Source organism: Streptomyces sp. NBC_01716, from assembly GCF_036248275.1.
GTDB lineage: Bacteria > Actinomycetota > Actinomycetes > Streptomycetales > Streptomycetaceae > Streptomyces.
Genome location: NZ_CP109181.1, coordinates 457,396 through 918,768 on the forward strand (window position 1 = coordinate 457,396; position 461,373 = coordinate 918,768).

Consider the following 461,373-nt stretch of genomic DNA (forward strand, 5'->3'; position numbering starts at 1 on the left):
CGTCACCGAGGAGTTCGACTTCGAGCCCGCTGATCTCCTGGTTGAGCCGGGCGAAGGAGAGCTTGAGGCCCGAGCCTTCGGGGCCTGGCCGGCCCACGGCGAGCTGCTGGCGCAGCCGTTCGCCGGTGAGACGGGCCACCTCGGCTTCCACCCAGAGCGCGAGAAGACGCTGGTGCAGCTGATGGGTACGCAGTTCGGGGCGTTCACGCCAGGTCCGGGAGACCGGGCCGATCATGCCGCCCTCGCGCGGGAGCCGGGCGCCGCCGATCGAGACGCGTTCGTTCATCAGCGTGGTCCGGGCGACCTTCCAGCCGTCGCCGACCGCGCCGAGCCGGTGGGCGTCGGGGATCCGGACGTCGGTGAGGAAGACCTCGTTGAACTCGGCCTCGCCGGTTATCTGGCGCAGCGGCCGGACGTCGACGCCGGGAGCGGTCATGTCGCAGATGAAGTAGGTGATGCCCCGGTGCTTCGGCAGGGCGGGATCGGTCCGCGCTATGAGGATGGCCCAGCGCGCGAGATGGGCGCTGGAGGTCCACACCTTCTGCCCGTTGACGATCCAGTCACCGCCTTCACCGTTCGCACCGCTGCCGCCCTCGCGTACGGCGCGGGTGCCGAGCGCGGCGAGGTCGGACCCGGCGCCCGGCTCGCTGAAGAGCTGGCACCAGACTTCGTCACCGACCCACAGGGGCCGCAGGAACCGGCGCTTCTGCTCGTCGGTGCCGAACCCGAGGATGGTCGGCGCGGCCATCCCCAGGCCGATACCGATCCGGCGCGGGTCGTTGTCGGGCGCGCCCGACGCGGCCAGTTCGGCGTCGACGACCGACTGGAGAGAACGGGGGGCGTCGAGTCCGCCGAGACCGGCCGGGAAGTGCACCCAGGCGAGCCCGGCGTCGAAGCGGGCCTTCAGGAAGTCGGCCGGTTCCGTGTCGGCCGGCGGGTGAGCGGCGAGCAAGTCCCTTGTACGGCGGCGCAGTTCGGCCGCGTCGATCGCGTTCATCGCTCGCCCGCCCCCGATCCGATGCCGGGGAGTACGACGAGGCGGCCGGTGGTCGTGCCGTCGGCGACACGCTGGACGGCTGACGCGGCCTCCGCCATCGGGACGCGCTCGCTGATGAGCGGCTTGACGACGCCCTTGGCGGCGAGTTCGGTCAGCTCCTGGTGACAGCGGAGGATCGCGGCGGGGTCCTTCTGCCTGTAGAGGCCCCAGTGCAGACCGAGGATCGAGTAGTTCTTCACGAGCGCGTGGTTGAGCGCGGGGCTCGGGATCGCGCCGCTCGCGAAGCCGATGACAAGGATGCGGCCCTCGAAGGCGACGCACTTGGCGGACTGGGCGTACGCGTCGCCGCCCACGGGGTCGTACACGACGTCCGCGCCGCGCCCGCCGGTGAGTTCCTTGACGGTCGCGACGATGTCCTCGGTGCGCCGGTCGATGACCTGGTCGCAGCCCAACTCCCGTGCCACACGGGCCTTTTCCTCACCGCCCACGACACCGATGACGGTGGCGCCCGCGGCCTTGCCGAGCTGGACGGCCGCGCTGCCGACACCTCCGGCGGCGGCGTGCACGAGCAGCGTCTCGCCCGCCTGGAGGTGCGCTCTGCGGTGCAGCCCGAACCACCCCGTCTGGTAGGCGATGTGCAGGGCCGCCGCCTCGGCGTCGTCGAGGGCGCCGGGCGCGGGAAGTACGGCCGACTCGTCGGCGACGACGTACTCGGCGAGTCCGCCGTGGGGCAGGGCCGGGGTCGCGATGACGCGCCGCCCGTCCCCGGTCTCGGCGCAGACCTCGACACCGGGCGTGAAGGGCAGCGGCGGGCGGACCTGGTACTGGCCCCGGCAGAGCAGGGCGTCCGGGAAGTTGATGTCGGCGGCCAGGACCTTCAGCAGGAGCTGCCCGTCCCCCGGTGCCGGTGGATCCACCTCGTCCAGGCGCATCACCTCGCCCGGCTCGCCGTTCCGGTGCACTCGCCATGCCTGCATGCGGGGGCCTCCACAGATGAGGGTCGGTACGCGCTCATCCGCATACTAAGCGGTCGCTTGCCCGCTGGGAACAGCCCTGCGAGCACCACACCCCCCCCGGCGCCTCACCCCTTGCCCGCCGCCTCCGTCACCTCGGCGCCTTGGCGCGCGACGGCGACCACCGCCATGTCGTCGTCGCGTTCGCCCTTCGTCCACCGGCCGATCGAGCTGAACAGGGCGCCGATCAACCGCTCCGGGTCACGGTCGGGGGGCTGCTTCAGTTCACTGCACGGGTCGTAGAAGGTCCCGGTCTCGTTCCTCGCCTCCGTCACTCCGTCCGTGACGCAGAGCAGGGTCGCACCGAGGGGGAACTCGTACGAATGGATCCCACCGCCGACACCGGGAGCGAGATCCCGCATCCCCAGGGGCGGCGACGCCTCGCCGGTGTCGAGGGGGACCAGCTCACCGTTCCTCAGGAGATACGGAGGGGGATGACCGCAGTTCACCAGCCGAAGGATGGTGCCGCGCCGGTTGATCTCGACCAGGAGGGCGGTGGCGAACGACTCGGCGGCGTCCGCCGAGAGAGGGTCCGAGTGTTCCTCGACGGACCGGGCGACGGCACGGTCGAGCCGATCGGCCAGCCCTACCAGATCGGCCTCGGACTCGGCGCGTTCACGGAACGCGCCCACGATGACAGAGACGGCGGAGACCGCGCCCAGGCCCTTGCCGCGCACATCAGCGATGAGCAGTCTCAGGCCGAAGGGGGTTTCCTCGACGGCGTAGAGATCACCCCCGATCCGGGCCTCGGTGTACGCCGCCTCGTATCGGCACGCGACCGTGATCGGGCCGACGATCTTGGGAAGCGGTGGCAGCAGTGCCCGCTGAAGTATCTCCGAGGTGGATCTGACCACCGAGAACTGCGCGCTCTGTTTGTCGAGCATGCGGCGCAGCGCCAGCGCGAAGGCGGAGGCGATCAGCACCTCCAGGAGCTGCACGAACTCGGCCACGAAGCCATGGCTGGCCTGGAGCGCGGAGATCGCGGTGACCGCGATGGCGACGACCACGACGAGCAGTGTGTAGCGGAACGTGCTGGTGATGGCCGCCGCCGTGGCCGCGACACCGATGAGCGCGGCGCCGCTGACGACCCTGGGGGTGATCAGTTCGAGGACGACGGCCCCGATCAGGAGCAGCGGGGGCAGCCAGTGGTACCGCTGGATCCGCTGGATCCGTGACAGCCCCTCGTCCATGACACCGGTCCTTGTCTGCCGAGCCCGTCTCTCCGTTCAGCCACCACATCACAGGAAGTCACGGGAAGAAGGCACTCGCGCGGCCCCGGCGAAGCCGTGTCAGCGGCCGAAGACCTCGAACGGCACCGCCGGCCGGCCGCCGAAGCGCGCGTCAGATCTCCCCGCGCGTCAGATCTCTCCGCGCGCCAGGCCGAGCAGCCGGTCGAGCACCCGTGGGCCCGAGACCCGGACGCCGTCGTGCTCGTACTCGTCGGTGACCCAGGTGCGCAGCCCCCGGACGGCGCGCGCCGTCTCCAGCGCGTGGCCGGTGTCGACGTACATGTCGTCGTGGTAGACGGCGGCGGCGACCGGGACCTCGTTGGCGGCCAGTCGGCCTGCGTCGTACAGCGCGGGCCAGTCCGTGCGCGCGGCCAGCAGTTCGGCGGTCTCGCGCAGCGGGCGCAGCGCGGGGTCGCTGGTGAAGTGCCAGGGGTGGATCGTCTCGCCGGTGAAGAGCAGCGGGGTGTCCCCGGCGAGTGTCCGCTCCGCGTCGAAGCGGGGGAACTCCGCGCGGACCCGCTCGGCCGACCAGGCGGTGGGGCGGTCGTCCTGGGCGTAGATCGCCTCGTGGACCAGCGCGTACAGGGGGTGCCCGGCGAAGGAGAGCTCGGCGGCCACCTTCTCCTGGAAGGCGTCGGACAGTTCGTGCCCGGCCGCTGTCCTCACGAACGCGTTGTCCAGCAACTGGTGCAGCAGGTGGGTGCCGTCGCCGGTGCCGAGGAGGATGCCGAGCGACTGGAACGCCTCGGGAGTCAGCGTGTAGCCGTTCGGCAGGACGGGACGGTGCTCGGCGATATGGGCGACGATCCGGCGGGCCCGCTCGACGTCCTGCGGATAGCGGGCGTAGTGCGCGGCGACCTTGCGTTCGATGCGCGGGTAGGCGGCGCGATAGACGTCGTCGGGCCCCGCGTCGAGCGAGGGCAGACCGCCGGTGATCAGTACGGTGCGCAGGCCCTCGGGCGCGGTGGAGAGATAGCGGACGGCGCAGAAGCCGCCGAAGCTCTGGCCGAGCACGGTCCAGGGGGCGCCGCCGGTCAGCTGCGGGCGGATCACCTCGCAGTCGCGCACGATGTTGTCGGACCTGAAGAGGGCGAGATGGTCGGCCTGTTGCTCCGGGCCGCCGAGCGCCGGGAGGGTCTGCCGGTTGAGGGGGGTGGAGAACCCGGTGCCGCGCTGGTCGAGGTGGAGCACCCGGAACTCTTCGAGGGCCCGGCCGAGCCAGGCCTGCTTGCCGATGAAACGGCGGGCGCCGAATCCGGGGCCGCCTTCCAGATAGACCAGCCAGGGCAGGTCGGCGTCGACTTTGGACGCGGCGACGGCCTCGCGCCCGTACAGCTCGATCCGCTCCCCCGACGGGTTCTCGTGGTCGAGCGGGACGGAGAAACGGTGGTCCGTGAGGACGACGCCGGGCTGTCGGTAACTGGTCAAGGGTGCTCCTGGTTCGGTGCGGGTCCGGTCACCTCGGCCGGTCCTCCCCAGACGGTACGACGGCCCGGTGCCGGCACGCCGGACGGGCCCGTGGAGCGGCCCGTCCGGCGGCGGTGGGTCAGCCGCGTGCCACCGCGATCGAACCCTGGAGCCGCTCACCCGCCTCGTAGACCATGTAGGGCACACCCCGGTCGGTCCCGAAGCTCGGGGCGGCACTGCGTCCGCTGTCCGGGGCGGTGTTGGCCGAGTCGTAGAAGAGACCGAGATGGTTGCGGCGGCTGAAGTCGTTGCCGACCTCGGTGATCAGCAGATTGCCGCCGTGCTCCTTGTCGGTGTGGTACACGACGTACGAGCTGCCGTTCCGGCTCAGCAGGTGCGGGCCTGAGATGTTGTTCACCCCGACGTCGGAGTGGCGGATGAGCGGCGTCTGGGCGAACGTCCAGTTGCGGCCGTCCGCCGACCAACCCCAGCCGATGTCCCGGCGGTTGGACTGGTTGTTGAGCATGAAGAGCATCACGTAGTGCGCGCCGCGCGAGGGCAGTTCGTGCTGGAAGACGCGGGCGTACGAGGTCTCGTTGGTGCCCGCGGGCATCATGTCCTTGGTGAGCACCACCTTGTCGTACGTGAAGGTGATGCCGTTCTTGGAACGGGCGAGGCGGGTGGTGCCGTTCTCACCGTGGAAGTAGAGCCACAGCTCCTTGAGGTCCTCCCGCCACAGGACGTGCGGGGACGCGACATGGCTGACCTTGTAGTGCGGCTGCCAGTTGTTGGAGACGATCGGGTTCGCGGTGTACTCGGTGAACGGCCCCTCCAGTGAGTCGCCGTAGGCCAGGCAGATACCGCCGGGCGCGTCGTGCGGGCCGTAGTAGAGGTAGTAACGGCCCAGCGGGTTCGCCAGCTTGTCGTAGACGCCGCGGATGCACGGGAAGATGATCTCCCCGGTGGGGTTGTACTTGAGCTGAGACGGCTTCAGAAGCGTCTTCAGATACTTGTAGTCCGGAAATCCGCCGGGCGCCGCCGCCAGGGCGGGGGCGGTGGAGGCGGTGGATGCCGCTGCGGCACCGCCCGCCGCCGCACCGGTGGCGACCACGCCGGATGCCACGGCCGCGGTCGCCGCCGCCGCGCGCAGGAAAATCCGCCGGCCGGGGTTCTCCGGCTGGTACGACTCGCTCACTTGCTCGTTGCTGTCGTGCTGTGTCATGTCGTGCTCCTCCAGGGGAGTTGAGAGATCACAGATACGTGGCGGCGGTGACGCAGAATCCGCCGAGGGCGACAGCCCAGACGTACGGGAGGGTCCGCAGCATCACCTGCTGCGGTGTGACCCCCGCGTACTGAGCGCTCCACACGGTCTGGGTGCTTGTCGGGTCCGACACACCGAAGACCTGGTTGTACGAGGTGGCGATGCCGAGCACCGCGACAGCCGGGTAGATGCCGGCGGCGATGAGGACACCGGCGATGCCCGCGCCGAGACCGAAGACGTTCAGCGGCCCCCGGTAGAGGCAGAGCGGTACGAGCAGGGTGAAGACCACGACGAACAGCACCGGGTTCTGCGGGCTGACCGCCTTGATCAGAGGCTCCAGCGCCTCCACGGCGCCGGGCAGCTTCACTGCGGCGAGCAGGATGCCGATCGCGATGAACAGTACGATCGGCGCCGCCGCGATCTCGAAGCCGCCGTACAGGGTGCGCAGCAGCCGCTTGTTCATCTCGCCCGGCCGGGTGGTGGTGACCAGCGCGTAGAGGACACCGGCCAGCATCGACGGCAGGATCGCCACGTCGAGGCCGAGGGCGAGGACCAGCGGAACGAGCGGGGTGAGCAGCGCGTACCACGGAGCGTCGCCGAGCTGCTTACGGCGCGAAGCGGGCTTCGCGGACGCGGACTTGAGCGACCAGGCGTGTTCGACGCCGCGTCGCCGCGTCTCGATGAGGACGAAGAGGATCGCGGCGGCCAGCGCGAACGGGAACAGCTTGAGCATGAAGCCGCGCACGGTGTCCACGGGCAGTTCGAGCGCGGTGGAGAAGAACTGCCAGATGGGCAGCTCGAAGGGCATACCGGCGGCGATGCCCATCAGGATCGTGCCGGCCGCGGTGACCTTGGGGATGCCGACGGCGATCATGGCGGGGATGCCGATGATGCCGGCGAGCATCGCGGCGGGGGCCGAGCCCGTGACCGTACCGACCAGGGTGGAGACGGCGAGGACACCGAGGGCGACCACGACCGGCCGGTCGCCGCCGAACTCGACGATCTTACGGACGAGGGTGCCGGCGATACCGGTCTCGTCGAGGAGCTTGCCGAGCCAGGAGCCCAGCAGGATCGCGATCATCGTGGCCGCGAGAGCCGGTGCGCCCTCCTGGATCACCGTGTCCAGGACGCTGTTCTCGCCGGTCAGCGGGGCGCCCGCGAGGAAGGCGATGACAATGGCCAGGATGGTGAGGGCGAAGGCGGTGGGAAGCCTGCGCGTGAGCATCGCGGCGACACCGACCGCCATGACAAGAAGGATGACGACGCCCATGGCGTTACTTCTCTCTTCCGTGCGGGGAGCCTTGCTGCGGGTCGGCCACGGTGGCCAGGGCGGCCGTCAGCAGGAGCGGGCTGCGGCCGAGACCGCAGACCGTGCGGGCGTAGGCGTGGGCGGCGATCTCGTCGGCGCCCGCGACATGGCCGTACAGGCGGTGACGTCCCGCGCGCAGCACGACGTGGCCGAGTGACTGCTTCAGGGCGCTCTTCGCCGGCCCGTGGTGGAGCTGTTCGTGCACGGCCTCGTGGGCGATCGCCGCTTCCCGTACCGACCCGGCCGGATACCAGTGGCGCCAGCCGAGCCGGTCGATCAACTCCTCGGCGAGGGCCAGGGTGTCGGTGAACAGCTCGACGGTCGGGACCGGCCGGGAGGTGTAGCGGGCGAGGAGGCCCTTCGCCAGGCCGTCGCCGCTCTCCACGACCCGTGCCGTGGGGGCGACATGGGCGAGCGAGGCGCCGAACTCGTCGGCGGTACGGGCCCATTGGCGCAAGCGGTCGTGGTCGCGGCTCTCGTGCGTGGGGGTGTTCGCGAGCAGCCGGACGCCGAACTCGATGTCGTCCGTCGCTTCGAGTGCTCCGATCTCCGCGAGCGTGGCGCGGTCGAGCAGGGCTGCCGTCATGAGCGCACCTCCAGGACGGCGATGACCGGCTCGTCGGCGGCGCGTGCCCGCAGTTCGCTGCGGGCGAGTGCGAGCAGCGGCTGCGGGTCGAGCACACCGGAGAGGTCGGCTATCCGGGAGCCGATGAGCAGCCGCAGGGCGGGGGCGCGGACACCGCCGTCGCCGTACGAGGTGGTCTCCCGCACCAGCCCGGCGAGTACTTCGGGCGCCCGGCCGACGGTGGTGGTCTCGACGCGGGCGTCCGGTGCGTGGAGGCGTACGACCCCGTCGGCGTCCACGACGCGTACCGGGTGGCGGTCCGCGCGGAAGCGGCGGTGCACGTCGGTGCCGTACACGGTGTGCGCGGGGGTGCCCGCGAGCACACGCACCGACGCAGGGTCGGTCTTGAGGCTGTCGGCGGCGGCGCGCAGCCGGTCGGTGTCGTCCGCCCGGTGGGCGCGGTCCTGCGTACGCAGCTCCGTGGCGCCGGTCGCGACGGCCCGCACCGTGCTGGTCTGCGGGTCGACGGTGACCTCCACCTCGACGCCGTCCGCCGCCGCGCCCTGGGCGACGACCGCGGCTTCGGCCTCGGCCCGTACGGCGAGGATCTGTTCCTGGCCGGCGCCGGGGATGATCCGTTCGACCTGCTCACGGATGAGGGCGAGGGCGACGCCGATGGGGCTGATGACCTCGTTGTGGCGGGCGATCCTGCCCTCCTGGCCGGTGACGGCCGCGAGGTGCGGGGTGACGGAAGCCGCGCCGCCACCACCGCCGACGAGCACGGCGGTGTCCTTGTCCAGGCGGTAGTCCCGGATCATCGCGTCGACCACGGACTTCACCTGGTCGGTGCCCGCGTCCAGGACCCGGGCCGCCGCCGTGGCGACGTCCGTGCCGAGCGCGGCGGCCAGGGGGGCCACCGCGGCGTTCGCCACGGCCGGGTCGCAGTGCGCGAAGTCGCCTTCGGGGACCCGGCCCAGCGCGTTGGCCGCGCAGGTCATGGTGATCGCGAAGCGTCCGCCGGCGGCGTCGAGGACCGCGTAGTCGGCCGGGTCGTCCTCCATCGGCCGGATCGTGGTGACCTTCGCGTCCCGCAGGTCGTCGAGGGTCGCGAAGCAGGCGTACGGCAGCCCCGCGATGTGCGCGCTGCGCGGCCCGGCGCCGGTGACCTTGCCACCGCCGATACGGACCATGGAGCCGCCGCCGACGCCGACGGTCCTGACGTCGAGCGCCGACAGGTACGACGCCTTGCCGAGGATGGTGGCGTGCCGGACGGCGACCTTGCCCCGCCGTACGACGCTGATGTCGGTGGACGTGCCGCCGGTCTCCAGGAACAGGCCCTCGCTGACGCGCTCCTGCATGAGCGCGCCCGCGACGCCCGCCGCCGGTCCTGACAGCACGGTGAGCAGCGGCCTGCGCCGCATCTCGTCCAGCGACATCACTCCCCCGTCGCAGCGCATCACCATCAGCGGCGCGTTCACACCCGCCTTGGTGATGGACGCGTCGACCAGGTCGGCGGTGGCGAGCATGCGCGGCAGGATCGCGGCGTTCACGACGGCGGTCCTGGTCCGCTTGTGGAGCCCGTACAGCGAGGTGATCTCGTGCGCGGCGGTCGTCGGCAGTCCGCGCTCCCTGGCCACGGCGACGACCGTGTCCTCGCCCTCGGGGCGGTCGACGCTGAACGGCTGGCTGGCGACGACGACTTGGGCGCCCTCCTGGACGACCGCCTCGACGGCGGCGCGCACGGCGGGCCCGTCGTCCGGGTCGGCGACATGGGCGTAGGCGAGCGGAAGCCGCTTGCCCGGGGTGAGTTCGAGCTTCCGGAAGGCGGCGAGCCTGCGGGTGAACCCGGCGCTCGGACCGGTGCCGAGACCGATCAGACCGACTGTGGCGACGTCGCCCTCCAGCAGGGCGTTGGTAGCCTGTGTGGTGCCGTGGGCCAGGAAGGCCACGTCCTTCGGGGCGTGTCCGGTCTGCTCCAGCAGACGGTCGAGAGCTTCCACGATGCCGTGGGCGACGCCGTCCTGGTGATGGTGGCTGGTGGGTACCTTCACCTGCCCCAGGAGTTCCAGGGTCGTGGCGTCTACGGCCACGGCGTCGGTGAAGGTTCCGCCCACGTCGATGCCGACGCGGATGCGGTGGGTGTTCATGGCTTGGGCACCTCCTTGTGCACAGTTGGCATGGCGCGGGCGGTAGGCCGGGCGGGGCAGGTGGAGCTGCTCCTGCCCGGCTGTTCCGTCCCCGTGTCGCCGGGTGTCGTCAGTAGCCGCGTACGTCGGGCCAGTGGCGCTGCACTCCCTCGCGGTCGAGCAGCCGGGCGAATCGGTCGAACCGCTTGTCCTCGGCCTGGACCTGGTGCGGTTCGACGCCCTCGGCGACGCAGTGTGCGGCCAGCGCGCCCGCGACCTCGCCGATGTTCCATTCCACCGGGTGGAGCCGGTAGCAGCCGTTGGTGATGTGGGTGGTGCCGATGTTCTTTCCGGCGGGCAGCAGATTGCGGACCCGGCGCGGTACGAGTGCGCCGAGGGGGATCTCGAAGGGCACGGAGCCGATGTCGATGTAGTTGTCGCCGCCGGTTGAGGGGTGCAGGTCGATGCGGTAGTTGCCGACGCCGACGGAGTCCCGGTAGCGGGTGCCGCCGTGGGGGCCGACGATGTCGATCGCGACGTCGTGCTCGGTGACGGTGGTGACGGCCTTGATACGGCGTGACTCGCGTACGTACGGCGCCTTGGCGAGCCCGTCGGGCGTGCCGGTGATGTCGGGACGCGGGCGCAGGCCGGGGAATCCCGTGCCGCCGTCGGCGCGGGGCGCCTCGGTCTGGAGCCAGTACAGGACCGACAGCGAGAGCTGGCGCGCCTCGGCGAGCGCGGCGGCCGACGTCTCCTCGCCGGCGCCGATCAGGGGCTTCAGCCAGTAGTCGTTCAGGGGCCAGTTGACGAGCGTGATGTCGGAGTCGAACGCGCCGGGCCGGTGCAGCTTGCGGGCGAGGATCCGGCGGAAGCCGAACAGTTCCTTGTCGCCGGCGTCGGCCGACTGGTCGGCGGTGACGTCGAGCGGGTCGAGGTCCGGGTTGGGCACGAAGGTGCGCGGTACGGCCTCCAGCGTGCGGGGGTCGGGCGCGAGGAAACCGAGCAGCGGTCCGGGCCAGAAGTCCGGCTGGTACGTGCGCCAGAAGTCGTAGTCGGCCGGGCGCTCGATGGTGTGGTCCTCGCCCTCGTGGTGGGAGAGCGCGAAACACACGGTGATGCCCTGCTGGTTGAGGGGCTGGGCCTCCTCGGGGGCGTGCGGCTCGTCGAACTCGCTCCTCGCCTCGGCGCCGATCGCGTGCTCCACGCCGGCCAGTTCGAGGAGTTCGCCGGTCTCGGTCGCGTCGATGACGTAACGGGCTCTGATCGTACGGCGGCTGCCGTCCCGCAGGTCGGTGAGCGTGACCGACCGTACGGTGTCGTCGTCGCCCGCGTCGGCGGCGACGGGGCGGTGTTCGGTCAGCAGCGTGAGCCGGCCCGACGAGCGGTGCGGCGCGAGCATGGCGTCAAGGACGGCGAGGGCGACGCGCGGCTCGTGGCAGAGCTTGCTGACCCGGCCGGCGCCGGGGTTGAGATCGGTGAGCGCCAGCGCCTCGGAGCGCAGCGGGTACCACTCGCGGTAGTGGTCCCTGATGGACTCGCGCAGTCTGCGGTACGAGGCGGTGGTGCCGAACTGCTCGACCCACGGGTGCTCGTCCGGCGGGACGGCCTGGGAGGTGAGCTGGCCGCCGATCCAGTCCGTCTCCTCGGTGAGGACGACCGTGCGTCCGGCACGGCAGGCGGCGAGGGCGGCGGCCACGCCGCCGAGCCCGGAGCCCACGATGAGGATGTCGGGTGCGGATATCACGGATCTCCTTGAAGTGCATTGTGTTGCTTGGTACTTGGTGTGCGGGGGGGGTCGGCGCGCTGGGCGCCCGGTCGGGTTCAGAGCTGGGCGGGTGGCGGGCCCGCCGTCGTACCGGGCCGGAAGGCACAGGCCACCAGCGGTTCCGTGGCCTGCTCCCCCGCCACCAGCGCGGCGAGCATCCGCACGGCGGCGGCGCCCAACTGCGGCCGGGGGATGTCGAATCCGGTGGGCGTCGGCCCGTCGGACAGGTCCGGCGGCGGGCTGCCGAGCAGCGCGAGCGACGCGTCGCGCGGGCAGTCGATGCCCACGAAGTGCGCGGCGCCGTGCAGCGCGCGCCAGGCGTCCCCGGTGTCGGTCTCCTCGGCGACGAACGCGGTGACGCCGTCGTCGAGCCAGGCGCGCAGCCGTTCGGCGGTGAGGTCGTGCTCCGGGTCGGCGGAGCGGAACACGGCGGCCGGACCGCCGGGCAGCCCGGCCTCCTCCAGACCCTTGAGGAAGCCGTGCTCACGATCGGTGGAGGCGGCTGCCTCGTCGTCCTCCCGGACCAGCACGATCCGCCGGTGGCCGAGCCCGGCGAGATGCGTGACGACCTCCTTGCTGGCGCTGACGTAGTCGGCGCCGACCCACGCCAGACCCTCCAGCTCGTCCCTGCGGCCGAGGTGGACGACGGGGAAGCCGTCGTCCACCAGGCGCAGCAGCTCGTCGGCCGGCGCGTGGCGGCCGAGGAAGAGACAGCCGTCGGCGAGCCGTACCCGGTTGAGCGCCTGCGGTCCGGCGGCCCCCGCGCCGCCGGTGCTGGAGCCGGTGAAGAGCACCAGGTCGTAGCCGCGTGCGGCGGCTTCCTGCTCGACGCCGACAAGGAACGGGTAGTACGAGTGCTGCACGTCGGTCGGGAAGGTGGACGTGAAGCTGAAGACCCCGAGCAGATTGTTCCTGGCCGCGGCGAGCCGGCTGGCCGCCGGGTCGGGGACGTAGCCGAGGATCCGTACGGCGTCGAGCACCTTGCGCCGGGTCTCCTCGGAGATCGTCGCGCCCTGCTTCCGGGCCCCGAGCACCAGCGAGACCGTGGCCTGTGAGACCCCGGCGAGCCTGGCGACCTCGGCCTGGCGGGGGCGCGCCGTACGGCCCGGGGGTGCGGGGGTCCGGCCCGGCCGGGCCCGCTTCCTGGGTTCCTCCACCGTGTTCCTCCGGATCGTTAATGCGTATTAGTAATGCGCATTGACGAGTACTGTGGACCTCCGGGGCGGCGCCGGTCAAGAGATCGCCAAAACTTCTTTCGCACACCCCTGCGAGTCCTGGGCGGTCCCGCCTCGTCTCTCCCGGGGCACTTCTGCGACGGGCACGCGGGACGTACGGTGTGCTCGTCCGCCCGCGAAACCCGAGGTGATACCGCACATGGCCCTGTTCGATCTGCCCCTCGACGAGCTACGGAGCTATCGGAGCCGCTCCGTGGAACCGGCCGACTTCGACGACTTCTGGGCGACGACTCTCGCCGAGGCCCGCACCCACGATCTGAACCCGGTCTTCAAGCCCGTCGAGACGGGTCTGTCGACCGTCGATGTGTACGACGCGACCTTCGCCGGCTTCGGCGGCCACCCGGTCAAGGGCTGGTTCGTCCTGCCGGCGGGGGCCCGTGAACCGCTGCCCCTGGTGGTCGAGTTCGTCGGCTACGGCGGCGGGCGCGGGCTGCCGCACGCGCGACTGCTCTGGCCATCGGCCGGCTTCGCGTACTTCGTGATGGACACCCGGGGCCAGGGCGCCGGGTGGGGCGGCAGCGACACCCCGGACCCGGTGGGCAGCGCGTCCGCGTTCCCCGGCTTTATGACCCGGGGCATCGAGGACCCGCACGAGTACTACTACCGCCGGGTCTTCACCGACGCGGTCCGCGCGGTGGAGGCCGCCCGCTCCCATCCGCTCGCCGACGCCTCCCGCACGGCCGCGATCGGCCGCAGCCAGGGCGGCGGGATCACGCTGGCGGTGTCCGGCCTGGTGCCGGACCTGGTGGCGATCGCGCCCGACGTCCCGTTCCTCTGCGACTTCCCCCGGGCGACGACGCTCACCGACAGGCACCCGTACCGGGAGGTGGGCAAGTACCTCAACACCTACCGCCGCCGGGGCGAGTTGGTCCGGCGGACGCTCAGTTACTTCGACGGGGTCCACTTCGCGGCGCGCGGCCGGGCCCCCGCGATGTTCTCGGCGGCCCTGGAGGATCAGACCTGCCCGCCGTCGACGGTGTTCGCGGCGTTCAACGCCTATCCGCACGAGGACCGGACCATAGAGGTGTACGAGTTCAACGACCACGAGGGCGGCGAGCAGTATCAGGAGGAGGCCCAACTGGGCTGGCTGCCGCCCCGTCTGACGGCTTGACAGTTCTCTCGTCTCTCGTCTCTCGCCGGTCGTCGCGGCGCGGCGCGGCGCGGCGCACGGTCATTCCGGCGCCGCGTCCTCCGGTGTGCCGCGCGCGAGCGTGGCGAGGAGGTCCAGGGCATCGGTGAGCGTGCGGTGGGAGGGAGTGCCCAGGGCCAGCCGCACGGCGTTCGGGGCGCGTCCGGTGCCGACGGTGAACGCGGCGCCGGGCGCGATGGCGATGCCGTGGCGGCCCGCGGCGGCCACGAAGGTCTCGGCGCGCCAGTGGTCGGGCAGCTCCCACCAGCAGTGGTAGGCACGGGAGTCGGCGTGGACGGTGAAGCCCGCCAGGCTCTCGGCCCTGATCCGCTGGCGCTCCACGGCATCGGCGCGCTTGGCGCGCCCGATCGCGGCGGCCGTGCCGTCGGTCGTCCACTGCGTCGCGGCGTCGAGGGCGAACCGGCCCGCCGACCAGGCTCCCGACCGCAGGGCCGAGGCCAGGCGCTGCTCGAAGCCGGGCGGTGCCACGGCGTAACCGAGCGTCAGTCCGGGCGCGAGCCGCTTGGACATGCTGTCGAGGACGATGGTGCGTTCGGGGGCGAGGCCGGCGAGCGGGGAGACGTCGTCGCGGAGGAATCCGTAGATCGCGTCCTCGATGATGTACAGATCCAACGCCCGCATCGTTTCGACGAGTTGAGCCCTGCGGTCGGGCGGGGCCGTCATGCCGAGCGGGTTGTGGAGCGTGGGCTGCAGATAGACGGCCCGTAGCGGCGGCGCGGCGGCCAATGCCTCCGGCAGGAGTCCGTACTCGTCCATGGCGAGCGGGACGAGGGTGATCCCGAGGCGGGCGGCGATGCCCTTGACGACGGGATAGGTGAACTCCTCCACGCCCAGCCGTTCCCCGGCCGGGACGCAGGCCGCGAGGGCAGCGGCGATCGCCTGGCGGCCGTTGCCCGCGAAGAGGATCCGCTCCGGGTCGGGTGTCCAGCCGGCGCGTGCGAGGAGCGGCACGGCGGCTTCGCGGGCGGCTGCGGATCCGGAGCCGCCGAGCGGGCGAAGGCTTGCCGCGAGTACGTCGGGGCGCTGTATGCGTGCCATACCGGCGGCGAGGAGTTCGGCCTGCTCGGGCAGTACGGGGAAGTTGACCTCCAGGTCGACCCTGGCCTCGCTGGGCTCCGTGAGCGTCGGCTGCGGACCGGGCGGCGCGGCGCGCACGAAGGTCCCGCGGCCCACTTCCCCGACGGCCAGTCCGCGCCGGATCAGCTCGCCGTAGACCCTGGCCGCCGTGGAGTTGGCGATTTTACGGCTCCGGGCGAACGGCCGCTGCGGGGGCAGCCGCTCCCCCGGGCGCAGACGCCCGGCCCGGATGTCGGCCGCCAGTTGGTCGGCGATCAGGCGGTAGTCCTCCATGGCGGCCCCTCCCCGGAGTGCGGATGGCGGATTGCGGCTCCGCAGATTGCACCGAGATCAATCTCGTCATTGCATCGAGATATTGCACCACTTAGCATCGAGACGCAAGCCGGACGCCTCACGGGCCGGCGACGAGCGAAGGACACGGACATGAGCACCACGACGCTTCACGACATCACCCTCGCCTACGACGACGCGGGTGGGGACGGGGCTGAGGGCGGCGCCGATGTCCTGGTCCTCGTACACGGGCATCCGTTCGACCGCTCCATGTGGCGGCCCCAGATCGAGACGTTCGCCGGCCCCCGGCGGCGGGTGATCGCCGCCGATCTGCGCGGCTACGGCGGGAGCACCGTCGTGCCCGGCACGACGACACTCACCACCTTCGCGTGGGACATCGCCGCGCTCCTCGACCGGCTGGGCGTGGACCGTCCCGTACTGGGCGGCCTTTCCATGGGCGGCCAGATCGTCCTGGAGTTCTACCGGCTCTTCCCGGAGCGGGTCCGGGCCCTGGTGCTGGCCGACACCTTCGCCGCCGCCGAGACGGCGGCGGGCAAGGTGGCGCGCAACGCGATGGCCGACCGGCTCCTGCTGGAGGGGATGGGGCCGTACGCGGACGAGGTGCTGACCAAGATGGTGGCGCCCCGCAACGTCGACGCTCTGCCCGCGGTGGCCGGGCACGTACGGGACATGATGCGCGGCGCGCCGCCCGAGGGAGCCGCAGCGGCCCTGCGGGGCCGGGCCGAACGGCCGGACTACGTCGCCATGTTGGGGCGTGTCACGGTGCCGGCGCTCGTCGTGGTCGGCGGCGAGGACGAGTACACGCCGGTCGCCGACGCGCGCGTGCTGAGTGAGGGGATACCCGGCGCGAGGCTCGCGGTCATCGAGGGAGCCGGGCATCTGCCCAACCTGGAGCGGCGGGCGGAGTTCGACGCGGTGCTCGGTTCATTCCTCGACTCCCTGCCGCCCATTGCTCCTCGCGGCTGACCGCGAGTGCCCGCGCCGTCGCACCCCGAGGGACCGTACCCCTCCGGTCCCGTCTCTCCTATGCTTTGGCCGCGCGCCAGCAGGGCCGCAGTCGGGAAGGGAAACGCACATGCTGAGCAAGCATGAAGCCGCCGAAGCCGTCCGCGAGGCCAAGGTGAGGACGGGGATCACCTGGGCCCAACTCGCCGAAACCGTCGGCAAACCGCTCGCCTGGACCACGGCCGCGCTCCTTGGCCAGCATCCGATGGAGAAGGACGACGCCAACAGGGCGGCGGCGCTCCTGGAACTGGGCGAGGACGCCGCGGTCGCCTTCCAACTCCAGCCGTCGCGCGGGGCGTTGGACGCGGCGGTGCCGGTCGATCCGACGATCTACCGGCTGTACGAGGTCGTCCAGGTCTACGGTCCGACGATCAAGGAACTGATCCACGAACAGTGCGGCGACGGCATCATGAGCGCCATCAACTTCCGGCTGGACGTCCGGCGCGTGCCGGACCCCGCCGGTGACCGCGTGGTGATCACGCTCGACGGCAAGTACCTCCCGTACCAGTGGTGACGGGTCTGCCTACGCCGGCGTGCGGGCGCTCAGGGCGCGCGTGAACCAGTCCAGCGCCGGGGCCCGCCATCCGTTGATGACGGCGAGCAGTTGGAGGTAACGCGGGTGGAGCGTGTCGCCGTCCATGAATCCAACTCTCGTGTCTCCCCCGGCGGGAGACTCAACTCCGTGGCGCACGCCCCAGTACGTACGCCTGGATGGCGGTCACCGCCGCGCCGCGTGCCCAGAGGCCGAAGTCCACGGGCCGTACGTCGAGCGAGACGGCCGCCGCCCGCGGATCCCGGTCGTACGCGAGGCCGTCGCGCAGCGCCTCGTCCGCCACCTCCGCCAGCCGTGACCCCTCGCCCGTCAGGACGATCTCCGTGGTGAGGGTGAGGTTCGCGACGGCGGCGATCAGGCGCCCCAGGGCCCGTCCCGAGGCCATGACCAGCGGCCCGGCCACCGGGTCGCCGGCCGCCGCCAGTTCGAGGCACTCGTCGTACGGGACGTCGCGCCGCAGACCGACGGAGGCGGCGGCGCGGAGGGAGGCCATCGAGAGCATGGCGGTCGCACAGCCGCGGTGCCCGCGCGGACAGAGCGGTCCCAGGGGGTCCAGCGGGAAGTGTCCGAGGAGGCCGACCCCGGCGTCGGGGCTGTCCACGACGCGGTCGTGGACGACGAGGCCGTAACCGATGCCCGCTCCGACGGTGAGAACAGCGAAGCGGTCGTGACCGCGTGCGGCGCCGAACCAGTGTTCGGCGCGGGTGAGCGCGAGCAGGTCGTTGTCGACGGCGGTGGGCACCCCGAGGGCGTCGAAGAGCAAGGCGCCGAGCGGTACCTCGTCCTCCCACTCCAGGAAGGGCGCTTGGGTGACCGTCGCGTGGTCGGCCACACAGCCGCCCAGGCTGACTCCGGCGGCGGCGATGTGCGTTGTCCCCGGGGGGAGTTGGGCAACGAGTTCGGCCGCGAGCGAGCGCAGGACGGCGACGACCGAGGCCGGGTCGCGGTCCGGCAGGTCCGCCCGCGCGGAGGCGACGACCTCGGCGCGGAGCGTGGTCAGTACGGCGTGCACGGACTCGTGGGTGATCTTGGCGCCGATGAAGTGGTGCGCGTCGGCGACGATGTCGAGCGGTCGGGTGGGGCGCCCGGCACGCGGTTCGTGGCTGGTACCCGACTCGACGAGGAGTCCGCTGTCCAGGAGCGGTTTCGCCAGCCGGGTGAGGCTGCCCGCGGACAGGTCGAGCCGGCGGGCGAGTTCGCTGCGGGACAGCGGGCCGCGCAGCAGCACTTCCAGGGCGACGGCGTGCGTGGCGCCCGAGAGCGGGGTCCACGGCGCTGGAGTCACATACAAGGGAGGGGCCTTCCGCGGCGGGGCGACGCCGGTCGAGTGGTCCGCCCATCCTGCCAGGCGCTCTCATTTACTTCCACACCGGAAGTAAACATTCCTCCAGGGATCTGTTTTCGCCACATGGAACACACAGCACCCGCCTCTTGACGGACGAAAACTTCCACCCTGAAACTAAAGAGGCTTACGAGATCAGGCACGGGCCGCCCGGTGGCCGATGGACGACGGACAACCCGAGGAGCCGTATGCAGACCGGTGCCGCCCGTGGCCACCTCCACCTCCGCGCGCCGGGTACGAGCCTGGTCCTGGACTGCACCGGCGACCGGCTGCCCCGCGTGCTCCACTGGGGCGACGATCTCGGTGACATCGCGGCGACGGGACCAGGGCGTGTTTTAGAAGTAGCGTCGTCCGCCCATCGGGCGGGGCCCACGGCGTCTGGTGCGTGCGATCGCAAGGCGGAGGATCAGCCCCGTAGATGGACCGGACGTACTTGGATGACTCCGACAACGCAGCGAGCGCGCGTGCCAGACGCCGTGGGCCAGACGGGACTTCTCAAACACGCCCTGGCCGAGCTGGCCACGGCCGGCGCCGCCCGGCAGATGTCCAACACCCTCGATCTGCCCGTACCGCTCTCGCTCCTGCCGGAGCACTCGGCCGGCTGGCTCGGTACGCCGGGCCTCACCGGGCACCGCGACGGGGCCGACTTCTCCACCGCCTTCACCGTCCGCTCGATCCGTACCGTCCGCATGCCGGACCTTCCCGATGCGCACGCGCTCACGGTCGACGCCGTGGACGAGCACGCCCGGCTCGGCCTCGTGCTGGAGATCGAGCTGACCCCTTCCGGGCTCGTACGGCAGCGTGCCACCGTCACCAACCGCGACACCGGCGAGCGCCCGTACGTCCTCGACGGTCTGCTGCTCACCCTCCCCGTGCCCGCGCACGCCACCGAACTCCTCGACCTCACCGGCCGGCATGTGCGCGAACGCAGCCCGCAGCGGCACGAGTTCACGCTCGGCACGCATCTCCGCGAGAACCGGCGGGGCCGCACGGGCACCGACGCGACGCTGCTGCATCTCGCGGGCGAGCGCGGCTTCGGATTCCGTACGGGTCAGGTCTGGGGTCTGCATGTGGCGTGGAGCGGCAACCACCGCACCCTGGCCGAACGCACCCCCGCCGGGGTGTCCCTGCTCGGCGGCGGCGAGACCCTGCTCCCGGGCGAAGTCCTGCTGACAGGCGGCAAGTCGTACACGAGTCCCTGGATCATCGGGTCGTACGGCCATGGGCTGGACGAGATGGCCGGGCGCTTCCACCAGCAGCTGCGCGCCCGGACCCACCACCCGAGGCGGCCCCGGCCGGTCACGCTCAACACCTGGGAGGCCGTCTACTTCCAGCAGGACCTCGGCAGGCTCACGGCACTGGCGGACGCCGCCGCCGAGGTGGGCGCCGAACGGTTCGTCCTGGACGACGGATGGTTCAAGGGCCGCCGGCACGACCGCGCCGGGCTCGGCGACTGGTACGTGGACGAGACCGTCTGGCCCGAGGGGCTGCGTCCGCTGGTGGACCATGTCCGGTCCCTGGGGCTGGAGTTCGGGCTGTGGGTCGAGCCCGAGATGGTCAATCCCGACTCCGACCTCGCCCGCGCGCACCCCGAGTGGATCCTCGCGACGGGCGGGCGGCTCCCGCCGGAGTCACGTCAGCAGCAGGTGCTCGACCTCGGCCACGCCGGGGCGTACGACTATCTGCTGGAACGCCTCGACGCGCTGGTCACCGAGTACGACATCGACTACCTCAAATGGGATCACAACCGGGATCTCGTGGAGGCCGGACACAGTCCGACTGGCGCCGCCGGGGTCCACGCGCAGACCTCCGCCGCGTACCGGCTCCTGGACGAACTGCGCTCCCGGCACCCGGAGTTGGAGATCGAGTCCTGTTCCTCCGGCGGCGGCAGGATCGACCTCGGCATCCTGGAGCGCACCGACCGCGTCTGGACCAGCGACTGCATCGACGCACTCGAACGGCAGCAGATCCAGCGCTGGACAGGGCTGTTGCTGCCGCCCGAGCTCCTCGGCGCCCATGTCGGCTCGCCTGTCGCGCACACCACCGGCCGGGCCCATACGCTCGACTTCCGGGCCGGGACCGCGCTCTTCGGTCACTTCGGCGTCGAGTGGGATCTCACCGCCGCCGACCCCGCCGAGCGCGCCCGGCTCGCCGAGTGGGTCACCGCGTACAAGGAGCTCCGGCCGCTGCTGCACACCGGCACGGTCGTCCACGGCGACCATCCCGATCCGGCGCTGTGGGTGCACGGAGTGGTGTCGCCCGACCGCTCGCGCGCGCTGTACGCCCTGGTCCAGACGGCGACCAGCGTGATGTCTCCGGCCGGCCAGGTCAGGCTGCCGGGGCTCGACGCGGACGCGCGCTACCGGGTGCGGCCGTACCGGCCCGGCGACCGCGCCGAGGGACCCCACCGGTCCGACCCGCTCTGGTGGGGGCAGGCGGACGGGGTGGAACTGACCGGGCGGATGCTGGCCGTCGCCGGGGTGCGGGCACCGACGCTCTTCCCGGAACGTCTCGTGCTCGTGGAGGCACGCGGACTCTGACCGCGACCGACGAAAAGGCAAGCGAGGTTCAGGCACATGAGCACCGACTCCCCCTCCCCCGGGCCCTGGTGGAAGTCCGCGGTCGTCTACCAGATATATCCGCGCAGCTTCGCCGACTCCGACGGCGACGGCGTGGGGGACCTGCGCGGCATCATCTCCCGGCTGGACCATCTCGCCGAACTCGGCGTGGACGTCCTCTGGTTGTCGCCGGTGTATCCGTCGCCGCAGGACGACAACGGCTACGACATCAGCGACTACCAGGACATCGATCCGTCCTTCGGCACACTGGCGGACTTCGACGATCTGCTCGCCGCCGTCCACGCGCGGTCCATGAAGCTGGTCATGGACCTCGTCGTCAACCACACCTCCGACGAGCACCCGTGGTTCACCGAGTCCCGGCGCGGACCGGACAGCCCCAAGCGCGACTGTTACTGGTGGCGGCCGGCCCGGCAGGGCTCGGCCCCCGGCACTCCGGACGCGGAGCCCAACAACTGGCGCTCGTTCTTCTCCGGCCCGGCCTGGGAGTACGACGAGCCGGGTGACGCGTACTACCTGCATCTCTTCTCCCGCAAACAGCCCGACCTCAACTGGGAGAATCCCGAGGTCCGCGCCGCCGTCCACCGGATGATGAACTGGTGGCTCGACCGGGGCGTGGACGGCTTCCGGATGGATGTCATCAACCTCATCTCGAAGGACCCGGCGCTCGCCGACCGCACGCACCACGGCGCGGGGCCCCGGATCCATGAGTTCCTCCAGGAGATGCACCGCGAGGTCTTCGCCGGGCGCCCCGAACGGCTGCTCACCGTCGGCGAGATGCCCGGCGTGACCGTCGATGAGGCGAGGCTCTTCACCGATCCGGCGCGCGCCGAGGTGGACATGGTCTTCCAGTTCGAGCATGTCGGACTCGACCACGGCGACGGCAAGTTCGATGTACGGCCGCTGAACCTGCTCGACCTCAAGGCGTCCCTCGGCCGCTGGCAGGACGGCCTCAGCGGGACCGGCTGGAACAGCCTCTACTGGAACAACCACGACCAGCCGCGCGTGGTCTCCCGCTTCGGCGACGACGGGCCCGGCCACCGGGTCAGGTCCGCGACGATGCTGGCCACCGTCCTGCATCTGCACCGGGGCACCCCGTACATCTACCAGGGCGAGGAACTGGGCATGACCAACGCCCCGTTCACCTCCATCAACGACTTCCGCGACATCGAGTCGCTCAACCACTACGCGGAGGCGGTCGACGCGGGCACGGACCCGGTGCGCGTGCTGGCGGGGCTGCGGGCGATGGGGCGTGACAACGCCCGTACGCCGATGCAGTGGGACGCCTCCCCGCACGCCGGATTCACCACCGGCACCCCGTGGATCCCGGTCAACCCGAACCACACCGAGGTCAACGCGGAAGCGGTGTACGCCGATCCGTCGTCCGTCTTCCACCACTACCGCAGGCTGATCGCACTGAGGCACTCGGAACCGGTGGTGGCGCACGGCGACTTCACGATGCTGCTGCCTGACGATCCGCGGGTGTACGCGTATACCCGGCGGCTGGTGGGGGCGGACGGTGCGGCGACCGAGCTGCTGGTCCTCGGCAACTTCACCGGCGACACGGCGGAGGCCGCCCTGCCGGACGACGGCTGGCGCGATGCCGGCCTGCTGATCGGCAATGTCCCGGGCCCCGCGCCGCTCGGCACGACAGTGACGCTCGCGCCCTGGGAGGCAAGGGTCCACCGCCGCCACCGCCCGGCCTGATCCGCGTCGCTCCGGACAATGAGTTGGCCCCGAGGGATGGATCCCCCGGGGCCAACTCGGCGGCGCCATAGGTACGGCGCCGCCTACCGGCCGGCTATCGGCCGATCGTGAAGGTGTCGATGTCGAACAGGGCGCCGCCGCCACCGGTGAAGGTGAGGAACAGCGGGCCGGTCGGGGTGCCCGTCAGGATGGTGGACACGTCTCGGAACGTCTCCCAGCCACCCGTGTTCGGCACCGCGACCGAACCGGCGACGGGTCCGGTCGCCGAGCCCGAGCGGATCTGGACGGTGCCTCCCGCGCCGGCCGATGAGACCCTCGCCGCGAAGGTCTTCGCCCCGGTGAGCGACGCCTGGGAGTAGCCCGCCCAGTCGCCGTTCTCGATGTGGCCGAGCGTCCTGCCTCCGCTCGCCGGAGCGTGGTCGGCGGGCTGGACACCCTGGCTGGAGGTGTAGGACTCCCCTTCGTAGGTGGTGGTCTGGGGCGGGTTGGTGCCGCCGAGTTCCTTGATCCTGATGTCGCGGAAGGACACGTCGTCACCGGTGCCGTGGTTCTGGATCCCGATGTGTCCCTGCTGGAGCGAGCGCACCGGGTCGGTGTTGGTGAAGTCGTTGATCCGTACGCCGTTGAGGAAGACCTGGAGCCGCTCCCCCTCCACCCGGATCTCGTACGTGTTCCAACTCCCCGGCGGATTCAGGGCGTTGTCCCGCGCCGTGATATCCGCCGCCTTGAAGCCGTAGACGGACCCGGTGGTCCGGTCGGCCGCGTCGGTGGAGTCGATCTGGATCTCGTAACCCTGGTTCACCGAGGTGTTGACGTCGTCGGAGGCCGGGAAGCCCACGAACACACCGGAGTTGTCGTCCCCGGCCATGCGCCAGTCCAGCTTGAGGGAGTACGAGGCGTACTCCTTAGCCCGGTACCAGTACAGGCCCATGCCACCCTGCGAGTTCAGCGTGGCGTCGGTGTTGGTGAAGCTGCCGGGTCCGGCCTGGGACCAGCCGGTCGTCGAGCCGTTGTAGAGCGGGGTGTAGCCGGTCTCCGCGCGGCAGTCGGCCTTGGCGAAGCCCGCCGCGTACCGGATGCCGCCGAGCAGCAGTGACCGGAAAGCGGGGTCGGCGTACGACTCCTGGGTGTGGCCGAGTCCGGTGTAGAAGGACCGGCCGTTGCCCTGCGGGTGGCACCAGGTGATCGGGTGGTCCCCGCTCATCTCCCCGCCGCTGTAGGTGGATTCGTCCAGGCTCTGGAGGACCCGGACCTGCGGGCGGGGATTGGTGCGGTAGTTGTACCACTCGTCGGTACGGGACCAGGTCTGGCCCAGGTGCGAGGTGGCCGCGTGCGACCGGTCCTCGTTCTTCACCGTGGCCCGCTGGATCGCCGGGTGGCTCTTGAACCAGGCGCCGACGAGCTGCTGGTACTGCGGCCACTCGTACTCGGTGTCGGCCGCCGCGTGGATGCCGAAGTAGCCGCCGCCACCGTCCACATACCCCTGGAGCGCCGACTGCTGGCTGGTGTTCAGCACGTCGCCGGTGGTGGAGAGGAAGACGACGGCCTTGAAGTTGGCCAGGTTCGACGTGGTGAAGGCGGTGCTGTCCTCGGTGGCGGTGACGGTGAAGTTGTTGGCCGCGCCGAGGTCGCGGATGGTCTGTGTACCGACCGGGATGGAGTCGTGCCGGAAGCCCGCCGTCTTGGAGAAGACGAGAACCCGGTAGGCGGGGTCGGCGGCCTGGGCCGCGGTGGCCGGTGCCAGAAGTGACGCGGCGAGGCCGAGTGTGAGGGCGAAGGCCGCGGCCGCGGTCTTCGGCAGGGTGCGGAGCTGACGGAGCATCACTGTCTCCTTGACTCGCGTCACTTGGTGAGAGTGAGGGTGTCGATGTCGAAGAGCGAGCCCGCCCCACCGCTGAAGGTGAGGAAGAGCGTCCCGGACGATCCGGTGCCGGTCAGCGCGGTGGAGACGTTCTGGAACGTCTCCCAGCCGCCGGTGTTGGGGACGGCGACGCTGCCGAGGACGGCGCCGGTTGCCGAGCCCGACCGGATGGTGACGGTGCCGCCGGCGCCGGCCGAGGAGATCTTCGCTGAGAAGGTCTTGGTCCCGGCCGTCGGGACGGATGCGTACCCCGCCCAGTCACCGTTCTCGATGTGCCCGAGCGTCTTGCCGCCGCTCGCCGGGGCGTGGTCGGCCGCCTGAACACCCTGCCCCGAGCTGTACGACTCGCCCTCGACGGTCTGGCTGGAGCCGCCGGTGCCGGTGGCGAAGGTGAAGGCGTCGACGTCGAAGAGATTGCCCTGGCCGGTCACGCCCTTGAAGACGAGGAACAACTCGGTTGTCGCGGCAGGGGCGTTGGCGATGTTCCCCGACACGTCGACGAAGTTCTCCCAGCCGCCGGTGGGTGCCACGGCCACCGAGCCGAGCAGCGTGCCGGTCGCGGACCCGGCCCGTACCTCCAGGGTGCCGCCGACGCCGCCGGAGGCGACCCGGGCGGTGAACCTGTTGGCGTTGGCCACGTTGTACGGCTTGAAGGAGACCCAGTCGTTGTTGTCGGTGAAGCCGACGGTGCTGCCGCCCTCGGCGTTGCCGTGGGCCGCGATCTCGATGCCGGACTGGGCGCCGAAGTGCTCGCCCTGCCGGTGCCGGGGCTGGAGGATACGGGCGCTGTGCGTGGTCAGCCCGGCGCCGTCGGTGTACTCGGCGTCGAAGACCCCGTAGATGTTGGCCGCGCTGTCGTGCTCCCCGTCGGCGGGCACGCTGAGGTTGCCGGAGCAGCCGGTGGTCTGGGTGATCTGGTGCCGGTGCTCGTCGTGGCCGAGCAGATAGGTGACCTTGACCTTGGAGCAGTCGATGGTCCCGTCCTCCGGGTCGCTGACGGTGACCTGGAAGGGCACGGTGTCACCGAAGGAGAACAGCTGGCCGTCCTTGGGGGTCTGGAGGGTCACGGTCGGCGCGGTGTTGCCCGCCGTGACGACCAGACTCGCGGAGCCGGTCAGCCCTTCGGGGTCGCGCACCGTGAGCGTCGGCCGGAAGGTGCCGTTGGTGGTGTACGTGTGGCTCGGGTTGGCGGCCGTGGACGTGGTGCCGTCGCCGAAGTTCCACGAGTACGTGAGTGCCTTGCCCTCGGGGTCGGAGCTGCCGGCCGAGGAGAACGCGACGGTCAGCGGGGTGGGTCCGGACACCTTGTCGGCCGCTGCCTTGGCGACCGGGTTGCGGTTGGCGGCGCCGACGTACTCGACGCGGTACAGGGCCTGGTTGTTGCCGCCGGTGCCGTAGTCGAGGACGTACAGCGCGCCGTCCGGGCCGAAGGCCTGGTCCATGACCTGCGTACCGGTCCAGGGGAAGGCCTCGATGACGCCGGGGGTGCCGTCGGCCTTGACCTCGATGGCCTTGATCCACTTACGGCCGTACTCACCGGCGAAGAAGCGGCCGTCGAGCGACTGCGGGAACTTCACGTTCGAGTTGAGGTTGGCGTCGTAGCGGTAGACGGGGCCGCCCATGGGCGACTCGGAGCCGCCGCCGAACTCGGGCGGGCTGCCCGCGTCACCGCCGTACTTGATCCAGCTCGACTTGGCGGCGGGCAGGGTCGGCAGGCCGGTATTGCGGAACGAGTTGTTCGCGGGCGCGGCGCAGTTGTACTTGGCGGCGGAGGGGCCGCTGGGGAAGGTGTACTCGCTGTACGTCTCGTTGGCCGTGTTCGTGCCGGTGCAGTACGGCCAGCCGTAGTTGCCCGGTGCGGTGATGCGGTTGAACTCGACCTGGCCGCTGGGACCGCGGCTCGCGTTGGTGACACCGGAGTCAGGGCCGTAGTCGCCGAGGTAGACGATGCCGGTGGCCTTGTCGACGGACATCCGGAACGGGTTGCGGAAGCCCATCGCGTAGATCTCGGGACGCGTCTGCGCTGTACCCGGGGCGAAGAGGTTGCCGGAGGGCACGGTGTAGCCGCCGGCCGCGGTCGGCTTGATCCGCAGGACCTTGCCGCGCAGGTCGTTGGTGTTGCCCGACGAGCGCTGGGCGTCGAACTGCGGGTTGCGGTCGCTTCGTTCGTCGATCGGCGAGTAGCCGGATGACTCGAACGGGTTCGTGTCGTCGCCCGTCGTCAGGTACAGATTCCCGGCCGCGTCGAAGTCGATGTCACCGCCGACGTGGCAGCACTGGCCGCGGTCGTTGGGGACTTCGAGTACGACCTTCTCGCTGGCCAGGTCGAGCGTGTTGTCGGCCTTGAGCGTGAAGCGCGAGAGGTTGAGGTGGCCCTTCCACGGCTCGAACGCCGCGGCGTTGCCAGTGACCGGCGCGTCCCCGCCCGGGGTGCTGAGCTTGGGCGAGTAGTACAGATACAGATACCGGTTGCTCTGGAAGTCCGGGTCGGCGGCTATCCCCTGGAGGCCTTCCTCGTCATGGGTGTAGACGTCGAGCTTGCCCGCCGACTTCGTGTTGCCCGCGGCGTCGGTGTAGCGGACCGTTCCGTCCCTCGCCGTGTGCACGACGGCACGGTCGGGCAGTACGGCGAGTGACATCGCCTCGCCCAACTCGGCTGAACCGAGAGCGAGTTGTACCTGCTGATAGTCGCCGGCCGGAATGGCGGCGGGTGCTGCGGGTGCTGCCTCGTGGCCGGGGTGGCCCGGGTGGGCGGCGGCGGTGGGGACGCTGATCGCGCCGCCACCCACCACCAGACCCAGTACCGCGAGCCACCTCAGCCACTTCTGTCTCGGGCGCGGCCGTCCTGAGAGTCCTGACATCGAGCTTCCTTCCTTACCTGATCATGGGGGGTGAGGCAGGCGGAAGCGCGGGCGAGCGCGCCACCGTGTCTCACTCAGGGAGGAACCTGCCGTCCGGGTGATGTCCCGTCACCCGGAAAGCAGCCGTACTGATCCGTGCAAGGGCATGTGATGCGGCACCGAACATTCGCGGGAAACCCGCGAGAGTTTCGCATGCTGGCAACGGGACCATAATTTGTCAAGGGTCCATCCAAATTGCCGTGGACCGCCGTCGCGTCAGGGAGCCGCGAGGAGCGGTCCGGTGGAGGAATCGCGGCTACCGACACCCATCTGGGATTGCGTTCGCACACTGAACAAATGCCGCAGTCGCGGGAGATGACGGATCGTCAGGACAGCGGACCCTGCGGACAGCCGCAACGGCACGGTGGAGGTGGCTACACCCCCCGATGTGGCGTCCAGCCCCCCTGATCTCACGGCCCCGAGGGATCAAGCTCGTTTCATCGGCCGGGACGTTGCCGGGGGGCCACGTACAAGGAGGGATTCACCATGAGCCGCGAGATGACCGCCGCAGCCACGGAGACCGAGACCAGGACCGACAACAGGACCGACAACGGGACCAAGACCGCGACCCCGACCTGGCCGCGGACCGGTGCCGGTACGGGCATCACCGGCGCGGGCAGGCACGGCCGCCGTGTCGTGGTCGCCGCGCTGCTGGCGCCCGCGCTCCTCGCCACGGCCGCCCCCGCCGCCAACGCGCGGGAGGCCGCCCGGCCCGGCGGCGTACAGCACCAACTCGACGTGCTGGTCGAGCGGGACGGGGCGCCGGGCACCCTCGCGTATGTCAACAGCCGGACGTACACGGCGGGGACGGCACAGGCCGGGACGGGGCGGCCGGCTGTCGACGCCGACGCGCGCTTCCGACTGGCCGGCGACACGAAGGCGTTCACCGCGGCCGCGGTGATGGGGCTCGTGGCCGACGGCAAGGTACGGCTCGACTCGCCCGCCCGGCGCTATGTCCCGCAGCTGGGGGAAAACCCCGTCACCGTACGGGAGTTGCTGAAGCAGCGGAGCGGACTGCCCGAGTACACCGGCCTGATCGACTGGAGCGGCGGCCCGTACACGGACGAGGACCACCTCGCGCTCGCGCTGGCCGCGGACCAGGACTTCGAACCGGGCGCCGACTGGGGGTACTCCAACACCAACTATCTGGTCCTGGGCCTCCTCATCAACAACACGTCGGGCGAGAACCACCGCGACCACATCGAACGGACCGTGCTGGGCCCCCTCGGCCTCAAAGACACATACTGGCCGGCACGCGGGGAGCCGACCCCGCGCGGCATGTCCGGGCCCTCCGGCGGCCTTGTGTCCACCCAGAAGGACCTCAACGCCTTCTGGGCGGGGCTCTTCGAGGGCCGGCTGCTGCCCGGCTGGGCGGTGCGGCAGATGACGAACGACACGACGGACGTCGGCGGGCGGGACGTCTATCCACGAGGCAGCCGTTACGGGTACGGGGTCGCGAGCATCCCGCTGAGCGGCTTACGGGGGACGGTGGACGCGGCGCTGTGCGCCGGGCGCAAGGGCGTGTCTCAGTAACGCCGTTGTCGTCGTTCGGGCAACGGATGCTTCGGGTCGGGTGGTGCCGCTCCTGGGCAGGAGCGGCACCACCGGGCATCCGCCTGGGCCAGCCTCCGAGGGCCGCTTGTTCAGCCCACCCAGGGGTTGTCGACGGACCAGGTCGTGTCCTCCGTGAACGAGGCCGGATTGTCCCAGGCCCGCGCACCACCCCGAGTCGCCATCCACACCTCCGAGTTGATGTGCCGCAGATAGGCGCCGGCCATGTTGTACGAAGCCAGCCGCACTCCCCCGGCGGCGGGCAGCGCGCAGAACGTGGCATCGGCCCGGAAGAGCGCCGATCCGTCGCCCGCCTCCTTGTAGACGCGGAAGTCGCGGTGCCGCAGATACTGCCCGGGGTAGTTGCGTGACTCGAAGGAGTAGCAGCCGCTGCCCGCGAGCCCGGGGACGATCTTCCAGGTGGCGTCGTTCTTCAGCAGGGCGTCGCTGTTCGCGTCGACGGGCGCGGTGAAGGCGAGCCCGTCCTGATGGCGGAGGTACTTGCCGGTGTGACCGGGTGTGGTCACCCGCAGCGACTTGTGCCGGCCGGTGGGCAGCGTGACAGGTGGCGGCGGGTTGCGCGAGGCTTCGACGAGGGCGAGGTTGGCGGCCCGGAGCCGGGCCGCGTCGACCTTGACCACCTGCCGGTCGTACGTCAGCAGGCCGTTGGCCTCGTTCTCCACATCGGTGATCTCGGTGTAGACGGACGCGGACAGTCCGCTGGGCATCTGATTCTCGCGGATGGTGTCGATGAGGCCGACGAGACGGTTGTTGAGCGCGGCGACGCTCGCCTGGTCCTCGTAGCTGAAACCGCCGCCGGGGTACCACTCGTGTCCGGGCACCTTCCAGCCCAGCCCGCCGAACTCACCGAGGACGGCCGCACGGGTGGCGGTCGGTGTCGTGGTGCCGGGACCGACGTAGACATGGTTGTCGATGACGTCGCCGTTGCCACCGTCCACGGAGCCGCAGCAGTTGACGCCGCTCATGTTGTTGACGAGGCGGGAGGGATCGTACGCCTCGACCTCGTTCGCGATCCTGGCCTGGTCGTACTGCCCCCAGCCCTCGTTCTGATTGACCCACATGACCAGTGACGGCGAGCTTCGGTGCTGGTCGATGATCCGGTCGTACTCGGCCTCCCACTGCACACGGGCGGCGCTGTCCGGGGTCCGGGTGTCCATGGCCGGCATGTCCTGCCACACCAGCAGACCGAGCCGGTCCGCCCAGTAGAACCAGCGCTGCGGCTCCACCTTGATGTGTTTGCGGACCATGTTGAAGCCGAGGTCCTTGTGCTTCTGGAGGTCGTACCGCAGCGCCTCGTCACTGGGCGCGGTGTAGATGCCGTCCGGCCAGTAGCCCTGGTCGAGCGTGCCGGTCTGGAAGACGAACTCGCCGTTGAGGAGAGGGCGTTGGACCCCACCGACGTTGCCGACGGAGATGGAGCGCATCCCGGCGTAGCTGCCGACCGAGTCGAGGGTCGTGCCGCCGCCCGTGCCCGGCAGCAGGTCGGCCCGCACGTCGTACAGGAACGGATCCTCGGGGGTCCACAGACGCGGGTCCGGGATCGCCACCGAGAGCTGGCTGTTCACGGGGCCGGTGGCGGTGGCCACGGTCGTACCGCCGGAGGAGACCGTCACCCTGGCCGTCCGGCCTGCGGCGCCGGCGCCCCGGACGGTCACCTTCAGTGTGCTGTCGGAGAGGCTGGGCACCATGTCGAGCTGGGTGATGTGCGCGGAGGCGGTGGGCTCCAGCCAGACGGTCTGCCAGATGCCGGACGCCGCCGTGTAGAAGATGCCGCCGCCGGGATGCGGGGTGACGTCGTTGATCCGCTGCTTGCCGACGGCCTGACCGCCGGTCTGGGAGGGGTCGAAGACGGAGACGACGACGGTGTTGGTGCCGCCCGGCGTCAGCAGCGGCGTGATGTCGTAGGTGAACGCGTCGAAGCCGCCGCTGTGGGCCGCGCCGGCCTGCCGGCCGTTGACCCAGACCGTGGTCTGCCAGTCACTGGCCCCGAAGTTGAGCTGGACACGGCGGCCGTTCCAGTCCGCCGGCACGGTGAAGTTCCGCTTGTACCAGAGTTTGTCGCTCTGGGTGATCTTGCGCTGGATCCCGGAGAGGGCCGACTCGGCGACGAACGGCACCCTGATCTGCTCGGGGAAGGTGGCGGGCTGCCCGGCGTTCGCGGCGGTGACCGCGAAGTCCCAGATGCCGTTGAGGTTGACCCAGTCGGGGCGGGTGAGCTGGGGGCGCGGATACTCCGGCAGCGGGTTGTCGACCGGGACCTGATTGGTCCACGGGGTGGTCATCGGGGACGGTTTGGGCTGCCAGGCGGCGGACTTCGCCTCGGCCGGGCCGGCGGTCATCACCAGGCTCGCGCAGAGGAGGAGCAGTGCGCCGAGCCAGGCGCTCGCGCGGCGTGGCAGCGAGGCGTACGGGTCGTACGAGGCGTGCATGGTCGATTGCCCTCCTCGGTCATACGGGCGAGGACGGTGCTGATGCGGCCCGCAGGCATCTCTTACATCGTTGGAAGGGGGCTGTACACCCTCGCCGCACGGCCGGTTGCCGCCGGGCTGCGGGGCCCGGCGGCAGGCGTCATGATGGCACTGCCCGGGGCACCGTCCGTGCGGCGGGCAGCGCCGTCGGCGTACGCGCGACCGACCCAGTCACCAGGAGGACCACTCATGAGCGTCACCCCCGAAGACCCGACGGTCGCCGCGTTCGTCTCGGCGATCAACGGCGGCGACCGCGACGCCCTGTTCGCCCTTCTCACCGCGGACGCCACGATGTCCGACGACGGCAGCGAACGGGACCTCGCGGCCTGGGTGGACAAGGAGATCTTCTCCGCGGACGGCCGGATGGACGTCGAGACCGTCTCCGACGAGGGCCGGGCCCTGAAGGCGACGTTCACGAACGCGACGTACGGCACCATGCGGACGCGCTGGGCCTTCACCGTCTCCGACGGCCGTATCAGCCACTTCGAGACGGGCCAGGCCTAGGGCGTGTTTTAGAAGTAGCGTCGTCCGCCCGGTAGGGCGGGGCCCGGGGCGTCTGGTGCGTGCGATCGCAAGGCGGAGGATCAGCCTCGTACTGGACGTACTTGGATGACTCCGACAACGCGGCGAGCGTGCGTGCCAGGCGTCGTGGGCCAGACGGGACTTCTCAAACACGCCCTAGGGTCTGTCGTGTCCTCAAGGTCCCGCCGGGGGCGGACCAGTCCCCGGAAGGGACGGAACCGCAGGCCGCTGATGTCCCCGGCGTCGTCACCGTCGTCCTCGTACGCGCTCAGCACCCGCACCCGGGCCCCGTCCTCGCTGATGTGCAGGTGCTCCGCGATCAGCGTGCCCGACGCGGGCGCGGCGGCGGTCCGTTCCGCCAGTTCGCGGACGAGCGCGCGCGACTCCGCGAGCCCGCCGGTGTCATAGGAGATCGCCCCGAAACTGCGCGCGACCGCCCCGGGGTCGAGGACGACGGACCGGTGAAGGGTGAATCGTCCGGGCGGTCCGGCGCTGATGAGGGCTTCGACACCCCTGGCCACGGTCCGCTGGTTCCGCGGGTCGGCGGCGAAGGCCCGGTGTCCTTCGGACGTCGCCCACTGCGCGTAGTTGAGGATCGTCCGGCCGTCGGATCCCGCCAGACAGTGGCGGGCGAGATAGGCCACCGGCAGGTCGGCCTCGCGCCAGACGTCCATGACGCCTGCCATGACCGTCCGCTGCCGCTCGGGACCGTCGGTCTGCCACTGGGACATCAGAATGAGACCCGCGTCGGGGCGGGCGAGGTCGGGCAGAGCTGATTCGACGGGCTCCGGCTCTGTAGGCCCTATTTCGTTGGTCATGCCAACAGTTTTCAACCTCAACCGCGGTTGTGGTCAAGCGGAGAGCGATGAGTCCGCGAGGAATTCCGGGTCACCACCGGCACAGGGCAGCACTGCCGACGAACCGCGAAGAGGAGAAACCGATGCGCCATCCGACACCCCACCCCGCGCTGAGCCGCCTGGACGCTCTCGTGGGCGAGTGGGACATGTGGGCGGCCGGACACCGGGCGGGTCCGGTCCGGACCGAGTTCGCGTGGCTGGAGGGCGGCGCTTATCTGGTCCAGCGTGCGGACCTGGGGCCCTCGACGGTGCTTCCGCCGGAGTGGGGAGAGAACGCGCCCTTCCCCACGAGCACGATCACCGGCTACGACGACACGTCCGACGAGTTCACGACGCTGTACGCCGACGGCCGGGGCGTCGCACGCGTCTACCGTACGAGCCTGGGCGCCGGCGTCTGGAAGCAGTGGCGCGCGGCGGCCGGCTTCCACCAGCGCTTCAGCGCGACCTTCAACGAGGCCGGCGACACGATAAGGGGCGGCTGGGAGCGCTCGGAGGACGGCGAGTTCTGGGCGACCGACTTCGACGTGACCTATGTCCGCCCCGGCGTCCGCCCGCCGTCGCCGGACGGGCCGGCGTAGCCGACGCCGACGTCTCCCCGGCAGCGCGCCGCGAGCCGGACGCCACCTTCCGGGCACGCCCCGACGGCGTCACGCGCCGAGTTGGTGGCCCGTCGTCGCGTCGACATGGGCCGGGATCTCGTCGTGGCGGTCGCCGACCGTCGACGTGCCGGAGGGTTCGAACATCATGATCGCCGTGCGGGTGGCGGCGTACGGCTTGTGCTCCGTGCCACGGGGGACGGTGAACACCGCTCCCCGCGGCAGCGCGACCGTGCGCTCACCCCCAGGCTCACGCAACGAGATCCAAAGCTCCCCTTCGAGTACCAGGAAGAACTCGTCGGTGTCCTCGTGGACGTGCCAGACATGCTCGCCCTCGACCTTGGCGACGCGCACGTCGTAGTCGTTGACATGCGTCACGATACGAGGGCTCCACAGGGCGTCGAAGGAGGTCAGCGCCTTGTCAAGGGAGATGGGCAGGTCGGTTTCATCGCTCATGCGGCCATACTCGCCCGTTCCGCGCCACCGACGTGAGTGCTAGGAATTGCATATGACGAAAGAATCCTCGCAGCGCCCGCGCCGGGGTGCCTCTGGGCGCATCCACCGCGTCGTGGTGATCGTGGACGAGAACTCGAACCCGTTCGAGCTCGGCTGCGCGACCGAGATCTTCGGCCTGCACAGGCCCGAGATCGGCCGCGACCTCTACGACTTCCGCCTCTGCTCCCCCGAGCCCAACACCCTGATGCGGGACGGGTTCTTCACGCTCACGGGCGTCGCCGAGCTGTCGGTGGCGGACACGGCGGACACCTTGATCGTCCCCAACCGGCCCGACGTCGAGGTGCCCCGCCGTACGGCCGTGCTCGACGCCGTACGGCGGGCCCACGCGCGCAGCGCGCGCCTGGTCGGCTTCTGCAGCGGCGCTTTCACGCTCGCCGAGGCGGGGGTCCTGGACGGGCGCCGGGCCACGGCGCACTGGCAGTGGGCCGACTCCTTCCGGGCCCGCTTCCCCTCCGTACACCTCGAATCGGACGTGCTGTTCGTGGACGACGGTGACATCCTCACGGCGGCGGGGAGCGCCGCCGCGCTCGACCTCGGGCTGCATGTGGTCCGCCGCGACCACGGCGCCGAGGTCGCCAACTCGGTGAGCCGGCGGCTGGTCTTCGCGGCGCACCGGGACGGCGGGCAGCGGCAGTTCGTGGAGCGTCCGGTGCCCGACCAGCCGGACGAGTCGCTGGCGCCCGTGCTGGCCTGGGCGCAGGAGCGGCTGGACTCCCCGCTCGCGGTGGCGGACCTCGCGTCACGCGCCTCGGTCAGCGCCGCGACGCTGCACCGCCGCTTCCAGGCGCAACTGGGCACCACGCCGCTGGCCTGGCTCACCGGTGAACGGGTCGCCCTCGCCTGCCGGTTGATCGAACGGGGCGAGTCACGCTTCGAGTGGGTGGCGCGCCGCAGCGGGCTCGGTACGGCCACGAATCTGCGGACACTCATCCGCCGCGAGACCGGCCTGACACCGTCGGCCTACCAGCGCCGGTTCGGCCCAGGACCGGCCTGACGCCGGCCGGTTCACGCCGCCACGCCCGCACCCTCCGCAGCGTCGGCGACCTCCTGACCGTCGCCATCGCCGTGGCCATCCCCATCGCCATCGAGAAGCTCCGCGATCAGCTCCGCGAACTCGTCCGGCGATGCTATGCGCGTCCCGAGCTGCTCGGCCTTCTCCCGCTTTGATCCGGCATTCTCCCCCGCGACCAGCAGGGACGTGCGCTTGGAGACGCTGGAGGAGGACTTGCCGCCCGCCCGCTCGATCAGTTCGTTCATCTGGTTGCGGGAGAGCTTCTCCAGCGGGCCCGTCATCGCGCCCGTGACGACGACGGTCATCCCGTCCAACGGACCGCTGCGCGCGGCGACTTCGCCGTCCTCGGAGGCCATCGGATCGTCGGACGGAGGCGTCGCACCGGGCTCGGTCATGTTGACCCCGGCGGCACGCAGCTTCTCGATGAGCTCCGCCAGCTCGGCCAGCTCCGCCACGATCGTCGGGGCCTTCTCGACGCCGATCCCGTCGACACGCTGCATCGCCTCCTCGTCGGCGGCACACAGCACGTCCATGGACGCGAAGTGCCGTGCGATCCGCCGGGACATGGAGCGGCCGGTGCCACGTACGCCGAGGGCGGCCAGGACGCGGGACAGCGGCTGCCCCTTGGCCCGCTCGATCGCGGCCAGGAGATTGTCCGTGCTGGTCCCGCCCATCCGGTCGAGGCCGAGGATCTGCTCACGGGTGAGGGTGAACAGGTCGCCGATGTCGGCGATGAGCCCGGAGTCGACGAGTTGGACGACGCGGGTCGCGCCCAGGCCCTCGATGTCGAACTGGTCGCGCCCGGCGGCGTACGAGATGGAGGCGACGACATGGCAGTCACGGCCCCGGACACAGCGCCACCGCTGCTCCGAGGTGTCGATCTCCGAGCCGCACTGGGGGCACACCTCGGGGAAGCCGATGGCCTTCTCGTCGCCGGTACGCAGGTGCGCCACGGGCGCCTCGACCCGGGGGATGATGTCGCCCGCCTTGTAGACCATCACGTGGTCGCCGATCCGCAGGTCCCGCCGGGTGATGTCGTTCGTGTTGTGGAGGGTGGCGTAGGTGACGGTCGATCCGTCTATCTCGACCGGTTCCAGGACGGCACGGGGTGCGATGGTGCCGGTCCGGCCGACGTTCCACTCCACGTCCAGCAGCCGGGTCACCTTCTCGACCGCGGGCAGCTTCCAGGCGATCGCCCAGCGGGGCGCGCGGGAGCCCGATCCGGCGGCCAGCTGGTCCGCGGCGCCGTCGGCCTTGATGACGATGCCGTCGATTCCGAAGGGCAACTCGGGCCGGAGCGCCGCGATCTCCACCACGCGGACACGCACGGCCTCCGCGTCGGTCACCGTCCTCGGCGGGACGGTGGTGCCGGCCGTCGTGTGCACACCCAATCCCGCCACGTACGTGAGCACCTCGCTGTGCGGCAGCTCCACGAACGAGGCGGCCAGGTCGTCACCGGTCCCGGCGAGGGGCAGGGCCGCGTACGCGAAGAACGTCAACTCCACCTGGTACGGACGGTCCTTGGCCCGGACGCTCCCGGCCGCGGCGCTGCGCGGATTGGCGAACGGCGTCCCGCCGTGGCTCGTGCGCAGGGTGTTGGCCCGCTCGAACTGGTCGGTGGTCATCAGAACCTCGCCCCGCACTTCGAGCGTGACCGGCCGCGCGAGCCGGTCGGGCAGGCCCGTGATCATCCCGATCGCGTGCGAGACGTCCTCGCCCGCCAGCCCGTCCCCGCGGGTGATGAGCCGGGCCAGCCGGCCTTCCTCGTACCTCGCGGCGACGGCGAGGCCGTCCAGCTTCGGCTCGACACTCCAGCGCTCGACCGGGCGCCCGATCCGCCGCTCCACCGACGCGGCCCATACGGTGAATTCGTCACCGCCGAAAACATTGTCCAGCGACAGCATCGGCACCGTGTGCGGTACGTCCCCGACGACGGCACCGCCCGCCACCTTCCCGCTGGGCGAGTCGGCGGAGATCTCGTCCGGGTGGGCCTCCTCGTAGGCGGCTATGCCCCGCGCCAAGCGGTCGTAGGCGTCGTCGTCGAGGGCGCTCTCGCCCGTCGCGTAGTAAGCGGCGGCGGCCTTCGTCGCGGTCTCGACCGCGACGGCGTAGGCGGCTGCGTCGACAAGTACGGCTGCGGGTGTCGTCATGTCCCCCATCTTGCCGTCCACCACTGACAATGCCCCCGCCTGAGCCGCTGGCAGAGGCATCGACCAGGGGCTTTGCCAGTGCCGCGCGCTGAGTACCCGGTCAGCCGGCCAGTTCGCCGAGGAGGTCCCAGGTACGGCGCCGGTCGGCGTCCCCGGCGATCTCCGTGCCCGAGAACACCACCTCCGTCGCACCGGCGTCCCGGTAGCGGCGCACCTCCGCGGCCACCGTCCGCTCGTCGCCGATCACCGCGACGTCGACGGCGCGCTTGGCGCCGGAGAGTTCGATGACGCGCGCGTAGGACGGGATCTGCTCGTAGAACGCGAGCGCTTCGGTGACCCTCTCGCGTACGGCGTCGACGTCGTCGGTGACCACACCGTGCACGAGGGCCACGATCCGGGGCGCGGGACGGCCGGCGGCCTCCGCCGCCGCGGTGACGGCCGGCACGATGTGCTCGGCCAGCGCGCGCGGCCCGGCGAGGTACGGCAGGATCCCGTCCGCCAGTTCGCCGCTGGCACGGAGCGCCTGCGGGCCCATCGCGGCGACCAGGATCGGTACACCGGCGTCGGCTCCCGGTACCCGCGCCGGGACGAGTGCGTGTGCGCTGAGCAGTTCGCCGTCGAAGTCGGCGTTTCCGGTCTCGGTCAACTGCCGCAGGATGGTGAGGAATTCACGCAGCCGCGCGACCGGGCGTTCGAACGGGATGCCGAAGCCGCCCTCGGTGAGGAGCTTGGTGCCCAGAGCGAGGCCGAGATGGTAGCGCCCGTGCGTGGCCGCCTGCGCGGTGAGTGCCTGGCTGGACACGGTCAGCGGGTGCCGTCCGAATACGGGTATCGCGGACGTACCCACCTGGAGGGCCGGTACCTCACGTCCCACGATCGCCGCGAGTTGCGGCGAGTCGGCGCCGAAGGTCTGGCCGAACCAGGCGGACCGCAGTCCCGCCGCTGCGGCCTCCTCGGCGAGCCGTACGGTGGCGTCGATCTGGTTGTCGGGATCCGTCGCGTTGAGTGCCACTCCCACAGTCATGTCTGCGAGAACCCACGCCCGCCGGTCTCACATTCCGCTGTTGTGTGACAGCTGTGTGTCATCTCGCCGTGGGCGAACCTGTCTTGGCCGCCGACGCGCGAGAAGGACCCTCAGTGCGCGATGGAGTCGATCAGCTCGCGCGCCCCCTGCCGGAGCAGGGCCACGGCCACCGACGTGCCGAGGGTCGCCGGGTCGAGCGGGCCCGCCCACTCGTGCGCGTTGAGGACCGTCTTGCCGTCCGGGGTGAAGACCCGGGCGCGCAGGGAGAGGCCGCCGCTGCGCTCCGCGTGCGCGAATCCGGCGATCGGGCTGTTGCAGTGTCCCTGGAGGACATGGAGGAACATCCGCTCGGCGGAGGCTTCCCTGTACGTGTCCGGGTCGCCGAGCCCGGAGACGGCGTCGATGGTGTCCGTGTCGTCCTCGCGGCACTGGAGGGCGAGGATCCCGGCGCCGATGGGCGGGCACATCAGGTCTACCGGCAGCGCTTCGGTGATGACGTCGGTGCGCCCGATCCGCTCCAGACCGGCGACGGCCAGCAGCAGGGCGTCGGCCTCTTTGGCCGCGAGCTTCTCCAGCCGGCGGTTGGCGTTGCCGCGCATCGGTACGCAGATGAGGTGCGGGTGGGAGGCGGCGAGCTGGGCGACGCGCCGGACGGACGACGTACCGACCCTGGTGCCCGCGGGCAGCTCGTCGAGGGTGTGTCCGCCGGGGTGGACGAGGGCATCGCGGATGTCGTCCCTCTTCAGGAAGGCGGCGAAGACGGTCCCGGCGGGCAGCGGCCGGTCGGCGGGGACGTCCTTGACGCAGTGCACCGCGAGGTCGGCCTGTCCGGCGAGGAGGGCGGCGTCGACCTCCTTGGTGAAGGCGCCCTTCCCTTCCACCAGCGAGAGGTCGCCCATCCACTTGTCGCCGGTGGTCTTGACCGGGACGACCTCGGTCGCGATGCCGGGGTGGAGCGCGGTCAGTTCGGCGCGCACTCGCTCCACCTGTGCGAGCGCCATCGGCGAGTCGCGGGAGACGATGCGGATCAGTTCTGGGGTGGACATGGCGTTCACCCTAGAGCCTCGGGAGTGCGCTCCCGGCACCCGCCCCGGCCGCCCATCACACCCGCGCGGAGCGCGCGTTGGCCGCCTCGGTCAGGTGTGCGAGAGAAGCGGCCGCGGCAGGCTCGGGGGAGCGATGTAAAGACGACGTAAGCAGATGGCCGAATGTACGACCACGTCCCTTCGAAGCCCGCACACGGTGTCGGACCGAGTACGCCCGAATCCGCCGGTTACCCGTACAGGTGAGCTTGGCATCGCGGCGCATGGCGGCTCCCCCCGTACGGAATGAACTCAGAGCCAACGTCACCGTGAGTGACCATTCTTGCCCGTGGGAGTGCCGTGATGACCGGCGTGGACTCAGTACAGACCTGCCCCTTCCGCCATGACGAGGCCCTGGAACCCGACCCCTTCATGGCCAGGATGCGTGTCGAGGCGCCCGTCGCCCGTGTGCGCATGCCGTACGGCGAGGGCGAATGCTGGCTGGTGACGCGGTACGAGGACGTGAAGACCGTCACCTCGGACCGCCGCTTCAGCAGAGCCGCCCTGATCGGGCGGGACTTCCCCCGGATCACTCCGGCGCCCATCGCGCAGTCCGAGTCGATCAACCTGATGGACCCGCCCGCGCTCAACAGGGTGCGCAAGCTGATCACCAAGGCCTTCACCACCCCGCAGGTGGAGGCGCTGCGCCCGTGGACCCAGCGGACGGTGGACGGCCTGCTGGACACCATGGCCAGAAGCGGCGCTCCGGCCGACATCGCCGACCATCTCGCGGACCGGCTGCCGCTGATGACGATCTGCGAGCTGCTGGACGTACCGGAGGCGGACCGCCCTCAACTGCGCCAGCGCGCCATGGACATGATGTCCATGAACGCCGCCGACCGGAATTCGGCGGTCGAGGCGAAGGCATGGCTGCGCGCCTACTTCTCGGAGCTGACGGCGGAGCGGCGGAGGTCACCCGGCGAGGACCTGATCAGCGGCCTCGCCACGGCGCGCATCGGCGACGAGATGCTCGACGCGGACGAACTCGCCGTGCTGGCCATGCTCCTGGTGATCACCGGTCACGACACCACCACGTACAACATCAGCAACATCGTCTATACACTGCTGACTCAGCCCGAGCGCGCGGCCGAGCTGCGCGCCCGGCCCGAACTGCTTCCGCAGGCCCTGGAAGAACTGCTGCGCCACATCCCCTTCCGCCAGGGCGTCGGCATCCCCCGCGTCGCGACGGAGGACGTCGAGTTCGACGGTGTCGTCATCAAGGCCGGCGACACGGTCCATGTGTCCTATCTGACGGCCAACCGTGACGAACTCGCCTACGACCGCCCCGACGAGCTCGACTTCCACCGTGAGAACCCCGCCGTGCACATGACCTTCGGTTACGGCAGCCACCACTGTCTGGGCGCCCACCTGGCGCGCATGGTGCTCCAAGTCGCCATCGGCACACTGCTCAACCGTTTCCCCGACCTTCGTCTGGCCGTCCCGGCGGAGGAGGTGCGGTGGAACACCGTCTCGATCTGGCGATACCCGCTCGCCCTGCCGGTCACCTGGTAAGGAGCTGATCATGGCAACTCTGTGCAGGCCCGCCATCGCAGTCCCCGAGCACGTCATCACGCTGGAACAGACCGTGGAGCTGGCACGGGAGCTCCACCCCGACCATCCCCAACTCGAACTCGCGGTACGGCTCATCAGCAACACCGGTGTCCGCACCAGGCGTCTGGTGCAGCCCATCGAGACGACTCTTCGGCATCCGGGCTTCACCACCCGTAACGCCGTCTACGAGGCGGAGGCGAAGAGGCGGGTGCCGGAGGCCGTACTCCGTGCGCTGGACCACGCCGAACTGACTCCGCGGGACATCGACATGATCGTCTACGTGTCGTGCACCGGCTTCATGATGCCCTCGATGACCGCGTGGCTCATCAACACCATGGGCTTCACGTCGGAGACCCGGCAGCTGCCGATCGCTCAACTGGGCTGCGCCGCGGGCGGTGCGGCCATCAACCGGGCGCACGACTTCTGCTCCGCGTATCCGGAGGCGAACGTACTGATCGTGTGCTGCGAGTTCTGCTCGCTCTGCTACCAGCCGACGGACCTCGCCGTGGGCAACCTGCTCTCCAACGGCCTCTTCGGGGACGCCGTCGCCGCCGCGGTGGTACGGGGCGAGGGAGGCACCGGCGTACGTCTGGAGCGCAACGGCTCCCATCTGGTGCCCGACACGGAGGACTGGATCTCCTACGCGGTCCGTGACACCGGATTCCACTTCATGCTCGACAAGCGGGTGCCCGGCACAATGTCCGTCCTCGCGCCCGCCATGCGGGAGATGGCGGAACCGCACGACTGGGACGTGTCCGGACTGGACTTCTACATCGTGCACGCCGGAGGCCCCAGGATCCTGGACGACCTCTGCCAGTACCTCGACGTACCGGCGGAGATGTTCCGCTACAGCAGGGCGACCCTCACCGAGCGCGGCAACATCGCGAGCGCGGTCGTCTTCGACGCGCTGGACCGCTTCTTCGAGGACGGTGGGGCCGAGCACGGTGCGCGCGGGGTGATCGCCGGCTTCGGGCCCGGCATCACGGCCGAACTGTCCCTCGGCACCTGGTCGGTGGCCGGCCGGGAGAGCGGACAGATCGAACGGGAAGTGATCCTTCCGACGCCGGTCCTGATGGCGGGCTCGGACGCGGCCGGCTGATCCGGCCCGGCAGCCGGCCGCCGCTGTCCTCAGGTGCCGGACGGGACCGCTGTCCCGTCCGGCACCTCGCGGAACACCCTCTCGACGCGGCTATCTCGGGCCGCCCACCCGGAAGCCGGGTCCTTCCGGCGGATCGTCCCTGTCGTGCGGCATCAGCTCGATCTCGATGCGGTGCATGCTCTCGTGCGCCGCCGTCGCACCCGCCTCCGCCGTGACGACTCCGATGTTCAGCCCGCCCTTGCCGGTGCCCTCGCGCCGTACCTGCACCAAGAATTCGACGTGCACCCGCTCCACCCGGAACTGGAGCCCGCTGTCACGCCCGCCCCGCCGCGCCTCTTCCAGTTCCTCGCGGATCCGGCCGATCACCTCGGCGAGACCGACGGTCTCCGCTCCGTCGTATCCTCCACGTCCGCCACGCGCGCTCATTCCGACCCCCCTCGTCACACAGCGGGGGTCCATTGTCACACCCCGTGGTTATTGTTGAGCAGTATGAGGCAGCTGGAGACCACGTCCAACTCCGCGTCGCAGGAGGACCCTTGGCGGGTCCGGCTGGTCGAGGGGGAGAACAGCGCCGCGCCGCCGCTCGGGGCGGGCGTGCTGCTGCCGGGTGGGCTCGTGCTCACCTGCGCCCATGTGGTGCTGTCCAAACCCCGTCGCGGGAGCGGCGGTTCGGGGGAAGCCGGGAGACGCGACGGTCCGCCCCGGCCGGTCGCGCCGCTGTACGCGGAGTTCCCCGGCACCCGCGGGGATCCGCCCCCGCGCCTGCGCGCCGAGGTGCTGGCCGACCAGCTCAAGCCGCCGACCTCGACCTTCAGCGCCGACATCGCCCTGCTGCGGCTGGCCTCCGTGCCTCCGGTTGAGACCGCCGTGCTGCACCGCCAGATCCCGGCTCTCAACGAACTGGTGCACTCCGTCGGGTACACGGACGAGCTGCCCGGCGGCGAGACCATCAACGCGCGGCTCATGGGGCGCGGCGGCCCCGCGCGCTATTCCGAATGGGTCCAGCTCAACCCGGTCGACGAGTCCTTCGCGGTACGCCCCGGCTACAGCGGCGGCGGCGTGGTCCATACCCGCACGGGCGGGGTCATCGGCATCATGACGTACCGGTACAAGGACCATCGGTTCTCGGTCGACTACGCGTACATGATCCCGACCGAGACGATTCTGCGGTATCTGTCGGTCCTGCGGCCCCGGCCGGCCGGTCATCAGGACGAGTTGAAGGTGACGGGGCGCGCCGCCCTGTCGCACACCATCCCGTTCGACCCGCCCAGGAGCGGATCGAACCGCGCTCTCGCTCTGCGCCGCAAGGTGACCCACTGGCTCATCGACGCGGCTCCGGCGACCGGCGCGGCGTCGGCCCCCGCCCCCGCCCCGGTCTCGGATCCGGTCTCCGGGGCCGACCCGGCGGCCGGCAGGCGCACCGCCACGGAACCGGTGGAGCTCGTCTTCGCCCGCGACGGCCGTCCCGACGACATCTCGGCGGTCTACGCCACGCTCAACCTGGCCGACCGTGAACGCAATCCGCGGCCGGCCGACCGGGGCGACCCCACCGAACCGCCGGTCGGCTCGATCGACATGGCCGTGGACGCGCAGGGCCGGACGGCAGGACAGCTCATCGCGCGCACCGCCGAGCGCATCGGCCTGGTGGGTCCGTCGGGGCCCACCGGACCGTACGACGACGAAGGACCGTACGAAGGGCGCGGACCGGACGAGCACGAGGGGCCGGACGACCGCGACCGCCTGCTGGCGCGGATCGCCGGGGACAGCCCGCCGATCTCCGCCGCCTTCCTCTCGGTCGACAGGGCGGCGCCGACAGGCGAGGCGGTGCTGCCGCTGCTGAAAGCGTTACGGAAGGGCCGGCTGACCCGCTTGCTGCTCGTCTTCCGCGACCCGGCGTCCCCGCTGCTCGAAGACGTCGTGGACACACTGCTCGACGACGCGTGGGCCGAGCGCCGCACAACGGCCCTCGCGGCGCGGCTCGCCGTGCTCGCCGAGCTGGAGAAGAGGTTCCGCAGGCTGTACGCGCACTCCGGCGACCGGGGCGTCACCGACGCGCCCCGGCCGGTGTATCGCCAACTGTCCTCCCGGCTGGCCGAGTTGCGTACGGACGGGGAGGTGCCGCACAGGAGCGCCGCTCTCGCGTACGACCTCTTCCTGCTCGACATCGCCGTCGAGGAAGCGCTCCAGTCGGCCGGGTCCGCCGTACGGCTCCTCGACCGCCCCAACTCACCGGGTGAGTATGTCGTGAATCCGTCCGGTGGCGGCCTCACCGATCTGCCGCACATCACCGTCGACGATCCCGACGCCTTCGTGGAGCCCGAGCCCGATCCGGGGCCGGGGCCCGGCCCGGGGACTCCGACGGAGCCGGAGGCCGGCCTCGTACGCGGCCAGGAGCTCCACCAGCAGTACAAGGTCGTCGGACTGCTCGGCGAGGGCAGTTACGGCCAGGTGTATCTGGCCCGCGACCAGATGCTGGACAACCGTCCGGTGGCCCTGAAGGGCGTACGGGACCCCGACGACCCGACCGACCGGTGGATCTCCCGCCTGGAACTGCTCCGGCTGGTCAGCCTCAACCACCCTTCGATCATCAAGGTGTTCAACTACGCCCGGCATCCCGGCCACCCCAAGCAGCCCGAACACCCGGCCAACAAGGCCCGGTTCATCGTGATGGAGTTCGCGGACGGGGCACCGCTCCAGTGGGTAGCCGAGCAGATCGCGCGCAACGCGGCGCCCTTCGACGGCTACCGCGTCCATGAGTTCATCGCCGTCTACGGGCTGCTGATCCTGGACGCGCTCCGCCATCTGCACGAGGACGAGGGCTTCGTCTACGGCGACCTGTCCCTCACCAACGTCATCCACTGCGGCAGCGGCATCAAGCTCATCGATGTCGCGGGCGTACGGAAGATCGGCCACGCCGGCCCGGTCACGTATCCGGCGCCCGAGCTCGGCAGTTCCACCAAGGTGACGGTGGCGGCTGATCTGTACGCGGTCGGGGCCGTCCTCCAGGAGCTGCTCGACCGGGTCCCCGCGCGCGCCGCCGACCTCGGTACGACCTCACTCCAGCGCGTCCTGCACCGGGCACGGGCACCGCGCCCCGAGGACCGGTTCGCCGACGCGCAGGAGATGTCCGTCCAGCTCCGCGGCGTGCTGCGCGAGTTGCGCTCGCTGCGTCTCGACGAGGAGACGTTCGAGCCCTCACCGCTGTTCGCGGTCGCGCCCGCCGCGCTCGACGGCGAACTCGGCAAGGCGCCGCCCCTCGAACAGTGGCGGCACGGCGGGAACGACAAACGGCCGCTGACCATACGGCCGCCGGAACCGGCCGAGGTGGCCGTGGGCCTGCCCGTGCCCAAGGTGAGCCGCCAGGACCCCAACTGGAAGGAGCTCCAGCGCACGTCGTACGACGATCCGGCCGGGCTGCTCCAACTCAGCGCCGACTGGCAGCTCTCCCCCGAACTGGCGCTCCTGCGCTGCCGTCTCCATCTGGAGGTGAGCCGCTACCGGTCGGCCGACGCGGGCAGACATCTGGCGTCTGCCACGGCCGAGTTGAGGCGGGCCGAGGCCGCCGTCGGCTCCCTGGCCGAGTCCGACTGGCGGCTGCGCTGGCACCAGGGTCTGCTCCATCTGGCCGGGAACGACACGGCGTCGGCGCTGCGCTCCTTCGACCAGGTCTACGCGGCGATTCCCGGCGAGTACGCGCCGAAGCTCGCGCTCGGCTACTGCCACGAGGTCCTCGACCACCCGCGCGAGGCCATGGTGTTCTACAGCGCGGTGTGGAAGCGCAACCACGCGCTGGGCAGTGCCGCCTTCGGCCTGGCCCGTATCCATCTGGCCGACGGCGACACCCGGCTCGCCCTCGGCCGGCTCGAAGCCGTTCCCGCCGACTCGCGGCATCGCACCGCCGCCCGCACGGGCATGGCGCGTATCCACGCGGACCTGCCGGCCGACGGTGCTCCGCCGACCGTGGCCGCCGCCAAGAGGGCGTACGAGGCGCTGCACCGGCTCGCCAGATACGAGGGGATGACGGACCGTCAGGCCCAGGACCGGCTGCGCACCGACCTGCTGGAGCTGTTGCTGCGGCTGGTCACCACTCCCCCGGAGCCGGATCCGCTCGGCGCGCTCCGCGAGGCGCTGGACGCGGAGATCCCGATCCCTCGCACCGAGCACGAGCTGCGGAAACAGCTGGGCGCGGGCTACGAACGGCTCTCCGAGCAGGTGCCCCGCACCACCCTGCGCGAGCACAGGACGCTGGAGAGAGCCCTGCTCGACAACGCCTTCCGCACCCGGCCTTACGCGTTCGCCCACAGCAGGGGCGAGCAACGCCAGGGCCGGCTGCGGGGCTGGCGGCCCGGCCGGCTGCGCGCCACCCGGGCGACGGACCCGCAGCCGGGGGCGGACGCCGCCGGCGGGGAGCGCTGATGGGCCGCCGGTACACCGTGCCGGCGCTGCTCCGGACCGCCCGGACAGCGGGGCGGTCTGCCGGGCGTGCCGTGTGGCGGTCGACAGGGCGGCCGATGTGGCGCTGGTCCTCCGGCCGCAGGCCCACCGCGGACACGCGACGGCACACCGCCCCGTTCCTGTTCAGCCGCATGCTGCTGCTTCCGGCGCTCGCGCTGACCGTCCTGGCGCTCGCCGGGACGGCGTATCTCGACCTGCACGGCCGTACGCAGCAGCTGCGCGAGCGCTACGCCCCCGCCATGGTCGAACTGGCCCATGCCAGAACGTCGTTGGCGCTCGCGGACGCCGAAGCCACCCGGCGCCTTGGTGACAACGGCAGGGATCCGCTGCTCCAGACCGATCTCGTCGGGCTCGGCGAGAAGTATCCGTCGCTGCTGACCGAGGCGGCACAGAGCCTCAACAACGCGGCACAGACCAAGGCGCTGCGCACCGACCAGGAGCAGGAGGTACGTGTGGTGTCCGGGCTCGTGGTCGCCTACGACGACTGGATACGCTGGTCCGACAGCCATCACGAGAGCAAGGCCCTGCGCACGGCCGGGCTGGACTACGCGGAGAGCCTGCTGCGCGACACCGGCACCCCCGCCGAGCCCATGGCCGTGCTCAACCGCATCAAGGCCCTCGAAGGTGAGCTGGACGCGGACGCGTCGGAGCTCTCGGGCTGGAGCCCGCTCTCCGCCGTGACGGCCTCGGGCGCCCTGCTGGCCGTGCTGGTCTTCGTGTTCACCGTCGCCGGCACCCTGGACTTCATCCGCGACCGGTTACATGTACGGAGCCTGCTGCTGATCCTGTACGCGCTGCCGGTCCCGCTGGTCCTCGGCGTACTCGTCCTCGGCGCCCTCGGCCAGCACCGCGCGCAGCGGGAAGTGCGGGAGGCGGGCGTCGAGCTGGCCGCGGTGAGCGCGACGGCGAAGGCCGATCCGACGATCGAGGATCTGGACGAGCGACTGGCCGTCGAGCTGCGCGGCACTCACCCGGGCGGCTGGGCGCTGGCGGCCGAAGTCGCCCTGATGGTCGGCTCGGTGGGCGCGGTGGCGTCCGGTTTCACACTGTTCCACTACGGCCGCGGACACTTGAAGATCTTCTGGAGGACGCCGTGAGGGCTCCGTACCGGCTCTTCCGCACGGTGCTCGCGGGCGCCCTCCTGGTCGGGGCGGCCGTCGTCTCGGCAGGCTGCGCGGCCGAGGACGAGCCGACGCTGGTGGTCCTCGGCCCCTGGACGGACGGCGAGGAGAAGCCGTTCAGGAAGACGCTCGCGAAGATAGGCGAGCGGACGGGCCGGCATTACGTCTACAAGGGCACGCGCTCGCTGCGCGAGACACTGGTCGCGCAGCTGCGGACGGACGCCCCGCCCGACGTGGCGATCCTCAACGGCCCCGGCGAGCTGGCCGAGTACGCGCTCAACGGGGACGCGCGGCCGCTTGAGGGAGACGTGGAGGACAAGGCCGTCGCGCCGTGGGCGCCGAGCTTTCCCGTCACGACCACCAAGGGAACGGAGACACACGCGTACTGGGTTCCGATCCGGGTGGACCTGAAATCCATCGTCTGGAGCAGAGCGGGCGAGGCGGACGCGGGGCCCGAGGACGCCGTGTGGTGCCTGGGCATGGCCTCGGGCGCGACGTCCGGGTGGCCGGGCACGGACTGGATCGAGGACCTGCTGCTGCAACGGCAGGGCCACGCCGTGTACGAGCAGTTCGCCACCGGCCAACTGCCATGGGACAAAGGGCCCGTGAAGCGGGCGTGGCAGGACTGGGCCGCCCTGCTCGCCACCGACGAGCCCGCGAACGGCGTGGACTCGCTCACCACGCACTTCGAGAATCTGGGCGCCGGCAGATACGGGCTGCTGAAAGGCAAGGACTGCACCCGCGAGCACCAGGGTTCCTTCATCGGCCGCCATTACGGTGACGACGTGAGGCCCGCTCCGACCGCCGATTTCGTCGAGGGGCTGCCGCGGGGCCGGAACGTGTTCGAGGTCTCGGGCGACATGGCCGCGGTGTTCAAGCCGAGCGACGCGGCGTGGGAACTGCTGCTGGAACTCACCTCGCCGCGGACGCAGGCCGACTGGGTCGATGCGGCGGGTCCGGGGGAACGCCCGTACTTCCCGTCCGGTACATCGGGTACGTCGGGTACGGCAGGTACGACCGGCGGGAAAGCCCCGACGGGGGCTTCGGCAGACGTGCTGCGGATGCTCGACGGCGCGGATCAGATCTGCGTCGACGCGTCGGACGCCATGCCGTCGACGTTGCGGGGTGCCTTCCAGCGGGCCGTACTGGAATTCCTGGAGAAGCCGCAGGACACTGTGGCGCTCGACGGCCTGCTCGCGCAGCTGGAGGCCGAGCGGCTGTTGCAGCGCGAACCCGACGCGTTCGTCCTGGACGATCTGTGCGACGCACCGCCGGGCTGACGTGCCGCCGGGACCGACGGCCCGGCGACACGTACCGGCAGCACGTACTGGCGACGGGGTCCAGCCGGTTCCCGGCGTTCAGGGCGTGATGGCGATGTTCGTCAGGCCGCGCCCGCCGGCGACCGTGTTGTTCGAGTGCACGGTCGTCCGGCAACTGGCGGTGTCGGCGGTGACGTTGATCGCGAGCTGCTTGTCGCCGGTGGCGCCGGTCAGGTCCGACTTGTTGCCGCGGAAGACGGTGCCGCAGCCCCAGCCCGACTGCTGGGTGTGGGTCTCGAAGCCGTTGTTGGTGGTGTTCTTCCCGGTGTTGTTCTCGACGAGGGTGTTGTTGCCCTTCACATCGACCCAGGAGTCGTCGAAGTTGGCACCGGTCAGCCCGCGTCCGTCGAAGGTGTTGCCGATGATCTGCGCGCCGGTGGTGCCTTCCTTGATGTCGATGGCCTCGCCGCCGACGTCGGGGCCGATGGTGTTGCCGATGATCTGTGCGTTGTCGCTCTTGTCGGAGGTGCCGCCGGCCGAGCCGACGTAGACGCCTTCGCCCATCCCCCGGCCGTCGTTGCCGGTGTCGTAGATCCGCGAGTTCTTGATGACACCGTCGCGGCTGGTGTTGCGGAAGTGGACGCCTTCCATGTCCAGGTCGTGCACGACGACGGAGTCGATGACGACGCCGTTGGCGCTGTCCGCCATGATGCCCTTCTGAGCGCCGGTGAGGGTGATGCCCTTGACGGTCCAGTACGAGGCGCCGTTGAGGTGCAGCACATAGCCGCCGCCCGCGCTGAGGACGGCCTTCTCCGAACCGGTGAGCGTGATACGGGAGTTGGCGGTGCCGGCGACCAGCGCCTTGAAGTTACCGGTGTAGAGGCCGTCGGCGAGCTGGATCGTGTCGCCGGGGCGGGCGGCGGTGAGCGCCGACTTCAGCTCGGCGGCGGTCTTCACGTTGATGACGGCCGCGTGGGCGGGGGTGACCGTCGCGGACAGCACGCCTGCCGTCGTGGCAACGGCGAGGAGAGTGGGGAGCAGCCTTCGAGCACGCATCGCAAGCGCCTTCCTGCGGAATGTGGGGTCGCATGAGCCGAGATCTCATATGCGAACAGGGGACGAGCTTGTGAATACTTGAGCTGACTGGCCACCGTAGGGACACCGATCAACCCCGTCAAGGTCCGTACCAATAGCGGGACTTCGGCTTTCCTGCCCACACGCACGCACCCCGACGCCCGACACTCCGGCGCGGCGTCGTGCAGTGTGCGCACGATCGATCGTACTTTTATGCCATGACAACTGTGGCGAAGGCCCTCACCGAAGAGACCGATCCCTTCTGCCTCTCCCCGGCGCGTGCCGCGCGGCTCCTCGCCGGTGCGCCGTGGCGACGGTTCGCGGTGGCCGGGGACAGCCTGGCCGCCGGCACCGGCGACCCGAGCCCCGGTTACGCGAACCTGCCGTGGGCCGAGCGGGTCGCCGGCGTACTGCGCGACGTCCGCCCCGAGTTGGTCCATCTGAACACCGGCACGCCCGGAGCGACGGCCTCCGACACGCTGGCCGGGCAGATGGACGAGATCGTCGCGTTCGGCCCCGATCTGCTCCATGTCTCCTGCGGCGCCAACGACTTGTTCCGCCGGCGGCCGGACTTCGGCATCGTCGAGCGCACGGCGCGGCAGGTGTTCGAGCGCGCGGCGGGGACCGGGGCGCGGCTGACGACGTTCACGCTCGGCAGGGCGTTCGACGTACCCGCCATCCCCGATTTCCCCCGGCGGGTGCGGACACTCAACGACATCACGCGCGCCCTGGCGGTCGAGTACGACATGGTGCTCGTCGACATGTGGGACCACCCGCTCAACGCGCGCCCGGATCTGCTGAGCGAGGACCGTATCCACTTCTCGACGTCCGGCCAGGCGGTGCTGGCGTCCGAGGTGGTGAAGTCACTCGCTGACGCCGTCGGCGCCGTCAGGGCGGGCCGAAGCCCTCACGGGCGCGCCGTTCCTGAATGAGGCGGACCGCCATCGCGCCCTCACCGACCGCGGACGCCACGCGCTTGACCGAGCCGCCGCGTACGTCGCCGGCGGCGAACACCCCGGTGAGCGCTGTCTCCAGCATCAGCGGGGCGGGGGTCAGCGACCGCCTGGGCACCGGACTGGTCGAAGCGAAGGCGTCGGGCCCGCACAGGACGAAGCCGCGCTCGTCGAGGGGAAGCGTGTCCCTGAGCCAGCCGGTGTGGGGACTGACCCCGATGAAGACGAAGAGCGCCCGCACCCGCGTACGGCTCCGTTCTCCGGTGCGGTTGTTCTCCACCGTGAGCGCTTCGAGCGAGTTCCGCCCGTGCGCTTCCCGGACCTCGGTGTGCGGACGCACCTCCACGCGCGGGTGGCGTTCGATCTGGTCCACCAGATAGCGCGACATGGAGGCCCCCAACTCACCACCGCGCAAGAGGAGTTGGACATTGGGTGTGAACCGGGCGAGGAAGAGCGCCGCCTCGCCGGCCGAGTTGCCGGCGCCGACCACCGCGACCGGATTGTCGCCGCACTGCCGGACCTCCTCCAGTGTGGCGGTGTAGTGGACACTCCCGCCTTCGAGACGCTCGACCCCCGGGGCGGTCAGCCTCCGGTAGTGGGCCCCGGTGGCCACGACGATGTGGTGCCCGGCCGCCTCCGTACCGTCGGCGAAGGTGACGACGTAGTGGCCGTCGCTCTCGCGCAGGGCGATCGCCTTGGCGGGCACGGTGATGGCCACACCGAACTTCCGGGCCTGGACGACGGCGCGTTCCACCAGTCCGCCGCCCGAGATCCCGGTGGGGAAGCCGAGATAGTTCTCGATACGCGCGGACGTGGCCGCCTGACCGCCGGTGGCCACGCTGTCGACCATCGCCGTGGTCAGTCCCTCCGACGCGCCGTAGACCGCGGCGGCCAGGCCGGCGGGTCCGGCGCCGACCACCAGCAGGTCGCGCACATGGTCGGGCGGGACGCCGGTCGCGGGCACACCGATGAGCGCGGCCAGTTCCGCGTTCCCGGGGTTGCGCAGGATGTGCCGGCCGCCCCACAGGACGACGGGGGTCTTCTCGGGTGTGAGTCCGAAACGGCTCAGGAGCGCGTCGGCGCCGTGATCGCGTTCCAGATCGGTCCAGCGGTACGGCAGTTGGTTGCGGGCGGCGAACTCGCGCAGCCTGCGGCTGTCGCCGGAGTATCCGGAGCCGATGATCTGGAAGCCGACGCCCTCGCCGACATGCAGTTCACGGCGGACGAGGCAGGCCTGGAGTACGAGGTCCCCGAAGTCCGTTTCCCGGACGACGAGTTCGCGCAGTCTGTCGACGGTGAGGGTCAGCATGTCGCCGGGTTCGCGGGCGATCACGGTGTAGAAGGCCGCCCGGCCTTCGAGGAGACCCAGTTCGCCGAGGAACCGGCCGGGTCCATGGACCCGGATCTCCTGCTCGTCCGGGCTGCCGGGGCCTTTCACGACGACGACCGAACCGCGCAGGATCACCAGGAACCGCTCGCAGGTCTCCCCTTCCACGAAGAGGCGTTCACCTTCCTCGAAGGTGCGGCGGCGGGCGCCGGACCGCGCGAGCATGTCGATCTGTCCGGGGCTCAGCCGGGGGTAGGCGCCGTTGAGATCGGGCGTCTCGTCGGGCGGCGGCGCGGACATCTCGCCGACAGGCACCTCCTTGCCCGGCACCTGGCCGGCGGACATCCCGCCGGCGGGCATCTCGTTGCCCCGCACGTCGTCGGCGGACATCAGACGAGTGCCTCGTGGAGATAGCACCAGCGCCAGTCCTGGCGCGGCACGAAGGGCTCCACGATCGGGTGCCCGTCGATACGCGCGTGGTGACGGGCGTGCTTGAGCGGCGAGGAGTCGCAGCACCCGACATGCCCGCAGGTCAGACAGAGACGCAGCTGCACCCAGGGCGTCCCCAGCCGCAGGCACTCCTCACAGCCCTCCGGGGTGAGCGGCTCGACGGACCGCACCATGGACAGATGCGGGTCGACTCCGATGCTCATGGTGCTCACTCCTTCTCCTGTCCGGCGTTCCGCCCGTCGCGCGGCCCGCTGTCGGGAAAGGTGACGACGAGTTCGCCGTTCTGGGCGTCGACCAGGATCGTCGCGCCGTCCTCGACGTCACCGCGCAGCAGCGCCCGGCCGATGAGCGTCTCCACCTCGTGGGAGATGTAGCGGCGCAGCGGCCTGGCCCCGTAGACCGGGTCGAAGCCCTGGTGGGCGATGAGTTCACGGGCCTGCTCGGTGAGGTCGACGCCGATCCGGCGTTCGGCGAGACGCCCGCGCAGTTCGTCGAACTGGAGCTCCACGATGCGCTCGATCTGTACGAGACCCAGGGGCTGGAACAGCACGATGTCATCGACCCTGTTGAGGAACTCGGGGCGGAAGTGGGCCCGTAGCTCGGCCAGCACCAGATCGCGGGCGTCGGGCTTGATCTCGCCGTCGGCCGTGGCGCCGTCGAGGAGATGGGACGACCCGATGTTGGACGTCATGATGATCACCGTGTTGCGGAAGTCGACCGCCCGGCCCTGGGCGTCGGTGATGCGGCCGTCGTCCAGGATCTGCAGGAGGGTGTTGAAGACGTCGGCGTGGGCCTTCTCGATCTCGTCGAACAGGACGACGGAGTACGGCTTGCGGCGTACGGCCTCGGTGAGCTGGCCGCCCTCCTCGTAGCCGACGTAACCGGGTGGCGCGCCGACCAGCCGGCTGACCGTGTGCCGCTCCTGGTACTCGCTCATGTCGAGACGGACCATGTTCTCCTCGGAGTCGAAGAGGGCCGCCGCGAGGGTCTTGGCTAGTTCGGTCTTTCCCACTCCGGTCGGTCCCAGGAAGATGAACGACCCGATGGGCCTGCGCGGGTCGCGGATGCCGGACCGGGCCCGGATGATGGCGTCGGCGACCAGCCGGACGGCCTCGTCCTGGCCGATGACGCGCTCCTGGAGTATCTCGTCCAGGCGCAGCAGCTTCTCGCGCTCGCCCTCCTGGAGCCGGGCCACGGGGATGCCGGTCCAGGCGGCCACGATGTCGGCGATCTCGTCCTCGGTGACCACCTCGCGCAGGAGCCTGGTCTCCCCCTGTTTGGCGGCGAGTTGTTCCTCCTCGGCGGCGAGCCGGCGTTCGAGTTCGGTGAGGCGGCCGTAGCGCAGCTCCGCGGCCCGGTCGAGGTCGTAGGTCCGTTCGGCCTCCGCCGCCTCGCGCCGGACCTGTTCGAGTTCCTGGCGCAGGTCCTGAACGCGGCGGATGGCCTGGCGTTCGGCTTCCCACTGCGCCTGTTCGGCGTCGGCCTCGCCGCGCAGATCGGCGAGTTCACGGCGGAGTTCGGTGAGCCGGGCCTCGCTGGCGGCGTCCGACTCCTTGGAGAGCGCGGCCTCCTCGATCTCCAGGCGGGTGACGCGGCGGGTGATCTCGTCCAGTTCGGCGGGCATGGAGTCGATCTCGGTACGCATCCGGGCGCAGGCCTCGTCCACCAGGTCGATGGCCTTGTCGGGGAGGAAGCGGTCGGAGATGTAACGGTGGCTGAGTGTCGCCGCCGCCACCAGGGCGGTGTCCTGGATCCGTACGCCGTGGAAGACCTCCAGGCGCTCCCGGAGCCCGCGGAGGATGGAGACGGTGTCCTCGACGCTCGGCTCGTCCACCAGCACCTGCTGGAAGCGCCGTTCGAGCGCGGCGTCGGACTCGACGCGTTTGCGGTACTCGTCCAGTGTGGTGGCGCCGATCATATGGAGTTCGCCGCGGGCGAGCATGGGCTTGAGCATGTTGCCCGCGTCCATGGCCCCCTCGGGGCCGCCCCCGGCGCCGACCACGGTGTGCAGTTCGTCCACGAAGAGCAGGATCCGCCCGGCGGCGGCCTTGACCTCGCCGAGGACGGCCTTGAGGCGTTCCTCGAACTCGCCCCGGTATTTGGCGCCCGCGACCAGCGACCCCATGTCGAGGGAGAAGACGGTCTTGTCCCGCAGCCCCTCGGGGATGTCGCCGCGCACGATGCGCTGGGCGAGTCCCTCGACGATGGCCGTCTTGCCGACGCCGGGGTCGCCGATGAGGACCGGGTTGTTCTTCCGTTTACGGCTGAGGATCTGGGTGACGCGGCGGATCTCGGCGTCGCGGCCGATCACCGGGTCGAGGGTGCCCTCGCGTGCCTCGGCGACCAGGTCGCGGCCGTACTTCTCCAGCGCCTCGTACGCCCCTTCCGGGGTCGCGGAGGTCACTCGCTGGTTGCCGCGGACCCGGGTGAGTGCCGCCAGGAACGCTTCCTTGGTGAGGCCGTACTCCTTCAGGAGGCGTCCGGCGGAGCTCGCGGAACCCTCGTCCACGAGCGCCAGCACGAGGTGTTCGACGGAGACGTACTCGTCCTTGAGCCGGTGCGCCTCCTGTTCGGCGGTGTCCAGCAGTCTGCCGAGTCGCTGGGTGACGAAGACCTGGCCCGGCGCCGCGCCCGGGCCGGTGCTCCGGGGCCTGCGGGAGAGGTCGGCCTCCACGGCGCCGCGCAGATCGGCGGTGCCGGTGCCCGCCTGGTCCAGCAGCCGTGGGACGAGGCCGTCCCGCTGGTCCAGGAGCGCGAGGAGCAGATGCTCGCCGTCGGTCTCGTTCTGCCCGAGGCGTACGGCCACGGTCTGGGCGTCCTGGAGCGCTTCCTGGGACTTCTGGGTGAGCCGGTTCATGTCCATGGCGGCTGATCACTCCTGGTGTCTCGGCGGCGCAGGGCGGTTTCGAGGCGGCTGATGCGGTCGAGGAGGTCGACCACCACGCCCAGCGCGGCGTAGTTGAGGCACAGGCCGACCCGCAGCCTTTCCATCCGGGCGAGTTCCAGCGGGGCGCTCTCGGCGAACCGGAGCCGGCCGGATGCCTCACGGCGGGCGTCCAGCAGACCGAGGGCGACGAACTTGCGGACGGCGTCGGGGTGCATCCCGGACCGGCGGGCGACGGTCTCCAGGGAGAGTCCGGGCAGCGGTGCCAGCGCGTAGACGGTGCGCGTCCGGGGGCGCGCCGGACGGGGCGGTGGCGGGGTCATCGCATCCTCCTCGGGTCGAAGCCGGAGACGCTCGCCAGCTGTTCGAAGAGATCGCGCTCACGGTCGGTGGGGTGCCGCGGCACCGTGATCCGCAGCTCGGCGTAGAGGTCGCCGTCCTTGCCCTGCGGGTTGGGCAGTCCTTCGCCACGGAGCCGCAGCCTGCGCCCGCTTGAGGAACCGGCCGGGACGGACACCTTGGCGGTCCCGTGCGGTGTGGTGACGGGAAGGGTCGCGCCGAGCGCCGCTTCCCAGGGGGAGAGGGCGAGTTGGACGGTGAGGTCGCGGCCGTCGACGCGGTAGATCTTGTGCGGTGCCAGACGCACCCGGAGATACAGGTCGCCCGCCGGCGCGTTGTCGCTGCCCCTCCCGCCCTGTCCGGCGAGCCGGATCCGCTGCCCCTCGGTGACACCGCGCGGGATGTTCACCTCGTAGCTGCGCCGGCCGTCGGGACCGGAGAGGGTGAGGCTGCGCCGGCCGCCCTGGTACGCGTCCTCGACGGTGAGCACCAGTTCGGTCTCCTGGTCGGCGCCGGGCACCCGGCCCCGGGCGCCTCCGGCGCCGAAAAGGCCGCCGAAGAGGTCTTCGAAGTCGACGCCAGGACCGGCGGATCCACCGCGGCCACCGGGACCCGCGGTGCCACCGAACGGGTCGCCGCCCCCGTAACCCGGTCCCGGACGCCATGTCCGCCCCCTGCCGGGTCCCGCCCCCGCTCCCCCTCCGGTCCTGGCCCCGACGCGTTCGTCGTAGTCCTCGGGCACCTTCCTGAAGTCCGGGCCGAACCGGTCGTAACGGGCCCGGGTCTTGGGGTCGGACAGCACGCTGTAGGCCTCGTTCAGCTCCTTGAAGCGTTCCTCGGCGCCGGGGTCCTTGTTGATGTCGGGGTGGTACTTGCGGGCGCGGGCGCGGTACGCCTGCTGGATCTCCTCGGTGCTCGCGGTGCGCGGCACGCCGAGGGCTTCGTAGAGGTCCACTGCCATGGGCGCGTCACTCCTGCCGCTTGCTGACGACGGCGGCCATCGGGCGCAGCTGGCGGCCGGGGGCGCCGTAGCCGGGGCGCAGGCACTGGACGACGGTTCCCGGCTCGGCCTCGGGGTCCTCCACCACGGTGACGGCTTCGTGCCGGGCCGGGTCGAAGGGGACGCCGGTCTCGTCGTCCCTGGGGTAGCCGAGGCGGTCGAGGATGTCGACGGCCTGGTTGCGTACGGCGTTGACGCCCTGGATCAGGGATTCGGTGCCGGATTCGGTGTGGGACAGGGCGAGTTCGAGGTTGTCCACCACGGGGAGCCAGGCGGTGGCGACACGGGCGCGTTCGGAGTCGCGTTCGCGTGCGAGGTCCTTCGTCTGGCGTTTGCGGAGGTTGTCGAGGTCGGCGAGTGCGCGTCGCCAGCGGTCCCGCAGCTCGTCGAGCTCGGCCACGGGGACCACGTCCGGCTCCTCGGTATCGGCCGGTCCGCCGGGTGTGGGGGGACCGTTCGGCGGACCGGCGGCATCGGGCCCCGGCGCCGCCGGACCGTTCGGTGCGGCGGGGTCGTTGGGCCAGTTGTCTTCGGAGTTGCTCTCGGGGGGCTCGCGGGGCTCGGTGGGTTCGGGTACCGGTTCCGGAGAAGTAGTCATGGCGGCCGCTTCAGTCCTTGTTGAATTCGGCGTCGATGACGTCGTCGTCGGCTCCGCCGCCGGACTCGGACTCGTCCTCGGAGCCCTCTCCGCCGGCCGGCCCGGCGCCGTCGTCGCCGGGACCGGGCCCGGCACGGCGGGCGGCGAGCGCGGCGTGCACCTGCTGGAGTTCGGAGGTCAGCGACCTGGCCCGCGCCGGGTCGGCCCCTTCCTTGACTGCCTGTTGGGCGTCGGTGACCAGCATCTGCGCGCGGGCCTTCTCGTGTTCGGGCGCGGCGTCGCCGAGTTCGGTGAGGCTCCGCTCCACCTGGTAGGCGGCGGCGTCGAGTTCGTTGCGGGCGTCGACGGCTTCGCGCAGGGCCTGGTCCTCACCACGGTTGCGTTCGGCCTCACTGACCATCCGTTCGACCTCGGACCGGTCGAGGTTGGAGCCCTCACTGATGGTGATGGACTGTTCCTTGCCGGTGGACTGGTCCTTCGCATTGACGTTGAGGATGCCGTTGGCGTCGATGTCGAAGGTGACCTCGATCTGTGGCTCACCCCGGGGCGCGGGTCGGATGTCGGTGAGCTGGAACCGGCCCAGCACCCGGTTGTCGGCGGCCAGTTCACGTTCTCCCTGTACGACCACGACGTCGACGGCCGGCTGGTTGTCGGCGGCGGTGGAGAACGTCTCGGAGCGCCGGACGGGGATGGTGGTGTTGCGCTCGATGATCTTCGTCATGACGCCGCCGCGCGTCTCGACGCCGAGCGAGAGCGGCGTGACGTCGAGCAGCAGGACATCCTTGACCTCGCCCTTGAGCACTCCCGCCTGGATCGCGGCGCCCAGGGCCACGACCTCGTCGGGGTTGACGCTCATGTTGGGTTCTTTGCCGCCGGTGAGCCGGCGGACCAGGGTCTGTACGGCGGGGATACGGGTGGAGCCGCCGACCAGGATGACCTCGTCGATGTCCTGGTCGGTGACCTTGGAATCGGCGAGCGCCTGCTGGACGGGGGCGAGGCAGCGCTCCACGAGGTCGGCGGTGATCTGCTCGAACGTGGACCGCATGACCGTCTCGGTCAGATGCTTGGGGCCGGACGCGTCGGCGGTGACGAAGGGCAGGTTGACCTGAGTCTGGGTGACCGAACTGAGTTCGGTCTTGGCCTTCTCGGCCGCCTCGAAGAGCCGTTGCAGGGCCTGCGGGTCCCGCCGCAGATCGATGCCGTTGTCCCGCTGGAAGGCGTCGGCGAGATGGTCGACCAGACGTCGGTCGAAGTCGTCGCCGCCGAGATGGCTGTCACCGGCGGTGGACCGTACCTCCACGACACCGTCCCCGACGTCCAGGATGCTCACGTCGAAGGTGCCGCCGCCGAGGTCGAAGACGAGCACCGTCTCGTGCTCCTTCTTGTCCATCCCGTACGCGAGCGCCGCGGCCGTCGGCTCGTTGATGATGCGCAGCACGTCGAGGCCGGCGATCTTCCCGGCGTCCTTGGTGGCGGTGCGCTGCGCGTCGTTGAAGTAGGCGGGCACGGTGATGACGGCTTCGGTGACCCGCTCGCCCATGGACCGTCCGGCGTCCTCGGCGAGTTTGCGCAGTACGAGCGCGCTGATCTCCTCGGGCGCGTACAGCTTGCCCCGTACGTCGATACGGGCGACACCGCCCTCGCCCTCGACGACGTCGTACGCGACGGCCTTGGCCTCGTCGGATATCTCGTCGTAGTGCCTGCCGATGAAGCGCTTGGCCGAGTAGATGGTGCCTTTGGGGTTGAGGATCGCCTGCCGGCGGGCCAGTTGCCCGATCAGGCGCTCTCCCGAGTCGGTGAAGCCGACCACGGACGGTGTGGTGCGGGTGCCCTCCGCGTTGGGGAGCACGGTCGCCTCGCCGCCTTCCCAGGAGGCGATCACCGAGTTGGTGGTACCGAGATCGATTCCTACTGCCTTGGCCATGGAAGCACTCCTCAGTACTGCCGCGCCCAGGCATCTCGCCCCGCCACGGCGGGTGTGGGCCGCGCAGGCCGGGCCCGGTTCGGCGGGACCGAGGGGCCGGCACCATCGATCAGACCTGTGCGACCGCGTCTGATCCGCTCTTGGAGTGGTCGCCCCACTCACTGTCGTCCAGTTTCACACCATTTGTTACGCCGTGCGAAAGGGGCCGCGTCATGTGAGGTCAGCGGCGGTGCCCATCCGCGTTGGGCCGGCGCCCGGCCGGATAGTCGGGTGTCGGCGAGGGCACGAGGGCCGGGATGGCGCGGACCTCGGCGGTCTCTCCGTGCAGGGTGACGGGGTCACCGTAGTGGTGGACCTTCACCGGGCCACCGGTGGACACGGTGTACGTGGCGGTCTTCGAGGTGATCTCGACATGCAGGTGCCTGTCCCGGAACTTCACCGTGAAGGCGAGCCGGCTGATCTCCTCCGGCAGCCGGGGCGAGAACTCCAGCCTGTCCCGGCTGTGCCGCATACCGCCGAAGCCCGCCACCAGAGCCGTCCAGGAGCCCGCGAGAGAGGCGATGTGCAGGCCGTCGCGCGTGTTGTGCTCCAGATCCTGGAGGTCCATCAGGGCGGCCTCGGTCAGATAGTCGTAGGCCAGCCGCAGGTGTCCCGTGTCCACGGCCATCACCGCCTGGACGCAGGCCGAGAGCGAGGAGTCACGCACGGTGATCGCTTCGTAGTAGGCGAAGTTGCGGGCCTTGTGTTCGGCGTCGAAGTACTCGCTGCACTTGTACATCGCCAGGACCAGGTCCGCCTGTTTGACGACCTGCTTGCGGTAGATGTCGAAGTAGGGGAAGTGGAGCAGGAGCGGGTACTGGTCGGGCCTGGTGCGTTCGAAGTCCCAGTGCTGGTGCCGGGTGAAGCCGGCGTCCTGCTCATGGACCCGCAGCTCGTGATTGTAGGGGATGTTCATGGCGTCGGCCGCGTCCCGCCAGGTGGCGGACTCCTCCTCGTCGACGCCGAGTTGGGACGCCAGGTCCGCGTGGCGCTCCACGATGTCGGCCGCCGCCCGCAGATTCGTCCGGGCCATCAGATTCGTGTACGTGTTGTCGTCAGCGACGGCGCTGTACTCGTCGGGGCCGGTGACGCCGTCGATGTGGAAGGCGCCGTGGGGATCGTGGTGTCCGAGGGACCGCCACAACCGCGCTGTCTCCACCAGCAGTTCGACGGCGCAGTCGCGCTCGAACTCCTCGTCGCGGGTCGCCGACAGATAGCCCACCACCGCCTCGGCGATGCCGGCGTTCACATGGAAGGCCGCCGCGCCGGCCGGCCAGTAGGCCGAGCACTCCGAGCCGTCGATGGTCCGCCAGGGGAACGCCGCTCCGTGCAGCCCGAGTTGCTGGGCACGCTCCCGCGCGGCCGGCAGCGTGCTCTGGCGCCAGCGCAGAGCGTGTGACACCGCGTCGGGCGAGGTGAACGTGAGCAGCGGCAGGACGAACGCCTCGGTGTCCCAGAAGGCGTGCCCGTCGTAGCCGGATCCGGTCAACCCCTTGGCGGGGATGCCTCGTTGCTCGGCGCGGGCACCGGCCTGCAGCACATGGAAGAGCGCGAACCGTACGGCCTGCTGGATCTTCTCGTTGCCGTCCACCTCCACGTCGGAGCACTTCCAGAAGTCGTGGAGATACGCGCGCTGTTCCTGGGCGAGCCCTTTCCAGCCGATGCTGGCCGCGCCGGCCAGCGCCGCGTCCACCTGGTCGGCGACGGCGGGCAGCGACCGGGCGCTCGACCAGCCGTACGCCACGATCTTGTCGACGCGCAGGGTCTTCCCCGGCGCCAGGACCGAGGTCACGGTCAGCCGTGCGATGTCGTCGTGGGACTCGCTGTGGGTCGTGGTCGAATCGGGCCCGTAGACGGAGTGGTCCGCCGCCGCCCCGACGCGCAGACCGCTGCGGCGGGTGCAGTGCACGAGCCGCAGCCGGTTGCCTGACGCGAAGTGCTCCTCCGAGTCGAGCGGCGACTCCAGCGCGACGGAGGCGCGGGGGTCCGTCTCGCTCTCGGGCTCGGGCAGTTGCTCGTTGGCGACCAGCTCCGACTGGATCACGATGCGTACTTCGGTGTCGACCGCCTCGACCTCGTAGGAGACGGCGGCGACGGCGCGCTGACTGAAGGAGACCAGCCGCGAGGAGCGCACCCGTACGGTACTGCCCGCCGGCGAGGTCCACTCGCACGTACGGTGCAGCAGACCGGAGCGCAGGTCGAGCACCCGCTCGTGCGAGCGCAGTTGCCCGTAGCGCACGTCGAACGGCTCGTCGTCGATCAGCAGCCGGACGATCTTCCCGTTGGTGATGTTGATGACGGTCTGGCCGGACTCCGGGTAGCCGTAACCGGCCTCGGCGTACGGCAGCGGGTGCAGCTCGTGGACACCGTTGAGGTAGGAGCCGGGCAGGCCGTGCGGTTCGCCCTCGTCGAGGTTGCCGCGCCAGCCGACATGGCCGTTGGAGAGCGCGAAGACCGATTCGCTCTGCGGCAGCACACTCATGTCGAGTTCCCTCTCCCGCAGGGACCACGGCTCCACCGTGTACATCGAGTCAGTGATCATGCTTTCGGCTCCTGGTCGGCGAGGTCGGCCAGGTCGGTGACGACGGTGTCCCCGCCGTGCGCCCGCAGCGCGTCGGCCTGGCCCACCCGGTCGACGCCGACGACGTACCCGAAGTGTCCGGACCGGCCCGCCTCCATGCCCGCCAGCGCGTCCTCGAACACGGCCGCGGCCGACGCCTCGACGCCGAGGTCCCCCGCCGCCGCGAGGAAGGGGGCGGGGTCGGGCTTGCCGGGCAGACCGCGCTCCGCCGCGACGACGCCGTCGATCCGGGCGTCGAAGAGCGCCTCGGCGTCGATCGCCCGCAGGATGTCGCGGCAGTTGGTGCTGGAGGAGACCACGGCGGTACGCAGACCGCCCGCCCGGACCGCCCGGATGTAGCGCAGCGAACCCTCGTACGCCTCGACGCCACCGGATCTGATCCGCTTCAGCAGCCGTTCGTTCTTACGGTTGCCGAGCCCCTGGACGGTCTCCCGGTCGGGCGGGTCGTCGGGCTCGCCGCCCGGCAGCTGGATACCGCGCGAGCCGAGAAAGGCCCGTACTCCGTCGGCCCGGGGAAGACCGTCGACGAATTGGTTGTAGTCCGCGACGGCGTCGAAGGGGCGGAATTCCCCGTCGCCACGCTTGCGCAGGAATTCGTCGAACGTCTCCTTCCAGGCTGCCGCGTGAACGACGGCGGTCTTGGTGATGACCCCGTCGAGGTCGAACAGACAGGCCTGGATGCTGTCCGGAAGGCCGAGTTTCGTCATGCGGCGCACCTTCTCCGTCGAAGAGGGCTGCTTTCCGGGCAATCGTAGGGCGGCGGGCCCTCGCCCGCCCGCGAGGGAGCCGTACGGCCGTACGGGCGATCGAGGCCCTGCCAGGGCCCGCCGGGCCCTGCCGGGTCAGGGAGCGAGCTTGTCCAGGAAGCCGAAGAGGTTCGCGCGGGTGCGCTCTATCTGCTCCTCCACCGTCAGGCTCTCCTCCATGCGTCCGCCGGGCGCCGCCGCCTTCTTTCCGCGTGTATAGAGGGAGCAGGCGAGGTCGGTGCACATGTAGAGGCCGACCGAATTCCCCTCCCGCCCGGCCTTGCCGCGCTTCCTGGCGGTCATCAGCGAAACGCCGCTGCCCGGGTGCGTGGTCAGACAGAGGGAACACATGCTGCGGTGCAGATAACCGCGGCGGCGCGATGGATAACGCAGCGTCACGCCGACGAGAGTGCCCTCTCTTTCGGTGACGAGATAGCCGCGGTCGGGCGCCGAGAGATCGAGCCACCCCAGGAAGTCCAGATCTTCCCAGGGACGCTCCGCGAGGTCCCGCGGCAGCGGAAGGCGCGCCGCCTCGCCCTTGGAGCAATTGACGAACGACGTGCGGATGTCATGTTCGGTCACGGCTTTCATGACTCGAACGCTAACAATGCCTAATAGCTTTAGGCAAATGATTATTGACCCTAGATATGTGCGCGTCCGGACCGGCCGCGGGGACTGGGCGCCCACTGGCGCCGCCCGACCTCATAGGGTTACGTGGCACGCGCCGGGACGGCGGGCTCGACGTCCCGCGCGGCGGCCGACCGACCGACACGATTGGAGTTCGCCGATGGTGCACGACAGGGCCGGGCAGCCGGCGCAGCCCGGGGATCTGGTGGACGTGGCGCGGCTGGTGACGGCCTATTACGCGCTGCACCCCGATCCGGCCGAGCCCGCGCAGCGGGTCACCTTCGGTACGTCGGGGCACCGCGGCTCCGCCCTGTCGGCGGCGTTCAACGAGGACCACATCGCCGCCACCACCCAGGCCATCTGCGAGTACCGGACCCGCCAGGGCACCGACGGGCCGCTGTTCCTCGGCGCCGACACACACGCCCTCTCCGAGCCGGCCCGGGTCACCGCGCTGGAGGTGCTGGCCGCCAACGAGGTCACCGTCCTGATCGACTCGGACGACGGCTACACGCCCACCCCGGCCGTCTCGCACGCGATCCTCGACCACAACCAGGGCCGTATCTCCGGTCTCGCCGACGGCATCGTGGTCACGCCGTCGCACAACCCGCCGGCCGACGGCGGCTTCAAGTACAACCCGCCGAGCGGCGGCCCTGCCGGTTCCGACGCCACCTCCTGGATCCAGGACCGCGCCAACGCCCTGATCGAGGCGGGGCTCAAGGAGGTCCGCCGGATCCCGTACGCGCGTGCGCTGGCCGCCGGCACCACGGGACGGCACGACTTCCTGGGCCGGTACGTGGACGACCTGCCGTCCGTACTGGATCTGGACGCCGTCCGGGACGCCGGGATCCGGATCGGCGCCGACCCGCTCGGAGGCGCCTCGGTCGCGTACTGGGGACGGATCGCCGAACGGCACCGGCTCGACCTCACGGTGGTGAACCCGCTCGCCGACCCGACCTGGCGGTTCATGACGCTGGACTGGGACGGCAAGATCCGGATGGACTGCTCGTCGCCGTACGCCATGGCCTCGCTGATCGCTCAGCGCGACACGTACACCATCGCCACCGGCAACGACGCCGACGCCGACCGGCACGGCATCGTCACACCGGACGGCGGTCTGATGAACCCCAACCACTATCTGGCCGTGGCCATCCAGTACCTCTACGGGCACCGCGACAGCTGGCCGGCCGGCACCGGGATCGGCAAGACGCTGGTCTCATCCTCGATGATCGACCGGGTCGCCGCCGACCTCGGGCGCACGCTCGTGGAGGTGCCCGTGGGATTCAAGTGGTTCGTGGACGGTCTCTTCGACGGCACGCTGGGCTTCGGCGGCGAGGAGTCCGCCGGCGCCTCCTTCCTGCGCCGGGACGGGCGGGTGTGGACCACCGACAAGGACGGCATCCTGCTCGCCCTGCTGGCCTCCGAGATCACCGCCGTCACGGGCTCCACCCCGTCCCAGCACTACGCGGCCCTCACCGAACGCTTCGGCGACCCGGCGTACGCCCGCGTGGACGCCCCAGCGACCAGGCAGGAGAAGGCAGTCCTCGCGAAGCTCTCCGCGGACCAGGTCACCGCCGGCACCCTCGCGGGCGAGCCGATCACCAAGGTCCTCACCGAGGCGCCCGGCAACGGCGCGGCGCTCGGCGGCCTGAAGGTCTGCACCGACAGTGCCTGGTTCGCGGCGCGGCCGTCGGGGACCGAGGACGTGTACAAGGTGTACGCGGAGAGCTTCCGGGGCCCGGAGCACCTGAGCGAGGTGCAGACGGAGGCGAAGACCCTGGTCTCGACGGCGCTGCGGGCCGCGACCTGAACCTGACCCCTCCAACTCAGGTGTCAGGCACGGCCGTTCACCCCGCGGCGGCCGGTGACGGTGCGACCGCCACGGAGAGATCGTTGTCCACCGTGTAGTACGGACGCACCGTCACCCCGCCGAGCGTGGCCGCCGGATAGACGAAGACCGACTTGCGGTCCGCGACGTCGTCCAGCAGCCGCGCGACCCGGATCCGGGCCGCCCCCGCCGCCGGGCGGACGTACACGTCCCAGATGTCCTGCGCCGCCGCTCCGGGCTGTCCGCGTTCCGCCAGGAGGTCCTGGTAGTCGACGGTGAAGGAGAGGTCCCGTGCCCCATCGGCCCGCAGCGCGAGCTGCCGTACGGGGCCGTCCTTGCCCCGCCGGTGCAGCAGCGCCGCCGCGCCCTCCCCCAGCCGGGCGCCGAACAGCCGCGCCCGCGCGGTCATCACCTGGCCGGAGAAGACGATCCGCCCGGCCTCCGCGTGCGCGGTCCGCAGCCAGGCGCGTACCGCGAGACGGCCGTCCTTGGTGGCATAAGGGATCCGTACGGCCAGGGGCGTCTCCCGGCCGTCGCTCCCGCCGGACACCAGCGCGCGCAGATCGCGCAGGCCGGGCAGCAGCGGTGTGCGCTCCTCGCCGGGCAGCCCCAGCACGTACGCGTCCCAGCGCCCTTCCTGCAGAGCGGGCGCCGTCTCCAGGACGGCCCGCCACTCGTCCTGCCCGACGTTCTCCAGCGCGGCCACCCGGCCGATCTCCTCCGACTGCCCCTTCTTCGGGCGCAGTTGGAGCAGCAGCCGGGGGTGGGCCGAGGCGGCCAGCGGCAGTCGTACGCGTACGACGAAGCGGCCCTCGTCGTCCACGGTCGCGTCCGCGCGGGGCTTGTCCACCCGGGGCTCCTCCGCCGCTCCGCCGTTCGTGCTGCCTTCGTCGCTCATCGCCGCGCCTTCCGTACTGTCCGCAGGACACTGCCGGCCGCGACGAGCGCGGTGTCCTTGGCCGCGTAACCGCCGCTCACCAGGGGGTGGTCCCGCCCGCGCGGCCGTGGGCGGCCCTCTCTTCGGGCCGCCAGCAGCTCCTCGAAGAGCTGCTCGGCCTGGGCGACCACGGGGCCGGGCGCGTACCGGCGGGAGTTCTCCAGCGCCGTACGGCCCATCCGGCGGCGCAGCCCGTCGTCGCGTACGAGCTCCAGCAGTGCGCCGGCCAGCGCGTCGCGGTCGCCGACGGGGACCAGCCGGCCGTCCTCGCCCGGGGCGATGATCTCGCCGGGGCCGTAGTCGCAGTCGGTGCTCACGACGGGCAGTCCGCAGCGCATCGCCTCAACAATGGTCATGCCGAACGGCTCGAAGTTGGAGGTCGCGGCGCCGATCGACGCCTTGACCCACTCGGCTTCCATCGGGGTCACCGCGCCCATGAGGAAAACGCAGTTGTAGAGGCCGAGCCGGTCTATCAGCGCGCGCAGCCGCTCGTGCTCCTCGCCCTTGCCGTAGATGCGGAGCTGCCAGTCGGGCCGCTCGGCGGCGACGGCGGCGAACGCCTCGATCAGCAGGTCGAACCGTTTCACCGGCACCAGCCGTCCGGCGGCCATCACGACGCGCTCGCTGCCGTCCGCGGGCGGGAGGGACGGGGCCGGGACGCTGTTGGGCAGCGCCTGTACCCGGACGCCGGGCAGCCGCATCTTGCGCCGGTAGGCCGCGGCGTCGGCCTCCGTGACGGGGGTGAGCGCGTCCAGCCGCGGATAGACCCGGCGCAGCGCGTTGCGCAGGCGCGGCGGGTGGTTGTTGAGCGTGAGGTGCTCCTGGCCGACGCGTACCGTCCGCGCGGGCGCCTGGAGGGCCAGATGCACGTTGAGGCCGGGCCGGGTGCCTACGACGACGTCGGCGTCGAGCGAGGCGAGTGCGTCACCGATGCGCTCGTCGGTGAGCGCGCTGTACTGCTGGTAGCGGTATTCGGACGAGGGGAAGACCTTCGCGGGCGTCAGATGCCGCGGGTCGTCCTTCTCGTGCCGCAGATCCACCAGGGGCCGCAGCCGCACGCGCGGGTCGAGCGTGAGGTTCGGCCGCTCCCGGTGTCGGAGTGCCGAGATGATCTCCACGTCGTGCCGATCGGCCAGCGCGCGGGCCAAGTTGAACGTGGTGGTGATCGTCCCTCCTATCCCGTACGCGTTGTGAATCAGAAAAGAGATCTTCATGTCGTGGCAGACGGGTGGGACCTGGAGAAGGTTGCCCGCAACCCAGAGATAAGGAGCACGCCACCTTTTCGTAACCGAGCCGGCTGACGCGCCGTCGGACCCGGCCCGCCCGAGGACACCACTGGAGTATTTGCCCCAATGTGCTGTTTTACCGGCAATACGATCGGGAAGGCGGTGCTGTGCCCCAGCCGACCCCTCACCGCTGTCGAAGCACCACATTCAAGGAGCCACCATGAACGCCGTACCCGACGTCACCCTCAACAACGGGGTGACGATTCCCCAGCTCGGCTTCGGCACCTTCCAGATCCCGCCCGCCGAGACCCGTCAGGCGACGCTGACCGCGCTGGAGAGCGGCTACCGGCACATCGACACGGCGGAGATGTACGGCAACGAGAAGGAGGTCGGCGAAGCGATCCGCGACTCCGGCATCGACCGGGACGACATCTTCGTGACGAGCAAGCTGAACAACCAGTTCCACAAGGCCGCCGACGCGCGCGCCGCGTTCGACCGGAGCCTTGAGGACCTCGGGCTGGCCCACATCGACCTCTTTCTGATCCACTGGCCGCGGCCCAAGTCCGGGAACTTCGTGGAGGCCTGGCAGACGCTGGAGGAGATCTACCGGTCCGGGCGCGTCAGGGCCATCGGCGTCTCCAACTTCCAGCCGCACCACCTGCGCCGCCTGATGGAGAACTCGGTGATCGTGCCCGCCGTCAACCAGGTCGAGGTCCACCCGTATCTGACCCAGGACGAGGTCAGGGCGTTCAACACCGAGCACGACATCGCCACCGAGGCCTGGTCCCCCCTCGCCAAGGGCATGGTGCTGAACGACCCGGTCGTCGGCCGCATCGCGAACGACATCGGCCGGACCCCCGCGCAGGTCACGCTCCGCTGGGCCCTCCAGCGAGGGGACATCGTCTTCCCCAAGTCGGTCACACGCGAACGCGTTCAGGAGAACCTCGGCCTGTTCGACTTCGAGCTGGGCGAGGCCGACATCGCCGAGATCGCGGCGCTGAACCGCGACGAGCGCACCGGCCCTGACCCGGACAACAACGGCTGACGCCCGTCCCGCCGCCCGGTCCGTAATGGATGTTCCAACTCCGCAACTCTCGGCTGAGATCCGCCGGTTCGTACGGCAAGATCGGTCGCATGACCGAACAGCGGGGCAGCGCACCACAACAGAGCGCCACGGACGAGACGGTAGCGGCCCTGGCGGTCCGCCTCCGCGCGGCGGACACCGGCGGCTGGACGTCGGACGCGACACGGGCGCTGGTCGTCCGGCTCGGCTGGGGCTGGAGCGACAGCCCGACCGTGGTCACCGGCCGCTCCACCGGCGACGCTCGGCTGCGGCCCGTCGGGAAGTACGAGGAGCGGTACGTGGGTGGGGAAGCGTATGTCGAACTGGCCATCCCCGTACGGCGCGCCGAGCCGGACGCCGCCTCCCAGGCGGAGGCGTTCCGGATGGTCAAGGACGAGCTCACCGCCACGTTCGGCGAGGCGTCGATCATGGGGGTGCACGGCAGGCTGGCGCCATTCCTGCGCCCCGTGCCGAGCTGGGGCTCGCCGTATCTGCGCTGGCGGGGTGAGTCGAACACCCTGGAGCTGCGCGCGGGTCCGGCCGGACCCGAACTGGTCCTTCAGCCCACCGACCCGGCCGAGAGCTGGTTCGTACGTCAGGGCTACGACGACGACCACGCGATCACCGGCTTCTTCGGCTTCCGGCCCGACGGGTCGAACGGCGGGCTCACCTTCCCCGGCGGCTGGCGGGTCCGCGGCTGGGAGACAATGACCAGGGCGCTCGCCGACTTCCTGACGACGCTTCCGGCCGAGACGACCGCGCTGCGGACCCCGATGTGGATGCCGATCTACGGCCGGATCGAGGGCAAGGGCGCGCCGATCCTGTTCGACATCGACTGCGGTGACCGGCTGATGCTCGCCTCGTTCGCGGACGAGTCCGTGGACCCGGCCTCGCTGGGCTGGGGCACGGCTGCCGAGCACCCGACGACCGGCAGGCCCTGGCCCGACCCTGACATCCCGCGGCTGCGGATCGACGCGGGCGGTCCGGGCCGGCCCGACGGGCAGGCGCTGGCCGAGACGATCGTGGCGACGGCGCGTGCGATGGGTGTGGTGTCTCCCGAGGACCTGCTCATAGGCAACGAGGCCGGGGATCTGGGCGCGTACCGCGTGACCTTCTACGGCCTGGGCCTGCCGATGGCCTGAGCGGCCGGACAGCACCCGACCCACCGCGGACGGATCAAGTCCCTTTGCCTGTGGCAGAATTCCCCGGACGGCCGGTGACGTCCGGGGAAGCCCGGCGACGGCGCGCGAACACGCCGTACCGCCTCCCGTCGTACCGCCACGACCCATCGGAGTTTCGTATGACGGCAGGGACGCCCAAACCTCAGGTCGACACCAGCAAGCCGCACCCTGCGCGCGTCTACGACTGGCTACTCGGCGGCAAGGACAACTACGAGGTCGACCGCCAGGTCGGCGAGCGGCTGCCGGCCGAATCGGCGGACGGCGCCCGCCAGAACCGGGCGTTCATGCACCGCGCGGCGGCCTGGCTCGCCGACAACGGTGTGAGCCAGTTCCTGGACATCGGCACCGGCATCCCGACCGAGCCCAATCTGCACCAGATCGTCCAGGCCCTCATGCCGACGGCCCGGGTGGTCTACGCGGACAACGACCCCATCGTCCTGCGGCACGCCGAGGCCCTGCTCGTGAGCACCCCCGAAGGCACCACCGACTACATCCAGGCCGATGTGCGCGACCCGCAGGAAATACTGCAGTACGCCCGCGCCACCCTGGACTTCGACCAGCCGATCGCGCTCTCCCTCATCGCGCTGATGCACTTCGTGCCCGACGACCAGGGCCCCTACGAGATCGTCTCCAGCCTGGTGGACGTGCTGCCGTCGGGCAGCTATCTGGTGCTGTCGCACGCCGCTTCCGACCTGCTTCCCGAGCTGTCGGACAAGGTCGTCGCGGAGTACGCGAAGGGCGGCATCAGGCTGGGCTTCCGTACCCACGCCGGGGTGAGCCGGTTCTTCGACGGACTTGAGCTGGTCGAGCCCGGACTGGTGACGGCGCCCGCGTGGTTCAAGCGCGCGGACGCGCCCGAGCAGGAGATGAGCGGCATCTACGCGGGCGTGGCACGCATCCCGTAACGGCGCCACGACGTCCCCCGACGTCGGTGAGAGCGTCTGACGCGGCCGGGTCGTTGCCTCGCGCACGGCCCGGTCCGGCTTACGCTGCGGTGGCCCGACCCGCCGCCGACGTGAGAACGAGGTGCCGTCGATGCCGACGACCATGCGCAAGTGGGCATGGCTGCCCGTTCTGGGCGTCGGGATCGGGCTGTATTTCCTGGTGCAGAGCACGCTGATCGACACCGGGAACGTCAACTACGTACCGTCCCTGATCCTGTTGGGCGCTCTCGTCGTCCCTCTCGCCTTCCTCACGTTCGTCGCCGGGCGTACGGGCGAGTGGCAGGTCGGGCCGTTCGTGCTCGGGATCGCAGCGCTGTTCGGCGGTGTGGTCGGGATCGTGACCGCCGGACGGCTGGAGTTCGCGACCCTCCGCGGCCTGGGCGCGTCGTCCCTGATCGGCATCGGCCTGATCGAGGAGTCGTGCAAGCTGATCGTCCCGGTGCTGATCCTGCTGTGGCAGTGGCGGCAGGGCACCGTACACGTCTCGGACGGACTGCTGATCGGGGTCGCTTCGGGCATGGGGTTCGCCACGCTGGAGACCATGGGGTACGCGTTCACGGCGCTGCTGCAGTCCCAGGGGAACATCGGGGACGTCGAGCAGACCCTGCTGCTGCGCGGACTGACCTCCCCCGCCGCGCACATGGCGTGGACCGGGCTGATCTGCGGAGCGCTGTGGGGGGCGGTGGGGGCGCGCTGGTCCTTCGCCGCGACCACACAACTCGTGGTCACCTTCCTGCTCGCGGTCGCGCTGCACGCGCTCTGGGACGGTGTCACCAGCCGGTTCACCTACTTCCTGCTGGCCGCGATCTCGCTGGGCTGGCTCTTCTACGAACTCCACCGCAGCAACACACTCACCTGGCACAGCACGCCCCCGAACGTCAGGCAGTCACCTCGGCCTGATCCAAACGACAGACCCTAGGTTGATTTCATGTACTCGATCGAGATCTCCCGGCGTGTTCGGGCTCCGCGTACCGCCGTCTACCGCGCCCTGCTGGACGCCGACTCCGTCGCGAAATGGCGGGCGCCGGACGGGATGACCACCCAGGTGCACGAGTTCGACGACCGCGAGGGCGGGCGGTTCCGTGTCTCGCTCATCTACGACGCGCCGACGGACACCGGGAAATCGGCGGAGCAGACCGACACGTACCACGGGCACTTCGCACGGCTGGTGCCCGACGAGCAGGTGGTGGAGGTCATCGAGTTCGAGAGCGCCGACCCGGCGCTCCTCGGCAGCATGACCATGACGACCACGCTCAGGGATGTCGACGGCAGTACGGAGATCGTCATGCTGCACGAGGGGATCCCGGACGCGGTGCCGGCGGCCGACAGCGAGACGGGCACACGGATGTCGCTGGACAATCTCGCCAGGCTGGTCGAAGGGGACGCGGACCCCGGGTCCAACTGATGTGCGCCGTGAGGTGATTGACGATCTGCCGGCCGCTCCGATCCGTCAACTCCCGGCCGACCGGGGGAAAGGCACACACCAGCCATGTCACTTGCCCGCGCCCGGGATCGGCACCGAGACCATGGGGCCGGGACGCGCCGACCGGTGAACCTTCTAGGAGCGGCGGCCCGGTCTGCCGCGCCGGCCGCTCTTCGTACCGCCCGTACCCCCCGTACCGCCGCCCGAGCCGCCGCTCCGGGGATTCCTGCCCGTCGACTTGCCCGCGGCGGGCTTCCGGCGGGCGCCTGCCGTGTCCGAGCGCTTCGCCTTCGGTTTCGGCTTGGCCTTCGATGAGCCCGGCTGCTCCTGCGCCGGGGCCGCGCGGCGGCCCCGTGAGCTGTTGACGGTGCGCCCCCGGACGATCCCGATGAACTCCTCGACCAGATCGGTGGTCCGCTCCTCCGGCCACGACAGCGCGACGCGCGACTCGGGGGCGTCGGAGACCGGCCGGTAGGTGAGGTCCTTGCGGTGGTGCAGGCGGGCGAGCGACTGCGGGACGACGAGCAGTCCCACGCCTGCCGCCACCAGCTCCACGGCGTCCCCCGTCGTGGCGGGTCGCTGCTTCGCGGGCAGTCCGGGCAGGGGGCCGTCCCAGTCGAGGGTGTCGTCGAGGGGGTGCAGCACGATGTCGTCGGCCAGATCCGCGACGGACACCTCGTCCGCCGCGGCCACGAGGTGGTCCTTCGGTACGAGGACGACCGTCGTCTCGGTGTAGAGCGGGATCGCGCTGAGGTCCGTCCGGTCGACCGGCAGCCGTACGAATCCCGCGTCGGCCTCCCCCGCGCGCAGCGCATCCGCCGCGTCGGCCGCGGCGATCGTGGTCAGGGTCAGGGGTACGTCGGGGAGCCGCTCGTTCCAGATCCGCACCCACTTGCCGGGGATCACCCCCGGTACGTACGCGAGCCGGAACGTGGGGGACGCGAGGGGTACCTCCGAGCCTGTCACTCAGCCAGGCTACCGGTCGTGGTCGGACGGCCCTTACCCGCTCGATAGTCTGGACACCATGAAGTCGCACCAGACCACCCAGACGATGAAGCCCGCCACTGCGGCGAAGAAACTGGGTGTGTACCTTGAGGCCACCCCCGCCGATTTCCAGGAGGGTGTCGTCTCACGCACCGAGTTGAACGCACTCCAGACGGACCCGCCCGAGTGGCTGCTGGAACTGCGGCGCGACGGTCCGCATCCCCGGCCGGTGGTCGCGGCCAGGCTGGGCGTCTCCATCGCGGGTCTCGCCCGTGGCGGCGTCACCGAGGCGCTGACCACGGAGCAGATCGAGGCGCTCAAGGAGGAGCTTCCCTCCTGGCTGCGGCGGGAGCGCGCCACGCAGGCCGAGGTCCGGAAGGAAGCCGCGCGGATCAAGGAGAAGAACGCGGAGCGGGACGACCAGGCCCGCCGTCCGCGTTCCTGACGGGCGACGACGACGCGGCCGGGCAGAACCCGGCCGCTCGCCGTACGGGTGGCTACCGCACCGCCGCCCTGGAGCGGTCGGTCAGCAGCGCCCAGATGACGAAGACGCCGATCGCGATGGTGACCACCGCCCAGACGGGCTGGTACGGCAGCCACATGAAGTTCGCCACGACACTCACGGCGGCCATGCCCACCCCGATCACCCGCGCCCAGGGCGCGCGGCGGATGATGCCGAGCCCGGTGAGAATCAGAAGCACGCCCACCACCAGATGGATCCAGCCCCACGAGGTCAGGGTGAACTGGTAGGTGTAGCTGCCGGTGAGCGAGAACACGTTGTCCCGCGCGATGGCGACCACACCGTTCAGAACGGACAGCACACCGTCCACGAACAGCAGGACTCCGGCGAACATCGCCCCGCCCGTCGCCCACGATGTCCCGCCGTGGCTTCTGCGGTGCGGTGTCTGATGAGCCCCCGAAGGGGACGCGGTCTGTGCCATGAGAGCCTCCTCGGCCACGCAGGTGGCCCGCTCTCCGGACCACTCCGGCATGGGGCCGACAATCCACCGCTCCCGCTCCCACTACCAGCCGGACTACGCCGTTCGAGTGAATGCCAGGGTGAATGCCGGTGAGTGACACCGGCGTGGCATCACTCCTGGATGTGGATGGCGAGCGCCGGACAGACGGACGCGGCATGACGGGTGTCGGCGGCCTGATCGGCGGGAGGCTCGGCGTTGAGGAGTACGGCGATGCCGTCCTCGTCACGCTGGTCGAACACATCGGCGGCGGCCACGACGCACTGTCCGGACGCGACGCACCGGTCCTGGTCGAGGGTGATCTTCATGAGGGCTCCTTCGGTGGGGTTGGGTCGGGCGGTGCGGATCACCAGGTGACGGGCAGTTCGTAGACCCCGTACACGTTCCCGTCGTGCTTGAACGGGAGTTGGCCGATGTCGGTGGCAAGCCGCAAGGTGGGGACACGCCGGTAGAGGGTGCTGTAGACGACCTGGAGTTCCAGCCGGGCCAGCGGCTGGCCCAGACACTGGTGGACGCCGAAGCCGAAGGCCACGTGGTGGCGGGCGTCGCGCCCGATATCGAGGCGGTCGGGGTCGGGGAAGGCGTCGGGGTCGCGGTTGCCGATGTCGTTGGCGATGATCAGCCCGTCGCCGGCACGGATGTGTTCACCGGCGATGTCGATGTCTTCGAGCGCGACCCGGCGACGGCCGTTGTGGACGATGTTGAGGTAGCGCAGCAGCTCCTCGACGGCCGAGGCGACCAGCTTGGGATCGTCGGAGTCCCGCAGGAGATCGAGTTGGGCGGGGTGTTCGAGCAGCGCGAGCGTACCGAGCGCGATCATGTTCGCGGTGGTCTCGTGTCCGGCGATCAGCAGCAGCACCCCCATCTGCGCCGCCTCGCTCCGGGTCAGCTCCCCCGCCGTCACGCGCTCGGCCAGGCCGGACAGGAGATCGTCGGTGGGGGCGGCGATCTTCCGGCCCATGAGGTCGTCCAGATAGCCGAGCAGCGCGCTCTGGGCACCGAGCCGGTCCTCGGGGTCGGCGTCCCGCTTGATGATGACCTTGCTGTTGTCCTGGAAGAAGTCGTGGTCGCTGTAGGGGACCCCGAGCAGTTCGCAGATCACCAGCGAGGGCACCGGTAGCGCGAACGCCTCCACCAGGTCGACGGGTTTCGGACCGGCGAGCATGTCGTCGATGAGCTCGTCGACGATCCGCTGGACGGCGGGTCGCAGCGCTTCCACCCGCTTGATGGCGAAGGGCGCCGTCACCATGCGCCGCAGCCGGGCGTGCTCGGGGTCGTCCATGAGGATGAAGCTGGCCCCCGCGCCACCGGGAGGGAGCGGTACCTGGAGCGGATAGCCGGGGCGGTTGATGTCGGCGCTGACCCGGGGATCGGCGAGGAGGGCGCGCTGTTCGGCGTAGCGCGTCACCAGCCAGGGGGTGCTGTCGTCCCAGAGCCGGACCTTGGTGAGCGGGGCCTCCTTCTGCTTGGCGACCGCGGTCGGCGGCGGGTCCAACGGGCAGCGGGCGGCTCGGGTCATCGGGAACTCGGGTACGGCGGCCGGGCTTTCGCCCACGGATTCGACGGTGTTGGTCATGTCTCCGCTCCAAAGGGGGGTGTGTTGTGGGGAGTTGTGGTTGTGGGGGGGGACGGGCCCGTCAGCGCAGGGCGGTGGCCCGCGCCGGTCCGTCGGCGAGCGCGTCGGCGACGTCCTGGCGGCGAAGGCGGGTCTGCTTGGGCATGTTCCAGCCGAGAACTCCGGTGACCCTGCCGGCGTGTCGGTACCGCGCGACGAATCGTCCGGTCGCCGGGTCTCCGTCCACGACGGTCATCCCGGCGTCCGCATCCGCATCGGTCTCGGCGTCGGCGCCGGTCGGAATGAAGCCGTGCACCTGGACCTTCGTGTCGAACTGGTCGGTCCAGAAGTACGGCACCGGCGTGTAAGCCCGGTCGCCACCAAGGATGTTGGCGGCGACGACCATGGCCTGCTCGCCGGCGTTGGTCCGGTTCTCCAGCCGTAGCAGCGCGCCGAGTTGGTCGTGATGCCAGCGCGCCACGTCCCCGACGGCGTACACGCCTTCGCCCGCCCGGCAACGGGAGTCACAGACAAGCCCGTTGTCCACCCGAAGGCCGCTGTCCTGGAGCCACCCGGTCACCGGGTCGGCGCCGATCGCCACCACGACGAGATCCGCGGGCAGTACCTCGCCGCTGTCGAGACCGACGCCGGTGACGGCGCCCGCGCTCCCGACCAGCCCGCGGACACCAGCGCCCGGCCGCAGGCGTACCCCGCGCCCGGTGTGCAGTTCGGCGAGCAAGCCGGCGACACGGGGGCCCAGTTGGCTCGCCATGGGCGCGTGCTGAGGTCCGGCGACGGTAACGTCCAGGCCCATGGTGCGGGCGGTGGCGGCGATCTCGGCGCCGAGCACTCCGTCGCCCACGACGACGAGCCGGGCCGAGTCCAGAAGCGCGGCGCGAAGTGCGTCGCGGAGAGCGAGCGCGTCATCGAGGGTGCGCAGTACGTGAACCCCGGCCAGACCGGCCTGGCCCGGAAAGGTGCGGGGGCGCGTTCCGGTGGCCACGACCACGGCGTCGGCACTCAGCGTGTGGCCGGATGCGGTGCGTACCGTGCGGGTCGCCGCGTCCAGACCGACCGCCGGCTCGCCCAGGATGAACTCGGCCTCCAGTGCAGACAGCGCCTCCCGCGACCGCAGTTGGGCCCGGTCGGGATCCCAGACGCCGGCGAGAACCTGCTTCGACAGCGGTGGCCGGTCGTACGGCGCGTGTGTCTCCGCGCCCAGCACGGTCACCCTGCCCGCGTAGCCCTGGCGCCGTAACGCCTCCACGGTGCTCAGCCCGGCGGCGGACGCGCCGACCACCAGCACGTCGGCGGCCTCACGGCCCGTGGGGAGCGGTGTCCGCTCCACCGTTGCTTTCATCGTTCGGAACTCCTCCGTCTGCGGTTCGGTGAGGAACGTGGGGGTCGCAGGGGGTGGCCTCATCAGCGCCCACGGGGCGGGCGAGCAGCCAGTCCGGGCATGAGAGGGCCAGGGGTTCAAGGCCAGGCCGGAACGGCCCGAAATATCCTCAGGTGCGAGTGGTGATCAGGGCTGGGAGACGGGGGCCAGCCAGAGCCCGACGATCGCGTCGATCAGACCGGTCCCGGCGCCGTACCAGCTCGACCGTGGCGTGGCGGTACCGAGCGCGAGCGCCCGCTCCCGTTCGGCGCAGATGTGCACCATCAGCTGCCGGGCCATGTCACTGCGCTCGGCCCGTACCTCGGCCGGCAGATCCGACAGGCACTCGTCGAGCCCCTGGATGATCCGGCGCAGCGAGGGGGCGGTGCGAGACTCGTGGACCATGATCTCGCGCAGCCCGGGGTCGGTCATCGCCTGTGCGGTGAACCGGGCGTACCACGTGGGGCTGCCGAGCTCGGCGAGATGATTGGTGCTCGGGCGTACGAGGCAGGCCACCCAGTCCCGTACGCCGGGCGATTCCCCGACCTCGGCCACCATCCGCTGCCGGAGCTCTTCGACCGGCTCGGCGTGCTTGCGTGCGATCGCCCGTACGAGATCCGTCTTCGTACCGAAGTGGTAGCCGACCGCGGCGTTGTTGCCCTGTCCGGCCGCTTCGCTGACCTGACGGTTGGAGACCGCGAAGACACCGTGCTCGGCGAACAGCCGCTCCGCCGTAGCGAGAATCAACTCCCGCGTCGCGTCGGCCCGTTCCCCCCGGCCGGTCTTCCCTCTCACGGGCACGAGGGTACCGGCACCTGACTGGGGGCCACTCATCGAACCTCCTCGGGGTCGGCTTCGAGTACGTGATCAGTGAACTCCCCTCCCCGAACTAAAGCAAGCGACTGACTTAATTTCGCCCTTCGTGCCGATCCACCCGGTCGGCCCTCCCCCAAGAACGGCCGACCGGCCGACGGGGCGAGGCCCTGCCCGGCATCGGAGTGGTCTGCCCCGTCGGCCGGTTATCGAGGGGCCCGGGCGTCTATGGGTGCAGTGTCCGGCATTTCCCGCACAACACCCAGAAAGAGTAGATTCATGCGTATCCGTACAGCAGTTGCCGCCACCGCTCTCGCCGCCGTCGCCATTCTCGGCAGCGCGGGCGCCGCCTCCGCCAGTGAGCACGCCGAGGAGTACGGCAAGAAGCACGACCGCGGCAACTACATCGTGGACAGCGAGTTCGTCTCCACCGTGATCAAGGACAACGTCCTCATCAAGGACAGCGTCGTCATCAACGACAGCTTCAACAACAACGTGATCTTCGGCAACAACCTGTAAAGCCCCCCGTACGCAGTCGCCGGCCTCCCGTGGTGATCCACGGGAGGCCGGTGGCCGTTCTCACCGACGCGGCGGCGCCTCGGCCGTCGCCTCAGGCCGCGTACTCGTGGGCCGGGTAGGTCAGATAGCCCGCGTCACCGCCCTGGTAGTACGTGGCCTCGTCGACGGGCGCGATCGGCAGTCCGGCGCGCAGCCGCTCGACGAGGTCGGGGTTGGCGATGAAGGCGCGGCCGAAACTGATGAGGTCGGCGCCCAGCCCGAGCCAGTGGTCGGCGTCGTCCCTGCCGGCCTGCTTCGGTCCCATCGGGAGGGTGGGATTCATGACGAGGGTGCCCGGCCAGGCCCGGCGCAGGGCGACCAGTACCTCTTCGTCGGTGGTGGCCTCGATGTGGACGTACCCCAGGTCGAGTTGGGCCAGCTCGGTCAGCAGTGCGGCGTACAGCTCGCTGACGTCCTTCTCCTCGACTCCCCAGAACGTCCCGCCCGGGGAGAGCCTGATGCCGGTCCGGTGCCCGCCGATGGCGTCGGCGGTGGCGGCAGCCGCCTCGACGGCGAACCTGATCCGGTTCGCGACCGAGCCGCCGTAGCCGTCGGTGCGCAGGTTGGCGTTGGAGGAGAGGAACTGCGAGATCAAGTAGCCGTTGGCGCCATGCAGTTCGACGCCGTCGAAGCCGGCGTCGGTGGCACGGCGGGCTGCCTGGGCGTACGACCGTACATGCTCGGGCACTTCGGCGGTGTCCAGTGCGCGCGGCGTCGGCGCGGGCTGGGGCCCGGTAGGCGTGAATACGTCGCCGACGGCGGGGACGGCGGAGGGGCCGACCGGCCGCGTACCGATGGTGTCGGGATGCGAGACCCGTCCGCCGTGCATGATCTGGGCGAAGATCCGCCCGCCGTTGGCGTGGACGGCGGCGGTCACGGGGCGCCACGAGGCGACCTGCTCGTCGGTGTGGAGTCCGGGGGTGCCCGGGTTGGACTGCCCGATCGCGCTCGGCTGGACCCCTTCGCTCACGATCAGCCCGGCCGTGGCCCGCTGGGCGTAGTAGGCGGCCATCGACGGCGTGGCCAGCCCATCGGCCGCCGCGCGGACCCTGGTCATCGGGGCCATGACCACCCTGTTGGGCAGGGTGAGGCCGCCGAGCCGGTAACTGGTGAAGAGGGTCGTCACGTCAGGACTCCTTCGCGATGCGAGGTGCGAGATGCGAGATGCGCCGTGCCCGGGTTTCGAGCACTGCGGTTACGCTAAAACCTCACATCGACGTCAGAGGCAAGCCTTGTGACGCACGACACAGGGCACAAGACACAGGACAGCATCGGGAGGGCCTTGTGCGGATCGGTGAACTCGCCTCGCGCGCCGGAGTCAGCGTCAGATCGGTGCGCTACTACGAGGAGCAGGGGCTGCTCGCCAGCACCCGCAGCCCCAGTGGGCAGCGGCACTACACGGACAGCGAGGTCGAGCGGGTCGCGTTCGTCCAGCGGCTGTACGCGGCGGGGCTCTCCAGCCGGACGATCTACGAGCTGCTGCCGTGCGTCGACGCGCCCAGCGAGGTGAACTCGGACGCGGCGCTGGAGCGGATGGCACAGGAACGCGAACGGCTCTCCGAGCACATCGACGACCTCATGCGTACGAGGGAGGCCCTCGACGCGCTGGTGGCGACGGCCCGGGAGTACCGCGAGCGGATGCGAACGCCTGCGCCCGCGCACTCGACCACGGCTGTTCTCGAGCGCTGTACGGCCTGAAGTACGGCCTGAAGTACGGCCTGAATCGGTGAAGGGGCGGTGGGCGCGGGTCAGAGCCCCGGCGCGCCCCAGACGGGGAACCAGCGGGCGAGGTCGGGTTCGATCCGCAGATCGTCCCCGACGATCGCTCTGACCTGGAGCTCTCGCTGGTTGTCCCGCTTCTCGGCGTCACCGGGCCGGGGCGCGAAGGGGTAGAAGCTGCCGCGTTTGTAGAGGTAGACGAGGGCGAGCGGCCGTTGTTCCGCGTCACGGAAACTGATCAGCGAGCAGAGGAGCTGCGGGCCGAACCCGCCGTCCTGGAGCAGTGTGTTGACCGCGTGCAGATCATTGACCAGCCCGGCCGTGTCGTCGGGCGCCTGTCGGGAGAGCAGCCAGGTGTACCCGTACGAATCCTGGCTGAACTCCACCGGGTGGCCGCCCTCGCCGGTGTCCGCGTCGAGCAGTTCCTGTACGTCCTGGCGGATCCGGGCGAAGCCGCCGCCCTCGACGCCGGCGAAACAGACCGAGCCCAGGCCGGTCGGCGTGTAGCCGGCTCCGGCCTGGAGGGTCAGCGCGGCGGACGGGAGCGCGAAGAGCTGGTCGAGATCGGGCCGGACCGGTTTGCTCCGGCCCAGGATGGTGTCGAGAAGGCCCACGGGACCAGCTCCTCACGGTGACGACGGGGGGACGGACGGGTCACGGGCGGGCGAGCTCGGCGGACATCCGGGCGAGCTGGTCCAGCCGCTGCTGGAGGGTCGGGTGCGAGGACAGCAGCCGCCCCAGGCTCTCGCGGGAGGAGAAGGCCGGCACGAAGAAGAAGGCGTTGTACGGCTCCGCCTTCCGCAGGTCCCTGGTCGGGATCCGCGCCATCTGGCTGTCCACCTTGGTCAGCGCCGACGCCAGAGCCGATGGCCTGCCGGTGAGCAGGGCAGCGGTGCGGTCGGCGGAAAGCTCGCGATAGCGGGAGAGCAGTCGCGTGAGCAGGAAGCCGATCGCGTACACCACCGCGCTGACCAGCGGGATCACCAGGATGGCGATGCCGGCGGGCCCGGCGTTGCTGGCGCTTCGTGACAGTCCGCTCCAGAGCGCGATCCGGGTCATCAGGCCCGCCAGCACACCCAGGAACGACGCGATGGTCATGACAGCGACGTCGCGGTGCGCGACGTGCGACATCTCGTGGGCGAGGACGCCCTCCAGCTCCTCCGGCTCCAGTCTGCGGAGCAGGCCGGTGGTGGCGCAGACGAGTGAGCTGCGTTCGCTCCGGCCGGTGGCGAAGGCGTTCGGTATGTCACTCTCCGATATCGCCACCTTGGGCTTCGGCATGTCGGCCAGCGCACAGATACGGTCAACGGCGCCGTGCAGCTCGGGCGCCTGCTCCGGAGTGACCTCGCGCGCGCCCATGCCGAAGGCCGCGATCTTGTCACTGAACCAGAACTGCGCGACGAACAGGCCACCGGCGATGATCAGGATCACCGGCCAGAACTTCCCCAGCACGGCAAGCAGCACACCGACCAGGACCACGTACAGCAGACCGATCAGGAACATGGTGGTCACCATGCGCGTGGTCAGGCCGCGGTCCTTGGTGTAGCGGGTTTGGGACATCTCTCGCCTCCATCACTTCTCTACACTTGCCATTTTCCTCCTCATCGCGTTGAAACGTCGTAAATGGAATGTATGCACGGCACGGGCCGGGCCACGACGGCTCCCCGGAGCCGCGTCCGGCGGCCTAGGCTTCGACGCGGCACAGGCCCCGACTCCAGGAGCGCGAACCGTGTTCGACCTCGTACCAGAGCACCCGTACCCCGACACCCACCGACCGGACGAGGCGCCCGCACCGCATCCACTGCTCGCGCCCGTGCTCGGGCTTCTGGGCACCTGGAGCGGCCGGGGACGCGGCGAATACCCCACGCTCACCGAGGATTTCAGCTACGCCCAGGAGATCACCTTCAGCCACGACGGCCGCCCCTTCCTCCGCTACGAGACCCGGGCCTGGCTGCTCGACGCCGACGGGGCGCCGCTGCGCCCGTCGGCCCGGGAGAGCGGCTGGTGGCGGCTCCAGCCGGACGGCCGGGTGGAGGCGCTGATCACCCAGCCCACCGGCATCGCGGAGATCTCGGTGGGCCAGGCCGCCGGCAACACGGTCGACCTCGCCACCCACGAGGTGGCCCGCACCCCCACCGCCAAGGAGGTCGACGCCACGCGTCGCCGCTACACCCTGACGGACGACGACGCGCTCACGTTCGTCCACGACCTCGCGGCGGTGGGCCGGCCGCTGCAACACCATCTCTCGGCCCGGCTGCGACGCACGACGGCAGCCCGGGGGCCCGTCGGCCTCGAATAGGGGCTCGCCCCGGGAGGGGCGGGCTCTCCGGCGCCTGAAGATGGCCCGGATTCGGCACCGGCCTCATTGGGTAGAAATGAATTGGTTTGTGAGGCTACGGAGGCCACGGGGGCGGGTGCCGCGCGCCGCAACCGATACCAGGGCGCCCGAGCGGCTCCCGCGCGAGCTGAGAGGTGTCGTGACATGACGACCGGGACGCAGTTCGGAATCTTCACCGTCGGTGATGTGACCCCCGATCCGACCACCGGTGGTGCCCCCACCGAGGCCGAACGGATCCGGGCCAGTGTGACCATCGCCCGTAAGGCGGAGGAGGTCGGCCTCGACGTCTTCGCCACGGGTGAGCACCACAATCCGCCCTTCGTCCCGTCCTCACCCACGACCCTGCTCGGCTACATCGCCGGGCAGACCGAGCGGATCATCCTGTCGACGTCGACCACGCTGATCACCACCAACGACCCCGTGAAGATCGCCGAGGACTTCAGCGTCCTGCAGCATCTGTCCGGCGGACGGACCGACGTGATGCTGGGACGCGGGAACACCGGGCCGGTCTACCCGTGGTTCGGCCAGGACATCCGCAAGGCCATCCCACTGACCGTCGAGCACTACGGCCTGCTGCGCCGGCTGTGGCGCGAGGAGGTCGTCGACTGGGAGGGCAAGCTCCGCTCGCCCCTCCAGGGCTTCACCCTCGCTCCCCGCCCGCTGGACGGCATCCCGCCGTTCGTCTGGCACGGCTCCATCCGGACCCCCGAGGTCGCGGAACTGGCCGCGTACTACGGCGACGGATTCTTCGCCAACCACATCTTCTGGCCCGCGTCGCACACACGGACGATGGTGGACATGTACCGGCAGCGCTTCGCGCACTACGGCCACGGCGCACCGGAGACGGCCATCGTCGGCCTGGGCGGACAGGTGTTCATGCGCCGTAACAGCCAGGACGCCGTACGGGAGTTCAGGCCGTACTTCGACAACGCGCCCGTGTACGGGCACGGTCCGTCGCTGGAGGAGTTCACCTCGCTCACACCCCTCACGGTCGGCTCCCCGCAGGAGGTGATCGAGAAGACGCTGGGCTTCCGGGAGTACGCGGGCGACTACCAGCGCCAGTTGTTCCTTCTCGACCACGCGGGACTGCCGCTCAAGACGGTGCTCGAACAGCTCGACCTCCTGGGGGAAGAGGTGGTGCCGGTGCTCCGCAAGGAGTTCACCGTCGGCCGCTCCCCCGAAGCGCCGGACGCCCCTACGCACCAGTCGCTCCTGCGGGCGCGTGATGCGGGAAACACCAAGGAACCCACCGAATCCTGACGGGAGTTGGAGGATGGATGACGTGACGACGACCAAACTCACGATCATCACCGGCGGACTGCGCGAGCCGTCGTCAACACGCATGCTCGCCAACCGGCTTGAGGCAGCGGTACGCACGGAACTCGCCGGCGCCGGGGTCAGGGTCGAGTCCTCGTTCGTCGAGCTGCGCCCTCTGGGACACGCCATCATCGACGCGATGTTCAGCGGATTCCCGTCCGCCCCGCTGGAGAAGGCGTTCGGCACGGTCGCGGACGCCGACGCTGTCATCGCGGTCACCCCGGCGTTCAACGCTTCCTTCAGCGGGCTGTTCAAGTCCTTCTTCGACGTGCTCCCCGAGGACACGCTGTCGGACATGCCCATCCTCATGGGCGCGACCGGCGGCACCGAACGGCACTCCCTCGTCCTCGAACACGCGCTGCGGCCGATGTTCTCCTATCTCCACGCCCTGGTGTCGTCGCGGGGCGTGTACGCCGCGACGGACGACTTCGGCGCCCAGTCGAACGGGGCGGTCCTGCGCGACCGCATCGCCGCCGCCGCGGCCGACTACGCCCGCCTGGTGCAGGGTTGCGGCCCCCACCGCAGGCGTGACTCCTTCAGCGAGGACGCCACCGCGATGGAACAACTCCTGAGGGGCGACGGGTCCTGAGGCCGTCGGCCCGAGGAGGTACACGGAGCCGCGCCCTACTCGTCGGCGCGGCGCTCCGTGTGGAGGGAGCGCACGGCCGGCCAGCCCTCGTCCGGCACGGCCTCCCGGGTCAGTCCGCCGAGAACGACCCGTACGACGCGCTCCGCCTCGCGAGCCGCGGCCTCCGGGCTGTCGTCCACCCGGGCCAGCCCGTCGATGAGCAGCGTCGCGAGCCCGTGGATGGCGGCCCAGAGCACGAAGTCGGCTCCGGGACGCGAGGAAGCGGGCAGTCCGCCGGTCTCGGTGAGCCGGTCGAGTTCCTGGTCGAGGACCTCGTGCGGATGGGGCGAGATCTCGTCGCCTGAACCGGACACCCCGGCGCCGAAGACCAGCCGGCCGACCGAGGGGTCAGCCACGGCCCACTCGACGTAACCGCGCCCGAGGGCGACCAGGCGGCGCTGGGGGTCGGACTCGCCGGGGGGCACCGCGGCAACGGCCTGGACCAGGCGTTCGCCCAGCCGGGCGAGCACGCGCCGCGTCAGCGCGCGCACCAGCGCGTCGCGTGAGTCGAAGTGGTGGTAGGCGGCGCTGGAACTGACCCCGACCCGCGCCGACGCCTCGCGCAACGACCAGCCGTGGACGCCACGTTCGCGTACCAGCGTCTCGGCGGCGTCGAGCAACGCGTTCCGCAGTTCTCCGTGGTGGTAGTGCGTTCTTGCCATGGCGCGATCCTAGTCTTAGCGGTGCTCAGATTGATGCTACATTCGCGGCACATCATCTGAACATTGATCAGATTGGAGTGCGGTGCCATGTGCCCTTCAGAGGCTTCGGTAAGTGGTTCGCTGAACGATTCGGCGAGCGATTCGGTGAGCACGCAGAGCATCGACCCTCAAGGTGCGCCCGAGGCGAGCGGAGAGCCGCCGATCGTGAGCGGCGAACCGGTCCAGGTCTCGGACGGTGTCTTCGTGATCCCCGACCGCCGCGTGGAGCTCGTACCGAACGTCGGCATCGTCGTGGGAGAGAAAGCCGCACTGATCATCGACACCGGCATGGGTCCCCGCAACGGAGCCCGGGTCCTGGAGCACGCCCGGCGTCTGGCCGGCGACCTGCCGCTGTATCTGACCATCACGCACTTCCACCCCGAACACGGCTTCGGCGCCCAGGCGTTCAAGGGCGCCGCCACGATCGTCTACAACCGTGGCCAGCGCGACGAGTTGCACCGCAAGGGCCCGGCGTACATCGACATGTTCCGGGGCATGAGCCCGGCGGTCGCCACCCAACTCGAAGACATCGAGCTGGTCGACCCCGACCTCGTGTACGACGACCGGGCCGAGATCGACCTCGGCGGCCGTACGGCCGTACTGCGCACGGTCGGCCCCGCGCACACCGCCTCCGACCAGACCGTGCTGATCGACGGCCGGGTCCTGTTCGGCGGGGACCTGCTGGAGACCCGTATCTTCCCGATCACGCCGTACTTCCCGCCGTACGACACCGACGTCGACGGCGCGCGCTGGATCACCGTGCTCGACCAACTCGCCGCTCTCGACGCGGAGATCGTCGTCCCCGGCCACGGCGAGGTGGCGGACACCTCGCTGATCCGCGACGTACGCGACTACCTGGCCCACGTACGCGACGAGGTCGGGCGCCTGCGCGCGGGCGGCGTGTCCGTGGACGAGGCGGTGACCACGATCGACAAGGCGGCGCGTGCCCGCTGGACCACCTGGGAGCACCCGGAGTGGATCAGCCTCGCGGTTCAGGCGTTCTACGCGGCGGGCCGGTAACGGCCCTGTGCGGCGTTCCGCACAGGGTGGCGACTCCGGTCCGGACTCCGGGGCGCGAGGGGGCAGTTCAGGCCGAAGAGCCGGCCCGGCCCCACTCGGCTCACCGGTGAGGGGGCGCGGTCCGACGGCCTTGTACGTCGCTGATCGCCGTCACGCCTGTCCGCAGCGCTCACGGAGGAGGCCGACACCGTCGCCTTCCAGGTCGTCGCAGTACGCCGCGCGCCCGGTCATGGCCATCACCAGGGCCACGGTCGAGCCGAACACGAGCGGCCCCGAACCCGTCGTGAAGTGACCGTCGTTCGCGACGAGTCGCAGGCCACCGATACGTCCCTTGGCAAGGACCACGAGGTCCGTACCGTGGTAGTACTCGGCCACCCGCGTCACGACTTCGATCGGGTGATCGCGGCGGATGCCCAGCGGGCGCCGGATGTCCTCCGCATGGACGACCGTCTCACCCAGCATGGCCAGGGCCGGGAGGGGAGGCTTGGTCGTACTCGGAACGATCCGCCGAAATCGCTCAAGCGTCTCGGCCGGGTTCGCGCCCAGCTGCTCGGCGAGCCGCATGGCCACCTGTTTGTCGAAGTCGAACCGGCAGCGGATCACACCCGCCAGCCACCGCACGGAGTTGAGGCTCGCGCCTGAGGTGAGATGGGCCAGTACCTCGCGCACCGTCAGGTCGTCGCACAGCGACCGTATCGCCCATCGCTCGTCGGTCAGGTCCGCGAGATCGGCGGCCAGCGCCGCTCGCTCGGCATGAATCAAGGGCCAGACCCCGGCCCTTCGGGCTCGGTCCGCTGTCAGTTCCGAATCAGTCACCGGAAGAGTCTCCTGTTCGAGGTCGCGCTCCGCATCGCGTCGAACAGGAGACTCTTCGCCCGGGGCAAAGTCATCGCCCGTCGTTCAACCTTCTCGACGGTCGAGCTCCGGACCAGGGTCACCCGATCCCCCACCGGCTTGACGTATTCCGATATGGGAATATGATGGCTGCCATGGCACGAGCAGCGACGACGTCGGACGCGTTCAACGCGATCGCCGAGCCGCAGCGCCGGGACATTCTGGCGCTGCTGCGGGCGGGTGAGCGGCCGGTGACCGAGCTGGCCCAGGAGCTGGGGATAAGCCAGCCGCGGACGTCCAAGCACCTGCGGGTGCTCCGGGAGGTGGGGCTGGTGCGGGTCCGCGAGGCGGGCAAGCAGCGCCTCTACGGCCTGGAGGCCCACGGGCTGCGGCCGGTCCACGAGTGGGTCGGCGGATTCGAGCGGTTCTGGAACGAGAGTTTCGACCGGCTGGACACCTACGTCCAGGACCTCAAACAGACACAGCAGGAGGAATGACCGATGGCAGGGGCAAGGCAGGAATCGCGGGCGGAGCCGGCGGGGGCCGACCGGGAGATCGTGATCTCCCGGGTCATCGACGCCCCGCGGGAGCTGGTGTTCAAGGCGTTCACCGAGGTGCGGCACCTGTCGCGGTGGTGGGGTCCGGAGGGGTTCACCACCACGACGCGGTCCTTCGAGTTCCGCGAGGGCGGGGAGTGGGTCTTCGTGCTGCACGGGCCGGACGGGACCGACTACTCCGAGTGGATCCGCTGGCTGCGGATCACCCCGCCGGAGCGGATCGCGCTGCTGCACGGCGAGACCCGCGACGACCCGAACGCCTTCGAGTCGGTCCTGACCTTCGCGCCGGACGGCGCGGCGACCCGGATCGAGATGCAAACGGTGTTCCCCACCAAGGAACTGCGCGACGAGGCGGTCGAGAAGTACCACGCGATCGAGGGCGGTCGGCAGACCCTGAGCAACCTGGCGGCCTACGTCGCCGACCTCGTACGGAAGGAGGCGGAGGGCTGATGGCCGGGAAGGTGTTCTTCAGCGTGTCGATGTCGCTGGACGGCTTCATCGCGCCCGAGTCCGTGCCCGTAGACGACTTCCTCGCGCCCGACAAGCAGGACGACCCCGACGTTCAGCACTGGATGGCGCAGTGGACGGAACTGCAACAGTGGGCGTTTCCGCTGCGATTCTTCCGGGAGAACCTGAAGCTGGGTGAGGGCGGCGAGGAGGGCCGCGACAACGACATCGCGCGGGAGACGTTCGAACGCACCGGCGCGAGCGTCATGGGAAAGCGCATGTTCGACCTCGGCGAGCAGACATGGCCGCAGGAGGCTCCCTTCCACACCCCGGTCTTCGTCGTGACGCACACCAAGCGTGATCCGTGGGAGCGGCCCGGCGGCACCACGTTCCACTTCGTCAACGACGGCATCGAGCACGCCCTCGACCAGGCCCGCGCCGCCGCCGGCGACCGCGACGTCCGCATCGCCGGCGGCGGCGCGACGATCCTGGAGCACCTGAACGCCGGCCTGGTCGACGAGTTCTCGATCACGCTGTCACCGGTGCTTTTCGGCTCCGGAACCCGCCTGTTCGACGGCGTGGACGCGTCCAGGGTCGCGCTGGAGCCGGTCCGCGCGGAGCCGACGCGGCGGGTGACGCACCTGACCTACGCAGTGCGCCCACGGTAGCCACGGCGCACGCGCCTGAATCGGCGGGCCACCACGGGGTGTCGGTTTCAGCAGGCGCACCCGCGCGCGCAGCCGCAGGCATACCCGCTTTCAGTCCTCGCGTCAGTCCCGGCGACCACCACGGGGGCACAGCACCCGTCGCCGCGCCAGGCCTCCCTGCCTTCCTTGATCGCGACGGCCGCGATGACGAGAGCAGCCACCGGGTCCGCCCATGACCAGCCCAGGGTGGCGTTGGCCAGCAGACCCACCAGGAGGACGGCGGAGAGATACGTACAGAGCAGGGTCTGCTTGGAATCAGCGACGGCGGAAGCCGACCCCAGCTCGCGCCCGGCCCGGCGCTGTGCGGCGGAGAGAAACGGCATGATCGCCAACGACAACGCGGCCAGCACGATGCCGGGGACCGAACCGTCAGCCTCCCCACCCCCGGCCAGGGCCCGAACCGCGTCCACGCTCACGTAGGCGGCGAGCGCGTAGAACGACACGGCGATGATCCGCAGCGTCCTCTTCTCCCGTGCTTCCCGTACGGAGTGCTCGCGCGCGGAGAACTGCCACGCCACAGCAGCTGCTGACGACACCTCTACGACGGAGTCCAGGCCGAAGCCGATCAACGCCGTGGAGGAGGCCAAGGTGCCGGCGGTGATCGCGACGACCGCCTCGATCACGTTGTAGACGATCGTGGCAGCGACCAACAGCCTGATGCGGCGAGCCAGGATGTCGCGCCGCGCCGACGACAGGGAGTCGAGGGATATCTGAGCAGCCATCAGCAGCAGTCCTTCTCCGCGGCGTCCGGGCACGTACGCCCCTCTGCCACGGCCACCACGACGGAACGCAGATCGTCCAGGGCATGCCCCAGCCGCTCATCGGCCAACTCGTACCGAATCCGCCGCCCGACCGGAACGGCGACCACCAGGCCGCAGTCCCGCAGACAGGCGAGATGGTTCGACAACCGGGTACGCGAAATGCCCAGCTCATCGGCCAGGTCGGACGGATGCGCCGGTGCTTCCCGCAACGCGAGCAGCAGACGGCAACGGATGGGATCGGCCAGCGCACGCCCAAAGCGGGCCAGCACCTCGATGTCGGACACAAGGTTCAGCACACGCCGACCATACACAGATCTGTGGATTCACGAAACCATGAACTCAAAGCCTGATGCGGCGGGCTGAACCCGCGCCCGGCCGCATCGGTACGTACGCGCGCACGAGCGACGAAGGCACTTCACCAGCACCTCGCCCTCCAGGCGCTTCCCACGCTCACGTGGCGACACCGGCGTTGCCCTGAACGAGTCAGAGGCCCTCCTGCGCCACAGCCCGGCCGCCTCTCACCAGACGTCGATAATCACATCTGGCCAGAATCCAGCATGAGCCTGATCGATGGATCAATAGCCTCGAATCGCTCCAGCACTTAACTACAGAGCTCTTGATATCCAGCGCCATCGCCAAGCACATTCAACAAATCGGTCGATCGATGAGCCGACGGGCGCGGGAGAAATGCCGGATGGATAGAGCGAATGCATCAGGGGGTGCATATCCGAGCGCCCCGGAAGGGCGAGAACATCACCACTACTCCCCACTGCGCCAAGTTTCGCTGAGCAGTAACTTCCCAGCAGGTAGAGCCTCAAGCCATCCGGGCCGGACTCCGGCTGCGCGGACTCTTGAAAGCCGCCCAGGATTCCCATCAGGTCGTCCGCTCTGGCCAGTGGGAGTCCGTACGACAACAAGGAAAGCTTGCCCCGATCAGGAAGCCTCCAGCCCTGCAACTGTGATCACAGCCTCCTTAACAACGCCCACGACCTTCCCCTCTCAGCAAAATCTGAACCTTTGACGGAAATTGCGAATCATCCACCATTACCGAACAGATTACGGAGCCACGGAATCCCGTGAATTGCATTCGGGCGCATTCGTTCGCGTCGTGCAATACGAGCCACCCGGACGGACATGGCAGTGACACCTCAAAGAGGTTCGCAGGAAGCACCACAGGCGGAGCCGACTTCCATACCTCGCATTCGACAGGACCGTCGACACCGGCCTGAACGCTGAAGATGAGTGAACTTCCCTCTCTGTACCAGCTGCTCGACGCCGGGTCCCAGTCGCTGACGTCGTCGTCACTTCCCGCGTCCCGCAAGATTAGACATCCGTGCTCGATTTTCGCCAGGAATGCAACCACAGGGCTATCAGCTACCATTCCTTCTTCCTCTTTCCTGGTGAAAGTTGTGAGGCGACCCCACCCTGCCGGACGGCGCAGAGCAGGCAGCGAGGATACGTCGTCTGAGGAGACCCGGGAGCGACGAGCCTGGACGGCGGCTGATGACCTGCGGACGTACACCAGCCCCGTGCCGTTCGCCCATGATCCGCTCCTGCTCGTGAACGGAGTCCTTGTTGCGCCGGTCGACCGGCGACGGACCGGTCGCGGCTCCCCCTTTTCGCGCGCACGTGGGAACCGTCCACGCATGCTCGCGACCAGTCGAGGCCGCGTGCGCCGGAAGCGCGGTCAGCGGGAACGCGGCCGGTTTCCCGGTCGAGACGCTCTTCTCATCGACGATCGCCGTGCCCGACGGTGCGTGTCCCTCTTGTCGACAGGGGCCAGCACATAGCCGATCTTGCCAGCGCGGCGAGGGCGTACGTCCCCGCGTCGGGCAGTACCGCGGTGTCGTACTCCATGCGTACGTGGCCGGTGAAGCCGGTCGCCGACACCCCCAGCGAGACGCACTCGCCCGCCTGCGCTGTGAAGGTCGCGCGTAGTGCGACCCGGTCACCTTCACCGTGCCCGTGGTGGGCGTGGCCGTGGCCGTGGCCGTGGCCGGGGTCAGCGTGTCGATGTCGACCGCACCCGCGCCGCCGCCACCCACGGACCTGTTGATCACCTGAACGCGTCGGGGCCGTACAGCCGCGCGTACATGCCCTTGGTTCGACGGCAGCCGGAGCCACGGGGCCCGCGGGAGCCGCCGGACGTACCAGCGGAGGAGCCTGAGTCGTTCCGGGTGCCGACACCGGGCTCGCGGAGAAGATCGCGCCCGGCCGTTCCGTTGCTCTACTGTGGCCGTCTGCGCGCGGACAGTGATGGACGCGCGCTGACCGACCGGCAGACTGACTTACGGGGGCCTCTCGTGCGGACCGTTTTCGTCGACCGTGTGGAGCCGTTGGAGGAGCTGCGTTCCATGGTGCTGGCGCTGGCCGCCGGCCGCGGAAGCGCGCTTCTTGTCGACGGGGTCTCGGGGATAGGAAAGTCGTCCCTGCTGGGAGAGTTCGCGCGGCGCGCGAGCCAAGCGGAGCCCGGCAGGGAGAAGTGCCGTGTGATCACGACGCACTGCCACCCGGGGATCGGCCCGGGACTCATGTACGGGCCGGTGGTCGACGTACTCCTGAAACTCGGCGCGCAGGCCGAACAACGCAGCGGGCTCCGCCGGCTTTTCGGTGGTGCGGGCAGAGGCGTCAGCACATCGGCCCCGGAACTGCTGTCCGCACTCGTCCCGGGACTGGGCGCGGTGCTGACCATCGGACGGGAGGTCACCGAGGCCGCCCTCAACTCCGGTTCCATGCCCTTCGATTCCCTCCTGCCCTTCCAGCAGGGAGCCGCCGCGCAGATCGTCGATTCACTCATCGACCAGGCACGGTCGGGGCCACCCGTGATCCTGGTGATCGACGACGTCCAGAACATCGACCCCAGCAGTCTGCTCGTGCTGGACCGTCTTCTGCGGGCGATTCCCGGCGAGCCGATCAGTCTCGTACTGAGCCATGCGACCGGTGAGGCTGCGGACGCCGGAGCCGCGAGCGTCGAGCAGTTGCTGAGGCGCTGGGAGAGCGAATCCCTCATCCGCTGCCGTTCGCTGGACGGCCTCCCTGACGACGCGGTGGACGAACTGGTGCGGTCCAGGCACCCGTTGGCCCCGCCCGCTCTCTCGGCGCGGCTGAATCTGCTGACGGCCGGTCATCCCATCTTCGTCCAGCTCTGCCTCGACGAGTGGAACCCGGCGGACGGCGACCAGGTGATCCTGCCGGAGAGCCTGTCCCGGGTCGTCGAGGACCGCATGCGGCGACTGGACGACGGGGACAGGGAGTTGCTCATCACGGCGGCCACCCAGGGTGCGGTCTTCCTGTCCAGGCCGGTGGCCGAGGCTGTCGGCGCACCCCACCCCCGCGTGATGGAACGCCTGCGCAGGATCGCCGGGGCCCGTCAGCTCATCTCCCCCGCCGAGCCGCCCGCCTGGGCGCAGGCCGAGGCGTCGGACTGCTACCAGTTCGAACACCGGGCCCTGCGGCAGGTGTTGTACACCCAGCAGAGCCCACAGCAGCGGCGTTCCCGCCACGCCCGCATCGCGGCGGCGCTGTCCGCCGAGGGGCCCCACTCGACGCTCCTGGAGCGCCGTCTGGAGATCGCCCACCACCTTGATCAGGGCGGGTACGAGTGTCTGGCCGCGTCCGCACGGGCGCACTACGCGCTGGCCCGCTCGGCCGCCATCGACGGGCTGTCCTTCGCCGAGGCCGAACGCCACTGCGAGAAGGCGATCAGCGCGGCCCGGTCGCTTCCGCGGAGCGAACCCGGGCGGGACCGTCAACTGGTCGAGGCCATCGAGCTGTTGCTGTCCCTGACCGAGGTCCGCTGGCGCGGACAGCACGGGCCTGAGGGGGTGCCGGGGATCGACGAGTTGGCCGCCGAGGCCGAAGAGGCGGCGGAGCGCTGTCAGGCTCCCGAGCTCATCGCCCGTACGACGCTGCTGCGGGGCAAGACCCTGCTCGCCACCCAGGGACTGATGCCGGCCCTGGACAAGCTCCGCGAGGCGGTCGGTATCGCGGAGCGGCAGAACGACCCGGTCGCCCTGTTCGTGGCCAAGGTCGAGTACGGCCGGCAGGCGTCCAAGCGCAAACTCAGCGAAGGCCTGGAGCAGTTGACGGAGGCCGAGCGTCTGTACGCGTCCGAGCCCCGGCTCGGCGGCAGCGGCGATCCCGTGCTCCAGCACGCCCGGAACCTCAACGAGATGCAGCTCGGCATCACGCTCTTCGACCACGGACGTCTCGCCGACGCGCTCGGCCGCCTCCAGCGCTGCACCGACCGTCTGCGCGAGGAGCCGCTGCACGCCGAACTCCCCATCGCCCTCAACTACTTGGCGCAGGTCCAGATAGGGATCGGCAGATTCCAGGCCGCCGCGACGGTGCTGGAAGAGGCGCGGGAAATGGAATCGGCCCGGGGAGGCGACAGCGGCTGGCACGCCTACAACACGGCCTTGCTCGCCCACCTGCGGGCCAAGGATCCGGGCGGACGGGACGAGAGCCTGAGGCTGATCGAAGAGGCCTGGCTGGAGACCGAGCGCACCTGGCTCATCAACCTCGTACCGATCGTCCGAAACGTGTACGCCCAGGTGTTGCTGGACACGGCGCAAGGCAGCGCGACCTCGCGGAGCGGCGCGGAGGCACTCGCGGCAAGCGACCGGCTGGCGAGCGAGACGGTGGTCGAGACCCGGCGTACGGGAATGCTCCGCAGCGAGATCGCGGCCCTTTCCCTGCGTGGGCGGATCAAGCTGAGGCAGAGTGAGACGGCGGACGCCGCGGACTTCGCCCGGCAGGCCGTCCAACTCCTCGACCAGAGCGGTGACATGCCGGCGCTGCGGAGCGAGGAAGTCTTCTATCACGCCGCCCGGAGCCTCGCCGCGGTCGGTGCCGACGCGGAGGCGATGGCGTTGCTGGAGCAGGCCCGGGAGAAGGTGGCGGAGAAGGCGGGCAGTCTCAACAACGACGAGATGCGGCGGGAATTCATGGAGGAGCCGCTCAACCTGGCGATCACGCTGGGTGAACTGGGCGAACCGGGCCAACTGGGCGGTGGATGAGGGTATGCACGATCACAGCGGAACACCCGCCGGGCAGTTGAGGCTCGGTGCGGCGGGCATGGTCACCATCAGCAAGCAGTTCCACTTCTCGGCCGGGCACGTCCTGGACGTGCTGCCCTCGTGGCACCAGTGCGCCCGTATGCACGGGCACAACTACGTCGTCGTCATGGAACTGGCGGCGCATCCCGACGACTTGACCGACGCCGGTTTCGTACGGGACTACGGAGACCTGGACAGGTTCAAGACCTGGCTGGACGAGACCCTCGACCACCGGCATCTCAACGACGTCATGGACGTCTCCACGTCGGCCGAGAACATCGCGCTGTGGATCTTCAGCCAGTGGTCCGGGGAGTATCCCGAACTGACCGCAGTGTGGGTGTCGGAGACACCCAGGACGTGGGCCGTCTACCGGGTGGAGCCACGCCGGAACACGCCCTAGCGGGGAACGGCCCCCGCGCTTAGACCAGTTGGTCGTGAAGGACCGGGAGGGACTTCAGTTTCTCGTGGCTCTCCGTGCCGGGTGGTGCGGTGAAGACCGTGAGGAGCTGGGAGTCGTCCGGGTCGAGCAGAGTCTGGCCGTGCAGTTCCAGGGAGCCGATCCGGGGGTGGTCGATGTGCTTGGGGTCGCAGTACGGGCCGATGACCGGGTGTTCGCTCCAGATCGCGGCGAACTCCTGGCTGGTTCCGAGCAGTTCGCCGACGAGGGCGGCTGTGCGGGGGTCGGCCGGGGCGCGGGTGTGTGTGGCCAGCAGTTGGGCGGTGATCGTACGGCCGTGCCTGGCGTGGTCCTCGGGCGGGAGGAGGCTCCGTGCCGCGGGGTCGGTGAACCAGCGGTAGGCCAGGGCGCGCCGGGGTCCGGTGTACCGGGTCTGGTCGCCGAAGAGGAGCGTGGAGAGCCGGTTCTGGGCGAGGGTCTCGCCGAGGCGGTTGAAGATCTGCGCCGGGGTGTCCTCCATGCGCTCGAAGACCGCCAGCATCCCGGGGTTGATGCGGTCGGTGCGCGGGACACGCCGGGGGGTGGGGTATCCGGCCAGGCGGCACAGGTGGTCGTATTCCGCCGGGGAGAGCCGCAGGGCGCGTGCGATGGCCGAGAGCATCTGCTCGGAGGGGCGTGGCCCGCGCTGCTGCTCGATACGGGTGTAGTAGTCCGTCGACATGTTGCTGAGGTGGGCGACCTCCTCACGGCGCAGACCGCCGGTGCGCCGGCGCCGCGTACGGGGCAGCCCCACGTCCTCGGGCTGGAGGCCCTCGCGCCGGGTGCGCAGGAAGTCGGCCAGGTCGGCGCGGTCCATGCGCCCACACTCCTCTCGCTGACATGCCATTCGGCCCCGGTGGCCTAGCGGCATGATCACCCTCTGCTGTCAGCGCGGCTAGGGTGAGGTGTATTCCCCCGGCGTGACCTGGATCACGGGACACTCTGTCCCTGGTTGCGCTTCCCGGACCTTGTGACGCTCGCAGTCATGAACACCGACAGCGCACTCACCTTCCCCTCCCCCGCCCACTGGATCGACGGCCGCGCCGTCCCCTTCGACGGTCCCTTGATCGAGGTCGTCAACCCCGCCACCGGCGATGTCGTCGCCGCCGTCCCCGACGGCACGGCGGCCGACGCCGACCGCGCCGTGGCGGCGGCGAACGCCGCCTTCCCGGGGTGGGCGGCGACCGACCCGGCCGAACGCGCCGCTGTCGTACGGCGCATGGGCGCGGGTCTGGAGCGGCGCGGTGAGGAGATCGCCGCCGCCATGACCGCAGAGATGGGCGCCGCGCGCTCCCTGACGGGCACGCTGGCCGTCGCCCTGCCCCCGATGACGGTCGCCGCCCTCGCCGACGTCGCGGAGAAGTTCCCGTGGACCGAGGAGATCGCGAACTCGCTGATCGTGCGGGAGCCGGTCGGCGTGGTCGCGGCGATCGTGCCGTGGAACTTCCCCGTCCAGCAGATCGTCACCAAGGTGGTCCCGGCCCTGCTCGCGGGCAATTCCGTGGTCCTCAAGCCGGCCGAGGCCGCCCCGCTGGCGGCGCGGATCTTCGCCGAGGTCACCGCCGAGGCCGGGCTGCCCGCCGGAGTGTTCAACGTCGTGCACGGCACCGGCCAGGTGGTCGGCGAGGCGCTGGCCGCACACCCGCGCGTGGACATGGTGTCCTTCACCGGTTCGACCCGGGCGGGGAGGCGCGTCTCCGCCGTCGCGTCCGAGACGGTCAAGCGGGTCGCCCTGGAGCTCGGCGGCAAGTCCGCGAACATCATCCTGCCGGACGCCGATCTGAAGGCCGCCGTCACCGGCGGTCTTGCCGTCGCCTGGGCCAACAACGGCCAGGTCTGCGGCGCGTACAGCCGGATGCTCGTCCCCGCAGAACTGCACGACCAGGTCGTCGGCCTGCTGCGGGAGGCCGCCGCCGAGTACACGGTCGGCGACCCGGCCGACGAGAGCGTACGCCTGGGGCCGCTGGCCTCCGAGACGCAGCGCGAACGCGTCACCGCGTACATCGAGCGGGGCATCGCCGACGGCGCCACCCTGGTCCTCGGCGGCCTCGGCCGCCCCGACGGCCTGACCGGCGGTGCGTACGTGAGGCCCACGATCTTCGCCGACGTCGACCCGGGGTCGGTGATCGCCCAGGAGGAGATCTTCGGCCCGGTCCTGGCGGTCATCCCCTACACGGACGACGACCACGCCGTGGAGATCGCCAACAGCACGATCTACGGCCTCACCGGCGCTGTGTTCGGCGAGGAGGAGCACGCCATGGCCGTCGCCCGGCGCATGCGCACCGGACAGGTCGACATCAACGGCGCGCGGTTCAACCCCTTCGCCCCGTTCGGCGGCTACAAGCAGTCCGGCAACGGCCGTGAGTACGGCCGCCAGGGCCTGGAGGAGTTCCTGGAGACCAAGGCGATCCAGCGCTGAACAGCCGGTGCTGAACGCCGGCATTGAACCGCCGGTGACGGAAAGCGAACGGCTGTAAATGGCCGGGGCATTGGTCTAGGCCAACTGCCCCGGTCCCTGTAAATTCATCCGTGGCCAGTAAGCCAACGATCCCCACACCCGGGTTGCGTGCTGGTGCGCGGGCGATGCCCAAGAACTCTGCCCCGAGCAGCCGGGTCACCTCCCCCGTTCGCCGCCTCTAGGAGTCACGGTGAAAGTTCGCACCAGAAGCTCGGTGATCATCAGCGCCGTCTGCCTCGTCGCTTCTCTCGCCCTCACCACAGCGTCCGCCGACGAGCCCGCCGCCTCACGCGAGGCGGCCGGAGTCGAGTTGACTCAAGTGGCCACGGCCCAGAATCCGATCGCCGGCACCGCCGGTCCGGGTGGCCAGGTCTGGATCGCCGAACGCGCGGGTACTGTACGGGTCTTGGGCGCACAGGGACTCGGAAGACCGGTCCTCGACATCTCCGCCGAGACCACCACCGACGGTGAACGCGGCCTGCTGGGCATCGCGTTCGACAAGGGCCAGAAGCACTTCTACATCTCGTACACGGATCTCGAAGGCACCAGCACCGTGGACGAGTTCACGATGCGGTACGGAAAGATCCAGCCGAACACCCGGCGCACCGTCATCACCCAGACGCAGCCGTACGAGAACCACAACGGCGGCGACATCAAGTTCGGCCCCGACGGTTACCTCTACATCGCGCTGGGCGACGGCGGCGCGGGCGGGGACCCGCACGGCAACGGGCAGAAGCTCGACACGCTGCTCGGCAAAATGCTGCGCATCGACCCGAACGGCGCGAAGCCCTACGCGATCCCGGCGGACAACCCGTTCGTGGGCGACCCGAACGCCAGGGACGAGATCTGGGCGTACGGCCTCCGCAACCCCTGGCGCTTCTCCTTCGACGCGGGCACCGGCGACATGCTGATCGGCGACGTCGGCCAGAGCGACTGGGAGGAGATCGACTGGGCCTCGGCGAAGAGCGACGGTGGCGAGAACTACGGCTGGGCGTCGATGGAAGGCACCCACCCCTTCCGCGGCGGCACGGAGCCCGCGAACCATGTGCCGCCGGTGTACGAGTACGACCGGCTCGGGCTCGGCTGCTCGGTGACCGGCGGCTTCGTCTACCGCGGATCGGCGATCCCTGGACTCAGGGGGCAGTACCTCTACAGCGACTACTGCGACGGCACGGTCCGCACCCTGAAGCTCAAGAACGGCAAGGTGACCGGCCAGGGCGACCTCGGGGTCAACCCCGGCGAGGTCATCTCATTCGTCCAGGGCGGCGACCGAGAGCTGTACGTGCTCACGCTCGGCGGCAGCATCTCGCGTATCGACCCCGCGTGAGCACCGCTTCCGCGGCGTCCTGACAGCTGAACACCGGACAGGCCCGGTGCCGGGACATCGGCGCCGGGCCTGATCCGCTCAGCGCAGCGCGCGAGCCGCCACCCGCAGGTCGGCCAGAAACCCGGCGTAGGCCGCCTCACGATCGTCGGAGCGCAGAACCGCGGACGGGTGCAACGTGATGAGGACCGTTGCCTGTTCCGCCCGCGTCGCCTCGCTCCCCGGGGAGGAGGCAGCGGGACCGTACTCCCCCGGTCCTTCGTCACCCGGAACGAGGGACCCAGCAGTGACCGAACGGCGACGGCGCCGAGCCCCACCACCATCTCGGGCCTCACCAGGCGCAGTTCGGCGTCGAGCCATGGGCGGCAGGCAACCGTCTCGCGCAGACTCGGCGGTTTGTGGATACGCCGCCTGCTCCGCCCGAAGCGGGTGAACTTGAAGTGCTTCACCGCGTTGGTGAGATACGCCGGCTCCTCGTCGAGCCCCGTCTCCTTCAGCGCCCGCCTCAGCAGATGCCCGGCCGGACCGACGAACGGCCGGCCCTGCCGGTCCTCCTGGTCCCCGGGCTCCTCGCCGACGAGCATGAGCCGTGCCGAACTCGTACCCGATCCGAAGACCGTGCCCGTCGCGTCCTCGTAGAGGGGGCAGCCGTGGCAGTCGGCGGCGGCCCGCCGGTGCGCGGGAAGGCCGCCGCGGTCGGGCAGGAAGGGCTCGGCGTCGTAACGCTCCGGGTCGTAACGCTCCGCGTCGTTCCGCTCGGCGTTCTCATCTGGGTTCTCATCGGTGCCGCTCGTGGACGTCATGCTCCGGCTCACCTCCGGGGTCGGCGGGCGGACCTCGGCCCACGTCGCCGACCGTACGGCCGGCGGACGGGGCCCGCACGGCGAGACGCCGTACTGCGGCGGTGTGACCGGTCAGTGCGGTCCCCGACCTCTCAGTAGCGGACGTCGCTCTGGAGCAGCGGCGGATACACGGCGGATTCCTGGCCGTCCACCGTGGTCCCGGCGAACTGAAGCATCGCGCGCTGCCCGCCGTGCATGGGCGCCGGGTAGTCGAGCGTCGGCACGGAGGCCTCGTCCAGGGCGCGTACGTGTTCCGGGCTGAGCGTGGTCTCCAGGGCGACGAGATTGTTCTCCAGGTGCTCCACGCGACGGGCTCCCACGATCGGTACGACGCTGCCCTCCCGGGCCCGCAGCCAGGCGAGGGACACCGCGGCGGAGCTGGTGCCCAGTTCGTCGGCGATGGCGGCCACCGTGTCGATGACCGCGTACTCCGACTCACTGGGCCCGCCGACGAACGCGCTGCGCGCGGAGTCGGTGACCTCGGCGCCGCGCCGGTACTTGCCGGAGAGGAAGCCGTTCTTCAGAGGGCTCCAGGGCACCAGGGTCATTCCCTGGTCCCGTGCCAGCGGGGCGATCTCGCCCTCCACGGTGCGGGCCAGCAGCGAGTACTCGACCTGAAGCGCGATCAGCGGGGTCCAGCCCCTGAGCTGGGCCATGGTCTGCGCCTGCGCGGTGACCCACGCGGGCACGTTGGAGAACCCGATATAGCGGATCTTGCCCGCCCGTACGAGGTCGTCGAGGGTCCGCATGGTTTCCTCGATCGGGGTGTCGCGGTCCCAGTTGTGCAACCAGTACAGGTCCAGATAGTCGGTGCCCAGCCGGCGCAGCGACTCGTCGAGCTGGGCGGTGATCGACCCACGGCCCGCGCCGCCGCCGTTGGGGTCCCCGGGGAACATGTTGAAGAAGAACTTGGACGCCAGCACGGTGTGCGAACGCAGCCCGGGGTGCGCGGCGAAGTAGTCCCCGAGAATCTTCTCGGAGTGGCCGTTGGTGTAGAAGTTCGCGGTGTCGATGAAGTTCCCGCCCCGGTCCAGGTAGGCGGTCAGGATCTTCTCCGACTCCGCCACGCTGCAGCCCGCGCCCCCGGGGTCCTGCCCGAAGGTCATGGCGCCCAGTGCGAAGGGGCTGACCCGCAGTCCCGAGCGGCCGAGGGTGACGTAATGGTCGAGTGACATGAGTTCCGCCTTTTGCTGGATGACGTACAGGAACGAACACCTCCAGCACACCTCACACGGGGCGGGCGGGTGTAGACCGATCCGCTCGGACTCTTGCACGATCCTGCCGAGTTCGCCCGGATCAGGCTTGCCCGGACCGGCCTGGAGTGCTTTCGTGGAGCGCATGGCCACCACGACCGAACTGCTCGACGAACTCAGGACGCTGATCGCGTCCCACGCGCGCGCGGACGGAGGTTCCACGATCGACGGGCTGCTGCTGTCCCGGGTCGAGACCGTCGAACCGCATCATTCGCTGACCGAGCCGCTCCTGGTGATCATGGCCCAGGGCGGCAAGCGGCTTCTGCTCGGTGACGAGGTGTACGAGTACCGGGCGGGCCAGTATCTGATCGTCACCACCGATCTCCCGGTCAGCGGCCACTTCCTCGGTGCCCGCCCCGACCATCCCTCCCTCGGTCTGGGACTCGTGCTGCCGCCGGGCGCGATCACGCCGCTGCTGCTGGAGAGCACGGCCCAGCGCCGTACGCGCGGCGCCGCCGCACCACCGGCCATCGCCACCGGGGAAGCCGGCCGCGAACTGCTCGACGCCGTGACCCGGCTGGTGCGGCTGCTCGATCACCCCGCCGACGCGCCGGTACTCGCTCCGCTGATCGAGCGGGAGATTCTGTGGCGGCTGCTCTCCGGGCCACACGGCGGCATGATCCGCCAGATCGGTCTGCCCGACAGCAATCTGACCCATATCAACCGGGCGGTCCAGTGGATCCGCGACAACTACGCCGAGCCCCTGCGCATCGACGACCTCGCCCGGCTCGCCGGGATGAGCGCCTCGGCGTTCCACCGGCACTTCCGCACGATCACCGCGACCAGTCCGCTGCAGTTCCAGAAACTCATCCGGCTCCAGGAGGCCCGTTCCCTGCTGCTCGCCCAGCCGAACGACGTCGCGGGCGCCGGGCACCTGGTCGGTTACGACAGCCAGTCCCAGTTCACGCGCGAGTACCGCAGGCTCTTCGGCGCACCGCCCGGCCGCGACGCGGCACGCCTGCACGCCGCGGCCGGTCCTGTCGAAGGCCGACGGCTGCCGTAGGAGACCGCTCCAGCAGACGAGTGTACGTTCGTACGCTCTGGCTGTACGCTCGCGCTCATGACTGTTGACGTGCTGCGCCCGCCTGCCCCGGCCGAGCGGCAGGCTCGGGCGGGTGTGGCCGTGCTGTTCCTCACCAACGGGGCGCTGTTCGCCAATCTCCTGCCGCGCTTTCCGCAGATCAAGGCGGACCTCGGCATCGGTAACGCGGCCTACGGACTGGCCGTCGCGGCCTTCCCGGCGGGCGCCATCGCGGCCGGTCTCGCGGCGGGGGTGCTCATCCGCCGGCTGGGGTCCGGGCGCGTGGCCGTGGCCGGCACAGTGCTGACCGGCGTGGGTGTGCTGGCCGCCGGTACGGCCAACTCCGTGGTGCTCTTCGCGACAGCGCTGTTCCTGGCCGGGGCGATGGACGCGATCACCGATGTGGCGCAGAACGCCCACGGGCTGCGGGTGCAGCGCCGTTACGGCCGCTCGATCATCAACTCCTTCCACGCCATCTGGTCCATCGGCGCGGTCCTCGGAGGCTCGATGGCCGCGGGGGCGATCGCGCTCGGCCTGTCGCGGGGGCAGCATCTGCTGATCTCCGGCGTGGTGTTCGGGATCGCGGCCTGTGTCGCCCTGCGGTTCTGTCTGACCGGGCCCGACACCGAACCGGCCGTGGAGGGGACGGACGCGGAGGCCGCGGAGTCGGTGCCACGGCGGGAGGAGCGTACGAAAGCGCATCCGCGTACCGCTTACGTCCTGGCGGCGCTCGTCCTCATCGCGGCGGCCGGCGCGCTTGTCGAGGACGCGGGCAGCTCCTGGGCCGCGCTCTATCTCTCGGACTCGCTGCATGCCTCGGGGACGCTGGCGGCCTCCGGCTACATCGCCCTGGTCGGGGCACAGTTCGTGGGCCGCATGATCGGTGACAGGCTGGTCGACCGGTTCGGGCAGCGTACGGTCGCACGCTCCGGCGGGCTGATCGCCGCGGTCGGTATGGGCCTGGCCCTGGCGGTACCGACGGCGAGCGGAACGATCCTCGGGTTCGCGGCGGCCGGGTTCGGGGTGGCGACGCTGGTGCCCGCGGCGATGCACGAGGCCGATGAACTGCCGGGTCTCAAGCCCGGGTCGGGGCTGACGATCGTCTCCTGGCTGATGCGGCTGGGCTTCCTGCTCTCGCCACCGGCCGTCGGGCTCGTCGCCGACGCGACGAGTCTTCGGGTAGGCCTGCTGGTGGTGCCTTTCGCAGGCCTGCTGGTGATCCTGCTCGGCGGGGTGCTGGGGCCCCGGCGGCGGGGGCCTGCCTGATTCGAGGACAGGCCCCAGGGTGTACGTTCGCATCCATGCCGATGGATCACTTCGGGCGAGACCCGCGCACAGACCCATGTACGGACCCGGTTCGGGCGCGGAACCACGTCGGCGCCTGCCGCTCCGCCCGTACCCTCTGAAGCCACATGGCCACCGGACACACCGACCCGCGGCGCCGCGAACGCATCATCGCCGCCACCCTCGACCTCATCGCCGAGGAGGGCCTCGCCCGCGTCTCCCACCGCAAGATCGCCGCGCGGGCGGGCGTGCCCCTGGGGTCGATGACGTACCACTTCAGCGGCATGGACGAGTTGCTGCGCGAAGCCTTCGGGCAGTTCACCGATCACATCGTCGCGGTCTTCGACGCCCATCTGTCCGCCCCGGCCGACCGCGATCAGGCGAGGGCGGCCGTGGCCGACCTCGTCCATATCCTGTCCGAGGGGCCGCAGCGCGACCTCGTCCTCACCCAGGAGCTCTACACCCTCGCCGCGCGGCGGCCGGAGTACCGGGAACTCACCCATGAGTGGATGCGCCGCAGCCGCGTCCACCTGGAACGGCACTTCGACCCGGCCACCGCCCGTCAACTCGACGCCCTCATCGAGGGGCTGGCACTCCACCGTGCCCTGGCGCGTGAACCACACGACCGCGAACTGACGCTGGAGGCCATCACCCGTATCACCCGCGTCACCGCACCCGAAGGGCGGACCGGGAGCGACTGAGAGGTGGTCAGGGCTTCTTGCCGAAGTCCTGCGTCCAGTACCTGCCGTGGGCGGTGCCGCCCTTATTCACGTAGCCGACGCCCATGTGGGTGAGCGAGCAGTTGAGGATGTTCGCCCGGTGGTCCGGCGACTCCATCCAGCTCCTGACCACCGCCGCGGGGCTCCGCTGACCCGCGGCGACGTTCTCCGCGAGCGACCTCCACCGGAAGTAGCCGGCGTCCTGCGCCCTGGTCCGCATGGTGCTGCCGTGCGAACCGGTGTGGCCGACGAAGTCGTTCCTGGCCATGTCCATGGAGTGCCGCTGGGCGGCCCTGCCGAGGGCGACGTCGTTGTTCAGTTCCGGGCAGCCGGCCCTGGCGCGTTCCTCATTGGTCAACTTGATGACGGTGACCCGCGGCGAGCGCGCCGACCCCGCGGGGGCGGCCGACAACGCGAGGGCCACGGTGGCGGCGGCCAGAACCGCGCCCAGAGAACGGGAAACTGAAATGGCTCTCTCCTCCTCGTTTCGGGGTGCGGCAGACGTACCCCGGCGACCATCCGCCCCTCTCCCGAACTCAACGACTCCGGGTCCCCGGCGATGCGGACGAGCCCCGACGAGTGACCTGTGCTGCGCCCGAACGGGCTGAGATCGCGCCGCTGACGATCACTGTGCGCCGCCGGGTGAAGAGGCGGGGAAGCGCCGTGGTGAGCGCGTTGAGCCGCCCTGACGCCACGCTCGGACGCCGGCCGCGGTCGAGCACCCGCATGGCGGTCCCGACCACCTGCTCCGGGGTCTGGTACCTGCCCCTGTAGGTGCCGCCGCTGAGAGTGTCGAAGAACTCCGTGCGGGTGAGGCCGGGTGCGAGACAGAGGACGCGCAGGCCGGTTTCCCGGGATTCGAACCACAGGGCCTCGGTGAAGTTGAGTACGAACGCCTTGCTCGCCGCGTAGACCGCCATGCCCGGGGCCGGTGTGTAAGCCGCCATGCTCGCGACATTGACGAGAATGCCGGTGCCGGCGGCGCGCAGCGGTTCGACGAGTGCGCGCGTGATGTCGACGAGGTTCGCCACGTTCACGTTGATCTCGTCGGTGAGGCGCTCGGGATCTTCGTCGTGGAAGGCGTTGTCGGTGGCGAATCCGGCGTTGTTCACCAGGCCGGTGACGGATATCCGCCGCTCGGCCAGAGCGGCGGCGAGTGCCCGGCCCGCTCTCGGCTCGCCGAGGTCGACGGCGATCGGGGTGGCCCGGATGCCGTGCGCCTCACGGAGTTCGGAGGCGAGCGCATCCAGGCGGTCGAGCCGGCGGGCCACCAGCACGACGTGGGAGCCGCGGCGTGCGAGTTCGCGGGCGAAGGCCGCGCCTATTCCGGAGCTCGCGCCGGTGACGACGGTGGTCTGGTGCGCGTAGTCGATAGCGGTCATGGCTGCACCATAGGCAAATACTTGCACTGAGTGCAAGAAGCGAACTGAGTGCGAATGACATAGGCTGGGTGAATGGCCGAACCACCCAGTCTTCGCGAGCGCACGCGGCGTGCGGTCCGGGCGGAGATCACGGAAACAGCGATGCGCCTCTTCGCGGAGAACGGCTTCGACGCGACCACGGTCGACCAGATCGCCACGTCGTCCGGCATCTCCCGTCGCTCGTTCTTCCACTACTTCGGCAGCAAGGAAGACCTCGTTCTCGGCGACACCGAGGCCCTCGGCGAGACGGTGCGCGCCGCGTTGGAGGCACGTCCGGCCGAGGAGCCCGCCTGGGCGGCGATCCGGGCCGCATTCCTCGCCCTCCATGCGGAGAAGGGCATGGAGACGGACGGGCTCACGGTCGCCCGGATGTACCACGAAGCGCCCTCGTTGCGGGCGAGGCATCTGGAGAAGCACCTGCGCTGGCAGGTCCTGCTCGCCCCCGACATCCAGCGCCGTCTCGGCCTGCCCGACTCGGCCACGCCCGACCCCCGGGCCCGCGCCTTCGTCGCGGCGGCACTCGCCTGCCTCGACGCGGCGGTCGACGCGTGGTGCGAATCCGACGGAGCGGCCGACCCCGTACAGCTCTTCGACGACGCGGTCGCGGCGCTCCGAGCCTGAGCCCGCCTGCCCGGCGCATTCCCTGGGCAGAAGCCCCCTGAGAACAGGGCGAGTTCACGTGGCAGAATCCCCGGTATGGGGTGGCAGCGGCTGGGGTCGGAAATCGTGCACCGGGGGCCGGTTCTGACGGTACGTCGGGACGCGGTGCGTCTGCCGGACGGTACGGCCGGCGTGTACGAACATGTCTCGGTCGATGACGGCGTACGCGTCGTCGCACTCGACGCCGACGGCCAAGTCGTCCTGGTCGAGGACGACTTCTACCTCCAGCGCCGCCGGATGCTTCATCTGCCCGGCGGCGGTACGGACGGGGAGAACCCCTACCGGGCCGCCCTGCGCGAGCTGGAGGAGGAGACGGGACTGACCGCCGCGCACGTGGACACACTGGGCGTGATCGACCCCTTGCCCGGCCTCACCACCGCCCGCACCCACCTCATGCTCGCCACCGATCTGCGGCCCGGCACGATGCGCAGGGACGGAGCGGAAGCCGGCATGACCGTCCACCGGCGTCCGCTGCCGGACGCGGTCGCGGCGGTGCGTACGGGAGAGATCACCGACGCCGCCAGCGCGACGGCCCTGCTCCTCGCCTCCCAGGCTCGCTAGGTCCTGTCCGGCGGATCTTCGCGGGCCCGTCCCTGGGGGGGCGGGCCCGTCGACACGTCCCGGGAGATCCTGGGCGGTCCGTCCGCGCCGGCGTTCGCGACGTCAAGGCGGCCAACCCACACGGCCGCGACTCGTTCCAGCTCTACGTGATGCGCGACCGCGACATCTCCTGTGAGCTCGTCGAGCGGGCCGCGAGGGCCGGTTTCGACACGGGGATCATGACCGGACCGGCGGGCGTCCCCTTGCGACTTGCCGTTTGACGGCGTCCACGCCGTCCTGCTGCGTCAGCCGGGCTCGGGCTCCGGGTCGGCCTGGCGGCGGGAGTGGGTGGCCGCCTTCGTGTGGATGTACAGCTCCTCCCGGCCGACAGGGGCTTCGCGGGCGGGGGGCAGCGGCAGTTCGTACCGCACATGCCGCTGGTGGTCGGCGAGTTGGCGCTGGACGTTGTAGACGCTGCCGAACTTCCAGAGCATGCGGGCGAAGTTGGTCTGGCCGCGCATCAGGTTGCGGCCGAGTACGCCCAGCGCGCCGAACGCGGTGCGCAGGCCCAGGTGTTTGCGGTTGATGACCGCCTGGGTGCGCACCAGTTCGCGGTAGAAGACGTCCAGGGGGAGCGTGGTGGGAACGACGGCGTGCTGGATGTCGAAGAGCCGGTAGTCACGTGTCGTGAGCTGGCGGGCCTCCGTGTGCCAGATCTCGGTGCCGGGATAGGGCGTCATCACGGTGAGGTGCACGATCTCCGGTACGGCGAGCGCGAATTCGCGTACCACCCGGAACCGTTCCTCGTCCCACGCGGGATCGACGATCAGGTTGATGGCCACCACGATGCCCATGCCGCGCGCCAGCTCCAGGGCCCGGAAGTTGTCGTCCGGGGTGACGCGCTTGCGGTAGAGATCGAGCCCTTCGGCGTCGATCGCCTCCATGCCCAGGAACATGTAGCGCAGTCCCAGCCGCGCCCACCGTTCGAAGACCTCCGTGTTCCGCAGGAGCACATCGCTGCGGGTCTCCAGGTAGTAGCGCTTGCGGATCTTGCGGCGTTCCAGTTCGGCGGCGATGCCGTGGCCGTGCTCGGGCCGGATGAACGCCACGTCGTCGACGATGAAGACGTTCGGTTCCCGGATCGACGCCATCTCCGCCCCGGCGGCCTGCGGGGACGCCTTGCGGTAACTGCGCCCGTAGAACGTCCACGCGGAGCAGAACGAGCAGTCCCAGGGGCAGCCGCGGGTGAACTCGATGGAGGCGCACGGGTCGAGCTCGCCGATGAAGTAACGGTTGCGTTTGCGCATCAGGTCGCGGGCCGGCAGAGGCTCGTCCAGGGTGTCCAGCAACTTGGGGGCCGGTCCCCGGCCCTCCGCGCAGACGACGCCGGGGACCGACTTCAGTCCGCCGTCCCGTGCCGCGTCCAGCAGGAGCGGGACGGCGGGCTCGCCTTCTCCTCTGACGATCGCGTCGACCGCTCCGTCGGCCTGCGCCAGCACATGCTCGGCGATGAACGAGATGCTGTGCCCGCCGAAGAAGACGAAGCACCCGGGGAACATGGCCTTGGCCTGGTGCGCGATCTCGATCGCCTCGGGGACATTCGCGAGGTAGTTCAGTGAGATGCCCAGCGCCTCCGGGGCGAATTCGGCCATCTCCCGGTCGAGGAACGAGCGGGAGAGCACCTGCAGGTCCACCACCCGGACCTCGTGGCCCACGTTGCGGGCCGCCGCGGCGACGCGTTCCAGGCCCAGGGGCTCCAGCCGCAGAAAGATCTCCGAATACATCAGCGCACTCGGGTGAACGAGCATCACGCGCATCTCAGTTCTCCCGCCGCCGACTACGAAATGAATACATCCATGCATTTCATCCCTGTTTATCCGTCAGATCTCAGCGGCGCGCCGCAGGGCGGTCCCCGAGGGGCGGGTCCCGGCCGTCGCACGCCGCGGCGTTGCCACAGGCCGCGGCCCGGGGGTCGATGGGGACGCCGTTGGTGCGCAGCACCTCACGGAGATCGAGGATCAGGGGGAAGATCTCGTGGTTGAGGTCCCTGCCCTGCTCGTCCCACGCCCGCTGCTCGGCCTCGACGGCCAGGCGGTCCTCCGCGAACACCCGCTCGGTGAAGCGCCTGATGAGCGGCCAGGCCAGCTGGAGGGCGCCGGGAATGCCCGGCTTCTCGATCATGAGAAGGCCGTAGGCGTGACACCTGCGCTGCTCCGCGTCCTCGGGGACGTACGCGACCCAGAGACGGAAGGCGGGATGGTCGGCGCCCTCCGGGACCAGGTCGAGCGTCTGGTACGGGTATCCGGTGCGGATGGTCATGACGTCGCTGGAGTTGCCTCCGCCGATGCCCTCGTTGGCCAGCAGGCCGGCGCCCCGGTTCCGTTTCCCCCCGGTGTGGGTGAACAGGTACCTGGCCTCCACAGACCGTGCGTCGGTCTCGTATCCGAGCAGCTCGGGGTGGAGCTTGCCGACGACGCCACGGTGGAGGAACTGGTGGTTCATGTCGAGCAGGTTCTCGTGCATGAACGAGTAGTGGCAGCGCACGGTCCGGGAGAAGGTCATGGTCCGGTACTTCGGCGAGCCGAAGGCCGGCAGCTCGGGCAGCGGGGTGGCCACCGCCTTCTCCGGGTCGCCGGGGAAGACGTACACCAGGCCGTACGCCTCACGGACGGGGTAACCGCGTACGCCACGCGGCGGGCGCCCGTCGCCTTTGGACAGATACGGGATCTGCGAGATACGGCCGTCGCCGCGATACGCCCACGCGTGGTAGCAGCAACGGAGCTTCTCGCCCTCCACGACGCCCATGCTGAGCGGCACCTGGCGGTGGGCGCACCGGTCCTCGATCGCGTAGACGGTGCCGCTGTCCCCGCGGTAGAGCGCGATGCGTTCACCGGCGAACGCGGTGGCGAGCACCCGCCTCCTGCGCACCTTCTTGGTCAGCGCGACGGGGTACCAGAAATCCGGGTGGGCCCCGACGAGCCGGAGGTCGGGTACGGGAATCGGGCCGGGCTGCGCCGAGGGCCGACCGCTCCCGGCCCTCTCGGATTCGGTCTCGGTCATACCTCTCCCTCACGCGGGGGCACCGGTGCACGGACGTCACACGTACGCCGGGCACCACCGACCTCGCCCATGCGGCGGAGGGGGCCCGGCACGGTCCATCCTGGCGGCCCGCGGCCGCCGGGGCCCTGCCCAGCGCGTCCGGTCGGGTGACCGGAGCGACGCCGCTCGAACAGCCTCGACGAACGGCGCCCTACGAGCGGACCTTCAGGCCGTCCAGGGTGAGGTCCAACAGGCGTTCCGCGCGCGGCCGTTGGTCGGGGCTCGCCGAGGTGAGGGCGATTCCTTCGAGGGCGGCGCTCAGGTCGGCGGGGCTGATGTCGGTACGGATCTCCCCGGCGGCCACACACGCGTCCATCAGGTCGGTGATGGCGGCCCGGATCATGTCCCGGCTCCGGCCGTAGGGGTTGTTTCCCGTCGCGGCGATGGCACGCAGAGCGTCGGCCATGCCGAATTTGGCGGTGACGTAGTCCAGGAAGAGACGGGTCCAGGCGCGCAGGGCCTCGTACGGCGGCTGCGCCGCGAGCAGACCGGGGACCGCGTCGCAGAGCTGGGCCACCTCGTTGCGGTAGACCGCCTCGATCAGGGCCTCCCGGGTGGGGAAGTTGCGGTACAGGGTCGCGCTGCCCACACCCGCCTCCCTGGCGATGCGCTCCAGATGCGCGTCCAGCCCCTCCTCGGCGAACACGCGCACCGCGGCCGCGAGGATCTTGTTCCTGTTACGTCGCGCGTCGGCTCGCAACGGGCGTTGTTGTGCGCTGTCGGCCATCAGCGGTCGCCGTTCCCCTCTCCGGTCCCACATCGACTTGCTAAACGGGGGCGCGCCCACTTAGTCTTGCGATAAGTGGTGACGCCTCCACTTCCACTCTAGGTCATGGGCTGACCTGCGTACATCACCCCTGGAAGGAAGCTGATCATGTCAGGGATCGAGGGCAAGGTCGTCGCGATCACCGGCGCAAGCAGCGGCATCGGTGCGGCGACGGCGACCTGGCTCGCCGAGAAAGGGGCCCGGCTCGTGCTCGGGGCCCGACGGGAGGACCGACTGACGTCGGTGGTGGACCGGATCACGGCGCGGGGCGGCTCGGCTGTCGGGGTCGTCGTCGATGTGACGCGCCGCGAGGACCTCCGGCGGCTGACGGACACGGCGGTTGACCGGTTCGGCCGGCTCGATGTCCTGGTCTCCAACGCCGGCACGATGGCGGTGTCACCCTTCGACGAGCTGCGCCAGGACGACTGGGACGCCATGGTCGCGACGCATGTCACCGGCCTGCTGAACGGTATCGGGGCGGCGCTCCCCGTCTTCCGGCGGCAGCACTCGGGCCAGTTCGTCAACGTCTCCTCCACCGCGGCCTACGTCGTGAAAGCCCCGCAGGGCGTCTACGCGGCCACCAAGACGGCGGTGAAGGTACTGACCGAGGGCCTGCGGCAGGAGTCGGGACCCGACCTGCGCGTCACTCTCGTCTCCCCAGGGTTCACCAACACCGAGGGCGTGGGGAAGGGGGCGAGTCCCGAAGTGGCGGCGGCGCATGTCCGGCTGCGCGACGAGATCGCCATCCCGCCCTCCGCCATCGCGTCCGCGATCGGTTACGCGATCGAGCAGCCCGACGATGTCGACATCAACGAGATCGTCGTCCGGCCCACCGCGCAGGCCTGACGCCGCCGATCCTCGCGGTCCGCCTCCGTCCCGGCCACCGAAACGGTGCGGCAGCCGGGCCGCCGGGGTCAGATGCCGAGGGCGTCGCCCGGGTCTCCGTGCCGTGGGGTCCACCACTGGGTGAGGCCCCAGATCCCGAGCGCGAGCGCGGTCACGGCGACGAGTACCGCGACCCAGGGCCTGCCCGTCCAACGCCTGGTCAGGGCCCAGGCCAGGAGAGGCAGCAGAGCGCCGCCGAGCGCGATGAGCGGGAGGTCGACATAGAGCACGCTCAGATCACGGGCGCTGCCCTCGAACCCGCCCTCGATACTCAGCTGCGCCTGTGGTGCCCATACGAGCGGCGCCGCCGCCGCACCGAGGACGGAGAGGAGACATCCGGCACCGCCGGCCGTCCGTGAAGTGGTGCTCAGGTCCCGTCCCGCTGGATATCCGCCCATGCCAGCGACAGACGCGGCCCGCATGGGGATCGGTTCCGCCGAGGTCGGCTCAGACCGCGGGCCGTACCCGGTAGCTCAGGGCCGGGAAGGGGAACGACCCGGTGTGGAGGCTGCCGAGTACGTAGTAGATGTCGCCGGCCGCGGCGGGTGTTCCGGTCTCGCAGTCCGGGCGGAAGAAGACTTCGATGTTCCGGTCGGACAGATTGACCGCCGACAGGGCCGACCGCGTCAGTGACTGGCAGACGCCGGCCGCGTCCAGGTCGACCGCCGTCTCGTCCCCGGTCTGCTGGGCTCCTGTGTAGAAGGAGGCCTCACCGGCCGGCGCGCTCGCCGTCGCGGAGGGTGCCGCGGCCAGCAGGCCGAGCAGAGCGCCGGCCGTCACAGCGGCGGCGGTTCCGGTGGGTCGGAGCATACGCAGGGTCATGTGGTCCGCCTTCGTGGGGAGTTGGGGCGAGCGCTCGGGCCCATGGCCGAGACCGGCCAATGGTTGCATCTTCAACAAGGCAAGGGGAGCCCGTAACCGGCCAAGGCGAGGACCGAGTTGTAATTTAGGTTAGGCTAAGCTAATGAACGCTTGGACGGGGTCTCCCGCAGCCTGCCCCTCTACCCACCGACACCACTGGAGCCGGAGACCATGACCGAACGGGCCGCGACGACCCTGCCGGAGCACGTACAGCTCGTGAACGGTACGAGTACCGGCCTGAGCCGGGCCGGCGCCGTCGTCGTCGTCAAGTTCGGCGGCAACGCCATGGTGGACACCGAGCTGCGGCGCACATTCGCCCAGGACGTCGTGGAGTTGTGGCACGCGGGCCTGCGCCCGGTCGTCGTGCACGGCGGCGGCCCGCAGATCAGCGCGATGCTCGACCGCCTCGGCCTGGAGACGCGGTTCGAGGCGGGCCTGCGGGTGACCACGCCGGAGACCATGGATGTCGTACGCATGGTGCTGGCGGGCAGGGTCCAACGGGAGCTGGTCGGCCACATCAACGCCTGCGGGCCTCCCTTCGCCGTGGGCATGACCGGTGAGGACGCGCACACGATGGCGGCCGTACGACGGCCGGCCAGGGTGAACGGCCGGCCGGTCGACATCGGCCTCGTGGGCGACATCGTGGACGTGAACCCGGGCATGGTGCACGCCCTCCTGGAGGACGGCCATATCCCGGTGGTCTCCCCGGTGGCCCGCGGTGAGGGCGGAGAGGTCTACAACGTCAACGCCGATCTCGCGGCCTCAGCCCTGGCCGTGGCTCTCGGCGCCGAGCGCCTGGTGATGCTCACCGACGTGGCGGGGCTGTACGAGAACTGGCCGCACAGCACCGAGGTGATCGGGCGCGTGACCGCCGACGCGCTGGACGGGATGCTGCCGGGGCTGGCGGGCGGGATGCTGCCGAAGATGGAGGGCTGCCTGCGGGCCGTCCGAGGCGGTGTGGGACGGGCCCATGTGCTGGACGGGCGTGTGCCGCACGCCGTACTGCGAGGCGTGCTCGACACGACCGGCCCCGGCACCACGGTGGTTCCCGGCACCGGCTGATCCCCGGCCCGCCCTGCCGAACAGGCCGAACGAGCCGGGGAGTTGACCGTCGAGGTCACAGAGCCTTCGTAAGGATCCGCGCGTTACGCCGGGGGTCCAGGGACTCGGCCCACGACACAGGCGCCAGAAGCGCCGTCGTGGGCGCGAAGCCGTACCGGAGGAACAGGCCACCGCCGCCGGTCGTCGCCGTGTACAGCGCGCCCAGCGACCGGGCGCGCGCCACGGCCAGCACGGAACGCAGGAGCGCGGCCCCCACTCCGTGCCCCTGCCGCCGCCCGGCCACGCAGAAGTTGTAGAGAACGCCCACCGCTCCGCGACCGCCCTCCCCCGGACCCGCCGGGTGCACGCGCAGGCCCACGCAGCCGTCGAGCGGGCCTCCGGGGCGGCCCTGCGTCACGAGGAAGTCGGCGGCGTGGGCGGCGTAGAGCGAAGCGGGCCGTTCCCGCAACGCCCCTGATCGCACGAAGGGTTGGGACAGCGCGGCGAGAGCGGGCGCGTCCTGCGCGCGGGCGGGGCGTACGGAGGGCGTCGGCGCGAGGGGCGCGTACGGCGCGGGCGGCAGCGGGGCGGGCGGCGTAGCCGTGATCAAGGCTTTCCTTCCTCGGTTCCACGATCGGAGAAGCGGCTTGACGCCGTGTCACTCCGACGAACAAACGAGATTAGGTTAGCCTTACCTTACTTGCGAGTCCAGTTCGGGGCAGCGACGGCCGTCTTCTCCGTCGGGCTGCCGTCGACGTACGCCGCCACCACCTCGATGTCTCCGATACGGGAGGTGTCGACGCGCCGGGGGTCGTCCCCGAGCACCACCAGATCGGCGAACTTGCCCGGGGTGAGACTTCCCACGTACTCCTCCCAGTGGCAGGCGAAGGCGCCGGCGACCGTGTAGGCGTGCAGTGCCTCGGCCACGGTGATGCCCTCGTCCGGGCCGATCAACTGCCCCGACTCGGAGGCGCGTTCGACCATGAACTGCACCGCTCGCAGCGGGGATCCGTCCGTGACGGGCCGGTCGGAGCTGCCGACGAGGGGGATGCCGTGGTCCAGGAAGGCCCTGCCCCGGTAGAGCCACGGAGCCCGTTCCGCGCCCATGACCGCCGCGTAGTCGTCCCCGAAGTACCGGAGGAAGCCGGGCTGGACGACGGCGCTGAGCCCGAGCCGCGCGAAGCGTGGGAGCTGGTCGGGGCGGATCAGTCCCGCGTGTTCGACCCGGTGCCTGGCGCCAGGACGCGGCCGCAGGCGCTGGGCCCGCTCCAGGGCGTCCAGGGCGAGTTGGGCCGCGCGGTCGCCGATGGCGTGGACGGCGAGCTGCCAGCCGGCGAGATGCCCGTCCACGATGGTGTCGGCGAGCACGTCCGGGTCGTCCTGCAACTGGCCGGTGTGGCCGAGTCCTTCGTACGGGTCGCCGAGCGCGGCGGTCCGGGCCATCATCCCGCCATCCGTGTAGACCTTCAGCGCGCCGAGGGAGAGCCGCCCGTCGCCGAACCCCGTGCGCAGGCCGAGGTCGAGCGCCCGGGGAATGCCGTCGGCCTCGTGCCCGGCGGCCGGACGCAGCCGCTCGGCGGCCACCATGAGCTGCACCCGCAGCGGCAACAGGCCTTCTTCGCGGGCGAGTTGGTAGGCACCCAGCTCGACGGGACTGTGGCCGAAGAGGGTGCCGCCGATACCGGCCTCGGCGCAGGCGGTGACCCCCTCGGCCAGACAGGTCCGGCCGGCGCGCCCGATCGCCTCCGCGAGTTCCCGCTGGGTGTGGGGCGGCCGCAGGGCGCGGGCGGCGCCCATGGCGCCCTCGGCGAGGAAGCCGTTCTCGTGCGGAAGGCCGGCGGGAAGCAGCGCGAGAACGGCGGAGTTGACCACGCAGCCGTGCCCCGAGTCGTGCAGCAGGAACACCTTGTGCCCGAGGCTGACCATGTCCAGTTCGGCGGCGGTCAGATGACGGCCGAGAGCCCGCTGGTCGTAGCCCGCGACGCTCACCCAGGCGCCCGGTGAGCGCTCCCGGGCGACGGCCCCGGCCACGACGGCGAGCACGTCGTCGATCCGGGTGAGGCCCGCGACGCTCGGGGTGTTCTCCTTCAGCCCCGCCCAGGCCAGATGGACATGGGCGTCGATGAACCCGGGCAGCACGGTGGCGCCCTGAAGGTCGATCACCTCACGCGCGGGCAGCGAGGTCACGGCCTCGTCCAGACCCACGATCCGGCCCCGCCAGATGCCCAGGTCATGGGCGACGGGGTGGTCCGGATCCATGGTGAGGAAGCGCGCGTTCGTCAGTCTGGCGCAGAGCATCGGTGGCGTACCGCTCCCGGAAGGTCAGCCGTCCGTCGACGCCGCGAGGGACCGGGGGCGCAGATCGGTCCAGTGGGTCTCGATGAACTCCAGGCACCTGTCACGGGAGTTCTCGGCCAGGACGATCTTCCATCCCCCGGGCACCTCGGCGAAGGACGGCCAGAGCGAGTGCTGCCCCTCGTCGTTCACCAGGACCAGGAAACGGCCTTCGGGGTCGTCGAAGGGGTTGGTGCTCATGTCTCAGTGCCTCCTAGGGTCCAACAGAAGGGAGACTAACATTAGGTTAGGCTCGCCTAATCAAAGGGGAGCCTAACGTTTCCCCTTCCCTCTCACAAGGAGACGTTCATGCGCCTCGCGGCCGACGAGGACAACGCCTTCGCCGCTTTCGGACTGCCCGGCGAACCGGGCACGGACGAGTTCTGGGCGGCGGCGCGGACGCCCGTCTCGGTGCCCGCCGACGACGGCGGCTGGCTGGCCCTGTTCCTGTGGCGCGGATCTCCCGCGAGCGTCGTCTTCGAGAGCTGGTCGGATCCCGTTCCCCTGCGCAGATGGCGCGGGACGGACTGCTGGTACGCCGAGGTGCCCATGCCCGCGCGGCTGCGGGTGACCTACCAACTCCTCGCGGGAGACGCCGCGTTCGCCGATCCGTTCAACCCGGACGGCGCCGGCGGTGACCGGTCCGTGGCGGCGGCCCCGGACAGCCCTCCTCAGCCCCACTGGCCGGCCATCGGCACCGACGACGTCCTGCCCCTCCCCCGTACCCGCGTCCGCTGGAGCAGCGAACGGCTCGGCGGACGGCGCACCGTACGGGTCCACCCGGCGGGCGGCGGCGGGCCGGTGGTCCTCCTGCTCGACGGGGACGACTGGCTGTATCTGCACCCGGCCATGGCCGCGTTCGACTCGGCCGTCGCCAGTGGCGAGATGCCTCCCGCCACCCTGGTCTTCCTGCCGGCCAAGGACAGAGAGGCCGAGTTCGGGTGCCGGCCGGAGCTGTGGGAGGCCGTACGGGACGAACTGCTGCCGCTGGTGGCGGAGACCGGCGTACCCGCCGACCTCGACCGGCTGGTGGTCGCCGGACAGAGCCTCGGCGGGCTCAGCGCGCTGTACGCGGCGCTGGAGTTCCCGGACCTGGTCTCCCGGGTCGCCTGCCAGTCGGGGTCGTTCTGGTGGACGCCCGAGGCCATGGCTCAGGCGGACCCCTTGGGCGGGCCGGTCGGCGGCACACTCGCGGAGCGCCTGCGGGAGCTCCCCGACCTGTCCGGGCTGCGGTGCGCGTTCGACGTGGGGGAACACGAGACGGCGATGCTGCCCCACTGCGCGGTGACCGAGACCCTGGCCGAAGAGGCCGGTGCGACCGTGCGCGTCTCCCGGTCGCCGTCGGGCCACGACCGGGTGGGCTGGCGGCACGCCCTGGTCAGGGATGTCGCCTGGGCGCTCGGCTGAGAGGGGGCCCGAGCCGGAGAAACCGCGCCGCCGACAGAGCTAGGGCGTGTTTGAGAAGTAGCGTCGTCCGCCCACTGGGCGGGGCCCACGGCGTCTGGTGCGTGCGATCGCAAGGCGGAGGATCAGCCCCGTAGATGGACCGGACGTACTTGGATGACTCCGACAACGCGGCGAGCGTGCGTGCCAGGCGTCGTGGGCCAGACGGGACTTCTCAAACACGCCCTAAGTCTCCAGCAGGGCAAGGCAGTTCACCGCGCCACGGCCAGGCAGTACTCCTCGTCCGTGGCGAGCAGGTTCCGGTGCGTGTCCTCGGCCGTGATGGCGCCGTCATCCAGGACGAGGACACGGTCGGCGGCGTCCAGCAGCGCCGGACTGCTGGTGAGCACGACGGTCGTACGGCCCCGCCGCAGCTTCGCGATGTTGCGCGCGATGAGCTGCTCGGTGACCGCGTCGACCGCCGTCGTCGGATCGTGCAGGACCAGCACGTCGCTGTCGGTGGCCAACGCGCGGGCCAGGGACAGCCGTTGGCGCTGTCCCCCGGAGAGGTTCGCGCCCCGGTCGCGGACGCCGTAGTCCAGCCCGTCGCGGTGCAGTGCCACCACATCGGTCAGCATGGACGCCTCGACGGCCTCGGGCACCATCGGGCTGGTGCCCGAGGGATCGATGTTCGTGCGGAGGGTACCCGCGAAGATCTCCGCGTCGTACGGGTTCACCAGCAGGTGCTCGCGGACCGCCTCGACCGACAGGTCCGTGATGGCCTGCCCACCGACCCGTACCGTGCCCTCGTACGCGTCCGGGGGGACGTTGACCGCGAGGACCGACGCGAGATCGGCGGCGGCGCGCGGCTGGTAGACGGCGATCGCCACGAACTCGCCCGCCGGCACCTGGAACTTCAGCTGACGCAGGCTCCCGTACCGCACGCAGTCGATCTCCAGGTCCCCGCCCGGGGCGGGACGCTCCGCCCCCGGGGTCGTCACCGGCGGCGCGGACAGCACCAGCGCCATGCGCTCGGCCGACGCGCGCGCCATCATCACGTACTTCGGCATCTCCGAGAAGAGTTTGAGCGGTTCGATGATGAACTGCGCGAGGCCCACGGCCATGACGAGCTCCCCGATGCTGATCCGGCCGCCGAACGCCAGCCAGCCGGCCGTCAGGGTCACCGCGGCGGCGAGGACCGCGTTGAGCGCCAGCGCGGTGCCCGCGTAGGCGCCGTTCACCCTGGCGACGGTGATCGCCTGGCGCTTCGCGTCCGAGCTGACCTCGCGGTACGAGAGGAACGCCGCGTGGTTGCCGCCGAAGCCGTGCAGCGGGCGCAGGCCGGTGATCAGGTCGGCGACCTTCGCGCCCGCCCGCGCCACCCTGGCCTGCTGCTCCCGCGTACTGGCGCCGATCCGCCGTGACATCACGGCCAGGATCGACAGGATCGCGACGGTCCCCGCGATCACCAGCAGACCGAGCCGGATGTCGGCCATACCCAGCGCGACCGCCGCGACGACCACCGCGACCAGCGAGCTGATCAGCAGCGGCACCACCTCGACGATGTCGGCGGTCTGGTCGGCGTCCTCGGTGGCGATGGTCAGCACCTCGCCGGACTTCAGGTCGACGTCCCTGGCCACCGGCTGGAGTCCGCACTCCGCCACCCGCACCCGCCAGCGGTGCGCCTCCGTCGTGTTGGCCTTCTGCAGGGTGCGCATGCCGAACCGCCACGACAGCGACACGGTCGTGATGATCACGGCCAGCGCGGCGATCGACAGACCGAGCGCCCGGGGGCTCCGGTCCTGCATGGTGTGCTCGACGATCAGGCCGAGCGCGATGGGAAAGGCCGTCTCCCCCGCCTGGTACAGGCCCATGAGGACCGTGCCGCGGGTCATCGCGCCGACGTTGCGGCGCAGCGCGGTCCGCAGGATGCCGGCCCCGGGGCGGGGCCGCTGGGTGTCAGATGTTTTCGTCAAGGTGGCGGGCAATCGCTTCCGGGGTTCGCAGGGTCAGCAGATCACGGATGGTGACCACAGGTCCGTACTCGCGGCGGAGCAGCCCGATCAGCCGCACCGCCAGCATGGAGTGCCCGCCGAGGGACACGAAGTCGCTCACCGCGCTCACCTCGTCGTCGTCCAGGTCCAGGGCCTCGGCGAAGAACTCGCACACCGTGGTCTCGGTCTCCGTCTCCGGGCCGCGCTCGCCCGCCGTGGTCAGCGCGCCGAGCGGCTTGGCCTCCGGCAACGCCTTCGTGTCAGCCTTCCCGTTCACCGTCAGCGGGATGCCGTCGACCTGGGCGTAATGCGTCGGACGCAGGAAGTCCGGCATCGCGGATCCCACTTCGGCGGCGACCTCCGCCAAGTCCGAGCCGTCCAGCACGAGATACGCGGCCAGCCGGTACGCGCCGTCGACCTGCGGGTCGGGCTGGGCGACCGCGGCGGCGAACCGTACGGCCCGGTGCGCCGCGAACGCGGCCTCGACCTCGCCCAGTTCGACCCGGTGGCCCCGGATCTTGACCTGCTGGTCGGTACGGCCGAGATACGTCAGGTTCCCGTCGGGCCGCCGGAGAACCAGGTCGCCGGTGCGGTACATGCGCTCGCCCGGTTCGCCGAACGGGCAGGCGACGAAACGGTGGGCCGTCTGGGCGGGCTGCCCGAGGTAGCCGCGCGCGATGCCGATGCCCGACACGTACAGCTCACCGGGGACTCCGTCCGGCAGGGGCCGCAGCCACGGGTCCAGTACGTACACCTCGGTGTTGTCGATCGCCACGCCCACCACCGGGTCCTGGCATTCGAAGGTGCCGACGCCGAGGGTGTTGATGGTGTACTCGGTGGGTCCGTACAGGTTGTAGCCGGCCGTGCCGTCGGTCGCGGCGAGCCGCTGCCAGAGCGTGGGCGTGACCGCCTCGCCGCCGAGCAGCACCAGCGCCGGCCGCCGTTCGGGGTTGTCGAGCAGCCCCTCGGCCACCAACTGCTGGGCGTAGGTGGGCGTCACGTTGATGACGTCGATCCCGTGCGCGAGGCAGTACTCGACGAGACGGGGCGCGTCACGGCGCAACTCCTCGTCGCAGATGTGCACTTCGTGGCCGTCGGCGAGCCAGAGCAGTTCCTCCCACGACATGTCGAACGCGAACGACACGGTGTGGGCGATCCGGAAGGTCCGGTGGCCGTGCTCCGCGAGGACGGGCTCGAAGATACGGCGCTGATGGTTGATCAGCATGTTGGTGAGCCCGGCGTATTCGGTGACCACGCCCTTGGGCTTGCCGGTCGATCCCGAGGTGTAGATCGTGTACGCGGGGTGCCGCAGCCGGTCCGGGTCGTCCGGGGCGAACGTCGTGTACGGCTCCGCCTCCGGGAGGGGCCGGTCCAGTTCGATCAGGTCGCCGGTAAGCCGGGGGGACACGGTGCTCACGGTGAGCGTCACGTCGGGGCGGGCGTCCGCGACGATCGCGGCGATCCGCTCGTCCGGGTGGTCCAGCTCCAGGGGAACGTACGCCGCGCCGACACGCAGCACGGCGAAGAGCGCCACGATCGAGTCGAGCGAGCGCGGAACCGCGAGAGCCACGGTCGTCTCGGGGCCGATGCCCCGCCCGGCGAGCACGCCCGCCACCGCGCGGCTGCGGTCCCGGAGCCCCGCGAACGTCATGGTGGAGCCGTCGGCTACGAGCGCGACCCGCTCGGGATCACGGTCCGCCGCCTGGTCGAACCGGTCCATGACAGTGTCCGTGCCGACGTCCGTGCGCTCGCCCCGCGAGGGCTCCTGTCCCACCCCCCGCAGAACGCCCACCGGCCCTGCCGACCGGGCCAGGTCGTCGAGCACGCGCAGGTAGTCGTCCAGGAGGCGACGGGCGTTCCCGGTGTCGCCGTCGCGGTGCTCCAGCTTGACCGTGAGCCGGTCGCCGGGGGTGACGACCCAGGTGAACGGGTAGTGCGTGGAGTCGTCGGCCTTGACCGATTCGATGCCGTGCCTGGCGTTCATCTCGGCGAAGGCGTCCATGTCCAGGAAGTTCTGGAGCACGAACAGATTGTCGAACAGGGTGTCGTGCCCGCTGGCGCGCTGGATCTCGCCGAGTCCCAGATGCTCGTGCTCCATCGCCTCGACCCTGGCCGTCTGTACGGCCGTCAGGTAGTCGCCGACGGAGTCGTCGGGCCGTGGGCGCGTCCACATCGGCACGGTGTTGAGGAGCACACCGACGATGCCGGACAGATCCTCACCCTCGCGGCCGGAGACGGTCACACCGAACACGGCGTCGCTCCGGCCGGTGTGCGCGCCGAGGAGAAGGCCGAAGGCGCCGGTGAGCACCGAGTTGAGGGTGACGCCGTGCGTCTTGGCCGCTTCCCGCAGCCGGTCGGACAGTTCGGCCGGGAGCGTGTGCGTGAGCGCGTCCGGCAGGTCGTCCGGGAGGGTCGGCGCCACTCCGGCGAGCAGGGTCGGGCCGGGGAGGCCGGCCAGGTGCTCCGCCCAGAAGCGTTCCGATACGGCGGCGTCCTTGGCGTCGAGCGTCCGCGCGTACTCCTCGAAGCTCGGCGTGGCCGGGGTCGCGTCGAGTGGCTCGCCCGCGACGACGGCCTCGTAGGCGTCGAACAGGTCCCGCAGCAGGATCTCGCGGGACCAGCCGTCCCACAGCAGCAGGTGGTAGCTCAGCAGCAGGCCGTTCCGGTCGTCGGGCAGCCGCACCACGGTCAGCCGGATCAGAGGCGGCTCGCCGGGGTCGAATCCGGTGTCCCGGTCCCTGTCGCGCAGTTCCTCGATCTCCGCGTCCGTGGACAGCCTGACGGTGCGGACGCCGACCCGACGGCCCGCCTTGAGGACCTGGACCGGATTTCCGTCGTCGTCGGTGGTGAAGCCGGCGCCCACGACCGGGTGCCGCGCGATCACGTACGCCATGGCATCGGCCAGCGCGTCGGTGTCCAGTCGCCGGTCGAAGGTGAAGTAGCTCTGGGCGACATAGTGTCCGGCCGTGCCCGCCATCTGGGCCTGGAAGAACAGGCCCCGTTGGAGGGGGGTGACCGGCGCCGTGCGCTCGGCCGTCGCGGCGGCGTCGGCGATCTGCTCCAGCGCGCTGCGCCAGTGCTCGGTGATCGCGTCGGGGATGCCGTCGGCGAGGGTGAAGGCCGCGTGCAGGGAGCCGGTGGTGTCGTCGGTCCAGGCGTTGACCTCGACGGCGTACGGGCTGCCCTGATCGCCTGCGGTGAGACGCAGAGCCGCCGACTCGCTGCCCCGGCCGAGGTAGTTGAACAGCACCTGCGGGCGGGCGGTCAGCAGCGGCGCCGTCTGCGGGTTGAGATACCGGAGTTGGCCGTACGCCACGTGTCCGCGCTCGTCCGGCTGGCGTTCGGCGACCTCGCGTGCCGCCGCGACCGGGTCGGTGTGCGCCGTGAGCCGTACGGGCGCGATGGAGGTGAACCAGCCGACCGTACGGCTGTAGTCGTGGTGGTCGAGGGCGGGGACCCGGCCGTGTCGTTCGAGTTCGATAGCGAGATCGGTGGGCGTCGGCTGGATGTGTGTCAGCGCGGTGCGCAGGGCGCCGCACAGCAGCTCGGTGAGACCCAGGCCGAGAGCGGACGGCGCGCTACGTGTCACGAGGTCGCTCACGCCGGGCGCGAGGACGACGGTGGTCTCGCGCGGGCGCCCGACCGCCGGCAGCAGCCGGGGGGCGTCGAGCGTGCTGATCCAGTGCCCGAGTCCGTCGATCGCCTGGACCGACCGCGAGGCCAGCGCTTCGGCGTACTCGGCGTACGACGTGGTCGGCGCGGGCAGTTCCTCGCCGCTCATGGCGGTGGCCAGGTCGTCGAGGAGGACCAGCCAGGACACCGAGTCGACGGCGGTGTGGTGGATGGTGACGACCAGGGTGCGGCTCGCCTCCAGCCATGCGAACGCGATGACGTCACCGGTCTCGGGGTCGAGCCGTCCGGCGGCTTCGTTGGCCGCGGCCGTCGCGTCGGTGGTGTCCGCGCGGACGACGGTGACCTCGCGGGCGGGTTCGGTGCGCGGCGCCCACACTCCGTGCTCGACGCGCAGCCGCAGCCGGAGTACGGGGTGTGCGGCGACGACGGCGTTCGCGGCGCGCCGCGCGTCGGCGAAGCCGGTGCCCTCAGCCGCGACCAGGGTCCTGGCCTGGGCGAACCGGTCGAGCGAGCCGCCCAGTTCGCGCTGGCGCAGGAGGATCGGCGTCGGTGTGAACGGGCCGTCCTCCTGGCGGGCGGGCGCGGGCGTCTCGGCCCTCGGCGCGCGCGCGGCCAGGTGTTCGGCGAGGGCGCGCGGTGTCCGGAAGAGGAACACGTCGCGGGGGGCGATCGGCAGGCCGAGTGCCCTGGCCCGGTTGATGACGGTGATGGCGACGATGCTGTCGCCCCCGGCCATGAAGAAGTCGGTGTCCGCGTGGACGGCGGTGCCGGGGAGTGTTTCGGCGAAGATGCCGACCAGGGCGGCGAGCGCGGAATCGGCCGTGGCCAGGGAGGTGCCGTCCTCGGCGGCGGCTTCGGCCGGGGGCGGCTGCGACTCCGCCTGTGCGGCGCTCTCGGCCAGGGCCTTGCGGTCCAGCTTGCCGTTGACCGTCAGCGGCAGGGCGTCGACCGGCAGCACCCGGCCGGGCACCATGTGCGCGGGCAGTTTCGTGGCCAGCAGACCGGCGGCATCGCCGGGCACCCGGCCCACGACGTGCGCGACAAGGTGGTCGCCGCTCTCCGCGACGGTGACGGCCACATCGACCACGCCGTCCAATTCCCTTACGGCGGACTCCACTTCACCCAGCTCGATACGGAAGCCCTTGAGCTGCACCTGGTCATCGGCACGGCCGGTGAACTCCAGCTCGCCGTCGAGCGTGCGGCGGGCGAGGTCACCCGTGTGGTACATCCGGGAGCCGTCGTCGGCGAAGGGGTTCGCGACGAACCGGCCCGCGGTGAGTCCGGGCCTGCCCAGATAGCCGAGGGACACCTGGTCGCCGGCGACGTAGATGGCGCCCACCCGGCCCGGCGGCACCGGCCGCAGCCGGTCGTCCAGCAGATGGGTGACCAGCCCGGGAATCGGGCCGCCGATCGGGCTGACGTCGCCGCCGGGGCCGAAGTCCTCGTCGGTCAGCACCCGGTGGGTGACATGGACGGTGGTCTCGGTGATGCCGTACATGTTGACCAGCTCCGGCGAGCCGGTGCCGTGCCGTTCGACCCAGCCGCGCAGCCGGCCGGGATCCAGTGCCTCACCTCCGAAGATGATCCGGCGCAGGGCGGTGACCGGTTCACCGGCGTGCCGGTCGGCCTCGATGAACTGGTAGAACGCCGACGGGGTCTGGTTGAGCACGGTCACCCCGCGCTCGCGCACCAGCCGGTGGAAGTCGACCGGGGAGCGCGTCAGCCCGTACTCCGGCACCAGCAGTTCGGCGCCGTGCGCCAGGGCGCCCCACAGCTCCCAGACCGCGAAGTCGAAGGAGAAGGAGTGGAACTGCACCCACACGTCGTGGGGGCCGAAGTCCATGTCGGGCTGTGTGTTCGCGAGCAGCGACACCACACTGCGGTGCGGGACGACAACTCCCTTGGGCCTGCCGGTCGATCCGGACGTGTAGATCACGTACGCGGGGTCGTGCCAGTCGATCTGAGGCTCGGCGGTCCCGGCCGGGCCGGTCGGCCCTTCGTCGCCCTGGACGAGTACGCGGGCGGGCACGCCCGCCCGGGAGAGCAGCCGGGTGAAGCGGTCCCGCTGTTCGCGGTCGACGAGCACGACCTGCGGGGCGGCGTCGGCGAGGATGTACTCCAGCCGTTCGTCCGGGTACGCCATGTCGAGCGGCACGTACGCGCCGCCCGCGGTGACGACCGCGACCAGTGCGACGACCTGTTCGACGGAACGCGGGACGGCGACGGCGACCCGCTTGCCGGGTCCGACCCCGGCCGTACGCAGGACGGACGCCAACTCGTCCTTGGCGGCTGCCAGTTCGCCGTAGGTCAGGGACCGCGTACCCCCGTCGATGGCGCACTGGGTGACGGCGGTGGCGGCCGGGTCGCGGTCCGCGGCGGCGTCGAACAGCCCGCCGAGGGTGGCCGGGGTGATCGGCGCGGGGAGCCGGACGGTCCCTGGCGGCAGGTCGGCGACCAGGGAGTCGGGCCGGGTGAGCAGGCCGGTGAGGGTCCGGGTGAACGTACGCAGGATCGCCTGGGCGCCGGCCTCCCGCAGCAGTTCGCCGTCATAGATCAGGTTGAAGCGCGGGCGCCCTTCGCCCGTGCGCTCCACGACCAGGGTCAACGGGTAGTGCGGGGCACCCTCGTTGACGATGGCGGCGATGCCCAGCCCGTCGCCGGGCCCGCGCAGCGCGGCCACGTCGGTCGCGACGTCGAACACGACGAGGGTGTCGAACAGGGCGCCGACACCGGTCTGTCGGCCGATCCTCGCGAGCGACACGTGCTGGTGGGGCAGTACGGCGCTCTGGTGCTCCCGGACGGCGGCGAGCAGATCGCGCCCCGTGTCGCCGGCCGCCCAACGGGCGCGGACGGGGATCGTGTTGATGAACAGTCCGACCATGTCCCCGATGCCGGGCACGTCCGCGTCGCGCCCGGACACCGTGGAGCCGAACACGACGTCCTTGCTCCGCAGGATGCCGCCCAGCGTCAGCGCCCAGGCGCTGTGCACGGCCACGCTCAGGGGTACGCCGGCCGACCGGACGGCCGCGTCGATGCCTTCCCCGGGCTCGTGCGCCGTGTCCGCGAACCGGTCGGACGGGGTGTGCCCCTCGGCGACGAGGGACGGGCCCGGCAGCTGGGCGAGTTCCTCGCGCCACACCCGGTCGCTCTCGTCCTCGTCACGGTCGGCGAGCCAGCTCAGATAGTCCGGGAAGCCGCCGAGCGGGTACACGGTGCCCGGCGCGTCGTACTCGGCCAGCAGCGCGCGGAGCATCGGCGGCACCGACCAGCCGTCGGCGATGATGTGGTGCACCGTCTGCACGAGGATGTTCCGGCCCGCGCCGGCGCGGATGAGCGTGTAGCGCATCAGCGGCCCTGCGGCCAGGTCGAATCCGGCGACGCGGTCCCGCTCGGCGTGGTCGCGGATCTCGTCCTCGGTGATGCCGGGGCGCTCCAGCGTGGTGAAGGGCGCTTCCACGCCGCTGTCCAGGACGGAGACCACGCGGCCGTCGGCGAGCGCGGTGAACCGGGCTGCCAGGTTGGGGTAGAGGGTGAGCAGCCGGGTGGCCGCCGCCGCGAGCCGGTCGGCGTCCACCTCGCCGTCCAGCGTGAGGAGTTGCTGCTCGACGTAGCTGCCCGTCGAGTCGTCGTCGAAGACCGAGTGGAAGTACAGGCCTTCCTGCAACGGGGTCAGCGGCAGGATGTCCCGCAGCGCCGGGCCGTCGAAGGCGTCGACATCCGCCTGGGTGAGCCGCACCAGAGGGAAGTCGCTGGGTGAGTGGCCGCCCTGGTCGAGTGCGGCCAGCCCGGTCAGGGCACTTCGGAAGTACTCACCGAGGGTCGTGATGTCCTCGTCGGTGAACATTCCGTCGGGCCAGGACACGGTGGTGACCAGCTCGTACGCGCCGCTGGAGGCCGGTTCGTTGATCGCGTTGAACTCCAGGGCGCGCGGCAGGCGCATCCTCGGGTCGCGCTTCTCACCCAACTGCCCGGTGGTTCCTGCGAGTTGCCAGTCTCCGGAGGCTCCGGCGTCGAAGCGGCCCAGATAGTTGAAGAGCACCTGTGGCGCCGGCGCGTCGAACTCCGACCGGGTCAGATACCGCAGGGCGCCGTAGGAGACGCCGTTGTCGGGTACGCGGGCGAGGTCTTCCTTGACCGCCTTGAGCGCGGCTGCCAGATACCCGGGCGCGGTGAAGTCGTCCGCCGTACCGGGGTCGACGGTCACCGGGAAGAGCGTGGTGAACCAGCCGACGGTGCGGGACAGTTCGGGCTCGAAGCCCGCGGAGCCCGCGACGAACCGTCCCTCGCGGCCGTGGCCTTCGAGTTCGATGTGCGCGTGAGTCTGGTCCTGCCCGAGATCGCGGCGCCACCGGGCGAGGGCGACGGCGAGGGCGGTCAACAGGACGTCGTTGACGCCCGCGTGGAACTTCGCCGGAATCTCCCCCAGCAGCGCGGCCGTGACCTCGGGTCCGGCCGAGACCGTCCTCGTACGCTCCCGGGCGACGGTGTCGTCCGCGGAGAGCTCGCGCCTGCCGAGCGGTCCGTCCGCGCCCGGCAGGGGACGCCGGAAGTAGGAGCTGTCCGCGTCGAACGCGGCGCGCTCCAGCAACTGCGTCCAGCGCCGGAACGAGGTGCCCACCGGGGGCAGTTGGACCGGCACGCCCGAGGCGAACTGACGCCAGCCGGTGGCGAGGTCGTCCATCAGGATCCGCCAGGACACACCGTCGACCACCACATGATGGACGGCGACGACCAGTTGCCGTGCCTCACGGCGCCAGACCGCGCGCAGCATCACGCCGTTGTCCGGGGCGAGCCCGTCGGTGGCGAGCGCCACGCACTCGTCCAACGAGAGGCCGCTCTCCTGCCATCCCGTGGGGTTCTCCTCGGCCGCCCGCGGAATGTCCGCCCGCGGAATGTCGAAGCTCCAGCGGTCGCCACGTACCAGTTCCGCGCGCAGCATGTCGTGACGTGCCACGACGGCGGCGAGGATCGTGTCGAGCGCTTCCGGGGTGAGGTCGGCCGGTGTGTTGAGCACCACGGACTGTACGAAACCGTCGATCGCGTCCGTCGTCTCGCCGAGCCACTGCACGACGGGTGATCCCACGACGGGACCGGTGGAGACGTCGCGGCGGTCCACGGTGGTGACGTCCTCACGGCTCGCCACCGCCGCCAGTGCCCGTACGTTGCTGTTGGCGAAGATCTGCCGGGCCGTGACGTAGAGACCCGCCTCGCGCAGCGCGCTCAGCAGCGAGATCGCCAGAATGCTGTCTCCGCCGAGCTGGAAGAAGTCCTGGTTGACTCCGACCTCGTCCAGCCGCAGCAGCTTCGCGACCGCCTCGCACACCACGCGCTCGTCCTCGGTGGCGGGCGGGAGGAGCGAGCCGGTCCCGATCACGGGCTCGGGCAGCGCGTTCCGGTCGAGCTTGCCGTTCGCGGTGAGCGGGAACTCCCTCATGACGACGGTGTGGGCGGGCACCATGTACTCGACCATGTGCTCGGTGGCCCACGCCTTGACCTGCTCCGCCCGCAGATCCTCGCTCCCTGCGGCCGGGATGACGTATCCGACCAGATAGGTGCCGCCCGCCGCGTTCTTCTTCGCGATCACGCAGGTGTGGCGTACGGCGGGGTGTTCCGCGAGGCCGGCCTCGACGTCCTCGATCTCCAGCCGCATGCCGCGGATCTTGATCTGGTTGTCGGCCCGGCCGAGGAAGTCCAGGGAGCCGTCGGGGGCGTACCGGGCGAGGTCGCCGGTGCGGTACAGCCGGGACCCGTCGGCGGCGAACGGGTTGGCCACGAACCGGGACGCCGTCAGGCCAGGCGCGTTGACGTACCCGCGCCCCAGGAGGAAGCCGCCCGCGTACAGTTCGCCGCCGACCCCGACGGGGACCGGGCGCAGTTCGTCGTCCAGCACGTACAACTGGGTGTTGGGGTTGGCCTTGCCGATCGACGTCGACAGGCGTTCCGCCGCGCCCCGGTAGATGACGTGCGAGACACCGATGGTCGTCTCGGCCGGGCCGTAGCCGTGGTACAGCGGGATGTCGAGCTTGGTGCGGAACCGCTCGTACAGCTCCGGGGTCAGTACCTCGCCGCCGCACCACACATGGCGCAGGCTGTCGAGGCGCCCGGAGTCGCCGGCCATCTCCAGCAGGACGTCCAGCATGGACGACACCAGGTAGGTGAAGGTGACACGCTGCTCGGCGATCACGCTCAGCAGCTGGTGCGGGTCGCGTTCGCCGCCGGGGCGCAGGACGACGAGCCGGCCGCCGGATACGAGGGGCAGGAAGATCTCGTTGATGGAGATGTCGAAGGACAACGGGGCCTTGAACAGCGACGCGTCGTCGTGGCCGAAGCCGAGGATCTCGTTGACCTGCCAGAGCAGGCGCTCGCTGATCGCCTCGTGCCGGATCATCGCGCCCTTGGGGCGGCCGGTCGAACCGGAGGTGAAGATCACATACGCCAGGGCCGCGCCGGAGACGGACATCCCGGTGCCCTCGGTGGGAAAGGAGCCGAACTTCCAGGCGTCGAGATCGACGGCCTCGGCGTCCGGTTCTCCCGCACCGGGCTCGCCCGAGGAGTTGAGTTGCAGGACGACCCGGGCGTCCTCCACGACGACGGCTCGGCGCGCGGCGGGCCACTGCGGATCGAGCGGTACGAACGCGCAGCCCGCCTGGAGCACGGCGAGAAGCCCGATCACCATCTCGGCGGAGCGGCCGAGCGAGATGCCGACGACCTGTTCGGCGGTGAGCCCGCGTTCGATCAGACGGTGGGCCAACTGGCTTGAGAGCTCGGCAGTCTGACGGTAGGTCAGAGAGCGGTTGTCGTCCACGACGGCGACGGCGTCCGGCCTCGTACGCGCCTGCTCGCGGAACATCTCCACGACGGTCGGGCGGTGCCGGTCGGCCGCGGTGTCGTTCCACCCGGTCAGGGCCCGGATCCGCTCGGCCGCACCGGACGGGGCGATGGTGCCGAGGGGCCGGTCGGGGAAGTCGGCGAGGTCGTCCAGGGCGACTTGCGCGTCGGGCGGCGTGACGCCGTCGGGGACGGTGATGGTCCAGGCGCCCGCGCCGTCCGTGCCGGTCTTCCAATCGCCCGGCGCGGCACCGCCGTTGGCGATCCAGCCGAGGACGTCGGCGAAGAGTGTGCCGGGGGCGAGGTCCAGGCCGTCGGGGCTCCGGCCCGTCGCCCAGTACGACAGGCCGACGGCGCACGCTTCCGCGATGGTCCGGTCGGAGTGGTCGCCGGCCCGTCGGCGTACATCGGCCAGAGCTGTGGCGGAGAGCAGTACGAGACGAGCGCTCGGTTCCATCATCGAAGACTCAGCATCCCTTCCAGACATGAAAGTTAGCCTAACCTAACTTAGGCTCGCCTAATCAAGGCGGCCTAGCTACCTTCCCGCCACGCCCGCCACAGTCGTGCGTACCGGCCTCCGAGGGCCACCAGTTCATGGTGGGTCCCCCGCTCGACCACGCGCCCCGCGTCCAGCACGGCGATGCGGTCCGCCGCCATCGCCTGGGTCAGCCGGTGTGCGACGAACAGCGTGGTCCGGCCCGAACAGGCGGCCAGCACCGCCCGTTCCAGCTCGGCCGCGCCCTCACTGCCCGCCTCCGCGGTCGACTCGTCGAGGACCACGACCGGCGACCGGCTCAACACCAGCCGGGCCAGGGCGATCTGGGCGACCTTGGTGACGTCCAGGCGTTCGCCGCCCTCGCCGACCAGGGTGTTCAGCCCGTCGGGCAGCCCCTCGACCCATTCGCCCGCGCCGACTGTCCGCAAAGCGTCGGCGAGTTGGGCGTCGGTCGCCTCGGGCGCGGCGAGCCGCAGGTCGTCGGCGAGCGGACCGGAGAACACATGCGTCTCCTGGGTCAGGATGCTCACCAGGGCGCGCGAGCCCGCCTCGTCCAGTGCCGCGAGATCGTGCGGCCCGATCCGTACCGATCCGGCCTGCGGGGTCCCGATGCCGGCGATCAGGGCGGCCAGGGTGGACTTGCCCGCGCCGGTCGCCCCCACCAGGGCGAGCGAACCGCCCGCCGGAATCGTCAGGCTGACGTCCCGCAGGACCGGCTCGTCGGTGTCGGGATAACTGAACGTCAGCCCCTCCACCGTCACCGGATACGGCACGGACTCCGCCGCCGGGGCGACGGAACCGTCGCCGACCAGCCGGTCCTCGGTGTCCTCCCCCAGCACGCCGACCAGACGGGTCAGGCTCGCGCCCGACTTCTGCGCCTCGTCGAAGGTGAACATGATGGCGCCCAGCGGGGTGAAGAGCCGGTGGAACATCAGGGGGGCCGCCGACACCTCGCCCAGAGTCGCGGCGTCGGCCTCCAGCAGGGCGTACCCCACCACAAGGATCAGGACGAGCCCGATGAACTCCGCGCGGTTCTCCCTGCCGACGAAACGGCCGAAGAACCGGAACACCTCGATACCGAGATCGCGCACCCGCCACGACTCCCGGGTCACCGTCTCGCGGACGGATTCCTCCAGGCGGTACGCCCGTACGGTGTCTATGCCGTTCAGTCCGCTGATCAGCGCCTGCGCGCGATCGGCCTGGGCGACGCGCTGTTCGCGGTAGAGGGGGGCGGACCTCGGGAGATACCAGCGCAGGGCGAGCGCGTACGCGGGCAGGGCGCCGGCGCCCGCGAGGCCGAGCCGCCAGTCCAGCCCGAACATCCCCACGGTGGCGATGAAGACCAGCACACCCGCCGAGAACACGGTGGGGATGGCCGTCCGGATGCCCTTGGACAGCACGGCCACGTCGTCGCCGACGCGGGACAACACATCGCCCCGGCCGACCTGTTCGATCCGTGCGCTGGGCATTCCCAGTACGGCCCGGACCGCGTGTTCCCGCAGCCGTGCGAGCAGATCCGCGCCGAGGCGCCCGATCAGATAGGTCGATGCGGCGGTGGCCGCCGCCCCGAGCAGCGCGGCGGCCCCCAGCAGGACCGTGACCGTGACCAGGACCGAGCGCGAGTCGCCCGCGACCACTCCGTCGACCACCCGGCCCAGCAGAAGCACCGGGAGTACCTGGAGCGCCGCGCCGGCCACCGTGGTGAGCACGGTGGCCAGCGTCAGCCATGGCGTCTCGCGGCAGTGCGCCACGACCCACCGGGTGGCCTCGCCTCCGCTCGCCGTACGCAGTGCCGCCGGAGCGGCGCGGGTGCCGGCCGCGCTCACCCGGAGACCGGTCCTGACACGGAACTGGGCTGGGAGCGGAACAGGTTGACCACCATCGTCATCTCTACTCGAACCGATCTACTTGACCGACTTGACGAGTTCGTCGATCGCGTACGGCAGGGAGAGCAGGGTGCCCTGGGACATGGCCGCGCCGATCGCGGGGCCCTCGCTGTCCAGCAGGTAGGACACCTTCTTGTTCTTGACCGCGGGCAGGTTGGCGAACAGCTCGAACTTGTTCAGCGCCTCCGTGTCCGCCTTGTCGTTGACCACGAAGATGCGGTCGACGTCGATCAGGTCGATGCGCTCGGGCGAGAGTTCGGTGGAGAAGCCGCCGTCCGCGATGTCGTCGATCTTGGTCTGATACGTGAACCCGGTGCCCGTCACCAGCTGTCCGCGTACGTCGGTGGAGGTGAACGGCGAGATCGCGTTCTTGTACCAGGAGATGACGACCGCGGTCTGGTCGGCGAACTCGGGGTGCGCCTTCTTGGCCGCGTCGAGCTTCTCCTGGATGCCCCGCACCAGCTCGGTGCCCTCGTCCTCCTTGCCGAGCGCCTTGGCGATATGGGCCGCGTTGTCCTGCCAGGGGGCGCTGAAGGGCTCCTTCTCGGCCTTCGTACGGCCCACGGTCGGGGCGATCTTGGAGAGCTTGTCGTACGCGGCCTGGTCGATCTCGGAGTAGACCGCGATGATCAGGTCGGGGCGCAGGGCGGCGATCTTCTCGTAGTTGGGCCCCGAGTCGCCGTTCTTCATGATGACTTCGGGGCGGGCGTCGCCCCACTTGTCCTTCACCCAGGGCCACTGGGTGTTGATGTCGGGGGACTCGCCAGCCGGGTTCGGGTACTGGTCGACCATGCCGACCGGCTTGATGCCGAACGCCAGGATGGCCTGGTCGTCGGTGTAGCCGACGGAGACGACCCGCTTCGGGGCCTTGGTGACCTCCGTGGATCCGAACGCGTGCTCCACGGTGACCGGGAACGCGCCGGAAGCGGCGGCGGGGGCGTCGTCGCTCGGCTTGTCCGCCGAGTCGGAACCGCATCCCGCGAGCAGGCCGACACCGAGCGCCGCGGCGGACAGTGTCGCCGCCAGTCGCCGCAACGGCTTCACGAGCGTCGTTCTATGGAGAAGCATCCGGAATCCCTTGCCTTCGTGCTACCGGCACCCTTGTCTTAGGGCAGCCAAACCTTATCCTGCGCGAGTGAGGTTAGCCTAGCCTAACCTGCGAATTCCCTTTACCTCGGCATGGGTTGTCCCGGGACGACCGCGCGAGCGGAATCCGGGCCTGTCAATCCTGGCCCGAGGGGCGGACGCTAAACGTGCGTACGGCCCAGCGGCACGATGATCGGGCTGTCGCCCACCGGTGCGTCGATCACCTGGGCGCGCAGCCCGAACGCCTCGTGCAGCAGCTCGGCGGTGATCACGTCACGCGGATGCCCCTGCGCCAGGATCGCCCCCTCCCGCATCACGATGAGGTTGTCGCTGTAGCGCGTCGCCAGATTCAGGTCGTGCAGCACCATGACCACGGTGCGCCCCGACTCGTGCAGATCGTCCACCAAGTCGAGCACGTCGATCGCGTGCGCCAGGTCCAGATAGGTGGTGGGCTCGTCCAGCAGCAGCAGGTCGGTGCCCTGAGCCAGCGTCATCGATATCCAGACGCGCTGGCGTTGCCCGCCCGACAGCGAGTCGACCGGACGCTCGGCCAGATCGGCCACCCCGGTCATGGCCAGCGCGTGCTCCACGACATCCGCGTCGTCCGACGACCACTGCCGCAGCCAGCTCTGGTGCGGATGACGCCCTCTGGCGACGAGGTCGGCCACCGTCAGCCCTTCCGGCGCGACCGGCGCCTGGGGCAGCAGACCGAGCTTCTTCGCCACGTCCCTGGTCCTGAGCCGGGCGATGTCCTCGCCGTCCAGCAGGACCGTCCCCCTGGCCGGCTTGAGCAGCCGGGTCAGGGTGCGCAACAGGGTCGACTTCCCACAGCCGTTGGGGCCGATGATCGTGGTGATCACGCCCGGCGGGATCGTCACGTCGAGACCGTCGATGACGGTCCGGCCGCCGTATCCGACCATGACATCTCTGGCTGCCAGCCGCGCGACGTCGCCCGCGCCGGAGCTGGGCGCGGAGCCGGCCTCCGACGCTGTCTCCGCCTCTGTCTCGGTGATGTACTGAGCAGCCACAAGCCCCCCTTATTAGGTTTGCCTAACCTTTTTATCATCTATCTGTCTGTCTGAGGTTCGCCCTCACCAGCAGATAGACGAGGAAGGGCCCGCCGATCGCGGCGGTGACCACACCGACGGGGAGCGTGATCGGCAGCGCCGCACGCGCGACCAGGTCCGCACCGATCAGCAGCAACGCGCCCACCAGCCCGGAAGCCATCAACGGCGGTGTCGGGCACCGCATCAGACGCATCGCCACCTGCGGCGCCACCAACGCGACGAACGCGACCGGGCCCGCCGCGCTCACACCCACGGCGGCCAGCAGGACGGCGCACAGCAGCAGGACCGCCCGTACGACCGTGTACCGCACCCCCAGACCCGCGGCGACCTCGTCACCGAGGTGCATCGGCTTGAACTGGAACGTGGCCGCCGCGACGACGATCATGAGGACGAGCGTGCACCAGAGCGCCACCCGTACGTCGTCCCACGACCGGTTGTCCAGCGAGCCGACCAGCCACACCTGGGCCCGCGCGACATCCCTGATGTCGGCCTTGACCAGCAGCCAGATGGTGATCGCCTGCATCACCGCGCTCACGGAGATGCCGATGAGGATGAGGCGGAAGCCGTCGATCCCGCGCCGCCACGCCAGGAAGTAGACCAGCAGTCCTGTACCGAGGCCGCCCCCGAGCGCCGCGGCGGACAGGCCCACGGAGCTGACGACCGCCTCGGTCGTGCTGCTCGACACCGTCACGAGGAACACCGCGACCGCGCCGGCGCCCCAGGTGATCCCCAGAATGTCCGGGCTGGCCAGCGGATTGCGCGCGACGGACTGCGTGATCGCCCCGGACACCCCCAGCGCGATCCCGACGACGAGACCGGTGAGGGCACGCGGCATCCGCAGATCCATGATCACGAACTCGTCGACCTGCTCGCCCCGGCCGAGGATCGTCGCGATCACCCGGGACAGGCCGATGGGGAAGTCGCCGACGCCGATGGACACGCAGAAGACGAGGAAGGTCGCCGCCGCCAGCAGCAGCGTGACCAGCACCATCCAGGGCCGCCATACGAACGAGAGTTGGCCGATGCGCGCGCCAGGCGCCACCGCTCGCTTCACGCGCCGGACGCCGGTCCCGGCGTCTGTCCGGGGGGCGTTCGCGGTTTTTGTCCCGGCGTCCTTTTCCGCGTCTGTTCCGCTCATGCGCTCTTGAACTTTCCACGCCACACGAGGCCCGCGAAGAACGGGGCGCCGAGGAGGGCGACGACGACGCCCGAGTCCAACTCGCCCGGCCGCACCACCAATCGCCCCACGATGTCACTGACAAGAAGGATCAGGGCGCCGAGTACACCCGCGTACGGCACCAGCCAGCGGTAGTCCGGCCCGGTGAGATGGCGGGCGACATGGGCCACCATCAGCCCGAGGAACGCGATGGGCCCGCACGCCGCCGTCGCCGCGCCCGCGAGCAGGGTGATGGCGACGATGCCGACGGTCCGGCTCAGCGCGATGTTCACTCCCAGCCCGCGCGCCACGTCGTCGCCGAGGTTGAGCAGGTTGAGAGCCGGCAGTGTGGTCAGCGCCAGCACCAGCCCGACCGCGATGAACACGGCCACCGGCCAGATGACGCCGAATCCGACACCGGCCACGGAGCCCGAGTTCCAGAACCGCAGCGCGTTCAGCGACTTCTGGTCCGAGAGTGAGATGGCCGTGGTCATCGCCGCGAGGAACACCGTGACCCCCTGCCCCGCCAGTGCGAGCGTCAGCGGGTTGCCTGCCCCCCGGCCGATGCTCGAAAGACCGAACACGACGACACCGGCGACCCCCGCGCCCAGGAAGGCGAACCAGACGTACTGGAAGGGGTTGGTGAACCCGAACAGGGCGATCGCGGTGACCACGGCGAACGAGGCGCCGGCGTTCACCCCGAGCAGCCCCGTGTCCGCGATCGGGTTACGTGTGTACCCCTGGATCAGTGCCCCGCCGATCCCGAGGGCGATGCCCGCCACGATCGCGAGGACCGTCCGGGGCACCCGCACGGTGTGCACGATGAGCCTGATCTCGGTGAGCCGCTGATCGGATTCCGGCGCCGCGAACAGCCCGTGCCACACCTCGGCGGGACTCAGCGCGCGGGCGCCGACGGCCAGCGAGACCACCCCCACGATCAGGAGGATCACCACCAACGTGCCCAGCCCCAGGGCCCGGTGCCGACGGGCCTCTGTTCGTTCCTTGGGTATCGGGCGCTCAACCGCGGTCCTGCTCATGTCGCCAGTCGTGCTCATGTCGCCGTACGTTATCCCTTTGATCTACGAGGAGAGCATGCCCGGTCGGGGCTCTCCGGAGGCGGACCTGGCGCCTCGGCCGAGCAGCGAGTCCAGGATCTCACCGACCCGGATCGCGGTGTTGGACAGCAGGGACGACGTGATGCCGTGCGTGTGCTCCGTGCCGCCCTGGAGATAGATGCCGCAGCTCAGGTCGGGGGCGGTGGCGATGCGGTAGTCGCGTTCGACGCGGACTCGGCCCTCGTCGTCCCGGAGGCAGCGGTCCGCGACCTCACCGAGAAGGCCGACGGGGTCGGCGGGGCCGTAGCCGGTGGCGAACACCACGATGTCGGCGTCCAGGAAGGTCTCCTCGCCCGTGACGAGGGACTTCACCGTGGCACGCGCCTTGTCGGGCGTCTCCTTGACGTCCACCAGCCGGGAGACGTTGATGAAGCGCAGCCGCTCGGTGCCGAGGACCTTCTCCCGGTACATCTGCCGGTAGAGGTCGTCGATCAAGTCGATGTCCACCACGGAGTAGTTGGTGTTCCCGTGGTAGTCCATGAGCCGGCCCTTGACGTCCTCGGGCGCGGCGAAGTACTGGTCGACGGCGTCGGGATCGAAGATCCGGTTGGCGAACGCGCTGTCGTCGGCGGGGCTGTAGCCGTACCGCGAGAAGACCGCGCAGACCTCGGCGTCGGGGAAGCGGCGGTGCAGATAGGCGACGTTCTCGGCGGCGCTCTGACCGGCGCCGACGACGACGAAGCGGGAGGGCGACGAGTCCGCCAACTCCTCGACCCGCTTGAGCAGTTCGGAGTTGTGCCAGACGCGGTCGCCACGCTCCACGCCCTCCGGCATCTGGGGACGCAGCCCGGTGCCGATGACGAGGTTGCGGGTGCGGTGGACCGCGAGCCCCTCCCTCGACCGGACGGTGACATCCAGATACTCCGTGGTCCCGTCACGGACGACGGGCATGACGCCGACGACCTCGTGGCCGTAGGAGACCGTGTCGTCCACCTTGGCCGCGGCCCACTCGAAGTAGTCGTGGAACTCCACCCGCAGGGGGAAGAGGTTCTTGTGGTTGATGAAGTCGATCAGCCGCCCCTTGCTCTGCAGGTAGCAGAGGAAGCTGAACTCACTGGTCGGGTTCCTGAGCGTCACCAGGTCCTTGAGGAAGGACACCTGCATGGTCGCGTCGTCGATGAGCATCCCCCGGTGCCAGCCGAACCGGGGCTGCTGCTCGAAGAAGTGAGCGGTGACCGGCTCCTGCCTGCCGACGCGTGCGTTGTGCTCGCTGACCGCGATCGACATCGCCACATTGGACGGCCCGAAGCCGATGCCTATGAGGTCGTGGACCGGTGCTGCGTCGCCAGGAAGAACCTGTGACATGTCACTCCCATTCATACGGGGGAAGCCGCCCTGTCAGGCGTGGGGGTACGTGAGACAGACAGAAGGTGGGCACGCCGACGAAGCGATCCCACCCTGAACTTAGGTGAGCCTAAGCTAATCCCGTACGGCTGTCGAGTGGGGTACCTTGCACCGGCATCCGCCGACTGGGCCACCGGGCAGGTCAGTTGCACACTAAGGTAAGCCTTGCTTAACTACCTTTGGTCATTCCCTGCTCCGAGGAGGAACCCCCATGCGGGTCGTCATGTTCGGTTACCAGACCTGGGGCCACCGCACCCTGCGAGCCCTTCTGGACTCCGAGCACGACGTGGTGCTGGTCGTGACCCACCCCAAGAGCGAGCACGCGTACGAAAAGATCTGGAGCGACTCCGTCGCCGACCTCGCCGAGGAGCACGGCGTCCCGGTGCTGATCCGCAACCGGCCGGACGACGAGGAGCTGTTCGAACGCCTCAAGGAGGCCGACCCGGACATCATCGTCGCCAACAACTGGCGGACCTGGATCCCCCCGCGGATCTTCGGCCTGCCGCGGCACGGCACCCTGAACATCCATGACTCGCTGCTGCCGAAGTACGCCGGCTTCTCCCCGCTGATCTGGGCCCTGATCAACGGCGAGCCCGAAGTGGGCGTCACCGCACACATGATGGACGACGAACTCGACGCCGGCGACGTCGTCCGCCAGGAGGCGGTCGCGGTCGGACCGAAGGACACCGCGACCGACCTCTTCCACAAGACCGTCGAGCTCATCGCACCGGTCACCATCGGCGCGCTCGGCCTCATCGCCGCCGGCCAGACGGAGTTCACCAAGCAGGACCGCTCGCAGGCGAGCTTCTTCCACAAGCGGTCCGCCGAGGACATCCGCATCGACTGGACCTGGCCGGCGGAGGACCTCGAACGCCTGGTCCGCGCCCAGTCGGAGCCGTACCCGAGCGCCTTCGCCTTCCACAAGGGCAAGCGCCTCGAAGTCCTCGCCGCTGTGGTGTCCGATGGCCTCTACGGCGGTACGCCGGGCCGTGTCTTCTACCGCGAGGGCGACGGCGTGGTGATCGTGGCCGGAGCCGACGCCCGCACGGGCCGCAACCACGGCCTGGCGATCACGCGCGTCCGGACGGAGGACGGCCGGGAGCTGCCCGCGACGGAGTACTTCACCACTATGGGCGGCTACCTGACGAGCCGTCCCTGACACGAACGGCCCCCGACCTCCGGGAGCCGAACCGGCGCCACTCTCAGGCCCGGCCCTTAGCGGGGCCGGGCCTGCCGCTTTCAAGATCGCCGGTGCGCGGCGCCAATCACATCGTGGCCGAAAAGGCAAATAAGCCGCCGACCCTCTCTCATCGGCCGTCTACTGTACGAACACCCCGTGCCGCCCGTCGCGGCAAGCTGAGGAGGAATCCTGTGTCATCGCCCTACGGCCCCCAGAACGCACCCGCCGGCGATGTGGGCGCGGCGCTCCCGATGATCGACTCGCGGCTCAGGAGCATCCACAGCGGCAAGACGGAGACCGACCCCGAACAGCAGGAGCTGATCAACCAGTTCGCCGCCTCACTGGGCCCCCGAGGGGCCGACGACGTGCTGGACGGCGCGTGCACGCTCATCTACATGTTCATGACGTGGCTGCGGAAAGCCCATGAGGAGCACGACTTCGCCACGCGCATGATCAGCGAGGCTCTCACCAGTGCGGACCGAAGCTGAGACGCGTCAACGCCACGCGTCATCACACTGAGGCGAGATCGGCTCTCCGGGGTTGACCTGGGTGGGACCGGACCGGACAGGGCGGCTGGAAGGGACAGGAAAGTTGCTCGCGAGTGGCACGTCTCTCCTGCCCGTCAACTCCACCTTGGGTGTGCTGCTCGCGGTACTTCTCGTTGTCGCGGCCGGAGTCGCCGCCCTCTTCCGGCTGGCACCGGACTCCGGCTCGGGACGGTCGCGCCAGATCCTCACGGCGGGTCTGCGCGCCGCCGTTCAACTGGCCGTCGTCTCCGCCGTCATCACCTGGGTGATCCACCACGCGGTGGCCACCGCGGCGTTCATCCTGCTGATGTTCGCTGTCGCCGTCCGTACGGCCGGACGCCGCGTGACCACCGACGGGACCTGGTGGAAGACCGCCGCGCCCATCGCCGCCGGGGTGGCGCCGGTGGTGGGCGCCCTTCTGCTCACCGGTCTGATCCCGGTCAAGGGCATCGCCCTGATCCCGGTCACCGGCATCCTCATCGGCGGCGCCCTGACCGCCACGGTCCTGGCGGGCCGCCGGGCACTGGACGAACTGGAGCTGCGTCACGGCGAGGTGGAGGCGGGCCTGGCGCTCGGTCTGCTGGAGCGGGAAGCCCGTATGGAGGTCGCTCGCCCGGCTGCCTCCGACGCTCTTCTCCCCGGCCTCGACCAGACTCGTACGGTCGGGCTGGTCACCCTCCCCGGCGCCTTCGTCGGCATGCTCCTGGGCGGCGCCGACCCGCTGTCGGCCGGGGCGGTCCAACTCTTCGTGCTGATCGCGCTGATGGCCATCCAGGCAGTGGCGGTGGCCGTCACGGTGGAACTGGTCACCCGGGGCGAGCTCCACCGTCCACCCAGAGGTTCCGGTACCGGCTAAGGGCTGTCCCGCAATCCCTGGTGGATCAGCGCGCGGCGTCAGATGCGGTGCATCGCAAGGCGGAGGGACGTCCGCATACTGGATGTATTCGGACGTTCCGACAACGCGGCGAGGTGCCGTAGCTGTCGTCGCGCGCCCGCCAAGGATTACGGGACAGCCCTTAGCGTCGCCGAGATCGAATACTGGGCAGAAAGTCCGCACCGCCCGAACTTTGCGCGCTGAATTCCGTGCTCCGGCCGATCCCTGGAGTTCTCACGGAAAAGCGAAGGACCGGCCCCGCGATAGGGGCCGGTCCGTCGTCCTGGTGGGCGTCTCAGCCGAGGTCGAGGAGTTCCTCGTGGAAGCCGCCGAAGCCGCGCTCGCGGTCGACGAGGTGGATCTCAAGAATCCAGTGGCAGTCGCGTCCGGCGCGGTCGGGCCGGCGCAGCCGCGTCTCGTTGCCGGGCGCGATGTACGACTCGATGTCCGCACCGTCGATCTTCTCGTGCGGGAACTCGCCCACCGGATGCCCCGCGTGCCAGCCGCCCAGCTCCCAGCCCCGTGCTTCGGCCAGCCGGCCGATCTCGGCGTGCAGGCGGGCGCCGGTGATGTCCGGGTCGGCGTCGAAGGCGCGGCGTCCGGCGGCGAAGACCTCGGGCAGGTCGGCAAGGAGCCGGTGCTTGACGGGGTCGTCGCCGAAAACGAAGGTGCGTCCGAAGTCGGCCTCCCACTCGTCGAAGATCGGGCCGAAGTCGGCGAAGGCGATGTCGTCCTGGCCGATGGTCCGGTCGGGCGGGTTCTCCCGGTACGGGTGGAGGGTGTTGGGTCCGGAGCGGACGATGCGCTTGTGCCAGTGCCGGGTCGGGCCGAACAGTTCGTTCGCCAGGTCGCGTACCCGGTCGCTGACGGCCTGCTCCCCGAGGCCCGGTGCGACCAGACCGCGCGACCCGATCTCGGCGAAGAGCCCGGCCGCCTTGGCCTGAGCCGCCAGCAGGCGCTCGGCGCGGGTCGTCTCTTCGGTCATCTGTCCCCCATCGTGCGCCGCGTCCGAAGACTCTTCAGGTGCCAGCCTAAGCGAGCGAACAGCCCCGGCGCGGCGGCGTCAGCCCGTACGGATCGCCCGGGTCAGGAAGTATCCGCGCCCGTCGTCGTAGCAGTCCGTACGCCAGCCGGCGGCGTCCAGCATCGGTCGCAGGTTCGCCTCCGCCAGCGGGTCGTCGGGGCTGAGGGGACGGCCGTGGCGGGCGGCTCGTTCGGCGCGGCCCGACGGGTGGAAGAGCAGGAGGGTGCCGCCCGGTCTGACGACGCGGGCCCACTCGCACAGGGCGGCGGGCGGGTCGGCGACGTGGTTGAGCAGCCCCGCCGAGAAGATGCCGTCGACCGTCCCAGAAGGCAGCGGCAGACGCAGGCAGTCGGCGATCAGCAGACGCGCGGAGCCGCCGCGCCCTTCGCGGGCCGCCGCCGCGAGCATGGCGGGGGTGACGTCCACACCGAGGACCGTGCCCTTGTCCCCCACCTCCTCGCGCAGGGCGGGCAGGACGCGTCCGGTGCCGCAGCCCACGTCCAGCGCGGTCTGTCCGGGGCGCAGTCCCATGCGCGAGACGGCGGACACGTACGCCGGGGTGTCGGCGGCGAAGCGCGCCTCCCAGCGGTCCGCCTTCGGGGTGAAGAACGCCCGGCTCGCGGTGTGTTCGGCCCGCGCCGCGACGAGCGCGGCGAACCGGGCGAGCACGCGGTCCCGGTGCGGAGCCAGCGCGGCGAGGGCGGCCGGTGTGGTCTCCCGGAGGCTGGGAGCTGTGGCTGCCTCCGCCGGGAAAACCGCCGCGAGGGCCGCCACGGTCTCCTCGTCCGCCTCCAGATGGAACTGAAGCCCCCACGCGGCCCCGCCCACCCGGAACGCCTGCACCGGGTAGCGGTCGCACGACGCGAGCGGGACCGCCCCGTCCGGCAGGTCCATGGTGTCGCCGTGCCAGTGCAGGACCTCCAGCCGCTCGGGCGTCCCCGCGAACAGCGGATCGGTGGCTGCCGGATGCCGTGTGCGTACCTCGCCCCATCCCACCTGGAGCCCCGAGCCGGTACGGGCGGCTGCCCCCGCCGCCACAGCCAGCAGCTGCGCGCCAAGACAGACTCCCAGCACGGGCACCTCGGCGGCCAACGCCGCACGCAGCAGGGTGAGTTCGGCGGCGCGGGTGGGGAAGCCGTCGTCGCCGTACGCGGCCATCGGCCCGCCCATCACGACCAACGCCTCGATTCCGACGAGGCCTTCGGGCAGCGGATCCCCCGCCCACACCCGGCACAACCGCGTCCGCAGCCCGGCCCTGTCGAGCGCGGCACCGATCGCATACGGCCCCTCCTCCGGTACGTGCTGCACCACCAGCACCGCCATGGCCTCGCCCCCTGTCCGCAGATGCGACCCCAAACACCGCCATCCGACAGTACATCAAGGGCAGATGGGGGACATCCGATCGCACCTGCGTTTCACGCCACTGGGTGGAACTACGCCTGTCGCGGCGGGATGTTGTGGTTGACGCGGAATCTGTTCTCGGGGTCGTAGAGCGCCTTGGCGGACCGGAGCCGTTCGTAGACCACCGGGTCGTACGCCTCGCGGGTCCGCCGGGCCGTGGCGTCGGCGGGGCCGAGGAAACCCGGGTGTCTTCGCCGGCTCAGCCAGGGCGCGAGAACCTCGAAGAGTTCCTGGCCCGCGTTCGCGTACGAGGACACGTCCTCGCCCGGAGGGGCCACGGCGAGCGCGAGGACGGTGAACGCGGCGTCGCGGCGTCCGCCCACCGCGTTGGCCGTGACCGGCGGGCGGGCGTACGCGCCGCCGAGCTGCCGGATGTCGACCATGTTGATCCGGTTCCCGGGTCGGTGCCGATGTGATCGACGATCGCGCGGACGGTGTCCGGCGTCATCTCGTCGAGGAGCCCGAAGTGTTCGACGGCGGCCATGGGGTCGGCGGGATCCATTCCGATGGATCCGAATTCGGTGTACGGCATCGTGGAAACGGTGTCCATCAAGGGCGTCGCGACCTGACGCAAGGGCGCGATCAGCCGCTCCCCCTCCTCCTCCCGGCCGACGTAGGAGAGCTGGATCGCCACCGCGGTCTTGCCCCGCATGAACTCAGGAAGGTCGGGCAGCGGGGGGAAGTTGAGAAATACGATTCCCGAAGTCAGGCCATCAGGAGTCGTCGAGGTGAAGCGCCGGTACGCCTCGAACACCACGCCGGCGTCCGAGCCCGAGAAGAAGAGCGCGCCCGCGTAAAGGTGCGTCACGGGGAAGAGGGCGAACTCCATCGCGGTGACGACACCGAAGTTGCTCTTGCCTCCGAGCAGGGCCGAGAACAGGTCGCTCTCCGACGTCGCCGAGACGTGCCGCAGCTCGCCGTCCGCCGTGACGACCTCGATCCGGGTGACATGGTCCGAGGCCCACCCGTACTTGCGTCCCATGGTGATGCTGCTTCCGCCGCCGAGCGTGTAGCCCACGACTCCGACGCCCGACGAGGAGCCGGCGAGCGGCGCGAGGCCGTGCGCGGCGGCGTCGGTGACGAGCTGCTGGAAACGGACTCCCGCCTGGACGCGGGCGGTCCGTGCTTCGGGGTCGATCGTGAGGTCCGACATCCGCGCCGTGGTGATCAGCAGAGTTTCCTCGGTCGCGGGCAGCGAGGGCCGTGGCCCGTACTGAGCACCGCGATGTTCAGCCCGAGCCTCCCGGCGGCGCGCACGGCCAGGGACACGTCCTGGGGGCTCGTCGCGCCGACGGCCACCGCGGGGTGGTGCGTGACGGCCAGGTTGAAGACCTCGCACTCGTCTTTGTAACCCTCCGCGCCGGGTGTCAGGACGGGGCCGGCGGCCTCGGCGGCGAGAGCGGCCAGCTCCCGTTCCCACCGGTCGCGGTCGGGTGCGCCGTTCGATTCCTCTCGGGCCATGACGATGCCTTTCCGCGTCGGCCTGCCGACGCCGCGCGTGCTCGACCGTTGATTCAGCACGGGCACGTTATCATCATATTTGCCCAAATTTGGCGTTGCGGTTGACCGTTACTCCTCACCGGCTGATGTGCCCGCCTGTCACCCATGGCGTGCCTACAGGAGTGGAACCCATGAGCGACCCAACGGCCGCCGACACCGGCTGGACCTGGTACCGGCCGATGAGGGCACGCAGTGCCGATGAGCGCGCCCGCAGCTCGACCGAGCTGGAGCTCCTCTTCGACCTCTGCTTCGTCATCGCGGTCGCCCAGGCCGCCGCCGCGTTCGAGCACGAGGTCACCTCCGGGCGCATCGGCCACGGAGTCCTCGGCTACGCGATGGTGTTCTTCGCGATCTGGTGGGCCTGGATGAATTTCACCTGGTTCGCCTCCGCCTACGACACCGACGACGTCTTCTACCGGCTGCTGACCCTGGTTCAGATCGGTGGCGCGCTCATCATGGCCGCCGGCGCGGCCAGGGCCCTCGATGACTCCGACTTCGTCCTGGTCGCCATGGGGTACGTGGTCATGCGGCTGGCCATGGTCGCCCAATGGCTGCGCGCCGCCTACTCCGACCGCGAACGGCGGACGTCCAGCCTGCGTTACGCGGCGGGGATCTTCCTCATTCAAATCGGCTGGGTCATCGTCGCGTTCGGTGTGATTCCCGATCTGCCGGTGGCGTTCGTCGTTCTGGCGGTGGGCGAACTCGCGATTCCCCCCTGGGCGGAGCGGACCGCGCCGACCACCTGGCACCCTCAGCACATCGCGGAGCGCTTCGGCCTGTTCACCCTCATCGTTCTCGGTGAGACGGTGGCGGCTGCCGCCGCCGCCATGCGTGCCGCCCTCGATACGGATGTCTCTTTCGGTGATGTCGCCTCGTTGTCGATCGGCGGTCTCGTGACCGTCTTCGCCATGTGGTGGCTGTACTTCGCTTTCGACTCCCCGAGCCGGCTCACCTCGCTGGCGGCATCGCTGCGCTGGGGATACGGCCACTACGCCCTGTTCGCCTCCGCGGCGGCGGTGGGCGCCGGTCTCAGCGTGAACATCGCGGAGGCCACCGGTCACGTCGAGATCAGCCGGACCGCCGTGGCGGCCGCGTACACCATTCCGGTCGCCGTCTATCTCACGGCGCTCGCGCTGCTGCGCCGCGGCTCGAAGCCGTCCGGGACCCTGGACGCGATGTGGGCACTCGCTCTGCTCGGTCTCCTCGCGGCCACCTTCGCGGACGACCCTGTCCTGATCACCGGTCTCGTCACCGCCGCCCTGGTCGCGGGGGTGGTGACGTACATCCAGCGGAACCCGGCCCGCTGAGGCCCCCGGCGTGAGGGCGTCCCGGGCCGAGACCGCCCAGGGCTCACAGGTCGACGACGACTCGTCCTTTCGCGCCCGCGCTCTCCGTGGCGTCCTGTGCGTCGGCGATCCTCTTGAGTGGGAACCTCACCGCGATCGGGTACCGCAGATCCCCCGCCGTGACGGCCGCGGTCAGGTCGGCGGCGGCCGATTCGTTGGCGCACTCGGGGAAGTCGTCGTTGCTCAGGAAATGGACGGCGATGTTCTTGAGGGCGGGGGTCCAGTAGGGAAGCGGCGCGTCGGCGTCGCTCGTCGCTTAGGTGGCGATCACGCCGTTGTACTTGAGCACCTCAAGGTCCGCGTCGACATTGCCGGCCAGATCCGTTTCAGCGATCCGGTCGACTCCCGCCGGGGCGATCTCTCCGACCTGCTCGGCCATGTTTCCGTCGTACAGCCTGACGACATGGTGCGCTCCGGCGCTCAGCGCGCTGTCGACCTGGCCGGCGTGCCGCACCGCCGCGCCGGGCCAGAGCGCCTTGGTCGAACCCGACCGCCTCGGGCAGTTCGACCGCGTGCCGGCTGGGTACGACGGTGTACTCCGCCGCCGTACCGAACGGGCGATAGGACTGGGCGAGATACACCCAGACCCTCTGGCCCACTCGGTCCGGGGCCACGTCCACGCCCACGGCATCGATGACGCCGTCGTCGTGGGGGATGACGCGCGGATACGCCATGGTGGAGCCCCAGTAACCGTGCCGCTTTCCGACGTCGCCCACATGGATTCCGGAGACGGCGACGCGGACCCGGACCTCGTGCGGCCCCGGTTCGGGAAGGGGCATCTCGCCGATCTGAAGGACCTCGTGGGCCGGCCCTTGTCGCTCGTAGTAGGCCGCGCGCATCGCGGTCGGGTGAGTGGCCATCACATGCCGCCTTTCCGGTGCCTGATTCCCCGGTGGGGTTCCTTCTCGTTCGCGCCACCGCCGTCCGCTCCGTCCTCGGCCGGATGTCCCCGGCCTGCATCGGCGACGCTACGGGCGCGCCCGCACGGTGCGGCCATTCGGCTGAAGCCCGCAGGCAGGTTCACCCTTCCGGGCGTCCGTCCGCCGGCACGGGATGCTCGACCCGCCCGGAGCGGAACGGTCAACTCCCCATGTTCCAGGGCGTGTTACTCGAACAGGGGTCGTGCGCGAGTGCGGCCGGGTCCATAACTTTGTTCGTGGCGAAGGGCTCCCGGGCGAACCGGCCGGGCGCCCCGCCTGCACCACCATCCGGCGCCCGCCATCCCCGCTCACCTCGCGGGGCTACTGGCTCGACAGCGTGTGGGGCGCCTGGTGGCTCTGAGCCACCCGTAGACCCGCAGGACTGAGCGGAACGGGCGCCATCGCCGGGGCAGCAGTCTGACGCACCGGTCCTACCGCGCCCGAGCACACCAGCACGGGAGTGGCCCGACCGACCCCATATGCCGGTCGAGCCACTCCACTCTGACACTCCGGTGGAGGATGCACATGGAGTTTGTGGTCCTTCCGGACCATCCGGCCGGCACCGACGCACTCGCGCTGGCCCCGGCCTCCGGATTGCCGGGCCCCAAGGTGATCGAGCACCACTCCGGTCGGCCCTGGCTGGTGGGCGACTGGCCGGACGACGAGATCGTGTCCGTCTCCGCCGGCCCGCGGCGCCTGGTCCTGCTCGGCTGTGCGAAGGTGCGACAGGAGCCCCTGGCCGCCGGGTTGAGCCGGGTCCGCTCCCTGGCCGACCTGGACGGCCTCGCCCGCCTGGCCGCAGGCAGCTTCCAGTTCGTCGCGTCGATCGACGGCGAAGTCCGGGTCCAGGGCTCACTGTCCACCGCGTGCCAGGTCTTCTACGCCAAGGTCGCCGGCGTGACGATGGCCGCCAACCGCCCCGAGGCGCTGGCCGACCGCATCGGCGCGACCGTCGACGAGGAACGGGTCGCGCTCGAACTGCTGTCACCGTTCGGGCCGCCCGAGCCCCTCAGCGAGGCCTCGGTGTGGCGCGGGGTGCGCAGCCCTCGTATCGGACACTGCCTGGAGATCGGCCGGAACGGCGCCGGGCGCACCCGGCGCTGGTGGACACCGCCCGCGCCCGAACGCCCCCTGGGCGACGGCGACTTCGTCCGCGAGGCGCTGTTCGACGCCGTGCTGGCGCGTACGGCGGGCCAGCCCGTGGTGAGCGCCGATCTGTCCGGTGGCCTCGACTCGACGAGTCTGTGCTTCGTCGCCGACCGGACCGACGGCACCTGACGACCCTGCACTACGAGGCGCGCGGCGGGCGAGGCGAGGACCTGACCTGGGCGCGGCGCGCCGCGCGGCGGCCGAACTGCTCCGGGCCCGCCATGTGGAGGTACGGCCGGAGGAGACCCCCGACTGGTACGCGCCGTTCGAGCACACCCCGCACGGCAGGGAGTGGCCGCTGATGTTCGTCCGGTCCCGGGCCGTCGTCGAGCACCCGGCCGCCTCACGACGCGACCGGCCGGCCGGCGCGCGGCCGAGCTGGCGGCGCTGCGGGCGCTGGAACGGCGGGAGATGACCCGGCTGCTCGCGAGTCCCGCCCAGGCGGGACTGACGCTGCTCAATCCCCTGCTCTACTTCGTCGTGCTCGGCTTGACCATGCTGCCGCTGTTCTTCCTGTCGGGCGCGATGTTCTCGGTGGCCGGTCTGCCGTGATGGCCGGCCGCGCTGACGCTCGTCAACCCGCTGACGTACGCGGTGGACGCGCTGCGGCAGACCGTGGCCTGGGCCGCGCCGGGCGGCGCGCTGCCGACCGGGCCGGACTGGGGCGGCTGGGCACCGCCGCTCGGGGTCGAGCTGATGGTGATGTGTGCGCTCGGCCTCGTCGCCCTGGTGGTCGCGGCGCGCCGCTTCGCCCGCGCCGAGTAGCGGGCGGGGGCACGGCGAGGGAGGGCGGTCACATCGGTGTCGTCGTCCGCAGGGTGGAGTTCGCGACCTCGCCGGGGGTGACCAGACCGTCCTCGATCGCGCGGGCCAGCATGTCCGCCTTCGTCGGTGCGGCCCTGCCGACCTGGGCGTACTTGACCCGCGCCCGTTTGATGTACATGTCGACGGTGTGCACGGACACGCCCATACGGCGGGCCACCGACGCCTTGGACATGGACTGGAACCACCAGAGCAGCGACGTCCGTTCCTGATCGGACAGCCGGGGGCCCACCGGGCTGCGGTCGGAGACCAGGACGCCGGCGGTGGTAGGAGGCACATAGGGCCGGTCGGCCGCGGCGGCGCGCACCGCGTGGAGCAGATGGGCCTGGCCCTCGCTCTTGGTGACGAATCCGCAGGCGCCCATGTCCAGCACGTCCATCACCAGCGATTCATCAGTGAACTGCGAGAAGACGACGATGCGTTGACCGGCCGCGGCGAGCTCGCCGATGTCCGGGAGCACCAGCCGCCCGTTGAGATTGAGGTCCACGATCAGGACGTCCGCCACGCCGGAACGCAGGTCCTCGACTCTCTCGCCGGTGTGTCTGACGCGTACGTTCGGCTCCTCCGCCAGCCAGGCGCGGACGCCGTCGATCACCACGGGGTGATCGTCGATGATGCCGACGTCGAACGCGGTCCCGGGACGCGCCATCGAGACTCCAGCCACAACAGGTTCTCCTTCTCGTCGAACATCACCGATGTGTCGGTCGAACCGGACGTACTCAGCCCGACGGGGGCCACGGCGTCCGCCACCACGCTCACCGTGACCTCGCCGGCCATGGCGACGACGGTCACCCTGGCGCTGACCTCCGCCGACGCCAGCGCCAGGAGCGGCCCCTCGGTCAGCCGCCGGCGAACGGCCACGGGAACGTCGGGCAGTTCGCCGTAGCAGACGAACGTCACGTCGACGTCCCGGCGATCGGCGACGTCGGCGCAGGCGCGGAGTTCGTGCAGCAGAGGATGGGCGGAGTCCTCCGTCTCGGCGAAGAGCCGGCGCAGCCGCGCCGCCTCGATCGCGCTCGACCGCCGTACGGTGTCGTCCCCCGGGTGCGCCCGCCCCTCGGCCAGGTCGCGGAGCAGCGGTGCGATGCGGTCACGCAGGTAGTGATAGCGCCGCAGCCGCTCGGCGTGCCTGGTGTCGTCGGCCGCCTGCCGTGCCAGGCGGTCCGCGTGCGCCCGTGCCGCCCGCGCCGTGAGCTCGGCGGCGTGGTGCAACTGCCGGGTGAGCAGGGCGAAGGCGAGCTGGATTCCGGCCGTGGTGTAGGACTGGGCGATCAGCCTGCTCCAGGCCACGGAGGTGTCGAGGTCGCCGCTCAGCCCCAGCGCGACCGTGGTCATCGCGACGGTGCAGCTCAACAGGACGACCAACTCGTGGATCGGGCGCTGCATCAGCAGCAGTACGCCGAACCAGCCGACCGTGTTCGCGGCCCAGCTGATGTCGCCGATCGCCTGGCCCGGCGGGTACGTCGCGACGGCGACGGCTCCGGCCAGCACGGCGACGGACGCGAGCGCTTGGGCCGCACGGCCGCGCAGCGCGGACCGCAGCAGCAGGATGGAGCCGATCAACTGCACGACGGAGAGCACCAGCCAGGCCGTGAGGGTCGCCCACGCCGGCTCGTACCGCGACCAGCCGCGCATCAGGATCAGGGCGTCGAAGCCGAAGTGCCAGAGGACGACGATGACCACGACCACGACGCTGATCACCTGGGTGTAGCGGGCCGCGACCAACTCCCCTCGTGGCGTGCCCACTTCGCTGTTCACCGGGGCCACCGCAGCATGACGCGGGCCCCGTCGCCCGGCCGCGCCTCGATCCGCGCGTCACCGCCCACCGCCGTCATCCGGCCCACGATCGACTCCCGTAGTCCTCTCCGGTGCTCGGACACGTCCGCGAGGTCGAAGCCGCGTCCCCGGTCGAGCACGTCGACGACGACACCGGCGCCGACCGGCTCGGCGCGCACCTGGGCCGCTGTGGTGCCGGCGTGCCGTACGACGTTCGTCAGGGCCTCGGCGACGGCGTCGGCGAGCGCGGTCACGACCGGGTGGGGCAGCAGTACTGGTACGACCCCGAACTCGACCGTCGGCGCGGGCAGTCCGGGCCTCGGCGTCGATGCCGCGGCGCGCAGGGCCACGTCCAGCGGGGCGAGCGGCACGGGATCGGCGGGCGTGCCGTCCGGGGTCGCCAGTGCGTCGATCACCTGGAGGTCGGCCAGGGCGCGGTGTCGCAGGGCCTCGGAACGATCGGCGATGGCGCCGGTGCTCACCATGGTGAGTGTGGCGAGCACGGTGTCGTGCAGCCGGCGCTGGTGGTCGCGTTCGTCCGCGCGGGCCGCCGCCCTGGCGCGCTCGTTCGCCTGCGCCACGGCCTTGGCCGCCAGCGCGGCGTCCGCCGAGCGGGCGGCACGGCGCAGCAGGACGAACGTGCCCGTGCTCAGGATGCCTTGGAGCACGAGCACGACGGGGGCTTCCCGGAGGCCCGGGACGCCGACCGTGTAGGCGAGGGTGATCACGACGGTCGCCAGGAGCCCGTGGGACGGGCGCAGATAGAACGGCGCGTTGAGTACGGTGACGCCGGCCAGGAGGTCGATCCATCCGGTGCCGGCGCTCGCCTCCAGCACCGGGTCGGGCACCAGCTGCCCGTGGAGCAGACAGAGCACGGCGCAGACGGCGACATCCGTGACGCCGAGCCGGAAGGTCACGCCGCGGCGAAGCGCGAAGACGCCGAACCAGCCGCCCCACACCAGTACGCCGGAGACGGAGAGCAGCACCCACACCGGATTCGCGGCCGACGCGAGCCCCAGCAGTGCGACGACGGCGGCGACCGCCGCGCTGGACAGCCGCAGGATCACGATGATCAGCAGGGCCTGCCGCTCCAGGCTGACCGTGGCGGGACCGGCGGCAGGGACCTCGCCGTGCCCCCACACCCGCGCCGAGGCATGCTCAGCGGGCTCGCGTTCCTCGGACATCAGCCGTTCGCCCCCGAAAGATGGGGGCTGGTCAACCCCTGTGACGACGATACGGGGGCATGTGCGCCAGAGGAAGCGCTCTGTGGCGAAAGTGACAGTTGGGGGTCCCGGGACGGTTCGGGGCGCTCAGTTCCCGGAGCCCGGCCGGGGCCGCCCGTTGTGGCGCAGCCGGAGTCGGCGCCGGGGGTGCGAGCGCAGGACCGGATGGAGGCTCCAGCCCTGCTCCGAGGCGACGCGCAGGACATGACCGGCGCCGGCGCCACGGAAGTAGTGCGCGCCGAGTTCCAGATCGCGGTGGTGCTCGCGATTGTGCGTCGCGGTCTCCACGCGCCGGGTCTGCTTCTCGACCCGGCGGTCCACCCGATCCCGGTAGTACGCCGGGTCGCCCTCCCGTATCAGCTCCACCGGGGTCACACACCAGAGCGGGATGAAGGGCACCTGACCCAGAGTGGCGTCCAGGACGCGTACGGCGCCGCTCTCGGCACGCGGCACGAGATAGACGATCAGTTGGGCCACCATCGCCACGCCGTAGAAGCAGAGCGCGAGGAAGACCCACACGAGCCACCACAACGGCAGGAACACCAGCGTCAGAGGCAGAAGCAACAGCCAGCGGAGCACAGCCGGGCGAACAGGCAACGGCCCCCAGGCCGGGTCGTCATAGTCATGCACGGACGGTGTGTCCCCCTCGAACTCAGCCATGGGTCTCTCCGGCGCGTCCGCGAGTCTATGCCGCGCCGGCCGGGGCCGCCCCGGCGGCTACGTGCCGTCCGAAGGCTGCTGGGCGAAGTCCTTGGTGCGGATCGTGGCGAAGGAGATCACACCCGCGGCCAGGGCGACGATCCCGGCGACCAGGAGGATCTCGTTGAGGCCCGAGGTGAAGGCCGCCGCGGTGAGGTGTTTGACCGGGGCGCGAACGTCGGCCGGGAGGGAGCCGAGGATGTGGCTGACCGTGCCCGACTCGACGGCGGTGGAGATCCGCGGGGCGAAGTCGCTGAGGCCGGGGACGGCGTCGATGTGGTCGGTCACATACGACTTGACCTTGCTGGAGAACAGCGTGCCGAGCAGCGCGATGCCGGTGGCGATGCCGATCTGACGGAACGTCGAGTTGATGCCTGAGGCCATGCCGGCGTGTGCGGGCTGGACGACGCCGACGGCGGTCGAAGCCAGCGGCGGGTTGACCAGGCCGACACCGGCGCCGGACATGATCATGCCGGGGATCAGATGGGTCCACTCGCTCGACGCGTCGAGACCGCGCATCCACAGCAGCCCGCCGCCGATCAGCAGCAGCCCGGGGCCGATCAGATACCGCACCGGCATCCTTGAGGAGAGCCGGCCCGACACCGTGGACACCACGAGGATGCCCGCGGAGATCAGCAACAGCCGTACGCCCGCGCCCAGGGCGCTGAATCCGAGCACGTCCTGGAGATAGAGCACGAGGTAGAGCAGCATCGACAGGACTGAGGCGCTGAGACCGAAGGCCGCCACCAGGCCCCCCGTGAAGGTCGGCTTCCGGAAGAGCGACAGGTCGAACATCGCCTGCCTGGTCCGCAACTCGACCGCCACGAATGCTGACATCAGCACGACCGCCGCGGTCAGGCATCCGATGACGACGGGGTCGGAGAACGAGTCGTGACTGGACTTGATGAGCGCGTACACCAGGCTCGACAGGGCGGCGGTGAAGAGCACGAAGCCGGGCCAGTCGGGGTGGCGGGCCCCGGGCTGGCGGGACTCGGAAACTTTGGCCACGGTGATCGCGACGGCGATCACGCCGATGGGCAGGTTGACGTAGAAGATCCACTCCCAGGAAAGCCCCGTGGTGAGCGCACCGCCGAGCAGCGGCCCGATGGCCACCGCCAGTCCGGTGATCGTGCCCCAGATCCCGAAGGCGACACCGCGGTCCTTGCCCCGGAAGGCGTCCGCCAGCAGGGCGAGGGAGACCGAGAACATGATGGAGCCGCCGATTCCCTGAAGGCCCCGGGAGAGTTGCAGCATCAGTGAACTGTCGGAGAGGCCGCAGAGCAGCGACGCGAGACTGAAGATCGACAGTCCGACCAGATAGAGCTTCCTGCGGCCGTACATGTCGGCGAGGCTGCCCGCGGTGAGCAGCAGCGCGGCCAGGGTGAGGGAGTAGGCGTCGACGACCCACTGGAGGTCGGAGAAGCTGGCGTGCAGGGACCGCTGGATGTCGGGCAGCGCCACGTTCACGATGGTGATGTCGAGCAGCAGCATGAACGTACCGAGGCAGACGGCGGTCAGCGTCCACCACTTGTTCTGCGCGGGTGGCGTGCGGCCTGTCCGGGACCGGCCGTGCGGAGCGCCCCCGGAGGTGTGGGCCGCGTCGGAGCGGTCCTGTTCGGAGCGGTCCGGTCCGGACGCGTCGGGCTCGCTGTCAGCCATGCGCGCTCCTCTTTCCTGGCCGGTCGGGCGTATCGGTCGTACCGACTATCTCCTTCTCGCGGGCTCCGACCGGCCCTCACTGTGCGGGCCAGTCGGGCGAATCCCGGCGAAGCCGTCAGGACGTTCCCTACGTTCCGTCCGCTTCCTGACCCTCCCAGTCGTGGTCTCCCGGAAGCAGCACCATGTGGTGGGCGCCCAGGATGTCCACCAGTTCGTTGAATTTCTCGTCGGGCCACGGGGCGGGACGGCCGCCCTTCTCCCCGTACGCGAGGAAGAAGGACTCGGGCCCCGCGGGCGTGTAGAAGACGAGGAGTCTCGAAGGCTCGGGGCTGAGGTTCTTGAATCCGTGGCGCGTGCCCTTGGGGATGTAGACGAAGTCGCCGGGGCCGGCGGTGATCTTCTGGTCGCCGTTGATGAACTCGAAGGTCCCGGACAGGACGTAGAAGGCTTCGTCCTCCTTCGTGTGCGTGTGGGGGACGTTGCCCCGGCGGACGACGCGGAGGCGCAACTCATTGACTGTAAGTCAATGAATGACATCCAATCAATGAGCCGCTCAGGCATACGCTGCCCATGGCCGACCGATGATCTTGGAATACGCTGGTGGCTCACCCGGCGACGTCGTCGGAAAGGAATGAGACGTGCCTCAGCCCCTCGCGGAGAAGCCGCCGACCCGGCGGCAACTGGCCGCGCAGCAGACACGCCGGAAGCTGCTGGACGCCGCGCTGGCGAACTTCACGCGGAGGCCGTACGCGGAAGTCACCGTCGGGGACATCGCTCGCACGGCCGGAGTCGCGCACGGACTTCTCTCCCACCACTTCGACGGCAAGGAGAGCCTCTACGCGGAGGCCGTACGGGAGACAGACCGCGAGCTGCGGGCCGCCACGGAGATCGGCTCGGACGGGCCGGTCGTCGAACGCCTCCGGCGCCATCTCCGGGCGCATCTGGCATTCCTCGCCGAGCACGAGGACGCGGCCGTGAATCTGATTCTGCGCCGCACGGAGACCTCTGACGTGGCGGGGCAGGCCTTCGAGTCGACCCGGCAGGAAGGCATCCGCGCGATCTGCGGCCTTCTGGGTCTCGCGGCGGACGAACCGGCGCTTCAACTGCCCGTACGCGGGTTCATCGCCGCGTGCGACGAGATGTCCCTGCAATGGCTGAGGGGAGGCCGGGCCCTCTCGGTGGAGGCGCTGGTGGAGGTCTACCTCAGCTTTCTGGCGGGAGCGGTACGGGCCGCTCACGGTCTCGCGCCCGTGCCCGCGCTGAGTGAGGCGCTCCAGACGCTCGGAGGCGGGGCTTCCCGCTCGTAGCGCCGCCGTCCCGGACGCGGACGCCCGCGAGGAAGCGCGCCCGGCCGGACCGGACGCGGGAACCTCGCGGGGGTGCCGGTCGGGGTGTGCCGGTCAGGCCTGGTGCGGGTGGAGAAGCACCTTGGAGTAGCCGGGCTCACGCTTGTCGAAGCGGGCGTACGCGTCGGGCGCCGACATCAGCGGCAGTTCCTGGGAGACCACGAAGCTCGGCTTGGCCTTGCCCGCGATGATCATGTCCCGGAGCTGGTGGGCGTAGACCTTGGCGTTGGTCTGGCCGGTACCCATGCGCAGGCCCTTCTCGAAGAACTTCCCGATGTTGAAGAGCAGATACCCCTTCGCCGCGTCCTGATCGGGCGCGCCGGGGTCGGTGGGCACGTACAGCCCGACCGTGCCGATCGAGCCCGTCGGGCGGACCGTGTCCACGAGCTGGTTGAGCACGAGGGCCGGCTGTTCCTGGCCCTCGGGCACCGTGGCCTGATAGCCGACGGCGTCGATGCCCCGGTCGACGCCCACATCGCCGATCGCGTCCTTGATCTGCTGGGCCGGGTCGTCCACGGAGTAGTCGATCGGCGTGGCACCCATCTGCTTGACGAGGTCCAGGCGGTTCTTCACCCGGTCGACGACGAAGACCCGGGACGCGCCCTTGAGCATCGCCGAGTAGGCGGCCATCAGCCCGACGGGGCCGGCTCCGTAGACCGCGACGGTCTCGCCAGGCTTGACGCCGGCTAGCTCCGTGGCGTGGTAGCCGGTGGAGAAGATGTCGGCCAGCAGGGCGAAGTCGGCTTCGTGCTCCTCGCCGTCCGGCAGGGGCACACAGTTGAAGTCCGCGTACGGCACCCGCAGGTATTCGGCCTGGCCACCGGGGTACGGGCCCATCGCCACGTATCCGTAGGCACCTCCGGCGAACCCCGGGTTGACCGTCTCGCAGAACGCCGTCTTGTCGGCCCGGCAGTTACGGCAGAAGCCGCACGCGACGTTGAACGGGATGACCACCCGCTGGCCGGGCTTCAGACTGGTGACGCCCTCGCCCACCTCCTCGATGACGCCGAGGTTCTCGTGGCCGAACACCAGGCCGGTCTCGGCGGCCGTACGGCCCTCGTACATATGCAGGTCGGACCCGCATATACAGGTGGTCGTCACGCGCAGCAGCACGTCCTGCGGAGCCTCGATGCGGGGCTTCTCCACCTCGTCGACCGAGACCTCGTACGGGCCGTGGAAAACTACTGCCTTCATGGTGTTCTCCCCTCTTCGTCGGGCCCCCTGCCGGCGGCCCACACCCCGAGTCCCCACACTCGATACCCGTGACTCGGCAGAGAAATCTGCAATTTGTTCTCTTTGTTTGGTTTGTCTTCCGAAGGCGCCGGAGGGGCATCGCCCGACGACGAGGGGTGATCGGGAGGGCCTGGCCCCGCATTCCTAACGGGCACTTTATGTGGCCGTTCAGTTACGTTGAGCGACGTGACAGTTGGCGCATCGGGCGAATCCAGGCGGGCCGGGTGGTGGGCTCTGGCCTGCCTGCTGACGGTGCTGGCCGCGGTGGTGCACATCTTCGTCTGCGCTCATGGGCCGCAGTCGCCCGGGGCGGGGGGCGCCGACTCACTGAGTGCCGTACGGCCGGTGGCGGCGCCCGCCTTGGTCGTCCACGGCGGCAGCGCCTCCGTGGACGCCGACCGGGCGGCGGACGGGTCCGTCTTCGCGCACTGCCCCGGTGCCGACCAGCCCGGCTGGGTGCAGCAGGACAGCCAGTTGAAGCCACCGGCCATGGTGGTCCGCGCCGAGACCGTTGTTCTCCCGACCGGGGTGTCCTGCGCAGGTTCGCGGGCGGGCTCCGCCGGGGGCAGAAGGGCGCCGCCCGACGACGGCCGGGCGGGGCTCGGGGTCTGGCGGATCTAGAAGGGGCCGCTCCCCCGTGCGCGGAGCCAGGGACACCCACGTTCCCGGCTCGGTGCGGGGGCCGTAAGGCCATCTTCTCCCCGACCTCAAACGGCCGGGCCCGTCGTGGGCCGGCCGCCGAAAGAGACTCCGTTGAACACCATGACCTCTGTGACTTCCCCCTGCCCGCCCGCCGGTCTGCTGGCGGCGACGGCGCCGAGCGCGCGGACCGCGGCCGGGCTGGTCGGCAACACCCCGCTGCTGTGGGTGGGCGAGCCCTTCGCCGATCCGGGCCGCGGCTTCTGGGCCAAGCTGGAGGGCGCCAACCCCGGCGGGATCAAGGACCGCACCGCCCTGCACATGGTCCGGGCGGCGCGCGACAGGGGCGAACTGCTGCCCGGTGCCCCGATCGTGGAATCCACCTCCGGCACCCTTGGGCTCGGGCTGGCCCTGGCGGGCAGCACCTTCGGCCACCCCGTCGACGTGGTCACCGACCCCGGCATGGAGCCGATGATGACCAGCCTGCTCCAGGCCTACGGCGCCACCGTGCACGTCGTGTCGCGGCCGCATCCGGTGGGCGGCTGGCAGCGGGCCCGCCGGGACAAGGTGGCCGAACTGCTGGCCGTGCGTCCGGACGCCTGGTGCCCTGACCAGTACAACAACCCCGACAACGCGGCCGCCTACCGGACGCTGGCCCACGAACTCGTCGCGCAGCTCGGCCGGATCGACGCCCTGGTGGTCAGCGTCGGAACAGGCGGGCACTCCGCGGGCGTGGGCTCGGTCCTGCGGGACTTCTTCCCCGGCCTGAAGGTCGTGGGCGTGGACACGACCGGCTCCACCATCTTCGGCCAGCCCGCCGGTACCCGGCTGATGCGCGGCCTCGGCAGCAGCATCCACCCGCGTAACGTCGCCTACGACCTGTTCGACGAGGTCCACTGGGTCGCGGCTCCCGAGGCGGTGTGGGCCGCCCGTACCCTCGCCCGCTGCCACTACGCCACCGGTGGCTGGAGCGTGGGCGCCGTCGCCCTGACCGCCCGCTGGCTCGCCTCCACACTGCCGGCCGAGGCCCGGATCGCCGCGGTCTTCCCCGACGGCCCGCAGCGGTACGCGGGCACCGTCTTCTGCGACACCTACTGCGGCGAGCACGGCCTGCTGCACCACGCGCCGCCCGTCGCACCGCACGAGATCGCCCACCCGGGGGAGCTGACGGTCACCTCGTGGAGCCGGTGCACGACGGTGGTCGATCCCCTCGTCGGCATCGAAGCCGAACTCACCGCCGCGACGGCCGCCACCACGGCCGCAGCCACCTCCTCCGCCACGGACCTGCGGGCGGTGCGGCCGTGAAGTCCCTCTGGCACAGCACCCGTTCCTTCCCGCCCGGCGCCCAGCTACTGATGGTCAATCAGTTCGCCATCAACCTGGCGTTCTACATGCTCATGCCCTACCTGGCCGCCCATCTCTCCGGCGACCTGGGGCTCGCCGCCTGGACCGTCGGACTGGTCCTGGGCGTACGCAACCTCTCCCAGCAGGGCATGTTCCTCATCGGCGGCACCATCGCCGACCGCTTCGGCTACAAGGCGCCCATCCTCGCCGGGTGCGTCCTGCGCACGGGCGGGTTCGCGCTGCTGGGCTGGGTCGACACCGTGCCCGCGCTCCTCGTCGCCTCCGCGGCGACCGGTTTCGCGGGCGCCCTGTTCAACCCGGCGGTACGCGCCTACCTCGCCGCCGAGGCCGGCGAGCGGCGGGTGGACGCGTTCGCGACGTTCAACGTCTACTACCAGGCCGGGATGCTGCTGGGTCCCCTCGTCGGACTCGCGCTGCTGGCAACGGACTTCCGGCTGGTGTGCACGGTGGCGGGGGCGATCTTCGCGCTGCTGAGCGTGGGTCAGTGGCGCGCGCTGCCCGCCCGCCGCGGCGACGCGCCCGCGGACGCCGGTGGCGGACGGAAGGCGGGGGTGCTGGCGCAGTGGCGCACCGTCGTCGCGAACCGGCCGTTCCTGCTGTTCTCCGCCGCCATGATCGGCTCGTACGTCCTGACGTTCCAGGTCTATCTCGCCCTCCCGCTGGCGGCGGGCGCCGCGCTGGGCGCCGACGGTACGAAGGCCACCAGCCTGCTGTTCGTCGTGTCGGCGGCGGTGGCGGTGGCCGGGCAACTGCGGCTGACGGGGTGGGCCAAGCGCCGCTTCACCCCTCATCAGGCGCTGATGGCCGGGCTCGCCGCGATGGGCGCGGCTTTCCTGCCCCTCGCCCTGGTCCCGGCCTCGGCGACCCTGGGGGTGCTGGCGGCACTGGTCGTCGCGGTAGCCGTGCTGGCGGCGGGAAGCGCGGTGGTCTACCCGTTCGAGATGGACACCGTGATCGCCCTGTCGGGCAACAGGCTGGTCGCCACCCACTACGGCTTCTACAACACCGTCTCCGGCCTCGGCATCACCCTGGGCAACCTGGTCTGCGGCGCGCTGTGGGACTACGCCCGGACCCACGACGCCGGGTGGCTGTTGTGGACGGCGCTCACGGCGACCGGGGCCGGGTGCGCGGCGGCGGTGGGCGCGCTGTCCCGCACCGGCCGGCTCGCCGGGTCGCTGCCGCAACCGGCTCGCGCCTGACCGGTCCTACCGCGCCGACGCGCGCCATGGCGCCATCATAAGCACATCCGTCTCCATTAATGGCTCATCCTGGTGCCATGCATGTGCCATAATGGCGCCAAGGGAGCGCACTCCTCGGCCGCGCGGCTGAGGCGGCCGAGGAGTGCGCGTTTCGCGGAGTGAGCCATCAAAAGGGGTCGGGCCATGGAGACAGCACACAGCGGGCGGCAGCCGGAGCGCGGCGCCTTCGGCGCGTTCGCCCGCTTCGTGCTCTGCGGCGGCGGGGTGGGGCTCGCCTCCAGCTTCGCCGTGGTGGCCCTGGCCTCCTGGATTCCCTGGGTCCTCGCCAACGCCCTGATCACCGTGGTCTCCACGCTGCTCGCCACCGAACTGCACGCCCGCTACGCCTTCGGCGCGGGCGGGCACGCCACCTGGCGCCAGCATGTGCAGTCGGCCGGGTCGGCCGCAGGCGCGTACACGGTGACCTGCGCGGCGATGCTGGTCCTGCAACAACTCGTGGCAGGGCCAAGCGCGTTGCTCGAACAGGTCGTCTACCTGTCCGCCTCCGCGGTCGCCGGTGTCGCGCGGTTCGGGGTGCTGCGTCTCGTCGTCTTCGCGCGAAGCCGCTCGCGGGCCACCGTCAGCCCCGTGGAGGCGACCGTGGCCCACGCCTCGCCCCCGGCCGGCGCCGGGACGCTCTGCCGCGCCGCCTGACCGTTCCGGCCGAACTCCCCCGGAGCGCCTTCCCATACGTCATCCTGATGCGACGACACGGGCGGAACGCCGAGCACGGGGGTGCGGCACCACGATGGTTCCAGGAACGGTGCAGCAGTTGACCATCCTGCTGATCCTCGTGCTGCCCGGTGTCTTCTACCAGGCCGTACGGGAGCGCCTGCGCGGCTCGCTCGCCAGTGAGCAGGAGCCGCAGAACCGGCTCGTGCGTGCCATCGCCGCCGGTGCCCTGCTCGACGCCCTCTACGCGGTGGCCGCGGGGCCGTGGCTCGTACGGCTGCTGGCCGGGGACGGAGACGGGCCCATATCCGGGCTGCTGCGGGAGCCCCGCCGGGCAGGACTGGCCGCGCTGCTCCTGATCGTCGCCGTTCCGTCCGCGCTGGCCTGGGCGGAGGCCGCCTGGCGCAGACGGCACGCACGGGCGCGGTACGAGCCGATGCCGACCGCCTGGGACGCCCTCTTCCGCGACCGCGGCTCCTGCTTCGTACGGATGCGCCTCAAAAGCGGTCTGTGGGTGGGTGGTTGGCTCGGTTCGCGGTCGGCCGTCTCGGCGTATCCGCAGCAGGGGGACCTCTATCTCCAGGCTCAGTACCGGGTGGGGTCCGACGGCACGTTCCTCGGGAAGGTGCCCGGTACCGGGGGCGTGTACGTGCGGGCGAGCGATGTGGATGTGCTGGAGGTACTGCTGCCGCCGTCCGCGGCGGCGGCGGAGGGAGTGGTGGCCGATGCCGGAGGATCAAGAGATGGGCAGTGAAGCCGAACTGGCGGCCCTGGTCGAGGAGTTCGCCTCGCGCAGGACCTATCGGCCCACCGACGCCCTGGACGAGCCGGACGAGCTGCCGCAGGGCCCGTCGGGCACGGCGATGGGGGACGCCGCCCCGCCCGTGCACGGTTCCGGGGAGACCGAGACGTCCTGATCGCCGGGACGTACCCGGGCGGCACGCGTACGCCCGGCCTCACGGGCCCGTATGGATGTGCGCGGCCCACAGGTGCGGCGCCTGCGCGTAGCGGTCGCGCAGGGATCTGACCGGACGGTGCAGGGCCTCGGCCGGGTCGATGGGCCGGCCACCGGCGATGTCCCGCGCGAGCGAGGCATAGAACTCTTCGGTCAGGCGCGTCGCCAGTTCGTCGGAGACGGTCCACAAGGTGCCGATCACATGCGGGTACCCGGCCAGTTGGAAGGACGACATCAGATGAACCGCCTCGTCGGGCAGGGTGATACCGCCCTGGGACGTGGAGCAGGCGGACAGCATGGCGAGTTCGGGGCTGCCCAGACGCTGGGCGGCGGCGTCGGACGCGGTGAGCCGGCCGTCGTGGAGGATCAGACCGCTCTGTGACGGGCTGAGCAGTTCGCTGACGCCATGACAGCTGAAGTGGACCCAGGAGTGGGCGGCGAGAGCCTGGACGACCGCGTCCACGGTGGCATCGGTCCCGGCCAGCAGCCGCCGGGCGGGGAACAGTTCCGCGAGCAACTCGGCCTCGCGCGACGCTCCGGGCAGCGGCTCGGCCCCGGGCGTCTCGGGGAGGGCCACAACCAAGGGTGAAGGGCGCACGGGAGCACCGGAGTTGAGCCCGTCGCGTGCCCGGACCAAGGCGCGGAGGGTCGGGGTGTACGAGGAGACGGCACGGTCGATGACCCAGGTGCCGGAGTCCGGCGCGCCGCGTCCGGCCGCGTGCAGCGGCAGGAAGGACAGCAGGCCGGTGGGGCACCACCAGAGCCGGGGCCAGGGGGCTCCGTCGTGCGGTACGGCGTCCAGGCCGAGCCTGTCGAGCACCGGTGCGGTCACCGTGTCCCACAGCCAGCTCAGCGTCCCGGAAAGCGTGCGCATCGCGGCGACCGCGTTGTCCACGCCGTTCCCGCCGTACGCCGCGTCGATCGCGTCGACGAACTCCGCCGCCCGCGACAGGACGGCGTCCGGGGTGAGGGCGGGCAGGGGGACCACGTCGATCCCGGCGTCGGCGGTGACGACAAGGGCGTCGCAGCGGTATTCGCTGACGTTGACCACCACGACCGGTCCCTCGGTGGCGGCGGTGGCCAGGTCAGGTACGGACGGCGGGCGCAGAAAGCCGTCGAGTCCGGGCAACTCCCGGATCTCGGCGAGCAGTTGGGACCAGCGTTGGGACAGGGCGTGCCGGGCCTCGGCGATCACGCCCGCCTCGCGGTCGTCATGGGGCGGGACGGCCGGGCCGCCGGGCCCGGTGCGCAGCGCGACGGGAAGTTGGGGCGGGGCGCTCAACCGGTCCCGGATCCGCTCGAATTCGGCTGCCATGGCCGGGGCGAGGGCACGCAGCTGGGACACGTCCGCCCGGTTCTCCAGGCCCTGGGCGAGCAGCACTCCTCTTCCCTGTTCGAGCAGGGCGAGGGCGCGGCCGGCGGCGCCCTCGTCGAGCGCCAGCGCCGCGGCGTCGCTCGCCAGGCCCTCGCTGACGCTCAGCCGCGCCTCCTGATCGGCGCGCGCGAGGCTGCGCGGGGCGATGGTGGACAGCAGGCCGACGGCGTACGCGTGCCCGTCGAGGGCGTCGGTGTGGTGCCCCGCCAGCGCCGAGGCCTTGCCCCAGACCCGCGCGGCGACGATCCGGTTCGTGCCGTGGGCGACCGGATCGTGCGCGCAGGCACGGGCGTCGCGGGCCACCTCCCCGAAGTCGACCTGTTCGCCGAGCGCGGCACGGTCCAGTTGCACCTGGGCCAGGATCAACCGGGCGCGGCTCAGGTCCGGATGGCCTTCGGGCATGCCCGCGAGGGATTCCCGGGTGACCGTGACCGCCCGGCGCAGCGCCTGCCGCGCCGTGGCACCTGTGCTCTCCCGCGCCAGATGGGCGGCGATGGAACAGCTGGTCGCCAGGTTCAGCAGGGCGGCGGAACGCGAAGGGTGCTGCTCGCCGAGCCCGGCTACCACCTCTTCGAGGACCCGCCGTGCCTCACCGGCGGCGTGCGGGTCCTCGTCCCACTGGGCGCGGCTGGTCAGCAGGAGGCCCAGGTTCATGGCCGCCGCGTCGGTACCCAGACGGTCGCCGTGCTCCATGGCCATCGCCTCGCGCAGGAGCGCCGCGGCCTCGTCGGCGGCGGAGGTGTCCCCGACGATCTCGCACCAGCAACGCAGCGCTTCGGCCAGGTTGTTGAGGTGCATGGAACGCTCCATGGCCGTCGGTGGGCTCTCGCGCACCGCGCGGCGCAGCACCGTCACTCCTTCGGCCAGCCAGACGCGGTTGCCGGTGACCGACGAGCGGTTCATGAGGGCGCCGCCCAGGTTGGTGAGCGCCATGCCGAGGCGCGCCTTGGGCACGGTGGTCACGGCCTCGCGCAGCGTGCCGATGGCGGTGTCCATGAGGGTTTCGTCGCGGCTGTCGACGGCCCGGTACCACTCGGCGTTGCCCAGGCACATGAGGATGATGCCCCGCAGGTCGACGGTGGGCTGTTCGGCGGCCAGGGCGGCACGGAACAGCCGCATCGCCTCGTCACTCTGCTGTACGTCGCGGGTGTGGCGGTAGTGGTCAGCCAGGCTGTTCGCGATGTTGAGCAAAGCCACGGCCGTCGGCTGTCCCGCCGCGATGGCGAGCGCCTCCCGGTGGCATCGGACGGACTCCTCCAGCGGGGCGGGGTCGCCGGTGAAACGGGCGAGGGTACGCAGGGTGTCGCCGAGGGAGCTGAGGCAGGCGGCCCTGCCGGGGGTGGCGTCGTCCGCGCCGGCCAGGGCTTCACGCAGTACGCCGACGCCCTCCCTCAGCAGTTCGGGGTCCGATCCGAATTCGCCGAGAGCCAGCAGGGATTCGCCCAGGGCGCCGAGCCGGTGCACCCGGAAGTGGTCCTGCGCCGAGGTCATGGCGACAGCTTCCCGGTGGCTGGTCACAGCGTCGGCGAAGAACTCGACACGGCCGGTGCGCAGGCCGAGTTTGGCCAGGACGGTGCCGAGGTGCGACCGGCAGGTGGCGCCCGCGGTGACGCGGATGCGCGGGAGGTCCGCCATCACCTTGCGCAGGAGGCGTGTCGCTTCCCGGTACAGGTCGAGCGCTTCCTCGAACGCGTCGACGCCGCTCACGCCGCTCATGGTGTCGGCCCGGTTCACGAGGACTCTGGCGTACTCCGACTCGTAGTCCCAGCGCAACGGGTCGCCGGGCGGAAGCAGCTCGATCGCCCGGAGCATCTCGTCGCCGCACCGCTGCCAGGCGTCGTCGTCCGTACCGGCGCGTCCGGCCAGCGCCGAGCCGAGTTCGAAACGCGCGGTGGCCTCGAAGTCGTCGCTGGGAGGCGGCAGTGCGAGGCACTTGCGGAAGCAGTCGGCGGCCTCGTCCGCGTCGGCGCCCGTGTCCGGGTCCGGGTCTGTGCCCCGGTCCGGGTCCGGGTCCGAGGCGATCAGGCAGCGTCCGAGTGCCAGGAGCACCCGGGCGCGCTCCGTCGTGCGGGCCGGCAGGTCTTCGGCCAGACCGCGGAGCAGCGTGATCGCCTCGTGAAGTTCCCCCGGACCGTGGGGGGTTGAGGCGGGCCGCAGAGCGGCACGCTTGCGCAGCAGGTCGGCGAGCCTGGTGCCGTGGTTCACCCGTCGGCGCAGGTCGTCGGTGAGTACGGAGGTCATCTCCATTCCCCGGCGGGCGTGGGAAACGGCCTCGTCCAGGTCGGCGATGATGCCCGTCGCGGCGTGCCGCGAGCCCAGCACACCGGCGAGCACGAAGTGCGCCTGGGCGAGCGCCGGATGGCCGGGCGGCGCGCCCTCAAGGGCTTCGCGGCTGGTTGTGTACGCGTCGTCGAAGGCGTCCAGATGTCCGGTACGCACCGCGCGCCCGGCCAGCAGCAGGGCCAGGTTGGTGAGGTACAGAGTGCGTTCGACGGCGTTGGGGGCCATGTCTGCGGCCGCGCGGCCGGTGGCGATGCCCTCCTCGTACCGCTCGGCGTCGTCGCCGCTCTCCATGGCCCGCAGGATCAGGGCCACGCCCAGGTCGGAGAGGAACGAGGGGCGCTGAGGTATGACGACGTCCGGCTCCGAAAGGACCGCACGCAGCAGCGCGATGCCCTCGGAGAGCAGCCCCGGCTCCACCAGTTCCCTGGCGGCGACGCAGAGCGCCGAACCGAGGGTGGCGGTGTGCTGCGCGCGCATCGGGTTGTTCCATGTGCACAGCTCCACCGACCGCCGCAGTTCTGCGACGGCCTCCCGCATCGCCTCTCTGTTCGCGCTCACCTCGGACCAGTGTCTGAGCGTGTACCCCAAGTTGCCGTGTCTGCGGGCCTGTTCGTCCCGATCGCCTGGTGCGCAGACGACGGCCGCACGGCCGGTGTCGACCGCTTCGGAGATCGTGTGGCGTCCCGCGCCCTCCTGGAACCTGTAGAGGAGGACGATTCCGAGGTCCGAGAGGCAGACGCCCTGTTCGAGGCTGCCCTCACCGAATCCGGCGACGGCGTGCCGCAGCAAGGCCTCGGCCATGGGCAGGGCCCCGGGGTGCCGGCTCTGCTGGAACATCAGCGCCACCCCGACACCCCCGTCGTACGCGAAGCCGGGTTCCGTCCCGGCTCCCTCGGGTGCGCCGGACAGCGTGGCGAACAACGGGCCCAGCCCGTCCGGCACTTGTGCGGGATCCTGCTCATGGATCCCGGCGAACCGAAGCAGCGCGGCGCCGAGCGCCGTCCGATCGGCCTCGCCTCCGGCGAGATAGCGGCACCAGTCGAGGTGGCCGAGAGCCAGGACCCCGAGGGCCCATATGTTCCCGTCGGGCAGGACGACGCCACCGCGTACCTCGTCGGCCGCCTCCCATGCCTCGGCCCCGAGGAACCACTCCAGGGCGGCCGGCTCGGACTCCGCGCGCTCGGACTGCCGAAGGATGCGGTGCGCGGCGTTCACCGTCCGCGCCGCAGGTCCCCCTGAACCGTCACTGTTCCCGCGTAACTCCACACACGCTCCCCCCGTGGGACGAATGCCGTCAGCAGGATCAACGTACCGACCTCAGCCGGGACTTGAGGGTGGAATACGGTCTCGCTCGTCCCACCAGGGGCGAAGTACCGTGTGCGTATGGCTTCAACAGGCCGAAGACGGGGGACGCGACGATGACGATCGGGGTTCGCGCACAGCAACGGCAGCACACACGGCACACCTTGCTGCGGGAGAGCCGGCGGCTGTTCTCGAAACTGGGTTACGCGTCCGTGGGTCTGTCGGAGATCGTCGGGGCCGCCGGGGTGACCAAAGGCGCGCTGTACCACCACTTCGACAGCAAGGCGGAACTGTTCCGGGCCGTGCTGGAACAGGTTCAGCAGGAGGTCGCCGCGCACGTCGCGGCGAAGGCGGACGCCCAGGAGGATGCCTGGGACCAGTTCACCCACGGCTGCCAGGCGTTCCTCAGCGCGTCCACCGACCCCGCGATCCAGCGCATCATGCTCGTCGACGGGCCGGCGGTGCTCGGCTGGCGTGACTGGCGGGCGATGAACGAGGCCACCTCCGGCCGCCACTTGGCCCAGGCTCTGGCCGTCCTGGTCCACGAGGGCACCATCCCCGCACAGCCGGTCGCGCCGCTCGCACACCTGTTGTCGGGGGCGATGAACGAGGCGGCGCTGTGGCTGGCGGCCTCGGCGGACTCCGCCGATCTCACGGACGCGCGAAGGGCGTTGGCGCGGATGCTGGAGGCGCTGCGCGCGAAGTGACCGGGGCCGCGGCCGGTGGTCAGTCCGGCGCGACGATGTCGATCCGGACCCCGTTGGGGTCGGTGATGACGAGGTGTCCGCGATCCGCGCGCCCGGCCGCCCCGAGGGCGGCGATCCGCTCCCACTCCTCTGCCGTGTCGTCCACCGCCAGGGTGAGCCGCACCGCGCGCACCGGCCGAAGAAGCGCCTGCGGCACCGCCGGATGAGCGTTATCGAGCAGAGCGAGTTCGCGCTGCGGCCCGCCGGGCCGGCTGAGACCGGCGTACCACTGGGTCGTGAACGTGGCGGTGAAGCCGAACAGTCTGTTGTAGAAGCTGCGGGACTCCCCCAGCCGTGACGTGCAGATCACCGGACAGAAGCTGGTCAGCATGGGGGACATCTCCACTCACGTACCAACGGTATGCGAATGGAACCTAATGGCATACCGTTGGCATGTCAACGCGGGCCTCACTCCTCCAACGAGCCGACGCCGCCCAGGACATGGCCGTACGCCGACCAGTTCAGCTCACCCGGTCCGGCGGGCACCCGCACCCACCGGGGAACGGCCAGCGCGGCGGCGTGCGTTCTGTCCTGCGGGCCGCAGGAGAGATTGACGACGCTCCAGCCCACGGGCCTTCCCTCTCCCCCCGCTCCCAGATAGTCCCGGTCGAGCCCCCGGCTGAGGCCGGTCCCCAATGCTTTCAGATACGCCTCCTTGCGCGTCCACAACCGGCAGAATTCCAGGGGGAGTTCGGCCCGGAGAACCCTGAGCAGCTCTTCCCGCTCGCGCGGATGCAGCCGCGCCAGGCACAGTTCGACCGTCCGGCGGCCGGGCAGCGACTCCACGTCGACCCCGACGGGCACGTCGGCGACCGCGACGAGAGTGATGCCCGCGCCGTGGGAGAGGGAGAAGTGCGGGCCGCCGGGGCCGCCGAGGAGAACCGGCCGGCCGTTCGGGCCGCCGCAGTGCGCGCACCGGTCACGGCCGAAGCGAAGGTCCCGGGGGTGGACGCCGAGCCGGTCACCCAGCAGCAGTCGCAGCCCCACATGCGCCGCTAGATACATCGACCGGTCGCGGCGGTGGGTGAAGGATGCCGCCTTGGCCCGCTCCCGCGCGTCGAGCAGCGAGAGTGAGAGGTCTTCGCGCCACGGGGGCGCCTGCCGCACCGCCCATACGCGGACTTCGCCCGCGGGGTGCACCGCCGATGTCATGTCGACCTGCCTTCGAGGTGCCTTCGATCCGGCGGACGTGACGCGGCGGCGGATGCCTCGTTGAGACAACACGACCGCGTACCCGCCCCAGAACGGTGCTGTGATGACGACCTCTGCCGTGACCAGCTTCTACCCCGTGCTCTGCACCGAGCGGCTCAGTGAGTCGGTGGCCTTCTACAGCACGCTGTTCGGATTCGAGACGACCTACACGAGCGACTGGTGCGTCAGCCTGCGGCGGCCAGAGCCGCCGTACTACGAACTCGCTCTCGTCGCCGCCGGGCACGAGACCGTGCCGGAGACCTACCGCCGGCCGGCTCAGGGCCTGCTCCTCAACTTCGAGGTGGCCGACGTCGACGCCGAGTACACGCGCCTCGTGACGGGCGCCGGCCTGAAGGCCGAACTCCCCTTGCGCAGCGAGGCGTTCGGCCAGCGCCACTTCATCGTGGCCGCCCCCGACGGCGTACTGATCGACGTCATCACGCCCATCGCCCCGACGGAGGAGTACGCGGACGCCTACCAGGATCAGTCGGGCGACTAAGCCCTGCGCGGCCCGCGTCGCGTGACGCGGGCCGCACAATCCGCAGGGATCGCCTACCCCTCCACCTTGACGGCGGGAACGACTCCGTCGGACGAACCGTCCGCGCCTTCGGGGGCCTCACCCGCACCCGTGGCCGGAATCTTGATGACCACCGCCACCAGCACGGCGGAGGCAACCGCGACCAACGCCCCGATGCCACCGATGACGTTCATGCCGTCGGTGAACGCCTCCCGCGCGGAGCCGAGCAGGACGGCCGCCACGTCCGATGACAGGCCCTGCGCCGTCTCGACCGCCCCCGCGAGCGTGTCATCGGCGCCCGCCACCCCCGCCGGGACGTCCACCCCGCTCCGGTACACGGCGGCGCCGAGGCTGCCGAGCAGGGCGACGCCGAGCGCCATGCCGAGTTCGGTGCTGGTCTCCGAGAGGGCCGCGGCGGACCCGGCCTGCTCGGGCTGAGCCGATCCGACGACGATGTCCGTGCCGAGTGCGATGAGCGGGCCGCCGCCCGCGTAGACGAAGGCGAAGCCCGTCACCACCTGGGCGATGCCCGACGAGCTGTCGGCCAGGCTCAGCATCACATGGCCGATGCCCGAGACTGCGAGCCCTGCCGCGACGACGTACGCCGGACGGAACCTGCTCGCCGCCATCGGTGAGACCACGGCCGTCACGATCAGCGCGAAGGCGGCAGGCAGCAGATAGAGACCGGCCCTCATCGGGGACAGTCCGCCGACGAGCTGCAGGAACTGAGTGACCATCAGATACGTGCCGCCGGCCACCAGCATGCTGAGCAGCAGCGTCACCAGGGCCGTGAGGAAGGTGGAGCTGCGGAAGAGAGCGAGATCGAGCAGCGGGCTCTCCAGCGTGCGCTGCCGGCGGACGAACAGCACGCCGACGACCAGACCGACGACGATCGCCAGGAGCGGGACCGCGCCGAACCCGTCGTTGGCGATCTCCTTCAGTCCGTAGATCACCGGCAGGATCGCGGCGAGCGACAGCCCCACGCTGGCGAGGTCGATCCGGCCGGCCTCCTCGTCGCGGTACTCCGGCAGCAGGATCGGGCCGGCCACCAGCAGCAGACCCATGATGGGCACGCCGAGCAGGAAGACCGAACCCCACCAGAAGTACTCCAGCATGGCGCCGCCGACCACGGGGCCGAGCGCGATGCCCACGGAGAACATGGTGACCCAGATCGCGATCGCCACGCCGCGCTGCCGCGCGTCGCGGAACATGTTGATGATCAGGGCGAGGGTCGAGGGCATCAGCGTGGCTCCGGCGATGCCCATCGCGGCCCGCGCCGCTATCAGCGTGGCCGGGTCGTTCGCGAAGACGGCGGCCAGCGACGCGACGCCGAACGCGGCGGCGCCGATCAGCAGCAGCTTCCTGCGGCCGATACGGTCACCCAGGGTGCCCATCGCCACCAGGAAGCCGGCGATGAGGAAGCCGTAGATGTCGATGATCCACAGCATCTGGGCGGCGGAGGGGTTCAGGCCCTCACTGATGTGCGGTACGGCCAGGTGCAGCACGCTCACATCGATGGACAGCAGCAAGGTGGGCAGCGCCAGCACGGCCAGGCCCAACCACTCACGGGGTCCGGCCTGCGAAGTGGTTTCGGCGGTGGTACTCACATGTTTCCTTTCGGGGATGGTGCGCGTCGGTGCCCGAATACGGTCATCGGGCGAGGGGGTGTGGCAGGGCCGGCTCCGGCCGTGGGCGGTCGGGGCCGGGGATCAGACGGGCGGCGACGGCCGCCGCGTTGGCGGGTGTGTAGAGGTAGAAGTGACCGCCCGTGAACGTCTGGCGGCTGAAGCCGCCCGACGTCTCCAGCGACCACAGGTACATCCGCTCGTCGATGACGACCGGGTCGTCCACCGCGCCGAGCGCCAGGATGGGGACGCGGGTGCCGGACAGCGGCCGACGGTAGGTCTCCATCGCCTCCAGGTCGGCGCGGATCGCCCGGAGCGACGACTGGACCAGATCGGTACGGTCCACCAGCCCGGGAGACATCCCGCCCAGGTCCGTCACATGCTCCAACAGCTCGGCGTCCGTCCTGAGATGGGCGAACGGCGGCTCGCTGGGGAAGCACGGCGGCTGACGCGCGGAGACCGCCAGCAGGGTGGGAGGCAGGCCGCCCCGCTCCATCGCCCGGGTGAGCTCGTATCCGAGCACGCTGCCGAAACTGTGCCCGACGACCGCGTACGGCAGGGGCTCCAGCTCCGCGAGGCCCCGGACGAGGGCGTCCACCAGCGGCTCGACGCGGGTCACCAGGGGCTCGTTGATACGCGTGCCCCGGCCGGGCAGTTGGGCGACGACGCACTCCACGTCCTCGGGCAGCACCTGCCACCAGGAGCGGAACGCGGACGGCCACCCGCCGGCGTGCGGGAGTGCCACGATCCGGAACCGGGCGCGGGGCCGTGGCCCCGGGCCGTGGCCGGCCACGGGGCGCGCGCCGCTCCCCACCGTCATCCACCAGCCGCTCATCCCGGGACTCCCGTCGCGGGCGCGGGCGGCGCGGCCGAGGGCGCGGGGGACGCCGAGCCCGCGAGCAGCGGGTGATGGCCCTCCAGGTGTGCGATCACCCGGTCCTGGTGACGCTGGAGGCGCTGGCCCGGCAGGTGTTCGAGCGAGTGCAGGAACGGGTCCTGAGGGGCCGGCAGACCGGCGACGGCACTGGCGGTGCCCAGCACCAGCATCGGCTGGTACCACGCCGAATAGCCGCCCTCGTGGCCGAAGACGATCCGGCCCGCCGTCAGTTCGTCCGCGAGCCGGCACATCGTCGACGTCATCGTGTGGAAGGTGCGGCTGGTGCAGAGCATCCGGCCCATCGGGTCGTGACCGCTCGCGTCGACGCCCGCCGCCACCAGGATCAGATCGGGGCCGAAAGCACGGGCCGCCGGCTCCACGACCCGGTCCATCACCGCGAGATAGGCACCGTGGCCCGACCCGGCGGGCAGCGGCACATTGAGGGTGCTGCCCGCCCCCGCGCCCGCGCCGGTCTCCATGACGAGACCGGATGCCGCCGGGAACAGCCCTTCCTGGTGCACGGAGATATACAGCACGTCGGGGTCCTCGTAGAAGGTCCGCTGGATGCCGTTGCCGTGATGCACGTCCCAGTCCAGGATCAGCACGCGGCGCGCGCCCGCGCGCTGTGCCACGCGGGCGGCCACCGCCAGGTTGTTGTAGAGGCACAGCGCCATCGCCCGGTCGGGCTCCGCATGGTGGCCGGGCGGCCTCACCAGGCAGTACGCCCGGTCGAAGCGGCCGTCCAGGACAGCCGTGACGGCCTGTGCGCAGGCCCCGACGGCGAGCCTCGCGGCCCGCGCGCTGTGGTAGTTGACGTACGCGTAGACACCGGCGTCGCCCGCGCCGGCCGCCGATGCCGCCTCGACCCGCTCGATGTGCTCGGGGACATGCACAAGGAGCAGGTCGTCGTCGGAGGCCGGCGCCGGGGTGACACCGGTGAACCGGTCCATCACACCGGACGCCTTGACCAGCCCCTCGGCACGCCGGAGGTCCGGATCGACCGCGAACTGGCGCAACGGCTCGACGCCCGGCCCCACCGGCACGTACCCCGATCCGGGACCGGGGTCGTGCCAGAAACAGATCTCGTGGCTGTACCACGCGAGACGGGAGGTGTTCACCAGCCGGACAGACCCAGCGAGGCCCGGCTGATCCCGGCGACCTTCTCGATGTACTGGAGGTAGTACTCGCGCTCCTCGTCCGGCGTGCGCTTGGTCCGCAGCGTCGTCCCCAGGAGGCCGAGGACCTCCTCGGCCTCGGCGGGCGTGAGCCGCCGGTCACCGACCTCCTTCTCGAACGCGCGGATCCGCGCGGTCGGTTCCAGCACGCCGGAGGCCCACTCGTCCTGGTCGGTGCCGTGGTTGCGGGTCGAGGCGATGGTCTTCAGGATCGCTCCGAAGAACGCCGAGGTGTCGATGTCGGTCATGGTCGTTGCCCCCTGGTTGCCATGCGGTGGTTGAGGCGTACGGTGTCCGTTCCTGGTGGAGCGCTCCGTTCCTGGTGGAGCGCGGCGTTCCCGTCGATCGCCGCGTTCCTGCGCGTTGCTGCGTTGCTGCGTCGGATCGGTGCTCAGCGGATCAGGCCGCAGGCGCGGCCGGCTTTCTCCAGCGTCACGACGGCCGCGTCCAGATCGGCCGCGGAGTGGCTGAGGTTGACGATGGTCCGCAGCCGGGGCAGGGTCCGCGGTACGGCCGGATAGACGATCGGCTGCACGAAGAGCCCGTCCTGCTGGCACAGCCGGGCCATCGTCCCCGCCTGCTCGGCACTGGTGCAGATGATGGGCACCACCGGTGTCTCACTGGCCAGCGTGTCGAAGCCCAGGGCCCGCAGCCCCTCGCGGTAGCGGGCCGACTTCGTCCGCAGGTCCCGGGTGAGGGACGGGGCGGCCTCCATCACCTCGATCGCCGCCTTGGCCGCCGCCACCTGGGCGGGAGTCACCGCCGCGGAGAACATCCAGCCCCGCGCGTTGTTCTTCAGCGCGAAGACCAGGTCGGCGGACCCGGCGACATAACCACCCGCGCTCGGCACCGTCTTGGAGAGCGTGCCCATCTTGACGTCGACCCGAGCCGGATCGACGCCGAAGTGCTCGAAGATGCCGCGTCCCGTGGCGCCGAGGACGCCCAGACTGTGCGCCTCGTCGACCATCAGCGGCGCGTCGTACCGCTCGCACAGTTCCACGATGCCGGGCAGATCGGCCACGTCGCCGTCCATGCTGAAGACGGCGTCGGTGACCACCAGGCGGCCCGCGTCGCCCGCCTTGCGCAGGGCGCGTTCCAGGTCGGCGAGGTCGTTGTGGGCGTACGTGATGACCGACGCACCCGACAGCCGGTACCCGTCGAGGATGCTGGCGTGGTTGTAGACGTCGCCGATGACGACGTCGCCGGGGCCGACGAGAGCGCCGACCGTCGCCACGTTCGCCATGTAGCCGCTGGAGAAGACGATGGCGTCCTCGGTGCCGAGGAAGCGGGCGAGCGCCAGCTCCAGTTCCCGGTGCAGATGCAGAGTGCCCGCCAGCAGCCGTACGCCGTGCGCGCCGGTCCCGTGGCGCTCAACGGCGCGCAGGACTTGGTCCTCGATGTAGTCGTGCCCGATGAGTCCGAGGTAGCTGTAGGAGGCGAAGTTGAGGAACCAGCGGCCGTCGAACTTGATCCGGGGGCCGGTGGCTTCCTCGATGACGGGCTCGTAGAAGTACTCGTCCTTGGCGACGATCAGGCGGTCCTCCGTCGACAGCGCGTCGATGCGGCGGTCGAGGAACCTGCCGTGCGGGGCGTCGGCCAGCCTGCCCGGCAGGGTCCGGCGCGGGACTCGGCCGGAGGCGGGGGCAGGTGCCGGGGCCGGCGTAGGAGTTGGGGGCGGGGCCGGGGCTTGGGGCGGCGACACCGGTGGGGCCGACGGGGCGGGCGCCGGGGCCCTGAAGCGGTCCCAGTCCGGTACGAAGGAGTCGGCGGTGCGCGGGGGTACGGCGGCCGGCGGCTGCTGCGGCACCGGGATGTGCGACGTGCGCGGCGGAGGTGCGGCGGGCCTCTGCGGTACGGGCGCGGGGGCCGGGGCGGGCATCGGTGCAAGTGCGGGCGCCGGCACGGCAGTTGCGGCGGGAGCCGTGCGCGGCAGCGATTCGAGATGGGCCAGCAGCGCGCCGACGTTGGTGCGCTCGAAAAACACCATCGGGTCGATGTCGAGCCCGTCGGAGGTCAGCGCCGCCGCCAGCTCGACCGCCATCATCGAGTCGAGGCCCAGCTCCAGCAGATCGTCATCGGCGGACACGCCGCCGAGATGCAGGACCTCCGTGAGTGCGTGGGTGAGCGACGGCCACAGCCCGGATTCCGGTGTGACAGCAGTCATGGGTGCATCCTTCGCTTCAGGTGCGGCGGACAGGACGTAATGCGCGGGGGGTCGGTTCAGGGCCGTGCGGAGAAGGTCGACGCCGTCGTCAGCGGTGAGGGCCGGGATGCCGTGCGCGGCGGCCTTCGGGGCGATGGACTCGCCCATCCCGACGGTCCACAGACCCCAGCCGAGGCTGAACCAGGCGCGGCCTTCGGCCCGTTGGCGGGCGGCGTAGCCCTCCAGATAAGCGTTGGCCGCGGCATAGGCGCTCTGGCCGAGATTGGCCCGTACGGCGGCGACCGAGGAGAACAGGGCGACGAAACCCGGCTGTTCGTGCCCGGACATCAGATCGGTGAGCGCGTGTACGCCGCCGATCTTGGGCCCGAGGACGGTGTCCACCTGCTCCGGTGTCAGGCTGCGCGCGAGTCCGTCGCGCAGCACGCCGGCGGCGTGGAACACCCCGTCGTACCGTGCCGCGCCGGCCAGTTGCTCGCGCAGCGAGCGGACGTCCGCCGCCACGACCGTCAGGTCGCAGCGCCCTCCGAGCCGGTCGAGGCGTTCGCGTACGTCTCCCCCGTCCGGCACGGTGCGCCCGACCAGGGTCAGCTGGGCACACCCCGCGTCCGCGAGGAACTCCGCGACGCGCAGGCCGATGCCCCCCATGCCGCCGGTGATCAGGAAACGGCCGCCTTCGTATCGCACGGGGTCGGTGGTGCTCGTGTGCTGCGGCTCTACGGAGGGCTCGTACCAGACGTCGTCGCGCCGGGCGAGTTCCGGCCGGTCCTGGCCGAGCGCCGCCCCGAGGACAGCGGCAGCGTTCTCGGGGCTCTCGGGGCTCTCGGGGCTTGCGGGGCCGAGGTCGACCAGGCGGACCCTGGTACGGGGATGTTCGACGCGCAGCGTGCGGCCGAGACCCCACAGGGCGGTCATGAACGGGTCGACGACATCCTCCGCCACCACCTGGTGTGCGCCGGAGGTGACGATCAGCAGGTCGGACATCGGAGGGCGCGCCGCGAGTCGACGCACCAGACCGAAGACCCCCTGCAGGGCCTCCGTCACCTCCGCCTCGCCGCTCAGCCCGCGCGGTGCCACATACACGGCGTCGCGAAAAGCGGCATCGGCCGGCAGGGTGTCGAGGCCCCCGTCGGAGAGCCGGGCCGGTGTGAGGTGTACGCCGTGCCGGTCACCCGGTGGACGGAGGTCGTGCGCGGACACGATCAGCACGGGGCCTTCGGGCGCGGCCGGGTGTACGGGGGTGACGACGTCGGCCTTCCGCCAGACGACGGTCTCGATCAACGGGACTGCTGGCAGGCCCTGTTCGGAGTCGGCGGGTGCCTCGGGCACCGTCGACGCCGTTGACACCTTTGAAGCCGTGGAGGCTGTTGGCGTTGCGGGCTTGGCGGCCTTGAGAGTGATGCGGTCCAGTTCCAGCAGGACCTCACCCTGCTGATTGCAGACCGTGGCCCGTCCCCGTACGGCACCACCCTTGCCCCCGGCTTCGTCAGGCTCGTCCCGCTCGACCAGGGCGATCACCGTGCCCGAGATCCTTCGGCGGGCCACCAGCCGGCCGACGTACCAGGGCAGGCACGCCCCGACAGCACCCCCATCGAGCATGCCGAGCGCCTGGAAGACGCTGTCGAGCAGTGCCGGCGGTACGAAGGGGGGAGCCGACGCCGCGTTCGTCTCGTCCCCCGCCCGGAGCATCAGCAGCATCCGGCGCGAGCCCCGGTGGGCCGACCGGATCACCTGGTACGCCGGCCCGTACGCGATCCCGCTCGCCTCACGCCACGCCGCCACGTCCGACAGCGGCACCTGCTCCGTGCACCCGGCCCGCAGCGCGGCCACGTCGGCATAGCGAGGAGGCGGCAACGGGCTGCCGGTCACCCGGGCGGTGCTGTGCACGAGGCGTGAGCCGGGTTCGGCGTGTACTGAACTGACCGCGCAGCCACCGTCATCCGCGCTCTGGACCTCCAACTCGGCCTCGCGGCCTACCACCAGCAGCGGCACCCGGAAGGCGACCTGCTCCAGGGTCCACCGGCAGTCGGGGCGGCGGGCGTCGCAGGCGGACAGCATGGCGTCGATCTGCGCGGCGGCGGGTAACACCGGGATGCCGCCGATCCGGTGGTGGGAGACCAGCGGATCGGCAGCGCTGAGAACCGACCTGAGCCCGCTCATGTGCGCAGGTCGAATCTCTCGGTGGCCTGGGCCAGACCGTTCACCTGGATGTCGACGGTGTGCTCGCCCGCGTAGTACCGGCGGGTCTGCACCTCCTTGATCGCGTGGGTCTTCTCCAGGGACCGCCGCTCTCCGGGGCCGAGTTCGAGGGTGGTCAGCTTGAAGACCTTCGGGATGCTGCGCCCGTTCTTGCGCACGTGGTGGACCACGTAGTCGATCGCGATGTTGTGCGTGCGGTCGTGGGTGTTCTCGATGTCGAAGCTGATGACGAGGGTGTCCCCGATGGTCACGGACCGCGGGGTGATGCTCAGCCGGGGTACGCGGACGTGCTCGCCGCCCGTGGCCCCCAGAATGGCCAGGGCCTGCTGATCACCCTTCTTCACCAGGGTGCGCAGTCCGTGCTTGACGATCCAGTTGGTCTCGGGGGTGGGGCTCTCCTCCAGCCAGCGCAGCGCGGTGGCGAGAGCGAGATCGGGGGCGTCCTTGGAGATGTCGTTGAGGTTGTTGGCGACGGACTTGCGCACATATTCCGAGGGGTCGCTGCGCAGTGGTTCGAGGATCTCCAGGACCGGCCGGGGATCCTTGACGAACACGGTCAGGGTCCGGGCCCAGGGCAGGCGGGAGCGGACTCCTTCGGTCGCCAGGCGCCGCACGTTGTGGCTCGGGCTCCGCGCCCACAGGGCGACGCGCTCCATCGTCGGCGCGTAGTGCTGTTCGAGGTAGGGCCGGATCGCGTACTCGCCCGTGTGCCGCCTGGTGATCTCCTCGATCGCGTCCAGCGACAGGTCCGGGTGGTCGAGACCGTACTCCTCGACGAAGCGTGCGACCGGCATCAGGAACCAGCTGGAGTTGAACATGCCCTCCCCTTCGGCGAGTTCGTCGCCGAGGATGGTGAGGAGGATCGGTACGGCGAGGGGGTACTCGGCGGGCAGGCGAGTGCGCAGGCCCTCGGCCAGGACGAGGACACGGTCCTTCAGTTCTCTGTCGGGGATGCGCGACTCGACCTCGGCCGCGTATCCCTCCACGTCGAACTCGGGGTGGACGGCCCGGATCCTGTCGCCGATCAGGCGTGCCGCGTCGCCGTTGAAGTGTCGCTTGAGTCCGTATTCGCTAGCCATGGTTCAGGTGCCTTTTCGTCTCGTGCTTCATCTGGTTGTTCGGTGTGGTCTCGTGCGGTCCTGAGGAGATCCAGAACCGCTGTCGGTTGAAGGGGTAGGTGGGGATGGTCGCGGTCCGCCGGCCGTTGCCCCGGTGCAGACCGGCCCAGTCGAGGTCGGCGGAGGTCTGGTTGACGTACGCGGCGACCGCCGCGTGGAGTTGAGCCTGATCGATGCGGTCCCGGCGCAGGGTGCTGAGCCAGACCGGCTGTGTCTCGCCCCACGACGCGCGGGCGAGCGAGGTCAGTTGGGGATGGGAACCGATCTCCCACACCGATCCCGCGCCGGACTCGCCGAGGGCGGAGACGGCTTGGGCGAAGCGCACGGGCTCACGGATCGCGCGGCCCCAGTAGTCCGGGTCGGATGCTGTCTCGGCGTTGTGCCAACCTCCGGTGACTGTGGACGCGAACCCGATCGCCGGGGCCGAGAGCGCCCGGCCTGCCACCGCCTCCACGAACGGGGCGACCGCGCCTTGCATCGCGGCCGAATGGAACGCATGACTCACCGTCAACTTCTGTGTGCGGAGACCGGAATCCTGGCAGAAACGGGAAACGGCATCCGCCGGACCTGTGATCGTCACCGATCGACGCGCGTTGAACGCCGCGATCTCCACCCCCGGATGATCAGCAACAGCAGCCAGAACAGCCTCGGCATCCGCATGGACCACCGCCATGGTGCCGTCATCCGGCTGCGACTCCATCAACCGGCCCCGCAACGCGGTCAGTTCCAGCAGGTCGGGCAGATCCAGCACACCCGCCGCCCACGCCGCCGTCAGCTCACCGAGACTATGACCCACCACCACATCCGGACGCACCCCCACCGACTCCAGCCAGCGCACCAACCCCACCTGCACACTCACAATCGCCGGCTGCGCATACCGCGTCCGATCCAACCGACCCCCCACCTCACCGAACAACAACTCCCCCAACGGCACATCCACATGCCCCACCAACAACCCCGCACACTCATCCAACGCAGCCCGGAACACCGGCTCCACACCATACAAACCACGCCCCATACCCACATACTGCGAACCCTGCCCCGTAAACATGAAGGCGGTCGGCGCCGGAGTACCGCCCCGTCGGGACCCGGAGACCTGGCCTGCGGCAACGTCCCTCAGTCCGGCTGCCAGTTCACGGGGGTCGCCACCATGCACGACGGCCCGCAGACGGTGGGCGGCGCGGCCGGTGTTGGCCGTGAAGGCGAAGTCCCCGAGTTTGTCCTCGGACGTGTCCGTCAGAGCTTCGGCGTAGGCGCCGGCGAGGGCTCGTAGCGCGGTCTCGTCAGCGGCGCTCACCCGAACAACGTGCGAGTCCTGCGCCGATGCCTCCCGCACCGGCAGCAAGGGAGCCTCTTCCACAATGACATGGGCGTTCACCCCGCCCATACCGAACGCGCTCACCGCGGCACGACGAGGCTCCCCACCCCGAGGCCACGCCACCGCACGATCAGCCAGATAGAACGGCGACTCCTCAAAACGGATGTGATCATTCGGCCGCACCACATGCAACGACGGCGGGACCGACTCATGTTCCATCGCCAACAACACCTTCACCAAGCCGGCCAACCCAGCCGCCGGCTCCAAATGACCCACATTCCCCTTCAACGAACCAATCGCACAAAACTGCGACCGCCCCGTCACCCCACGCCACGCACGCGACAACCCCTCCACCTCAATCGGATCACCCAAACCCGTCCCCGTCCCATGCGCCTCCACCAAACCAATCGACTCCACCGACACCCCCGCATCCCCCAACGCGGCCGAAATGACAGCAGCTTGGGCGCGCGGGCTTGGTGCGGAGTAGCGGGTGGTGCGGCCACCGTGGTTGACGGCGGCCCCCTTGATGACACCCCGGATCCGGTCGCCGTCCCGTACGGCGTCGTCGTATCGCCGCAACACCACTGCCACGGCTCCCTCTCCCGGGACGAAGCCGTCCGCCGTACTGTCGAACGCGCGGCTGCGATGCCGGGGTGACAGGGCCATCAGGTCCCCCATCGACCGGAAGTACTCCGGGCTGATGCCGGCGTGCACGGCACCGATGACCGCCGTGTCGATGTCGCCGGAACGCAGGTGCTGAAGGGCCGAGTGGACGGCGACCAGGGACGACGAGCAGAGGGTGTTGACCAGTCCGCTCGGGCCGTGCCAGTCCATCAGGTACGACAGCCGGTTGGCGATCATCGCCTCAAGTCCGAGGCCACGCCCGTCGGGTACGCCGTGACGTACCCGCTCCTCGTGGTAGTGGTCGTGGCTGTACGCGATCCACAGACCGGTGTGGTGACCGTCGGCCCGTCCGCCGATCCGGCCACCGTCCTCCAGGGCTTCCCAGATCGTCTCGTACACGATCCTCGCCTGCGGATCGATCAGGGGAGCTTCGCGGGGCGAGATCCGGAAGGGGGCCGGGTCGAACCCGTCCACGCTGTCCAGGAACGAGGCGTACGGGACCGGCCCTTCCTCCTTGTCCCAACGCCCCTCGGGCAGCGCCCGGACCGTGTCCCGGCCTTCGGCGAGCAGCTCGGCGAAGGCGCTGAGGCTGCCCGCGGTGGGCAGCCTGACCGCGGCGCCCACGACCGCGATGTCGCGCGGTCGTGACGCCGGAGCGGCCGAGGGGGGCCCGGCCGGGGGCTCGGGCTCTGGTCTTCGTGGCGTGACGGTTGTTCGTGCCACCGGTGCGGGCACTTCCGCCTCAGCCGGGACCGCCGGCGCCGCCGGGTCCGGCTGGGCCGGCTGGGCCGGCTGGTTGTCGACGAGCTCCGGCGCCTCGTCCGCCAGGAAGTCGGCGAACTGGCGGGGGGTCGGATACTCGAAGAAGACCGTCGGGTAGAGGGACAGGCCGTGTTCCTGGGAGATGCGCTCGCTCAGCGCCACCAGGCCCACCGAGTCGAACCCGGCGGACAGGAACTCCGTATCGCTGTGCTCCTCGGGGGTGCCCGTCAAGTCCAGGAACCAGTTCAGGGCCCGTACCGACCGAGAGACGGCGGGCGCCGCGGGAGCAACCAGGGCCGCGGGGGCTGTCTGGGCCGCCGGACGAGGTGGCGTCGGCGAGAGCACAGTCGGCTCCGACGCCGGCGCCGCGACAGACTCGGGCACCGCAACAGGCCCCACCGGCACCGGCGCAGGCGTCTCCCCCGCGCTGAACGCCTGTACGGGAACCCGCTTGGACGCCATGTCTCCGAAGACCAGCAGCGGCGTCCCCGCCTCGTCGGTCACGGTCTGGGTGACCCGGCAGGCCTCGTCGTTCCAGAAGGCGATCTCCGTCCGCACGTAGGCGGCGTCGTCCAGCGGTCCGAGGACGTCCAGCCGGCCCACCGAGAGCGGGATGAACGCGGACGCGTCCGCCGCGCCGAACACCGGGTTGGCCGGGTCGATCGCCGCGACCGTCACACTGTCCAGGAGCCCGGGGAACAGCCGCACGCCGGGCGCGTTCAACTCCCGCTGCCGGGCGCCTTCGACACGGGCGAGGGTGCCGCCGTCCGGCAGGCTCGCCACCCAGGAGATGTTCCGGTAGTAGCGGCCGTGGTGGTACCCGATCCGCCGCAGCCACCGGTAGAGACCCGAGCCCGCGTGCACGGTGGAGCCGGCGCAGTCGGCAAGCAGGGCGGCCAGGGGGACGGGAGGCGCCGGCTCGGCCGGGCGGCCGGTGACGAGCCGGCCGGTGACGAAGAGTTCCCCGCTCTCGGGATCCTCCACCCTGAACCGGTTCTCCGCGTCCACCCGGCCGATGACCCGGTGGGCACCGCGCGGGATGAGCGGGCGGTGGAAGAGGATGTCCCGGGCCCCGTGGAAAAGTTCGCCGCGCAGCGCGGCGCCTTCGCGCAGGAAGTCGAACCACGCCACGCCGGGGAGCATGAGCGTGCGGTACACCGCGTGCTGCGCGATGGGCGACTCGGCCGGACCGAACACCCGGGAGAACGTGTACCCGGCCGTCCCCTCGTCCGACACGAGCTCCGCTGGTGATCCTGGCTCGGCCGAGCGCTGGGGCTCGCCCAAGTTCAGGGCGGGGCCCCGCAGTTGGGCGGAAGGCAGCAGGTGTTTGCGCCACGCCGCGCCCGTGGTCTGCTGGAACACCGCCCAGTCGATCTCCTGCCCCTCCCCGAAGAGCTCGGCGACGATCGCGGCGAGCACCTCCGCCACCTCCCGCTCGTCGCGGGCTTCGGCCAGCCGCGCGCCGACGTCGTGGCCGCCGGCATCGGCGTGTTCCTGCCCGTCGCGCGCGAGTTCGTTGTCGCTCCGCAGCACATCGGCCAGCGCCTGCTCCAGCGGGGCCCGTCCTCGTACGAAGTCCCCGACCGCCTGCCAGCCCGGCGGAAGGTCGACCGCGCCCTCGGGCAGCCCCAGATCGCGCAGCGTGATCGCGAGGGCGACCCCGGAGGCGATCCGCAGCAACTCACCCGAGAATGTGGCCAGTTGGGTGCCAGTGGCCGCTTCGAACAGGCCGACGACCTCATGAACGGCCGGTGCGGAGCGGTCGAGGGCGGTCAGCCATGCGGGCGGGGCGGCGTGTGCCTCGGGACGTACGGAGACGACAGTGCGGGAGCCGTCGACGGTACGGGTCCGGGGTGCCCCGGCCCGCAGGAGCCATGTGCGCAGAGCGGTGGCCAGTTGGCCCGCGTCCGCCCCGGCGACGGCGAGCCGCTCGGTACGGTGCGGCCGGGCCAGACGGGCCGTGGCGCATACGTCACCGAGCTCACCGGGCCCGTCCGTCAGGGTCGGCAGGAACTCCAGCCACTGGGCGACCAGTTCGCGCAGCGCGTACGGGCTGTCGGCGGACAGCGGCAGCACATGGACCGGCAATGCCCGCGTGCCCGGGTCCCCCGACCCGGAGGTACGAGGGGCGGCCTCGGCCACCACATGGGCGTTGGTGCCACCGAAGCCGAATCCGCTCACCGCGGCCCGGCGCACAGGGGCGTCCGGCCAGGGGAGACGGGTGCCGGGCAGATGAAAGGGGCTGTCCGCGAGGTTGAGGCGCGGGTTGGGCGACTCCACCGCCACGGCGGGGACGGTGTCTTCACGCAACGCGACGATGATCTTCGCGAGTCCGGCGAGCCCCGACGCCGAGTGCAGATGGCCGATCCGGCGCTTGATCGAGCCGAGCGCGACGGAGTCGCGGGCGACGCCGTGCCTGGCGAACACCTCGGTGAGCGCCCGCACTTCGATCGGGTCGCCGATGGCGGTGCCGGTGCCGTGGGCCTCGACGTACTGGACGGTCGCCGGGTCGATGGTGTCGTACACCGTGCCCAGCAGGTCAATCTGGGCTTCCAGGTTCGGTGTGGTGACACCCATGGTGCGGCCGTCGTTGTTGACCGCGACGCCGCTGATGGCTCCGAGGATCATGTCGCCGTCGGCCAGCGCCGCCGGCATCGGCTTCAGAACGAGAGCGGCGGCTCCTTCGCCGGGCACATAGCCGTTGGCCCTGCTGTCAAAGGTCTGGCAGAGCCCGTCCGGGGAGAGAGCGCCGGTGCGGGAGAGGAGTACGAACGTCAGCGGGTCGATCAGCAGGTCGACCGCGCCGACCAGGGCGAGTTCGGAGGTCCCGGCCGCGAGGCTCTGGCAGGCGAGCCAGACCGCCGACAGCGAGGACGAGCAGGCGGTGTCCACGACCAGGCTCGGGCCCGCCAGGTCGAAGCGGTCGGACAGCCAGGCCGCCATGAAGTTCTGCGACCGTCCCCACAGGGCGGCCGGGCCGGGAATACCGACGGGGCCGGCCGGACCGGGCGGCACCGTGCCCCGTCCCTGGTCGAAGCCGTACGCGTTCATGCGCCCGGCGATGAACACACCGGCGTCGAGCCGTCGGCGCACCCCCAAGTACCCGGAGTCCTCCAGGGCCCGCGCGCCGACCTCCAGCATCACCCGCTGCTGGGGGTCGAGCAGCACGGCGTCCTCGGCGGTCATGCCGAACGCCTCGTGGTCGAAGGAGAACGGGTCCACCAGGAAGCCGCCGCGGTGGTGCGTGCCCTGGTGGGGTCCGTCGCCCAGATACAGCTCGCGGGCCCACCGGCTCGGCGGGACCTCACCGACCTCGACCCCGTCGCCGCCCAGGAAGGCCGTCAGATCGACGACATCCTCTGCGCCCGGGAGCCGTACCGCGAGGCCGATCACGGCGATGCGGGTGTCGTGCTCGCTCACAGCGGTCCTTTCGTTCGGCTCCCGGGTCATGACTGTTCCCGCCCCCGCTGTCCGTCGTGGACGAGCAGAGGACGCAGCAAGGCGCTCAGCGCGGAGGTGGGCGCGGACTCGATGTCGGGGGTGGGGGCCGGCGGATGGTGGGAGCTCGGCGCCTCGTGGGCGGCGAGGTCCGCCGCGATCTCGTCGGCCGTACGCGCCCGCATCAGCAGCGACGGATCAACGGTCAGCGCGCTGCGCTGCTCAAGGGCCGTGGTCAGTTCGGCGATGACGAGCGAGTCCAGCCCGAGCGTCTGGAGGGGACGGTCTCCGGGGTCCTCCCCCAGCACTTGGACGAAGGCGTCGCGGACCCGTGCGCGCATCCCCGCGACGTCCCGCCCGGTGGGCGCCACCGACGCCATGGTCTCGGCGGGCGGGGCGAGTTCGACGGCCTCCGGCGGGACGGCGGGAGCGCTTCCCGGGAAGATCACGGCGCCACCCGACCGCAGGTGGTCGAAGAAGGCGTCCAGCGCCTGCTCGGCGCTGACCGAGTACGTGGCGGAGAACGACGCGTCCGCCTTCATGCCGATACCGGTCCAGTTGGGCCACGCGTGTGCGGTGACCGTGGTGACGGCGTCGTTCTCCCGTTCGGCGAGGGCCAGTTGGTAGGCGTTGGCGAGACTGTAGTCGACCAGGCCCCGGCCGGCCGTCGCCTGCGTGCCGGCGATCGATGACACCAGAACGGTGAAGTCGGCGCCCTGTTCCTTCGCCAGCCGTACGACGTTGAGCGATCCTGGGACCTTGGGGGCGAGGACCTTCTCGGCGTCACCCCAGGTCCGGCGGTGCATCGCCCCGAAGGGGTTGACGCCGCCGGACGAGTGCACGATGCCGGTCAGCCGACCCCAGCGCCGGCCGAACTGCCCGGCCACAGCCGCGAGCGCGGCAGGGTCGGACACGTCACAGGCCAGGTACTCGACCTCGGCGCGCCTCGCCAACTCCCGCAGGGGGGCGGAGCTTTGGGCATCGACGACCGAACGGCCGATGATGCCGATCCGCCTGGCTCCCCGGTCGATCAGCCGCTCGGTCAGACGCAGCCCCACGGCGCCCAGTCCTCCGGTGACCAGGTAGTACCCGGAGGCCGGCAAGGTGTACGGCGGGCCAGCCTGCGCGGGCACCGGCTCCGGGGTATATCTGACGCCTCGCCGGTAGGCGGCGACCACCGTGCCGGCGTCGGCCCCGGCAGCCGGGCCGGTGCTCAGGGCGGCGTACTCGGCCGCCAGGCGGACGGCGTGCACCTCGGCCGGGTCGGCCGGGTCCAGGTGGACAACGGCGGCGGGCTTACGGTTCTCGGCCCCAGCGGCCCGTACGGCCATGGCCATGGCGGCCCGCTCGGGGGACAAGCCCGCGCGCTCGCCGGGATGTACGGCCACATCGTGGAATCCGGCCCAGAGCAGTCTCCCGTGCGCGGGCAGGGTCTTCATCAGACCGCCCAACTCGGCCCAGAAGCCGCTCAGTTCGACGGGCCCGCCGCCCTGGCCCGGTCCGCCGCGCGGGGCGTCGACCACGATGGTCGCGTCCGCCTTTCCACCGGGCTCGACCACGGTCACGCTCAGGTCCCGGAGGGCCGTCGTCAGCGCACGGCCGATCTCGGGGTCGGCGGTGACCAGACGTACGGTGGCCGGCCCGGCCACGGGCGCGGGCGCCAGTTCTCGGGCGCGCCACTCCATACGTACCGCCTCGGCGCCCGCGCCTGCCGGGGCCGGCACGACAGCGGGGTCCATGGTGCGCCAGTACGACCCCCGGGCGAACGGATAGGTGGGGAGGTCCGTGACGCGGGCGCCCTTGGCGGAGAGCGAGGCCCAGTCGATGTGCGCGTACCCCGTCCTGACCAACTCAACGACGTCGGCGGGGCGAAGCTCCCCGTCGGTCGAACCGGTCAGGTCGATGTCGACGCGAGCCACCGGAACGCTGCCGGCGGCGACGGAGCGCAGGGCGGCGGCGAGCTCGGCGGAGTCACGTCCGTGCACCGCGGTCTGGAACTCCATTGGGGAGCGGCCGGTGTTGGCGGTGTGGCAGAGGTCGGCGGTCTCCCGGTCGTCGCGTGCCGTGTCGAACCGTTCGGCGTAGGCGCCGGCGAGGGCTCGTAGCGCGGTCTCGTCAGCGGCGCTGACCCGAACAACGTGCGAGTCCTGCGGCGATGTCTCCCGCACCGGCAGCAAGGGTGCCTCTTCCACGATGACATGGGCGTTCACCCCGCCCATACCGAACGCGCTCACCGCGGCACGACGAGGCTCCCCACCCCGAGGCCACGCCACCGCACGATCAGCCAGATAGAACGGCGACTCCTCAAAACGGATGTGATCGTTCGGCCGCACCACATGCAACGACGGCGGGACCGACTCATGTTCCATCGCCAGCAACACCTTCACCAAGCCGGCCAACCCAGCCGCCGGCTCCAAATGACCCACATTCCCCTTCAACGAACCAATCGCACAAAACTGCGACCGCCCCGTCACCCCACGCCACGCACGCGACAACCCCTCCACCTCAATCGGATCACCCAAACCCGTCCCCGTCCCATGCGCCTCCACCAAACCAATCGACTCCACCGACACCCCCGCATCCCCCAACGCCGCAACCACAACCTCCTGCTGCGCCCCACTACTCGGCACCGTCAACCCACTCGTACGACCACCATGATTCACCGCACTCCCCCGCACCACACCCCGCACCCGATCCCCATCACGCAACGCCGCACCCAACGGCTTCACCACCACCGTCACCACACCCTCCCCCGGCACAAACCCATCCGCCCCCGCATCAAACGGCCGGGACGCTCCCGACGGGGAGAGTGCGCGCAGGTTCTTCATCGCGACGTAGTGCAGCGGGGACAGGGCGACCCGAACACCGGCGACGATGGCCTGTTCACACTCGCCGTCACGGATACTCCGCACCGCCGTGTGCAAAGCCACCAACGACGACGAACACAACGTGTCGATCGTCATGCTCGGCCCCCGCAGATCCAGGAAGAAGCTCACCCTGTTCGCGAGGAACGCGTTGTGGTTGCCCAGGCCGCTCGGCGCGTCCAGTTCGGGCGAGAGGTTGTACTCCTTGTAGTGCTGGTAACTGGCGCCCACGAACACACCGGTGGCCGGGGACAGTTGGCGCGGCGGCAGGCCGGCGGACTCCAGCGCCTCCCAGGTCGTACGGAGCAGCCAGCGGGCCTGGGGGTCGAGCGCTTCGGCCTGCTTGGGGAAGAAGTCGAAGAACCGGGCGTCGAACTCCTCGACGTTGTCGAGGAATCCGCCGACATCGGGCTCCTGCCCGTCGGCGTACCGGCCCCAGCGGTGGGCAGGAGCCGGCCGGATCTCCTCGCCGGAGTGGGCGAGCAGCGACCAGAACCGTTCCGGGTCGGGGGCGCCGGGGAGCGCCAGGGCCAGCCCGATGACGGCGATGTCCTGGTCCTGGTCGTGCGCGGTGTGGCGTGCCACGGGCCGCTCGTCCGCCGTGGACGTGGCGAACACGCCGTCACCCGCCAGTTCGGCGACGTGCGCGGCGAGAGTGCGGGTGTCCGCGGCGTCCAGTACGTCCGTCGGGCTCAGCTTCACTCCGTACGCCGCCTCGACGTCGGCCGCTATGGCGGTCGCCAGCATGGAGTCGAGGCCCACGGTGGACAGTGAGGTGGTCGCCGTGACACCGGGGTCGTGGAGGACGTTCCTTACCACCGCGAGGATCGCCGCCTCCGCCACGGCTGCCCGCGGCGCCCGGCGGGCGGGAGTGGACGGTGAGGTGCCGTTCGCGGCGCTCTCGGTGTGCGGGGCGCTCCCGGCGTTCCCCGCCACGGTGCGGTACTCGATGTCGTCGAGCCGGACCAGCACCCGGCCGTCGGCCGCGAGCAGCGACGCGTCGCCGCGTCGCGTGCCGTCGCTGTCGGGCTCGGCGCCTTCGAGCAGTACGAAGGCCGTCCGCGCCGCGTCCCCCCAGCACACGGCCCGGTCGATGGAGACCGGCAGATAGGTGGCCGACGGCGCGGCGGGATCCGCCAACGTGAGTACGGCCATGGCCTGGAGGGCGGCGTCGAGAGCCACCGCCTCCGCCTCCAGAGTGCTGCCGGACGGAACGTCGATCCGCGCGAGGACCCTGCCGGGTCCGTAGTGAATCTCGGCAACGGACCGCAACCGCTCGGTCAGTTCCATACCCTTGGCCGCGAACCAGGCGTAGAGGCCTGCCGGTTCCAGCGTGCGGTCGAGGTCGGTCCGCAGGGTGTCGAGGTCCACGGTGGCGGGCGGTGAGGCCGGGGCTTCGGCGGTGGTGGTGAGCCTGGCGATGACCCGGTCGGCGTGCCGGAAGGTGGCCGGCCCGGTACGGGTGGGGTCGTCCAGGTCGCTGGTGAGGGGGTGGTCTCCGGTCCCCCGACCGGTGAAGGTGATCTGCCGCAGTGCGCGGCTCGTCCGCAGACCGAGGGCCACCGGCAGCGCTCCGGGTACGGTCTCCTCGCCCAGAACGCGGTGGGCGCGTGAGAGGCGCCGTACGACTTCGGCCGTGTCAGGTGTTTCCTCTGCCGCGTCCGGTGCCTCGGCTCGTGAGCCGAACGGATAGGGCGGGAGGGCCGGGCGGGGTCCCGACGGGTCGGGGTACACGGTGGTCCAGTCGACGGTGGAGCCGCCCACGTACCGGAAGGCCGCCCCGCTGAGCACGGTCGACGCGCTGTCAAGCACCGCTCCGCCGCGTAGGACAGCGCCGTGCGCCCGGTCCGCGAGGCGCAGCGCCTCGCCCAGTCCGGCGCTCAGTTCGTCGGCCGTGGCTCCCAGGACGGCGACCCGGTACGCCTGGTGATCGCGTCCGACGGCGCTGGAACGGCACAAGGCGCTCAGAGGCGCCGCGTTCTCCTGTCGCAGCAGCGGCCGGACGTCGGCCATGCGCCGGGCGAGGGAGTCCGGGGTGTGCGCCGACAGGACCAGCAGATGCTCGTCCGGTACGGCCCCGGCCGTACCTGTCTCCTCGGCGTACTCCCCACCGGACTCCTCCGCGTACTCCTCCACGACGATGTGCGCGTTGGTCCCTCCCATGCCGAACGAGCTCACTCCCGCCCGGCGCGGTCCGTCCGAGGTCCACGGCTGTGGCTCGACGGGGATCACGAACGGCCCGGCGGACAGGTCCAGATGGCTGCTTGGAGTCTCGAAACCGGCGACGGGCGGGATCTCCCCATGCCTCAGACACAGCAGAACCTTCACCAGGCCGGCGAGTCCGGCCGCGGGCTCCAGGTGCCCGATGTTCCCCTTCACCGTGCCGATGTGGCAGGGCTCGCCACGGTCCGGGTCGCCGCCGAACACCTCGGTCAGCGCGGCGATCTCGATCGGGTCGCCGAGCCGGGTCGCCGTACCGTGCGTCTCGATCAGGGAGACGTCCGCCGGGGCAAGTCCGGCGTCGTCAAGTGCCGCCCGTACGACCGCCGCCTGGGCCTCGCTGCGGGGCACCGGAAGTGCGCTGCCGCGACCTCCATGGTTGACGGCCGTACCGCGGATGACGCCCCAGATCCTGTCGCCGTCCCGTTCGGCGGTGGCGAGCGGCTTGAGCATCACGGCCAGCGTGCCTTCGCCCGGCAGAAATCCGTCGGCCCGCTCGTCGAAGGGCCGCGGCCGGGTGCCGGACAGGGCGCCGAGCTGGCTGAGGCTGCGGTAGTACCACGGCGTCAGACCGACCTGGCAGGCGGCCACGATCGCGGCGCCGCACTGTCCCGCGCGCAGGGCGGCGACCGCCTGCTGAATGGCGACGAGGGACGACGAGCACAGGGTGTCGACGGTCTGCGAAGGGCCGGTCAGGTCAAGGACGTACGAGATCCGGTTGGCCAGCACCGCGTTCATCGAGCCGAGCGCGGTGTGCGGTCCGACGGTCTCCAGCCCCTGCGCGTCGCGGTGATGGGTGTAGGTGGCGCCGACGAAGACGCCGATGTCGCGGCGGCCGGCGAGACCGCTGTCGTCCCGCACCGTCCAGGCGTGCTCCAGGAGCAGCTTCTGCTGTACGTCCATCTCCTCGGCCTCGCGTACGGAGATGCCGAAGAAGGCCGGATCGAAGCGGTCGATACCGGTGACGAAGGCGCCGGTCCGGCAGTAGGTGCCCGTCATTCGCGAACCGCGTGGCTCGAAGTGGGCGTCGATGTCCCAGCGTTCGGACGGCACCTCGGTGAACGCGTGGCCGCCCGAGCGGAGCAGCGGCCACAGCTCCGCCACACCGCCGACCGCGCCAGGGAGATCTCCGGACACGGCGACGATCGCGACGTCCGCGTCGCGGCCGGTGGCTGCGCGCCGTCGAGGGCGCGGGGGGGTCGGGGAGGCGGCTGGGAGGGGCCCGGCGGTCTCACCGGTCTCCACGGTCTCGGGCTCGGCAGTCTCGCGGGTCTCCGGCGCCGCGACCGCTACGGCCGCTCCGGCGCCGTAACGGCCGGTCAACGCCTCGACGAGTTCCGCGAACTCGCCGTACTCCAGAAAGAGCGTGGCCGGAAGGTGAATGCCCCATCTGCTGGACAGTTCCTCCGACAGCTCGACGCTCATGATCGAGCTCATGCCGTAGTCCGACAGCGGGGTGTCGCGGTCGAAGGACGTGACGCCCAGCCGATCCGCGAGGAACCGTTCCAGTGCTCCCCCGACACGCTCCCCGTCGTCCGCACCGGTCGAACCAACAGCGTCTTGTACGCCCGCCGTTGCCGGCGTCGGGCCGTCTTCGGGCTCGACCACCACATCGCCGGCGTCCGGGTGGGCGACGACCACCTGGCGGGGGTCTTCTGCCGCCCCCAGGAGGGCGATCAAGGCGTCCAGGCCCTCCGCGGTGTCCAACGGCCGGACTCCGCGCCGCCGCAGCTGTTCCGCGACGGCCGTGCCCATGCCGACCTCGCCCCACAGGCCCCAGGCGACGCTCAGCCACGGTGAGCCGTGCGTCTGCGCGAAGGCGTCCAGGTAGGCGTTGGCAGCGGCGTACCCGCCCTGCCCGAGGTTGCCGAACGTGCCGGAGACCGACGCGAACAGCACGGCGAAGTCCAGGTCCTGCCCGGCCACCGCACTGGCCAGCTCTCGGACGCCGTCGGCCTTCGGCCGCATCACCGCCGCGATGTCCCCGGCGGTGGCGCTGCGGATCAGCCCGTCCTTGAGCGTGCCGGCCGCATGGACCACGCCGTGCAACTCGCCGTACTCCGCGCGAAAGCGTTCCACCACTGCCGCCAGGGCGCCGGGGGTCGTCACGTCCGCGCTGTAGGACGCGACCTCGCACCCGTGCGCGCCGATCGCGGCCGTCCGGTCGTGGCCGGCTCCGGTCCCTCCTGAACGGCTGACCAGTGCGACGGCTCCGGCACCCTCCCGTGCGAACCGGTCGGCGACCTCCAGGCCCAGCCCGCCGTGCCCGCCGAGGACGAGGTAGCTGCCTCCTCGCCTGATCGGCCCGTCGCCGCCATGGGGCGCGGTGTACACCGAGCGGTCACGCACCCGGACGGGTACGTGGCGGACGCCCTGCCGGTAGCCGACTTCGGTGGGGCCGCCGGCCGCGCCCAGCTCTGCCAGGACCGCGCGGAGCGTGTCGTCGGAGTGCTGGTCGATGTCGATGAGGCGCGGGCGGAAACCCGGGTACTCGATGGCGGCGGTGCGGACGAAGCCCCACAGGGCGGCGCGCGCGGGCACCGGCAGGTCGCCGTTCGCGACCCGCTGCCCGTCCCTGGTCACCGTGAGGAAGCGGGACTTGCGCTGCCGCTCGCCGAGGGTCCGCAGGGCGGCCAGGCAGCCGTACAGGCCGAGACGGAGCTCCGCCTCATCGCCCGCAGAGCCGTCGGGCACATCGGGCACATCGCCGGCGTTCCACAGGTGCACCACACCCGCGACCGGGTCCCCGACCTCCGCCCAGAGCCGCCGGAACGCCTCCTCGTCCGGCCGCGCGAGCATCCGCCGATCGCGGTCGTGCGTCTGTGCCTCTGCCTCTGCCTCTGCCCCGGACGGTCCGACGCCGACCTCCACCACCCGGGCTCCAGCGGCCCGCAGTTGCCGGGCGGCGCGCTCACCCAGGCTGCCCGTGCCTCCGTTGTGCAGCACCACCCAGGTGCCGGCCGGCGGGTCGTGCCGCTCGTCGGTCGCGGGCGCGGGCCGCCAGTCGATCCGGGTGATGGGCAGCGTCTCCGCCCGCGGTACGTCCGCCCGCGGCGGGGCCGGGGCGACCGCCGGTCGCGACACGGCCGCCGTACGGCGCATCCGTAGCCCCTCGAACTCCGCGACGACCTCGCCCGATTGCCCGAGCAGCTGGGCGTCCGCGGTCGCGTACGCGCCGTCGACACCGGTCCGGCGCACCAGGACGGTCACACCCGCCGACAGGACCGAGAGATCGGCGAGGACGGCGATCCGGGCGACGCCGATCGGCAGCATCGGATACGGGCCGGTCTCTCCCGTGAGGTCCTGGAGCGCGCAGCTGACGACCTGGAACACACCGTCCACCAGCAGCGGATGGGCGTACCAGGGCACGGGCTCGGCGTCGGACCGCAGGGTGGCGCCGGCCATGCCGCCGTCGCCGACGGTGAGTTGGCGGACGGTACGGAAGTCGGGACCGTACAGCAGCCCTTCACGCGCCCAGCTTTCGTACAGCCGCTCCGGGGTGATCGTCCGCCCGCCCGTCATCTGCCCGCCGATACCTGCGGGTTGGGCCGGGACGGCGTCCGGGAGCAGTCGGCCGGTACCGGTGGACAGCGGCTTGCGGTCGCCGGCCACCACCGTGCTCAGCTCGAAGCGGGTCCGCGGGCCGAAGGACACATCGAGCCGGACAGGAGCCGCCGCGTCGTCGGCGATGGTCAGGGGGCGCAGGAAGGTGACGTCGGTGAGCTCCAGCGGGGTGAAAGGCCGCCGCCGGGCGACCCCCACCATCGCCATCTCCAGCTGCACCGCTGCCGGCAACAGCCCGGTGCCCGCGGAGCGGTGCTGGGCGATGAAGGGCTCCTGGCCAGTGAATGTCTTCTCGTATGTCTCGGCCGGATGCGTCACTGTCCCTCGCTCTGGTGCTCGTAGTGACGGTCGAACAGCGGGTGGCTGAGGGCGCTTTTCTCCGTGCTGCCGCGGCGGACGGGCGGGGCGGCCAGGTCCTGTCGGTTGAAGGGGTAGGTGGGGATGGTGGTGGTGCGCCGGCCCTTGCCCTGGTGCAGACCGGCCCAGTCGAGATCGGTGCGGGTGTGGTTGTAGTGGTTGGCGACCGCGCCGTGGAGCTGGATCTGATCGGTGCGCTCGCGGCGCAGGGTGCTGAGCCACAGCGGCTGTGTCTCGCCCCACGACGTGCGGGCGAGCGAGGTCAGTTGGGGATGGGAACCGATCTCCCACACCACCGCCGGGCCGACCTCGGCCAACGTCGTCAACGCCTGGGAGAAGCGCACCGGCTCGCGGATGGCCTTGCCCCAGTAGTCCGGGTCGGATGCTGTCTCGGCGTTGTGCCAACCTCCGGTGACTGTGGACGCGAACCCGATCGCCGGAGCCGAAAGCGCCCGGCCTGCCACCGCCTCCACGAACGGGGCGACCGCACCTTGCATCGCCGCCGAATGGAACGCATGACTCACCGTCAACTTCTGTGTGCGGAGACCGGAATCCTGGCAGAACCGCTCCACCGCGTCTGCCGGGCCTGTGATCGTCACCGATCGACGCGCGTTGAACGCCGCGATCTCCACCCCCGGATGATCAGCAACAGCAGCGAGCACAGCCTCGGCATCCGCATGAACCACCGCCATGGTGCCGTCATCCGGCTGCGACTCCATCAACCGCCCACGCAACGCGGTCAGTTCCAGCAGATCCCGCAGATCCAGCACACCCGCCGCCCACGCCGCCGTCAGCTCACCCAGACTATGACCCACCACCACATCCGGACGCACCCCCACCGACTCCAGCCACCGCACCAACCCCACCTGCACACTCACAATCGCCGGCTGCGCATACCGCGTCCGATCCAACCGACCCCCCACCTCACCGAACAACAACTCACCCAACGGCACATCCACATGCCCCACCAACAACCCCGCACACTCATCCAACGCAGCCCGGAACACCGGCTCCACCCCATACAAACCACGCCCCATACCCGCATACTGCGAACCCTGCCCCGTAAACATGAAGGCCGCAGGCTGGGCCTTGCCGCCCTTCCGGGGCAGAGCGTCGCGACTCGTCGCGACATCCTTCAGTCCGGCGGCGAGTTCACGGGCATCGGCACCCCGCACCGCGACGCCGTAACGGTGGGCGGCGCGGCCGGTGTTGGCCGTGAACGCGAAGTCTCCGACCTCGTCCTCCGACGTGTCGATCAGAGCCTCCGCGTACGAGTCGGCGAGGGCCCTCAACGCCGTTTCATCCGCGGCACTCACCCGCACCACATACGAGTCCTGCGGCGATGTCTCCCGCACTTCCCGCACAGGCGCCTCTTCGAGGATCACATGGGCGTTCACCCCGCCCATACCGAACGCGCTCACCGCGGCACGACGAGGCTCCCCACCCCGAGGCCACGCCACCGCACGATCAGCCAGATAGAACGGCGACTCCTCAAAACGAATGTGATCATTCGGCCGCACCACATGCAACGACGGCGGAACCACACCCCGCTCCATCGCCAACAACACCTTCACCAAACCGGCCAACCCAGCCGCCGGCTCCAAATGACCCACATTCCCCTTCAACGAACCAATCGCACAAAACTGCGACCGCCCCGTCACCCCACGCCACGCACGCGACAACCCCTCCACCTCAATCGGATCACCCAAACCCGTCCCCGTCCCATGCGCCTCCACCAAACCAATCGACTCCACCGACACCCCCGCATCCCCCAACGCCGCAACCACAACCTCCTGCTGCGCCCCACTACTCGGCACCGTCAACCCACTCGTACGACCACCATGATTCACCGCACTCCCCCGCACCACACCCCGCACCCGATCCCCATCACGCAACGCCGCACCCAACGACTTCACCACCACCGTCACCACACCCTCCCCCGGCACAAACCCATCCGCCCCCGCATCAAACGGCCGCAGGGCATTGGAGGGTGAGAACGACCGGAGTCGTGCGCCCAGTTGGAAGTACTGCGGTGACATCGCCAGGTGTACGCCGGCGACGATGGCCTGTTCGCATTCCCCGTCACGGATACTCCGCACCGCCGTGTGCAAAGCCACCAACGACGACGAGCACAAGGTGTCGATCGTCATGCTCGGCCCGTGCAGATCCAGGAAGTAGCTCACCCTGTTCGCGAGGATCGCGTTGTGGTTGCCCAGTCCCGCCGCCGTCTGTACGACGTCGCCGACGACCATGTCGCGGTAGTGCTGGTAGCTGGCGCCCACGAACACACCGGTGGACCGTGGGGTGTTGCCCGCCAGGCCGGCGTCCTCCAGGGCCCGCCAGGCAGACTGGACGAGATGACGCTGCTGGGGGTCGATCCACTCCGCCTCGGCGGGCGACAGCCGGAAGAACCCGGCGTCGAAGTCGGTCAGCCCTTCAACGAAGCCGGCGCGCCTGAGGTAGACGGTGCCTGGCTTGCCCTCCGTGCCGTAGTACGAGTCGATGTCCCAGCGGGACGCGGGCACCTCGCTCAGGCAGTCCACGCCCTCCAGCAGTACCCGCCACAGCTCGTCGGTGTTCGCGGCGTTCGGAAACACGCCGTCGAAGCCGATGATGGCGATGTCGTGCGGATCCGCGTCGCCGCCCACCGGCCTGACAGGCGGCTCGGCCTCCCGCACCTGGGCCGGGCCCCCGGCCTGAACCGGCTCCGGTGGCGGCGCGGGTTCGACAGACTCGTCCTCGGACGCGGCCCCCGGAGCAGCGGCCGTGTCCGGGGAGTCCGCGTCGGCAGGCGCCGAGTTGGCCCCGTACTCGTCCCTCAGCTCGGCGGCCAGGCGGTCGACCGTGCCGACCTCCAGGACCAGCGTCACGGGTATGTCCACGTCCAGCTTGGCCCGGATGTCCTGGGCCAGCGAGACCGCGAGCATCGAATCGAGCCCCTGCTCCTGGAGCGGCCGGTCCGTCTCCAGCTCGTCGACGTCCAACTCCAGGGCGGCCGCCACCCATTGGGCCAGGGCCGCGTCCAGACCTCCGGCCGCAGGTCCGCCGGGAGCCGGCACCGGACGCCGTCCGTTGGACACATGCGCCGGGGCCGGGGCCGTGGCCTGGGGCGGAGTCGGCGACGAGGGCGTCGCGGTACGGTGACCGTTCCGCGCGTCGCCTCCCGTGCTCTCCGGCGACGGCGCCTGGGAGAGCCGCTTCCAGGTGACCCCCCGGGCTTCCAGCACGGGTTCGTCGCCGTCGAGAACCACCAGGCTCGCGGTCAGCAGACCGGAGTCCGGCCCGGTGTCCCGGTCCCGCCGGGCGTACACCCGGGCGGTGTCGGGAATCCGGCCGAGGACACTGAGCCGTTCGATGGTGAACGGCACGTACAGCCCTTGCGCGCCACACGCGGCGAGCGCGATCTGGAAGGCGCCGTCGAGGAGCCGGGTGTCCACCGCGTCGGCGGTCCGCACCTCGCCGCGCAGCACACCCATCGCCTGGCCTGGCGCCACGGACAGCATGGACACGGTCCGGAAGCCGGTGCCGTAGCCGAGTCCGGTGCGTTCGAACGCGTCGTACATCGCGTCGACGGCGACGGCGGTGAAGCCGTCGGTGGTGGCCGCGGGGTCGAGTGTCGCCTGCTCCGATCCGGTCAACTCGGCGGTGCAGACGAGGGCGCCGGTGCCGTCGCGGAAGGCGATCGTGCTGTTGTCGCGTTCGGCGGTGAGGGTCGTGGGGGCCTCGACGGCCGCCCGGAAGGTGAGGTCCCGCAGACCGAACCGGTCCTGGCCGATGAGCTCGGCCACCTTGCCGGGGTATCCGGCGCCGGGCAGTGTCGGCCTGCCGAGCACCAAGTGCTCCGCGGCCTCCGGGTGCTCCGTCCACGTGCTCTCCGTACGGCCGGACGAGCCATCGCGTACAGGCGCGTTCGGCTGCTCGGCGGGTTCCAGCCAGAGGTACCTCTCCGCGTGCGGCGCGGTCGGGAACCGTACGCCTGCCCGGCGCCGCCGCCCGGCGGGCAGGGCCGCACCTGCGACGAACGCGCGGGCGGCCTCGGCGAGGGTCTCCCGGCCAGCTCCTTCACCGATCGCCTCCGTGGTGCCGGTCTCGGCTGTCACCCCCACGTGGAGGGAGCGAATGTCCGTGACTCCGGCGAGGAACAGCCGCAGCTTGTCCTCCAGTTGCTCGACGCTGTCCGCCACACAGGCCAGCCGGTGCGCGGCGACGGGCCGTCGCCGGCTCGCCTCGCTCAGCTCGTCCAGGGACGGGCAGTACGCGGAGCGCAGCATCAGTACGAGCCGGTGGGCCAGGATGCGCAGTGCGTCGTCCGATCCCGCGGAGAGGATCAGCAGGCGCGGACCGGGGTCCGTACCGTCCGGCGCGCCGACGGGTCCCGCCTCGATCACCGCGTGGGCGTTCGCGCCGCCGAAGCCGAAGCTGCTGATTCCCGCGACGCGCGGGCCGGGGCCCCACGGCAGCAGCCGGTCGGCCACGAACAGGGGTGATGCGTCGAAGTCGAAGGACTTGTTCGGGGTGCGGAAGTTCAACGACGGCGGGATGTGGCCCGCTTGGAGCGCCAGGATCGTCTTGATCAGTCCGGCGATGCCCGCCGCGGGTTCCAGATGACCGATGTTGGTCTTCACCGAGCCCACCGCGACCGGCCGCCGCCCGGCCGGCTCGCCCAACACCGCGTGCAGGGCTTCGAGTTCGATGAGGTCGCCCAGCTGGGTTCCGGTGCCGTGCGCCTCGATGTAGCCGATGTCGGCCGCCGTACGACCGGAGCCGGCGAGTGCCTTGCGCAGCACCGCTTCCTGGGCCGGCCTGCTGGGTGCGGTGAGGAAGCCGGCACTGCCTCCCGTGTGGTTGACGGCGGTGCCCCGGATCACGGCGAGTACGGGATCACCGTCGCGTTCGGCGTCGGAGAGCCGCTTGAGGACTACGGCGCCGGTGCCCTCTCCTCGTACGTAGCCGTCGGCGTCGTTGTCGAAGGTGCGGCACATGCCCCGCGGGGACAGCATCCCGTTGCGGGCGAAGGAGCGTGTCTTGGTCGGGGTGAGTACCAGGTTCGCGGCCCCGACCACGGCGGCGTCCACGTCGCCCGCCCGCAGATGCATGGCCGCCTGGTGCAGGGCGACGAGGGAGGACGAGCAGGCGGTGTCGACGACGAAACTCGGCCCCGACCAGTCGAAGACGTGCGACAGCCGGTTGGCGACCATGGCGGCGGCCGTGCCCGTCGCCACGTGCGGGTCGCGGTACCCGACGCTCCGGGCCACGATCTCCGGGAAGTCGCTCGCGATGGCTCCGACGAAGACGCCGGTGGCGGCGCCGAGGGACGTGTGGTCGTGGCCGCAGCTCTCCAGGGCCTCGGCCGTCACGCTGAGCAGGGTCCGCTGGAGGGGGTCCATGCGGCGGGCCTCGCGGTCGGTCAGTCCGAAGCGGGCGGCGTCGAAGTACTCGACGCCGTCCACCCAGGCCATCGGCACGTCGTCGGCCTCGGCCTCGGACCACAGGTGGGCCCAGCCGCGCTTGCCGTCCGGGGCGGGCCGGACACCGGACACCCCGCCGACGAGGTTCTGCCAGAACTCGTCCGGTGTGGTGGCGCCGGGGAACCGGCACGCCATGCCGATGACGGCGAGGGCGCCGTCATCGGCCGGCCGGGCGGACTCCGCGGGGGTCGACACGGAGGGGGCCGATGGCGACGGCGGCGATACGTCGGCGTCGGTCACTGCGGGCTCGGGATCGGCCGACGGCTTTGCCGACGCCTTTGCCGTCGCCATCGCGAGCGCCCTTGTCGGGTCCTCTGCGGCGGCGGTGTCCTCGGTCTCCGGGGCGAGCAGTCGTACGACACCCTCCGCGCCCAGCAGCCTGGCCAGCTTCACGGGGGTACCGGTGGCGAAGATCGACGGGGCGGTCACGGACGCGCCCAGCTCACGGCCGAGTTGTACGGCGGCGAAGGTGACGTTCGCCGAATCGCCGCCCAGGTCGAAGAAGTTGGCGTGCACGTCGAAGCCCGGGAGGTCCAGCGTGGCCGCGAACACGCCCGCGATCGACTCCGCCAGCGCCTCTACCGTCACCGTCACGGTCGCCGCCGAGTCCGAGTGCGCGTCCGAGTGCGCCGCCGACCGCGCCGGCGTCGGCGTCGGGTCCGGCTCGGAGTCCGAGCGGATGACGGTGTCCCTCGTCGGCGGTGGCAGCTCGCCGCGCGCGACCTTGCCGTTGTCGGTCAACGGGAGGGCGTCGAGGGCGACATAGGCGTCGGGCACCATGTAGCGGGGCAGGGAGCCGCCCACGAACGCGTCGAGCTGAGCCTTGGTCGGCGTACCGTCGCCCACCAGGTAGGCGGTGAGCCTCGGTTCGCCGCGTCCCTCGAACCGCGCCGCGACGACCACGGCGGCGGTGATGCCATCGAACGTCTCCAGCACCCGCTCGATCTCCGCGGGCTCGATGCGATTGCCGCGCACCTTCACCTGCGCGTCGCCGCGCCCGAGCCACTCGATCGCGCCGTCCGCGTGCTGACGTACCTCGTCACCGGTCCGGTAGAGCCGTACACCGGTCACCGGGTGGACGACGAAGACGGACTCCGTCAGATCCGGCCGACCGGTGTAACCGCGGGCGAGTCCGCTGCCGGAGAGGTACAGCTCGCCGGTCGCTCCGGTCTCGCACTGCTCCAACTCCCCGTCCAAGACGTGGAGTTCCATGTTCGGCAGGGGTTCGCCCAGCGGCAGGAAGGAGCCCACCGAGGTGACCTCGTGGCACGAGGCCCAGATCGTCGCCTCGGTCGGGCCGTACAAGTTCCACAGGGCGCTGGCCGGTTCGTGCAGTCGCTCGGCGGTGGCGGGCGGCAGGGCCTCGCCGCCCGAGAGCACGGTGAGCTCCGCGTGCGGTGTCCAGCCGGTGCCGAGCAGCAGGCGCCACAGACTCGGCGTCGCCTGAGCGACCGTCACATCCGTGGTGAGTTCGGCCAGTTGGGTCGGATCGGCCGCTGTCTCACGGGAGGCCAGGACCACCGTCGCGCCGACCGTCAGCCCGAGGAACAGCTCCAGCAGGGAGATGTCGAAGGCCACGGTGGTGTGTGCGAGCACGGTGTCGTCGGACGAGACGCCGAGGCGTTCACCGATCCCGGTGAGGAAGTTGGCCAGCGCCCCGTGCTCGACCTCCACGCCCTTCGGGTCGCCGGTCGACCCGCTGGTGAAGAGGAGGTAGGCCAGGTCGGAGGCGATGACCTGGGGCGGCACCGCCTGCGCGGAGCCGTCCGGGCCCGGCACGCTACGCGCGTCACCGAGCGACATGCCGAGGTCATGCGTACGGGCGTCGGTGAGTATCAGGTCGCACCGCGACACCTCCACGTACCGCCGCAGCCGCTCCACGGGGTATCCCGGGTCCAGGGGCAGGAAGGCCGCCCCGGCCCGCAGGATTCCGAGCATGGCGGGGAGCAGCGGGAGATCCCGCTCCATCAGTACGCCGACCACCGACCCGGACTCGATGCCCTGGTCGTGCAGGCGGGCGGCGACGGCGTCCGCCCAGGCGTCCAGGCCCGCGTAGTCCAGGGTGCGGGAGCCACTGCGGACAGCGGTCGCTCTCGGCCGGTCGGCGACGGTGGCCGCGATCAGGTCCAGTACGGTCCCGGCCGCCACTGGGGCCTCGGGCCGTACCGCCGCCGGCGCCTCGGGCCGTACCGCGGGCTGCGCCTCCGGCTGTGCCGCGGGCTCGGGGTGCGGCTCATCGCCGTGGAGCAGCGCCGTCAGGACCAGGTCCTCGACCCGCTCGGTGAACTCCAGCGCCTCGTCCTCCCCCATCGCCGTCTCGCGTACGAAGACGGTGGGCGGGCCGTCCCGCAGGCACAGCAGCGCGATCTCGGTGTGCGGTTCGGCGGACGCCTCCTCCCCCGCGTCGCGGTCCAGCACCATGACGCGGGTGAAGCTCGGCTCGTCGGAGCCGAGCGGGCGGCCGGCCAGGCCGAGCCGGAGTTCGAGGTCGCTGGCGTAGCCCTGACGGGCCGCCGCCTCGTCCAGCTTGTCCTGAAGGGACCGGGAGGTGTCGCCGTCGAACCGTACGGGGAACCGCGCGGCGGCGATGCCATGGGTCTGCTCCGCGAGGACCCGCGCGGACGCCGGTGACCAGGCGAAGTCGAAGGTCGGCTCGCCGGTGCGCTCGGCCACGGCGGTGAGGAAGGCGCGGACGACGGCGACCGCCTCCTCCCGCGAGCCGGGGGTGAGCGCCAGCTCGTAACGGCCGTAGTGAGCCCCGGCCGCGGAGAAGTCGTCGGCGGCGAGCGGGGCGGGGCGCAGCTCCTCCAGCCGTGCGCGCCACCAGGGTTCGTGTGTCCGCAGCGCCTTCTGGGCGGCGGCGATGTCCGCCAGCCGCTCGGCCGGGACGGCGGGCAGCGGCGAGCCCGGGGCGATGCCGAGCCGTTGCGCGGCTGCCTGGCCGCTCAGCGCGCTCCCGTCGACGGCGGTGCAGTCGCTCAGTACGAGGTCGGCGTCCGGGGCCGCCAGGGTGATGGCCGACGTGGTCACCGACAGCACGGTGGTCTCGGTACGGGGATCCTCGCGCGGGATCAGTCTGACCTGCCGGGTGAAGACCGCGCCCTGCTCGGTGACAAGGGTCGGTACCCCGAGCGGGTTCGGGAAGGAGCCGTAGTCCAGGGCCTTGGAGAGCCGGACGGCCTCGACGGCGGAGACTCCGGCGTGGATGAGTCCGCCGGACGCCATCCGGGCGGACCGCCGGTAGAACCGCCGCTCGCGGTCGCTCGTGTCGACCGGCTCGGGCAGGGTTCGCGCCACCAGGTGCGGTACGAGACCGGCGAAGAGCTCGATGCCCACCTCGGCCGTCTCGTAGGTCAGCGACAGGGCGGTGGAGTGGTCACGTACGGGGAACCAGCGCTCCAGGAGCACACCTCCGGCGTCCACGGCCTCGGTCATCAGGTGCCAGGTCGCCGCGTGCCGGGGCGCGCCCTCGTACAGCGCCCAGGCGGGGACGTGGCTGCCGGAGTAGCGGGGCAGCGGCCCGTCGTGGAAGTTGATCGCGGCCGTGGTCGGCAGGCCGAGGATCTCGGCGGGCAGGATCCGGAAGTTGACCATGCTGAACAGGTAGTCGAACGGCTGCGCCGAGAGCGTCGCCGACAGGTCGCCGTGCGGGTCGAGCACGGGGATCCCGTGCTCACCGGCCCAGGCGGTCACGGCGGGGTCGTCGCTGAAGACTCCCTCGATCCGTACGTCCGCGTCGAGGAGTTGTGCGGCGCACTGGGTGAGGACCCGGGTGCCGCCGATGACGAAGCAGTTGGCCGGCATGCTCACCCCGTGGCCTTTCCGGTCTCGGAGGTGTGCGCGCCGTTCCCGGCGTTCGCGGTGGTGTCGGGGCCCTGTGCCGTCTCGGCGAGGACCCAGGAGTCGATCTGCGAGACGACCTCCTCGTCGAGCGAGAGCTGTCCGGGTGTCCAGAGCGGGTTCGACAGGCCGCGGTGCGTGCGCTCGCACATCTCCCAGTCCTCGTAGTTCGCCTTGTCCCACAGGGCGAACACCGCCTCGTGGGAGAAGTCGCTCTTGGCGGTCTCGGAGGGGTGGAAGAGCCAGAAGTGCCGGACGAAACAGGTGCCGGGGCTCTCGGGCCAGACCCACTGCATCATCACGTAGTCGGCGGTGAACCCGAACAGCAGATTGGGCAGGATCGTGATCCAGTTGATCTTCTGCCGGTCGGCTTCGGGGACCAGCTCCATCGGTGTGCGGGCGCTGCGTCCCGTCATGGAGACGGAGTTGTAGGCGTTCCGGATGCCCTGCCAGGCGCCGACGATGTCGCCCTTGAGGTCGTAGGTGCCCGCGTCGTCGAAGTCGGTGATGCGGTGCAGGTCCTTGTGGGCCGTGGGGAAGTGCAGGCTCTCGTTGACGTTGTGCGCGACGAGCTTCCAGTTGGAGGCGACCGGGTAGTCCTTCGCCTCGACGCATTGCAGGTCGGCGAGTTCGTAGACGCGCGCGAACTCGCCGAACTCGCCGAGTGAGGCGTCGAGATCGGGGGCGTCGTCGGACAGGGCGATGAAGACGACCCCGAACCGGATCTCGGTCCGCACGGGCAGCAGACCGTTCTTCTCCTTCTCGAAGAAGTGGTCGAAGTAGGTGCCGTTGAGGCTCTTGAGCTTGCCGTTCCGGTCGTACACCCAGCAGTGGTAGAGGCAGACCAGGCTCTGGCGCTTGCCGGTCGCCTCCTCCACGAGTTTGTAGCCCCGGTGCCGGCAGTAGTTGTGGTATGCCTGGATCCCGTCGTCCCCGTGGATGATCAGTACGGATCCGGTGCCGATGTTCAGCGTGGTGTAGGCGCCCTTGTCCTTCAGCCGGGAGACATGGTCCACCGGGAGCCAGCGCCGGCCGTAGATGCGGGACATCTCCCGGCGGTACTGCTCCTCGCCGGTGTAGAACCCGTGCGACCTGCCGATGCCGCCCGTCTCGAAGTACGGCCTGTCGTCGCCCTGGTCACTGATGAGATCGAACATGCTGGACGCGCGCGTCATCTGCTGGTCTCCCTCAGAGGGTCAAGCGCATGGAATGCCGTGCGGGAACACCCATAACGCCGGGGCCCGCGGAAAGCCGCGGCGGACCCCGGCAACGGTGGTTACCGCATGACGAGTGATTACGGGGAAGCCGGGCCGGGTCGGCGCGGGTGAGGCGCGAGGGCTGCCCGGCCGACGGGCTGGAGCTGACGAAGCATCAGGGACGGGCGGCACGCCCGGCACAGGCCGGTCGGCCTGGTGAGCCCCTGGCCGGGGCTGGTGCGGCCGGCCCCCGTCGGCCCGTCATCCGGCCGGGTCGTAGATCCGCTTCTCCTCCGGCACGCCCGCGGCGTCGTAGAGACGTTCGAGGGCGTCCGGCGCGTAGACCTCGTAGTCCGGTACGACTCCGCCGATGAGGCCGAGCATCTTGTTGGTCCACTCCTGGCTGGCGCTCATCGCGGACATCGTCGCCTCGAAGAACGGCGGCAGTTCGGTGAGTTCGCCGAGCGTCGTCGTGAAGTCGTAGACGCCCGCGCTCTCCTCGTCGCGCAGCTTGTTGTACTCGGCCAGCGCCTCTTCCATCGGCCGCTCGCCGGCCAGGCCCTGGTGGACGCGCTCGGCGAGGAGTTCACCGTGTGCGAAGGCGTCGGTGATGCCCCAGCCGGTGTAGGGGTCCTTGTGGTAGCCGGCATCGCCGACCAGTGCCCAGCCGGGGCCGTGGGCGCGGCGGTAGTAGTTGTCCGGGTAGCGCATGGGCTTGAAGGGCTCCTCGCGCCTGCCCTGCTCGCGCAGCTGCGCGCCCATCTCCGGCGATACGTCGTCGAACACGGCCTGGAAGCCGGTCTCGACGTCCTTGCGGAACTCCTTGAGGTGGCGCTTGGTGCAGATGACGGCGAGCATGCTCACGTCGTCGTTCGTCGGCCAGGTGCCGAACCACTTCTCGTTGAAGCCGGTCTTGTGGTGCAGGCCCCAGTCGAGACCGGTGTAGTACGAGTAGTAGATGAAGCCGGCGGCGGGGCGCACGTTGTAGAGCTCCGCGCCGACCTTCTTGGCGACCGTGGAGTGGAAGCCGTCGGCGCCGATGACGACGGTGGCGCGGAACTCCCGCTCCTGGCCGTCCCCTTCGCGTCCTCGGATGCCCGTCACGCGGCCGTCGGTGAAGACCAGGTCGGAGACGGTGAACCCTTCGATCACCTCGGCGCCGGCGCGGCGGGAGGCATTGATGAGGATCTCGTCCAGCACGGTGCGGCGCGGGCAGTAGACGGCGTCGATGCCGTCCACCGGGTCGGCGAAACCGTTGAGTTCTATGCCCCGGTAGGAGTAGTTCATCTTCCGGAGCGCCGGGGTCTTGGCCCCGATGATCTCGTCGAGCAGACCCCATCCCTGGAGCTTGAGCAGTCCGGCCTGGTGGATGTAGTGCGTCGAGACGGCGTCGCTGGGGAACGAGGCCCGGTCCACCACAAGAACCCGGTGCCCCTCTCGTGCCAGCAGCATCGCCACCGGTGACCCGGCGCAGCGTCCACCCACAACGATCACGTCGTACATACGATCCCCCGTCAATTTGGTTTGAGGAACTGACGCACCGCTGTAAGCGGCGGGAGCACGACCCGGAGGCTATGAAAATCGACAGATGAAGGTCAAGTACGAGTAATAGCGAGGCAATGCGATGGCATCGATATCTCGCCACTTGAATGATCCATTCCGCCCAACTCCCGTACCGAGTGACCCACTTTGGGACCTGATGACGGGTCAGCAATGTGGCCTGCGTCACAATCCAACAGGGGTCTGAATCCAGCCAGCCATGGCGAGAAATTCAGCCCTTCTGGCAAAGCGAAGTTTTTTCGTTCTGAACTAAATAATGACGCGACGGTTGCGCCGCGCCGGATAATTCACCGCGCCGTAGGTTTATTTGAGCCCGACCACATGAACGCCGAGGCCACAGCCGCCTACCACCCCCCGTCACACGCCGTCAGCGAGCGCTCACCGCCGCTCGACGGGGGCGGCACAGGGGCTGCGCGGACGAAAGTTTCGGCGGCTCCCGTCCGGAACCGATCGGTCACAATCGCAAATCGGGAGCCTTCGGCGCGATGATCGGGAGCGGAGGGTCCGCCGGGCACCTCGTCGGGCTGGAACGGGGCGACGGGCCGCAGCCGTCGGAGTTCATGGTCGCGGCGGACAGATGCGGGTCATGGACGAGCCGGCCGGCGACACCAAACAGGCGATGGGCACCGACCGGTTCGCCGTCGGCACGAGGCACACCCCCGTAACCCTTCGCAAGAGCGCGTCTCCGGACGTATTCGGGCCTCGAAACGACGGTTCCCGGGATGCGGAGTCAAAGATTCGGCCATCTCGGATGCCCGGGAAATTCACCGGAAAGCCACGCACATTCCGCAGTCGCGGAAGCCGTACCGTACGCCGCAGAAGCCCCAACAGACTCAGTACACAACAGCTTTACCGGGCGGCGAAGCGAGCGGGAAACCAGGCGTGTTCGCGATATGACCTGTCGTAACCTTTCGCAAAGAGACTGCAAACAGGCTCAAACCCGCCGCCCGCCACGGGTGTTCTCCGCACGGGACGCAGAAGCCCGGGGGCGCGCACACGTTGCGCAGCAAAGGCGAAGCGCGGGGCGTGCGCCCGGCGCGGGGCCGGGAGCGCCCCCGCCGGCACGCAGAGCGATTCTCCGCCTGGGGACCGGAAGTCGGCCTTGTATCCGGAGCCGTAGCCGTCAACGATTCCACCGCGCAGCTTGACAGGTCCACGTCCAGCTACCGCCGGTACCGGACCTGCACGCACCGACCGCCCGCCCACCGGTGGGCCGTCCATCCCCCATGCCTACGGAGGATCTCGTGATCTTCAAGCGCTTCTCCCCCCTCAGCGGTACGTCGAGACGGGCGCGGCTCCTCGCAGTGACGTCCGGTCTGGTGGCCGCCGTCGCGCTCGCGACCCCCTCGGCCGTCGCCGCCCCGGCCCCCGAGGCCAAGGCGACCGCCTCGCAGCTCGCCGCCGCCGACTCCGCCGTGCTCGAAGCGGACGTCGCCGGCACCGCCTGGTACACCGACGCGAGCACCGGAAAGATCGTCGTGACCGTCGACAGCACCGTGTCGAAGGCCGAACTGGCCGAGGTCAAGGGCGCGTTGGCGGACTCCAAGGCCGAACTGACGATCAAGCGCACCAACGGCAAGTTCAGCCCGCTGATCGCCGGCGGCGAAGCCATCACCACCAGCGGCAGCCGCTGTTCGCTCGGCTTCAACGTGTCGGTCGGCGGCGTGGCCCACGCGCTGACCGCCGGTCACTGCACCAACATCGGCGCCAGCTGGTCCATCGGCACGCGCACCGGCACCAGCTTCCCGACCAACGACTACGGCATCATCCGCCACTCCAACGCGGCGGCGGCCGACGGTCGTGTCTACCTGTACAACGGCACGTACCGGGACATCACGTCGGCCGGCAACGCGTCCGTCGGCCAGTCCGTGCAGCGCAGCGGCAGCACCACCGGGCTGCGCGGCGGTACGGTCACCGGCCTCAACGCCACGGTCAACTACGGTGCCAGCGGCATCGTGTACGGCATGATCCAGACCAACGTCTGTGCCGAGCCCGGCGACAGCGGCGGCTCGCTCTTCTCCGGCAACACGGCACTCGGCCTCACCTCCGGCGGCAGCGGCAACTGCTCCTCCGGCGGCACCACGTTCTACCAGCCCGTGACGGAGGCCCTGAGCGTCTACGGCGCCACGGTGCTCTAGCACTTCCGTAGCACCCCGGCGGCGGACCGCGCGCAAGTCGCGGTCCGCCGTCCACGGCTACCGGGCTTCGGCCAGGCGTCCGGGCCTATCCCCCGGAGGCGACCTGATCCTGTGCACGGACGCGCAGAAGAAAGGCGACCCAGCTGCGGTAGGGGCGCCAGGAGCCGGCGATCGCGGCGAGCCGGGTGGTGTCGTCGGCCTCGGTGGCGTCGAGACCGTATGCCGCGGCCGTGGCCTTGTGGACGCGGGGCTCGGCTCGGGGGAAGACATCGGGGTGTCCGGCGCCCCGGATGAGGATCAGCTCGGCGGAGAACGGGCCGATGCCGGGCAGTTCCTTGAGGTCGGCGAGGGCGAACTCGGCGGGCTGGTCCCGGAGTTGGGTGGCGTCGAGCCGTCCGTCGAGGGCCGCGTCGGCGAGGCTGTGCAGGCGCTCGGTCTTGATATCCGTCAGACCGGGGATGTCGTTGATGCGCCGCAGCCGGGCCGGGGCGGGGAAGGCGTGCATCCGCCGGCCTGCGACGTGGACGGCCTGGCCGTGTTCCTCGGCGAGGCGGGCCTTGATGCGGGCGGCCTGGGTCCTGCGGATGCGGTTGCCGATGATCGTCCAGGCGGCGGCCTCGTACGGGGAGTGGAACAGCACCGGTCGCAGGCCCGGGAACTCCGCCTGGAGGCCGGCGACCACCGGGTCAGTACCCGCGAGGGCGGAGAAGCCGGTGGCGTCGACGTCGAGGGAGAGGATGCGAGCGATCTGGGTCCGCGCGGCTTCTGCGGTGGTGCCGGCGGCGGGCTCGGTGGCCTTGCCGTCGGCGTGGAGGGTGTATTCGGCGTGGACGGTTCCGGCGGCGCCGGCCGCCGCCTCCTTCTGCCGCAGCGCGCATCCGATGACGGACTCGCCGTCGTCGGCGGGGAAGGCCAGCCGGAGCACTCCGTCGGGGGCTTGGTCGTAGGAGGCGGGGGTGAAGCCCTCCAGGAACCGGGTCGATGCGGCCAGCGAGAAGGGGCCCTTGGGCGTGAAGGAGGCGGCGGGCACGGTCAGCGCGCCTGGTGGACGGTCAGGACGTAACCCTCGGGTCCGGCGAAGGAGAACATCGGGCCGAAGGGGCTGTCCGTGATCGGGGTGAGGATCTTGACGCCGTTCGCGGTGAGCTGCTCGTGGAAGGCCTGGGTGTCGGGTGTGGAGAACCACAGAGCGACGCCGAGGCCGGGGCGGCCGGCGTCCAGGTCGGTACCGGGCAGCGGGTCGCGTACGGCGAGCGGGACCGGCTTGGTGTCGAAGACGACCGCGCCGGGAGGCGAGGCGGGGTTACGGGTCAGGCCGAGGTTCCTCTCGCAGTACTCGGCGGCCGCCTGCAAGTCACGGACCTGCAGGGCGATGAAGTCAGGGCCATCGATGCTGACGGGCATGCTGTTCTCCTTGTTCAATGTCAGGACTTTGACATACTCGACGTTAGACCCCGACCCCTGAGGTGTCAAAATATGGGCATGAAGGACAGTTCTCATCCGCAGGCCACCCCGCCTCACCCTGCCGAGGATGTGCTCGACCACCTGGGGTATCGCCTCAAGCGCGCCCACGCCGCCCTGCGCGGTGCCATGGACCAGGCCCTGCGCGAGCACGGGCTGACCGTCCCGCAGTACGCCTGTCTGGAGGTTCTCGCCGCACGTCCCGGCCTGTCCAACGCGGAACTCGCCCGCGCCACCTTCGTCACCCGCCAGTCGATGAACGTGGTCCTGCGCGGACTCCAAGACGCCGGGCTGCTCACCCGGCCCGCCACTGTCGAGGCAGGCCGCGCCCGCCCCGCCTCTCTCACCGACGAAGGGCGCCGCCGGCTGAACGCGGCGCAGGGAGCCGTCTACGCCATCGAGGCCCGCATGATCAAGACGATTCCCGGCGAACGTCTGAGCCGGCTCCTCGAAGAGCTCGATGGGATGGCGCGCGCACTCAAGGACTGATCATCAGCACACCGGCCCCTAGGGCGTGTTTGAGAAGTCCCGTCTGGCCCACGACGCCTGGCACGCACGCTCGCCGCGTTGTCGGAGTCATCCAAGTACGTCCGGCCCATCTACGAGGCTGATCCTCCGCCTTGCGATCGCACGCACCAGACGCCGTGGGCCCCGCCCAGTGGGCGGACGACGCTACTTCTAAAACACGCCCTACCCCGGCACACACAGCTCGTACGGATCGAAGAACGCTCCCTCCTGCGGCGCCACGGTGCTGTCGCACCTCCGTAGCGCCCGTTCACGGCTAACGAGCCTCGGCCACCCGGGCGTTGTGAGCCCGCAGGGTCAGGGCCGCAGCCTGCAGGCGGGGCACCGCGAGGCTGAAGCCATGGGCCCGGTCGATCAGGTCTCCGAGGACATTCTCGACCTCGGTCGGCCGGCCCGCGACGAGTTCGCGCGACAGCGACGAGGTCGTCGGCGACTCCGCGGCGGTCACCAGTGCCCGGAGTCCCTTGAGTTCGTCCTCGCCCAGCGGATGTCCCGCCGCCGCGGCGACAGAGGCCGCCTCATCAAGGGTCCCCGCCGCGAAGCCCGCGCCGTCCTTCGCGGCGACGGCCGCACCGACCGTGCCCCGCACCAGCGAGGTGACCGCGCCGATCGTCGCGATCATCACCCACTTCGACCACATCGCGTCGACGATGTCCTCGGGCACCGTCACGGTGAAGTCCGGTGCGGACAGGGCCTCCGTCACCGCCGTGACCCGGTCGGAAGCCGAACCGTCGAGTTCACCGACCTGGATCCGGCCGCCCGGGGCGAACTGGCGGATGTCGCCGTTCGGGTCGAGCTGCGTGACGACTTTCAGTACGCCCCCGAGAACCGCACCGCCGAACCGCTCGGTGAGCGCGTCCACGTGCGCCATCCCGTTGAGGAACGGCACGAGCGCCGTCCCCTTCCCGACGCCGGGCGCGATGTCGCCCATGACCGAGGGCAGGGCGGCGGGCTTGACGGCGAGCAGGATGAGGCCGTACGGCCCGGCCAGACCCCCGGCGCCGACACAGCTGACCTCGATGGACTCGACCTGCGTGCCCTCAACGATGCGCAGCCCCCGCTCACGCAGCTCAGCGGCCCGTCGGGCCCGGACGAGGAAGTCCACCTCCCGCCCGGCCCGCACCAGCCGCCCACCCACGAACCCGCCTACGGCACCCGCGCCGACCACCAGAATCTTCATCGCATTCCCTCTTCGATCAACGGCTTGACGGACAGTCGACCGTGCAACGCGAATCCGCTCCTCGCCGATGCCGCAGACCTGGGAGATCCGGGAACCGTGTCCTCGGCCCGTGATCGGGCGCGTCAGTGCGGCCATGAGGATCCAGTTTCCATTTGTGGTCGGCGTCTACACATGTGGACAGTTGAGAGTTAGGCTGCTGCCGCGATCCCTCGCACACCGACGGCTCCCCCCGTCGTATCCACTGGAGGTCTCAGGGTGCGCGATCCACTGGTCAACGAGATCTACGCGATCAACGAGCCGCACCGGATCCAGGAGGTGCGGATCACGCCCGTCGCGTTCCGTGATCCGCCGCTGCTCAACACCGTTGGTGTCCATGAGCCGTTCGCGCTGCGCGCCATTGTCGAGGTCGTCACCGAGTCCGGGTTGCTCGGGCTCGGTGAGACCTACGGTGACCTGGCTCATCTTGAACGGCTGCGGCTCGCGGCGGCCGAACTGACCGGGGTCGACGTATGGCACGTTCAGGAGATCGCCCGCCGGATCGCGGTGGCTCTGGCCGCCGACACCGGAACGGGCGGGCACGGCATGAGCGGGATGGTCACCGGCAGCAGAACCGTCGACCGGGTGCTGTCGCCGTTCGAGGTGGCGTGTCTCGACATCCAGGGCAAGGCGCTCGGGCGGCCGGTGAGCGACCTGCTGGGCGGAGCCGTCCGGGATCGTGTCGACTACAGCGCGTACCTCTTCTACAAGTGGGCGGGGCATCCGGGGGCCGAGCCGGACGAGTGGGGGGCCGCCCTCGATCCGGACCAACTGGTCGCGCAGGCACGGCGGATGATCGACGCGTACGGCTTCACCGCGATCAAGCTCAAGGGCGGCGTGTGTCCGCCCGAGGAGGAGATCGAGGCGATCAAGGCGCTGCGCGCGGCCTTTCCCGATCACCCGCTGCGTATCGACCCCAACGCCGCCTGGAGCGTGGAGACTTCGATCCGGGTCGGCAAGGAACTCGCCGGAGTGATCGAGTACCTGGAGGACCCGACCACCGGGATCGAGGGGATGGCCAGGGTCGCGCGTGAGGTTCCGATGCCGCTCGCGACCAACATGTGTGTGGTCGCCTTCGACCAGGTCAAGCCCGCCGTCGCGCAGGACGCGGTGCAGGTGATCCTCTCCGACCACCATTTCTGGGGCGGTCTGGGCCGCTCCCGCTCGCTCGCCGGTATCTGCGACACCTTCGGGCTCGGTCTTTCGATGCACTCCAACTCGCATCTGGGCATCAGCCTCGCGGCAATGACCCATCTCGCCGCGAGCACACCCAACCTCACCTACACGTGCGACACGCACTGGCCGTGGAAGAGTCCCGACGAGGACGTCGTCGTGCCCGGTGCGCTGACCTTCCGGAACGGATCGGTGGCGGTACCGACCGCACCGGGGCTGGGGGTCGAACTCGACCGCGACGCCCTGGCCAGGCTGCACGAGCAGTACCTCGCGTGCGGCATACGTCAGCGCGACGACACCGGGTACTACCGCCGTACCACCGAACCGGCCTTCGACCCGACCGCGCCGCGATGGTGACCGCGGAGCCCGCCGCGCCCCGGAGGACCGCGGGCCGGACGGCCGGGCGGGAGGCGTCATGAGGATCGCCCTGACCGACCCCATCCTCACCCGGTTCTCCGACGAGCTGACCCGCGGCGGCACGGACGGTCACGACTGGGAGTTCCTCGCGGACCTGCCGGACGCCGATGTCGTACGGCGGCTGCCCACCGCCGACGTGCTGGTGGCCTCCCGGCTGACCGCCCCCGCGGCCCAGGCCGCCCGCCGGCTGCGGCTGGTGCATGTCACCGGCGCGGGCTACGACCGGATCGCGATCGACGCGCTGCCTCCCGCGACCGTCGTGTGCAACACCTTCCATCACGGCCCTTCCATCGCGGAACACGTGGTGATGACCACGCTGATGCTCTCCCGCCGGGTGCCGCGCGCGGACCGGCTGATGCGTGAGGGGACCTGGGAATCGGTCGCCGTGGATCCCGGCGTCACCCTGGGCACGACGCTCACGGGCCGTACGGTCGGAGTCGTCGGACTGGGCGAGATCGGCGGGCAGGTGGTGCGGGCGGCGACCGCGCTGGGCATGCGGGCCCGTGCCGTGCGACGCGATCCGCGGGCGCCGGTCCCAGGTGACCTGCGGCTGGACCGGGTGGACGGTGAGGACGGGCTGGACGACCTGCTGGCGGGCTCGGACGTCGTCGTCCTGACCGTGCCGCTGTCGGCGGCGACGACCGGACTGATCGGAGCCGCGCAGCTCGCGAGGATGCGCCCGGACGCCCTGCTCATCAACGTGGCGCGCGGTCCCCTCGTCCAGGAGGACGCGCTGTTCGACGCGCTGGCCGCGCGGCGGATCGGCGGCGCGGGGCTGGACGTGTGGTGGAGCCATCCCAAGGACGGCACCGGTGCGCACGGCTACACCCGCCCGTTCCATACGCTCGACAACGTCGTGATGACGCCTCACCACTCCGGTCACACCCAGGAGACCTTCGCCAACAGGGCGCGGGAGATCGCCGACAACATCGGCCGGCTCTCCAGGGGCGAGCCGCTGACGAACGTGGTGCGCGGCGGGCGCTGAGCCCGCGTACTCGCGGCTCACGGCCGGCCGGTCCGGCGATCGGCCGGCCGCTGCCACGGCAGGTCGGCCGACAGGCCCCGCGATCAGACGAACTGACGCACCGTCAGCAGTACGGCTCCGGCCAGCGCCAGCACCGTCGCGACCGCTCTGGCCCGCCCCACGTTCAGCTTGTCGGACAGAGGGCGCGCCAGCAGTACGCCGCAGGCCGCGGCGGGAGTCAGCAGGACCGTGTGGCGCAGACTGTCGGTGTGCACCGCGCCCACGGCCGCGAGCGCGACCAGGCTCATCAGCGAACCGGCCAGGAAGAACCCGCTCATCGTGGAGCGCAGCTCCGGCCCCTTCATACGCTGCCAGACCAGCGCCATCGGGGGGCCTCCGATGGAGGTCGCCGTACCCATCAGCCCGGACGCCATCCCCGCCAGCACCACGGCACGCCGGGTCGGCGTCGGCCGGAAGCCGCGCACGCTCGCGACGACACCCACCACGACCACACCGGCGACACAGAGCGCCAGCCACCGCGCGGGCAGCAGGGCCACCAGTGCCGCGCCCGCGATCACGCCCGGCACCCGGCCGAGCAGCGCCCAACCCGCTCCCCGGAGGTTCACATGCGCGCGGTCCAGCAGCAGGACCGAGCCCGTGACGGCGGTGGAGAGCAACAGCACCACGGGCACGAGCGCGGGCGCGACCAGCGCGATCACGGGAGCGGCGAGCAGCCCGAGGCCGAATCCGATCGACACCTGGAACACGGTGCCGATCAGAACGACCGCACAGAGCAGGGCGAATACCGGCAGGCTCACCTGTCCGCCGACGCGGTGCCGGCCGCCGCTCCCCCGCCGCCGCCCGCGGACCCGATGCTCAACGGCTCGGCGCTCAGCGGGAAGTGGCACAGCCCCTCGTGCCGCTCCGGACCCGCCCCCGGGCGTCCGCCCGCAAGCCGCGTACCAACCGCCGCGCCGTCACGCGCGCGAACCGGTGGGGCGTCCTCCGCGCACCGGTCGGCCGCCTGCCAGCAGCGGGTACGGAACCGGCAGCCCGACGGCGGGTCGAGCGGCGAGGGAATCTCCCCGCTCAGCAGAATGCGGTCGGCGCGTGGCGCGGCACCGGAGACATCCAGCGCCGGAGCCGCCGACATGAGCGCGGCGGTGTAAGGGTGCACGGGGCGGTCGAAGACCTCCTCGGTGGGGCCGTGTTCGATGACCTTGCCGAGGTACATCACGGACACCCGGTCCGCGACATGCCGGACCACCGACAGGTCGTGGGAAATGAACACGTAGGAGACGTCGAGCCGTTGCTGGAGGTCGGAAAGGAGATTGAGCACCTGTGCCTGCACCGACAGGTCCAGCGCCGAGACAGGTTCGTCGCACACGATCAGATCGGGATCGAGGGCCAACGCGCGTGCGATGCCCAGCCGTTGGCGCTGGCCGCCGGAGAATTCGTTGGGGTATCGGAAGGCGTCGGCCGCCCGTAGCCCGACGAGGTCGAGCAGTTCGCGTACGCGGGTCTCGCGCGCCCGCGCGGTGGGTGCCACGTCCCGGTGGGTGCGCCACGGCTCGCCGATGATGTCGGCGGCCGACATCCGGGCGTTGAGTGAGGCGAAGGGGTCCTGGAACACCATCTGCACCCGGCGGCGCCAGGCCAGCAGTTCCTTCTTTCGCAGGGCGAACGGGTCGGTCCCGTCGAAGCGTACGGTCCCCGAGTCCGGCCGCTCCAGCAGGAGCAGGACCCGGGCGAGGGTGGACTTGCCGCAGCCGGACTCGCCCACCACGCCGAGCGTCTCGCCCCGGCCGAGGCGCAGATCGACGCCGTCCAGCGCGGTCAGTCTGTTGTGGCCCGCGGCATTGCGCGGGACCTTGAACGACTTGGTCACGCCGGTGACTTCCAGCAGCGGCCCGGACGTCCGGCCGCTGTCCGGCCGGCCCGGGGCGGTCGTCCCGGAGGTGTTCTTCTCAGACACGGGTGAGCTCCTCGGAGAAGTGGCAGGCGACCGCGCGGCCCGCCTCGTCGTCGGTCAGGAGAGGGGGACGTACCTCCGCGCAGCGTTCCCTGGCCAGCGGGCACCGCTCCTGGAAGACGCATCCCGCCGGCACCGCGCTCAGCTCGGGCGGGCTGCCGGGCACGGCGGGCAACGGGCCGCCCCGCTCGGCGTGTTCCGGTACGGAGTCGAGCAGGCCCTTCGTGTAGGGGTGGCGTGGATTCGCGAACACCTCACGCACCGGGCCGGTCTCCACCACGTTGCCCGCGTACATGACGGCGACGTCGTCGGCGCGTTCGGAGACGACGGCGAGGTCATGGGTGATCAGCAGGACCGCCATGTCACGCTCGGCCTGGAGATCCCGGAGCAACCGCATGATCTGCGCCTGGACGGTGACGTCGAGGGCGGTCGTCGGCTCGTCGGCTATCAGTACGTCGGGACCGAGCGCGACGGCCATCGCGATGAGCAGCCTCTGGCGCATGCCGCCGGAGAACTGGTGCGGGTAGGAACGCGCGCGGGCGCGGGGCTCGGGGATGCCGACGGTCTCCATGAGCTCGATCGCCTTCTCCCTCGCCTGGCGCCGGGAGAGACCGCGATGGATACGGAACGGCTCGCCGAGCTGTCTGCCCACGGTCTGGACGGGATTCATCGCGGTGAGCGCGTCCTGGAAGACCAGTGACAGCACGGGTCCGGCGAGCCGTTTGCGCGCGGCGCCGCCGAGGCGCAGTACGTCGGTGCCACCGACCCGGACCGCTCCGCCGGCCACGTCGGCGACGGGTTCCAGCAGGCCGGCGATCGTCTGCGCGGTCATCGACTTGCCGCAGCCGGACTCGCCGAGCAGCGCGAGGGTGCGTCCCTTGTCCAGAGTGAAGCTGACGGAGTCCAGGGCGCGTACGGTGCCGGAGGGCGTACGCAGGTCGACGCTGAGTCCCTCGACCTCCAGCGCCCGGCGGCTTCCGTCGTCGTCGGCGACCGCGGGTCCGGGCCGGGCCGCCCCGGTCGCGCCGGGTGCATCGGATGTCTCGGGCGTCTCGGGCGTCTTCGCCGTACGTGCGGCCGACGGCTCCGTACCGTCGCTCGCGGCCGGCCGCTGACGCTTCTTCCTCGGCAGCGTCAGGCGCCAGCGCTGCGCCGGGTCGGTGGCGAGCCGTACCCACGCGGCCAGCACCGTGGCCGACACGGTGGTCAGAACGATGGCGAGTCCGGGCAGTATCGCGATCCACCAGGCCGTCTGCAGATACTGACGCCCCTGGGCGACCATCAGTCCCCAGCTGATCTCCGGCGGCTGAATGCCGATGCCGAGGAAGCTCAGTGACGACTCGGTCAGCATGACGAAGCAGAAGTCGAGCGTGGCGACCGTGAGCAGGGTCGGCAGGGCGATCGGCAGGATGTGCCGGTAGATGGTCGGCCAGGTGCCCGCGCCGAACGTCCGTGCCGCGTCGACGAAGAGACGGCTCCTGAGTTCGGCGCCCTCGGCGCGCGCGGTCCGCAGATAGACCGGGATCCGGGCGAGCGCGAGGATCAGCACGATGTTCGTGGCGCTGGGCGCGAAGACGTAGAGCACGACGACCGCGAGCAGCAGGGAGGGGAAGCTGAGGATCACGTCCGCGACCCGCATCGCGGCGTTCTCCCGCCAACCGCCGCGGTAGCTGGCCCACATACCGATCGCGGAACCGATCACCAGTGAGCACACCACCGCCGGCAGCGCGACGGACAGCGTCGTCGCGGCGGCCTCGACGAGCCGCGCCAGCACGCTGCGGCCGAGCACGTCCGTGCCGAGCAGTCCGTAGAAGCCGTGGTCGAAGGAGGGCGGGCGCAGTGAGGCGTCCAGGTTCTGGCGCCCGGCGTGGTCGCCGATGACCAGGGGGCCGAACAGCGCGACCAGGAACACCAGCCCGAGCAGTACGGCGGCGACGGCCGCGACCCGGTCCTTGCCGAGCAGGGTCCACCAGCGTGGTGGGCGGGTGTGGGGCGTGGCGGCGGTACCGGTCGGCGGGCCGGCGGTGGCGGTGACGTTGGCGGTCATGGTGGCTCCTTCGCTCACGCCGGTACGGGCTGCCGTACGCGCGGGTCGAGCAGCGCGTAGCAGACGTCGATGAGGATGTTCAGGGCGAAGATCGTCAGGGCCGTCAGCAGGACGGCCGCCTGGAGTACGGCGAAGTCCCGCTGGAGAATCGAGTCGATCATGAGCTTGCCGATGCCCGGCCAGCCGAAGATCGTCTCGACAACCACCGCGCCGTTGACGAGGCCGATCGTGAGGTCGCCCGCGACGGTCAGGGCGGGCGTGGTCGCGTTGCGCAGCGCGTGCCCGAACACCACGCGCTTCTCGCTCGCGCCCTTGCCGCGGGCCACCTTGACGTACGGCGCGGACAGCGCGGCCACCATGGCTCCCCGCACCACCTGGACCAGAACACCGAACGGGCGGATCAGCAGGGTGGCGATGGGCAGCACCCAAACCTCCGGCCCGCCGGAGACGCCGGAGGTGGGCAGCAGGGCCAGGTTGACGCCGAAGATCAGTACTCCGGTGATGGCGAACCAGAAGTCCGGGATGCTGGCCGCGGCCATCGCCAGGAAGCTGGCGATCCGGTCGGCGACGGAGTTGGGCCGGTACGCGGCGATGCTCCCGATCAGGACGGCGCCCAGCGCGGCGATCACCATGGTGACGGCCGCGAGTTGGAGCGTGGCGGGGAACGCGGTGAGCGCCATGTCGGCGGCCGACTGCCCGGTGCGCAGCGACGTACCGAAGTCGAGCCGCACCACCTGGCCGAGGTAGTCCAGGAGTTGGGCGCCGATCGACTGGTCGAAGCCGTGCGCGGCGGAGAACGCGGCGCGTTGGTCGGGTGTCGCGCTCAGCGGCAGATAGAGGTTGACCGGGTTGCCGGTCAGCCGGGCCAGGCAGAAGACGCCGAACACCACGAAGACCAGGGGGATCGCGCTCGATATGATCCGTTTACGCAGGAAGGTCGTCATCTCATCGGCCCTTTCCCTCGGCGGGGGCGACCTCCGCCAGTCGCAGTTCGTCGCCGGTGGCGGAGTTCGGTTTGTAGCGCACCGACGACGCCAGACCAAGCAGTCCGCGCATGTGCGCGAGATGGACGTACTGCGCGACGGCCTTGTTCTGGTACGCGATGACCTCGGCGAACGCTTTCTGGCGCTTCTCGCCGGACAGGGCGGTCGCCGCCGCGACCCGCCGGTCCAACTCGGGTGTCCCGAAGGTCGATTGGGGGCTTTCGCTGAGCAGGTACTGGCTGGCGGTGAACGCCGCGTCGCCCGCCTGGTTGCCGTGCATGATCAGCAGCGCGATCGGGCCGACGTTCTCGGGGAGGGGCCGTAGTTGGTACTGGAGGTGCGCGGCAGTGTCGGTCATCAGGATCTTGACGTTCAGCCCCACCTGGGCCATCTGGTACTGGAGCGCCTCGGCCGTCTCGGCGACGCGGGGGAACTGCCCGTTGCGCGCGACCAGGGTGATCTTCCGGTCGACCGGTACGCCGTCGGCCTTCGCCGCCTTCACGAGGGCACGGGCGGCCTTGAGGTCGGGCACGGTCGGGGTGAGGTCGCCGTTGAATCCCACCACGCCCCTGGGGACGAGTTGCGCGGCGGGCGTGCCGAGTTCGCCGAAGAGGGTCTTGGAGATGGCCTGCCGGTCGATGGCCATGTCGATCGCCTTGCGGACCCGGATGTCGTCGAGCGGGGCCTCGCGTCCGTCGAGCCGTAGCGCCGTGGTCTCGTTGTTCGGATAGGCGACCGAGTTCTCCTCGGTGGCGTCCTTCGGGTCGAGGGCGGTCGCGATGTCGGCCTCGCCCTTGGTGATCATCGCGGCGCGTACGCTCGGTTCGGACCGCCATACGTAGCGGGCGCGGGCGAACGCGGGAGCTTCTCCCCAGTACGTGTCGTTGCGGTCGAGCGTGATGGACACGCCGGTCTGCCAGCCGCCGATGGCGTAAGGGCCGGTGCCTATCGGCTTTCTGACCTTGGCCTCGGTGCTGGTCGTGTGCGGAACGATCTCGATGAAGCTCAGCCGCAGGGGAAGGATCGGGTCGGGCTTCGCGGTGGTGACCGTCAGTCGGGTGGCGCTCGTGGCCCGTACGTCGACACCGGAGTCGTCGAAGACGTAGCCGTCCACGTTGCAGGCGAGATCGGAGTTGACGGCGCGGTCGATGGAGAACGCGGCGTCCTTCGCGGTGAACTTCTGCCCGTTCTGGAAGGTGACACCGGGTCGGGTGTCGAGACTCCAGGTGGTGGGCGCCGTCTGGCGCCAGCCTGTCGCGAGCAGCGGTCGGAGCTCACCGGAGGTGGGGTCCCGCTCGATGAGCGGTTCGGTGACGTTGGAGCGGACGACGACGCCGGTCGAGGCGAGTGACGACTCGCAGGGTTCGAGGGTCGGCGGCTCCTGGTCGAGCACGATGCGCAGGGTGTTGCCGCCGGCCGCGCCGACGTCGCCTCCGGTGTCGCTGTTCGCGACGGTGCACGCGCTGGTGAACAGCAGCCCCGCGGCGGCGAGTCCGGCGACGAGGGCGGTACCGCCTCTACCGCGGTCGGGCCGCCGTGGAAGAGGCTGGGGAAGACGCGAGGGATGAGGCGGGTCGTGCGGGTCGGAAAGCAGGGCTGACGGACGTACGGAAGACAGCATCGTCTCTCCGATGGGCTGAGTTGGTACTACAGGAGGCGCGGAGCCAGCAGGAGTTGTCTATAAATGCGAACGCAGTTTGCATTTATAGACGGAACCGTAGGCTCGCCCTCTGGGGCCGTCAAGAGGTGTGACAAGAGACCCTCAGAAGCGTCAGAACCGGTCGCGTGGAGCTCCCGCACCGCGCTGAACATGGGATTGACGCTTTCGCTCCACCGCGCGTGGTGGGTTTCCACGACGCTCCGGACCCCGGTCGGCCGAGTCTGCCGGGCTCCACTGGGGCGGGTCCAGGCGGTTTTCGATCCGGGCCCGTGTTCGACAGGTTGGCCTGAGGCACTTACGCTCCCCGCAGTTCCCTCGACCTTGGAGCACCACCATGACGCTGTACGCCCCGGAGCCACCGCGGTCCGTCTCCCCCGCCCCGCACGACGGAACCGTCCTTCAACTCGCTCCGCTGCCCGCCTCACTTGAGTCCTCTCTCGCGGAGCACCACCGCACGGTGCGGCTGGCCGAGTTGCCCGATCCCGCCGGCTATCTGCGGGACCACGGCGACGAGGTGGTGGCGGTCATGACCCGGGCACGGACCGGGGTCTCGCACGACCTCATGGACGCGCTGCCCCGGCTCGGCGCGATCGTCAACTTCGGTGTCGGCTACGAGACGACGGACGTCTCCTATGCCCACGCGCGCGGGATCGAGGTGAGCAACACCCCCGACGTGCTGACTGATTGCGTGGCGGACCTCGCCGTGGGCGCCCTGATCGACGTGATGCGCCGGCTCTCCGCCGCCGATCGTTACGTACGTCGTGGTGAATGGGTTCCGGGCGGCTTCCCCCTCACCACCAAGGTCAGCGGAAAGCGCGTCGGCATTCTCGGCCTCGGCCGGATCGGCCGCGCCATCGCGAGGCGGCTCGAAGGGTTCGACGTCGAGCTGAGCTACCACTCGCGTACCGCCGCGGACGACGTGCCGTACCGGTACGCCGAATCGCCGCACGCCCTCGCCGCCGGGGCCGATGTGCTCGTGGTCGCGGCCGCCGGGGGCGACGGCACGCGGGGTCTGGTCTCCGCCGAGGTGCTCGAAGCGCTCGGGCCGCGGGGCTATCTGGTCAATATCGCGCGGGGCAGTGTCATCGACGAACCGGCGCTGGTCGCCGCCCTCGTGGCGGGCGGGATCGCCGGGGCGGCCCTCGATGTCTTCGCCGACGAACCGCGCGTCCCGGAGGCCCTGATGGGACTCGACTCCGTGGTGCTCCTGCCGCACATCGCCAGTGGTACGCACGAGACGCGCGAGGCGATGGCGGAACTCGCCTTCCGGAACCTCCGGCAGTTCATGACCGAGGGCACCCTGGTCACTCCCGTACCGGGCGCGTGACGGACGGCGTGACGGACGGCGTGACGCGTCGGCAGCACGCGGAGGGAGCCGGCGAGGTTCTTGTCAGGGTGCGTTCAACTCGATAGGACTGTCCGCGTGGGTGATCACCCGAACTCCCTTGCGGGTCCGGGAGATCACCTGGTCCCCTGATCCTCGAAGGAAGAAGGAGCCGCTCATGAGCCGTCCGCGATCCACCGAAGTGAGCCGACGCCGCGTCCTGGGCGGAGCGGCCGGGCTGGCCGTCGCCGCGGCGGGGCTGCCGTCCGGCACCGCGTTCGCGGCATCGGCGTCGTCTCCGGCGGATGAGGCGCGTTGGCGCGGACACGCCGCCCGGGTGACGATCACGCGGGACGACTGGGGCGTCGCGCACGTCATGGGCGAGAGCGACGCCGACGCGGTGTTCGGGATGATGTACGCCCAGGCGGAGGACGACTTCAACCGAATCGAGCAGAACTACCTCGTCGCCCTCGGGCGGCTCGCCGAGGCCGAGGGCGAGAGCGCCATCTGGCAGGACCTGCGTCAGCGGCTGTTCCTCGATCCCGAGGCGCTGAAGAAGGACTACGCCAAGTGCCCGGCGTGGCTGCGCGGGTTGATGCGGGCGTGGGCCGACGGACTCAACTACTACCTCGCCACCCACCCCGACGTGCGCCCGCGCGTGCTCGACCGGTTCGAGCCGTGGATGCCGCTGAGCTTCTCGGAGGGGAGCATCGGCGGCGACATCGAGTCGGTGCCGCTCTCCCAGCTGGAAGCCTTCTACGAGGGGCGGGAGGTGCCGATCACCGACGAGGAACGCGGATTGGTGCTGCGCGAACCCACGGGGTCGAACGGCATCGCCATCGCGCCCAGCCACACGCGCGACGGCCACGCCCTGCTGCTGATCAACCCGCACACCAGTTTCTTCTTCCGCGCGGAGCAGCATGTGACGAGCCGCGAGGGGCTCGATGTCTACGGCGCCGCGACGTGGGGGCAGTTCTTCATCTACCAGGGCTTCAACGCGCACACGGGCTGGATGCACACGACGAGTGGCGTCGACAACATCGACGAGTTCGCCGAGACGATCGTGACGGGGGCCGACGGAACCCGTTCCTACCGCTACGGCGACGAACTGCGCCCCGTCACCGCCAAGACGGTCACCTTGTCCTTCCGTACCCCGGAGGGCGGGCAGGAGAAGCGCGACTTCACCACACTGGCCACGCACCACGGCCCCGTCGTGCGGGAGGCGGACGGCAAGTGGATCGCGTGCGCGCTGATGAACAAGCCCGTCGAGGCGCTCACTCAGAGCTTCCTGCGCACCACGACACGCGACTACTCGCAGTATCTGAAGGTCGCGGGACTGAAGGCGAACAGCTCGAACAACACGCTCTTCGCGGACTCGAAGGGCGAAATAGCCTTCCTGATGCCGCAGTTCATGCCGGTGAGAGACGATCGGTTCAACTATCTCAAGCCCGTCGACGGCAGTGACCCGGCGACCGACTGGCGCGGAACGCACAGCCTGGACAGCATGCCGAGGGCGGTGAACCCCAAGAACGGCTGGGCGTTCAACACCAACAACTGGCCCTGGACCGCCGCCGGTGCGGACAGTCCCGACGCGGCCGACTATCCGCGCTACTTCGACCGGGCCGGCGAGAACCCGCGCGGTCCGCAGGCGATCCGGGTGCTCACCGCGCGCGACGACTTCACCCCGCGGACCCTGATCGAGGCGGCGTTCGACCCGTACCTCACCGCCTTCGCGCGGCTGCTGCCGGGGCTCGTCGCCGCGTGGGACCGACTGCCGGAGCACGACGCGCGGAAGGCGAGGCTGGCCGGCCCGGTCGGACTGCTCCGCGACTGGAACCACCGGTGGTCCGCGAGGTCGACGGCGACATCGGTGGCCGTGTTCTGGGGTGAGGACATCTGGGCGCTCACCTCCCAGGCGGCGGCAGCGGCCGGGATGTCGGGATGGGACTACATCGCCGGCCGCGCCACCGACGCGCAGCGGCTCGGCGCGCTGGAGACGGCGACGCGGCGGCTGCGCGGGAACTTCGGCGACTGGCGGGTGCCCTGGGGCGAGATCAACCGCTACCAGCGCAACAACGGTGCGGTCGTCCAGGAGTTCAGCGACGCCAAGCCGAGCATCCCCGTCCCGTTCGCCTCGGCACGCTGGGGCTCCCTCGCCTCGTTCGGGGCCAGGGCGTACCCGGGTACGAAGCGCTACTACGGCACCAGCGGCAACAGTTTCGTGGCGGTGGTGGAGTTCGGGCCGCGGCTTCGCGCCTGGGCGGTGACGGCGGGCGGGGTGAGCGGGCACCCCGACTCACCGCACTTCGACGACCAGGCCGAACGCTACGCGAGCGGCGATCTGCGGCCCGTCTACTTCTATCCCGACGACCTCAGGGGGCATGTCGAGCGGAGGTACCGGCCCGGCAGGTGACGGGCGCCCGGGTGCGTGGACGGGGTGCCTGCCGGGGCGCGTGGACGGGGTGCGTGGACGGAATCAGGCGTGCAGGATGGGCCGGTAGATCAGTTCCTGGATGTGGCTGTCGAGCGTCCGATGTTCGATCAGCTCCAGGTCGAAGTCCGCCGCGCCCTGGAAGATCGGGTCCAGTCCGGTCCGGCCGGTGATCACCGGGTAGAGCGTGACCTGGACGCGGTCGACCAGACCGGCGGCCATCAGCGCCCTGTTCATCGCCAGGCTGCCGTGCGAGCGCAGCGGTACGGCGGACTCCTCCTTGAGGCGCGCGACGACATCGACGGCGTCGCCGCTCACGAGCGTCGCGTCCGGCCAGTCGAGGGATCCTTCCAGAGTGGTCGACACCACCGTCGCCGGAGTGTTCACCATCCGGGTGACCCACGGGTCACGTACCTCGGACTCCTCGGTGCTCTCCGCCAGCATCCGCGCGAACAGCCGGTAGGTGTTGGCCCCGAAGACCATCCGCTGCTCCTCGCCGTACAGGCCGAGGCGGCGGTCGAGGAGTTCGGGGCCCTGCTTGCCCCAGTAGCCGGTCCAGTCGCCGCCGGCGGCGCCGAAGCCGTCGAGGCTGGAGAAGACGTCGAATGTGTAGGTCGCGGTCACGATGGTCTCCTGAGTGCGGTTGGTGGCCTGTCGGAGACAGAGACTGCCGCCCACGGCAGGACTCATCGCCGTAGCGCGCCGGGAGTGAGCTCCCTGATGACCCGTGCGAGTCCCGCCGGCTGGTCCAGGGGGACGTGTCAGGGCGTCAGTACGCCACCGTCTCGCAGAAGGTCTCCGCCCAGGCGGAGGCGCCGTGCTCGTTGGCCGCGCGCACCGTGACGCAGATCTCGTCACCGGAGTACGGGCCCTTGATCGTGTAGCTGGTGCCGCCGGTCGAGTATGTGGTGTCGACGCTCTTCTCGGTGAAGTCGCTGCCCTTGTTGGTGTAGTGGACGTCGTATCTGGTCGCTCGGGGGATCGCCGACCAGCTCACCTTGATCGGCATGTCGCACGCGCCGACGCAGGAGTTGGTGTAGTCGACCCGGTAGCCCGTCATCGCCGGCGGGCGCGAGCCGGCGGACGTGCCTCCTGCGCCGGACGAATCTCCGCCGTCCGAGCCGGCGGACCCTGCCGAGTCCGACCCGCCGCCGGTGGCGGAGCCGCCGCTGTCGGAGTCAGGGACCTCGTCGGACGAACTGCCGCCGCTCTCCTTGGCGTTCGGTCCCTCCGGCTTCTCCTCGCCGACCTGCCTCTTCTCGCCGTCCTCGCCCTTGCCGTCGTCCCCGCCCTTCCCGTCTCCTCCCTTGGCAGGCGAACTGGTGGGCGCGCTCGGCGAGTTGTTGCCGCCAGGAGTCGCACTCGCGCTGCTTCCCGGCGACTTGGCGCGCGTTCCGTCATCGTCCCCGAAGGGCTGGAGCAGGACGACCGAGCCGCCGCCGACCGTGATGACCGCGACGATGGGCAGAACGACGAGCGTACGGCGGCGGCGGGGCCGCCGTTCCGGCTCCCGCCGGGTAGCGGGGTCGTTGTCCGGCGGGACGATTTCGGGAGGCCCGTCCTTCGGCCGCAGCCCGACGGTCTCCACGTCCACCGGCTCCTCGCGCACCGGCGCCGCCTCGGCGTCGAGCAGCCGTGCGGACTGCTGCGCCAGGTGCGTGACGACACCGGCAGGCAGCCAGGCGCCGCGCGCGGCGCTGGGCCGGGGCCGCTCGGGGTCCGCCAACAGCTCGTCGACGTCCGGCCGTTGGTCGATGCCCTTCGTCAGGCACCGGGCGATGAACGCCCGCAGCGCGGCGTCCTCGACCCGCGTCAGATCGGGTTCGCCCTCCACGATCTGGAACATCACCGCGTGCTGATTGCTGGCCCTCTGCCCGAAGGGGAGCTGGCCGGTCGCCGCGTACGTCAGCACACACCCGAGGGTGAACACATCGCTCTTGGCCCCCACGCGCTCCCCGAGCACCTGCTCGGGCGACATGAACCCCGGGGAGCCGATGGCCATCCCCGTACTGGTCAACAGGGACTCCACGGACGTTTCGAGTGCTCGTGCGATCCCGAAGTCGATGACTTTCGTGCCGTCCACGGTGAGCATCACGTTGGACGGCTTCAGGTCGCGGTGCACGATACCGGCACCGTGAATATCCTTGAGTGCCCTCAGGAGCCCGTCGGCGAGGGCGTGCAGGGAGGCGGCCGGCAACGGCCCGTACAGCCGCACGACTTGTTCCAGCGAGAGTCCGGGAACGTACGCCGTGGCGACCCACGGCGGTTCGTCCGCCGGACCCGCGTCGAGCACCGGCGCCGTATACCGCTCGCCGACCTTCCGCGCGGCCTCGATCTCACGCCGGAACCGCGCCCTGAACTGCCGGTCGGACACATGCTCTTCGTGCACCACCTTCACGGCCACGGTCCGCCCGTTGTCCGACCGCGCGAGGAACACCCGCCCCATGCCACCCGCACCGAGCCGCCCGAGCAGCAGATACGGCCCGATGCGCGCGGGATCGCTCACCGCGAGCGGCTTGACACCCCCGTCCGCCCCGTCGTCCCGCCCGTCCGGCTCGTCGCGCCCGTCCCCGTCGGTACCGCTCATGATGGTGCTGCTCCCCGTTCTGCCCGCCTGATCGCGGGTCAACTCGGACGAGACTAGGGGTTGTTCAGGTACGTGGCGAAGCCGAGGTCCGCTGACAGGGGGCCGGGAAGGGGATGCCGCCGCTGATGTGTCTGCTCCATGCTTCGGCGGTCGGCGACTTCCGGCAGGGGCGAGGTCTTCGACGCTGCCGTCGGCCAAGTCGCCGACCACGGCGATCAGATCGGGCTGGGTCGCGTTGATGGTGTCGACGACCCGCTCCGTGAAGCCACGCCCCAGGACCGGCCCCAGATGAAGGTCGCTGACGACCGCGACGCGGAAGCCGTGCGCGCTGCGCGGCAATTTAGCCAGCGGGATGGTCAGGCGTTTCACCCGCGGGCCTTTCAGGACGCTGTACGTGCCGTGCCCCACCGTGCCGAGAGCGACCGCCGCCCAGGCGCCGCCCACGGTGCGGGCGATAAAGACCCGCCGTGACGCGGGGCTCGGTATGGGGACCGTGCGGACCTGCGGACCGTCGTTCGCGCGCGTAACGGTCTGCGACTTGACCGCGCCTCAGCGGAGGAGCAAGGGACGCACGACTTCGGCCGTCAGCAACGCGAGTGTCAGGTAGAGAAAGAGGGCTGCCCACAAGTAGCCGGGCCAGGACAGCACTTGCTGGAGCCGGAAGGGTGCGTGGGTGAGGCGGGCCGCGGTGGCGCCCGCCGCCAGGAGTGGTCCCGTGACAAAGACAAAGGTGGCCAGGATCCATGGGACGGAATGGCGCCGCATGGTGTCCCGAACGAGGCGCCACCAGACGTACCGGTGCAGTGTGGTCAGGGCGGCTATCGCGGCAAGTGCGGCGGTCGCGTAGAGAATCGGCATGTTGTTCCTGTGGGTTATGGAAGCCCGGTCAGGCGGAATGTGTCAGGCGAAGACCAGCCGCGACGCGCTACGCGGGCCGCATGCCGTCGAGCAACGACACCGTTTCCGACCACAGTTGGCGCTGCACCTGCTCGCCGCGTCCGGGCTCGGGGCACTGCAAGGGCTTGGCGTCGCGTACGGAGAAGTAACCGCCGCTGGTCGACGCGAACGCCGGGTCGGTCACGAGACGCAGGATGATTCCGGCGCCCCTGCGCGGGTCGCCCACCCTGAGCGTGCTCAGCACGCGGTGGAGAACGGCGGAGCCGGGCAGGTCCCGTCCCAGGCCGGTGACATTGAAGCCGGGATCGCAGCAGTTGACCGTGGTCTGAGTTGTGTCCAGACGCCGGGCCAGCTCCTGGGTCCACATGATGGCCATCAGCTTCGTGCGGCCGTACAGCGCCATCGACTCGCGCCGCGTGTACCGGGCGGTGGACCGCAGATCCGTGGCCGGTGTGATGCCGCCTGCCCGCCGGGCCGCCTCCGACGCGACGTTGACGACGCGCGCCGGAGCGGACGCCCGGAGCGTGCCGGTCAGCTCCTCGGTGAGCGCGAAGGGGCCGAGATAGTTCACCGCGGTCATCTCCGCGAGGCCCTCGGCCGTGGTGCGCTGACCGAAGGCGTGCAGGCCCGCGTTGTTGACCAGCGCGTCCACCCGCCCGTACCGCGCGGCGATCTCCCGCCCCGCCCGCCGCGCCTGCGCGACCAGGCCGAGATCGGCGAGGAAGACATCCGCCTGTACGTCGTCGGCCACACTCCCCAGCTCCGTCAGGAGCGCTCCGGCTTTGGCCTCGGACCGGGCCACAATGCCCAGCCGGTAGCCGCGGCGTACCAGGCCCAGGGCAGTGACGCGGCCCAGTCCGGACGTCGCACCGGTGATCACGGCAACAGGTCGGGTCGTGGTCATCACCACTCCATTCATGAGGTACCTCATGAATCCCGTGTGCGACGATACCCGACACCATGAGCGATCACGAAGCACCACCGGCCGGCACCGACCCAGCGCGTGCGGGCCTGCGGTTCCTGACCGTCGCCCACCAGGTCAGAGGCGCGGTCGACCAGCGCATGGCCGCCGCGGGACTGTCGCTGGCCCGGACCAAACTGCTTCAGCTGCTCGCCTCGCACGGCGGCATGCACCAGGCCGAACTCGCCGAGGCGCTCGGCCAGGCACCGCGCTCGGTCACCCAGGCCGTGGAAGCTCTCGAACGCCTCCACCTGATCACCCGCGCCACCGACCCCACCGACCGACGCCGCAAGACCGTCGAACTGACGGACAAGGGCCGGTCGGCCCTCACGGCCGGCGAGCACGCCGGCCGGCAGGTTCTGCGACAGATCTTCGGAGCCCTCGACCGAGGCCAACTGGCCGATCTGGAAAGGCTGCTCACCCGCACGCAGGCGTCCCTCGACGACACGCGTCGCGAACCGACCGACGTAGCGGACGAGATGACGCCCGACGTCAATCCGTAACACCCCGCCCGCCCCCATCACACGTCTAGCCGGAACAGGTCTCCGCATGACACGCCCCGGCCCCTGAGCTGCTGTACGGGTCCCAGGCGCGGTGGCCCATTCGAGGGCCATTTCACGGCGGTGCTTTCGCCTTCGGCGGTCGGACCGGTGTGGCGGGCTAGCTTGGCTGCACCGCCCTGGTGCGGACGCACCTCACGAGCGGCGTAACGGCTGTTCGTGCGCCCTGGTGGTCTCCTGGCGAGCGAGCAGAGGAAGCCTGACATGTCCAACCACTTCACCGGCCTCAGCCTTGGGGCGCCGCTCGGCGACCAGCGTCTCGATCTGTGCGATCTGTATGCCTTCGGGGCACCCGGCGATCCGAGCAGGACCGTTCTCATCCTCAACGCCAATCCCGACGCCGACGCCCTGCACCCCGACGCCGTGTACCGCCTCAACATCGACAACGACGGCGACTACCTGACCGACGTCGCCTTCAGCTGGGTGTTCAGCCGCCCGGCGGCCGACGGCTCGCAGACCTACAGCGTCTTCATGGCCACCGGCCCGGACTCCCGTAAGCCCGAGGCGGTCGGCACCAAGATCGTGTCGGACGCGGCGGTCTCCTTCGACACCGAGGCCAACGTGGTCACCAGCGGCGACTACAAGGTGGCCGCCGGCAGCCGCAGTGACGCCTTCTTCTTCGACTTCGACGGCATCCAGAACCTCTTCGACACCAGTGGCAAGCGGAATTTCACGGAACCGCATCTGAGCGGGGAGTCCCCGTGGACCGGTGTCGACTCCAACAGCACGGCCAACGTCTTCTCGATGGCCGTCGAACTGCCGACCGCCGAGCTGGCGCCCCGGTCCGAGCTGCACGTCTGGGGCCGGTGCAGTGTCCTGCGCGACGGTGAACTCGTACACGCCGACCGGGCCGGGCACCCGTCGGTGAGCAGCTTCTTCAACACCGACGACACCAAGGAGGAGTACAACGCGAGCGAGCCCGTCAACGACCGGGCGCGGTGGACGGACCAGTTCGTCCACCTGCTGGGGCACACCGGCGACTACGCGCGGGAGGAGGCGATCGCCGCGCTCGACGAGCACGGCATCCTGCCGGACGTGCTGCGCTTCGATCCGTCCAAGCCCGCCGCGTACCCCAACGGCCGTACGTTCACGGAAGACGTCATCGACATCCGCGTCGCGTTCCTCACCAAGAACGAGGCCCCGCCCACCGGCCTGACGCCGCACACCGACACCCTGAACCGCTTCCCGTACCTCGGCAACCCGCACCCCGCGCCCGCTTCCTGACGGTGCCGACCGACGTGACCTCGAACGACGCTGTGGCAGCCCTCGTGGAAGCCGCGGTCAACCGATTCGGAAGAATCGACGTGCTCGTCAACAACGCCGGAATCGGAAAGGTGAGCGCGGTCGAATCGGCGACGTTCGAGGACGACGTCCGCGTTCTCGGACAGTCTTCGCCAGGAGCTGGCGGGCACCGGTATCCAGGTCTCGGTGATTCATCCGGCGATCGCCGCCACCGACCTGCCCAGCGACGCGGAGGATGCGGAGATGCCTCCCCCCGTTCCGGCACAGCAGGCGGCGTGTCGTGCTGCCGCGTACGGCCAATATGCCGCTGCTCGGCGAGGCTCTGTCACCGCGTGAAGAGGGGCTCCGCGACCACCGGACGATTCCGGGACGGGCTTCGGGGTGCGGGGCTCGCACGTTGTCAGGGGCCCCACTGGTACCGCGGTACCAGTGGGGCCACGAAGAGTCGCCGTCGGCCGGGTCCTCGCCAAGATCGGGGCCAGGGAGCGCGTCCAGGCCGTGATCATCGCGTACGACGCGGGGCTGGTCCAGGCGAAGCCGTAGCGGGATGCGGGGGCGGGTGGCGACCGCCCCCACCGAGCGATCGGCACGGGTGTGTCAAACTCCTTGATATGCGTGAAGATGAAGATCAGCCGCTGGGCTTCCTGCTCTACCAGGTGATGGCCGCACTGCGTCCGCTTACGGCGGCGGAACTCCAGCCGCTCGGCATCGGGTTGCCGGAGTTCGTGTGTATGCGCAGCCTGTCCATGTTCCCGTCCCAGTCCAACGCGGAACTGGCCCGCCATGCCGGTGTGTCGCCGCAGGCGATGAACAAGGTCGTGCGGGATCTCCAGGAGATGGGCGCGATCGAGCGGCCGGCGACCGTGTCGTCGGGCAGGAGCCTGCCCGCCCGGCTGACGACCAAGGGCAAGGCCCTTTTCAAGGAGGCCGAGGCGGCGGTGGGTATCGCGGACGACCGCCTGATGACCCAGCTCGCGTCCGGTGAGCGGCTTGAGCTGAAGAAGCTGCTCCACGCGATCGACGCGCGCAACGTCGGGGGCGGGGCGACGGCGGCTCGGTCACGCCGGAGCGTGGCGAAGTAGCGGGCGGGCGCCGCGCGCGCCCGGGTCCCCCTGTCACGCCCCATCGACGACGGTCAGCTCGCGCCAGCGGGTCCCCAGCCGCTCGGCGCCCGTCTCGGTCACGACGACGGTGTCGCCCCTCGTGACGTCGTGGGTCCGCGGCGAAGGGGTGGGAGCCTCGGGTACCTCAAGGAACGGCTTGAGGATGAATGTGGTGTTCGCCGTGATCGGCAGCTCGGCCAGGTGGGACACGTCGCGGTTGGGGAAGAGCAGCCGTGGAGAAGGGTGAGCATGCCCCGTCGTCCGCGCCCGCCGCAGACTCCACGGCCGCGAAGACATGGTCTCGCGGGGTGAGCCGGTCCGGCACCGCTTGCATCCGCTGAGGTACGGCGCGGCCGGGGCCTACTACCGGTGGGGTACGCGTGGTGTCAGCCGTGGGCCGACGCCCCGGACCGGCCCGCCACCGCAGGATCAAGGGCATGACTTCGCCCACCACTTCCGGCCGCGCCAGTGCTGCCTTTGTCGGCACGCTCGTGGGAACCGCCGCCGGAATCGTGCTGGTTGCCGCCGCCGGAACGTTCTCCATGACGGTCGGCGGCATCTTCGCCGCCCTGGCGATCGGCGTACCCGCGGTGAGCGGTGCCGTGGTGGGCGCGGCTCTCACACCAGGTCACACTCGCTGGAATTCGAGGTGGATAGCGTGTCTTCCCCTCGCGGCTCCGCCGCGCCTTTCGTCCCGCCCCCGCCGGACCGGCCCGACCAGGCGCGCGTCAGCCGGTTCGGTGCCCTGGCCGGCTGGGCGCAGCGCCATCGCTGGGCCACCATCGTGCTCTGGGTGGCCGTTCTGGCCGCCATCACGCTCGGCTCCACGGCCGCAGGCTCCGCCTACAAGAACGACTTCACGCTGCCGGGCACCGACTCGCAGGCGGCGACCGACCTGTTCAAGAAGCACGGCTCGGACCAGGCCGGTGACAGCGTCGAGATCGTCTTCAAGGACCCGCAGGGCATCGCCGGCCGTGAGGACACCGTCGCTCCGATGCCGGCCCAGGTGAAGGGGATGGCAGGCGTCGCCGATGTCCGCAGCCCGTTCGCCGACGCCTCGGCGGTGTCGAAGGACGGCACCATCGCCTACGCGTCCGTGACGCTGGACGGCAAGACGGAAGACGTCCCCAGGGAGGACGTCGCGAAGATCATTCACACCGCCCAGGACATCGAGACCGAGGGGCTCCAGGTCGAAGTCGGCGGCGAGGCCGCGCGCAACGCAGAGGACAAGGAGGCGCCGACCGCCGAACTCGCCGGGATCGTGGCCGCCCTGGTCATCCTCGTCCTGCTCTTCGGCTCCCTGCTCGCGGCGTCCCTGCCGCTGATCACCGCGCTCTTCGCGGTCGGCAGTGCGATCGGCCTGATCGCCCTGGCCTCGCACCTGTTCACCGTCGCCGACTTCACTCCGCCCATCCTGATGCTCGTGGGGCTCGGCGTCGGCGTCGACTACGCGCTGCTGATCTTCTACCGCTACCGCCAGGAACTCCTGGCCGGTGTCCAGCCCGCCAAGGCGGCCCGTAAAGCACTCGACTCCGCCGGCCGCACCGTCTTCTTCGCCGGCTGCACCGTCATCGTCGCCCTGCTTGGCCTGGTCGCCCTCGGCCTCGGCTCCCTCCAGGGCATCGCCCTCGCGGTGGCCGTCACCGTCCTGGTCACCATGGCCGCCTCCCTGGTGCTTCTGCCCGCGCTGCTGGGACTCTTCGGCGGACGCATCCAGCGCCACGTCCTCAAGCAGGCCACCAAGGCCACCGCCAGGGGGAAGACCGAGGGCAGCCGCTGGCGCGCCATGGCCCTGGCCGTGCAGCGCCGCCCGGTCCCGACCCTCCTGGTCGGCGTCATCGCCCTGCTCGCCCTGTCCGCACCCGCGCTGAGCATGCGCCTGGGCTTCGCCGACTCCGGCAACGACCCCGAGGCCACCACCTCCCGGCAGGCGTACGACCTGCTGGCCGAAGGCTTCGGCCCCGGCTTCAACGGCCCCCTCATCGTCCTGGTCAAGGGCAACGCCCCACGGACGCCTGACCGGCCGTAACAGCCCGCGGATGTGCTCAGCTTCGGAGACCCGGCTGAGCACATCCGCGCAATTCACGGGCGCACCACGGGAACATCACCCGTTACGCCTCCGTGTGCCCGGCCCACCAGCCCAGCACATGGCCGATGTGCCTGACCATCAGCCGCTCGCACTCCTCGGCCGCCCCCGCCTCCAACAGGTCGAGCAGGTCCAGGTGTTCACGGGCGGACGCCTGGAGTTCCTCCGTCGCCACCAGATCCGCCAGGCCCGTCAGCCGTGTCTGGGCGCGCAGGTCGGCGACGATGTCGTGCAGCCTCGGGTTGCCGGCCAGCTTCAGCACAGTGAGGTGGAATGTTGTGTCGGCCTGTAGGTAGTGGGCCAGGTCGGCGTCGCGGGCGCCCCGTACGATCTCCTCGGCCAGGCCGCGCAGATGTGCCAGGTCCGCCTCGTGGAGCTTGCCCGCGAGTCGTCCGACCGCGGGGGCTTCCAGCAGCTGGCGTACGTCGACGATCGCGCGCAGTTCGTCCTCGCTCACCGCGGTGACACGAAAGCCCTTGTTGCGGACGATGTCGACCATGCCGCGCTTGGCGAGGTTGAGCATCGCCTCGCGGACAGGCGTGGCCGAGACACCGAAGCGAGCGGCCAGGGTCGGGGCCGAGAACACCTCACCGGCGGGCATCTGGCCGGAGACGATGGCCGCGGCGATCGCCTCCTCGACCCGCTCACGCAGGCTGCTCCCGGGTGTGAGCGGCCCCAGAGGAGGGCTGTCCGCAGTCGCCATGAATATCCCCATCACCAATCAACAGCCAATCTCTCTCAGTGCAATGGCACAGCTTACCGAGCGTCTTCCCTCCGCCGGATGTGACCGCTCAGGATCCGGCGTGGGTGGCGACCACCGTGTCAAGGGCGGCGGCCGGCACACCCCGGCCGTCGGAACGTGGCCAGTGCACGGTGAGTTCGTCGAATCCCGCCGCCGCCACATCCTGGGCGAACTGCCGGTAGGTGTCCGCGTCCCTGAACGGCCGCGTCTCGTCGAGCGCCACCTGCGCGATGCGGCGGATCCGCTTGCCCGGCGCCACCTCGGCGATGGCGGTGTCCAGGCTCCTGCTCTGCTCCGCGATCGCCGCCAGCCATTCCGGTGGCGCCGGCGACTGGCGATACGGCCCGTACGTCACCCAGGCCGAGCCCAGAAGTGCCGCCACCCGCATGCTCCGAGGGCCCGCCGCGGCGACGGTCAGGGGCACCCGGGGCCGCTGCACACAGCCCGGGATCATGCGCGCGTCCTCGGCGCTGTAGTAGACCCCGCGGTGGTCGGTGCGGTCCTGCTCCAGCAGCGTGGCGAGCAGCGTCGCCCACTCCTCGAAGCGGTTGCCGCGCTCCTTGCGGGTCATCGGCGCCTGGCCGAGCACGCGTGCGTCCGCGTCCTCCGCGCCCGCTCCCACCCCCAACTCCAGCCGCCCCGCCGACACATGGTCGAGGGTCATGACCTCCTTCGCGAACGGCACCGGATGCCGGAAGTTGGGCGTCGCCACCTGTGCGCCGAGACGCACGGTGGACGTCGCCCCGGCCGCCGCGGCGAGCAGCGGCACCGTGGCGAGCCAGGGGCCGTCGGCCAGGTCGCGCCACGAGAGATGGTCGTACGTCCAGACCGTACGCACCCCGGCCTGCTCGGCTTCACGGACCCGGGCAAGGAATGCCGCCGGGGTCTGGTCGGGCAGGACCAGACACGACAGAACGGGAACAGTCGTCATTTCAGTACTCCACCCTGCACCACGGTGCGGTTCCTTCTCCCGTCCCAGAGCAGCGTCTGGTCATCGGTGAGCGGGCCGTCCAGCAGAAGCAGGTCGGCGGTCGCGCCCACCTCGACGCGGCCCAGGTCGGGCCGGCCGATGAGTTCCGCGTTCACTCCGGTCGCCGAGCGCAGGGCTGCCTGCCAGCCGATCGCCTCGGCCTGCAGTCTCAGTCCGCACAACTGGTCGTCTTCCAGATCGGCCATCAGGTCGGTCCCGAAACCGACGCGTACCCCGGCCTGTTGGGCACGCCGCACCGACCTGAGGCCGTGGTCCAGCACCTCGGCGTTCTTGGCGCGCTGCACCGGGCTCAGGGCCACCTCCTGCCAGCGCCTGTCCATCGCGTCGTAGGCCGCGAGGGTCGGTACGAGGAACGCCTGTGCCTCGGCCATCGCGACGGCCGTGTCCTCGTCCAGCAGGTTGCCGTGCTCGATGGAGCGCACTCCGTTGGCGATCGAGTGCCGGATCGCCTCGGGTGAGTAGGCGTGTGCGGCGACGTAACTGCCGCGGCGCCGGGCCTCCTCGGTGACCGCCCGGATCTCCTCGGCCGAGTACTGCGGCACCCTGATCGGGTCGGTGGGCGACACCACACCGCCGGAGGTCATGATCTTCAGGGCGTGGGCGCCGCGGCGGAACCGGTCGCGCGCCGCCACCCGCAGATCGTCCACTCCGTCGACGACCTGGTTCATGGGCCCTGAGTGGAAGCAGACGTCCGTGTCGGCGGCACGCGGGTCGCCGTGACCGCCCGTCTGGCTCATGGCCGGGCCGGTCCACAGGTATCGCGGGGACTCGATCAGTCCGGCGGCGATCGCCTGGTCCAGGCCCGCGTCGCCCCCCGCGACGTCACGGACCGTGGTGAACCCGCGGCGCAGCGCCCGGCTCAGCCGGCGGGCGCCGGCCAGCGCGACGTAGCTGAGCGGTGCGTTCTCCAGCCGCCACGCGTCGAGGCTGGTCGCGTACGCGTGGAAGTGCGCGTCGATCAGGCCCGGCAGGAGCGAGGCCCCCGCGGCGGCGAGTGTCCGCGAAGCGGTACGGCCCCTGCCCGCGCCGGGTCCGACGGCCACGATCCGCCCGTCGTGGACGACCACGTCGGCCTCGGCGGGCTCGCCCTCGTGCAGCAGCGCGTCGGTGATGACGAGGTCGACGGTGGTCACGTCGGCGGTAGTCACGTCGGCGGTGGTCATGAGGCCGCCCTGAGCTGTGCCGTGGCCGACTCGTCGACGGCCCACGGCTGTTCGGTGATGACGACGCCGTAGGCGGACCGGGCCGCCTCGACCGACACGAAACCGTCGATGACGTCCTCCAGGACCTTGGCCGGCTCGCGTTCGAACGCGGGGCCGTAACCGCCCCCGCCGCCAGTGACGTTGGCGAGCACGTCCCCCGCCGCGAGCGAGTTGTAGCTGCCGCGGGTGACGACCTCGCGGTCGGTGCCGGGGTTGAGCACGATACGGGCGGGGACCGCGGGCTCGCCGCCGGCGATCGGCCACGGCGCCGACTTGGTGCGGTAGACCAGCGCGATGCCGGTGGACGGCGCGGTGAACCGGTAGACGCGCTGGACACCGACGCCACCGCGATGTCTGCCCGGACCCGAGGTGTCCGGCACATAGCCGTAGCGTTCGATGAACATGGGCGACTTCTGTTCCAGTACCTCGACCGGGTTGTTGCGGCATCCCGGCTCGGACATGTGCATGATGCCGTCTTCGCCGTCGCCGCCGGTGTGTCCGCCGAACCCGACGGCCTCGTTGGTCGCTTCGAGCCAGGGCTGACCCGTCCGCGGGTTCGTACCGAGTCCCATCATGGACGAGACGTCGCCACCGGAGCAGGCGGGAATGCGCTCCGGCATGCCCTGTGCCAGCGCCTTGAGGACGACTTCGCCGGCGAGCAGCCCGGTCCACAGAGTGAACGTGGGCATCGGCGGGACGGCGTGCATGACGCTGCCGGGGTCGGTGACGACCCGCAGCGGGGCGAAGTTGCCGGCCACCACCGGGGTGTCCGGGGTGGTCAGCGCCTTGAACACGAGACTGGAGAGCGCGATCGTCTGACCCACCGGCAGGTTGATGGGGCCGCGTACGTCGCGTTCGCTGCCGGTCCAGTCGATGACGAACTCGTCCTCGGTGACGGTGACCGTGGCCTTGAGGAGGATCTCGCGATCGGTGTCGATGCCGTCGGAGTCGACGATGTCGGTGGCGCTCCAGGTGCCGCGCGGCAGTTGGGCCAGCGCGAGCCGGGCCAGTCGCTCGCCGTGGTCGTTGATCGACCCCATGGCGGCGACGAGTACGTCGGTGCCGTGCTGGGCGGCCAGTTCCTGGGTACGCCGTACTCCGGTCACGCAGGCCGAGACCTGGGCCTGCAGGTCGCCGACGGTCCTCTCCGGCATCCGCGAGTTGAAGCGGACGATGTCGAAGATCTCCTGGTTGGGCACGCCCGCGCGGTAGAGGCGCGAGCCCGGGAAGAACATGCCTTCCTCGTACATGTCGGTCGAGTCGAGCACGTACCCGGGGTTCTTCTGCTTCAGGTCGAGCACATGGATGCGGCACGAGGCGAAGCCGATGAGCCGCTCGTCGACGTGGACCGGTGCGAAGACGAGGGTGTCCAGTGTGTGCGCCGACGACCAGTAGGGGTAGTTCAGCAGGAACACATCACCGGGCGCCATGTTCTCGGCGCCGATGTGCTCGACCGCCCGGCGGATCCCGTAGTCGTTGCCCCGCGTGAAGATCGCGATGCCGGGTGCGTCGGCGACCACGTCGCCGTTCGCGTCGTGCACGCCGATGCCGTAGTCGTGGATCTCGTACACCACGGTGTTGTACGCCGTCCGGCACAGGTTGCGGGCCATCTCCTCGGCGGTGGCTAGCAGCGCGTGCCGGATGACCTCAAGGGTGATCGCGTCGGTCACTGGTCCTTCTCCTCGGCCTTGACGCTGATGACGAGTTCGCCGTGCCGCGCCACGCGCAGCCGGTCGCCTGTGTGCAACACGGTGGTGGCGGTGTGCTCGGCGACCACGGCGGGCCCCTCGATCACGTCGCCGACCAGCAGTGACTCCCGGCTGACCAGGCGGTAGGGCACACCTGTGTCGGAGTGGGCGAAGACCTGGCGCCGGCCCAGCACCGGCGGCTCCCCGGCGGTGCGCTCCGGGTGCAGGGGCCAGGCGGGCTTGTCGACCAGGCCGACCGCTCGCAGCCGCAGTGTCACGATCTCGACCGGGTCGTCCATGACATGGCCGTAGAGCCGCTCGTGGAGCGCGCGGAAGCTTTCCGCGAGGCTGTCGGCGACGTTCTCGGCCGGGTGGGGCACCGTCGCCGCGTGTTCCTGGCCGGAGTAGCGGAGGTCGACCGAGCGGTGCAGGACGCGGCTCTCGGGGCCGAAGCCCTCCTGGTCCAGGGCCGTGTTCGCCTCCGCCTCCATGGCGGCGAACGCCTCTTCGAAGTACGAGTCCGGCGTCGAGGCCAGGGGGAGCACATCGGTGCGCGCGAAGTCGTGCTGCACGTCGGCCATCAGCATGCCCAGTGCCGAGAACGCGCCCTGTCCCGGCGGCACGATGACGGTCGGGATGCCGAGTTCACGGGCCACGTCCACGGCGACCAGCCCGCCGCCGCCACCGAACGAGAGCAGCGCGAAGTCCTTGGGATCGCGGCCGAGTTCGACGGTGATCGCCCGGACCGCGCCGACGATCTTGGTGGTCGAGATGCGTATGACGCCGCGCGCCACCGTACGCAGGCTCATGCCGAGCTGATCGGCGATCGGCCGCAACGACTTGGCGGCGAGATCCTGGTCGAGGACCAGCGAGCCACCGAGCGGTACGTCACTGCCCATGTAGCCGAGTACCAGGGCGGCGTCGGTGAAGGTGGGCCGGGTGCCGCCCCGCCCGTACGCCGCCGGCCCCGGCGATGCCCCGGCACTCTGCGGACCGACCTGGAGCGCACCGGCCGCGTCCAGCCAGGCGATCGAGCCACCGCCCGCGCCGATGGTGTGGATGTTCAGGGACGTGGTGTTGATGGGCAGCCCCTCGAACTCGGCGCCCTGGTGCAGCACCGGCTCGCCGTCGAGGACCAGCGAGGCGTCCAGGCTGGTGCCGCCCATGTCGATGGTGATCAGGTTGGGGACGGCGATCACCTTCGCCAGGGAGGCGGCGCCCACGACACCGCCGGCCGGACCGGAGAGGATCAGGTTGACCGGCTGCCGGGTCGCCGCGGCCGCTGTCATCGCTCCCCCGCCGGAGCGCGACATCAGGAACCGGCCGGTGAAGCCGCCCTCGTCCAGCCGCCTCGTCAGTGCTTCGAGGTAGGTCCGCATGATCGGCTTGATGTACGCGTCGAGTACCGCTGTCGAGGTGCGCTCGTACTCCCGGTACTCGCCGGACAGTTCGTGCGACAGAGTCACTTCGACGCCGGGTGCGACCTCTTGCAGGACCTCGCGCATGGCGAGTTCGTGCGCCGGGTTCGCGTACGCGTGCAGGAAGGCGACCGCGACCGCCTGGTACCCGCCGGCGGCGATCTCGGCGGCCACGAGACGTGCGCCGGCCTCGTCGAACGGCGTCGCGACACTGCCGTCGAACAGCGAACGCTCGACCACTTCGAAGGTGTCCCGCCGCTTCAACAGGGCTTCGGGCTTGCGGTAGGTGAGCGCGTACATCGGCCGCCGGTCGGTGCGCCCGAGCAGATAGACGTCACGGAAACCAGCGGTGGCCACCACCGCCACCTTGGCGCCGGTGCGGGTCAGGAGCGAGTTGAGGCCGAGCGTGGAGCCATGGTTGAAGGTCGTCACCTCGCTCAGCGCCGCCTCGGCGGCGGCGAAGGCCGCGAGCACCCCCTTGGTGGGCTCGGCGGGGGTGGTGGCCACCTTCTCGAACCGCAGTTCCCCGGTCTGCGGGACGAGTTTCACCACATCGGTGAAGGTGCCGCCGACATCGACGGCGACGCGTACTTCAGCCATGTTCAACCTTTCAGCGTTCAGGGAAGTGGTCAGCGCCGGCGGCGGTCGGCGGCTGCCAGCGCCACCGCGGCCAGGATGATAACGCCTGTGACCAGGTCTTTCATCTGCGGATTGACGTTGAGGATGTCGAAGCCGTTGCCGATCAGGGCGATCAGGAAGACACCCACCAGCGAGCGCCAGACCGCGCCGATCCCTCCGTAGATGCTGCTGCCGCCGAGGATGACCGCGGCGATGGCCTGTAGTTCGAGCCCGGTGCCCGCCTGTGGCTGACCGGACGCGAGGCGGGAGACGCCGATCGCGCCGGCGATGCCGACGGCCAGACCGCTGAGCGCGAACACGATGACCTTGACCCGGTCCACACGTACGCCGGAGAGATGAGCCGCCTCCGGGTTGCCGCCGACGGCGAACACATGCCGGCCGAAGACGGTGCCGTTGAGCAGCAGAGACGCGACGGCGAAGACGGCGATGAGGATGAGGACCGAGAAGAAGATCCCGGCGACTTTGCCGCGCCCGAGTTCGGAGAAGCCGCTCGTGGTCACGGTGATCAGTGAACCGCCGGTGACCAGCACGGCGACGGCCTTGTAGACAAGGCTGGAGGCGAGGGTGGCGAGGAACGAATGTACGTTCAGACGGGTCACGGCCAGCCCGTTGAGCGCTCCCATCACCAGGCCCAGTACCGGTGCGGCGAGCAGGGCGAGCCAGACGCTGCCGGTGGACGTGGCGATCGACGCGGCGACCACGCTGACGACCGAGTACATCGCCGCCGTGGAGAGGTCGAACGCCCCCGAGACGATGACGAACGTACCGGCCACGGCGATGATCGCGAGCGGTGCGTTCTGGTTGAGGATATTCATGATGTTGGTGAAGGACAGGAACGACGACGAGATGATCGACAGCGTCACGAAGACCGCGACCAGCAGGATCAGTGCCGCGTAGTCCCGGGCGAAGGCGATGACACGGGGGCCGATCGGGGTGCCGCCGTGGACGGCGGCACCCGCGCCGGTCTCGCGCGAGGTTTCGGTGGCGGTCATTGGACGGACTCCTTTGCCTTTCCTGCTTCGCCTGTTCCGGCCGGGTCCGCGACATCGAACAGCCGCCGGAGAACGTCTTCGACGGCCAGGCCGCGCGGGTCCACCTCGTCAAGTACCTCGCCGCGGCTGACCAGATGGGCCCGGTGGGCGAGGCCGAGTACTTCCTCGTGTTCCGAGGAGATAAGCAGCACCCCGATGCCGCGGACCGCCAGATCGGCGATGAGCTCGTAGATGGCGAGCTTGGCGCCGACGTCGACGCCGCGGGTCGGCTCGTCGAGAATCACCAGCTTCGGGTCACCGACCAGCCACTTGGCGATCAGAGCCTTCTGCTGGTTGCCGCCGGAGAAACTCTGCACCGGCAACTCGGGCCTGGCCGGGCGCAGTTCCAGGCGGCGGACCAGCTCGTCCACCTGTTTGCCGACCGCCCTTCGGTCGATCACGCCGAGCCGGGAGAAACGGCTCAGAGAGGGGAGCGTCATGTTCTCCGTGACGCTGCGCTGGAGTACGAGGCCCTGCCCGTGCCGGTCCTCGGGGACCAGCACCAGGCCCGCGTCACGGCTCTGCCGGGGCGTCGTCCGGCCGAGCGCGCGGCCGGCCAGCGTGACGGTTCCGGCGGTGACCCGGTCGGCGCCGATCAGGGCGCGGGCGATTTCCGTGCGCCCGGAGCCGACCAGCCCCAGCAGACCGACGATCTCGCCGGGCCGTACCTCGAACGAGGCCCGCTTCACGCCCCGTTCGCTGGCCAGCGCCTCCACCTTGAGGAGCGGTGCCACTTCCGGGCGGGGCGCGGGCGGCAGCGGCGGGAACGAGACGGCGAGCTCCCGGCCGAGCATCGCCTCCACCAGGGACGACTTGGTCTGGTCCGCCGCGGGCGCCGTGCGGATCTTGCGACCGTCGCGCAACACCGTGACGGTGTCGCTGACTTCGAGCACGGCGTCGAGGAAGTGCGACACATAGACGACCGCCCGTCCCTGCGCGGTGAGCTGGCGGATCACCTCGTGCAGCCGCCGGGTCTCGTGTGCGGTGAGCGACGAGGTCGGCTCGTCCATCACGATCACCTTGGCCTGCCGGGCGAGCGCGCGCAGGATCTCGACCTTCTGCTGGTCGGCGATACGCAGATCGCCGACCCGTGCGTCGGGGTCGAGGCCGAACCCCGTGATCTCGTCGAGCTCGGCGAACCGACGGCCCTGGTCATGTCGCAGAAGGCCGAATCGGCTCTGCTCGACACCGAGGAACACATTCTGAGACACCGTCAGATCACGTACGAGCGACAGCTCCTGAGCGATCATCACGAGCCCGCGCCGCTGCGCCCGTACCGTGTCCCAGCGCCCGACCGGCTGACCGTCGACCCGGACGTGCCCGGAATCGGGCGTGTAGACACCGGACACGATCTTGCCGAGGGTGGACTTCCCTGCCCCGTTCTCCCCGACCAGGGCGTGCACGCTGCCCGCGTGCACCGCCAGGTCGATGGCGTCCAGGGCCACTGTTCCGCCGAACCGCTTGGTGATGCCGGTGAGCTCGACGACCGGCTGGGCGGTGACCATCGGCGTCAGCCGTTCCACTCGCCGGTGAAGTCCGGGGTCTTGGTCAGCGTCTCCTTGGTCGCGTACGGCTCGGTCCCGCCGATGTCGTCCGCGTTGACGACGGCCTTCGCCGTGCCTCCGTCCATCGCCTTCACCAGCTCCTCCATCGCCGCCTTGCCCATGCTCGCGGGGAAGTTGATGTACGCGCCCTTCCATGTGCCCGCGCGGACGGCGGCCACGGCGTCCTTGGTGCCGCCGGCGCCGGTCAGATAGATGCTGCTCGGCTTGATGCCCGCGTTCTGGAGGGCGATCTGGGCTCCCGCGGCCTCCTGGTCGGCGTTCGACAGGATGACGTTGATGTCCTTGTGGGCCTGGAGCACGTTGCTGATCGCCTTGAGCGAGGTGTCCCTGTCGTACTGGCCCTCGACCGTGCTGACCACCTTGATGTTGGGGTGGGCGCCGAGCACCTTGTTGTAGGCGTCACGGCGGGCCACGTCGAGCGGCGTCGACAGGTTGCCGACGAGCAGTACGGCATTGCAGGGATTGATCTCGGCGCAGTAGGTGACCACGCCGTCGGCCTGCTTCTCCGCGGCCATGGCGGGGGGCACGCCGACGGTGGTGACCACGCCGTCGACCTGCGGTTCCATCTTGTTGATGTCCGGTCCGACGGGGTTGAGCACCGTCGCGACGGGGATCTTCTTGGACAGCGGGAATGCCGCTGCCAGGCCGACACCGTCGTTCGGCACGACGACGACGCCGTCGTAGTTTCCGGTGCTGGTGACGTTCTGGAGCTGCGACAGCTGTGTGTTCGAGTCGAACTGGCCGTCGAGGAGCTTCAGGTCGATCTTCTTGCCGGACGCGGCCGCGGCTTCCTTCACGCCTTTGTAGACGGCCTGGTTGTAGCCGTTCTGGCTGGAAGCCGCGAGCACGGCGACCTTGAGGGTGTCGCCGTCCGAGCCGGCCGAATCGGCGGCTCCGCAGGCGGTGAGCAGGAGGGCGGTGGCAGTCAGTGCCACGGTGCCGGAGATGCGCAAACTGTTCATCGGAGAGCCTCCGGTTTGATTGCTGTGGCACAGTGATATGTCACACTGCACACTCGGCGAAAGAGTCCGACGGTAACAACTGTGTTTCGGCCAGTTGCCTCAGGCGGAGTGGTTTCCCCAGTTCAGCGAATCGCCGGCGGCCGCACGGCGCTGGGGAACCCGCCAGGGGTTGTCGTCGCGCAGCGCCGCAGGCAGCAGCTCCGGCGGGCAGTTCTGGAAGGTGACAGGCCGCAGGAAGCGCTCGATCGCGGCGGTGCCTACAGACGTCGTCCCCGGGGCCGTGGTGGCCGGATAAGGACCTCCGTGCTGCATCGCGGGAGTCACCGCGACACCCGTGGGCCAGCCGTCGAACAGCAAACGGCCCACGCGTTCCCTCAGCACCGCGACGAGCCGGCGCAGCCACGCGTCGTTCTCACCGGATCCACGGTGCACCGTGGCCGTCAGCGCGCCCGGGAACAGCTCACCGATCGCCTCCACCAACAGGTCGGGCCGGTCCGGGGCGTAGCGCACGACGATCGACAGCGGGCCGAACGCTTCGTCGAGGAGCGTGCCGCGGCGCTTCAGCAGATCGTCCAGGCTCACCTCGACCAGGGTCGGTGCCGCCCGGCTCCCGCCGTCCGGATCGGCCTCCACGGCTCCCTCGGCCAGTACGGACACTCCTGGGGTGGCGAGCACGGTGGCACGGCGCTCGGTGTAACCGGCGGCTATGCCCTCGTACAGGAGTGGATGGCTCGGCACCGCGTCCGCCGCCGAGCCGAGGCTCGGGGCGAGGCCGTGGTCCTCGGGAAGGAACAGGAAGCCGGGTTTGGTGCAGAGTTGCCCGGCCGAACCGGACACACTGGCGACGAAGCCGGACGCGATCGCGTCGGCGCGTTCGGCCAGCGCACCCGGCGTCACGATGACCGGGTTCACACTGCCCAGTTCACCGTAGAACGGGATCGGGCGCTCGCGCCCGGCGGCGATCCCGGCGAGCAGCCGGCCGACTTTGAATGATCCGGTGAACGCCGCCGCGGCGATCCGGTCCTCGCGCAACAGCCCTACGGCGGCGTCCTGGTCGAAGACCACTTCGAAGGTCTCCGCGGGCAGGCCGGTCTTGACCAGCGCGGAGCGCACCTTCTCGGCGGTCAGCGCCGACAGACGCGGGTGACCGGGGTGCGCCTTGAGGACCACCGGACAGCCGGCGGCGAGCGCGGAGGCCGTGTCACCGCCGGCTACCGAGAACGCGAACGGGAAGTTGCTCGCGGCGAACACCAGCACAGGACCCACCGGCAGATTGAACCGCCGCAGATCGGGACGGGGGCCCAGGACGAATCCCGCGTCGGCCTCGTCGATACGTACGTCGAGGAACTCCCCCTCGGCGCAGACGTCGGCGAACATCCGCAGCTGCACGACCGTACGCTTCAACTCCCCGGCCAGCCGCGCCTCGGCCAGCCCGGTCTCGGCCATCGCCTGCGGTATCAGTTCGCCGGCGGCAGCCGTCAGTTCGTCCGCTATCGCGTTGAGCACGCGTGCCCGCTCGGCGGGCGAGGTCTCGGTCAGGTCCATCAGTCCTCCTCGGAGGAGAGTGCGGCGATTCCGGAGATCGCGCGTTCCATGGCGGCCCGCACCTGCTTCTCGTGGGTCGGGGTGAGCGGCCCGCGTGGCGGGCGGCACGGACCGCCGAACCGGCCGACCATGTCCATCCCCAACTTGATGGCCTGCACGAACTCCGTCCGCGAGTCCCAGCGGAAGACCGTGACCAGTTGCTTGTAGAGCTCCCGCGCCTGCTCGTACCGGCCGGCCGCCATGTGCTCGTAGATCGCGACGGACTCCGCCGGGAAGGTGTTGGGGAACCCGGCGAACCAGCCGACGGCGCCGTCGAGCATCAGCTCCAGGAGCACGTCGTCGGCGCCCGCGATGATGTCGATGTCGCAGAGCTCGCTGATCTCGAAGGCCCGCCGGACGTCCCCGCTGAACTCCTTGACCGCCACCACCTCGTCGATCTCGGCGAGCTGCGCGACCAGTTGGGGCACGAGATCGACCTTGGTGTCGAACGGGTTGTTGTAGATCATCATCGGCAGGCCGACCTCGGCGATGTGCCGGTAGTGGTCGACCACCTGCTCGTCACTGGCCCGGTAGAGGGTCGGCGGCAGGGCGAGTACTCCGTCGGCGCCGTCCTCCTTGGCCAACTCGGCCCAGCGCTTGGCCTGATGCCAGCCCGCGCCGTGCACACCGGCCACCACCAGTCCGCGCCCATCCACTGCCTCCACGGCCACCTGGACCACGCGGCGCCGTTCCTCGTCGGTCAGCGACGAGTACTCGCCGAGCGAGCCGTTCGGTCCGACACCGCGGCAGCCGTTGCCGATCAGCCAGTCGCAGTGCTCGGCGTAGCGGTCGTAGTCGACGGCGAGTCCCGCGGGGGCGGAGCTGTCCGCCTTGTAGGGCAGCGTCGTCGCGACGATGACGCCGCCGAGGTCGAATTGTTTGCCGGGCATGGTCTGCCTCTCGTTCGATGGGGGTCGCAATGAGCAGTACCATGTCACATGCCACACGCCATGAGTAGGCATCGCACACGGAAATGACGTGTCCGTGCCCTACAGGGCGGCTCGGCCATATCTCCAGTAGCCGCGGAAGGAGATGTCGGAGCGGGGGACGCCGCGTTCGCCTACGAGATGCCGGCGAACGCCGGTGGCCAGCGACGCTTCGCCCGCGGTCCAGGCGTAGAAGGGCCCTTCCGGGAGCCGGGCACTCCTCACCGCCTCCAGAGCGAGGGAGCCCGGCTTCGCCGGGGTCTTCGTATCGCCGTCGCGGGGCAGCCAGTTGACGGTGGTTCCCGGGGGTGCGACGACGTCGTGGCGGATGTCCTCAACGGCGGGGACCTCAAGGAAGACCTCGGCGGGCAGCGTTCCTGCCGAGCGCTCCAGGATCGCGAGAATCGCCGGAAGCGCGCTCTCATCACCCGCAAGTAGCTGCCACCGGGCGCCTGTCGAGGGTTGGTAGCCGTATCCCTCGTCGAAGAACGCGACTGTCTCGCCGGGCCTGGCCGTCAGCGCCCAGGCAGTGCCGGGTGCCGGCGGCCCGTCCTGCTCGTGGAGTGAGATCTCCAGATCGAACGCCGAAGCCTCGGGCCGGAACCACCTGATCGAGTACGACCTGACGCGTGGCCGTCGCCTGCCGCTCCGCAAGGTGCGCTGGAGCATCCACCGCCCGCCGGTCGGCAGCACGACCTCGTCGTTGCCGGGGTCGGCGAAGAACAGCCGGCCCGACTGGTCGTACGGCGGCGACCTGCGCTTCGGAGCCGAAGACGTTTCCCTGCACGACCTCGGCACCGAGAACCCCCTGGTCCGCTACCGGGACACCGCCGGCTCGACGAAGACCGTCAGCTGCGACTTCGTCGCCGGCAGCGACGGCTTCCACGGCGTCAGCCGGACCGCCGTACCCGCCGGAGTCCTCACCAGCGCCACCCACGAGTTCGGATACGCCTGGCTCACCGTCATGACCGACGTGCCGGCGGACCCCCTGGCCGTACTGGCGGTGCACTCCCGCGGTTTCGCCGCACAGATCACCCGCGGCCCGAACGCGAGCCGCCTCTATCTGCAGTGCCCGCTGACCGACACCGTCGGCCAATGGCCGGACGACCGTGTCTGGAGCGAACTGGAAGCCCGCTTCGGCTCGCCTGTGCCGCGAAAGGGCCCGATCACGAGCAAGCAGGTCGTACCGCTCCGCGGTGTCACCTTCAGCCCCATGAGCCACGGCAGGCTCTACCTTCTCGGGGACGCGGCACACCTCATCTCGCCCATGAGCGCGCAGGGCATGAGTCTCGCCCTCCACGACGCCGACGTGTTCGCCCGCGCGGTCGTCCACCAGGTCTCGGAGCGGGATTCCAGCCTGCTCGACAGCTACTCCGAGACCTGCCTGGACCACACATGGCAGCAGCAGGCGTCGTCGGTCTGGATGACCGAGGCGATGCACGATGCCGGCGACCCCTCCTACGAAGGGGAGTTCCGCCGGCAGATCGCAAGGAAGAACCTGGAAACCATGCTGGAGCCACTGCCGGCGAATGGCCCGTCCGCGTAACCCGGCGCCGAGCGGCCGGCCCCCGGTGGTCGGGCCACTCGGCGACCCCGGGCGCAGGCTACGCTTGCCCCCATGTCTGCCGGGGATCTCATCAATCGCCGCTCCGCGGTGCCGTTCTATTCGCAGCTCAAAGATCTCATCCTCGCGGACATCCAGTCCCGCGGACTCGAACCCGGCGATCGACTCCCCGGCGACTTCGAGCTGTGTCAGCAGTACGACGTCTCGCGCACTGTCGTCCGTCAGGCCATGGGCGAGCTCGAACACGAGGGCGTCATCCGCCGCGAGAGAGGTCGCGGCACATTCGTCGCGGACACCCACGCCCCGAGCGTCTTCGGGCACGCCTTGATCGGCTACTTCGAGGACATCCAGTCGGGATCGGGAACCCATCACACGGTTGTGCGGCGCAAGGGCCTGGTCCCGGCGTCCGAGGCAGTCGCCAAGGACCTGGCGGTCAAGGTCGGCGAGATGGTGGTGGAGGTGCAGCGCGTCCGGTCGATGGACGGCGCACCGTGGGCGCTGACCCTCACCCAACTCCCGCTGTCCGTCGGTGAGGGACTGCTCACCGCCGATGTGGACGATCTCTCCCTTTTCGGGGTGCTTGAGCAGCGGTTCGGTGTTCGTTTCGATCACGCTCGGCGCCTCATCGAGGCCGGCGTGGCCGCCGACGAGGTGGCGGAGGTGCTCGGCCTGCCCGCCGGGGCTCCCGTCCTGATCATGCGCAGCGTCTCGTACGACGCCGCCGGACGACCGCTGGAGCGGTTCACCGGGCATCACCGAGGAGACCTCAGCCGCCTTGAGGTCGACGTCCGCCGACAGACCGACTGACCGGCCGAATCCCTGACCTCACCGGCCGGCCCGGCGCCGCTCCGGCCGCCGCCGGACGTCCACGTCGCACACCCCGATGGGTTGACATCCTGTAATTACATTTGCATCATTGCTCTCGCGTTCAATGTCGACCCGCACTGGACCGTGGCATTCGAGCAATGGAGCAATGGAGCCGACTATGGCAGTCCTCCCCAGAACGGCCGCTTTCATCGCGGCGACCACGGCGGTGATCCTGGCGATGGCCGGAACGGTGACCTACAACATCGCCAACAATTCCTCGAACGCGGACGCCGTCACCTGGTGGGTTCCGGACTGGGACTACGACACGGCCAAGAAACTGGTCACGGCCTTCGAAAAGGAGAACTCCGGCGCCACCGTCAATCTGGTCAAGACGACAGGTGACACGGTCGCCAATCGCACCTCCGTCGCACTGAACTCCGGAGACGTTCCCGACGTCATCACCGAGTCGACCTCCCGCATCAAGGGCTATGCCCGAAAAGGTCAGTTGACGGACCTCAGCGGCCAGTACGGACCCGCCACGCCGAAGTCCGACTTCGCCCCCGGACTTGTCGAATCGCTCACCGATCAGGGCAAGACGTATGCCGTGCCCTACCGCTGGGCGACAAACGCCCTGATCTACAACCCCGACCTCTTCGAAGCCGCCGGAATCGACTCCCCGCCCAGAACCTGGGCCGAATTCGAGGAAGACGCCAAGAGGCTCACCAAGGGAAATGTCGTCGGGACCGCCTGGCCGATGCAGGGGGATCCGAGTGACCTGACCCTGCGCCTGCTGGACTTCGCGATCTCCGACGGGTCGACGATCAAGAACGGGGCGCCGGAGCTCACCGAGCCCTCGGTCAAGAACGCCCTGGATCTCATCGGTGGATCCATCAGGGCGGGCTGGGCCAGCCCGAGCTCGTTCGAACTGGACAACACCGCCATCCATGAACTGTTCCTGCAGGGACGAGTCGCGATGTATCAAGGCGGTGTTTTCGACGTGGATGACGCGGTCACGCACAAAGCACCCATCGCCACGGCCGAGTTGCCGGGTCCGAACGCAAGCTCGGTCGGTACCGCCCAGGGAAGTGGATGGGCCTATATCGTGCCGGCCAAGGCCCAGCACAAGGACGCGGCGGAGAAACTGGTCGCCTTCCTCGGTAAGCCGGCCAACATGGCTGCTCTGACGCTGACTTTCCCCGCCCGGCTCAGCGCGTTCAAGGACGCGAAGTTCCAGACCGAACTGCGCGAGCCGTACGTCCGGCAACTCACCGACCACTCCACCCCGGCTCCGGACGATCCCCGCTGGACAGCCACCATTCCAGGCGTGCACAACGAGACCCAGAAAGTCGGTCTTGGGCAGCGGTCGAGCAGCGCGGCAGCGAAGAACATCGTCGCCCAGGCGGACAAGGCGCTCGGCCGATGACCTCGACCCAAGGTGACCTGATGAGTTCTGCGGAATCCACTACCGTGACCCGGCCGAAGCGTCGCCGTCGCACCGGGCGCCCGGTCGGGCTGATGATGCCGGCGCTCATTCTCACGGCCCTCATGTTCGTCATCCCGATCGTCTCGACCGTCGTCAGGGTCGTCGGCGACGGCGGCTCCGGTCTGACCCGCCTTTTCTCGACCCCCGACTTCGCCCAAGTCATGTTCAACACAGTCAAATGGACAGTCGGCGCCACCATCGGGGCGATGGTCATCGGTTACGCCGGCGGCATCGTTCTCCGAGCGAAGCAGATACGGCTCTCCGGACTGTGGCGCAGCTTGATCATGGTGCCCTGGATCATCCCCGGCGTTGTCGGAGCGACCATCTGGCGCTGGAGCCTGTCCACCGATTACGGGCTGGTCAACCGCTATTTGATGGACCTGGGTATCGTCTCGCAGCCCGTTCACTGGCTGTCGGACCCCTCAATGGTTCTCTGGTCGGTCATGGTGATCCAGATATGGGTGACAGCGCCGTTCGTCGTCCTGATGGTGTCCGCCGCACTGGCCGGCATTCCCGAGGAACGCTACGAAGCCGCTCGCCTCGACGGCGCCTCCTCCCTCAAGATTCTTTGGTACATCACGCTTCCCGGCATCCGCACCACGACCGCGGTCGCCGCGCTGAACCTGGCGATATGGGCCCTGAACTCCTTCACCATCATCTGGGTCACCACCAGCGGAGGACCCGCCGGGGCGTCCACGATCCTGCCCATCCTGCTGTACCAGGCTTTCCAGAACGGTGATGACTCTCTGGTGTATGCGGTCTCAATTCTGCAGCTCGCCATCGGAACTGTCTGCGCCGTTCTGTTCGCTCGGACCATGCGCACAGACCTTCGGGAGCAGTCATGAGTCGACGATCCGCGACGCGAATCGCGACCGGATTCGGGATGTGGTTCCTGCTCGCCGCACTTCTCGTGTGGAGCCTGGGGCCGGTCGCCGTGGTGCTGTTCACCTCGTTCAAGGGCTCATCGGAAATCTACTCCGCCAACGCCCATCTCCTTCCCGACTCATGGACCTTGCAGAACTACGTCACCGTATTCACCAGCTCGAACACACTGCGGGCACTTCTGAACTCACTGATCGTGGGACTCCTCGCCGCTATAGCGACCCTGATCTTCTGCTTCAGTGCCGGGTACGCCCTCGCGCGCTTCCGTTTCCGCTCGTCACGACCGCTCGCGCTGTTCCTTCTGCTTGGGCAAGTGGTTCCGCTCACGGTGGTGTTGCTGCCCCTCTACCAGATCATCAGGTCGCTGAATCTTCTCGACTCCGTGGTAGGCGTCGCCATGGCGCACTTGGTGATCACCGTCCCCCTCGTGACCTGGATGATGCGTAACCAGATCGCTGCGGTTCCGATAGAGCTGGAGGAGGCGGCGCAGATCGACGGAGGAAACCGTCTCGACGCCGTCACCTACATCACGCTCCCGGTGATTTTCCCGGGTCTGGTCGCCGCGGGGATGTTCGCCTTCCTTCAGTCCTGGCACGAGTTCCTCTTCGCCTCCGTACTGACATCCTCAACAGCCGCGCGCACAGGGCCGGTCGCACTGACCGAATTCGCCACGGAGTTCAACGTGGACTGGGGAGCGACCATGGCCGCCTCGGTGGTGCTGACCGTTCCGGTCATCATCCTGTTCGTGCTGCTGCAACGCCACTTCATCGGCGGTCTCACCGGAGGAGCGGTCAAGGGATGAGAATCACGGACATCCGTTGTGCCCGTATCGGGGAGAGCCCCGTCGTGCGGGTCGTGACCGACGAAGGCATCGACGGATTCGCCGAGGTCGAATACACGAAGGCCAATGTCGTGTCCACCCTCGGGATATCGCGCGAACTCCTCATCGGATGCGACCCGACCGAGGTCGAACGCTGCATGATCCGAATCCGCCGGCTGGGGGGATCCAAGCCGTGGGGAGCGATGGTCTCAGCCATCGAGATCGCTCTCTGGGACATCGCCGGAAAAGCCGCCGGACTCCCGATTCACCGGCTGCTGGGAGGAAAGGTCCGCGACCGGATCCGTGTCTACAACGGTGGTGTACGACGTCCGCTCGAAGGCCACACTCCTCAGGACTACGCGGATGCCATGGCCTACAGCGCCGCGGCGCCCGAGGGCTTCAGCATCTTCAAGGAAGGCGTCGGACTTCACGGTTTCATGGCGCCCAACACTCCCGATTTCCTCTACAACGAGTTGCGCACCGGCCCGCTGCATCCGAATCGGGGTCCGGTGACGCCCAACGCGCTGGCCCATGTCGTCGACTGTGTAGCGGCGATGAAGGACGTACTGGGGCCCGATCGGCGCCTCGCACTGGACATGGGACCGGGGTGGACCGTCTCCGACGCCATCACCGTCCTGCGCCGGCTCGAACCCTTCGACATCGCCTGGGCCGAGGACCTGCTGACCGGAGACTTCGTGCCGTGGGGCGAGGTTGACGGCTATCACGAGATCACCGGATCGACCATCATTCCCACCCACACCGGCGAACAGATCTATCTGCGCCAGAACTTCCGCGAACTGATCGACCGCCGGGCCGTTCGGATCATCGGCCCCGACCCCGGAGACGTCGGCGGACTCGCCGAGCTGAAATGGATCGCCGAATTCGCCGACCTCTACGGAATCCAGATCGCACCGCACGGAGTCAGCAGCGGACTGCTGGGACTCGCGGCGCTGATCCAGGTCAGCGCGGTGCTCCCGGACAATCTCATCGCGTTCGAATACCCGGTGGCGCGTGAACCCTGGTGGTACGAGATGGTCTCAGGGCTCGGGGACCCGATCGTCGTGAACGGCCATGTGACGGTCGGCGACGCACCCGGGCTGGGGATCGAGATCGACCGTGAGTTGGCGACAGCGCATCTGGAACCAGGTGCGGAGGACTTCTTCGAGTGGAAGACGGTGCCGGCGCGATGACGAACACGCCATTGAGGGCGGTCGGTGCCACCGGCCTGGAAGTGACACCGCTGACGATCGGCGGAGCCCCGCTGGGTTCGATGCCCAAGAACTTCGGATACGAGGTGTCGTACGAGAGCGGCGTCGCCACGGCGCGCGCCGCTCTCACCGGAGCCGTGCGCGCACTGGACACCTCCGCCGCGTACAGCGGTGGGGAGTCGGAGCGACGCATCGGAACCGCGCTCGCCCAAGTCGGCGGCCTGCCCGATGGATACCTTCTGTCGACCAAGATCACGCGTGACCTCGACACCGGCGACTTCTCCGGGGAGCAGATGCGCCGGTCGATCGCGGGAAGTCTTGAGCGACTTGGAATCGACCGCGTCCCGCTCGTATATCTGCACGATCCCGAGAACACGACCTTCGAGGAGGCCATGCGTCCCGGAGGAGCGGTCGAGGTACTGCGTGAACTCAAGGAGACCGGAATCGCGCACGCCATCGGGGTGGCGGGCGGAGATACGTCGGTCATTTCCCGGTACGTCTCCACCGGGATCTTCGACGTACTGCTCACCCACAATCGGTGGACCCTGGTGAACCGCAACGCCGGCCGCCTCATCGACCAGGCGAGCGACCTGGGAATGGGCGTGGTGAACGCGGCGGTGTTCGGCGGCGGAATCCTCGCGTCAGGCACCCACGCGTCAACCCGCTACGGATATCGCGACGCGCCCGAAGAGCTTCTCGCGGCGATCCGCCGCATCGAGGCGCTCTGCTCGGAGGCGGACATCCCCCTGGCCGCTCTCGCCGTCCAGTTCTCCGTCCGGGATCCCCGCATCGCCAGCACCGTCGTGGGCGTCTCGCGCCCCGAACGCATCGAGCAGAACGTCGCGGCGACCACCGTGGCCATCCCCGAGGAAATCTACGACGAGGTGGATCTGATCGTGGCATCGCTTCCGGCCGCCCTCGGCCCCCAGTAAGGACGGAGCACCCGCATGCCCATCCGCACCGCGATAATCGGCTTCGGCGTCTCAGGACGTGTCTTCCACGCGCCACTCGTCGCCGCCGACCCTGCCTTCGACCTCAGCATGATCGTCACCTCCGACCCCGCTCGCGCGGCGGCGGCCACCGCCGCGTATCCAGCCACAAGAATCGTGCCGAGCCCCGACGATCTGTTCGCCGCCGCGGCGGATCTCGACCTCGTCGTCATCGGCAGCCCGAACAGCACCCACCTTCCGCTGGCTCTGCGCGCTCTCTCGGCCGGCCTGGACGTGGTCACCGACAAGCCCGTCACGGTGAGAGCCGATGACGCGCGGACCCTCATTCGGGCCGCGGACGAGGCGGGCCGGCTGCTGACGGTGTTCCAGAACCGGCGCTGGGACGGCGACTTCCTGACCCTCTCGGAGATCATCAGCACGGGCCGCCTCGGAGATGTCCACCAGTTCGAGACGGCCTTCGAATGGTGGAAGCCGGAGCGGGGAACGGAGTGGAAGGACACCACGGCCCCCGGTGAGGGTGGTGGCATCCTGTACGACCTCGGCCCTCATCTCATCGATCAGTGCCTCCAGTTGTTCGGGCCGGTCGAGGAAGTTCACGCGGAGCTCGACCGGCGCCGGCCGGGTGCGGTCAACGACGACGACAGCTTCGTCACGCTTCACCACGGAAGCGGTGTACGCAGCCGGTTGTGGATGAGCGCGGTGGCATCCGCCCCCAGGCCGCGATTTCGCGTCGTGGGCTCAAGGGCCGTCGCGACGGTCTGGGGCCTCGACCCTCAGGAGGCGCAGCTCATGGGCGGGCAGCGGCCGAACGATGCCGGGTATGGAATGGACACGAGCAGAGCGATCACCATCAGCGGTCCCGACGGTGAGGAGCGGGTCCCCGTCGCGGCAGGAGACTACCCCTCCTTCTACTCCGGGGTCGCGGCGGCGATCACGAACCGGACACCGGCTCCCGTCGACGCGGCCGATGCCGTGGCAGCGCTGTCCGTCATCGAGACGGCCGCGAGTTCGTAAGGCCGCCCGCGACGACATCGTCAAAGCCGCGCGGTGGGCAGGTGCAGGGTCACCGTGGTGCCGCGCCCGACCTCGGAGTTCACGGTCACCCGGCCGCCGTGGGCGCGGACGATGGCCTGGACGATCGCCAGACCAAGGCCTGAGCCACCGTAGGCGCGGCTCCGGCTGGCCTCGGCGCGCCAGAAGCGGTCGAACAGGCGCGGGATGTCAGCGGCGGGTATGCCCGAGCCGTTGTCGATGACGTCGACGCACGCCTCGTCACCGCGGTGGTACAGGGTCAAACCGACCTGGGTGCCGGGCGGGTTGTGCTGGACGGCGTTGCCCACCAGATTACGGAGGACCTGCTGCAGCCGGGCTTCGTCGCCGAGCACCGGGAGCCCGTCCGGCGGCGTGTCCAGGGTGATGTCGAGGCTGGAGTAGATCACGCGTGCGTCTTCGACCACGCTCTCGGCGAGCGTTGCCAGGTCGAGCGGGTGGCTGTTGAGGGGCCGGCCGGTGTCCAGGCGGGCGAGCAGTCCCAGCTCTTCGACCAGTAGCCGGATCCGGCCCACCTCGTCCTCGATCCGGACAAACACCTGCTCGACGTCGTCGCCTCCGAGGCCGCCCTGCCGGTAGAGCTCCAGCCAGCCGGAGATCGTGGCGAGCGGGGTGCGCAGTTCGTGCGAGGCGTCGGCGGCGAAGGTTCTCGCCCGGTCCTCGGCGCGGGCCTGCGCGTCGAAGGCGCGGTTGGTCGCCGCCGCCAGCATGTCGGTCTCGGTGCCCCGGTTCGATACGGGCAGTCGTTCGTCGCGCGACCCTTCGGCGATGGCATCGGCCGCTTGCGCCATCTCGGTCAGGGGACGCAGGCCGATGTGCAGTACGACCAGGCCCAGCGCCATCAGGACGATCACCGAGACGAACGCGATCGTCGCCATGCTCCCGATGAAACCGACGACGGTGTTCCTGTCGACGTTCGGGTCGTTCACGAGGATCATCCGAGCGACGTCGTCAGTGCCTCTGTCGGAGTAGGTGATCCGCATACCAGGTGTGGTGATCAGTACGGCCACCACGTCGTCTCCGGTCTCCATGATCTCGCCCGGGTCCGCGTTCTTCGCGAGCCGGGCGAGCTCGTACTCCCTTCCGGCGCTCGTCCCGATGGCGAACAGGATGTGGTCGTCCTCGTCCAGTCCCATGGTGCCGAGGGGCGGGCCGAGCATGGTCTCGAACTGATCCGAGTTGATGGTCTGCGGGGCGGAACGGATCAGCACGCCGATCCGGCGCTCGTCGTCGCGCAGTTTGTCGACGGACCGATCGTGGATGTAGTCGTTGGCCAGGAACCCGGTCAGGGCGGTGCTGGCGCCGAGGGCAAAAACGAAAAGCATCAGAAAGCCCACGAGCAACCGGCCACGGATACCCGCCTGCCATCGGCGCCAGCGCCGCCTCATCGCCCGGTGGTCCCCTCGTGGCCCGGTCCCCGCTCGTGCCGCAGGGCGTAACCGACGCCCCGCACGGTGTGGATCAGCGGCTCGTGTCCGTCGTCAATCTTGCGGCGCAAGTTGGAGATGAACCGCTCCACGACGACCGAGTCACCACCGAAGTCGTACTGCCAGACCGCTTCGAGGATCTGTGTCTTGGACAGCACCTGCCCCGGATGGGTGATGAGGACGTGCAGCAACTTGAACTCGGTCGGCGACAGCTTCACCAGTCGCTCACCGCGACGGACCTCGTGACGCCCCGGGTCCAGCGACAGATCGTGGAAGGTCAGAGCCGAGCCGGCGGGCACGGCGTTGCCGCGCGCACGGCGCAGCAGTGCCTCGATCCGCGCCCCGATCTCCACGACGCTGAACGGCTTGACCACATAGTCGTCCCCGCCCAGCCGCAGTCCACGCACCCGGTCCTCGACCGCGTCCCGCGCGGTGAGGAACAGCACCGGCACTCCGATCGACCGCGACCTGAGCATGGCGAGTACGTCGAATCCGGTTCCCCCCGGCAGCATCACGTCGAGCACGACGACGTCCGGCTGAAAGGTCCGCACTTGCTCAAGTGCCTCTGGGATGTCGGCTGCCACGTCCACCTCGTAGCCGGCGAAGCGCAGAGCGGAGGTCAGCAGACCGCGGATTCCTGGATCGTCGTCGACCACGAGTACGCGGTCGGGATGCTCGGTATCAGCCATCCGCTGCCTCCGTTCCGGTTCAGTACGCGGTGTTGTCAGCCGACCAGTTCGGGCTCGCGAGCGGCGGGTTCGTTCTTGGCGAGGGCCTGACCTTCGACGTCCACCTTAGGCACCACCCGGTCCAGCCAGTGCGGGAGTCGCCAGGCACGGTCGCCCAGGAGCTTCAGCACGGCGGGGACCAGGGTGAGGCGCACCAGGAAGGCATCGACGAGAACTCCGAAAGCCAGGGCGAACGCGATCGGCATGACGTTGGGATCGTGTGAGAACAGGAAGCTGAAGAAGACGGTGATCATGATCGCCGCCGCTGCCACGACCACACGCCCGGCGTTGCGGCCGCCCGCCCTGATCGCCTCGTGCGCGTTGCCGTGGTGGGCGTAGTGCTCGCGCATCGCGGAGACGAGGAAGACCTCGTAGTCCATGGCCAGGCCGAAGAGGACTGCCATGACGATGATGGGTACGAAGCTGGGGACCGAACCCACGAGCGGTACTCCCAACACCCCGGCCAGCCAGCCCCATTGGAAGACGGCCACCATGGCACCGAATGCCGCGCCCACCGAGAGCAGGAAGCCCGCGGTGGCCTTGAGCGGAATCGTCCAGGACCGGAAGGCGATCAGCAGCAGGAGGAGGGACAGGCCGACCACGACGACGGTGAAGGGCAGCAGGGCGCCGCTGGTCTTGTCCACGGCGTCGATGCTGATGGCGGTCATACCGGTCACCGCGACATAGCTGCCGGTCTGCGCGCCGATGGGGACGAGCGCGGCGCGCAGGTCGCCGACCAGGGTGCTGGTGGCCTCGGCGTTGGGGCCGGTGGCGGGCACGATGCTGACCACCGCGGCCTGCTTGTCGGGAGCGATGAGCGGGTCGCTCACTTCAGCGATGCCGGACATCGGCTCGACGGCGTCGATGACCTTCTCCGCGGTGGAGTTGATCTCGGCGACGGAGTCACCCTCGACAAGTACGGGCAGCGGGCCGTTGACACCGGGGCCGAACGCGCCGGCGATGAGGTCGTAGACCTGCCGCGGTTCGGAAGTCTTCGCCGCGGAACCGTTGTCGGCCAGGGCCAGCCGCAACTGCGCGGCGGGGACGGCGATCACGGCCAGAGAGAGGACGACGGCGACCAGGACCTTACGGGGATGCCGGATCACGGCGTCGACCCAACGTACGGCGAGACCGCGCGATTCCGTGTCGAGCGCGCGACGGGCGGCGCGGGACGACGGCTTGGGCCGGAGCCTGTCACCCGCCAGCGACATGACGCCGGGGAGCGCTGTCAGGGCGAGAAGAACGGCCAGGGCGACCGCACCGGCCGCCGCCAGGCCCATGGAGGTGAGCATCGGGACCCCGGCGAGGGTCAGGCCGGCCAAGGCGATGATCACGGTGAGACCGGCGAAGAGTACGGCGCTGCCCGCGGTGGCCGTGGCCATCGCGATCGACTCGGCCATCGGCATCCCGCGGGTCAGCTGCGCACGGTGCCGGGAGACGATGAGCAGGGCGTAGTCGATACCGACGGCGAGGCCGAGCATGATCGCCAGGGTCAGCGCATTCTGGGAAACGTCGAAGTGGGCGGTGGCCAGAAGCGTGCCGGCGACCGAGCCTCCCACGCCGAGGACCGCCGTGAGGATCGGGATCCCGGCCGCGACGACGGATCCGAACGTGATCAGCATGACGAGCAGAGCGACCCCGATGCCGATGGCCTCAGGGGTGCCGAACGGGGCGAGTTCCTCCTCGAAGGCGTCGCCGCCGAAGATGACACGTCCGCCCTGGTCGTTGAACCGCTCGTTGAAGGCCGCGCCGCTCGCCCGTACCGCCTCCTGCTGAGCGGGCTCGACCTCGGCGTCCTGCTCCAGGTCGATACGGACCGAGGCGACCGCCACCCGGCCGTCCTCCGAAACCCTCTCCAGCGGATCGCTCACGTCCGCGACCAGGTCCTCGGCCCGCATCCGCTCCATGACGGCGCGCAGCTGCCGGACGACTGAATCGTCTTTGATCTTCGCCCCGTTGGGAGCGACGAACAGGACGTCACCCTCGATCCCGCCCTCTTCGGGGAAGTGCCGGTTCGCCTTCTCCAGAGCGACCTGCGCCGGGGAACCGGGAATCGAATGACCGGGCGCGAACGAGCCGGATGAAGAGAACGCGAAGATGAGCGCCCCAGCCAGCACGGCCAGCGAGGTCAACAGAAAGATGAGCCGGCGACGGGCCGCCGCGGCCCCCAGCCGGTACAGGAGCTCAGCCACTGGAACGCCTTTCATGGCAGGTGTTGATGACCTGCTCAGCGTCACGTCCCAACTTGATGGCCGGCCCCCGCTGACCTTGACGGTTACTTGACGGCTCCCCCGCCGCCTCGTCAAGGTCCCGCCGGCTCCGGCCGCCGATGTCCTGTCCGGCCAACCGGCGCCTCACCTACGGGGCCCCAACTGCTCCGGGAAACCGACGCGCCCGTGGCGACGCCAGTAGCTCTTCGCTCCGTCGCCAGAGGCGCCGGGCGGATTCCGGGTCGATGGAGTGGGACGTGACAGTGGAGTTGGGGTGCCGCGGGTCGAACGCCTTCGGCTCGTCGTCCAGTTCGGAGATGTCGCTGTTCCTGAGGTAGATGCCGCCGATGTCGGCGAGAAGGGGGCTGGTGGCCGCGAACACCACGGTGGCGGCCCCCTGTCGCGGCGTCTTCCTCTCCCGCTCGGGGTCGATGACCGGCCGGCCGGACTCGTCGATCAGTCCCATGGCCCGCAGACTCTCCTCGCCCGCGGCGCCGTTGAGGCCGGTGCCGACGACGATGCCCGGGTGGGTGGCGTATCCACGGATGCCGGCCTGGGCCCAGCGGCGGTCCAGCTCGACGGCGAAGAGCACGTTGGCCGTCTTGGACTGGGCGTAGGCCATGGTCGGCTCGTAGTCGGTGGCGAAGTGCAGGTTGTCCCAGTGGATGCCGGACAGGCGCTGGGCGCCGGAGGTGACGTTGACGACCCGGGCGCCGCGCGCGGCGCGCAGGGCGGGCAGCAGACCGAGGGTCAGTTGGAAGTGGCCGAGGTGGTTGGTCGCGAACTGGACTTCGTAGCCGCGGGCGTCCACGGTTCGCCGCGCGGGAGATGGCACGCTGGCGTTGTTGATCAAGAGGTGGAGCGGGCGGCCGGTTTCGAGCCGACGCGCCGCGAAAGCGTCGATCGACGCCGGGTCCAGCAGGTCCAGCCGGTCGGCCTCGACGTTCCCGATCCCCGCCAGGGCCCGCTCGGCGCGGTCCGGGTTTCGAGAGACCGTCGTCACCGACGCACCGGCCCCGGCCAGAGCACGGGTGACCTCCAGGCCGATCCCTGTATGGCCGCCGGTGATGATCACGTTCTTGTCGGCCAGGTCGATTCCGGCGATGACCTCCTTGGCCGTGGAGGCCGCGGTGAAGCCGGAACCGAGAGGACGCTGTTTGTGGTTCATGGCACCACGCTATGACCGCCGGTCCGCACGGTGAATAATTGACAGTTCGCATTTCTTTCGCAATCGTTCAAGCATGCTGAGTGACCCGCTGTCCGAGGTCTTTGACCTCATCGAGATCCAGGGGCTCATGACCAGCAGCCTCGCCGTCCCGCGGGAGCGCGCCTGGGTGGCCCGCGGCTCCCTTCCCCCCACCTTGAAGTTCCTCGCGGTCGTTCGCGGGCAGGCCCGGCTGACCTCCAGTGGCGCCCCCGAGCCGCTCACCCTCCAGGCCGGCGATGTCGCCATCCTGAACAACCAGACGTGGCTGGAGGTACGGGGAGGCCCGGCGGACCAGGTCCCGTACGAGATCGACGTGACAAGCACGAGTTCCCCCCTTGGCGACGATGAAGGTGCCGATTCCCTCCTGGGCGGTCACGTGTCCCTCAACGCGATCGGCGAATCCCTGCTCCTGCAGGCGCTCCCGCCGGTGGGACATGTACGGGCCGCGAGCACCACCGTCCCGCTCCGCGCCCGGTTGGAGCACCTTCTCGACGAGGTGACCGGCAACCGCGTCGGCTCCGCCTTCGCCGTCCGCCAGCACGGACAGCTGCTGGTCCTCGACATTCTGCGCGTCTATCTCGGCCAAGCCGCGCTTCCTCCTGGCTGGCTGCGGCTGCTGACCGACGAACGGCTGCGCGCGGCCGTGACCCTCATGCACTGCGAACCGGGCACGGCCTGGCGGCTGGAGACACTGGCGCGGACGGCAGCCATGTCACGTACGGCATTCGCCACGCGCTTTCGCTCCGTCGCGGGTATGCCGCCCCTCACCTACCTCAACCGCTGGCGCATGCTGCTGGCACGGCGCGCCCTGCGGGACGGGAACGACAACGTCGGGGCCCTGGCATCCGCATTGGGTTACGCCTCGGAGAGCGCCTTCAGCACCGCGTTCAAACGTGAGACGGGAGAGCCGCCGCTGCGCTACCGGAAACGGGTTCGCGCGGGCTGAGCGTCCGGCGCTCGTACGTATCGCGGTGAGGCCGAGCAGCGGCACCGGGCCGAGGGAGCCGAGCGGGACGCCGATCACGGTGGCAGGAACGTACTGAGCGTCAACAGCCGGACAAAGAACGGGAGTTGGGGGGCCGGTCTGAAGACCGGCCCCCTGGGGTTACCCGAAGAAGGCGGTGAGTTCCCGCACGACGTCGGCGGGGCGTTCCTCCGCGAGGTAGTGACCCGCCCCCTTGAACTCGACGTAGCGTGCGTCCGCCGCCAATCCCTCCATCTGCGCGAGAAGGAGGTCGTAGTACTTGCCGCCGATTGCGAGCACGGGCATGGTCAGTACCGGGTAGTCCTTGAGATCGGTGATGTCCTGCTGGAAGGCCTGGTACCAGCCGTTCCCCCCGCGGATCGCGTCCGGCGTGTCGTACGCGGCGGCGTAGATGGCCCGCGCCTTCTCGCTGAAGGCCCTGGGGTCCCCGCCCTGGAAGTCGATCAGCCAGTCGACGACAAACCGGAACCGCCCCTCAAGGAGCTGCTCGGGCAACTGGTCGATCACGTTGAACGCGAACCACCACGGCGCCGGCTGGCCCGGCTGGGGCAGCATGCGTATCTCGTTGAATATCTCGGTGGGATGCCCGGTCTCCCACAGAGCGACCTTGCGGGTCGCCTCGGGGTGGTTGGCGGCGAAGCTGAAGGCGACCTGCGACCCGATGTCCTCGCCCGCGATGTACGCCTGGCGGTGTCCGAGGGTCCGGAGCAGCTCGTAGATGTCCCGGGCCATGGTCTTCTTGTCGTACCCGTCGGCGGGCTTGTCGGAGTCGCCCATTCCGCGCAGGTCCGGGGCGATCACCTGGTAGCGCCGTGCCAGTGACGGCATGATCTTGTGGAACTGGTACCAGGTGCGTGGCCACCCGGGGAGCAGGACCAGGGGGTCACCCTGGCCACCGGTGACATAGTGCAGCCGCGTGCCGTTGACTTCGGCGAAGCGGCTCTTGAACCCTTCGATCACCGGTGTCCGTATCGCCTTCGCCCTCGGCGCGGCGACTGCGGCACCGCCCTGCATGCCGAGCAGAGCGGCAGCCCCGGCACCAGCGGTGACGCCGAGCACGTTGCGTCTGCTGGGTCGCCGGGAGAGCTCGGGGTCGTCGGACTTCTTGGGGCTCATATGCGGAACTCCTCTGCGTTGTCTGGTGCTTTCGGCGTTCTCGGTAGCCACGGACCGGCAGCGCATGGGCGGTTGCCCCGATGGGTGAGCGCTCCGCCGCGCCCTGGGCATGAACTGGGCCTGGCCGTCGGCGACAAGGGCAGTCGCACGCTTAAGCACCGATCGGTACCGATCCCGACGGAGAGGACTGTAGCACTTCCGCACCGATCAGTTCAGAAAGTGGGGCCACCGCTGCCTGGCGCGGACAGCGTGCGAAGGCACCGGACCAGCCAGAAGGCCAACGCCCTTGCTGTCAGGGGAAGTCCGGGCATTCCTCGGCAGAGCCCAGCGATGTGGCAGCTCCGGAAGGTCCAGCCAGGCCAGTTCCTCGGCGGTGAGTTCGAAGTGCGATTCCCGGAGTCGGGTGCGGCAGTACTCCAGAGCTTGGTCGGCGAAGACATCGAAACGGCTCACGATGTCGTGAGCGAAATGGAGGGTGGCCTCTTCCGGCGGGGCGGCCGGCTCGATCACCAGACTTATCCCGGTCTCGACCGCGCCTGCCGGCTCCGGAAAGTCGCCGGCCCAACAGGCCAGCGAGGGAGGGCTCTCCACCCTTCTCAACACAACCCCGGCGATACGCACGGTCGCGGGAAGTTCCGCGTCGACGCCAGGCTCTTCAGTGCCCGAACTGCTCGGTGGTGCGCCGCTGTCGGACATTGGCTCAGCATAGGTCGGGCCTGGCACGACGATGATTCCGCGCTTCGCGGCATTCGCTGAGAGGAGTTGGCCCAGGACTACGAGCGCTGGTGCCGTGACCGCGAACGATCACTGGCGTGGTGTGACGGCCGGGTGTCGGCAGCGGAGGATGGCGCGCAGGTGGACTCAAGACCGTCACATAGTCTGTCAGTTGCCTGGTCTAGGGTCGCCCGCATGGCTGAGCCCTCCTTTCTCACCGCCGTCCGCGAGTCGTACGACACGGTCGCCGCCGATTACGTCGAACGCGTCCCGACTCCGGCCGAGATGGACCCGCTGTCACGCGCGATGCTGGCGGGGTTTGCCGAACTGGTGCGGACAGCCGGTCCGGGGCCGGTCGCGGATCTGGGGTGCGGCCCCGGGCGCGTGACGGCGCACCTGGCCGGGCTGGGGGTGTCCGCCTTCGGCGTCGATCTGTCGCCGAAGATGATCGGGCTGGCCCGGCACGCCTATCCGAACCTGCGGTTCACCGAGGGCTCGATGACCGCGCTGGAGACGGGGGACGACGAGCTCGGCGGCATCCTGGCCTGGTACTCCACCCATCACACGCCCCCGCGGTGGCTGCCGACGGTGTTCGCCGAGTTCCACCGCACGCTCGCGCCCGGCGGCTACCTGCTCTGGGGAGACTACGTCGGCGATGAGCGGCTGCGGCCGACCCACGGCTATGGCCGTCCGGTGTCCTACGAGTCGTACCTCCTGCCCCTGGACCGCGTGGTCGACCTGCTGGGCCAGGCCGGACTCGTCGTCACCGCGAGACTGGAGCAGGAGCCCGGCGGACGCGTGAAAAGACCGCACGCCTGCCTCCTGGCCCGCAAGGGCGTGTTTTAGAAGTCCCGTCTGGCCCACGACGCCTGGCACGCGCGCTCGCTGCGTTGTCGGAGTCATCCAAGTACGTCCAGTACGAGGATGATCCTCCGCCTTGCGATCGCACGCACCAGACGCCGTGGGCCCCGCCCAGTGGGCGGACGACGCTACTTCTAAAACACGCCCTAGCCCGAAGCGGCCTGACGGGGCTCGCCTCGATCGGGTTCGCCCAGGGCGCGTTGGCCGGTGCCTTCGCGGCGCCGACCCAGTCCGTGATCAACGGCCTCGCCCGCACCGATCACGGGTCCGTGATGTTGAGGGTGACCTTCGTCAGCGGGCAGCCCACACACGTCAGCACGTAGCCGTCGGCCTTCTGTTGTGGCGTCAGGCAGTTCGGCTCATTCTGCGTGACCTCTCCGCCGCGGAGCCGCACCATGCAGTCGCCGCAGTTCCCCACCGTGCAGGAGTACGGCATCGTCAGCCCCGCCGCGAGTCCCGCGTCCAGCAGCGTCTGGCCAGGTTCGACCACGGCCGTGCCGACCGGGTGCCCGTTCTCCTCGACGGTCATCTCCTGCGGCGCCGTCGTCGCGGCCCCGGTGTCCACTCCGCTGGTGTAGCGCTCGTGGTGCACCAACTCGTCAGGGATTCCAAGCCCGTTCAGGGCTCTCCGCACGGTGTCCATCAGCGGTTCGGGACCGCAGAGGTAGTAGTGGGCGTCACCGGCCGGGGACAGGCCGGTGACCCAACGACGTACGCCGTCCGCGTCGAGACGCCCGTCCCGGCGGGTCAGGACGTGGGTGACCGACAGCCGGTCGGGATCGCCCTGCGCCAGCCGCGTCAGTTCGTCGGCGAAGATGATCTCGTCCGCGCTGCGGCTGCTGTAGAGCAGCGCGATCCGGCCGCCGCGGTCCGGACGGACGGCGAGCCGCGTACGGATCATGCTCATCATCGGCGTCACGCCGCTGCCCGCCGCGACGAGCACGAGCTCGTCCCCGGACCGTGGCTCGGCATGGAAGGATCCCGACGGGCCGCGCACCGCGAGGCGGTCCCCCGCACGGAGATGTCGATGTACGTGGGTGGAGAACCGGCCGCCATCGACGTGTTTGACGGTGACCTCCAGCCTGGGCGCCCCGGGCGCCGACGAGGCCGAGTAGGCCCGTCGCACCGGGCGGCCGTCGATGTCGGCGACGAGCGTGAAGAACTGGCCGGGCCTGAAGTCGAACGATCCCGGGTTCTCGCCAACGTCCTCCAGTACGAGGGTGACCGCGCTCGCCGTCTCCCCGCGCACCTCGGCGACGCGCACTTCCCGCAGAGGGTTCTCCGTCCTGCCGTCGCCCGCGGGAACGGCGCGATCGGCAGGACGCCGTCGCAGGAAGCCGCGGCGCCGACCGCGCGCGGCGGGCTCGATGTCCTCGTAACCCTCCTTCCGCAGCCCGGACCGGTAGAGGCGGTCCCCCGCCAGTCGCAGCAGCCGGTTGATCCCCGGAATCGCCCCGACGGCCTTCAGCAGGAACGCGGGTGGACCGCCGTCGCCCCTGGACGAGTTGGCGGCGAGGTGTTCTCCCGCCAGCGCCATCAGATCCGGCACCGTGCCGCGGTCGAGATGCGCGTCGGGCGTCCACAGCCGCGAGCGTGCCACGGCGTCGTTGCCGGTCACCTCGGCGTGCTCGACGTCGATGAGCAGCGCCAGGTGCGGGGGCATCCCGCGTAGCGCCATCGTCTCCAGCAGCGCGGGATCATCGGTGATCGTGCCGCGCCCGCGGACGTGCAGCACACCGCTGCGCCCCGGAACGAGCGCGGCGAACGAGAGCCGGTCGTCCCGCAGCAGGTTGTGGAGCGTGTCGGCGCGTTTGTTGCCCTTCCGGTCCGGGATGACGAGCGTGCGACCGTCCAGGATCCGCACCACCGCCTGCCGGTCCCCGCGCGGACTGGTGTCGCTCCCCTCGGAGGAGTCCCCCGTGGACAGCGCGAGGAACGGTGCGGCGGCCAGGAACTCGGCGACGCCAGGCCCGCGCAAGGGCCCGTCACCCGCGAACTCGGGGGCCGGCTCGGCGAGTTCGCGGGTGACGGCGGGCGGCTGCCACAGTCGGGACCGGAGGACGGCCTGCGCGCAGTGCACGTACGCCTCCTCGATGTCGACGGTCGTCTCCGCGCCCTTCCGCGCGGCCACCGAACCGTTGACGCGCAGGATCTCCCCCACTCCCGGCAGGAGGAAGAAGAACGAGACCGGACCGCGCGGGTCGCCGGACTCGGGCAGGGAGAACGAGATCCGCGTGGGCGAGTGGACGCGCGCGAACCCCGGCGTACCGCCGATGAAGGTCGTCCTGCTGGTGCCGTCGGCATCCCGGTAGCCGAAGGCCGCGATCGGACACCGGGCGAGTACGGTCCGGCAGCCCTCGTCGAGGGCGCTGATCTGCTTGAGCATGACCGGCGGCGCCGGGCGGCCGATGGTCGTCTCGACCTCGTCCACCGTCGTCAGCCGGTGCGAGGTGCTCAACTGATTCGGTTGCTTCACAAGGATTCCTCTCGGCCTGGGGCGGACCGGCCCAGGCGGCCCGGCGAGGGGCGCGACACGTCACCGAAATCGAGGGCGGTACTGTTTCCGCAGCTCATGGCAGTATTCTGAGTAAAAGCTCAGCTTTTGGCTACTCGCTTTTCGCCCCCGAGGAGGACCTCCCGGTGCCGTCGGCCGACCGCCGTCTTCAGCCACGTCGCAAGCCTCGCCAGGTACGCGCCGAACTCACCCGCGAGCGCATCCTCACCGCCGCTGCTCACGTTTTCGCCGAACACGGTTACGCCGCCGGCACCACGAACCGCATCGCCGAAAGCGCCCGGATCTCCATCGGCTCGCTGTACCAGTACTTCCCGAACAAGGACGCCATCCTCGCCGAGCTGCTGGTGCGGCACATCGACCGCGGTACGTGGACGCGGGCGGACCAACTCGATCTGTCCGCCGGGAGCTTGGAGGCGTCGGTGCGGACGCTGGTCCGTGATGCGATCGACAACCACCGCGACGATCCGCAGTTGCTGCGGATCATGATCGAGGAGGCGCCGCTCTCGCGGGAACTGCTCGACACGATCGACCGGCACGAAAAGAACCGGGTCGGTCAGGTACGTGACCTCCTCGCCCGGCACCCGGACGTCGGCGTACGGGACCTCGGCACCGCGGCCGAGCTGATCGTGTTCACCGTCGAGACGAACACGCACAAGCTCATGGCCTACCCCCGGACCACCCCGGTCGAGACGTTCGAGAACGAACTGGTGAACATGGTCACGCTCTACCTGCGCGGCGGCCAGTAGCCGCTCATCACCGGCAGGGGGTGCCGGTGCGCATGTTGCCGGCGGCGGATTTGATGACCGAGTCGAGCCGGTCCCGGGCGTGCATGAGATCGGTGACGCGTCGGTCGACGTGCTCGCGCTCCGCCTCCAACCGCTTGAGCAGGGCGGGAGTGGCGCGGCCGTCGATGACGCAGGGCAGGAGCTCGACGATCGTCCTGCTGGGCAGCCCGGCGGCGTACAGCTGCTGGATCAACTGGACGCGCTCGACAGCGCTTTCGGGGTAGTGGCGCTGGCCGCTGGGGCTGCGCTCGGCACTGAGCAGGCCCTGCTCTTCGTAGTAGCGCAGGGCGCGGACGCTGACGCCGGTGCGGGCTGCGAGTTCTCCGACACGCATGTCTTCTCCTGTGTGGTTTTCCTCAGCCGGCTTGCCTCTGACGTCGGCGTCAGGTTTTAGCGTAATGGCTGCGTGACGCGCCGAGCGCTTTCTCCCGGTTCGTCTTGTGACGCGAGAAGGCGCGAACGCGAGAGGAGCGAACGTCGCACGCACCCTCCACCCCAAGATCATCTGACCTGCCCCACGCACCTGAGAGAAGCACTCGCATGACTACGCACCGGACGACCAGCCTCACCGGCCCGGCGGCCACCCCGACCGTGTCGGTCAAACCCATCGCCCTGTCCTCACCGCGGCGCGGCGAGGACCCGCACACACACGTACACGTACGCGTCTCGGCGCCGGTCTCCGGCACCTGCCTGCCGATCGTGCTGTTCGCGCACGGATTCGGCTCGGACCTGGACGGCTACGCACCCCTGGTCGACCACTGGGCCTCCCACGGCTTCGTCGTGATCCAGGCCACTCACCTCGACTCCACACGCTTCGGCATCGGCACGGACGACCCGCGCAAAGCCCACCTGTGGCGTTACCGCGTGCAGGACATGAAGCGGATCCTCGACGAGCTCGACACCCTGGAGGCGTCCGTGCCCGGTTTGGCCGGCCGGATGGACCGGGGGCGCATCGTCGCGGCGGGGCATTCCTTCGGCGGCCAGACCGCGGGCATCCTCGTGGGTCTGCGCGTCAAGGACCCGCGGACCGGCATCGCCGAGGATCTGTCCGACCCCCGTGTCATGGCCAGCGTCCAACTGGCCACGGCCGGCAAGGGCGGTGACGAGCTGACCCCCTTCGCCCACGAGAATCTTCCCTGGCTGCGCGAGCAGGACTTCTCCCACATCACCGCGCCGGGACTCGTCGTGGCCGGCGACAAGGACGAACTCCCGCTCTCCACAAGAGGACCGGCCTGGACGACCGACCCGTACACCCTCAGCCGCGGCGCCAAGAGCCTGCTGACGGTCTACGGTGGCCGGCACTTCCTCGGGGGCATCTCCGGCTACGGGGCAGCGGAGACCACCGACGAGAGTCCCGGCCGCGTCGCCCTCGTCCAGCAGGTCACCCTCGCCTACCTGCGCCATGTCACCGGCACCGACCACACCGACTGGGCCACGGCACAGGCCTCCCTCGCCGCTGATGCCCACCCGCTGGGACGACTCGAATCGAAGTGACCACCCCACACCCGGCCGGGCTCGGCGGGCCGCGGTGGTTTCCGTGTCAGCCGGCGCTGGGGGTGTCGCCTGTGGGGTGCAGCCGGGTGAGGCGAGCCAGGGCGGTGCGGCACCGCGGCGATGTCGACGGTCAGTTGGCGGGCGGTGCCGCTGTAGGAGCACCGCCCGCCGGGGCGTGCGGGCGGCTTACGGCGTGTAGCGGGCGTCGCTGCCGTAGAGGTGCCTGGTGAACGCGGAGACATCGGCGCTGCGATCGGCGCCGTTGAGGTTGTACGTCAGATAGACGCCGTAGCCCTCGCTGACGGTGCGGCGGGCGAGGTCGGCGGCCGTGGTCTGCGAGGTGCGGCCGATCTCGACGGCGGCCGGTGACAGCTTCGACTTGGGCAGGGCGAGGCCGGGGACCTGCCAGGAGCCGTAGTACGGGTTCCAGGCGTAGTCGAACTTGGACGAGATGTTCACGCCGCCGTAGGAGAGCCGGGACGCGGCCGGGCCGATGTTGTAGAGGCTGATGATCTTGTTCGGCATGTTCGCACGCAGCGCCGTCACCAGGTGCACGAACGAGCTGTCGTTGGGCTGGCCGGTGCCGTTGTTGCCGTACTCGGCGTATTCGTCGTCGAAGTCGATGCCGTCGAGACCGTACTGGGCGACGGTGTCCGACAGTTGTTTCGCGAACGCCGAAGCCGCCTGCTGGGTCGGGAAGTTGGCGAAGCCCGCGCCCTGGTGGTTGCCGAGGACCGAGAGGACGACCTTGATGCCCTTCTGCTGCAGCGGCCGTATCTCCGTGGCGGCGTTGTCGAGGACGCGCCGCACGTTCTCGTTGAAGTGCAGATACGCCGCCTTCGTGCCCGTGTCGTAGTTGATGTTCGCCGCGAAGATCACGGCGACGTCGAAGACGTTGCCGCCGCCGTTGGCCAGGGTGTATTTGCCGACGTTGAGCATGCTGTTGTTGTTCACCTCGACGTACGCCACCGAGACCGGCCCCTCTTTCGCCGAAGCGGAAGCGGGAGCCGCCGCGGCGCCGGGCGTGGCTGTCGTGCCGAAGGCGAGGGCCGCCACGGCCGAGAGCGCCAGCGCGGCCGTCCGTACCCTGCTCCGTACCAGAGTGAACATCGTTGAACGGTCTCCCCTCGCATGGGTCGGCGCCCGGCCTGTTCGAAAGCGCCGAGTGAGCCCTACGAGTTTTCCGCCCCCGTGGGCGAGTCCCGGGAATCTTGCGGGAACTCTCACGACTCCCACGCAGATCCCACCACAACTCCACATCAGAGCAAGGGAGTTGGCCCCATCAGAACGCGCGCAGCACCAGCCGCACCGCCGCCGTGACCCCTCGCGCGATCCATCCGAGCAGTCCCGTCTCCACCGCCAGCTCGGCGACGTCCGCTGCCGTGTCGGCGCGGTCCGCCCCGGAACGGCACCGGGGGCAGGACCGAGGCCAACGACGCTTCCGCGTACCGCACTTCCTACACATCGCCATGGCCTCATTCTCCCTTATCGCGGCGCCGCGCCAGAAGCGGAAGCGTGATCCACTACCCGGTGCCTGCCGGCTGGTTACCGGCCGACGACCGCAGATACCGCAGCTGCACATCGCGCTGCCGGCCGGCGCCGCCCTCGTGACCGTTCCACGGGTAGACCGTGAGCTCCTTCTCGCCCGCCCAGTGGTGGTACGCGGCCATGACCGTCGATGGCGGGCAGACGGTGTCCCTGAGCGCGACGGAGTACAGCGCGGGCACGGTGGCGCGGGCGGCGAAGTTGAGGCCGTCGAAGTAGGAGAGCGTACGGAAGACCGTCTCCGGGACGCGCTGGGTCGCGAGGAAGCGTACGACCTCCTGGTAGGGATCCTGGTCGGTGATGTCCACGGCCCGGCGGACATGGGTGAGGAACGGGACGTCGATCAGGGCCGCTTCGAGTCCCGGCCGGAGCGCCGCTGCCGCCTGGGCGACGGCGCCGCCCTGGCTGGCCCCGTGGACGGCGATCCGCCGCTCGTCGACGGCCGGATGCGCCGCCGCGGCCTCGACGGCGCGCACCGCGTCGGTGAAGACCCGCCGGTAGTAGTACTCGGCGGGGTCGAGGATGCCGCGGGTGACGAATCCGGCGGCCTGTGGGTCGGCGGTGCCGTGCGGGTCCCCGGTCGCCCCCGCGCTCCGCGGGTTCGTGGCGCCCTGGCCGCGGGTGTCCATCACCAGCGCCGCCCGGCCCGCGGCGGGCCAGACGAGATGGTCGTGCGGGAAGCCGCGGCCGGCGCCGTAACCGAGGTAGTGGACCACGCAGGGCACCGGGGCCGGGATCCCGGCCGGGATCAGCAGCCAGGCACGTACGCGGTCGCCGCCGTAGCCGGTGAACTCGGTGTCGTACGCGGTCACGGTGGTGAGCGCCGCGTCGTAGGGCCGGTACACGGGATCGAGCGGCCGGGCGGCGGTCTCGTCCAGGGTGTGGCGCCAGAAGCTGTCGAAGTCGGCGGGCTCGTCCCGGTCGGGGCGGTAGCCGGTGAGCCGGTCCAGGGGCAGGTCGAACAGGGCCATGCGGGTCTCCGTGGGAAGGTTCACCGGGTACGTCAGGTGGCCGGTTCGTCCTCAGTCGCCGGACGGGCTCAGCAGATGGCGCGCGGTGAAGCCGAGCAGTCGCCGCGCGGCCGTGGTGTCCACGGGTGCGGTGCGTCCGGGCAGGGGTCGGCGGACCGGGGTGGTGGGGTGGTAGCGGCGCAGGAGTTCCTCCGTCGGGAACGGCACCATGGTCTCGGGCGCGCACAGATGGACGGCGTGGGCCCCCGGCCCGGGTACGTCGAGGGCCAGCAGCGCCGCCCTCGCCGCGTCGCGCGTCTCCAGATACGTCCACAGATCCCGCGCCCCGGCGGCCGGATCCTCGGTGAGCCTCGCGGCGTGGGCCGGCAGCCGTTCGTCGAAGCCTCCGACGTACGGATAACGCAGGCAGATCACGCTCATGGAGTGGCGTCGCGCCATCATGCGGGCCGTCAGTTCGTCGGTCTGTTTGGACAGGCCGTAGGCGTCCGCCACCTGGGACGGCGTCGCCTCGTCCAGCGGGAAGTACGCGGGGTGCGGGTCCGGGTCGTCCGTCCAGGGCAGGCCGGTGACACCGTAGGAACTGGCGAGCGCGGTACGGCGGACTCCGGCGCGCCCGGCCTCCTCCAGCACGGTGAACGTGGCGAGGGTGTTGCCGCCGAAGACCTCCCGTCCGGTGAGGTACAGCGGGCTGGGGACGGCCGCGAGATGGATGACCGCGTCGGCGCCGTCGAGCGCGTCCCGTACGGCCGTCGCGTCGCCCGCGTCCCCGGTGACCACCCGTCGCGCGGGGAGGTCACCGGGGTCCTCCAGGACGAGGGCGTTGGTCTCGATTTCCCGCTCGGCGAGCAGGGTGAGCACCGCGCGTCCGATCCGTCCGGCGGCGCCGGTGACCATGACCCTCGTCGGCATGTTCAGCTCTCCGGTCCGTTGGCGCGGTTCTCCGGTCGGTGGGTGAGATTCTCCGGTCCGTAGGCGCGGACGGCCGCGATGTGGGCGGACCGCGCGCCGTTGGTCGCTTCGACGACGATTCTCACCGCCGACACCGTGACCGGCTCGTCGAAGGTGTGGACACGGCGGCGGCGCCGGTTGTCGTACGCGGCCGCGAGGACGTGCCAGGGGCCGTTCCCCTCACGGCCCTCGATCCGGTAGTCGCGCAGCAGCGTGGGCAGCGTGTCGAACGGGGTTCTGTGGTGGTGGAGATTGATGAGGTCCTCGTTGACGTCGTCGTCCGCGAGGAGGTCGATACGGCCCAGGGTGACCGGTTCGGGCCAGGCCAGCTCCAGCCAGGTGCCGACCCCGGTCCCGGTCTCGGTCCCGGTCGTCTCGGCGAGCGGCGCCGAGACCCACATGTGCGGTCCGGCGTACGGGCGGGCGTAGCCGTCGACGGCCTTGGCGGGGGCGAAGGCGTCTGTCGCTCCCGTACGCAGACAGAAGGTGCGGCGCAGCAGACCGGTGTCCGTCCATTCGCGCAGGGGCTGCGGTGTCTCGTCCTGGGGCCGCAACGGCACGCGGGTGAAGCAGAGCACGCCGGGGGTGGGTGTGTCCGCGCGGCGGAGGGCGAGGGCGGCGTTGGCCCGTACGACGAGGAAGGCGTTGCGCGGGGTCTCGGGCGACCAGGTGAGGCCCGTGTCGATCCACTGTCCGGCGCCGGCGGTGACCGGGACGGTGACGGAGTCGACGAGCCGGCGCGGTACGTAGTTCTGGCCCAGCTCCGGGTCGTACAGCTCGACCGTGAGGAGGGTGTCGCGCTCCGCGTCCACGAGGAGTTCGAGGCCGGTGAGTCCCGGGTCGACGGGCAGGACGATCCCGGCGTCGGCCGCCAACGGCCAGGATTCGCCCGGTGTTTCGACGGCGAGGCGGGTGAGGCTGGAGTGGGCGGTGACGGTGGCGCGCCGGGCGAGGTCGTCCGGGTCGGTGGAGGCGAGGCCGATGACGGAGGCGTCCTCGCGAAGCAGGGTGCGTTGCAGCGTGGCGATGTCCAACGCCCTTGGGGTGACGCCGAGTTCGGCGCAGAGCGCGGCGGCCGTCCCGGCGGCCTGGCCGAGGGTGGCGCAGGTGGCCATGACACGGGTGGAGCCGAACGCGACATGGCTGGCGGAGATGTCGCGCCCCGCGAAGAGCAGGTTGGAGGTGTTCGCGGAGTACAGGCTCCGGTAGGGGATGTGGTAGATCCCGTCCGCGTAGCGCTGTTTCGCCGCCGCCTCGGTGGCGTACATGCCCTGGGGCGGATGCAGGTCGATGGACCAGCCGCCGAACGCGACGCGGTCGGGGAACGGTGTCTGGCCGAGGATGTCTGCCTGGTTCAGTACGTAGTCGCCGACGAAGCGCCGGTATTCGCGCTTGCCGGGCACGGAACCCACCCACTCCAGGGTCATGGTCTCGGCGTCGAACTCGCCGGAGTTCTTGATGTGGTCCCAGATTCCGTAGATGACCGACCACAGCTCGTCGCGGATGCGCTCGTTGTCGTGCACGGTGTCGAGTTCGCCGCCGAACTCGATCCACCAGTAGGCGCAGCCGTTGTCGCCGGCCTTGATGATGCGCCGTTCGGGGATGGAGGTCTTGGTGATGTCCTTGGCGAAGTCCGGTGGTACGTAGCGGACGGGGTGTCCGGTGTCCTTCGTGTAGAAGAGCAGCGTGGACCCCAGGGAGATGTCGTCGGCGGTCCCGGGCGCCCACGGCTCGCCGTACTCGTCGCGGGACTCCCGGCCGATCCGGTGGTGCGCGCCGGCGAGATGGCCGATCAGACCGTCGCCGGTGCAGTCGAGGAACAGGCCGCTCTCGAAGCGGATTCGCCGCTCGGAGCCCATCATCCAGCCGGTGACGGCGGTCAGCCGCCGGTCGTCCGCCGGTCCGTGCGCCTCGACCTCGCGGACGTCGGTGTTGAGGTGGAGTGCGATGTTGGGCTCGGCCCGCACGGCGTCCAGGATCACGGTGTCCCAGTAGTACGGATTGCCCTCGGGGTTGCGGTACTGGTTCTCGACGAACAGTTCGCCCATGATGCCGCCCTCGCGGGCGTGGTGGTTCTTGCCGTGTCCGGTGGCGCCGCACACCCAGACGCGTACCTCGCTGCTGGAATTGCCGCCGAGGACCGGTCTGTTGTTGACCAGGGCGACCGTGCGCCCGAGCCGGGCCGCGGCGATGGCCGCGCAGGTCCCGGCCAGGCCGCCGCCGACCACGGTGATGTCGTACCTCGCCGTCTCGTTTCTCATGGGCTACTTCCAGTCCGGGTTGGCTGCGAGTCCGTAGTAGACGCGCGGCGCGCCGTCGAGGCGCACCGTGACCTTGCCGCCCGCGGCGGTGAGGGTGCGTTCCTGGCCGATGCAGTTCAGCTCCCGCACGGTGCCTTTCACCGTCGCGGAGTGGGCGACGACGTCGGTCTTGGTCGTCCACCTGTCGGTCCAGGGTTCCGGCGAGGCGTACCAGGGGTCCGCGGTGTGGTCGGCGTTGAGCACATAGCCGTCCTTGCGGCTCCACAGGATCGACACGGGGCCTTCGGGTGTGGTGAAGAGCAGGCCCTTGATGTCCTGGTCGGCGAAGGCGAGATGGCGGACGAAGTCGGCGCGGTCGAGGACGCGGGCGGCGGTGGCGAAGGCGAGCAGCGAGGGCTTGGCGCTGGTGTCGCGGTTCATCAGTCCGAAGTGGTACTCGACGTTGCCCGGGTCGGCCTCCTGCGGATGGTGGATGGTGGTGTCGTGCAGCTGGTACCAGTTGACGCCCCTGACTCCCTCGGACTTGGCGAGGGCGAGGGTGAGCAGGGTGTTCTCGGCCGCGTTGCGGTAGGTGTCGGTCCACCAGGCGTTGGGCTTGGTGGAGGCGTACGCCTCGGTGAGCCAGAGTTCCTTGTTCCCGCCGTACGTGTCGACGACCTCGCGGGCCTTGCGGAGTGCGCCGAGGAAGTTCCAGTACGAGCCGGAGGAGCCCTGGGTCCACTCCGAGGGCGGCGGGGCGTAGTCGGGGGTGAAGTTGCCGCGGCCCGGGTGGAAGGCGAAGGCGTCGATGAGGTCCCAGCCACCGGCGGCGTGGAAGTTCTCCGTCCAGATGTAGTCCATGCCGCCGAGGCCCGCGTTCATCACCTTCATGGGCGAGCCGGCGGCGGTCAGCCGGTCGGTGACCTGACGCAGTCCGTCGCGTACGTAGACGTCGGCTCCCCGGCCCGACATCCAGGGCTGGTTGACCTCGTTGCTCACCTCGAAGTAGGCGGCGTCGGCGTCGACCGCCTTGGCGACGTTGGTGTCGGCCCAGTCGGCGATCTGCTGCGGGGTGCCGCCGACGGGGATACCGCTGAGTTCGACGTTGTGCCCGATGCCGTGCGCGTCGAGGGTCGCGGTGTCGATTCCGGGCGCGCCGGCGTAGGCGATACGTATCCATTTGACGCCGAGGGTCTTCAGCAGGCCGAGTACGGCGTCCTTGCCCGGCTTCAGGAGCCAGGGGTAGTTGGCGATGCCGAACATGGATTCCGTACCGGCGCGGTAGGTGAAGTCGGGCAGCACGGAAAGGTTGGTGCGGGCCAGTGCGCGCTGCCCACCCGCGATGGCCTCCACCTCGGTGAAGACGATGCCCTGGGACGGCGCGGTCAGGGTGAGGGCGGCGTCCCAGGCCGCGCCGGGGGCCACTGTCCGGGTGAGCGTGCCGCCGGCGAGCCTGATGCCGGCGAAATCGCGCGCCCACCATTTGAGGGTCACCGGCTTGGCGGCCGAACCGCCGTTGACCACCTGCGACTTGAGCGTCATGGTCTGTCCGGCGGTCTTGTAGAGGTTGAACGGCTGGTCGGTCCAGACCTCGACGCCGATGGCGCGGCCGGCCGCGATGGCGCCTGCGGCGCGCGGACGCAGGTCACCGAGGACGAGGTCGGCCTCGGTGACGGCGGTGGCCGTGCCCGTGGCGGCGCCGGGGGCATGGATCCAAGTGGCGTTCGTGTAGGCGGGGTTGGTGCTGTCGAGGCAGAAGAAGCCCTTGCCGTCGGCCCATGTCTCGGCGTAGGCGCCGCCCGCGTTCGTCTCGTACGGGATACCGCCGCGGGCGTCGCGGTTCCAGACGGTGAGCGCCTCGTACGACTCGGCCGCGGTCGCTCCGTACACGGTCCTGGCGAACATGAAGCCCGACGGTGTCAGGGTGCCGGAGCCGCCGGTCTCCCACTTCAGATGGGCCTTGTGCGGGGTGACGTCGAATGTGCCGGTCACGGTGACGCCGGGCGCGCCGGCGCCCAGGGCATAGGTGATCCGGAGGCCGGGCCTGCCGTCGGGCAGGGTGACCGCCTTCGGGGTGCCGCCGAAGGTGCGCTGCTGGCCCAGCGCGCTGTCCTTGATCATGAAGTGGGTGAGCAGGACGCGGTCGGTACCCGCGCCGTCCTTGACGAGTACGCTCCCGTCGCTCCGGCCGATGAGGGTGATGCCATCGGCGGTGAGGGTGAGCGGGTCGGCGGCATGGGCGGCGGTGGCGGGAAGCAGTGCGGCGCCCGTGGCGAGGGCCGTGCTCTGGAGGAATCTGCGGCGGGCAACTGACATGGCGGAGCCTTTCTCTTGTCCCTGAGAGGAAGGTGCGGGATGGTCGCGGACAGGCTGGGTCAGCCCTTGACGCCGGTGAAGCCGAGGCCGGCGACGATGTACTTCTGGCAGACGGCGAAGACGAGGACCGGCGGCGCGACGGCCATCACCATCGCGGCGATGAGCTGGTCCTGCGGTGCCTGGGTGGCGAGTTGGGCGAGTGCGACACTGATCGGCTGCTTCTCGGGGTCGGTGAGGGCGACCAGCGGCCAGATGAAGTCCTTCCAGCTGTGCATGACCGCCAGCAGGCTGATCACGGCGAGCACCGGCCGGCTCATGGGCAGCACGATCTTCGTGAGCAGTTGACGGGTGCTGACGCCGTCGACACGCGCCGCGTCGAAGAGTTCGCGGGGCAGGGCGTCGAAGAACTGTTTGGCGAGCAGCACCGTGAAGGCGTTGGTGCCGGCGGGCAGCCAGATCGCCCAGTAGGTGTCACCGAGGTTGAGGTGGAGGAACGGTACGTCGATCACGGTCATGAAGAGGCTGACCATGTTCACGGTGTACGGCACGAACATCGTGGCGAGGATCGCCCCGTAGACGACCCGGCCGAACCGGGGCCGGAGCACGGAGAGCGCAAAGCCCGCGGTGGCGGAGATGAACAGCTGGACGGCCCATGAACCACCCACCACCAGCACGGTGTTCAGCAGATAGTGACCGACACTCAGATCGGTGTAGGCGGTGGCGAAGTTGTCCAGCAGCGGCCGGTCCGGCCAGAGGGCGAGCGGCCGCGTGGTCAGCTCGGTGGGCGGCGAGACGGCGCCCTTGACCATCCAGTACAGCGGGCCGACGCCGATGAGCAGCAGCGACACGAGCGTGAGTGCCTGGATGGAGCGGACCGCGGCCCGGACGCCGGGGCGCTGCCGGTCGTGGACGGAGACGAAGGTGGTGGCGGAGGTCATGACGTGCTCCAACTGCGGGTGACCCGCAGATAGACCGCGGACAGCACGGCGAGGGCGAGCACCATCAGGAAGGAGAGCGCGGCGGCCTGGCCGTACTCGCCGTCCTGGAAGGCGTAGCGGAAGATCAGCAGCAGGACGGTGAGGGTGGAGTTCTGCGGACCGCCGCCGGTGAAGATGTACGGCTCGGTGAAGACCTGGATGGTGCCGATGAGCTGCACCAGCAGCAACAGTCCGATGACGGGCCTCAGTTGGGGCAGCATGACATGGGCTATCCGCCGCCAGATGCCGGCGCCGTCGACCTCGGCGGCCTCGTACAACTCGGCGGGGATCCCGGCCATCGCCGCGAGGTAGATCAGGACGGCGCCGCCCATGCCGGCCCAGGTGGCTTCCAGTACCAGCGACAGCATCGCGGTGTCGGGCGATTCGAGCCAGGAGAAGGGGCCGAGGCCGACCGTGCCCAGGGCGCTGTTGAAGAGGCCGCTGCCCGGGTCGTAGAACCATTTCCACAGCAGGATCGCGACGACCGGCGGGATGACGACCGGGAGATAGACGAGGAAGCGGTAGATACCGGCGCCGCGGCGCACGGTGCTCACCACAGCGGCGATTACGAGGGGCGCGGGGAAGCCGATCACGATGCCCAGGCCGACGAAGAGCAGGGTGTTGCCCACGGCGGTGCCCAGCAGCGGATCGTCGAACAGGGCGCGGAAGTTGTCGAGGCCGACCCAGACGGCGGGGTCGACGAGGTTGGTGCGCTGGAAGCCGAGCAGCAGGCTGCGCACGATCGGCCACCAGGCGAAGAGCCCGAAGACGATCAGGGTGGGGACGAGGAAGAGCCACGCGGTGAACTGTTCGCGGGCGGCTCCGGCGCGTCGGCCGGCCGGTCGGCCGTTCCCTCGGCGCTTCGGCCGGCCGATCCGTACGCGGGTGCCTCGGCCGGTGCCTCGCGAGGGAGACGTGCCGGGTGGGGCGGGAGTGTGCGAGGAGGGGCTGAGCAGGCTCATGGGAGGCTCTACTTCTGGTCCGCGGCGAGCTTGGAGTTGACGTCCTTCTCGGCCTCGGCCAGCAGGGCGTCGACGTCGGCGTCCCGCTCGGTGAGGACCGCCTGGACGACGGGGTCGAGCGCGGTGTAGAGCGTCTGCGCCTGATAGGGCGGTTCCGGCTTGAGTTCGAGCGACGACAGGCCCTCGGTGTAGGGCCGGAAGTGCTCCAGTTCCACATTGACGTACGGCTTGATCGCGGCGTCGATCGCGGCCTGCCGTTCGGCGTCGAAGACCGGCAGGGTGGGCACTCCGACCGCGGACTTGGGGTCGGCGGCGAGCGCCTCGGCCTGCCGCGCGGCCGCGTCGGTGCTGTACTGCGGCTGGGCGTAGGCGAAGGTCAGCCACTTGACGGCCGCCTCCGTGTGCTTCTTGTCGGTCGATTCGGGGACGAGGTAGATGTCACCGCCGGTGAGTGTGGCGTCGCCACCCGACTGCGGCATGGGCGCGACCCCGAACGCGCCGGTGTCCTCCATGCCGAACTGTGTGGTGGCGAGCCGGTAGGTGCCGGGGCTGCCCATGAACATCCCGACCTGACCGGCCGCGAACTGTCTGATGACGTCGTTCTGGTTGTTGAGCAGGTTCTTGCCGAGCGAGTCGTCCTTCCAGCGCATGTCCTTGAGCAGGTTCAGGGCCTTCTTGGTCGGTTCGCCGGTGAACTGGGCGACGTACTTGCCGTTCTCCTCCCGCTGGAGGTCGCCGCCGAAGGCGTAGCTGAGCATCGTCAGCTGCCAGCCGCCCTGGTTGTCCTTGGACTCGTGGACGAAGCCCGCCTTGCCGGTACGTTCGCTGATCGCCTTGGCGGCGGTGCGTACCTCCGGCCAGGTGGTGGGCGGCCGGTCGGGGTCGAGACCGGCCTGTTCGAAGAGGTCGCGGTTGTAGACGAGGCCCTGGGCGTACGGGTTCTGCGGGACGCCGTAGACCTCGCCGGCGGGGTCGCTCAGCGGCTTGAGGATCTGCGGGTTGAACTCGGCGAAGTGGTCCCACTCCTGGAGCTGCCCGGTGATGGGCCGCACCTGGCCCTGTTGGATGAGCCGGGGCGGTTCGGTGAGCGGCACCTTGATGACGTCCTCGACATTGCCGCCGGAGAGCTTGGCGGAGAACGTCAGCGGGTCGAAGACCGTGGTGGAGCCCTTGATCTCGATGCCGGGGTTGGCCTTCTCGAAGTCGGCCACCTGCTTCTTGAACAGGGCGAGGGCGGGCTTGTCGGTGGCCGGCGGCATGCCCTGGACGCGGAGCACGAGGTCGCCGCCGGAGCCGGCCTTGCTCGGGGTGACGGCGGAGCAGCCGGTGAGGGCCAAGGCCACGGCGGTACAACCGAGCCATGCTGCACGGCGGGATATACGGCACATATCGACTCCAAGGAACATGGTGGACATGGTGCGTCGGCGCGGGGGGTGCCTGATTGTGGTGGAGGGTGCCTGGTTGTCGTGCGCTCAGCGGGAGGAGGCGGGCGCGGGGCCCGTCGACGCGCGCGGGATCAGCCGTGAGCCGATCTCGACGGGCGGGGGCGCGTCACCTCTCGCGTTTCCCGCGATCGTCTCGATGAGCAGATCGGTGGCGCGGGTGGCGACTTCCACCGGATCGATCCTGATGGTGGTGAGGCCGGGCGTGGAGACGGAGGCGAGCTGCGTGTCGTCGATACCGATGACGCTGACGTCGCCGGGGACGGCCACACCGAGGTTCGCCATCTGGTGCAGCACACCGAGGGCGACCAGGTCGTTGTGGGCGAGGACCGCCGTGGCCCCGTGCGCGGCGACGAGCGTCGCCGCGTGCACGCCGGTCTCGAACCTCGGCTCGTACGGACCGAGTTCGACCAGGGAGAGGTCCAGCGCCTCGAAGGACTCGTGGATGGACTTGCCGCGGCTGAGTTCGGCGCGGGAGGCGTTGACGAACACACAACGCCGGTGGCCGTAGGCGCGCAGATGCTCGACGGCCTGCGCGATTCCGGCCGACAGGGAGATGTGCACCTCGGCGATGCCCGGCACATGACGGTTCACCACGACCAGCGGCATCCGCTCGGCGAGTTCGAGCAGCCGGGCCTCGGAGAGTGTGGAGGCCCAGAGCACCAGCCCGTCGACCCGCTTCGACACGGCCGCGATCGTCTCCAGTTCGTCGGCCTCGCGTTCGTCGCTGTCGGCGACGAGGACGGTGTGTCCCAGTCGCCTGGCACGGGCCTGCATCGCCTTCACGATGGGCGGGAAGAAGGGGTTGGCGATGTCCGGGATGATCAGCCCGAGGGTTCCGGTGCCGACCCCGCGCAGGCTGCGGGCCGCCGGATTGGGTGCGTAACCGAGCTTGGCCGCGACGTCGAGGATGCGCTGCCGGGTCTTCGGCTGCACCTGGTCGGGCGCGGTGAACGCGCGGGACACCGTCGAGACGGAGACACCGGCGGCGCTCGCCACCTCCCGGATCGTGACTGGCACGGACGGCCTCCTCGGTTCGCTTCCCCGGTTCGTCGCCGGTTCGATTCTCCGGCCCTGTCGGCTGGATGCGGTGGATCCTTGCGAACGTTCCCGGATGGTGTCAAGAGTGTTGCGTCAAAGAAAAACCCGTGAAAATCCGCTACTCACAAGGGTCTTGTGCGACCGCTTGGGCACCGTCAATGATTCGGTCCTGTTGGTGTTGCGGAGTTTGCGGGAACGTTCTCATCGAGGAGTGACATGAAGATCACCGGCCTGGAAGTGCTGACTCTCCCCGACCACGGAGACAGCATGATGCTGGTCGCGGTCGACACCGACGAGGGCATCCACGGTCTGGGCGAGGTGGGCATCCGGTCGCGTCAGAAGGCGGTCGCCGGCGCGCTCGACCATCTCGCCGATCTGATCGTCGGCGAGGATCCGCGGCGCATCGAGCATCTCTGGCAGGTGATGTCGCGCCGCGGCTTCTTTCCCTCGGACCGGATGGTCGGCGCCGCCATCGCCGCGGTGGATGTGGCGCTGTGGGACATCCGGGGCAAGGCGCTGGGCGTTCCGGTGCACGAACTGCTGGGCGGCCGGGTACGGGACCATGTCCCGGCGTACACGCATGTCGGCGACGACTACCACGACCGTGACCGGTTCCTGGAGCGCTGCCGCGGGCTCGTGCTGGAGGGCTGGCGCCATCTGCGCTTCGCCGCGCCGCACCGGGCGGACGGGGTGCTGGACGCCCGCCGCTGTCTGCGGGACTCGGTCGAACTCTTCCACCAGGTACGGGAAACGGTCGGGGACGAGGTGGAACTCATCCTCGATGTGCACACACGGCTGGATCCGCCGGAGGCGCTGACCCTGTGCCGGGAGATCGAGGCGGCACGCCCGTACTTCGTGGAGGATCCGCTGCGCTGCGAGAACACCGAGAGCTACCGCATGCTCCGCGCCCGCACCGGCGTACCGCTGGCGGCCGGCGAACAGTTCGGCTCCAAATGGGAGTTCAGAAGTCTCATCGAGGGCGATCTGATCGACTACGCGCGGGTCGACGTCGGCGTCGCAGCGGGGATCACCGAGGCCAAGAAGATCGCGGCCATGGCGGAGACGCACCACATCAAGCTCGCCACGCACAATCCGCTCGGCCCGGTGACCGCCGCCTCGTCGCTCCAGCTCAACCTCGCCTGCTCCAACGTGGCCGTCCAGGAGCACCAGACCGACCCGGAACCGGCGACAGCCGCCCTGTTCGTCGAACGGCCGACCGTGGTTCCCGGCCGTGTCGAGCGGAGCGAACTGCCCGGGATCGGGGTCGTGATCGACCGCGAGGAGGCGCGCGCGTACCAGGCCACGGCCGCCGAGCGGCCCCATCTGCGCACGTCCGACGGCGCGTTCACCAACTGGTGAGCGTGTGCGCCGTATGGCGGGCGGCAGTTGCTGACCGCGGCCGGCTATCGCTTTGTGCGCCGACGCCGACGACCAGTTCTCACCGTGTTGCGGTAAGCGTCGGCCAGGCGGCAGAGGTAATCGGTATCGCTGCCCAGGTCGTGGCCGCCCACAGCGGCGATCTTGATCGAACGCAACGGACTGCCCTTCTCGCGGGCACGGAGGGCAATCGCGATCCTGGCGGCTTCTCGCCGGGCGTCTTCCATCCCGCTGACGGTTGACTCGTCGGAAGGGAGGTAGGGGCGTATCGCCAGCAGACCGTCGCGGATTTCGATCACTCGCCGGTACAGCTGCAACCTTGTGGGGAAAAGTGTGTTGCCGTGCAGCAGCCCAGGCGGTTCCAGCGCGATGGCGGGTTCGGCCTGGTAGAGGGCGGACCACAGGGGGCCGAGCTGTCGGTAGCGACGGTAGCGGCGGAGCCACTCGGCGATCGCCGGCACGGCGACTCCAACGAGTACAAGGAGGTGGGCCGTTGTCGGCAGCGCTCTGCTCATCATGAAGCCCCTGCCGAACGAGAAGTCGACCGGGGCTCGGGCGGAGACCGCGACAACGGTCTTACTGATCATGTAGAAGGCCGCCGCGCCGGTTCCGGCGGCGACCAGGCTGAGCCCCAGACGCAGCGCCAGGTCCGGCGCTTCGAACGCGTCCCGAAGGCAGAGCCGGGCGATGACGGTGAACTCGGGCAGCAGCGCCACGGCGTAGGCGATGCAGTACTCCATCACCCATGGCGACTGTGGGTACAGGTTCGGGGTGAGAGCGAACAGGAGGCACATCACGACACCGGCGAAGACCACCCACGCCGTGTGCGCGCGAGCACGTGCTTCGTACCCGTGCAGCCGCAGCAGGATCTGGGCTCCCGCCCAGACGGCGGCGAGCATGGCGACGTGACCGACGAGTCGTTCGACGCCGTGCGAGCTCGCGGCGCGCGCGAGGGTGGTAGCGGCAGGTGTGAGTGCCGTCTGTGAGACGGCAAGGCCGAGCACGCAAAGCCGCACGAGCCGGCGGCCGGGCGCGGGCCCCGGTCGCAGCCACAGCAGCATCCCCCAGGCGAGCAGGGCCGGAACGTAGTTCCGCGCCAGTTCACCCACGGTCGCGACCGTTCTCCAGCGCGGATCGCAGTCGGCCGACCACGGATTCGTCGCGAGAGGCCGGGCGGACATGCTGGCCGAGCAACGACGCCAGGAACTCCGCTTCCCGCTCCTCGACGCTCGAATAGCCGGTGCGGCCCAGCACCCGGCGGATCATGCGCGGATCAAGGTCGGGCAGCAGTAATCGCGCCTGCTCAGCGGGGCTGAGTGTGACGGGGAAGTGGTCGCACAGCATGTGACCGATCTCGTGCAGCACGATGTGGTTCTGGTGTGGCACGGTCGTGTGCTGCTCGTACGCGATCAGGTCGGCGGTATCGGTCGCGATCCAGAGCCCGCACACGCCGGAGAGGTCGGGCAGAGGCAGTCGCTTGATCGCCCGCCCGCGCCGCGCGCTCAATTCGGCGCACAGCGTCGGGACATCGAACGAGCCCGGCAACTCCAGATCCCGGAGCACCTCGGCGCAGCGGCGCCGCATCTTCCGCCGGCCGGTCCGGATCATTGGTCCACGTCGCCCGCGGGATCAGGCAGCCCTTCGAGTTCGCGGACGCGGTCGACCATGTCCCTTATCGTCTCCAGACTCTTCGTCGACAACCCACGTGCGCGCAGGGCGATCTGCCGCACCGGCGCGTCGCGCAGCGCGCTGAGCAGCGCGAGTTGTGCGTTGATGTGCTCGGCCTCCGCGTCGTCGAAGAAGTACGCAGGGGGTACGCCGAAGAAGGTCGCGAGAGCTTCAAGGTGACGCTTGGTCGGGTTGTCCCGGAGACCTTTGCGCAACTGCCACAAGTACGTTGACGAGATGGTGGGACCGCCCTGAGCCCTGATCGCCTCGGCGACCTCGTCGAACGTGTACTCGCCGCCGTCGGCCGGCCGCACCACGCTGAACAAATGGTCAACCTTCGTCGCCAGTACGGCTTTGGCGCTGTCCTCTGCCATGCCCACATCCTACCTCGATCAACTCAGATAAAGCGGAGTACTGAATTCTATCCATCTTGGTTGACGCGCTCCATTGGTGCGAGCTACGGTCCTGCCATTCCGGGAACGACCGCGGCGACGATCTCACCGCCCCGGGATTCAACGGATCAACGACTGTCCGACCAAGGGGAGAAGTCACGTGAACAAGTTGGTAGAACGTTCCATGATCCGCAAACCAGCCGTCCTTCTCGCAATGCTGGCAACGGCGGCGACATCGCTCATCGTCAGCTCTCCCCCGGCTTCGGCGGATCAGAGCGCGAGCGGGGAAACGTACTGCTATCACGGTCGACGGGTGGGCGTCGAAGACAAGGCGAGCGGGGTCGTGGACGTCAGGGCCGTTGACGTGAACAAGATCTACGTCTCCCCGTTCCTCGCCGTACACCGCACACAGTCCTCGAAGTTCTCGGGGAGCTGGTACGTAAATGCCGTTGACGCCGGCGGCCCGGGAATCATCGTCCATGCGTTCGGATACTGCTACTTCTGATGCTCCCGTAGGGAAAGCTCCCGTAGGGAAACAGGGACATCCGTAGGCAGAAGTCCGGCTGCCGTCCATTCGTCGCCGGGGTGCGTATGGGCGGCGGCAACCCTTCCGAACAGGCATTGGGTGGTTTGGTATCGTGCGACCGGGGTCGATGAATATCGTCATGCTGACTTCCTGCGTGTTGCTCGTCGCGCTTGGCGGATGCGATCGGCAATCGGCGCCGCCGAGAGACGCGGGGGCAGCGAGCGAACCTGCCGTATCGGATGCGGACAGATCGGCGTTCAAGCGCTACTGGGACCGCATGACGGCGTACAAGAACGAGTACGCTTCCTGCCTTCGGTCGCGCGGCATTGGCGGAGTCAGCGTCAAGGAGTCGTCTGTCGAGTTCCCGACGACCGAACAGAACAACGAGAAGGCTTCATCAGCCCAACGGATCTGCCGTTCAAAGGTCGCGTATCCGGAAGACCCCGACGACGAAGTTCGGCGAGGCATGTATGCGGCAGCGGTGGGCAGCTACCAATGTCTCACCGAAGGCGGCTGGAAGCCCAGGAAGCCACCCTCACTGAGTGCGTACCTGGCGGATGGCGCCCAGTGGACTCCCTACTCGGAATTGCCGGTGAACGACGCCGAGTGGGAAAGACTCAACAAACAATGCCCACAATTCGACTCATGAGAGCTGAGCCTCGGGCGCACGCCGCCTGAAGCAGCCGGCATTGCGAGAGTTGAATCCGGACTTCGTCCCCAGCCAGTCCCAGCCGAACGAGTCCCAGAGCCCCGACCCAGACGGTGATCCCCGCAAACAGCACCGCAATCACACAAGGATCGGAAGCAGGTACTGAGCGAAGAACTCGTGGCGTCAGTGATGGCGGTGAAGACGGCCTGGATGATCGAGTCCAAGGGGTCGGCGGGCACAGGGGGCCTGCGTGCAGCGGCTGTGGCGTTTCCGGTCAGCCTTCTCCGTGTGGGCACGGAGCAACGCGATGTCCGTTTCCTGCCAGCAGATACGGGCGCGTCGAGTCACCATCGGGCGCATGACCAAGTACACGGTGCTCCCCGTTGAAACAGCCGTCCTCAAGGAACTGCGGATTACCGACGACGCAGGCCGGCCCTGCGCCCCGTACATCGCGACCCGCGACGACGCAGGCTCCCCGCTGCGCTGCTGCCTGCGTCCCATCAGGACCGGTGAGCAAATTGCCCTTGTTTCATACGCCCCGCTGCGACGCTGGGCCACCATGCGGGGTGCGCTTCCGGGCGCGTACGACGAACAAGGTCCCGTCTTCATTCACGCCGATGACTGCGACGGGTTCACCCTCGGCGAGACCTATCCTTTCGATCGGCCGGGCGCCCTGCGAACCGTGCGCCGCTATGACGCCCGGGGCCATATCGCCGGTGGACGCCTTCTGGAGATTCCGGCCGACGCCACGGCCGGCTTCGACGCGGCCTTTGACGATGCGTTCAGCGACCCGGACGTGGTGCTCGTACACGTCCGAGCACTGGAATACGGGTGCTTCCACTTCGAGGTGCGACGGCCCTCACGCGAGGAGCGGTAGCTGCCAAGAGCACGCTCAGGGCGGGGGCAGGGGTCGCGGCGCGCACCCCCTGGCCCCTCGCAACGATCATGTGTACGGTTCTCACAACGCTGGCCTTCCCCGACCCGGATTCCTCGCGGAGATGAGCCGATGACCCCGCAGGTAAGCCCTCAAGGGCTCGACTGGTACCGCCGTGCCCGGTTCGGCATGTTCGTCCACTGGGGCCTCTACTCGATGATCGGCCGCGGCGAGTGGGAACAGGTCATCGCCCGGATACCGGCGGCCGAGTACGCGCCGCTGGCCAAGCTCTTCAACCCCGCGGCCTTCGACGCCAAACAACTCGTCGCTCATGCCGAGGCGGCAGGCCAGCGCTACCTCACCATCACCAGCCGCCATCACGACGGCTTCTCCATGTACGACACCGCACTGTCCGACTTCAAGATCACCCGTTCCCCGTTCCGCCGCGACCCGATCGCCGAACTCGCCGACGCCTGCCGGGAATCCGGCACCGTCAAGCTGGGCTTCTACATCTCCCTCGTGGACTGGCACCACCCCGGCTACCTCGACTCCTCCCGCTGGGAGGACTACCTCGCCTTCCTCTTCGGGCAGGTCGAAGAGCTGTGCACGCAGTACGGGGAGATCGCGCAGATCTGGTTCGACGGCGACTGGCCCAACTCCCCCGTACCGGAGGAACACCCCGGCTGGTTCACCACCGACCAGCAGTGGCACTATCCCCGGCTGTACGACCTCATCCACCGCCTCCAGCCGGACGCCGTACTCCTCAACAACCGCAAGGACGGCCTCCAGCCCGGTGAGGATGTCCAGGGCTACGAGAACGATCTCCCCGGAGAGAACACCACGGGCCTCAACCCGGGCGCACTGCTCGCGGTGCCGCGCGAGACCTGCCTGACGATGAACCGCAGTTGGGGCTACGTACCGCACGACACAAACTACAAACGGCCGGACGAGCTCATCGACACACTGCTGCGCTGCGTGGCAGCCGACTCCAACCTGCTGCTGAACATCGGCCCGACACAGTCCGGCGACGTACCGGCCCCGGCACAGGAGCGCCTTCGCGAGATGGGCCGCTGGCTGGACACACACGGCGACGCCGTATACGGCGCGGGCCCGGGACCGGAGCCCGGGACCATCCACACCCAGGACGGGCGAGTCCTGAACCTGACCGACCTGATGCCCCAGACCTAACATTCCGTGGCAGGCGTCAGCCGATCAGCTGTTCCGACCGTTCCCACAGACCGCGCGCCAGAGCGAGATCGTGCCTTCGGCGAGCCAGCGGTTCGACGACGGGAACTTCATCAGGGGGCTTGTTGTGTCGGAGCCGAAGTTCGTCCTGACGATCCCCGGGTAGAACACGGCGGCCCGGATCGGATCGAGATCCCCCTCGTAGTTGAGGTTGTCCAGGAACGGGGCGAGGTGGTTTATCCGGAAGGTCTTCTCGAAACCGTCGACGGTCCTGGTGGGGTCGCCGAACACGCCGCCGGCGTAGTTGGCGAGCACGTCGATCCGCAGGTATGCGGCGTCCAGTTCGGCCGCGAGCTTCCGCACATCATCGTGGCGGGCGAACTCGGCGGTGAAGTGGTCGACGCCGAGTTCGCCCGCCACGGCTCGCGTCTTCTGCGGCGAGCTTCCGACGATCACCACCTTTGTGCCCGCGCTGATGGACAAGGCGAGCGGCGGTGGCGCCGATTCCGTCACTCTCACCAGCGTGCCGAGGTAGCTACAGCTGTCCAGGACCTCATCCTTGAGCGCGGCTACAAGGAGACGACGGTGGAGGACATCTGCGCGGTGACCGAGATCTCCCGCAGTACGTTCTTCCGGTACTTCTCCTCCAAGGCGCGGTAGGTCAGGCCCCAAGGGGCGGGGCGCCCGTAGCCGGCGTCAACCGACGGTGAAACGGGTCGCTTTCGTGTCGAGCGTCGTGGAACCGTCACCGGCGCGGGCCAGCACCGCGACGTGCCAGAGTCCGCGCGGGGATTCGGCGGCGTCGGCACCGGTTACGGCAACGGTGTAGGTGCAGCGCACGGTGTCTCCGCCGGAGGGCTCGCACGTGGCCGGCTCGGCGGCGGCCATTTCCTTGACGGTCAAATCCTTCTCGGCGAACGACGAATCCGCCGGCCAGGCAAGGACCTTGACGTCCGTGACACCGGAGGACGCCGTCGCGTCGGTCGTGAAGACCAGCGAGCCGTCACGGTCGCCGAGGGGAGCTGTGTAGCGGGCCGTGCTGTGCTCCAGGGTGGGCGGCTGCTCGCCGGCGTACGCGAGGGCGAACGTCCCGGCACCTCCCAGAACGGCGACCGCAGCGGTCACGGACAGAAGAACGGTACGTCGGGACATAAGAGGCTCTCCACCATCGTCTCAGCGGTATCGGAACCGGCGTTCTCCGCGCCGCCGGTTCATCGATGGTCGCCCCCCGAGAGTGCACCGAACATGAGTACTGACACTCAACCCGACTGAGTAGAGGCGGCTGTTGGACGGTCGTGGCGGTTCGGCCGGTCCGACCGGAGACCCGGTCGGACCGGCCGAACCCAGAGGTGGCGCGGAAACCCGTCGCCGTGGAGCTGAGCCGGGGTCAGCGGATGGTGGTGACCCTGCGCTCCTTCAGGGCCGCGCAGTTGGAGTTCTCCACCGAGACGTACACGTTGGCGATGTTGCCACCCCAGCTGACGCAGTGGCCCTTGCCGTAGACGCGGCTCGGACCCGCGTACGACGTGAAGTTCCCGGAGTCCTCGGCCCACTCGTCGGTGTCGGGCACGTAGATGTACGCCGACATGAGCTTGGCGGTGCCCGGGTTGGTGCGGATGGTCGCGACGCAGTTCTTGCCGTTCGCGGAGTTGTACGTGAGGTAGACCGTGCCCTGCGAACCGATAGGAGCGGAGTTCACGGTCTTGTAAGCGCTGCCGCAGACCCCCTGCGGCGTGACGTTGGGCGCGGCGTGGGCGGTGGCGCCGAATGTGGCGGTGGCGCCGACGACGAGCGCGGTCAACGCTCCTGCGGCTGCGGCATTACGCTTGATTCCCATTATTTCCCCCTTGCGACTCCGAGAGCGGTTTGCTCACACTTGGAAGACCCCCGAACGGCACGGATGGTTGTACCCGGTTCGACGCGGCGTCACCTAGGGATTCGCCCCGATATCCGCACCGAGGTCGCTCGCCTACCGTCGTGGGAAGCGGTGGGCAGGGACGTGAAGCGGTTCCGTCCCGGTGACGACGTGTTCGGGGAAGCCGACGGGGCGTTCGCCGAGTACGTGTCCGCTCCGGAAGACGTGGTGGAGCCGAAACCGGCCGACCTGTCGTTCGAGCAGGCCGCCGCGCTGCCGCTGGCGGGGAACACGGCCCTGATGGGCCTGCGCGACCTCGGACAGATCCAGCCGGGACAGCGGGTACTGGTCAATGGCGCGTCAGGTGGTGTGGGCACCTTCGCCGTACAGATCGCGAAGGCGTTCGGCGCGGAAGTGACCGGCGTCTGCAGTACGCGAAACCTGGAACTGGTCCGGTCGATGGGCGCGGATCACCTCATCGACTACACCCTGGAGGACTTCACCCGGAACGGACAGCGGTACGACGTCGTGTTCGACCTGGTGGGGAACCATTCGCTGACCGAGTGCCGGCGCGCGCTGACACCCGCGGGGAGGCTCGTTCTCTCCGGTGGAGGCGTATTCGAAGGCGGGAGTCTTTTCGGGCCGATGGGTCTCATCCTCAAGGGCCACGTGATGTCCCGCTTCGTCCACCACCAGTTGCTCGTCCTCACGGCGACGCCGGGCAAGGAGAACCTGGCGGCGCTGGGGGAACTCGCCGGGTCCGGGAAGCTCGCCCCGGCCATCGACCGGACCTACCCGTTGAGCGAGGTACCCGAGGCCATCGGGTACCTCGAAGTGGAGCACGCGCGCGCGAAGGTCGTCATCACCGTGTGACGGACCGCCGTCCTTGTCCTGCGAGCCGGCCCCGTCACAGCCAGCCCCGCCTGGCCGCCTGCCAGGCGAGCTGCATACGGGTGGTCGCTCCGGCGAGTTCCATCATGTGCTGGATATGGCGCTGCACGGTGCGCCGGCTCAGCCCCATCTGGCTGGCGATCGCCTTGTCGGCCACGCCCGCCACGAGCAGGGACAGCAGCCGCCTGTCGATGGAGGAGAGCGGGTCCGGTGCGCCGGCTCCGTCCGTCCCCGCGACCGCCCCCGAGTCGTCGACGTCCAGCGGGACGGCGTCCTCCCAGTAGCGTTCGAACAGGGCGATGAGGGCGGCCAGGAGGTTGCTGTCCCGGACCAGCGCGGCCGTCGGCTCGTCGGGGCTGCCCTGCGGCCCCCCGGGCACCAACGGGCAGACGGCGATGGCACGGTCGGCCACGGCGAGCCGCAGCGGCAGATGAGGGACGGATCTGGCGATCTCCCCGGCACGCACGCCCTCGACGACGTTGTCGACCGCGCCCTCGTCGTCGAAGAAGGCCTTCTCGTACAGCACCCGGTAGGTCACGCCCCGGCCCAGCGCGTCGAACTCCGCGTCGTTGCTGCCCGACGGCATGGCCACGTACTGGGCCTTGCAGAACCAGAGCATCTCGTCGCGCGCGCTCGCCTGGATCTGCCGCAGATGCTGGCGCAGGGCCTCGCCGCCGGTGATGACCTCGATGAGCTGGCCCGCGTCCTGCCGGCGTGCGGTGTCCCGGTAGGTCTCCAGGAGACTGGTGACTTCGACGCGGGCCCGGTCCAACGCGTCCGAGTTGCGTTTCAGCCGGGGGGTGAGCGCCACGTCCGGGGGTGTCGCGCGGTACTGACGCGGCACACCGTCGGTGTGGCTGGCCATGCCCTTGGCCGCGAGATCGGTCAGCACGCTCCGGGCTTCCACGACCTCCAGACCGACGCGCTCGGCGACGTCGGCGGCCTTGAGCGGACCCGTCGTGATGAGAAGCCGGTAGACGTCCTCCTCGACTGCCGATACCCCGGCGGCCTCCAGCGCCACTGCGCCCTCCTGAGACCTCGGCCCCCACGCGCTCACTTCACGCACCCTCGAACGTTGAATACCGTACTGCATCGTGTGCACAGCACACCGATGGGCAGACGGCTTCCACCGCCTGCCCACCCGTGCGCGACGACTCCCCGCTAGCCGCGGTGGAGATACGCGCGTTCGACGGTCTGCCGGACACGGTTGCCCGCGGAGTCCTTCGCGGTGACACGCAACGTGACGTACGCGTCGCCCCGTTGCCGCTTCGGCGCTTCGATCTTCGCCGAGAAGGCGCCGGATCCCCGGCTCTTCACCGTGGCACGCTCCCAGCTGTCGCCGTCGTCGTAACTCGCCTCGACATCGAGGCTCACACCCCGCGGCGCGGCCAGTCCGTCCTGGGCCCGGACGGTCAGCCCCACGGAATGGGACCGGCCGGGGCCGACCGAGTTGCGGACGTCGACGGGTACGTCGTAGTCGAGTTGGAGCAGCGGCAGCGCCGCCGTTCCACTCGCTGCTCCGGAGCGGAACGACCACGACGTCTCGGTCGCCGTCCCGAAAGCCCATTCGGGGGACACCCGTGACGTCGTCAGGTCCAGCCGGTAGTCGGCCGCGCCGGACGGCACGGTGAAGTCCGTCCAGGCGCTTTCGGCCTCGGCGGTCTTCTTCCCGTCGCGGTACAGCACTGCCGCCGCGGTGTCGCCCGGCTGAGCGTTCCGCGCCTGACCGGAGGTGCCGATCCCGCCGCCGTCGGCGGCAAGCCGCGACCAGTGCCCGCCCGTCGAGTCGGTGAACTCCGGGATCCGCAGCGAGAGCACGTTCCCCTCACGGACCGAGGGGTTCCTCGTGGCGCGCGGGATGGACGGCCGGACCACCGCGCCCTGCCACACCTCGGACGTGCGCTCACCCGGCCGGTAGGTGCGGGCCGTGTCCCTCATGCCCACGTTCAGCGGCGTGTCGACGTCGAAAGTGGTCTCGTGGTGCACCAGATGCTGCCAGCTGGTGTCGCCCGCACTGACGTACTCGGTGCGTTCGAAGCCGGTCGGTACATGGCGGGTGTACTGAAGCCACGCCGCGTCCTGGTAGGGGCGCCGGGCGAAACGCTGTTCGGCCGCCCACGGTGATCCGCCGTTGTCGGCGTACGAGGTGCGCACGACCGCGCTGTTGCGCTCCGACACCGTGTGCACCACACGTTCCGGAATCCGCTGGGAGGACACCTGCATGACGTCGTAGAGGTACGGGCTGCGCGCGGTGCCGGTGAACCGCACCGACGTGGAGCGCTTGTCGATCCGCTTCAGCAGCTCGGCGCCCACCTTCGCGCCGACCCGTACGGTGGGCAGGGCCCGGCGTTCGCCGTCCGGCCGCCAGCGGGTCCAGGCGATGTCGCTGAAGTGGACGAGCATCAGACCACGGGCACCGGCCGCCGCCGCCTTCTTGGCGAGTTCGCCTTCGTCCTCGCCCTCCTCGTTGGTGACGACGGCGAGTTTGCCGCGTGCTTTCCCGAACTCGGGGGCCTTGGCGTCGCCCGCGTCGACGGCGGTGAGACGCTCGCCCCGCTCGTCGAACAGGGGCGAGGTGGGCATGTAGTAGGCGTTCAGGTCGAGTTCGGTGCCCGGCACCGTCGTTTCCAGCAGAGGCGCGCTGAGTTGCCAGCGGGACGCGAACTCGAACGTGCCGTCCGTGACGGCGGGGGTGGGGCTGACGTACAGGCGTTTGGCGACGTCGAAGTACATCGTGCCCTGGATCAGGCCGTGTCCGTCGATCTTCCGGTACGTCTGGTAGCTGATGATGCCCCGCTGCTCGGCGGGGCGTGGTGTGCGGATGTCGACCAGCGTCGTACGGCGCGCGTCGAGGGTGACGGGCATGTCCTTGGTGACCTTCACCTCGGGCACGACGACATGACGCAGTTCCTCTCCGTCACCCGCCTTGTCCAGGGTGGAGTAGTCGAGTTGGTACGTGCCCTCCTCGACCTCGGCCACGGCGGACTCGGTGTCGGTGTACCCCACGAACCCGTTGGCGCCCCAGATCGTCGGCAGCGCGTGGACGCGCTTGCCCTCGTGGTCGTACGTCCTGACGGTCAGCTTGTGGGTGGGGCCCTGCACGACCAGGCTCACCGTGGTGTGGACGGTGGCCGAACCGTCCGACGGCGTCGCGGTCACGTGCCCGTAGTAGTCGCCCTGCGCCGCGCGGGCGGGGTCCACGGTGAGGGGTATCTCGGCCGTCGAGCCGGGCCCGACCCGTACGGAGTCGGCGCCCAGGCGCACAGCACCGGCCGCGGGTTCCCGGCCGCCGGTGGTCGCCAGCTTCAGACCGAGCGAGAGCGTGACCTCCTTCTCGGAGGAGTTGGTGTAGCGCAGCGTTCTGGTACGGGTCTCACCTGTACCGGTCTCGAACGGGCCGAGCGCGACGGTGCCGGTGGCGGTCACCGGACCGAGCGCGGCGGCGGCCAGGTCGATACGGCCACCACCCTGTTCGGTGACCTGCTGGCCGGCGACGGTGCGCGCGGTACTGATCAGCGCGTCCTTGATCCGCGCGGCCGACCACTCGGGATACCGCTGGGCGAGCAGAGCCGCGGCTCCCGCCACATGGGGCGTGGCCATCGATGTCCCCGATGCCGCCACATAGTTCTCGTCCACGGGATCGCCCATGGCGGTGCCCGTGGCGCGGGCCGCCACGATCCCGACGCCGGGGGCCGTCATGTCGGGCTTGACACCGTCGTCCCCCACCCGGGGACCACGGCTGGAGAACGGGGCCAGCGAATCGTCCCGGTCCACCGCGCCGACCGTGAGCGCGGCATCCGCGGCGCCGGGGGAACCGATCGTCCCCGTTCCGGGGCCGCTGTTGCCCGCGGCCACGACGAACAGCGCGTCACTGCTCTCGCTCAACTCGTTCAGCGCGACGCTCATCGGGTCGCTGCCGTCGCTCGGAGCGTCCGAGCCCAGGCTCATGTTGACGACATCGGCCCCCTGCGCCGCGGCCCATTCCATCCCCGCGATGACCTGCGACTCGGTTCCGAAACCGTCGTCGCCGAGAACCTTCCCGATCATCAACTCGGCGGCGGGGGCGACTCCTTGACGGGTGCCGCCCGACGCCTGGCCGCTGCCGCCGACGATCGAGGCCACGTGCGTACCGTGTCCGAACGCGTCGCCCGTTCCGGAGCTGCCGGAGAAGTCCTCGGCCGAGGCTATCCGGCCCGCCAGGTCGGGGTGGGTCTGATCGGCGCCGGTGTCCAGGACGGCCACCTTGACGTGCTCACCGCGCAGACCGGACTTCCATACGTCGGGGGCCCCGATCTGGGCGGTACTGCGGTCCAGGGACGCGCTCACGCGCCCGTCCAGCCACACCCTGGGCGTGGCGGTGACCGCGGCGGCGTTCATCGTCCGCCCGGTGGGCGCGAGTCGCTTCCAGAACGCCCCGAGGTCGTCGGAGGTGACACGGACCGACCGGGCGTCGATGCTGTCCAGGCGCCGGCCGGGAGAACCGTCGTCGGCGAGGGCGGTGAGCCGTCGCACCGCGGAGTCCGCGACCCCGTCGGCGCCCGCCACGATCAGCGGGAGTTCCGCGGTATGGGCCTCGTCGTACCGCTGCGCGACGAGCGCGGTCACGTCGAACAGCTTCTTGTCCAGACGCCCGGCGGAGACCAACTCCCCGGCGTCGGAGGGCAGGACGGTCAGTCGACCGTCCTCCTCAAGAGTCCGGAAGATGATGCCCTTACGGCCCTTTCCCGGCTCGACCGAGACGACCCGGCCGTCCTGGCCACCACCGCTGAGGGTGACCCGGTCGCCGGTGATGAGGCGCACGGAGACACTGCCCGTCCCGGCCCCGCCGCTCGCCGCCGGCTTCTCCCGTACTCCGTTGGTAGTGGCCGACACCGGCGCCACGGCGCCGGCGGCCAGAGTCAGTCCCGCCGATATGGCCGCCACAAGGCGGATCCGTCTCATCTGGTGCCATGCCTTCCGTTGTGCGAAGTGAGGAGTTCACCTGCCGCACAGACTCCTGTGAAGGCGGATGGGTGTCACTGAATTCCGGTGGCACAGGTGTGACATGTCCCAACGGCGACACGCGGCCCTGCCGAGAGCGCCGCGAACGCCGCGTCGCGGGGCGGAAGCCGCCCGGGGCGGGATCGTGACCTCGATCGAGCGGACCGCGTACCTGCGGTCGTCGGCACTCCGAACATCACCGACCTGCGATTCACGGTGATCCGTCACACTCGCTGAGCTCAGTGAGTGCCGTCTCATCACGCCTTCGGTGCCGGCTTCCTGAGTACTTCGGTCAGGGCCGAGATGCTGTGGTCGCCGTGACCCGCCGCAGCCGCCCGCTCCACCAGGTCGTGCAGTGGAGCGAGCCAGGCCACGTCGACGTTCGTCTCCTTGGTCAGTTCCAAGTCATGGGCCGCGCCCGCGAGGAAGAGGTTCACGGAGGAGGCGGCATCGGTGTAATCACCGCTGTCGATTTCCCCGGCGTAGACCGGCAGCAGAGACTTGATCATGTCCAGCCACTTCCCGGCGAACCGCACCATGCTGCTCGCCTCCAGCCCACGGGCCTGAACGGCCGCGGCACCTTGGAAGAAACCGACGAGCGCGGGCAGCAGCATGGCGCCCACGGCCATCTCGTACAGGGCGGCGAGGTCCGTCTCTTCTCCGAGATGGACGGTGTCGCCGCCCAGCACCTTCAGCGTCGTCTCGTACTCGTCGAACACCGTCTTGTCTCCGCTGTAGTACAACAGCGTGCCCGGCGCTCCCACGGCCTCCGGCACGTTCTTGACCGCTCCGGCCAGAAACCGGGCGCCATGGCCGGTCGCCCAGGCAGCCATGGCACGGGCGCCGGCGGACGAACCGCTGTTCAACGTGACGAGGGCACGCCCGGACAGCGCCGCCGCGGCCGGTTCCAGGGCGGAGCGGGTGTCTTCGAAGGTGGTCAGGCATGTGATGATCAGCGGGCTCGCCCCGACCGCGGCCTCCACCCCCCGGGCATGGACGGCGCCCTTGGCCACCAGCGGTGCGGCCTTGGCCGGCGTGCGGTTCCACACCGTTGTCGGGTGCCCCGCGCCGGCGAACGCTCCGGCCAGCGCCCGGCCCATCGATCCCAGCCCGACGACGGTCACGGGTGTGGGGGCATCCCCGGTCATGTGTCACTCCAGTCAGCAGTCGGATGGTTGAGCAGCCGGGCACTCGCCGATCAGCGCGTCCGGCGCGGCTCGCAATTCCATTCTGGAAGCCCCACATACATTTGATCAAGTACCTACAATTCTGTTCGGTACCCACACTTTTGTCAGTAGGAGTGCTGATGACCAAGCGGAGCTATACCTGCGGACTCGACGCCGCCGTCGCCGTCATGGGCGGTAAGTGGAAGGGGCTGATCCTGTTTTCGCTCGGTGAGGAGGGGGCGCTGCGTTTCGGGGAGTTGAGGCGGTCGGTGCCCGGCATCAGCGAAAGGATGCTGATCCTTCAGCTCCGGGAGATGGAGGCCGGCGGCCTGGTGCACCGCGAGGTCTACCACCAGGTCCCGCCCAAGGTGGAGTACTCACTGACCGAATTCGGCAGCTCCCTCAACACGGCACTCGCACCACTCGGGGAGTGGGGCGAGAAGCACATGGAGCGCATCGAGGCCATCCCCTAGCCGGCCCTTCGTCCCTCCATGGGCATTCGGCCGGTCCTTTGCCGCATATCCCGGGCATCGCCCCGCCAGGACTTCGGCGACAGGCGCGGTTCATTCGCCCGCGGCGTCCTCGGCCTCCCAGCGAAGCAGGTCGCCCGGCTGGCACTTGAGCACCTCGCAGAGCGCGGCGAGCGTCGCAAAGCGCACCGCCTTGGCGCGGCCGTTCTTGAGTACCGCCAGGTTGGCGGGCGTGATCCCTACGCGGTCCGCGAGCTCGCCCACGGACATCTTCCGCTTGGCCAGCATCACGTCGATGTCGACGGCGATCGGCATCAGATCACCTCGTTCAACTCGGCCTGCATCTGCGCCGCTTCGACGTCGCGGGCGACGGCCTGGGCGAGCAGCATCCGCAGCACGAGCACGATGAGCGCGACTCCCAGGATGGCCACGCCGATCCCGCCCATGATGAGGGTGACGCCCGGGTCGTCCCGCTGGCCGGGCGCGTTCAGGGCCGTGACCGTGAACCACACGAGGGCAGCCGCGACGATCGCGCCGATGATGACGTCCACGTACCGGAAGGCGGCGTGGGAGAACACGGTTGCGCGTCGCACCATCGTTACCAGCCGCCATACGCAGACGAGGGCGGCCTGGGCCGTGCCGATGCCCAGGATCGTGATCACGCGCAGCGGGGTCAGCGGGAGCGACCCGTCCTCCGGGTCACTCCCGCTGACCAACGCCCACACCATCAATGCCTGTACGAACACGGTGCCGGTGAGCACCACCACGAGCACGGCGCGCAGCGCGCGTACTGTCAGCTTCCCCATGACCTATCCTTCCATCGAGCTACGATGGAAATCTATCGAATCTCGATAGATCACGCAAGAGCTGCGCCGGAGGGTGGGCGGCGGTCTCGCACCATGGCGGGATGCCGCCGTCCCCTCCCGCGGCATGGCGCGATGCGAAGGTTTTCGATCTTGCCGAAGTTGTAACCGGCTCGGAGGAGTGCATGGATCCGGTCTGGCGGATGGCGGCGTCGCAAGGTCCGGCCTCGTCCGCCTGCTTGCCGCCTGTCGACTTCACGGACGTCGCGAAGTCGGGAGAGGCCGCCGGTGATGAACCGGCCCTCGATACCTCAACCCGCAGGCCGGCGGCGTTCGACTCAGGCCAGGTCAGCGCACTCGGCCGCGTGGTTTCAGGGCCACCGGCGGGAGGTCCGGAGCCGGAAGGCGGGTGCCGGCGTAGCCCTTTACCTCGCCGAAGCGGGACTCGTTCGTCCACGCCTTCCGGGCCTCTTCGATCTCCTCGTGCGAGCGGCCGATGAAGTTCCACCACATCACGATCTCCTCCTCGAACGGCTCGCCGCCCAGCAGCATCAGGCCCGCCTCGGAGTCGGTGCGGAGGGGGAGTTCCGTGCGGCCGCAGCCGAGGTAGAGCATCGAGCCCGCCGGGACCGGGACGCCGTCGACCCTCGCCTCGCCCGACATCGCCAGGACCGCGTACTCGAAGTCGGGGTCGAGGGGCAGGCGGGCGTCCGTGCCCGGGGTGAGGGTGAGGTCGGCGCCGACCAGGGGGGTGTACGTCGTGCCCGGCGATGTGGCGCCGTCCAGGGTGCCCAGGATGACCGTGGCCGTCAGGCCCGGGGCCGTGACCACGGGGAGGTCCGCGTGGTGCTGGAAGTGCGGGTCCACGTCGCGGTGGGCGTCCGGGAGGGCGACCCAGAGCTGGGCGCCGTGCAGGAACCGGGCGTGGGAGCGGGGGCTCTCCTCGGAGTGGCTGATCGCGTGGCCCGAGGTCATGAGGCCCAGTTCTCGGGGGCGTACCGTCTGGAGGCTGCCCAGGCTGTCGCGGTGCAGGACCTCGCCGTCGTGGAGCCAGCTGACCGTCTGCAGTCCCATGTGCGGGTGGGGCGGCACCTGCATGCCGGGCTCGTCGGCGATGTCGTCGGGGCCGTAGTGATCGACGAAGGCCCACGCGCCGACCATGCGGCGCCCGAGGTTGGGCAGCAGCCGGCGTACTTCCGTGGACTCGCCGAGCTTGACGTGTCGGGGGCTGAGGAGTTCGCGCACCGGTTCGGCGACGACGAAGCCACGGCCGCCGCAGACGGAGAGCGTCGCCTGACGATCAAGATTGCTCATGGCGCCCAACCTAATCCCGTCCGGCACCCCAGGGCAGCATCCACGCGATAACGGTCGCATAGGTAGTGGAATGTTCAACCACCTCATCGTGTTGTGGGGTGGTGTAAGCGATCAGCCGGGCCCCAAGGGAGGGCAAGTGAAGAACACCTACTACGACTTCGGGACCGCCGCGGAGCGCTGGGCGCGTGCTCAGCAGTTCTTCGACGCCCAGGAGTACGTCACGGCCGCGGGCATCCTCGAAGGGCTCGTCGCCGAGGCTCCGGAGCAGGTCTCGACCCGGCTGCTCCTCGCCCGTGCCTACTACCACTCCGCCCGGCTCCGGAAGGCCGAGACCGAGCTGCTCGCCGTGCTGGAGCGGGACCCCGTCGAGCAGTACGCGCGCCTCATGCTGGGCCGCACGCTGGAGCGGCAGGGGCGGGACGGCGACGCCGGACCGCATCTGCGGATGGCCGCGGCGCTTGCGGGTGAGTTCGCGTAGACGCGCGACCGGCGCCGCTAGCGCAGGGCGTCCAGCCGTCGTCGCGCCGGGCCCAGTGACCTGCCCCTGGCCGGAATGTCCGACCAGGGGCGGGTGCGCGCCTGCTCCAGCACGTTCGTCACCGTCCAGCGCCGCGCCGTGACCGCCGGATCCGTCAGCTGGTCCCAGCTGATCGGCGTCGCGACCGGAGCGCCTTCCTTCGGGCGTACGGAGAAGGGCGCGACGGCCGTCTGCGCGTACGCGTTGCGCTGGACGTCCAGATAGAGCCGGCCCGCGCGGGCGTCCGTGCGCTGCTCCGTCGTCAGCCGGTCCGGGTCACGGGCCGCCAGTACGCGCGCCGCGTCCATGGCGAAGGCCCGTACGTCGTCGAACGCCGTACGCCGGTCCAGCCGGACGATCACATGCAGCCCCTTGGAACCCGTCGTCATCGCCATCGCGGGCAGCCTCAGCTCGTCCAGCAGTTCGCGGAGCAGCAGCGCGGCGGCGCGTACGGGCTCGAAGTCGTCCTCCGCCGGGTCCAGGTCGAAGTCCAGCCGGTCCGGGTAGTCGGGGCGGTCCGCCCGGGACAGCCAGCGGTGGAAGGTGATCGTCGCCTGGTCGGCGAGGAACACCAGCGTCGCGGCGTCGTCGCACACGGGGTGCGTGACGGTCCCGCCCTTCTTCGGCATCTCGGCCTGCCGCGCCCAGTCGGGATAGTTGCCCGGGATGTTCTTCTGCATGAAGCGCGGGCCTTCGAGACCGTCCGGGTGGCGCTCCAACATCAGTGGTCTGCCCTTGAGTTCGGGCAGCATGTAGCGGGCGACCGAGCGGTAGTGCTCGACGAGGTCCGCCTTCGTGAAGCCGCTCCCCCGGCCGGTGCCGGAGGACCCGGAAGGGCCGGAGGAGCCAGTCGCCGGGAAGAGGACCTTCCGCGGCCGGTGGATCCGCACGGTCCGGCGGCCCGCCCGGACGCTCCCCTCCCCCGCGCTACCGGAGTCCGCACTCATCGCGCTCACGCCTCCTCGGCCGCGGCCACCGGACAGGGCCTAGTGGGTACGGGGCCGGCGCCTGCCGCCCGGCCCCGAGGACTGCCTGCCGCGCGGCGCGGGCACCCCGCGTTGTTCGTTGCGGCGCAGCCGACGGCGTTCCTCCTCGTCCGTACCGCCCCAAACCCCGGACGTACGGCCCGTGTTGAGCGCCCATTCGAGACAGCGGCTCTCCACCGGGCAGCCGTGGCACACCGCCTTGGCGCGCTCCACCTGCTCGGCGGCGGGATCGGAATCCCCCACCGGGAAGAACAGTTCGGGATCGGCGCCCGCGCAGGCCGCGTCCCGCAGCCATTCCCACGCCTCGGCGCCGGAGCCCGTCCGGCTCCCGTCCGTCGTATCCGTTGTTCCCGTCGTTCCCGTCTGATCGACGTGCGACCGCGCAGTCATTCAGTCCTCTCCCCGCACCACATTCCAGTCCTGATCCACCGTTTCCTGACGTCCTTGGCCGTCTCTGGCCTCGTGTTCACGCGCCGTGACACGCGCCGGCAGGCAGGTGCGCAACCGCCCCTCGCGCTTGGGCGATCGGCCGAGTGTCCCTATGGGGCCCCTCGGACCCTGGTCCCTTTCCATTTCCATGGCCAGCTCCTTCTTCCTGGTTTCTTGGCATTGGCGGGCACGGGCACGTGTCAGAGCGCGTACCCGACGTTCCCCGCCCGACACGGACCACGCGTTACGGGCTGAACGGCGTCAGACCGAGGCCAGGGACGGCGCGAACGCCGGCGCGAGCGTCACGGCCGGAGCCGGCTCCTTCGCCGCCGCGTCGGTCCCGCCGCCCGGGACGTTCGGCAGGCGCAGGATGTTCTGCGGCGCCTCGACGCTCCTGGTGAACCAGACGACTTTGCCCTCCTCCGTGCCACAGGTGCCCCAGCTGTCGCTGAGCGAGGCGAGCCTGGCAAGTCCGCCGCAGCCGGCCGACGGGAGTCGGGGCAGCTCAGGACCGTTGTCGGAGACGGCGGCCGTGAGATGCCGGCCGGTCCAGCGGAGTTCGACCATGCACTTGTTGTCCTCACCGACATGGCGGTGGACATTGGTCAGCAGTTCGTCGATGCCCGAGCAGACCGGGTCGACGTGCCGGTCGAGATTCCAGTGTCGAAGGTGCGCGGCGACAATGCGCCGGATTTGCGATACGCGCTCCGGAGAGGCGTGCAATTCCACTACGTAGTAACGGCTCAGTGGAATCGTCATGATCGAGGCTCCTCACACAGAGGCCCACGTACTTCACCTCGTTGTTGCAACGACCCCCGAATACGAAGCGTGAGCGTTAGCCACTTCTGGGTCACTGAAAAGATTGACCCGACGGAGCCGAATGCGCAACTTCTCGGATTCCCCGCCGATTGCCGCGGTCGTCCGTGGGCCGTCGTGTGCGACGGCGGCTCGCGAGAAGACACCCAGGTCGGAGCGGGTCCGCGGCCGGTCTCGCCGCCCGCCGGAGGCAGCGGGGGCGGCCGGCCGAAATCGTCTGCACCCGGAAGCCACGTTTACCTCCGGCCCCGGGGTCGTCAGACACGGCGCGTGTCCAGCCGCAGCTGGGCCTCCTGTTCCTGGTCGCCCGCGGCCGTACCCAGCACCTCCACGGCGAACGCCCCGGTCAGCCCCTCCTGGAGCCTCGCGACCGCCCAGTAGCCGCCCTGGATGTCCGCGGTCACCGGCTTGGTCAGCCGGGTCGGGCCGGCCTTCTTCCGTACCTCCGACACGTCGAAGGTCGAGCACCACACCGTCGGGCGGGCACCCGCCACTTCCTCCGGCCTGTCGTCGGGCGCGCGGTCGGAGGCGAAGACGGTGCGCAGCGCGCCGAACACGGCGTCCGCGTCCTTCGCCTCGCAGCCGCTGATCTCCACCGTCACCTCTGTGTCGGCGCCGTGTGACGCCTTGGGCTTCTGTGAGCTCTTCACTGTGGGTACCTCCGCTCGGAAGCGTGCGCCGGGCCGGTCAGCCCGACGGCTCGTCGGGGATGTCGGGAAGCTCCGGATCCGGGAGCTCTTGGTCGGGCTCTTGGTCGGGCTCTTGGTCAGGCTCCTCCGGGACGTCTTCCTCGTCGTCCGAGCCGGGATCGCCCTCCCGGTCGGGATCAGGGCCGGGATCGGGTTCGCCGGACGAGCCCAGCCCCTCGACCCGCACGTCCAGCGGATCCTCTCCGGGCCGGGCGGTCTGGTCGGGCAGGTCCCTCGGGACGGCCGCGCCCTTGCCATCGGACTCGCCCGGATGTCGGTCGTTCACCGTGATTCCCTTCGTCGCCGGGTCTTCGCGCGGTGGTCCCGCGGTCCTCGCCGCGTACCCGCTCGCGGCCGGTGAAACCGGTCGTACGGACCCCCGGGCCGACGGCCGGTCCTTCAACGCCCCGTCAAGGTGAAGAGCCCGCCGTCGGGGTCGCGCAGCGTCACCTGCTCCGCCTCCTCGTACGCGGTGGTCTCAGCCATCACCACGGTGCCGCCCATCTTCTCGGCGGTCTCGGCCGCGGTTCTGACCGCCTTCACGCCGTCCACCGGGAAGGACACATGCCAGCGCGGGCGCATGTGCGGATCCATCGCCGCCTCGATGCCCCCACTGCTCATTCGTGCCACGACATTCCCGGAACCGTGTCCCGTACGGAGCACGACATGGTCCTTCTCGTAGCTGACGTCGATGCCGCCGGGTCCGTCGTCGGCCCAGCGCAGCACCTCGCCGTAGAAGATCGCCGAAGCGATGGCGTCGTACGTGCGCAGTTCCAGCCTGAAGGGCGGTTCGCCGAGCTTGACCGTGGCGTCGGGCAGCGGTTCGCCCTCCCAGAAGCCGAAGACGGCGCCGTCCCGGTCGGCGGCGAGCGCCGCCCGACCCATCTCGAAGGCCAGGGGACCCACGGCGACCGTGGCGCTGCGCTCCCGGATACGCGACGCCGTCGCGTCCGCGTCGCCCACCACGAAGTACGGCGTCCACGCGACGGCCACCTGGAGGGTGGGGGCCAGCGCGCCGATGCTCGCGACCGGTACGCCGTCGGCCTCGGCCACCACGAACTGGTCGCCGAGCTCGGTCGGGCGGAAGGTCCAGCCGAGTACGGCACCGTAGAAGTTCCGCGTGTCGGCGAGGTCGCGGGCCAGCAGGCTCGCCCAGCACGGCGCCCCGAAGACGGGATGCCTCGGTGCCATGGCCACTCACCTCACTCCGGTCGTGCCGGTGGTTGCCCCGGTACTCCCCTCCGCTCCCTGACGACTGTGCCAGCAGAGCACGCGGCCCGCATGTCGCCCGGCCTCCGCGGCCCCAGGTGCCCGGAGAGACAGCCGCACCGGCCCCGGCGATCAGGGGTGACTGGCGACGGCGCCCATCGGGTGGTGGCAGACTGTCCGCCGATCCTTCGAACGGAGCCCCCAGGTGCCCATGATCCGTCGCCTCCGCCGGGCGGTGCGGCGCGTCTACCGCAGCACTGTCGACCTCAGCCACCCGGCCCGGTCGCCGCTCGGCAGCGCCGTCGTGAACTGTGTGGTCTACATCGACGGCATACGGCAGCCGGGCGACTGCCCGGCCGAGGAAGCCGTACGACGGGTCCGCAGGTCCGGCAGGGGCTTCGTCTGGATCGGTCTGCACGAGCCGGACGAATCCGAGTTCAAGGGGCTCGCCGAGCTGTTCGGGCTCCACCCGCTGGCGGTCGACGACGCGGTGCACGCGCATCAGCGGCCGAAGGTGGAGCAGTACGACGACACGTTGTTCGCGGTCTTCAAGACCTGCCGCTATGTCGAGCACGAGATACTCACCGCCACCAGCGAGGTGGTGGACACGGGTGAGCTGATGGTCTTCACCGGACCCGACTTCGTGATCACGATCAGGCATGGCAGGCACGGTTCGCTCGGCCCGCTGCGGGAGCGGCTGGAGGCGGCGCCCGAGCGGCTGGCGATGGGGACGTCGTCCGTGCTGCACGCGATCGCGGACCAGGTGGTGGACGACTGTCTCGTCGTCGCCGACGCCGTCCAGGACGACATAGACCATGTGGAGACCGCCGTCTTCAACGAATCGGCGGGCCGGGCCGACCGGGGCGAGGCCGGGCGCATCTACCAGCTCAAGCGTGAACTGCTGGAGCTGAAGCGGGCGGTGGCCCCGCTGGACCGGCCGCTGGGAATGCTGGCGAACCGGACGATGCCGGGTGTCACTCCCGCCGTACGGCCGTACTTCCGCGACGTCACCGACCATCTGGCCCGGCTCACCGAGCAGATAGCCTCCTTCGACAATCTGCTGGACTCGATCCTCCAGGCCCATCTCGCGCAGGTGACCGTCGCGCAGAACGAGGACATGCGCAAGATCACCGCATGGGCCGCGATCATCGCCGTGCCGACGATGGTGTGCGGGATCTACGGGATGAACTTCGAGCACATGCCGGGCCTGACGTGGACGTACGGCTATCCGGCCGTCGTCGCTCTCATGGCCGCGGCGTGCTACGTCCTCCACCGCAGCTTCCGCCGCAACGGCTGGCTGTAACACCGGCCGTACTCCGCGACACCGGCCGCACTCCGCGCCGAAGCACCCTGTCGTGACCCCGTGCGTGACGGCCGGACAAAGCACGGGCATTCGTTCGAAAGTATGTGCGACTCTGATTGGGTACGGTGTACGCTGGCTGCTCGTCGCTCGCCGAGAATCACGAGGAGCAGTCCGTGAACATCCCAGCCGCCGACAGTCACCACGTGATCCAGGTCCGCGGGGCCCGCGAGAACAACCTGAGGGAGGTCTCGGTCGACATCCCCAAGCGCCGCCTCACGGTCTTCACCGGCGTCTCGGGATCCGGCAAGTCCTCGCTCGTCTTCGGCACCATCGCCGCCGAGTCCCAGCGCCTGATCAACGAGACGTACACGGCGTTCATCCAGTCGTTCATGCCGAGCATGGGCAGACCCGACGTCGACTCGCTGCACAATCTGAGCGCCGCGATCGTCGTCGACCAGGAGCGGATGGGCGCCAACTCCCGTTCCACGGTGGGCACGGCGACCGACGCGTACACGATGCTGCGGATCATCTTCAGCCGGCTCGGCACCCCGCACATCGGGACGTCGACCGCCTTCAGCTTCAACGCCGCCGAGGGCATGTGCGCCGAGTGCGAGGGGATCGGTCAGGTGTCGAAGATAGACATCGACCAGCTCGTGAACCGCGAACTCTCCCTGAACGAGGGCGCGATCACCGTCCCCGGCTTCCAAGTGGACGCCTGGTACTGGCAGATCATGGTGGCCTCGGGCTTCTACGACCCGGACAAAAAGCTCAAGGACTTCTCACCCGAGGAGTGGGAGGTCTTCCTCCACAAGAGCGCGACCAAGGTCAAGGTCGGCTCCGGCAACATGACGTACGAGGGCCTCATTACCAAGCTCAACCGCACGATCCTGGTCAAGGACCGGGACTCCATGCAGTCCCATGTCCGGGCCTTCGTGGACCGGGCGGTCGTCTTCGCCGAGTGCCCGTCCTGCGGTGGCAGCCGGCTGAGCACCGCCGCGCTGTCCTCGAAGATCGACGGCGTGAACATCGCGGAGTGTTCGGCGATGCAGATCAGCGACCTGGCCGAGTACATACGGAAGTTGGACGATCCGGGCGTGGCGCCGCTCCTCGGCAATCTGCGGGACCTGCTGGAGTCGCTGGTGGAGATCGGGCTCGGATATCTGAGCCTGGACCGCGTCTCGTCCTCCCTCTCCGGCGGTGAGGCGCAGCGCGTGAAGATGGTCCGGCATCTGGGCTCCAGCCTCACCGACGCCACGTACATCTTCGACGAGCCCACGATCGGGCTGCACCCGCACGACATCCGGCGGATGAACGACCTGCTGCTGCGGCTGCGGGACAAGGGCAACACGGTGCTGGTCGTCGAGCACAAGCCCGAGGTCATCGCGATGGCCGACCATGTGGTGGATCTCGGGCCCGGCGCCGGTACGGCGGGCGGGCGGATCTGCTACACCGGCGACGTGGCGGGGCTGCGCGCCTCGGACACGCTCACCGGGCGGCACCTCGAACACCGGGCGCGGCTACGGGAGTCGGTGCGCGAGCCGAACGGGCGGCTGTCCATCGAGGGCGCCGATCTGCACAATCTGAAGAACGTGAGCGTCGACATCCCGACCGGTGTGCTGAGTGTGATCACCGGGGTCGCGGGGTCGGGGAAGTCCTCGCTGATCCATGGCTATCTCTCCCACAGGGACGGCGTGGTGGTGGCCGACCAGTCGCCGATCCGGGGGTCCCGGCGGAGCAACCCGGCGACGTACACGGGGCTGTTGAGCCCGATCCGGACGGCGTTCGCCAAGGCCAACGGGGTCAAGGCGGCGCTGTTCAGCGCGAATTCGGAGGGTGCCTGCCCCAACTGCAACGGTCTCGGGCTCGTCTACACCGACCTCGCGATGATGGCGGGCGTCGCCTCGGTCTGCGAGGAGTGCGAGGGCAAGCGCTTCACTCCCGAGGTGCTGACGTACCGGCTGAACGGCAAGAACATCAGCGAGGTGCTCTCCATGTCGGTCGCGGAGGCGCACGACTACTTCTCCACCGGGCAGGCGCACGCGATCCTCGGCCGGCTCACGGATGTGGGGCTGAGCTATCTGCGGCTCGGCCAGCCGCTGAACACCCTGTCGGGCGGGGAGCGGCAGCGGCTGAAGCTGGCGATCCAGATGGCGGAGAAGTCGTCCGTCTACATCCTGGACGAGCCGACGACCGGGCTGCACATGGCGGACGTGGACAAGCTGCTCGCGCTGCTCGACCGGCTGGTGGACGCGGGCAACACGGTGATCGTGATCGAGCACCACCAGGCAGTGATGGCCCACGCGGACTGGCTGGTCGACCTGGGTCCCGGCGGCGGGCACGACGGCGGGCAGATCGTCTTCACGGGTACGCCGGCCGATCTGGTGGCGCACGCGGACACGCTCACCGCGCGGCATCTGCGGGAGTACGTCGGTACGAAGCCGTAGGCCCGGTACGCGGTCCGGAGACCGTAGTGGTGAAGCCCGGCGGATCGGCTGTACCGGCCGCGTAAATCCGCTGGGCTCGCGGTCCGTCCCACCGGCACAATCACGGTCATGTCACTCACCGTCGACCGTCTGCTTGTCGCGCTCGAACCGCTGTCGTACCCGGAGCGTCTCAAGCACCTTGCCCGCCATGTCCGTTCGCTGGCCTCGCACGACGAACTGTCGTCCCTGGTCGAGGAGTTGGCGAACCGTGGCAGGTACGAACGACGGCTCGCGGCGTTCGCCGCGCTGGTCGGCCGGCACCTGGACTTCCTGGCCGGGCGGCTGACGGACCCGGACCCGGTGGTACGGGCGTACGCACTGCGCGCCGCGCGCACGCTTCCGCTCCCGGACGCGTCGATCGAGACGGCGTACGAGGACGCTTCGGCCGACACGCGTCAGCGGCTCGGCGAGGCGATACTCGCGAGCGGGCGTACGGCGCTGGCGGAGCGCCTGGTGCCGAGGCTGCGCACGCGGTGGGGTGACTACGCGGCGGCGAAGCTACTGCCCGTCTGTTCCCCGGAGTTCGTCGCGGCGGCGCTGCCCGGACTCTCGTACGCCGTCGAGTCCTGGACCAGACTCGGCGTCAACTTCCCCGACCAGGTGCTCGACCACGCCGAGCGGGAGATCGCGGACCGCCCGCTCCCGGAGCGCAACGCCGCCTGGCACCGGTACGCCGACGGCATGGCCGCGACCCTGACCAGTCGCCCCGGGCGGGTGCTGTCGATGCTGGAGCGGCACGGCCCCGACACGCTTCCGGCGGCGCTGCTCCAGCGGCTGAACGAGTTGGTGGCCTTCGACGCGGACCGCGCCGTACGGCTGCTGATCCCGCAGGACCGGGGCGGGCCTTCGTACGCGCCGTTCCCGTCGGTGTCCGTCCTGCGGCGGATCGTCCGCGCCGATCCGCCCTCGCTGCCACTGCTCGGACGCCACTGGGGCGGGCGGCACCCCGGCTTCCTCCCCGAGCTGCTCAAGGTGCTGCCGCCGCACCGCCGGAGCGACTTCTTCGACCTGTCGACGCGGGATGTCGCGGTGGACTCCGACAGGCTGCTTCCGGTCCTCGCCCTGCTGCCCCGCGAACGCCGCTGGGCGGAGGCGCGGCGGTGGGCGGCGCGGCGCCGCGAGACGGGGAGGTCCTGGTACGAGGTCCTGGAGCTTGTCGCGTACGGCCCGGTCGCCGATGCGCGTGCCGAACTCCTCGCGGCGACCCGCCGTCCTGACGCGGGCGACCGCGCCCTCGCCTGGCCGCTGCTGATCGCCAACGCCGCCCACTCCCGTGACCGGGACGCCGTGCACGAGACGCTGAAGGAGCTGCTGCGGCTGCGCAACGAGCAGGATCCGGTGCGCGGCGCCGCGCTCGGCGCGCTCTCGGACCTGCGCCCCGATCTGTTCACGGCCGGGGACACGGGAACGCTGGACCGCGTCCTGCGGGACGCCCTTGAGTCGCGGGACTTCTCCTTCGGCACCACAGAGGCCCTGCGGGGCCTGGCGGTCAAGCTGCTCCGCGAGAACACCGGGGGCGGTGAACAGGCCCTGTTGGTCTGGTCGTTGGGCGCGCTGGAACGGATCGACGCGCATGTGGGTATGAGCCACCTCGGCCCGCTCGACACGACATTGCGGCACGGTCAGGAGCATCTGGTGCTCGACGCGCTGCGGCCGTGGCTGGTCGCGGCGACGGAGAAGGCCGACTACGGGCTGTTGTTCACGCTGACCAGCTCGCTCGGCAGGCGGGCCCATCGGATGCCCGTGCTCCAGGGCCTGCTCGAAGAGGCCCTGAAGCACGGCGACAACAGCGACTTCGCGTCGGCGGCGAGGTTCTGGCTGGAACCGCCGTCGACCCGCGACGAGCGGGTGGCGAGGATTCTGGAGCTGGAGCCGTCGGCCGCCGTACTCGCCCCCGTCCAGCGGGTCCTGACGGCTCGTCGAACCGATCTGCTCGACGTGCTGCTCGACGGACCGCCGCCGTACGGCCGTTTCCTCCAGCGCGGTGCCCGCCGGCCGCTGCCCGACCTCCGGTACGCCGACCGCTGGTTGCCGCGTCAGCAGGAGGCGGCGGGCGCCATGGCCGCCGCCGTGGCCGGTGACACGTCGCTGCCGCTCCACCCGCGCGCCGTCGCGATCCGGGCCGCCGCGACGGTCCCGGAGCACGGGCGCGCGCTCGCCCTGCGCTACGCCGAGTCCCCGGAGGTGGTACTGGCCGAGGCCGCACTGGCCGCGCTGGTGTGGGCGGACGATCCGCAGGACGCACTGCCTGTACTGCTGGCCCACGCCGGGGACGACCGCGCGCGGGTGGCGGTGCACGCCGCGTCCCGGGCCGCGCGTTTCGTCGCGCCGTCCCAACTCGCCGAGCGGCTGGGTGCGTTGCTCACCGCCGAGGAGGGCGTGAAGGTGACGGGCCGGAAGGAGGCGGTACGGCTGGCGGCAACCCATCTGCCGCTCCCCCGGGCGGCGGCGCTGCTCTCGGCGGCGTTCCACGCGCCACCCTGGCACCCCGACGTACAGGCAGCCGTCGTGGCCTTCGCGACCGGCCTCCTCTCCGAGGAGGAGACGTGGTCGGTCCTCACGGCGGCAACGCGAGGGGAACCGCGGGTACTTCAGGCGGTCGTACGGACCTCTGCCTGGTCCCTGCCGGAGGTCCACCGCCCCCGGTACGCCCGCCTGGTGGGCGAGGTCTGCCGGGCGGCGGACATGGATGCGGCGACGGCCGGGCTGCGGGTGCTCCCCCAGTGGGCGCGGTACGCCCCCGACGCGGTGGAGGGACTGTCCGAGCGGGTGACCGACCTCGGCGAGGGAGAGGGGCCGCGTGCCGTCTGGCGATGGGCCACGACGACGATCGTCCGGCTCGCCGTCTCCGGCCTGCCGCATCCGGTGGGCGGGGCGGCGCCGGGGAGCCTGCTGCACGGCACACTGACGGCGCTGCTCCCGGCGATAGCCGCCGGTGAACCCGGCACCCCGCCGGACCGGGACCTGCCGTCCCGGCAACGAGTGCTCGCACTGCTCTCCACGCTGCCGGACCGCCCGAACGGCGACACCCGCCCGGTGCTGGAGGCCGTGGCGGAACAACTCGCCGCCGTACCGGCACTCGCCGGAGCCCGCGCGGTCCTGCTCCGCAGCCTCGTCGACCTGGACGCCGACCTGCCCGAACTCCTGGCGCGCCTGCGGGACTTGACGACCAACGCGGCCGGCCGCCCCGCGCTCGCGGCGGCGACGGCGAACCAACTGCGCAGCCGAATCAGCCACGGCGCCCCGCCGTCCGACCCGACGACAACCCTGACGGCCGCCACCCACCTGACCACCGCCACCGACCCGTCCTCGGGCCTCCTGGCGGTCGCCCTGGTGTCCGCACTGGGCGACCGCCTGGGATGGCCCGACGACTGGCGCAGGGCCCTTCACACGCTGCGCGCCCACTCGTCGGCGGACGTCAGGGACGCGGCGTTCGGGGTGGTCATCCGGACGGAGTGAGTCAGCCCCGGTACGTCTCCAGCAGTCGCAGCCAGATCTCGCTGATCGTCGGGTAGGACGGGACCGCGTGCCAGAGGCGGTTGATCGGGACCTCGCCGGCGACCGCGATCGTCGCCGAGTGGAGCAGTTCGCCGACCCCCGGGCCCACGAACGTCACGCCCCGCAGGGTCTCGGTGTCCAGGTCCACGATCATCCGGGCGCGGCCGCGGTAGCCGTCCGCGTACAGGCTCGCGCCTGCGACGTTCTCGATCGCGTAGTCGACCGCGCGGACCCGGTGGCCCGCCTCCTCGGCCTCCTTGAGGGTGAGGCCGACAGCGGCGACCTCCGGGTCCGTGAAGACGACCTGGGGGACCGCGTCGTGGTCGGCCGTCGCCGCGTGGGCGCCCCAGCGGTCGGTCTCCAGCAGGGGCACCTGCTGCGCCCTGGCGCCGATCGCGGCGCCCGCGACGCGGGCCTGGTACTTGCCCTGGTGGGTGAGGAGCGCGCGGTGGTTGACGTCGCCGACCGCGTAGAGCCAGTCGCTGTTCTCCACCCGGCAGCTGTCGTCCACGGGCAGCCAGGAGCCCGGCTTCAGGCCGATGGAGTCGAGGCCGATGTCCTGGGTGTGCGGTGCCCGGCCGGTCGCGAAGAGGATCTCGTCCGCCTCGATCCGCTCGCCGTTGTCGAGGACCAGCGTGACCGGTCCCGTACCGCCGTCGCGCTCGACCGAGGCGACGGAGACGCCCGTACGTACGGAGGCGCCCGCTTCCGTCAGGGAGTCGGCGACCAGTTCGCCGACGAAGGGCTCCATGCGCGGCAGCAGTCCGTCGCCCCGCACGAGCACCGTGACGGCCGAGCCGAACCCCTGGTAGGCCGTGGCCATCTCGACGCCGACCACTCCCCCGCCCACGACCACCAGCCGGCCGGGCACGGTCGAGGAACTGGTCGCCTCACGGCTCGTCCACGGCTTGGCGCCCGCCAGGCCCGGCAGGTCGGGGACAACGGCTGTCGTGCCGGTGCAGACGGCCACCGCGTGGCGGGCGACGAGGACCTGCTCGCCGCCCTGCGGGTCGGTGACGGTCACCCGCTTCTTGCCGTCGAGCCGGCCGTGGCCCCGGTAGAGGGCGACGCCGATCGAGTCGACCCAGCCGACCTGGCCGTCGTCCTTCCAGTTCGAGGTGAAGGAGTCGCGGCGCGCGAAGACGGCCGGTACGTCGAGCGGGCCCTGCGCGGACCCGCTCAGCCCCGGGACGCGGCGCGCTTCCGCACGGGCGATCACCGGTCGCAGCAGGGCCTTGCTCGGCATGCACGCCCAGTAGGAGCATTCGCCGCCGACCAGTTCCCGCTCGACGATCGCGGTGCTCAGCCCGGCCGCCCTGGCACGGTCGGCGACGTTCTCCCCGACCGGTCCCGCGCCCAGCACCACCACGTCATATTCAGTAGCTTCGGTCATGGGAACAGTCTGATGCGGCGTCCGCCGCATGGCTACACGATCTTCGGGAATGGGCGAGGAATACGGCGGTGGTACGCACCGTTGTCGACAGGCGGCTTCATCCGGAAAGAACAGGAAGAGGTAACAGGCATGGCCACTGTGGAACTCACCAAGGAGAACTTCGACCGGACGGTGTCGGAGAACGACTTCATTCTGATCGACTTCTGGGCTTCGTGGTGCGGTCCCTGCCGTCAGTTCGCCCCGGTGTACGAGCAGGCGTCCGAGCGGCACGACGACCTGGTCTTCGCCAAGGTCGACACCGAGGCGCAGCAGGAGCTCGCGGCGGCGTTCGAGATCCGCTCGATCCCGACGCTGATGATCGTCAGGGACAACGTCGCGGTCTTCGCCCAGCCCGGCGCGCTGCCCGAGACGGCCCTGGAGGACGTGATCGGGCAGGCACGCGCGCTCGACATGGACGAGGTCCGCAAGTCGGTCGCGGAGGCCGAGGCCGCAGCGAAGGCCGATGGCCGGGCTCCGGGCGAAGGGACGACCGGCGCGTAAGAGGGCTCGTCAGCGTTCCAGTACGAGGGCGAGTCCCTGGCCCACACCGATACAGAGCGCGGCGAGACCGGTTCCCGAGCCCGCCGCCGCGAGCTGATGGGCGACGGACCCCGCGAGGCGCGCGCCGGAGGCACCCAACGGGTGGCCGATGGCGATCGCGCCCCCGCGCGGGTTCACGACGGCGGGGTCCAGCTCGGGCCATTCGGCGAGGCAGCCCAGCGACTGGGCGGCGAACGCCTCGTTGAGTTCGAACGTGGTGAGGTCGGCGAAGTCCCGGCCCGCCTTGGCCAGCGCCCGGCGTACCGCCTCGACCGGGCCGAGGCCGAAGAGCTGCGGCTCGATGCCGGTGACGGCGGAGGTCCTGATCCGGGCAAGGGGTTCACGGCCTGTGGCCCGCAGGCCCGCCTCGTCCACGACGAGCAGGGCCGCGGCGCCGTCGTTCAGCGGTGAGGCGTTGCCCGCAGTGACCGTCCCCGCGCCCTCCTTACGGAAGCTGGGCCGGAGCTTGCCCAGTGCTTCGAGCGATGTGTTGTCGCGGATGCATTCGTCGCGTACGAGGTCCGCCCCCGCGTACGGCACGACCTCGGCGTCGTACAGACCCTCGCTCCACGCCCGCGCGGCCTTGCGGTGGCTCTCCAGCGCGAACGCGTCCTGCGCGTCGCGGGTGATCGCGTGCTTGTCGGCGATCTGCTCGGCGCCCTCACCGAGCGGAACCGTCCACTCGGCGGGCATCCCGGGGTTCGTCATGCGCCAGCCGAGCGTTGTCGAGTACATCTGCTGGTGCCCGGCGGGAAAGGCCCGCTCGGGCTTCTGGAGCACCCACGGGGCGCGGGACATGGACTCGACGCCGCCCGCGACCACGATCGACGCGTCGCCGAGCGCGACGGCGCGCGCCGCCTGGATGACCGCTTCGAGCCCCGAGCCGCAGAGCCGGTTGACGGTGACGCCGGGGACGGACACGGGCAGCCCCGCGAGCAGGGCGGCCATGCGCGCGACATCGCGGTTGTCCTCGCCGGCGCCGTTCGCCGCGCCGAGTACGACGTCGTCGATCCTGGCCGGGTCGAGCTCGGGCGTACGGTCCACGAGCGCCCGTACGACGTGGGCGGCGAGATCGTCCGGTCGTACGGAGGAGAGCGCGCCGCCGAACTTGCCGATCGGTGTGCGGACGGCGTCGACGACGTACACGTCACGGATGGTCATCGGCTCTCTCCCCATTGAGTCCACTGGGTCAGCTGTTCACGGACGCACTCTTTCATGGGAGGTACATGTAAGCCGAGGGGGAGAGGAGAGTCCCGGACGGCCGGTCAGCTCGTCCGGGGCTCCGCCGCGCCGGGCGCGTCCGGCCTGTCGGGGGTGTCGACGACGCGTGCCGTCAGGCCGTAGTCGACCTCGAAGCCGTCGATCAGCAGCCCTTCGACCGTGCGCGTCTCCGGGTCGATGTCCGCGACCATGCCGCCGCCCTCGTAGCGCGGATAACCGGACTCGCCTGTCTCTCCGGTCAGCTCGACCACGGCGGACCGCAGTGCGGTCGCCGCGTCCGGCGGACCTTCGCCGTCGTCGGTGTGCTCCGGTACCAGCAGGATCTCGAAACGCCGCGGGAACGGGTGCCAGGCAGTGCTCATGCTGGTGACGCTAGACAACGGGCGGGCGGCCCGCATGTCGTCCGGCGGGAGGAGGATGGCGGCGGTAGCGCGACGGTCTCAGGCCGGCTCTCAGGTCGACTCGCGCCGTACGGCCAGCGCCCCCATCAGATCGTGCCGCTCCGGCTCACCGCCGGGATCGCGCACCACCCGGTCGACCAGGGCCGCCAGCCGCTGCCCCGTGACGAGGTCGATCCGTACGGTGGAGAGCCTCGGCCTCAGCAGGTTGCCGAGCAGCAGGTCGTCGGCGCCGAGCACCGCCACGTCGCCGGGTATGCGGACACCCGCGTCCTGGAGGGCCCTCATCAGGAGCATCGCGTACTCGTCGTTGTAGGCGTAGACCGCGTCGAGGCCGAGGCCCTCCCAGCGGGCGGCGAGCGCGGCGGCCGACTCCTCCGTGTACGAGAGCGGTACCGGCTCGACGCGGGCGCCCGTGGGCGACGCGGCGGCCGCCGCCCGCGCGCCCGCGAGCCGCGGCTCCGAGAAGAGCTCCAGGCCCGGTTCCCCGGGCATCACGACGCCGATCCGGCGGCGGCCACGCTCCAGCAGATGGCCGACCGCGCAACTGCCGATCTCACGCTGGTCCATGACGAGGGCGTGCGCGCCCTCGACGCGCCTCGGGCCGAGTGTGATGACGGCCTTCGCGCCGGAGCGCTTGAGTATCTCCACCCCGTGCGGGGTGAGGGCGATCTCGCCGAGGGAGACGACGGCGACCGGGCGGAGTTCGGCCCAGGCGCGCGCGGCCTCGTCGCCGTCGAGACCGAGGCTGCCGTACTGGACGACGGTGTAGTCCAACCGCCGCAGCGCCCACTGGAGTTCGCTGAGGAAGCGGCTGTGCAGGGGGCCGATGGGGACGTTCGCGGTGGGGAGCAGGACAATCCTGGTGTGTCCCGCGCGGAGGCTGCGCGCGGCGGCGTGGGGGATGTACGCCAGTTCTTCGGCGGCTTCGCGGACCTTGCGGCGGGTGGGCTCGCTGATCCGTACGGCGGAGGTGTTGTTGAGTACGTACGAGACGGTGGCCCTGGAGACTCCGGCCAGCCGGGCGACATCGGCGCTGGTGGGGACGGGGCGCTCGGCGGGGCGGCCCACGAGGCGTTCGGCACGGCTTGGGGGCGGCTGCGGAGGGGGTGGCGAGGGCGGGGCGGGTCTTGGGGACGGTTGTGTGGAGGACTGTTCAGGTAACTGGCTCATCGCCCCCCGCATCCTTCCAGACGGATCACCGGCGGGATCCGCCGCCCGGGGTGCGCCGTGGGGTCCGCCGCACGAGTTCGGTTCACCCACCCCGCCAACCACCCCACGGGAAAGGCGCTTTCGAGTGCTCCTGCGTACGAAAGGGACCGTCTCGCGGCTGCACACCCACACCTGGGGCGAGGGCGACCGTGTCGCGCTCCTGATCCACGGCATCATGGCCGACCACCGGACCTGGCGCCGGGTGGGGCCCGAACTGGCCACGCGCGGACTGCGCGCGGTCGCCGTCGGTCTGCGCGGCCACGGAGCCGGCGGCCAAGGTCCTTACGCACCGGAGGACTTCGCCGACGACCTCGTGGAAACTCTGCCCGTACGGCATCGCGCCCGCGTTCGGCGCGGATCTGCGGCCTGCCCGGCCGGTGGTGCCCTCGCTGGTGACGATCGCCGATCCGAGCCCCATGGTCTCGCCCGAGGACGCGGCGGAGCTGCGGTCGCGCGGCTTCGAGGTCCGGACGGTCGAGGGCGCGGGACACACCGCGCACCGCGACGACTTCGGCGCGTTCATGGCTTCGCTGAAGGGGTGGATCTGAGCGCGGAGGGCTCGGACGACGGGACCCGGGCGCGGGCCGGGGGCGCGGGGGCTCTACCTTCGGTCGGATGAAGCCCTTCACCGACTCCGCCGCCCCCGGCCACTCCCCCGAGCCCCAACTCCCGGGCAGGAGCGGTCCTTCCGCCACCACCGAGGCCGATCCCCGCGACGTGGGGCCGGTACGCACCTCGTACGCGCCCGACAAGGACGGCGACCCCGATCCCGGCGAGATCGTCTGGACCTGGGTGCCCTATGAAGAGAACGACGGGCGGGGCAAGGACCGGCCGGTCCTCGTCGTGGCCCGTGAACCCGCCGGGTCGCTGCTCGCCGTCCAGCTCTCCAGCAAGCGGCACGACCGGGACCACGAGTGGGTGCCGATCGGGGTCGGGCCCTGGGACCGGCAGGGCCGTGAGTCGTGGGTGGATCTGGACCGGGTGCTGCGGATCCACGACAAGGGCATGCGGCGGGAGGCGTGTGCGCTCGACCGCGGGCGGTTCGACCGGGTCGTACGGCGGCTGCGGGAGCGTTACGGCTGGCGCTGAGCCGGTATGCGGGCGCCGCCCGGACCAGCCTGGCCACCTGAGCCGCCCGCGGCCTCCTCCGAGGCGTTCTCCGCGATGTCCTTCGCGACGTCCGCGAACGTACGGCGGAATGCGGCCAGCGTGGCCGAATCAGCCGTCCGGTCGAGCACCGCGAAGACGACCTGGTCGAAGTGGCGCGCGAACCGGCCGCCTCCCCCGCCCGCTCCGGCCCCCTCCGGCGGCGCGACGAGCAGAGCCCGGAAGGCGCCGGCCACCCGTGCCGGGTCGTTGCGGAAGACCCCGCACCCCCACGCCCCGAGCACGAGGCGCCGGTATCCGCCCGCCACCGCCACCTCCAGGACCCGCTCGGCGCGGGACGCGAGAGTGGCCGGAATTCGCTGGCTCTCCTCGGGCCGGTCGCGCGCGACGATCCCGGCGTTCGGCGCGGGCGAGGTGAGGAAGCCGACGGTGAACGGGGCGCCGAGCAGCCGGCCCCGGTCGTCGCGGAAGACCGGCACGCCGGGCGAGTGGATCACGCGGTCGCTGTAGAACGGGCTGCGGTCGGCGCGGTGGTGCGCGTAGAAGTCCGGGGCGCGCAGCAGGGTGGCGTAGAGGGCCGAGGCCCGGCACAGCGCCTCTTCCTGTGCCTGTGCGCCGTTCAGGTAGCCGCCGCCCGGGTTACGTGCCGACGCGAAGTTCAGCACCGCCACGGGCCCCGGTGCGGCGGTGACCGTCCGCCGGGCGGCCTGGAGGCTGCTCTCGCCTGTGACCTCGAAGGATGTCGTACGGGATGTGTCCGGGGTGACCGGCACGGGCTCCGGGCCGTACAGGCGCGTGCCCTCGGTCGCTGCTGTCAGCAGGGCCGTGAGGGACACCTGGCTGCCGTCCTCCGCGCGGTATCCGCCTGCCCCGACTATCTCCTCGGTGTGCTTCGCGATCTCCCGCAGCCGTGCGCTCATGCGAGGCATCCTGGTGGAGACGGCCCGAGCGGGGCAACCGGGTTTCCCACCCGCGGGGGCACTCTTGTGCGTATCGCCGGAAGTGGCTTTAGGTTGGACGAAGCGCCCCGCCCCGAACTCCGGGACGGGGTCCGGGCACGGTCTTCGACAGGAGGATCCGGCCATGTCGTCGGAGGAATTCGCAGCTGCGGGCCCGTCTCTCACCGAGGACGACGCCGAAGCGCTGCTGCGCGGCATATGCTTCAAGACAGGTCCGCCCCGCATCGTGGGTGTCGAACTGGAATGGCTCGTACACGATCTGTACGACCCCGAACTGCCCGTTCGGACCGAGCGTCTCGACAAGGCCTACACCGGCCTTCGTGACGTGCCCCTGCGATCGGCGCTGACCTTCGAACCGGGCGGCCAGCTGGAACTCAGCTCGGCGCCCGCCTCCTCCCTGATGGAGTGTGTCGACTCCACAGCGGCGGACCTCGCCGCCGTACGCCGTGAACTGCGTACGGCCGGTCTCACGCTCACCGGCCTCGGACAGGATCCGTGGCACTCGCCGGGCAGGCTCCTGAAGGAGCCGCGGTACGACGCGATGGAGACCTATCTCGACCGGATCGGCCCCTCGGGCCGCGCCATGATGCGTTCCTCCGCCTCCGTCCAGGTGTGCCTCGACGCGGGTACCGAGGAGCCGGGCCCTCTCGGGTACGGCAGGCGCTGGCAGCTCGCGCATCTGCTGGGCGCGGTGCTGGTGGCCGCGTTCGCCAACTCGCCCGTCCAGGCGCGCCGTGTCACCGGCTGGCGTTCCACCCGGCAGGCGCTGTGGACGGATCTCGATCCGGCCCGCACCAATTCGCCCGACCTGCGGCGGGAGCCGCGGGCCGCGTGGGCGGCGTACGTACTGGACGCGCCGGTGATGTGTGTCCGGACGGCGGCCGGTCCCTGGGGCGTGCCCGAGGGGCTGACCTTCCGGAAGTGGATCCGGTCGGGGCTGCCCCGGCCGCCGGCCCGTGCCGACCTCGACTACCACATCTCCACCCTCTTCCCGCCGGTGCGCCCGCGCGGTCATCTGGAGCTGCGGATGATCGACGCCCAGCCGGGAACCGACGGCTGGCTGGTGCCGCTGGCGGTGACCACCGCGCTGTTCGACGACCCCGAGGCCGCCGAGACGGTGTACCGCACCGTGAAGCCGCTCGCCGAGACGGCGGGCGCCCTGCCCGCGCCGGGCAATCCGCTCTGGCTCACGGCCGCCCGCCACGGGCTCACGGACCCCGAGCTGCACGCGGCGGCGGTGGCGTGCTTCGCCGTCGCGCTGGACGCGCTGCCCCGTACGGGTGCCACCAAGGCCGTGCAGAAGGCCGTCGCCGCCTTCAACGAGCGGTACGTCGTGCCGGGGCGCTGCCCCGCCGACGATATGAACGTCCCCGAAACCGGGAAGGAAATCCGCACATGACCGAGAACGCCGGGACACCGGCCGAAACGGCGGACGGGACCACCGAGGGGATACCCGTCGACGCGCTGCGGCGCCGGGCCTTCGACGCGCTGACCACCGCGCGCGAGCGCACCGCACTCCTCACCTCCTGCGTGGACGAGCCCGAACTGACCGCGCAGCACTCTCCGTTGATGTCCCCGCTGGTGTGGGACCTGGCCCATATCGGCAATCAGGAGGAGCAGTGGCTGCTCCGTACGGTCGGCGGCCGGGAGGCCGTCAGGCCGGAGATCGACTCCGTGTACGACGCCTTCGAGCATCCCCGGGCGCTGCGTCCCACGCTCCCGCTGCTCGCGCCCACGGAGGCGCGCGCGTACGCCTCGGACATCCGGGGCCGGGTGCTGGACATCCTCGACAGCAGTCCGCTGCGCGGCGGTCCGCTGCTGGACGCTGGATTCGCCTTCGGGATGATCGCGCAGCACGAACAGCAGCACGACGAGACCATGCTGATCACCCATCAGCTGCGCCGGGGCCCCGCGGCGCTGACGGCGCCGAAGCCCCCGGCCCCCGATCCGGTGGACACGGCGGAGCTGCCGCGTGAAGTCCTGATCCCGGCCGGGGAGTTCAGCATGGGCACCTCGGCGGAGCCGTGGGCGCTGGACAACGAACGGCCCGCGCACCACCGGCTGGTTCCCGCGTTCCACCTGGACACCGTGCCGGTGACCAACGGGGACTATCTGCGGTTCATCGAGGACGGCGGCTACACCGACGAGCGCTGGTGGGCCCCGGCCGGCTGGGACCAGATCCGTGAACACGGCATCGCCGCACCGCTGTTCTGGCGGCGGGAGGCCGGGCAGTGGACCCGCCGCCGCTTCGGCGTCGTGGAGCCCGTCCCCGTAGACGAGCCGGTGCTGCATGTCAGCTGGTACGAGGCGGACGCCTACGCCCGCTGGGCCGGGCGGCGGCTGCCGACCGAGGAGGAGTGGGAGAAGGCCGCCCGGCACGACCCGGCCACCGGCCGCTCGCGGCGCCACCCGTGGGGCGACGAGGACCCGACCCCCGAGCACGCCAACCTCGGCCAGCGCCATCTTCGGCCGGCGCCCGCGGGCAGTTATCCGCTGGGCGCTTCGCCGCTGGGCGTACGGCAGTTGATCGGTGACGTGTGGGAGTGGACGTCGAGCGACTTCCTGCCGTATCCCGGCTTCGTCGCCTTCCCCTACCGGGAGTATTCGGAGGTGTTCTTCGGCGGGGCGCACAAGGTGCTGCGCGGTGGCTCGTTCGCCGTGGACCAGGTGGCGTGCCGCGGCACCTTCCGCAACTGGGACCTGCCGGTTCGCCGGCAGATCTTCGCCGGGTTCCGTACCGCCCGTTCGGCCGGGGGCGCGTGATGTGCCGTCATATCGCTTATGTGGGCCCGCCGGTGGCGCTGCGCGAGGTGCTGATCGCGCCCGAGTACGCGCTGTACCGGCAGTCGTGGGAGCCGCGCCGGCAGCGGCACGGGACGGTCAACGCGGATGGTTTCGGGGTCGGTTGGTATGCGGACGGCGACCCGCTGCCCGCGCGCTACCGGCGCCCGGGGCCCATCTGGGGCGATCAGAGCGTGGTAGATCTGGCCAGGGCGGTCAGGAGCACCGCGGTGCTCGCGGCCGTGCGGGACGCCACCGAGGCGGGCTCGGACGGGGAGGCGGCGGCGGCGCCGTTCGCCTCCGGGCCGTGGCTCTTCAGCCACAACGGCGCTGTACGGGGCTGGCCGTCGAGCCTGGCGCCGCCGGCCGCCGCCCTCTCCTCCACCGAACTGCTGTCGCTGGACGCCCGGACCGACTCCGCGCTCGTGTGGGCGCTGGTGCTGCACCGGCTGCGGGAGGGCGACAGCATGGGCCAGGCCCTGGCAGACACGGTCCTGGAGGTAGCCGGGGCGGCGCCGGATTCGCGGCTGAACCTGCTGCTCACGGACGGTGCGACGGTCACGGCGACCGCCTGGGGGGACACGCTCTGGTATCTCGCCGAGCCCGGCCGGAGCACGGTCGTCGCCTCGGAGCCGTACGACGACGATCCGCGCTGGTGCGAAGTCCCCGACCACACGCTGCTGGCGGCGACCCGCGCCGACGTCCTGCTCACTCCCCTCAAGGAGCCCCCCGCGTGAGCCCCTACCAGCTGACCCGCACCCTGCCCGAGGACGCCACCGGCGCCGCCCTGCGCGCCGACGTGCTGCACGGGCTGACCCGGAGCCCCAAGTCACTGCCGCCCAAGTGGTTCTACGACGCCAGGGGCAGCGAACTCTTCGAGGAGATCACCACGCTCGACGAGTACTACCCGACGCGCGCGGAGCGGGAGATCCTGCTCGCCCGCGCGCCCGAGATCGCGGCGGCGACGGGGGCCCGCACGCTGGTCGAGCTGGGGTCGGGGTCCTCGGAGAAGACCCGGCATCTGCTCGACGAGCTGCCGGTGCCGCACGCCTACGTACCGGTCGACGTGAGCGAGAGCGCGCTCACCGGGGCCGCCGAGTCGCTGCTCGCCGAGCGGCCCGGCCTCCAGGTGCACGCGCTCATCGCCGACTTCACCAAGGAACTGGAGCTGCCGGACACGCCGGGGCCGCGACTGGTCGCGTTCCTCGGCGGCACGATCGGGAATCTGCTGCCCGACGAGCGCTCGGACTTCCTCGCGTCCGTGCGCGCGATGCTCGTGCCCGGCGACGCGCTGCTCCTGGGGACGGACCTCGTCAAGGACGAGGCCGTACTGGTCAAGGCTTATGACGACGCGTCAGGTGTGACGGCCGCCTTCAACAAGAACGTGCTTGCCGTCGTCGACCGTGAGCTGGGAGCCGACTTCGACCCGGCGGACTTCGACCATGTGGCGCTCTGGGACAGCGATCAGCGGTGGATCGAGATGCGGCTCAGGGCACGTCGGGCCCTGACCGTGAAGATTCCCGAACTGGATCTGGTGGTCGCCTTCGCGGCCGGTGAGGAGATGCGTACGGAGGTGTCCGCGAAGTTCACCGAGGACACCGTTCGCACCGAACTGGCCGGTGCGGGAATGGAGTTGGCGCACTGGTGGACCGACGAGGCGGGGCGGTTCGCGCTGTCGCTGGCCACGGCGGTGTGAGAGACAGCGGCGTGCGGGCCGGCGGTCCGGGTGACCGCACTGACGGCGCTCTGGGCGGCACGGGCCAGTGAGCGCCGGTCCGGGTGGCTCCCGGCGGGGATCAGGGGCAGTACCTCGATCTCCGCCGTGAGCCCGCGGGTCACCACCGCGCGCCACAGCGCCACCGCGAGCGGGTCGTCCCCGACGAAGGCGGCGGGACCCAGCGGCCGGTAGCCGATCCGTACGGGAAGGACGGCCGCACCCGCGTCCAGCGCGGCCTGGAACATCGCCGCGGTGAACCGCCCCTGGTCCCTTCCGCACCAGGTGCTGCCCTCGGGGAAGACGATCACCCGGGATCCCCCGCGCAGGGCGTCCTTGACGTCCCGTACGGTGCCCGGCAGCGCCCGGAGCCGGTCGCGCTCCACGAAGAGGGTGCCGCCGAGCGCCGCGACCAGGCCGAGGACGGGCCAGCGCCGGATGTCGCTCTTGGCCAGCAGCCGGCCGGGGAACAGGGTCGCGACGAGCGGGATGTCCAGCCAGGAGATGTGGTTGGCGACGACGAGCACCCCGCACGGCGCCGCACCTGAAGCGCCGGGCGACAGCTCCGGCGGCGTCCCGCCGACCTCGATCCGCACCCCGAAGAGCCGGATCACGGTACGTGTCCACCGCCGGGTCAGCCGGTCGCGGACACGGGCGTTGAACGGGGCGACGAAGGGGATGAGCAGGGTCCCGGCGATCACGGCGCCGAGACCGGCCGCCAGCCGCGCGGACGCGGGGACCGGACCCCGGCGCGGGGCGTCCGGCAGCGGGGCGCAGAGCTGCGGGGTGCAGGGCGCCGTGGGCAGCCAGGCGCTCATCGCGCCGGGGCGAGCGAGAGGAAGTGCCGCAGGTAGCGGGGGTTGGTGCGGCGCAGCGACAGCAGGACGTACAGGTCGGCGACCCCGAACTCCGGGTCGTGCGCGGGCGCGCCGCAGACCCAGGCGCCGAGCCGCAGGTAACCGCGGAGCAGCGCGGGGAGTTCGGCCCGTGCGGCGGGCAGGGTCTCGCTGTCCGGGGTCCAGAGGCGGTGCGGGGTGACCCAGTACTCCTCGGGCGCGAGGTTGCGGTCCTTGACCGTGTTCCAGGTCGCCGACGCGAGGGCGCCGCCGTCGTTCAGCGGCAGGGAGCAGCAGCCCGCCATCCAGTTGTGGCCGGTGCGGGTCATGTAGCGGGCGAGCCCGGCCCAGATGAGGGCGATGACGGCGCCGTTGCGGTGCAGGGGGTGGACACAGGAGCGGCCGACCTCGACGAGGTCGTCGCGTATGTGGTCGAGCCTCTGGAGGTCGAACTCGCTCTCGGAGTACAGCTGTCCGGCGGCGCGGGCGCGGTCGGGCGGCAGCAGCCGGTACGTCCCCACGACCTCGCCGGTCTCGGCCTCGCGTACCAGCAGGTGGTCGCAGTAGGCGTCGAAGGCGTCACTGTCGAGGCCGGGCTCGGGCGCGTCGATCTGGGCACCCATCTCACCGGCGAAGACCATGTAGCGCAAGCGCTGGGCGGCGCGGATGTCTTCCTGGTCACGGGCCAGGGAGACGAGATAGCGCTGGTCGGGGTCGGGCTCCGAGGCGGGGAGGGGGAGCTGCGGGGGTGCCGTGGGGAGGGAGGCGGGGACGACGGCGGGCGAGGCGGACATAGAGGTCTCCTGTGCCGGACAAAAGTAACGAGCGGTGGTGGGACGCCGCTGGTGCGGCGCCCCGGCACCTTGTTTCTTCCGTGACCGGCTGGATTCGACATGACAGCCCGGCGGAGCGGGGATGTGGGACGGCTGAATGGCCGGAACCAACGGGTAATGCGTTGGTAAAGCGGCCGTCCCGGAACGGGACCTCCGGGGCACCCTCCGAACCCCCGGGGGCAGCCCTGCCAACCCGGTGGAGCACCCCCGTACCCGAATCTACCGCAGCGCCGCCGTGATCTCCTCGACGGCCGCCTGGGCGGCGGTCTTCGGGTCCTCACCCTGGAGGACCGCCGTCATGTACGGCTTGATCGGGTTGTCCAGCTCGACATTGGCCCACTTCGGCGAGTTGGGCGTGGCCCGCCCCTGCGCGGCGCCCGCGGCCATCGCGGCCGTCGCCTCCTGGCCCTCGATGACGCCCGCGAGGGTCGTCTTGTTCGGCACGTAGCTCATGGTCCTGGCGAGATCCGTCTGCCACTTCTCGCCGGCCAGCGCCTTGACCACCTCGACGGCGGCGGACCGGTGGGAGGAGTTCTTGGGAACGATGAGGTCGGAGCCGCCGGTGAAGACGGAGCCGGGCGTCCCGGAGGTCTTGCCGGGGATGGGGAAGAAGCCGAGCTTGCCCTTGAGGTCGGGGTTCTTCTCCTCGATCTGGACGGCGGAGTTGGGGGTGTCGATCATCTGCGCGATGTCGCCCCTGGCGAACTCGCCCTCCTGCACGGGAGTCACCTCGTCGGAGTCCTTGGGGCCGTCGCCGAGCGCCTGCAACTCCTTGTAGAACTTCATGCCGTTGATGGCCTCGGGGGTGTCGAGCCGGCCCTCCCACTCGCCGCCCGACTCGACCGCCAGCTCGCCGCCCTCGTCCCAGATGAAGCCGGCGAGGGTGTACCAGTCCTGGCCGGCCAGATAGATGCCCTGCTGGGCCCCCTCGTCGAGTTCGGCGGTGATGTCCAGCCACTCCTCGCGGGTCTTGGGCAGCGCATCGATACCGGCCTCGGCGAAGAGCTCCTTGTTGTAGATGACAACACGGTTGGCCGCGTACCAAGGGATGCCGAACTGGGAGCCGTTGATGCTGCCGGGCTCGGCGAGGCCCGGCAGCCACTCCTCACTTCCCAGGTCGCGTACTGACTCCAGGGTGAGGTCCCGCAGACCGTCGCTCTCCGCGTACTGGGCGACCTGGGTGTTGCCGACCTCGATGATGTCCGGCGGCGAGTCGTCGCCCTCCAGCACGGCCATCACCTTCTTGCCGATCCCGGTCCACTCCTGGATCTTCACCTCCAGCCGGACCGAGGGGTTCTCCTCCTCGTACGCCTCGGTGAACCGCTCCAGGAACGCGGTGGAGACGCTGTCCTTCATGAGCCAGACGGTGATGACCTTCTCGTCGTCACCGGGGAGCATTCCGCATCCCGCGAGGGCGAGGGAGGACACGAGAACGGCGGAGCCGACAAGGAAGCGGTTTTTCACGTAGGTCACCTTCTGGCGTGCGGGCACGTAAGAGAGAAACCCGACGTGGGGGAAGCAGAAGTGCTCGCACGGGCATTCGGCGATTTTGGTATGGACCAGGTAACCGGTCAAGCCCCGCGCTGCCGTCCGGGACCCCTACCTCCCCCTTCTCCTGCCCCTCTCCTGCCGCGCGCCGCGCCCGATGGTGGGGCACGGTGGAGTGAGACCCGCGACCGCGCGGAGAGGAGAACGACCCCATGAGCAACCACACCTACCGGGTCACCGAGATCTACGGCTCCTCGGAGACGGGCATCGACGAGGCCATCCGTAACGGGATCGACCGGGCGTCCCAGACCCTCCGGGAGCTGGACTGGTTCGAGGTGACACAGATCCGCGGGCATATCGCCGGAGGACGGATCCAGCACTACCAGGTCGGGCTCAAGGTCGGCTTCCGCCTGGAGGACGGCGAAACGGAGGGCTGACGGACCGCACCGCGGCCGGGCGGCTCAGGCGGGCCCCACACCCGGCTCAGGTACGCCCCTCGCGCTCCTGTCCGTCCTTCAGCGCCTGCGACGTGGTCGCCCAGCGGGCGCGTACGACCTTGAATCCCGCGCGTTCCACCGCGTCGCACACCAGCTCGTCGTCGTCCACGAGCATGCGGATCTCCCGGCCCGCGGCCAGCTTGCCCAGCCGCTCCACCTTGGTCGTGCGGGCCGGCCTCCGGTCGTCGTCGCGGCGCATGAACAGCCGGCCGTCGGGAAGACCGTTCGCCCCCAGCCACGCGAGCGTGTCCTTGCGGCAGCGTTCGGGACGGCCCGTCAGATAGACGACCTCGCACTCCTCCGCGCTCGCCAGAACCAGCGCCACGCCCTCGGCGAGCGGTGTGTCGTTCCCCGCCGCGCCGAAGAAACCGCTCCAGTCCTTCGGCCTGCGCTCCAGGAAGTGCTGGCGGTGCGCGGTCTCCGCGAGCGTCCCGTCCAGATCGAATACCGCAAGTGGTCTGCTGTTGTCCGTCACACGGCCAGCCTAGAGAGGGGCCGGGGAATCCTCGCGCGCCGGTGGTGTTGAAGCAGATGTGAGCTCAACGATCGCGGGCATCCCGTTCTCCGTACTCGACCGCTCCCGCACCCGGGAGGGCCGGGCCGCCCCGGAGGCGCTGCGCGACACCGTGCGCCTCGCCCAGCGGCTGGAGGCGCTCGGCTACCACCGCTTCTGGGTCTCCGAGCACCACAGCGTGCCCGGCGTCGCGGGCTCGGCGCCAACGGTCCTGGCGGCGGCCGTCGCCGCCGCGACCTCCACGATCCGCGTCGGTACGGGCGGGGTGATGCTCCCGAACCACCGGCCGCTGGTCGTGGCCGAGCAGTTCGGGGTGCTGGAGTCGCTGTTCCCCGGGCGGATCGACATGGGGCTGGGCCGGTCCGTGGGATTCACCGACGGGATACGCAGGGCGCTCGGCGCGGGCAAGCAGGATGTCAAGGATCCCCAGGACTTCGCCGGAGGCATCGAGGAGTTCCTGGGCTGGTTCACCGGCGACCAGGACCGCTATCCGCAGGTGCACGCCCTGCCCGCCGAGGGACTGCGCCCGCAGCCGTTCGTCCTGGCGATGGGCGAGGGCGCCGACATCGCCGCGGCGGCCGGTCTGCCCATGGTCGTCGGCGATCTGCGCGGCCGGGACCGCATGCTGCGGGCGGTCGAGCGCTACCGCGAAGGCTTCCGCCCCTCGGCCTGGGCGGACCGCCCGTATGTCGTCGTCTCCGGTACGGCCGCGGTCGCCGCGACCGAGGAGGAGGCGCGCCGGCTGCTGATGCCCGAGGCCTGGTCCATGGCCCACTCCCGGACCCGAGGCGTGTTCCCCCCGCTCGCGCCCGCCGCGCGGATCGAGACGCTGACGATGACCGCCAAGGAGCGGGAGTTCTACGAGTCGGGGCTGCGCGGCCATGTCCAGGGCACCGAGGAACAGGTCGCCGACGCCCTGGAGTCGGTGATCAAGGAGACGGACGCCGACGAGGTGCTGCTGACGAACAGTACGTACGACCGCGACGCCCTCCTGGACTCCTTCACCCGCCTGGCAAGGGTCGCGGGACTCCCCCGGGTCCCTGTCCCCGATCCGCCCGCGGATTCCTCGCGTTGAGGCGTGGTGAGGCCCCTAGGGCGTGTCTTTCGGATCTTGCCGGGCTCGCGGTCCCTGGCACGCACGCCCTCCCCCGTAGCCCCCGAGGGGGCACGGGAGGTGCCCCCTCCGTTGTCGTCGGTCGCCATGGCTCCGCCATGTCTCCCTCCTCCGCCTTGCGACCGCACGCACCAACGGGACATCAGCCGCTGCCGCGGCGCGCTCCCTGATCCGGCCTGATCCAAAAGACACGCCCTACCGCGCCACCTTGCGGGTCGCCCGCAGCCACTCCTTGTTCATCGCCGTGATCGACGGCAGCGGGATGCCCTTCGGGCAGGCCGTCGCGCACTCGCCGGTCAGCGTGCAGCCGCCGAAGCCCTCCTCGTCCATGGTGGCGACCATGTCCAGCACGCGGGTCTCGCGCTCGGGCGCGCCCTGGGGCAGCACGTTGAGGTGGTTGACCTTGGCGGAGGTGAAGAGCATCGCCGAGCCGTTGGGGCACGCGGCCACGCACGCGCCGCAGCCGATGCACTCGGCGTGCTCGAACGCGAAGTCGGCGTCGGCCTTGGGCACCGGTGTGGCGTGTGCCTCGGGGGCGGAGCCGGTGGGGGCGCTGATGTAGCCGCCGGACCCGATGATCCGGTCGAACGCCGACCGGTCCACGACCAGGTCCTTGACCACGGGGAAAGCGCCGGCCCGCCACGGCTCGACGTCGATCGTGTCGCCGTCGGAGAAGGTCCGCATATGGAGCTGGCAGGTGGTGGTGCGTTCGGGGCCGTGGGCATCGCCGTTGATGACGACACCGCACGCGCCGCAGATGCCTTCGCGGCAGTCGTGGTCGAACGCGACGGGGTCGTCACCGGTGAGGATCAGCTGCTCGTTGAGCGAGTCGAGCATCTCCAGGAACGACATGTCCTCGGAGATGCCGTCGATGTCGTACGTGACCATGGCGCCGGTGGCGTCGGCGGCGCTCTGCCGCCAGACGCGCAGGGTGAGCCTCATGCGTAGCTCCGCTGGGTGGGGTGGACGTACTCGAAGACGAGGTCTTCCTTGTGCAGGACGGGCGCGGTGCCGGCCTCGGTGAACTGCCAGGCCGCCGCGTACGAGAAGGCGTCGTCGTGCCGTTCCGCCTCGCCGCCCTCGGTCTGGGACTCCTCGCGGAAGTGGCCGCCGCAGGACTCGGCGCGGTGCAGCGCGTCGAGGCACATCAGCTCGGCGAGTTCCAGGTAGTCGACGATGCGGTTGGCCTTCTCCAGCGACTGATTGAGCTCCTCGCCGGTGCCGGGCACCTTGATCCGGCGCCAGAACTCCTCGCGGATCTGCGGGATTCGGTCCAGCGCCTTGCGCAGTCCGATCTCGCTGCGGGCCATCCCGCAGTGTTCCCAGAGCAGTTCGCCGATCTCCCGGTGGAAGGAGTCGGGGGTGCGGTCGCCGTCGACGGCGAGCAGCAGCCGCAGCCGGTCCTCGGTCTCGGCGACGGCTTCGGCGACCGCCGGGTGACTGTCGTCCACGGTGTCCTGGTGCGGGTTGCGGGCCAGGTAGTCGTTGATGGTGGACGGCAGGACGAAGTAGCCGTCGGCGAGGCCCTGCATGAGGGCGGACGCGCCGAGCCGGTTGGCGCCGTGGTCGGAGAAGTTGGCCTCGCCGATCGCGAACAGCCCCGGGATGGTGGTCTGGAGGTCGTAGTCGACCCAGAGTCCGCCCATCGTGTAGTGGATCGCCGGGTAGATGCGCATCGGCACCTGGTACGGGTCCTCGGCGGTGATGCGCTCGTACATCTCGAAGAGGTTGCCGTACTTCTCCTCGACCGCCTTGCGGCCGAGCCGGCGGATCGCGTCGGCGAAGTCGAGGTAGACGCCCTGGCCGCCGGGGCCGACGCCACGGCCCTCGTCGCAGACGTTCTTGGCGGCGCGCGAGGCGATGTCGCGCGGGACGAGGTTGCCGAAGGAGGGGTAGATCCGCTCCAGGTAGTAGTCGCGCTCGTCCTCGGGGATCTCCGCGGGCGGGCGGGTGTCGCCGTGGGCCTTCGGCACCCAGATGCGGCCGTCGTTGCGCAGCGACTCGCTCATCAGCGTGAGCTTGGACTGGTGGTCGCCGGAGCGCGGGATGCAGGTGGGGTGGATCTGGGTGAAGCAGGGGTTGGCGAAGTACGCGCCGCGCCGGTGCGCGCGCCAGATGGCGGTGGCGTTGCTGTTCTTGGCGTTGGTCGAGAGGTAGAAGACGTTGCCGTAGCCGCCGGACGCGAGGACGACGGCGTCGGCGAAGTACGTGGACACCTTGCCGGAGATCAGGTCGCGGGCGACGATGCCGCGGGCCCGGCCGTCGACGACGATCAGGTCGAGCATCTCGGTGCGCGGGTGCATCTCGACAGTGCCGGCCGCGATCTGCCGGGACAGCGCCTGGTAGGCGCCGAGGAGCAGTTGCTGACCGGTCTGACCGCGGGCGTAGAAGGTGCGGGAGACCTGGACGCCGCCGAACGAGCGGGTGTCGAGGAGACCGCCGTACTCGCGGGCGAAGGGCACACCCTGGGCGACGCACTGGTCGATGATCTCGACGGAGATCTGGGCGAGCCGGTGGACGTTGGACTCACGGGCCCTGAAGTCGCCGCCCTTGACGGTGTCGTAGAAGAGGCGGTGGATGGAGTCGCCGTCGTTGCGGTAGTTCTTCGCGGCGTTGATGCCGCCCTGGGCGGCGATGGAGTGGGCGCGGCGCGGCGAGTCCTGGTAGCAGAACTGGACGACGTGGTAGCCCTGTTCGGCGAGCGTGGCGCCGGCGGCGCCGCCGGCGAGCCCGGTGCCGACGACGATGACGGTGTGCTTGCGGCGGTTGGCCGGGTTGACCAGCTTGGCCTCGAAGCGGCGGGTGTCCCAGCGCTCGGCGACGGGCCCGCCGGGGGCCTTGGTGTCGGCGAGGGGTTCGCCGGTGGAGTAGTCGGTGTACGTGGCGGGGAGTGTGTCGTCCATGTCAGCTCACGACTCCGGTCATGACGGCTACGGGCAGGGAGATGAAGCCGGCGGTCAGCACCAGCGCGAGGCCGTTGGCCATGATCTTCAGCAGGCGGTCGCGGGTCGCGCTGCCCATGCCGAGGGTCTGTGCGGCGCTCCAGAAGCCGTGCCGGATGTGCAGTCCGAGGGCGAGCATCGCGGTGATGTAGATGACGTTGCCGTACCAGGTGGAGAAGGTCGCGACGACGTTCTCGTACGGGTGGCCCGGCTGGGCGTTCTCGTTGACGGTGAGGGTCGTGAGGTCGAGCAGGTGCCAGACGATGAACAGCGCCAGGATGATGCCGCCCCAGCGCATGGTGCGCGTGGCGTAGCTGGCGCGGCGGCGCTTGTGCACGTAGGAGGTGGGGCGGGCGGCGATGTCGCGGCGGCTGAGCTGGTACGCGCAGACACCGTGCAGGATCACGGCGGCGAGCAGCACCACGCGCACGATCCACAGGGCCCACTCGTGGTGCAGGACCGGCGCGCCCATGGTGCGCAGCCAGTGTCCGTACTCGTTGAACTCGCCGGGGCCGAAGAAGATCTTCAGATTGCCCAGCAGATGCGCGACGAGATAGCCGAGCAGGATCAGGCCGCTGACGGCCATGACGGCTTTCTTGCCGACCGTGGATCCCCAGAGGGTGCTGAGCACCGAGGGCCGTTTGCCGGGTCGCCCGCCGCCCGGCTCACCGGCCTTCCGGTCCGCCCGCTTGTCCGTACGTGTTGCCAGAGCCATGTCACGCACGCTAGGGCCGCGCCTGCCAAGAGGTCCAAGACATGGTTCGGCTCATGTCCATAGCCGCTGCCTATCACAGGTCTATGCTGGGTACATGCAGTTCCAGCAGCTCGTCTACTTCGTCGCCGTCGCGGAGACCCTGCACTTCACCCGGGCCGCCGAGCGGGTGCATGTCTCACAGCCGTCGCTCTCCCAGCAGATCCGGGCCTTGGAGAAGGAGTTGGGCGCCGAGCTGTTCGGCCGGGCGCGGGGCAATGTCGCGCTCACCGACGCGGGCGAGGCCCTGCTGCCGACGGCGCGGCGGATCCTCGCCGACGCGGAGACCGCGCGCCACGAGGTGCAGGAGCTGGTCCAGTTGCGGCGGGGCCGGGTACGGCTGGGGGCGCCGCCGAGCCTGTGCACCGGGCTGCTGCCGGAGGTCCTGCGCGACTTCCACGATCAGCACCCGGGTATCGAGCTGCTGGTCGAGGAGAGCGGCTCGCACGATCTCGTACGCGAACTGGCGCGCGGCGCCCTGGACTTCGCCCTGGTGGCGCTCCCCCTGCCGACGCCGTCACCGGCCCTGACGACGGTCGAACTGCTCCACGAGGACCTGGTGGTGGTCTCGTCGGCGGCGGTGCCCGGGCCGCGCCGGCCGGTCCGGATCTCCGACCTCCAGCGGGAGCAGTTGGTGATGTTCCGGCACGGCTACGACCTGCGGGAGCTGACCGTGGCCGCGTGCCGGGCCGAGGGTTTCGAGCCGGTGTTCACCGTCGAGGGCGGTGAGATGGACGCCGTCCTGGGCTTCGTACGGGCCGGACTCGGGGTGGCGGTGGTGCCGAGCATGGTCGCCGAGCAGGCGGGGCGCGATCTGCGGGTGACGCCGCTGGCGCCGCCGGGACTGCGCCGTACGATCGCGCTCGCCCACCGCAGCGACGTCCCGCCGCCGCGCGCCGCGCGGGAACTCCAGCGGGTGCTGTTCAGCACGCGCGCGCCGGGCGGTACGGGCGCAGGCCGCGGGCCCGGGTCGCAACGCGCGTAGCTGAACGGGCGGCCGGTGCTCGACCCCGGCCACCCGCTCCGTACGACGTCAGACCGCGTCGGCCAGCGACAGGGTGTGCAGCATCTCCGGCGGACCCGGACGCGCGTAGTACCAGCCCTGCGCCGTGTCGCAGCCGAGCATCCGCAAGTGCTCCGCCTGTGTCCCGGTCTCCACGCCCTCCACCGTCACGGCCAGCTCCAGGCTGTGCGCCAGGGAGACGATCCCCTCGACGATCTTGAGGTCGACGGGGTCGGCGGGGTGCTGCTGCATTCCCTGGGTGAAGGAGCGGTCCAGTTTGAGCACGCTCACCGGCAGCCTGCGCAGATTCGCCAGGTTCGAGTAGCCGGTGCCGAAGTCGTCCAGCGCGATGTCGACGCCCATCTCGGCGAGTTGCCGCAGCGGCTTGAGCAGATCCTCGTCCGCGCCGATCAGCGCGGACTCGGTGACCTCCAGACAGAGCGAGCCCGGTTCGAGACCGACCCGTTCCAGCACGTCCACCGTGTCGGCGACGAGGCCGGGGTGGTGGAGCTGGGCGGGCGAGAGGTTCACGTTGATCCGCAGCGGGCCCGCGAAGGTGCCGGCCGCCAGCTCCTCCTGCCAGGCGCGGGCCTGGCGTACGGACTGTTCCAGCACCCAGCGTCCGAGCGGCACGATCAGCCCGGTGTGTTCGGCGAGCGGGATGAAGCGGTCCGGGCCGAGCACCCCGTGCGTCGGGTGGCTCCAGCGCACCAGCGCCTCGGCGCCGTGCACCGTGCCGTCGGCGAGATGGACCAGCGGCTGGTACTCGATGAAGAACTCGCCGCGCTCCAGCGCGGTCGGGAGCGACGTGGTGAGCCCGTGCCGGGTGATGGCGCGGGCGTCGGCCTCGGCGTCGGCGTGCTCGAACCGGTTGCCGCCCGCCGACTTGGCCCGGTACATGGTGATGTCGGCGCTGCGCAGCACCTCGGCGGCGCTGAACGCGCCCGCCTCGCCCTCGACTATGCCGATACTGCCCCGGACGGTGAACTCGCGGCCGTCCAGGCTGATCGGGGTGGCGAGCACGCCGAGTATGCGCGACGCGAGGTCGTTCACCTCGCGCTGGGTGTCGGGTCCGGTGGTCAGCGCCACGAACTCGTCGCCGCCGAGCCTGGCGACCATCTCGCCGGGGGCCGTCGCACAGCTCTGGAGGCGGTCCGCGACCTCGACCAGCATCCGGTCGCCGGCGGAGTGGCCGAGGCTGTCGTTGATAGCCTTGAAGCCGTCGAGATCGAGGTAGCAGAGGCCGAAGCGGGCCGGCGGACGGGTTTCCGGGGCGGTTTCCTTCGGGGTCGCGCCGGCGCCGTCCCGGGCGCCGGTCTCCGGCGGAGCCTCCGCGCCGTCCCTGACGGCTTCCTTGGCGTCCTTGACGTTGGCATCCCTGGCCGGGTCCCTCGCGGGGGCCAGCGCCTTCTCCAGACGCTCGAAGAACAGCGTCCTGTTCGGCAGTCCGGTGAGGGCGTCGTGCGTCGCCTCGTAGCGCAGCCGCAGATTGAGCAGCCGCCGCTCGGTGGTGTCCTCCAGCAGTACCAGCTGGTACTGCGGCACTCCGTCGACGTCACGGAGGAGCGAGACCGTCAGATTGGTCCACAGGACCGTGCCGTCGTTACGGAAGAAGGGCTTCTCCGTACGGAGGTTCTCGCGTTCGCCGCGTATCAGCTCACCGTGCATCCGCCAGACCTGCGGGACGTCGTCGGGGTGCACCCACTCGCTGACGTTCCTGCTGCGGACATGGTGTTCCAGGCCGCCGAACATCTGGGTGAGGGTGTCGTTGACCTCCAGCACACGTCCGTCGAGATCGGCGATGCCGATCCCGATCGCCGCGCCCTCGAACACCGCGCGGAACCGGGCCTCCGTGGCGTGCAGCGCGTCCTCGGCGGCGCCGCGTGCCGCGAGCGCGGAGCGGGCGATGGCCTCCTGCTCGGCGAGGGTGCGCTCGCGCAGCGCCAGGGCGTACCCGGCGGCGAGCGCGTGCTGGAGCCGGGCGCAGCGCGCCCGCAGCTCCTCGGCGGCGAGGTCGTCGGTCGGATCGGCCGCCGCACCGCAGTACAGCACCAGATAGGCGTCGACGACCCCGAGGGAGCGCGCGAGCGCCTCCGGGTCCGTGCAGTGCGCGGCCACCAGATCCGCCCCCACGCCGGACGCAGGCGTGGCGTCGAAGATCTTGTGGTGCAGAGCGTCCCTCAACCGGCGTGCCAGGGGCAGCAGATGGTGTTCGAACTCGGGCCGGGTCAGTGACGTGGCCGTCGCCGGGAAGATCGCGCGGCTCCAGATCGTCGCGAAGCGCCTGAGCCGGTCCTCCACTCCGTCCGGTTCCGCCTCGGCGTCCGGGACCTCCGCCGGCGCCATCACGCCTTGCGTCCCACGCCGGCGAAGCCCGTCAGCGCGTACGGGTCCTCCTGGCCGTCCGGGCTCTCGGGCCGCCAGTTCCCCATGGGCACCAGACCGGGCTCGACGAACTCGTAGCCGTCGAAGAACCCGGCGATCTCGTCGCGTGTGCGCATGACCAGCGGGTTGCGGACTTCCTGGTAGACGCCGACCATGCCGGCGACCTGTTCCTGGGGCAGCGGGATGCCGGCGTGAGCGGCGTGGCACACGGCTATGACGCTGCCGGGGGCAAGGGCCTCGCTCAGCTCGGTCACGGCCGCGACGGGTTTGTCCTCGTCCTCAAGGAAGTGCAGGACGGAGATCAGCAGCAGACCGACCGGCCGGTCCAGGTCGAGGAGTTCGCGCACCTCGGGGCTGTCGAGGATCTGCCTGGGTCTGCGGAGATCGGCCGCCACGATGCCGGCCTTGTCGTTGCCTTCGAGGACCGCCCTGCTGTGCGCGACGGCGACCGGGTCGTGGTCGACGTACACCACCCTGGCGTCGGGGTCGGCGGCCTGGGCCACCTCGTGCACATTGCCGAACGTGGGAATGCCGGAGCCGATGTCGAGGAACTGGGTCACGCCCTCGCCAATGGCGAATCGGACGACACGGCGCATGAACGCCCGGTTCGCCTGCATGATCTTGGGCAGTCCCGGCATGAACCGCATTGCCTTACGGGCCGCTTCCCTGTCCACTTCGAAATTGTGCGAACCGCCCAGATAGTAGTCGTACATACGGGAAACGCTCGGCACCGATATGTCGATGCCTTGCGGTGCCCAGGCGGGACGCTCCATCGAGATCTCCAACAAGTCGCCAGGGTGAACGGCCTTGTACATGGCCGGTGTTCGAGCCGAGGCTACTGATCGCCCGCCAAGAGAGCGAGCCAAAACGGAAATTAGCGGTCCGTTCTCGGTCACACCTGAACCCGGCACGCAAGCGGTCCGCTGTCACGCGCGGGTGCGTGACAGCGGACCGATCGGCCGGAGGCGCGACGTGGGGACTACTTGGGCGCTCCGACCAGCTTGGAGTCGGGAGCGACGGCGTACCAGGTGCCGCCGACGCCCTGACCATTGGTGTCACCGGGCTTGGCGTCCCCGGCGAAGGTGTAGATGGGCCAGCAGTCGATGGTCTGCTGCTTGATTCCGTCGGGCCGGTCGAACGTCACGAAGCCCTTCTTGATGATGCCTTCGGTGTCGTTCTTGTCCACCGGAGCGACTACCGGCCACTTTTCGAGGCAGGCGCCCGTGCAGGCCGTCTTCATGGGCCACGCACTGTCCTTCTTGAACCGATATACCGTCATACCCTTGGAGTCGACCACGATTTCGCCGAGCTTGGGATCCTTTCGCACGGACAGTCCGGCGAGATCGGCCTCACTGCCGCCGGCCGCGTCCGCGCCGCCCGCTCCGGGAGCGGCCTTCTTTCCGTCGGGAGCGGAGGCGAACCAAGTACCGCCCACACCCTGCCCGTTGGCGTCACCGGGATTGGTGTCCTTGGCGTAGCGGTACATCGGCCAGCCGCCGAGGGTCAGTTGCTTGGTGCCGTCGGCGCGGGTGACCTCTCCGATCTTCGAGGCGTCGGTGCCCGCGGCGGCCTTGACGTCACCGGCGGCGACGACCGGCCATGCCTTCTCGCACTCGCCCACACAGTTCGACTTCGGGGGCTCGGCGGTGTCGTTGTCGAACCGGTAGAGCGTGAAGCCCTCGCTGTCGGTGACGACCTCGCCGAGCTCCTTGCTGTCCCAGACGGCCAGTTGGCCGGCCGTCTTGGGCTCGGCCGCCGACTCGTCGCCGTAGCCGCTGTCCGAGCCGTAACCGGCGTCGGCGGGTGCGGCGGCGCCGACGGCCTCACCGTTGGGGCTCTCACCCTTCTCCTGACCGCACGCCGTCGTCAGGGCCAGGACGGCCACCGCGGTCACCGCGAGCGAGGCGTTCCGCCAGGTGTTCATGTCAACTCCCGTAGTTCGTAAGCCAGTTGGGGCGCCAGGCCGCGCCGTTCATGGTCCTAAATACGCACGGGAGGGTGAGGAGCGTTCAACGCCTCTCAAAGAATCTTCAGAAAGAAACCTGGCGAGCCCCGAATCCCCCCGATCAGGGGAATCAGGCGCCTTTTCGGCACGACGTGGGGCGCGTTGACCGATGCTGCCGCCGTGTACCGATCATTCGCCGTGCGGATCCTGGCCGTCACCGGACTCGTCTGCATACTCAGCGCGCCCGTCCCCGCCGTCGCAGCCGTTTGCGTCTCGGCCTGGGCCGGGCCGGGCGGTGCGGGCGCGGTCGTCGTCATCGGCGACGGGCCCTGCTGGCCCGAACCGCCGCCGTCACCGCCACCGCCACCGCCGTCTCCGTCGCCCGAACCTCCGCCCGAGCCGTCGCCGTCGCCGCCGGCTCCCGAGCCCCCGCCGGAGCCCTCGACACCGCCCAGGTCCGAACCGGAGCCGGCACCCGAGCCCGAGCCGCCGGTGGTCGCCGAGCCCGCGCCCGTACCGCCGCCGCCCTCGCCGCCGCCGGTGCGGCCCGCGGTCGCGCCGCCCGCCCCGCCGCCGCCCGTCACGCCCTCGCCGCCCGCCGCGCCGTCACCGTCGCAGTCGGTGCCGAAGGCCGGTCCGCCGGAGGTACGGGTCCTGCCCGCGTACAAGTCGCCGGTCCGCGAGCGGCCGTCGAACAGCACCTCGGTCGTAATGCTCATGCTCCTGCTCACGGCACCGGCGGTGCTCGCCGCCGCCATCCTTCGCCCCCGTTCCCGCTAGTTGACGGAGACCCATGTCGGAATGGCTTGTCCTGACCCTCGCCATGGCCGCGGCCTGCGCGGTCGTCGTGGCCATCGTCCTGATCAACAACCGCCGGGTGCCGGCCGACGACGATCCCTCGGAGAGTCCTGACGTCCTCGAATACATGACGATGATGATCGGCGTGGTCTACGCGATCGTGCTCGGTCTGGCCATCGCGGGCGTCTGGGAGGCGCGCGGCGGCGCCCAGGAGTCCGTACGCCAGGAGGCGCAGGCCCTGCACGAGGTGCAGGCGCGGTCCGAGGTCTACCCGGCCGAGGTCCGCGACCGGATCCGGGGCGACGTCGACGCGTATGTCTCGTACGTGGTCGACACCGAGTGGCCCTACATGTCGGAGCACGAGAGTCTCAGCGAGAAGGGAACGGCGCTGCTGGAGCGGGTACGGCGGAGCGTCACCGACTACGTGCCCGCCGACGACCACGAGGCACAGGCCTACCAGCCGCTGGTCGACCAGGTGGCGGCGGCCGACGACGCGAGAGGAGCCAGAGGGGAGAACGCGGGGGCGACCATGCCGGGGGTCGTCTGGTTCGGCCTCATCACCGGCGCGGTCGTGACCGTGGGGCTGATCTTCACGCTCCAGATCCGGCGCAGTTGGCGGGAGCTGCTGCTCGCGGGGCTGTTCAGCGCCCTGATCGCCTTCCTGCTCTTCCTGATCTGGGACTTCGACGCCCCGTACGGCCGGGGCATCGCGGCCACGGCGGGCCCGTTCACCGATCTGTTCCCGCACATCCGTATGTAGGGCCGTCCGCCCTCGGTGGCCGGACGGGATCGCGGCAGCGGCCCGTCCGGCCACCGGGCCGCGCGGCGCCATGCCGTGCCTGCCGTGCCGTGCCGTGCCGAGGGCGGAACACGGGCGCTCTTCCCGTCCGTCGGCGACCCGCGCGGACCAGTCGGGTGACGGGACAACCCGTTCGCCCGACTGAGATCGCGGCCGCGGTGGGGCACTCCTAGCGTGCCGGGTATCGAGGTGCATTTCCCGCCAGCCGCGGAAATCAGTTCCGCACTGCCCCTCGGAGACCGGAGGGTTGTCCATGCGCGCGATACGTGCCGCGTCCGCCGCTCTACTGGGAGCGGCCGCACTCGCACTCACCACGCCCGCCACGGCCATGGCCGCGCCGGCGGCCCCCACGCCGTTCGGCTTCGCCGTCACGCCTTCGGTGATCGCCGCCGGCGGCCAGGTGACTCTCACGGTCACCAACTGCAGCAGCACCGCCACCGCCGAGTCCGGGGTCTTCGACGACACCCCCATCCCCTCCGGAGGATCGGCGCGGGCCTCCATCTTCTGGGACGCCAAGCCCGGAGCGATGTACGAGGTGACCTTCACCTGCAACGGCCAGCAGGGCACCACCGACCTCACCATCTCGGGCGGCACCCCGTCGCCCACGCCGACCCGGACGTCGACCGCCACCCCGACCCGGACACCGAGCCCGGTCACGACCCGCACCGCGACCACCAGTTCCACGGCGATCGCGCCTCCCGGCGGTGTCCGCGGTGGACTCGGCGGCAGCTTCATCGGCATGAACGCCACCGAGCTGGCCCTCGGCACCGGCCTGGTCGCCGCGGCGGCGGCGGGGACCGTCCTGGTCATGCGCCGCCGCTCGGCGAGCCGTAACCACTGATCTCGCGCCGTCGGCCCGCCCTCCCCGTCCGTCCGTCCGGGCAAGCGCGGAAGGCATGGGGAGCGCGGAGAGCCCGGAGAGCGGGTCCAACGCCCGTCGCCCCAAGTCCTGTCCGGGACTTGGGGCGACCGGCATCCGCCGTACGGAGGCCCGGCCGGTCAGACGAGCGCGTTGCTCGTACGGCGGCGGCGGGCGATGAAGACCGTGCCGCCGACCGCGGCGGACGCGACCAGACCGGCGCCGACCGCCATCTCGGTCGAGCTCGGGCCGATGGAGCCACCGAGGCCGCCTTCCGCGCCCTGTCCGGCCAGCACGCGGAAGCGGTGGGTCGCGATGCGGCTGTTGTCGCTGCACTTGACGGACAGGTTGTAGTCGCCCGGCGTGGCGTGGTTGTGGATCCGGGCCCTGGCCTCCGAGTGCCCCGAGGAGTTCACCGAGAGCTGCGCCTTGGGGAAGGCGTTGGACGTGACCGTACCGCCGTGACCACAGCCCTCGACGGTGATGTGCAACGTACCGCCCTGGTGAACGGCGAAGGGGTTGACGGTGATGTTTCTCGGACCGTTGGTGGCCCCGGCCAGCGGGGCGGAGAGCGCCACGGCGGCGCAGGCCGCGGCAGTCACCATGAGAGCGCGTGAAGCACGCATCGTTGAGCCTCCAGCGGAAGACGCCCCAAAGCGGTGCTCCGGGAAATTCGACGAGTACGCCCTCCATGACGAACCATCACCGGACAGCACATTCGACGCATTTCGGCACTGGTCCACACCGGTGAGGCGACACGCCGACAGAGCGCGGCCGGAGCTGACGGACCCGCAGGTCACAGAGCGTCAGAGGTTTTTTGTATGACGAGTACTCGAATGGGGCAGCCGAGCCGGCGCGGACGGCCGCACCACCCATTCGCCCTCCAGTTCTCGCCGACCGGGACCCGCGCGCTTAGCGTGCGTAGCAGGCGCCCACGAAGGGAGAAACATGGGCCTGGACCACGGCGGCTCGGAGCGGAGGAGACACTCGCCCTGGGGCGTTCTGGCTCTTGTCATGCTCTCTGGTCTCGCACTGATGCGGAACGGGGCCGATGTCTCCCTCGGCCCTCCGCAGCCTGCCTCGGCCGCTGCTCTGGACACCCGGCAGGAAGCGGTGACCCAGCCGGAGACCGTCCCGATCGTGAAGCCGCTGCCGTACGCCCCCATGTCCCGGGTGACGATCCCGTCGATCAAGGTCGACGCCCCGGTGATGGACGTCGGGCTCGACCCGGAGGGCTGGATCGCCGCCCCGCCGCCCCAGGACGCCAACATGGCGGGCTGGTACCAGAACGGCGTCGCCCCGGGCCAGCGCGGCACCTCGGTGGTCGTGGGCCATGTCGACAACCAGGCGGGGCCCGCGGTCTTCTACGGCCTCGGCTCGCTGAGCAAGGGCGAGCACATCGAGGTGACCCGCTTCGACGAGCGGGCGGCGGTGTTCGAGATCTACGGCGTGGAGGTCTTCTCCAAGGACGACTTCCCCGGGGCCCGGGTGTACGGCGACACGGGCCACGCCGAACTGCGTGTGATCACCTGCGGCGGCGGCTACTCCAAGGCGGGCGGTTACGACGGCAACGTCGTGGTCTTCGCCCGTCTCGTGGAGACCCGCTGAGCGCGCCGACCGGCCGCGGTACGGCGGTGGTGGGTGGCCGGCGCGCGCCGGCCACCCACGGCCGCCGTCAGGGTCTCGGAACGGTGATGCCGTACCCCCGCCGCAGCAGCCGGGGCAGATAGTCCCGGAGCGCGGCCACGCTCTGCGAGCGGTCGCCGCCCGCGTCGTGCGACAGCACGACCGCTCCGGGCGCCGCCTGGTCGATCACTCTGCGGACGATCTTCCCGGTGCCCGGCGACTCCCAGTCGAGGGTGTCGAGGCTCCAGGCGAGCGGCTCCATACCGAGGTCGGCGCCGATCTCGAAGGTGTGCCGGTTCCAGGCACCGTACGGGGCGCGGAACCAGGCCGGTGGCCGGCCCAGCGTCCGCTCGATCACCTCGCTGGTGCGCTCCATCTCCGAGCGGATCCCGCCCGGCCGCAGCTTCGGCAGCTCCGGGTGGGACCAGGAGTGGTTGCCGACGATGTGCCCGTCGTCGGCGATCTCGCGCAGCAGGTCACGCCGGCCCGTGGCCATGCCGCCGCAGACGAAGAACATCGCCCGTACGTCGTGCCTGCGCAGCGTCTTCAGGATGCCGGGGGTGTAGCGGGGGTCGGGCCCGTCGTCGAAGGTGAGCACCATCGAGCGGCCCAGCTCCGGCAGTTCCAGTAAGGGCTCGCGGCGTACGGGAAGCTTGGCGGGACGGTATTCGGGCGGCTGGAAATCGGTCATGGGACTCAGCCGGTAGGAGGACGGCGGCCGGGGCAGGGCCGCGGCCCGCGGTCCCGCCGCCGGGGAGCCCCCCGGCGGGCCCTCGGTCGCCGGACGCCCGGGGGTGTGGGCCTCTCCCGCGGTGAGCAGCCGGGTCAGCCCGACGGTCCCGAGGACGGCCGCGATACGCAGCACGGCCCGGCGCCCCGGAATCATCTGGTTCTTCGTGATGGCGTCCATGGCCAATGGCTCGCACGGCCGGTGCGTCCTGCCCCTCAGCGACACCGTGGAGGGCCGGGAAAGCACCCGATGGGATGAGCCGATGAGCTTCGTCCGGGCCGCACTCCGATGGACGGCGTACCGGGGGCTTCACCCCGGCCACCCGCCTGGGCGCTTCTCCCGGGAGCCGATAGCCTCTCTGCCGTGACGGATCAGCAGCCCTCCCCCTTCGAGCGTGGCACGGACGGCCCCAAGGTGATCGTCGCCGGTGTGGACGGCTCCGAGTCGTCGCTGCGCGCGGCGTCGTACGCCGGTGGTCTCGCCCGGCGGCAGAACGCCCTTCTCGCCGTCGTGTACGTGCAGCCGCTGCTGCCGTCGGGCGCCGCCCTCGGGGCCCCGGTCGCCGACACGACCGAGGAGATCGCCGAGAGTCTCGCCGAGGAGATCCGCGCCAACGCGGAGCGGGTCAAGGGCATATGGGACGTCCGCTGGGAGTTCCACACGCTGCGCGGCGACCCCTACAACGGGCTGGTCACCGCGGCCGACGACCTGAAGGCGGACGCCGTGGTGGTGGGCGCGTCGGAGTCGGCCGGGCACCGGTTCATCGGCTCGGTGGCGGTGCGGCTGGTCAAGGCGGGCCGGTGGCCGGTGACGGTCGTTCCGTAGGGCGACGGCCGATGGGTGCCGGGTGTCAGCCGCGTGTCAACGGCCCATCGTCAGGCCGTCCTTGGCGGCGCCGCGCGAGAGTACCGCCGCCTCGATCGCGGACCGCGTGGCCCGGTAGCCGTCCCTCGCCGGGTCGTTGTCCCGCACCCGCGACAGATTGACCACGCGTCCGGCGTTGTTGTCCATGGTCTGCGGGATGAACTCCGCCTTCGTCACCGGCCAGCGCTCCCCCCTGGCCGCGGGCGGCGCGAAGGTGAACCGGCCGATCGAGCCCTGGGTGCCGCGCGGGTCGTGCTGTCCGGCGTTGTTGGTCATCTCGCCGGCGATCTGGTCACCCATGCCGTAGATGATCCAGGTGCCGTTGACCTTCTCGTACGCCTGCGGGACATGGACGTGCGTGCCGACGATCAGGTCGATGTCGGGACGGCCGTCGGTCGCGGACGCGGTGAGCCGCCGGCCGAGGTCCAACTGCCTCTCGTCCGGCGCCTCCTGCCACTCCGTGCCCCAGTGCATGCTCACGACGACGACGTCGGCGCCCGCCGCGCGTGCGGCGCGCGCGTCGGCGACGATCTTCTCCTCGTCGATGAGGTCGACGGCCCAGGGCTGTCCGGCCGGCAGCGGGATGCCGTTGGTGTCGTAGGTGTAAGCCAGTTGGGCGATCTTCGCGCCGCCGGCTTCGAGCAGCGCGGGCCGGGTGTCCTCGTCGGCCGAGCGGGCCGAACCCACGTGCTTGACACCGGCCTTGTCGAGCGCGCCGAGGGTACGGGTGATGCCGTCGACGCCGGCGTCCAGGGTGTGGTTGGAGGCGGTGGAGCAGGAGTCGTAGCCGGTCGCCCTGAGCGCGGTGGCGACCTCGGGCGGCGACTTGAACGACGGGTAGCCGGTGAAGGGTCCGCCGTCGGGGCCGTACACCGTCTCCATGTGGCAGATCGCGACATCGGCGGCGGAGACGACGGACTTCACCCCGGAGAGCATCGGTACGAAGTTGTGCCCGGTGCCGCCCGCGTCGACGTTGGCCCGGGCGATGACGGAGTCGTGCGGCAGGACGTCCCCGGAGGCGACGAGCGTGAATCCGCCCCGCTTTCCCGCCTCGCCGCTCGCCGAGGAGCCCAGCCCGGTGCCGTTCCTGACGGGGCGCTCGGAGTCGGGGCCGGAGTCGCCGCCTCCGGCGCATCCCGCGGCCGTGGCGAGCAGCAGGGCAGCGGCGGCCATCGCTCCGTGTCGCATGCGCGTCGTCATCGGTCAGGCTCCTTCATGGATGAGGAAGGCGACCAAACGGTCAACGCATACATATCGTCATATTAATACGACTAATGCTCCCGAACCGGTGAAGCACCCGAAAGGGATGAAGCGGATCGGCCGAACCGTTCACCGCACCACTCGCCGCGCGGAGCGACCGCTCGTCGCAGACCCTTGTGAGCCGTCTGTCCCCGGACGTACCGGATGCGTTCCGATACGCCAACGGCGACGACGCCGAACACCCGGACCCCCGCGAGAAGGGACGTTCACGATGACCACCGCCACGGCCACGGCGACGACCGACGAGCGGGCGCTGGCGGAGTTGCAGCGCGAGCACGGCGCCGCGCTGCTCCACTTCCTGCTCGGTCTGACCTACGGCGACCGGCAGCGCGCCGAGGACCTGCTCCAGGAGACACTGGTCCGCGCCTGGCAGCACCCCGAGGCGTTCGAGGGGCCCTACGAGTCCATGCGGCCCTGGCTCTTCACCGTGGGCCGCCGGCTGGCGATAGACGCCCGCCGCTCACGTCTGGCCCGCCCGGCCGAAGTCAGCGACGGCGTACTCGAAGCCACCCCGGAACCCGGCGATCCCACGGAGCGGTCCGTCGCCGCGCTCGACGTACGGCAGGCGGTGAAGTCGCTGAGCCCGGAGCACCGCGCCGTCCTCGCCCAGATCTACTTCAAGGGCCTGAGCGTCGTCGAGGCCGCTCAGGTGCTTGGCATACCGGCCGGAACCGTCAAGTCCCGCTCCTACTACGCGCTGCGCGCCCTCGGCCGCTCGCTGCCGGGCTACCACAGGTCCTCCTCGTCGAAGAGTGCGAGGAGCGCCGCGCCATCGGCCACCTCCGCATAGTCGGCGGCGCACCTGGGACAACCGTCCAGGTGCTCGGAGATCAGCCGGTCCTCATCGGGCGTGAGCCCTCCCAGCGCGTAGGCACCGAGCTGCGACCGCACATGCGGGTCACCGCCGGCCTCACTCGTCACAATCGCCTCCGGTCCGCTGTCCGATCCTGCTCTTCTGGCCACGCTGGGCACCGGCCGCCGGTTCAATGCTCGGTGAAGCAGCGTCCCCGGAGAGGAAGGAAGGCGGAAAACAATGCGTCCGGAACGTCATGACGAAGGCCGTGGTGGCGGCCTGCTCGTCCCCATGGCATGGATGTACGCGGAGTACGTCGCCGACGAACTGCTGCGCACCGGCGACCTGATGCCGCCCACCACACTTGAGTACCGGGCCGGCCGCGACGCCCTCGCCCTGACCATCTTCCTGTCCGACGGACCGGTCGGCGGCGCCGGCGGGGTGGCGCGGATGGCCGAGTGGCGGACACTGACCGCGTACGGCACCGGTTGGCGTGAATGGGTCTGTCACCAGCTTGACCTGCTGGAGACCCGCGCCTTCCAGGCGGAACGGACCGGGACCGCCGGCCCCGACCCGGATCTGGAGCTGGCCCTGGCCGCCTGGCGGTGGCTGGAGGAGACCGAACTGCTGGCGCCGGATCTCGACGCGATGGGTGCGCAGGGCGGTGACCCGCGCGCCGACGGTGACGTGGGCGCGGAGGGGCACGAGGAGGAGGGGCCGCAGGTGTGGACCCCGGCATGGCAGCTGGGGCTGCCGCTGGGGCATCTGGCGATACATCTGTTCTGAGGCCGCCGACCCTCTCACCCCTGAACTCCCGTGCGCCGCCCCGCTCCTGAGGCTGGTTCAGGTGCCGTGCACACCCGCGCGGTACTTGGGGATCCGTACCGCGATCCGCATTCCCGCCCCCACCCCCGTCTCGATGACGAGCCCGTAGTCGTCCCCGTAGACCTGCCGCAGCCGCTCGTCCACGTTGAGCAGTCCGATGCCCGTGGACAGCCCTCCCTCGCCGCGCAGGATGCGGCGCAGCCGCTCGGGGTCCATGCCCACCCCGTCGTCCTCGATCACGACCTCCGCCTCCGAGCCGGCGTCGAGGGCGCTGATGGTGATGTGGCTCATCGTGATCTTGCCTTCGAGGCCGTGTTTGACGGCGTTCTCGACGAGCGGCTGGAGACAGAGGAACGGCATGGCGACCGGCAGCACCTCGGGCGCGACCTGGAGGGTGACCGAGAGGCGGTCGCCGAAGCGCGCCCTGACGAGTGCCAAGTACTGGTCGATGGAGTGCAGTTCGTCGGCGAGGGTGGTGAAGTCCCCGTGCCTGCGGAACGAGTAGCGGGTGAAGTCGGCGAATTCCAGGAGCAGTTCACGGGCGCGCTCGGGATCGGTGCGGACGAACGAGGCGATGGCGGCCAGCGAGTTGAAGATGAAGTGCGGTGAGATCTGGGCGCGCAGCGCCTTGATCTCCGCCTCGATCAACTGGGTGCGGGAGCGGTCGAGTTCGGCGAGTTCGAGCTGTACGGAGACCCAGCGGGCGACCTCGCCCGCGGCCCGCGCGAGGACCGCCGACTCCCGTGGCGCGTAGGCGACGAGAGTGCCGAGCACCCGGTGGTCGACGGTCAGCGGCGCGGCGACGGCCCAGCGCAGCGGGCAGTCCAGATCGCCGCAGCCGCTCGGGAAGGCTGTGCCGCGTCCGCTGCCGAGCAGGGTCTGCACATGGTCCATCACATGCTTGCCGTGGTGCTCGCCGAGGCCGTCCCAGGCGAGCACCCGGTCCCGGTCGGTGAGGCAGAGCGCGTCGGTCCCCAGCATCGAGCGCAGCCTGCGGGCGGCCTTGCCCGCGCTCTCCTCGGTGAGTCCGGCCCGCAGGGGCGGCGCGGCGAGCGACGCGGTGTGCAGGGTCTCGAAGGTGGCGTGCTCGACGGGCGTACCGACGTCGCTGGTCCGGTCGGGGCGCCCGCGTCCGGTACGGCGCCCGAGCACATAGCCCGCCGCGAGCAGCAGCGGGCCGAGCACGATCAGTACGGCGAGGGCGGCTCCGCTCATCGGGGGCCTCCCCTGGCACCGGGCATCAGGGCCTCCGGCAGATGGAAACGGGTCATGGCGGCCTTGGTCCCCGGTGGTATCCGCGACTGGGTGGCCAGCGAGACCAGGATCATCGCGAGGAAGCCGACGGGGACCGACCAGACGGCGGGCCAGGCGAGCAGGGCCTGCGGCCAGCCCGACCGTACGGCGCCGCTGACCGTGATCACGATGGCCACCAGCGCCGATCCGCCGCCGAGCAGCAGCCCCGCGATCGCGCCGGGCGGGGTGAGCCGCCGCCACCAGATGCCGAGCACCAGCAGCGGGCAGAACGACGACGCGGAGACGGCGAAGGCCATCACGACGGCGTCCGCCACCGGCATGCCGCTCATCAGCAGCGAGCCGCCGAGCGGTACGAGGATGGCGAGCAGGGTCGCCAGCCGGAAATGCCGTACGCCGCGTGAGGGCAGCACGTCCTGGGTGAGCACCCCGGCGACGGCCATGGTCAGACCGGACGCGGTGGACAGGAACGCGGCGAAGGCGCCGCCCGCGACGAGCGCGCCGAGCAGATCGCCCGCCGTGCCGCCGATGACCAGATCGGGCAGCAGGAGGACGGCGGCGTCGGCGTCCGTACCGAGGTCGAGCGCGGGGGCGTGCAGCCGCCCGAGCGCGCCGTACACCGGCGGCAGCAGATAGAAGCCGCCGATCAGGGCGAGCACACCGACGGTGGTCCGGCGGGCCGCCCGGCCGTTGGGGCTGGTGTAGAAGCGGACCACGACGTGCGGCAGGCCCATGGTGCCGAGGAAGGTGGAGACGATCAGTCCGTACGTCGCGTACATCGGGTGGTCCGCGCGGCTCGACATCTCGGTGAGGTCGAAGTCGATCGCGGGTCGTCCTTCGCCCTGCCAGGCGAGCAGCAGGAAGATCGCGGGGACGAGCAGGGCGGTGAGTTTGAGCCAGTACTGGAAGGCCTGTACGAAGGTGATGCTGCGCATGCCGCCCGCGGCGACGGCCACCACCACGACGACCGCGACGAGGACGGCACCGAACCAGTTGGGCGCGCCGGTCAGGATTTCCAGCGTGAGGCCCGCGCCCTGGAGTTGCGGCACCAGATAGAGCCAGCCGGCACCGACGACCAGCACGCTGACCACGCGCCGTGCGGGGCGGGACTCCAGACGCCCCTCGGCGAAGTCGGGGAGGGTGTACGCGCCGGAGCGCCGGAGCGGGGCGGCGACGAAGATCAGCAGGACCAGATAGCCGGCGGTGTAGCCGACCGGGTACCAAAGCATGTCGGGGCCGTGCAGCAGGAGCAGGCCGGCGATGCCGAGGAACGAGGCGGCGGACAGGTACTCGCCGCTGATCGCGGCGGCGTTGAGGCCGGGGCGCACGGTGCGGGAGGCCACGTAGAAGTCGGAGGTGGTGCGGGATATGCGCAGGCCGAAACCGCCGACGAGGACGGTGGCGACCACCACGACGGCGACGGCCGTCACCGTGTAGCTCTGGCTCACGGCAGCGGCCGGCCCTTCACCAGCCGGGCGAAGTCCCGCTCGTTGCGCTCGACGCGCCGTACGTACCACCAGGCCAGCAGGGTCAGCAGCGGATAGGCGGCGACCCCGAGCACCACCCAGACGACGGTGGGGTCCCCCAGCGCGGCGAAGGCGAGCGGGAGCGTGCCGACGACCGTGGCCAGCAGCGCGAACGCGGTGAGCCCCGCGCGGAGTTGGCCGCGCATGAGCGAACGGACATAGGCGTCGCCGAGCGCGGTCTGCTCGTCGATCTCGGCCTGGGCGCGATAGCGGGGCAGCGGGCGCACCCGGCGCGGTTCGCCGGTGACAACCTCGCGCTTGGGGGCGGATTCCGCGGTCATGCTGTCTTCTCCCCCTCGTACCTCGGTCGTGCCAGGGCCGGAGTGTAAGCAGATCGTCAAGCCGGATGGAACCCCCGGCACACCCCTGCTCCGCCCGGTGAAGAGCCTGGTCAGCGGCCGGGCAGCCGCATCAGGAGATCGCGTACGGCTCTGGCGTGCCGCCTGCTGACGGCCAGTTCCGCGTCACCGACGCGCACACTCATGGCGCCGGCGTCCAGGCGCAGTTCGTCGATCCGGGCCACGGCGACGAGATGGCGGCGGTGGATCCGGACGAAACCGCGGGAGCGCCAGCGCTCCTCCAGGGTGGTGAGCGGGATTCGGACCAGATGGCTGCCCGTGTCGGTGTGGAGTCTGGCGTAGTCGCCCTGGGCCTCCGCGTAGACGATGTCGGCGACGGGGACGAAGCGGGTCACTCCGCCGAGCTCCACCGGGATCTGGTCGGTGGAGGTGTCGACGACCGGGCCGCGCTCCCCCACCAGTTCGGCGACGCGGCGCACGGCCTCGGCCAGCCGCTCCCTGCGGACGGGTTTCAGGACGTAGTCGACGGCCTTGAGGTCGAACGCCTGGACGGCGAAGCCCTCGTGGGCGGTGACGAAGACGATCAGCGGGGGCTGGGCGAAACCCGCCAGGAGCTTGGCGACATCGAGTCCGGTCAGTCCCGCCATGTGGATGTCGAGGAAGACGACGTCGACGGCCGCCGGGTCGTCGGGACCGGCGTCCAGTGCGGCTCCGATACGGCGCAGCGCCTCGGTCGCGCCGGTGGCGCCCTCGGCGCCGCGGATCCGTGGGTCGGCGCGGAGAAGGTACAGCAGCTCTTCGAGGGCCGGCTCTTCGTCGTCCACGGCCAGTACACGCAGCATGACGGGGAAGTTTAAGGGCTCTGGGGCCCGCTGAGTCCGGACCGTGATGTGGATAAGCAGGCGGGCTTGAGTGTTTTGCCTTCGCGCGCCGTATGAGGGGGCATGCGGACCCCGGAGATCCATCGCGACGTCGGCGCCTACGCGCTCGGCGTGCTCGACGCTGCCGATGCTTTCCGTTTCGAGGACCATCTCATGGACTGCCCCCAGTGCACACTGCTGTTGGGGGATTTCGGCGGGGTGCGGGGTCAGCTCGACGAGTACACGCGGCAGACGCCCCCGCGGGTGGCTCCCTTCGTGTCGGCGGGGCCCGAGCTGCTGCACCGGATGCTCGAAGGGACGGCGGCCCGGCGGCGGCTGAGCCGAAGACGGCGGCTGGCGCTGGTCGCCGCGGCGGTGGTGATCGCGGTGGGCGGCCCGTTCGCGATCGTCGAGACGCGGGGGGACGGCGGCTCCCCGGGGGCACCGACCGCCGAGCGGTGGACGGCGACGGACCGCAGGACCGGGACGGCGGCCGTCGTGACGGCGGCGGAGAAGGGCTGGGGCACGGATGTCGCCCTGGAGCTGTCGAAGTCGACGGCGGCCGGGGTGTGCGAGCTGGTCGCCGTGGGCCGTGACGGGTCGGAGGAGACCGTGATGACCTGGTCCGCCCGTGGGGACGGCGGGGGGCCGATGGTCACCTGGGGCGGCGCCGCGCTGCGGCCGTACGAGATCGACCGGTTCGAGGTGCGGACGGCGGCCGGGCACCGGCTGATGACGGTACGGGGCGGGTGACGGGGGCGCGCCGTGGGGCTATTTGAGGAAGCGTGACGTCGTGCGGTCGGCCAGCGGTTTGCCGCCGGTCTGGCAGGTCGGGCAGTACTGGAGCGAGGAGTCGGCGAAGGAGACCGACCTGATGGTGTCGCCGCAGACCGGACACTCCTCACCGGCCCGCCCGTGCACCCGCAGACCGCTCTTCTTCTCGGCCTTCAGCCGGCCCGCCGCGACGCCCCGCGAACGCTCGATCGCCGAGTTCAGCGTCGAGCGCATGGCGTCGTACAGGACGGTGATCTCGTCTTCCGTCAGATTCTGGACCGGCTTGAAGGGCGACATCTTCGCCGTGTGAAGGATCTCGTCGCTGTAGGCGTTGCCGATGCCCGCGATCAGCCGCTGGTCCCGCAGGGCGCCCTTGAGCTGCCGCCGCTCGCCTGTGAACAGTGCGGCGAGCGCGTCCCGGTCGAAGGCGTCGTGGAGCGGGTCGGGACCGAGGGTCGCGATGGCCGGGACCTCGAAGGGGTCCCGTACGAGATGGACGGCGAGCCGCTTGGTGGTGCCCGCCTCGGTCAGGTCGAACCCGTCGCCCTCGGCGAGCACCGTCCGCAGCGCGAGCGGCCCCTTCCCGGGGCGTGGCGGGGCCGGCGGGAACTCATCCTTCCAGCGCAGCCAGCCCGCGCGGGCCAGATGGACCGCGAGGTGCAGGCCGGAGTCGCCCGCCACGATGTCGAGCCACTTGCCGTGGCGCTCGATCGCGCTGACGGTGGTGCCGGCCAGGGCGGCGAGCGGGGGGTCGTAGGTTTTCAGGACGTTGATCGTCAGGGGCAGGACGCGAACGATCTCCTTGCCGACCAGATGGCCGTCGAGGAACTCTCGCAGCGCTTCGACCTCGGGAACTTCGGGCATGCCCCCAGGGTGCCGCACCGCCGGGGCAAACGCCGGGTGAGCATGGCACGAGGGGGCCGGAGCCGCTGGTCAGAGGCCGTAGACCGTGGTGGCCGTCCCGCCGAAGACCGCCCGCCGCTCGTTCCCGCTCAGGCCGGCGGTCAGCTCGCGGGTGACGTCCACGACCTCGCCGTAACTGGCGGCCAATCGGCACACCGGCCAGTCCGAGCCGAACATCAGGCGCGCGGAGCCGAACGCGTCGAGCACGGTCTCGGTGTACGGGCGCAGCGTGTCGGCCGTCCAGGAGTCCCACTCGGCCTCGGTGACCATGCCGGAGAGCTTGCACACGACGTTGGGCCGGGCGGCCAGCGCGCGGATATGGCCGGCCCAGGGGTCGAGGCCGCCGGAGGCGATGGGCGGCTTGCCGAGGTGGTCGAGTACGAAGGTCAGCTGGGGCAGCAGTGCGGCGACCGCGGTGGCCGCCGGCAGCTGGTGCGGCAGGAGGATCAGGTCGTACGCGAGCCCGGCGGCGGCCACGGCGGCGAGCCCGTGCCGTACGCCGGGACGCAGCAGCCACTCGGGGTCGGGCTCGCCCTGGACCTGGTGGCGGATTCCCACGAGCTTGTCGCCGCCGGGCAGCGCGCGCAGCGCGGCGAGAGTGTCGGCGACATCGGGGGCGGTGATGTCGGTCCAGCCGACGACACCGGCGATCAGCTCGTTCGCGTCGGCGAGTGCGAGGAATTCGGGGGTCTCCTCGGGGACCGTGACGGTCTGGACGAGCACGGTGGCACCGACGCCGGCGGCGCGGGCCTCGGGAGCGAGGTCGGCGACGGTGAAGTTCCGCCGGATGGGTGCCATGGCGGGACCGGTGATCCAGTCCTGGTCGCGTACGGACAGGTCCCACACGTGGTGGTGGGCGTCCACGACGGGCGCGGAGGTGGTCGGCTGCCGGTTCATCGGGCGTCGCCCTCCAGCAGGCCCTCGGCGCGCAGCTCGTCCCAGAGCGCGTCGGGGACCGTACGGCCGTACATCTCCGCGGCGTCCTGGACCTCGCCCGGTGAGCGGGTCCCCACGAGGACGCTCGCGACGGCCGGATGACGAAGGGGGTAGGCGATGGCGGCGGCGCGCAGGGGGACGCCGTGCCGCTCGGCGACGGACTTGATACGCAGGGCGCGCTCCAGGAGGGCGGGCGGCGCCGCCGCGTAGTCGTAGGTCGCGCCCGGTCGCGGGTCGGCGAGCAGCCCGGAGTTGAAGACGCCGCCGACGATCACGCTCCGGCCGCGCGCGGCGGCCTCGGGGAGCAGTTCGGCGAGGGCGGACTGGTCGAGGAGCGTGTAGCGGCCGGCGCACAGGACGACGTCGATGTCGGTGTCCCGCAGGAACCGGGTGAGCACGCCGGTCTGGTTCATCCCGGCCCCGATCGCACCGACGACTCCCTCGGCGCGCAGCCGCTCCAGCGCGGGGTAGGCCTGCGCCAGGGCCTCGGCGACGTGGTCGTCCGGGTCATGGAGGTAGACCATGTCGATCCGGTCGGTGCCGAGCCGCTCCAGGCTGTCGTCGATACTGCGCCGTACGCCGTCGGCGCTGAAGTCCCATACGCGACGGTGCGTGGCGCGCACGGCGAAGCCGTTGTCGAGGTCGTCACCGTCCGCGAACGGCAGGGGCTCAAGGAGCCGCCCCACCTTGGTCGACAGCGTGTAGTCGCCCCGGGGCCGGCCCCGCAGTGCCTCCCCGACGCGACGCTCGGCGAGGCCGAGACCGTAGTGCGGCGCGGTGTCGAAGTAACGTATGCCCGCGCCCCAGGCGGCATCGACCGCCGCGGCGGCCTGGTCGGGTTCGACGGGGGTGTAGAGATTCCCGATCCCGGCGGATCCGAAGGAGAGCTCGGACACGCCGACCTCGCCGCGTCCGAGGGTGTTCTGCCGCATTGCGCTGTGCCTCCCGAAGTTGACACCGAGAATATTCATCGGATGACTGGGGTGGCGTCAACACTTTTGGGCGGGCGAAGTGTGTGGTGACCGGGGCTGTTCGGCTTCGGTCGGCACGGTGATCGGGACCACCACCGGACGGCGCGGGCAAGGGCCGAATTGTCGGACCTATCGGGCGAGTTGGACGACGGCGGGTTCGGCGACGAGGGTGAGCTGGGTGGGGGGTTCGGGTTCGGCGGCGGGCCGCTCGGCGTGCGCCGCAGGCGCGGTTGCGGTCTCGGGCGGTTCGACGCGAGCCGCGAGGCCGGGGGCCAGGGCCGTTTCAGCTGGCGCCGGTGAACCGCTCGACTGCGGTCCGACCGACCGCCAGGCGGGCGCCGAAGGCACGGCAGGCGCTGCCGATTCGCTTGGTACCGGTTCGCCGCACACGGCGTCGGAAGCCAACGCCGCTACGACAGCCCGCTCCTCGCGCGCCGCAAGCGCCGCACGCTCGCCCGCCGCCAGTGCGGCTTCCGCAGAAGCCGCAGGCTTGACGGTTGACGCCTTGGCGCGAGCCGCATGGTCAGAAACTCTCGCCGACTTTGCAGACCCCTCGACGGGCGCCGTTGGTGCAACGATCAACGCCGATCCGGCAGGCACTGCCGAATCGCTCGCCGTCAATGCGGCTTCCGCAGGAGTCACAGGCTTGACCTTCGACGCCTCGGCGCGAGCCGCACGGTCAGAAGCCAACGCCGCTGCGGCGGACCGCTCATCGTGCACCGCACGCTCGCGCGCCCTCGGTGCGGCTTTGGCGCGAGACGCGCGGTTCGAGGACCTCGCCGGTTTGGCGGGCGCCGCAGGCGGAACGCTCGTCGCCGAGCTGGCAGACGTCGACGCACCGCTCGCCGTCAATGCGGCTTCGGCAAGACCCGCGGGCTGGACGCTCGGTACCTCGGCGCCAGCCGCACGGTCAGAAGCCAACGCCGGTTCGGCGGACGGCACGTCGGAAACCAACGCCACCACGGCGTGCCCCTCGTCGTGCGCCGCAGGCCCGGCGCTCCGTGCCTCCGCGCCAGCCGCACGGTCGGAAGCCGACGCCGCTACCGCGGACCGCTCATCGTGCGCCGCAGGCTTGGCGGGTGTCTTGGTGCGAGCCGCCCGCTTGGAGGGGTCGGGGATGAGTCCCGGTTCGGCGCGCGGGGCTTCGTGCGGCGGCATCGTGGTGAGCAGTTCGTTCAGCTCATCGTTCATGTTCTTCGCCAGGCCGTCCAGGTCCGGTACCGCCTTGCCGTCGGCCACCAGGCCCACGTGGACCTGGCCGCCGTAGGTCGTCAGGCCCACCGCCAGGGACTGGCCGCGGGCCAGCGGGGCCATCGGGTAGACCTCGCGCAGCGGGCAGCCCGCGAACGAGAGCGTCGTGCGTGGGAGGGGGACGCTCGTCACCAGGATGTCGAAGAGGATCCGGGCCGCGTTGGACGCGAGAGGTGCGCCGAGGCGGTGTGCCAGGGGGTGGAGTTGGTCGGCGATCACGGCCAGGGCTCCCGCGCCACGCGTGGGGCCGTCCTTCTTGTTGCGGTCCATGACCCGCCGTACCGCCGCCAGCCTGGTCCGTGCGTCCGGCTCGGAGACGGGCAGGCCCACGAGGTACGCGGAGAGCACGTTGCCCGAGCCCGAGCCGCCGCCCGCGTTCTGCCGGGCCCGGCTCGGGCGTCGCCCCGAGACCGGCACCAGCGCGCGCGGGTCCGAGGAGCCTTCCGGCAGGTGTTCGCCCCGCTCCAGCATCCAGCGCCGCAGCCCGCCCGCCACCGTGGCGAGCAGGACGTCGTTGACCGTGCCGCCGTGCGCCTTGCGTACCGCCCGTACGTCCTCCAGCGCCAGCACCGCCGTGGCCAGCCGCCGCGTGCCGCTGGAGCCCGCGGTGAGCGCGGGCGTACCGCGCAGGTCGAGCCGGCTCGCGCGAACCATCGACGCGCCGATCCCGAGCGCCCTCGCCAGCTCACCGATCCGGTCCCGCGCGATGTCGGCCATCTGCCAGGGGCCGGGCAGCCAGGACCGGGGCGACGCGGGCCGCGTCCGGCGGGCGCCGGCCGCGCGCGCGTCGGCGATCTGGTCGAAGATCCCCGCGCCGATGGCCACCGCGCGCATGCCGTCCGCGAGCGCGTGGTGCAGTTTCACGAGTACGGCGAAGGGCCGCCGCCCCTCGGGTGCGTAATCCGGCCCTGGGCCGCCCGTCAGGAGGTACATCTCCCAGGGCGGGATGCCACGTTCCAGCGGCCGTTCCATCAGCTCCCCGGCCAGCCGCGTGGTCTCCTCGGCGAAGTCTCCGGGGGGCAGCTCCAGGTGTCTGACGTGTCTGCGTACGTCGAAGTCCTTGTCGACGCTCCAGGCCGCGCCCCCCACGGGCAGCAGCACGTCCCGTACCCGCATCCGGAGCCGGGGGACGGCCGCCGCGCGGGTGGCGAGCAGCTCCAGCAGCGCCTCGTCACCGGGGCGGGCGGTCCGCGCGCCCGCCCCGGCGGCCGGACCGTCCGCCTCCAGGCGGTCCCGCACCGGCCCGAAGACCGCGAGCGCGCCGAGATGCATCGGATGGTCCGGGGATTCGAGATGCCAGAAGGCCAGATCGAGAGGTGCCAGCAGCTCGGTGGTCAAGGGGGCCTCATGTCTTGGGGAGGGGTGGAGACGGCAAGTCAATCGCCGACGGTCGGTTACGGTCAAGCATCAAGTAGTAACGTTCAGTTAGTGTCACTGTAATGCCCGGTGCCCGGCGCGGCCTTCTCAGCCGCCCAGCCCCGCAAGGGAGCCGGTGGAGTCGTCCGGCCCCGCCCGGGACGAGATGACAAACTCGGCCCAGACGCACTTGCCGCTGCCGCGGGACTCCACACCCCACTCGTCGGCCAGGACGTCCACCAGGACCAGACCGCGCCCCGAGACCCCCGTCTCCCCCGCGTCCCTGATCCGCGGCAGCGCGCTCGACCTGTCCTCGACCTCAAGCCGCAGCCGCCGCTCCATCCTCGACAGCACCCGGACGATCACGGTCGCGTCGCCGTCGGTGTGCGTCAGCGCGTTGGTCATCAGCTCGTCCGCCACCAGCTCGATGTCGTCGGAGCGGCCCTGCGCGCCCCAGGCCCGTACGGCCGCGCGGACCATGTGACGGGCCGACGACAGCGCCTCGGGCTCGTTCTGCCCGACGTGCTGCTGGAGCCTGCCGCCGGTCCTGCCGGCGTACGCGCCCCGACGGTGCATCAGCAGGACCGCGACGTCGTCCTCGCCGCCCCGCTCGTCCACCACCTCGCAGAGCCGGTCGGCCAGTTCCTGGGGGTCGCGCGGGCCGTCCTCGATCAGGGCCGACAGCCTCTGCATGCCTTCGTCGAGATCGGCGCCGGGCATCTCCACCAGCCCGTCGGTATAGAGGACCAGCATCTGGCCGGGGTCCAACTCGACGGTGTTCACGGGGTAGTCGAGTCGGCCGAACTCCGCCGAGAGTCCCAGCGGCAGCCCGCCCTCCGCGGGCAGCCGGCGGCAACTGCCGTCGGTGTCCCGGACCATGGGGTCGATATGGCCGGCCCGCACCATCCGGATGACGCCCGTGGTCAGGTCAACCTCCGCGTAGATGCAGGTCGCGAAGCGGTCGGTGTCGAGTTCGTGCAGGAACACCGAGGCCCGCGCCATTACGGTCGCCGGGGTGTGGCCCTCGGCCGCGTACGCCCGCAGCACGATCCGCAGCTGTCCCATCACGGCCGCGGCGTCGGTGTCATGGCCCTGTACGTCTCCGATGACGGCGCCGACCCGGCCGCCCGGCAGCGGGATGACGTCGTACCAGTCACCGCCGATGTCCCTGCCGAGCCGGGCCGAGCGGTAGCGGACCGCGATGTCCGCGCCCTCCACGGCCGGGATCCGGCGCGGCAGCATCGCCTGCTGGAGCCCTTCGGCGAGATCGTGCTCCTGCTCGAAGAGGACGGCGCGCTGGAGGCTCTGCGCGATGCCGCTGACGAGGGCGACCAGCAGGTTGCGGTCCTCCGTCGTGAAGCCGATCTTGTCGCCGTAGAGCAGCCCGATGGCCCCGATGGGGCGGCCCTGCGCGATCAGTGGCAGATAGGCCGCCGAGGTGATGCCGAGATGGCTGATGTGCGGCCAGAGGCCCGGGTAGGAGACGGCGAAGTCCTCCGTGGTCTCGATGAACCGCGGCGAGAGCGTGCGGATCACCTCGCTCATCGGGTATTCCTCGTCCACCCGTGTGACGCGCGTCCCCGGCACGAAGGAGCCCGTCGGCCCCTCGGCGACCAGATGGATACGGCCCGAGTCGAGGAGTCCCATCACCACGCTGGAGGCGCCGAGGTGTTCGAGGCCGTCGGACTGCTTCAGCACGTCGATGACGTCCTGGACCGTTCTGGCGTGGGCGAGCGCGGCCGTGGCGCCCTCGACGACACTGGTCCGCCGCCGGCGTTCCTCGTCGAGTTCGAGCCGTGCCATCGAGTCGGCGAGTTCCTGCGTCGCGTCGCGGATGATGCCGATGAGGCGGCTGGGGCGGCCGGCCCGGTCGCGGTGGACCGAGCCCTGCCCGTGGGTCCAGCGCAGGGTGCCGTTACGGCGCCGGACCCGGAAGTAGGCTCCGTAACCACCGCTGCCGCTGCTGAGCGCCTCCCCGACGACGGCGTCGAGCCGGCTGCGCTCCCCCGGTGGCAGGCGCTCCAGGAGCTTGTCGCGCGTGCCGTCGTATTCATCGGCGCGCAGATCGAGGATCTCCAGCGCCACCCGGTCCAGATGGAAATGTCCGCTGTCGAGATCCCAGTCGAAGCAGCCCATGCCGTTGAGGGACAGGCTCAGTTCCGGCTTCGCGGGCCAGTCGTCGGGGAGCGACGGGGGCCCCGTTTCCCGATCGACCATGGAGTCACTCTGTCATCATTTGTCGGATATATCGACCGGTCAGCTGCCCAGGCGCGTACGGGAGAGGGACCCGCGTGGGCGCGGCCGTTCAGCCCTGGAGGGTGACGGTCCCTGCCGCGTCGTCCTCAGCCGCCGCCGGGGTGAGGTCTTCGTCCGCCGGCGCGCCCGCGTCGCCGTAGAGCGGTGCGTCGGGGCCGGACCGCTCCGGGGACATCGGCATCGCCGGGTAGTCCGGGTCCACGCCGCTGTCGGGCTCGTCCGGCGCGGTGGAGCAGCCGGGCGAGTCCGCCAGGCTCTCCGACATCGACTCGTCGGGCGCCGGGGCGTCCGGTGTGACGCAGTCGGGCGAGGGTGCCTGGTCGCTCTCGGAGGCGTCGGGCTCCGGGACCGCCGGTTCGGAGCGTCCCGGGTCCGGGCTGTCGGAGCCGCCGTCGTCCGGCGCGGGCGGCTCCAGCGACGGGTCGATGATGTCGGTGTCCGGGGGGTACGGCGGCGGTACCGCGGGCTTCTTGTCCTGGTCGCCGTCGGTACCGGTCTTCCGCTCCAGCCAGGTGTTGTCGACGCTGTTGACGATGACCAGGGAGGCCAGGACCCGGGTACCGGCGCTGACCACGACGACGCGGTCGGGCCGGTAGCCGCTCCACGCCTTGCCCTCGTGGCCCGCGTCGGCGCGCGGACCGACGGCCGGGCGCAGCGGGTTTCCGCCGGCGCAGCGGACCCTGGGCTGCCCTCGGTCGTCGACGAGGACCGCGGTGCCGCTCTGGAGTACGGCCTGGTGGGGGGTGGCGGCTCCGTGCCGGTAGCCGTGGCTGGTGACGCGTACGTCGGCGCGCAGCACGACGGGGGTGAGCCCGCGCAGGAACGCCGGGACGGACGTGGGCGCGACGCCGGCTCCGCGGGCGAAGGCGGCGACCTTGGCCCTGTCCCCGGTCAGGTGGCGGGCCTGCGCGTCGACGTCACAGCTGGGGACCGACTTCGTACCCCCGTAGAGCCCGGCGATGGCGCCGGAGATGGAGCGCGACGCCTGGGAGCCGGAGGTGGGGCGGCCCGGTGCGCCGGATTCGCCGGGCCCGGCCGTCGGCGACGGGGAGGGGTCCGCGTCCGGCATCGGCGCCGCGGTCGACTCGGTGAAGGGATCGGGGCCGGAGGTGCCGAGCGGCAGGAGGGTGACCTTGGTGGCTGCCGCGGCCTGGGCCGCTTTCGCCGCCCGCCCGTCCTTGCCGACGCTGTCCTCGGCGCAGCCCGCGGTGATCAGGATTCCGGCGGACAGCGCGGCGAAGGCGGCGTGCCGCGGGCGAAGGGGTAGGCGTCGCACAGGGTCTCCCAGCTGTTCGTCCCGTCCGGATGTGACTCCTCCGGATGTGACTCCATATCTGCCGGACACCGGACCGCCCCGCAAGCGGGGGCGGCGGACGGGGGACCCCGGCCGTACGGGTGACCCCGCCACGCGCGAGCGCCGGACGGGCCGCGGTCGCGGCCCGTCCGGCGCTTTCAGGAGAAATCCCGCTGCTTCAAGGTGAAAGAGCCAGGGCCTGTCGTTTGGATCAGGCCGGATCAGGGAGCGGGGTCTGGTGCGTGCGATCGCAAGGCGGAGGAGGGAGACAACGCGGAGCGTTGGCGACCGACGACAACGCGGCGGGCGTGCGTGCCAGGGACCGCGAGCCCGGCAAGATCCGAACGACAGACCCTAGGTCCTGTCCAGGCGATCTTCGCCGACCCGGACAGGACCTACCCGGACAGGACCTAGTCGATTCCCTGAAGGATGTGCGGCTCCGCGAGGTCGTCCTCGTAGCCCGCCAGCCTGATCGGCGCGGACCTGGCCCACACCTCGATGTTCCGGAGCTTCTCGGGTCCGCTCGGTTCACCGCCTCGGTCGGACGGGCTGTTCTCGGGCTGAGCCATGTCAGGTGTCACCGCGCACTCCTCTGTGTCGCGTAACCCCGGGCGCGCCGGCTCCGGACTCGTACCGGGCGCCGGCCGCCCGACGGGGGCGGGGGCCAGGGCCTGTCCTCAACCTGAAGAAAGGCCCTAGGGCAGTTCGGTCGCGGTGGCGCCGGTTTTCGGGCGGGGCGGTGGCCTGGTTGCAGGCCTGACCCGGGACGGCCGGGGAACCTTCGTGGGTCCCGGGGTGGCGTCCGTGCGCCTTACATTAACCAAATGAGCGCGTGCTCGCTCGATGGGGCCGGTGAGGTGAGTCACTTCCGGACAGTGTCAGGATGGCACGCCCGCCCTCTATCCGCAGTCGGGGCCTACCAGTTGGCCGGCGCGTAGTCCTTGAGGAAACAGCCGTACAAGTCCTCGCCGCCCTGGCCGCGCACGATCGGGTCGTAGACCCGGGCGGCGCCGTCGATCAGGTCGAGCGGGGCGTGGAAGCCCTCGTCGGCGAGCCGCATCTTGTCCGGGTGCGGGCGCTCGTCGGTGATCCAGCCGGTGTCGACGGCGGTCATCAGGATGCCGTCGGACTGGAACATCTCCTGCGCGCTGGTCCGGGTCAGCATGTTCAGCGCGGCCTTCGCCATGTTCGTGTGCGGGTGTCCCGCGCCCTTGTAGCCCCGGCTGAAGACGCCCTCCATGGCGGAGACGTTCACGACGTACGTACGCCCTGCCGCCGCTGCCGCCATCGCCGGGCGCAGTCGGCTGATCAGGATGAACGGCGCGGTGGAGTTGCACAGTTGGACTTCGAGGAGCTCCACGGGGTCGACGTCGGAGACCGTCTGGATCCAGCTGTTGGTGTCGTGCAGATCGGGCACGAGCCCGCCCGCGTCGATCGCGGTGCCGGCCTCGATCCGGGCGAGCGTGGCCGAGCCGCCGACCAGGGCCAGACCGGTGACGTCCGACGCGCTCAGCGCCTCACCGCCGGCGGCGGGCAGGACGGCCTGGGCGCCGCTGCCGAAAGCGCCGATGACGTGCGAGGAGGGAAGCTCCCCCACGGGCAGCGGCGCGGATTCGGCGGCCAGCAGTTCGCTGTAGGCGCCCGGGGAGCGGCGTACGGTCTGGGCGGCGTTGTTGATGAGGATGTCGAGCGGGCCCTCGGCGGCGACGGAGTCGGCGAGCGCGACGACCTGGGCGGGGTCCCGCAGATCTATCCCGACGATGTTGAGGCGGTGGATCCAGTCGGCGCTGTCCTCCATCGCCTTGAAGCGGCGGATCGCGTCGTTCGGGAAGCGGGTGGTGATGGTGGTGTGCGCGCCGTCGCGCAGCAGCCGCAGCGCGATGTACATGCCGATCTTGGCGCGGCCTCCGGTGAGCAGGGCACGCTTGCCGGTGAGATCAGTACGGGCGTCCCGGCGGGCCCGGTTCTCGGCGGCGCACACCTGGCAGAGCTGGTGGTAGAAGGCGTCGACCTCGACGTAGCGGGTCTTGCAGATGTAGCAGGAGCGCGGGCGCTGGAGGATTCCGGCGATCTCACCGGCGGTTGAGGACGACGGCAGCAGGCCCTGTGTCTCGTCGTCGATGCGCTCGGCGGATCCGGTGGCCGTCGCCTCGGTGACCGCCTTGTCGTTGGCGGTCTTCGCCGCCCGGCGATCCTGGCGGCGGCGCTGTTTGACGGTCCGGTAGATCCCGGCGGTGGCACGGCGGACAGCCACGGCGTCGGGGTGGTCGACGTCGAGATCGTCCAACTCGTCGAGCACGGCCAGGCAGACGGCCATGCGCTCGGGGTCGATTCCGGGGCCGTACATGGCGTCCGGCCCGCTCTCGCCGAGCGTGGTCCCGTCATCTGTCAAGGTCATCGCCGGTGCCGTTCCCTCATCACTCGTCACTCACCCGTACGGGGCACTCGCCCGTCCGGGGCCGTCGAGCCCTGCACGGATACGGCCGTCCGGCCGAGCGGCCTCGAACAGTTTGCCATGAGGTACAGGGCCTTCAGTTCGCCCCCAACTACACATAATGGTGAATAAGGGGCAGAATGGTCTTGTACCGCTCGATCCGGTGCAGCACGGTCGCACCTCTCAGACCGAAGGAGTCGAGACTCATGGCCGATGTTTCGCACACCAGGGGAGCCAGCAGTGCTCACCCAGGTGCTTCAGACACCAGGGGAGACATAGGTGCTCACCCTGACGTACCAGAAATGCGGGCCAGGTACGCCCGTGTGCTCGGTGGGCGTGATGTGGCGCTGCTGGACGGGCCGATATTTCTCGCCGGTCTGTTCATCGCCCTCTCACCGTTCATCCTTCACTTCACGACCAGCCAGCCGGGTCTCGTGATCCACAACGTGATCATGGGTATCGCCATCGCCGGCCTGGCACTCGTTTTCTCCGCCACACCGACCCGGACGTACGGCTTCAGCTGGGCTCTCGTCTTCTTGGGCGCCTGGATGGTCGCGGCACCATGGGTCGTCGGCTCCAGCCCGGACCGCGGTGTGTTCCTCAGCAACGTCATCCCAGGTGCGCTGACCGCCGTGCTTGGCCTGATCTGCGCGGGCGCGGCGCTGATGGCGGCTCGCAAGCGTACTCGGGTGGAACGGACGAGCCGGATGAATAAGCCGGTTCAGACATAAGCAGGTCACTCCACCCGGTGGGGCGGGCAGACGGCCGTTCAGAGCCGTCCGCCCGCCTCACCGACGTCTGCGTAGGCGTTCCCTCAGCCGCCGGCCCCCGCCGGGACGCGCGAGGGCTCGGGGACGCGGATCCCGACGAACGGCATCCGGCGGCGCAGGCGGAAGCCCAGTGCCTCGTAGAGCCGGATCGCGCCCTCGTTGTCCCCCGCGGCCTGGAGGAACGGGGTCTCGCCGCGCGCCTTGATCCCGGCGGCCACCGCCAGGACGAGCCGGGCGCCCAGCCCCTGGCCGCGATACTCCGGCGCCGTACAGACCGCGCTGATCTCCCGCCAGCCCGGCGGGCGCATCCGCTCCCCCGCCATCGCCACCAGCTCCCCCTCGCGGCGGATGCCGAGGTAGGTGCCCAGCTCGATGGTGCGCGGCCGGAAGGGCCCCGGCCTGGTGCGCTCCACCAGGTCCAGCATCTCCGGTACGTCGGCGGCGCCGAGCACCACGGCCTCGTCGTCGGGGACCGCGTCCACCGACTCGTCGACGAGCTGCACACCGTCCACCTGGAAGGTGACCTCCCAGCCGGCCGGGAGCTCCACTTCGGTGCCGGCGAGCACGGCCGTGCCGTCATCTCCGACGAGATGGACGGCGTCCGCCCAGTCCCCCGCGTCCGGGTCGTCGGGCAGGGCGAGCCACGGCGACACCTCCGCGTGGTAGGCGAGCACCCGGCCACGCCGCTCGGCGAAGTGGGCGTGGGGGCCTGTCAGCCCGGCGAGTACGGGATTGTCGAGCGGATGGTACGACGCGCGGCCGGGCACGGGAACCGGTACGGACTCGCTCACGCGCCGACCTCGATCACGATCTTGCCCAGCGCGTGCCCGTCCTCGACGGCGCGCAGCGCCTCCCCCGCCTCGGCCAGCGGGAAGGTCCGTGTCACATACGGGCGCAGCGTGCCCGCCACCACCAGCGCGGCCACCTCTTCGAGGACGGCGGCCGTGCGGAGCCGTACGACCGCGGCGCCGCCCAGGGTCACCACCCGCGGCTTGTCGCCGGCGCTGATCAGTTTCGTACGGTCGGCGACGAGCCCGGCCGCGGCCTCCAGGTCCGCGCCGCCGACCATGTCGAAGACCGCGTCGACGCCGTCGGGCGCGGCGGCCCGTACCCGCTCCTGAAGTCCGGGACCCGGCAGGACATGGACCGCGCCGAGCGATTCCACGAAGTCCTTCTTGCCCGCGCTCGCCGAGCCGACCACCCGGAGGCCCGCGCCGGTCGCGATCTGGGTCGCGGCCACGCCCACACCGCCTCCGGCGCCGATGATCAGCAGGGTCGCGCCGGCCGGCAGGTCCAGCTGCTGGATGCCGTCGTACGCGGTCGCCGCCGCGACCGGCAGGGCCGCCGCGTCCGTGAACGACACGATGGCCGGCTTGTGCGCGGTGATCGCGGCGGGCAGCAGGGTGTACTCGGCGTATCCGCCGGTGAGGGTGGAGCCGAAGACGGCGTCGCCGACGGCGAATCCCCGCACGCCCTCGCCGACCCGCTCGACCACTCCGGACGCCTCGCTGCCGAAGACGGTGGGCAGCGGCTTGGGCGTCGAGCCCGGCCGGTTGTAGCCGGTGCGCAGCTTCCAGTCGACGGGGTTGACGCCGGCCGCCCGGACGGCGACGAGGAGTTCGCCGTGGCCGGGGACGGGCTTCGGCAGGTCGGCGAAGGCTTCGCCCTCGGGGCCGCCGAACCGGGTGTAGACGTACGCCTTGGGCATGTGATCCCTCGCTCTGACTGCTGACGTCGGTGGTCGTCCTCGGTGATCGTCCTCCGTGGTGGCCCTGGGACGGTGGACCCGGGACGACAGCAGTTTCAAGTCCGAGCTCCGACCCGCTTATTCCTCGCCCGCCGCGCTGTGCGTGCCGCCCGGTTCACCGGAACGCGCGAGGGCGCCGTACGGGTCGCAACCCGTACGGCGCCCTGCGATCCGGCTCAGGAGTTCGCGCACTCCATCGACGCCGGGTCGGATGCTTCACGGATCAAGGTCTCGTGTGCCGCCTTGAGCCGCTTGACGTCGGGCTTCATGACCTTGCGGTCGTAGGTGAGCAGCCCGTTGAGTTCACCCTCCACATCGGTGATCTGGGTGTAGACGGCTCCGTTGCTCCCCCGGCAGGCGAGGTTACGTACGTTGCCGAGCTGCCCCAGGTACTCGTCCGTGTACTTCTCCTGGTCGACGCCCACATACGTGTGCTGGACCGGCCAGGCGTGGCCCGGTACGGCGAGCCCGAGGCCGCCGTACTCGCCGCTCACCAGCGCCCGTTTCCCGTCCGGCGCGGGCAGCAGAGGCGTCGGATAGCCGTGCGCGTCGGCGATGTCGCCGTTCTTGCCGTCGACGGCGCCGCAGCAGTTGATGCCGCTCATGTTGTTGACGAGCCGGGTCGGGTCCCAGCCCTTGGCCTGGTCGGCGATCCGCGCCTGGTCGTACTGGCCCCAGCCTTCGTTGAAGGGGACCCACATGATCACCGAGGGGCTGCTCGCGTGCTGGTCGATCATCTCCTTCATCTCGTGCTCGAACTGGGCCGCCGCCGGGGCGGCCGGGGACTTCGGCATCGACGGCATGTCCTGCCAGACGAGCAGCCCCAGCTTGTCCGCCCAGTAGAACCACCGGTCCGGCTCCACCTTGATGTGCTTGCGCACGGAGTTGTAGCCGAGTTCCTTGTGCTTCTTGAGGTCGAACGCGAGCGCCTCGTCAGTCGGCGCGGTGTGCAGCCCGTCCGGCCAGAAGCCCTGGTCGAGAGTGGCCATCAGGAAGACCGGCTTGCCGTTGAGTACGGTGCGCTGCGCGCCGTCGACCGTCTCGACCGCGATGGAGCGCATACCGAAGTAGCTGCCCAGCCGGTCGCCCGACCTCTCGTCACCGATCCGTACGTCCAGCTTGTACAGGTGCGGATCCTCCGGCGACCACAGGTGCGGGTCGCGCACCGGCACACTGAGCGGCGCTCCCGTACGGCCCCTGACCGTGGCCACCTTGCGCTTGCCGTCGTACGCGGTCGCCGTGACCGGCACCCCGTCCCGTACGCCGCGCACCTCGACCGCCAGCTTCTCCGCGGCGACGTCCGGTGTGAGCTTGAGCGAGTCGGCGTGGTCGGCGGCGACCGGCTCCATCCAGACGGTCTGCCAGATGCCCGACGAGGAGGTGTAGAAGATGCCGCTCGGGTCGAGGCGCTGCTTGCCCATGGGCGGGTTCTCGCCGCCCGCCGCGTCGGTCGGGTCGTACACGCCGACGATCAGTTCCTGCGTACGGCCGGGCTTGAGGGCGTCGGTGACGTCCACGCTGAACCGGTCGTAGCCGCCCTTGTGTTCGGTGACCTTCTTGCCGTTGACGTAGACGGTGGACTGCCAGTCGACGGCGTCGAAGTTCAGCTTCAGGCGCTTGCCGTCGCGGTGGCCGCCCTTCGCGCCGTCGCTGATGTCCCAGCTCTGCGGCACGGTGAAGGTACGGCGGTACCACATCCGGTCCTCGTGCCGTTCGAGACCGGAGAGCTGCGACTCGACGGGGTACGGGACGAGGATCTTCTCGGCCAGTTTCTTGCCCACCGGCGGGCTCTCGCCCTGCTCGGCGGCGGCGAACTGCCACTGTCCGTTGAGGTTGCGCCAGGCGTCGCGCGTCATCTGCGGACGCGGGTACTCGGGCAGCGCGTTGTCGGGGCCGACGTCCTTGGCCCACGGGGTGGAGAGCTGGTACTCGGACTTGTTGGGTCCGCTGCTCCAGAACTCACCGACGGGGTCGGCGTCCTGCGAGGCGAGACCGCCCTCGCCGTCGTAACGGATGTCGGCCGAGCCGCCCTTGCCGACCACGGGTTCCTTGAGGCCGACGAGCAGGCTCCGGGCGTCGGCGGGGTCCTTCTTCACCGAGCCGAGCGGCCACTCGGCGCCGCCGATGACCGCGTCGAGATGGCCGGCGATATCGGCCGGGACGGGGGCGAGGGGCTGCGCGAACTCCATCCGCAGGGTGCGGCCGTCGGCCAGGACGGTGGTGGCGATGGCGCCGTCGTACGCGTAGCCGTCGGGGAGACGGAAGGCGGAGGTGGGCACCGGCTCTTTCACGCCACCGGGTTCGGTCCAGCGCAGATGGAGGTTCGAGCCGCCGACGTTCTCGAAGAACTCGACCTTGATGTCGTACTCCTGACCTCCGGTGAGGTCGACCGGGTCGGCGGTCTGCTCCTTGTCCCAGTCGTCGACCCAGTGGTCGATGACGATCTCGCCGTCGACCCAGAGCCGGAACCCGTTGTCGCCGATCATCGAGAAGGTGTGGGGACCGCTCTGTTCAGGGACGATCTTCCCGGTCCAGCGGACGGTGGCGTGATCGGAGCTGCCCGTGGCCGTGGAGAGCCGGGACTCGAGGGAGTTGAAGTCGATCTGCGGGTCGAATCCGGTGGCCTTCAGCTCGTGGAAGTCGAAGGCTCCGGGTGCGGATGAGGAGTAGTACTCGCCCTTGAGTCCATGGGGCACGACCGGGTCGTCCGCGGCCGATGCGGTCGGGATCGCCGTGAGTCCGGCGACGCCCAGGACCGCGGCGAGCAGAAGGGCCAGATTTCTTCGGATGTGCACAAATCCTCCTGGCGGCTCGTTGCGCAACTCTGTACAACGTTGGAAGGAACGGCAGTCCGCATGACAACATGCCGTTCCACTTGCTGTCCAGGGCCATGACAAAGCGCAGTCCCGCAACGTATATAACGTTGTACAGATTGGGCAGGGGCGACCTTCGGGCCGACCTCGGAGGGGAAATACGGTGACCGTCAGCCTCAAGGACGTCGCGGAGCGCGCGGGCGTTTCCATCAAGACCGTTTCGAACGTGGTGAACAATTACCGACATGTCACCCCGGCGATGCGGGCCCGGGTCCAGCTGGCCATCGACGAGCTCGGCTACCGGCCGAATCTCACGGCCCGCCATCTGCGCAAGGGACGCACGGGGATCATCGCGCTGGCCGTGCCCGAGCTGGGCAACCCGTACTTCGCCGAGCTGGCCGGCTCGGTCATCGACGTGGCGGCGGAGCACGAGTACACGGTGCTGCTCGACCACACGGGGGGCCGCCGTGAGCAGGAGGTGCTGGTCAGCCAGGGCTTCCGGGCGCGGGTGATCGACGGGCTGATCCTGAGCCCGATCGAGCTGGAGACCGAGGATCTGCTCGGCCGTGACCAGGACGCGCCGCTGGTGCTGCTCGGGGAGCGGGAGTACGACCTGCCGTACGACCACATCGCGATCGACAACGTGGCCGCGGCCCGGACGGCCGTACGGCATCTGCTCGATCTCGGCCGGTCGACGATCGCGTTCCTGGGCGCCAGGACCGACCGGGTCAACGAGCCGTCACATCTGCGGCTGCGCGGCTGGCGTGCCGAGCTGAAGGCGGCGGGGCTGCCGGCGCCGGACTCCCTGATCGCCCCGACCGGCGGCTGGGACCACGCCAACGGCGCCGACGCGATGAATCAGTTGCTCGACTCGGGCGTGACGCCCGACGCGGTCTTCGCGTACAACGACCTGATCGCCATCGGGGCGATGCGGGTGCTCTCCGAGCGGGGGCTGCGGGTCCCCGAGGACGTCGCGGTCGTCGGCTTCGACGACATCACGGAGGGCCGCTACGGGGTTGTGACCCTCACCACGATCTCGCCGGACAAACAGACCATCGCCCGGCTCGCCGTGCGCTCCGTCGTCAACCGGCTGCTGGGCACCGGAGACCCCGTGGGCAACGGCTCCCGTGAACTCCGCGCCGATTTCCGGCTGGTGGAGCGGGAGAGCACGCTCGGCCGACGCCGGGACGGTCACTGAGCGCACCACCGGCCCCCACGCGCACAGCCGTTATCGCGCGAAGGCTTTACAGCCTCCGTACAACGATGTAAAAACCAGTTTCGAACGACTCCCGCACATCCGCTCCAGCAGTCCACCGGGCCGGCGGTCGATCCGACCGACGGCCCGGCAGTCCAGTTCGCCAGTTCTGTACGAGCCGACCTCCCGCGAGCTTCCCGGTCGCCGGGGCCGCGCCGAGATGGGGATCTCCATGAAGCTTTCCGCCGTCCGCCGTACCACCACCACTACCGTCCTCGCCGCGAGTCTCGTCGGCGCGCTCGCGCTCAGCGGCTGCGCCAAGTCCGAGGACGACGCGTCAGACAAGAGCTCGTCGGCCGGCGAGAAGGACAGCGGCCAGGTCGTCGCCACGCCCGGCGCTGACGACAAGACCTGTGACATTGCGCAGTTCGGCGGCGAGAAGACCGACCTCAAGACCGCCACGGTCGGCTTCTCCCAGTCCGAGAAGGAGGCCAACCCCTTCCGGATCGCCGAGACCGCGTCCATCAAGGCCGAGGCGAAGGAGCGCGGGATCAAGCTCCTGTCCGCCAACGCCCAGACGCAGTTCTCCAAGCAGATCAGCGATGTCCAGGACCTGATAGCCAAGGGCGCCGACCTGCTGGTGATCGCGCCCCTCAACTCCGACGGCTGGGGCCCTGTGCTGCGCAGCGCCGCGGCGAAGAAGATCCCGATCGTCACCATCGACCGCAAGATCAACGCCACCGCCTGCAAGGACTATGTGAGCTTCATCGGCTCGGACTTCATCGAGCAGGGCAAGCGCGCGGCCGACCAGATGATCGAGGCGACCGGTGGCAAGGGCGAGGTCGCGATCCTGCTCGGCGCCGCGGGCAACAACGTCACCACCGAGCGCACCAAGGGCTTCAAGGACCAGGTCGCGGCCAAGGCCCCTGATCTGAAGGTGGTGTTCGAGCAGACCGGTGAGTTCGCCCGTGAGAAGGGCCAGCAGGTCACCGAGCAGCTCATCCAGTCGAACCCGGGCATCAAGGGGATCTACGCCGAGAACGACGAGATGGGCCTGGGCGCCGTCAACGCCCTGAAGGGCGCGGGCAAGAAGGCCGGCGATGTCAAGATCGTGACGGTCGACGGCACCCGTAACGCCGTCCAGGGCATCGTCGACGGCTGGATCTCCGGGGTCGTGGAGTCCAACCCGCGCTTCGGGCCGCTCGCCTTCCAGACCCTCGATGCCTTCACCAAGGGTGAGAAGGTCGCGCAGGACATCGTCATCCAGGACGGCGCCTATACCCCGGAGAACGCCGAGGCCGATCTGGGCAAGGCTTTCTGACGTGCTGTCGGTCACCGGTCTGACCAAGACGTTCCCGGGCGCACGCGCGCTCGACGGCGTGGACTTCGCCGCCCTGCCGGGCGAGGTCCACGCGCTCATCGGCGAGAACGGCGCCGGGAAGTCCACCCTCATCAAGGTGCTCACCGGTGTGTACCAGCCCGACGAGGGCGAGATCGTCCACGACGGGCGCCCCGTGCGCTTCCAGACCCCGCTGGAGGCGCAGCACGCCGGGATCTCCACGATCTACCAGGAGGTCAACCTCGTCCCGCTGATGAGCGTGGCGCGCAATCTGTTCCTGGGGCGGGAGCCCCGGAACAGGCTCGGGCTCATCGACTTCCGCCGGATGCACGGCGAGGCCGACGAGGCGCTGCGCTCGCTGGGACTGCGGGTCGACGTCAAGCGTCCGCTGCGGACGCTGGGCGTCGGGGCGCAGCAGATGGTGGCGCTCGCCAGGGCGGTCTCCGTCGACGCGCGGGTGGTCATCATGGACGAGCCGACGTCGTCGCTCGAACCACGCGAGGTGCGCACGCTGTTCGGTGTGATCCGGATGCTCAAGGAGCGCGACATCGCGGTGGTGTACGTGAGTCACCGGCTGGACGAACTGTACGAGGTCTGCGACAAGGTCACGGTGCTGCGCGACGGCAAGCTCGTGCACACCGGGCCGATCGCGGACCTCGACCGGCTGCGGCTGGTGTCGCTGATGCTCGGCCGTGAGATGGCCGAGGTGCGCGGCGAGGGGGTCACCAAGTTCACCGGCGACCACCACGCGGGTCGTGAACCGGTGCTCGGCGCAACGGATCTGACGGTACGTCATACACTGCACCAGGTCTCGGTCGAGGTACGGCCCGGTGAGGTCGTGGGCCTCGGCGGGCTGCTCGGTTCGGGGCGCAGCGAGACGGCCAAGGCCATCGCGGGCGCGCTGCCGCCGGACTCGGGGAAGGTGGTGGTGGCGGGCTCCCCCGTGCGTACGGGCTCCACGCCCGCCGCCATCCGGGCCGGCATCAGCCTGCTGCCCGAGGACCGCAAGGCCGAGGGCATCGTCCCCGGGCTGTCGGTGCGGGAGAACATCGCGCTGGCCGCGCTCCCCGGGCTCTCCCGGTTCGGTCTGGTGGACGATGCCAAGGTCGACAAGATCGTGGACACCTTCATGAAGCGGCTGCGGATCAAGGCGTCCGGGCCGCACCAGAAGGTCGGCGAACTGTCCGGCGGCAATCAGCAGAAGGTGCTGCTCGCCCGCTGGCTGGCGATGCAGCCGAAGGTGCTGCTGCTCGACGAGCCGACCCGTGGCATCGATGTCGGAGCCAAGGCCGAGGTGCAGGGCCTGATCGACGAACTCGCCGACGAGGGGCTCGGGGTGCTGCTGATCTCCTCCGACATGGAGGAGCTGATCGAGGGGTCGGACCGGGTGGTGGTCCTCAAGGACGGCGCCGTGGTCGCGGAGTTGACCGGCGACGACGTCACGGAGGACCGGTTGCTGCACGCGATCGCTGCGGCCCCGGAGTCGGACGCGGAGCTGAAGACGGTCGCGCCGGACGCCGCGGCGATCGTGGGTGCGGAGTCGCCGCCCCCGTCCGCTGCCCCGCCGGTCGACAAGACCTCCTCAGGAGGGGAGACGGACCATGACTGAACTCGCCCTGAAGGGAACCCCCGTCGACCGCGCGCGGCTGCTGCGCCTGCTCCAGGACTACGGCGTGTACGCGGGCGTCGCCGTCCTGCTGCTGGTCAACATCGCGCTCACCCCGCACTTCCTGTCCACGGAGAACTTCCGGACCCAGGCCGTCCAGGTAGCGCCGGTGCTGATCGTCGCGCTGGGCATGGCGCTCGCGATCGGCAGCGAGGGCGTCGACCTGTCGGTCGGCTCGGTGATGGCCCTGTCGACGTCGCTGCTGTCGCTGTACCTCGGCTACGGGCCCTGGGTGGCGCTGATCGTCGCGATGATCGGCGGCGCTGTCATCGGCCTCGCGAACGGGTCGCTGATCGCGTTCATCGGCGTCCAGCCGATCGTCGCCACACTGGCGTTGATGGTCGCGGGACGCGGCATCGCCCTCGTGCTGCTGCCCCAGCTCAAGGACGTACGCGACCCGGGCATGTCGTCGCTGGGCTCGGGCGACGTGTTCGGGATTCCGTATCTCGTACTGATCGCCGCCGCCCTGGCGCTCCTCGTCGGATTCATCGTGAAGCGCACGACCTTCGGCCGGCAGCTCCTCGCGATCGGCGACAGCAGGCCCGCCGCACAGCTCGCCGGGCTCCCGGTGCGCCGTGTGCTGATCCTCGTCTATGTCATCGCCGGCGTGCTCGCCGCGATCGCGGGCGTGCTCGCCACCGCGCGGCTCCAGGCCAGCGACCCGACGTCGCTCGGCACGCTGATGGAACTGTCGGCGATCACCGCGGTCGTCGTCGGCGGCACTCCGCTCAGCGGCGGCCGGATCCGGATCGGCGGGACGGTGGCCGGCGCCGTACTGATCCAGCTGCTGACGGCGACGCTCATCAAGCACGATCTGCCGCCCTCCTGGACGCAGATCGCCCAGGCAGTCGTGATCGTGCTCGCGGTCTACGCGGCACGCGAACGGGGAAAGCGATGACCCACACCCACACGGAGCGTCCGGCCCGCGCCACGGGCGACGGCCCCTCCCCCGGCAAGGACACCCCCGACGAGGCACCGCTCGGCGCGAGCCGGGCCGACCATCTGAGCGCGCTCGCCCAGCAGCACGGCGCGCTCGTCACCCTGCTGCTCGTCGCCATCGGCGCGTCGATCGGCTTCGACACCTTCCTGACCGGCGACAACCTGGAGAACATGGCGGTCTCGTCGGCGTTCCTGGCGATCGTCGCCCTCGGGATGACCTTCGTGATCATCACCGGCGGTATCGACCTGTCCGTCGGCTCGCTCTTCGCGCTCGGCGGTGTGCTCGGCGCGTGGGGTTCGCAGTACGGCACGCTCGTCGCGCTGCTGCTGCCACTGGCCGTCTGCGGTCTGATCGGCCTCGTCAACGGACTGCTGATCGCGAAGGCGCGGCTCGCGCCGTTCATCGTCACGCTCGCCGCGATGCTCGCCGCCCGCGGCATCCTGCTGGCCATCACCGACGAGGGCTCCAACACCTATCTGGTGGACGAGAAGTCCTTCTTCGCGAGCCTCGGCCAGGAGAAGCTGCTGGGCGTCGGGGTGCCGGTGTGGATCACGGTGGCGCTCTTCGTGGCGGGCGCCGTGATGCTGCGGCGCAGCCGGTTCGGCCAGTACGTGTACGCGGTCGGCGGCAACGAGGACGCGGCGGCCCTGATGGGCGCGCCCGTGGCCCGTACGAAGATCGCCGTCTACACGCTCTCCGGACTGTGCGCCGGACTGGCCGGGGCGCTGAACGCGGCGTGGCTGGTCTCGGGCGTGACGATCCTCGGCACCGGCATGGAGCTGGAGGCGATCGCGGCCGTCGTCATCGGCGGCACGCTGCTGACGGGCGGCTTCGGCTTCATCAGCGGGTCGCTCGTGGGCGTTCTGCTGCTGAAGGTCATCCAGAACGTCATCAACCAGATCGGCTCGCTCGACTCGGCGTACCAACAGGTCGTCAGCGGCGCCTTCCTGGCGGTCGTGGTGATCGCCCAGACCTGGCTGGGCAGGCGGCGCCGGATGATGTGACGGGCGCGCGTTCCGTTCCCGGGCGCCGGAGGGGGTGAGGGCCCTCCGGCGCCCGAGGACGTGTCCGGGACCGGGTCCCGACCGGTCCGGTTTGATCCGGTCCGGTCCGGTCCCGAAGACATGCTCTAGACGACCCGCTGGCCCTTCCCGAGTGCGATGACCCCGTTCTTCGAGACGGTGTAGAGCTCCTCGTCCCGCCCCGGATTGACGCCGATCGTGGCGCCGGGCGGGACGTCCACGTTTTTGTCGAGGATCGAGCCGCGGACGACCGCGCCGCGCCCCACCCGTACGTTGTCGTGGAGGACCGAGCCCTGCACCACGGCGCCCTCCTCGATCACCACGCCGGGAGAGAGCACGGAGCGGGTCACCTGGCCGCGTATGACGCAGCCCGGGGCGACGATCGACTCGCTCGCGATGCCGCCCGCCACGAACCGCGCGGGCGGGAGCTGGCCGGCGTGGGTGTAGATGGGCCAGCGTCTGTTGTCGAGGTTGAACTCCGGCTGGTGCGAGATCAGATCCATGTGCGCGTCGTAGTACGAGTCGAGCGTGCCCACGTCGCGCCAGTAGCCGTGCTCGCGTGCCGTCTCGCCCGGCACATGGTTGTCGTCGAAGTCGTAGACCTGTGCCATGCCCTGCTCGGTGAGCATCGGCAGGATCGAGCCGCCCATGTCATGGACCGACGACTCGTCCTCGGCGTCCCTGTGCAGCGCGTCGACCAGGATCTTGGTGGTGAACAGGTAGTTGCCCATCGAGGCGAAGACATGCTCGGGGTCGCCCGGCAGCCCCGGCACGTCGGACGGCTTCTCCTGGAACCGGTCGACACGCGTGCCGTCCGGCCCTGGCGTGATGATGCCGAACGACGACGCCTCGGCGCGCGGCACCCTGATGCCGGCGACGGTGACGCCGGCCCCGCTCTCGATGTGCCGGCGCAGCATCTGCCGCGGGTCCATGCGGTAGACATGGTCGGCGCCGAACACCGCGATGTAGTCAGGCTGTTCGTCGTGGACGAGATTGAGGGACTGGAGGATCGCGTCCGCGCTGCCGAGATACCAGCGCGGTCCGAGCCGCTGCTGGGCGGGCACCGGCGTGACGTAGTTGCCGAGGAGACTGGACATCCGCCAGGTGGTGCTCACATGGCGGTCGAGCGAGTGCGACTTGTACTGCGTCAGCACGCAGTTGCGCAGGATGTCGCCGTTGACGAGATTGGACAGGACGAAGTCGACCAGGCGGTACGTACCGCCGAAGGTCACCGCCGGTTTGGCGCGGTCGGCGGTCAGCGGCATCAGCCGTTTGCCTTCCCCGCCCGCCAGCACGATTCCGAGCACCGAAGGTCCACCACGCATCGCCGCTCCTTATGTTCGCGACCTCACCGGTCGTCCGGATCCGTCTACCCGGGCTATTTCGCCTTGAGCAGCTCTTCGTACACCTTGTACGTACGGCGGGCGACCCGGTCCCAGCCGAATTCGCGCACCGCGCGGTCCCGCCCCGCGGCGCCCATCGCCGTCGCCGACTCCGGGTCGTCCAGGACCCGGTTGAGCGTCTCGGTGAGGGCCGACTCGAAGTCCTCCGGGTGCCGCTCGTCGTACGGCACCAGCAGGCCCGTGCTCCCGTCGTCGACGACCTCCGGGATGCCGCCGACCGCAGAGGCGACGACCGCCGTACCGCAGGCCATCGCCTCCAGATTCACGATGCCCAGCGGCTCGTACACCGACGGGCAGACGAACACGGCCGCGTGGCCGAGCAGTTGGACCACCTCGGGGCGCGGCAGCATCTCGGGGATCCAGAACACTCCGTCGCGGCTGCCGCTCAGCTCGTCCACCAGCTCGCGGAACTCCGCCCCGATCTCCGGTGTGTCGGGCGCGCCCGCGCAGAGCACCAACTGTGCCTCGGGGTCCAGCGCGCGGGCCGCGCGGAGCAGGTGCGGGACGCCCTTCTGCCGGGTGATGCGGCCGACGAACAGCACGAAGGGGCGGTCGAGGTCGATACCGATCCGCTCCAGCACGTCGGTACGGGGGTCCGGGCGGTAGAGGCGGGTGTCGATGCCGTTGTGGATCACCCGCACCCGGTCCGGGGCGAGCGAGGGGTAGCAGTCGAGGATGTCGGTGCGCATACCGTGCGAGACGGCGACGACGGCGTCCGCAGCCTCTATGGCGGAGCGCTCGGCCCAGCCGGACAGCTCGTAACCGCCGCCGAGCTGCTCGGCCTTCCAGGGCCGCAGCGGCTCCAGCGAGTGGGCGGTCATCACATGAGGGATGCCGTAGAGCAGCTTGGAGACATGGCCGGCGAGCGCTGCGTACCAGGTGTGCGAGTGCACCAGGTCGCTGCCTTCCACGGCGGCGGCCATCGCGAGATCGACGGAGAACGTGCGCAGCGCGTCGTTGGCGCCTTCGAGTCCGGCTGCGGCCCGGTGCCGTACGACGCCCTGGGCCCGCTCCTCGGCGCCGGTGCCGTCCTCGCCCCAGCAGTGCACGCGCAGCTCGGTCAGTTCGCGCAGCTCGCGGGCCAGGAACTCCACGTGGACGCCCGCGCCTCCGTACACATCCGGCGGGTACTCCCTGGTCAGCAGCCCGACCCTCACGCCATACCCCCGTCGCCCGACGATCTCAGCCATGTCATGGTCACCCGGAAACCTCTCGTGGGGAAGAGCGCTGCGGCGGCCGGTCGAAGACGCAGTCCCCGCAGAGGCCGCCGGAGGGGCAACGGTAGTAGAGGCAGCAGCTGTGGCGGCGGAAGGAGCCGTGCCGCGATACACCCGTGGTTCGCAGGTCGGGGTGGGCGAAGAGCGCCGCGCCGATGGCGGCGGCCCGCTCGCCCGCCTCGGGCCGTCCGGCCCGGCCGCTCCAGACTCGGAGTTCGCGTACGGCCCCCGCCAGGGCCGAGCCGGCGTTGCCCCACAGCAGGCGCGGCGAGATACGGCCGTCGGCCCGCAGGGCCGTCGTCAGCGGAACGAGATGGCCGTACTGGACCACCTCGCGGACCGCATCGGCGAGGGCGGGGACTGTGCCCCCGTCCGTGGGGAAGGCGCGTGGCTCGGGCAGCCGGAGGTCGTCCGGCGAGGAACGGAGCGGGGCCCAGTGCAGCCGCGCCGGATCCAGGTGAGGGACCTCGCCGTGCAGCGCGGCCGAGCCCAGTGCGACCGACCAGAGCCGGGCGGCGAGCCCCAGTTGCGCGACGGACGCGGCGATCCGGCGCTCGGGCGCGCCGAGCTTCCGGGCGACCGTGTCGACGCGCGCCGAAAGTGGCGCGATGTCGCCCGCGTAGATCTGTGCGAACGGGATGTACGCGCCGCCTTGGGCGAGCCCTTCCGTGGGTCCTTCGGCCGCCTCCGTCCGCAGGGCGAAGAACCCGCCCACCGACCCGACCTCCGCGAGATCCATCTGCCGCCCCCGTCTCTGATCATCACCGCTGTCTTCGATCGTCACCGACCATTACTGTCCGTAACGTCCGGCGGTCGCGGTGAGTGCCCGTTCCGGAGCGCCGCGTGCCCCCGGCGACTCCGCCCGAGGTCGGAGGCCACCGTCAGGGGAATGACTACGGCTCCACCGACGTACTACTACAGCAGTACGTCGGAATGCCGTCTTCAGGACGACGACTAATCGCACCTGGCGAGAGATCGTGGATATATGAGTGCACTCGCGCTGTCCGTGCTGCTGTCACTGGTCTCCGCGGTCGCGTACGCGGCCGGGGCGATCCTCCAGGAGCGCGTAGCGGCTGACACACCGGCCAGGCCTTACGCGCCCCTGCATCACGGCGTGTGGTGGGCCGCTGTGGCGTTGAACGGTGTGGGCGGACTGCTTCACGTCGTCGCGCTGGCGTACGGACCGCTCAGCCTCGTACAGCCGCTCGGTGCCCTGACGATCGTCTTCGCGCTGCCGATGGCGGCCGTCTTCGTCCGCCGCAAGGCGGGTGCCGCCGCCTGGCGCGGGGCGCTCCTGGCGACGCTCGGACTGGCCGGGCTGCTCGCGCTGACCGGCTCCGCGGGGTCCCACTCGCTGGGCTCCGGTGAGCGCATGTTCGTGGCCGTCGCCACCGCCGGTGTGGTGGGCCTGCTGTTCCTGGTCGCGCAGGCCGTGAACCGTCCGGCCGTCCGCAGTGTGCTGCTGGCCGCTGCGGCCGGTGTCGCCTTCGGTATCTCCTCGGTGTTCACCAAGACCGTCGCCGTCGACTGGAGCGAGGGCACGCTCGGCGGTCAGGTGCCGAGCCTGCTGGTCATCGCGGTCCTGGCCGTGGCCGGGCTGCTGCTCTCGCAGGCCTCCTACCGAGGCGCGGGGCTCGCCGCGCCCCTGGCCACGGTCACGGTCGTGAATCCGGTGGTCGCCGCCGCGGTCGGACTCACCCTGTTCAACGAGGGATTCCGGTACGGCCTGACGGGCGGCCTGCTCGCCCTCGGCTTCGGTGTGGTGACCGCCGGCGGACTGGTCCTCCTGACGACGGAGCGGCTCGCCGCGCAGACGGCGGCGGCTGCCGGGGAGCCCGCCCTCGGCGCCGAGGCCCCGGGCAGCGTCGCGGCACCGGACAACGGACAGGCCGGAGCCACGCGGGTCGAGCAGCGTCACGCCTGGGCGCACCCGGCCGCCTGGCACCGGCAGCCGAGCCGGCGCCAGGGGCCGGACCGGCCCGAGCACAAGGCCGTGCGCCACATCCTGCGGCGGACCGTCCGCTCAGAGGCGGACTCCGCCCGCCCTGAGGTAGGAGACGGGGTCGATGTCGGAGCCGTAGCCGGGCCCCGTTCGCATCTCGAAGTGGAGGTGCGGTCCGGTGCTGTTTCCGGTCGATCCTGACCGTGCGATGCGCTGGCCCGCGTTCACCTTCTGACCGTCACGCACGTTGAGCGCCGACAGGTGCGCGTACTGGCTGTACTTGCCGTCCCCGTGCCGGATGACGACCTGGTAGCCGTACGCCCCCTCCCAGCCCGCCGACACGACCGTGCCACCGGCCACGGCCTTCACCGACGTGCCCGTGGGGACGGGGAAGTCGACGCCGGTGTGGTAGCCGCTCGCCCAGGAGCCGGCCTGCCGGTACGGGGTGCCCGTGCCCGCACTGACCGGCGCGCTGAAGCCGGACGACTGCTTGGGCTTCGACGCCTCCTGTTTGGGCCGCGGCTTCGACGCCTGCTGCTTGGGCTGCTGCCGGGGCTCTTCCTTCGGCTTCTCCGCCCGCGGCTCGGGCTTGGGCTTCTCGGCCTGCTTGGGCGGCTGCGCCTTCGCGGCGGGCTTCTTCGCCGGCTTCTCCGCCTCCTTGGGAGGGGCGGGCGCCTCGGCGGCCGGCTTGTCCTTCGAAGGGGCGGAGACGTGCAGGACGAGCTTCTGTCCGGGGAAGATCAGATCGGGGTCGCTGCCGATGACCCTGCGGTTCTCCTCGTACAGCCGCTGCCAGCCGCCCCGCAGTTCCCTGGAGGCCGCGATCCCGGAGAGCGAGTCGCCTCCCGCCACCGTGTAGCCCTCACGCTCGGTCGGCACGGACGTGGGCGAGGCGGCCTTCTTGGGATCGCTCCGAGGGGCGCTCGCCGAGTCGCCGGCCTTCCGCGCGGACGCGGTGTCCTGGCCGCCCCGGGGGTCGCGGGCCTTGGCCGGTGACACGTCGGGGGCGTCGCCGCCGCGTGTGAGTCCGGCCTCCACCGAGCAGTGGGGCCACGCTCGCGGTCCCTGGCCCTTGAGGACCTTCTCGGCTATCGCGATCTGCTGGTCCTTGGTGGCGAGGTCGGCGCGTGCCGCGTACTGCCCGCCGCCGAACGCCTCCCACGTGGACTGGCTGAACTGAAGCCCGCCGAAGTAGCCGTTGCCGGTGTTGATCTGCCAGTTGTTCGTGGACTCGCAGGCCGCGACCTTCTCCCAGGTGTCCACGGGAGCCGCGTTCGCCGTGCCCGCGCCGATGAGTGGCAGGGCGATGCCCGCGCCGCCCGCCGTCACGGTGAGCGAAGCGCGGTTGATGCGGCTCGGCTGGTATCTGCGGTGGCGACCGGTTGCGGCCATGGTCTCGGCTCCCCCACTGGCAGGTAAGGACGTCTGGGACACGTCGCAATCGGTCAACTTAGGGCAGTCGCATGTGCAATGACAAGGGCTCACCCGGGGAGCCCGCACGGCACGTGTGCGCCCGCCGTGCGTCGTCGCAGCCCAGGGGCCGGGATTGACAGCCGACGGACCGTCCGGCGAGTCTTGGGCAGTCGACGGGAGAGCGCTCTCCAACAGGATTGAAGGGGCGGTATGGCCGAGGACGAGACCGAGCGGCTGCTGGAGAAACTCGACACCGGGCAGAAGGTGCGTCTGCTGACGGGCGCCAGCAACTGGCGTACGTACGGCGAACCGGCCGTCGGGCTCCGTCCCCTGACGATGTCCGACGGACCGGCCGGCGTGCGCGGCGACGCCTGGGACGAACGGCGGACCTCTCTCGTCCTGCCGTCGCCGACCGCTCTCGCGGCCTCCTGGGACGAGGAGTTGGTGCGGGAGCTCGGCGGGCTCCTGGCCGCCGAGGCGCGTCGCAAGGGTGTCCAGGTGCTGCTTGCGCCGACCCTGAATCTGCACCGATCGCCGCTGGGCGGGCGGCACTTCGAGTGTTTCTCCGAGGATCCGCTGCTGACCGCGCGCGCGGGCGTCGCCTTCGTGACGGGCGTACAGGAGGGCGGGGTGGCGGCCACGGCCAAGCACTTCGTGGCCAACGACGCGGAGACGGACCGGCTGCACGTCGACGTACGGGTGGACGAACGGACCCTGCGCGAAATCTATCTGGCCCCGTTCGAGGCGGCCGTGGACGCGGGTGTCTGGGCGGTGATGTCCGCGTACAACAAGGTCAACGGCGAGACGATGTCGGCGAGTCCGCTCCTGGAGCTGCCGCTGAAGGGAGACCGGCCGGGCGACGGAAGCGGACCGGCCGACGGACACGAGCCGCCGTACGGCGGCTGGGGCTTCGACGGGCTGGTCGTCTCCGACTGGGGCGCGGTGCGCACCCTGCTCGACAGCGCCCGCTCGGGCCAGGACCTCGCCATGCCGGGCCCGGAGAGCCCCTGGGCGGCCGGACTGCTCGACGCCGTGAAGACGGGCCTGATCGACGAGGCGCTGATCGACGCCAAGGTACGGCGGCTGCTCCGGCTCGCCCGCCGGGTGGGTGCGCTGGGGCCTGTCCGGCGGCTGTTGACCCCGTACTCCGGGCAACGGGCCCTGCTGCGGCGGGCCGTCGCCGCCGGCACGGTCCTGCTGCGCAACGAGGGCGGCCTGCTGCCCCTGGATCCGTCCCGGACGCGCCGCGTCGCCGTTATCGGACCGCACGCGACGGCCGTACGGATCCAAGGAGGCGGCAGCGCCGAGGTGTTCCCCTCCTCCGTGGTCACGCCGCTGGAGGGGATCGAGACGGCGCTGCGCGAGGCCGCCGGGGCCCCGGACCGGGCGGCGGCCGATGTGACGTACGCGCCCGGCCTGCCGCCCCACACCCGCCCGCGCCCGCTCGACCCGGCCTGGACGCGCGACCCGCGCGACGGTGAACCGGGCGTTCTCGTACGGCTGCTGGACGCCGCGGGCGCCGAACTGCACGCCGAACACCGCCTGTCGGGCCGCATCGTGGAACCGGCCCGCGTCCCCGGCGCCGTCACCGTGGAGATCAGCGCGCTCGTCCGCCCCACGGAGAGCGGCAGTTGGACGCTGGGGGTGGGCGGCTGGGGGCTCATCTCCCTGTCGGTGGACGGCCGGACGCTCCTGACGGGTGACTTCCCGCTCGACAGCGACGACCCCACCCGTGTGCATGTCTCCCCGCCCTACCGTTGTACGGAGGCCGAGTTGACCGAGGGCGTGGAGGCGGAGGTCGTGGCCCGGCGGCGGCTCGACCCCGGAACGGGTGTGGCCACCCTGCTGGCCGCAGCGCCCCCGCCGGGTGACGCGGAGAGCGCTCTCGCCGCCGCCGTGGCCGCCGCGAGGGCGGCCGATGTCGCGGTGGTCGTGGTGGGCACGACCGAGGAGAGCGAGTCCGAGGGCCGCGACCGCGAGTCCCTGGCGCTGCCGGACGGGCAGGACACGCTCGTACGGGCGGTGGCCCGCGCCAATCCGCGCACGGTGGTGCTGGTGAACTCGGGCGGCCCGGTCGCGCTGCCCTGGCACCGTGACGTACCCGCGCTGCTCCTCGCCTGGTTCCCCGGCCAGGAGGCCGGACACGGCCTGGCCGACGTGCTGTTCGGCGCCGCCGAGCCCGGCGGACGGCTGCCGACGACCTGGGCGCTGGCCCAGGAGGACGTCCCGGTGCTGGGCACCCGGCCGCGCGGCGGACGCCTTCCTTACGAGGAGGGCATCCACATCGGCCACCGCGCGTGGCTGCGGGCCGGGGCGGAGCCCGCGTACTGGTTCGGCCACGGGCTCGGCTACACCACGTGGGAGTACGAGGAGTTGGAGGCACCGGACACCGTGCGCGGGTCCGGGGAGGCCGTCGACGTACGCGTACGGCTGTGCAACACCGGCCCGCGCAGAGGCCGTGAGGTCGTCCAGGTCTATCTGGCCCGCCCGGACACGGCGGTCGACCGGCCGGTGCGCGCGCTGGCGGGTTACGCGGCGGTCGAGGCCGGTCCCGGCGAGGAGGCCGTGGTGACCGTACGGCTCGGGGCGCGGGCGCTGTCGCACTGGTCGACGGAGCACGGCCGCTGGGAGAGCGAACCGGGCAAGTTCACGCTCCTGGCGGGGTCTTCGTCGGGAGAACTGCCGCTGCGCACGGCTCTCACGGTGCGGGCGACGGGGCCGCTCACGGCGGGTCCGTCGATGGAGAGCGCTCTCCGCTGATGCTATAAATGCGCTCATGACGGAGGATTCACGAGCGGCCGGCGCGCCCACGCTGGAGGATGTCGCCAAGGCGGCAGGGGTCTCGCGCGCCACCGTCTCCCGCGTCATCAACGGCGTGCGCAACGTCGATCCGGTGATCCAGGCGGCCGTACGGGACGCGGTGGCGGTCACCGGGTACACACCGAACCGCGCAGCCCGCTCGCTGGTCACCCGCAAGGCGGACTCGATCGCCTTGGTGGTCTCGGGCGCAGGGGACGACCCGCCGCCGGTCGCCGCGACGGCGGGGCCCTCGGTGTCCGCCGCCCAGGGGAGCCGCGGGGGTGACGGGGAGAGCGCCGGATTCGACGGCGGTGTGGGCTCGTTCATGACCGAGGTCTTCGCCGACCCGTTCTTCGGCCGGGTGGTGACGGGCGTCGTCAACTTCCTGCGCCCGCGCGGGATTCACCCGGTGCTCATGTTCGCCGAGACCTCTCGCGCGCGGGACGAGGTGGTGTCGTACCTCCGTCAGGGCAGCGCCGACGGCGCCCTGGTCGTCTCGACCCACGCGGAGGACCCGCTGCCCGCGCTCATCACGGACGCCGGTCTGCCCGCCGTGCTGTACGCGCGCCCCGCCCGTCCGGTACGGATCAGCTACGTCGACCTGGCCCACCAGGACGGCGCCCGGCTGGCCGCCGAGCATCTGCTGGCCCGCGGCTGCCGGCGGATCGCGACGATCGCGGGACCGTTCGACGTACCGGCGGGCCAGGACCGGCTGGCGGGCTTCCGGGACACGATGGCCCGGCACGGGCATCCGTACATCCCCGTCGCCGAGGGCGAGTTCACCGAGGAGAGCGGCGCCTCGGCCATGGAGCGGCTGCTCGCCGAACACCCGGATCTGGACGGGCTGTTCGCGGCGAACGACCTGATGGCGGTGGGGGCGTGCCAGGTGCTGCGCGAGCGGGGGCTGCGGGTGCCGGAGGACGTCGCGGTGATCGGCTTCGACGACAGCCGCGCGGCGGCGTCCTGCCGCCCCCCGCTGACGACGGTGCGTCAGCCGGTGGAGGACATGGCGGCGGAGATGGCGCGACTGCTGCTGGACAGACTGTCCCGCCCGGACCGCCCGGTGACATCGGTGATCTTCGAACCCACCCTGGTCGTCCGCGCGTCGGCCTGACCGTTCCTACGCGCCCTGCGGCCCGTCAGGGCTTGGTCTCCAGCGCCGGTGGTGTGGTGCGTGACCACCGGTCCGCCGGCACCACCCCGCGCGTGCTCCCCGGCCGGGGCGTCTCGTCCGGCAACGGCCGTGTCCCCCCGCGCGCCAGGAAGTCCGACAGCGGCAGCGTCGCCGCGCCGACCGTGACCGCGTCGGGGCCGAGGCGCCCCAACTCGACGGTCGCCCGCGCCCCTGTGTGCCGCAGCGCGTACTCGCGCGCGTAGCGGCGGATGTCCGGCAGCAGGTGCGGGCCGATCTGGAGGCCGGCCCAGCCGCCGAGCAACACCCGTTCGGGCAGGAACAGGTTGATCAGGTCGGCGACGGCCGCGCCGAGGCATTCCGCCGTCTCGTCGAGCAGTGACACCGCGACCTGGTCGGGCGCGGGACCGCCGGGCGGCGGGAAGGCCGCGGCCAGCAGGGCCGCGAGGGCCGTCTCGTCGTCCGCGTCGGCGGGGAGCGGACCGCCCGCCTCCTGCCATCGTTCGCGCATCGCCTCCGCGCCCGCGTACGCCTCCAGACAGCCGATGGAGCCACAGCGGCAACGGCGTCCGCGCAGCTGCACGGTGGTGTGGCCCCATTCGAGGGCGCTGCTGCGGTGGTTCCCGTCGAGCGCGCCGTCTTCGCCACCGTGAATCACGCTCGCGCCGACTCCTGAACCGATGAGCGCGATGGCCGCCGTCCCCGCGCCCCGGCCGCCGCCGAACCACATCTCGGCCTGGCCCAGGGTCTTCGCGCCGTTGTCGATGAAGAGCGGGACCTCGTCCGGTATGTCGACGGCCGTGCGCAGCAGTTTCTCGAAGGGAACGGCGGCCCAGCCCATGGTCTGTCCGTGCACGACCGCGCCCTCGGGTCCGCCGCGCTCGATGATGCCGGGGACGCCGATGCCGATGCCGATGAGTTCGCGCGGGTCGGCCCCGGCGTCCCGCAGGACGTGGGCGACGCCGGTGCGGACGTGCGCGACGATACGTTCGACGTCGTGGCCGTGCTGCGCCAACAGCCGTTCGGTGCGGGCGAGTTCGGTCAGGGACAGATCGAAGAGCTCGACGCGGACGCGGGTCTCGCCGATGTCGATGCCGATGAGGAGCGCGCCGCCGGGGGCGACACGCAGCAGCGTGCGCGGTCTGCCGCCGTCGGAGTCGACCACTCCGGCCTCCTCCAGGAGGCGCTCGGCGGCCAGTTCGGTGACGACGTTGCTGATGGAACCTGAACTCAGACCGGTCGCGGGACCGAGCTCCTGACGGCTCAGGGGCCCGTTGAAATACAACCGTTGCAACACCCTCGCCCGGTTGCCCCGGCGCAGGTCACGCACTGTTCTTCTGTCCCGTTCGGCCATGGTGCTCCTTCCCAGCAGGCAACATACCCCGGCCCCAGACCTTGACGCGACCTTCCCTCACCTCTTAAATCACGACATAAATTAAGCCGTGAGGCCGCGTTCGACTCTCGAACGCGGCCACCCCGGAAAGGGGCCGTCCCATGCGCCGAACCAGAGCCGCAGCAGTCATCACCCTTGTCACCGCCCTCGCCGCCACCGTCACCGGATGCGGCGGCGGTACGTCCACCGACGAGGGCGGCAGCAACGACTCACCGAAGACGCTCACCTACTGGGCTTCCAACCAGGGCCCGAACATCGAGGCGGACAAGAAGATCCTCACTCCCGAGCTGAAGAAGTTCGAGAAGGAGACGGGGATCAAGGTCAAGCTCGAAGTGGTGCCGTGGTCCGACCTGCTCACCCGGATCCTGGCGGCCACCACGTCCGGCCAGGGCCCGGACGTTCTCAACATCGGCAACACCTGGTCGGCCTCGCTCCAGGCGACCGGTGCGCTGCTGCCCTGGGACGACAAGAACTTCGAGGCGATAGGCGGCCGGGACCGCTTCGTCGACTCGGCCGTCGCGTCCGCCGGTGCGGAGGGGCAGCCGCCGGCGGCCGTACCGCTGTACTCGCTCGCGTACGCGCTCTACTACAACAAGCAGATGTTCGCGGACGCCGGTATCGACGGACCGCCCGCCACCTGGGACGAGTTGGTCGCCGACGGCAAGAAGCTGTCCAAGGACGGCAAGTGGGCGCTGGGCACCGAGGGCGGCAATCTGTCGAACAACATCCACCAGGTCTTCGCGCTCGGCCAGCAGCACGGCGACAACTTCTTCGACGCGTCCGGCAAGCCGACGTTCACCACCGACGGCAATGTGGCCGCCGTGAAGCAGTACATCGACTTCATGGCCAAGGACAAGATCATCGCCCCGGGCAACGCGGAGTACGCCCAGAACCAGTCGCTGACCGATTTCGCCAAGGGCAAGACCGCGATGGTGCTGTGGCAGGCCGCCGCCTCGACGTTCGCCTCGCAGGGCATGAAGCCCGAGGACTGGGGCGCGGCGCCCGTGCCCGTGCCGTCCGGCACCCCCGGCACCGGCGAGCAGGTGAACTCCATGGTCGCCGGCATCAACATCGCCGTCTTCAAGAACACCAAGAACATCGAAGGCGCCAAGAAGTTCGTCGAGTTCATGACGAGCGACGCCGAGCAGAAGCTCCTCAACAAGACCTACGGCTCCATCCCGCCCGTCGCCGCCGCCCAGTCCGACCCGGCGTTCGCCGCGCCCGACCTGAAGGTCCTGCGCGACACCCTCGCGGGCAGCGCGGCGCCGCTCCCCCAGGTGCCCGAGGAGTCGCAGTTCGAGACCGCCGTCGGCACCGCCGTCAAGGACCTGTGGGCGGACGCCGCCTCAGGGACCCCGGTGACCACCGAGTCCGTCAAGAAGCGGCTGGACAAGGCCCAGCAGCAGATGCAGCAGTGAGGCACCGCCCATGACGTCCACCGTGACTCCCCCCGTACGCGAGTCGGGCAGCGGTGCGGACCAGGGCGACGGGGGCGCGCGGCGGCGACGGCTGCCGCGCATCCCCGACCGGATCCGCCAGGGCGGGCTGCCCTACCTGCTGCTGCTCCCGGCCGTACTGCTCGAACTGCTCGTGCACATCGTCCCGATGGTCATCGGGATCGTGATGAGCTTCCGCGAACTGACCCAGCTCTACATCAACAACTGGGGCAACGCTCCGTGGCGGGCCTTCGACAACTACAAGATCGCCGTCGACTTCGACGCCCCGCTCGGCGAGGCGCTGCTCCACTCGTTCTACGTCACCTGTCTCTTCACCGTCATCACGGTCGGCCTGTCCTGGCTGTTCGGCATGGCCGCGGCCGTGATGCTCCAGGGGAACTTCCGCGGCCGGGGCCTGTTGCGGGCGGTCTTCCTCACGCCCTACGCCCTGCCGGTGTACGCCGCGGTCATCACGTGGGCGTTCATGTTCCAGCGCGACAACGGCATGATCAACCATGTCCTGCACAACCAGCTCGGCCTCACCGACGAGCCGTCCTTCTGGCTGATCGGTGACAACAGCTTCATCGCGCTCGTCGTCGTCGCCGTCTGGAAGTCCTGGCCGTTCGCCTTCCTGATGCTGATGGCGGGGCTCCAGAACATCCCGCGCGAGCTGTACGAGGCGGCGTCCATCGACGGCGCGGGCATCTGGCAGCAGATCCGCAAGATCACCCTGCCGTCGCTGCGCCCGGTCAACCAGGTACTGGTGCTGGTGCTGTTCCTGTGGACGTTCAACGACTTCAACACGCCGTACGTCCTGTTCGGCGAGTCGGCGCCCGAGGCGGCCGACCTCATCTCGATCCATATCTACCAGTCGTCGTTCGTCACCTGGAACTTCGGCACGGGCTCCGCGATGTCCGTCCTGCTGCTGCTCTTCCTGCTGCTGGTCACGGCGGTCTATCTGGTGGCCACCTCGCGCGGAAGGAAGGGCTCCGGTGCCGTCTAAGGCCCTGGCCGGCAAGGCCAGATCTCCCCTCGCTCCTCCGGCGTCCTTCCGCTGGACGCGCCGGATCATCCTGGCGTTCCTCACCGCCTTCGCCCTGCTGCCCGTCTATGTGATGGTCAGCAGTTCACTGAAGCCGCTGGAGGACGTGACCGACACGTTCCAGTGGATCCCCTCCGAGATCACGATCCGCCCGTACTTCGACATCTGGGACACCGTCCCGCTCGCGCACTACTTCATGAACTCACTTCTCGTGGCGGGTGCGGCGACGGTGCTGTCGGTGACGATCGCGGTCTTCTCCGCGTATGCCGTGAGCCGCTACCGGTTCAGGGGCAAACGCGTCTTCACCGTCACGGTGCTCTCCACGCAGATGTTCCCGGGCATCCTCTTCCTGCTCCCGCTGTTCCTGATCTTCGTCAACATCGGCAACAGCACGGGCGTCGCCCTCTACGGGTCGCGCGGCGGGCTCATCCTGACCTATCTGACGTTCTCGCTGCCCTTCTCCATCTGGATGCTGATCGGATACTTCGACTCCATCCCGAGGGATCTGGACGAGGCGGCGATGGTGGACGGCTGCGGTCCGTTCGGCGCGCTGTTCCGGGTGGTCGTGCCGGCCGCGATCCCCGGGATCGTGGCCGTGGCGGTCTACGCGTTCATGACGGCCTGGGGAGAGGTCCTCTTCGCGTCCGTGATGACGAACGACGAGACCCGCACGCTCGCCGTCGGTCTCCAGGGCTACGCGACCCAGAACGACGTGTACTGGAACCAGATCATGGCGGCCTCGCTCGTCGTCAGCGTGCCGGTCGTCGCCGGATTCCTGCTTCTCCAGCGCTATCTCGTCGCGGGGCTGACGGCGGGCGCGGTGAAATGACGGGCCGTCAGATGAGTGCTCGTCAGAATCCTCAAGCGCCCTCTCCGGAAAGGCAGTCCGTGAACGAACTCAACGCCCTCCCCCACGATTTCCTCTGGGGCGTCGCCACCGCCGCCTACCAGATCGAGGGCGCCGTCGCCGAGGACGGCCGCTCCCCCTCAATCTGGGACACCTTCTCGCACACCCCCGGTGCCGTCGACAACGGCGACACCGGGGACATCGCCTGCGACCACTACCACCGGGTCCCCGAGGACATCGGGCTGATGAAGCGGCTCGGTGTCGGCTCGTACCGCTTCTCGCTGGCCTGGCCGCGTGTCGTCCCCGGCGGCGACGGGCCGGTGAACGAGGCCGGGATCGGCTTCTACGACCGGCTGGTGGACAGCCTGCTGGAGGCGGGCATCACCCCGTTCGCCACCCTCTACCACTGGGACCTCCCGCAGACGCTCCAGGACCGCGGCGGCTGGCCCGCCCGCGAGACGGCCGAGCACTTCGCCGCCTACGCCTCCGTCGTCGCCGAGCGCCTGGGCGACCGGGTGACCGACTGGGCGACGCTCAACGAGCCGCTCTGCTCCGCCTGGATCGGCCATCTGGAAGGCAAGATGGCGCCGGGGCTGACGGATCTCAAGGCCGCCGTGCACGCCTCGTACCATCTGCATCTCGGTCATGGACTCGCCGTCCAGGCGATCCGCGCGGCCTCCTCCGGCGCCCGGATCGGCATCGTCAACAACCTCAGCCCGATCGAGCCCGCCACCGACCGCGAGGCGGACCGGGCGGCGGCCGTACGGGCCGACGGCCATGTCAACCGCTGGTGGCTGGACCCCGTCCACGGGCGCGGCTACCCGCAGGACATGCTCGATCTGTACGGGGTGGAGCTGCCCGAGCGCCCGGGGGACCTGGAGACCATCGCCGCGCCGCTGGACTGGCTGGGGCTGAACTACTACTTCCGCCAGGTCGTCGCCGACGACCCGGCCGGGCCCGCGCCGTACGCCAAGCAGGTCTATCTGCCCGGCGTACGCCACACGGCCATGGACTGGGAGGTGCACGCGGACGGCCTGGAGGAGCTGCTGCTCCGGCTGACCAGGGAGTACGGCGCACAGCGCGTGTACGTCACCGAGAACGGCTCGGCCTATCCGGACGTCCTGCTGGACGACGGGACGGTCGACGATCCGGAGCGCACCCGCTACTTGGAGGAGCATCTGGAGGCCTGCGCACGCGCCGTACGCAAGGGGGTGCCGCTCGCCGGGTACTTCGCCTGGTCGCTGCTGGACAACTTCGAGTGGGCCTACGGCTACGACAAGCGGTTCGGCCTCGTCCATGTCGACTACGCGTCGCAGCGACGGACGATCAAGTCGAGCGGGTACCGGTACGCCGAGATCATCCGCCAGTTGGCGGGCCGGAGCCACAAGGCGGCCTGAGCGGACCGTCGCGGGCAGCGGTCTCGGCCGCTGCCCGCGACGGGCGTCGCTCAGTGAATTGACGGTGCGTCAGACGTGCGACGGCAGGGACGGTTCGGTGCCCGCCTGGGCGACCACCGAGGCCGCCACCCGCGAGGCGAAGCCCAGCATCTCCTCGGCGAGCGCGGGGGTGAACTCCCTTGCCCCGCCCGGGTGGACACCGCGCGAGACCATCCAGGTGATCATGGCGGCCATGAACGCGTCGCCCGCGCCGATGGTGTTGACCACCTCGACCCGCACGGCCGGCACGGACACGGGTTCGGTCGAGCCCGGGTAGGCCGTACTCCCCCGCGATCCCCTGGTCAGAACGACCAGCCGGCCGCCGGCGGCGAGCCTGCGGCAGGTCTCGTCGGGCGTCGAGTCCGGCCAGAGGCGCGCCAGGTCCTCGTCGCTGGCTTTGACGACCTGGCCCAGCTCGCACAGTTCGCGCAGCAGCCGGGCCCCTTCCGCCGCGTCGAGCGTGCGGTCCTCGCGCACGTTCGGGTCCACCACCAGCAGCGGGCCGCCGGCCGCCGCCGCGCGTGCCGTCAGCGCCACGGCCGAGGCCGCGGGCTCGACGACGGCGGCGAGGCCGCCCACGTACACGGCGGCGAACCGCTCCACGTCCGTGCGGCGCGGCAGTTGGAAGGTCGCCGTGTCCTGGAGGTGGAAGTGGTAGCCGGTGCCCTCGGGGCCCGGGTCCGCGACGGCCAGCGCCGTGGGGAGGTCCGGCCGGGCGCAGAGGCCGAGCTCGACTCCCGCCGAGACCAGCCGCCGCTCGATCGACCGGGCGAACCCGTCGCTCCCGAGGGCGCCGGCGAACCAGCTCGGCGTGGAGAGCCGGGCCAGTCCGGTGGCCACGTTCGCGGGGGCGCCGCCCGGCTGGGCCAGGTGCGCCTCCGCGTCGCCGGCCGTGGGCACCAGGTCGATCAGCGCCTCGCCGAGCACCAGGACGGCGCCGGGCCCCGGTACGGGATCCGGTGCCGCGCCGGGAGCTTCGGTCACGGCTCCACCACGATCTTGCGTCCCTGGCCCGCCTGGAACCGCTCGATCGCCTGCGGGTACTGCTCCAGCGGCAGCCGGTCGCTGATGAACACCGCCGGGTCCAGGACACCGGTGGCGAACAGCGCGGCGGCCCGCTCGAAGCTGTGCAGCACCGCCATCGAGCCGGTGATGGTGATCTCCTGGTTGTAGATCTTGTACGGCTCGATGACCGCCGTCGTCGCGTAGTCGGCGACGCCGAACTGGAGGAAGGTGCCCCCCTTCGCGACCCGGCCGAGGCCGTCCTGGATGGCGCCCGCGTTGCCGGTCGCGTCGATGACGACGTCCCAGCCGCCCGGCCGCTCGAACTCCTCGGCGGAGGCGCCCGACCGGGAACAGCCGAGCTTGGACGCGGTGGCCAGCCGCTCGGGGTTGATGTCCAGGACGTCGACCGCGGCGGCGCCGGTGCGCTTGGCCAGCTCCAGCATCATCAGACCCATCGTGCCCGAGCCGTAGATCAGCACCTCGGCGCCGAGGGTGCTGCTCAGCACGTCGTAGCCGCGTACGGCGCAGGACAGCGGCTCGATGAGCGCCGCGTCCCGTACGTCCACATGGTCCGGGAGCTTGACGCAGTTGGCGACGGGCGCCACGGCGAACTCGGCGGCGCCGCCGGGGACGGAGACCCCGATCGCGTTCCACCGGTCGCAGAGGTTGCCGCGCCCGGCCCGGCAGTAGCGGCACTCGTGACAGTGCAGGGACGGGTCGACGGCGACCTTGTCGCCCACCGCCAGCTCCGTGACCTCCGAACCGATGCCCACGATCTCGCCGGCGAACTCATGGCCCGGGAGGATCGGCAGGGTCGGCGCGAACTCGCCCTGGAGGATGTGCAGATCGGTGCCGCAGATGCCGCAGGAGGCGACGGACACGACGACGTCACGCGGGCCCGGGGTCGGATCGGGGACCGTGGTGACGGACACCTTGCCGACACCTTCGACGATCGCTGCCCTCATTTGACGGCTCCAAGAGAGAGGCCCTGGACGAGTTTGTCCTGGGCGGCGAAGCCGGCGGCGAGCACCGGCAGGGACACGATGACGGAAGCGGCGCACAGCTGGGCGAGGAAGAGGCCCTGGCTGGTGACGAATCCGGTCAGGAAGACGGGCGCTGTCTGTGCTGTCACGCCGGTGAGGACCCGGGCGAAGAGCAGTTCGTTCCAGCTGAAGATGAAGCAGATCAGCGCGGTGGCGGCGATACCGGGGGCGGCGACGGGTGCCACGACCCGGATCAGAACGGTGTGCAGCCGGGCGCCGTCCACCTGTGCGGCCTCGATGATGGAGACCGGCACGTCCGCGAGGAAGGACTGCATCATCCAGACCGCGATCGGCAGATTCATCGAGGTGTAGAGGATGACGAGCAGCCAGATGTTGTCCAGCATCCCGATGTTCTTGGCGAACAGATACACCGGCAGCAGCCCGGCGACGACCGGCAGCATCTTCGTGGAGAGGAAGAAGAACATCACGTCCGTCCACTTGCGGACGGGCTTGATGGACAGCGCGTACGCCGCCGGCAGCGCCAGTACGAGGACGAACAGGGTCGAGAACAGGGACGCCGTCACCGAGTTGATGAGCGGCGGCCAGGGGCTCGCCCCGCCGTCGGCCCCGAAGAAGTCGCTGTAGTTGTCGAAGGTGAGCGGCGCGGTGAGGGACGGCGGGTTGGTCGCCGCGTCCGCCTCGGAGTGCAGGGACGTGAGGAACATCCACAGCGCCGGGAAGCAGAACACCACGCCGACCACCCAGGCCAGCAGGCCGAGCGCCGTGGAGCGCCGCTTGGCGCGCCGGGCCGCGGGGCCGTAGGTGTCGGTGTGCTGGGCAGAGGTGGACGCCTTGCCGGGGGCGCCGGCGGTCTTCGGTGCGGAGAGTGTGCTCATGCGCGCCCCGCCTCCTCGCTGAAGAGGGACGAGACGACGCGCAGGGCGAAGGTCGCGATCACGATGGTGCCGATCACGACGACCACGCCTGCCGCGGACGCCAGTCCGTACTCGTGAGCCTGGTAGAAGGTCTGGTAGATGGTGTACGGGAGGTTGGCGGTGCCGAGTCCGCCCGCGGTGATGGTGAACACGGCGTCGAAGTTCTGCACGATGTAGATCGAGCCGAGCAGGACGCCGAGTTCGAGGTAGCGGCGCAGATGCGGCAGGGTCAGGAAGGCGAACATCTGCCAGGCGTTCGCGCCGTCCAGGCGCGCTGCCTCCATCATGTCCAGCGGCCGGCTCTGCAGCCCGGCAAGCAGGATGAGCATCATGAACGGCGTCCACTGCCAGACGAGCGACGCCTCGACGGCGAGCAGCGGCATGTCCGAGATCCAGTCGGGCTGCGAGGCGTTCTCGACCCCGAACAGTCCGGTGAACCAGGCCCAACCGCCGTTCAGCAGGCCGTACTCGGGGTTGTAGAGCACATGCTTCCACAGCAGCGCGGCCGAGACGGGCACCAGCAGGAACGGGGTGATGAGCAGCGTACGGACAAGGCCGCGGCCCATGAACTTGCGGTCGAGCAGCAGGGCGAGCAGCAGTCCGAGCACCACGCTGGCGATCACCACGGTGGCGGTGAGCAGCATCGTGGTGAACACCGAGTCACGCAGGTCCGCGTCGGTGAAGACGGAGCCGTAGTTGTCGAGCCCGGAGAAGCTGCGGGCGTCCGGGTTGAGCGAGTTCCAGTCGAACAGCGAGATGAACAGCGTTGCCACGAAGGGCAGTTGGGTGACGGCTATCAGAAAGATAAGAGCCGGGAGGAGGGGAGCACGGGTGGCCCAGGCGCGCGCCCTGCCGGACCGGGGTCCCGCCGGGGGGCGGGACTTGGCCGGCGGGGACTGGCCCGGTGGGGCGGGCGGTGCGGCGCTGACAGAAGTGCTCACCGGTACTCCTCGGCAACCTTCTCGGCGAGCTTCTGGGAAGCTTCCAGGGCCTCGTCGACCGACTGGCGGCCGGCGATGGCCTCGCTGATCTCCTGCGAGACCTTCGTGCCGAGGTCGGTGAACTCGGGGATGCCGACGAACTGGATACCGACGGTCGGACGGGGCTGGGTGCCGGGGTCACGCGGGTTGGCGCTGGAGATGGCTTCCGATGTGACATCCGCGAACGCGGCCGCTTCCTTGCGGTAGTCGGCGTTCATGTACGTCGAAGCGCGCTTGCCCGCCGGGACGTTGGCCCAGCCGATCTCCTTGCCGACGAGCTGCTCGTACTCCTTGCTGGACGCCCAGGAGATGAACTTCCAGGCGCTCTCGGTGTTCTTGGACGCCTTCTGCATGCCCCAGGCCCAGGTGTAGAGCCAGCCGGAGCTGTCCGTCTTGTCGACCGGGGCCGGCACATAGCCGATCTTGCCCTTGACCGGGGAGTCCTTGGCCTCCAGCGAGCCCGCGCCCGCCGTGGCGTCGTACCACATCGACGTCTTGCCCTGCGTCATGTTGTTCAGGCACTCGGCGTAGCCGGCCTGCGGTGCGCCCGCCTCGCCGTGTTCACGTACGAGGTCGACATAGAACTTGGTGGCCTTCTTGAACTCGGGCGAGGTCAGCTGCGCCTTCCAGTCCTGGGTGAACCAGGTGCCGCCCATGGTGTTGACGACGGTCGTGAGCGGGGCGATGACCTCGCCCCAGCCCGGCAGACCGCGCAGACAGATGCCCTTCATGCCCTTCTGGGCGCCGTCGGTCTTGGCGGCGAGGTCGGCGACCTCCTGCCAGGTGGGGTTGGGGGGCATCGTCAGCTTCTTCTCGGCGAAGACGTCCTTGCGGTACATGAGGAAGGACGACTCGCCGTAGAACGGCTGGCCGTAGAGCTTGCCGTCCTCGGCCGTCAGGGAGTCCCGGAGCGGCTTGAGGATGTCGCCCTGGTCGAACGCCTTGTCCTTCTCGGCGTACTCGTCGAGCGTGTGGAGCCAGCCGTTCTTCGCGAAGAAGGGCACCTCGAAGTTGCTGATGGTCGCGACGTCGTACTGGCCGGCCTGGTTGGAGAAGTCCTGGCTGATCTTGTCGCGGACGTCGTTCTCCGGCAGGACGGTGAAGTTGACCTTGATGCCGGTGTCCTTGGTGAAGTTCGCGGCGGTCAGCTTCTGGAGTTCCACCATCTGCGGGTTGTTGACCATCAGCACGTTGACCGTCTCACCGTCCTCGGAGGTGGTGCCGCCCGCGCCGCTGCATCCGGCGAGGAGTGCCGTCAAGGCCGCTCCCACGCCCACACGTACGCCTATGCCACGTCGTCGCTGCTGGAGGGGCATGAGTTTCTCCTGATCATTCGGTTGCGGGTGTCGCTGAGAGATGGGTGTGAGGGGTGGAAAAGTCTGAGGGATTCGGGGTGGGAAAGATCTTGGTGGGGGCTTGAGGCCGTACGGGGCCCGCCCCCTGGCCGCATCGGCGGGGGTTGAAGAACGGGTGGGACGCGTCAGACGCGGATGACCTGGGGGCCGAGCAGCGAGTAGCGCTGCGCCTCCGCCGACGGGAGTCCGACGTCGGTGACGATCGTCTCGAAGTCACCGACATCGGCGAACCGGCAGAAGCTCACCGCGCCGAACTTGGTGTGAATGCCGGCGAACACCTTCCGGCGGGCGCTGCGCATGGCCTGGGCCTTCACCTCACTGACGGCCGGGTCGGGGGTGGTCAGCCCGTACTCGCGCGAGATGCCGTTCGCGCCGACGAACGCCAGGTCGATGACGAAGTCGGAGAGCATCCGGATCGCCCAGTGGTCGACGGTGGCGAGGGTGCCGCCGCGCACCCGGCCGCCGAGCAGCAGGACGGCGATCTTCTCGGCGTCGGCGAGTCCGTTGGCGACCGCCAGGGACGCGGTGACGACGGTCAGCGGCCGGTCCCTGGGCAGGGCCTCGGCGACGAGCTGGGGGGTGAAGCCCTCATCGATGAAGACCGTTTCCGCGTCGCCGATGAGATCGGCGGCGGCGACGGCGATGCGTGACTTCTGCGGTACGAGCCGGGTGGTCCGGACCGCGAGGGTCGTCTCGTAGCCGGCGCTCTCGACGGGATAGGCGCCGCCGTGGGTGCGCCGCAGGAGGCCGTGCTCCTCCAGGGCGTGCAGGTCGCGCCGGACGGTCTCCTTGGCCACGCTCAACTTGGCGGCCAAGGCGGTGACTTCCACCGACCCGTCACGTCGGGCGATCTCAAGAATCTCTCGTCGGCGTTCGTCCGTGTCCACGACACACACTTCCCTGCTCTGCTGCGGCTCAGCACCCGTTCGGGCTCATGGGTCGTTTCTACAAGCAAGAGCCCCGGCTCGACCAGGCTCTTCGCTGCTTTGAGTGTGACCGTTCATGCCCGATTGCTCGTTTGCGTATGTGCTGGTCGTACGGGGGATGCCGCACCCCGACGCCCGTTTCCGTGCCCGTTTGACGCCGATCGACGCCCGAACGGCGCCCGAAGCGGCGGGTGGGCTTCCGGAGCCCCGCCGGCTAAACGTGAGCTGCGTCCCGTCCGACCCCCCAAAACGGGCGCCCAAACGGGCAGGGAAACATGTACGGACCATGCACGGACCGACGCACGAATCGCCCAAGGACCACGGGCAAGTGCCTGGGAGTCACGGGCGAGCGGCGGCGCGGAGGGTACGCCGGATTGCTCGACGGGCCGGGAGTCAGATTGAGTCCGCGACCTTACACAGCACCGCGGCACTCGCGGGAATATCGTGGCTGAGCCGTACCGCACGGTGCGGCAGTTCGGCGAGACGAGACACCACCTCGGCGCGCGCGCTTTCCCGGCCGCCGCCGTCGACGCCCCGAGCCAGTCCGAAGACGTCCGGGTACCGGTCCTCCGTGGCGCCCGACATGAAGTCACCCTCTCCAAGTGTGCGGGTGCCGTAGCTGACGTCCGGCGTGGAGTCGGCGTCGACTTGGGGGAAGAGGAGGCCCGCCGCCCGGCCGCCGGTGGACAGCGGCAAGTCGAAGAGATCGGGGAACTGATCCGGGAACACCTGAACCTTCCGCTCTTGCTTCACACCGTTCCACAGCGGTGCGTGTTCGCCGGCCAGTAGCGCCTCGGTCACAGACTCGTGTTGAGTCGGATGGAAGCTTCCCCCAGCCTCCAAGTGCTCGCGCGCGGTGGCGTCCCAGCCCAGCGAGTGGAGCAGGCCGAGACCGACGGCGGCAGCAGACGGCCAGGGCACGACCTCGACGTCCCGCTCACCGGTCGGCCGGACCAACACCCGGTCGTTGGCGAGGAGCTGCCAGCCGTTCGATGCGAGGAGAACAGCGGTGGTGGTCTTGCCGGCTCCCTTGCCGCCGAAGGTAAGGAGAGTCGCGCCGTCGTCCGGCCTCACGACCGCGGAGGAGTGGAGCACCGCCCAGCCGTCCCGCAGGAGCTGGCCACGAATTGATTCCCGCGCGAGGCGCGAGGCGGCGAGGGCGAGAGGTTGCACGTCCGCACCTGCGAGGACGAGCCGGCCGGCGGAAGGCGTGCTGCGGTACGCAACTTCCTCTTCCAGCGATGCCGCCATGATGTCGTCGCCGTCACGCGCGACAAGGAGCGAGTGCTTCGCGTAGGACACCTCCTCCGTGGGCCGGCCGTCGTGGACGAGGCTGGTGATTTCCTCGTAGGCGGCGAGCTTGACGTCCGCGATCACGGCATGGTCGGCGTCGGACACGGTGTCGGCGCCCACGTCCGTGGCGTTCCACCAGGAGCCGAAGTAGCGCTGGGCCCAGTCCGTGACCTCCGGTCGGTTGCTGAGCACGGTGACGGCCGCGGTAGCGGCTTCGAGCCGGGTGGCAGTGATCATGAGGCGATCCTCTCGGTAGGAGCGGGGAGACGGGTATAGGCGTCGCGGAGACTGCCGGCCGCAGAGTCCAGACGCAGGCGTTCGGAACGGGTGAGCGGGGGCAGGCACGGGACGGCGTTGCCGCCGGTGAAGCGGAGTGGGATTCCGAGGTAGACGTCCCCGTACGGAACGGACAGCTCTTCCACGCCGTCGGCCAGCCCCAGGACCTTGCTCAGCGTCGACAGCACCGCACCAGTCGGCCCGTAGCGGGTACGGTCCATGCCCTTACGGATCAGCGCCGGCCGCCGCTGGAGGTCCTCCACGACCGCGTGCACCGAGATGGCGACCGGGCGACCGGCGACGGTGCTGGTGGACGCGCACACCACCGCACTGTCACCGTGCTCACCGATGACGTGCCCGCGAACGACGTCCGGGGACACCTGGGCGTACCGGGCCAGCAGCAGGCGGTACCGGGCGGAATCGAGATTCGACCCGATTCCGAAGACCCGGGTGCAGCCCGACACTTCGGCGAAGCGGCGAGCCATCAGGTCCACGGGGTTCGTCACGACGAGGATCGTCCCGCCGTACCTGCGGAGCTCACGCGCGAGGGCGCCGAGGGCCGGCGCGTTCGCGGTGGCGCCACCGCGCCGGATGTCCTGCGTGACGGTGTTCTTGAAGTCGGTACGGAGGGTGATCACTACCGCGTCGCAGCCGTGGAGGTCGACGGCCTCACCGGCCTCGACCAGCGTGCGTGAGCGGGTGGTGTGCGCGAGGTCCTGAAGGTCGGCAGTCAGGCCGTAAACCTGTGTGAACCGTCGGGACACAAGGAGAAGGCGTTCAGGTAAGGCGGCGGCAACGAGGCCGGCCGCGAGGGTCTGGCCGACGGCGCCCGTCCCGACGATCCCGACCACCGGGCCGCTCACCGGACGCGCCCGGCGGTGTGCTCAACCTCAGAGAAGACAGCGTCCAGGAGCCGGGGACCGGACGTCGCCCCGAGGAGAAGGGCGCTCACCCTGTCCACGACGCCCGCCACCATGCGAGCCTGCGCCACGAGTGACCGCTGATGGGGTGCCAGGAGGAGGCCCTGGGGTGCACTGAGGCATGTGCTCAGGATGTTCACCGTGTCCATGAGCCACAAGACCATGACCTCACGGAGCCGTCCCGCCCGCTCCCGCTCCGGCAGACCCGCGACGTGCCGGGCGAGGGTGGACGCTACCCCCTGAACGATCTGTTGCCCGGCATTCGGCTCCCGGTGCCCGACAGCGAGCAGAAGCGCCCGCCCGGTGAGCTTCGCGATGTCCGGTTGAGGCCCGGCTGCCCGTTGCAGGGCCGGGTCGATGAAGGTGAGGCGGGCGCCCTCAATGCAGACGTGCTCCGGCTTCAGGTCCCCGAACACCAACCTGCCTCGCTGGGATGAGATCGCATCCGCCATCCGGATCAGCCGCCACACTGCCGTCCCGACCAGATCTACGATCTCCTGGCGCTCATGGTCCCGCAGCGCTCTGCCCTGGCCGAGCGACCGCAGATAGGCCCTGCTGCTCATAACGTCGAACTTCCTGCGGAAGACCCCGACGACGGAACGTTCACCGATCGGCGCGGCTGCGCGCAGGCGGTCCGCGCCGACCCGACCGTGAAGATCGCTGAGGACCAGCAGAACCTCGTCGAGCAGAGCGCCCGTTTCCCACGGGCGGGCAGCCAGCTCGGCAATCAGAGGCGTCCCCGCCACCATGCGTGTAAGGAGGACCCCACGGTGCAGGCCGGCGGTCTCACACACGTGAGGCTCACCGAGCCTGCGAAGGAACTCCAGGTGCTGCGCCTCGCGCGCGGTCAGCAGATCGGCGCTCTGGACGTAGGCGCGTTGGGCGTCCTGGACCTCCGCCCACGTCCCTCCTGCGCCCCGCAGGAGGGACACCAACGACATACCTAACCAACTGTATTTGGCGATCAACTCCTCGCCGTCCACCGTGACCCGGCAGACGTACGACGTGACGCTCGGGCATCGAGGGCCGGGAACCACCTTCTTGTCCGGCCAGAGCTCCCTCACCGCCTGGGTAATGATCCGCTGGGACACGGTGTGCAGACTCATTGCGCTCACCGTTGTGTTCTCGCTTGTCGTGAGTGTCACCGACCGCCTCCTTGTGGGTTCGCGCCTCATGGGTTGCAGATCGCGTACGCCAGCGATCCCAAGAGCGCGGCGAGGACCAAGACGTACATCACCTGTTCCGCCCGCCTACTCACCAGCTTCGGCTTGGTGCTCAAGACTTGGGGACGGGGGCATGCCATCACTGCTGGCTCCGCATTTCTGCGCTGCCGTCATCGACGCAGAAGGCCCAGACGAGTTTGCCGATGCCTACGCGATCGCTGACTCCCCAGCGGCCACCGGTCAGCGCGTCGACACGGGCAAGACCGCCCTCGCAGTCGGCTTCCGCTGACGGCTCGCGGCGCTGTGGTCTGGCTTCATGGGCGTCGTGCACCTCAATCCGCACACCGTTACTCAGAAGCTGGTAGCGCGTCTCGATCAGGCGTCCGGGGACATGACCGTGTCGCAGGCTGTTGGTCAGCAGTTCCGACAAAACCAGTTCGGCAGATACCGCGATCTTGAGCTGGCCCCACGCCTTCAAATGCTGGAGAAGGAGACGGCGAGCCTTTCCCACCGAACGGGCGCTGTTCAGCCAGCGTTTCACCACCAGCGGAGGGCCTGGGGCAGGAGACGGATCCGTGTCGGCGGCAGGATGCCGCGCCGGCGGCCCCTCCTCGGCGGTCATCACATCTCCCCGCGAATTGCGGGCACTCCTGGGGTGCCCGAGCGGTTCGAATTTCATCATCTTTCCTTCCATCGGAGCTTCGGGCCCGGTCAACCGGACGACCAGGCAGAGGAATTGGAGGCGGTGTTCATCCAATGGGCGCCTCATCGGGAGCAGACAGCTCAGCCCACACGCGCTTCCCCCACGGCAGGGGATCCCAGCCCCACCTCTCCGACACCGCGTCGACAATGGTCAGACCACGTCCGGCCTCCTCGGTGGGGCCGGTCTCGCGGGGTGTCGGCTCGGCGCGGCAGGTGTCGATGACCGCGACGTGGATGGAGCGCTCGTCCTGCCTGGTGATGGCCACACGGATCGACTCGCCCTGTCCGTGGTGCACCGCGTTCGCCACGAGTTCCGAGACCACGAGCTTCGCGTCCTCGGCGAGCACGTCGAGGCGCCAGTTCCTCGACGCATGGTCCACCAGGAGTCGGGCCACTTGGGCAGCCTCGGTGATGCGAGGCAGTGTCTCGCCGAAGAACAGTGCCCCTTCGACGGACACCCCGGCGAAATTGCGACGACGTGGCATGCAGGATGTCGGGTAAGTGGGCCTGGCTGTTGGGGTGTTCACGGCTTCCGTCGCCCTTACTGTCGGAGTCGAGTGGCGTGGTTTGGATGAGACCGGAGTTCGTTGTGCGACCTCTTTCGGCGCCTTCACGTCAACCTCGGCAGCAGGCAGAAGGAACCCTTCTACAGCCAAGTCAGGTCGTGTACGGCGGCCAGCAACAACAACAGGCCGATAAATGCCAGGAAGCCGAAGCAACTCGGTATCGAAAGCGTGTGAAGACAGCCCCCGCCGATCTCCAGCGACGGACCAGGCGCCGGGGTGGCTGGCGCCCTGACGACCTGTGGAGGGGGAGACGGTTGGGCCTTCACTGCCGCACCTCGGCAGCTCGTTTCTGTGCGCTCGGCATTGCTCTGAACTCCCAGGCGGGTCGATGGTCAACAGGTGCGTTGGTGCCCCGTGTACAAGCCAACTCCCGTGAAACCGCCTCTGCCGGACCTTCCGGCGGACATTCGGCCGGACTTTTCACAGCAAGCGGACTTTCCCTGCGCCGGGAAGTCGCTACCGTCAGAAGCATTCAGATCAACGGAGGTGACGGCGTGCCAAACCTGACGCCCTTCGAACACGCCTGTCGCCTGAGCGGCTGGGAACGACCGGCGGACTTTCTTCGGGACTTCCACGCCACGGCGGGGGTTCTCGGCGAGCCCATCACGCTGACCGACCGCCAGCTCCGCCGGTGGCGCCAGCCCGCACCACCCGCACCACGGGCGCGCGCCTGGCGAACGCTGCACGCCATGTTCGGCTTCTGTCCGAGCGAGCTCGGGTTTCCTGGACCGCCGCCAGGTGCCACCGTGGGGGGCGCACCACCCACCGCACTGAAAGGCACAGACATGGACCGGCGCGGTTTCCTCAACGATTCCATCGGCGCCGCAGTCGGCATGAGCCTCCCCGCACACCTGCGGCCGCTGAGCCCGGCCGGAGAGACGGGCGCCGTCGGCACCACCCATCTCCTCGAACTCCGGGCCGGCCTGCGGTCCCTCTTCCAACTCGATGACGCCTACGGCGGGGACGAGGTGCGGTCGCTGTCCGTACGGCATCTGCGCCGCGTCCGACGCATCATCAGCACCCGCCCCTGCTCGGATACGATCCGCCGTCAACTCCAGCTTCTTGCAGGGGAGTCGGCCGAGCACTGCGGATGGTTGGCGTACGACGCGGACGACCAGGACGCCGCTCGCCACTACTGGGGGGAGGCGCTGACCACCGCGACCATGCTGAAGGACGTCAACCTGGAGATCATGATCTTCTCCACCATGAGTTTGCAGGCTTGCTACGAGGGCCGCGCACGCGACGGTCTCGACCTCGCCAGGGCCGCTCAGGAGCGCGCTTCCCGTCTCGGCTCGCCCACGCTCCGATCGCTCATCGCCTCTAGAGAGGCTCGTGCTCTGTCCCTTCTGGGGGACGGAAAGGGAGCCAGCCGAAAACTGTCCGAGGCGATGCGACTCGTGGACCAGGCAGACGCCGGGCGCCCGTCCCCGGAGTGGACCGCGTTCCACGGACACGCCGAGCTGAACTTCGCCCAGGGGCTGCTCTACGAGGAGGCCGGCCACCACCACTCCGCGACCCAGTTCCTCCGCGCTGCGCTCGTCCACCAGGACCGCACCTACGGCCGCAACAGGGCACTCTACCGGCTCACCCTGGCCCGCAACCTGGTCGAGGACGGCGAGGTCGACGAGGGCGCGGCGCAAGCCGTCGAGAGCCTTGAGCACCTGGAAGAGGTCGAGTCGGGCCGCGTCACGCGGAGACTCAACGAGGTGTCCGGCCTGCTTCGGCACCGCGATGCCGACAGCGCCCGCCAGGCCGTGGACAAGCTGACGGCGTACACCCAATCGAAGGTAGCGGCATGACACCCGCCGAGGTGCTGACCTACGACCTCTACGAGGGCAAGGAGGCCGCCGCCGCGCTGGATACCTTTCTTCCGACGTACGAAGAGGTGTACGCCGAACCTCCGTACAGCGAGGCCCCCAGCGATGTCGCCGAGTTCATCGAGCACTATCAGATCCATGTCCAGCGGGATCGCATGCGACTGATCATCGCCCGCGACGGAGACGAAATCGTCGGCTTCACCTACGGCTATCTGCTGCCCGCCTACACGTCATGGTGGACCAACATCCAGGAAGAGCTCCCCGAGGACTTCACCCGCGAAGACGGCAAACGCACCTGGGTCATCATCGAACTGGCGGTCCGTAGGCCGTGGCGTCGCCGCGGTGTCGCCGCCACGCTCCACGCCGCACTCCTCGATGGCCTCCACGTCGAGCGGGTGACGCTCACCGTCCGACCGGAGCCCGAGGCGGCCCCGGCACAGTCCGCTTACAAGTCGTGGGGCTACCGCACCGTCGGCGTATCGCATCCGTGGGAGGACGCGCCGTTCTACACAGCCATGGTGCTCGAACTCGACGGCGAGCCCGCCCAAAGCTGACCAGCACGCCGACGCCGAAGGCCCGTGGCGGGTCACGGAGACAGGCTCCGTGACCCGCCGCGGGCCCCACGCGCGGTCAGCGATAGACCCCGAACTCGTAGAGCGAGTAGCCCCACGGGGTGCCGCGTTCGGTCCCGTTCACCCGTACGTACCGGGCGGCGCTCGTGACCGCGATGTCGTCGATGCCTCCGTCACCCCCGGTCACGGTCCGCAGGGTGCTCCAGTCCTGCCCGTTGTCGGACGCCTGGACGGTGTAACTCTTGGCGTACGCGGCCTCCCAGGCGAGCTGGATGTGCTTGAAGTCGGTCCGCGCGCCCAGGTCGACCTGGATCCACTGCGGGTCGGCCCAGTCACTGGCCCACCGGCTGCCGAAGTCGCCGTCGACGGCGTTGGCCGCCGGGCACGGGCAGCCGACGCTGTCGGGCTGGAAGGACGACGCCGTGGCCGGCTTCCCCCTGGCCACGTTGGTGCCGTCGACGGGCGGCGGCACGACCTTGAAGGACTTGGTCTCGATCCCCACGTTGCCCTTGCCGTCGGACGCCTTGATGTAGACCTTCCACACCCCGAGCCGGTCGGGCGCGGTCACGGTGAAGTCCCCGTTGCCCTCGGCGGTGAACCGCGCCGGGGTCAACTGGCCGCTGTTGTCGATGTACTTGCTGTTGACCAGCACCTCGTAGCTCAGCGCGTCACCGTTCGGGTCCGTGATGTCCGACGTGACCTTGAAGGGACGTCCGGCCGGTACGGAAGTGGCGCCGTCGACGGCCATGTTGGAGATCACCGGTGGCTTGTTGTCGCCGGCGGTGCTCCTGCCGTACGCCTCCTTCACCGCGTAGTAGGAGAGGCGCTTCTGGCCCGCGGGCAGCAGGTTGAACCAGACACCGCCGAAGTCGTACTCGGTGCCGTAGTGGAAGAGCGTCGCTCCGAGCGCGACACCCTCGTGGCCGATGACGCAGTTCCACGCGTCCTTGTAGCCCTGGGCCTTCGCCGTGTCGGCGGGCTCCGACGCCACACCGTTCACGTCGTCGTCCACCTCCCACTCACCGGCGGGGCCGCCCTCGGTGACGATGTAGGGCTTGGTGTAGCCGCCGGCGTTCCAGGTCTCCTCGATGTTGCAGACGTCGGCGTAGGAGTTGACCGCGTACAGATCGAGGTCGGGCGAGTTGCGCTGGTAGTAGGGCCAGGCTCCGGTCCAGGCGTCGGTCGAGGTCACGGGGTGGTTCGGGTCGACCGAGTGGATCTTCTTGGCGATATCGTTGACGAAGGTCGTGTACGCGTTGCGCTGCTGCTCCAGCGCGTCGCCGCTGTAGCAGTTCTGGAGGCCGAGTACGGACTCGTTCCCGACGTTCCACATCAGCACACCCGCGTGGTCCTTGTAGGTCTCCACCCACTTCGGGAACTCGGCGAGCATGTCGTTCTTGTACTGGGTGTCGGTGAGGTAGTTGACGCAGCCGCCGCTGCCGGGGCCGCCGCCGGGCTGGAGCCAGAAGCCGGCGATGACCTTGATGCCGTTGGCGGCGGCGGAGTCGAGGAGGGGCTTGGTGGTGCCGTCGGTGCCCCAGGTCCGGACGGTGTTGACGCCCATGGAGGCCACATCGGGCATGTAGGTGCCGGCGTCGGCGAAGGCCGGGCCCCAGGTCAGGCCCTTGACCTGGTACGGCGCTCCGTCGACGGTCAGCTGCCAGGCACCCTGGGACCCGGTGACCTTGACGACGCTGCCCGCCGCCTGCGCGGGAGCGGCGGCCGGGACGGTCACGGCGAAGGCCGCGAGAAGGGTGGTGGCGGCGACCGACGCCAACGTACGGAGGCGGCCTGGCGCGGATCTCGGAAAGAGTCGTGAATCGCTCATGAGTCACCTGTGGGGAGAGTGCGGGCGGAGGGATATGGGAGGCGCGCAACGTGATGGGAGAGCGCTCTCCCACCGGGGCGTTCTCCGCCCCGGCGGAAGAGCGCCTTCGGTCACGGCAGTTCGTAGTCCTCGTTCAGGGCCGCACCGGCCCCGGGATTGTTCTGGTCGTAGCCGCGCGCGTCGCACTGGAGGCCGCCCACGACACAGTGGTTGACCATGGCGGCCAGCGTGGCGTTGTCCCAGGCATTGAAGAAGTCGTAGTGGAAGGAGTGTCCCGTTCCACTGGCGAGTCTCACCTTGGACATGTCCCCGTTCACCGGCCAGGCCATCTTGAACTCGACCATCGGCAGCGCCACCGGGTGCGACGTCGGGCAGACGTCCTGGTTGGCGCCCTGGACCAGCGGATAGGCCATATGGCTCTTGTGGTCCGGGGTGTCCAGATACCTTCCGTCCCAGCAACTGGGCGCCTGGAAGCGGAGGTTGAGCTGGACATCACGGGTGTCCGGGCAACTGAGCGGGATCTCGGTGTTGTTGAACGAGTTTCCGCACTCCCAGCCCTCCACCCAGCCCGGGTGGTCGCGGAACTCGTCGGCCGTCTGCGTCGGGCTGCCGACCACGAACCGCAGGCCCTTCGGGAACGGCCGGACGGTGCGGTAGTCGGTGACTCCCGCCTTGTAGTAGATGACCTGCGGGCCGATGGGCCGTACCGGCGTGTCCCCGTTGAGCAGGGTCGGCATCCAGTACGCGGACCGGTCGCCCGGCGCCTTGCACGCGGTGGTGCCGGCGTCCAGCGAGGCCGTGGTGCTGTTGGCGTCGGTGGTCCTGTTGCCCATGAAGGTGTGGTCGTGCGAGGCACCCGGCTGCCCCGGATAGACGATCGGGTCGTCCGGCCTGGTGTGGGTGACCTCGCAGTTGGCCTGGAACTCGTGGAAGTAGCGGTGCGGCGGCAGTTCGTCCGACGGTACGACGCCGGTGACCGGCGGGTTCGCCGGTATGTAGCCGTCGCCGTCGGGGTCGTCGCCCGAGGGTACGGGGACGGCCGGGGGCATCTTGTGTCCCGCGTGGGACGCGGCCGTGGTGCCGCGGCCGTTCCCGGGGTCGGCGGTAGCGGTGTCCGTGATCGCGGTCAGACCCATGGCCACCAGGGCCAGGGCGGTGAAGACGAGCAACGCGGACACCAGGGTGGTTCTGCGGAGTCTTTCGGCCATGCGGACCTCCATGCCGCTCTTCGTCCGCATACGCGTCGTATGCGGTGGGGGGAGAGAGTGGTACTGGACGGTGCACCGCGGGGAGCGGCTCCCGGATCCGAAGGACCGTCAAGATCACCGCGATCACCTCTCGATCGCCGGAATCACTGCGGGAGAGCGCTCTCCAAAGCCAGGCCAGTGTTACGCCGCCGCTGAGAGAGTGTCAAGAGTTGGTGAACGATGACCCGTACGGACCCCACTTCCGCCCAAGAGGTGAACGGAATCGACGCGCCCGACCCGGAATGCGGAAGAATGCGGGGCGGCTTGAACATCGATGAACAGCCCCGTCCGCCGGTACGTACACCTCTACCGCCGGACGAGGCACATCCGACGGAGACCCAGGAGCACACACGCATGAGTGGTACTGCCCAGATCGGCGTCACCGGGCTCGCGGTGATGGGCCGCAACCTCGCCCGGAACTTCGCCCGCAACGGCTTCACCGTCGCCCTGCACAACCGCACAGCGTCGAAGACCCACGCCCTGGTCGACGAGTTCGGCGACGAGGGCGTCTTCGTACCCGCCGACTCGGCCGAGGAGTTCGTCGCGGCGCTGGAGCGCCCGCGCCGTCTCGTCATCATGGTGAAGGCCGGCGACCCGACCGACGCCGTGATCCAGGAGTTCGCGCCGCTGCTCGAAGAGGGCGACGTCATCATCGACGGCGGCAACGCGCACTTCGCGGACACCCGGCGCCGCGAGAAGGAACTGCGCGAGCGCGGTATCCACTTCGTGGGCGTGGGCATCTCCGGCGGCGAGGAGGGCGCGCTGCACGGACCGAGCATCATGCCGGGCGGCTCCACGGAGAGTTACGCGTCCCTCGGCCCGCTGCTGGAGCGCGTCGCCGCGAAGGCTCCGGACGGCGCCCCGACGGTCGCGCACATCGGCCCCGACGGCGCCGGTCACTTCGTGAAGATGGTGCACAACGGCATCGAGTACGCCGACATGCAGCTGATCGCCGAGGCGTACCACCTGCTGCGCGCGGTCGCCGGCTACTCCCCCGAGAAGATCGCGGAGACGTTCCGGACCTGGAACACCGGGCGGCTCGACTCGTATCTGATCGAGATCACCGCCGAGGTGCTGGCGCACCAGGACGCCGAGACGGGGAAGCCCTTCGTCGACGTCGTGGTCGACCAGGCCGAGCAGAAGGGCACCGGGCGCTGGACGGTGCAGATCGCCCTCGACCTCGGTGTGCCGGTCTCCGGCATCGCCGAGGCGGTCTTCGCCCGCTCGCTGTCGGGGCACGCCGCGCTGCGGGACGTCTCGCAGACGCTGCCGGGCCCGAAGGCGACCGCGCTGAGCGAGGCCGAGGCGGCGCGCTTCGCCGACCAGGTGGAGCAGGCGCTGTACGCGTCGAAGATCGTGTCGTACACCCAGGGCTTCCACCAGATCCAGGCGGGCAGCGAGGAGTACGGCTGGAACATCGACCTCGGCTCGGTCGCCGCGATCTGGCGTGCGGGCTGCATCATCCGGGCGGCGTTCCTGGACCGGATCAGGGGCGCGTACGACGCGCAGCGCGATCTGCCGAGCCTGCTGGCGGACAAGCAGTTCGCCGAGGAGATCGGCGCGGCGCAGGACGACTGGCGCGAGGTGCTCGCGACGGCGGTGCGGCAGGGTGTGCCGACCCCGGGCTTCGCTGCGGCGCTCTCGTACTACGACGCACTGCGCGCGGAGCGGCTGCCGGCCGCGCTCACGCAGGGGCAGCGGGACTTCTTCGGTGCGCACACCTACCGGCGTACCGACCGCGAGGGGTCGTTCCACACCCTGTGGGGCGGGGACCGCACGGAGGTCTCCGGCTGACCGGGCAAGCGTGTCCGTCAGGTCCCGCCTGAGCGGGGCCTGAGGAACGACCGGACGCCGGCGGGCAGTTGCCCCGTCGGCGTCCGGTCGTTCCCGCTTCCGTACGAAGGCACCGGCGGGCCTTCCTTTCGGGGGTGGGGAGTTGGGGGTACGCGGGGGGGGCCGGCCGTGGCTCAGGCGCGGCGGATCGTGATGTCACCGACCCCGGTCCGGGCGTGCACCTCGACGGTCTCGTCGGAGTCGGCGGGGCCGCTGGAGGAGCCGAGCGAGTTGCGTACCGTGCCGTACTTGGTGTTCACGTCGAGCCAGGCGGCCGTGTCTTCGTGGATGCCGACTTCGAGGTCGCCGACGGAGGTGCGGAGGTCGAACCGGCCTCGGCGGGCGTCGGCGACACGAATCCGGCCGTTGGAGGACATCACCTCGGCTCCGGCGTGGGCGACGCCGATCTCGATCCGGCCGTTGGCGGACTTGGCGCCGACGCCGCTGTGGGCGACGCCGACGGAGATGTCGCCGTTGGCCGCGTTGGCCTTGAGGCCGCCGGTGACTTCACCGATCTCGGTAGCGCCGTTGCCGTTCTTCACCGTCGCGGTGCCCGCGACGGTGCCGATCTCGACCCGGCCCGCGCCGATGACCTCGACGTCTCCGGTCGAGCGGGCCAGGCGGATGTCGCCGTGGTCGGTCTTGAAGTCGCCGCCGGCCACCTCGTCCACCTGGAGGTCCCCGAGCGAGGTCTTGAGCGTGACGTCCCCGAGGCGGCCCTCGCAGAAGAACCCGCCCAGGGACGTGGTGGCCCGGACATCCGATCCGGCGGGCAGCTCGATGCTCACCTCGATGGTGCCCGGCTTGCCGAACAGGGACCGTTTCTTCGGTGTCTTGACGGTGAGACGGCCACCGGAAAAGGTGACCTGCGTCTGCTGCACGGCACGTACGTCGTTGTCGTCGGATCCGTTGCTCGGCAGCACCTCGACGACGGTCTCGGTGCGCTTGCCCGCGATGACGCGGGCGGTGCCGGAATCCAACTCCAGGGTGACGGAGATCGGTTGGGGGGTCTCGAAAGCAGGCATGGCTGTACCGTCCTCATGGCTTGGGTGGTTGATCCCGCTGCTGAGGCGGGTGTTGAGGCTCGGAGTTCTGTCGCCGCGTCAGCGGACCCAGCCGGTGAAGCCCCGGCCGCCCGAGTCCTTGCCGCGGCCCGCCGGGCTCGTGCGCTCGCCGCCGTCGAGTGCGGTCGACACGGCCCGTACCAGCCAGGCGTTCACCGACAGGCCCTCCGCGGTCGCAGCGGCCTCGGCGCGGGCCTTGAGATGGGCGGGGAGGCGGAAGTTGATCCGTGCCACGGCGCCGTCGTCGCCGTCCCCGGGCGGCGGTGGCGGCGGCAGGGCCGCGGGGGCCGCGACCGGCTCCCGCTCCTCCCGGAACGGCTCGGGGGCGGGCGGCGCCGTCACCACGAACTCCGGGTCGAGTCCCCGGAGTCGAACGTCGACCGAGCCCGGCGCGAGCTCCCGCGTGACCTCGCCCATGGCGGCGGACAGTGCGTTGAGGAGGGTGAGGCGGGCGGCGGATTCCAGGGGCGCGGTGAGCCGTTCGGCGAGGGCGCGGGCGTCTTCGCCGCCGGCGTCCGCGGCGACGGCCAGCTCTTGCCGGAGGTTGTCGACGTAGGGCGTGAGGTCCATGACGCCATCATGGCACATCGATGGCGCTATTGCGAGCCAGATGGGCCACCTCTCCGGCGAGGCGGCTACGACCTGCGACTTCGCATTCGGATTCATTCGTCATGATGCCGTGCTGGCAGTGGCATGGCTTGCGATAGATCCACAGTGACACCACGATGGCGCCATGTGGACCACTGGGGCAACACGCCGGTGGCGCGGGTCAATTGCCCGCGGCTGCTTCACACAACGTTCACCGGCTGTGCTTCCCACCGGATGAAACCGGACCGCCGAACGCCCCTAGGGTCGCACCGGTTTCAGGCAATGTGGCTATACACGAAAGGTCGTGATTCGGGATGGAAGCGTTCCGGGAGAAGCGAAGAAGAAGGAGCCGATCGGCTCTGTTCGGCGGTGGCATGGTCGCGGCTCTGGCCGGGCTGGTGGCCTCGCTCGCCGCCGGTACGACCGCCGTCGCCGAGCCCTCCGCCGCCCAGGTGCGGCACCCCGTGGAGTACGTGGATCCGCTGATCGGGTCCGCGAACGGCGGCAACACCTACCCCGGCGCGAACCTGCCGTTCGGCATGATCGCCTGGTCCCCGACCAGCACCAGGGGCGACCAGACCGACACCGGCGCGGCCAACGGCTACTCGTACAACGCGACCCGTATGCGCGGCCTCAGCCTCACCCACGTCAATGGCGCCGGGTGCCACCCCGGGGCCGCGGGTGACGTGCCGATCATGCCGTTCGTGGGCGACGTCGACAGCTCGCCGTCCGCCGACACCAAGGACGCGAAGTACGCTGCGGACTTCTCGCACGACAACGAGAAGGCGGAGCCCGGCCGTTACCGCGTGGGGCTCAACTCGGGCGCCGCGGCCGATCTCGCGGTCAGCGAGCGGGCCGGTGTCGCGGACTTCAGCTTCCCGGCCGACAAGCCGGCCAATCTGCTCTTCCGGGTCTCCAACTCCCTGAACGGCAGCGAGGACGCGCACGTCGAGATCGACGAGAAGGCGCGCAAGGTCACCGGCTGGGTGGAGACCGGGGCGTTCTGCGGGCGGCGTGCCAACGGCGGTGTGAACAACCGCAACAGCTACTACCGCCTCTACTTCACCGCTTCCTTCGACCGCGCCTTCTCCGGCGTCGGCACCTGGAAGAACGACCAGTTGTCCGCCGGCTCGACCACGGCCGACGGCGGCGAGGGCTACAAGACCGGGGCCGACCGCGCCGGCCAGGGTTCCGGCGGTTACGTCAGCTTCGACACCGCACAGGACAACGATGTCAGCATGCGGCTCGGCATCTCGTACGTCTCACTCGCCGGCGCCGAGGCCAACCTTCGCGGGGAGATACCGTCCCGGTCGAGCGTGGCCGACGTGGCTGCGAAGGGCCGGGCGGCCTGGGACCGGCAGTTGCGCGACGTCGCGATCAGCGGCGGCAGCGAGGCGCAGCGCACCGCGTTCTACACCGCGCTCTACCACTCGCTCCAGCAGCCCAACCTGATCAGCGACCGGGACGGCCGCTATTCCGGGATGGACCGCAAGACACACCGCGTGGCGCACGGTCAGAAGGCGCAGTACAGCAACTTCTCCGGCTGGGACCAGTACCGCGCGCAGGTGCAGTTGCTCGCCCTCCTGGAGCCGCGCGTCGCCGGTGACTTCGCCCAGTCGCTGTTCAACTTCTCGAAGCAGAACGGCGGCGTGTGGGACCGCTGGGTGCACATCAGCGGCGCGACGCATGTGATGACGGGCGACCCGACGGCCGCGACGCTGGCGACGTTCTACGCCATGGGTGTACGGAACTTCGACGCCAAGGGTGCGTTCGACTCCCTCTACCGGCAGGCCACCGTCCCGCACCCGGACGGGCTCTCCGACGCCGGCTGCCCCGGTCAGTGCGAGGGGCAGCGGCCCAATCTCGCCCAGTACCTCGACTCGCACTACGCGGCGCAGGACGTCTGCCACTGCTGGGGCGGCGCCGCCGAGACCCTGGAGGACTCCGTCGCCGACGCCGCGCTCGCCCAGTGGGCGCGGGAGCTCGGCCGCGACCGGGAGTACCGGGAGCTGAGTGAGCGGGGCGGCTACTGGAAGAACGTGTTCAACCCCCAGGCCACGGCGGGTGCCGGCTACATCCAGGCCAGGAACCTGGACGGCAACTGGGTCACTCCCTTCAACCCGGCGTCCGACCGCGGCTTCGCGCAGGGCAGCGCGGCCACGTACACCTGGATGGTCCCGCAGGACGTACAGGGCCTGGCCGAGGCGATGGGCGGCCGGGACACGGCGGCGGCCCGGCTGGACCTCTTCTTCCACAAGCCGGACGGCTCCTGGTCGATCCGCGGCGGCGACGCCCTGCGCTACGACCCCACGAACGAGCCGGGCATCCACGCGCCCTGGCTCTACAACGCGCTCGGGCAGCCCTGGAAGACCCAGGAGACCGTCCGCGAGATCGTCGACACGGTGTACGGGACCGGTCCTTCGGGGCTCCCGGGCAACGACGACCTCGGCACGATGTCCGCCTGGTACGTCTTCGCGGCGCTCGGCGTCTACCCGCAGGCCCCCGGCCGGGGCGATCTGCTGCTGACGGCTCCGCTGTTCCCGCGCGCGGTGGTCGCGGGCGCGGACGGGCGGCGCGCGATCACCATCACGGCTCCGGCGGCTTCGGACGCGAACCAGTACGTGGACGAGGTCCGGCTGAACGGCCGGGTCCGCGACGCTTCGTGGGTCGACTCCGCGCTGGTACGCCGCGGCGGTTCGCTCACCTTCACCCTCACGGACCAGCCGGACACGACATGGGCGACGAGGCCGGGCACACTGCCCCGCTGATCGCACCGCGTGAGACGCCCTTGTAGGCCTTTGCCGGGCGACGCCGAAGCCCTCGACCTTCGTGGTCGGGGGCTCCGGTGCGTACCTCTCATGTTCGAGCGGGTGGGTGGCCTGATCCAATGGACGCGCCTCGGCCCACCGGGCCCGGCTGGGGCTCCGGGTCCGGGACCGGGTCGGGGCCCGGAGGACTGGGGATCGGGTCCGGGGTGGGGCCCGGCGGGGGTCCGGGAACGGGCGATGGACCCGGCACGGGGCCGGGGGCGGGGCCCGGTTCGGGGCCGGGCGGGCCCGGCGGGGGTTTGGGCGAGGGCGGTACGGGGTCGGGATACGGATGGGTCATGCCAGTCCTCCAAAGGTACGGACTCGTGCGTTCCCAATGTCTCGCGATGCGCGTGCCCACGCGCGCCGGGTCCACTCATGACAGGCCCGCCGCATCACCCCCGCCGGCCTCACCAGCGCCCGGAGTCCGCCTTCAACCGGGCCTCGGCGGCGCGCACGGTGTCCTCGTCGGCCGCGGGCGCCACGGTCACCTCGTCGGGGTGGCGCTGCGCCCACCTGGCGGCGTACGGGCACAGCGGTACGACGGGTACGCCCTCGCGGCCGGCCATCTCGTAGAACTCCTTCACCAGCGTGCCCGCGATGCCCTTGCCCTCGTGGCCCTGCTCCACCACGGTGTGGACAGCCACGAGCGCGGCCGGGGCACCGCCCAGCACGAAGTAGCCGACGACGCCGACGAGCTCGTCGCCCTCGTACGCCTCCAGCCGGCCCTGTGCCCGGTTGTCGCGGATGTCGGTCTCTGCCATGGCTGGTCCGTCTCCCTGGTCGTCGGCGAAAACGCTCCGGGTGCTCTCGTGCTCTCCGTACGAGGCGGAGGCCCGCCGGAATCATCCGGCGGGCCTCCGTCGGAAGCAAGTGGACCCCAGGCGGACCCCGATGCCTCAGGTGATCGTCAGGGTGTCCTTGGCGGTGGCCGTCGAGCTGGTGCCGACGATGATGTCGACCGTCCCCTCCTCGACCACGAAGCGCCCGTCCGGATCGTTGGTCCAGAAGCCGAAGTCGTCCGCGCCGAGACTGAAGCGCACGGTGGTGGACGCCCCGGCCGCGAGGGTCACGCGGCGGAATCCGCGCAGTCGCCGTACCGGCTGCACGATGCTCGCGACCGGGTCGCGCAGGTACAGCTGGACGACCTCGTCCCCCTCGCGCTCCCCCGTGTTGCGTACGGTGACGGCGACCTCTACGGTGCCGCCCTCCCTCAGGGACCCGGCGGTGACGGAGCCCCGGCTGAGGGACGGCTCGGTGAGCGTGAAGGTGGTGTAGCTCAGGCCGTGCCCGAACGGGTAGCGCGGGCCGTCGGCCACGTCCAGATAGCGGGAGACGTAGCGCTGGTCCGGGTCGGCCGGGTCGTAGGGGCGGCCGGTCCGTTCGTGGTTGTAGTTGACGGGGATCTGGCCGACCGTACGGGGGAAGGACGCCGGGAGCCGGCCGCCGGGGTCGACGTCGCCGAACAGCACGTCGGCGACCGCGTTCCCGGCCTCCATACCGGGGTGCCAGGCCTCCAGGACGGCCGGGGCGTCGTCGGCCCAGTCGCCGAGGGTGAGCGGGCGGCCGTTGACGAGGACGACGACGTACGGCTTGCCCGTCGCCGCGACCGCGGCGATCAACTCCTCCTGCCGGCCCGGCAGTCCGATGTCGCTGCGCGAGTTCCCCTCGCCGCTGATGGCGGGGCTCTCCCCCACGACGACGACGGTGACGTCGGCGGCCCGCGCCGCCGCGACGGCGGCCGGGAGCGTGCCGGTGTCCTGCCCGGTGGCGTCGATGCCAAGGGCGTGGGTCACCTCGGCGTCCGGTACGGCGGCGCGTACGCCGTCCAGCACCGTGACGGACCGGAACTTCTCCGCACCGGGTCCCGCCCAGGTGCCCTGGAGATCGTCGGAGTCGCCGAACGGCCCGACGACGGCGACCGATCCGACCGTTTTCACGAGCGGCAGCGCTCCCTCGTTCCTCAGCAGCACCATGGAGCGCGCGGCGGCCGTACGGGCTGCCGACCGGGCCCGCGCCGTCGGGCCGGGGATCTCGGCCGCCTCCGGCACGTACGGGTCGTCGAAGAGCCCGAGGCGGAACTTGACGCGCAGGACGCGGGTGACCGCGTCGTCCAGCCGCGCGGCGTCGATCCGCCCCTCGCTGAGCAACTTCCGTCCGTGGTCCGCGACATGGGTGCTGACCATCTCCATGTCGACACCGGCGTTGACGGCGAGTGAGGCCGCGTCCGCGCCGTCGGCGGCGAAGCCGTGCGGGATGAGTTCCTGCACTCCCGACCAGTCGCTGACGACGAAGCCGTCAAATCCCCAGTCCTGCTTGAGGATTCGGGTGAGGGTGTGCTCGTTGCCGTGCGCGGGGACACCGCTGATGGTGTTGAACGCGGCCATGACCGTGGCCACTTGGGCGTCCACGGCCACCTTGAACGGCGGCAGGTAGTGATTGCGCAGCCGCGCCTCGGACACGTCGACGGTGTTGTAGTCCCGGCCGCCCTCGGGCCCGCCGTACGCGACATAGTGCTTGGCGCAGGCGGCGATCCGGTCCTTCGCCCTCAGGTCGCCGCCCTGGTAGCCGCGTACCTTGGCCGCCGCCAACACGGCGTTCAGATACGGGTCTTCGCCGCCGGACTCGGCGATCCGGCCCCACCGAGGCTCGCTGGTGACGTCCATCATCGGCGCGAACGTCCAGTGCACGCCGTTGGACCGTGCCTCGGCCGCCGAGACCGACGCGTCGAGCTCGGACACCGCCGGGTCGAAGCTCGCGGCCTGCGCGAGCGGGATCGGGAAGGTTGTCCAGAAGCCGTGGATGATGTCGAGGCCGAAAATCAGCGGGATGCCGAGCCGGGACTCCTCGACCGCGATCCGCTGGAGTGCGTTGCTCTCCCTGGCGCCGTGGATGTTCAGTACGGAGCCCAACAGGCCCGCGCGGGCGGCCTCTTCGGCCTGCCGGGTCTGGGTGCCGCCGGGGCCGGTGGCTCCCGCCCAGGCGAGCTGCTGGAGCTGGCCGAGCTTCTCGTCCTCGGTCATCCGGGCGAGCAGTTCGGCGACGGGGCGGTGGTACGGGTCGGCCGGGGTGGCGGCTTGCACGACGTGTCCTCTCGGTGGCGGGCGCGGGGCCGCCGGTGGCGGCGGACGCGCGTGCCGGCGCGCCTGCCGCGACGGCGGTCGCACCGATCGTAGTGAGCGGGGTCCACGCGGACAGCGGGACAAAGCGGGAGATCAGGCATGTTGATCGATAATCCGGGCGGGGAACACGAGCTTCCGGCCACGGTCGGGACGCGGTTCGGCTGCGGTTTCCCGCTCCCGCTCGCGCCTCGGACACCGTGCGATACATTTTGCGACGCCTTTGCCACGATCATCTTCAGCAGCGGAGACGAGCTTCCCAATGAACGACATAGTCAACGGACTTGGCCGGGCCGGCGCCTACGGCGCGCTCGGTGTGGTCCTTCTGATCCTCGGCATCGTCCTCGTCGACCTGCTGACGCCGGGGAAGCTCGGCAAGCAGATCTGGGAGGAGCGCAACCGCAACGCCGCGCTCCTGCTCAGCTCGGCGCTCCTGGGGATCGGCGGCATCGTCTTCACGTCCATCTGGACGACGTACGACGACTTCGGCAAGGGTTTGGCGTCGACGGCCGCGTTCGGGGTGCTCGGCCTGGTGATGATGGCGGTGGCGTTCCTCGTGGTGGATCTGGTGACGCCGGGCAAGCTGGGCGCGACGCTGGTCGAGGCTGAGCCGCACCCGGCGGTGTGGGTCACGGCTTCGTGCAACATCGCGGTGTCGGCGATCGTTTCGGCGTCGATCGCCTGAACGGCGGGGCGTACGCGTACGACCGGGCTGCCGGAACAGCCCGGTCGCGTCAGCCGCGCTGGCGCCTCGTCCAGGGCGTGTCTTTCGGATCAGGCCGGGATCGCGACCGCGGTCAGCACGATGCCCTTCTCCGACAGCCAGCGTCCGTCGAACGTGTGCAGGGTCCGGTCCCCCGCCCGCGCGGGACCGGCGAGCAGATGGGCCGTGAACGTCCCGCCCACCGGGTCGAAGACGAGCCGTGCCTGCTCGAACTCCAGGAAGCGCCTCGTCAGCGGGAACCACGCCTTGTAGACCGACTCCTTGGCGCTGAACAGCAGCCGGTCCCACGGGATCCCGGGCACGGACTCCAGGAGTTCCTTGACCGCGATCTGCTCGTCCGGCAGGGCCACCGCCTCCAGTACCCCGGAGGGCAACGGCAGCGCGGGCTCGGCGTCGACGCCGATCGAGGTGACATGCGCGGGGCGGGCGACCACGGCCGCGCGGTAACCCGCGCAGTGGGTGATGCTGCCGACCACGCCCCGCGGCCACAGCGGCGAGCCGCGCTCACCGGTCAGGATCGCGCCCGCCGGCGCGCCCAGCCGTGTCAGGGCCTGGCGCGCGCAGTGCCGGGCGGTGGCGAACTCGCCGCGGCGCTGCTGTACCGCGGACTTCACCAACAGGGCCTCCTCCGGGAAGAGTGTGGCCTCGGCGAGGTCTCCGTACGCTTCGGCGGTCTCCACCTCGGCGGGCACGATGCGCTCGATCACCGCGTCTGCCCCGCTTCCTCACGGATCGGCAGCGGAAGTATCTGTACGGGGCGGCCCGGCTGCTGCGCGCGCCGTCCCCACTCCCTCGGGTAGCCGAGCGAGACCTCCTGATGAGGCACCCCGTCGCACCACATCAGCCGGGGGATGTGCAGATGCCCGTACACGACCGACGCCGCCCGGAACCTGCGCGGCCAGTCCGCCGACGCCTCGGTGCCGCACCAGAGGGCGAACTCCGGGCGCCACAGCACGTTCGTGGGTTCGCGCACGATCGGCCAGTGGTTGATCAGGACGGTGGGCAATTCGGCCGGGATCTCGGCCAGTCGGCGCTCGGTGGCCGCGAGCCGGGCGCGGCACCACGCCTCCCTGCTGGGATACGGGTCGGGGTGGAGCAGGAACTCGTCGGTGCAGACGACCCCGGCGGCTTCGGCGACCGCGAGGGCGGATGCCTTGGAGTCGGTGCCGGCGGGCCGGAAGGAGTAGTCGTAGAGGAGGAACAGCGGCGCGATCACGGCGGGGCCGCCTTCGCCCTCCCAGATGGGGTAGGGGTCCTCGGGCGTGACGACGCCGATCCGGCGGCAGAGTTCCACGAGATGGCGGTACTTCGCGTCGCCCCTGAGCTGGATGGGGTCGTCGGGGGCGGTCCACAGCTCGTGGTTGCCAGGAACCCAGATGACCTTCGCGAACCGCTCGCTCAGCGTGCGCAGGGTCCACTCGATGTCGGACACCAACTCACCGATGTCACCGGCCACCAGGAGCCAGTCGTGCTCCGACTCGGGCCACAGGGAGTCGGCGATCTTCCGGTTCTCCGGGTGCCGGATGTGCAGATCGCTCGTCGCGACGAGCCGTCCGGGCTTCTTCGGTGACGAGGCGGAGCCGGGTGTGGGGTGGACAGCGGAGGGGGGCGGCGCCGCGCCACGTATCTCATAGGTCGTCACCGGTAATCGCTCCGAACTCGGCGGGCCCGCAAGTAGCGCATTCGCCAAGGATATGCAGGCGCCCCCAATGATCAACCCCTATTCTCCCCTGCCGCGCGATCGGCGGGCGCGGGCCGGCCGCCGGGGCGCAGGAGGTCGATGTCCGTGCCCCACGAGTCGATGACCGAGGCGTGACCGGCCTGCCGGGCGGCGCCTTCGACTGTCGCGAAGAGGGCGCGCTGCGTGGCGGGGTCGCCGTCGGCGACGACGCGCCGTATCCGCGGAAGCAGCACGTCGGCGGCCCACTGCGGGGCGCCCAGCGGATGGTGTGCCAGCTCCCACGGCAGGTACTTGTTGTACGGCCGGACCCGCTGGTGCAGGGCGAACACGACCGTGAGCAGGTACGGAACGCTCTCCGCCGCGTCGAGGTGTGCGACGGCGGGGCGGCCGTCGCGGTGGCTCTTGAGGGACCGGTAGAGGGAGTTGATGTACGCGTCCAGTTCGGAGCGGACCAGTTGGTGGGCTTCGAGATCGTCGAGCACCGCCTTCTCGTCGACGAGTCGCGTGATCGTGCCGCCGAGCCGGTCGAGCAGTACCTGGCTGTGGGCGAACGCGTACCGGTCCCAGGCGTACGTGTCTCCGGGCAGGGCATGGGCGCGGAACTCCGACAGGGAGAGCGGCATCACGTCCAGCGCGGGCGAGCGCCGGCCCTCGGCGACGGCGGGCGGGACCCCCGTGCGGTCGTCGGCGGTGATCACGTAGACGTCGTGGTCGGAACGGGCGGTCGCCATGCCGTGCCTGGCCCGCGATCCGCTCAGGACGAGGCCGACCACGTCGGGCGAGGCGGAGGCCCGGGACACGAAGTCGGTGAACTCGGCCGAGACTTCGGCCGATGGACCGGGGTTCTGCGGCATGGTCGCGAACGCCTTTCCGGGCTGCGCGTTCTCCGGTCAGGGGCGGCGGGCCTAGGGCGTGTTTTAGAAGTAGCGTCGTCCGCCCACTGGGCGGGGCCCACGGCGTCTGGTGCGTGCGATCGCAAGGCGGAGGATCAGCCTCGTACTGGACGTACTTGGATGACTCCGACAACGCAGCGAGCGCGCGTGCCAGGCGTCGTGAGCCAGACGGGACTTCTAAAACACGCCCTAGAGGACGCAGAACTCGTTGTCCTCGGGGTCCGCGAGGACGACCCAGCTCACTTCGCCCTGGCCGACGTCGGCGTAACGGGCGCCCAGGGCGAGCAGACGGGTGACCTCCGCGTCCTGCTCCCTGTCGGTCGGATTGACGTCGATGTGGAGCCTGTTCTTGACGGTCTTGCCGTCGGGCACCTTCGCGAAGGTCAGCATCGGTGGGACCGGTCCGGGGCGGTCCTTGCCCTCAGGGAGCGCGGGGGAGCCGATGATGACGATTCCCTCGTCCTGGTCCCGCACCTCGTAGTCGAGGACCGCGCACCAGAACCGGGCGAGACCTTCCGGGTCGGCGCAGTCGATGGCGAGTTCGGTGAACTTACTGGCCATGTCAGGACCCTCCAGTCGGATAGCGGCTCCACTTCACGGGGCGTGAGGCTATCGGTCGGGGTGGGCGGGCGGAAATGCTTTTCCGGGGGGCCGGCGCTTCGGTCGCGGGGCGTTGTCAGTGGTGCCGGATACGGTTTTGTACATACGAACTGGGAGGCACCGTGTCCACCAAGTGGAGCCTGACGATCGACTGCGCGCACCCCGCGAAACTGGCTGAGTTCTGGGCGCTCGCGCTCGGGTATGGGGAGCCGCCTCCGCCGGCCGGTTTCTCCTCGTGGGAGGCGTGGCTCATCGACTACGGAGTCCCGGAGGAGGAGTGGGACGACGGAGCGTATCTGGCGGATCCGGACGGGGTCGGGCCCACCCTGTCCTTCCTCAAGGTCCCGGAGTCGAAGGTGGTGAAGAACCGGCTGCATCTGGATCTCCGGGTCGGCGGCGGCCGGGATGTGCCCTGGGAGACACGGTGGCCGCGGGTCCTCGCCGAGGTCGAGCGGCTGACCGCCGCGGGGGCGACGGTGATACAGGAACACGAGTTGAAGGGGAAGCCGGACCATGTGGTGATGGCCGACCCGGAGGGTCACGAGTTCTGCCTCGTCTGATCCCCCGCCCCTCCCATCGACGAATCGAGGCCGCAGGTGAGCGACAACATCCTGTCGGTCATACCGACCGACCCCCACTGGCAGCCCGACCCCGGGGCTGCCGACCGTACGGCCGCGGTCGTGGCCGAGCTGGTCCCGGGACTGACCGACGGCTTCGCCGATGTCCAGGTCAGCTGGCACGACGCGATCATGATCGTCGACTGCGGAGCCAACCTGGAGAGGATCGGGTGCCCGCGGTGTGCCGGATCCGTGGACCCAAACTGGTGGACCGAGCTCCTGGAGATCCGGGGGGACACCGGCCTGTCCACACTGCTGGCCCATGTCCCCTGCTGCGGCGCCGAGTTGTCGATCGACACGCTGGAGTACGAGTGGCCGTGCGGCTTCGCCCGTTTCGAGATAGCGATCTGGAACCCGGGACGTGACTGGTTCACCGGCGAGGAGCTGACCGCGCTGACCGCCGCGCTCGGCAGGCCGGTACGTCAGGTCATGGCTCATATCTGACGCCGGGCGCGAGGGCTTCGGCGGGTTCGTCGGTCACTCCGAGGCGGAGGTGTTCCACGTGGTAGAGGGCCTGGTCGAGGAGGCTCGCGACGTGGTTGTCGTGGAGGGCGTAGACGACGGAACGGCCCTGACGCGTGCCGGTGACCAGGCCGAGGTTGCGCAGCAGGCGCAGTTGGTGGGAGCAGGCCGACTGCTCCATGCCGACGGCCGCGGCCAACTCCGTCGCCGCGCAGGGCCCTTCGCGCAGGCGGGCCAGGATCAGCAGACGTGACGGGGTGGCCAGCGCCTGGAGGGTGGTCGCGACCTGCGGCGCGTTCTCCGCGGTCAGCCGGGTGCGCGGTGTCGCGTCGCTGTCCGGGGTGTTCGCTCCGTGGCCCATGGTCTCCATCCTACGGAAGGAACACATGAATACCTGTTCAAGCGTTCCTGTACGGTGAGGGCAAGACCTCCTCCTTTGAAGGACTCCTGCCGTCATGGCCTCCACCCTGACCGAACCCGCACCGTCCCGCCCCGCCCATGCCACCGCCACCACCACCCGGCGGCGCACCCGCGTGCTGGCGCTGCCCGAGGCCCGCTGGGCGGCGGTCTCCCTGGGCCTGTTCCTGATCGCACTCCCGCTTGACCTGCTAGGCGCCCCGGCATGGACCTGGGGACCGCTGTTCGCCGCCACCTACCTCACCGGCGGCTGGGAGCCCGGCTGGGAGGGCCTGAAGGCGCTCAAGGACAAGACGCTGGACGTGGATCTGCTGATGGTGGTCGCCGCGCTCGGTGCCGCCGCCATCGGGCAGGTCCTCGACGGCGCGCTGCTGATCGTCATCTTCGCCACCTCCGGCGCTCTGGAGGCGATCGCCACCGCGCGCACCGCCGACTCGGTGCGCGGACTGCTCGATCTCGCACCCGGCACCGCCACCCGGCTTCTGGCCGACGGCACCGAGGAGAGCGTGGCGGCCGAGGACCTGGCTGTCGGGGACACCATCGTGATCCGCCCCGGCGAGCGGATCGGGGCCGACGGGCGCGTACTCGACGGGGCGAGCGAGGTCGACCAGGCCACCATCACGGGCGAACCTCTCCCTGTCGCCAAGGCGACCGGTGACGAGGTCTTCGCAGGCACCCTGAACGGCACCGGCGCGCTGCGGGTCGAGGTCGGGCAGGACGCCTCGGACTCGGTGATCGCCCGCATCGTGAAAATGGTGGAGGAAGCCTCCGAGACCAAGGCGCCCACGCAGTTGTTCATCGAGAAGGCCGAACAGCGGTACTCGATCGGCATGGTCGTCGCCACCTTGGCCGTGTTCCTGGTCCCCCTCGCCTTCGGCGCCGGACCGACCGACTCGCTGCTGCGGGCGATGACCTTCATGATCGTCGCGTCGCCGTGCGCCGTGGTGCTGGCCACCATGCCGCCGTTGCTCTCGACGATCGCCAACGCGGGCCGGCACGGTGTGCTGGTGAAGTCCGCCGTGGTCATGGAGCGGCTGGGCCAGGTCGACCTCGTCGCCTTGGACAAGACCGGGACACTGACCGAGGGCACCCCGCGTGTCACCGACATCCGGCCACTGGACGGTTCCGGTCTGGACGAGGACGGCCTGCTCACGCTCGCGGCGGCGGCCGAGCACCCCAGCGAGCACCCGCTCGCGCGCGCGATCGTGGACGCCGCCCGTGACTGTGGTCTCGCGGTCCCCGCCACTGAGGAGTTCAGCTCCTCCCCCGGCGTCGGCGTCACGGCCACCGTGGGCGGCGACTCGATCGCCGTCGGGGCCCCTTCCCGGCTGCTGACCGGGCTCCGGAAGACGTCGTCAGCCGCCGCTCTGGCGGGTGAGCTGGAGGAGGACGGCCGTACCGCCGTACTGGTTCAGGTGAACGGTGCGACGGCCGGTGTGCTGGGTATCGCGGACCGGCTCCGGCCGGACGCCGCGGCCACCGTCGCCTCCCTGACGAAGCTCACCGGCGGCACCCCCGTGCTGGTCACCGGGGACAACCCGCGCGCCGCCGCGCGGCTGGCCGCCGAGGTGGGCATCACCGACGTACGGGCCGGGCTGCTGCCCCAGGACAAGGTCGCGGCCGTCCAGGAGCAGGAGAGGAACGGGCGCAGGGTCCTGGTGGTCGGCGACGGAGTCAACGACGCGCCCGCGCTGGCCGCCGCCCACACCGGTATCGCGATGGGCCGCGCGGGGTCCGATCTCGCGCTGGAGACCGCGGACGCGGTCGTCGTCCGTGACGAACTCGCCACCGTGCCCACGGTCGTCGCCCTCTCCCGCCGCGCCCACGCCCTCGTCGTGCAGAACCTCGTCATCGCGTCGGTGTTCATCACCGGCCTGGTGGTCTGGGACCTGGTGGGGCACCTGCCGCTGCCACTCGGTGTCCTCGGCCACGAAGGGTCAACCGTCATCGTGGGTCTCAACGGCCTTCGCCTGCTTCGCGAGTCCGCCTGGACGCGCGCGGCCGCGGATGGGGGCGCGCGCCCGCCATCGGGGGGCGGAACACCCCGGCAGGCGCCCCGCCACGTCCTCAACGACTCACCGCAGAAGTCGAGTTGACCGTACGGTCGGGTCAGCTCGTGCCGGTGCCGCTACGGCGCCGGAACCACCAGGCAGCGCCGCCCACGCCCGCGACGACGATCACGACGACAGCCACGATCGCGAGGGTGTTGGTGTCCTCGTCCTCCGTGTCGGCCGCACCGGTCTCGGCGCTGTCCGTGGCCGTGTCCGCCGGCTCGGCCGGGCCGGACGGAGTCGGGGTGGCGGGCTCGGCGGACGGGCTGGGGCCGAGCGGCTTCGCGCCGGGTTCGGCGGGCGCGAGTTCGAGGATGGGCGCGAGGCTGCCGTGCCCGCCCCCGGCGGGCTCTTCGAGTTCGATCCATCGGTCGACGCGGCCGTCGCTGTAGGTCTGGAGCGTCTTGAACGCCACCGAATCGGCATCCGGAAGCTGCCGTACGGTCACGGCGTACGCGACGTCCTCACCGGCGGGGACCGCCGGGCCGCCCACGCTGTAACCCCGCTCGGTGACGGCCAGCTTCCAGCCCTCCGGGCCGTCCTTGTACGTGATGTCGGCCGGCTCGATGCCCTTCGGCAGCACCACCTCCAGCTTGGCGATTCCGGCCTTGTCCGACTCCGTCTCGGCGCTGAAGTCCAAGGTGACGTTCTCGGCGAGTGCGCCGGCGCCCTTGGACTCGACTTCGACGTGTGCCGATGCCGGTACGGCGAGAGCGAACGAGACCGCCGAGGCCACGGCGGTGACAGCGGTAACGGCGGACAGGCGGCGGGCGGAGGACCGCCCGGTCATACGGGTCACGGGTAACTCCCATGGTGGTGAAGGGTTTCGCGGCACGCGGAAGCAGGCCGCCAGGTCAGCAGACGAGAGCGGGCTCCGTCGGAGGACCTCGGCGCACCACCACGTACGCGAGCATCAGGAAGTCGTACGGAGGGGACTTCGCCCGCGCCGCGACGGGCAGCGGCGGACGGGGCGCCGGCAGGACCGTTCCCGCCGGGAGGAGCCGTACGACGAAGGAGCCGATGGCCTCACCGAGGCGTTCGCCGACGAACGAGCAGGCGGAGTCGGCACGTTGGAGACACCAGGCGACAAGGAGAGCCGCGGCGATGTGGGCCGCGGTCATCGTCACGCCGTGCCCGCCGGAGTGCCAGACGTTATGGACGTCGTGCGAACCGGCGTGGTCGCTCATCGTGTGCGGACTTCCGGCGGGCCGCCCAGGGGCACGTGAGAGCCAGAAGTGCAGGGCGAGTTGGGCCGCGCCGGTGGCCGCCATCACCGTGGGAAGCGACCTCGGCGTGCGAGAGAAGGGGAGCGTCACCAGGAGCAGCAGCCCGAAGACGACCCATGGGCTCCGACCGGGTAGAGGCTGCCCGGAGGCGAGATGGTGTCCCGTGACGGCGAGCACCGTACTCGCCACGCTGAACACCGCGCCGCGCACAGCGGCCACCGGCACGCCGCTCAGTGGACCTGACCTGAATCGTCGCGCGGCGCGGGAACGTATCGTCCGGAGCATGGCGGCCACCAGCATGACCTATCGGAGCGGCCCGCCCGGGAGAGATCCGGAATGTTCCCGGCCGTCAGGCGTCAACCCTGCTCCCGCAACTCGGCGAGATACGCGGCCAACAGTGCTCCGGTGCGGGTCAGCCAGTCGCCCAGTACGGCGATCTCGTCGGGCGAGTAGTCGGCGAAGACGTCGGCGAGGCGGCCGTCGAGGGCGGCGGGCACCCGGGTATCGCCGGGCTCTGAGCCGACCGGGCCGCGTTCGTACCGACGGTGTGGGCAACCGGCCGTTGCCTAGGGCGTGTTTTAGAAGTCCCGTCTGGCCCACGACGCCTGGCACGCGCGCTCGCTGCGTTGTCGGAGTCATCCAAGTACGTCCGGTCCATCTACGGGGCTGATCCTCCGCCTTGCGATCGCACGCACCAGACGCCGTGGGCCCCGCCCGATGGGCGGACGACGCTACTTCTCAAACACGCCCTAGCCGCCGTTGGCGGCCCCGGCCTTCCGCAGTGCCAGAGCCGCGAGCGCCGACGGGGCGCCCAACTGGCCGCGGATTCCCGGGAAGGCGTTGATGTCCACGATCAACGGGGCTCCGCCGGCGTCGATGATGTCGACGCCGTACACGTCCAGTGCGAAGACGGACCCGACCGCACGGGCGAGTCCGACCCAGCCGCCCGGCAGATCACCGAGGGCGAGCGGCAGCGTCGGCCCCCGGCCGTCGTCGTCCGCCAGCTCCGAGCGGCGGAGCGCGGCGAAGACGCGGTCGGCGATCACCCAGAGCTTCCGGTCCCAGCCGCTGTTCTCGGTGAAGGGCTGCACCACGACCGGCTCCTCCTCCCACGTGGCGCGGAGGGTACTCAGTTGGGCGCCGGTGTCGACGCGGGCGACGAGATCGTTCCGCCGACTGTGCCGGCTCTTCACGACCAGGGGGTGGGTGAGGTCAGCCCGGGTGGCGAGTTGGCGCAGCGTCGCCAGGGTCGTGGTCTTCGCGAACGGCAGGCCGGCTTCGTGCGCCAGCGCGGCCATCGCCGTACGGTCCTGGCACAGCTCGGTCGCGGCGGCCGAGTTCACCACGGTGGCGCCCCGCTCCTCCAAGGACCGGGCCAGGGCCAGCGCTTGCGGGGTTCTGGCCTTGAGCAGGTAGACGTCGGCGAGTGGGCCGGCCGACTCGCGCCCGTAGGAGAAGAGTTGATCGCCCGCCGTCGGATCGACCGGCTCAACTCGGTGGTGGGACGCCAGAAGCGCCGTCATGCCCGCCAGGAGGGGATGGTCGGGGCGGGGGGTGATCAGGCCGATCCTCATCCGGCCTCACCGGCCCTGGCCCCGGAACACGCCGCCTGCCGCTGCACCACCGTGCCGCCCGTACGGGCCAGATCGAGTATCGCCCGTGCCACTCGCGCCCTCGCGTCCGGTACCTGACGGAAGCTCGGAAAGTCGTTCACGTCGACGATCACCGGCCCGTCCGGCCCCAGCAGTATGTCCACGCCGTACAGATCGAGCCCGTGGACGGCGCCGGCCGCGGCCACGACAGCGGCGACTTCGGCGGTCAGCGGCACACGCCGCTCGAAAGCGGTCTGTCCGGGATGCAGAGGCGAGGACCGCTGGGCCGCGTACAGTTCGCCCGCGACGCTGTAGACCTTGAGATCCACGCCGGAGTTGGGCACGTACGGCTGGGCGATCAGCATCCCATCCGCCGCCAGCTCCTCCTTCATCCCGGCCAGCAGTCCCGGCGACGCGACCAGCCGCACTCCTCTGCCGGAGCTCCCGTCGGCAGGCTTCACGACGAGGGGGAAGTCGGCGTCCGGTATCTCCGCCAGTAACTCCGGGCGGGCCGCCGCGTACGTCTTCGGCACCGGCAGACCTCCGCTCCGCCCGATCGCAGCCGCCAGCGCCTTGTCCCGTACGCCCCGGACCGATCGCGCGTCGTTGACCGTCGTCAGGCCGACGGCAGCGGCGGCCTCCAGCAGGGTCAGCCCGGGACCGCCGGACACCGTCTTGAGCACCCAGGCGTCGTGACTGCCCGCCCGTACGGCGTCCGACACCCGTATCAGCGAACTGCCGGGCCGCAGCACGTCCACATGGTGCCCCCACTCCCTGAGCTGGGCGATCACCTCAACCGGCATACCGTCGTAGCGGTACTGCTCCTCCACCAAAAAGCAGAGCTTCATCGACCTTCCCCGCCCGGTGACCACCGGATAGCCGCGAGCGCCGCTGCGCACGCTCCCACAGCGAAGATCGCACAGCGGCCGATGCCGACCGCCGGGCGGGGGCCGGGAGGTGTCGGGGCGTGGTACGCCGCGGTCCGACCCGAGCCTGCCAGGTATCGCCGTCAGCCACGCATACTGCCCTGAAGGGCGAGGATGATGAGCCGACTGGACTCGGGGGGAGCGGATGCGGCCGCAGGACGTGCTCGAACAGCGTTACGAACTCGGGAAGTTGCTGGGGAGTGGCGGGTTTGGACAGGTTTGGCAGGCTTTCGATACCAGGGTGAAACGACAGGTAGCGGTCAAGATCGGCTATCCGCAGTCGGCCGAAGAAGTGCGACGTTTCGCGCTTGAGGCCCAGCTCGCGGGCAACCTCACGCACCCGCACATCGCAGCCTTGTACGACTACGGTGAGGCCCTGCACGAGGGGCGAGCTCTCATCTATCTGGTGATGGAACTGGTCTCGGGTGAGACTCTTGCCAAAGTCCTCAGCCGCGGCGTTCCGCCGCTCGCGTCCTGTCTTTCCTGGGCGAAGGACATCTGTGAAGCGCTGGGCGCCGCACACGACATGGGCGTGGTGCATCGGGACATCAAGCCGGCCAACGTGATCATCATGGATCGCGGAGGAGGCACGGCGAAGGTCCTCGACTTCGGTATCGCCAAGTACCAGGCGGACACCGGCATCACCGCTGATGGACAGGTCATCGGCTCCTGGTTGTACATGGCGCCGGAACGATGGGACAGCGGCGCCGCGGTCGACGGACGGGCCGACCTGTACGCCCTGGGGTGTGTCCTGATGGAGATGCTGACGGGACAACTCCCCTTCGCCGGACGGGGGCCCCACGAACTGTTCGCCCAGCATGTCGCCGGCACACCGCCCCGCCCCAGTTCGTTGCGCCCGGGGCTGCCCGAGGCGGCGGACCGGTTGGTCATGGACCTGCTGGCCAAGGATCCCGCTCAGCGGCCGGCAAGCGCCCAGCGGGTGGCTGACCGTCTGGCGGACATCGTCCGGCAGAGCCGGTATCCGGCCTTCGACCACACGACACCCGCCCACGACGACCCGAGCTCGCCCCCGGGTTACACCCCGACGCTCCAGCAGACCGAGGACGATGACGTACACGAACCGGGCGACCCTGTGCGCGTGGCCCTGGAGCGACGGCTCGACCGGGTCCTGGCCCACTACGCCACCAGTGACGAGGCAGAGTTCGTACGGATGCTCGATCTACTGATCCACGACCTTGGTGAGGCACTCGGAGCGGATGATCCTCTGTCCGTCGAGGCGGGCTATCAGCGCGCGATGTACTCCTGGCAGTCGGCACACGACCAGGGCGGTCTGGAGAACATGCTGCCGCGGCTGATCCGGGCGCTGGGCCCCAAGCATCGCCGCACCATTGATGTCCGGGCCGTCCTGACCGGAAACACCGCGGCTCGCGGGCATGTCGACGGCAGGCGCTACATCCCCGAACTCAGAGAGATCATCGCGCAGGCCACCCGAGTACTGGGCGCCCGCGATCCCATCACTCTGACCGCCCGGCTCGACCTCGTCGAAGCCCTGGACCGCGAATACGACGCGCACGGTCGGCCCTTGCCGAGGAACGGACCGCGCGACGACGAGCAGGCGGCCCGCCGCCGTGGCCTGCTGGAGCCACTTCTGCCCGACCTCGAGCAAGGGCTGGGCGACGACGACTCTCGCGTCGTCGAGGTGAGGCTGCGGCTGGCCCTTGACACCTACCAGGTCGGCGACTACCGCGCGGCTCTTCCCTTGTACGAACAGCTGTTACCCACCAGTCCCGCAGCCCTGGCGAAAAGCGACGTACGCCTGCGGATCCAGCACGCACACTGTGTGTGCGAAGCCGGAGAGCCCGAGCGCGCGTTGTCCCTGCTGGAAACACTGCTCAACACGCTGAGAAACAGACCTGGCAACGAGTACCAGCGGCAGGCGGCGACAGCACTCGCCCTGCGCACAGCGCTCAAGAAGCAGATCCGGCAGAACCGACGGGCCGGCAACCGCACCTGGTTTCGCCTGTGAGCTTGTCCACCTTCCCAGAAGATCCGGCTGCCGCTGTCCACGCGCGGGCACGATGATCGGACCGTCGTTGACGGCAACCGTTCGACGTGGCAGCCGAGTTGGCCGGCGAAAGCGGACGTGGAGGGGTGGCAGATGAAACGGGTACGGGGGTTCGGCGTGGCGGTGGCCGCGGGGGCGGCTCCGCATCGGCAAGTGGCCTGATCCACAGGACACGGCATGCGGGCCTCACACCCCCGCAGGATGTGAGCCTCTCACGTCGTGTCGTACCCTTCGTTGTCTTCCTTCTCCTCGCTCTCGTCGCTCTCGTCGTCCTCCTCGTTCTCCGCCTCCATGGCCTCTTCGTGTGTCCGGACGACCTCGCCGTCCCGGATCTCCCCGCGCCAGGCCTCGGGCTCCGTGTCGGTGAGAGTCACGTACCGCTGGAAGTTCTTGAAGTCGAGCCGCAGACGGCGGCCTTGGGCCCGCCAGAGGTTGCCCGTCTTCTCGAAGAAGCCGGACGGGTAGTACTCGACCACGAGCACGATCCTGGTCAGGTTCGGCGCCATCTCATGGAAGCTGACGGCCCCTTGAGTGGTGCCCTTGGAGCCCTCGGACGTCCATACGATGCGGTCGTCGGGGATCTGCTCCAGGACGGTGGCCTCGAAGTTACGGGTCGAAGGACCCACCTTGGTCGTCCACTTGCTCGTGATGTCGTCGTCCTCGTCCTTCGAGACGTTGCCCACGCCCTTGGTGTACTCGGCGAACTTCTCGTACTCGGTCCAGTAGTCGTACGCGGTCCTCAACGGCACGCCCACGTCCAGGACTTCGACGAGGTTCGTCACCTTCACGTCCCCGGTGCCCGGCCTGCCCCCGCCGAGGCCCGTCAGGTCCTTGGCCTTGTCCACCACGGAGTCCTTGACGGATTTCGCCTTCTCGGAGACCACCGAGCCGAGCGGCGATTCGCCGTGCAGAATGCGGGAGCCGATGGCGGGCAGCTGTCCGCCGTTGTCCGCGATGTCCGTCAACTTGCCCGTGACGTCTGTCAGTTTGCCGCCGACCTTGTCGACCGCACGGTCCAGTGTCAACGAGACGTAGTGAGAGAGTTCCTCACGCAGCCTCTCGGCGTTCGAGGGTGCGGTGCCGGTGGCGGTGTCCTCCTTGGTGCTGGTCATCCGGAATCACCTCCGACGGCTGGAGCGGGACGATGCGGTCTCTTTCCCCGCCCTCTTCGATGGCGCGGCCTTCTTCTTGGCGGGAGCCTTCTTCTTCGGTCCCGGGCGCGTACCGGTGGCGCGGGTGGGGCGCCGGCGTTTCGCGGCCGGCGGTTCCTCTTCCTCCGCCCCCTCGCCTTCCTCTTCCTCTTCCTCCTCCTCTTCCTCTTCCTGCTTCAGGCTCTCGTCGTCTTCGGCGCCTTCGGCGTCCTCGGCGTCCTCGGCGTCCGGCTTGAGGCCCTTCTCACCGAGCGCCGTGGCGCGCCCGCCGATCGCGTCGGCCAGCGAACCCATGCCCCGGTCGGTGACGGCCGACAGGGCGTTGCGCGCGGCTTCGACACCCTGGTCACGGAACTGGTCCCCCAACTCCGCGACCTTCGGCGCTTCCCCCAGCCGGCGCGCGCCCTCGGCTGCCAGTTCCCGGGGGCCGCGTCCGAGCCCTCTCCCGGCCACCACAGCAGCCACCGTGAGCGCGAGACGGCCGTTCTTGGTCCGGCCAAGTACATAGCCGCCGGCGATGGCTGTCGCCACGGCGAGTTTCGTCTGTTGCTGCATGAGTCACCCTCCTTCGCGAGGTTCTCGTCTCGGCCGAAGCAGCCCACGCATTCCAGATTTCTTACACTCTGTCGCAGCCACGAAGCCGACGGTTATCGCATACGGAATTTTTTCCCCACCCACTTGTTCAACTCTGCGCCGCCCATGACGGGAACGCCATTCGGGTGAACCGCTCAAGGCAGATATTGAGAAATCAACGCTTGTACGCGTCACGACGCCGGGCTGTCCGGGCGCTCCGCCGCCGGTGGTGGTGCCCGTCGCCACCGTGCCCCTCGGGAGCCTTGACCGGTTTCCGCGTGTTCTTGGCCACTCCGGTGATGTCCTTACCGGCGTCCTCGGTGGCTTCGCCGACGTCCTCGGTGGCTTCGCCTACGCTCTCCCCCAGGTTCTCCGCGGCTCCCTTGGTGCCTTCGCCGACGTCTTCCACGGCCTCACCGGCCCCATGTCCGACATCCCGCACAGCCGCCCCGGCCCCCTGGCCCACGCTCTCGGCGGCGCCGCCGGCGCCTTTGCCGATCTCCCCCGCCGCCTGCCCCGCCCCCGTACCGACGTCCTCGACCGCCTGTCCCAGGCGCTTGGTGAGCTGCTCCAGGATCTCCGGATTCCGGTCGATCGTCGTCAATACCCGGTTGACTATGGTCGAGACGTTGTGCAGACGGACTTTCAACTGTGCTTGCGCCTCGACACCCTTGATATCGAGCTGGACAGAACCGAGCGCGACATCGGCGCCGACATTCAGCTTGAGCAGATCAAGGACTTCCGCCTGGAGTGACACATGGGCCCGCAGGTCCTGCACTTCCAGTTGAATCTCGTCGATGTTGAGCACCGGTACGTCGAGATAGACGTCGGGCTCCTTTCCGCCGGCCGCGTCATCATCGGCGTAACCGGCCGGCTCCGCGGCGACGACCTCCGTCTCCTCCTCGTCGTAGTCGTCCCTGTTGTCATCGCTCTGGCTCATACGGCACTCCTCACTGGGGCGCGCCCCCGCGTTCCCAGTGTCATGCGCCCGCTCGGACGACGCACCCCGCGGGCTGCCCGAAGGGGCACCGGCGGGTGCCCCGGTCGGGCCGGTGCTCGGCCTGGACGGGGAACGTGCGCGCCGGTCAGGGTGAAGTGCCGGACCGGTGCCGTCAGGGAGATGGCGATGAGCTCACACGATCACGATCACGACGACCACGATCACGACCACGACCACGACCAAGGTCACGCTCACGAGCGGGAGTGGGAACGGGCCCCCGAACGGGACCACGACGCCCAGGACGGGCGGGCCCATCACCTCTACCGCGCGGCTGCCACCGGGCGTACCGACGTGATCGGCACAGCCGGGATGGGCCTCCTCCAGCGGACCGTCGGCAACGGCGCGCTCGGCCCGGTGATCCAGCGTGCCCGGAACGGTTCGCCGGAACAGGCCGAGAAGGAACGGGCCGAGGAGGAGCCGCGTTCGCCGGTGCACGAGGTCGTGTCGTCCGGTGGGTCGCCGATCGACACCGAGACCCGTACGGATCTGGAGAACCGGATGGGCGCGGACTTCTCCGACGTGCGTATCCACAACGACTCGGCCGCCCACGACTCGGCGAAGGGCGTCGGCGCGCACGCGTACACCGTGGGCAACAACGTGGTCTTCCAGCGCGACGCGTACGACCCGTCGTCGCCGCAGGGCCGTACCACCCTCGCCCATGAGCTGACCCATGTGATCCAGCAGCGCCAAGGGCCGGTGGAGGGGACGGAGGCACCGGGCGGCATCCGGGTCAGCGACCCCTCGGACCGGTTCGAGCGGGAGGCCGTCGCGAACGCGGACCGGGTACTGGCCGAACCGGCACAGGCGTCCGCCCCGCCCGTCGCCGCCCCGCCCGTCGCCGCGCCGACTCCCGCCTCGGCGGCTCCCGCCGTACAGCGGGCGGCGACCGAGGACGAGGAGGAGCAACCGGCGGACGTCCAGGGCTCGTTCGTCCAGCGGGCGGAGTCGAAGAGCCCGGAGGAGGAGGACGAGGCGCCGGCCTGATCGCGCGCCGGACCGTCCCCCGCCCGCCCCCTCAGCCTCCGGCTGCCGGTTTCATCGTCCCGCCCAGGAACAGCGACTCCGTGCACCGTGAGGGCGCCGGCGCTCCTACCGGCCGGCCGACCCTCCGGCAGTCGATGGTCATGGTGACCGTGCCGCCCGCGGGCACCACGATCGGGGTCACGAAGTGGTAGTCGGAGTCACGGAAGTTCTCCAGCCCGAGGCTCAGCACCCGGGTCTCGGGCCCGGCCGAGACGACGACCGTCCCGGCGTCACCCTGCGGGTTCTGCACCACGATGTCCGTGAGCTGGAAGGTCTGTCCCGCGGGTACCCGCAGGGCCGTCCCGCTGTTCGCGCCGCCGCCCACCGCGTCGCTGACCCGTACCTGCGCGCTGGTCGGGGCGTTCGCCGCGGCGTCGTCCGCCGAGGGGCCGGGGCTCGGTGAGGTGCTGGCCCCCGGTGTGCCGCCGTCCGTGCCCGCACCCGCGGAGTCGCCGCCCGCCGAGTCCGCCCCGCCCGGGTCCCCGCCGTCCGCCGACCGGCTCGGGTCGGCCTCGACCGCCGACCGTACGGCCTCCGGCGTGACCGCCTCCCGGGCCGCCGACTTCACCGCCGGACGCAGCAGCGCGTACCAGAGGCCGACCAGCGCGATCAGCACGACAGCCGCGACGACGAGTGCCCGGGGCAGCCAGCTCGGCAGGATGGGTTCCTGCTGGTAGGAGCCGTCCACCAGGACGGGTTCAGGGGCCTCCTCGCCCTCGACCACCGACTGCGGGGCGGCGGAGACCTGGAAGGGGTGCGTGACCGGGGCACCCCGCCACATCCGCTTGGCGGGCCGTGCGCGCGTTTTCGCGAACTCGGCGCGGCCCGGCTCGATCCGGAGTTCGGGAGCGGTGAAGTCCACCCGTACCAGCTCGGTACCGGGCCGGGCCCCGAGCCGTACGGTGACGGGTGTGTTGCCCCGGTTGTCGACGGCGAACCGGTGCCGTCCGTTCCGTGAGCCGTGCGAGCTGCGCGGGACCAGCTCGGCCGTCGTCTCCGTGAACGGCAGGACGGTCACCCGTCCTTCGGGCACGACCGTCCCACTCCGGTCACCGGCCGGCACCACCCGGACGCCGAACGGCGTCTCGCCCGCCGGTACCGTCGAGTCGCGGGGTGGGCGCAGCAGGAGCGACACGGTCCCGGAGTCGCCGGGGTACAGGGACAGGACCGCGGGCTCCACCGCCGACCAGGCGGCGCACGCGCCGACCACCTCGAAGCGGTATTCCTCAACGGTCGAACCGGAGTTGAGGACCCGCAGGGGAAGGGCCGTCTCCTCGCCCGGTTCGGCGGCGACGGACGATTCGTCGAGGCTTGCGGTGAGACTCATACCGCGGACCGTAGAGTCGATGATCCGGTAGGACATCGGCCGCGAAGGAACACTTTCGGGCAGATTCGCTGCCCGTGGCAACCTTTCAGTTTCCTTGTCGGGTAACACGGGAATCTTCAGACCGCCTCACAACGGATGGGGCGACCCATTACAGCTGTGAGGCCTGTGTCTTCCTGTGACGCTTCCGGCTGTTGCCCAGGGGGAGCATTCGCATGGAGCGCACCACTGTCGCTTTACGGGCTCAAGATCCGATATCCCAGGCGGGCGTGGCCAGTCAGTTGAGGGCCCGTCCCGAGGTCAGTGTCATGGAGTGGGACGACGACGTCTCTCCGCAGGTGGTGGTCATCGTCGTGGACACGATCGACGAGGACGCGCTGCGCACGCTGCGGCACATCCAGCGCACCACCGCCTGCCGCACCGTTCTGGTCACCACGGACATCGACGAACAGAAGCTGGTGAGCGCGGCGGAGTGCGGCGTCGCCGGGGTGGTCAGACGCTCGGAGTCGACACCGGAGCATCTGGTGCATGTCATCGGGACGGTGGCGCGTGGCGAGGGGCATCTCCCCTCCGACCTGCTCGGACGTCTCCTCGAAGAGGTGGGCAGACTGCAGGGTCAGGTGCTCGGGCCGCGCGGTCTGCACTTCACCGGTCTGGCGGCGCGTGAGGTGGACGTGCTGCGGCTGGTCGCCGAGGGCTATGACACCGCTGACATCGCGACGAAGCTGGCCTACTCCGAACGCACGATCAAGAACGTGCTGCATTCCGTGATGACCCGGCTGCAATTGCGCAATCGCTCGCACGCGGTGGCGTACGCGCTGCGCCAGGGTCTTATCTGATCTCCGTCTGCCTCTCGGCGGATTGCCCCAAAGGGCAGGTGCGCCTTCCCGCTGAAGTGGCTCGACTTCCGCTGTGTGTACGGGAGTTGTACGGGACCGTACGCGGGGCGCGGCGACGCGCCGACGCCCCGAGCACGCCCCGATGCGGCGGCGTGTCCGGGGACGGGGCCGTAAGGGACGGGGAGGAAGACTGTGCGGTGGATTCAGCCGGGAGAGCGGTCGCGCGGGTGGACCAGGCACGGCGGCGCCCCGCGCGCTGCGGCGCTCGTCCTGCTCCTGCTGGCCACCGGTCTCGTCCCCGCGTCGGCGGTGTCGGCGACGGGGAGCGGCCCGGGGAGGGCGGCGGCCGTTCCCGTACCCCCCGTCCCGTGGGTCACGCCGGCCACACTCGACGAGGCGCTGGACCCGGGCGGTTCGACGGGTGTGACCAAGCAGGTGCGGACTCCCGCGATCCCGCCGAGACCGGATGTGGTGCTGCTGGTGGACGGCACGGGCAGCATGGAGGTGCCGATCACGAGCGTCCAGGACAATCTGCCCGACATCACCGAGAAGATCCTGGCCGAGGAGCCCGATTCACGTTTCGCGGTCGCCACGTTCGGCGATCAGGAGGTGGACGAACCGAACGCCGGGTTCGAGGTGCTCCAGGAGCTGACGGACGACATCGGCCTGGTGCAGACCGGTGTCAATAATCTGACGACGGACCTCGGCGGGTTCAGCATGGGTCCGTCGGAGGACTGGATCAACGGGCTGTGGGAGATCGCCAACGGCGCTGACGGCAAGACGGTGTTCCGTGAGGGCGCGAGCCCGGTCGTCGTCCTGGTCAGCGATTCCTCCAGCCACGCGCCGAGCGACGGCCACACCATCGACGACACGATCGCCGACCTTCAGGACAACGGGGTCCGGGTGATCGGCATCGAAGTGGACAGCAACCTCGGGGACGGTCTGAACGGCAACGGGAACGCCAACAATCCGGACTTCCCGGACCAGATCGAGGACCCGCCGACCACCCCAGGCCAGGCCACCCGGATCATCAACGCCACCGGTGGCCGGCTGCTGGAAGGCATCCAGCCGGACGAGACGGCCGAGGCGATCATGGACGGCTTCGACAATCTGCCCACCACCGTCGGTCATGAACTCCGCGACTGCGACCCGCGTCTGAGTGTCACCCTGGAGCCGCCGACGAGAGAACTCACCAGCGGGGGAACCGCGCAATTCACCGAGAACGTCGACGTGTCGGCCGACGCGCCCCAGGGCACGACCCTGACCTGCACGGTGCAGTTCCTCCAACTCGGCGCGCAGGTACCGGGGATGGCGGAGATCGGCCCCGCCGCCGTACCCGATCCCGACTTCCAGCAGAAGATCAGCATCACCGTGAACGACGTCAACGACCCGGTCGTCACCGTGGACGACCGCACGGTCCGGGCGGAGGACGACGACGGGGCGCGGATCAGATACACCGCCTCGGCCACGGACACCCAGGACGGCGAGCTGCCGGTGACCTGCGATCCCGCGTCGGGCGCGCTCTTCCCGGTCGGTACGACCACGGTCACCTGCTCGGCCACGGACTCGGCCGGCAACTCCGGTACGGACACGGCGCGGTTCGAGGTGCTCGAACCCCCCGTACCGCCGTCGTCGGACATCGCGGTACGGGCCGACGTCAGCCCGGACCGTACCTACGTCGGCCGCCCTGCCCGCGCCCGGTTCACGGTCACCAACGCGGGGCCCGACACGGCGACAGGCGTCGTACTCACGGCGAGTTGGCCGGCGCCGTCCCGGGCGGGCGATCGTACTCTGCCGGCCCTCAACCGCTGTACTGCCGCCCGGCCGTGCACGATCCCCGCCGGGGGCCGCATCGAGGTGGCGCAGACGGCGACGTACCGCGCGGCGATCGACGGCGACGTACGGGCCACCGTGCGCGGCACGCTGCCCGACCGCCGTACGGCCGACAACCGGGACACCGACCGGCTGCGCGTCCTGAAGCCGTCGCTGGAGGTGACCCCGCCGGTCGCCAAGCCGGGCCAGCCGGTGCTGGCACGGGGCAAGGACTATCCGCCCGGCGAGACCGTACGCCTGACCTGGTCTCTCGGCATCACGGCCGACAGGTCGGGCATACGGGTGGGCCGTAACGGCACCTTCGAGGTGCAGATGCTGGTGCTGCGCAAGGACACGCTGGGTCCACGGGTGCTGCGGGCGGACGCATCCGGTCTGCCCCGGCTTCAGAAACCGGTCCTGGTGGTCCAACGCAACCTCCAGCCACCGGACTTCGCGGGCCGCTCGTGAAGGGGCAGGTGTCCGGGTGATCCATGAGGTGGACGACGTCCTGCGGAGCCTGATCCGGGCGGAGGTCCTCGAAGGCGGCCAGATCGCGGTGGTCTTCGACGCGCCGACGAGGGAATGGGCCGCGAAGGTCAACTCGCCGATGGTCAACCTCTATCTCTACGACATCCGCGAGGACATGCGCCGGCGTGAGCGCGGTCTGCACAACGAGTACGACGAGCGCGGCGCGATCGTCGCACGCCGCCGCCCGCCGCGCTTCTTCAAGCTGTCGTACCTGATCACGGCGTGGACGAAGCGCCCGGAGGACGAACACCGGCTGCTGTCCTCGCTGTTGGCGTGTCTGCTGCGGTACGAGGCGCTGCCGCCGGAACGGCTGACAGGGTCCCTGGCGGAGATCGGGGCGGCGGTACCGGTGTCGATCGCGCTGCCACCGCCGGAGGACCGGTCGTTCGCGGACGTGTGGAGCGCGCTGGGCGGGGAGTTGAAGCCTTCGCTGGATCTGGTGATCAGCGTGCCGGTGACGTCATCGCCGGTCTACAAGGCGGGCCCGCCGGTGGGTGACGAGGGGCTTCAGGCGCGGTTCGGGGACGTGCCCGCGCGGGACTCGGCCGAGACGCGGGGGCAGCCGGTGTACGGGGCGCGGCCCGGCCGTCCGCGCCGGGAGCCCGAGTGACCAGCTTGCGGCATCTGCTCGCGCGGGCGGTCGCGGTGGAGCAGCGCGTGCGCCGGGCGGTCGAGGCGCGGCAGCGCGTCGACCCGGACCCGGACGACGCGTTCCGCGGCCTGTATCTGACGGAGGAGAACGTCGCGAGACTGCTCGACGAGGAGGGAGCCCGGTCGTTCCCGCCTCCTGACGAGCAGTTGGTGGCCGACCCTCCGGATTCCCGGCTCACCACCCTGGCGGCGGAGTTCGGCCTGACCGCGCTGGACGTCGAGATCCTGCTGATCGCGCTCGTACCGGATCTGGACGACCGGTTCGAGGCGTTCTACGGCTACTTGAACGATGACGTGACCCGCCGCCGTCCGTCCGCCGGCCTGGCCCTGGGTCTGTGCGGCTCGTCCCCGGCGGACCAGGCGGCCCGCGCTCGGCTGGCGGCCCGTTCCCCGTTGCGGGCGGGTGGACTGCTCCTGGTCGAGGACCTGGAACGGCCTTTCCTGAGCAGGGCGTTGCGGGTGCCGGACCGGGTGACGGCGCATCTGCTGGGCGACGACACCCCGGATCCGCGGCTGGCGGATCTGCTGGCCCCGTGGCACGCGGTACGTGGCGTCGGCGACCCGGCCCCGCTCGCCGGGGTGTTGGCAGACGGGGTCCGACTCGCCTATCTCCGCGAGGACCAGGGCGGCGCGGGTACGGCCCTGGCGGCGTCCGCGCTGACGGGTGCCGGCCTCGGCGTGCTGGGCCTGGACCTGGCACGGCTGGCGGAGGATCCGGCGCCGCGGGATTCCGTGCGTGCGCTGGTGCGGGAGGCGCGGCTGAGCGGGGCCGGGTTGGTGTGCGCCCCGCTGGACGCTGTGTTCCGCGAGCACCCTTCCCTGCTACGCCTCCTGACGGCCACACAGGTACCGACGATCCTGGTGGGCAGGGCCCCGTGGGACGCCTCGTGGTCCGCCTCTCCCCCACTGCTCCTGCACGCGCCCCGGGTGGAGCCGTCGGCGCGGGGGGCCTTGTGGACGGACGCGTACGAACAGTGGGCCGGGGCCCCGCTCCCGCCCGCGATCGAGGCGAACCGTCTGCTCGCTCCCTTCCTCCTCACGCCGGAACAGGTCACGGGCGCGGCGCGCAGCGCGGCCCAGACGGCGCGCCTGGCGGGTGGGCTCACCCCCGACCATGTACGCCAGGGTGCCCGCGCCCAGAACGCGGCGGGCCTGGACCGCCTGGCGCGCCGTATCGAACCCACGGTGACCTGGGACGACTTGGTCCTCCCCGCCGACACCCACGCCCAACTCCGCGAACTCACGGCCCGCGCCCGCCACCGCGACCGGGTGCTGGGCGAATGGGGTATGCGCCCGGGAGGCGGTAGGGGCCGGGGCGTCTCGGCCCTGTTCGCGGGCGACTCGGGCACGGGCAAGACGATGTCGGCGGAGGTGATCGCGGCGGATCTGGGCCTGGATCTCTACACGGTGGATCTGGCGACGGTGATCGACAAGTACGTGGGCGAGACGGAGAAGAACCTCGAACGCATCTTCACGGAGGCGGCGGGGGTGAACGGCGTGCTGCTGTTCGACGAGGCGGACGCGATCTTCGGCAAACGCTCCGACGTGAAGGACGCGCACGACCGCTACGCGAACGTGGAGAGCGCGTACCTGCTCCAACGGATGGAGTCCTTCGACGGCCTGGCCATCCTGGCAACCAACCTCCGCGCCAACCTGGACGACGCGTTCACCCGCCGCCTGGACCTGGTAGTCGACTTCCCGCTCCCAGACCCGGCACAGCGCCTCCTGCTCTGGGAACGCTGCCTGGGCCCCCTGCTGCCCCGGGGCACGGACCTGGACCTGGACTTCTGCGCGTCCAACTTCGAGCTGGCGGGAGGCAACATCCGCTCGATAGCAGTGACGTCAGCATACCTGTCGGCGGAGACGGGCACCCCGGTGACGATGGAGACACTGATCCACGCGGTCCAGAGGGAGTATCAAAAACTGGGCCGCCTGACGCTGGCGTCGGAGTTCGGACCGTATCTGGGGTTGGTGCGCGACTGAACGCGCCCGCGAGCGTCAGACCTTGACGATCCGGACCCGGTCCCCGCAGAGCATGGCAAGGTCTTCCGGGTCGGAGGTGCCAACGACGGCCGGCTTCGGAGCATGGAGCGCGGTGGCGGCGACCACGGCGTCGATCGCGTACTTGTGCCCATGAAGGCCCACGTCGACGAGCAAGGCCATCGCCGTACGACCGATCTCCTCGTTGACGGGTTCTACGTTCAGCCGGGAAACAGCCCAGTTGAAGCGAGCGGAGTTCACCCGTGCGTGATGCGCCCCGATGAGGGTGAGGACGCTGGTCACGACCCGCATGTCCTCCTTCTCGGCACCATGCACCAAGGCCATGACCTCACGGTCGTCGGCCACCAGCTTGGGAAAGCCCCTCGCTGTCCAGCACGAGCGTTCCCCACTCAGCCGTCGGCGTCTCCACGCAGGAGGGCACGGGCAGCGTCGACCTCGGCATCACTGAAGGCTTCATGGTCCGCCTCGTGCGCGGCGGTCAGCTCGGCGAGGTTGTCCCGCTCGATCTGGCGCTGTACGGCGGCGTCCACGTAGTTCGAGAAGGCCCGCTTGCCCACACGGGCGCGGACGGCCGCGATGTTGCCCGAGTGAAGACTCACGGAGACGTTGGCGGTGGGGCCTTCACCGACCCGTAGTTGACGTCGTCGCTCATGACAGCCACCTAATACACTGAGCCTCTTCCAACCTGTTCGCCGCGAGCGTGGTGCTCGGCTGGTCATGCACCTTCGGTGTCAAGTCGCTCCGCGGACTGGAGCAGGTACTCGGGCATTTTCGAACTGGCCGCCAATACCTCGATGCCGATGAGGCGGCCCTGCTCGTCGAAGTCGAGGTTGATCATGCCGTCGACGTCCACTGGATCGCAGGGATACATGCGCGCGGACTTCACGCGGGCCTGCGGTTCGGTGAGGTATACGTACGCTGTGTTGAGGGTCTTGTCGTAGGTGACTCTGACGTCTGTCACGGTGAGCGGTCTCCCTTGCTGTCGTTGATGGTGGCGCTGTCCTTGTCCATGCCTCCGGCCGAAGCGATCTCAGGCTGCCGTGGCGAGGTGCAAGGCCAGGACGGCCTTGACGATGTCGGTGATGCGGGTGGTGCCGCAACGGAGTTTGCGCAGGAGCCGCCAGCTCTTCAGGGTGGCGTTGGCCTGCTCTCCGACGGCTCGGATCTTGGCGTGGGAGGAGTTCACCGCCCGCTTCCCGGCTGGGAGCGTGCTCCAGCAGCCCCGGTAAGGCACCCGGATCGTCCCCTGAGCTCCCTGATATCCCTTGTCGGCCCACGGCCGGATGCCGGCTTGGGTGAGAGCTTCGATGATGCCGTGGGTGCATGCGGCCTTGATGTCGTGGACGACACCTGGCAGGGCAGGTGAGGCCCAGAGCAGGCGTCCGAACGCGTCGGCGATTACCTGGACGTTCATGCCGTGGCGCTTGTGCTTGCCAGAGCAGTAGGGGCGGTCGGCGGCAATGCGGTCGATGTGCAGCAGGGTGCCGTCCAGGATCACGAATGCCTTGTTGGCGGCGACGGTCATGGCCTGCTGGAGGGTGGGGGCAAGGGCGGCCAGGACCTCAACCGCCTCGACGATGTACCGGTAGACGGTGGCCAGCCCGATCCCGAAGCCGGCCGCGAGCTGAGCGTACGTGTGCCCGCAGCGCAGATGGGCCAGCGCGAGCAGAGCCTGTCGGTCCGCGCTCAGGCGGCGCCAGCGCGTGCCGCGCTCACGCCGCCGGGCTCTCAGCAGGTCGGACAGGTAGCGCAGGGTCGAGGTGGACAGATCGATCCCCGATGGGTGGACAAGCATGTGAAGCTCCGGGCGGACAGGTTGATCTTGGTAGACAACCCATCTAGCAGGAGCTTCACCTTTTCCTCAACGCCGCCCTCAGCCAACCGACGTGCTACGCAACCAGGTTGGAGAAGCCTCACAGACTAGGAGAACTGCTTCACGCTTAGGTCACCGTTCAACTTCCCAGTCCCCGACCCCGCACAGCACCTCCTGCCCTGGACCTCTGCGCATCCAACTTCGAGCTAGCGGGAGAAAACATCCGCTCAATAGCGGTGACATCGGCATATCTGTCGGCGGACACGGCCACGCCGGTAACGATGGCCACGCTGATACACGCGATCCAGAGGGAGTACCAAAAAACAGGGCCGCCTGATCGCTGGCGCCAGAATTCGGGCCATATCTGGGGCTGATCCAGAGGTGAACACTAGCCGGAACGCGTGGCTGACAGCGGGGCGGTATCCTCGTTTCCGTCTGGCAGATAGATCAGCTCGGCAGACTCGTTGGGTGGCGAACTAGTGCGGGAGAAGCGCAAGACCAAGTACGTCAGAGGTTCTCGGTTCCAGGTTTCAGACCATCGCGGACACGGGCGGCTTGATCGCGCACTTCACTTACGATGTCCTGTTTGCTAATTTCGTCTAAGATCGGAATGAATCTTTCCCAGCCGGTAATCGAGACAGCTACCAGCGAAACCCTCCGAATCAGCGGATCAGGATCGCCAAGCCCCCAGCGCAACAGAGCGAATGCCCGAGGATCGTACTTCGAACCTGCGACAACTGCGGTTCGATAGAGGGTGTCAATCAGGACATCAGGGTCTCGGTCCGCAATTGCTCTAGCCTGCAAGTCCGGGATTCCATCCATCGGAAGCTCTGACCGGATATTCTCGGCCAGAGAATCGGCATTGCCTCCACGCACGACGATGTAGCTGACATCGAGCAGTTCGTCGTTGACCCAGTGCACTGACGTCTCAGCATCGCCTGTCAGCCAAATCTCCTCGGCTGAGGCCTGGTTGGCCTCTGCGATGTGAGCGGCATGCTTGGTAAGCCCCAACGAAATGAACGTTGCCGCCGCCGATTCAATATCTACAAGCGGCGCAGGAACGAGTCGAACGGTGGAAATGCTCACAAAGTCCCCCCGGGTAGGACATAGGCCGCAATACGCGACTTCAAGTGACTTTCCATCCTTGATTCCACGAAGATCCTGCATTCGTGTTCACTCTCAAACAACGGATTGTCACCGGTCATGAGGGTCTTTACCCATCGGATGGTGGTATCCATCTCGTTCCGGAGCATCCGCTGAACCTTTGCCTGAAGCGCCGCCGATCGCTCAGCCTCCGGCACTAGCGATGCCCTCACCGTTTCATTGATTCCCCTTGGCGCCATTGGGTTATATTTTACGACCACATCCCCCCATGTCGTATTTGGTAGGTGCGCCGATTCCCACGTCATCGCGCTAGTGGCCAACGCGATCGGATTGCGGCCTCCCTCCACAGCAAACATCAGTCGGACTATGGAGGCAAGTTGCGCCACCGCTTTAGGATCGTTCGAGATGGCCTGGTTCGATGGTCGCAACCCTTGAGCTACTTCCGCGATCGCCTGTTGGAGCTCTGGGGTTGTGTATCCTTTTTCCGATAATCCGTCCAGAATATTAATGACGAACGGATCGTAGTGCCCTCCCCGACCAAGCCCGAAGGTCTTTATGTGCCCAGGCATTGACGAATAGGTTTGATTTTCCTTCACTTCAATTCCTGGGACAATCTCAATATTGTCAGCAGCTTTCGGATCGCGGCGCAGGTTCTCGTCATAGATGGCCAGGGCCTCGGCGGCCTGGGACCGTCCGGGGCGCGATGAGAGAGGGACGTCCTTAACCTTGGGATTCTTTCCAGTGGCAGCGGCCCTCGCCGCCGCCTCCTCTTCTCGTCGCTCCCGCGTCTCAATCCGGTCATCTTCACGCTGCTGCTTGGCTTTCATTCGATCCTGTTGGATCTTCTTCGCATCCTCTTTAATGTCTGGCCGAGTTATCAGATCGGATCCGATCTTAGATAGCATTGCATGTAGATCTGGCCCGAGTTTGCTCACGACCTTTTCGGCCACCTTTCCTTCCGGGTTCACCTTGGCAATGACGTCGACATTGCCTTCATTACGTTTAACGATAAGACTGGAGAGGCGATACATTCCTCGCCAGGTAAGGAGCTGTACACGAAGGCGCGACTCAGATACATTTCGCCCAATGAGGGCATAAACCTTGGGCCGCAGAACGCTTATGGCTCGATCGAGGCGTTGCTGCTTTTTTTGTTGACTCCGCGCGGATGGGTCCCTCTCGGGAGTGCTCTTATCTTTCTTGCTCCTGAGCCTGGCCCAGAGGGCCTTGCCCTTCTTGGCTATGAAGTCGACAATCTTGTCGATAGCGCGGGTCACCGGGCGCGACACCGACTGGAACACCGACTTGACCTTGTTCGCCAGGCCGCCGATGCCCAGTAGCGCCGCCAGGAAGCCGATCAGGAGTGGGACGCTCGCGGCCAGGGCCGCTTCGACCAGTTTGGGGACGCCCGCCTGGCCGCCGTTTGCGATTTGGATGACCGCGTCCAGCACCGCGTTCACGAAATCGACGATCTGGGCGCCCTGCGTCACGATGAACGTGACGATGTCGATGATCCCCTTGACCGCCCTGATGAAGGCCGACGCCGGGTTCAGCAGGGAGAGGATCCAGGTGATGCCGGCGATGAGGACCGTGGGGATCAGGTAGCTCGTGAGCTTCTGGAGGATCGTGGTCTTCAGGTCGCCCGTCTCCGCCTGGATCTCCTTCGCCGCGCCCGCCGGGCCCTCGCGGGCCAGGTTCTGGGCCACCGGGACCGACGTCTCGACCGCGGACATCGCCTCGTCAGGGACGCCCTTGCGGGTCACGCGTGCGCGGATGTTGTCCCAGGTCAGGCCCAGCAGGGAGCCGATCAGCTGGATGATGCCCTTGAGGTCGAACCTCGCCGGGAGTTCGAGGCCCGCCTTGACCGCCGTGCCCAGCAGCCAGGACACGACACCCGTCTTGAGGTGGTCCGCGATGTTCGTGATGAAGAGGTTCAGGCCCGCGCCGACCGCCGTGACCAGGTTACGGAGGAAGCCGATCGGGTCCTTGATGATCTTCATGATCGCGGAGGCGGCCTTCGCGAGGATCCCCAGGAGCAGGTTCTTCAGCTCATTGATCGTCTTGATCGCGCCGACGATCGCGTCCTTCGCCTTGTCGATCAGGCCCCGGTTCGCCTCCTGGAGCTTCTTGATCTCCTCGTCGATCTTGTTCAGCGCCGCCGTGTACTTGGTCGCCAGGTCCTGGACCAGCTGCTCCGACTTCTCGTCGACCGTCGCTTCCAGGTCGTCGAACTTGCCCGCGAAGTCCTTCGCCGCCTCCTCGCCGAACGCCTTCAGATCGGCGGGCAGTTTGTCGACCTCCGCCTTCAACTCGGCCCGGCCCTTGGCGATACGGGCCTTCGCCCGGCCCAGCTCGGCGCCGATGATGTCGGCCACCGACGAGATGACGGTCTGCATCTTCGAGACGTAGAGCTTGCGGGCCTCCTGGTAGAGGTCGTTCGCCTCCTTGGGCAGCCCCGCGAACTTGTCCTTCACCCAGCGGCCCTTGCCCATCAGGCCGGAGTAGCGCTTGTCCTTGTACTTCTTCATCCGGCGCTTGTGGTCCGCCGTGAACGCGTCCCGCGCCGCCTTCTCCCCCGACGTGAACGCCGTGTCGACCTTCTTGTCCAGGCCGGACAGCGTCTCCTCGACATCCTTCTTCGTGCCGTCGTAGACCTTCTGGAGTTTCGCCGTGACCTCGGCGCGCTTCTTCTCGTCCTTCGTCTTCGTGTCGCCCTTGCCGCCGTCCACCTGCTTCCCGGCCGCGTCACGCTTCGCGGTCAGCGCCGTCATCGCCTGGGCACCGGACGCCGCAGCCCCCGCCTTCGCGGCGGCCAACTGCTGGTCCTCCGCCGCCTTCCCCTTCGCCGGAGCCTTCGCCGCATCGGCCTCCGACGTCTTCTTCGCCGCCAGCGCCTCGTTGAACTCCGGCTCGTTGCCCTTCGCCAGCTGCTCCTCGGTGACCTCCGCGTCCTCCATCGCCTGGTCGTTCTGCGCCGGACCCTCCGAGAAGTCCGTCACCGCCGCGGGCTGCTTCTCCGGGATCGCGTCCGCCGCCGAGGGGGCGCCCGGGTTGGCCGGGGGCTGGTCCGGGGTGAGGGGGGTGACCTCTTTGTCCTTGGCCGCGGAGGTGTCCGGCGGGGCCGCCGTCGCGGTGTCGATGTCCTTGGCCGAGGACTCCTTGCCGTCCGTGACCTTCCCGTCGACCTCCGCCTTGACCTGGTCCGCCTTGCCCGACTTGGAGAACTTGTCCGCCTCGTCGAGGTTCTTCGGCGCCTGCGCGTCGATCGCCTTGTTCACCGCGTCGACGAACGCCTTCTTGTCGAACTCGCCGGGCTTCGCCTCGTTCATCTTCTCGGCGTTCGCGGCCTTGCCCTGGGCTTCCTTGTCGTCCGGCGGCGCCACCGCCGCGTCCTGCGACGCCTTCGCCTCACCGGCCGCCGGCGGGTGCGCGGCGACCCGTGCCTTCTTCGCCGCCACATCCGCCTTGACCTTGCGGAAACCGGCCGCCTGCGCGGGGGCCGGTTTGACCGGGGCGGTGTAGCGCTGGGCGACCAGACGGGACACCGCCGCGTTCCCGGCCATCCGCTGCAACCGCTGGATGCCACGGCGGTCAGGCGCGGGGGCGGGGGCCGGCGACCGGGGCGCCGCCTCCGTGCGGTGCGGGACATCGTGGCGCGCGGGCGCGGCTGAAGGCTTCTCCGGGACCGCCTTCATCCGTTCGCCCCCCTTCGGCCTCCGGCCGCCTTCCCGGACGTGACTTGTCAGGGTGTGCGGCCCCCGCCCGTCGCGCGCAGGACGCGCGGACCGGGGTGGGGGCAGACCTCGCCGGCACGGCGGGAGTGGTCGCGTTGCCTCTTCGGGCAGTCGTCCGTGCACGGCAGGGCGGCCGACTATCCGTTCCGGGTGATCGGCGCAGTGGCGAGAATGGCCGGCGTTCCCCGGTCGAGGAGCGCGAGAAGCGCGAGGAGCGCGTCGAAGAGAGGCACTTATGCCGTCGTACCTGTCCCCCGGCGTCTACGTCGAAGAGGTCGAGTCCGGGTCCCGGCCGATCGAAGGGGTGGGCACCTCGATAGCCGCCTTCGTCGGCTTCGCCCAGAAGGGGCCGTTCGACGAGCCGACACTGATCACAAATTGGACCCAGTACGTGACCACCTTCGGCGACTTCGTCGACGGCACGTATCTCGCCTCGTCCGTCTACGGCTTCTTCTCGAACGGCGGCGGCGTCTGCTACGTCGTACGGATCGGCGACGGCACCTCCGTCGGCGACGAGACCGGCGAACTGGCGGCGGGGGCCGAGGTGCAGATCGGGCCCTACGCCGTGAAGCCCCGGCCGGGCGTGACGGGTGAGATCACCGTCGAGGTCACCGCGGCCGAGGGCGACGATCCCCCCTCCGACACCTTCCAGCTCATCGTGCGGCGCGACGGACAGGTCGCGGAGACGTACCCCTCCGTGACGACGAAGCGCAGCAAGGAGAACGTCGCCACCCGCGTCAACGCCAAGTCGGAGCTGATCGAGATACGCGACCCGGGGCGCGGCGCCGCCCCCGCCCGGCCCGAGCCACAGACCGTGGCCCTCGCACCCGCCGCGCCCGCGGCCCCCGCCGCCGGCGGTGCCGGTGCGCTCGCACCCGAGGTGTACGTCGGCGACGCCGACCGCCGGACAGGTCTGGGCGGTCTGGAGGCGGTCGAGGAGGTCACGATGATCGCCGCCCCCGACCTGATGAGCGCCTACCAACGCGGGCTGCTGGACCTGGAGTCGGTGATCGCCGTCCAGCAAGGGTTGATATCGCACTGCGAGTTGATGGGCGACCGGGTGGCGATTCTGGACCCGCCGCCGGGTCTTTCCCCGCAGCAGGTGCGGAGTTGGCGTACGGACCGGGCGAACTTCGACTCGAAGTACGCGACGCTCTACTACCCCTGGATCAGCGTCGCGGACCCGGCGTCCGGCCGCGCCACGCTCGTACCGCCGAGCGGGCACATCGCCGGGGTCTGGGCGCGCAACGACGACACGCGCGGGGTGCACAAGGCCCCGGCGAACGAGGTCGTACGGGGCGCGGTCACGCTCCAGACCCAACTCACCAAGGGCGAGCACGATCTGCTCAATCCGATCGGGCTGAACTGCATCCGTTCCTTCCCCGGGCGCGGCATCCGGGTGTGGGGCGCGCGGACCCTCGCGTCGGATCCGGCCTGGCGGTACCTGAATGTGCGGCGGCTCTTCAACTACCTGGAGGAGTCGATCCTCGCCGGTACGCAGTGGGTCGTCTTCGAGCCGAACGACGACGCGCTGTGGGCGCGTGTCCGGCGTACCGTCTCGGCGTTCCTGGTGAACGAATGGCGCAAGGGATCGCTGTTCGGGCTCACACCGGAAGAGGCGTTCTACGTGAAGTGCGACCGGGAGACGAACCCGCCCGAGAGCATCGACGCCGGTCAGGTCGTCTGCGAGATCGGGGTCGCGCCGGTCAAGCCGGCCGAGTTCGTGGTGTTCCGGCTCGCCCAACTGACCGGCGGCAGCGGCGGGATCGACGAATGACCCGCCCGGTCCGTTTCTGAGCACGGCGTGAGGAGCCTGTTGTGCCACTTCCCGATCTCGACAGTTCCGTCGGACATTCCTTCGGCCTCGAATTCGACAGCGTCATCATCAAGCAGATCACCGAGGTCAGCGGTCTAAAGATGGAGCAGGACGTCATCGAGCTGAAGCAGAACACCGCAGACGGCAAGTACGCCATCAAGAAGCTGCCCGGCCGCCCCAAGGCCGGCGAGGTCACCGTGACCCGGGGGCTCACGGAGGACAACAGCTTCGAACAGTGGATCAGGGACTCCCGGTTCGGCCGTATGACGAACGCCCGCCGCAACGGCGCCGTCATCGTCTACGACTACGAGGGCCTGCCGATCAAGCGCTACACGCTCATCAACGCCTGGCCGAAGTCCCTGGAGATCGGGACGCTCAAGGCCGGTGACACCTCGGTCCTGACGGAGAAGCTGGCGATCACGTACGAGAGCATGGAACTCGGCTGATGCGCCGCACCGTTCACTTCCAGGCTCCCGAGCGGGACGCGCACGGGCCGGCGAGCGGGCAGCAGCAGGGGCAGGGGCAGACGCGCCGACCCGAGCCGCTGCGGACCGAGTTCGGCTTCGAACTGCCGCGTGGGTACGTGGACGAGTCGGGCACCGTGCACCGTAACGGCGTGATGAGGCTCGCGACCGCGCGGGACGAACTGGTGCCCCTGCGGGACGACCGGGTGCGGGAGAACTCCGCGTATCTGTCGGTCGTCCTCATCTCCCGGGTCGTGACCAGGATCGGCACCGTCGAGGACATCCACCCGGGCGTCATCGAGGACCTGTTCGCCTCCGACCTGGCGTTCCTCCAGGACTTCTACCGCCGGATCAACGCGGAGGGCCACACCCGCGCCGCCGTCAACTGCCCTTCCTGCCAGGAGGAGTTCACGGTGGATCTCGCCGGTGGCCGCCTGGGGGAATCGTGACGTACGCGGCCGACCTGCTGTACGAGGAAGTCGCGTACCTCGCCTATCACTTCCACTGGCCACTGGACGACCTGCTGGACCTGGAACATCCGGAACGTCTGAGGTTCGTGGCTCAGGTCGCCCGTCTCAACGGGAGCTAGCGGGGGGGCGGGAGATCCATGGGGCTGATGTCCTGGTTGCGCGGCGGTCGTTCGATGGGCGTGGAGAGCCCGGCGGGCGGCGGTGACGCCGTGCCGGAGCGAGGTGATCGGGGAGACCGCGTCGACGTGCGCCGGCTGGTGCCCATGCAGCGAACGGTCCTCGGACAGGACCTCGTGATCAACCCCGCAGGGTTTCAGGGGGCGTTGTCCACCCGGCGGACGACCGCGCTCGGTACGCCGCTCGGGCATCTGGTCAGCCCTGACGCGCCTACCGGAGTGCTGCACGGAATCACCAGTGCCGCGCCGGGCAGTCCGGTGCCGTCGGCTCAGCGGTCCGTCGAGATGCCGTTGCGGACGACGCCGGGAGGCAAGGGCGCACCTGCGGGCTTGGCGATGCCCGCTGCCGTGGCACCTGCAGCTGCGGTGCCTGCCGCTGTATCCGCTTCGGTGTCCGTACCTGAGGCCGTTCCCGTACAGCGCGCGTCCTCCGCGATGACCTCCGCCGGTACGTCGGCGGTCGCCGAGCTGCCGGTACGTCAACTCGTGGGCGAGCAGCCCCTCGTACCCATGTCCACTCCCCCGCAGGAGTCGGCGGAGCCTTCGTCGGGGCCGGAGCCGGAGCCACCGCCCCCGCGCACGCCCGGACTTGGAGCGCCGCTCGCCGGGTTGCCGCCGACGGCTCAGCGGCAGGCTGCGGCCTCCGTGCCGGGGAGCGGCAGGCCGGAGGCCGAGTCGGTCCCGGCCGTACGTCCGCCCGCAGCGCCCGAAGTACCTGTCGCGGCGGAGCCGCCCGAGAACTCTCCCGAAGTGGACGGCGTGCCGCCACCGGTCGCTCCGCTGCTCGGCGACGACCCGTTGATGAGTGCGGCGTCCGACCACAGGGATGGGGGCGACGCTTCTTCGCCAAGTGCGCCTCTTCAGCGGTCCGTTGTCGTCGCGAGGCAGCGACCCCTCCCTACACCCACCGTCCCACTGCTCGGTGACCGGCCGCTGACCCCCCGTACCGCCGTACAGCGTGACGCGCGTGACGGTGGGGAACCTCCACAGCTGGAGCCGCCGCCCGCGCCCGCGGCCGTGCCTGTGCGGTGGACCACCGCGTCCGGTCCGAACGCGTCGGCCGCCGTACCCGTGCAGCGGTCGACCGTCGTCGCACGTGAGTCGGCTCCGCTCCGATCCGTCTCCCCTGCCGTATCCGCCACCGCCGCCCTCCCCGTACAGCGGCAGCCACGTGGAGAACCGCCGACGCCTCGGTCCGTGGCTCGTACCGGCGGTGGCGCCGGGATTCCCACCGCCGGTGCCTTCGCCGTGGCCGCCGGAGTCGCCCAGCGAATGCCCGACGGGAGCGTCGTCTTCGGCTCCTCGTCGGCCTCGCCTGCCTCGTCGGCCGCCGGCACCTCGCGGCCCGTCGTCCAGCGAGACGCCGAACTCAGCGAGGAACCACCACCACCCGAGCCCGCGCCGGACAGCGACCCGGAGCAGGAGCCCGAGCCCGCGTCCGACCCGCAACCCCGCGCCACCACCGCCGGCGCCACCACCGCCCCCGGCCAAGCCGCCGCCCCCGCCGTCACCGACGAACTCGTCCGCGCCCTGTACGCCCCCCTCAGCCGGCTCCTCAAGGCCGACCTCCGGCTGGAACGCGAACGCGCCGGGTTCCTCATCAACACCCGCCACTGAACCGCCCGCCACTGAAGCACCCGCCACCGAGAGGTACGTGTCATGGCCACCGCCCCGGACAGCGATCCCGCCGTCAGCGTCTGCTTCGTCGTGACGATCGACGACATCGAACTCGGATCGTTCAACACCTGTGACGGCCTGGGCTGCGAAGTGGTGCTCGAAACCCGCGAGGAGGGCGGCAACAACGGGCATGTGTGGCAGCTGCCGACCCGACTGAAGTACTCCAACGTCAAGCTGTCCCGGCCGCTCACCCGCGAGACCGAGAAGGTGGCGCGCTGGTTCGCCACCATGACGACCGGGTTCAGCCGCAAGACCGCGCACATCGAGGCGCGCACCGGTGACGGGCGGAAGGTGGCCCAGTGGGGGCTGCTTGAGGTCGTACCCGTCCGCTGGACCGGGCCATCGTTCACACCCGAGTCGCCGAAGGTCGCGATGGAGACGATCGAGATCGCCCATCACGGCTATGTGATGGAGGGCTGAGCGGCATGAGCGGTGCGGGACCCATCGCTTTCAGCGCCGCCGGTACGTCCGGCGTGGCCTCGGCCGCGAAGGGCGGATCGGCCCGGCCCAAGCTGGAGCACGCCTATCTGGAGCTGCGCACGCCCCCCACCGGTGGTGGTCTCACACCGGGCGGTCCGTGCGGGCGGATCGACTTCCAGTTCAACCCGAAGGAGTTGAGCCTCACCAAGGCCGCGTCCTGGAAACGGACTCCGGCCAAGGGCGCGAAGAGCTCGGGCCCGCCCGAGTACCAGGGCTCGCAGCCCAGCAAGCTCACCGTCGAGATGTTCTTCGACGCCAGCGACACCCAGGACACCCGCGTGGTGACGTCGGTGGAACAGCTGTTCGCGTGCTGCGTGCCGACGAGCGAGACGCGGCAGCAGCAGCGGGCGTCGCCCCCATGGGTGGTCTTCCACTGGGGCGGACTCACGGGATTTCCCGGCTACGTCAGCCAAGTGGCCGCGAAATACACGCTGTTCACCACCTCCGGGGTGCCGATCCGGGCGGTCTGCCAGGTCACGATGGAGGAGATCAGCGGGGAGACGCCGGGGCAGAACCCCACCTCCGGCGCGCTGGCCGCCCGCCGCGTGCACCGCGTCGACGCCGGGGACTCGCTGCCGTCGCTGGCCCACCAGGAGTACGGCGACGCCGCCGCCTGGCGCGTGATCGCCGAGGCCAACGGCATCGACGACCCGATGCGCCTCGCCCCCGGCACCCAGCTCCTGCTGCCTGCCCTGGACGAGCTGAACCGGCTCCAGGACGGTACGGGCCGCGACCGGGGCGGATACGACGCCGGCATCGTCGTCCCACCGGCAGTCGGGAGGCGGGGCTGATGTCCCAACAGGGCGTCGCCACCGCGCTGGTGGTCGAGTTCGGCGGCACACCGCTGCCTGCCAAGTTCGCGAACACCCTGGTCGAGGGATATGTGGACGACAGCCGTACGCTGCCCGACCTGTTCCTGCTGCGCTTCCGCGATCCCGACCGGATGCTGCTGGAGCAGACGGGCCTGAAGATCGGCGGCGAGGCCCGGCTGCTGGCCCGCGCGGGCGGGGACTCGGCGCCGAAGCCTCTGCTCGACGGTGTGGTGACCGCTCTGGAAGTGGAGCTGGACGAGACGGGCACGTTCACCGTCGTACGGGGGCTGGACGAGTCGCACCGGCTGTTCCGGGGGCGGCGGGTGGCCAGCTACCAGAACATGACGCTCGCCGACATCTGCGGTCAGGTCGCCCAGCGCGCCGGGCTGAAGCCGGGGACGGTGGACGTCGCCGGGCCCGTACTCGAACACATCGCCCAACCCAACCTGACCGACTGGGAGTTCGTGCGCGGGCTCGCCGAGGAGGCGGGTGCCCAGGCGTACGTACGCGAGGGGGCGCTGCACATCACCCGGCCCGCGGAGGCGAGTTCGGCGCCGGACGGTTCGGCGCGCGCGGACCGCAATCCCCTCGTGCTGGAGCTGGGCGGCAATCTGCTGCGCTGCCGGGCCGGGGTGTCAGCCGCGGAGCAGGTATCAGAGGTGGAGGTGCGCGGCTGGGACGTCCAGGCCAAGGAACCGCTGGTGGGCAAGGCGCCGGCGGGGGCGTCGTCGACGCTGGAGCTGGGGGTGACGGCGGCGGAGGTGTCCGCCCCGTTCGGCGAGGCGCGGTTCGTGGTGACGGACGCGGCGTACGGGACGCAGGCCCAGGTGGACCAGGCGGCCAAGGCCCTGGCGGAGCGGATCGCCGGGTCGTTCGCGGAGCTGGAGGCGGTGATCCGCGGGAATCCGGCGGTCCGGGCGGGCAGCGCGGTGGCGTTGAACGCGGTGGGCGCGCCGTTCGAGGGCCGGTACACCGTCACGTCGTCGCGCCATGTCTTCGACGCCGTACGCGGGTACGAGACGTGGATCACGGTCTCGGGGCAGCAGGAGCGTTCGCTGTTCGGGCTGACCGGCGGCGGTCCGGGATCCGGTGGCGCGGCTGGGGGCGGGCGGTGTGCGGGGCTGGTCAGCGGGACGGTGACGGACACGCAGGATCCGGAGGGGTCGGGGCGGGTGAAGGTCCGCTTCCCGTGGCTGTCGGACGAGTACGCGAGCGACTGGGCGCGTACCGCTCAGTCGGGCGGGACGGGCGGAGGTGAGGCGTTCATCCCGGAGGTCGGGGACGAGGTGCTGGTCGGCTTCGAGCACGGGCATCTGGACAGGCCGTTCGTACTGGCTGGGCTCTACAACGGGAAGGACAGGCCCGGCGGAGGAGGCGGGGGCGCGACTTCGGGTGGCGGCGGTTCCTCGCCGGGCACTCCCGGTGCCTCCGGCGCGTCCGGCGCTCCGAGCGGTGGCGGTGGCGGTGGCGGTGGCGGCGAGTTGGTCGACCCGACCAGCGGCGCCGTGAACCGGCGCGCCTTCGCGTCCCGGAGCGGAAATCAACTGGAGCTGCTGGACGCGGCGAACGGCCCGCAGGGCGTACGGCTCCGCACCGGAGACGGGAAGTTGACGATCGACCTCGACCGCACGAGCACCGCCGTCGTCATCAACAGCGACGGCAGCGTGACGATCGAGGCCAAGGAGCGGGTCTCCATCAAGGCGGCCGGCGGCGTCGCACTGGACGCCGGCCGCGGAGCACTCGAACTCACCGGGGACAGAGTCACGTTGACCTCCCGCGGCGGTGTCGAGGTCAACGGCGGGAACGGCAAGGTCGCTCTCTCCAGCAGCGGTTCGGTGGAGGTGCGCGGCGGCCAGGTCACTGTCGACGGCACGCGGCGCACGGACATCAAGAGCGGCGGCTCGGTTTCCGTCAACGCCCCCATGATCAAGCTCAACTGACATGACGTCAGGAAGCGCGGGCAACAAAGACAACGAACAGGAGTGGACCGCATGTCGGCAGCAGCAGCCGCGGCCGCGAGGGTCGGCGACCCCACCGGGCACCCCGGCACGGTCGGACCGCCCGGCGTGCCGTCCGTGCTGATCGGCGGGCAGCCCGCCGCGACGGTCGGCACCGCGCACAACTGCGCGTCGCCCGCCGCCCACCCGCCGTCGGCGATCGCGCCGCCCGGCAGTTCGAGCGTGCTGATCGGCGGCAGCCCGGCCGCCCGCGCCGGCGATCTGGCGGGGTGCGGCTCACCGGTGGTGTCGGGCTGTGCGACCGTACTGATCGGCGGGTGAGCGAGCCGTATGGGACAGCAATTCATCGGTGCGGGCTGGGCGTTCCCGCCGCGTACGGACGCCACCGGGTCCATCGCCCTGGTGCGTGGCCGGCACGCGCTGGAGGAGTCGATCCGGCTGATCCTGGCGACCTCGCCGGGCGAGCGCCCGATGCGCCCGGAGTTCGGCTGCGCCATCAACGACTACGTGTTCGCCCCCGCCGACGCGGGCACGGCCGGCCAACTCGCGTACGAGGTAAGGCTGGCGCTGGAGCGCTGGGAGCCCCGTATCGATGTCACCGAGGTCGTCGTCCGGTTCGACGAGGCCGACAACGGGGTGCTTTATATCGACATCGGCTACACCGTCCGGGGCGCGAACGACCCCCGCAATCTCGTCTTCCCCTTCTATGTGATCCCGCAGCACGCCGAGGAATCGGCCGACGACGAGGAGGCGGGCGCGTGACGCTGCCCGGTCCGCATCTGGACGACCGCACCTTCCAGGGCCTGGTGGACGAGGCCAAACGCCGGGTGCAGCAGCGCTGCCCGGAGTGGACCGACCACAATGTCTCGGATCCCGGTGTGACGCTGATCGAGGCGTTCGCGTCCATGGTCGACCAGCTCGTCTACCGGGTGAACCGGGTGCCGGAGAAGAACTATCTGGCCTTCCTCGATCTCATCGGCGTACAGCTCCATCCGCCCACGGCCGCGCACACCGACGTGACGTTCCGGCTTTCCGCGCCGCGCCCGGACCCGGTGGTGGTCCGGGCAGGGACGGAGATCGCCACGGTCCGTACGGAGACGGAGGAGGCGGTCGTCTTCACGACCTCCGAACCCCTGTCGATCGTGCCGTGCGCCTACGCCCATCTCGCCACCTGGCCGTCGTCCGGGGAAGCGGCCGACCGGACCGAGGAGCTGGCGCTCGGCCGGGACGTGCCCTGTTTCGGGACCACGCCGACTGTCGGCGACTGCCTGTATGTGGGCCTGTCGGCCGCCGTACCGGCGGGTGTTCTCGTCCTGCGGCTGGACTGCACGGTGGAGGGCGTCGGCGTCGATCCGCGCCGGCCGCCGGTGCTCTGGGAGGCGTGGGACGGCACGGCCTGGACGGTCTGCGAGATCGAGAAGGACGACACCGGCGGCTTCAACCGGTCGGGCGAGCTGATCCTGCATCTGCCGAAGACCCACTCTCCGGCGGCGGTTGTACGGCATACCGGGGGCTGGGTGCGGTGCCGTCTGATCGCCGCGGAGCCGGGCCAGCCGACGTACCTGGCGCCGCCGGTGGTCCGCGGGGTCACCGCGTTCACGATCGGCGCGACCGTCCCGGCCGAGCACGCGGAGACCGTCACCGACGAGGTGCTCGGTCAGGCGGAGGGAGTGCCCGGCCAGGCATTCGGACTGGCCCGACCGCCCGTCGTACCCGGTGAGTTCGTGGTCGAGGTGACCGGCCCCGGGTCGGGTGCGGACGCTGAACGGTGGACCCGTGTGGACGACTTCGCGCACTCGGGGCCCGAGGACCGGCACGTCACCCTGGACGCGAACTCCGGGCGGGTCGAGTTCGGTCCCGCCGTACGTGAACGGGACGGTGGAATCCGCTACTACGGCGCGGTCCCCGCGAAGGGCGCCACCGTCCGGGTGCGGTCCTACCGCACCGGCGGCGGGCTGCGCGGCAACGTCGCCCGCTCCACGCTGCGGGTCCTGCGCGGCGCGATCCCGTACGTGGCCCGGGTCGAGAACCGCCGGCCGGCGCTCGGCGGGGTCGACGGCGAGAGCGTCGGCAGCGCGCGGGTGCGCGGACCGATGACGCTGCGCACGCTGCACCGGGCGGTCGTGCCGCACGACTACGAACTCCTCGCGCGCGAGATCGCGCCGGACGCGGCGCGTGTGCACTGCATCCGGGCCGGTGCGGACGACGGGTCCGACGCGGGCGGGGTGCGGCTGCTCATCGTGCCCGCCGGGCGCGGGGACGAGCAGGGCCGGATCGAGTTCGACGAACTCGTCCCGCCCGCACAGACGCTCGCTCTGATCAAGGACCATCTGGACGCGCGGCGGCCGATCGGCACCCGGCTGGCGGTCGAGCCGCCGTTCTACCAGGGCGTCACCGTCGTCGCGTCGGTCCAGACCGAGCGCGGGGCGGTCGCCGAGAAGGTACGCGAGACGGCGCTGGCCGCCCTGTACGGGTACTTCAACCCGCTCACCGGCGGGCCGGGCGGACAGGGCTGGCCGTTCGGCCGGCCGGTGCAGTCGGGCGAGGCGTTCGCCGTGCTCCAACGGGTGCCCGGGGTGGACCTGGTGGAGGACGTACGGCTCTACCGCGCCGACCCGGTCACCGGGGAACGCACCGACGCGACCACGAAGATCCAGCTGGACCGGCACGCGCTCGTCTTCAGCTACGAACACCAACTCCGGGTGAGATCCGGGTGAGAGGAGCCTGACCCGATGCGTGCCGACGTTCCCGGCCTGCCGACCCCGCACCCCCTGATCGAGCAACTGCCCGCCGTCTACCTGGAACAGGACTTCCTGCGGCGCTTCCTCGCGGCGCTGGACGACGTGCTCGCCCCGGTCCTGCTGACGATCGACAACGTGCCCGCGTATCTGGACCACCGCAGCGCCCCCGACGACTTCCTGGAGTGGCTGGCGGGCTGGGTGGCGGTGGAGCCGCACGAGGACAGCCCCGCCGACCAACGGCGGGCCGAGATACGCGGGGCCGTGGCCAGGCACGCGCGGCGCGGGACGGTCGGTGGACTGGCGGAGGCACTGCGGCTGGAGACCGGAGGCACGGAGCCGGAGATCGTCGAGAGCGGTGGCGCCATCTGGTCGACAACTCCCAACACTCCGCTGCCGGGTGAGGCCGTCCCATGGGTGACGATCCGGGTCAGGGCGGGTGAGGGGCAGCTGTTCGACCGGGTGCGGCTGGAGGAACTGATCGCCACGGAGATCCCGGCGCATGTCGGGTTCACGCTGGAACTGTTGTCGGCGGGTGCGGGAGGTGGTGCGGAGTGATCTGCGAGACGTGCGGCCACCGGAACGCGCCGGGGCGGGAGTTCTGCGCTTCGTGCGAGGCGTTCCTGGCGTGGGAACCGGGGGAACGAACGCCGGCGCCACCGGAACCGTCCGTGCCGGAGCCTCCTGCGCCGGAACCGAACGCGCCGGAACCGTCCGTGCCCGCCGGGGCCACTCCCGTACCTCCGGACTACCCCGCGGCACCGCGACGCCCCGGTGAGAACGCGGACCAGTCCGCCCCGGGGCCGGACGCGGGAGCGCCGACGCCCGACGCCGAGCCGACGCCACCGCCCACCGTCACCGGGCCGCCGATCGTGTGCCCCCACTGCCGTACGGAGAACACCCCGGACCGCACCCTCTGCGTACGCTGCGCCCTCCTCCTGAACCCGGGCCCGCCCCCGGCGATCCGCCCACCTTGGTGGCGACGGATCCTCAACCGCGCCCCCCGGCAGTCCCCCGTCGCCGGCACCCGGCCGGGGCGGGGATGGCGCAGGCCACGGGTCGGGCTGCCGATCGTGCTGATCCTGCTGGCGGTGGGAATCTGGTTCGCGCTCCCGCACATGTCGGGCCTGTTCGGCCTGGCGAAGGAGGAGACGGGGAAGCCCGAATCGGTACCGCCTGCGGAGTGCCGGGCGTCCAGCGCGCAGTCGGGCCATCCGGCGGGCGCGGGTGTGGATGGATTCAACAACCGCTACTGGTCACCGAAGGAGACCGGGGACGGCGTCGGTGAGTTCCTGGAGTGCGACTTCGCCCAGCCGGTGCGGCTGCTGAAGTTGCTGGTGTTCTCGGGTACCTCGGCCCGCAAGGACGAATTCCTCACCCAGGCCCGCCCGGCGCGGGTCACCGTGCAACTGACCGCGCAGGACGGCGAGTTGACCAGCCGAACCCTGCGGCTGAGGGACCAGGCGGGCGAGCAAGCGTTTGACCTGCGGGGCACGGACACGGTACGGGCCAGACTCACGGTCGACTCGGCGTACGGCACGGGGGAGGACCGCCGGGTCGCCCTGGCGGAGGTGGAGTTCTTCGGCCGCCGGCCGTAAGGGGTGGGCGAGGCCCTGGGCCGGGGTGGCCTTGCGACCACCCCGGCAGGCTGGCGTGTCAGCCGACCGGGCTGACAAACATGATGCAGTCGTGCAGCGCCACTACTGTCGCGGCGGTCGAACAAACGAGCGTGATGACCGCCTGGGTTATTCGCACCTGCAAATATCCTTCCCGGAAACGTTGATCGTCAACAGGGGGGGAAGGCTATACCACTTCGAATGAGTGACCGAATCGAGGGGGGCCTCGCGCTCCGCCTCGCGGCCTACTCGTCGCGCAGCGCGGAACGTACGTCTGCCTCGCCGCCGCCCATCCGTTCGATCTCACTTAGGCGGCGACCGATTCTCCGCGTATCAACATTGTCTCGATGTCGAACGGATTCGAATGCGTGACGCAATGTTGTTCGAGCCTCATCGACATCCCCTGCTGCGAGTCGCACCTCAGCCAGCAGCGTCCGAGAAGCGGTTTCCTCATCGAGGTCATTGGTGCGCGCCGCAACGTTCACGGCCAACCGGAGGCGGTCCGTCGCGTCATCCAGTCGCCCGTCGGCGAAGTCCATGTGTCCGAGGTGACGCAGGGCCTGGACCTCATGTCGGGCAGCCCCAATCTCCTGGGCGAGCTTCAGCGCTTCCAGGAGATGCCGGACGGACTCCTCGGAGTCTCCCAGCCGCCAGCGCGCCTTGCCGATCCCGACCAGAGCCTCGGCCTGGCTCTTTCGGTCGCCGAGAAGGCGAAATTCCGAAAGGGTCTCTCCGAACAGAACAAGAGCCGCATCTGATTCACCAGAATCCGCCAGAACTTCGGCCAGATTTCTGCGCGCGGTAGCGCGGTCGTATCGACTTCCGTCATCTTCGAGGAAGGATATTGATTCCTCAAAAGAATGGCGGGCCAGTTCCAATTCACCGGCCTGGACCTGAAGCCTTCCGATGTTGTTGAGCGTCCTGCCGGAAGCAGTCAAGTCACCTGCTTCTTTGAAGTTTGCAAGGGCATTGCGAAAATGATCAATTGCTCGATCATGTTCCCCGAGGAACAGCAGAACCACCGCTATGTTGTTTCGGGTACGCGCCTTGTCCCAGACGTCACCCGAGAGCGACTTGATGGCAAGGGATTTCTGGAGCAGCACAAGCGCCTTGCGGTTCTCGCCGAGGTGCCAGTTCAGTACGCCAAGCACGCGCAGCGCCTCCGCCTCGCCCGGTTCGTCGCCCAGCGCACGCGCCAGCTCCAGCGCCCGCTCCCCCGCCTCTGCGGCGTCCGCGTAGTCCCCGATGCTCGCGTACGCCCCGCACAGGTCGATGAGGGTGCGGCAGAGCGCTGGTTCGTTGCCAGTTCGGTCCCAGTGGGCGGCAGCGTGCCGCAGGAGCTTCTTGGCGTCCCGCCAGTAGCACTCCGCTACGAGGAATCCCGCCAGCGCGCAGGCGAGTTGGGCCGCGCGCTCGGAGGCGCCCTCGCGTCGGGCGTGGTCTTCGACCGCCAGGAGGTTTCCGCGCTCCGCAGCCAGCCAAGAACGCGCGGCGGCCGAGTCAGGCAGGGGTGGCGGTGGCGTCGGCAGAGGCGGCGCCGGGAAGTCCGGGCGTATGCGTCGGGGATATGCCATGCGGTCCGCGAGGCCGGCTGACGTTACGTAGAAATCCGTCAGGCGGGCGAGGGCCTGGCGGCGCTCCTCCTCGCCGTCCTCCGCAATAGATAGACCATAGGCATATTCACGCAGCAGATCGTGGTAGCGATAGCGGTCCGGTACGGGCTCTCTGAGCAGGTGAAATGCCCCAAGACCTTCGAGTAATCGCTCCGTCGTATCCGGCGGCAAGCCCAGCAGGGCAGCCGCCGCCTCGGCGGTGAAATCCGGTCCGGGATGGAGTCCGAGGCGGCGGAACGCGGTGCGTTGCTGCGCGGTGAGGGTCCGGTAGGACAGTGCGAACGCCCGGGTCATTTCCTGCTCTTGATCCGCGGTGCGAATTTCCGCCAGCCGCCCGGGACTTCGCGCGAGGCGCTCGGCGAGGACACTCAGCGTCCAGGACGTACGGGCCCGGAATCGATGCGCCACGAGTTCGATCGCGAGGGGTAGATAGCCGCATAGGCCAACAATTCGCTCGACCTCCGCAGGATCCTGCGTGCGACCCTCACCCGCGAAGCTACGGAAGAGCCTGACGGCGTCCTCCTTCGAGAGCACGTCGAGCGGGACCGACAACGCCTGTGGGATACCGCTCAGATGACGACGGCTGGCGATGATCGTCAGGGACGGTGACCCGCCCGGCAGCAGCGGGCCTACCTGCTCGGCTCCGGCCGCGTCGTCCAAGACGATGACCACTCGGCGCTCCGCCAGCATGGTCCGCCACAGGGCCGTACGCCCCTCCAACTCGCCAGGAATGGAGAAGGCCGGCGCGCCGAGCAGCCTCAGCAGAGACCCCAAAGCCGCCCCGGCTGTGAGCGGTTCCTGGGAAAGTGAATGGCCCCGTAGATCCAGGTATATCTGGCCGTCCGGGTACCTCTCCGCAAGAAGCTGGGCAGTGGCGACGACCAAGGCCGTCTTCCCGACGCCCGCCATGCCGCTGACCGCTTCCACGGTGACGACCGATCCGCCGCGCTCGCCCTTGTCGGCGATCACCGAGCTCAGGGCCCGCAACTCCGACCGGCGCCCTACCAGGGGCGGTTGCTGGGGCAGGTTCCGCGGCACGGGTACCTCACCCGCAGGCGCCGGAGGGCCACCGGCGACGACAGCGACCGAGTCGCCCGTCCGCTCCGCGCCGCCTCCCCGCGCCAGCTCCCGTGCCGGTACGCGGGCCAGCACCCCCTGGTGGATCGTGCTCAACTCGGCGCCGGGGAGCGCCCCGTACTCCGCCATGAGCGACTGCCGGGCCCGCTGGTGGACGCGGAGCGCGTCGGCGTACCGTCCGCTGCCGTAGTACGCGAGCATCAACTGGCCGAGCAGGGTCTCGTCCCCGGGATGCCGTTCGACCAACGCGGCCAGCTCGCCGACCTGTTCGGCGAAGCGCCCCAGCCGCAGTCCGGCCGCTATCCGTGACGTGCCGGCGCTCAGTCGCGCCTCCGCCAGCGTCCGCCGTACGGTCGCTGCCCAGGACCCGGGCAGACCCGCCAGCGCCTCGCCCTGCCACAACTCCTCGGCGCGGGAGAGCAGTTCCACCGCCCGTGCGTCGTCCTCACTGGTGAACGCCGTGTCGACGAAGTGCTGGAAGCGCTGCCGGTCCACGGAGTCACGCGCGGTCCGTAATGTGTAGGTGTGCGCCCTGCCGACGATTTCGGGTGCCCCCGGCCCCGTACCGGCGTCCCGCAGCCGCCGCCGGATGCGCGACACATAGGTGTGCGCGTTTTCGCGGGCGCGCTCGGGGGGTTCGCCGTCCCAGAGTCGATCGATCAGCTCGCTGATCGCGACAGGACGCCCCACGTCGAGTGCGAGTGAGGCGAGCAACACCCGTTCTTTGTCCGATCCGAGCTTCAGCCAGCGCCCGTTCAGCCGAAGCCCCACCGGTCCGAGAATCTGGAATTCCACCAGCGCCCCCGCTGGTCCGTCGGATGGCTCACGAGCATGTCACCGCGCGGCGAATGCCGCCATAGACCGTTGCCATCCGTTCTTGATCCGGATGGTCATTTCATGTCGTGCCGGGGTAGGACCCGAAATGGTCCGTGTAAACGGCAATCGATCTGCGGGGGGCGGATGGATGAGTGATTCGAGTACGGCCGCGCAAGGGCCTCACGGGAATGCGATCAGTGGTGATGCGCGACTGTACGGTCCCACTGTCCAGGCCCGTGAAGTGCACGGCGGCATACATCTCCACGCCGCGCCCGCCGCGCCCGGGCGCCCCGCGCCACCGCGCCAACTGCTGCCGGTGCCCGCCCACTTCACCAACCGGGAAGGGGATGTCGGGTCGCTGAACAACCTTCGCGACAGCGGACTGCCGCTGATCGTCGTCAGCGGTCCGGCCGGAGTCGGCAAGACGGCGCTGGTGTCGAAATGGCTGCGTTCACTGAGCACCGAATTCCCCGACGGACAGCTGTACGCGGACCTGCGCGGGCACTCGGCGGGCGGGCCGGTGGGGCCGGCGGAGGTCCTTGGCCAGTTCCTGCGGGCGCTGGGCGCCGGGCCGACGTCCACGGACGCGGTCGAACTGGCGTCCCTCTGGCGGTCCTTCACCGCCGACCTGCGGATCGTGGTGATGCTGGACAACGCCTTCACGGCCGCCCAGATCCGCCCGTTGCTGCTCGGCGGTCCTGACGGGCTCGTGGTCGTCACCAGCCGCCGCAGGCTGACCGGGCTGCGTATGGAGGGGGCGGGGTTCCATCAGCTCGACGCGCTCGGTCCGGCCGCCGGG

The 461,373-nt window shown here is 70.3% G+C and carries 379 protein-coding genes and 10 pseudogenes (2 of these 389 cut by a window edge); 152 read left to right on the plus strand and 237 right to left on the minus strand.

The genetic code is table 11. The features are described from left to right. The 10 genes from OIE74_RS02045 to OIE74_RS02090 all read right to left on the minus strand — a co-directional run. Positions 1 to 997, minus strand: partial view of an acyl-CoA dehydrogenase family protein gene (locus OIE74_RS02045; protein WP_329377737.1) — the 5' portion only. 215 nt of this gene lie to the left of the window's left edge; the window shows 997 of its 1,212 coding nt (coding positions 1–997); the start codon lies at positions 995 to 997; its stop codon lies beyond the left edge, outside the window. Further along, on the minus strand, positions 994 to 1,974 hold the full coding sequence (locus OIE74_RS02050; protein ID WP_329377739.1) for an NADPH:quinone oxidoreductase family protein: 981 nt from the start codon (positions 1,972 to 1,974) through the stop codon (positions 994 to 996). Before OIE74_RS02050 ends, OIE74_RS02045 begins: the two co-directional genes overlap by 4 nt. A 104-nt stretch (positions 1,975 to 2,078) precedes the next feature. Next, positions 2,079 to 3,200 carry a PP2C family protein-serine/threonine phosphatase gene (locus tag OIE74_RS02055; protein WP_329377741.1) on the minus strand — a complete coding sequence of 374 codons (1,122 nt, stop codon included), beginning with the start codon at positions 3,198 to 3,200 and terminating at the stop codon, positions 2,079 to 2,081. A 168-nt stretch (positions 3,201 to 3,368) separates the two neighbouring features. Then, a complete protein-coding gene (locus OIE74_RS02060; RefSeq protein ID WP_329377743.1) occupies positions 3,369 to 4,667 on the minus strand; it encodes an alpha/beta fold hydrolase in 1,299 nt (432 codons plus the stop codon). A gap of 118 nt (positions 4,668 to 4,785) precedes the next feature. Next, positions 4,786 to 5,868 carry a hypothetical protein gene (locus OIE74_RS02065; protein ID WP_329377745.1) on the minus strand — a complete coding sequence of 361 codons (1,083 nt, stop codon included), beginning with the start codon at positions 5,866 to 5,868 and terminating at the stop codon, positions 4,786 to 4,788. Positions 5,869 to 5,896: 28 nt separating this feature from the next. Then, positions 5,897 to 7,177, minus strand: coding sequence for a transporter (locus OIE74_RS02070; RefSeq protein WP_329377747.1), 1,281 nt, complete (start codon positions 7,175 to 7,177; stop codon positions 5,897 to 5,899). 4 nt (positions 7,178 to 7,181) lie between these two features. Further along, positions 7,182 to 7,802, minus strand: a complete 621-nt coding sequence (locus tag OIE74_RS02075; RefSeq protein WP_329377749.1) for a hypothetical protein — start codon at positions 7,800 to 7,802, stop codon at positions 7,182 to 7,184. Further along, positions 7,799 to 9,928, minus strand: a complete 2,130-nt coding sequence (locus OIE74_RS02080) for a hydantoinase/oxoprolinase family protein (protein ID WP_329377750.1) — start codon at positions 9,926 to 9,928, stop codon at positions 7,799 to 7,801. Before OIE74_RS02080 ends, OIE74_RS02075 begins: the two co-directional genes overlap by 4 nt. 109 nt (positions 9,929 to 10,037) lie before the next feature. After that, positions 10,038 to 11,651, minus strand: coding sequence for an FAD-dependent oxidoreductase (locus OIE74_RS02085; protein ID WP_329377752.1), 1,614 nt, complete (start codon positions 11,649 to 11,651; stop codon positions 10,038 to 10,040). 77 nt (positions 11,652 to 11,728) lie between these two features. Next, positions 11,729 to 12,829, minus strand: a complete 1,101-nt coding sequence (locus OIE74_RS02090; protein ID WP_329377754.1) for a LacI family DNA-binding transcriptional regulator — start codon at positions 12,827 to 12,829, stop codon at positions 11,729 to 11,731. 217 nt (positions 12,830 to 13,046) lie between these two features. On the opposite strand from OIE74_RS02090, the gene OIE74_RS02095 reads away from it, so the two are divergent. Next, entirely contained in the window at positions 13,047 to 14,018 is a 972-nt protein-coding gene (locus OIE74_RS02095) for an acetylxylan esterase (RefSeq protein ID WP_329377756.1), read from the plus strand. Between the two features lie 60 nt (positions 14,019 to 14,078). On the opposite strand, the gene OIE74_RS02100 is transcribed toward OIE74_RS02095, so the two are convergent. Continuing rightward, positions 14,079 to 15,407, minus strand: coding sequence for an aminotransferase-like domain-containing protein (locus OIE74_RS02100; RefSeq protein WP_329377758.1), 1,329 nt, complete (start codon positions 15,405 to 15,407; stop codon positions 14,079 to 14,081). Between the two features lie 150 nt (positions 15,408 to 15,557). On the opposite strand from OIE74_RS02100, the gene OIE74_RS02105 reads away from it, so the two are divergent. Both OIE74_RS02105 and cynS read left to right on the plus strand, forming a co-directional pair. Next, positions 15,558 to 16,391, plus strand: coding sequence for an alpha/beta fold hydrolase (locus OIE74_RS02105; protein WP_329377761.1), 834 nt, complete (start codon positions 15,558 to 15,560; stop codon positions 16,389 to 16,391). A gap of 109 nt (positions 16,392 to 16,500) precedes the next feature. Further along, positions 16,501 to 16,944 carry a cyanase gene (gene cynS / locus OIE74_RS02110; RefSeq protein WP_329377763.1) on the plus strand — a complete coding sequence of 148 codons (444 nt, stop codon included), beginning with the start codon at positions 16,501 to 16,503 and terminating at the stop codon, positions 16,942 to 16,944. Positions 16,945 to 17,104: 160 nt separating this feature from the next. Here cynS and OIE74_RS02115 read toward each other — a convergent pair whose 3' ends face one another. Beyond that, positions 17,105 to 18,268, minus strand: coding sequence for an ROK family transcriptional regulator (locus OIE74_RS02115; RefSeq protein WP_329377765.1), 1,164 nt, complete (start codon positions 18,266 to 18,268; stop codon positions 17,105 to 17,107). Between the two features lie 245 nt (positions 18,269 to 18,513). Between OIE74_RS02115 and OIE74_RS02120 the strand changes: the two genes are divergently transcribed. Together OIE74_RS02120 and OIE74_RS02125 are read left to right on the plus strand one after the other, a co-directional pair. After that, a complete protein-coding gene (locus tag OIE74_RS02120; RefSeq protein WP_329377768.1) occupies positions 18,514 to 20,865 on the plus strand; it encodes an alpha-galactosidase in 2,352 nt (783 codons plus the stop codon). A 36-nt stretch (positions 20,866 to 20,901) separates the two neighbouring features. After that, on the plus strand, positions 20,902 to 22,608 hold the full coding sequence (locus tag OIE74_RS02125; protein WP_329377770.1) for a glycoside hydrolase family 13 protein: 1,707 nt from the start codon (positions 20,902 to 20,904) through the stop codon (positions 22,606 to 22,608). Between the two features lie 94 nt (positions 22,609 to 22,702). Here the strand turns inward: OIE74_RS02125 and OIE74_RS02130 are convergent, their stop codons facing one another. After that, positions 22,703 to 24,430 (minus strand): ThuA domain-containing protein, encoded by a 1,728-nt coding sequence (locus OIE74_RS02130; RefSeq protein ID WP_329377772.1) that lies wholly within the window; start codon positions 24,428 to 24,430, stop codon positions 22,703 to 22,705. A 20-nt stretch (positions 24,431 to 24,450) separates the two neighbouring features. Continuing rightward, a complete protein-coding gene (locus OIE74_RS02135; protein WP_329377774.1) occupies positions 24,451 to 27,330 on the minus strand; it encodes a carbohydrate-binding protein in 2,880 nt (959 codons plus the stop codon). Between the two features lie 525 nt (positions 27,331 to 27,855). Between OIE74_RS02135 and OIE74_RS02140 the strand changes: the two genes are divergently transcribed. After that, a complete protein-coding gene (locus OIE74_RS02140) occupies positions 27,856 to 28,902 on the plus strand; it encodes a serine hydrolase domain-containing protein (RefSeq protein WP_329377776.1) in 1,047 nt (348 codons plus the stop codon). A 110-nt stretch (positions 28,903 to 29,012) separates the two neighbouring features. On the opposite strand, the gene OIE74_RS02145 is transcribed toward OIE74_RS02140, so the two are convergent. Beyond that, complete coding sequence (locus OIE74_RS02145; RefSeq protein ID WP_443076001.1) at positions 29,013 to 31,370, minus strand: AbfB domain-containing protein; 2,358 nt, start codon at positions 31,368 to 31,370, stop codon at positions 29,013 to 29,015. A gap of 228 nt (positions 31,371 to 31,598) precedes the next feature. On the opposite strand from OIE74_RS02145, the gene OIE74_RS02150 reads away from it, so the two are divergent. Next, on the plus strand, positions 31,599 to 31,913 hold the full coding sequence (locus OIE74_RS02150) for a nuclear transport factor 2 family protein (protein WP_329377778.1): 315 nt from the start codon (positions 31,599 to 31,601) through the stop codon (positions 31,911 to 31,913). An 80-nt stretch (positions 31,914 to 31,993) separates the two neighbouring features. Here OIE74_RS02150 and OIE74_RS02155 read toward each other — a convergent pair whose 3' ends face one another. After that, positions 31,994 to 32,749 carry a hypothetical protein gene (locus OIE74_RS02155; protein WP_329377780.1) on the minus strand — a complete coding sequence of 252 codons (756 nt, stop codon included), beginning with the start codon at positions 32,747 to 32,749 and terminating at the stop codon, positions 31,994 to 31,996. 122 nt (positions 32,750 to 32,871) lie between these two features. Here OIE74_RS02155 and OIE74_RS02160 point away from each other — a divergent pair, with 122 nt between their 5' ends. Beyond that, complete coding sequence (locus OIE74_RS02160) at positions 32,872 to 33,366, plus strand: hypothetical protein (RefSeq protein ID WP_329377781.1); 495 nt, start codon at positions 32,872 to 32,874, stop codon at positions 33,364 to 33,366. A 69-nt stretch (positions 33,367 to 33,435) separates the two neighbouring features. Here OIE74_RS02160 and OIE74_RS02165 read toward each other — a convergent pair whose 3' ends face one another. Continuing rightward, positions 33,436 to 33,840: a cupin domain-containing protein gene (locus OIE74_RS02165; RefSeq protein WP_329377783.1), complete on the minus strand. Its 405-nt coding sequence runs from the start codon at positions 33,838 to 33,840 to the stop codon at positions 33,436 to 33,438. Positions 33,841 to 33,892: 52 nt separating this feature from the next. Between OIE74_RS02165 and OIE74_RS02170 the strand changes: the two genes are divergently transcribed. Then, positions 33,893 to 34,894, plus strand: coding sequence for a GlxA family transcriptional regulator (locus OIE74_RS02170; RefSeq protein WP_329377786.1), 1,002 nt, complete (start codon positions 33,893 to 33,895; stop codon positions 34,892 to 34,894). An 11-nt stretch (positions 34,895 to 34,905) separates the two neighbouring features. On the opposite strand, the gene ligA is transcribed toward OIE74_RS02170, so the two are convergent. The 3 genes from ligA to hemC form a co-directional block, all read right to left on the minus strand. Then, complete coding sequence (ligA, locus tag OIE74_RS02175; RefSeq protein WP_329377788.1) at positions 34,906 to 37,071, minus strand: NAD-dependent DNA ligase LigA; 2,166 nt, start codon at positions 37,069 to 37,071, stop codon at positions 34,906 to 34,908. Positions 37,072 to 37,162: 91 nt separating this feature from the next. After that, positions 37,163 to 38,086 carry an LLM class F420-dependent oxidoreductase gene (locus OIE74_RS02180; protein WP_329377790.1) on the minus strand — a complete coding sequence of 308 codons (924 nt, stop codon included), beginning with the start codon at positions 38,084 to 38,086 and terminating at the stop codon, positions 37,163 to 37,165. Positions 38,087 to 38,196: 110 nt separating this feature from the next. Continuing rightward, entirely contained in the window at positions 38,197 to 39,132 is a 936-nt protein-coding gene (gene hemC, locus OIE74_RS02185; RefSeq protein ID WP_329377792.1) for a hydroxymethylbilane synthase, read from the minus strand. Between the two features lie 339 nt (positions 39,133 to 39,471). On the opposite strand from hemC, the gene OIE74_RS02190 reads away from it, so the two are divergent. Both OIE74_RS02190 and OIE74_RS02195 read left to right on the plus strand, forming a co-directional pair. Then, the gene (locus OIE74_RS02190) at positions 39,472 to 40,680 is read left to right on the plus strand and encodes a cytochrome P450 (protein ID WP_329377794.1); all 1,209 of its coding nucleotides are present in this window, start codon (positions 39,472 to 39,474) and stop codon (positions 40,678 to 40,680) included. A 10-nt stretch (positions 40,681 to 40,690) separates the two neighbouring features. After that, positions 40,691 to 41,818 (plus strand): type III polyketide synthase, encoded by a 1,128-nt coding sequence (locus tag OIE74_RS02195; protein ID WP_329377796.1) that lies wholly within the window; start codon positions 40,691 to 40,693, stop codon positions 41,816 to 41,818. Positions 41,819 to 41,908: 90 nt separating this feature from the next. Here OIE74_RS02195 and OIE74_RS02200 read toward each other — a convergent pair whose 3' ends face one another. Further along, the gene (locus tag OIE74_RS02200) at positions 41,909 to 42,244 is read right to left on the minus strand and encodes a trypco2 family protein (RefSeq protein ID WP_329377798.1); all 336 of its coding nucleotides are present in this window, start codon (positions 42,242 to 42,244) and stop codon (positions 41,909 to 41,911) included. Between the two features lie 63 nt (positions 42,245 to 42,307). On the opposite strand from OIE74_RS02200, the gene OIE74_RS02205 reads away from it, so the two are divergent. Genes OIE74_RS02205 through OIE74_RS02215 form a run of 3 tightly spaced genes read left to right on the plus strand, consistent with a single transcriptional unit; the run spans position 42,308 to position 48,674 of the window. Beyond that, the gene (locus tag OIE74_RS02205; protein WP_329377800.1) at positions 42,308 to 46,234 is read left to right on the plus strand and encodes a tetratricopeptide repeat protein; all 3,927 of its coding nucleotides are present in this window, start codon (positions 42,308 to 42,310) and stop codon (positions 46,232 to 46,234) included. Then, entirely contained in the window at positions 46,234 to 47,370 is a 1,137-nt protein-coding gene (locus OIE74_RS02210) for a hypothetical protein (protein ID WP_329377802.1), read from the plus strand. Before OIE74_RS02205 ends, OIE74_RS02210 begins: the two co-directional genes overlap by 1 nt. After that, entirely contained in the window at positions 47,367 to 48,674 is a 1,308-nt protein-coding gene (locus tag OIE74_RS02215) for a hypothetical protein (RefSeq protein ID WP_329377804.1), read from the plus strand. The genes OIE74_RS02210 and OIE74_RS02215 overlap by 4 nt, the downstream gene beginning before the upstream one ends. 78 nt (positions 48,675 to 48,752) lie before the next feature. Here the strand turns inward: OIE74_RS02215 and OIE74_RS02220 are convergent, their stop codons facing one another. Then, the gene (locus tag OIE74_RS02220; RefSeq protein ID WP_329377806.1) at positions 48,753 to 49,709 is read right to left on the minus strand and encodes a right-handed parallel beta-helix repeat-containing protein; all 957 of its coding nucleotides are present in this window, start codon (positions 49,707 to 49,709) and stop codon (positions 48,753 to 48,755) included. A gap of 236 nt (positions 49,710 to 49,945) precedes the next feature. On the opposite strand from OIE74_RS02220, the gene OIE74_RS02225 reads away from it, so the two are divergent. Further along, positions 49,946 to 50,659: an SGNH/GDSL hydrolase family protein gene (locus OIE74_RS02225; RefSeq protein WP_329377808.1), complete on the plus strand. Its 714-nt coding sequence runs from the start codon at positions 49,946 to 49,948 to the stop codon at positions 50,657 to 50,659. On the opposite strand, the gene OIE74_RS02230 is transcribed toward OIE74_RS02225, so the two are convergent. From OIE74_RS02230 to OIE74_RS02275, 10 genes are all read right to left on the minus strand, one after another. After that, a complete protein-coding gene (locus OIE74_RS02230; protein WP_329377810.1) occupies positions 50,616 to 52,397 on the minus strand; it encodes an FAD-dependent oxidoreductase in 1,782 nt (593 codons plus the stop codon). The genes OIE74_RS02225 and OIE74_RS02230 overlap by 44 nt on opposite strands. Then, the gene (locus OIE74_RS02235; RefSeq protein ID WP_329377812.1) at positions 52,397 to 52,660 is read right to left on the minus strand and encodes a UBP-type zinc finger domain-containing protein; all 264 of its coding nucleotides are present in this window, start codon (positions 52,658 to 52,660) and stop codon (positions 52,397 to 52,399) included. Before OIE74_RS02235 ends, OIE74_RS02230 begins: the two co-directional genes overlap by 1 nt. 5 nt (positions 52,661 to 52,665) lie before the next feature. Beyond that, positions 52,666 to 55,320, minus strand: a complete 2,655-nt coding sequence (gene clpB, locus OIE74_RS02240) for an ATP-dependent chaperone ClpB (protein WP_329377814.1) — start codon at positions 55,318 to 55,320, stop codon at positions 52,666 to 52,668. After that, a complete protein-coding gene (locus OIE74_RS02245) occupies positions 55,311 to 55,664 on the minus strand; it encodes a chaperone modulator CbpM (RefSeq protein ID WP_329377816.1) in 354 nt (117 codons plus the stop codon). Before OIE74_RS02245 ends, clpB begins: the two co-directional genes overlap by 10 nt. Further along, positions 55,661 to 56,641, minus strand: coding sequence for a J domain-containing protein (locus OIE74_RS02250; RefSeq protein ID WP_329377818.1), 981 nt, complete (start codon positions 56,639 to 56,641; stop codon positions 55,661 to 55,663). The genes OIE74_RS02245 and OIE74_RS02250 overlap by 4 nt, the downstream gene beginning before the upstream one ends. A gap of 7 nt (positions 56,642 to 56,648) precedes the next feature. Then, positions 56,649 to 57,278 carry a nucleotide exchange factor GrpE gene (locus OIE74_RS02255; RefSeq protein WP_329377820.1) on the minus strand — a complete coding sequence of 210 codons (630 nt, stop codon included), beginning with the start codon at positions 57,276 to 57,278 and terminating at the stop codon, positions 56,649 to 56,651. Positions 57,279 to 57,288: 10 nt separating this feature from the next. Further along, the gene (gene dnaK, locus OIE74_RS02260) at positions 57,289 to 59,202 is read right to left on the minus strand and encodes a molecular chaperone DnaK (RefSeq protein WP_329377822.1); all 1,914 of its coding nucleotides are present in this window, start codon (positions 59,200 to 59,202) and stop codon (positions 57,289 to 57,291) included. Positions 59,203 to 59,422: 220 nt separating this feature from the next. Further along, positions 59,423 to 61,783, minus strand: coding sequence for a glycoside hydrolase family 65 protein (locus tag OIE74_RS02265; protein ID WP_329377824.1), 2,361 nt, complete (start codon positions 61,781 to 61,783; stop codon positions 59,423 to 59,425). Beyond that, the gene (locus tag OIE74_RS02270) at positions 61,780 to 62,529 is read right to left on the minus strand and encodes an HAD family hydrolase (RefSeq protein WP_329377826.1); all 750 of its coding nucleotides are present in this window, start codon (positions 62,527 to 62,529) and stop codon (positions 61,780 to 61,782) included. Before OIE74_RS02270 ends, OIE74_RS02265 begins: the two co-directional genes overlap by 4 nt. 135 nt (positions 62,530 to 62,664) lie before the next feature. Continuing rightward, entirely contained in the window at positions 62,665 to 63,159 is a 495-nt protein-coding gene (locus tag OIE74_RS02275) for an FBP domain-containing protein (RefSeq protein WP_329377828.1), read from the minus strand. A 196-nt stretch (positions 63,160 to 63,355) separates the two neighbouring features. Between OIE74_RS02275 and pgm the strand changes: the two genes are divergently transcribed. Continuing rightward, positions 63,356 to 65,002: a phosphoglucomutase (alpha-D-glucose-1,6-bisphosphate-dependent) gene (gene pgm, locus OIE74_RS02280; protein ID WP_329377830.1), complete on the plus strand. Its 1,647-nt coding sequence runs from the start codon at positions 63,356 to 63,358 to the stop codon at positions 65,000 to 65,002. A 37-nt stretch (positions 65,003 to 65,039) separates the two neighbouring features. Here the strand turns inward: pgm and OIE74_RS02285 are convergent, their stop codons facing one another. Both OIE74_RS02285 and OIE74_RS02290 read right to left on the minus strand, forming a co-directional pair. Beyond that, positions 65,040 to 65,918 (minus strand): hypothetical protein, encoded by an 879-nt coding sequence (locus OIE74_RS02285; protein ID WP_329377832.1) that lies wholly within the window; start codon positions 65,916 to 65,918, stop codon positions 65,040 to 65,042. Beyond that, positions 65,915 to 67,171 (minus strand): glycosyltransferase family 4 protein, encoded by a 1,257-nt coding sequence (locus OIE74_RS02290; RefSeq protein ID WP_329377834.1) that lies wholly within the window; start codon positions 67,169 to 67,171, stop codon positions 65,915 to 65,917. Before OIE74_RS02290 ends, OIE74_RS02285 begins: the two co-directional genes overlap by 4 nt. Before the next feature lie 232 nt (positions 67,172 to 67,403). Between OIE74_RS02290 and OIE74_RS02295 the strand changes: the two genes are divergently transcribed. The 5 genes from OIE74_RS02295 (at position 67,404) to OIE74_RS02315 (ending at position 71,776) form a co-directional block, all read left to right on the plus strand. Then, entirely contained in the window at positions 67,404 to 68,228 is an 825-nt protein-coding gene (locus OIE74_RS02295; RefSeq protein ID WP_329377836.1) for an aldo/keto reductase, read from the plus strand. Between the two features lie 89 nt (positions 68,229 to 68,317). Continuing rightward, complete coding sequence (locus OIE74_RS02300) at positions 68,318 to 69,388, plus strand: hypothetical protein (protein WP_329377838.1); 1,071 nt, start codon at positions 68,318 to 68,320, stop codon at positions 69,386 to 69,388. A gap of 158 nt (positions 69,389 to 69,546) precedes the next feature. Beyond that, complete coding sequence (locus tag OIE74_RS02305; RefSeq protein WP_329377839.1) at positions 69,547 to 70,332, plus strand: SAM-dependent methyltransferase; 786 nt, start codon at positions 69,547 to 69,549, stop codon at positions 70,330 to 70,332. A gap of 130 nt (positions 70,333 to 70,462) precedes the next feature. Then, positions 70,463 to 71,290, plus strand: a complete 828-nt coding sequence (locus OIE74_RS02310; RefSeq protein WP_329377842.1) for a PrsW family intramembrane metalloprotease — start codon at positions 70,463 to 70,465, stop codon at positions 71,288 to 71,290. 9 nt (positions 71,291 to 71,299) lie between these two features. Beyond that, on the plus strand, positions 71,300 to 71,776 hold the full coding sequence (locus OIE74_RS02315; RefSeq protein WP_329377843.1) for an SRPBCC family protein: 477 nt from the start codon (positions 71,300 to 71,302) through the stop codon (positions 71,774 to 71,776). 153 nt (positions 71,777 to 71,929) lie between these two features. Here the strand turns inward: OIE74_RS02315 and OIE74_RS02320 are convergent, their stop codons facing one another. Beyond that, complete coding sequence (locus tag OIE74_RS02320) at positions 71,930 to 72,760, minus strand: LysR family substrate-binding domain-containing protein (RefSeq protein WP_329377846.1); 831 nt, start codon at positions 72,758 to 72,760, stop codon at positions 71,930 to 71,932. Positions 72,761 to 72,818: 58 nt separating this feature from the next. Here OIE74_RS02320 and OIE74_RS02325 point away from each other — a divergent pair, with 58 nt between their 5' ends. Continuing rightward, positions 72,819 to 73,223: a DUF5997 family protein gene (locus OIE74_RS02325; RefSeq protein ID WP_329377848.1), complete on the plus strand. Its 405-nt coding sequence runs from the start codon at positions 72,819 to 72,821 to the stop codon at positions 73,221 to 73,223. Positions 73,224 to 73,275: 52 nt separating this feature from the next. Here OIE74_RS02325 and OIE74_RS02330 read toward each other — a convergent pair whose 3' ends face one another. The 5 genes from OIE74_RS02330 to OIE74_RS02350 all read right to left on the minus strand — a co-directional run bounded on the left by OIE74_RS02330 (position 73,276) and on the right by OIE74_RS02350 (position 77,483). Beyond that, a complete protein-coding gene (locus OIE74_RS02330; protein ID WP_329377850.1) occupies positions 73,276 to 73,719 on the minus strand; it encodes a DUF7144 family membrane protein in 444 nt (147 codons plus the stop codon). Positions 73,720 to 73,868: 149 nt separating this feature from the next. Next, positions 73,869 to 74,063, minus strand: coding sequence for a ferredoxin (locus OIE74_RS02335; RefSeq protein ID WP_329377852.1), 195 nt, complete (start codon positions 74,061 to 74,063; stop codon positions 73,869 to 73,871). Positions 74,064 to 74,101: 38 nt separating this feature from the next. Next, on the minus strand, positions 74,102 to 75,331 hold the full coding sequence (locus OIE74_RS02340; protein WP_329377854.1) for a cytochrome P450: 1,230 nt from the start codon (positions 75,329 to 75,331) through the stop codon (positions 74,102 to 74,104). A 61-nt stretch (positions 75,332 to 75,392) separates the two neighbouring features. Next, positions 75,393 to 76,670, minus strand: a complete 1,278-nt coding sequence (locus tag OIE74_RS02345; RefSeq protein ID WP_329377856.1) for an NAD(P)/FAD-dependent oxidoreductase — start codon at positions 76,668 to 76,670, stop codon at positions 75,393 to 75,395. Between the two features lie 165 nt (positions 76,671 to 76,835). Continuing rightward, complete coding sequence (locus tag OIE74_RS02350) at positions 76,836 to 77,483, minus strand: TetR/AcrR family transcriptional regulator (protein WP_329377858.1); 648 nt, start codon at positions 77,481 to 77,483, stop codon at positions 76,836 to 76,838. A 297-nt stretch (positions 77,484 to 77,780) separates the two neighbouring features. Between OIE74_RS02350 and OIE74_RS02355 the strand changes: the two genes are divergently transcribed. Continuing rightward, positions 77,781 to 78,020, plus strand: a complete 240-nt coding sequence (locus OIE74_RS02355; RefSeq protein WP_329377860.1) for a hypothetical protein — start codon at positions 77,781 to 77,783, stop codon at positions 78,018 to 78,020. 91 nt (positions 78,021 to 78,111) lie between these two features. Here the strand turns inward: OIE74_RS02355 and OIE74_RS02360 are convergent, their stop codons facing one another. Beyond that, entirely contained in the window at positions 78,112 to 79,185 is a 1,074-nt protein-coding gene (locus tag OIE74_RS02360) for an alkene reductase (protein ID WP_329377862.1), read from the minus strand. Between the two features lie 158 nt (positions 79,186 to 79,343). Here OIE74_RS02360 and OIE74_RS02365 point away from each other — a divergent pair, with 158 nt between their 5' ends. Next, positions 79,344 to 79,757 carry a MerR family transcriptional regulator gene (locus tag OIE74_RS02365; RefSeq protein WP_329377863.1) on the plus strand — a complete coding sequence of 138 codons (414 nt, stop codon included), beginning with the start codon at positions 79,344 to 79,346 and terminating at the stop codon, positions 79,755 to 79,757. A 50-nt stretch (positions 79,758 to 79,807) separates the two neighbouring features. On the opposite strand, the gene pspAB is transcribed toward OIE74_RS02365, so the two are convergent. Both pspAB and htpX read right to left on the minus strand, forming a co-directional pair. Beyond that, complete coding sequence (gene pspAB / locus OIE74_RS02370; protein WP_329377866.1) at positions 79,808 to 80,392, minus strand: PspA-associated protein PspAB; 585 nt, start codon at positions 80,390 to 80,392, stop codon at positions 79,808 to 79,810. Between the two features lie 40 nt (positions 80,393 to 80,432). Further along, the gene (gene htpX / locus OIE74_RS02375; protein WP_329377868.1) at positions 80,433 to 81,338 is read right to left on the minus strand and encodes a zinc metalloprotease HtpX; all 906 of its coding nucleotides are present in this window, start codon (positions 81,336 to 81,338) and stop codon (positions 80,433 to 80,435) included. Positions 81,339 to 81,507: 169 nt separating this feature from the next. On the opposite strand from htpX, the gene OIE74_RS02380 reads away from it, so the two are divergent. The 3 genes from OIE74_RS02380 to OIE74_RS02390 all read left to right on the plus strand — a co-directional run bounded on the left by OIE74_RS02380 (position 81,508) and on the right by OIE74_RS02390 (position 84,022). Continuing rightward, positions 81,508 to 82,077 carry an FABP family protein gene (locus tag OIE74_RS02380; protein ID WP_329377870.1) on the plus strand — a complete coding sequence of 190 codons (570 nt, stop codon included), beginning with the start codon at positions 81,508 to 81,510 and terminating at the stop codon, positions 82,075 to 82,077. Between the two features lie 183 nt (positions 82,078 to 82,260). Then, complete coding sequence (locus tag OIE74_RS02385) at positions 82,261 to 83,376, plus strand: LLM class flavin-dependent oxidoreductase (protein ID WP_329377872.1); 1,116 nt, start codon at positions 82,261 to 82,263, stop codon at positions 83,374 to 83,376. A gap of 22 nt (positions 83,377 to 83,398) precedes the next feature. Further along, complete coding sequence (locus tag OIE74_RS02390; protein ID WP_329377874.1) at positions 83,399 to 84,022, plus strand: CE1759 family FMN reductase; 624 nt, start codon at positions 83,399 to 83,401, stop codon at positions 84,020 to 84,022. A gap of 35 nt (positions 84,023 to 84,057) precedes the next feature. Here OIE74_RS02390 and OIE74_RS02395 read toward each other — a convergent pair whose 3' ends face one another. After that, the gene (locus OIE74_RS02395) at positions 84,058 to 84,723 is read right to left on the minus strand and encodes a TetR/AcrR family transcriptional regulator (RefSeq protein WP_329377876.1); all 666 of its coding nucleotides are present in this window, start codon (positions 84,721 to 84,723) and stop codon (positions 84,058 to 84,060) included. 144 nt (positions 84,724 to 84,867) lie between these two features. Between OIE74_RS02395 and OIE74_RS02400 the strand changes: the two genes are divergently transcribed. Continuing rightward, complete coding sequence (locus OIE74_RS02400; protein ID WP_329377878.1) at positions 84,868 to 85,782, plus strand: MBL fold metallo-hydrolase; 915 nt, start codon at positions 84,868 to 84,870, stop codon at positions 85,780 to 85,782. 150 nt (positions 85,783 to 85,932) lie between these two features. On the opposite strand, the gene OIE74_RS02405 is transcribed toward OIE74_RS02400, so the two are convergent. Continuing rightward, on the minus strand, positions 85,933 to 86,598 hold the full coding sequence (locus OIE74_RS02405) for a maleylpyruvate isomerase family mycothiol-dependent enzyme (RefSeq protein WP_329377880.1): 666 nt from the start codon (positions 86,596 to 86,598) through the stop codon (positions 85,933 to 85,935). Positions 86,599 to 86,771: 173 nt separating this feature from the next. Between OIE74_RS02405 and OIE74_RS02410 the strand changes: the two genes are divergently transcribed. Genes OIE74_RS02410 through OIE74_RS02420 form a run of 3 tightly spaced genes read left to right on the plus strand, consistent with a single transcriptional unit; the run spans position 86,772 to position 88,288 of the window. Further along, positions 86,772 to 87,113 (plus strand): ArsR/SmtB family transcription factor, encoded by a 342-nt coding sequence (locus OIE74_RS02410; protein WP_329377882.1) that lies wholly within the window; start codon positions 86,772 to 86,774, stop codon positions 87,111 to 87,113. A 3-nt stretch (positions 87,114 to 87,116) separates the two neighbouring features. Further along, positions 87,117 to 87,623 (plus strand): SRPBCC family protein, encoded by a 507-nt coding sequence (locus tag OIE74_RS02415; protein ID WP_329377884.1) that lies wholly within the window; start codon positions 87,117 to 87,119, stop codon positions 87,621 to 87,623. Next, positions 87,623 to 88,288 carry a dihydrofolate reductase family protein gene (locus tag OIE74_RS02420; protein ID WP_329377886.1) on the plus strand — a complete coding sequence of 222 codons (666 nt, stop codon included), beginning with the start codon at positions 87,623 to 87,625 and terminating at the stop codon, positions 88,286 to 88,288. Before OIE74_RS02415 ends, OIE74_RS02420 begins: the two co-directional genes overlap by 1 nt. Positions 88,289 to 88,335: 47 nt before the next feature. Here the strand turns inward: OIE74_RS02420 and OIE74_RS02425 are convergent, their stop codons facing one another. From OIE74_RS02425 to OIE74_RS38535, 3 genes are all read right to left on the minus strand, one after another. After that, entirely contained in the window at positions 88,336 to 89,049 is a 714-nt protein-coding gene (locus OIE74_RS02425) for a cation transporter (RefSeq protein ID WP_329377888.1), read from the minus strand. Next, the gene (locus OIE74_RS02430; RefSeq protein WP_329377890.1) at positions 89,049 to 89,384 is read right to left on the minus strand and encodes an ArsR/SmtB family transcription factor; all 336 of its coding nucleotides are present in this window, start codon (positions 89,382 to 89,384) and stop codon (positions 89,049 to 89,051) included. Before OIE74_RS02430 ends, OIE74_RS02425 begins: the two co-directional genes overlap by 1 nt. Before the next feature lie 309 nt (positions 89,385 to 89,693). Then, positions 89,694 to 90,044, minus strand: a complete 351-nt coding sequence (locus OIE74_RS38535) for an SUKH-4 family immunity protein (protein WP_443076002.1) — start codon at positions 90,042 to 90,044, stop codon at positions 89,694 to 89,696. A 1,347-nt stretch (positions 90,045 to 91,391) separates the two neighbouring features. On the opposite strand from OIE74_RS38535, the gene OIE74_RS02435 reads away from it, so the two are divergent. Both OIE74_RS02435 and OIE74_RS02440 read left to right on the plus strand, forming a co-directional pair. Further along, entirely contained in the window at positions 91,392 to 94,106 is a 2,715-nt protein-coding gene (locus OIE74_RS02435) for an ATP-binding protein (protein ID WP_329377892.1), read from the plus strand. A 58-nt stretch (positions 94,107 to 94,164) separates the two neighbouring features. Beyond that, positions 94,165 to 94,545 (plus strand): 6-pyruvoyl trahydropterin synthase family protein, encoded by a 381-nt coding sequence (locus OIE74_RS02440; RefSeq protein ID WP_329392141.1) that lies wholly within the window; start codon positions 94,165 to 94,167, stop codon positions 94,543 to 94,545. 19 nt (positions 94,546 to 94,564) lie between these two features. Here the strand turns inward: OIE74_RS02440 and OIE74_RS02445 are convergent, their stop codons facing one another. After that, positions 94,565 to 95,398: a helix-turn-helix transcriptional regulator gene (locus tag OIE74_RS02445; protein WP_329377894.1), complete on the minus strand. Its 834-nt coding sequence runs from the start codon at positions 95,396 to 95,398 to the stop codon at positions 94,565 to 94,567. A gap of 168 nt (positions 95,399 to 95,566) precedes the next feature. On the opposite strand from OIE74_RS02445, the gene OIE74_RS02450 reads away from it, so the two are divergent. Continuing rightward, a complete protein-coding gene (locus OIE74_RS02450) occupies positions 95,567 to 97,000 on the plus strand; it encodes an aldehyde dehydrogenase family protein (RefSeq protein ID WP_329377896.1) in 1,434 nt (477 codons plus the stop codon). A 229-nt stretch (positions 97,001 to 97,229) separates the two neighbouring features. Then, a complete protein-coding gene (locus OIE74_RS02455) occupies positions 97,230 to 98,366 on the plus strand; it encodes a PQQ-dependent sugar dehydrogenase (RefSeq protein WP_329377898.1) in 1,137 nt (378 codons plus the stop codon). 78 nt (positions 98,367 to 98,444) lie between these two features. On the opposite strand, the pseudogene OIE74_RS02460 reads toward OIE74_RS02455, so the two are convergent. Then, a pseudogene (locus OIE74_RS02460) lies at positions 98,445 to 99,166 on the minus strand (UdgX family uracil-DNA binding protein). A gap of 131 nt (positions 99,167 to 99,297) precedes the next feature. Beyond that, on the minus strand, positions 99,298 to 100,380 hold the full coding sequence (locus tag OIE74_RS02465; protein WP_329377900.1) for an aldo/keto reductase: 1,083 nt from the start codon (positions 100,378 to 100,380) through the stop codon (positions 99,298 to 99,300). A 163-nt stretch (positions 100,381 to 100,543) separates the two neighbouring features. On the opposite strand from OIE74_RS02465, the gene OIE74_RS02470 reads away from it, so the two are divergent. The 3 genes from OIE74_RS02470 (at position 100,544) to OIE74_RS02480 (ending at position 103,464) form a co-directional block, all read left to right on the plus strand. Next, a complete protein-coding gene (locus OIE74_RS02470; RefSeq protein WP_329377902.1) occupies positions 100,544 to 101,461 on the plus strand; it encodes an AraC family transcriptional regulator in 918 nt (305 codons plus the stop codon). Between the two features lie 57 nt (positions 101,462 to 101,518). Next, positions 101,519 to 102,745 carry an MFS transporter gene (locus OIE74_RS02475; RefSeq protein WP_329377904.1) on the plus strand — a complete coding sequence of 409 codons (1,227 nt, stop codon included), beginning with the start codon at positions 101,519 to 101,521 and terminating at the stop codon, positions 102,743 to 102,745. Positions 102,746 to 102,891: 146 nt separating this feature from the next. Next, positions 102,892 to 103,464 carry a TetR/AcrR family transcriptional regulator gene (locus OIE74_RS02480; protein ID WP_329377905.1) on the plus strand — a complete coding sequence of 191 codons (573 nt, stop codon included), beginning with the start codon at positions 102,892 to 102,894 and terminating at the stop codon, positions 103,462 to 103,464. Between the two features lie 7 nt (positions 103,465 to 103,471). On the opposite strand, the gene OIE74_RS02485 is transcribed toward OIE74_RS02480, so the two are convergent. Further along, positions 103,472 to 103,840, minus strand: coding sequence for a CAP domain-containing protein (locus tag OIE74_RS02485; RefSeq protein ID WP_329377907.1), 369 nt, complete (start codon positions 103,838 to 103,840; stop codon positions 103,472 to 103,474). 178 nt (positions 103,841 to 104,018) lie between these two features. Beyond that, complete coding sequence (locus OIE74_RS02490; RefSeq protein ID WP_329377909.1) at positions 104,019 to 104,864, minus strand: SDR family NAD(P)-dependent oxidoreductase; 846 nt, start codon at positions 104,862 to 104,864, stop codon at positions 104,019 to 104,021. A 72-nt stretch (positions 104,865 to 104,936) separates the two neighbouring features. Here OIE74_RS02490 and OIE74_RS02495 point away from each other — a divergent pair, with 72 nt between their 5' ends. After that, positions 104,937 to 105,524, plus strand: coding sequence for a TetR/AcrR family transcriptional regulator (locus OIE74_RS02495; protein WP_329377911.1), 588 nt, complete (start codon positions 104,937 to 104,939; stop codon positions 105,522 to 105,524). A gap of 75 nt (positions 105,525 to 105,599) precedes the next feature. Next, positions 105,600 to 106,124, plus strand: a complete 525-nt coding sequence (locus OIE74_RS02500) for an NUDIX hydrolase (RefSeq protein WP_329377913.1) — start codon at positions 105,600 to 105,602, stop codon at positions 106,122 to 106,124. 284 nt (positions 106,125 to 106,408) lie between these two features. On the opposite strand, the gene hpnR is transcribed toward OIE74_RS02500, so the two are convergent. From hpnR to OIE74_RS02515, 3 genes are all read right to left on the minus strand, one after another. Further along, positions 106,409 to 107,920, minus strand: coding sequence for a hopanoid C-3 methylase HpnR (gene hpnR / locus OIE74_RS02505; RefSeq protein ID WP_329377915.1), 1,512 nt, complete (start codon positions 107,918 to 107,920; stop codon positions 106,409 to 106,411). Positions 107,921 to 107,990: 70 nt separating this feature from the next. Then, positions 107,991 to 109,163, minus strand: coding sequence for an aromatic ring-hydroxylating dioxygenase subunit alpha (locus tag OIE74_RS02510; protein ID WP_329377917.1), 1,173 nt, complete (start codon positions 109,161 to 109,163; stop codon positions 107,991 to 107,993). Between the two features lie 190 nt (positions 109,164 to 109,353). Then, a complete protein-coding gene (locus OIE74_RS02515; protein WP_329377920.1) occupies positions 109,354 to 109,929 on the minus strand; it encodes a TetR/AcrR family transcriptional regulator in 576 nt (191 codons plus the stop codon). Positions 109,930 to 110,076: 147 nt separating this feature from the next. On the opposite strand from OIE74_RS02515, the gene OIE74_RS02520 reads away from it, so the two are divergent. Then, entirely contained in the window at positions 110,077 to 110,814 is a 738-nt protein-coding gene (locus OIE74_RS02520; RefSeq protein ID WP_329377922.1) for an SDR family oxidoreductase, read from the plus strand. A 68-nt stretch (positions 110,815 to 110,882) separates the two neighbouring features. On the opposite strand, the gene OIE74_RS02525 is transcribed toward OIE74_RS02520, so the two are convergent. Then, entirely contained in the window at positions 110,883 to 111,251 is a 369-nt protein-coding gene (locus OIE74_RS02525) for a hypothetical protein (RefSeq protein WP_329377923.1), read from the minus strand. A gap of 49 nt (positions 111,252 to 111,300) precedes the next feature. Continuing rightward, complete coding sequence (locus tag OIE74_RS02530) at positions 111,301 to 111,675, minus strand: hypothetical protein (RefSeq protein ID WP_329377924.1); 375 nt, start codon at positions 111,673 to 111,675, stop codon at positions 111,301 to 111,303. A 210-nt stretch (positions 111,676 to 111,885) separates the two neighbouring features. On the opposite strand from OIE74_RS02530, the gene argB reads away from it, so the two are divergent. Next, entirely contained in the window at positions 111,886 to 112,776 is an 891-nt protein-coding gene (gene argB / locus OIE74_RS02535) for an acetylglutamate kinase (RefSeq protein ID WP_443076004.1), read from the plus strand. 55 nt (positions 112,777 to 112,831) lie between these two features. On the opposite strand, the gene OIE74_RS02540 is transcribed toward argB, so the two are convergent. From OIE74_RS02540 to OIE74_RS02550, 3 genes are all read right to left on the minus strand, one after another. Then, the gene (locus OIE74_RS02540) at positions 112,832 to 113,365 is read right to left on the minus strand and encodes a GNAT family N-acetyltransferase (protein ID WP_443076005.1); all 534 of its coding nucleotides are present in this window, start codon (positions 113,363 to 113,365) and stop codon (positions 112,832 to 112,834) included. A gap of 86 nt (positions 113,366 to 113,451) precedes the next feature. Then, positions 113,452 to 115,053, minus strand: a complete 1,602-nt coding sequence (locus OIE74_RS02545) for an amidohydrolase (RefSeq protein WP_329377926.1) — start codon at positions 115,051 to 115,053, stop codon at positions 113,452 to 113,454. 24 nt (positions 115,054 to 115,077) lie between these two features. Then, positions 115,078 to 115,290 (minus strand): MbtH family protein, encoded by a 213-nt coding sequence (locus OIE74_RS02550; RefSeq protein ID WP_329377929.1) that lies wholly within the window; start codon positions 115,288 to 115,290, stop codon positions 115,078 to 115,080. A 108-nt stretch (positions 115,291 to 115,398) separates the two neighbouring features. Here OIE74_RS02550 and OIE74_RS02555 point away from each other — a divergent pair, with 108 nt between their 5' ends. Beyond that, positions 115,399 to 116,496, plus strand: coding sequence for an alpha/beta hydrolase-fold protein (locus tag OIE74_RS02555; protein ID WP_329377931.1), 1,098 nt, complete (start codon positions 115,399 to 115,401; stop codon positions 116,494 to 116,496). Positions 116,497 to 116,744: 248 nt separating this feature from the next. Here the strand turns inward: OIE74_RS02555 and OIE74_RS02560 are convergent, their stop codons facing one another. The 8 genes from OIE74_RS02560 to OIE74_RS02595 all read right to left on the minus strand — a co-directional run bounded on the left by OIE74_RS02560 (position 116,745) and on the right by OIE74_RS02595 (position 137,038). After that, positions 116,745 to 118,367 (minus strand): ABC transporter ATP-binding protein, encoded by a 1,623-nt coding sequence (locus OIE74_RS02560; RefSeq protein WP_329392144.1) that lies wholly within the window; start codon positions 118,365 to 118,367, stop codon positions 116,745 to 116,747. Positions 118,368 to 118,431: 64 nt separating this feature from the next. Further along, a complete protein-coding gene (locus OIE74_RS02565) occupies positions 118,432 to 129,387 on the minus strand; it encodes a non-ribosomal peptide synthetase (RefSeq protein ID WP_329377933.1) in 10,956 nt (3,651 codons plus the stop codon). 71 nt (positions 129,388 to 129,458) lie between these two features. Next, positions 129,459 to 131,249, minus strand: coding sequence for an ABC transporter ATP-binding protein (locus OIE74_RS02570; RefSeq protein ID WP_329377935.1), 1,791 nt, complete (start codon positions 131,247 to 131,249; stop codon positions 129,459 to 129,461). Between the two features lie 78 nt (positions 131,250 to 131,327). Continuing rightward, positions 131,328 to 132,377, minus strand: coding sequence for an iron-siderophore ABC transporter substrate-binding protein (locus tag OIE74_RS02575; RefSeq protein ID WP_329377937.1), 1,050 nt, complete (start codon positions 132,375 to 132,377; stop codon positions 131,328 to 131,330). Between the two features lie 179 nt (positions 132,378 to 132,556). Continuing rightward, positions 132,557 to 133,423, minus strand: a complete 867-nt coding sequence (locus tag OIE74_RS02580; protein WP_443076006.1) for an ABC transporter ATP-binding protein — start codon at positions 133,421 to 133,423, stop codon at positions 132,557 to 132,559. A gap of 34 nt (positions 133,424 to 133,457) precedes the next feature. Then, positions 133,458 to 134,516, minus strand: coding sequence for a FecCD family ABC transporter permease (locus OIE74_RS02585; RefSeq protein WP_443076007.1), 1,059 nt, complete (start codon positions 134,514 to 134,516; stop codon positions 133,458 to 133,460). A gap of 80 nt (positions 134,517 to 134,596) precedes the next feature. Further along, complete coding sequence (locus OIE74_RS02590) at positions 134,597 to 135,655, minus strand: FecCD family ABC transporter permease (RefSeq protein WP_329392146.1); 1,059 nt, start codon at positions 135,653 to 135,655, stop codon at positions 134,597 to 134,599. A gap of 42 nt (positions 135,656 to 135,697) precedes the next feature. Next, complete coding sequence (locus OIE74_RS02595; protein ID WP_329377941.1) at positions 135,698 to 137,038, minus strand: lysine N(6)-hydroxylase/L-ornithine N(5)-oxygenase family protein; 1,341 nt, start codon at positions 137,036 to 137,038, stop codon at positions 135,698 to 135,700. A gap of 250 nt (positions 137,039 to 137,288) precedes the next feature. Here OIE74_RS02595 and OIE74_RS02600 point away from each other — a divergent pair, with 250 nt between their 5' ends. The 3 genes and pseudogenes from OIE74_RS02600 to OIE74_RS02610 all read left to right on the plus strand — a co-directional run bounded on the left by OIE74_RS02600 (position 137,289) and on the right by OIE74_RS02610 (position 139,640). Further along, a complete protein-coding gene (locus OIE74_RS02600; RefSeq protein ID WP_329377942.1) occupies positions 137,289 to 138,236 on the plus strand; it encodes a methionyl-tRNA formyltransferase in 948 nt (315 codons plus the stop codon). A gap of 212 nt (positions 138,237 to 138,448) precedes the next feature. Then, positions 138,449 to 138,694, plus strand: a pseudogene (locus OIE74_RS02605) (hypothetical protein); the annotation flags it as partial. Between the two features lie 154 nt (positions 138,695 to 138,848). Then, positions 138,849 to 139,640, plus strand: coding sequence for an ABC transporter permease (locus OIE74_RS02610; protein WP_329377944.1), 792 nt, complete (start codon positions 138,849 to 138,851; stop codon positions 139,638 to 139,640). Positions 139,641 to 139,953: 313 nt separating this feature from the next. Here OIE74_RS02610 and OIE74_RS02615 read toward each other — a convergent pair whose 3' ends face one another. The 5 genes from OIE74_RS02615 to OIE74_RS02635 all read right to left on the minus strand — a co-directional run bounded on the left by OIE74_RS02615 (position 139,954) and on the right by OIE74_RS02635 (position 143,544). Beyond that, complete coding sequence (locus tag OIE74_RS02615) at positions 139,954 to 140,643, minus strand: M24 family metallopeptidase (RefSeq protein ID WP_329377946.1); 690 nt, start codon at positions 140,641 to 140,643, stop codon at positions 139,954 to 139,956. A 78-nt stretch (positions 140,644 to 140,721) separates the two neighbouring features. Further along, on the minus strand, positions 140,722 to 142,005 hold the full coding sequence (locus OIE74_RS02620) for a methyltransferase domain-containing protein (RefSeq protein WP_329377948.1): 1,284 nt from the start codon (positions 142,003 to 142,005) through the stop codon (positions 140,722 to 140,724). 110 nt (positions 142,006 to 142,115) lie between these two features. Next, positions 142,116 to 142,340, minus strand: coding sequence for a BBE domain-containing protein (locus OIE74_RS02625; RefSeq protein ID WP_329377950.1), 225 nt, complete (start codon positions 142,338 to 142,340; stop codon positions 142,116 to 142,118). Beyond that, entirely contained in the window at positions 142,283 to 143,236 is a 954-nt protein-coding gene (locus OIE74_RS02630; RefSeq protein ID WP_329377952.1) for an FAD-binding oxidoreductase, read from the minus strand. The genes OIE74_RS02625 and OIE74_RS02630 overlap by 58 nt, the downstream gene beginning before the upstream one ends. Before the next feature lie 14 nt (positions 143,237 to 143,250). Beyond that, positions 143,251 to 143,544: a hypothetical protein gene (locus OIE74_RS02635; protein WP_329377955.1), complete on the minus strand. Its 294-nt coding sequence runs from the start codon at positions 143,542 to 143,544 to the stop codon at positions 143,251 to 143,253. A gap of 170 nt (positions 143,545 to 143,714) precedes the next feature. Between OIE74_RS02635 and OIE74_RS02640 the strand changes: the two genes are divergently transcribed. Beyond that, complete coding sequence (locus tag OIE74_RS02640) at positions 143,715 to 144,890, plus strand: low temperature requirement protein A (RefSeq protein WP_329377957.1); 1,176 nt, start codon at positions 143,715 to 143,717, stop codon at positions 144,888 to 144,890. A 43-nt stretch (positions 144,891 to 144,933) separates the two neighbouring features. Here the strand turns inward: OIE74_RS02640 and OIE74_RS02645 are convergent, their stop codons facing one another. From OIE74_RS02645 to OIE74_RS38540, 3 genes and pseudogenes are all read right to left on the minus strand, one after another. Beyond that, complete coding sequence (locus tag OIE74_RS02645) at positions 144,934 to 145,131, minus strand: zinc-binding dehydrogenase (RefSeq protein WP_329392147.1); 198 nt, start codon at positions 145,129 to 145,131, stop codon at positions 144,934 to 144,936. A 54-nt stretch (positions 145,132 to 145,185) separates the two neighbouring features. Then, on the minus strand, positions 145,186 to 145,383 hold the full coding sequence (locus OIE74_RS02650; RefSeq protein ID WP_329377960.1) for a hypothetical protein: 198 nt from the start codon (positions 145,381 to 145,383) through the stop codon (positions 145,186 to 145,188). Positions 145,384 to 145,483: 100 nt separating this feature from the next. After that, a pseudogene (locus tag OIE74_RS38540) lies at positions 145,484 to 145,789 on the minus strand (alcohol dehydrogenase catalytic domain-containing protein); the annotation flags it as partial. Positions 145,790 to 146,374: 585 nt separating this feature from the next. Between OIE74_RS38540 and OIE74_RS02655 the strand changes: the two are divergent. From OIE74_RS02655 to OIE74_RS02665, 3 genes are all read left to right on the plus strand, one after another. Beyond that, the gene (locus OIE74_RS02655; RefSeq protein ID WP_329377962.1) at positions 146,375 to 147,127 is read left to right on the plus strand and encodes an asparagine synthase-related protein; all 753 of its coding nucleotides are present in this window, start codon (positions 146,375 to 146,377) and stop codon (positions 147,125 to 147,127) included. A gap of 162 nt (positions 147,128 to 147,289) precedes the next feature. Continuing rightward, positions 147,290 to 147,550 carry a hypothetical protein gene (locus OIE74_RS02660; RefSeq protein WP_329377964.1) on the plus strand — a complete coding sequence of 87 codons (261 nt, stop codon included), beginning with the start codon at positions 147,290 to 147,292 and terminating at the stop codon, positions 147,548 to 147,550. A gap of 63 nt (positions 147,551 to 147,613) precedes the next feature. Continuing rightward, positions 147,614 to 147,763 carry a hypothetical protein gene (locus OIE74_RS02665; protein WP_329377966.1) on the plus strand — a complete coding sequence of 50 codons (150 nt, stop codon included), beginning with the start codon at positions 147,614 to 147,616 and terminating at the stop codon, positions 147,761 to 147,763. A 28-nt stretch (positions 147,764 to 147,791) separates the two neighbouring features. Here OIE74_RS02665 and OIE74_RS02670 read toward each other — a convergent pair whose 3' ends face one another. The 6 genes from OIE74_RS02670 to OIE74_RS02695 all read right to left on the minus strand — a co-directional run bounded on the left by OIE74_RS02670 (position 147,792) and on the right by OIE74_RS02695 (position 153,685). Next, entirely contained in the window at positions 147,792 to 148,469 is a 678-nt protein-coding gene (locus OIE74_RS02670; protein ID WP_329377968.1) for a response regulator transcription factor, read from the minus strand. Beyond that, the gene (locus OIE74_RS02675) at positions 148,412 to 149,578 is read right to left on the minus strand and encodes a hypothetical protein (RefSeq protein ID WP_329377970.1); all 1,167 of its coding nucleotides are present in this window, start codon (positions 149,576 to 149,578) and stop codon (positions 148,412 to 148,414) included. The genes OIE74_RS02670 and OIE74_RS02675 overlap by 58 nt, the downstream gene beginning before the upstream one ends. Further along, on the minus strand, positions 149,575 to 150,780 hold the full coding sequence (locus OIE74_RS02680) for a sensor histidine kinase (RefSeq protein WP_329377972.1): 1,206 nt from the start codon (positions 150,778 to 150,780) through the stop codon (positions 149,575 to 149,577). The genes OIE74_RS02675 and OIE74_RS02680 overlap by 4 nt, the downstream gene beginning before the upstream one ends. 126 nt (positions 150,781 to 150,906) lie before the next feature. Then, positions 150,907 to 151,479 carry a hypothetical protein gene (locus OIE74_RS02685; RefSeq protein ID WP_329377974.1) on the minus strand — a complete coding sequence of 191 codons (573 nt, stop codon included), beginning with the start codon at positions 151,477 to 151,479 and terminating at the stop codon, positions 150,907 to 150,909. Positions 151,480 to 151,536: 57 nt separating this feature from the next. Then, positions 151,537 to 153,177: an MFS transporter gene (locus tag OIE74_RS02690; RefSeq protein ID WP_329377976.1), complete on the minus strand. Its 1,641-nt coding sequence runs from the start codon at positions 153,175 to 153,177 to the stop codon at positions 151,537 to 151,539. A 127-nt stretch (positions 153,178 to 153,304) separates the two neighbouring features. After that, on the minus strand, positions 153,305 to 153,685 hold the full coding sequence (locus OIE74_RS02695) for a cupin domain-containing protein (protein WP_329377978.1): 381 nt from the start codon (positions 153,683 to 153,685) through the stop codon (positions 153,305 to 153,307). 130 nt (positions 153,686 to 153,815) lie between these two features. On the opposite strand from OIE74_RS02695, the gene OIE74_RS02700 reads away from it, so the two are divergent. Then, positions 153,816 to 154,484, plus strand: a complete 669-nt coding sequence (locus tag OIE74_RS02700) for a TetR/AcrR family transcriptional regulator (RefSeq protein ID WP_329377980.1) — start codon at positions 153,816 to 153,818, stop codon at positions 154,482 to 154,484. A gap of 93 nt (positions 154,485 to 154,577) precedes the next feature. Here OIE74_RS02700 and OIE74_RS02705 read toward each other — a convergent pair whose 3' ends face one another. Then, entirely contained in the window at positions 154,578 to 155,717 is a 1,140-nt protein-coding gene (locus OIE74_RS02705) for a glutathione-independent formaldehyde dehydrogenase (RefSeq protein ID WP_329377982.1), read from the minus strand. Positions 155,718 to 155,942: 225 nt separating this feature from the next. Between OIE74_RS02705 and OIE74_RS02710 the strand changes: the two genes are divergently transcribed. From OIE74_RS02710 to OIE74_RS02735, 6 genes are all read left to right on the plus strand, one after another. Then, positions 155,943 to 156,377: a hypothetical protein gene (locus OIE74_RS02710; protein WP_329377984.1), complete on the plus strand. Its 435-nt coding sequence runs from the start codon at positions 155,943 to 155,945 to the stop codon at positions 156,375 to 156,377. Positions 156,378 to 156,518: 141 nt separating this feature from the next. Further along, positions 156,519 to 157,700 (plus strand): PLP-dependent cysteine synthase family protein, encoded by a 1,182-nt coding sequence (locus OIE74_RS02715; protein WP_329377986.1) that lies wholly within the window; start codon positions 156,519 to 156,521, stop codon positions 157,698 to 157,700. Then, entirely contained in the window at positions 157,697 to 158,959 is a 1,263-nt protein-coding gene (locus OIE74_RS02720; RefSeq protein ID WP_329377988.1) for an MFS transporter, read from the plus strand. The genes OIE74_RS02715 and OIE74_RS02720 overlap by 4 nt, the downstream gene beginning before the upstream one ends. A 183-nt stretch (positions 158,960 to 159,142) precedes the next feature. Continuing rightward, positions 159,143 to 159,652, plus strand: a complete 510-nt coding sequence (locus tag OIE74_RS02725) for a hypothetical protein (protein WP_329377990.1) — start codon at positions 159,143 to 159,145, stop codon at positions 159,650 to 159,652. Positions 159,653 to 159,746: 94 nt separating this feature from the next. Then, entirely contained in the window at positions 159,747 to 160,424 is a 678-nt protein-coding gene (locus tag OIE74_RS02730; protein ID WP_329377992.1) for a DUF6338 family protein, read from the plus strand. After that, complete coding sequence (locus OIE74_RS02735) at positions 160,414 to 160,587, plus strand: hypothetical protein (protein WP_329377994.1); 174 nt, start codon at positions 160,414 to 160,416, stop codon at positions 160,585 to 160,587. Before OIE74_RS02730 ends, OIE74_RS02735 begins: the two co-directional genes overlap by 11 nt. A 39-nt stretch (positions 160,588 to 160,626) precedes the next feature. Here the strand turns inward: OIE74_RS02735 and OIE74_RS02740 are convergent, their stop codons facing one another. Beyond that, positions 160,627 to 165,498 (minus strand): CHAT domain-containing tetratricopeptide repeat protein, encoded by a 4,872-nt coding sequence (locus tag OIE74_RS02740; RefSeq protein WP_329377996.1) that lies wholly within the window; start codon positions 165,496 to 165,498, stop codon positions 160,627 to 160,629. A gap of 203 nt (positions 165,499 to 165,701) precedes the next feature. Between OIE74_RS02740 and OIE74_RS02745 the strand changes: the two genes are divergently transcribed. Then, positions 165,702 to 166,292, plus strand: a complete 591-nt coding sequence (locus OIE74_RS02745; protein ID WP_329377998.1) for a TetR/AcrR family transcriptional regulator — start codon at positions 165,702 to 165,704, stop codon at positions 166,290 to 166,292. Between the two features lie 19 nt (positions 166,293 to 166,311). Here OIE74_RS02745 and OIE74_RS02750 read toward each other — a convergent pair whose 3' ends face one another. Together OIE74_RS02750 and OIE74_RS02755 are read right to left on the minus strand one after the other, a co-directional pair. Further along, positions 166,312 to 166,662, minus strand: a complete 351-nt coding sequence (locus OIE74_RS02750; RefSeq protein WP_329378000.1) for a VOC family protein — start codon at positions 166,660 to 166,662, stop codon at positions 166,312 to 166,314. 77 nt (positions 166,663 to 166,739) lie between these two features. Continuing rightward, on the minus strand, positions 166,740 to 167,483 hold the full coding sequence (locus OIE74_RS02755; protein WP_329378002.1) for a 4'-phosphopantetheinyl transferase family protein: 744 nt from the start codon (positions 167,481 to 167,483) through the stop codon (positions 166,740 to 166,742). A 103-nt stretch (positions 167,484 to 167,586) separates the two neighbouring features. Between OIE74_RS02755 and OIE74_RS02760 the strand changes: the two genes are divergently transcribed. Then, positions 167,587 to 168,021 (plus strand): VOC family protein, encoded by a 435-nt coding sequence (locus OIE74_RS02760; RefSeq protein ID WP_329378004.1) that lies wholly within the window; start codon positions 167,587 to 167,589, stop codon positions 168,019 to 168,021. A gap of 53 nt (positions 168,022 to 168,074) precedes the next feature. Here OIE74_RS02760 and OIE74_RS02765 read toward each other — a convergent pair whose 3' ends face one another. The 11 genes from OIE74_RS02765 to OIE74_RS02815 form a co-directional block, all read right to left on the minus strand. Then, positions 168,075 to 169,646, minus strand: a complete 1,572-nt coding sequence (locus tag OIE74_RS02765; protein ID WP_329378006.1) for an MFS transporter — start codon at positions 169,644 to 169,646, stop codon at positions 168,075 to 168,077. A gap of 43 nt (positions 169,647 to 169,689) precedes the next feature. Next, positions 169,690 to 170,499, minus strand: a complete 810-nt coding sequence (locus OIE74_RS02770; protein ID WP_329378008.1) for a thioesterase II family protein — start codon at positions 170,497 to 170,499, stop codon at positions 169,690 to 169,692. Further along, on the minus strand, positions 170,496 to 171,659 hold the full coding sequence (locus OIE74_RS02775; RefSeq protein WP_329378010.1) for a class II histone deacetylase: 1,164 nt from the start codon (positions 171,657 to 171,659) through the stop codon (positions 170,496 to 170,498). Before OIE74_RS02775 ends, OIE74_RS02770 begins: the two co-directional genes overlap by 4 nt. Further along, complete coding sequence (locus OIE74_RS02780) at positions 171,656 to 171,964, minus strand: hypothetical protein (RefSeq protein ID WP_329378012.1); 309 nt, start codon at positions 171,962 to 171,964, stop codon at positions 171,656 to 171,658. Before OIE74_RS02780 ends, OIE74_RS02775 begins: the two co-directional genes overlap by 4 nt. Before the next feature lie 143 nt (positions 171,965 to 172,107). Beyond that, positions 172,108 to 176,037, minus strand: coding sequence for an aminotransferase class I/II-fold pyridoxal phosphate-dependent enzyme (locus OIE74_RS02785; RefSeq protein ID WP_329378014.1), 3,930 nt, complete (start codon positions 176,035 to 176,037; stop codon positions 172,108 to 172,110). Further along, positions 176,034 to 177,155, minus strand: a complete 1,122-nt coding sequence (locus OIE74_RS02790) for a DNA alkylation repair protein (RefSeq protein ID WP_329378016.1) — start codon at positions 177,153 to 177,155, stop codon at positions 176,034 to 176,036. The genes OIE74_RS02785 and OIE74_RS02790 overlap by 4 nt, the downstream gene beginning before the upstream one ends. Next, positions 177,148 to 183,318, minus strand: coding sequence for a polyketide synthase (locus tag OIE74_RS02795; RefSeq protein ID WP_329378018.1), 6,171 nt, complete (start codon positions 183,316 to 183,318; stop codon positions 177,148 to 177,150). Before OIE74_RS02795 ends, OIE74_RS02790 begins: the two co-directional genes overlap by 8 nt. A 26-nt stretch (positions 183,319 to 183,344) precedes the next feature. Then, positions 183,345 to 192,302 (minus strand): SDR family NAD(P)-dependent oxidoreductase, encoded by an 8,958-nt coding sequence (locus OIE74_RS02800; protein WP_329378020.1) that lies wholly within the window; start codon positions 192,300 to 192,302, stop codon positions 183,345 to 183,347. Next, the gene (locus OIE74_RS02805) at positions 192,299 to 201,613 is read right to left on the minus strand and encodes a polyketide synthase (RefSeq protein ID WP_329378022.1); all 9,315 of its coding nucleotides are present in this window, start codon (positions 201,611 to 201,613) and stop codon (positions 192,299 to 192,301) included. The genes OIE74_RS02800 and OIE74_RS02805 overlap by 4 nt, the downstream gene beginning before the upstream one ends. 2 nt (positions 201,614 to 201,615) lie before the next feature. Then, a complete protein-coding gene (locus tag OIE74_RS02810; protein WP_329378024.1) occupies positions 201,616 to 202,824 on the minus strand; it encodes an aromatic ring-hydroxylating oxygenase subunit alpha in 1,209 nt (402 codons plus the stop codon). A 282-nt stretch (positions 202,825 to 203,106) separates the two neighbouring features. Then, entirely contained in the window at positions 203,107 to 204,348 is a 1,242-nt protein-coding gene (locus OIE74_RS02815) for an NAD(P)/FAD-dependent oxidoreductase (RefSeq protein WP_329378026.1), read from the minus strand. 1,301 nt (positions 204,349 to 205,649) lie between these two features. On the opposite strand from OIE74_RS02815, the gene OIE74_RS02820 reads away from it, so the two are divergent. Continuing rightward, positions 205,650 to 206,543 carry a S1 family peptidase gene (locus OIE74_RS02820; protein WP_329378029.1) on the plus strand — a complete coding sequence of 298 codons (894 nt, stop codon included), beginning with the start codon at positions 205,650 to 205,652 and terminating at the stop codon, positions 206,541 to 206,543. Between the two features lie 85 nt (positions 206,544 to 206,628). Here OIE74_RS02820 and OIE74_RS02825 read toward each other — a convergent pair whose 3' ends face one another. Both OIE74_RS02825 and OIE74_RS02830 read right to left on the minus strand, forming a co-directional pair. After that, the gene (locus OIE74_RS02825; protein ID WP_329378031.1) at positions 206,629 to 207,573 is read right to left on the minus strand and encodes a DNA-3-methyladenine glycosylase family protein; all 945 of its coding nucleotides are present in this window, start codon (positions 207,571 to 207,573) and stop codon (positions 206,629 to 206,631) included. Positions 207,574 to 207,575: 2 nt separating this feature from the next. Next, positions 207,576 to 207,947, minus strand: coding sequence for a VOC family protein (locus OIE74_RS02830; RefSeq protein WP_329378032.1), 372 nt, complete (start codon positions 207,945 to 207,947; stop codon positions 207,576 to 207,578). Positions 207,948 to 208,025: 78 nt separating this feature from the next. On the opposite strand from OIE74_RS02830, the gene OIE74_RS02835 reads away from it, so the two are divergent. Further along, positions 208,026 to 208,493, plus strand: a complete 468-nt coding sequence (locus OIE74_RS02835; RefSeq protein WP_329378034.1) for a MarR family winged helix-turn-helix transcriptional regulator — start codon at positions 208,026 to 208,028, stop codon at positions 208,491 to 208,493. A 292-nt stretch (positions 208,494 to 208,785) separates the two neighbouring features. Here OIE74_RS02835 and OIE74_RS02840 read toward each other — a convergent pair whose 3' ends face one another. Then, positions 208,786 to 209,709 (minus strand): 2-dehydropantoate 2-reductase, encoded by a 924-nt coding sequence (locus OIE74_RS02840; RefSeq protein ID WP_329378036.1) that lies wholly within the window; start codon positions 209,707 to 209,709, stop codon positions 208,786 to 208,788. 288 nt (positions 209,710 to 209,997) lie between these two features. Between OIE74_RS02840 and OIE74_RS02845 the strand changes: the two genes are divergently transcribed. Further along, on the plus strand, positions 209,998 to 211,275 hold the full coding sequence (locus OIE74_RS02845) for a glucarate dehydratase family protein (protein ID WP_329392148.1): 1,278 nt from the start codon (positions 209,998 to 210,000) through the stop codon (positions 211,273 to 211,275). 58 nt (positions 211,276 to 211,333) lie between these two features. Next, on the plus strand, positions 211,334 to 212,320 hold the full coding sequence (locus tag OIE74_RS02850) for a 2-hydroxyacid dehydrogenase (RefSeq protein WP_329378038.1): 987 nt from the start codon (positions 211,334 to 211,336) through the stop codon (positions 212,318 to 212,320). Between the two features lie 83 nt (positions 212,321 to 212,403). Here the strand turns inward: OIE74_RS02850 and OIE74_RS02855 are convergent, their stop codons facing one another. Genes OIE74_RS02855 through OIE74_RS02875 form a run of 5 tightly spaced genes read right to left on the minus strand, consistent with a single transcriptional unit; the run spans position 212,404 to position 218,922 of the window. Next, positions 212,404 to 213,117, minus strand: coding sequence for a sulfite exporter TauE/SafE family protein (locus OIE74_RS02855; RefSeq protein ID WP_329378039.1), 714 nt, complete (start codon positions 213,115 to 213,117; stop codon positions 212,404 to 212,406). Continuing rightward, positions 213,114 to 214,274 carry an ABC transporter ATP-binding protein gene (locus tag OIE74_RS02860; protein ID WP_329378042.1) on the minus strand — a complete coding sequence of 387 codons (1,161 nt, stop codon included), beginning with the start codon at positions 214,272 to 214,274 and terminating at the stop codon, positions 213,114 to 213,116. The genes OIE74_RS02855 and OIE74_RS02860 overlap by 4 nt, the downstream gene beginning before the upstream one ends. Continuing rightward, the gene (locus OIE74_RS02865) at positions 214,267 to 216,318 is read right to left on the minus strand and encodes a dipeptide/oligopeptide/nickel ABC transporter permease/ATP-binding protein (RefSeq protein WP_329378044.1); all 2,052 of its coding nucleotides are present in this window, start codon (positions 216,316 to 216,318) and stop codon (positions 214,267 to 214,269) included. Before OIE74_RS02865 ends, OIE74_RS02860 begins: the two co-directional genes overlap by 8 nt. A 14-nt stretch (positions 216,319 to 216,332) precedes the next feature. Continuing rightward, the gene (locus tag OIE74_RS02870) at positions 216,333 to 217,262 is read right to left on the minus strand and encodes an ABC transporter permease (protein WP_329378045.1); all 930 of its coding nucleotides are present in this window, start codon (positions 217,260 to 217,262) and stop codon (positions 216,333 to 216,335) included. A 1-nt stretch (position 217,263) separates the two neighbouring features. Then, the gene (locus tag OIE74_RS02875) at positions 217,264 to 218,922 is read right to left on the minus strand and encodes an ABC transporter substrate-binding protein (protein ID WP_329378047.1); all 1,659 of its coding nucleotides are present in this window, start codon (positions 218,920 to 218,922) and stop codon (positions 217,264 to 217,266) included. 373 nt (positions 218,923 to 219,295) lie between these two features. On the opposite strand from OIE74_RS02875, the gene OIE74_RS02880 reads away from it, so the two are divergent. Both OIE74_RS02880 and OIE74_RS02885 read left to right on the plus strand, forming a co-directional pair. Beyond that, entirely contained in the window at positions 219,296 to 220,288 is a 993-nt protein-coding gene (locus OIE74_RS02880) for a 2-hydroxyacid dehydrogenase (protein ID WP_329378049.1), read from the plus strand. 175 nt (positions 220,289 to 220,463) lie between these two features. Next, positions 220,464 to 222,698, plus strand: coding sequence for a penicillin acylase family protein (locus OIE74_RS02885; RefSeq protein ID WP_329378051.1), 2,235 nt, complete (start codon positions 220,464 to 220,466; stop codon positions 222,696 to 222,698). Between the two features lie 63 nt (positions 222,699 to 222,761). Here the strand turns inward: OIE74_RS02885 and OIE74_RS02890 are convergent, their stop codons facing one another. The 5 genes and pseudogenes from OIE74_RS02890 to OIE74_RS02905 all read right to left on the minus strand — a co-directional run bounded on the left by OIE74_RS02890 (position 222,762) and on the right by OIE74_RS02905 (position 227,104). Further along, positions 222,762 to 223,340 carry a dihydrofolate reductase family protein gene (locus OIE74_RS02890; protein ID WP_329378053.1) on the minus strand — a complete coding sequence of 193 codons (579 nt, stop codon included), beginning with the start codon at positions 223,338 to 223,340 and terminating at the stop codon, positions 222,762 to 222,764. 145 nt (positions 223,341 to 223,485) lie between these two features. After that, the gene (locus OIE74_RS02895; RefSeq protein ID WP_329392149.1) at positions 223,486 to 225,303 is read right to left on the minus strand and encodes a protein kinase domain-containing protein; all 1,818 of its coding nucleotides are present in this window, start codon (positions 225,301 to 225,303) and stop codon (positions 223,486 to 223,488) included. A gap of 170 nt (positions 225,304 to 225,473) precedes the next feature. Beyond that, positions 225,474 to 225,777, minus strand: a pseudogene (locus OIE74_RS38545) (metallophosphoesterase); the annotation flags it as partial. 75 nt (positions 225,778 to 225,852) lie between these two features. Continuing rightward, positions 225,853 to 226,161, minus strand: a complete 309-nt coding sequence (locus tag OIE74_RS02900; protein WP_329378055.1) for a hypothetical protein — start codon at positions 226,159 to 226,161, stop codon at positions 225,853 to 225,855. 67 nt (positions 226,162 to 226,228) lie between these two features. Next, positions 226,229 to 227,104 (minus strand): SDR family NAD(P)-dependent oxidoreductase, encoded by an 876-nt coding sequence (locus OIE74_RS02905; RefSeq protein ID WP_329378057.1) that lies wholly within the window; start codon positions 227,102 to 227,104, stop codon positions 226,229 to 226,231. 56 nt (positions 227,105 to 227,160) lie between these two features. Here OIE74_RS02905 and OIE74_RS02910 point away from each other — a divergent pair, with 56 nt between their 5' ends. The 4 genes and pseudogenes from OIE74_RS02910 to OIE74_RS02925 all read left to right on the plus strand — a co-directional run bounded on the left by OIE74_RS02910 (position 227,161) and on the right by OIE74_RS02925 (position 230,045). Further along, complete coding sequence (locus OIE74_RS02910) at positions 227,161 to 227,664, plus strand: MarR family winged helix-turn-helix transcriptional regulator (protein ID WP_329378059.1); 504 nt, start codon at positions 227,161 to 227,163, stop codon at positions 227,662 to 227,664. Between the two features lie 261 nt (positions 227,665 to 227,925). Beyond that, a complete protein-coding gene (locus OIE74_RS02915; protein WP_329378061.1) occupies positions 227,926 to 228,945 on the plus strand; it encodes a DUF4331 family protein in 1,020 nt (339 codons plus the stop codon). Between the two features lie 468 nt (positions 228,946 to 229,413). After that, positions 229,414 to 229,506: pseudogene (locus tag OIE74_RS02920) on the plus strand (DNA-binding response regulator); the annotation flags it as partial. Between the two features lie 68 nt (positions 229,507 to 229,574). Then, complete coding sequence (locus OIE74_RS02925) at positions 229,575 to 230,045, plus strand: MarR family winged helix-turn-helix transcriptional regulator (protein ID WP_329392150.1); 471 nt, start codon at positions 229,575 to 229,577, stop codon at positions 230,043 to 230,045. 33 nt (positions 230,046 to 230,078) lie between these two features. On the opposite strand, the gene OIE74_RS02930 is transcribed toward OIE74_RS02925, so the two are convergent. After that, positions 230,079 to 230,363 carry a hypothetical protein gene (locus tag OIE74_RS02930; protein WP_329378063.1) on the minus strand — a complete coding sequence of 95 codons (285 nt, stop codon included), beginning with the start codon at positions 230,361 to 230,363 and terminating at the stop codon, positions 230,079 to 230,081. Positions 230,364 to 230,724: 361 nt separating this feature from the next. Here OIE74_RS02930 and OIE74_RS02935 point away from each other — a divergent pair, with 361 nt between their 5' ends. Beyond that, positions 230,725 to 232,095, plus strand: coding sequence for an MMPL family transporter (locus OIE74_RS02935; RefSeq protein WP_443076009.1), 1,371 nt, complete (start codon positions 230,725 to 230,727; stop codon positions 232,093 to 232,095). Between the two features lie 82 nt (positions 232,096 to 232,177). On the opposite strand, the gene OIE74_RS02940 is transcribed toward OIE74_RS02935, so the two are convergent. The 11 genes from OIE74_RS02940 to OIE74_RS02990 form a co-directional block, all read right to left on the minus strand. Then, on the minus strand, positions 232,178 to 232,855 hold the full coding sequence (locus OIE74_RS02940; RefSeq protein WP_329378065.1) for a GntR family transcriptional regulator: 678 nt from the start codon (positions 232,853 to 232,855) through the stop codon (positions 232,178 to 232,180). 88 nt (positions 232,856 to 232,943) lie between these two features. Beyond that, the gene (locus tag OIE74_RS02945; protein ID WP_329378067.1) at positions 232,944 to 233,825 is read right to left on the minus strand and encodes an LLM class flavin-dependent oxidoreductase; all 882 of its coding nucleotides are present in this window, start codon (positions 233,823 to 233,825) and stop codon (positions 232,944 to 232,946) included. Further along, the gene (locus OIE74_RS02950; protein ID WP_329378069.1) at positions 233,822 to 235,048 is read right to left on the minus strand and encodes a metal-dependent hydrolase family protein; all 1,227 of its coding nucleotides are present in this window, start codon (positions 235,046 to 235,048) and stop codon (positions 233,822 to 233,824) included. The genes OIE74_RS02945 and OIE74_RS02950 overlap by 4 nt, the downstream gene beginning before the upstream one ends. After that, a complete protein-coding gene (locus OIE74_RS02955) occupies positions 235,045 to 236,757 on the minus strand; it encodes a hydantoinase B/oxoprolinase family protein (RefSeq protein ID WP_329378072.1) in 1,713 nt (570 codons plus the stop codon). Before OIE74_RS02955 ends, OIE74_RS02950 begins: the two co-directional genes overlap by 4 nt. Continuing rightward, positions 236,754 to 238,793, minus strand: a complete 2,040-nt coding sequence (locus tag OIE74_RS02960) for a hydantoinase/oxoprolinase family protein (protein ID WP_329378074.1) — start codon at positions 238,791 to 238,793, stop codon at positions 236,754 to 236,756. The genes OIE74_RS02955 and OIE74_RS02960 overlap by 4 nt, the downstream gene beginning before the upstream one ends. Positions 238,794 to 238,822: 29 nt before the next feature. Continuing rightward, positions 238,823 to 239,824: an ABC transporter permease gene (locus OIE74_RS02965; protein ID WP_329378076.1), complete on the minus strand. Its 1,002-nt coding sequence runs from the start codon at positions 239,822 to 239,824 to the stop codon at positions 238,823 to 238,825. Further along, the gene (locus OIE74_RS02970; RefSeq protein WP_329378078.1) at positions 239,821 to 241,386 is read right to left on the minus strand and encodes a sugar ABC transporter ATP-binding protein; all 1,566 of its coding nucleotides are present in this window, start codon (positions 241,384 to 241,386) and stop codon (positions 239,821 to 239,823) included. The genes OIE74_RS02965 and OIE74_RS02970 overlap by 4 nt, the downstream gene beginning before the upstream one ends. Further along, the gene (locus OIE74_RS02975) at positions 241,374 to 242,390 is read right to left on the minus strand and encodes a sugar ABC transporter substrate-binding protein (RefSeq protein ID WP_329378080.1); all 1,017 of its coding nucleotides are present in this window, start codon (positions 242,388 to 242,390) and stop codon (positions 241,374 to 241,376) included. The genes OIE74_RS02970 and OIE74_RS02975 overlap by 13 nt, the downstream gene beginning before the upstream one ends. Before the next feature lie 99 nt (positions 242,391 to 242,489). Beyond that, positions 242,490 to 243,935, minus strand: a complete 1,446-nt coding sequence (locus tag OIE74_RS02980; RefSeq protein WP_329378082.1) for an aldehyde dehydrogenase (NADP(+)) — start codon at positions 243,933 to 243,935, stop codon at positions 242,490 to 242,492. Beyond that, on the minus strand, positions 243,935 to 244,864 hold the full coding sequence (locus OIE74_RS02985; protein WP_329378083.1) for a dihydrodipicolinate synthase family protein: 930 nt from the start codon (positions 244,862 to 244,864) through the stop codon (positions 243,935 to 243,937). The genes OIE74_RS02980 and OIE74_RS02985 overlap by 1 nt, the downstream gene beginning before the upstream one ends. Positions 244,865 to 244,963: 99 nt before the next feature. Then, on the minus strand, positions 244,964 to 245,593 hold the full coding sequence (locus OIE74_RS02990; RefSeq protein ID WP_329378084.1) for a siderophore-interacting protein: 630 nt from the start codon (positions 245,591 to 245,593) through the stop codon (positions 244,964 to 244,966). Between OIE74_RS02990 and OIE74_RS02995 the strand changes: the two genes are divergently transcribed. The 8 genes from OIE74_RS02995 (at position 245,556) to OIE74_RS03030 (ending at position 253,628) form a co-directional block, all read left to right on the plus strand. Then, positions 245,556 to 246,446 (plus strand): FAD-dependent monooxygenase, encoded by an 891-nt coding sequence (locus OIE74_RS02995; RefSeq protein ID WP_329378085.1) that lies wholly within the window; start codon positions 245,556 to 245,558, stop codon positions 246,444 to 246,446. The two genes, OIE74_RS02990 and OIE74_RS02995, sit on opposite strands and share 38 nt — an antisense overlap. A gap of 72 nt (positions 246,447 to 246,518) precedes the next feature. Next, positions 246,519 to 247,271 (plus strand): GntR family transcriptional regulator, encoded by a 753-nt coding sequence (locus tag OIE74_RS03000; protein WP_329378087.1) that lies wholly within the window; start codon positions 246,519 to 246,521, stop codon positions 247,269 to 247,271. Positions 247,272 to 247,449: 178 nt separating this feature from the next. Next, complete coding sequence (locus OIE74_RS03005; RefSeq protein ID WP_329378089.1) at positions 247,450 to 248,694, plus strand: ABC transporter substrate-binding protein; 1,245 nt, start codon at positions 247,450 to 247,452, stop codon at positions 248,692 to 248,694. Further along, positions 248,691 to 249,599 (plus strand): carbohydrate ABC transporter permease, encoded by a 909-nt coding sequence (locus OIE74_RS03010; protein ID WP_329378091.1) that lies wholly within the window; start codon positions 248,691 to 248,693, stop codon positions 249,597 to 249,599. Before OIE74_RS03005 ends, OIE74_RS03010 begins: the two co-directional genes overlap by 4 nt. After that, positions 249,596 to 250,438 carry a carbohydrate ABC transporter permease gene (locus OIE74_RS03015; protein ID WP_329378093.1) on the plus strand — a complete coding sequence of 281 codons (843 nt, stop codon included), beginning with the start codon at positions 249,596 to 249,598 and terminating at the stop codon, positions 250,436 to 250,438. Before OIE74_RS03010 ends, OIE74_RS03015 begins: the two co-directional genes overlap by 4 nt. After that, complete coding sequence (locus tag OIE74_RS03020) at positions 250,435 to 251,646, plus strand: mandelate racemase/muconate lactonizing enzyme family protein (protein WP_329378095.1); 1,212 nt, start codon at positions 250,435 to 250,437, stop codon at positions 251,644 to 251,646. The genes OIE74_RS03015 and OIE74_RS03020 overlap by 4 nt, the downstream gene beginning before the upstream one ends. Next, positions 251,643 to 252,596, plus strand: a complete 954-nt coding sequence (locus tag OIE74_RS03025; protein ID WP_329378097.1) for an aldo/keto reductase — start codon at positions 251,643 to 251,645, stop codon at positions 252,594 to 252,596. The genes OIE74_RS03020 and OIE74_RS03025 overlap by 4 nt, the downstream gene beginning before the upstream one ends. A gap of 15 nt (positions 252,597 to 252,611) precedes the next feature. Beyond that, positions 252,612 to 253,628, plus strand: a complete 1,017-nt coding sequence (locus tag OIE74_RS03030) for a Gfo/Idh/MocA family protein (protein ID WP_329378099.1) — start codon at positions 252,612 to 252,614, stop codon at positions 253,626 to 253,628. Positions 253,629 to 253,648: 20 nt separating this feature from the next. Here OIE74_RS03030 and OIE74_RS03035 read toward each other — a convergent pair whose 3' ends face one another. The 4 genes from OIE74_RS03035 to OIE74_RS03050 form a co-directional block, all read right to left on the minus strand. Beyond that, positions 253,649 to 254,989: a sensor histidine kinase gene (locus OIE74_RS03035; RefSeq protein ID WP_329378100.1), complete on the minus strand. Its 1,341-nt coding sequence runs from the start codon at positions 254,987 to 254,989 to the stop codon at positions 253,649 to 253,651. Positions 254,990 to 255,048: 59 nt separating this feature from the next. After that, positions 255,049 to 255,780, minus strand: a complete 732-nt coding sequence (locus OIE74_RS03040) for a response regulator transcription factor (protein WP_329378102.1) — start codon at positions 255,778 to 255,780, stop codon at positions 255,049 to 255,051. Between the two features lie 35 nt (positions 255,781 to 255,815). After that, the gene (locus OIE74_RS03045) at positions 255,816 to 258,011 is read right to left on the minus strand and encodes an MMPL family transporter (RefSeq protein WP_329378104.1); all 2,196 of its coding nucleotides are present in this window, start codon (positions 258,009 to 258,011) and stop codon (positions 255,816 to 255,818) included. 166 nt (positions 258,012 to 258,177) lie between these two features. After that, positions 258,178 to 259,197, minus strand: coding sequence for an SDR family NAD(P)-dependent oxidoreductase (locus OIE74_RS03050; protein WP_329378106.1), 1,020 nt, complete (start codon positions 259,195 to 259,197; stop codon positions 258,178 to 258,180). Positions 259,198 to 259,270: 73 nt separating this feature from the next. Between OIE74_RS03050 and OIE74_RS03055 the strand changes: the two genes are divergently transcribed. Continuing rightward, on the plus strand, positions 259,271 to 260,182 hold the full coding sequence (locus OIE74_RS03055) for a helix-turn-helix transcriptional regulator (protein ID WP_329378108.1): 912 nt from the start codon (positions 259,271 to 259,273) through the stop codon (positions 260,180 to 260,182). A 159-nt stretch (positions 260,183 to 260,341) separates the two neighbouring features. On the opposite strand, the gene OIE74_RS03060 is transcribed toward OIE74_RS03055, so the two are convergent. Both OIE74_RS03060 and OIE74_RS03065 read right to left on the minus strand, forming a co-directional pair. Continuing rightward, positions 260,342 to 261,337: an alpha/beta fold hydrolase gene (locus tag OIE74_RS03060; RefSeq protein ID WP_329378110.1), complete on the minus strand. Its 996-nt coding sequence runs from the start codon at positions 261,335 to 261,337 to the stop codon at positions 260,342 to 260,344. Between the two features lie 207 nt (positions 261,338 to 261,544). Beyond that, positions 261,545 to 262,033 carry a hypothetical protein gene (locus tag OIE74_RS03065; RefSeq protein WP_329378113.1) on the minus strand — a complete coding sequence of 163 codons (489 nt, stop codon included), beginning with the start codon at positions 262,031 to 262,033 and terminating at the stop codon, positions 261,545 to 261,547. Positions 262,034 to 262,246: 213 nt separating this feature from the next. Here OIE74_RS03065 and OIE74_RS03070 point away from each other — a divergent pair, with 213 nt between their 5' ends. After that, on the plus strand, positions 262,247 to 262,897 hold the full coding sequence (locus OIE74_RS03070) for a class I SAM-dependent methyltransferase (RefSeq protein WP_329378115.1): 651 nt from the start codon (positions 262,247 to 262,249) through the stop codon (positions 262,895 to 262,897). Between the two features lie 274 nt (positions 262,898 to 263,171). Here OIE74_RS03070 and OIE74_RS03075 read toward each other — a convergent pair whose 3' ends face one another. Beyond that, positions 263,172 to 265,388 (minus strand): 2Fe-2S iron-sulfur cluster-binding protein, encoded by a 2,217-nt coding sequence (locus tag OIE74_RS03075; RefSeq protein WP_329378117.1) that lies wholly within the window; start codon positions 265,386 to 265,388, stop codon positions 263,172 to 263,174. Positions 265,389 to 265,552: 164 nt separating this feature from the next. Between OIE74_RS03075 and OIE74_RS03080 the strand changes: the two genes are divergently transcribed. Next, positions 265,553 to 266,173 (plus strand): TetR/AcrR family transcriptional regulator, encoded by a 621-nt coding sequence (locus OIE74_RS03080; RefSeq protein WP_329378119.1) that lies wholly within the window; start codon positions 265,553 to 265,555, stop codon positions 266,171 to 266,173. A 7-nt stretch (positions 266,174 to 266,180) separates the two neighbouring features. On the opposite strand, the gene OIE74_RS03085 is transcribed toward OIE74_RS03080, so the two are convergent. Then, entirely contained in the window at positions 266,181 to 266,546 is a 366-nt protein-coding gene (locus OIE74_RS03085) for a MerR family transcriptional regulator (protein ID WP_329378121.1), read from the minus strand. A 206-nt stretch (positions 266,547 to 266,752) separates the two neighbouring features. Between OIE74_RS03085 and OIE74_RS03090 the strand changes: the two genes are divergently transcribed. Further along, complete coding sequence (locus tag OIE74_RS03090; RefSeq protein ID WP_329378123.1) at positions 266,753 to 267,706, plus strand: alpha/beta hydrolase family protein; 954 nt, start codon at positions 266,753 to 266,755, stop codon at positions 267,704 to 267,706. A gap of 186 nt (positions 267,707 to 267,892) precedes the next feature. Here the strand turns inward: OIE74_RS03090 and OIE74_RS03095 are convergent, their stop codons facing one another. The 10 genes from OIE74_RS03095 to OIE74_RS03140 all read right to left on the minus strand — a co-directional run bounded on the left by OIE74_RS03095 (position 267,893) and on the right by OIE74_RS03140 (position 280,127). Then, positions 267,893 to 268,816 carry an endo-beta-N-acetylglucosaminidase H gene (locus tag OIE74_RS03095; RefSeq protein WP_329378126.1) on the minus strand — a complete coding sequence of 308 codons (924 nt, stop codon included), beginning with the start codon at positions 268,814 to 268,816 and terminating at the stop codon, positions 267,893 to 267,895. 172 nt (positions 268,817 to 268,988) lie between these two features. Beyond that, positions 268,989 to 269,177, minus strand: a complete 189-nt coding sequence (locus OIE74_RS03100) for a hypothetical protein (protein ID WP_329378128.1) — start codon at positions 269,175 to 269,177, stop codon at positions 268,989 to 268,991. Between the two features lie 52 nt (positions 269,178 to 269,229). After that, positions 269,230 to 270,222 (minus strand): acetylxylan esterase, encoded by a 993-nt coding sequence (locus tag OIE74_RS03105; RefSeq protein WP_329378130.1) that lies wholly within the window; start codon positions 270,220 to 270,222, stop codon positions 269,230 to 269,232. 51 nt (positions 270,223 to 270,273) lie between these two features. Next, entirely contained in the window at positions 270,274 to 271,131 is an 858-nt protein-coding gene (locus OIE74_RS03110) for an NAD-dependent epimerase/dehydratase family protein (protein ID WP_329378133.1), read from the minus strand. A gap of 2 nt (positions 271,132 to 271,133) precedes the next feature. Next, a complete protein-coding gene (locus OIE74_RS03115; RefSeq protein ID WP_329378135.1) occupies positions 271,134 to 273,431 on the minus strand; it encodes an FAD-dependent oxidoreductase in 2,298 nt (765 codons plus the stop codon). A gap of 3 nt (positions 273,432 to 273,434) precedes the next feature. Further along, positions 273,435 to 275,726, minus strand: coding sequence for a hypothetical protein (locus OIE74_RS03120; protein ID WP_329378137.1), 2,292 nt, complete (start codon positions 275,724 to 275,726; stop codon positions 273,435 to 273,437). 59 nt (positions 275,727 to 275,785) lie between these two features. Further along, positions 275,786 to 276,664: a carbohydrate ABC transporter permease gene (locus OIE74_RS03125; RefSeq protein WP_329378139.1), complete on the minus strand. Its 879-nt coding sequence runs from the start codon at positions 276,662 to 276,664 to the stop codon at positions 275,786 to 275,788. After that, complete coding sequence (locus tag OIE74_RS03130) at positions 276,661 to 277,665, minus strand: carbohydrate ABC transporter permease (RefSeq protein WP_329378141.1); 1,005 nt, start codon at positions 277,663 to 277,665, stop codon at positions 276,661 to 276,663. The genes OIE74_RS03125 and OIE74_RS03130 overlap by 4 nt, the downstream gene beginning before the upstream one ends. An 8-nt stretch (positions 277,666 to 277,673) precedes the next feature. Further along, positions 277,674 to 279,002, minus strand: coding sequence for an ABC transporter substrate-binding protein (locus OIE74_RS03135; protein ID WP_329378143.1), 1,329 nt, complete (start codon positions 279,000 to 279,002; stop codon positions 277,674 to 277,676). A 135-nt stretch (positions 279,003 to 279,137) separates the two neighbouring features. Then, complete coding sequence (locus OIE74_RS03140) at positions 279,138 to 280,127, minus strand: LacI family DNA-binding transcriptional regulator (protein ID WP_329378145.1); 990 nt, start codon at positions 280,125 to 280,127, stop codon at positions 279,138 to 279,140. Between the two features lie 237 nt (positions 280,128 to 280,364). Between OIE74_RS03140 and OIE74_RS03145 the strand changes: the two genes are divergently transcribed. After that, entirely contained in the window at positions 280,365 to 281,507 is a 1,143-nt protein-coding gene (locus OIE74_RS03145) for a mandelate racemase/muconate lactonizing enzyme family protein (RefSeq protein ID WP_329378147.1), read from the plus strand. 44 nt (positions 281,508 to 281,551) lie between these two features. On the opposite strand, the gene OIE74_RS03150 is transcribed toward OIE74_RS03145, so the two are convergent. From OIE74_RS03150 to OIE74_RS03160, 3 genes are read right to left on the minus strand one after another with little or no spacing between them, the layout of a single operon-like run. Beyond that, positions 281,552 to 282,634 carry an MAB_1171c family putative transporter gene (locus OIE74_RS03150; protein ID WP_329378149.1) on the minus strand — a complete coding sequence of 361 codons (1,083 nt, stop codon included), beginning with the start codon at positions 282,632 to 282,634 and terminating at the stop codon, positions 281,552 to 281,554. Beyond that, positions 282,627 to 283,133, minus strand: a complete 507-nt coding sequence (locus OIE74_RS03155) for a hypothetical protein (protein ID WP_329378150.1) — start codon at positions 283,131 to 283,133, stop codon at positions 282,627 to 282,629. The genes OIE74_RS03150 and OIE74_RS03155 overlap by 8 nt, the downstream gene beginning before the upstream one ends. Beyond that, a complete protein-coding gene (locus OIE74_RS03160) occupies positions 283,130 to 283,567 on the minus strand; it encodes a helix-turn-helix domain-containing protein (protein WP_329378152.1) in 438 nt (145 codons plus the stop codon). The genes OIE74_RS03155 and OIE74_RS03160 overlap by 4 nt, the downstream gene beginning before the upstream one ends. A gap of 178 nt (positions 283,568 to 283,745) precedes the next feature. Between OIE74_RS03160 and OIE74_RS03165 the strand changes: the two genes are divergently transcribed. From OIE74_RS03165 to OIE74_RS03180, 4 genes are all read left to right on the plus strand, one after another. After that, positions 283,746 to 284,090 carry a hypothetical protein gene (locus OIE74_RS03165; protein WP_329378154.1) on the plus strand — a complete coding sequence of 115 codons (345 nt, stop codon included), beginning with the start codon at positions 283,746 to 283,748 and terminating at the stop codon, positions 284,088 to 284,090. A 148-nt stretch (positions 284,091 to 284,238) separates the two neighbouring features. Beyond that, complete coding sequence (locus tag OIE74_RS03170; RefSeq protein ID WP_329378156.1) at positions 284,239 to 284,760, plus strand: hypothetical protein; 522 nt, start codon at positions 284,239 to 284,241, stop codon at positions 284,758 to 284,760. Positions 284,761 to 285,118: 358 nt separating this feature from the next. Next, on the plus strand, positions 285,119 to 285,637 hold the full coding sequence (locus OIE74_RS03175; RefSeq protein WP_329378157.1) for a DUF1203 domain-containing protein: 519 nt from the start codon (positions 285,119 to 285,121) through the stop codon (positions 285,635 to 285,637). Positions 285,638 to 285,766: 129 nt separating this feature from the next. Continuing rightward, a complete protein-coding gene (locus tag OIE74_RS03180; RefSeq protein WP_329378159.1) occupies positions 285,767 to 286,822 on the plus strand; it encodes an alpha-L-fucosidase in 1,056 nt (351 codons plus the stop codon). Between the two features lie 24 nt (positions 286,823 to 286,846). Here the strand turns inward: OIE74_RS03180 and OIE74_RS03185 are convergent, their stop codons facing one another. Further along, positions 286,847 to 287,332, minus strand: coding sequence for an SDR family NAD(P)-dependent oxidoreductase (locus OIE74_RS03185; RefSeq protein ID WP_329378161.1), 486 nt, complete (start codon positions 287,330 to 287,332; stop codon positions 286,847 to 286,849). Between OIE74_RS03185 and OIE74_RS03190 the strand changes: the two genes are divergently transcribed. Next, positions 287,213 to 287,479: a TetR family transcriptional regulator gene (locus OIE74_RS03190; RefSeq protein ID WP_329378163.1), complete on the plus strand. Its 267-nt coding sequence runs from the start codon at positions 287,213 to 287,215 to the stop codon at positions 287,477 to 287,479. The two genes, OIE74_RS03185 and OIE74_RS03190, sit on opposite strands and share 120 nt — an antisense overlap. 36 nt (positions 287,480 to 287,515) lie before the next feature. Here OIE74_RS03190 and OIE74_RS03195 read toward each other — a convergent pair whose 3' ends face one another. Both OIE74_RS03195 and OIE74_RS03200 read right to left on the minus strand, forming a co-directional pair. Next, entirely contained in the window at positions 287,516 to 287,971 is a 456-nt protein-coding gene (locus tag OIE74_RS03195) for a DUF5707 domain-containing protein (protein ID WP_329378165.1), read from the minus strand. Positions 287,972 to 288,206: 235 nt separating this feature from the next. Continuing rightward, entirely contained in the window at positions 288,207 to 288,656 is a 450-nt protein-coding gene (locus OIE74_RS03200) for a spore-associated protein (protein WP_329378167.1), read from the minus strand. A gap of 144 nt (positions 288,657 to 288,800) precedes the next feature. Between OIE74_RS03200 and OIE74_RS03205 the strand changes: the two are divergent. Then, a pseudogene (locus OIE74_RS03205) lies at positions 288,801 to 289,547 on the plus strand (NAD(P)-dependent alcohol dehydrogenase); the annotation flags it as partial. 34 nt (positions 289,548 to 289,581) lie between these two features. On the opposite strand, the gene OIE74_RS03210 reads toward OIE74_RS03205, so the two are convergent. From OIE74_RS03210 to OIE74_RS03220, 3 genes are all read right to left on the minus strand, one after another. Next, entirely contained in the window at positions 289,582 to 290,586 is a 1,005-nt protein-coding gene (locus tag OIE74_RS03210; RefSeq protein ID WP_329378172.1) for a helix-turn-helix domain-containing protein, read from the minus strand. Positions 290,587 to 290,726: 140 nt separating this feature from the next. Then, on the minus strand, positions 290,727 to 294,506 hold the full coding sequence (locus OIE74_RS03215) for a S8 family peptidase (RefSeq protein ID WP_329378173.1): 3,780 nt from the start codon (positions 294,504 to 294,506) through the stop codon (positions 290,727 to 290,729). A 296-nt stretch (positions 294,507 to 294,802) separates the two neighbouring features. Further along, positions 294,803 to 295,693: an NAD(P)-dependent oxidoreductase gene (locus OIE74_RS03220; RefSeq protein WP_329378175.1), complete on the minus strand. Its 891-nt coding sequence runs from the start codon at positions 295,691 to 295,693 to the stop codon at positions 294,803 to 294,805. Between the two features lie 158 nt (positions 295,694 to 295,851). Here OIE74_RS03220 and OIE74_RS03225 point away from each other — a divergent pair, with 158 nt between their 5' ends. Further along, a complete protein-coding gene (locus tag OIE74_RS03225; protein WP_329378177.1) occupies positions 295,852 to 296,184 on the plus strand; it encodes a winged helix-turn-helix transcriptional regulator in 333 nt (110 codons plus the stop codon). 90 nt (positions 296,185 to 296,274) lie between these two features. Here OIE74_RS03225 and OIE74_RS03230 read toward each other — a convergent pair whose 3' ends face one another. From OIE74_RS03230 to OIE74_RS03240, 3 genes are all read right to left on the minus strand, one after another. Then, positions 296,275 to 296,496, minus strand: a complete 222-nt coding sequence (locus OIE74_RS03230; protein ID WP_329378179.1) for a helix-turn-helix domain-containing protein — start codon at positions 296,494 to 296,496, stop codon at positions 296,275 to 296,277. Continuing rightward, on the minus strand, positions 296,496 to 296,987 hold the full coding sequence (locus tag OIE74_RS03235) for a DUF2975 domain-containing protein (protein ID WP_329378181.1): 492 nt from the start codon (positions 296,985 to 296,987) through the stop codon (positions 296,496 to 296,498). Before OIE74_RS03235 ends, OIE74_RS03230 begins: the two co-directional genes overlap by 1 nt. A 345-nt stretch (positions 296,988 to 297,332) precedes the next feature. Beyond that, entirely contained in the window at positions 297,333 to 298,298 is a 966-nt protein-coding gene (locus tag OIE74_RS03240; RefSeq protein ID WP_329378183.1) for a pirin family protein, read from the minus strand. Positions 298,299 to 298,434: 136 nt separating this feature from the next. Between OIE74_RS03240 and OIE74_RS03245 the strand changes: the two genes are divergently transcribed. Continuing rightward, on the plus strand, positions 298,435 to 298,776 hold the full coding sequence (locus OIE74_RS03245; RefSeq protein WP_329378185.1) for a tetratricopeptide repeat protein: 342 nt from the start codon (positions 298,435 to 298,437) through the stop codon (positions 298,774 to 298,776). Positions 298,777 to 298,793: 17 nt separating this feature from the next. Here OIE74_RS03245 and ligD read toward each other — a convergent pair whose 3' ends face one another. The 6 genes from ligD to OIE74_RS03275 all read right to left on the minus strand — a co-directional run bounded on the left by ligD (position 298,794) and on the right by OIE74_RS03275 (position 302,926). Further along, positions 298,794 to 299,762: a non-homologous end-joining DNA ligase gene (ligD, locus tag OIE74_RS03250; protein ID WP_329378187.1), complete on the minus strand. Its 969-nt coding sequence runs from the start codon at positions 299,760 to 299,762 to the stop codon at positions 298,794 to 298,796. A 39-nt stretch (positions 299,763 to 299,801) separates the two neighbouring features. Then, positions 299,802 to 300,191: a WhiB family transcriptional regulator gene (locus OIE74_RS03255; protein WP_443076010.1), complete on the minus strand. Its 390-nt coding sequence runs from the start codon at positions 300,189 to 300,191 to the stop codon at positions 299,802 to 299,804. Between the two features lie 300 nt (positions 300,192 to 300,491). Further along, the gene (locus OIE74_RS03260; protein WP_329378189.1) at positions 300,492 to 300,989 is read right to left on the minus strand and encodes an ATP-binding protein; all 498 of its coding nucleotides are present in this window, start codon (positions 300,987 to 300,989) and stop codon (positions 300,492 to 300,494) included. A 314-nt stretch (positions 300,990 to 301,303) separates the two neighbouring features. After that, positions 301,304 to 301,696 (minus strand): hypothetical protein, encoded by a 393-nt coding sequence (locus OIE74_RS03265; RefSeq protein ID WP_329378191.1) that lies wholly within the window; start codon positions 301,694 to 301,696, stop codon positions 301,304 to 301,306. Positions 301,697 to 301,733: 37 nt separating this feature from the next. Further along, complete coding sequence (locus tag OIE74_RS03270; RefSeq protein ID WP_329378193.1) at positions 301,734 to 302,021, minus strand: hypothetical protein; 288 nt, start codon at positions 302,019 to 302,021, stop codon at positions 301,734 to 301,736. A gap of 113 nt (positions 302,022 to 302,134) precedes the next feature. Beyond that, a complete protein-coding gene (locus OIE74_RS03275; RefSeq protein WP_329378195.1) occupies positions 302,135 to 302,926 on the minus strand; it encodes a VOC family protein in 792 nt (263 codons plus the stop codon). A gap of 229 nt (positions 302,927 to 303,155) precedes the next feature. Between OIE74_RS03275 and OIE74_RS03280 the strand changes: the two genes are divergently transcribed. From OIE74_RS03280 to OIE74_RS03290, 3 genes are all read left to right on the plus strand, one after another. Then, a complete protein-coding gene (locus OIE74_RS03280) occupies positions 303,156 to 304,247 on the plus strand; it encodes a magnesium and cobalt transport protein CorA (RefSeq protein ID WP_329378197.1) in 1,092 nt (363 codons plus the stop codon). A gap of 173 nt (positions 304,248 to 304,420) precedes the next feature. Then, the gene (locus OIE74_RS03285; RefSeq protein ID WP_329378199.1) at positions 304,421 to 306,691 is read left to right on the plus strand and encodes an excinuclease ABC subunit UvrA; all 2,271 of its coding nucleotides are present in this window, start codon (positions 304,421 to 304,423) and stop codon (positions 306,689 to 306,691) included. Positions 306,692 to 306,799: 108 nt separating this feature from the next. After that, a complete protein-coding gene (locus OIE74_RS03290; protein ID WP_329378201.1) occupies positions 306,800 to 310,189 on the plus strand; it encodes a hypothetical protein in 3,390 nt (1,129 codons plus the stop codon). A 1-nt stretch (position 310,190) separates the two neighbouring features. On the opposite strand, the gene OIE74_RS03295 is transcribed toward OIE74_RS03290, so the two are convergent. Beyond that, the gene (locus tag OIE74_RS03295) at positions 310,191 to 311,621 is read right to left on the minus strand and encodes a dihydrolipoyl dehydrogenase family protein (protein WP_329378203.1); all 1,431 of its coding nucleotides are present in this window, start codon (positions 311,619 to 311,621) and stop codon (positions 310,191 to 310,193) included. 129 nt (positions 311,622 to 311,750) lie between these two features. Between OIE74_RS03295 and trxA the strand changes: the two genes are divergently transcribed. Next, positions 311,751 to 312,161, plus strand: coding sequence for a thioredoxin (gene trxA / locus OIE74_RS03300; RefSeq protein ID WP_329378205.1), 411 nt, complete (start codon positions 311,751 to 311,753; stop codon positions 312,159 to 312,161). A gap of 9 nt (positions 312,162 to 312,170) precedes the next feature. Here the strand turns inward: trxA and OIE74_RS03305 are convergent, their stop codons facing one another. The 3 genes from OIE74_RS03305 to OIE74_RS03315 form a co-directional block, all read right to left on the minus strand. Further along, positions 312,171 to 313,361 (minus strand): thiolase family protein, encoded by a 1,191-nt coding sequence (locus tag OIE74_RS03305; RefSeq protein WP_329378208.1) that lies wholly within the window; start codon positions 313,359 to 313,361, stop codon positions 312,171 to 312,173. Between the two features lie 104 nt (positions 313,362 to 313,465). Then, positions 313,466 to 313,783, minus strand: coding sequence for a hypothetical protein (locus OIE74_RS03310; protein ID WP_329378210.1), 318 nt, complete (start codon positions 313,781 to 313,783; stop codon positions 313,466 to 313,468). Between the two features lie 90 nt (positions 313,784 to 313,873). Next, positions 313,874 to 314,992 (minus strand): LacI family DNA-binding transcriptional regulator, encoded by a 1,119-nt coding sequence (locus tag OIE74_RS03315; RefSeq protein ID WP_443076011.1) that lies wholly within the window; start codon positions 314,990 to 314,992, stop codon positions 313,874 to 313,876. 130 nt (positions 314,993 to 315,122) lie between these two features. Here OIE74_RS03315 and OIE74_RS03320 point away from each other — a divergent pair. Together OIE74_RS03320 and OIE74_RS03325 are read left to right on the plus strand one after the other, a co-directional pair. Further along, a pseudogene (locus OIE74_RS03320) lies at positions 315,123 to 315,579 on the plus strand (alpha/beta fold hydrolase). A gap of 67 nt (positions 315,580 to 315,646) precedes the next feature. Beyond that, positions 315,647 to 316,120, plus strand: a complete 474-nt coding sequence (locus tag OIE74_RS03325; RefSeq protein ID WP_329378214.1) for a type II toxin-antitoxin system PemK/MazF family toxin — start codon at positions 315,647 to 315,649, stop codon at positions 316,118 to 316,120. Here the strand turns inward: OIE74_RS03325 and OIE74_RS03330 are convergent. Then, positions 316,105 to 317,058, minus strand: a complete 954-nt coding sequence (locus tag OIE74_RS03330; protein ID WP_329378216.1) for a TIGR02452 family protein — start codon at positions 317,056 to 317,058, stop codon at positions 316,105 to 316,107. The genes OIE74_RS03325 and OIE74_RS03330 overlap by 16 nt on opposite strands. Before the next feature lie 163 nt (positions 317,059 to 317,221). On the opposite strand from OIE74_RS03330, the gene egtA reads away from it, so the two are divergent. From egtA to egtD, 4 genes are read left to right on the plus strand one after another with little or no spacing between them, the layout of a single operon-like run. Further along, positions 317,222 to 318,496, plus strand: coding sequence for an ergothioneine biosynthesis glutamate--cysteine ligase EgtA (egtA, locus tag OIE74_RS03335; RefSeq protein ID WP_329378218.1), 1,275 nt, complete (start codon positions 317,222 to 317,224; stop codon positions 318,494 to 318,496). Further along, entirely contained in the window at positions 318,493 to 319,860 is a 1,368-nt protein-coding gene (gene egtB, locus OIE74_RS03340; RefSeq protein ID WP_329378220.1) for an ergothioneine biosynthesis protein EgtB, read from the plus strand. The genes egtA and egtB overlap by 4 nt, the downstream gene beginning before the upstream one ends. Continuing rightward, positions 319,860 to 320,615 (plus strand): ergothioneine biosynthesis protein EgtC, encoded by a 756-nt coding sequence (egtC, locus tag OIE74_RS03345; RefSeq protein WP_329378222.1) that lies wholly within the window; start codon positions 319,860 to 319,862, stop codon positions 320,613 to 320,615. Before egtB ends, egtC begins: the two co-directional genes overlap by 1 nt. Further along, the gene (gene egtD / locus OIE74_RS03350) at positions 320,612 to 321,574 is read left to right on the plus strand and encodes an L-histidine N(alpha)-methyltransferase (protein ID WP_329378224.1); all 963 of its coding nucleotides are present in this window, start codon (positions 320,612 to 320,614) and stop codon (positions 321,572 to 321,574) included. Before egtC ends, egtD begins: the two co-directional genes overlap by 4 nt. A gap of 227 nt (positions 321,575 to 321,801) precedes the next feature. Here the strand turns inward: egtD and OIE74_RS03355 are convergent. From OIE74_RS03355 to OIE74_RS03365, 3 genes and pseudogenes are all read right to left on the minus strand, one after another. Beyond that, positions 321,802 to 322,410: pseudogene (locus tag OIE74_RS03355) on the minus strand (lysophospholipid acyltransferase family protein); the annotation flags it as partial. Next, complete coding sequence (locus OIE74_RS03360) at positions 322,407 to 323,222, minus strand: GNAT family N-acetyltransferase (protein ID WP_329378226.1); 816 nt, start codon at positions 323,220 to 323,222, stop codon at positions 322,407 to 322,409. The pseudogene OIE74_RS03355 and the gene OIE74_RS03360, both read right to left, overlap by 4 nt. 258 nt (positions 323,223 to 323,480) lie before the next feature. Further along, positions 323,481 to 324,725, minus strand: coding sequence for an extracellular solute-binding protein (locus tag OIE74_RS03365; protein ID WP_329378228.1), 1,245 nt, complete (start codon positions 324,723 to 324,725; stop codon positions 323,481 to 323,483). A gap of 236 nt (positions 324,726 to 324,961) precedes the next feature. Here OIE74_RS03365 and OIE74_RS03370 point away from each other — a divergent pair, with 236 nt between their 5' ends. Continuing rightward, positions 324,962 to 325,186: a dodecin gene (locus OIE74_RS03370; protein WP_329378230.1), complete on the plus strand. Its 225-nt coding sequence runs from the start codon at positions 324,962 to 324,964 to the stop codon at positions 325,184 to 325,186. A 46-nt stretch (positions 325,187 to 325,232) separates the two neighbouring features. Here the strand turns inward: OIE74_RS03370 and OIE74_RS03375 are convergent, their stop codons facing one another. Then, entirely contained in the window at positions 325,233 to 325,721 is a 489-nt protein-coding gene (locus OIE74_RS03375; protein ID WP_329378232.1) for a phosphatase domain-containing protein, read from the minus strand. A 58-nt stretch (positions 325,722 to 325,779) separates the two neighbouring features. Between OIE74_RS03375 and OIE74_RS03380 the strand changes: the two genes are divergently transcribed. Continuing rightward, the gene (locus OIE74_RS03380) at positions 325,780 to 326,835 is read left to right on the plus strand and encodes an MsnO8 family LLM class oxidoreductase (RefSeq protein ID WP_329378234.1); all 1,056 of its coding nucleotides are present in this window, start codon (positions 325,780 to 325,782) and stop codon (positions 326,833 to 326,835) included. A 234-nt stretch (positions 326,836 to 327,069) separates the two neighbouring features. Here OIE74_RS03380 and OIE74_RS03385 read toward each other — a convergent pair whose 3' ends face one another. Genes OIE74_RS03385 through OIE74_RS03395 form a run of 3 tightly spaced genes read right to left on the minus strand, consistent with a single transcriptional unit; the run spans position 327,070 to position 330,531 of the window. Beyond that, positions 327,070 to 327,816, minus strand: a complete 747-nt coding sequence (locus OIE74_RS03385; protein WP_329378236.1) for a succinate dehydrogenase/fumarate reductase iron-sulfur subunit — start codon at positions 327,814 to 327,816, stop codon at positions 327,070 to 327,072. Beyond that, entirely contained in the window at positions 327,813 to 329,777 is a 1,965-nt protein-coding gene (locus OIE74_RS03390) for a fumarate reductase/succinate dehydrogenase flavoprotein subunit (protein WP_329378238.1), read from the minus strand. Before OIE74_RS03390 ends, OIE74_RS03385 begins: the two co-directional genes overlap by 4 nt. Before the next feature lies 1 nt (position 329,778). Further along, positions 329,779 to 330,531, minus strand: coding sequence for a succinate dehydrogenase cytochrome b subunit (locus OIE74_RS03395; protein WP_329378240.1), 753 nt, complete (start codon positions 330,529 to 330,531; stop codon positions 329,779 to 329,781). A 94-nt stretch (positions 330,532 to 330,625) separates the two neighbouring features. On the opposite strand from OIE74_RS03395, the gene OIE74_RS03400 reads away from it, so the two are divergent. Continuing rightward, positions 330,626 to 331,552 carry a LysR family transcriptional regulator gene (locus OIE74_RS03400; protein ID WP_329378242.1) on the plus strand — a complete coding sequence of 309 codons (927 nt, stop codon included), beginning with the start codon at positions 330,626 to 330,628 and terminating at the stop codon, positions 331,550 to 331,552. A gap of 48 nt (positions 331,553 to 331,600) precedes the next feature. Here OIE74_RS03400 and OIE74_RS03405 read toward each other — a convergent pair whose 3' ends face one another. The 4 genes from OIE74_RS03405 to OIE74_RS03420 all read right to left on the minus strand — a co-directional run bounded on the left by OIE74_RS03405 (position 331,601) and on the right by OIE74_RS03420 (position 336,619). Next, complete coding sequence (locus OIE74_RS03405) at positions 331,601 to 333,919, minus strand: putative bifunctional diguanylate cyclase/phosphodiesterase (protein ID WP_443076013.1); 2,319 nt, start codon at positions 333,917 to 333,919, stop codon at positions 331,601 to 331,603. Beyond that, complete coding sequence (locus OIE74_RS03410; protein WP_329392152.1) at positions 333,916 to 334,728, minus strand: SAM-dependent methyltransferase; 813 nt, start codon at positions 334,726 to 334,728, stop codon at positions 333,916 to 333,918. Before OIE74_RS03410 ends, OIE74_RS03405 begins: the two co-directional genes overlap by 4 nt. A 206-nt stretch (positions 334,729 to 334,934) precedes the next feature. Beyond that, on the minus strand, positions 334,935 to 335,879 hold the full coding sequence (locus tag OIE74_RS03415) for an SCO0930 family lipoprotein (protein ID WP_329378244.1): 945 nt from the start codon (positions 335,877 to 335,879) through the stop codon (positions 334,935 to 334,937). 95 nt (positions 335,880 to 335,974) lie between these two features. Then, the gene (locus OIE74_RS03420; RefSeq protein WP_329378246.1) at positions 335,975 to 336,619 is read right to left on the minus strand and encodes a hypothetical protein; all 645 of its coding nucleotides are present in this window, start codon (positions 336,617 to 336,619) and stop codon (positions 335,975 to 335,977) included. Between the two features lie 74 nt (positions 336,620 to 336,693). On the opposite strand from OIE74_RS03420, the gene OIE74_RS03425 reads away from it, so the two are divergent. Together OIE74_RS03425 and OIE74_RS03430 are read left to right on the plus strand one after the other, a co-directional pair. Then, positions 336,694 to 337,458 carry a bestrophin-like domain gene (locus OIE74_RS03425; RefSeq protein ID WP_329378248.1) on the plus strand — a complete coding sequence of 255 codons (765 nt, stop codon included), beginning with the start codon at positions 336,694 to 336,696 and terminating at the stop codon, positions 337,456 to 337,458. A 292-nt stretch (positions 337,459 to 337,750) separates the two neighbouring features. Further along, positions 337,751 to 338,338, plus strand: coding sequence for a hypothetical protein (locus OIE74_RS03430; RefSeq protein ID WP_329378250.1), 588 nt, complete (start codon positions 337,751 to 337,753; stop codon positions 338,336 to 338,338). A gap of 158 nt (positions 338,339 to 338,496) precedes the next feature. On the opposite strand, the gene OIE74_RS03435 is transcribed toward OIE74_RS03430, so the two are convergent. Beyond that, the gene (locus OIE74_RS03435) at positions 338,497 to 338,982 is read right to left on the minus strand and encodes a hypothetical protein (RefSeq protein WP_329378252.1); all 486 of its coding nucleotides are present in this window, start codon (positions 338,980 to 338,982) and stop codon (positions 338,497 to 338,499) included. Positions 338,983 to 339,304: 322 nt separating this feature from the next. Here OIE74_RS03435 and OIE74_RS03440 point away from each other — a divergent pair, with 322 nt between their 5' ends. Beyond that, positions 339,305 to 339,964, plus strand: coding sequence for a class F sortase (locus OIE74_RS03440; protein ID WP_329378254.1), 660 nt, complete (start codon positions 339,305 to 339,307; stop codon positions 339,962 to 339,964). Positions 339,965 to 340,031: 67 nt separating this feature from the next. Here the strand turns inward: OIE74_RS03440 and OIE74_RS03445 are convergent, their stop codons facing one another. After that, positions 340,032 to 340,892: a polysaccharide deacetylase family protein gene (locus OIE74_RS03445; RefSeq protein ID WP_329378256.1), complete on the minus strand. Its 861-nt coding sequence runs from the start codon at positions 340,890 to 340,892 to the stop codon at positions 340,032 to 340,034. 183 nt (positions 340,893 to 341,075) lie between these two features. Here OIE74_RS03445 and OIE74_RS03450 point away from each other — a divergent pair, with 183 nt between their 5' ends. Beyond that, positions 341,076 to 341,537, plus strand: coding sequence for a universal stress protein (locus OIE74_RS03450; protein WP_329378258.1), 462 nt, complete (start codon positions 341,076 to 341,078; stop codon positions 341,535 to 341,537). A 36-nt stretch (positions 341,538 to 341,573) separates the two neighbouring features. On the opposite strand, the gene OIE74_RS03455 is transcribed toward OIE74_RS03450, so the two are convergent. Beyond that, the gene (locus OIE74_RS03455; RefSeq protein ID WP_329378260.1) at positions 341,574 to 342,776 is read right to left on the minus strand and encodes a CapA family protein; all 1,203 of its coding nucleotides are present in this window, start codon (positions 342,774 to 342,776) and stop codon (positions 341,574 to 341,576) included. 271 nt (positions 342,777 to 343,047) lie between these two features. Between OIE74_RS03455 and OIE74_RS03460 the strand changes: the two genes are divergently transcribed. Then, positions 343,048 to 343,626, plus strand: coding sequence for a sigma-70 family RNA polymerase sigma factor (locus tag OIE74_RS03460; protein ID WP_189108488.1), 579 nt, complete (start codon positions 343,048 to 343,050; stop codon positions 343,624 to 343,626). On the opposite strand, the gene OIE74_RS03465 is transcribed toward OIE74_RS03460, so the two are convergent. Beyond that, positions 343,563 to 343,808: a zf-HC2 domain-containing protein gene (locus OIE74_RS03465; RefSeq protein WP_329378264.1), complete on the minus strand. Its 246-nt coding sequence runs from the start codon at positions 343,806 to 343,808 to the stop codon at positions 343,563 to 343,565. The two genes, OIE74_RS03460 and OIE74_RS03465, sit on opposite strands and share 64 nt — an antisense overlap. 61 nt (positions 343,809 to 343,869) lie before the next feature. On the opposite strand from OIE74_RS03465, the gene OIE74_RS03470 reads away from it, so the two are divergent. Next, positions 343,870 to 344,415 (plus strand): hypothetical protein, encoded by a 546-nt coding sequence (locus OIE74_RS03470; RefSeq protein WP_329378266.1) that lies wholly within the window; start codon positions 343,870 to 343,872, stop codon positions 344,413 to 344,415. Between the two features lie 57 nt (positions 344,416 to 344,472). Here OIE74_RS03470 and OIE74_RS03475 read toward each other — a convergent pair whose 3' ends face one another. From OIE74_RS03475 to OIE74_RS03490, 4 genes are all read right to left on the minus strand, one after another. After that, the gene (locus OIE74_RS03475) at positions 344,473 to 345,669 is read right to left on the minus strand and encodes a histidine kinase (RefSeq protein WP_329378268.1); all 1,197 of its coding nucleotides are present in this window, start codon (positions 345,667 to 345,669) and stop codon (positions 344,473 to 344,475) included. Beyond that, the gene (locus tag OIE74_RS03480; protein WP_329378270.1) at positions 345,666 to 347,153 is read right to left on the minus strand and encodes a sodium/solute symporter; all 1,488 of its coding nucleotides are present in this window, start codon (positions 347,151 to 347,153) and stop codon (positions 345,666 to 345,668) included. The genes OIE74_RS03475 and OIE74_RS03480 overlap by 4 nt, the downstream gene beginning before the upstream one ends. Then, on the minus strand, positions 347,150 to 347,512 hold the full coding sequence (locus tag OIE74_RS03485; protein WP_329378272.1) for a hypothetical protein: 363 nt from the start codon (positions 347,510 to 347,512) through the stop codon (positions 347,150 to 347,152). Before OIE74_RS03485 ends, OIE74_RS03480 begins: the two co-directional genes overlap by 4 nt. Before the next feature lie 110 nt (positions 347,513 to 347,622). Beyond that, positions 347,623 to 348,372 carry a LytR/AlgR family response regulator transcription factor gene (locus OIE74_RS03490; protein WP_329378274.1) on the minus strand — a complete coding sequence of 250 codons (750 nt, stop codon included), beginning with the start codon at positions 348,370 to 348,372 and terminating at the stop codon, positions 347,623 to 347,625. Between the two features lie 102 nt (positions 348,373 to 348,474). Between OIE74_RS03490 and OIE74_RS03495 the strand changes: the two genes are divergently transcribed. Further along, positions 348,475 to 349,143, plus strand: a complete 669-nt coding sequence (locus OIE74_RS03495) for a zf-HC2 domain-containing protein (protein WP_329378276.1) — start codon at positions 348,475 to 348,477, stop codon at positions 349,141 to 349,143. An 18-nt stretch (positions 349,144 to 349,161) separates the two neighbouring features. Here OIE74_RS03495 and OIE74_RS03500 read toward each other — a convergent pair whose 3' ends face one another. The 8 genes and pseudogenes from OIE74_RS03500 to OIE74_RS03535 form a co-directional block, all read right to left on the minus strand. Continuing rightward, positions 349,162 to 350,028 carry an Fpg/Nei family DNA glycosylase gene (locus tag OIE74_RS03500; RefSeq protein ID WP_329378278.1) on the minus strand — a complete coding sequence of 289 codons (867 nt, stop codon included), beginning with the start codon at positions 350,026 to 350,028 and terminating at the stop codon, positions 349,162 to 349,164. 69 nt (positions 350,029 to 350,097) lie between these two features. Further along, positions 350,098 to 350,964 (minus strand): amidohydrolase family protein, encoded by an 867-nt coding sequence (locus OIE74_RS03505; RefSeq protein ID WP_329378280.1) that lies wholly within the window; start codon positions 350,962 to 350,964, stop codon positions 350,098 to 350,100. Further along, positions 350,961 to 351,935, minus strand: coding sequence for an aldo/keto reductase (locus tag OIE74_RS03510; RefSeq protein ID WP_329378282.1), 975 nt, complete (start codon positions 351,933 to 351,935; stop codon positions 350,961 to 350,963). Before OIE74_RS03510 ends, OIE74_RS03505 begins: the two co-directional genes overlap by 4 nt. 1,203 nt (positions 351,936 to 353,138) lie before the next feature. Further along, a pseudogene (locus tag OIE74_RS03515) lies at positions 353,139 to 354,563 on the minus strand (wax ester/triacylglycerol synthase family O-acyltransferase); the annotation flags it as partial. 126 nt (positions 354,564 to 354,689) lie between these two features. Continuing rightward, complete coding sequence (locus tag OIE74_RS03520) at positions 354,690 to 356,798, minus strand: SpoIIE family protein phosphatase (protein WP_329378284.1); 2,109 nt, start codon at positions 356,796 to 356,798, stop codon at positions 354,690 to 354,692. An 88-nt stretch (positions 356,799 to 356,886) separates the two neighbouring features. Further along, on the minus strand, positions 356,887 to 358,113 hold the full coding sequence (locus tag OIE74_RS03525) for a DUF6777 domain-containing protein (RefSeq protein WP_329378286.1): 1,227 nt from the start codon (positions 358,111 to 358,113) through the stop codon (positions 356,887 to 356,889). Positions 358,114 to 358,541: 428 nt separating this feature from the next. After that, positions 358,542 to 358,712, minus strand: coding sequence for a hypothetical protein (locus OIE74_RS03530; RefSeq protein ID WP_329392584.1), 171 nt, complete (start codon positions 358,710 to 358,712; stop codon positions 358,542 to 358,544). 335 nt (positions 358,713 to 359,047) lie between these two features. Continuing rightward, positions 359,048 to 360,529 (minus strand): SDR family NAD(P)-dependent oxidoreductase, encoded by a 1,482-nt coding sequence (locus tag OIE74_RS03535; protein ID WP_329378288.1) that lies wholly within the window; start codon positions 360,527 to 360,529, stop codon positions 359,048 to 359,050. Positions 360,530 to 360,771: 242 nt separating this feature from the next. Here OIE74_RS03535 and OIE74_RS03540 point away from each other — a divergent pair, with 242 nt between their 5' ends. Continuing rightward, entirely contained in the window at positions 360,772 to 361,296 is a 525-nt protein-coding gene (locus OIE74_RS03540) for an SPW repeat protein (RefSeq protein ID WP_329378289.1), read from the plus strand. Between the two features lie 83 nt (positions 361,297 to 361,379). Here the strand turns inward: OIE74_RS03540 and OIE74_RS03545 are convergent, their stop codons facing one another. From OIE74_RS03545 to OIE74_RS03555, 3 genes are all read right to left on the minus strand, one after another. Further along, a complete protein-coding gene (locus OIE74_RS03545; protein WP_329378291.1) occupies positions 361,380 to 362,126 on the minus strand; it encodes a GNAT family N-acetyltransferase in 747 nt (248 codons plus the stop codon). Continuing rightward, positions 362,123 to 363,043, minus strand: coding sequence for an NADP-dependent oxidoreductase (locus OIE74_RS03550; RefSeq protein WP_329378293.1), 921 nt, complete (start codon positions 363,041 to 363,043; stop codon positions 362,123 to 362,125). Before OIE74_RS03550 ends, OIE74_RS03545 begins: the two co-directional genes overlap by 4 nt. 215 nt (positions 363,044 to 363,258) lie before the next feature. Beyond that, the gene (locus OIE74_RS03555) at positions 363,259 to 365,877 is read right to left on the minus strand and encodes a PA14 domain-containing protein (RefSeq protein ID WP_329378295.1); all 2,619 of its coding nucleotides are present in this window, start codon (positions 365,875 to 365,877) and stop codon (positions 363,259 to 363,261) included. Between the two features lie 181 nt (positions 365,878 to 366,058). Here OIE74_RS03555 and OIE74_RS03560 point away from each other — a divergent pair, with 181 nt between their 5' ends. From OIE74_RS03560 to OIE74_RS03580, 5 genes are all read left to right on the plus strand, one after another. Next, positions 366,059 to 367,093 (plus strand): LacI family DNA-binding transcriptional regulator, encoded by a 1,035-nt coding sequence (locus OIE74_RS03560; protein ID WP_329378297.1) that lies wholly within the window; start codon positions 366,059 to 366,061, stop codon positions 367,091 to 367,093. 229 nt (positions 367,094 to 367,322) lie between these two features. After that, entirely contained in the window at positions 367,323 to 368,411 is a 1,089-nt protein-coding gene (locus OIE74_RS03565; RefSeq protein ID WP_329378299.1) for an ABC transporter substrate-binding protein, read from the plus strand. 1 nt (position 368,412) lies between these two features. Then, positions 368,413 to 370,038, plus strand: a complete 1,626-nt coding sequence (locus OIE74_RS03570) for a sugar ABC transporter ATP-binding protein (RefSeq protein ID WP_329378301.1) — start codon at positions 368,413 to 368,415, stop codon at positions 370,036 to 370,038. Continuing rightward, the gene (locus tag OIE74_RS03575) at positions 370,031 to 370,993 is read left to right on the plus strand and encodes an ABC transporter permease (RefSeq protein ID WP_329378303.1); all 963 of its coding nucleotides are present in this window, start codon (positions 370,031 to 370,033) and stop codon (positions 370,991 to 370,993) included. The genes OIE74_RS03570 and OIE74_RS03575 overlap by 8 nt, the downstream gene beginning before the upstream one ends. Continuing rightward, positions 370,990 to 372,039: an ABC transporter permease gene (locus OIE74_RS03580; protein WP_329378305.1), complete on the plus strand. Its 1,050-nt coding sequence runs from the start codon at positions 370,990 to 370,992 to the stop codon at positions 372,037 to 372,039. The genes OIE74_RS03575 and OIE74_RS03580 overlap by 4 nt, the downstream gene beginning before the upstream one ends. Before the next feature lie 125 nt (positions 372,040 to 372,164). Here OIE74_RS03580 and glgC read toward each other — a convergent pair whose 3' ends face one another. From glgC to OIE74_RS03595, 3 genes are read right to left on the minus strand one after another with little or no spacing between them, the layout of a single operon-like run. Next, a complete protein-coding gene (gene glgC, locus OIE74_RS03585) occupies positions 372,165 to 373,382 on the minus strand; it encodes a glucose-1-phosphate adenylyltransferase (protein ID WP_329378307.1) in 1,218 nt (405 codons plus the stop codon). 53 nt (positions 373,383 to 373,435) lie between these two features. Next, positions 373,436 to 374,617 carry a glycogen synthase gene (gene glgA / locus OIE74_RS03590; RefSeq protein WP_329392153.1) on the minus strand — a complete coding sequence of 394 codons (1,182 nt, stop codon included), beginning with the start codon at positions 374,615 to 374,617 and terminating at the stop codon, positions 373,436 to 373,438. A gap of 40 nt (positions 374,618 to 374,657) precedes the next feature. Next, positions 374,658 to 375,416, minus strand: a complete 759-nt coding sequence (locus tag OIE74_RS03595) for a (2Fe-2S)-binding protein (RefSeq protein ID WP_329378310.1) — start codon at positions 375,414 to 375,416, stop codon at positions 374,658 to 374,660. Positions 375,417 to 375,662: 246 nt separating this feature from the next. On the opposite strand from OIE74_RS03595, the gene OIE74_RS03600 reads away from it, so the two are divergent. Further along, positions 375,663 to 376,820, plus strand: a complete 1,158-nt coding sequence (locus OIE74_RS03600; protein WP_329378312.1) for a DMT family transporter — start codon at positions 375,663 to 375,665, stop codon at positions 376,818 to 376,820. Here the strand turns inward: OIE74_RS03600 and OIE74_RS03605 are convergent. Beyond that, positions 376,701 to 378,011, minus strand: coding sequence for a peptidoglycan DD-metalloendopeptidase family protein (locus OIE74_RS03605; protein WP_329378314.1), 1,311 nt, complete (start codon positions 378,009 to 378,011; stop codon positions 376,701 to 376,703). The two genes, OIE74_RS03600 and OIE74_RS03605, sit on opposite strands and share 120 nt — an antisense overlap. Positions 378,012 to 378,242: 231 nt before the next feature. On the opposite strand from OIE74_RS03605, the gene OIE74_RS03610 reads away from it, so the two are divergent. Together OIE74_RS03610 and OIE74_RS03615 are read left to right on the plus strand one after the other, a co-directional pair. Further along, complete coding sequence (locus tag OIE74_RS03610) at positions 378,243 to 380,792, plus strand: glycoside hydrolase family 3 C-terminal domain-containing protein (protein WP_329378316.1); 2,550 nt, start codon at positions 378,243 to 378,245, stop codon at positions 380,790 to 380,792. Positions 380,793 to 380,808: 16 nt separating this feature from the next. Beyond that, positions 380,809 to 381,945, plus strand: a complete 1,137-nt coding sequence (locus tag OIE74_RS03615) for a LacI family DNA-binding transcriptional regulator (protein ID WP_329378318.1) — start codon at positions 380,809 to 380,811, stop codon at positions 381,943 to 381,945. A 25-nt stretch (positions 381,946 to 381,970) separates the two neighbouring features. Here the strand turns inward: OIE74_RS03615 and OIE74_RS03620 are convergent, their stop codons facing one another. After that, positions 381,971 to 383,317: an ROK family transcriptional regulator gene (locus tag OIE74_RS03620; RefSeq protein WP_329378320.1), complete on the minus strand. Its 1,347-nt coding sequence runs from the start codon at positions 383,315 to 383,317 to the stop codon at positions 381,971 to 381,973. Between the two features lie 140 nt (positions 383,318 to 383,457). On the opposite strand from OIE74_RS03620, the gene OIE74_RS03625 reads away from it, so the two are divergent. The 4 genes from OIE74_RS03625 to OIE74_RS03640 are packed head-to-tail and all read left to right on the plus strand — an operon-like array spanning position 383,458 to position 388,078. Continuing rightward, entirely contained in the window at positions 383,458 to 384,774 is a 1,317-nt protein-coding gene (locus tag OIE74_RS03625) for a sugar ABC transporter substrate-binding protein (protein ID WP_329378322.1), read from the plus strand. Positions 384,775 to 384,784: 10 nt separating this feature from the next. After that, positions 384,785 to 385,795 (plus strand): carbohydrate ABC transporter permease, encoded by a 1,011-nt coding sequence (locus tag OIE74_RS03630; RefSeq protein WP_329378324.1) that lies wholly within the window; start codon positions 384,785 to 384,787, stop codon positions 385,793 to 385,795. Next, positions 385,785 to 386,663 (plus strand): carbohydrate ABC transporter permease, encoded by an 879-nt coding sequence (locus OIE74_RS03635; RefSeq protein ID WP_329378326.1) that lies wholly within the window; start codon positions 385,785 to 385,787, stop codon positions 386,661 to 386,663. The genes OIE74_RS03630 and OIE74_RS03635 overlap by 11 nt, the downstream gene beginning before the upstream one ends. A 59-nt stretch (positions 386,664 to 386,722) precedes the next feature. Beyond that, positions 386,723 to 388,078: a GH1 family beta-glucosidase gene (locus tag OIE74_RS03640; protein WP_329378328.1), complete on the plus strand. Its 1,356-nt coding sequence runs from the start codon at positions 386,723 to 386,725 to the stop codon at positions 388,076 to 388,078. A 69-nt stretch (positions 388,079 to 388,147) separates the two neighbouring features. Here OIE74_RS03640 and OIE74_RS03645 read toward each other — a convergent pair whose 3' ends face one another. From OIE74_RS03645 to OIE74_RS03695, 11 genes are all read right to left on the minus strand, one after another. Further along, positions 388,148 to 389,101, minus strand: coding sequence for a PfkB family carbohydrate kinase (locus tag OIE74_RS03645; protein WP_329378330.1), 954 nt, complete (start codon positions 389,099 to 389,101; stop codon positions 388,148 to 388,150). Next, on the minus strand, positions 389,098 to 390,087 hold the full coding sequence (locus OIE74_RS03650; protein WP_329378332.1) for a zinc-dependent alcohol dehydrogenase family protein: 990 nt from the start codon (positions 390,085 to 390,087) through the stop codon (positions 389,098 to 389,100). Before OIE74_RS03650 ends, OIE74_RS03645 begins: the two co-directional genes overlap by 4 nt. Continuing rightward, complete coding sequence (locus tag OIE74_RS03655) at positions 390,084 to 391,001, minus strand: carbohydrate ABC transporter permease (protein ID WP_329378334.1); 918 nt, start codon at positions 390,999 to 391,001, stop codon at positions 390,084 to 390,086. The genes OIE74_RS03650 and OIE74_RS03655 overlap by 4 nt, the downstream gene beginning before the upstream one ends. Then, the gene (locus OIE74_RS03660; protein ID WP_329378336.1) at positions 390,998 to 391,981 is read right to left on the minus strand and encodes a carbohydrate ABC transporter permease; all 984 of its coding nucleotides are present in this window, start codon (positions 391,979 to 391,981) and stop codon (positions 390,998 to 391,000) included. Before OIE74_RS03660 ends, OIE74_RS03655 begins: the two co-directional genes overlap by 4 nt. Continuing rightward, complete coding sequence (locus tag OIE74_RS03665) at positions 391,978 to 393,336, minus strand: ABC transporter substrate-binding protein (protein WP_329378338.1); 1,359 nt, start codon at positions 393,334 to 393,336, stop codon at positions 391,978 to 391,980. Before OIE74_RS03665 ends, OIE74_RS03660 begins: the two co-directional genes overlap by 4 nt. A 164-nt stretch (positions 393,337 to 393,500) precedes the next feature. Further along, positions 393,501 to 394,262, minus strand: coding sequence for a DeoR/GlpR family DNA-binding transcription regulator (locus tag OIE74_RS03670; RefSeq protein ID WP_189108449.1), 762 nt, complete (start codon positions 394,260 to 394,262; stop codon positions 393,501 to 393,503). A gap of 432 nt (positions 394,263 to 394,694) precedes the next feature. Further along, positions 394,695 to 395,831 (minus strand): hypothetical protein, encoded by a 1,137-nt coding sequence (locus tag OIE74_RS03675; RefSeq protein WP_329378342.1) that lies wholly within the window; start codon positions 395,829 to 395,831, stop codon positions 394,695 to 394,697. After that, positions 395,828 to 396,733, minus strand: a complete 906-nt coding sequence (locus OIE74_RS03680) for a lactate/malate family dehydrogenase (protein ID WP_329378344.1) — start codon at positions 396,731 to 396,733, stop codon at positions 395,828 to 395,830. Before OIE74_RS03680 ends, OIE74_RS03675 begins: the two co-directional genes overlap by 4 nt. Next, positions 396,730 to 397,965, minus strand: coding sequence for a hypothetical protein (locus tag OIE74_RS03685; RefSeq protein WP_329378346.1), 1,236 nt, complete (start codon positions 397,963 to 397,965; stop codon positions 396,730 to 396,732). Before OIE74_RS03685 ends, OIE74_RS03680 begins: the two co-directional genes overlap by 4 nt. 127 nt (positions 397,966 to 398,092) lie before the next feature. Beyond that, positions 398,093 to 398,575, minus strand: a complete 483-nt coding sequence (locus OIE74_RS03690) for an ATP-binding protein (protein WP_329378348.1) — start codon at positions 398,573 to 398,575, stop codon at positions 398,093 to 398,095. 127 nt (positions 398,576 to 398,702) lie between these two features. Continuing rightward, on the minus strand, positions 398,703 to 399,113 hold the full coding sequence (locus OIE74_RS03695) for an ATP-binding protein (protein WP_329378350.1): 411 nt from the start codon (positions 399,111 to 399,113) through the stop codon (positions 398,703 to 398,705). Between the two features lie 893 nt (positions 399,114 to 400,006). Here OIE74_RS03695 and OIE74_RS03700 point away from each other — a divergent pair. Further along, positions 400,007 to 401,020: a hypothetical protein gene (locus tag OIE74_RS03700; protein ID WP_329378352.1), complete on the plus strand. Its 1,014-nt coding sequence runs from the start codon at positions 400,007 to 400,009 to the stop codon at positions 401,018 to 401,020. Beyond that, positions 401,017 to 401,592 carry a GNAT family N-acetyltransferase gene (locus tag OIE74_RS03705; RefSeq protein ID WP_329378355.1) on the plus strand — a complete coding sequence of 192 codons (576 nt, stop codon included), beginning with the start codon at positions 401,017 to 401,019 and terminating at the stop codon, positions 401,590 to 401,592. The genes OIE74_RS03700 and OIE74_RS03705 overlap by 4 nt, the downstream gene beginning before the upstream one ends. Before the next feature lie 76 nt (positions 401,593 to 401,668). Here the strand turns inward: OIE74_RS03705 and OIE74_RS03710 are convergent, their stop codons facing one another. Both OIE74_RS03710 and OIE74_RS03715 read right to left on the minus strand, forming a co-directional pair. Continuing rightward, a complete protein-coding gene (locus OIE74_RS03710; protein WP_329378357.1) occupies positions 401,669 to 403,438 on the minus strand; it encodes a discoidin domain-containing protein in 1,770 nt (589 codons plus the stop codon). A gap of 110 nt (positions 403,439 to 403,548) precedes the next feature. Beyond that, positions 403,549 to 404,646 carry a DUF1996 domain-containing protein gene (locus tag OIE74_RS03715; RefSeq protein WP_329378359.1) on the minus strand — a complete coding sequence of 366 codons (1,098 nt, stop codon included), beginning with the start codon at positions 404,644 to 404,646 and terminating at the stop codon, positions 403,549 to 403,551. Positions 404,647 to 405,039: 393 nt separating this feature from the next. Here OIE74_RS03715 and gndA point away from each other — a divergent pair, with 393 nt between their 5' ends. Continuing rightward, entirely contained in the window at positions 405,040 to 406,479 is a 1,440-nt protein-coding gene (gene gndA / locus OIE74_RS03720) for an NADP-dependent phosphogluconate dehydrogenase (RefSeq protein ID WP_329378360.1), read from the plus strand. 173 nt (positions 406,480 to 406,652) lie between these two features. Here gndA and OIE74_RS03725 read toward each other — a convergent pair whose 3' ends face one another. Together OIE74_RS03725 and OIE74_RS03730 are read right to left on the minus strand one after the other, a co-directional pair. Further along, the gene (locus OIE74_RS03725) at positions 406,653 to 407,543 is read right to left on the minus strand and encodes a DUF4097 family beta strand repeat-containing protein (RefSeq protein WP_329378362.1); all 891 of its coding nucleotides are present in this window, start codon (positions 407,541 to 407,543) and stop codon (positions 406,653 to 406,655) included. 78 nt (positions 407,544 to 407,621) lie between these two features. Then, positions 407,622 to 408,152 (minus strand): toxin-antitoxin system HicB family antitoxin, encoded by a 531-nt coding sequence (locus OIE74_RS03730; protein ID WP_329378365.1) that lies wholly within the window; start codon positions 408,150 to 408,152, stop codon positions 407,622 to 407,624. Between the two features lie 392 nt (positions 408,153 to 408,544). Between OIE74_RS03730 and OIE74_RS03735 the strand changes: the two genes are divergently transcribed. After that, positions 408,545 to 410,938, plus strand: a complete 2,394-nt coding sequence (locus OIE74_RS03735; protein ID WP_329378367.1) for a GH92 family glycosyl hydrolase — start codon at positions 408,545 to 408,547, stop codon at positions 410,936 to 410,938. A gap of 449 nt (positions 410,939 to 411,387) precedes the next feature. On the opposite strand, the gene OIE74_RS03740 is transcribed toward OIE74_RS03735, so the two are convergent. Further along, the gene (locus OIE74_RS03740) at positions 411,388 to 411,741 is read right to left on the minus strand and encodes a GNAT family N-acetyltransferase (protein WP_329378369.1); all 354 of its coding nucleotides are present in this window, start codon (positions 411,739 to 411,741) and stop codon (positions 411,388 to 411,390) included. 135 nt (positions 411,742 to 411,876) lie between these two features. After that, on the minus strand, positions 411,877 to 414,000 hold the full coding sequence (locus tag OIE74_RS03745; protein ID WP_329392154.1) for a glycoside hydrolase family 3 N-terminal domain-containing protein: 2,124 nt from the start codon (positions 413,998 to 414,000) through the stop codon (positions 411,877 to 411,879). A gap of 358 nt (positions 414,001 to 414,358) precedes the next feature. On the opposite strand from OIE74_RS03745, the gene OIE74_RS03750 reads away from it, so the two are divergent. Continuing rightward, the gene (locus OIE74_RS03750) at positions 414,359 to 414,781 is read left to right on the plus strand and encodes a DUF350 domain-containing protein (protein WP_329378370.1); all 423 of its coding nucleotides are present in this window, start codon (positions 414,359 to 414,361) and stop codon (positions 414,779 to 414,781) included. 89 nt (positions 414,782 to 414,870) lie between these two features. On the opposite strand, the gene OIE74_RS03755 is transcribed toward OIE74_RS03750, so the two are convergent. The 4 genes from OIE74_RS03755 to OIE74_RS03770 all read right to left on the minus strand — a co-directional run bounded on the left by OIE74_RS03755 (position 414,871) and on the right by OIE74_RS03770 (position 417,955). After that, positions 414,871 to 415,527 carry a 4'-phosphopantetheinyl transferase family protein gene (locus OIE74_RS03755; RefSeq protein ID WP_329378372.1) on the minus strand — a complete coding sequence of 219 codons (657 nt, stop codon included), beginning with the start codon at positions 415,525 to 415,527 and terminating at the stop codon, positions 414,871 to 414,873. Beyond that, the gene (locus OIE74_RS03760; protein WP_329378374.1) at positions 415,524 to 416,462 is read right to left on the minus strand and encodes a metallophosphoesterase family protein; all 939 of its coding nucleotides are present in this window, start codon (positions 416,460 to 416,462) and stop codon (positions 415,524 to 415,526) included. Before OIE74_RS03760 ends, OIE74_RS03755 begins: the two co-directional genes overlap by 4 nt. A 71-nt stretch (positions 416,463 to 416,533) precedes the next feature. Then, positions 416,534 to 417,355: a hypothetical protein gene (locus tag OIE74_RS03765; protein ID WP_329378376.1), complete on the minus strand. Its 822-nt coding sequence runs from the start codon at positions 417,353 to 417,355 to the stop codon at positions 416,534 to 416,536. Positions 417,356 to 417,583: 228 nt separating this feature from the next. Next, a complete protein-coding gene (locus OIE74_RS03770) occupies positions 417,584 to 417,955 on the minus strand; it encodes a VOC family protein (protein WP_329378378.1) in 372 nt (123 codons plus the stop codon). Between the two features lie 161 nt (positions 417,956 to 418,116). On the opposite strand from OIE74_RS03770, the gene OIE74_RS03775 reads away from it, so the two are divergent. Both OIE74_RS03775 and OIE74_RS03780 read left to right on the plus strand, forming a co-directional pair. Beyond that, positions 418,117 to 418,554 carry a VOC family protein gene (locus OIE74_RS03775; RefSeq protein ID WP_329378380.1) on the plus strand — a complete coding sequence of 146 codons (438 nt, stop codon included), beginning with the start codon at positions 418,117 to 418,119 and terminating at the stop codon, positions 418,552 to 418,554. 36 nt (positions 418,555 to 418,590) lie between these two features. Continuing rightward, positions 418,591 to 419,055 carry a hypothetical protein gene (locus tag OIE74_RS03780; protein WP_329378382.1) on the plus strand — a complete coding sequence of 155 codons (465 nt, stop codon included), beginning with the start codon at positions 418,591 to 418,593 and terminating at the stop codon, positions 419,053 to 419,055. Here the strand turns inward: OIE74_RS03780 and OIE74_RS03785 are convergent. Beyond that, positions 419,039 to 419,434, minus strand: coding sequence for an ArsR/SmtB family transcription factor (locus tag OIE74_RS03785; RefSeq protein ID WP_329378384.1), 396 nt, complete (start codon positions 419,432 to 419,434; stop codon positions 419,039 to 419,041). The two genes, OIE74_RS03780 and OIE74_RS03785, sit on opposite strands and share 17 nt — an antisense overlap. Positions 419,435 to 419,528: 94 nt before the next feature. On the opposite strand from OIE74_RS03785, the gene OIE74_RS03790 reads away from it, so the two are divergent. Further along, a complete protein-coding gene (locus OIE74_RS03790; RefSeq protein ID WP_329378386.1) occupies positions 419,529 to 421,586 on the plus strand; it encodes a heavy metal translocating P-type ATPase in 2,058 nt (685 codons plus the stop codon). A gap of 13 nt (positions 421,587 to 421,599) precedes the next feature. Here the strand turns inward: OIE74_RS03790 and OIE74_RS03795 are convergent, their stop codons facing one another. From OIE74_RS03795 to OIE74_RS03815, 5 genes are all read right to left on the minus strand, one after another. Continuing rightward, positions 421,600 to 422,331: a DUF1775 domain-containing protein gene (locus OIE74_RS03795; protein ID WP_329392155.1), complete on the minus strand. Its 732-nt coding sequence runs from the start codon at positions 422,329 to 422,331 to the stop codon at positions 421,600 to 421,602. Positions 422,332 to 422,395: 64 nt separating this feature from the next. Beyond that, a complete protein-coding gene (locus tag OIE74_RS03800; protein WP_329378388.1) occupies positions 422,396 to 422,992 on the minus strand; it encodes a hypothetical protein in 597 nt (198 codons plus the stop codon). 131 nt (positions 422,993 to 423,123) lie between these two features. Further along, entirely contained in the window at positions 423,124 to 423,264 is a 141-nt protein-coding gene (locus OIE74_RS03805; RefSeq protein ID WP_329378390.1) for a hypothetical protein, read from the minus strand. Between the two features lie 252 nt (positions 423,265 to 423,516). Next, positions 423,517 to 424,341: an ATP-grasp domain-containing protein gene (locus OIE74_RS03810; RefSeq protein WP_329378392.1), complete on the minus strand. Its 825-nt coding sequence runs from the start codon at positions 424,339 to 424,341 to the stop codon at positions 423,517 to 423,519. Then, the gene (locus OIE74_RS03815; protein ID WP_329378394.1) at positions 424,338 to 425,207 is read right to left on the minus strand and encodes an ATP-grasp domain-containing protein; all 870 of its coding nucleotides are present in this window, start codon (positions 425,205 to 425,207) and stop codon (positions 424,338 to 424,340) included. Before OIE74_RS03815 ends, OIE74_RS03810 begins: the two co-directional genes overlap by 4 nt. Positions 425,208 to 425,430: 223 nt before the next feature. Here OIE74_RS03815 and OIE74_RS03820 point away from each other — a divergent pair, with 223 nt between their 5' ends. Further along, positions 425,431 to 427,272 carry a serine/threonine-protein kinase gene (locus OIE74_RS03820; RefSeq protein WP_329378396.1) on the plus strand — a complete coding sequence of 614 codons (1,842 nt, stop codon included), beginning with the start codon at positions 425,431 to 425,433 and terminating at the stop codon, positions 427,270 to 427,272. A 251-nt stretch (positions 427,273 to 427,523) separates the two neighbouring features. Here the strand turns inward: OIE74_RS03820 and OIE74_RS03825 are convergent, their stop codons facing one another. The 3 genes from OIE74_RS03825 to OIE74_RS03835 form a co-directional block, all read right to left on the minus strand. Beyond that, complete coding sequence (locus OIE74_RS03825; RefSeq protein ID WP_329378398.1) at positions 427,524 to 428,423, minus strand: SRPBCC family protein; 900 nt, start codon at positions 428,421 to 428,423, stop codon at positions 427,524 to 427,526. A gap of 6 nt (positions 428,424 to 428,429) precedes the next feature. Next, positions 428,430 to 429,017, minus strand: coding sequence for a hypothetical protein (locus OIE74_RS03830; protein WP_329378400.1), 588 nt, complete (start codon positions 429,015 to 429,017; stop codon positions 428,430 to 428,432). A 193-nt stretch (positions 429,018 to 429,210) separates the two neighbouring features. Next, the gene (locus tag OIE74_RS03835; protein ID WP_329378402.1) at positions 429,211 to 429,975 is read right to left on the minus strand and encodes a hypothetical protein; all 765 of its coding nucleotides are present in this window, start codon (positions 429,973 to 429,975) and stop codon (positions 429,211 to 429,213) included. 180 nt (positions 429,976 to 430,155) lie between these two features. Here OIE74_RS03835 and OIE74_RS03840 point away from each other — a divergent pair, with 180 nt between their 5' ends. Next, the gene (locus OIE74_RS03840; protein WP_443076016.1) at positions 430,156 to 431,019 is read left to right on the plus strand and encodes an eCIS core domain-containing protein; all 864 of its coding nucleotides are present in this window, start codon (positions 430,156 to 430,158) and stop codon (positions 431,017 to 431,019) included. 31 nt (positions 431,020 to 431,050) lie between these two features. Here the strand turns inward: OIE74_RS03840 and OIE74_RS03845 are convergent, their stop codons facing one another. Beyond that, complete coding sequence (locus OIE74_RS03845) at positions 431,051 to 432,385, minus strand: COG1470 family protein (protein WP_329378406.1); 1,335 nt, start codon at positions 432,383 to 432,385, stop codon at positions 431,051 to 431,053. Positions 432,386 to 432,597: 212 nt separating this feature from the next. On the opposite strand from OIE74_RS03845, the gene OIE74_RS03850 reads away from it, so the two are divergent. The 4 genes from OIE74_RS03850 to OIE74_RS03865 all read left to right on the plus strand — a co-directional run bounded on the left by OIE74_RS03850 (position 432,598) and on the right by OIE74_RS03865 (position 438,195). Further along, on the plus strand, positions 432,598 to 433,221 hold the full coding sequence (locus OIE74_RS03850; protein ID WP_329378407.1) for a helix-turn-helix transcriptional regulator: 624 nt from the start codon (positions 432,598 to 432,600) through the stop codon (positions 433,219 to 433,221). A gap of 192 nt (positions 433,222 to 433,413) precedes the next feature. Then, positions 433,414 to 435,501: a VWA domain-containing protein gene (locus OIE74_RS03855; protein WP_329378409.1), complete on the plus strand. Its 2,088-nt coding sequence runs from the start codon at positions 433,414 to 433,416 to the stop codon at positions 435,499 to 435,501. A gap of 16 nt (positions 435,502 to 435,517) precedes the next feature. After that, positions 435,518 to 436,171: a DUF4255 domain-containing protein gene (locus OIE74_RS03860; RefSeq protein WP_329378411.1), complete on the plus strand. Its 654-nt coding sequence runs from the start codon at positions 435,518 to 435,520 to the stop codon at positions 436,169 to 436,171. After that, on the plus strand, positions 436,168 to 438,195 hold the full coding sequence (locus OIE74_RS03865; RefSeq protein WP_329378412.1) for an ATP-binding protein: 2,028 nt from the start codon (positions 436,168 to 436,170) through the stop codon (positions 438,193 to 438,195). Before OIE74_RS03860 ends, OIE74_RS03865 begins: the two co-directional genes overlap by 4 nt. Before the next feature lie 15 nt (positions 438,196 to 438,210). Here the strand turns inward: OIE74_RS03865 and OIE74_RS03870 are convergent. The 6 genes and pseudogenes from OIE74_RS03870 to OIE74_RS03895 form a co-directional block, all read right to left on the minus strand. Then, positions 438,211 to 438,655, minus strand: a pseudogene (locus OIE74_RS03870) (DNA-binding protein). Beyond that, on the minus strand, positions 438,603 to 438,812 hold the full coding sequence (locus OIE74_RS03875; protein ID WP_329378414.1) for a hypothetical protein: 210 nt from the start codon (positions 438,810 to 438,812) through the stop codon (positions 438,603 to 438,605). The pseudogene OIE74_RS03870 and the gene OIE74_RS03875 overlap by 53 nt, the downstream one beginning before the upstream one ends. Positions 438,813 to 438,928: 116 nt before the next feature. Beyond that, the gene (locus OIE74_RS03880; RefSeq protein ID WP_329378416.1) at positions 438,929 to 439,174 is read right to left on the minus strand and encodes a DUF2283 domain-containing protein; all 246 of its coding nucleotides are present in this window, start codon (positions 439,172 to 439,174) and stop codon (positions 438,929 to 438,931) included. A gap of 69 nt (positions 439,175 to 439,243) precedes the next feature. After that, positions 439,244 to 440,008, minus strand: coding sequence for a transposase family protein (locus OIE74_RS03885; RefSeq protein WP_329378418.1), 765 nt, complete (start codon positions 440,006 to 440,008; stop codon positions 439,244 to 439,246). A 525-nt stretch (positions 440,009 to 440,533) separates the two neighbouring features. After that, a complete protein-coding gene (locus OIE74_RS03890) occupies positions 440,534 to 441,112 on the minus strand; it encodes a HEAT repeat domain-containing protein (protein WP_329378420.1) in 579 nt (192 codons plus the stop codon). After that, positions 441,109 to 444,822, minus strand: coding sequence for a phage tail protein (locus OIE74_RS03895; protein ID WP_329378422.1), 3,714 nt, complete (start codon positions 444,820 to 444,822; stop codon positions 441,109 to 441,111). The genes OIE74_RS03890 and OIE74_RS03895 overlap by 4 nt, the downstream gene beginning before the upstream one ends. 274 nt (positions 444,823 to 445,096) lie before the next feature. Between OIE74_RS03895 and OIE74_RS03900 the strand changes: the two genes are divergently transcribed. From OIE74_RS03900 to OIE74_RS03960, 13 genes are all read left to right on the plus strand, one after another. After that, complete coding sequence (locus tag OIE74_RS03900) at positions 445,097 to 446,638, plus strand: phage tail sheath family protein (protein WP_329378424.1); 1,542 nt, start codon at positions 445,097 to 445,099, stop codon at positions 446,636 to 446,638. Positions 446,639 to 446,679: 41 nt separating this feature from the next. Then, positions 446,680 to 447,123: a phage tail protein gene (locus tag OIE74_RS03905; RefSeq protein WP_329378426.1), complete on the plus strand. Its 444-nt coding sequence runs from the start codon at positions 446,680 to 446,682 to the stop codon at positions 447,121 to 447,123. After that, positions 447,123 to 447,590, plus strand: coding sequence for a hypothetical protein (locus OIE74_RS03910; protein WP_329378428.1), 468 nt, complete (start codon positions 447,123 to 447,125; stop codon positions 447,588 to 447,590). Before OIE74_RS03905 ends, OIE74_RS03910 begins: the two co-directional genes overlap by 1 nt. Next, complete coding sequence (locus OIE74_RS03915) at positions 447,587 to 447,730, plus strand: DUF6760 family protein (RefSeq protein ID WP_329378430.1); 144 nt, start codon at positions 447,587 to 447,589, stop codon at positions 447,728 to 447,730. The genes OIE74_RS03910 and OIE74_RS03915 overlap by 4 nt, the downstream gene beginning before the upstream one ends. A gap of 18 nt (positions 447,731 to 447,748) precedes the next feature. Continuing rightward, positions 447,749 to 449,404, plus strand: coding sequence for a hypothetical protein (locus OIE74_RS03920; RefSeq protein WP_329378432.1), 1,656 nt, complete (start codon positions 447,749 to 447,751; stop codon positions 449,402 to 449,404). Between the two features lie 42 nt (positions 449,405 to 449,446). Then, positions 449,447 to 449,884: a phage tail protein gene (locus tag OIE74_RS03925; RefSeq protein WP_329378434.1), complete on the plus strand. Its 438-nt coding sequence runs from the start codon at positions 449,447 to 449,449 to the stop codon at positions 449,882 to 449,884. Between the two features lie 5 nt (positions 449,885 to 449,889). Beyond that, positions 449,890 to 450,735, plus strand: coding sequence for a CIS tube protein (locus OIE74_RS03930; RefSeq protein ID WP_329378436.1), 846 nt, complete (start codon positions 449,890 to 449,892; stop codon positions 450,733 to 450,735). After that, positions 450,735 to 452,696: a VgrG-related protein gene (locus tag OIE74_RS03935; RefSeq protein ID WP_329378438.1), complete on the plus strand. Its 1,962-nt coding sequence runs from the start codon at positions 450,735 to 450,737 to the stop codon at positions 452,694 to 452,696. The genes OIE74_RS03930 and OIE74_RS03935 overlap by 1 nt, the downstream gene beginning before the upstream one ends. Positions 452,697 to 452,747: 51 nt before the next feature. Then, positions 452,748 to 453,035: a PAAR domain-containing protein gene (locus tag OIE74_RS03940; protein ID WP_329378440.1), complete on the plus strand. Its 288-nt coding sequence runs from the start codon at positions 452,748 to 452,750 to the stop codon at positions 453,033 to 453,035. 9 nt (positions 453,036 to 453,044) lie between these two features. After that, positions 453,045 to 453,476 (plus strand): GPW/gp25 family protein, encoded by a 432-nt coding sequence (locus OIE74_RS03945; protein ID WP_023537129.1) that lies wholly within the window; start codon positions 453,045 to 453,047, stop codon positions 453,474 to 453,476. Continuing rightward, on the plus strand, positions 453,473 to 455,431 hold the full coding sequence (locus OIE74_RS03950; RefSeq protein ID WP_329378442.1) for a putative baseplate assembly protein: 1,959 nt from the start codon (positions 453,473 to 453,475) through the stop codon (positions 455,429 to 455,431). Before OIE74_RS03945 ends, OIE74_RS03950 begins: the two co-directional genes overlap by 4 nt. 15 nt (positions 455,432 to 455,446) lie before the next feature. Further along, positions 455,447 to 456,010: a phage tail protein gene (locus OIE74_RS03955; protein ID WP_329378445.1), complete on the plus strand. Its 564-nt coding sequence runs from the start codon at positions 455,447 to 455,449 to the stop codon at positions 456,008 to 456,010. Positions 456,011 to 456,123: 113 nt separating this feature from the next. Beyond that, on the plus strand, positions 456,124 to 457,050 hold the full coding sequence (locus tag OIE74_RS03960) for an NADase-type glycan-binding domain-containing protein (RefSeq protein WP_329378447.1): 927 nt from the start codon (positions 456,124 to 456,126) through the stop codon (positions 457,048 to 457,050). A gap of 263 nt (positions 457,051 to 457,313) precedes the next feature. Here OIE74_RS03960 and OIE74_RS03965 read toward each other — a convergent pair whose 3' ends face one another. Continuing rightward, a complete protein-coding gene (locus OIE74_RS03965; RefSeq protein ID WP_329378449.1) occupies positions 457,314 to 460,553 on the minus strand; it encodes an AfsR/SARP family transcriptional regulator in 3,240 nt (1,079 codons plus the stop codon). Between the two features lie 169 nt (positions 460,554 to 460,722). Here OIE74_RS03965 and OIE74_RS03970 point away from each other — a divergent pair, with 169 nt between their 5' ends. Continuing rightward, positions 460,723 to 461,373, plus strand: the beginning of a protein-coding gene (locus OIE74_RS03970) for a tetratricopeptide repeat protein (RefSeq protein ID WP_329378452.1). It continues 1,467 nt past the right edge of the window; 651 of the gene's 2,118 nt are visible here — the first part of the coding sequence; it begins with the start codon at positions 460,723 to 460,725; its stop codon lies beyond the right edge, outside the window.

Bases quoted from the DNA above. Each gene is read 5' to 3' on its own strand.
- OIE74_RS02050 (WP_329377739.1), bottom strand. From the start codon at position 1,974: ATGCAGGCATGGCGAGTGCACCGGAACGGCGAGCCGGGCGAGGTGATG.
- OIE74_RS02055 (WP_329377741.1), bottom strand. From the start codon at position 3,200: ATGGACGAGGGGCTGTCACGGATCCAGCGGATCCAGCGGTACCACTGG.
- OIE74_RS02065 (WP_329377745.1), bottom strand. From the start codon at position 5,868: ATGACACAGCACGACAGCAACGAGCAAGTGAGCGAGTCGTACCAGCCG.
- OIE74_RS02070 (WP_329377747.1), bottom strand. From the start codon at position 7,177: ATGGGCGTCGTCATCCTTCTTGTCATGGCGGTCGGTGTCGCCGCGATG.
- OIE74_RS02075 (WP_329377749.1), bottom strand. From the start codon at position 7,802: ATGACGGCAGCCCTGCTCGACCGCGCCACGCTCGCGGAGATCGGAGCA.
- OIE74_RS02080 (WP_329377750.1), bottom strand. From the start codon at position 9,928: ATGAACACCCACCGCATCCGCGTCGGCATCGACGTGGGCGGAACCTTC.
- OIE74_RS02095 (WP_329377756.1), top strand. From the start codon at position 13,047: ATGGCCCTGTTCGATCTGCCCCTCGACGAGCTACGGAGCTATCGGAGC.
- OIE74_RS02100 (WP_329377758.1), bottom strand. From the start codon at position 15,407: ATGGAGGACTACCGCCTGATCGCCGACCAACTGGCGGCCGACATCCGG.
- OIE74_RS02105 (WP_329377761.1), top strand. From the start codon at position 15,558: ATGAGCACCACGACGCTTCACGACATCACCCTCGCCTACGACGACGCG.
- cynS (WP_329377763.1), top strand. From the start codon at position 16,501: ATGCTGAGCAAGCATGAAGCCGCCGAAGCCGTCCGCGAGGCCAAGGTG.
- OIE74_RS02120 (WP_329377768.1), top strand. From the start codon at position 18,514: ATGCAGACCGGTGCCGCCCGTGGCCACCTCCACCTCCGCGCGCCGGGT.
- OIE74_RS02125 (WP_329377770.1), top strand. From the start codon at position 20,902: ATGAGCACCGACTCCCCCTCCCCCGGGCCCTGGTGGAAGTCCGCGGTC.
- OIE74_RS02130 (WP_329377772.1), bottom strand. From the start codon at position 24,430: ATGCTCCGTCAGCTCCGCACCCTGCCGAAGACCGCGGCCGCGGCCTTC.
- OIE74_RS02135 (WP_329377774.1), bottom strand. From the start codon at position 27,330: ATGTCAGGACTCTCAGGACGGCCGCGCCCGAGACAGAAGTGGCTGAGG.
- OIE74_RS02140 (WP_329377776.1), top strand. From the start codon at position 27,856: ATGAGCCGCGAGATGACCGCCGCAGCCACGGAGACCGAGACCAGGACC.
- OIE74_RS02145 (WP_443076001.1), bottom strand. From the start codon at position 31,370: ATGCACGCCTCGTACGACCCGTACGCCTCGCTGCCACGCCGCGCGAGC.
- OIE74_RS02150 (WP_329377778.1), top strand. From the start codon at position 31,599: ATGAGCGTCACCCCCGAAGACCCGACGGTCGCCGCGTTCGTCTCGGCG.
- OIE74_RS02155 (WP_329377780.1), bottom strand. From the start codon at position 32,749: ATGACCAACGAAATAGGGCCTACAGAGCCGGAGCCCGTCGAATCAGCT.
- OIE74_RS02160 (WP_329377781.1), top strand. From the start codon at position 32,872: ATGCGCCATCCGACACCCCACCCCGCGCTGAGCCGCCTGGACGCTCTC.
- OIE74_RS02165 (WP_329377783.1), bottom strand. From the start codon at position 33,840: ATGAGCGATGAAACCGACCTGCCCATCTCCCTTGACAAGGCGCTGACC.
- OIE74_RS02170 (WP_329377786.1), top strand. From the start codon at position 33,893: ATGACGAAAGAATCCTCGCAGCGCCCGCGCCGGGGTGCCTCTGGGCGC.
- ligA (WP_329377788.1), bottom strand. From the start codon at position 37,071: ATGGGGGACATGACGACACCCGCAGCCGTACTTGTCGACGCAGCCGCC.
- OIE74_RS02180 (WP_329377790.1), bottom strand. From the start codon at position 38,086: ATGACTGTGGGAGTGGCACTCAACGCGACGGATCCCGACAACCAGATC.
- hemC (WP_329377792.1), bottom strand. From the start codon at position 39,132: ATGTCCACCCCAGAACTGATCCGCATCGTCTCCCGCGACTCGCCGATG.
- OIE74_RS02190 (WP_329377794.1), top strand. From the start codon at position 39,472: ATGACCGGCGTGGACTCAGTACAGACCTGCCCCTTCCGCCATGACGAG.
- OIE74_RS02195 (WP_329377796.1), top strand. From the start codon at position 40,691: ATGGCAACTCTGTGCAGGCCCGCCATCGCAGTCCCCGAGCACGTCATC.
- OIE74_RS02200 (WP_329377798.1), bottom strand. From the start codon at position 42,244: ATGAGCGCGCGTGGCGGACGTGGAGGATACGACGGAGCGGAGACCGTC.
- OIE74_RS02205 (WP_329377800.1), top strand. From the start codon at position 42,308: ATGAGGCAGCTGGAGACCACGTCCAACTCCGCGTCGCAGGAGGACCCT.
- OIE74_RS02210 (WP_329377802.1), top strand. From the start codon at position 46,234: ATGGGCCGCCGGTACACCGTGCCGGCGCTGCTCCGGACCGCCCGGACA.
- OIE74_RS02220 (WP_329377806.1), bottom strand. From the start codon at position 49,709: ATGCGTGCTCGAAGGCTGCTCCCCACTCTCCTCGCCGTTGCCACGACG.
- OIE74_RS02225 (WP_329377808.1), top strand. From the start codon at position 49,946: ATGACAACTGTGGCGAAGGCCCTCACCGAAGAGACCGATCCCTTCTGC.
- OIE74_RS02230 (WP_329377810.1), bottom strand. From the start codon at position 52,397: ATGTCCGCCGACGACGTGCGGGGCAACGAGATGCCCGCCGGCGGGATG.
- OIE74_RS02235 (WP_329377812.1), bottom strand. From the start codon at position 52,660: ATGAGCATCGGAGTCGACCCGCATCTGTCCATGGTGCGGTCCGTCGAG.
- clpB (WP_329377814.1), bottom strand. From the start codon at position 55,320: ATGGACATGAACCGGCTCACCCAGAAGTCCCAGGAAGCGCTCCAGGAC.
- OIE74_RS02245 (WP_329377816.1), bottom strand. From the start codon at position 55,664: ATGACCCCGCCACCGCCCCGTCCGGCGCGCCCCCGGACGCGCACCGTC.
- OIE74_RS02250 (WP_329377818.1), bottom strand. From the start codon at position 56,641: ATGGCAGTGGACCTCTACGAAGCCCTCGGCGTGCCGCGCACCGCGAGC.
- OIE74_RS02255 (WP_329377820.1), bottom strand. From the start codon at position 57,278: ATGACTACTTCTCCGGAACCGGTACCCGAACCCACCGAGCCCCGCGAG.
- dnaK (WP_329377822.1), bottom strand. From the start codon at position 59,202: ATGGCCAAGGCAGTAGGAATCGATCTCGGTACCACCAACTCGGTGATC.
- OIE74_RS02265 (WP_329377824.1), bottom strand. From the start codon at position 61,783: ATGATCACTGACTCGATGTACACGGTGGAGCCGTGGTCCCTGCGGGAG.
- OIE74_RS02270 (WP_329377826.1), bottom strand. From the start codon at position 62,529: ATGACGAAACTCGGCCTTCCGGACAGCATCCAGGCCTGTCTGTTCGAC.
- OIE74_RS02275 (WP_329377828.1), bottom strand. From the start codon at position 63,159: ATGAAAGCCGTGACCGAACATGACATCCGCACGTCGTTCGTCAATTGC.
- pgm (WP_329377830.1), top strand. From the start codon at position 63,356: ATGGTGCACGACAGGGCCGGGCAGCCGGCGCAGCCCGGGGATCTGGTG.
- OIE74_RS02285 (WP_329377832.1), bottom strand. From the start codon at position 65,918: ATGAGCGACGAAGGCAGCACGAACGGCGGAGCGGCGGAGGAGCCCCGG.
- OIE74_RS02290 (WP_329377834.1), bottom strand. From the start codon at position 67,171: ATGAAGATCTCTTTTCTGATTCACAACGCGTACGGGATAGGAGGGACG.
- OIE74_RS02295 (WP_329377836.1), top strand. From the start codon at position 67,404: ATGAACGCCGTACCCGACGTCACCCTCAACAACGGGGTGACGATTCCC.
- OIE74_RS02300 (WP_329377838.1), top strand. From the start codon at position 68,318: ATGACCGAACAGCGGGGCAGCGCACCACAACAGAGCGCCACGGACGAG.
- OIE74_RS02305 (WP_329377839.1), top strand. From the start codon at position 69,547: ATGACGGCAGGGACGCCCAAACCTCAGGTCGACACCAGCAAGCCGCAC.
- OIE74_RS02310 (WP_329377842.1), top strand. From the start codon at position 70,463: ATGCCGACGACCATGCGCAAGTGGGCATGGCTGCCCGTTCTGGGCGTC.
- OIE74_RS02315 (WP_329377843.1), top strand. From the start codon at position 71,300: ATGTACTCGATCGAGATCTCCCGGCGTGTTCGGGCTCCGCGTACCGCC.
- OIE74_RS02325 (WP_329377848.1), top strand. From the start codon at position 72,819: ATGAAGTCGCACCAGACCACCCAGACGATGAAGCCCGCCACTGCGGCG.
- OIE74_RS02330 (WP_329377850.1), bottom strand. From the start codon at position 73,719: ATGGCACAGACCGCGTCCCCTTCGGGGGCTCATCAGACACCGCACCGC.
- OIE74_RS02335 (WP_329377852.1), bottom strand. From the start codon at position 74,063: ATGAAGATCACCCTCGACCAGGACCGGTGCGTCGCGTCCGGACAGTGC.
- OIE74_RS02340 (WP_329377854.1), bottom strand. From the start codon at position 75,331: ATGACCAACACCGTCGAATCCGTGGGCGAAAGCCCGGCCGCCGTACCC.
- OIE74_RS02345 (WP_329377856.1), bottom strand. From the start codon at position 76,670: ATGAAAGCAACGGTGGAGCGGACACCGCTCCCCACGGGCCGTGAGGCC.
- OIE74_RS02355 (WP_329377860.1), top strand. From the start codon at position 77,781: ATGCGTATCCGTACAGCAGTTGCCGCCACCGCTCTCGCCGCCGTCGCC.
- htpX (WP_329377868.1), bottom strand. From the start codon at position 81,338: ATGTCCCAAACCCGCTACACCAAGGACCGCGGCCTGACCACGCGCATG.
- OIE74_RS02385 (WP_329377872.1), top strand. From the start codon at position 82,261: ATGACGACCGGGACGCAGTTCGGAATCTTCACCGTCGGTGATGTGACC.
- OIE74_RS02395 (WP_329377876.1), bottom strand. From the start codon at position 84,723: ATGGCAAGAACGCACTACCACCACGGAGAACTGCGGAACGCGTTGCTC.
- OIE74_RS02410 (WP_329377882.1), top strand. From the start codon at position 86,772: ATGGCACGAGCAGCGACGACGTCGGACGCGTTCAACGCGATCGCCGAG.
- OIE74_RS02415 (WP_329377884.1), top strand. From the start codon at position 87,117: ATGGCAGGGGCAAGGCAGGAATCGCGGGCGGAGCCGGCGGGGGCCGAC.
- OIE74_RS02420 (WP_329377886.1), top strand. From the start codon at position 87,623: ATGGCCGGGAAGGTGTTCTTCAGCGTGTCGATGTCGCTGGACGGCTTC.
- OIE74_RS02425 (WP_329377888.1), bottom strand. From the start codon at position 89,049: ATGGCTGCTCAGATATCCCTCGACTCCCTGTCGTCGGCGCGGCGCGAC.
- OIE74_RS02440 (WP_329392141.1), top strand. From the start codon at position 94,165: ATGGTCACCATCAGCAAGCAGTTCCACTTCTCGGCCGGGCACGTCCTG.
- OIE74_RS02445 (WP_329377894.1), bottom strand. From the start codon at position 95,398: ATGGACCGCGCCGACCTGGCCGACTTCCTGCGCACCCGGCGCGAGGGC.
- OIE74_RS02450 (WP_329377896.1), top strand. From the start codon at position 95,567: ATGAACACCGACAGCGCACTCACCTTCCCCTCCCCCGCCCACTGGATC.
- OIE74_RS02465 (WP_329377900.1), bottom strand. From the start codon at position 100,380: ATGTCACTCGACCATTACGTCACCCTCGGCCGCTCGGGACTGCGGGTC.
- OIE74_RS02470 (WP_329377902.1), top strand. From the start codon at position 100,544: ATGGCCACCACGACCGAACTGCTCGACGAACTCAGGACGCTGATCGCG.
- OIE74_RS02475 (WP_329377904.1), top strand. From the start codon at position 101,519: ATGACTGTTGACGTGCTGCGCCCGCCTGCCCCGGCCGAGCGGCAGGCT.
- OIE74_RS02480 (WP_329377905.1), top strand. From the start codon at position 102,892: ATGGCCACCGGACACACCGACCCGCGGCGCCGCGAACGCATCATCGCC.
- OIE74_RS02490 (WP_329377909.1), bottom strand. From the start codon at position 104,864: ATGACCGCTATCGACTACGCGCACCAGACCACCGTCGTCACCGGCGCG.
- OIE74_RS02495 (WP_329377911.1), top strand. From the start codon at position 104,937: ATGGCCGAACCACCCAGTCTTCGCGAGCGCACGCGGCGTGCGGTCCGG.
- OIE74_RS02500 (WP_329377913.1), top strand. From the start codon at position 105,600: ATGGGGTGGCAGCGGCTGGGGTCGGAAATCGTGCACCGGGGGCCGGTT.
- hpnR (WP_329377915.1), bottom strand. From the start codon at position 107,920: ATGCGCGTGATGCTCGTTCACCCGAGTGCGCTGATGTATTCGGAGATC.
- OIE74_RS02510 (WP_329377917.1), bottom strand. From the start codon at position 109,163: ATGACCGAGACCGAATCCGAGAGGGCCGGGAGCGGTCGGCCCTCGGCG.
- OIE74_RS02515 (WP_329377920.1), bottom strand. From the start codon at position 109,929: ATGGCCGACAGCGCACAACAACGCCCGTTGCGAGCCGACGCGCGACGT.
- OIE74_RS02520 (WP_329377922.1), top strand. From the start codon at position 110,077: ATGTCAGGGATCGAGGGCAAGGTCGTCGCGATCACCGGCGCAAGCAGC.
- OIE74_RS02525 (WP_329377923.1), bottom strand. From the start codon at position 111,251: ATGGGCGGATATCCAGCGGGACGGGACCTGAGCACCACTTCACGGACG.
- OIE74_RS02530 (WP_329377924.1), bottom strand. From the start codon at position 111,675: ATGACCCTGCGTATGCTCCGACCCACCGGAACCGCCGCCGCTGTGACG.
- argB (WP_443076004.1), top strand. From the start codon at position 111,886: ATGACCGAACGGGCCGCGACGACCCTGCCGGAGCACGTACAGCTCGTG.
- OIE74_RS02545 (WP_329377926.1), bottom strand. From the start codon at position 115,053: ATGCTCTGCGCCAGACTGACGAACGCGCGCTTCCTCACCATGGATCCG.
- OIE74_RS02550 (WP_329377929.1), bottom strand. From the start codon at position 115,290: ATGAGCACCAACCCCTTCGACGACCCCGAAGGCCGTTTCCTGGTCCTG.
- OIE74_RS02555 (WP_329377931.1), top strand. From the start codon at position 115,399: ATGCGCCTCGCGGCCGACGAGGACAACGCCTTCGCCGCTTTCGGACTG.
- OIE74_RS02560 (WP_329392144.1), bottom strand. From the start codon at position 118,367: ATGACCCGCGGCACGGTCCTCATGGGCCTGTACCAGGCGGGGGAGACG.
- OIE74_RS02565 (WP_329377933.1), bottom strand. From the start codon at position 129,387: ATGATGGAACCGAGCGCTCGTCTCGTACTGCTCTCCGCCACAGCTCTG.
- OIE74_RS02575 (WP_329377937.1), bottom strand. From the start codon at position 132,377: ATGCTTCTCCATAGAACGACGCTCGTGAAGCCGTTGCGGCGACTGGCG.
- OIE74_RS02590 (WP_329392146.1), bottom strand. From the start codon at position 135,655: ATGAGCAGGACCGCGGTTGAGCGCCCGATACCCAAGGAACGAACAGAG.
- OIE74_RS02595 (WP_329377941.1), bottom strand. From the start codon at position 137,038: ATGTCACAGGTTCTTCCTGGCGACGCAGCACCGGTCCACGACCTCATA.
- OIE74_RS02600 (WP_329377942.1), top strand. From the start codon at position 137,289: ATGCGGGTCGTCATGTTCGGTTACCAGACCTGGGGCCACCGCACCCTG.
- OIE74_RS02615 (WP_329377946.1), bottom strand. From the start codon at position 140,643: ATGACCGAAGAGACGACCCGCGCCGAGCGCCTGCTGGCGGCTCAGGCC.
- OIE74_RS02620 (WP_329377948.1), bottom strand. From the start codon at position 142,005: ATGGCGGTGCTGGTGGTGCAGCACGTACCGGAGGAGGGGCCGTATGCG.
- OIE74_RS02630 (WP_329377952.1), bottom strand. From the start codon at position 143,236: ATGTCGGACCTCACGATCGACCCCGAAGCACGGACCGCCCGCGTCCAG.
- OIE74_RS02635 (WP_329377955.1), bottom strand. From the start codon at position 143,544: ATGGCCCGAGAGGAATCGAACGGCGCACCCGACCGCGACCGGTGGGAA.
- OIE74_RS02640 (WP_329377957.1), top strand. From the start codon at position 143,715: ATGAGCGACCCAACGGCCGCCGACACCGGCTGGACCTGGTACCGGCCG.
- OIE74_RS02655 (WP_329377962.1), top strand. From the start codon at position 146,375: ATGGAGTTTGTGGTCCTTCCGGACCATCCGGCCGGCACCGACGCACTC.
- OIE74_RS02670 (WP_329377968.1), bottom strand. From the start codon at position 148,469: ATGGCGCGTCCCGGGACCGCGTTCGACGTCGGCATCATCGACGATCAC.
- OIE74_RS02680 (WP_329377972.1), bottom strand. From the start codon at position 150,780: ATGTCCGAGGAACGCGAGCCCGCTGAGCATGCCTCGGCGCGGGTGTGG.
- OIE74_RS02685 (WP_329377974.1), bottom strand. From the start codon at position 151,479: ATGGCTGAGTTCGAGGGGGACACACCGTCCGTGCATGACTATGACGAC.
- OIE74_RS02690 (WP_329377976.1), bottom strand. From the start codon at position 153,177: ATGGCTGACAGCGAGCCCGACGCGTCCGGACCGGACCGCTCCGAACAG.
- OIE74_RS02705 (WP_329377982.1), bottom strand. From the start codon at position 155,717: ATGAAGGCAGTAGTTTTCCACGGCCCGTACGAGGTCTCGGTCGACGAG.
- OIE74_RS02715 (WP_329377986.1), top strand. From the start codon at position 156,519: ATGACCTCTGTGACTTCCCCCTGCCCGCCCGCCGGTCTGCTGGCGGCG.
- OIE74_RS02725 (WP_329377990.1), top strand. From the start codon at position 159,143: ATGGAGACAGCACACAGCGGGCGGCAGCCGGAGCGCGGCGCCTTCGGC.
- OIE74_RS02730 (WP_329377992.1), top strand. From the start codon at position 159,747: ATGGTTCCAGGAACGGTGCAGCAGTTGACCATCCTGCTGATCCTCGTG.
- OIE74_RS02735 (WP_329377994.1), top strand. From the start codon at position 160,414: ATGGGCAGTGAAGCCGAACTGGCGGCCCTGGTCGAGGAGTTCGCCTCG.
- OIE74_RS02745 (WP_329377998.1), top strand. From the start codon at position 165,702: ATGACGATCGGGGTTCGCGCACAGCAACGGCAGCACACACGGCACACC.
- OIE74_RS02750 (WP_329378000.1), bottom strand. From the start codon at position 166,662: ATGCTGACCAGCTTCTGTCCGGTGATCTGCACGTCACGGCTGGGGGAG.
- OIE74_RS02755 (WP_329378002.1), bottom strand. From the start codon at position 167,483: ATGACATCGGCGGTGCACCCCGCGGGCGAAGTCCGCGTATGGGCGGTG.
- OIE74_RS02760 (WP_329378004.1), top strand. From the start codon at position 167,587: ATGACGACCTCTGCCGTGACCAGCTTCTACCCCGTGCTCTGCACCGAG.
- OIE74_RS02770 (WP_329378008.1), bottom strand. From the start codon at position 170,499: ATGAGCGGCTGGTGGATGACGGTGGGGAGCGGCGCGCGCCCCGTGGCC.
- OIE74_RS02780 (WP_329378012.1), bottom strand. From the start codon at position 171,964: ATGACCGACATCGACACCTCGGCGTTCTTCGGAGCGATCCTGAAGACC.
- OIE74_RS02785 (WP_329378014.1), bottom strand. From the start codon at position 176,037: ATGAGCGGGCTCAGGTCGGTTCTCAGCGCTGCCGATCCGCTGGTCTCC.
- OIE74_RS02790 (WP_329378016.1), bottom strand. From the start codon at position 177,155: ATGGCTAGCGAATACGGACTCAAGCGACACTTCAACGGCGACGCGGCA.
- OIE74_RS02805 (WP_329378022.1), bottom strand. From the start codon at position 201,613: ATGCCGGCCAACTGCTTCGTCATCGGCGGCACCCGGGTCCTCACCCAG.
- OIE74_RS02810 (WP_329378024.1), bottom strand. From the start codon at position 202,824: ATGACGCGCGCGTCCAGCATGTTCGATCTCATCAGTGACCAGGGCGAC.
- OIE74_RS02815 (WP_329378026.1), bottom strand. From the start codon at position 204,348: ATGTACGACGTGATCGTTGTGGGTGGACGCTGCGCCGGGTCACCGGTG.
- OIE74_RS02830 (WP_329378032.1), bottom strand. From the start codon at position 207,947: ATGCCCGTCAGCATCGATGGCCCTGACTTCATCGCCCTGCAGGTCCGT.
- OIE74_RS02835 (WP_329378034.1), top strand. From the start codon at position 208,026: ATGAAGGACAGTTCTCATCCGCAGGCCACCCCGCCTCACCCTGCCGAG.
- OIE74_RS02840 (WP_329378036.1), bottom strand. From the start codon at position 209,709: ATGAAGATTCTGGTGGTCGGCGCGGGTGCCGTAGGCGGGTTCGTGGGT.
- OIE74_RS02850 (WP_329378038.1), top strand. From the start codon at position 211,334: ATGAGGATCGCCCTGACCGACCCCATCCTCACCCGGTTCTCCGACGAG.
- OIE74_RS02865 (WP_329378044.1), bottom strand. From the start codon at position 216,318: ATGACCGCCAACGTCACCGCCACCGCCGGCCCGCCGACCGGTACCGCC.
- OIE74_RS02870 (WP_329378045.1), bottom strand. From the start codon at position 217,262: ATGACGACCTTCCTGCGTAAACGGATCATATCGAGCGCGATCCCCCTG.
- OIE74_RS02875 (WP_329378047.1), bottom strand. From the start codon at position 218,922: ATGCTGTCTTCCGTACGTCCGTCAGCCCTGCTTTCCGACCCGCACGAC.
- OIE74_RS02880 (WP_329378049.1), top strand. From the start codon at position 219,296: ATGACGCTGTACGCCCCGGAGCCACCGCGGTCCGTCTCCCCCGCCCCG.
- OIE74_RS02885 (WP_329378051.1), top strand. From the start codon at position 220,464: ATGAGCCGTCCGCGATCCACCGAAGTGAGCCGACGCCGCGTCCTGGGC.
- OIE74_RS02895 (WP_329392149.1), bottom strand. From the start codon at position 225,303: ATGAGCGGTACCGACGGGGACGGGCGCGACGAGCCGGACGGGCGGGAC.
- OIE74_RS02900 (WP_329378055.1), bottom strand. From the start codon at position 226,161: ATGCCGATTCTCTACGCGACCGCCGCACTTGCCGCGATAGCCGCCCTG.
- OIE74_RS02905 (WP_329378057.1), bottom strand. From the start codon at position 227,104: ATGACCACGACCCGACCTGTTGCCGTGATCACCGGTGCGACGTCCGGA.
- OIE74_RS02910 (WP_329378059.1), top strand. From the start codon at position 227,161: ATGAGCGATCACGAAGCACCACCGGCCGGCACCGACCCAGCGCGTGCG.
- OIE74_RS02915 (WP_329378061.1), top strand. From the start codon at position 227,926: ATGTCCAACCACTTCACCGGCCTCAGCCTTGGGGCGCCGCTCGGCGAC.
- OIE74_RS02925 (WP_329392150.1), top strand. From the start codon at position 229,575: ATGCGTGAAGATGAAGATCAGCCGCTGGGCTTCCTGCTCTACCAGGTG.
- OIE74_RS02930 (WP_329378063.1), bottom strand. From the start codon at position 230,363: ATGTCTTCGCGGCCGTGGAGTCTGCGGCGGGCGCGGACGACGGGGCAT.
- OIE74_RS02940 (WP_329378065.1), bottom strand. From the start codon at position 232,855: ATGGCGACTGCGGACAGCCCTCCTCTGGGGCCGCTCACACCCGGGAGC.
- OIE74_RS02945 (WP_329378067.1), bottom strand. From the start codon at position 233,825: ATGACGACTGTTCCCGTTCTGTCGTGTCTGGTCCTGCCCGACCAGACC.
- OIE74_RS02950 (WP_329378069.1), bottom strand. From the start codon at position 235,048: ATGACCACCGCCGACGTGACTACCGCCGACGTGACCACCGTCGACCTC.
- OIE74_RS02960 (WP_329378074.1), bottom strand. From the start codon at position 238,793: ATGGCTGAAGTACGCGTCGCCGTCGATGTCGGCGGCACCTTCACCGAT.
- OIE74_RS02965 (WP_329378076.1), bottom strand. From the start codon at position 239,824: ATGACCGCCACCGAAACCTCGCGCGAGACCGGCGCGGGTGCCGCCGTC.
- OIE74_RS02975 (WP_329378080.1), bottom strand. From the start codon at position 242,390: ATGAACAGTTTGCGCATCTCCGGCACCGTGGCACTGACTGCCACCGCC.
- OIE74_RS02980 (WP_329378082.1), bottom strand. From the start codon at position 243,935: ATGGACCTGACCGAGACCTCGCCCGCCGAGCGGGCACGCGTGCTCAAC.
- OIE74_RS02985 (WP_329378083.1), bottom strand. From the start codon at position 244,864: ATGCCCGGCAAACAATTCGACCTCGGCGGCGTCATCGTCGCGACGACG.
- OIE74_RS03000 (WP_329378087.1), top strand. From the start codon at position 246,519: ATGTCTGCCGGGGATCTCATCAATCGCCGCTCCGCGGTGCCGTTCTAT.
- OIE74_RS03005 (WP_329378089.1), top strand. From the start codon at position 247,450: ATGGCAGTCCTCCCCAGAACGGCCGCTTTCATCGCGGCGACCACGGCG.
- OIE74_RS03010 (WP_329378091.1), top strand. From the start codon at position 248,691: ATGACCTCGACCCAAGGTGACCTGATGAGTTCTGCGGAATCCACTACC.
- OIE74_RS03015 (WP_329378093.1), top strand. From the start codon at position 249,596: ATGAGTCGACGATCCGCGACGCGAATCGCGACCGGATTCGGGATGTGG.
- OIE74_RS03020 (WP_329378095.1), top strand. From the start codon at position 250,435: ATGAGAATCACGGACATCCGTTGTGCCCGTATCGGGGAGAGCCCCGTC.
- OIE74_RS03025 (WP_329378097.1), top strand. From the start codon at position 251,643: ATGACGAACACGCCATTGAGGGCGGTCGGTGCCACCGGCCTGGAAGTG.
- OIE74_RS03030 (WP_329378099.1), top strand. From the start codon at position 252,612: ATGCCCATCCGCACCGCGATAATCGGCTTCGGCGTCTCAGGACGTGTC.
- OIE74_RS03035 (WP_329378100.1), bottom strand. From the start codon at position 254,989: ATGCTTTTCGTTTTTGCCCTCGGCGCCAGCACCGCCCTGACCGGGTTC.
- OIE74_RS03040 (WP_329378102.1), bottom strand. From the start codon at position 255,780: ATGGCTGATACCGAGCATCCCGACCGCGTACTCGTGGTCGACGACGAT.
- OIE74_RS03050 (WP_329378106.1), bottom strand. From the start codon at position 259,197: ATGAACCACAAACAGCGTCCTCTCGGTTCCGGCTTCACCGCGGCCTCC.
- OIE74_RS03055 (WP_329378108.1), top strand. From the start codon at position 259,271: ATGCTGAGTGACCCGCTGTCCGAGGTCTTTGACCTCATCGAGATCCAG.
- OIE74_RS03060 (WP_329378110.1), bottom strand. From the start codon at position 261,337: ATGAGCCCCAAGAAGTCCGACGACCCCGAGCTCTCCCGGCGACCCAGC.
- OIE74_RS03065 (WP_329378113.1), bottom strand. From the start codon at position 262,033: ATGTCCGACAGCGGCGCACCACCGAGCAGTTCGGGCACTGAAGAGCCT.
- OIE74_RS03070 (WP_329378115.1), top strand. From the start codon at position 262,247: ATGGCTGAGCCCTCCTTTCTCACCGCCGTCCGCGAGTCGTACGACACG.
- OIE74_RS03085 (WP_329378121.1), bottom strand. From the start codon at position 266,546: ATGCGTGTCGGAGAACTCGCAGCCCGCACCGGCGTCAGCGTCCGCGCC.
- OIE74_RS03090 (WP_329378123.1), top strand. From the start codon at position 266,753: ATGACTACGCACCGGACGACCAGCCTCACCGGCCCGGCGGCCACCCCG.
- OIE74_RS03095 (WP_329378126.1), bottom strand. From the start codon at position 268,816: ATGTTCACTCTGGTACGGAGCAGGGTACGGACGGCCGCGCTGGCGCTC.
- OIE74_RS03100 (WP_329378128.1), bottom strand. From the start codon at position 269,177: ATGGCGATGTGTAGGAAGTGCGGTACGCGGAAGCGTCGTTGGCCTCGG.
- OIE74_RS03105 (WP_329378130.1), bottom strand. From the start codon at position 270,222: ATGGCCCTGTTCGACCTGCCCCTGGACCGGCTCACCGGCTACCGCCCC.
- OIE74_RS03110 (WP_329378133.1), bottom strand. From the start codon at position 271,131: ATGCCGACGAGGGTCATGGTCACCGGCGCCGCCGGACGGATCGGACGC.
- OIE74_RS03115 (WP_329378135.1), bottom strand. From the start codon at position 273,431: ATGAGAAACGAGACGGCGAGGTACGACATCACCGTGGTCGGCGGCGGC.
- OIE74_RS03120 (WP_329378137.1), bottom strand. From the start codon at position 275,726: ATGTCAGTTGCCCGCCGCAGATTCCTCCAGAGCACGGCCCTCGCCACG.
- OIE74_RS03125 (WP_329378139.1), bottom strand. From the start codon at position 276,664: ATGACCTCCGCCACCACCTTCGTCTCCGTCCACGACCGGCAGCGCCCC.
- OIE74_RS03130 (WP_329378141.1), bottom strand. From the start codon at position 277,665: ATGAGCCTGCTCAGCCCCTCCTCGCACACTCCCGCCCCACCCGGCACG.
- OIE74_RS03145 (WP_329378147.1), top strand. From the start codon at position 280,365: ATGAAGATCACCGGCCTGGAAGTGCTGACTCTCCCCGACCACGGAGAC.
- OIE74_RS03155 (WP_329378150.1), bottom strand. From the start codon at position 283,133: ATGATCCGGACCGGCCGGCGGAAGATGCGGCGCCGCTGCGCCGAGGTG.
- OIE74_RS03160 (WP_329378152.1), bottom strand. From the start codon at position 283,567: ATGGCAGAGGACAGCGCCAAAGCCGTACTGGCGACGAAGGTTGACCAT.
- OIE74_RS03170 (WP_329378156.1), top strand. From the start codon at position 284,239: ATGAATATCGTCATGCTGACTTCCTGCGTGTTGCTCGTCGCGCTTGGC.
- OIE74_RS03175 (WP_329378157.1), top strand. From the start codon at position 285,119: ATGACCAAGTACACGGTGCTCCCCGTTGAAACAGCCGTCCTCAAGGAA.
- OIE74_RS03180 (WP_329378159.1), top strand. From the start codon at position 285,767: ATGACCCCGCAGGTAAGCCCTCAAGGGCTCGACTGGTACCGCCGTGCC.
- OIE74_RS03195 (WP_329378165.1), bottom strand. From the start codon at position 287,971: ATGTCCCGACGTACCGTTCTTCTGTCCGTGACCGCTGCGGTCGCCGTT.
- OIE74_RS03200 (WP_329378167.1), bottom strand. From the start codon at position 288,656: ATGGGAATCAAGCGTAATGCCGCAGCCGCAGGAGCGTTGACCGCGCTC.
- OIE74_RS03215 (WP_329378173.1), bottom strand. From the start codon at position 294,506: ATGAGACGGATCCGCCTTGTGGCGGCCATATCGGCGGGACTGACTCTG.
- OIE74_RS03220 (WP_329378175.1), bottom strand. From the start codon at position 295,693: ATGACCGGGGATGCCCCCACACCCGTGACCGTCGTCGGGCTGGGATCG.
- OIE74_RS03225 (WP_329378177.1), top strand. From the start codon at position 295,852: ATGACCAAGCGGAGCTATACCTGCGGACTCGACGCCGCCGTCGCCGTC.
- OIE74_RS03230 (WP_329378179.1), bottom strand. From the start codon at position 296,496: ATGCCGATCGCCGTCGACATCGACGTGATGCTGGCCAAGCGGAAGATG.
- OIE74_RS03235 (WP_329378181.1), bottom strand. From the start codon at position 296,987: ATGGGGAAGCTGACAGTACGCGCGCTGCGCGCCGTGCTCGTGGTGGTG.
- OIE74_RS03240 (WP_329378183.1), bottom strand. From the start codon at position 298,298: ATGAGCAATCTTGATCGTCAGGCGACGCTCTCCGTCTGCGGCGGCCGT.
- ligD (WP_329378187.1), bottom strand. From the start codon at position 299,762: ATGAGTGCGGACTCCGGTAGCGCGGGGGAGGGGAGCGTCCGGGCGGGC.
- OIE74_RS03255 (WP_443076010.1), bottom strand. From the start codon at position 300,191: ATGACTGCGCGGTCGCACGTCGATCAGACGGGAACGACGGGAACAACG.
- OIE74_RS03260 (WP_329378189.1), bottom strand. From the start codon at position 300,989: ATGACGATTCCACTGAGCCGTTACTACGTAGTGGAATTGCACGCCTCT.
- OIE74_RS03275 (WP_329378195.1), bottom strand. From the start codon at position 302,926: ATGGCACCGAGGCATCCCGTCTTCGGGGCGCCGTGCTGGGCGAGCCTG.
- OIE74_RS03280 (WP_329378197.1), top strand. From the start codon at position 303,156: ATGATCCGTCGCCTCCGCCGGGCGGTGCGGCGCGTCTACCGCAGCACT.
- OIE74_RS03290 (WP_329378201.1), top strand. From the start codon at position 306,800: ATGTCACTCACCGTCGACCGTCTGCTTGTCGCGCTCGAACCGCTGTCG.
- OIE74_RS03295 (WP_329378203.1), bottom strand. From the start codon at position 311,621: ATGACCGAAGCTACTGAATATGACGTGGTGGTGCTGGGCGCGGGACCG.
- trxA (WP_329378205.1), top strand. From the start codon at position 311,751: ATGGCCACTGTGGAACTCACCAAGGAGAACTTCGACCGGACGGTGTCG.
- OIE74_RS03305 (WP_329378208.1), bottom strand. From the start codon at position 313,361: ATGACCATCCGTGACGTGTACGTCGTCGACGCCGTCCGCACACCGATC.
- OIE74_RS03310 (WP_329378210.1), bottom strand. From the start codon at position 313,783: ATGAGCACTGCCTGGCACCCGTTCCCGCGGCGTTTCGAGATCCTGCTG.
- OIE74_RS03315 (WP_443076011.1), bottom strand. From the start codon at position 314,992: ATGAGCCAGTTACCTGAACAGTCCTCCACACAACCGTCCCCAAGACCC.
- OIE74_RS03325 (WP_329378214.1), top strand. From the start codon at position 315,647: ATGAAGCCCTTCACCGACTCCGCCGCCCCCGGCCACTCCCCCGAGCCC.
- OIE74_RS03330 (WP_329378216.1), bottom strand. From the start codon at position 317,058: ATGAGCGCACGGCTGCGGGAGATCGCGAAGCACACCGAGGAGATAGTC.
- egtA (WP_329378218.1), top strand. From the start codon at position 317,222: ATGTCGTCGGAGGAATTCGCAGCTGCGGGCCCGTCTCTCACCGAGGAC.
- egtB (WP_329378220.1), top strand. From the start codon at position 318,493: ATGACCGAGAACGCCGGGACACCGGCCGAAACGGCGGACGGGACCACC.
- egtC (WP_329378222.1), top strand. From the start codon at position 319,860: ATGTGCCGTCATATCGCTTATGTGGGCCCGCCGGTGGCGCTGCGCGAG.
- OIE74_RS03360 (WP_329378226.1), bottom strand. From the start codon at position 323,222: ATGTCCGCCTCGCCCGCCGTCGTCCCCGCCTCCCTCCCCACGGCACCC.
- OIE74_RS03370 (WP_329378230.1), top strand. From the start codon at position 324,962: ATGAGCAACCACACCTACCGGGTCACCGAGATCTACGGCTCCTCGGAG.
- OIE74_RS03385 (WP_329378236.1), bottom strand. From the start codon at position 327,816: ATGAGGCTCACCCTGCGCGTCTGGCGGCAGAGCGCCGCCGACGCCACC.
- OIE74_RS03390 (WP_329378238.1), bottom strand. From the start codon at position 329,777: ATGGACGACACACTCCCCGCCACGTACACCGACTACTCCACCGGCGAA.
- OIE74_RS03395 (WP_329378240.1), bottom strand. From the start codon at position 330,531: ATGGCTCTGGCAACACGTACGGACAAGCGGGCGGACCGGAAGGCCGGT.
- OIE74_RS03400 (WP_329378242.1), top strand. From the start codon at position 330,626: ATGCAGTTCCAGCAGCTCGTCTACTTCGTCGCCGTCGCGGAGACCCTG.
- OIE74_RS03410 (WP_329392152.1), bottom strand. From the start codon at position 334,728: ATGGAGCGTCCCGCCTGGGCACCGCAAGGCATCGACATATCGGTGCCG.
- OIE74_RS03415 (WP_329378244.1), bottom strand. From the start codon at position 335,879: ATGAACACCTGGCGGAACGCCTCGCTCGCGGTGACCGCGGTGGCCGTC.
- OIE74_RS03420 (WP_329378246.1), bottom strand. From the start codon at position 336,619: ATGAGCATTACGACCGAGGTGCTGTTCGACGGCCGCTCGCGGACCGGC.
- OIE74_RS03425 (WP_329378248.1), top strand. From the start codon at position 336,694: ATGTCGGAATGGCTTGTCCTGACCCTCGCCATGGCCGCGGCCTGCGCG.
- OIE74_RS03430 (WP_329378250.1), top strand. From the start codon at position 337,751: ATGCGCGCGATACGTGCCGCGTCCGCCGCTCTACTGGGAGCGGCCGCA.
- OIE74_RS03435 (WP_329378252.1), bottom strand. From the start codon at position 338,982: ATGCGTGCTTCACGCGCTCTCATGGTGACTGCCGCGGCCTGCGCCGCC.
- OIE74_RS03440 (WP_329378254.1), top strand. From the start codon at position 339,305: ATGGGCCTGGACCACGGCGGCTCGGAGCGGAGGAGACACTCGCCCTGG.
- OIE74_RS03445 (WP_329378256.1), bottom strand. From the start codon at position 340,892: ATGGACGCCATCACGAAGAACCAGATGATTCCGGGGCGCCGGGCCGTG.
- OIE74_RS03455 (WP_329378260.1), bottom strand. From the start codon at position 342,776: ATGACGACGCGCATGCGACACGGAGCGATGGCCGCCGCTGCCCTGCTG.
- OIE74_RS03460 (WP_189108488.1), top strand. From the start codon at position 343,048: ATGACCACCGCCACGGCCACGGCGACGACCGACGAGCGGGCGCTGGCG.
- OIE74_RS03470 (WP_329378266.1), top strand. From the start codon at position 343,870: ATGCGTCCGGAACGTCATGACGAAGGCCGTGGTGGCGGCCTGCTCGTC.
- OIE74_RS03475 (WP_329378268.1), bottom strand. From the start codon at position 345,669: ATGAGCGGAGCCGCCCTCGCCGTACTGATCGTGCTCGGCCCGCTGCTG.
- OIE74_RS03485 (WP_329378272.1), bottom strand. From the start codon at position 347,512: ATGACCGCGGAATCCGCCCCCAAGCGCGAGGTTGTCACCGGCGAACCG.
- OIE74_RS03490 (WP_329378274.1), bottom strand. From the start codon at position 348,372: ATGCTGCGTGTACTGGCCGTGGACGACGAAGAGCCGGCCCTCGAAGAG.
- OIE74_RS03495 (WP_329378276.1), top strand. From the start codon at position 348,475: ATGCGGACCCCGGAGATCCATCGCGACGTCGGCGCCTACGCGCTCGGC.
- OIE74_RS03500 (WP_329378278.1), bottom strand. From the start codon at position 350,028: ATGCCCGAAGTTCCCGAGGTCGAAGCGCTGCGAGAGTTCCTCGACGGC.
- OIE74_RS03505 (WP_329378280.1), bottom strand. From the start codon at position 350,964: ATGAACCGGCAGCCGACCACCTCCGCGCCCGTCGTGGACGCCCACCAC.
- OIE74_RS03510 (WP_329378282.1), bottom strand. From the start codon at position 351,935: ATGCGGCAGAACACCCTCGGACGCGGCGAGGTCGGCGTGTCCGAGCTC.
- OIE74_RS03520 (WP_329378284.1), bottom strand. From the start codon at position 356,798: ATGGTCGATCGGGAAACGGGGCCCCCGTCGCTCCCCGACGACTGGCCC.
- OIE74_RS03535 (WP_329378288.1), bottom strand. From the start codon at position 360,529: ATGACCTTGACAGATGACGGGACCACGCTCGGCGAGAGCGGGCCGGAC.
- OIE74_RS03540 (WP_329378289.1), top strand. From the start codon at position 360,772: ATGGCCGATGTTTCGCACACCAGGGGAGCCAGCAGTGCTCACCCAGGT.
- OIE74_RS03550 (WP_329378293.1), bottom strand. From the start codon at position 363,043: ATGCCCAAGGCGTACGTCTACACCCGGTTCGGCGGCCCCGAGGGCGAA.
- OIE74_RS03565 (WP_329378299.1), top strand. From the start codon at position 367,323: ATGAAGCTTTCCGCCGTCCGCCGTACCACCACCACTACCGTCCTCGCC.
- OIE74_RS03575 (WP_329378303.1), top strand. From the start codon at position 370,031: ATGACTGAACTCGCCCTGAAGGGAACCCCCGTCGACCGCGCGCGGCTG.
- OIE74_RS03580 (WP_329378305.1), top strand. From the start codon at position 370,990: ATGACCCACACCCACACGGAGCGTCCGGCCCGCGCCACGGGCGACGGC.
- glgC (WP_329378307.1), bottom strand. From the start codon at position 373,382: ATGCGTGGTGGACCTTCGGTGCTCGGAATCGTGCTGGCGGGCGGGGAA.
- OIE74_RS03595 (WP_329378310.1), bottom strand. From the start codon at position 375,416: ATGGATCTCGCGGAGGTCGGGTCGGTGGGCGGGTTCTTCGCCCTGCGG.
- OIE74_RS03600 (WP_329378312.1), top strand. From the start codon at position 375,663: ATGAGTGCACTCGCGCTGTCCGTGCTGCTGTCACTGGTCTCCGCGGTC.
- OIE74_RS03605 (WP_329378314.1), bottom strand. From the start codon at position 378,011: ATGGCCGCAACCGGTCGCCACCGCAGATACCAGCCGAGCCGCATCAAC.
- OIE74_RS03610 (WP_329378316.1), top strand. From the start codon at position 378,243: ATGGCCGAGGACGAGACCGAGCGGCTGCTGGAGAAACTCGACACCGGG.
- OIE74_RS03615 (WP_329378318.1), top strand. From the start codon at position 380,809: ATGACGGAGGATTCACGAGCGGCCGGCGCGCCCACGCTGGAGGATGTC.
- OIE74_RS03620 (WP_329378320.1), bottom strand. From the start codon at position 383,317: ATGGCCGAACGGGACAGAAGAACAGTGCGTGACCTGCGCCGGGGCAAC.
- OIE74_RS03625 (WP_329378322.1), top strand. From the start codon at position 383,458: ATGCGCCGAACCAGAGCCGCAGCAGTCATCACCCTTGTCACCGCCCTC.
- OIE74_RS03630 (WP_329378324.1), top strand. From the start codon at position 384,785: ATGACGTCCACCGTGACTCCCCCCGTACGCGAGTCGGGCAGCGGTGCG.
- OIE74_RS03650 (WP_329378332.1), bottom strand. From the start codon at position 390,087: ATGAGGGCAGCGATCGTCGAAGGTGTCGGCAAGGTGTCCGTCACCACG.
- OIE74_RS03655 (WP_329378334.1), bottom strand. From the start codon at position 391,001: ATGAGCACACTCTCCGCACCGAAGACCGCCGGCGCCCCCGGCAAGGCG.
- OIE74_RS03665 (WP_329378338.1), bottom strand. From the start codon at position 393,336: ATGCCCCTCCAGCAGCGACGACGTGGCATAGGCGTACGTGTGGGCGTG.
- OIE74_RS03675 (WP_329378342.1), bottom strand. From the start codon at position 395,831: ATGATCACTGCCACCCGGCTCGAAGCCGCTACCGCGGCCGTCACCGTG.
- OIE74_RS03685 (WP_329378346.1), bottom strand. From the start codon at position 397,965: ATGAGGCGCGAACCCACAAGGAGGCGGTCGGTGACACTCACGACAAGC.
- OIE74_RS03690 (WP_329378348.1), bottom strand. From the start codon at position 398,575: ATGACCGCCGAGGAGGGGCCGCCGGCGCGGCATCCTGCCGCCGACACG.
- OIE74_RS03700 (WP_329378352.1), top strand. From the start codon at position 400,007: ATGGACCGGCGCGGTTTCCTCAACGATTCCATCGGCGCCGCAGTCGGC.
- OIE74_RS03705 (WP_329378355.1), top strand. From the start codon at position 401,017: ATGACACCCGCCGAGGTGCTGACCTACGACCTCTACGAGGGCAAGGAG.
- OIE74_RS03710 (WP_329378357.1), bottom strand. From the start codon at position 403,438: ATGAGCGATTCACGACTCTTTCCGAGATCCGCGCCAGGCCGCCTCCGT.
- OIE74_RS03715 (WP_329378359.1), bottom strand. From the start codon at position 404,646: ATGGCCGAAAGACTCCGCAGAACCACCCTGGTGTCCGCGTTGCTCGTC.
- gndA (WP_329378360.1), top strand. From the start codon at position 405,040: ATGAGTGGTACTGCCCAGATCGGCGTCACCGGGCTCGCGGTGATGGGC.
- OIE74_RS03725 (WP_329378362.1), bottom strand. From the start codon at position 407,543: ATGCCTGCTTTCGAGACCCCCCAACCGATCTCCGTCACCCTGGAGTTG.
- OIE74_RS03730 (WP_329378365.1), bottom strand. From the start codon at position 408,152: ATGGACCTCACGCCCTACGTCGACAACCTCCGGCAAGAGCTGGCCGTC.
- OIE74_RS03735 (WP_329378367.1), top strand. From the start codon at position 408,545: ATGGTCGCGGCTCTGGCCGGGCTGGTGGCCTCGCTCGCCGCCGGTACG.
- OIE74_RS03740 (WP_329378369.1), bottom strand. From the start codon at position 411,741: ATGGCAGAGACCGACATCCGCGACAACCGGGCACAGGGCCGGCTGGAG.
- OIE74_RS03745 (WP_329392154.1), bottom strand. From the start codon at position 414,000: ATGACCGAGGACGAGAAGCTCGGCCAGCTCCAGCAGCTCGCCTGGGCG.
- OIE74_RS03750 (WP_329378370.1), top strand. From the start codon at position 414,359: ATGAACGACATAGTCAACGGACTTGGCCGGGCCGGCGCCTACGGCGCG.
- OIE74_RS03765 (WP_329378376.1), bottom strand. From the start codon at position 417,355: ATGCCGCAGAACCCCGGTCCATCGGCCGAAGTCTCGGCCGAGTTCACC.
- OIE74_RS03770 (WP_329378378.1), bottom strand. From the start codon at position 417,955: ATGGCCAGTAAGTTCACCGAACTCGCCATCGACTGCGCCGACCCGGAA.
- OIE74_RS03785 (WP_329378384.1), bottom strand. From the start codon at position 419,434: ATGGGCCACGGAGCGAACACCCCGGACAGCGACGCGACACCGCGCACC.
- OIE74_RS03790 (WP_329378386.1), top strand. From the start codon at position 419,529: ATGGCCTCCACCCTGACCGAACCCGCACCGTCCCGCCCCGCCCATGCC.
- OIE74_RS03795 (WP_329392155.1), bottom strand. From the start codon at position 422,331: ATGACCGGGCGGTCCTCCGCCCGCCGCCTGTCCGCCGTTACCGCTGTC.
- OIE74_RS03810 (WP_329378392.1), bottom strand. From the start codon at position 424,341: ATGAGGATCGGCCTGATCACCCCCCGCCCCGACCATCCCCTCCTGGCG.
- OIE74_RS03815 (WP_329378394.1), bottom strand. From the start codon at position 425,207: ATGAAGCTCTGCTTTTTGGTGGAGGAGCAGTACCGCTACGACGGTATG.
- OIE74_RS03820 (WP_329378396.1), top strand. From the start codon at position 425,431: ATGCGGCCGCAGGACGTGCTCGAACAGCGTTACGAACTCGGGAAGTTG.
- OIE74_RS03825 (WP_329378398.1), bottom strand. From the start codon at position 428,423: ATGACCAGCACCAAGGAGGACACCGCCACCGGCACCGCACCCTCGAAC.
- OIE74_RS03830 (WP_329378400.1), bottom strand. From the start codon at position 429,017: ATGCAGCAACAGACGAAACTCGCCGTGGCGACAGCCATCGCCGGCGGC.
- OIE74_RS03835 (WP_329378402.1), bottom strand. From the start codon at position 429,975: ATGAGCCAGAGCGATGACAACAGGGACGACTACGACGAGGAGGAGACG.
- OIE74_RS03840 (WP_443076016.1), top strand. From the start codon at position 430,156: ATGGCGATGAGCTCACACGATCACGATCACGACGACCACGATCACGAC.
- OIE74_RS03845 (WP_329378406.1), bottom strand. From the start codon at position 432,385: ATGAGTCTCACCGCAAGCCTCGACGAATCGTCCGTCGCCGCCGAACCG.
- OIE74_RS03850 (WP_329378407.1), top strand. From the start codon at position 432,598: ATGGAGCGCACCACTGTCGCTTTACGGGCTCAAGATCCGATATCCCAG.
- OIE74_RS03885 (WP_329378418.1), bottom strand. From the start codon at position 440,008: ATGCTTGTCCACCCATCGGGGATCGATCTGTCCACCTCGACCCTGCGC.
- OIE74_RS03895 (WP_329378422.1), bottom strand. From the start codon at position 444,822: ATGAAGGCGGTCCCGGAGAAGCCTTCAGCCGCGCCCGCGCGCCACGAT.
- OIE74_RS03900 (WP_329378424.1), top strand. From the start codon at position 445,097: ATGCCGTCGTACCTGTCCCCCGGCGTCTACGTCGAAGAGGTCGAGTCC.
- OIE74_RS03910 (WP_329378428.1), top strand. From the start codon at position 447,123: ATGCGCCGCACCGTTCACTTCCAGGCTCCCGAGCGGGACGCGCACGGG.
- OIE74_RS03920 (WP_329378432.1), top strand. From the start codon at position 447,749: ATGGGGCTGATGTCCTGGTTGCGCGGCGGTCGTTCGATGGGCGTGGAG.
- OIE74_RS03925 (WP_329378434.1), top strand. From the start codon at position 449,447: ATGGCCACCGCCCCGGACAGCGATCCCGCCGTCAGCGTCTGCTTCGTC.
- OIE74_RS03930 (WP_329378436.1), top strand. From the start codon at position 449,890: ATGAGCGGTGCGGGACCCATCGCTTTCAGCGCCGCCGGTACGTCCGGC.
- OIE74_RS03935 (WP_329378438.1), top strand. From the start codon at position 450,735: ATGTCCCAACAGGGCGTCGCCACCGCGCTGGTGGTCGAGTTCGGCGGC.
- OIE74_RS03940 (WP_329378440.1), top strand. From the start codon at position 452,748: ATGTCGGCAGCAGCAGCCGCGGCCGCGAGGGTCGGCGACCCCACCGGG.
- OIE74_RS03945 (WP_023537129.1), top strand. From the start codon at position 453,045: ATGGGACAGCAATTCATCGGTGCGGGCTGGGCGTTCCCGCCGCGTACG.
- OIE74_RS03955 (WP_329378445.1), top strand. From the start codon at position 455,447: ATGCGTGCCGACGTTCCCGGCCTGCCGACCCCGCACCCCCTGATCGAG.